The sequence below is a fragment of the Streptoverticillium reticulum genome, from assembly GCF_047456005.1.
In the GTDB taxonomy this organism is placed as follows: Bacteria; Actinomycetota; Actinomycetes; order Streptomycetales; family Streptomycetaceae; genus Streptomyces; species Streptomyces reticulum.
Genome location: NZ_CP179755.1, coordinates 3,886,420 through 4,336,136, shown reverse-complemented (window position 1 = coordinate 4,336,136; position 449,717 = coordinate 3,886,420). Strand labels below are relative to the sequence as shown.

Here is a 449,717-nt window from a genome sequence, read left to right as displayed (position 1 = left end):
GGCCGCCGTGACGACGTCCATGCCGTCCGGTACGGGCAGCAACTGACCGACCGGCACGCAGACTTTCTCCGCGTAGCCGCCGCCGGCCAGCAGCGCACACACCTCGTCGCCGACCGCCCAGCCGCTCACTCCGGGACCGAGCGCGGCGATCCGCCCGGAGCACTCGAGACCCGGGTACGGGGACGCACCGGGCGGTGGGTCGTAGAAGCCCTGCCGCTGCAGCAGATCGGCACGGTTGACGGCACTGGCGACGACCTCGACCAGCACCTCGCCCGCGCCGGGCACGGGGTCGGGGACCTCGGCCCAGACGAGGGCCTCGGGTCCGCCGGGAACGGGAATGGTGATCGCATGCATGAGCGCGAGGCTACGTGCTCCGGTGCGCGGTGTGGGCGGTGTGCGCGCCGATATCCGCGCCGGGCTGCGGCACCGACGCCGCTCCACGCCCCGTCCGGCAATAAGAGATCATGGGCTGCGTGCGAAATGCGACGAATGCAGCTTTGAGGCCGACAGACGATGGTTGACCGCAAGAGCAACAGGACGCTGATCCGGTCCCTGCTCCGCCGGAGCCGCCCCGACGCCGAGGACATCGAAGCCGGCCGGGCCATCGTCCTGCCCGCCCAGCGTGCCGCCTCGCCCCTGCTCCAGGTCGGCCGGCGGCTGCTCATGGCGCTGCTCGTCATGGTCGCCACCGTCTTCATCGTCTACGCCGACCGCAGCGGGTACCACGACAACGCGGGCGGCGAGGTGGGCTTTCTGGGCGCCGTCTACTACTCCACCGTCACCCTGTCGACCACCGGATACGGCGACATCGTCCCGTACAGCGACAGCGCCCGCCTGAGCAACGTGCTGCTGGTGACGCCCCTCCGCGTGCTGTTCCTGATCATCCTGGTCGGCACCACGCTCGAAGTGCTCACCGAGCGGACCCGGCAGCAAGTACGCGTTCACCGTTGGAGGTCACGGATGCGGGACCACACCGTCGTCGTGGGATACGGCACCAAGGGCCGCCACACCATCGACACCCTGATCGGGCAGGGCAAGCCCAAGGACAAGATCGTCGTCGTGGACCCGCAGAAGAAGGCCGTGGACGCCGCCGCGAGCGACGGTCTCGTGGGCGTCCTCGGCGACGGCACCAGGTCCGACACCCTGCTGCGCGCCGAGCTGCAGAGAGCGACGCACGTCGTGATCTCCACGGAGCGGGACGACACGGCCGCCCTGGTGACGCTCACCGCGCGTCAGCTCAACAAGCACGCCACGATCGTCGTCGCCGTGCGGGAGGACGAGAACGTCCCACTGCTCCGTCAGAGCGGCGCCAACACGGTCGTCACCAGCTCCAGTTCGGCCGGGCGGCTGCTCGGAATGTCCATGCTGAGCCCGAACGTCGGCAACGTCCTCGAAGACCTGCTGACGTACGGCCACGGCCTGGACGTCGTCGAGCGCCCGGTGACGAAGAGCGAGGCGGGGCGCAGCCCCCGGGACTGCGCCGACCTGGTGGTGGCGGTGATCCGGGGGCACCGTCTGATCCCCTACTCGGCCCCCGAGGCGGCGACCCTGCACCTGGCGGACCGCGTGGTCACGATCAAGCAGAACTAGCGCCCTGTATGGGGCGCGCCCTGTATGGGGCGCGGGGCTGTCGACATATGCGGCTCCGCCGCGTGGGCGCGACCAGCCACGACGAACCCACAGATGACCCGCGCCCCCTACAGGGCGCCCGGCAGGTCGAGCAGCTCCACGGCCGCACCGCGGGCCGCGCCGCCCGGCGGGACGACCGCCAGCGCGTCCGCGGCCGCCAGGCCGCGCAGCATCGCCGGCCCATGGAAGCGCAGCGGACGCGCGCGGCCCTCGCCGCGGTCGGTGACCGGGACGAGCCGGGTGTCCGCGGGCCGCCCGGTCACGCCCTCGGTGAGCACGGCCCGGCGCGGCCTGCGTGCCGCGCGCCCCGCGAGGGTGCGCAGCAGCGGCTCGGCGAGCGTCAGCAGGCCCGCGACGGCGGCCAGCGGATTGCCGGGGAGCCCGACCACGTGCCGCCCGGGCCCGTAGCGGGCCAGCAGCATGGGGTGGCCCGGGCGCACGGCGACGCCGTCGACCAGCCACTCGGCGCCGAGGTCGCCCAGGGTGGGGTGGACGTGGTCGACGGGTCCGGCGGCGGTGCCCCCGGTGGTGAGCACCAGGTCGGCGCCGGACGCGGTGAGGGCCGCGCGCAGCGCCGCCGCGTCGTCGCCGAGGAACCGCGTCGCCGTCACCTCGGCGCCCAGGGCCAGCAGCCAGGGCCCGAGCATCGGGCCGAGCGCGTCGCGGATGCGGTCCTCGTGGGGCAGGCCCTCGTGGAGCAGTTCGTCGCCGAGGACGAGGACCTCGACGCGCGGGCGCGGGGCGACGGTCAGCTCGTCGTAGCCGGCCGCCGCGGCGAGGCCGAGCACGGCGGGGGTGACGAGGGTGCCGGCGGGCACGAGGGCGTCGCCGGTGCGGCACTCCTGGCCGCGCGGGCGGATGTCGGTGCCCTGGGTGACGTGCCGGGTGGCGTGGAGCAGTTCGCCCGCGTCCCGCACGATGCCGTACTCGCTGCGCAGGACCGCCGTCGCTCCGGCCGGCACCCGGGCACCGGTGGCGATCCGGAGGGCGTGCCCGTCGCGGAGCACGCCGGCCTCGGCGTGCCCGGCGAGGATGCCCTCCCCGTCGGCGGGGAGCCGCCAGGGGCCGGGCCCGGCGACGGCCCAGCCGTCCATGGCGGAGGTGTCGAAGGAGGGCAGGTCGGTCAGGGCGGCGAGCGGTGCGGCCAGGGTGTGGCCGAGGGCGTCGCCGAGGGGGCGCGGGCAGGGCTGCAGGGGCGCGGCGGCCCGGGCGGCCGTCCGGCGGGCCTCCTGCCAGGGGGTGCCGTGGCCGGGGGAGGGCTCGGTGCCGTCGCCCTTCGGCTCCGCGGCACCGCCCGTCGCGTCGTAGTAGCGGACGCCCGCGAACGGCACGTCGAGGGACGGTTCTTCGCGTCCGGGTGGCGCGGGGGCCTGCTCGAACGGGTCCTCGTCGAAAGGGAAGTATCCGCCGGGCTCACGGCTCTCCTGCTGCCGCTCCGGGTCCAGGTCCGGGCCCGGCTCCGGCACGGTGCGGGTGTCCGCGAACAGCGCCAGGGCGTCGTCCGTCGCACGGTCGAGCGAGGCGTCCGCCTCCCGCCGGCCGGTCATGACGACCCGTCGGGCTTCTGCGGCCCCGCCGTGCCGCCCTCCTCGGCCCAGCGCGCGGCGAGCGCGGTGGCCTTGCGGGAGGCCTCGGCGAGCTCCTCCGGACCGCCGCCGCGGAGCGCCGCGGCATAGCCGACGAGAAAGGTCGTCAGGGGCGCGGCGGGACGGGCCACGCCGTGCGCGGCGTCGCGCGCGAGGTCGAGCAGGCCTGCCGTGTCGACATCGATCTCGATGCCGAGCTCGGCCTTGACCGCGGAGATCCATTCATCCAGCACGCTCCTATCGTCCCTGATCCGCGCGCGGGCCGTGCCGATGTCCTCCCAGGTGTCGCAGTCGAAGGACGCGGTGGGGTGGTGCAGCCGGGTCAGGGACAGCTCCGTGGTGAGCAGCCGCAGGGGCAGGCCGGAGAGCGTGCCGTGTTCCGCGGCGAGGAGCCCGAGCTCGCGCCGGAGCGCCTCGGTGCGGTAGGCGGCGACGAGGGGCTGTTCCCGGCCGCCGGGGTCGGTGAGGACGGCGCCCTCGGCCGTGCCGCCGTGCTCGCCGAGTGCGCCGAGCAGCGCCCGTACCGCCTGTTCGTCGAGGAAGGGCAGGTCGGCGGAGAGCAGGAGGACCGTCGCCGCGGAGACCTGGCGCAGCCCGGCGTCCAGGGCGGTGAGCGGGCCGCCTCCGGGCGGCTGTTCACGGGCCCAGAGCACCGGCCGCACCGTCGCCCTGCGCGGTCCCACGACGACCGTGCGGGCGGCCCCGCCGCAGGCGCCGAGCACCCGGTCGAGCAACGACCGCCCGCCCACCCGCACGGCGGGCTTGTCCGCTCCGCCGAGCCTGCGGGCCGCGCCGCCGGCCAGGACCACTGCGTCGTACGCGTCGTACACCGGATCGTTGGTCACCCGACGAGTGTGCCGCGTCCTCGGAGTGCCGGGCTCCGCAGGGTCAGAGCGAGCGCAGGAGCACCGCCGGCTGTTCGACGCAGTCGGCCACGTACCGCAGGAAGCCGCCCGCCGTGCCGCCGTCGCACACCCGGTGGTCGAAGGTGAACGACAGCTGCACCACGTGCCGCACGGCGAGTTCGCCCTCGTGCACCCAGGGCTTGGGCGCTATCCGGCCGACGCCGAGCATGGCCGCCTCGGGGTGGTTGATGATCGGCGTGGAGCCGTCCACCCCGAACACCCCGTAGTTGTTGAGGGTGAACGTGCCGCCCGTCAGCTCCGCGGGGCTGAGCTTGCCCGCCCGCGCGGCCTCGGTGAGGCGGGCCATCTCCACCGACAGCTCGACCGCGTTGCGCGCGTGGGCGTCCCTGACGACGGGGACGACCAGCCCGCGGTCGGTCTGCGCGGCGAACCCCAGGTGCACCCCGGGCAGCCGGACGATCTCGTGCGCCTCGGTGTCGACCGTCGCGTTGAGCTCCGGGTACTTGGCGAGGGCGGCCGTGCAGATGCGGGCCAGCAGGGCGAGCAGCGACACCTTGGCGCCGCCGGAGGCGTTCATGGCCCTCCGGGCGGCCAGGAGTTCCGTGGCGTCCGCGTCGACCCAGCAGGTGGCATCCGGGATCTCCCGGCGGCTGCGGCTGAGCTTCTCGGCGGCCGCACCGCGCACTCCGCGCAGCGGGACGCGCAGCCCTTCGGCCTTGCGCCGGCCGGCCGCGCGGGCCGTGCGGACGGCCGGGGCCGCCGCACCGCGCGGCACGGCTGCGCCTGCATGGGCGTCGGGCGCCGGTGCCGGAGCGGCATGCGAGGCGTGGGCCGCCTGTGCTGCCTGTGCTGCTTGCGCCGCCTGTTCGACGTCTGCCCGGATGATCAGCCCTTCCGGGCCCGTCCCCCGTATCCGGCGCAGGTCCAGCCCGCGTTCCCGGGCGAGCCGGCGGACGAGCGGCGATATGACGGCGACGGAGACCGGCGCGCCCGGCGCACCGGCCGGGCCGGCGGCACCGGCGGGCTGCGCGGCACCGCGGTCGCCCGGGCGCACCCTGCGGCGGCGGGCCGCGGGTGCCTGGGTGCCGTAGCCGACGAGCACATTGCCCGAGCCCTGGGAGCCGTTCCGGCCGTCCGGGGCGTCCGGACCCTTGCCGCCCGGATCCCGCTCCCCCACGGCGACCGTCAACAGCGGTGCGCCCACGGGCAGTTCCGTGCCCTCCTCGCCGAAGCGGGCCGTGACCACGCCTCCGTAGGGGCAGGGCACCTCGACCATCGCCTTGGCCGTCTCGACCTCGACCACCGGCTGGTCGACGGAGACCACGTCCCCCACCTCGACCAGCCAGCGCACCACTTGGGCCTCGGTGAGCCCCTCGCCCAGGTCCGGCAGGGTGAATTCCTTGACGACGGCCATCACTGCACTCCGCCCTCGTATCCGTTGCTCCCGCGCCCGCCGGACGTCCACTCGGACTCCCACTGCAGGCGCCCCACCGCATCCAGCACCCGGTCCACGCCGGGCAGATGGTGCTTCTCCAGCATGGGCGGCGGATACGGGATGTCGAACCCCGCGACGCGCAGCACGGGCGCCTCCAGGTGGTGGAAGCAGCGCTCGGTGATCCGGGCGGCGATCTCCCCTCCGGGACCGCCGAACCCGGTCGACTCGTGGACGACGACGGCCCGTCCTGTACGCCGCACGGACGCACAGACGGTCTCCTCGTCGAAGGGCACCAGCGACCTCAGGTCGACCACTTCCAGGTCCCACCCCTCGGCACCGGCGGCCTCGGCGGCCTCCATGCAGACGGGCAGGGACGGTCCGTAGGTGACGAGCGTCGCCGAAGTGCCCCGCCTGCGGACGACCGCCCGCCCTATCCCCGGCACCTGTTCGGGACGTTCGGGGTCCCAGTCGTCCTTGGACCAGTACAGGCGCTTGGGCTCCAGGAAGACCACGGGGTCGTCGGAGGCGATGGCGGCCCGCAGCAGGCCGTACGCGTCCGCCACGGTGGCCGGGGCGACCACCTGCAGACCGGGGGTGGCCAGGTAGTAGGCCTCGGAGGAGTCGCTGTGGTGCTCGACGCCTCCGATGCCTCCGCCGTAGGGCACCCGCACGGTGATCGGCATCGGCAGGGCGCCGCGGGTGCGGTTGCGCATCCGCGAGACGTGGCTGACGAGTTGCTCGAAGGCCGGGTAGGCGAAGGCGTCGAACTGCATCTCGACGACCGGCCGCAGCCCGTACATCGCCATGCCGACGGCCGCGCCGAGAATGCCCGCCTCGGCCAGCGGGGTGTCCGTGCAGCGGTCCTCGCCGAACTCCTTGGCCAGCCCGTCGGTGACCCGGAAGACGCCGCCCAGGGTGCCGACGTCCTCGCCGAGCACATGGACGGACGGATCCTCGGCCATGGCGTCGCGCAGCGCCCTGCCGAGCGCCTGCGCCAGCGCGGTGGCCTTGTGTGCTGTCCCGACAGCAGCGGTGGTCATCGCTGCCTTCCTTCCTGGGGGCCGTCGTCCTCCCGGCAGGCCGGGGGCAGTTCCCCGGCAGCGGCCAGCTCGGCCCGCAATTGTGCTGCCTGCTCGCGCAGTTGGGCAGTCTGTTCGGCGTAAACGTGCGTGAAGAGTTCCATCGGGTCGAGCACGGGGTCCCGGTGCATCCGCTCGCGCAGATCGGCGGCCATGCGCTCGGCCGCCTCCCGTGCCTCCCGTATGCCCGCTTCGCCGAGCAGCCCGCGACCGGTCAACTCCCGCTCCAGCAGGGCGATCGGGTCGTGGGCGCGCCAGGCCTCGACCTCGGCGTCGCTGCGGTAGCGGGTGGCGTCGTCGGCGTTGGTGTGGGCATCCATCCGGTAGGTGACGGCCTCGACCAGGGTGGGCCCGCCGCCGCTCCGGGCGCGGTGCACGGCGTCGGTCAGCACCTGGTGGACGGCGGCCACGTCGTTTCCGTCGACCAGCCGGCCGGGCATGCCGTAACCGACGGCCTTGTGGGCGAAGGACGGCGCGGCGGTCTGCTTGGCCAGCGGTACGGAGATGGCGAAGCCGTTGTTCTGGACGAGGAAGACGACCGGGGCGTGCCAGACGGCGGCGAAGTTGAGCGCCTCGTGGAAATCGCCCTCGCTGGTGCCGCCGTCGCCGACGAGGGCCAGGGCGACGACGTCGTCCCCCTTCAGCCGCGCGGCGTGCGCGAGGCCCACGGCGTGGGGGAGTTGGGTGGCGAGCGGTGTGCACAGCGGGGCGACGCGGTGTTCGTGCGGGTCGTAGCCGGTGTGCCAGTCGCCGCGGAGCAGGGTCAGGGCCTCGACCGGGTCCAGACCGCGGGCGACGGCGGCGAGGGTGTCGCGGTAGCTGGGAAAGAGCCAGTCCTGCGGCTCCAGGGCGAGGGCGGCGGCGACCTGGCACGCCTCCTGCCCCGTGGAGGAGGGGTAGACGGCGAGGCGGCCCTGCCGGGTCAGCGCGGTGGCCTGGGTGTTGTACCGCCGGCCGCGCACGAGCTCGCCGTACATCCGGCCGAGCAGCGCGGGGTCGACCCCGCCCGCCGCCGGGGTGCCCAGCACCCGGAGGGGCTCCGCATCGGGCAGCAGCGGCGCCGGATCGGTGCGGGGCTGCCAGCCGGGCGGCGGGGCGGGGCGGTACGAGCCGGGCTGCTCCAGAACCGTCATGACGAGCACCTCCTCTTGGGGACGAGCGTGACCGGAAAGCGCCCTGCGCTCTCCCTACCGATTGTTCGGTCGTCGGCGCATTTTGGCTACAGGCGGCCCGAGCCTGTGGACAAACGGTTCTCCACAGCCTGAGATATGCACAGGGCGTCCACGAAGGGGAGGCATGGCGGTATGCCGGACGAACAGATGGCCTTTTCGCAGGGGTTCCCGGGTGCTACCCAGGGAAACAGAGCTCCCGCACGGCCCCTGGACGACATCGACCGCTCGATCCTGAGGATGCTCCAGGCCGACGGGCGGGCCTCGATACGGTCCGTGGCCGAGCGCGTGCACGTCTCGCGGGCCAACGCCTACGCCCGGATCAACCGGCTCATCGACGACGGGGTCATCCGCGGCTTCAGCGCCCGGATCGACCAGGAGCGGGCCGGGCAGGGCGCGTCGGCGTACATCACCCTGAAGATCGTCCAGAACTCCTGGCGGAGGGTCCGCGAAAAGCTCCAGGACCTGCCGGGTGCGGCCCATATCGCCCTGGTGAGCGGCGACTTCGACGTCCTGCTGCTCGTGCACACCAAGGACAACCGCGCCCTGCGCGAGCTGGTGCTCACCCGGATCCAGGCCATGGACGAGGTGCTGAGCACCCGCACCCTGCTGGTCTTCGAAGAAACGGATCTCCTGGAGGACGGCGACACGTAGGCGCCCCGAAAGGGGCGCGGGGAACTGCGCGACCAGCCACGACGCGCCCGCACCCGAAAAACTAGGTCCGCAACCCCGCAAACGCCGTCAGGCAAACGGCGTCGGCCACCTCGTCCGCCGTCGCCGCGCCCCCGCGCTCCGGCCGGTACCACTCCACCACGGAATTGATCATTCCGAACAGCAGCCTGGTGGCCAGCCGGACGTCCACGTCGTGCCGGAGATCGCCGTCGGCCGCAGCCTCCTTGAGCAGCCCGGCGACCCGGTGGTCGAACTCCCGCCGCCGCTCCATGGCCCAGCGCTCGGTCTCCGTGTTGCCGCGCACGCGCAGCAGCAGGGTCACGTACGGCAGCTCGGCGATGAGCACCTCGACGGTGCGGCGGGTGACGTACTCGAGCCGGTCGACGGCCCGCCCGGCGGTGGCGCCCGGCTCCTCCAGCACGGCGAAGAGCCCGTCCAGCGCCCGGCTTATGGCCAGCCGCAGCAGCTCTTCCTTGCCCTTGACGTGGTGGTAGATGGAGGACTTGGAGATCCCTGCCGCCTTGGACAGGTGCTCCATGGACGTGCCGTCGTAGCCCCGCTCGTTGAACACCTTGACGGCGACCGCGAGCAGCGATTCGGGCGTGTAGGTGTCGCGCTTGGCCATCATTCTCCTTGCATGGGAATCCCCGTCATGAGGCCGGGAGGGAAACGCATCGTTCGCCTGCGGCCCCTCGATGCGGCGTAGTACGTTGTGGCCCTGCTCGCGGGCAGCGGTCAGGGCTTGGCCGTCATGAGGCTCCCCGGAGCCGAGTGAGAAGCCACCCCGTTCACGGGGCGGAGGAGTCACGGTCATGATTACAGCAGGCCTTTCATGACAGCCGCACGGCGGCATAGGGGCTGGGACGGGGCGTAGCGGCCTCCGGGGTACTCGTACTCCATGTTCCGGAGGAACCGGCACACCCACTCGGGTCCCAGCCCCCGGCCCCAGGCCAGCGGGCCGCGCGGGTAGTTCACGCCCAGCCGCATGGCGGTGTCGATGTCCTCCTCGCCCGCCACGCCGCGCCCCGCGGCGTCCTGGGCGAAGTCGACGAGCATGGCGACCGTCCGGGCGACGATCATCCCGGGCACGTCGCCGATGACGCTCACCTGCTTGCCCAGCGCCTGGAACAGGCCGGTGGCCGCCCGGACGCCCGCCGCCGGTGCGGTGCGGGAAGGCGCGAGGGCCACGCGGGCGCAGGTGCGGTAGTCGAGGGCGAGGTCGAAGTGGACGCGGGGCCCGGGCGCGTCCGAGCCGGCCGCGCGCCCGTCGGTCAGGGCGAGCCGGACGCCCCCGGGCAGGGCGAGGTATCCGGTGTCCTCGTCGTATCCGGTGTCCTCGTCGTCCTTGTCGCAGGGGGCCCGGTCGACGGTGATGCCCGCCTCCTCGATCAGCTGCGGCAGGGCCGCGGCGGCCGGCGGCAGCTCCCCGTGCAGCACGACGGCCTCGGGCGCCGCACAGGACGCGGCGGTGTGCGGCTGCGGCCGCTCCGCGCCCTCGGCGTGGTCGTACCAGCCCCGCCCCGTCTTGCGCCCGAGCAGCCCGGCCTCGACGAGCCGCTGCTGGGCGAGCGAGGGCGTGAACTTCGGGTCGTGGAAGAAGGACGCATGGACCGAACGGGTGACGGAGTTGTTCACATCCTGGCCGATGAGATCGGTCAGTTCGAAGGGGCCCATCGCGAAGCCGCCGGACCCGCGCAGCACGGCGTCGATCGTCGCCGGGTCGGCGGCGCGCTCCTCGTACACCCGGAAGGCCTCGGCGTAGAACGGACGGGCGATCCGGTTGACGAGGAAGCCCGGGGTGTCGGTGCAGGTCACCGGGGTCTTGCCCCAGGCGGCCACGGTCGCGCGCGCCCGCTCGGCGGCGGCCGCGTCGGTGGCGTGGCCGCGGACGACCTCCACCAGCGGCAGCAGCGGGGCGGGGTTGAAGAAGTGCAGCCCGAGGAAGCGGCCGGGCCGGCGCAGGGCGCCGCCGATCGCCGTCACCGACAGGGAGGAGGTGTTGGTGGCCAGCAGACAGTCGTCGGGAACGACCGATTCCAGCTCGCCGAACAGCTTCTGCTTGACGTCGAGTTGCTCCAGAATCGCCTCGATGACCAGGGCCGTGCGGTCCGCGGGACCGGCGAGGTCCGCCAGGCGCGCGGCGGGGCGCAGCCGGGCGGCGGCCGCGTCGCGCTCGGCCCCCGTGAGCCTCCCCTTGGCCACGAGACGGTCGAGCCGGGCCCTGACGGAACGTTCCGCTTCCTCCGCACGGCCGGGCACCGCGTCGTACAGCCGCACGGGATGGCCTGCGAGCAGTGCGACCTGGGCGATGCCCTGGCCCATGGTTCCGGTGCCGACGACGGCGACGGTACGGGCGGGCTCGATGGCGGTCATGGCTGTGATCCTCCCCGATGAGTTGTCCACAGGTTCGCCGGGCCCCCTTGTCCCGACCGATCGTTCGGTTACTGTATCCATCGGGGGTCCTCCCGGCTCCCCGGATACCTGTGCCCGCTCGCATTCGCCCCGCTCGCCTTCGTCCCAGCCGCTTTGTCTTTCCGCTTGTCTTCCGCCCACTCGACGAGGAGTTGGTCAGACGTGACCGCCGGACTCAGCACCGACCAGTTGACCGAGAAGCACCGCCCCACGCTCGACCGGGCCCTGGAGACCATCCGCTCCCGCGGCTACTGGTCCGCGTACCCCGAGCACCCGAAGGCCTACGGAGCGGACGGCGTGCCGGGCAGCCTGGGCGCGGCCGAGGGGCAGGCCGCCTTCGAGGCGCTGCGGGACGGCCGCTTCGAGCTGGACCAGCCGGGGACGGACGGCTGGGCGGGCTCCGAGGTCTCGCCGTACGGCTTCCCGCTGGGCATCGAGTATCCGCACGCCGACGCCGACGTCCTGCTGCCCGCCATGCGTGCGGCCATGCCGGCGTGGCGGGAGGCGGGGCCGCAGGCGCGGGCCGCGGTCTGTGCGGAGATCCTGGCCCGGATCAACGCCCGGACGCACGAGTTCGCCCACGCGGTCATGCACACCAGCGGCCAGGCGTTCATGATGGCGTTCCAGGCCGGCGGGCCGCACGCCCAGGACCGCGGCCTGGAGGCCGTGGTCTACGCCCTCGCCGAGCAGACGGGCGCGGCGCCGCGGTCCGCGGAGTGGGTCAAGCCGCAGGGCAAGCGCGATCCCCTGGAGCTGCGCAAGGAGTTCACCGCGGTACCGCGCGGGATCTCGCTGCTCATCGGCTGCAACACCTTCCCCACGTGGAACGGCTACCCCGGCCTGTTCGCCTCGCTCGCCACGGGCAACGCCGTTCTGGTCAAGCCCCATCCGCGGGCGGTGCTGCCCCTGGCGCTCACCGTGCGCGTGGCGCGCGAGGTGCTGCGGGAGGCCGGCTTCTCCCCCGACCTGGTCGCGCTGGCCGCCGAGCGGGACGGCGAGGGCATCGCCAAGTCCCTTGCGGTGCGCCCGGAGATCCGCATCGTCGACTACACCGGCTCCACCGCCTTCGGCGACTGGCTGGAGACCAACGCCCGCCAGGCGCAGGTCTTCACGGAGAAGGCCGGGGTCAACACCGTCGTCGTCCACTCCACCGACGACTACAAGGGCATGCTCTCCAACCTCGCCTTCTCGCTGTCCCTCTACAGCGGCCAGATGTGCACCACCCCGCAGAACCTGCTCGTCCCGCGCGAGGGCATCGGCACCGACGCCGGGCACAAGGCGTACGACGAGGTCGTGGCCGATCTGGCCGCGGCGGTGGACGGGCTGCTCGGCGACGACGCCCGGGCCAACGCCCTGCTGGGCGCCATCGTCAACGACCAGGTCAAGGAGCGGATCGACGCCGCGGGCCGGCTCGGCGAAGTCGCCCTCGCCTCGCGGACGCTGGCCAACCCGGACTTCCCCGGTGCCACGGTGCGCACGCCCGTGATCGTGAAGCTGGACGGCGCCAAGCCGGACGCCGAGGCGGCCTACTTCTCGGAGTGCTTCGGGCCGGTGTCCTTCGCGGTCGCGGTGGACTCCGCCGAGGACGCGGTGCAGTTGCTGCGCCGCACGGTGCGGGAGAAGGGCGCCATGACCGTCGGCGCGTACACCACGTCGCCGGAGGTCGAGCGGCTGGTGGAGGAGGCCTGCCTGGAGGAGTGCGCCCAGCTCTCCCTGAACCTCACGGGCGGGGTGTACGTCAACCAGACGGCCGCCTTCTCGGACTTCCACGGCTCCGGCGGCAACCCCGCGGCCAACGCGGTGCTCTGCGACAGCGCGTTCGTCGCCTCCCGCTTCCGGATGGTGGAGGTGCGGCGCCAGGCCTGACCGCTACGCGGGCGCCGGGCCGCCCCAGTGGAAGAGCGCCATGGCCACGCTGGTGGCGAGGTTGTAGCTGGACACCTGGGGCCGCATGGGCAGGGCGACCAGCCGGGTCGCCCTCGTCCGCAGCTCGGGCGAGATCCCGTGCCGCTCGGAGCCGAAGGCGACCAGCGCGTCGTCGGGGAGCGGCACGGACCGGATGTCCTCGCCCTCCGGGTCCAGCACGAACAGCGGCCCGGAGGGGAGCTGTTCGAGCGGGAGCCGCTCCACGGCCGTGGCGTAGTGCAGTCCCGCGCCGGAGCGCACCGCGTTCGGGTGCCAGGGGTCGAGGTCGCCGGTGGTGATCACACCCGTGGCCCCGATGCCGGCGGCCAGGCGGATCACGGCGCCGACATTGCCGAGGTTGCGGGGGTTGTCCAGGACGACCACGGGTGCCCGGCGGGGCTGCTGCGCCAAGGCCGCCAGATTGGCCTGCCGGTCGCGCCGGGCGGCCAGGGCGGCCACCCCGGTGGGGTGCACCCGGGGCACGAGCTCGCGCAGGGTCTGCACGGGCACCTCGACCAGGAGGGCGTCGAGCACGTCCGTCAGATCGCCGGCCAGATCACGGGCGAGCGCCAGCGTGGCCGCCTTGTCCGTGGTGAGGGCGGTCCCGACCTCGGCCCCGAAGCGCAGGGCGTGCTTGAGCGCGTGAAACCCGTCGAGCAGCACGGCGCCGGGTGCGTTCGCAGCCCATCGCCGCAGGGCAGCGTCCCTGGCGTCGTCCTCGGTGGTCATGGGCCTCAGCCTATGCGCCCCGTCAGGGGCGCGGGGAACTGCGCGATCAGCCCCCGACGGCCTGCAGCCGACGCACTGCCCCTGGGGTTCCCCGCGCCCCTGACGGGGCGCTGCAAGAACCGTCGGGCAGGCCCCGGCTAGCGGGTCCGGGCAGTATCCAGCCCGTCCGGCGATCGAGGGCCGGGATCCGGGTCGGAGCCCCGACGGGGGCCCGGGGGCACAGCCCCCGGTTTCGGGAAGGGGCGGGATCGGGGAAACAAACGCCCCGCAGCACCCCCCACCCACCGCAAAAAGCCCGTCGGCAGAAACACCGCATCGGCCACAACCATCGCCAACGAAAAGAACGGCAGCCCCAGCATCACCGCGATCCCCACGTGCTCGGCCATCATCAGGGCCAGCAGCACGTTCTTCACCCGCCGGTCGAGCAGCGTGAACGGGAACGCGACCTGCACCGCCACGGTCCCGTAGCTGAGCAGCAGCACCACCACCGAACTGGCGGCCAGCGCATGCGACAGCGAGGGCCAGGGCGAGAAGTAGTCGATGTGCATCGGGTAGAAGAGCGCGGTGCCGTCCTGCCAGCGCGAACCCTGGATCTTGTACCAGCCCGCCGTGGCGTAGATCAGGCAGACCTCCGCCATGATCACCAACAGGGCGCCGTTGTGCGCGAGATGGGCGATCATGTCGAGCACGGTGCGCGGCTCCCCCGGCGCCCGGCGGCAGACCAGCCACCACAGTCCCTGGACGACCCAGAGCCCCCAGAGGGCCGCCGCCCAGCCGATGCCGGGCAGGGGTCCCCGGTCCGTCCACATCATCCGCGTGTCGGTGAGGAGTTGCGCCGCGGCCAGGGCGAGGCCGCACAGCACCCACAGCACGATGCCGGTGACGTCCCGGGCACCGTCCCGCCCGCCGCCCCGCCCGGGGGCCTGCGCACGCCGGGCCGCCCGTCGCGCGTCGAGCGACCAGACCTGTCCGCAGCGGACGAGGATCAGGTAGAGGGACATCAGGTGAAAGACGTTGTCGCCGCCGTCCCCCACGAACACGCTGCGGTTCTGCAGCGACAGCACCCCGATCATGGAGAGCACGGCCATGGTCCGGGTGCGCCACCCGAGCATCAGCAGCACACCGCTGACGATCGCGAACGCGTAGACGCTCTCGAACCACACCGTGCTGTCCGACCACATGAGTGCGGTGAACGCATGGTTGTCGCCGGTGAGTTCATGGGCCATGCCCCAGCTCCACGGCGCGGCAGGCCCGTACAGCTCACGGCGGTTGGGCCACTCGCGCAGCAGGTAGCCGACCCAGGCGAAGGAGAGGCCGATCCGCAGCACGGCGGTCTGGTAGCGGCCCAGCGACGACCCGGTGACCCGGTCGAGGCCGCGCAGCAGCGCGGAGCCCGTGGAACCCGTCGGCCCCGTCGAACCCGTCGAATCCGTCGCAGCAGCCGTGGACGTCGTACTCATCTGCCCGCCTCCACGCGGTCGTCGGTGGTGACCGGCCACCAGGCCAGGACGCGGTACGCCGGCTTGGTGTCGGCCTTCTCGTCGCTCCAGGGCGGCGGGGCGATGGGGACGGTCACGGATCTCACCTGGATGCGGTCGACCGTGAGCCCGTCGCGCTCGGCGCCCAGGCGGGCGACGGCGATGCGGCGCACGTACCGCTCGGCGAGCCGTCCGCGCAGGCCGAGGGGCTGCTCGCGCGCGTCGTGCGTGCTGGCGTAGAAGTCCCAGGCGCGGCGGAGCTCGTTCTGGCGGGTGTGGCTGGGGAAGGGGTTGTGCAGGATGGCGGCGCCGTCCTGGGCGGAGAGGTCCGTCCAGGAGGTGACCGTGGTGCTCCCGTCCGGCCGGCGCAGCTCGGCGCGGACCTGGACGGCGGTGTTCTGCTGAAGCGGGTTCGGAGCGAAGAACTTCCAGTTCTGTTCGAATTCCGGATACACGTACCTGTCGATGGCCGCGGCGTGCTGTCTGCTCACCGAGTTCTGCGGTGCCACGTGCAGGAACACCATGATCAGGTGGACGGCGGCCGCCAGGGCCACCACCACCGCGGCGGCGCCGACGACGACGCGCGCGGGCAGGGAAAGCCCGGCCACTCCGCCCTTCCCGATGCTCTCCTCACCGTGTTCCTCGCCGTTTTCCTCGCCGCCCTCAGCAGCCCTGCCGTCCGTCGTGCCGTCCATCCCCGAAACCCCGTCTGCCCAGCGCCTGCCCCGGATCGCCGCCTGGCGGCGTGCACCCGAACGGTACCCACGCCGCCCCGTGAGGCCCAGCGCGCACGGGTTATCCACAGGCTTGACACCCTCCGAGCGCTCGGCACACCATTGAACCGAACGATCGGTCGGTAGGGAGCAGGACGAGAGAGCACAGGGGGCACGGGATGACGACGACGGTGCCGGACGCACAAGCGCCGGAGGCGGTGTTCGATGCCGCGCTGGCCGCCGACGAGCGGATCGAGCCGCGCGACTGGATGCCCGACGCCTACCGCGCGACGCTGGTGCGGCAGATCGCCCAGCACGCCCACTCCGAGATCATCGGCATGCAGCCCGAGGCCAACTGGATCACCCGCGCGCCCTCGCTGCGCCGCAAGGCGATCCTGATGGCCAAGGTGCAGGACGAGGCCGGCCACGGCCTGTATCTCTACAGCGCCGCCGAGACCCTGGGAACCGGCCGCGAGGAGCTGCTCGACAAACTCCACTCGGGCCGCCAGCGCTACTCCTCGATCTTCAACTACCCCACCCTGACCTGGGCGGACGTCGGCGCCATCGGCTGGCTCGTGGACGGCGCCGCGATCACCAACCAGGTCCCGCTCTGCCGCTGCTCCTACGGCCCCTACGCCCGCGCCATGATCCGGATCTGCAAGGAGGAGTCCTTCCACCAGCGCCAGGGCTACGAGCTCCTCCTCGCCCTCGGCCGCGGCACCGAGGCCCAGCGCGCCATGGCGCAGGACGCGGTGAACCGCTGGTGGTGGCCGTCCCTGATGATGTTCGGCCCGCCCGACGACGCCTCGGCGCACTCCGCCCAGTCCATGGCCTGGAAGATCAAGCGGCACTCGAACGACGAGCTGCGCCAGCGCTTCGTCGACATCTGCGTCCCCCAGGCCGAGTCCCTCGGCCTGACCCTGCCCGACCCCGACCTGCGCTGGAACGAGCAGCGCGGCCACCACGACTTCGGCGCCATCGACTGGGACGAGTTCCACGAGGTGCTCCGCGGCAACGGCCCGTGCAACGAGCAGCGCATCGAGCGCCGCAGGCGGGCCCACGAGGAAGGCGCCTGGGTGCGCGAAGCGGCCGCGGCACACGCGGCGAAGCACGGGAATCACGAGAAGCACGACGAGCACGAGGAGGCAGCGGCATGACCGGCACCGACTGGCCGCTCTGGGAGGTGTTCGTGCGCAGCAGGCGCGGCCTGTCGCACACCCACGCCGGCAGCCTGCACGCCCCGGACGCGGAGATGGCGCTGCGCAACGCCCGCGACCTCTACACCCGCCGCTCGGAGGGCGTCTCGATCTGGGTGGTGCCCTCCGCCGCGATCACCGCCTCCTCGCCGGACGAGAAGGACCCGTTCTTCGAGCCCGCCGCCGACAAGCCCTACCGCCACCCGACCTTCTACGAGATCCCGGAAGGAGTGCGGCACCTGTGAACCGCGTACCCGTGACGGCCGCACTCGCCCTGGGCGACGACGCCCTGATCCTCTCCCACCGGCTGGGGGAGTGGGCCGGGAACGCCCCGGTCCTGGAGGAGGAGGTCGCGCTCGCCAACATCGCCCTGGATCTGCTGGGCCAGGCCCGCGCCCTGCTCTCCCTCGCCGGCGACGAGGACGAGCTGGCCTTCCTCCGCGAGGAGCGCGCCTTCCGCAACGTCCAGCTCGTCGAACAGCCCAACGGGGACTTCGCCCACACGATCGCCCGCCAGCTGTACTTCTCCGCGTACCAGCAGCTGCTCTACGGCCAACTGGCCGACGGCGACGGGCCGTTCGCCCCGCTGGCCGCGAAGGCCGTCAAAGAGGTCGCCTACCACCTCGACCACGCCGAGCACTGGACGCTCCGCCTCGGCGACGGCACGGAGGAGAGCCACACCCGGATGCAGCGCGCCCTCGACGCCCTCTGGCGGTACACGGGCGAGCTGTTCGCACCGGTCGAGGGACTGCCCGTGGACCGGCAGGCCCTGCGCGACGGCTGGACCGTGCACGTCACGGAGGTCGTCCGCCGCGCCGGCCTGACCCTGCCCGACGGCCCCCAGGAAGGCGCCTGGACGGCGGGTGCCGGGCGCCAGGGCATCCACACCGAGCCGTTCGGACGGATGCTCGCCGAGATGCAGCACCTGCACCGCAGCCACCCGGGGGCGGCATGGTGACGGCACCCACTCCCCTCGAAGAGGAGCTCCGGGCCCTGGCCGGAGCGGTCCCCGACCCCGAGCTGCCCGTCGTCAGCCTTGCCGAACTGGGCGTCCTGCGCGGGCTGCACGTCCTCGGCCCCGGCCGCGTCGAGGTGGAGCTGACCCCCACCTACACCGGCTGCCCCGCCGTCGAGGCCATGGCGGCGGACATCGAGCGCGTGCTGCACGAGCATGGTCAGGCCGAGGTGTCCGTGCGCACCGTGCTCGCCCCCGCCTGGTCCACGGACGACATCACGGCAGAAGGGCGCCGCAAACTGGCCGAGTCCGGGATAGCGCCGCCCCGGCCGGGGGCCCGGGCCGCGGGTCCGGTCGCCGTGGGGCTGGGCCCGACCCGGCGCGCCGACGGGCCCGCCGGCCGGCCGGAGCCGGTGCGCTGCCCGCACTGCGGCTCCGCCGACACCACGGTGCTGAGCCGCTTCTCCTCCACCGCCTGCAAGGCCCTGCGCCGCTGCGAGGCATGCCGCGAACCGTTCGACCACTTCAAGGAGTTGTAGATGGCAGCGGCCCGCCACGGCGCCTTCCACCCCCTGCAGGTGGCAGCCGTCGACCCGCTCACCGACGACTCGGTCGCCGTGACCCTCGCCGTGCCGCCCGCACTGCGCGCGGAGTTCCGGCACGCCCCGGGCCAGCACCTCGCTCTGCGCCGCACCGTCGACGGCGCGGAGATACGCCGCACGTACTCCATCTGCGGCCGGGCACCCGAGCCCGGCACGGAGGGGCCGGAGGCGCTGCGGGTGGCGGTGCGGCTGGTGGACGGCGGCGTGTTCTCCACCTACGCCCTCAAGGAGCTGAGGGCCGGCGACGTCGTCGAGGTGATGCCTCCGGCAGGGCGGTTCGTGCTGGAGCCGCGCCCGGGCCGGTTCGCGGCGGTCGTCGGCGGCAGCGGGATCACGCCGGTGCTGTGCATCGTGTCGACCCTGCTCGCCCGGGAGCCCGCGGCCCGGTTCACCCTGGTGCGCAGCGACCGCACGACGGCGTCCACGATGTTCCTGGACGAGGTGGCGGACCTCAAGGACCGCTATCCGGAGCGGTTCCAGCTCGTGCAGGTCCTCTCCCGCGAGGACCAGCAGGCCGGGCCCGCGTCCGGGCGGCTGGACGAGGAGCGGCTCGCCGGCCTGCTGCCCGCCCTGCTGCCGGTGGAGGCCGTGGACGGCTGGTTCCTGTGCGGCCCCCACGGTCTGGTCCAGGGCGCCGAACGGGCCCTGCGCGGCCTGGGCGTCGCCCGGGACCGCATCCACGAGGAGATCTTCCACGTGGCGGACGCACCGGCGGCGGACGCCCGCCCCGCCGCAACGCCCGCCCCCGACCGCAGCACGGTCACCGCGACGCTGGACGGACGCAGCGGCAACTGGCCGGTGCGGGACGGGGAGTCGCTGCTGGAGACGGTGCTGCGCAACCGCTCCGACGCGCCCTACGCCTGCAAGGGCGGGGTGTGCGGGACGTGCCGGGCCCGCCTGGTGTCCGGCGAGGTGCGGATGGACCGGAACTTCGCCCTGGAACAGGAGGAGCTGGACGCCGGCTATGTGCTGGCCTGCCAGTCGCATCCGGTGACGGAAGAGGTGGAGCTGGACTTCGACAGCTGATTTCCGACAGGTGAGTCCAACCCAACCAGTCCAACCCAACTTCCGCCGCCCTGTTCCCCCTTGCGGACACCTGCCCTATCTTGACGGACCGTCAGACATCTCGGACCGGTCGGCGTGCGAAGGGCGGCAGGCCATGGACTTCACCTTCACCGAGGAGCAGCAGGCGGCCGTCGAAGCTGCCGGGGCCGTCCTCTCCGGCGTCGCCCCGGACGGCGTGCCCAGCCCGGCCCTCGTCCCCGGCGCCGTCGCCGACGACATCGACCGCGCGCTGTGGCGCCGGCTCGCCGCGGCCGGCCTGCTGAGCCTGCCCGTTCCCGTCGAGTACGGCGGCGCGGGACTCGGGCCCGTGGCCCTGTGCCTGGTGCTGCGCGAGGCGGGGAAGGTCCTGGCCCGGGTGCCGCTGCTGGAGACCGGCGCCGCGGCCCTGGCCCTGCAGAGGTTCGGCGGCGCCGGGACGGACCGGCTGCTGCCGGTGATCGCGGGCGGGGACCTCGTCGTGACCGTGGCCGCCCACGGCCGCACCGGGCACGACGGGGCCGAACTGGCCGTCACCGCCCGCCCGGTGACCGGCGGCCTGCGCCTGGACGGGCTGCAGACGGCCGTGCCCTGGGCCCGCAGCGCCGACCGGATCCTGCTCCCGGCCCGCACGGACGGCGGGCGCACCGTCCTCGCCCTCGTGCCCCCGGACCGCTCCGGCGTCACCCTCGCCGACCAGGTCTCCACCAGCGGCGAGCCGTACGCGCAGGCCGCCCTGGAGTCCGTCCACGTGGGCGAGGGGGATGTCGTCACCGCCGAGGGCGCCTGGGAGTGGCTGCGCCGCCTGCTGGCCACCGGCACCTGCGCGCTGGCGCTCGGCCTGGGGGAGGCGGTCCTGCGGATGACGGGCGAATACACCGCGAAACGCGAGCAGTTCGGCCATCCCCTGGCCACCTTCCAGGCCGTGGCCGTCCAGGCGGCCGACCGCTACATCGACCTGCGCGCCATGGAGGCCACCCTGTGGCAGGCCGCCTGGCGCATGGAGTCGGGCGCGGAAGGCGCCCTCCCGGCGGCCGCGGACGTCGCCGTGGCGAAGATCTGGGCCGCGGAGGGCGTGCGCCGCGTCGTCCAGACCGCGCAGCACCTGCACGGCGGCTTCGGCGCGGACACGGACTATGCGCTGCACCGCTACCACGCGTGGGCCAAACAACTGGAACTGTCCCTGGGCCCGGCAGCCGCCCACGAGGAGGCCTTGGGCAACCTCTTGGCCAACTGCGCCCCGTAAGGGGCGCGGGGAACTGCGCGACAAGCCACGACGCTCCCGCAGTCGACGTTCTCGGGGCTGCGCCCCGGACCCCTGGGGTGGTGCTTCGACTCCAGGCCGGTGGGGGCTGGCCGCGCAGTTCCCCGCGCCCCTTACGGGGCGCCACCCCCTAAATCACGGTGCCGGGCGTCCCGGAACCGTCCACAACCGGCCGGCCCACGGCAGCCCACGCCTGCATACCGCCGTCCACATTGACGGCGTCGAAGCCCTGCTGCACCAGATAGTTGGTGACCTGCGCAGACCGCCCGCCCGACCGGCAGATGACGTGGATCCTGCCGCCCTCGGGCGCCTTCTCCGTCAGCTCGCCGAACCGCGCCACGAACTCGGTCATCGGCAGGTGCAGCGCGCCCTCGGCATGCCCCGCCTCCCACTCGTCGGCCTCGCGGACATCGAGCAGGAAGTCACCGGCGGACAGGGCGTCGACACCGACCGTGGGCACAGCAGAACCAAAAACCATGCCTCCGACGCTACCCGACCAGCGACGCCAGCCGGGCCTCCCGCTCGGCGATCTGCGCCACCAGGCCGTCGGCGATCTCCGTGAGCAGCCCGTCGGGGTCGTCCGGCGCCATCTTGATCATGGCGCCGATCGCGGAGGCCTCCAGCTCGGCGGCCACCGCCGAGAGCATGTCCTTGCGCTCGGCCAGCCACTCCAGCCGGGCGTACAGCTCCTCGCTGCGGCTCGCCCGCCGCTGCCCCGGCACCGGGCCCGCCGCCCACTCCGCGGCCAGCGCGCCCAGCGACGCCTCGTCGCCTTGGGCGTACGCGGCGTTGACCCGGACGAGAAACTCCTCGCGCCGCTGCCGGTCCGCCTCGTCGGCCGCCAGGTCCGGGTGCGCCTTGCGGACCAGCTCGCGGTAGGCCCGGCGCACCTCGTCGCTGGGCCGCACCCGCTTCGGCGGCTGCACGGACTGCCCGGTGAGCATGGCCGTGGCCTCGGGGAAGAGGCCCTCGGAGTCCATCCAGCCGCCGAGCAGCTCCTCCACCCCGGGCAGCGGCTGCACCAGGGCCCGCGCGTCCCGGGCCCGCCGGACGTCCTCGGCGCTGCCGCTGCGCGCGGCCACGGCCTCCGCGATCAGTGCCTCCAGCTCGTCGAGGCGCGCATACATCGGGCCGAGCCGCTGGTGGTGCAGCCGGGAGAAGTTCTCGACCTCCACGCGGAAGGTCTCCACCGCTATCTCGAACTCGATCAGCGCCTGCTCGGCGGCCCGCACGGCCTGAGCCAGCCGCTCCGCCGCGGGGTCCTCGGAAATGTCCGCCTCCGGATTCATCACGCGCCCCAGGGTACGAGCACCCCGCCCGGGACGGGGAACGGTTCCGGCCGGTCACCCGACCTGCACCCGCACGGCCGCCCGTCCCGCCACACCCCCGTCTCCGCCGCGATCCGGCCGCCCCGCACCGCGGCGAGCAGCTCCGCGTGGTCCGCCTCCGTGCGGTCCGCGTACCGCACCGCGAAGTCGGCCAGCGCGTCGTCCAGTTGCTCCCCATTGCCGCAGTAGGCGCCTATGACGAGCGGATCCGCCGTGTGCGCATGGGCCCGCGCCAGCAGGGCGCCGGTCATCCGCCCGTAGTCGTCGAGCTCGCCGGGGGCCAGCGCCGCCGGGGCCGCGCATCGCCGCACAGCTGGGCGCCGGCCCCGGTGACGGGCGTGCCCGCCAGGTCGTGGCCCATGAGCCCGGCCGAGCCGCGCAGGAACGCGAAGGGGGAGGCCGCCATGCGGCCGACCCTGATCGGCGTCAGCTCCGGCAGCCGCCCGGCGTTCGACGCCTCGACCGCCTCCACGGCCCCGGGCCGCCCGGGCGCAGGTCTCCAGCGGGCGTGCACCGAGCGCGGCACGCGCTCCCGCAGCGCCCGTCCCTCGGCCTTGCCGCCCACCCCCTCGGCAGGCCTGGCGAACCCCGGTACGTACGGCAGTCGTGACATCGCAGCACTCCCCCCGGCCGGAAGACGTCAACTGCCCCCGACCGTACCGCCGTCCACTGACAACGCCCCTGACCGGCGCGGACGTCCACAGCCGACGTCCTCAGCCGACGTCCTCAGCCGACATCCTCGGCGGACACCCTCGGCGGACGTCCTCAGCGAAACCGCTCGGGGCAGCCGCTGCCGCCGCCCCCGAAGTGCTGCTCGGCCCACCGGCCCAGCTCCTTGAGCGCGGGCTCCAGCGCCTTGCCCGCCTCGGTCAGCCGGTAGGCGACCCGCAGCGGGGGGCCGGCGTCCACCTCGCGCAGCAGCAGGCCCGCGGCGGCGAGCTCGGTGAGCCGGTCCGAGAGCATGCGCTCGCTGATGCCCGGAATGGCGCGCCGCAGGTCGGCGAAGTAGGCGGGCCCCGCCAGCAGCGTGGCCACGATCAGGCCCGTCCAGCGCTTGCCGAAGAGCCCGAAGACACGCGTCATGCCCTCGCCGACGCTCTTGCACGCCTGCTCACCGTGATCCGCCATGTTCCCAGGGTACCTCCCTGGCGTTGGTAGCTGCAGAAAAGTAAGCTCCTGTGTTATCAATAGTTCCGTACGGAACTTCACCTCATCATTCCGGAGCTTCCCATGGCCACCCTGCTGATCCTCGACTCCTCCGCCCTCCCCCAGGGCTCCGCCTCGCGCGATGTCACGGCCACCTTCCGCAAGGCCTGGGAGGAGCAGCACCCCGAGGGCACGGTCGTCCACCGCGACCTCGCCGCGGACCCGCTGCCGCACATCACGGCGGCCGGCATCTCCGCCCAGTACACCGACCCCGCCGAGCGCACCGAGGAGCAGCGGGCCGCCTTCGCCCTGCGCGAGGAGCTGGCCGCCGAGCTGGAGGCCGCGGACGCGGTGCTCATCGGCGCCCCGATGTACAACTTCACGATCCCCTCCAGCCTCAAGGCCTGGGTGGACCACGTGCTCATCATGGGCCGCACGGCCGGCGAGAACTCCTCCGTCGCCGGAAAGCCGGTCACCGTCGTCGCCAGCCGCGGCGGCTCCTACGCGCCGGGCACCCCGCGCGACGGCTTCGACTTCGCGGCCACGTACATGGAGAAGGTGCTCAACGGCGCGCTCGGCCTGGAGGTCGACATCATCACCCCCGAGCTCACCCTGGCCCGTTCCGTCCCGGCGATGGCCGACCTGATCGACAAGTCGGACGCCTCCCGCGAGCAGGCCCACGAGCAGGCCGCCGCCAAGGCCAAGGCCCTGGCCGCCCGCCTCGCCGGCTGACCGGCGCTCTCACCTGCGCCAGGGGGCGCCCGGGAATTCCGGGCGCCCCCTGCGGCTGCGCGGATACCCTCGTCGGCAATCCGTACAAACCTCTCAGCCCACGCAGGAGTTCACCATGCCCGAGGTCCAGCGCATGTCCCGAATGATGATCAAGACACTGCGCGACGACCCGGCGGACGCCGAAACGCTCAGCCACCGGCTGCTCGTCCGCGCCGGCTACGTCCGCCGCACCTCCGCGGGCGTCTGGTCCTGGCTGCCGCTCGGCAAGCGGGTGCTGGACAACGTGGCGCGCGTGGTGCGCGAGGAGATGGACGCCATCGGCGCCCAGGAGGTCCTCCTCCCGGCCCTCCTGCCCAAGGAGCCCTACGAGATCACCGGGCGCTGGGAGGAGTACGGCGACGAGCTCTTCCGCCTCAAGGACCGCAAGGGCGCCGACCACCTCCTCGGCCCGACCCACGAGGAGATCTTCACCCTGCTGGTAAAGGACCAGTGCACGTCCTACAAGGACCTGCCGGTGATGCTCTACCAGATCCAGACCAAGTACCGGGACGAGGCGCGGCCCCGCGCCGGCGTGCTGCGCGGCCGCGAGTTCCAGATGAAGGACTCGTACTCCTTCGACATCACGGACGAAGGCCTGGCGGAGTCCTACCGGCTGCACCGCGCGGCCTATCAGCGCATCTTCGAGCGCCTCGGCCTGCAGCACCGCATCGTCTCCGCCGTCTCCGGCGCCATGGGCGGCTCGGCCTCCGAGGAGTTCCTCGCCCCGGCCGCCGCCGGCGAGGACACCTTCGTCCACTGCCCGCGGTGCGACTACGCCGCCAACACCGAGGCCGTGACCCACCCCCTGCGGCCCGCCGACGGCAGCGGACACCCCGCGCCCGAGGAGCTGGACACCCCGGACACCCCCACCATCGAGACCCTGGCCGCCCACCTCGGCGTCCCGGCCTCCGCGACCCTGAAGAACCTCCTGGTGAAGGTGGACGGCGAGATCACGGCCGTCGGCGTCCCCGGCGACCGCGAGGTCGACCTGGGCAAGCTGGCCGGCCACCTCGCCCCGGCCGCCGTCGAACTCGTCACCGCCGACGACTTCACCGGCCGCCCCGACCTCGTCCGCGGCTACGTGGGACCGCAGGGCCTGCAGGGCGTCCGCTACCTCGCCGACCCCCGCATCGCCCCCGGCACCTCCTGGATCACCGGCGCCAACAAGCCCGGCACGCACGCCCGGAACGTCGTCTGCGGCCGGGACTTCGAGGTCGACGAGTACCTCGACGTGGTCGTCGTCGAGCCCGGCGACCCGTGCCCGTCCTGCGGCACGGGCCTGGAGCTCGGCCGGGCCATCGAGATCGGCCACATCTTCCAGCTCGGCCGCAAGTACGCCGACGCCTTCCAGCTCGACGTCCTGGGCCCGCAGGGCAAGCCGGTGCGGGTGACCATGGGCTCGTACGGCATCGGCGTCTCGCGCGCGGTGGCCGCCCTGGCCGAGCAGACCGCGGACGGACGGGGCCTGTGCTGGCCCGCCGAGGTCGCCCCGGCGGACGTGCACGTCGTCGCCGCGGGCAAGGCGCTGCAGACCGAACTGGCCCTGGAGGTCGGCGCCAAGCTGGCCGCCGCGGGCGTGCGCGTCATCGTGGACGACCGGGCCGGGGTCTCGCCGGGCGTGAAGTTCACCGACGCCGAACTCATCGGCGTCCCCCGGATCCTGGTCGCCGGCCGCCGCTCCGCCGAGGGCGTCCTCGAGTTGAAGGACCGCCGCACCGGCGACCGCGAGGAGCTCACCGCCGACGAGGCGATCGCCCGCCTCACGGCCTGACGGCAACGCACCGCAGCAGGACGGTTCCGCACCGTCCTGCTGCGGGGGACCCGCCCCTGAGACGCTCCTCACACCTCCGGCACGGGAGAAGGGCATACGAAAACGGGCCGCATCTTGACGATGCGGCCCGTTCTCACTGTGCGCGAGGGGGGAGTTGAACCCCCACGCCCTTTCGGGCACTGGAACCTGAATCCAGCGCGTCTGCCTATTCCGCCACCCGCGCATGGGTGCGTCTTCCTGCTTCCCGCTCCGTTCCCGAACCTTTCGGCTCGTTTCCGTCGCGTTCGCCTTCCGACATCGAGAACATTAGCACGTCGTTCGGGGTCCCTTCACACCCCTGACCTCCGCCCCGGGCCCGGGGCCGGGGTGCGGTCCGGGGTGCGGGGGGCGGAGCGGGGACCGCTCCGGTTGCGGGACACTGGCTCGTAGGCGCCTCTACGATCCGTGTGAGGGCAAGCGGAAGGACGGGGCCGCCGCAGGAAGGCGACACTCGTCACTCCTGGCGCCGAAGGGGAACCGGCCGTTTCCCCGACGCGTGGATACGATCAGTAAGCAGTATCAGGAACGACACTGAGCCGACGACGGGCATCACAGACGTCACTGAGGGAAGGAGGTGCCCCGTGGGAGTACTGAAGCGCTTCGAGCAGCGACTCGAGGGTCTCGTGAACGGCACCTTCGCCAAGGTGTTCAAGTCCGAGGTACAGCCGGTCGAGATCGCGGGCGCACTCCAGCGGGAGTGCGACAACAACGCCACCATCTGGAACCGCGACCGCACGGTCGTGCCCAACGACTTCATCGTCGAGCTGAGCGCCCCGGACTTCGAGCGCCTCAGCCCGTACTCCGGCCAGCTCGGCGACGAACTGGCAGGCATGGTCCGCGACTATGCCAAGCAGCAGCGGTACACCTTCATGGGGACCATCAAGGTCCACCTGGAGAAGGCCGACGACCTCGACACCGGTCTGTACCGGGTGCGCAGCCGCACGCTCGCGTCCAGCGAGTCCCAGGACCCGCACGGCGCACAGCAGCGCGCTGCCGCCCCGTACGCATCCGGTGGCGCGGTCACCCACGGCGGCGGCGGATACCCGGCGGCGCGTCCGCCGGCCGGTGCGCCGCCCATGCCCGCGTCCCCGCCCCCCGGCGGCCGGCCCCTGCCCCGCGCGGGCGCAGCGGTCCCCGGCCCGGCACAGGGCACGCAGACGCGGCGCTGGATCGAGATCAACGGCACCCGCCACCAGATCTCGCGGTCCACCCTCGTGCTGGGCCGCAGTACCGAGGCGGACGTACGCATCGACGACCCCGGCGTCTCCCGTCGGCACTGCGAAATCCGGGTCGGCACCCCCGCCACCATCGAGGACCTGGGGTCGACCAACGGGATCGTGGTGGACGGGCAGCACACCACGCGCGCTACGCTCCGCGACGGCTCGCGCATCGTCGTGGGCAGCACCACCATCGTTTATCGGCAAGCCGAAGGGTGAAGCGGGGGCAATGTCAGAGCTGACCCTCACGGTCATGCGGTTGGGTTTCCTCGCCGTACTGTGGCTGTTCGTCATCGTGGCCGTACAGGTCATCCGCAGCGATCTCTTCGGCACCCGCGTGACCCAGCGCGGCTCGCGCCGCGGCGACACCGGCCGGCAGCAGCGCGCCGCGCAGCAGCAGGCCGCGCCGGCGCCGCAGCCCCGGCAGCAGTCCGGCGGCCGGCGTGCCGAGCGCGGCCGCCGCGGTGCCCCCACCAAGCTGGTCGTCTCCGAGGGCTCGCTCACCGGCACCACGGTGGCCCTCCAGGGCCAGACGATCTCCCTCGGCCGCGCCCACGACTCCACGATCGTGCTGGACGACGACTACGCGTCCAGCCGGCATGCCAGGATCTACCCCGACCGCGACGGCCAGTGGATCGTCGAGGACCTGGGATCGACCAACGGCACCTATCTCGACCGGACCAGGCTGACCACCCCGACCCCGATCCCGCTCGGTGCGCCGATCCGTATCGGCAAGACCGTCATCGAGCTGCGGAAGTAGTTAGGACCATGACGACCGGAGGGTGGGCAGCGTGGCTGGAAAGGGGCTGTACCCGGAGCCGACGGGCGAGGTGCGCATGAGTCTGTCACTGCGTTTCGCCGCCGGATCGCACAAGGGCATGATCCGCGAGGGCAACGAGGACTCCGGTTACGCCGGCCCCCGGCTGCTCGCCATCGCCGACGGCATGGGCGGCCAGGCCGCCGGTGAGGTCGCCTCCTCCGAGGTGATCTCCACGCTCGTCACGCTCGACGACGACATCCCCGGCTCCGACATCCTCACCTCCCTGGGCAGCGCCGTGCAGCGCGCCAACGACCAGCTGCGCCTGATGGTCGAGGAGGATCCCCAGCTGGAGGGCATGGGCACCACGCTCACCGCCCTGCTGTGGACGGGCCAGCGCCTCGGCCTGGTGCACGTCGGCGACTCGCGCGCGTACCTGCTGCGCGACGGCGTGCTCACGCAGATCACCCAGGACCACACCTGGGTGCAGCGCCTGGTCGACGAGGGCCGGATCACCGAGGAGGAGGCCACCACGCACCCGCAGCGCTCGCTGCTGATGCGTGCGCTCGGCAGCGGCGAGCACGTGGAGCCCGACCTCTCGATCCGCGAGGTGCGCGCCGGCGACCGCTATCTGATCTGCTCCGACGGCCTCTCCGGGGTCGTCAGCCACCAGACGATGGAAGAGACCCTGGCCAGCTACCAGGGTCCGCACGAGACCGTCGAGGAGCTGATCCGCCTCGCCCTGCGCGGCGGCGGCCCGGACAACATCACCGTCATCGTCGCCGACGTCCTCGACATGGACGGCGGGGACACCCTGGCGCAGCAGATCAGCGACACCCCGGTGATCGTCGGCGCGGTCGCCGAGAACCAGCTGCACTTCAACGACGCCGGTGCCATGCAGACCCCGGCCGGCCGCGCCTCCGAGCTCGGCCGCCCGGGCCGGCCCGTGCCCCCGCAGGAGGGCGGCTTCGGCCCGCCCGGCAGCGGCGACCCGGCCCTCGCGGCCGCTCCGGAAGGGGAGTTCGGCGCCTTTCTCGACGAGGACGAGGAGTACGTCAAGCCCGTCCGCCGCGGCAAGTGGCTCAAGCGGTCGCTGATCCTGACGGTCTGCCTCGGCGTCGTCGCCGGCGGCCTCTACGCCGGCTGGCAGTGGACGCAGTCGCAGTACTACGTGGGCGCCAAGGACAACGACCACGTCGCCGTCTACCAGGGCATCAACCAGGACCTGGCCTGGGTCAGCCTCAGCAAGCTGTACCAGGACCACCCGGAGATCGAACTCAAGTACCTCCCGGTGGACCAGCGCAGCCGCGTCGTGGACACCATCACGGTCGGCAGCCGCAGCCAGGCCGAGGCGAAGGCCAAGGAGCTCGGCACGCTCGCCGGCGCCTGCAAGAAGGAGGACGAGCGCCGCAAGGCGGAGGCCCAGCGCCGGGAGAACGAGAAGCAGAACCCGAACCAGGCCGACAAGCCCGGCGAGGCGAAGCCGAACACCGCCCAGTCGACCCCGCCCCCTGCGCCGGCCCCCACCCTGACCGAGGACGAGCAGAAGTTGGTCCCGCAGTGCAGCAACACCCAGTAGTGAAGCGGTAAGGGGCCAACCAGTCATGTCAGCCACGTCACCGCTGCCGACCACCACGGTCACGACGACGATCAGCACCGTGGGGCTGCCCAGCAGGCGCAACACCGAACTCGCCCTGCTGGTCTTCGCCGTGCTCATCCCGTGCTTCGCCTACGCCAACGTGGGCCTGGCCATGGACGGCGCGATGCCCTCCGGGATGCTCGGCTACAGCCTCGGCCTCGGTCTGATGGCGGGCGTCGCGCACCTGGCGGTGCGCAAGTTCGCCCGCTACGCGGACCCGTTGCTGCTGCCGCTGGCCACGCTCCTCAACGGGCTGGGCCTGGTGCTGATCTGGCGGCTCGACCAGTCGCCGCGGCTCATCCAGCGCGCCAAGAGCGCCTTCGGCTCCTTCCAGCCGGACGCGCCGAAGCAGCTGCTGTTCACCGCGGTGGGCATCGCGCTCTTCATCGGCGTGCTGATGCTGCTCAAGGACCACCGGATCCTGCAGCGCTACACCTACATCTCCATGGCGGTGGCGCTGTTCCTGCTGGTCGTCCCGATGTTCTTCCCGGCGGTGAACGGCGCCAAGATCTGGATCTCCATCCCGGGTCTGGGCACCATCCAGCCCGGCGAGTTCGCCAAGATCGTCATCGCGGTGTTCTTCTCGGGCTACCTGATGGTCAAGCGCGACGCCCTGGCCCTGGCCAGCCGCCGGTTCATGGGCATGTACCTGCCGCGCGGCCGCGACCTCGGCCCGATCCTCGCGGTCTGGGCGATGTCCATCCTGATCCTGGTCTTCGAGACGGACCTGGGCACCTCGCTGCTGTTCTTCGGCCTGTTCGTCGTCATGCTCTACGTGGCGACCGAGCGCACCAGCTGGATCGTCTTCGGTCTGCTGATGTCCGCGGTCGGCGCGGTCGGCGTGGCCACCTTCGAGTCCCACGTCCAGAAGCGCGTCAACGCCTGGCTCGACCCGTTCGCCTGCTACAAGACGGACCCGAGCGGCGCCTGCCAGCAGATCGGCGACGCCGTCATGTCGTTCGGCTCCGGCGGCACCCTGGGCTCCGGCCTCGGGCAGGGCAACTCCGACCTCATCGGGTTCGCCGCCAACGCCGACTTCATCCTCTCCACCGTCGGCGAGGAGCTCGGCCTGGCCGGGATGATGGCCCTGCTGCTGCTCTACGGCCTGATCGTGGAGCGCGGCGTGCGCACCGCGCTCGCCGCCCGCGACCCCTTCGGCAAGCTCCTCGCGGTCGGCCTGTCCGGTGCCTTCGCCCTGCAGGTGTTCGTCGTCGCCGGCGGTGTGATGGGCCTCATCCCGCTGACCGGCATGACCATGCCGTTCCTGGCGGCCGGCGGTTCGTCGATCATCGCCAACTGGGCCCTGATCGGCATCCTGATCCGGATCAGCGACACCGCGCGCCGCCCCGCCCCTTCCCCCGCCTCGTCCCCCGACGCCGAGATGACCCAGGTGGTCCGCCCGTGAACAAGCCCGTGCGCCGGATCGCAATCTTCTGCGGTCTCCTCGTCCTCGCACTGATGATCCGCGACAACTGGATCCAGTTCGTCCAGGCCGACGAGCTCAAGACCAACAAACACAACCACCGCGTCGACATCGCCCGTTACAGCCAGCCGCGCGGCAACATCATCGTCGACGGCGATGCCGTCACCGGCTCCACGGAGACCGGCGGCATCGACTACAAGTACAAGCGCACCTACAAGAACGGCGAGATGTGGGCCCCGGTCACGGGCTACTCCTCGCAGGTCTTCGACTCCAACCAGCTGGAGAAGCTGGAGGACAAGGTGCTCACCGGCGACGACGACCGGCTGTTCTTCAACCGCACGGTCGACATGATCACCGGCAAGGGCAAGAAGGGCGGCGACGTGATCACCACGCTCAACGCCCAGGCGCAGGAGGCCGCGTTCAAGGGCCTCGGCGACAAGAAGGGCGCCGTCGCCGCCCTCGACCCGCGCACCGGCAAGATCCTGGCGCTGGCCTCCACCCCGTCGTACGACCCCTCGACGATCGCCGGGGCCAACGACTCCAAGGCGTGGACGTCGCTGCAGAACGACAAGAACCAGCCCATGCTCAACCGGGCGCTCAAGCAGACCTACCCGCCGGGCTCCACGTTCAAGGTCGTCACCGCCGCCGCCGCGCTGCAGAACGGCCTCTACAGCGACCCGGACGCCAAGACCGACTCGCCGCTGCCGTGGGTCCTGCCGGACACCGCGGGCGTCCAGCTGAGCAACGAGGGCAACATCCCCTGCCAGAACGCCTCGCTGCGGGACGCCCTCAAGTACTCCTGCAACACGGTCTTCGGCAAGATAAGCGCGGACCTGGGCAACCAGAAGATGATGGACGAGGCCCAGAAGTTCGGCTTCAACAACACCATCGACACGCCCGTGCGCGCCGTGAAGAGCGTCTACCCCAAGGACAACCGTCCGCAGAACGCCATGGCGGGCATCGGCCAGGCCTCCAACCGCGCCACCCCGCTGCAGATGGCCATGGTCGCCTCCGCGGTCGCCAACAACGGCAAGCTCATGGAGCCGTACATGGTCGACAAGCTGCGCGCGCCCAACCTCAACGTCATCGAGCAGCACAAGCCCAAGGAGATGAGCCAGCCGCTCACCGCCGCCAACGCCCAGAAGCTGCAGAGCATGATGGAGACGGTGGTGCAGAACGGCACCGGAACCGCGGCCCAGATCGACGGCGTCAAGGTCGGTGGCAAGACCGGTACGGCTCAGCACGGCGTCGACAACAGCGGCAACCCCTACGCGTGGTTCATCTCCTACGCGAAGACCGACAACGGTTCGCCGGTCGCCGTCGCCGTGGTGATCGAGGGCTCGGACACCACGCGTGACGACATCGCCGGCGGCAAGCTCGCCGCACCCATCGCCAAGAGCGTCATGGAGGCGGTGCTCAAGACGGAGAAGTGAGCCCGCACGCCTGGACGGCGCCCGGGCCGCAGGTCGGTACCGGTCGTGTATCGGGTGACGGTGGCGGCCGGAAGGGGCTCGGTGCGCCGGGTACGGTATGCCCGGACAGCACACCGCCGGACCCACACCGGTGCGGTCAGGAAAACGGAAGGGCTGGAGCTATGGAAGAGCCGCGTCGCCTCGGCGGCCGGTACGAGCTGGGCTCGGTGCTCGGCCGTGGTGGCATGGCCGAGGTGTACCTCGCCCACGACACCCGGCTCGGCCGCACCGTCGCCGTGAAGACGCTGCGCGCCGACCTGGCCCGCGATCCGTCCTTCCAGGCCCGGTTCCGCCGTGAGGCGCAGTCGGCCGCCTCGCTCAACCACCCGTCGATCGTCGCCGTCTACGACACCGGCGAGGACTACGTGGACGGGGTCTCGATCCCGTACATCGTCATGGAGTACGTGGACGGGTCCACGCTCCGCGAGCTGCTGCACTCCGGGCGCAAGCTGCTGCCCGAGCGCTCGATGGAGATGACCATCGGCGTGCTGCAGGCGCTGGAGTACTCGCACCGCGCCGGCATCGTCCACCGGGACATCAAGCCCGCCAACGTCATGCTGACCCGCAACGGCCAGGTCAAGGTCATGGACTTCGGCATCGCCCGTGCGATGGGCGACGCCGGCATGACCATGACCCAGACCGCGGCCGTCATCGGCACCGCCCAGTACCTCTCGCCCGAGCAGGCCAAGGGCGAGCAGGTCGACGCGCGGTCCGACCTCTACTCGACGGGCTGCCTGCTCTACGAACTGCTCACGGTCCGGCCGCCGTTCGTCGGCGACTCCCCCGTGGCCGTCGCCTACCAGCACGTGCGGGAGGAGCCGAACCCGCCGAGCACCTACGACCCCGAGATCGCGCCCGAGGTCGACGCCATCGTCCTCAAGGCGCTGGTCAAGGACCCGGACTACCGCTACCAGTCCGCCGACGAGATGCGGGCCGACATCGAGGCGTGCCTGGAGGGCCAGCCCGTGGCGGCCACGGCCTCCCTCGGCGCGCTGGGCGTCGGCGCGGGCGGCTACGGCGACGAGCAGCCGACCACCATGCTGCGCCCGCAGGACCACGGCGCCGGTCAGACGTCCATGCTGCCGCCCGTGAGCGACCACGGCGGGGGCTACGGCGGCTACGACGACGGCTCCGGCCGCGGCGGGCGCCGGGGCGGCGGCAAGAAGAGCAACCTGTCGACGATCCTGCTGGTCGCCGCGGGCATCCTGGTGCTCGTCGGCGCCATCTTCATCGGCAAGTCGCTCTTCGGCGGCGGCGCGAACAACGGCCAGGTCAATGTGCCGACCCTGGTCGGCCAGACGCTGGACGACGCCAAGAAGATGGGCGACAACGGCGACTTCAAGGTCGTCCAGAGCGACACGAAGTTCTGCGACCAGCCCAAGGACAAGATCTGCGAGCAGAACCCGCAGGCCGGCACCAAGGTGGACAAGGGCAGCGAGGTCAAGGTCGTGGTGTCCAAGGGCGCGGAGAAGATCTCCGTCCCGGACGTGCTGAGCGCGAGCTTCGACGAGGCCAAGTCCACGCTGGAGGACAAGGGCTTCACGGTCAAGCAGAAGCAGCAGGAGTCCGACCGCACGCCGGGCACCGTCCTCGCCCAGGACCCGAAGGCCGGCACCAAGGTGGACAAGGGCGCGGAGATCACGCTGACGGTCGCCTCGCAGGCGACGTCCAAGACCGTGCCGTCCGTGGTGGGCTCGCAGTTCGACGCGGCCAAGAAGCAGCTCACCGACCTCGGTTTCACGGTGAACCGCGAGGACGAGGACTCGACCCAGCCCGCCGGCACGGTCGACCGTCAGAGCCCCGACGGCAACACCTCGGCGAAGCCGGGCTCCACGGTCACGCTCTTCGTCTCGAAGGGCGCGGCCCAGAAGACCGCGGTGCCCAACGTCGTCGGCCAGAAGCTCAAGGACGCCAAGAAGCAGCTGACGGACGCGGGCCTCGCGGTCGGCAGCATCTCCGGCCCGCAGGACGACAACGCCGTCGTCGTCCTCGCCCAGCCGGGCGTCGGCACCCCGGCCGACAAGAACACGCCCGTCAACCTCACCACGGCGGGCACCGGCAACCCCGGCGGTGACAACTCCACGGGCCAGCCCGGGAACCAGAACGGCGGCCAGGACGGCGGCTTCTTCGGCGGCCTGATCGGCGGCCGGAAGCACTGACGCAACACAGGAGCCCCGGTGCCCCGTTCAGAAACGGGGCACCGGGGCTCTGTGCTGCCCGCTGCGGCTAGCGCAGCTCCCCGGGCAGGGTGCGCTTGGCGTCGACCTTCTCCGTGCGCTCCAGCTGCGCCCAGACGACGTAGCGGTAGTCCGAGGTGTAGACCGGAGTGCAGGTCGTCAGGGTCAGGTAGCGGCCCGGCTTCGTCTTCCCGGACTGCTTGGGGACGAAGTCCAGGACGTTCGTGTTGAACCGCGAGGTCTGCGTCAGCTCCGCGAAGACCTTGTAGACGTACCAGGTGTCGCGCGTCTCGAAGACGACCGCGTCGCCGTTCCTGATCTTGTCGATGTTGTGGAACTTCGCGCCGTGCCCGTCCCGGTGCGCGGCGAGGGTGAAGTTGCCCTCCTTGTCCCACGGCATCCCGGACTTCACCGGGTCCTCGTAGTAGCCGGCGACGCCCTCGTTGAGGACGTCGGTGCCGGTGCCCTGCTTGACCAGCACCTCGCCGTTGCGCATGGCCGGGACGTGCAGGAAGCCGATGCCGTCCTTGGTGTCGAGCGCACCCGGTCCGGCGGGCTGGCGGGCCCAGTGGTCGCGCACCTGGCTGCCCTGGCGCTTGGCCTCGCGGTCGGCGAGCACGTTCGTCCACCAGAGGGAGTAGACGACGAAGAGCGCCATGATCACACCCGCGGTGATCAGCAGCTCCCCCATGACGCTGACGACGGCGGCGATGCGCCCTCGTATCCGGGTCCCTGCCACCGCGTTCGTACCCCGCTTCGCTGATCCTGCGTGTCCCGCTCGACTCACTCGACGAGCGCGTCCGGCTTGCCCTTGCTCCGGGGCCGCTCGTCGACCATCTTGCCCCACACGATCAGCCGGTACGTACTGGTGAACTCGGGGGTGCAGGTGGTCAGCGTGATGTAGCGGCCGGGCCGGGTGAAGCCGGATCCGGCCGGAACGGGGTCGATGACCCGCACGTTCGCCGGGGACGTCTGGTCCAGGCGGCTCGTCATCTCATACGTGTAGAACGTGCTCCGGGTCTCCACAACGATCTTGTCGCCGGGCTTCAGCCGGTTGACGTAACGGAACGGCTCGCCATGGGTGTTGCGGTGCCCTGCCAGCGCGAAGTTGCCCTGCCGGTCCCACGGCATGGCCGTCTTCAGCGAGCCCTCGGCGTAGTGCCCGACCATGCCCTTGTCGAGGATCTTGTGCTTGTCGATGCCCTGGGCGATGGGGGCCTTCACGTCCAGCGCGGGGATGTAGACGATCGCGAAGCCCTCGCCCGGCGAGAAGGCCCCGGCGTCCCGGTCCGCGCCGCCGCCCTTGTCCCAGGTGTGCTGGAGGGACGTGGCGGCACCGCCGGCCTGGTGGTGGGCGATGACGTTCGTCCACCACAGCTGGTAGGCGACGAACAGCAGCATCACCACGCCGAGGGTGATGAACACTTCGCCCAGCAGGCGGCTCAGGAACACGCCCGCGCTCTCCCGGCGCTTCCGCGCGGCGCCGCGTTTCGCGGCCTTGCGCCGCTCGGCGCGCCCGCCGGGCGGCTGCACCGGTTCGACCCGGCGCAGCCGCATCGTGGCGTTGTCCTCCGGCGGCAGCGGAGGGAAGGCGGCAGCACGCGCCTCGGGGTCGTAGGTGCCGTAGTGGGTCCGCGTCGGCGCCGGCCAGGCGTCCTGCTCAGGCCGGAGCGTGGTCACGCCCCGGCCTTGCCCACCACCGGAGCGAGCCCGGCGGACCGCTCCACCGCTCCCGTGTCGCCGCACTCGGCCAGCCAGTTGGCGAGCATCCGGTGGCCCCACTCGGTGAGCACCGACTCGGGGTGGAACTGCACGCCCTCGACCGGCAGATCGCGGTGGCGCAGGCCCATCACGATGCCCGTGTCCGTCCAGGCGGTGATCTCCAGCTCGTCCGGCCAGCCGTCCCGCTCGACCGCGAGGGAGTGGTAGCGGGTGGCCGTGAACGGCGAGGGCAGGCCCTGGAAGACGCCGACGCCTTCGTGGGTCACCAGGGAGGTCTTGCCGTGCAGCAGCTCGGGGGCGCGGTCGACGACTCCGCCGTAGGCGGCGGCCATCGACTGCATGCCCAGGCACACGCCGAAGACCGGGACGTTCGTCGCGGCGCAGTGGCGGACCATGTCGATGCAGACACCGGCCTGTTCGGGCCCGCCGGGCCCGGGCGAGAGCAGGACGCCGTCGAACCCGTCCTGCGCGTGCGCCGGCTCGACCTCGTCGTTGCGGCGCACCTCGCACTCGGCACCGAGCTGGTAGAGGTACTGGACGATGTTGAAGACGAAGCTGTCGTAGTTGTCCACGACGAGGATGCGCGCGCTCACAGTGCCACCGCCATTCCGCCGCCGGGCACTGCCGCACCGGCCGGCATACCGTTGTCGACCGTCACGTCGTTGAACGGCAGCAGCGGTTCCGCCCAGGGGAAGACGTACTGGAAGAGGACGTAGACGATCGCCAGCGCGAGCACGAGTGAGATCAGCGCCTTCACCCATGCGTTGCCCGGCAGATGACGCCAGATCCACGCGTACATGCTGTCCCTACTTGCCGATGACGGAGATGACGGGGTCGTTCGACTGCATTACTGCTTCGACTGGATTACTGCATTGCAGCACCACCCTAAAGGGCCGCACCCCGGCCGCGGGGGTCAGCCGGGCAAAGCCTTCGGCTTGCCCTCCTCCACCGGCCGGGTCTCCTCCAAGTGCCCCCACACGATCAGCCGGTGGCTGTGGCCCCACTCCGGTTCGCAGGTCGTGAGCGTCAGATAGCGGCCGGGCCCGCGGTAGCCGGAGTGGGCGGGGACGGGGTCGACGACGCCGGTGTCGTCGGGGAGCGTCGTGTACGGCCGGGTGTCGAGGCGGTAGGTGTACCAGGCGGCCCCGTCGGTGAGCACCACGGCGTCGCCGGGCCGCAGCCCGGGGAAGTCCTTGAACGGGTCGCCGTACGTGCGGCGGTGCCCGGCGACCGCGAAGTTGCCGGTGGCGCCCGGCGCGGCGGTGCGGTCGTAGTGGCCGAGGCCCTTCTTCAGCAGCTCGGTCCCGGTGCCCTCGAGGACGGGCTTGGCCCAGCCGGAACCGAAGCGGGGGATGTACATCACGGCGAAGGGGGCGCCGTCCCGGTGCGCCTGCGGCGCGGACTGCCCCTCCTGCGCCCCCGGTTGCCCCGCTGCACCCCGGCGCGGCTGTGCGGACGGCCCGTCGTCCTGCTGTGTTTCCGCTGTACCCGCCGTACCAGCCGTCTCCGCCGTCCCTGCCGTCCCCGCCGGGGGCGAGGGGGCCGCGGGCCGGGCGGCGGACCCCGCGGACCACTGCTCCCGCAGGCGGCCGATCTCGCCGTCCATGGCGCGGTCGGCCCGGACACCGGTCCAGTACAGGACGTAGACGACGAAGAGGACGATCAATGTGCCGATGGTCAGGCACAGTTCGCTGAGCGTACGGACGACGAGTCGCAACCTCACCGGCCGGCCCCCTCCCGGGTCACCCCACGGGCTTGGCGTAGTGGAGATCCACTGTGCCCGAGTACCCCGGAAGAGTCACGGCATCGCGCTGCTCGACCTTCCAGCCGAGGCCGTAGGCGACGACGTACTGGAGGTAGTTCTGGATCGCAGGAGAGGCGTCCAGGGACTTCTTGAGCGCTCCCCGGTCACCGACAGCGGTGATCTTGTACGGCGGGGAGTAGACGCGGCCCTGGAGGATGAGGGTGTTGCCGACGCAGCGGACGGCGCTCGTGGAGATCAGCCGCTGGTCCATGACCTCGATGCCCTTGGCCCCGCCCTGCCACAGGGCGTTGACGACGGCCTGGAGGTCCTGCTGATGGATGACCAGGTCGTTGGGCTGGGGCGCCGGGACGCCTGGGATCTTCGCGGTGGCGTTCGGCGGGGCGTCGGTGAGGGTGACGGTCAGGGCCTGGCCGGACAGCGGCCGGGTGCCCGCAGCCTGCTCCAGGGCGGTGAGCTTCTTATCCTGCTCGGCGCTGTTGCCGTTGTCGCGCCGCGCGAGGGCGTCCACTTCGGCGCGGGCGGCGGCCGCGCTCTCCTCGAGCGCGCCGTTGTTCCGGCTGCGCTCCTGGATGAGGTCCGACAGCCGCAGCATCGAGGAGTCGGTGCGCAGATTGGTGCCCTTGGCCGTGTTGAAACTCGTCCAGAAGATCAGTCCGGCGAGGGCGAAGACGGCGGCGGTCAGCAGGCGCACCGGGCGGAAACGGAACCGCCGGGCAGGCGTACCGGTGGAGTCGGCAGAATTGCTCAACGTACCCTTATCCTCTCCGACGCCGCGGAAGCACTACGCTAACGGACGCCCGGGGGCGGCAGTCGCTTCCCCGGCCCGCCGTCCCGGACGGACCCAGCCCGAAGCCCCAGCGCGGTCACGCAGCGCATCGACAGGAGAGTTCCTCGTGCCGAAGTCACGGATCCGCAAGAAAGACGACTTCACGCCGCCGCCCGTGAAGCAGCAGGCCATCAAGCTGAACGCAGGGCGCCGCTGGGTGGCACCGCTGATGCTGGCGATGTTCCTCATCGGCCTGGCCTGGATCGTCGTCTTCTATGTGACGGGCGGCGACATGCCCGTGCAGGCGCTGCACAACTGGAACATCGTGGTCGGCTTCGGTTTCATCGCCGCGGGGTTCGTCGTCTCCACCCAGTGGAAGTAACGCTCTCCGTCAAGCTTTCCCCCAAGCCTTCCCGTGAGTTATCCACACCCTCGTCCACAGTGGGGAAAACTCAGAAGATCTGTGGATAACTTCCCTGGCGTTGACGCCGGTGTGACCGGGTACGAGCTCTGTGTATCCATGGACGCACCGGCGCCTTCCAGCAGAAATGCAGCTCAGAAGGGCCGGGAAGACGGGGAACAGATGTTCCCCACAGGGTGCGCAAGATCCGGCACCCGTTGTGGACAACCTGTGCAGCCACCGGTGTGGGTGACGGGTCCCTGACGGCCCCCCGACGGCCCCCGGTCAGGTCAGCTGGAGCGTCCGCACGGCCACCACCACGGCGATGGCCGCCAGCGCCCCGGCGCAGGTGAGCTGCTGGACGAGCACTCGCTTCCCGCGGGGCGCGTGCACCATCCCGTACGCCACCGCCGTGCCCACCACGAGGCCGCCGACATGGGCCTGCCAGGCGATGTTGGCCCAGGTGAACGTGAAGATCAGGTTGAGCACGAGCAGCGCGATCACCGGGCGCATGTCGTAATTGAGCCGGCGCAGCAGCACCGCCGTGGCGCCCAGCAGGCCGAAGATGGCACCGGACGCGCCGAGCGACGGCTGGCGCGGGTCGGCCAGGAGATAGGTCAGCGCGCTGCCGCCGAGCCCGGACAGCAGGTAGAGCGCCGTGTAGCGCAGCCGGCCCAGCGCCGCCTCCAGCGGCGGGCCGAGCCACCAGAGCGAGAGCATGTTGAAGGCGATGTGCGGCACCGTCTGGTGCAGGAACATCGCCGTCAGCAGCCGGTACCACTCGCCCTCGGCGACGCCCTCCAGCGGTCCGTAGCCCGAGGTCGTGGCCCGGCCGAAGAGTTCCAGGGCGTCGACCAGCCGGTCGCCCGTGGCCATGACCGCGATCCACACGGCCACGTTGATCCCCAGCAGGACCTTGGTCACCAGGCGCGGGTCCGAACCGTGCACGGTGGCCCCCGCTATGGTGCGCGCCGCGGACGCCCGCGGGTCGTGGCCCGTGCCGGACCCGCTGCTCACGCACTCCGGGCACTGGAAGCCGACCGAGGCGCTGACCATGCACTCAGGGCAGATCGGCCGCTCGCACCGGGTGCAGCGGATGCCCGTCTCCCGGTCCGGGTGCCGGTAGCAGCAGACGGCCTGATCGTTCATGGTCTCCCCTTGGCAGGGCCCCTTGGCGGACAACACGGCCCCGCCCGTCATACGGACGGGCGGGGCTCCGGGTTCCCGTGGGTCAGCGGGTCTCGATCACCACGGACTCGATGCGAACGTCGTTCACCGGGCGGTCGGTGCGCGGGTTCGTCTGGGCCTCGGCAATGGCGTCCACGACCTTCTTCGACGCGTCGTTGCTGACCTCGCCGAAGATGGTGTGCTTGCCGGTCAGCCACGTGGTCGGGGCCACGGTGATGAAGAACTGCGAACCATTGGTGCCCGGACCGGCGTTGGCCATGGCCAGCAGGTACGGCTTGGTGAAGGCGAGGTCCGGGTGGCACTCGTCGCCGAACTTGTAACCGGGACCGCCGGTGCCGTTGCCCAGCGGGTCACCGCCCTGGATCATGAAGCCGCTGATGACACGGTGGAAGATCGTGCCGTCGTACAGCTTGTCCGTGGTCTTGGCACCCGTCTCCGGGTTGACCCACTCGCGCTCGCCCTTCGCGAGCTCGACGAAGTTCTTGACCGTCTTCGGGGCGTGGTCCGGGAGAAGCCGGATCTCGATGTCGCCCTGGTTGGTCTTCAGGGTGGCGTAGAGCTGCTCAGCCACGATCTACCTTCCATAGTGTTCACTGACGGCTACCGATCCTCGCACGGACGGGTCCGCGGCAGTAGCCACCAAAGCCCCGCGCGCGGCGGCGAACCATGGCATTGTCGACCGAAGCCCCCCTTTACCGCGCCCTCCCGGGGGGAGCCCGGGAACGCCCGGCACCCGGATGCCCGCTCGCACATGCCGGACCGCCCACAGCCAGGCATGATTTTCCACTGGGTGGAAAGGCGACAGACCAACGCCACCGAGGAGGAGGTACTCGTGACCCGCAAGGACAGCGTGCGCGCCGCGACCAGCACCGCCAAGGACAGCGTGCGCCACGCCGCGGAAGTGGTGGCGCCCTATGCAGGCACGGCGCGGGACGCGGCCGTGCACTACGCGCACGAGACCCGGACGCGGCTCGCGCCCAAGGTCACCGAGGCCGCGCACCAGGCACGTGCGCAGTACGACACGCACCTCCATCCCCGCATCGAGCACGCCCGCGGCGCCCTGCCCCCGAAGGTGGACGCCGCCGCCGTGCGCGCCGCGGAGCAGACCCGCAGGGCCGCCCGGCAGGCCGCCGACTACGCGGGCCCCAAGGTCGCGCAGGCCCGCGCCGCCGCCGAGCCCGTCCGGGAGGAGGCGGTCTCCCGCAGCGCCGCCGCCCTCGCCGCACTGCGCGGACAGGTGACGGCCGAGGAGATCGACAAGCTCGTGCAGCGGAAGAACCGCCGCTGCCGCACCGGCCGGGCGGTCAAGCGCCTCGCCCTGCTGGGTCTGCTCGCGGGCGGCGCCGTCGCCGCCTGGAAGTGGTGGGACAAGCAGGCCAACCCGGACTGGCTCGTCGAGCCCCCGGAGCCCACCGAGGTCGCCGACCGCGCCCCGCTCTCCTCCGTCGACGGCAGCGGCCCGGACCGCTCCGCCCTCGACCCGGAGGTCCAGGCCAAGCAGGACCGCGCCGACACGGAGGCCTCGCCCGACGGCGACAACGACCGGCCCTGACGCCGATTCCCGTACGCACAGGGGTGCCCCGGCCGGCTGGGGGGAGCCGACCGGGGCGGATCAGGGGGCGACCGGCTGCCGGCTTCCCGCCCGGGCGTCCCCGGTCATCGGCGCAGCGGGACGTTCTGCAACCACAGCTGGCCACGGGCGAGCAGGGCCGACGTGGCGGCCGACGAGATCGTCACCGCCCACAACTGCTGTTCCTCGTCCTGGAACACCGGCCGGGCCTCGACCTCGGCCCGGCCGGCGGCCTCGCGGACGAAGGAGTCCGTGGCGTTGCCGGTACCCACGGCGAACCGGCCGAGATGCGCGACCGCCCGGGAGGCACCGACGCTGGCCGCCCGCTCGACGATGGTGCAGTACACGCCGTTGTGCACGGCGTTCCACGCGTCGTGGTGCTGCGCCCCGAGTTCGAGGTGGCCGGTGACCCGGTCGGCGGCGACGGAGTCGAACACCAGCCCGAGCTCCGCGACGAACCGGCTGGCGGACTCCAGTTGCAGGTTGGGAAACGTTGCCATCGTGCTGCCTTCCAGGTGTCGGGGAACCGGGCTCAGTGGGAGAACCGGTCCCGCTCGAGGTTGCGGAGACGGACCTGGCCACGGGCGAGCAGGCGCTGTTCCTGGTCGGCCACGGTGACCATCCAGAGCTGCTGGCTGCGGCCCTGGTGGATCGGCTCGGCGACGACACTGGCCTGGCATTCCACGCTGGAGCGCAGGAAGTCGGTGGAGTTGTGCACGCCCACCGCGTACTGACCGCGTTCGGCCACCGCCGCGGAGGCGCCGACCGAGGCCGCGGTTTCCACCGCGGTCGCGTAGATGCCGCCGTGCACGATGCCCCACGGCGTGTGGTGGTCCGCTCCGAGATCCAGGTGCCCGAGCACCCGGGTCCCGCTGACCTCGTCGATGACCAGGCCGGCGGCGGCGACGAACCGGCCGGCCGCCTCGATGCTGAGATCGGGCATCTCGGCGGCCTGCGTGGTGACGTTGGCGGGCATGGATTCTCCTGTTCGGTCTGTGGAGGGTTGATGAGAACGGCCGCGTGGTGGGTCGGGGCCTGTGCCGGGCCCTAGGGCCTGTCCGGGGCCGGGGTGCCGGTGCGCGCCGGCCGCAGCGCGGCGAGGCCGGCCGACGCGAGGAGCAGTGAGCCTCCGCCGATGACGAAGGACAGCCGGGGCATCACGTGGTAAAGCGGCAGCAGGGCGATCGGGACCACTGCCGCGCCGCCGAAGCGGAAGGCGGAGACCGCGGAGAGCGCGCCGCCCCGGTTGCTGGGCACCTCGCGAACCGTGAGGTTCTGCAGGCACACGTTGAGCATCGAGTAGGCGACGCCCGCACCCGTCCAGCACAGCACCAGCGCCGGCAGGCTCTGCGTCGATCCGGTCAGCGCGACCAGCACCGCCCCCAGCGCGGCGGCGATCCCGCCGCAGCGGCGCGCGCCGAAGCGGTCACCGACCGAACCCCAGGCCGCGCCCAGCAGCAGCCCGGTCAGGCCGAAGCCCAGCAGCGCGACTCCGGTGACGTCGGGGCGGACGCCGAGGTGTTCCTCGGCGTGCAGGGAGACGAGGAACGGCAGCCCGGCCGCGCCGAAGTAGCTGACGAAGGCGGCCACCGACAGCAGCCCCATCCGCGCGTTCACCAAGGGCCGCAGGCGCGGAGCCTGCGCGCCCGGCCGGGCGCCGCCGGGCGGGGGTGCCAGCGCGAGCAGCCCGGCCGCGACGGCGACGCCGACGAACGCCCAGCGCCAGTTCGCCGCCGCTGCCACCCCGCCGAGCAGCGGCGAGATCGACTGGCCGGCGGCCTGGCAACTGGCCAACAGCCCCACGGAACGGCTCAACTTGTGCGGCGGGACCATGTCGGCCAGCCCGGACAGCAGCATCGGCGAGATGAACGCGTTGGCGGTGCCCATCACCGCCCGCACCACCAGCAGCATCGTGATGTCCGGTGCGACGGCGCCGGCCAGCGAGGCGATCAGATAGACCAGATAGGCACCCAGAACGGTACGCCGGCGGCCCCACCGCTCGCCCGCCGTCCCGGACACCAGCTGCACCAGGGCGAACGGCACGAAGTAGGCGGTCACCGACAGCGCGGTGGCGCTCGTCGAGGCGTGGAGCGAGCCCGCGATCTGCGGCAGCATCGGCGCCACCACGCCGCCGCCCAACGGGCCCAGTGCAGCGCCTGCATACACCGCGAAGACGCGTAACTTCCTTGCCAGCCCGCTGTTTCCGGCCTGTGCAGGCGCGAACGACTCGGTCGGCGCCGGTGGATCGACCGGTCGTCCCAGCGCATTCCCCCCGGCGCCGCGCGGCGTCTGGTCGTCAGTCATCACGGATCCCTCTCCCGGGTAGAGCGGCCGATCGATGGCCCGTGAATCGACCCTAGGTTCTCCGCGCGATGTTTTGTAATGCCCGTTGTAGAACACCGATATCCGACAGGCATAGTTCGAAGTGAGCAGACCGCGTCAGCGGTCCACTGCGGCGAGCGCCACATCGATGAACCGGCGCAGCAGGAGCTCCTGCATGTGCGGCAGGTAGACGAGTTCGACCGGGACGGGAGGCGCGTTGACCAGCCGGACGAAGGCCACCCCGGGGTGGCTCATCCGGCGCACGCCTATGGCCGGCGCCACCCCGATGCCGCGGTTGGCGGCCACCAGCTCCACCCACTCGTCGTAGTTGGTCGTCTCGATCACCTCTCGCGGGCCCTGGCCGGGAGCCCAGGACCAGGGCCCGGTCGCGCCGCTGACGACATTCACCACGAGCGGCCACCGGGGGACGTCCCTCCAGTCGATCTCGTCGCGTCCGCTCACCTCGGACGTGACGGCGCAGGCGATCGCCACCCGTGGCTCGTCGAACAGGCGCACCACCTTGACCGGGGTGGCCGGGCGCACACCGCCGCGCACCAACGCGACGTCGATCGCGTGACGTTGCAGGGCCTGGAGCGGATCGTCGGTGCGCACGAGGCTCACCTTGCTCCCCGAGGTCCGCTCGAACTCGCCGATGGTGCGCTGCGCCCACGGGTCCGGCATCAGCCAGCTGAATCCCAGCCGGATGCTGACCTGTTCACTCAGCGCGTTCATCGCCCGGTCCAGCTCGTTGAGCGCCCTTTCCACGTTCCCCAGAAAGGAGTTGCCCACGTTGGTGAGTTCCACGTGCCGGGGGCCGCGGTTGAACAACCGCACGCGCAGCGCGGTCTCCAACTGCTGAATGGCGCGCGTCAACGCGGGCTGAGTGATGGCGAGTTCCTCGGCCGCACGGGTGAATGACTGCTGTCGAGCCACCTCGACGAACGCACGGAGATGACGCAGCTGGACATCCATAACTGTGGAGCATAGCCCGGGCGCACAAAGCATTTCTCAACTGTCCACGCCCTGACTAGCGTTCACGTTGCTACGAGGGGGGCACGCCGATGTACGCAGCAACGCACACCCGGTCGACGCCGAACAGCACACTCCGCTTTGCGCGAGGCGCATGCGCACTGGCCGTGAGCCTGGGCATGGGGCGGTTCGTCTACACCCCGATCATGCCGCTGATGCAGGACCAGGCCGGACTTACCGCGCAGGCGGGTGCGTTGGTCGCCACGGCGAACTACCTCGGCTACTTCCTCGGCGCACTGCTCACCATGCTCGCTCCGCGGACCTTCCGGACCCGGACCATGCTGCGTGCCTGCCTCGTTGCCCTCGTGGTCACCTCGGCCTGCATGCCGCTCACCCGGGCACTCGGGGTGTGGTTCCTGCTGCGGGGGCTGTCCGGCGTGGCCAGCGCGGTGGTGTTCGTCATCGCGGTCAACTCCGTCCTGACGACGCCCGGCGCGATCGAGGAGGGAGGGACGTTCGCGGGTGCCGGCGCCGGCATCGCCCTGTCCGGTCTGCTGGTCGTCTGGGCGCCGTTCGGCCATGCCTGGACGGCGGCGTGGTGGAGTTCCGCGGCGCTGACCGCGGTGCTCACGGCCGGAGCGTGGTCGCTGGGCACCGGCGCGATGCCGGCAGCGAACGCCCGCCCGGGCACGCCGCAGCCCCGGTCGGGACGGTGGTTCGTCGCCCTGCTCGTCAGCTACTTCCTGGAGGGACTCGGCTACATCATCGCCGGGACGTTCCTGGTGGCGGCGTTGAAGCAGAGCGCTCCCGGACTCGCCGACACCGCCTGGGTGCTGGTCGGGCTCGCCGCGATACCCGCCTGCGTGCTGTGGGCCGGGCTGAGCCGCCGCCGGCCGCGGCAGGTCCTGCTGCCCGTCGTGCTCGCGCTCCAGGCGGTGGGCGTGGCACTGCCCGTGCTGTCCTCCAGCGGTGCGGCGGCCCTGGTGTCCGCGGCACTGTTCGGCGGCACGTTCCTGGCGGTGGGGATGATCGTCATGCCGATCGGCGCCCGGCTGGGGGTGCAGCGATCGGTTGCCGTCCTCACGGTCGCCTACGGCCTCGGCCAGATCCTCGGACCGTTGCTGGTGACCCCACTGCTCGACCAGGGGTACGGACCGGCCCTGCTCGTGGGCTCGGTGATCGTGGCGGGTGCCACCGCCGTCGCGGCCCTGCTCGGTGTCCGCTGTCCACGCTTCGCGACGGCACCGGCGGAGAGCACACCGGTGCACCCTGCCGTCCGCGAGACCGTCTAGCCGGCAGAACGGCATGCGCTTCGCCGGACGGCAGCCGGAAGGCAGCCCGCCGGCACCCCGTATCGCCGAATTCAGACTTCCCGGGTCTTCGGCCCGGAATGAACTCCGGTCGGCCCGACCTCGCACACCGGGCGAGGCCGACCGCTCTCGTGCGGATTTTCACTGCATATCGACAAGGGGGACCATCGTGACGTCACCGGAATGGGAAATCGGGGACAGGATTCGCCGTGAGGTGCTGGGCGACGACTACGTGGACGGGGCCTCCGCGGAATGGGCGGGCGGGCAGGCCCTGGAGGACCTGGTCGTCCGGTTTCCGTGGGGCAGCGTGTGGTCGGACCCGACCCTGGACCGCCGCACCCGCAGCCTGATCACGGTCGCGATCGTGGCCGCGACCAACCGGAGTCACGAACTCGCCCTGCACATCCGAGGCGCACTGCGCAACGGGTGCACCGTCGACGAACTGGTCGAGGTCGCAAAGCACTGCGCCGTCTACGCCGGTGTGCCATCCGCGATCGACACCGTGCGAATGATTCGCCGGATCGGCTCCGAATCATCCGTCTAATTGTTCAACAGGGGGAATAAATGAAGTCCGTCGGACTCATCGGAGTAGGGCCGCGCGGCCTGTCCGTGCTGGAACGAATCAGCGCGAATGCGGCAGCCCGCACGAGCATGGACATCGTTGTTCACGTGATCGACCCGACCAATTTCGGGTCGGGTGAGGTGTGGCGGACCGATCAGTCACCGCATCTCATCATGAATATCGTCGCCTCCCAGATCACCGCGTTCACGGACAGCACCGTGACGATCTCCGGGCCGCTCCGTGACGGTCCGAACCTCTACGCCTGGGCGCGCATGCTGGCAACCGGCAGGATTCCCGACGACTATCCCCGGGAAGTCCTCGACGAAGCGGCCGCCACCACTCCGGACAGCTACACCCGGCGCAGCTTCTACGGGCACTATCTGGAATGGGTCTACGAGCACATCGTCAGCACGCTGCCGCCCAACATGTCGGTTCGCGAACACCGCCGGAAGGCGATGTCCGTCAGCGACGTCGAGCACGGGCAGCAGGCGATCGTGCTGGACGACGGCACCACGGTCACCGTCGACCAGCTCGTGATGGCGGTCGGGCACGGCGAGGCCGAACTGTCGGCGGAGGAGCAGTCGTTCCACCGGCTGGCGGACACCTCGGGCGGCCACTACTACCCGCCGGCGAACCCGGCCGACGTCGACCTGGATCCGGTGGACCCCGGAGAGACGGTCCTGCTGCGCGGCATGGGCCTGTGCTTCTTCGACTACATGGCCCTGTTCACGCTCGGCCGTGGCGGGCAGTTCGTCCAGGACGATGCCGGCGGCCTGCGGTATCTGCCGTCCGGGGACGAACCGCGACTGGTGTGCGGCTCGCGGCGCGGTGTCCCGCTGCACGGCAGGGCGACCAACGAGAAGGGCGACGGCCGGGTGGAGCCGGCCTTCCTGACCGAGCAGAAGATCCAGGAACTCCGGTTCCAACGGGCGGGCGGGAACCTGGACTTCCAGCAGGACTGCTGGCCGCTGGTCGCCAAGGAGGTCGAGACCACCTACTACACCCGGCTGGTCGCGGCGCGGTCCTCCGAGGCCGAGGCGGCGGAGTTCTGCGATCTGTACAGCGCCGCACCGTGGTCGAGCGAGCTGGAGCGCATCGTCCTCGACAAGTTCGAGGTTCCCGACGACCTCGGCTGGAACTGGGAGCGGGTGGCCCGGCCCTGGACCGAGGCCGACACCACCGATCCGGCCGCCTGGCGGAAGTTCATCCGCGGATACCTGGCGGTCGACGTGCGGGAGGCCCGGCAGGGCAACGTGACCAGCCCGCTCAAGGCCGCGCTCGACATGCTGCGGGACATGCGCAACGAGCTCCGGTCCGCCATCAACAACGGCGGGATCGAGGCCGACTCCTACCGGCAGCACGTGCAGGGCTGGTTCAACTCACTGCACGCGTTCCTGTCCATCGGCCCGCCGTGGAGCCGCATCGAGGAACTCGACGCGCTGGTGGACGCGGGCATCGTGCAGATCGCCGGCCCCGGGTTCACGGTCGAGTGCGACTACGGGCGGGGCTCGTTCGTCGGCACGTCCGTCGTCCCCGGTGACACGCACCGTGCCAGGGTCCTGGTGGACGCGATGCTGCCCCGTGTGGACCTGTCCAGGACCAAGAACCGGCTGCTGTGCGACCTCCGGCAGCGCGGGGAGGCCACCCGTTTCTCGGTGTCCTCGTCGTCCGCCGCACCCGAATACGTCACCGGAGGCGCGGCCGTGACCGAGCGGCCGTACCGCCTGGTGCGCGCGAACGGCACGGTGCATTCCCGGCGTTACCTGTTCGGGGTGCCGACCGAAGGCGCGAACTGGGTGACGGAGACCGGCATCCGGCCCAAGGTCAACTCCATCACCCTCGGCGACAGCGACGCGATCGCGCGCTCGATCCTCGGCCTGCAGTGCCGGCCGGCCGGCCAGTCGCCCACGTTGATCGTCGGCGGACCGTCGGGCGGACCCGCCCGCGAGTTCGGCCTCTACGACTGACCACCTCCCCCGACCCGGAAAGGGAACGCCATGACGCTGCTGAGTGACGTCGCGCCGGACACCGCGGACCTGCTCGCCGTCGACGACGAGCTGACGGACACCGACCGCGACATTCGAGACACCGTGCGGTCCTTCGCGCACACCGAACTGGCCCCGTACATCACGGAGTGGTTCGACGCCGGAGGGATGCCACGTGAACTGGTGAAGCGCATGGGCGAGTTGGGCCTGCTCGGCATGCACCTGGAGGGCTACGGCTGCGCCGGCACCACCGCCACCGCGTACGGGGTGGCGTGCCGCGAGCTGGAGGCGATCGACTCGGGCCTCCGGTCCTTCGTGTCCACACAGGGCTCGCTCGCCATGTACGCCATCCACCGCTGGGGCTCGGACGAACAGAAGCAACGCTGGCTGCCGCTCATGGCGGCCGGCGACGCCGTCGGCTGCTTCGGCCTCACCGAGCCGGACGCCGGCTCCGATCCGAGTGCCATGCGCACCGCCGCGCGCCGGGACGGCACCGACTGGGTGCTCGACGGCTCCAAGATGTGGATCACCAACGGGCCGCTGGCGGACGTGGCGGTGATCTGGGCGCAGACCGATGCGGGCCAGGGCGCGCGCGGCATCCGCGGATTCGTGGTGCCCACCGACACCCCTGGGTTCCGTGCCCAGGAGGTCCGCGGCAAGCTGTCCCTGCGCGCCTCGGCGACCGCGGAGTTGGTGTTCGACTCGCTGCGGCTGCCCGCGGACGCGATGCTCCCCGGGGCCGTCGGGCTCGGCGGACCGCTGTCCTGCCTGAGCGAGGCCCGCTACGGCATCGTGTGGGGCGTGGTCGGAGCCGCCCGCTCCTGTTTCGGGACGGCGCTGTCCTACGCCCATCACCGGACCCAGTTCGGCCGCTCCATCGCGGGCTTCCAGCTGACGCAGCAGAAACTGGCCGGGATGGCGGTGGCGCTGACCCAGGCGTCCTTGCTGGCCGGGCGGTTGGGACGGCTGAAGGACGCCGGCGCACTGCGGCCCGCGCAGATCAGCGTCGGCAAGCTCGCCAACGTCCGCACGGCCCTGGACATCGCCCGCACGGCCCGCACCATCCTCGGCGGCAGCGGCATCACCCAGGACTACCCGGTGTTCCGGCACATGGTGAACCTGGAAACGGTGCTGACCTACGAAGGCACCGAGGAGATGCACGCGCTGGCCATCGGCAAGGAACTGACCGGGATGTCCGCATTCCGCTGACGATCGCCGCCCACCACGGGCAGGTGCGCACCGAGAAGGACGATATCGATGGCTGTATCCCGAGACGGTCTCTGGTTCGAACCGCTGACCCCGACCGCCTACCTGGACCGGGCCGCCGCTGCGCACGGCGAGCGGATCGCCGTGATCGACGGCGAGCGGCGGTGGACGTACGCGCAGCTGCACGAGCGGTGCCGGAAACTGGCGGGCGGCCTCGCCCCGCTCGCCGGCGGGCGGCCGGTCGCCGTGCTGGCGCCGAACACCCATGTGTCGCTGGAAGCCCACTTCGCGGTGCCCTGGGCCGGCGCGGCACTGGTCGCCGTGAACACCCGGCTCGCCGCCGAGGAAGTGGCGTACATCCTGGAGCACTCCGAGGCCGCCGTACTGATCCACGACCCGGTGTTCGACGAACTGGTCGCGGACGTGCTGCGCCGGCTGCGGCGTCCTCCACGGTGCATCCGGGCCGACGACGCGTACGAGGAACTGATCGCTTCGGCCGAACCCGCCGCGCACACCCCGGCCGACGAATGTGCGCTGCTGTCCATCAACTACACCTCGGGAACGACCGGCCGGCCGAAAGGGGTGATGTACCACCACCGCGGTGCGGCGCTCCAGGCGCTGGCAGTGGTCGGTCACACCGGGATGTCCCCCTCGTCGGTGCACCTCTGGACGCTGCCGATGTTCCACTGCAACGGCTGGTGCTTCCCGTGGGCGGTGACGGCCGCCGCGGCAACACACGTGTGCCTGCCCAGAGTGGAACCGGCGAACGTGTGGCGGCTGATCCGGGAGGAGCGGGTGACGCACCTCAGCGCGGCCCCCACCGTGCTGTCCATGCTGGCGTACGCCGACGAGGCCGGCGACGGCCTGACCGGCCACACGGTCCGGGTGACGACCGGCGGGGCGCCGCCGGCACCGGCGCTGCTGCGGCGCATGGGCGAGCTGGGCTTCCAGGTCACACACCTCTACGGGCTGACCGAGACCTACGGCCCGGCCATGCTGTGCGACTGGCGTCCGGAATGGGACGGCCTGGACGCACCGATGCGGGCCCGGCTGGCCGCCCGGCAGGGTGTCGGCACCCGCGCCGCGGTCACTCCCCGGGTGATCGGGCCCGGAGGCCGGGACGTCCCGGCCGACGGCGTCACCACCGGCGAGGTCGCGGTGCGCGGCAACACCGTGATGCTCGGCTACTTCAAGGATCCGCAGGCCACCGCCGAGGCAGCGCCGGACGGTTGGCTGCGCACCGGAGACGTCGGCGTCAGGCACCCCGACGGCTACATCGAACTCCGGGACCGCAGCAAGGACGTGATCATTTCAGGCGGCGAGAACATCGCCTCCATCGAGGTCGAACAGGTCATCATGGACCACCCGGCCGTGCGGGAGGCCGCCGTGATCGCGATCCCGGACGAGCGGTGGGGAGAGACGCCGGCGGCATACGTGCACCTGCACGCGGGGGCCAGCGCCACCGCGCAGGACATCATCGAGCACGTGCGCGGCCGGCTCGCCCACTTCAAGGCGCCGAAGACGGTGTTCTTCGAGGAACTGCCGAAGAACACCACCGGCAAGGTGCAGAAGCAGCTGCTGCGGGAGCGGGCCCGGGGACTGCCACCCCTTTCCTGACCGCGCAGGAGACGTACCGCAGCAGGAGATGTCGGGCCCGGGCGGAAGCTCCCGGGCGGCAGAGAGAGTGAGGAGTGATCAACATGGCCAAGGGATACCTGGTCGGCACGTACCGGTCGGTGCGCGACCCGGAGAAGCTCGCCGCGTACGGAAAGCTGGCCAAGCCCGCGCTGGAGGCGGCCGGCGGCCGCATACTGGCCCGGGGCGGCCGGGTGACCGCGTTCGAGTCGGGGCTGGCCGAGCGCACGGTCCTCGTCGAGTACCCCAGCTACGACGCCGCGGTCGCGGCCTACGAGAGCGAGGCCTACCAGCGGGCCGTCGCCGTGCTGGACGGCGGTGCGGAGCGGGACGTGCGGGTCGTGGAAGGGCTCGACTGAGCATCCGACCATGCAAAAGAACTCCCCTGACCTGCGTTTCCGCAGGTCAGGGGAGTTCTTGACAGTGGAGCCTAGGGGAGTCGAACCCCTGACATCTGCCATGCAAAGACAGCGCTCTACCAACTGAGCTAAGGCCCCGTCCGGGAACAGACTACCTGGTGCCCGGGGTGTTTCCCGACCGGGTATCGCCGGGACCCACCACTCTCCGTAGGATGCACCGCAAGATTCGCGGCAGCGAAGCGAAGGGGAGAGCGAGATGGACGCAGCACAGCAGGAAGCCACCGCCCGCGCACGAGAGCTGCAGCGGAGCTGGTACGGGGAGCCTCTGGGGGCACTGTTCCGCCGTCTCATCGACGACCTCGGCCTCAACCAGGCGCGTCTCGCCTCCGTCCTGGGCCTTTCGGCGCCCATGCTCTCGCAGTTGATGAGCGGTCAGCGGGCGAAGATCGGCAATCCCGCGGTGGTGCAGCGGGTGCAGGCGCTGCAGGAGCTCTCCAGCCAGGTCGCCGACGGCAGCGTGAGCGCCGCCGAGGCCGCCGAGCGGATGGAGGAGGTCAAGCGGAGCTCGGGGGGTTCGGTGCTCAACTCCACGCAGACGACGGCCAGCAGCGGTGCGCCGACCGTGCGCCGCGTGGTCCGCGAGATCCAGTCGCTGCTGCGCTCGGTGGCGGGCGCGGGGGACATCATCGCCGCCGCCGACACCCTCGCCCCCGCCCACCCCGAACTGGCCGAATTCCTGCGGGTGTACGGCGCCGGGCGGACCGCCGAGGCGGTCGCCCACTACGAGGCGCACCAGAGCTGACCGCGCCGCGACCGATGGGTGAGGTCTTCGCCGGGCGCTACGAGCTGGTGGACCCGATCGGGCGCGGCGGGGCGGGGGAGGTCTGGCGCGCCTGGGACCGGCGCCGGCGGCGCTACGTGGCCGCCAAGGTGCTGCAGCAGAGCGATGCCCACACGCTGCTGAGGTTCGTCCGCGAGCAGGCGCTGCGCATCGACCATCCCCACGTCCTGGCCCCGATGAGCTGGGCCGCGGACGACGACAAGGTGCTGTTCACCATGGACGTGGTGGGCGGGGGCTCGCTGGCCCATCTCATCGGCGACTACGGCCCCTTGCCGCCGCGGTTCGTGTGCGTCCTGCTCGACCAGCTGCTGTCCGGGCTGGCCGCGGTGCACGCGGAGGACGTGGTGCACCGGGACATCAAGCCCGCCAATCTCCTCCTGGAGGCCACCGGAACGGGCCGCCCGCATTTGCGGCTCTCCGATTTCGGCGTCGCCATGCGCAAGGGCGAGCCGCGGCTGACGGACGCCAACTTGGTGATGGGGACCCCCGGTTACTTCGCGCCCGAGCAAATGCTGGGCGAGGAACCGGACTTCCCCGCCGATCTCTTCGCCGTGGGACTGGTCGCGCTCTATCTGCTCACGGGCCGCAAACCCGATGCCGAGGCGCTCGTGGAGCGATTCGAGAAACATGGCGTGCCGAACGCGCCGGAAGAGGTCCCCGGGCCGCTGTGGGACGTCGTGGCGCATCTGCTGCAGCCCGACCCCGCCATCCGCTTCCGTACGGCCATGGGGGCGCGCAAGGCCCTGGCGGCCGCCGTCGAGCTGCTGGGTGAGCCGGAGGACGAGCCGTGCGCCGGGGAGCGGATCGAGGTCTTCGACCAGCTCGGCCCGCTGCCTCCGGGATTCGGCCCGGACGGTCCCGAGCCGCGGTCGGAACGACGGTCGGAACCACGCGCGGAACCGGAGGCGGAAGCGGAACCTCCGGCGGAACCGGCCGACTTCGTCCTCGCCCCGCCCCGGCCCGCCTACCCGCCCACCCGGCCCTACGAGGTGCCGGAAGCCCTTCCGGGGCGCCCGGGACCGCCGGCGAAGGTGGCCGTGCCGGTGCTGGTCGTGGCGCTGCTGTGCCTGGCCGTCGGCGTCTGGGCGCTCTGGGCGAGCTGACCGCGGGCCGTCCGGCCCCCTTCACAACCCTTCACGATCGCAATCATTTTATTTGCGGAAGCAAAAAAACAGGGCCCCGGCCGAGAACGGCCGGGGCCCTGCTTCAGTACGTGTTGCGGCTCACACACCCGAACCTGCGGGCACGGAGTCGGTCGCCTCCGTCCACAGATCCTGCTCGGCGCGATCCGCCTGGATCTGCCGGTACACGAGGAGCCCGCCGATGGCGGCCAGTGCGACCAGGAGCAGCTTCTTCACCGCGCGACCTCGTCTTTCCTTGACGTGAAGGGGACCTCTGGTCGCCGATGATACACACCGGCCGATACCGATCGGTGACCTGATCCGGTCGTCCGTCACCTCGCCCCCGGCGCCAACTCCCCAAAAGCGATCGGCCCGGACGGAGAATTCCGTCCGGGCCGATCGTGCCGGTGGGGCTAACAGGACTTGAACCTGTGGCCTCTTCCTTATCAGGGAAGCGCTCTAACCGTCTGAGCTATAGCCCCTCGCTGGCTGCAACGAAAGATTAGCGCACTTGGGGCCCGGTACCAAAATCGTGCCTGGCCGGGCCCCTGAAGCCGCTATTCGTCCTCTGCCAGGGTCAGCTCCACGCCGCCCGTGAAACCGGCGGAGAGGTTGTAGACGAAGGCCCCCAGCGTCGCCAGGGCGGTCGCCAGCACCACGTCGATGACCGCGATGACGGACGTGAAGAGCAGCACGTGCGGCAGCGACAGGAACGACTCCAGGTCGAATCCGCCGCCCTCGCCCGACGTGGCGTCGGTGATGGTCCCGCCGACCGCGGAGAACACGCCCATGGCGTCCAGGACCGTCCACAGCACGGCGGCGGCCACGATGGTGCAGACGCCCAGGGCGAGCGACAGCAGGAAGCTGACCTTCATCACCGACCACGGGTCGGCCTTGGCCACCCGCAGCCGTGCCTTGCGCGTACGCGGGGCCGTACGGGGCGCGGGAACCGCCGCGGTGGCCGGCTCCTGCCCGCTCTTCTTCGGGGCGGCCTGCGCCGCCTTGGTGGCCTTGGCCGTCTTCGGGGCCTGGGCGGCCCCCTTGCCGCCGCGGGCCCCCTTGTCCGCGGCAGCGGACTCCGGACCGGACTCCGATGCGGAATCCGGTCCGGAACGGTCCGCCGGAGGCTCGTACGCCTTCGGCGGGTGGTAGGGCTTGGGACCTCGGGTCTCCGTCACGGTTCTCCCCCTGCCTGCGGACCTGGTGCCGCTGCTCCCGTCCGACCCGGAGCGCTCGCCGGGGATTACTGCCCCGGCATCGCCGTCGGAATCCGAGCCACGGGCGCCTGCGGTATCGGTGACGGTGCGGGCGGACCCGCTCCGTTCGGCGCCGGCACCGCCGGTCGCGGTGGTGCCCGTGGCTCGACTCACGGCTTACTCCTCGGTGTCCTCGGCCGGGGGCTCCACGCCCTCGGCAGCCGCAGCCCCGTCGCCCTCGTCCGTGTCGGTCAACTCCTCGACCACGTCCGCCTCGCGACCGGCCTCGGCGTTACGGGCGATGCCGACGACGGCATCGCGCTTGCCCAGGTTGATCAGTTGGACGCCCATGGTGTCACGGCCCGTCTCACGGACTTCGTCGACCCGGGTCCGGATCACGCCGCCCCCGAGGGTGATCGCCAGGATCTCGTCGCGCTCCTCGACCACCAGGGCGCCGACCAGCGAACCGCGGTCCTCCACGATCTTGGCGGCCTTGATGCCCAGACCGCCGCGGCCCTGGACGCGGTACTCGTCGACGTTCGTCCGCTTCGCGTAACCGCCGTCGGTCGCCGTGAAGACGAAGGTGCCGGGGCGCACGACGTTCATCGAGAGCAGCTCGTCACCCTCGCGGAAGCTCATGCCCTTGACACCCGACGTGGCACGGCCCATCGGCCGGAGCGCTTCGTCCGTTGCGGTGAACCGGATGGACTGGGCCTTCTTGCTGATCAGCAGCAGGTCGTCCGTGGCCGACACCAGCTCGGCGCCGATGAGTTCGTCCTCGGCACCGCTCTCCGTCTCGCGGAGGTTGATGGCGATGACGCCGCCGGAGCGCGGCGAGTCGTAGTCCTTCAGCGCGGTCTTCTTCACCAGGCCGGACTTGGTGGCCAGCACCAGGTACGGCGCGGCCTCGTAGTCGCGGACGGCGAGGATCTGGGCGATCTTCTCGTCCGGCTGGAAGGCCAGCAGGTTGGCCACGTGCTGGCCGCGGGCGTCACGGCCGGCGTCCGGGAGCTCGTAGGCCTTGGCCCGGTAGACCCGGCCCTTGTTGGTGAAGAACAGCAGCCAGTGGTGCGTGGTGGAGACGAAGAAGTGGTCGACGATGTCGTCTTCCCGCAGCTTCGTGCCGCGCACGCCCTTGCCGCCGCGCTTCTGCGAGCGGTAGTCCTCGGTCTTGGTGCGCTTGACGTAGCCGCCACGGGTGATCGTGACGACGATGTCCTCCTCGGCGATCAGGTCCTCGATGGACATGTCGCCCTCGAAGGGCACCAGCTGGCTGCGCCGGTCCTCGCCGAACTTCTCGACGATCGCGGTGAGTTCCTCGCTGATGATCGCGCGCTGCCGCTCGGGCGAGGCGAGGATCGCGTTGTACTCGTTGATCTTCGCCTGGAGCTCGTCGTGCTCCGCGGTGATCTTCCGGTGCTCCAGGGCGGCCAGCCGGCGGAGCTGCATCTCCAGGATCGCGTTGGCCTGGATCTCGTCGATCTGCAGCAGGCCCATCAGGCCCTCGCGGGCGACGTCGACGGTGTCGCTGCGCCGGATGAGGGCGATGACCTCGTCGATCGCGTCGAGCGCCTTGAGCAGGCCGCGCAGGATGTGGGCGCGCTCCTCGGCCTTGCGCAGCCGGAAGCGGGTGCGCCGGACGATGACCTCGACCTGGTGCGTGACCCAGTTGCGGATGAAGGCGTCCAGCGACAGGGTGCGCGGCACGCCGTCGACCAGCGCCAGCATGTTCGCGCCGAAGTTGGTCTGCAGATCGGTGTGCTTGTACAGGTTGTTGAGGACGACCTTGGCGACCGCGTCCCGCTTGAGGACGATCACCAGGCGCTGGCCGGTGCGCGAGGAGGTCTCGTCGCGGACGTCGGCGATGCCGCCGATCCGGCCGTCCTTCACCAGGTCGGCGATCTTCTGCGCGAGGTTGTCCGGGTTGACCTGGTAGGGGAGTTCGGTGACCACCAGGCACTGGCGGTTCTGGATCTCCTCGACCTGGACCACGGCACGCATGGTGATCGAGCCGCGGCCGGTGCGGTAGGCCTCCTCGATGCCCTTGCGGCCCACCACGAGGGCGCCGGTCGGGAAGTCGGGGCCCTTGATGCGCTCGACGAGCGCGTCGAGCAATTCCTCGGGGCTGGCCTCCGGGTTGGCCAGGTACCACTGGGCGCCCTCGGCCACCTCGCGCAGGTTGTGCGGCGGGATGTTGGTGGCCATGCCGACGGCGATACCGGCGGAACCGTTCACCAACAGGTTGGGGATGCGCGACGGCAGGACCGTCGGCTCCTGGTTGCGGCCGTCGTAGTTGTCCTGGAAGTCGACGGTCTCCTCGTCGATGTCCCGGACCATCTCCATCGACAGCGGCGCCATCTTGCACTCGGTGTACCGCATGGCGGCGGCCGGGTCGTTGCCCGGGGAACCGAAGTTGCCGTTGGAGTCGACCAGCGGCATCCGCATCGCCCAGGGCTGGGCCAGGCGGACGAGCGCGTCGTAGATGGAGGCGTCACCGTGCGGGTGGTACGTACCCATGACGTCACCGACGACGCGGGCGCACTTGTAGAAGCCCTTCTCGGGCCGGTAGCCGCCGTCGTACATCGCGTAGAGCACGCGGCGGTGCACCGGCTTGAGGCCGTCCCGCACGTCGGGGAGCGCACGCGAGACGATGACGCTCATCGCGTAGTCGAGGTACGAGCGCTGCATCTCCGTCTCGAGCCCGACGGGCTCGACGCGCATGCCCACGCCCTCGATGGTGGCGGGCTGGCCCTCCGGCGTGGTGCCGTCGGGCGTGACAGGGGCCTCAGGGGTGGTCTCGTCGGCCATTGCTGTTCAAAGTCCTTTCGAGCGGCTGCTGTTGTCCGGCCGACTCAGATGTCGAGGAAACGGACGTCCTTGGCGTTGCGCTGGATGAACGAGCGCCGTGCCTCGACGTCCTCGCCCATGAGCACCGAGAACAGGTCGTCCGCCTGGGCGGCGTCGTCCAGCGTGACCTGGCCGAGGACGCGGTGGTCGACGTCCATGGTGGTGACGCGCAGCTCCTCGGCGTTCATCTCGCCGAGACCCTTGAAGCGCTGGACCGAGTCGTCCTTGATCCGCTTGCCGTTCTCCCGGCCGAGCTGGATCAGGGCGTCGCGCTCGCGGTCGGAGTAGGCGTACTCGAAGTCGTCCTTGCCCCACTTGATCTTGTAGAGCGGCGGACGGGAGAGGTAGACGTGCCCGGCCTCGACCAGCGGCCGCATGAAGCGGAACAGGAAGGTCAGCAGCAGGGTGTTGATGTGCTGGCCGTCGACGTCGGCGTCCGCCATCAGAATGATCTTGTGATAGCGGAGCTTCGAGATGTCGAAGTCCTCGTGCACGCCAGTGCCGAACGCGGAGATCAGCGCCTGGATCTCGGTGTTCTGCAGGATCTTGTCGATCCGCGCCTTCTCGACGTTGAGGATCTTGCCCCGGATCGGGAGGATCGCCTGGTACTCGGGGTTGCGGCCGGACTTGGCCGAGCCGCCGGCGGAGTCACCCTCGACGATGAAGATCTCGCACTTGGTCGGGTCGTTCGACTGGCAGTCCGACAGCTTGCCCGGCAGCGACGCCGTCTCCAGCAGGCCCTTGCGGCGGGTCAGATCGCGCGCCTTGCGGGCCGCCACCCGGGCGGTGGCCGCCTGGATGGACTTGCGGATGATGTCCGCGGCCTCGTTGGGGTTGCGGTCCAGCCAGTCGGTGAGCTGCTCGTGGACGACCTTCTGCACGAAGGTCTTGGCCTCCGTGTTGCCCAGCTTGGTCTTGGTCTGGCCCTCGAACTGCGGCTCGCCGAGCTTGACGGAGATGATCGCCGTCAGACCCTCGCGGATGTCGTCACCCGTGAGGTTGTCGTCCTTCTCGCGGAGCAGCTTCTTGTCTCGGGCGTAACGGTTGATCAGACCCGTCAGCGCCGCGCGGAAGCCCTCCTCGTGGGTGCCGCCCTCGTGGGTGTGGATGGTGTTGGCGAAGCTGTAGACACCCTCGCTGTACTGGGTGTTCCACTGCATCGCGACCTCGAGGGAGAGCAACCGCTCCTTGTCCTCGGCCTCGAACGAGATCACCGTGGGGTGGACCAGCTCGCCCTTGCGGGAGTTGAGGTACGTGACGAAGTCGGAGATGCCGCCCTCGTAGTGGTACCGGACGGTGAGGGCCTTGCCCTCCTCGTCCACGTGGTCCGGACGCTCGTCCGTCAGCGAGATGGTCAGGCCCTTGTTGAGGAAGGCCATCTCCTGGAAGCGCCGCGAGAGCGTCTCGAAGGAGTACTCGGTGGTCTCGAAGATGTCGCCGTCGGCCCAGAAGGTGACCGAGGTGCCGGTCTCCTCCGTCGCCTCGTTCTTCTGCAGCGGGGCCGTGGGGACGCCGAGCTTGTAGTCCTGGGTCCACCGGAAGCCGTCGGTCCTCACCTCGACCGCGACGCGCGTCGACAGCGCGTTGACGACGGAGACGCCGACGCCGTGCAGACCGCCGGAGACCGCGTAGCCGCCGCCGCCGAACTTGCCGCCCGCGTGCAGCACGGTCAGGACGACCTCGACGGCGGGCTTGCCCTCGGAGGGGACGATGCCCACCGGGATGCCACGGCCATTGTCGACGACGCGCACACCGCCGTCCGGAAGGATCGTCACATCGATGGTGTCCGCATGCCCGGCCAGGGCCTCGTCGACGGAGTTGTCGACGACCTCGTACACGAGGTGATGCAGACCACGCTCACCGGTGGAGCCGATGTACATGCCGGGCCGCTTGCGGACCGCGTCCAGACCCTCCAGAACGGTGATCGCGCTGGCGTCGTACGACGACTCTCCGCCGGGCGCGCCGGATGACGCGGCCTCGGAAGGAGAGGGGGTGATGTTCTCGTTGGGGTTGCCGGAATCGGCCACGAAGCGCCCTTTCTGGCACAGCACAGGCCTTCCCCCGCCTGCGGCGGGGGGACCCCGCCCGGGGCAGGCAGGAGCGGCTGCGTCGTTCTGCGTTGGTCGACGAGTCCCGCAAGCCGGCGGGATTGCTACCAGTCTACCGGTAGCGCCGACATGAATGGGGGTTTGGCGGTGCCTGAGTCCTCATGTGCCGCCCTGAACCGGCATCAGCCGACTCCCTATACGACGACCGGGGCTCCAAGACGCTCACAGCGGCACTCAGCGCTTCCGGATGTCAACCACCCGCTACGGTGCGCGCAGTCGCGTGCCGCACCATGCGCACCACGGGTCAACCCGCCGCGCCGGATCACCCGTAGGTGTCGCCGGGACCGCGGCTGCCGGGGGCCCGCAGCGAGCCGTACCGGCGTGCGGGGCCGCCCGGCCCCAGCACCTTGATCATTTTCACGGTGCCCTGGCCGAGGTCCGCATTGAGCCGGGCCACCAGCTGCGGGGCCAGCAGCCGCAGCTGCGTCGCCCACGCCGTCGAGTCGCACTGCACCGTCAGCACGCGCTCGTCCTCGTCGTACTTCTGCGGCTCGCAGTGCAGGGCCACCTCCGGACCCACGATCTGCGGCCAGCGGCCCATCACCCCGCCCACCGCCGCGGGCGTCTCCCAGCCGCGCTCGGTGATCAGCCGGTTGATGGCGGCACCCAGCGGCAGCGGGTCGCGGCCGTCGGCGCGTGCCCCGGAGCGCAGGCCGCCGCGGCGCGCCTGCTTCTTCTGCTGCGCGGCGTTGCCGCGCGCCCGCGCCTGCTCTTTCGCGGCGCGCAGCGCGACCCGCGCCAGGTCCACACCGGACGGCTCCGGCGGCTTGGGGGCGGACTTCTCGCTCATACGCGCTCGACCACACCTTCCGCGACCGCGTACCGGGCACCCACGAGCAGGTCCGGCACGTCGTCGTCCACAGCGGCCGTCACCAGCACCTGCTCGCCCGGCGCGACCAGTTCGGCCAGCCGCTCCCGCCGCCGGGCGTCCAGCTCCGCGAAGACGTCGTCCAGCACCAGCACCGGCTCGTTGCCCTCTGAGCGCAGCAGTTCGTACGAGGCCAGGCGCAAGGCCAGCGCGTACGACCAGGACTCGCCGTGGCTCGCATAGCCCTTGGCGGGCAGCCGGCCGAGCCTGAGCAGCAGTTCGTCGCGGTGCGGGCCGACCAGCGTCACGCCGCGCTCGATCTCCTGCTTGCGGGCCTCGGCGAGCGCGGCCAGCAGCGCCTCGTACAGCTCCTCGCGCGTCTGCGCGTCCTCGATGGCGGCCGGGCCGCGGTAGTCGAAGGCGACCGGGCCGCCGCCCGGGGCCAGCTGCTCGTACGCCTTGTCGGCCAGCGGACGCAGCGTGGTGATCAGGTCGAGCCGCTGCGCCAGCAGCTCGGCGCCCGCACGGGCCAGGTGCTGGTCCCAGATGTCGAGCGTGGACAGATCCATCTGCCGGCCGCCGTGGCGGCGGGCCATGGCGGCCGACTTCAGCAGGGTGTTGCGCTGCTTGAGCACGCGCTCGTAGTCGGAGCGCACGCCCGCCATGCGCGGAGCACGGGCCGTGATCAGCTCGTCGAGGAAGCGGCGGCGCTCGCCCGGGTCGCCCTTGATCAGCGCCAGGTCCTCGGGCGCGAACAGGACCGTCCGCACGATGCCGAGCACGTCGCGCGGCTTGACCTGGGAAGAGCGGTTGATACGGGCCCGGTTGGCCCTGCCGGGGTTGAGCTCCAGCTCGATCAGCTGCTGCCGCTCGCCCTGGACGACCGCGGCGCGGACGACCGCGCGGTCCGCCCCCATCCGCACCAGGGGCGCGTCGGAGGAGACCCGGTGGCTGCCGAGGGTCGCCAGGTAGCCGACGGCCTCGACGAGATTGGTCTTGCCCTGGCCGTTGGGGCCCACGAAGGCCGTGACGCCAGGGTCGAGCGGGACTTCCGCCCGGGCGTACGAGCGGAAGTCGGCCAGCGACAGATGCGAAACGTGCATGAGTGGCGAGCCGACCTCCCCCGGCTGTTGCTGCTTGCTTCTGGTTACTTCTTGGTCTCGACCGCGTGGCCGCCGAACTGGTTGCGCAGCGCGGCGATCATCTTCATCTGCGGCGAGTCCTCCTGGCGCGAGGCGAACCGCGCGAAGAGGGAGGCCGTGATCGCCGGAAGCGGCACGGCGTTGTCGATGGCGGCCTCGACCGTCCAGCGGCCCTCGCCGGAGTCGGCGGCGAAGCCGCGCAGGCCGTCCAGGTGCTCGTCCTCGTCGAGGGCGTTGACGGCCAGGTCGAGCAGCCAGGAGCGGATGACGGTGCCCTCCTGCCAGGAGCGGAAGACCTCGCGCACGTCGGTGACGGAGTCGACCTTCTCCAGCAGCTCCCAGCCCTCGGCGTAGGCCTGCATCATCGCGTACTCGATGCCGTTGTGGACCATCTTGGCGAAGTGGCCCGCGCCGACCTTGCCCGCGTGGACCGAGCCGAAGTCGCCCTCGGGCTTGAGCGCGTCGAAGACCGGCTGGACCTTCGCCACGTTCGCGGCGTCGCCGCCGTACATCAGGGCGTAACCGTTCTCCAGGCCCCAGACACCGCCCGAGACGCCGCAGTCGACGAAGCCGATGCCCTTGGCCGCGAGCTCCTCGGCGTGCTTCTCGTCGTCCGTCCAGCGGGAGTTTCCGCCGTCGACGACGACGTCGCCGGGGGAGAGCAGCTCGGCGAGCTCGTCGATGGTGGACTGGGTGGCGGCGCCGGCCGGGACCATGACCCACACGACGCGCGGACCCTGCAGGGAATCCACAAGCTCCTTGAGGCTGTGGACGTCCGCCAGGTCCGGGTTGCGGTCGTATCCGATGACGGTGTGGCCTGCGCGGCGGATGCGCTCGCGCATGTTGCCGCCCATCTTGCCGAGACCGACGAGACCGAGCTCCATGGGTGATCCTCTTGCCTTGATTGCGATGCGTACCTGCTCTACGAGCCTACGCCCGGGGCCGGGTGCACACCTGTGGGGTGCGGGCGCTCAATGGTGAACGGCCCCGCACCCCTCGGTCGTCGTCCTCAGCCGGACAGGCGCACCGGCATGATCAGGTACTTGTACGCCTCGTCCGCCTCCGCGTCGAGCGCCGGCTTGCCGCTGAGCAGCGCGGGCTTGGTGGAGGTGGTGAAGGACAGCTGGGCCACCGGGGAGTCGATGGCCGAGAGGCCCTCGAGCAGGAAGGCGGGGTTGAAGGCGATCGAGATGTCGTCGCCGTCGAGCTGGGCGTCGACCCTTTCCACAGCCTGTGCGTCGTCGCTGGAGCCGGCCTCCAGGATCAGCACGCCCTGCTCGAAGCTCAGGCGCACCGGGGTGTTCCGCTCGGCGACGAGCGCCACACGCTTGACGGCCTCGACGAACGGGGCGGTCTCGATCACGGCGACGGAGTTGAACTCGGTCGGGAACAGCGTGCGGTACTTCGGCAGGTCGCCCTCGAGCAGGCGCGTGGTCGTACGGCGGCCGGCGCCCTCGAAGCCGATGAGGCCCTCGCCCGCTCCGGAGCCGGCCAGCGCCAGCGCCACCGTGTCGCCGCTGCTGAGCGACTTGGCGGTGTCCAGCAGGGTCTTGGCGGGCACCAGGGCGACCGCGGAGATGTCCGGGGTCTCGGGCTTCCACATGAACTCGCGGACCGCGAAGCGGTAGCGGTCGGTGGAGGCCAGGGTGACGGTGTCGCCCTCGATCTCGATCCGGACGCCGGTGAGCACGGGGAGCGTGTCGTCACGGCCGGCGGCGATGGCGACCTGGGAGACGGCCGAGGCGAAGACCTCCGCCGGGACGGTGCCCGTGGCGGTCGGCATCTGCGGCAGCGCCGGGTATTCCTCCACAGGCAGGGTGTGGAGTGTGAATCGCGAGGAGCCGCAGACGACGGTGACGCGCACGCCGTCCGTGGAGATCTCCACAGGCCTGTTGGGGAGTGCCCGGCAGATGTCGGCGAGGAGCCGGCCGGAGACGAGGACGGTGCCGTCCTCCTCCACGTCCGCCTCGACCGAGACGCGGGCCGAGACCTCGTAGTCGAAGCCGGAGAGGCTCAGGGAGCCCTCCTCCGCCTTCAGCAGCAGGCCCGCGAGGACCGGCACCGGCGGACGGGCCGGGAGGCTGCGGGCCGCCCAGGCCACTGCCTCCGCGAGTACATCGCGCTCCACCCGGATCTTCACCGGTACCGCCTCCTGCTGTTGCTGGCTCGCCCTGCTGGCTTCGTCGTCGGCTGAGTGCCGGGGACCAGTCTGACGCACGTTGCTGACAGTCGGTGCGGCTGGCGGTCAAGTCGAGGTGGGAGGCGTGGCGCGGCCCGGGGCGAAGTTGTGCACAGGACCCACTTCGAAGCGAGTTTCCCGGCTTAACTCTGTGGTCGTAGTAGTAGGGCCTGTGGAAACCGTGGAAAACTTCCTTTGCCCAGGTCAGGGCCGATTTTTTGTCCACCGGGCCTGTGGGCGCACGCAGTGGAAAAACCGGGTCCGCTGTGGACTGCGGAAAGTTCTGCACACCCGGTGCACAGGCGGGGGCCACTTCTCCCCAGCCGTGTCCCCAGGTTTACCCACGTTCCCCACAGCCCAACCGGGCAACTTGGTGTGACGCCTTTCACTCGGTGCGGTGAGCTTCGGCGTTTCGTTGCCGAACAGTGGACAGGAGTGTGGAAAGGCTGTGTATAAGACCGGTTCTCCTGTGGGTTGCCGGTGGACAACGCGGAGCGAGCCTGTGGGCAGCCCCGCCGTCCACAGGCTGTGGAACCTCGTCGGCCACAAATCCACACCCCCGTGACCTCGCCTGATGGCATATCAACAGCCCGGTCTGTGGACACGTTCGGGATAACTTCGCAGGTCCCCAGGGTGTGGACGGCCGTTCGGGGCCTGATCTGTGGAGAACCGCCGGTCCGGGGCTTGTATTCGAACACCGCTGCCGGTCCGGGACCGCCGCCGGGGCGCCCAGGGGCCCGCCGGAAACGGCGAAGGGCGCTCCGGGCTGTGTCTTCCCGGGGGCAACCCCCGGACCCCCGGCCGGTCCTGGTTGCCCCGTCCGGAAACGGCGAAGGGCGCTCCGGGCTGCGTTTTCCCGGGGGCAACCCCCGGACCCCCGGCCGGTCCTGGTTGCCCTGTCCGGGAACGGCGAAGGGCGCTCCGGGAAGCCTCCCGGAGCGCCCTTCCGCGCTCTCAGAACGGGTCGTCGAACGGGTCGTCAGCCGTTCTTGATGCGGTTCGTCAGCTCCGTCACCTGGTTGTAGATGGAGCGCCGCTCGGCCATCAGCGCACGGATCTTGCGGTCCGCGTGCATCACGGTCGTGTGGTCGCGGCCGCCGAACTGTGCACCGATCTTCGGCAGCGACAGGTCCGTGAGCTCACGGCACAGGTACATCGCGATCTGCCGGGCCGTCACCAGCACGCGGCTGCGCGAGGCTCCGCACAGGTCCTCGACGGTGTGCCCGAAGTAGTCGGCCGTCGCCGCCATGATGGCCGGCGCGGTGATCTCGGGCGAGGCGTCCTCGCCGCCGGGGATCAGGTCCTTGAGGACGATCTCGGTCAGCCCGAGGTCCACCGGCTGCCGGTTGAGGCTGGCGAACGCGGTGACCCGGATCAGCGCGCCCTCCAGCTCGCGGATGTTGCGCGAGATGCGGGAGGCGATGAACTCCAGGACCTCCGGCGGGGCGTTGAGCTGCTCCTGCACGGCCTTCTTCCGCAGGATCGCGATCCGCGTCTCCAGCTCGGGCGGCTGCACGTCCGTGATCAGGCCCCACTCGAAGCGGTTGCGCAGCCGGTCCTCCAGGGTCACCAGCTGCTTGGGCGGCCGGTCCGAGGACAGCACGATCTGCTTGTTCGCGTTGTGCAGGGTGTTGAAGGTGTGGAAGAACTCCTCCTGAGTCGACTCCTTGCTCGCCAGGAACTGGATGTCGTCGACCAGCAGGATGTCCATGTCGCGGTAGCGCTTGCGGAACGCGTCCGCCTTGCCGTCGCGGATGGAGTTGATGAACTCGTTGGTGAACTCCTCGGAGCTCACGTAGCGCACCCGCGTGCCCGGGTAGAGGTTGCGCGCGTAGTGCCCGATGGCGTGCAGCAGATGGGTCTTGCCGAGGCCCGACTCCCCGTAGATGAACAGGGGGTTGTAGGCCTTGGCCGGCGCCTCGGCCACGGCCACCGCTGCCGCGTGGGCGAAGCGGTTGGACGCGCCGATGACGAAGGTGTCGAAGAGGTACTTGGGGTTCAGCCGGGCCGTCGGCTCACCGGAGCCCGAGGCGGGCGCGGGCTGCGTCCCGCCGGCCGACGGCCGCTCGCCGCGGTCCCCGCCGCCCGGTGCGGGCCGGGGAGGGCCGTCGGGCAGCTCGCGGCGCTGCGGCTCGTACGCCGGGCGCTCGGGCGCGGCGGAGCGGTAGTCCGGCTGCTGCTCGTACTGCTGCGGATACGGGGCGTCGCCGTGCTGCGAGGCGTACGGGTCGCGTTCGCCCTCGGCGAAGCCGCCCAGACGCGGCTGCTGCCAGCCGTAGTCGCCGCCCCGCTCGGGCACGGCCGGACCGGGGCCGCCGTGCCGCGGCCAGGCGCCCGGCTCGGGCCGGGGCTGCTGGTAGTCGGGGTACGCGGGCCGGACCGTCGGCAGGTCGTCGGGCGGGGCCTGGCGGCTGCCGTAGCCGCCGCCCTGGCCCTCGTAGGGCTCGTACGCCTCGCGGCCGTCGTACGGCTGCCGGCTCTCCTGGGGGCGGTGCTCCTGGGGACGGTGTTCCTGCGGCCGGGGCTCCGGGAGCGCGCCCGCGGAGTCGTCCACGGTGATCGCGATCCGGATCGGGCGGCCGCACTCGCGGCTGAGGGTCTCGCCGACGATCGGGGCCAGCCGGCCCTCGAGGACGCCCTTGGCGAACTCGTTGGGCACGGCGAGCAGCGCGGTGTCGGCGACCAGCGCCAGGGGCTGGCAGCGCCGGATCCAGTGCTCGTCCTTGGTCTCCACGCCTTGGCCACGGCCCTCGCCGCCCAGGAGCTGCTCGAGTACGCGCGGCCACACTGCGGCAAGATCGGCGGGCAGGTCAGCCACAGGGCACGCTCTCTCAGTCAGCGGGGGCGCCCTGGAGTCCCACGAATGTGTGGTTCTCGGGACGGGCGGGAAGGATTCGGAGTTCAGCCACGGTAGTCAGGCCACGGTGCACGGTTCAAGTCGTTGTCCACAGGGTGTGCACAAATGTGCCATGCCCCGCTCCGCACCGCTCCCCTGCGTGCCCGGCACGGACCGGGCCTGCGGGAGGCTACGGTGTACCCCTGGTGCGCTGCCGGTTTGACCGGATGGCGTAACCGCGCGTACCGTGACCAGGTCGAGTTGTCGATGGCTGCTGCCGCCTGCCTCCGATGGGCAACGACCACGCCCGAGGGTGCGGTCATGAAGCGGTGCACTTGGGCGTATTGCGAGTTCCTCGTGGGCGCACGGTGACAGCCAGGCGATGTCCCGCCATCACACATTTCTGGAGTCCCCGAGTGAGCAAGCGCACCTTCCAGCCGAACAACCGCCGTCGCGCGAAGACCCACGGCTTCCGCCTGCGCATGCGTACCCGTGCCGGCCGCGCGATTCTCGCGTCCCGCCGTGGCAAGGGTCGCGCCCGCCTGTCGGCCTGAGCAGCCTGACGCCAAGGTCCATGACGTGCTGCCTTCCGAGTCTCGGCTGAGGCGGCGCGAGGACTTCGCGACCGCGGTGCGCCGAGGACGCAGGGCCGGCCGCCCGCTCCTCGTCGTCCACCTTCGCAGCGGTAACACGGACCCGCACACACCCGGGAGCACAGTCTCCCCGGTGCGTGCGGGTTTCGTCGTGAGCAAGGCCGTGGGCGGAGCCGTCGTCCGCAACCTGGTCAAGCGCCGGCTGCGCCATCTCGTGCGCGACCGGCTGGATCAGCTGCCCGCCGGTAGCCTGGTGGTGGTGCGAGCCCTGCCCGGCGCGGGCGAGGCGGACCACGCCCAGCTGGCCCGCGATCTCGATACCGCGCTGCAGCGGCTGCTGGGAGGGGCGCCGCGAAGCAATCCCCCGGAGGGAGACCCCCGGAACCCCGGTATCGACCCGGGAGGGAGCGCACAGTGAAGTACCCGCTGCTCTGGTTGATCAAGATTTACCAGTGGACCATCAGCCCCCTGCTGGGGCCGGTCTGCAAGTACTACCCGTCGTGCTCGCACTACGGTTATACGGCCATTGACCGGCATGGTGCGGTCAAAGGCACGGTGCTGACGGCCTGGCGCATCCTGCGCTGCAACCCGTGGTCGCTCGGTGGCGTCGACCACGTCCCTCCCCGGAAGCGTCCGGTCTGGCACCAGCGGCTGAGGAGCCGACTGGGCGGGCACCCCGCCGCGGGGTCCGTCGCACAGCCCGAGACTCAGCCCAACGCCCAAGGAGCCTGATTCGTGGACACGATCCTCGGTCCCCTTTATTACGCTGTTTCCTGGATCATCGTCCAGTTCCACTCGTTCTACAGCCTCGTCTTCGACAGGAACAGTGGCGCGGCGTGGGGTCTGTCCATCGTCTCGCTGGTGGTGCTGATCCGCATCTGCCTGATCCCGCTCTTCGTGAAGCAGATCAAGGCCACGCGGAACATGCAGGCGCTCCAGCCGAAGATGAAGGCGATCCAGGAGCGTTACAAGAGCGACAAGCAGCGCCAGTCCGAAGAGATGATGAAGCTCTACAAGGAGACGGGCACCAACCCTCTCTCGAGCTGTCTCCCGATCCTGGCCCAGTCGCCCTTCTTCATCTCGCTGTACCAGGTCCTGAACCACATCGCCCAGGGCAAGACGGTCGGCGTCATCGACCAGTCGCTGCTGGACAGCGCGCGCAAGGCGCACATCTTCGGCGCCCCGCTGTCCGCGAAGTTCATGGACTCCGCGAGCAAGATCGAGAGCCTCGGCGCCACGCTGACGGACGTCCGTGTCGTCACGGTCATCATGATCGTGCTGATGTCGCTGTCGCAGTTCTACACGCAGCGCCAGCTGATGACGAAGAACGTCGACCTCACGGTGAAGACGCCGTTCATGCAGCAGCAGAAGATGCTGATGTACGTCTTCCCCATCATGTTCGCCGTCTTCGGCATCAACTTCCCCGTCGGTGTCCTGGTCTACTGGCTCACCACCAACGTGTGGACGCTCGGCCAGCAGATGTTCGTCATCCGCCGCAACCCCACTCCGGGCAGCCTCGCCTTCCAGCAGCGCCAGGAGCGCCTGCGGGCCCAGGGCAAGCTCAAGGAGGACCCGGCGCAGGTCGAGGCGAAGAAGGTCGCCGAGGCCGCCCGTGCCGCCCGTCAGCAGCCGAAGCGGCAGACCAAGGCCCAGCGGCAGACCGGCCAGTCCTCCGCCGCGGAGCAGGACGTCGAGCAGCAGAAGCAGGACGAGGGCGGCAAGCCGAAGCCGGCGGGCGGCTCGTCCCGTAACGCCAAGTCCGGGCAGCGCAAGGGCGGCCCGCAGCGGCCCAAGCACCCGTCCAAGAAGTGAAGAAGGAGTCCACCGTGACGGACACACAGCGTCAGACCAGTGCGGCCGCCGCTGAGGGCACCGACACCCTGTCCCGCCTGGAGCAGGAGGGCGAGATCGCGGCCGACTACCTCGAGGGGCTGCTGGACATCGCCGATCTCGACGGCGACATCGACATGGACGTCGAGGCCGACCGCGCCTCTGTGTCGATCATCAGCGACTCCACCAGCCGCGACCTGCAGAAGCTGGTGGGCCGGGACGGCGAGGTGCTGGAGGCGCTCCAGGAGCTGACCCGGCTCGCGGTGAACCGGGAGACCGGTGACCGCAGCCGTCTGATGCTCGACATCGCGGGCTTCCGGGCGCGCAAGCGCGAGGAGCTGGCCAAGATCGGTGCCCAGGCCGCGGACGAGGCCAAGAGCACCGGGCAGGCCGTCCGGCTCGACCCGATGACGCCGTTCGAGCGCAAGGTCGTCCACGATGCGGTGGCCGCCGCGGGCCTGCGCAGCGAGTCCGAGGGCGAGGAGCCCCAGCGCCGCGTGGTCGTTCTCCCGGCCTGACGTCACGTACCGCTTCCAGGTAGCCACGGCCCCGTCTGCTCGCAGGCGGGGCCGTGGTTTCCCCGATACTCAGAACTCCCCGGGTCTCTTGTCGCCCGGGTCCCAGAACAACGTTGTACGGAAGGACGGTTCTCGTGGAAGAGGCAGCGGAGCTCCCCCCGGCGCCCGCGGTGGCGCGGGAAGTGTTCGGTGACCGCTTTCCGGAGGCCGTCCGCTATGCGGAGCTGCTCGCGGATGCGGGTGTGCAGCGCGGACTGATCGGCCCCCGTGAGGTTCCCCGGCTGTGGGAGCGGCACCTGTTGAACTGCGCGGTGCTCTCCGAGGCCGTGCCGGAAGGCGTCTCGGTGTGCGACGTGGGCTCGGGCGCCGGGCTCCCGGGCATCCCGCTGGCCCTGGTCCGTCCCGACCTGCAGATCACCCTGCTGGAGCCGCTGCTGCGGCGCACGACGTTCCTCCAGGAGGTCGTCGAGCTGCTGGGGCTGGACCACGTCACGGTGGTGCGCGGCCGGGCCGAGGAGATGATGGGCAAGGTCCCGCCGGTGCACGTGGTGACGGCCCGGGCCGTGGCACCGCTGGACCGGCTGGCGGGCTGGGGCGTGCCGTTGCTGCGGCCGTACGGCGAGATGCTGGCCCTCAAGGGCGACACCGCGGAGGAGGAGCTCACGGCCGCGCGGGCGGCGCTGAGCAAGCTCGGTGTCGTGCGCACCTCGGTGTTCCAGGTCGGCGAGGGCGTCGTGGACCCATTGTCCACCGTGGTGCGGGTGGAGTGCGGGGAGAGCCCCGGCGGTGTGCGCTTCGCGGCGAAGCGGGCCAAGGCGGCCCGGGCCGGCCGCGCCCGGCGGCGCCGCTGAGCCGGGGCGGCACCGGGCCGTTCTGCCGCTGCCGAAGCTCCTGGCGCGATTGCTCCATACAAGCTGGCAAAACTACCCGTTACGGAGTGTCGCAATGAGGTAGCGATGCGTCGTATGCATCGTGTTTCACGTGAAACATCGCTCCTTGCTGCACGGAATCATCAATCGTGGTCGCGCGGCTGCCATGCCGCGCGACCGTCGCCCGGCCGAGGGCGTGAGTTCATCCACAGGCCGGGTGGATTCATCCACAGGAGAACGGGCCTCGCTGGTTCACGACCCCGAAAGCATGGCAGGCTCTGTTCATCGCGAGCCTGATGTCGAGGAGAGTGAATCCTTGCGGTCCGACGCCAATATCGCGGGGCCGATGACCGATCCGGTCCCCGGCCCCCGTCCCGCCGACTCCGAGCCCATGGCTCCCCCTGGTGCCCCGCCGTCCGACGAGGCCGTTTCACGTGAAACGCGGCCTCCGATGCCCCGGCCCGAGCAGACCCGGGTGATGGTGGTCGCCAACCAGAAAGGCGGGGTGGGCAAGACCACGACCACGGTGAACCTGGCGGCCTCGCTGGCGCTGCACGGCAACCGGGTCCTGGTCATCGACCTCGATCCGCAGGGCAACGCCTCCACCGCGCTGGGCATCGACCACCACGCCGAGGTGCCGTCGATCTACGACGTGCTGGTGGACAACAGGCAGCTCTCCGAGGTCGTCCAGCCCGTCGTGGACGTGGAGGGGCTGTTCTGCGCCCCCGCCACCATCGATCTGGCCGGTGCCGAGATCGAGCTGGTCTCGCTCGTCGCCCGCGAGAGCCGACTGGACCGCGCCATCAAGGCGTATGAACAGCCGCTGGACTACATCCTGATCGACTGCCCGCCCTCCCTGGGCCTGCTGACGGTCAATGCGCTGGTCGCCGGTGCGGAGGTGCTGATCCCCATTCAGTGCGAGTACTACGCGCTGGAGGGCCTGGGGCAGCTGCTGCGCAACGTGGAGCTGGTGCGGGGTCACCTCAACCCCAAGCTCCATGTGTCGACGATCCTGTTGACGATGTACGACGGGCGGACCCGGCTGGCCTCCCAGGTGGCCGAAGAGGTGCGCAGCCACTTCGGGCACGAGGTGCTGCGGACCAGCATCCCGCGCTCGGTCCGTATCTCGGAGGCGCCCAGCTACGGGCAGACGGTGCTGACGTACGACCCGGGCTCCAGCGGTGCGCTCTCCTACTTGGAGGCGGCCCGGGAGATGGCGCTCCGGGGGGTGGGCGTGCATTACGAGGGCGGTGGGGCCCATACCGTTGGGCATCAGGCCATGGGGCAGTCCGTGGGCCACCAGCAGCAGCAAGAGCAGCACAGTATGTCGGAGGGGCTTCAGTGAGTGAGCGACGTAGAGGACTGGGCCGTGGGCTCGGTGCGCTGATCCCGGCAGCGCCGAAGGGATCGGAGAACAGTGCACCGGCCGTGGGCTCCGGTGCGACGTCTCCCACGGCGGTGCCGGTGCTGACGGCGGAGCGGGGGCCGGCTGCGGCCAAGGTGACCGCGTTCCCGGTCGGCGAGGTGCCCGCTGTGCTCGATTCCGTTTCACGTGAAACAGGAGCCGAGCAGCCCGCGGAGGCCGCGGAGGCGGTTGCGGGCGCCCACTTCGCCGAGCTGCCCCTGGACTCCATCACCCCCAACCCGCGTCAGCCGCGGGAGGTGTTCGACGAGGACGCCCTCGCCGAACTCGTCACCTCGATCCGTGAGGTCGGGCTCCTCCAGCCCGTCGTGGTCCGGCAGTTGGCTCCGGAGCGCTATGAGCTCATCATGGGCGAGCGCCGCTGGCGGGCCTGCCGTGAGGCCGGGCTGGAGAAGATTCCCGCCATCATCCGGGCCACGGACGACGAGAAGCTTCTGCTGGACGCCCTGCTGGAGAACCTCCACCGCGCCCAGCTGAACCCGCTGGAGGAGGCTGCCGCCTACGACCAGTTGCTCAAGGACTTCAAGTGCACGCATGACGAGCTGGCGGACCGCATCGGGCGTTCGCGTCCCCAGGTCTCCAACACGCTGCGGCTGTTGAAGCTCTCCCCCGCCGTGCAGCGCCGGGTTGCTGCCGGTGTGCTCTCCGCCGGGCATGCCCGGGCCCTGCTCTCGGTCGACGACTCGGCGGAGCAGGACCGGCTCGCCCATCGCATCGTGGCCGAGGGGCTCTCGGTGCGTGCCGTGGAGGAGATCGTGACCCTGATGGGGTCGCGTCCCGCCTCGGCCAAGCCCAAGGGTCCCCGGGCCGGTGCGCGGGTCTCTCCGGCACTGACCGACCTGGCCTCGCGGCTCTCGGACCGGTTCGAGACCCGTGTGAAGGTCGACCTCGGGCAGAAGAAGGGAAAGATCGTCGTCGAGTTCGCCTCGATGGACGACCTGGACCGGATCCTCAGCGCACTGGCTCCGGGCGAGGGCCGGGTGCTGGCGCAGAAGCTCGCACACGACGACGATGAGGGCGCGGCGTAGCCCTGCTGCGACACCGCCGAGGGCGGGTTGTGTTTCACGTGGAACCTCCGCGGGAACACAACCCGCCCTTTGCCTTCTCCAGCTATCGGGTCAATCGACGTGCGGATACGATGCGTTGGGGTATCGCACATCCACGTTGGACACGGTTCACGGAGGGGCGAGGCCATGCGAACGGTGAGCCGGACCGGACTGGTGGCAACGGGCTTGGGCCTGGGAGCAGTCGGCGGATTCGTCGGCAGCCTCCTCAGGGAACGCAGTGCGCTGAACGCCGCCCGGAGCACGGGACGCGACGGAAGTGAGGGACTGACTGCATGGGGCGCCGGCTCGTACCGCTCACGTTGGACAATCTCCCGGACCTCCCCAAGCGCTGCCGCGCCTGTGTCTTCTGGGAGCTGGACCCCGTCAGCGGTGAAGCCGCACTGAGGGCCGGACGTCCGGAGCTGGAGAAGGAGGCCTGGCTGTCGGCCGTCCTGCTGGAGTGGGGCTCCTGCGGCCGGGTGGTGTACGTCGACGAGGCTCCGGTGGGGTTCGTGCTCTATGCGCCCCCGGCCTATGTCCCCCGTTCGACGGCCTTTCCCACCAGCCCTGTTGCGGCGGATGCCGTGCAGTTGATGACCGCCTGGCTGACGCCTGGCTATCAGGGGCAGGGGCTGGGCCGGGTGATGGTGCAGACCGTGGCGAAGGACGTGCTGCGGAGGGGCTTCAAGGCGATTGAGGCCTTCGGCGACGCGCGGTGGAAGGAACCCGCCTGTGTCCTGCCGGCCGAGCACCTGCTGGCGGTGGGATTCAAGACCGTACGGCCCCATCCGCGGTATCCCCGGCTGCGGCTGGAACTGCGCACGGCGATGTCCTGGAAAGAGGACGTCGAGCTGGCGCTGGACCGGCTGCTGGGAGCCGTACAGAAAGAGCCCGCGCTCCGGCCGCTGTAGCGCCTCGGGATGCGAAAAGGCCCGTCCCCTCGTCGGGGGGCGGGCCCTGTTTCACGTGAAACAGTGAATGTCGCTCTGTCCTACATACCGAGGAAGTCGGCCAGGTCGCGCTCGATGGCGGCCTTCGGCTTGGCACCGACGATGGTCTTGGCGACCTCGCCGCCCTGGTAGACGTTGAGGGTCGGGATCGACATCACGCCGTACTTGGCCGCGGTGGCGGGGTTCTCGTCGATGTTCAGCTTGACGATCTCGATCTTGTCGCCGTGCTCGGCCGCGATGGCCTCCAGGGAGGGAGCGATCTGGCGGCAGGGGCCGCACCAGGCCGCCCAGAAGTCCACCAGGACGGGCTTGTCGCTCTTGAGGACGTCCGCCTCGAAGGAGGCGTCGGTCACGTTCTTGAGAGTGCCGGCCACGGCTGTCTCCTTAAATCCTTGTGCGTGGGGTGAAGGTGTGGGGGTGGGTCAGGGGGTCTGCTCGGGCTCGCGGACGCCCTCGCCGTCGGCGAGCGCAGCCAGGAAGCGCTCGGCGTCCAGGGCGGCGGAGCAGCCGGTGCCGGCGGCGGTGATCGCCTGGCGGTAGGTGTGGTCGACGACGTCACCCGCGGCGAAGACACCGGTCAGGTTGGTGCGGGTCGAAGGAGCGGCGACCTTGAGGTAGCCCTCGTCGTCCAGGTCCAGCTGGCCCTTGAACAGCTCGGTGCGCGGGTCGTGGCCGATGGCGATGAAGAGACCGGTCACCGGGAGCTCGGAGGTCTCACCGGTCTTGAGGTTGCGCAGGGTCAGCCCGGAGAGCTTGCTCTCGCCGTGGATCTCGGCGACCTCGCTGTCCCACACGAAGGAGATCTTCGGGTCGGCGAAGGCGCGCTCCTGCATGGCCTTGCTGGCCCGCAGGGCGTCGCGGCGGTGGACCACGGTGACGGACTTGGCGAAGCGGGAGAGGAAGGTCGCCTCCTCCATGGCCGTGTCGCCACCGCCGATGACGGCGATGTCCTGGTCCTTGAAGAAGAACCCGTCGCAGGTGGCGCACCAGGAGACGCCGCGGCCGGACAGCTCGTCCTCCCGGGGCAGACCGAGCTTGCGGTGCTGGGAGCCGGTGGTCACGATGGCGGCCTTGGCACGGTGCACGGTGCCCGCGGAGTCGGTGACCGTCTTGATCTCGTCGCCGAGGTCGACCGCGATGACGTCGTCCGGGATCAGCTCGGCGCCGAAGCGCTCGGCCTGGGCCCGCATGTTGTCCATCAGGTCGGGGCCCATGATGCCCTCGCGGAAGCCGGGGAAGTTCTCCACGTCGGTGGTGTTCATCAGCGCACCGCCCGCGGTGACGGCGCCCTCGAAGACCAACGGCTTCAGGGACGCCCGGGCGGTGTAGAGCGCGGCCGTATAGCCCGCCGGCCCGGAACCAATGATGATCACGTTGCGGACGTCGCTCACGGGTGTCTTCCTCGTCTCTGCCGACTGCGGTCTGGGATCCTTGCTGGGTCTCACCCCACCCAACGGATCCTACGGGGCCCGCATTCCCTCCGGAGACGACAGCCCGAGCGGTGGCGCGTCAGGGACGCGGCACGGTCCGGTCGAGCAGCACCTGCCCGGGGGCCGGGGAGGCCGAGGACTCACAGGCGGCGGACACGACGTAGGCGTCAACGAGCGCGGCGTTGCCGGGATGCGGCAGGACGACGAGATAGGCGTCCTGTTCGCGGTACTTCTCCGGGCGGGTGGCCAGAGCGGACTCGGGGCGGCCGATGCCTTCCCGCACGCAGGACGGGGCCGTACTGCCGTTGTCCCGCAGTGTCTCGGGGGAGTTCTGGGCGCTCATGCCGCGGGGTTCCACGGAGGCCGAGGAGGAGCGCAGCAGGTCCTGCACGCGCACCGTGAGCTCCTGCTCGGAGAAGCCCGCCGGGGGCCGGCTCCCGCCGGATGCGCCGGCGCTCGTCCTGGAGGTGCCGTCCGAGCCGCCGTAGAGGAACAGGCTGCCGAGCCCGATGACGGCGGCGGCACATGCGGTGCCGAGCAGCACGGCGGGCCCGCGCCGGATCCTGCGACGCCGGGGGGCGGGGGTCTGTCGGCCCGGGCCCGTTGCGGCGCGAGGGCGGCCTGCGGGACGGTCGCCGGTTTCACGTGAAACCGGCGATCCCGTTTCAGACCCCGTTTCACGTGAAACGGGGAGGGGCTCCGGCCGGTGCTCGCCCGGTGCGGTTTCACGTGAAACGTCGTCACCCGGCCGGGGGGCGGTGGCGTCGAGCAGTGCTTCGGCGGCCAGTGCGGCATCGATCCGGCCTGCGATGTCCGCGGGCATCCGGGGCGGGCCGGGCAGCGTCCCCAGCAGGTCCCGGATCTCGCTCAGGGAGTTCCGCACGTCCTTGCAGAGCTCACAGTCCGCCAAGTGCTCCCGCACATCCGCAGAACGCGAGGGGGTGAGGACTCCCTCGGCAAGTGCGGAGATCTCCGCGACCTCCGGGTGCCCGTCCGTGCCGGTCGTCGAGGTCACGCTCGTCCACCTCCGCCCTTCACTGGATCTGTGTCGCTCTGCTCTGCCGGTGGTGGGACGGACGTCCCCTGCGACCGGTTCCTTTCCCTGCCGACGCGCGGGCTACCCCTGCCATCCGGGCGCAGATGGGTGAGCAGCGGCAGCAGTCGTGCCCGGCCCCGGGCACATCTGCTCTTCACCGTGCCGGTGGGGACGTCCAGCACCTTGGCCGCTTCGGCGACGGGATAGCCCTGCATGTCCACCAGGACCAGGGCGGCCCGCTGGTCCGGGGGCAGCGTGGCCAGCGCCCGGATCAGCTCCCGGTGCAGGTCGCTGCGCTCGGCGGGGGCGGCGGCCGACTCGTGCGGCTCCAGCAGCTGCTCCAGCCGCTCGGTCTCGGCGAGCGGCGCGGTGCGCCGGGAGGCGCTCTTGCGGGCCCGGTCCAGGCAGGCGTTCACGGTGATCCGGTGCAGCCAGGTGGTGACGGCGGACTGTCCCCGGAAGGTGTGGGCGGCCCGGTAGGCGGAGACGAGGGCGTCCTGGACGGCGTCCGCGGCCTCTTCCCGGTCGCCGAGGGTCCGCAGGGCCACGGCCCAGAGCCGGTCGCGGTGCCGGCGGACTATCTCGCCGAAGGCGTCGGGATCGCCGTCGATGTGCCGGGAGAGCAGCTCGGCATCGCTCGCGCCGGCACGTGTGGCGTCGTCCAACGTCGAGCCCCCTCCCCCTGGCGGTCGGCCTCGTGGCTCAGCCGGTGAACTTCACGTCGCTGATGGCCTGTTTGAAGCCGGCTTCGCTGAACGTCTCGGAATCGGCGGCAGAATACGGCATGGCCGTGATCCATAGGAGGACGTACCGCGTCTCGGCCGGCTCCTTGAGGGAGAACTTCGCCGTGGTGCTGGTCGTCGTCTCCGTCGCCAGCTTCTGCATCCCGCTCAACGACGTCGAGGGAGACAGTGAGTCGGCGGCGTAGAGCGACACCGTCGTGTGGTCCCCGCCGTAGCGCAGCTGCAGTGAGGCACTGCTGAGCTTCTGGTTCGACCCCAGGTCGTAGACGATCCCGACTCCCGCCTTGAACGGGCTGAGGGTCGGCCCGTCGTTGAAGGACCTCGTGCGCCAGGAGGTCTTGGGATCACCGTCGTAGGTGAACTGGACCTGGTCGGTGTGCTGTGGCTTGCCGTCCGGCGCGTACTCCCTGGCACCCGCAATGTGGATGGGCTCACCGGCATCGGGCTTCTTCGGCAGCCCGTCCCCCGAGGACTGCGAGTGTGACGGGTCGTCCTTCTCGCCGTGCTTCAGCAGCGTGTCCGCGAGCTGCCAGCTGCCCAGGCCCAGGGCGGCGATGAGCAGGGCCGAGACGCTCCACTTGATGGCCTTGCCGGTGCGGCTCTCCAGCGGGGGCGGCGGGGGCACGGGAACCGGCTGGGCGGCGGGGCCGGCGGTGCGGTGCGGGGCCGGGCCGCGGTACGCGCTGCGCTGGTAGGCGGCAGCGGCGCCGAACGCGGACTCCGGGGGCCGGATGCGCGGCATCGCGGCGACGGCCTTGGCCAGCTCCTCCGGCGTGGTGCAGGGCTTCTCCTGCTTGGAGGCGGCGGAGTCCTCGTCGACGAGCGCGCGCATGGCGAGCTCGGAGAGGCCCCGGTGGACTCCGGCCCGGACCTGGTCGGGGGCGATCAGGCCCATGCCCTTGGGCAGGCCGGGCAGGCCGTGGGCGTTGTTCTCGTGCGGCCAGCGCTGGGTGAGCGCGGCATAGAGGAGCGCACCGATGGCCTCGGTGTCGGTCCGCTGGGGGTGTTCGGAGGTGATGCCCCGGAGCGCCGCCATGACGGCCAGGCCGCGGATGCGGTACTGGCCGGTCCCGGTGCGGAGGACGGAGCCGGGGGTGAGGCGCAGGTGCGCCAGGCCCTCGCGGTGTGCGGCCGCCATGGCCTGGGACACCTGGCTCACGAGCTGGTAGGCGTCGTGCGGTTCGAGCGGGCCGGCGGCCAGGAGGGGGGTGAGCTCGGTGGCGTCGGGCAGCCATTCGTGGACCACGTAGACGAGCTCGTTCTCCTCGACCGCGTCCAGGACCTGGACGAAGCGGGGGTCGCCGAGCAGCGCGGCGGAGCGGGCGGCGGCGAGCACCGGACGGGCGCGGGGGTGGTCGGCGGGGAGGATGTGGACGCCGACGGCACGGCGCAGTTTCTCGTCGACCGCACGCCAGCTGCTGAATCCCTCCAGACGGGTGACGCACTCCTCCAGCCGGTACCTTCTGGCGAGCTTGTGGCCGCTGTGCAGCTCGAGCGGCTCCGCATCGCGCGCGGAGCTCTTGCTCTCCGCGCGCTCGGTGTCCTGGTGCGTACCGACCTTCTTGTCGGCCTTCGCCCCGTCGGTCGTGGCCTGGCCCGCCTCGGCGGTCAGCGGCTGCTTGCCGCCGTTGTCGGCCACGTCGACGGCAGCCGTGCTCCGTTCCGCCACCGTCGTCCCTGCCTCCCCATCCGTTGCACCCTGTCCACAGCCAAGACAATTGTGCCCACAGTCCGGCGCTATGCACGACACACGGCAGCGGGCGATGGTTGTGCTCCGGTCAGCGCCCCAGTCGTCCGCGGACCATACCGACCATGGCGTTCAGCTCGTCGATGCGCATCCGCTTGGCGGCAAGGTAGAACACGGCGACCAGGACCAGACCGCCGCCGATCAGAGCGGCGAGCGAACCTGCGAAGCCGTAGCCCAGAACCTGACCGATTCCGTAGGAGACCGCACCGCCGAACAGGGCGGCGGGCAGGCAGGCACCGGCCAGCCGGGCGTAGGTCCGTACGACGCGGGCCCCGTCCAGGTCGCCGCCCAGCCGGTTGCGGAGGCGGCGCCAGGCGACGCCCACGCCGATCGCGTAGCCCAGGCCGTAGGACGCGGCCATGCCGGCCACGGCCCAGCGCGCGGGCAGCACGAGGAAGCTCAGCCCCGAGGCGGCGGCGTTGACGGCGGCCACGATGACCGTGTTGTAGAACGGCGTGCGCGTGTCCTCGTAGGCGTAGAAGCCGCGGAGGATGACGTACTGCGCGGAGTACGGGATCAGGCCGAGGCCGAAGGCCATCAGGATGAAGCCGATGTTGGTGGCGCCGCCGACCCCGGAACCCGAGGCGAACATCAGGGTGGCTGTGGGGACGCCCAGGGCCAGGAAGGCGAAGGCGCAGGGCACGATGGCCACGGCCGAGGTGCGCAGGCCGTGGGAGAGGTCGTCCCGGACGGCCGAGGCGTCCCCGTCGTGGGCGGCGCGGGAGATCCGGGGCAGGACGGCGGTCATCACCGAGACCGTGATGATGGCCTGCGGCATCTGCCAGAGCTGGAGCGCGAAGTTGTAGGCCGTGATGCCGGTGCCGGGGTGGCCGGCCTTCTCGGCCGTGGCACCGGCCGCCGTGGCCAGCTGGGTGACCACGACCAGTCCGAGCTGGTTGGCGAGGACGAAGAAGAACGTCCACTTCGCCAGACCGAGGGCCTTGCCCAGGCCCTGGCCGCGCCAGTCGAAGCGGGGACGGATCCGGAAGCCTGCGTCACGCAGGTAGGGGAGCATCGCCAGGGACTGGACGACCAGGCCCAGCAGGGTGCCGATGCCCAGCAGCCGGACGCCCTCGGGCGTGATGGTGGACGCGCTGACGCCGCTGTCGGAGAAGCTGCCGAAGGCCCAGATGAAGGAGCCGAAGGTAGCGATGATGATGATGTTGTTGAGGACCGGGGTCCACATCATCGCGCCGAACCGCTCGCGGGCGTTGAGGATCTGACCCAGGACGACGTGGACGCCCATGAAGAACATGGTCGGAAGGCAGTAGCGGGCGAAGGCCACGGCCACGTCCATCCGGGCCGGATCGTCCGCGATGGTCGGCGACATCATCCTGATGAAGAGCGGTGCACCGAGCACACACACCGTCGTGACGCCCGCCAGCATGACGACGACCAGGGTGAGCAGCCGGTTGGCGTAGGCCTCGCCGCCGTCCTCGTCGTTCTTCATGGCGCGCACCAGCTGCGGGATGAAGACCGCGTTGAGCGCGCCGCCGCCGACGAGGATGTAGATCATCGTCGGCAGGGTGTTGGCGACCTGGTAGTCGTCGTTCAGCGTGCCGACGCCGATCGCCGCCGCCATCACGAGGTTCCGGGCGAAGCCCAGGACGCGGGACACCATGGTGCCCGCGGCCATGACCGCGCTCGACTTCAGCAGGTTGGCCGCCTTGCCGCTCTTCGCCGGGGCCGCGGCCTCCGGCTCCGCCGCGGGCTCCGCGGCCGGCGGCTGCGGGGGCTGGGCGGGCTGGGGCACGAACTGCCCCGGTGCCGGGACCGGCGGGCGGTCCGACGGGCGCTGCGGCTCGTACGGCTGCTGCTGGTCGCGGAAGAGGTGTGCGAAGGCGTCCCGCTGCGGGGGCTCGCCCGGGGCCGCGAAGCCGCCGACGGCCGGGATCTGCGCCGTCGGCTCCTCGACGGGGGTCCGCCGGGGCGTGTCGGCCTGCGGTGCCGGGGCGGGGGCGGGGGCCTGCGGCCACGGCCGGGCGCCGGAGGGGTGCTGGGGCACGGTCGGCATCGGGCGGGTGGCCTGGTCGTAGAGCGCGTCGGTCGTCGGGGCGGCCGGGTCCTGCGGTGCGTACGGGTCGGCCGTGTACGCGTCCTGGAAGTAGGGGTCCTGGGGGTACGGGGTCCCCTGGTGCGCCTGGGGCTGGGCAGGCGGCACCGGCGGGTACTGGCCCCGCTGCTCACCGCCCGTCCCCGGACCGTGGTCACCGTCGTACGGCGCGTTCATCGCTACCCCACCTCATCGTCGGCGGCCGGCCGGCCCCACAACACGTCAATGTTCCACTTTCTCACCCGGGCCGGACGGGCCACCGCTTTGCGTTCCGGTGTCCACGGCCGGGTCACCCGGCTGCCCGGGCATGTCGTCACCGGGGCCGCCGCTGCCCTCCGGCCCGTCCCCGCCCGTGTTCTCGGGCCCGCCACCAGCGGCTTTGTGCGCTGCGGCGCGCTTGCGCTGGAGGTAGATGCGGAGCCCCGCGAGGACCAGGAGGAGCACGCCTCCGGCGATGACCAGCAGCACCATAGGCGTGATGGAGGTGACATGCACAGTGAAGGTCATCGAGTCGCCGTACTGCTGGCCGTCGCTCGTGAAGAGGCGGGCGGTCACCTGGACGGGTCCGTTGGCGTTGGCCCGCGTCTCGAACTTCACGGACTGGCTGTGCCCGCCCTCCACCTTGACCGGCTGGGCGTTGTCGATCTTGAGGCGGTTCGGCTGGCTGGACTCCAGGACGAGCTTCAGCCCGTGGATCTCCTGCAGCAGGCCGTTCTCGACGGTCACCGGGATCGTCGCGCTGCGGCCCGACAGGGTTGCGTCGGACTTCTTGATCAGCTGCACCTGGCGGGTGAGCTTGTAGAGGTACGCCTGGACGCCGTTGCGGAACTGCCCCGCGCCCTGCGGGTTGCCCCGCCACGACGTGGACATCTCCCGCATGATCGCGCTGCCGAAGGGGGTGACCACCCGGTCCTGGGCGCTGAGGATCACCTTGAAGCTGTCCAGGGTGCTCTGGGTCTTCTGGATCTCCTGGAACGCCCCGGTGGTCAGCTCCTGGGAGCGCAGGGAGTCGGGGTACGAGCCGGGTCCGGGCACCTGCTGGGAGGCGCTGGGATCGGGAGTGGCCCTTGCCGCGTCCCCCAGGTCGAGGGGCTGGGTCCAGCGGCCGTCCGACAGGCCCTTCACCGCCGTGGCCATCGCCTGGGCCTGGCTGGTCGTGGGCATGCGCTGCGGGGCGACGACGATGCTGCGCTCGTTCTCCGGCGCCTGCTTGTTCACCACGAGGCTCTGGGACAGGAACTGCTGCACGGCCAGGGAGGAGTCCCAGGCCCGGATCATCTCGCCCTGGAAGGCGGTGGAGAGCCGGGCGTCCGCGACGATCGCCGTGTTGCCGCCGCCGATCTGCCGGGCGGCGGTGGGGGCGTAGGTGTTGCCGGACTCGCGGAAGCTGTCGCTGCGCGCGATGACGTTGTGGGCGCCCGCCGAGGTGGCGACGTCGACGATGGACGTGTCGACCGCCCCGTCCACGGGCCACGCGAAGTCCGTGCGCGGCTTGACGCCGAGGATGGTGTCCACGGTGGTCGAGGCGAGCTCGGTGGCGGACTGGAGGTGGCTGAGGGCGCCGGAGACGTCCTTCCCACGGTGCGCGAGCGAGGCCAGGTCCGGGTCGGCGAACGGCAGGGCCACCACCTGGTGGTTGGCGACGGCGTCCTGGAGCTGCCCCAGCCACTGCTTGGCGACGGCCTGTCCCCGGCCCGGGGTGCTGCTCTTCCCGTCGGGGGTGCCCACCCGGTAGGGCTTGGTCATGGCCTCGACCGTGGCCAGCAGGTCGGGGTCGATCACCCAGGTGACCGGCAGGGTCTTGCCCAGGGACACGAGCTGCTGCAGCCGGCCGCCCGGTGCCAGGTCGCCCGCGAGGTCGTCGTTGATGAAGACCGGCGTCTGCTGCTGGTCGGACTCGGTGCGCGCGCTCAGGTGCGTGGTCGAGATCAGCGGCCACAGGACGGTGAGCTTGGTCTTCTTGCCCTCGACCGCCGACGGCTGCCAGGGGAGCAGGGTCCGTTGGATGCCCAGCACGCGCTCGTAGGGCTGGTCGGCGGACTGCCCGGAGAGGGTGGCGGCGAGCTGGTAGACGCCGTCCTTGCCGAGGTTCAGGTCCTTCACCGGCAGCGTCAGGCTGAAGTTCTGGCTGACGCCCGGAGCGAGCTTGTCGATCTTCTGCGTGTGGTTGCCGCCCACCTCGGCGCCGTCGGAGCTCGGCGAGAAACCGCCCTTGTCCCCTATGTCGTCGATGTCGCTGCGGGTGCCGAGCTGCGATCCCACCCGCAGTCCCACATGGGCGCCGGTGATCGCCGACTTGCCGTTGTTGGTGACCGTGCCCGAGACGGTGAGCGTGTCGTTCTGCGTCGGGGCGACGGGAGTCAGCGCATCGATGGAGACACCGACCGAACGGGTGCCCCCGACGTCCGCCCGGGCGGCGGGCGCCGACGGCAGGTGCAGGAGGCCGACGAAGAGCAGGACCCCGAGCAGCACCGCGGTGCGCCGGGCCCACCGGCAGGCAGGAGCGGAAGTCGTCCCCTGGAACTCTGCCGCCTCGGCCACGCGTCGCCCGTCCCTCGTCGTTGTCAGTGGTCGTCGGATGGTGCGTCCCCGAATGGTAACGAGGCCCGCTGCGACGAAGTGCCGCGGACCGCCTTGCAAGATCGACATCCGGCCCCGGGGTCCGGACCGTGCTCGCTGTGCACAGGCCGTCACGGAGCGTCCCGTGACGAGGAGGCTGCTCCGCGCGCGGCCACGTACCCTGTTCTGTTGTGCCGAACGCCAACAATGACAGCCACACCCTGCCGTCGACCAACGAGCTCAGCCAGGCGCAGCGCCGTGCCGTGAGCGAGCTCCTGAGGGTGTCCCCCGTAGCCGACGACCTCGCCCGCCGATTCCAGGAAGCCGGGTTCACGCTCGCCCTGGTCGGCGGATCGGTACGGGACGCGCTGCTGGGCCGGCTCGGCAACGACCTCGACTTCACCACGGACGCCCGTCCCGAGGACGTGCTGAAGATCGTGCGCCCGTGGGCCGACGCGGTCTGGGAGGTCGGGATCGCCTTCGGCACCGTGGGGTGCCGCAAAGCGGACTTCGACATCGAGGTCACGACATATCGATCGGAAGCCTACGACCGGACCTCGCGGAAGCCGGAGGTCTCGTACGGCGATTCCATCGAGGAGGACCTCGTCCGCCGTGACTTCACCGTCAACGCGATGGCCGTCGTGCTGCCGGAGAAGACGTTCGTCGACCCGCACAACGGCCTCGAGGATCTGGCCCGGCGGGTCCTGCGCACGCCCGGCACCCCGGAGGAGTCCTTCTCCGACGACCCGCTGCGCATGATGCGGGCGGCCCGCTTCGCCGCCCAGCTGGACTTCGAGGTCGCTCCCGAGGTCGTCACGGCGATGAACGAGATGGCCGACCGTCTGGAGATCGTCTCGGCCGAGCGGGTCCGTGACGAGCTGAACAAGCTGATCCTCTCCGACCACCCCCGCAAGGGACTCCGTCTCCTTGTCGACACCCGGCTCGCCCGCCACGTCCTGCCGGAGCTGCCCGCGCTGAGCCTGGAGCGGGACGAGCACCACCGGCACAAGGACGTCTACGAGCACACGCTGACCGTCCTGGACCAGGCGATCGACCTGGAGGCCCCTATTGATCAGCCTGGGGGCGGCCCCGACCTGGTCCTGCGCCTGGCCGCGCTGCTGCACGACATCGGCAAGCCGAGGACGCGGCGCTTCGAGCTGGACGGCCGGGTCTCCTTCCACCACCACGAGGTGGTGGGCGCCAAGATGACCAAGGCGCGGATGACGAAGCTCAAGTACTCCAACGAGCTGGTGAAGGACGTCTCCCGGCTCGTCGAGCTCCACCTGCGCTTCCACGGCTACGGCGCCGGCGAGTGGACCGACTCGGCCGTCCGCCGCTACGTGCGCGACGCGGGGCCGCTGCTGGACCGGCTGCACAAGCTGACCCGCTCGGACTGCACCACGCGCAACAAGCGCAAGGCGCAGGCACTGTCCCGCGCCTATGACGGGCTGGAGGAGCGCATCGCCAGCCTCCAGGAGCAGGAGGAGCTGGACGCGATCCGGCCCGACCTGGACGGCAACGAGATCATGCAGATCCTGGGCATCGGCCCGGGGCCGCAGGTCGGCAAGGCGTACAAGCACATGCTGGAGATGCGCCTGGAGCACGGTCCGGTGGAGCAGGAGGCAGCGATCGCCATGCTCAAGGACTGGTGGGCGGCGCAGAGCTGAGGCGGGACGTTCCGTGCTGATGTTTCACGTGAAACATCAGCACGGGGCAGCGGTGAGGGGCGGTGTTTCACGTGAAACACCGCCCCTCACCGCTTACGCCTTGTTGTTGCTCAGGCAGAGGGTGAAGCGGTTCGAGCGCTCCTTCCAGGTGAGCGCAGAGGTTGCCCCCTCGACGTTGGAACAGGCCAGCGAGGCCAGGGTGAAGCCGTCGATCTTCTTGAGCACCTTGTAGGTCGCCTTGCTGTCCGTGCAGGGGAGCTTCTTGATCGACGGGCTGGAGCTCGAGCCGGTGTTCTGCAGGCAGTCGCCGACGGCCAGCTTGGTGGTGTCGTCGCTCTTGCCGAACAGCCAGCCGCCCACCACGACGACGAGGGCGATGACCGGCACCACGATGTTCCGGATGACCTTCTTCGGGGAGCGGCTCGGCGCCTGCGGCGGCATCGGTGCCTGTGGGAAGCCGCCGGGCTGACCGTAGGGACCGGGCGGCGGCTGCTGGCCGTACGGGCCGGGAGGCTGCTGCCCGTACGGACCTTGCGGGGGCTGTTGCCCGTACGGGCCCTGCGGAGGCTGCTGGGCGTACGGGCCCTGCGGGGGCGCGCCGTACGGTGCCTGCGGCGGCTGGGCGTAGGGATTGCCGCCGCCCTGCTGGGCGTACGGATTCTGATGGGGCGGCGGAGTGGTCACAGAGGTCCCCCGAACGGAAGTGAGCCATGTCGGCACGTGCAGCCCGTACGGTAACCGCCCCTTTTGGCATGTACGCAGCCCGCAGCTGTCCTGTGGCCCTGATGTGACACTCAGCGGCGGCGAAATCCCGCCATAGTGGCAGCAATTGCTGCGTAGATGACGGCCACCGTGATGACCAGGGCGGGTGACCTCCCGTCGGGCGGCAGCATCAGGGAGGCGACCGCCGCCGCCCCCACGAAGGCGACGTTGAACAGGACGTCGTACAGCGAGAAGACCCGGCCGCGGAACGCGTCGTCGACGGAGGCCTGGACGATCGTGTCCGTCGTGATCTTGGCTCCCTGGGTGACGAGCCCGAGGACGAAGGCGCCGACCAGCATGGGGGCGGGCTCGAAAGGAAGTCCCAGGGCGGGTTCCAGGACCGCGGCCGTCGTGGCGCAGGCCAGTATCCAGCCGAGCCTCCCCAGCCGGCCGACGGCCCACGGCGTGACCACGGCCGCGGCGAAGAAGCCCGCTCCCGAGGCGGCGACCGCAGAGCCGAGCACCGCCAGCCCGTCGGACCCGGTGTCCGCCCAGGCGTACCGGCAGAGCATCAGCAGAGTCACCGTCAGGGCCCCGTAGCAGAAGCGCATCAGCGTCATGGCCGCCAGCGCACCGGCCGCGATGCGGCGCTGCGCGAGGTGCCGCACCCCGGCGGCCAGGCCGCGCGTGGTGACCGACAGCGCCGTCCGCAGCCGGACGTGGGCAGCGGTGACGTCCGGGCCCAGCAGCCCGACGGGCATGAGCAGGGAGCAGAGGCCGGCGCACAGGTACAGCAGCGCCCCGGCGAGCACGACGAGGGCGTCGGAGGCCGTTCCGTGCGGCGCGGCGAGCCGGACGGCGAAGGCGAGGCCGCCGCCCGCGGTGGCCGCCAGGGTGCCGGCCGTGGGGGACAGGGAGTTGGCCATGACCAGGCGTTCCTGGCTGTCGACCACGCGGGGCAGGGACGCCGAGAGCCCGGCGAGGACGAAGCGGTTGACCGCGGTGACCGACAGCGCGGAGACGTAGAACAGCCAGTCCGGCACGCGGGCCGCGATGAGCAGGGCGGTGCAGACGGCCAGGACCGAGCGCAGCAGATTGCCGTGCAGCAGCACCTGTCGGCGGCGCCAGCGGTCGAGCAGCACGCCGGCGAAGGGAGCCAGCAGCGAATAGGGGAGCAGCAGGACGGCCATGGCGGAGGCGATGGCCGCGGGCGACGCCTGCTTCTCCGGGGAGAAGACGACATGGGTGGCGAGGGCGACCTGGTAGACCCCGTCGGCCGCCTGGGAGAGCAGCCGGACTGCCAGCAGGCGGCGGAAATCGCGCAGTTGGAGCAGGACGCGAAGATCACGCACTACGGGCATGTCGCCCAGCCTCACACACGGCACGGGCCTCCGGGTGGATTACCCGGAGGCCCGTGGAGGCGGAGGCGGTGAGCCGTTCCTAGCGCTCGACCTCGCCCTTGATGAACTTCTCGACGTTTTCGCGGGCCTCGTCGTCGAAGTACTGGACCGGCGGGGACTTCATGAAGTACGAGGAGGCGGAGAGGATCGGGCCGCCGATGCCGCGGTCCTTGGCGATCTTCGCGGCGCGCAGGGCGTCGATGATGACGCCGGCGGAGTTCGGGGAGTCCCAGACCTCGAGCTTGTACTCCAGGTTCAGCGGGACGTCGCCGAACGCGCGGCCCTCGAGGCGCACGTAGGCCCACTTGCGGTCGTCGAGCCAGGCCACGTAGTCCGAGGGACCGATGTGGACGTTCTTCTCGCCCAGGTCGCGGTCGGGGATCTGCGAGGTGACGGCCTGCGTCTTGGAGATCTTCTTGGACTCCAGGCGCTCGCGCTCGAGCATGTTCTTGAAGTCCATGTTGCCGCCGACGTTCAGCTGCATCGTGCGGTCCAGGACGACGCCCCGGTCCTCGAAGAGCTTGGCCATCACGCGGTGCGTGATGGTGGCGCCGACCTGCGACTTGATGTCGTCGCCCACGATCGGGACGCCCGCCTCGGTGAACTTGTCCGCCCACTCCTTGGTGCCGGCGATGAAGACCGGGAGGGCGTTGACGAAGGCGACCTTGGCGTCGATGGCGCACTGCGCGTAGTACTTGGCGGCGTCCTCGGAGCCGACCGGCAGGTAGCAGACCAGGACGTCGACCTGGCGGTCCTTCAGGACCTGGACGACGTCGACCGGGGCCTCGGAGGACTCCTCGATGGTCTGGCGGTAGTACAGGCCCAGACCGTCGAGGGTGTGGCCGCGCTGGACCGTGACGCCGCTGGCCGGCACGTCGCAGATCTTGATGGTGTTGTTCTCGCTGGCGCCGATGGCGTCGGCGAGGTCGAGGCCGACCTTCTTCGCGTCGACGTCGAAGGCGGCGACGAACTCGACGTCGCGCACGTGGTAGTCGCCGAACTGCACGTGCATCAGACCCGGCACGCGACCGTTCGGGTCGGCGTCCTTGTAGTACTCGACGCCCTGCACCAGCGAGGCGGCGCAGTTGCCCACGCCGACGATGGCTACGCGAACCGAACCCATTCCGGTTGCTCCCTGTTTGTACTCGACGAGGCCCTGCGGGGTGCAGGGCTCACTGGTCCGGACCGGGGCGTTTGTCACGCCCGGCCCGCTCGCTCTCGATCAGCTCGTTCAGCCAGCGGACCTCGCGCTCCACGGACTCCATGCCGTGCCGCTGAAGCTCGAGGGTGTAGTCGTCCAGCCGTTCTCGGGTACGGGCCAGGGAGGCGCGCATCTTCTCCAGACGCTCCTCCAGCCGGCTGCGGCGGCCTTCCAGCACCCGCATCCGGACGTCCCGGGAGGTCTGCCCGAAAAACGCGAAGCGGGCGGCGAAGTGCTCGTCCTCCCACGTGTCCGGGCCGGTGTGGGAGAGGAGCTCCTCGAAGTGCTCCTTGCCCTCCGCCGTCAGCCGGTAGACGATCTTCGCCCGCCGCCCGGCCATGGACGCCGCCCGGGCATCCTCCGGAGCGCTCCCCGCCTCCTCGACCAGCCAGCCGTTCGCCACGAGGGACTTCAGGCAGGGGTAGAGGGTGCCGTAGCTGAACGCACGGAACACCCCGAGCGAGGTGTTCAAGCGTTTCCGCAGCTCGTAGCCGTGCATCGGGGACTCGCGGAGCAGGCCGAGGACGGCGAACTCGAGGATGCCGGAGCGTCTGCTCATGTTTCGCCTCCTTGTCCCCCACAGCCTAATCCCCTAGTCCTTATTGGTCCCTTATGCCGAGCTGATGTATCGACTCGATACATCCAGACGATAGAACGGGGCCGTTGAGCCGACAAGAGGGGGCACGGTGAACGAGGTCACATCACTGATTCGTGGGACAGAACCGGCCTGATTTTTGAGTGAACATCCCCAGTGGGCGGGATTTGGCCGTGCGTAGTCTGTGGGCCATGCAGACCACTGGGAACCGGGTGACGCCCGCAGACGTCCTCGACCCGGAGTCAGTGTGCCCGGCGGCTCGGGGGAAGGGCGGCGGCGCACATCGGGGGGAATGCAAGCCATCTTGCCGCTGTCAGGCGATAGCGCCTGCCCGAGGAGTAGTCGTTCGATGAGCGAACACCGCCGCAAGCCTCCGCAGCCCCAGGGAGGCGGCCGCGCCGCGGCCCGCCGCGCGGCCCAGCAGCCGACGCCGGGCCGGCGAGCCGCGCCGTCCAGCAACTCCCCTTCGCCGGGCCTCGGCCGGGCCGACGCCCGCCGTGCGGGCCGGCGCGGCGGGGGAGGTGGAGGAGGGGGCGGAGGCGGACGCAGACGTGCCGCGGAAGCGGCGCCGGGCGGGGACGGCCGGGGCCGCAGGGGCGGCGGCCGTCCGGCGGCCAAGCGGTTCATCGACTATCCCCGCGCGGGCAAGTCCGGTGTGCGCCGCTGGATCCCGTCCTGGAAGCTGATGACGGGGCTGTGCCTCACCTTCGTGGGGCTCGTCTTCGGAGCCGTGGGCGTGGCCCTGGCCATGGTGCAGGTGCCGAGCGCGCAGAAGGCCTCAGTCGTGCAGAAGAACGTCTACTACTGGGCCGACGGCAAGCAGATGGTCGTCGCCGGCGGCGGCAGCCTGAACCGGCAGATCGTGCCGATCGCGCAGATCCCCAAGTCGATGCAGAATGCGGTGATTTCTGCGGAAAACGCCAATTTCTACCAGGACTGGGGCGTCGACCCCATGGGCGTCGCGCGCGCCGTCGTGAAGATGGCACAGGGCGGTGAGACGCAGAGCGGCTCGACCATCACGCAGCAGTTCGTGAAGAACACGTACCTGAGCCAGGAACAGACGATCAAGCGCAAGGCCACGGAGCTGCTCATCTCCATAAAGGTCGGCGCGACCCAGCAGAAGGACGACATCCTCGCCGGGTACCTCAACACCGCGTACTACGGGCGTGGCGCGTACGGCATCCAGGCCGCGGCGCGGGCGTACTTCGACAAGGACTGCAACGACCTGACGCCGAGCCAGAGCGCGTACCTGGCGGCCACACTGAACGGTCCGAACCTCTACGACCCCTACGGTGGCCAGGGGCCCGCCGCGACGCCGGAGAAGAACCTCAAGCGCGCCACGGACCGCTGGAAGTGGATCATGGACCGCGAGGTGCAGACGCACCACCTGGCCCAGGCCGAGCACGACCAGTGGGTCGCCAAGGGCTTCCCGCAGCCGCAGAAGCCCAAGCCCGCGACCAACAGGGCCGGTCAGATCGGCTATCTCACCGACCTGGCCGACAACTACGTCGTCGCCCACTCCAAGATCAGCAAGGCCGAGCTGGACAAGGGCGGTTACCAGATCTACACGACCTTCGACCGCGACAAGGTCGCTGCGCTGACCAAGTCGGTCGAGGACGTCCGCAAGGCCAACATCAAGCCGGACGCTCGGGACGTCGACAAGTACGTGCAGTTCGGCGGCGCCTCGGTGGAGCCCAAGACCGGCAAGATCGTCGCCATCTACGGCGGTGAGAACGCGCTGGAGCACTTCACCAACAACGCCGACTACACCGGTGTCCAGGTCGGCTCGACCTTCAAGCCGTTCGTCCTGGCGGCCGCGATGACGCACGGGAAGCGCAACCCGGGCCTCGGCCCGCAGCAGAGCGACAGCCAGCGCACGCTCGTCTCGCCCGAGAGCGTCTACAACGGCAACGACAAGCTGACCCTGCGGAACTACGACGGGACCGTCTGGCACGACAAGGACGGCAGCGAGTGGCAGCAGAAGAACGACGGTGACGAGGACCGCGGCCCCATCAGCCTCCGCACCGCCATGCAGTTCTCGGTGAACACCCCCTACATCCAGCTCGGCATGGACGTGGGAACCGACCTGGTCCAGGACGCGGCGCTCAAGGCGGGCCTGGACAAGGACCAGCTGGCCTCCCTCACCCCCACCTTCTCGCTCGGCACCTCGGCGCCCAGCGCGATCCGCCTGGCCGGTGCCTACGGGACCTTCGCGGACAGCGGCAAGCAGGTCGACCCGTACTCCGTCGAGAAGGTCGAGAAGGACGGCAAGGCGGCGTTCGAGCACCAGGAGAAGAGCGCGCAGGCCTTCGACGCGAACGTGGCCAACAACGTCACCGACGTGCTGAGGACCGTGGTCCAGGCGGGCACCGGCACGTCGGCGCAGCTCGGTGACCGCCCGGTGGCCGGCAAGACCGGTACGACCGACGGCAACCGCTCCGCCTGGTTCGCGGGCTACACCCCGCAGCTGTCCACCGCGATCGGCATGTACCGCGTCGACCCCAACGCCAAGCAGCAGGAGTTCCTGTCCATGCGCGGCGTGGGCGGCCAGGCCACCATCCACGGTGCGTCGTTCCCCGCGCAGATCTGGGCCGACTACATGGGTCAGGCGCTCAAGGGCGCGCCCGTCGAGCAGTTCGACGCGCCGCAGCCGATCGGCGTGAAGGTCTACGGGGACGGCGCCAGCCCCTCCCCCAGCGCGGTCGCGCCCGCGTCGCCCTCGGCGTCGGCGTCCGCGTCGCCGTCGCCGTCGAAGTCCCCGTCCAGCTCCCCGTCGGCATCCAAGTCCTGCCCCCCGTTCGGCCACAAGGGCAAGTGCGGCGCGAGCGGCGGTGCCGACCAGGGCGCCGCGGGCGGGCCGGGCGGTTCCGGGGACAACGGAGGCCCCGGCGGCGACATCGGAGGCGAGACACCGGGGCCGAGCCCGTCACGGCACTCGCCGGGCGGACTCTTCGGAGGCCCGAACGGCTGACCGGCGCCCGTCCGGCGCATCCGTCCGGCGGAGCCCGCTCCGCCGGCTGCTCATCGAGGGCCGTCCCGCCACTGTGCGGGGCGGCCCTCGGGGTTGTCCACAGGCCCGGGCAGGGTCGTGGCGGTTACGGCAGGATGGGTCCATGAGCAGCGATCGCGACGAGCGGCCGGTACGGCCCACGGTGGAGGACGAGGTGGCCGCCGCCGGCAGTGAGCTCATCGGCGGGCCGATGGGCCGCCGGGCGCTGGCCGGCGGCTGGTGGACGCCGGTCAGGGTGATCGCGCTCGTGGCGATCGGGATGTTCGCGCTCGGCATGGTGCAGAAGCTGCCGTGCTACGACCACGGCTGGTTCTTCGGCGCCACCACGCAGTACACGCACGCGTGCTACTCCGACATCCCGCACCTGTACACCGGGCGCGGCTTCGACGCGGGGCTCATTCCGTACTTCGACCGGATTCCCCAGTCCCTCTCCGGCGGCATGGACTACCTCGAATACCCGGTCCTGACCGGCCTGTTCATGGAGGTCGCCGCGCTGTTCACGCCGGGCGGCGGCACCGTACAGCACCGCGAGCAGATGTACTGGTTCGTCAACGCCGGGATGCTGCTGGCGTGCACCGCGGTCATCGCGGTGTGCGTGGCCCGCACGCACCGGCGTCGCCCCTGGGACGCCCTGCTGGTCGCCCTCGCGCCCGCCTTCGCGCTCACGGCCACCATCAACTGGGACCTCTTCGCGGTCGCGTTGACCGCTGCCGCGATGCTCCTGTGGTCGCGCGGCCGGGGGATCGCGGCGGGCGTCCTGATCGGGCTCGCCGCCGCGGCGAAACTGTATCCGCTGCTGCTGCTCGGGCCGTTGTTCGTCCTGTGCCTGAGGGCGGGGCGGCTGAGGGCCTTCGCGGGCGCGGCCGCCGGTGCGGCCGGCGCCTGGCTGGTGGTGAACCTGCCGGTGATGATCACCCACGATGCCGGCGGCTTCCACATCCGCGAAGGATGGGCGAAGTTCTACACCTTCAGCCAGGACCGGCCGGTCGACTTCGGATCCGTGTGGCTGTTCATCTCGCAGCGCACGGGCAATCCCCTGGACGACGCCAACACCTACGCATCGCTGCTGATGGTCCTCGGCTGCCTGGGCCTGGGCGCCCTCGCCCTGTGCGCCCCCAGGCGGCCGCGCTTCGCGCAGCTGGCCTTCCTGGTCGTGGCGCTCTTCATCCTGGTCAACAAGGTCTATTCGCCGCAGTACGTGCTCTGGCTGGTCCCGCTCGCGGCGCTGGCCCGGCCCAAGTGGCGCGACTTCCTCGTCTGGCAGGCCTGCGAGGTCCTGTACTTCCTGGGCATCTGGTTCTACCTGGCCTACACGGGAAGCGGCGACAAGCACCAGGGCCTGCCGCCCGAGGGCTACCAACTGGCCATCGTCGTGCACCTGCTGGGCACGCTCTACCTCTGCGCCCTGGTCGTCCGGGACATCCTGATGCCCGAGCGCGACGTCGTACGGCGGGACGGATCGGACGACCCCTCGGGGGGCGTCCTGGACGGCGCGCCGGACCTGGTCGTGGCCGGCGCCGCCCGCCGGGCCCGGCACGCGGCGTACCCGCAGGACAGGGCCGATGCCACGCGCGTCCAGTGGGGCACCGGGAGCCGCAACCCGTAGGCGGCGGTCCCGGTTCCCGTGCCAGGGGGTCGGATCAGTGGTCGACGATGCGGTCGAACTGCGTGGTGGTGTGCCGCAGATGGGCCACCAGCTCGTCCCCGACCTGGGGGGCGGGCGCGTCGGCCGGTACGAAGAGGATGGAGACCTGCATGTGCGGGGGCTCCGCGAACCAGCGCTGCTTGCCCGCCCAGACGTACGGCGCGAGGTTGCGGTTCATGGTGGCCAGGCCCGCGCGGGCCACGCCCTTGGCGCGCGGCATCATGCCGTGCAGCGCCTTCGGGGCCTCCAGGCCGACACCGTGCGAGGTGCCGCCGGCCACCACGACCAGGTAGCCGTCGCCGGCCGCCTTCTGCTGCCGGTAGCCGAAGCGGTCGCCCTTGGACACCCGGGTGACGTCCAGGACGGCGCCGCGGTACTGGGTGGCGTCGTGGTCGCCGAGCCACAGCCGGGTGCCGATCCGGGCGCGGAAGCGGGTCTGCGGGAACTGCTGCTGCAGCCGGGCCAGTTCGTCGGCCTTGAGGTGACTGACGAACATGGTGTGCAGCGGCAGGTGGGCGGCGCGCAGCCGCTCCATCCAGGCGGCCACCTCGTCGACGCCGGAGGTGCCGTCGGCGTGGTCCAGCGGGAGGTGTATCGCGAAGCCCTCCAGGCGCACGTCCTCGATGGCCGCGTGCAGCTTGGGCAGGTCCTCCTCGCTGATGCCGTGCCGCTTCATGCTGCTCATGACCTCGACGATCACGCGGGCGCCGACCAGGCCGCGCACCCCCTCGACCGAGGAGACGGAGCGGATGACGCGGTCCGGCAGCGGCACCGGCTCCTCGCCGAGCCGGAAGGGCGTGAGCACCAGCAGGTCACCGCTGAAGAGGTCCTTGATCGTGGCCGCTTCGTAGGTGGTGCCGACGGCGAGGAGGTCGGCACCCATCCGGGTCGCCTCGTCGGCCAGGCGTCCATGCCCGAATCCGTAGCCGTTGCCCTTGCAGACCGGGACGATCCCCGGAAACTGCTGGATCACGGACTGCTGGTGTGCCCGCCAGCGCGCGGTGTCGACATAGAGCGTGAGCGCCATCGCCGGTCCCGAAACCTTTCCCTCGGTGTGGATGAAGCAGTCGGAGCAGCCGGCTCAGCGGCGCGACATGTAGATGTCGAGGGCCTTGTGCAGCAGCTTGTTGAGCGGGAAGTCCCACTCGCCGAGGTACTCGGCAGCCTCGCCGCCCGTGCCGACCTTGAACTGGATGAGACCGAAGAGGTGGTCGCTCTCGTCCAGCGAGTCGCCGATGCCGCGCAGGTCGTAGACGGTGGCGCCCAGCGCGTAGGCGTCCCGCAGCATCCGCCACTGCATGGCGTTCGACGGGCGCACCTCGCGCTTGTGGTTGGCGGAGGCGCCGTAGGAGTACCAGACGTGCCCGCCGACGATCAGCATCGTCGCGGCGGCGACGGCCTCGCCCTCGTGCACGGCGAAGTACAGCCGCATGCGGTTGGGGTCCTCGGAGTTGAGGGCCGTCCACATGCGCTGGAAGTAACTCAGCGGGCGCGGGCGGAACTTGTCGCGCTCGGCGGTGATCTCGTACAGGTGCTGCCAGGTGGCCAGGTCCTCGTAGCCGCCCTGGACGACCTCGACGCCGGCCTTCTCGGCCTTCTTGATGTTGCGGCGCCACAGCTGGTTGAAGTTCTTGTGGACGTCCTCCAGCGAGCGGTTCGCCAGCGGCACCTGGAAGACGTAGCGCGGCTGGACGTCGCCGAAGCCGGCGCCGCCGTCCTCGCCCTGCTGCCAGCCCATCCGGCGCAGCTTGTCGGCGACCTCGAAGGCGCGCGGCTCGATGAAGGTCGGCTCGACGTCGCGCAGCCGCTTCACGTCCGCGTCGGCGATGCCGCCCTTGATCGCGTTGGCGTCCCAGCGCCGGATGACCACGGGCGGGCCCATCTTCACCGAGAAGGCGCCCTGCTGCTTGAGGTGGGCCAGCATGGGCTGGAGCCAGTCCTCGAGGTTCGGGGCGTACCAGTTGATGACCGGACCCTCGGGGAGGTAGGCCAGGTAGCGCTTGATCTTGGGCAGCTGGCGGTAGAGCACCAGACCGGCGCCGACCATCTGACCGGTCTTGTCGAACCAGCCCAGGCTCTCGGAGCGCCACTCGGCCTTCACATCGGCCCACGCCGGCACCTGCATGTGACTCGCCGCGGGCAGGCTCTGGATGTACGCCAGATGCTGCTCTCGGCTGATGGTCCTCAGGGTCAGGCTCATTGCGGGGCGCTCCTCGGCAGGTGTGTCCCCAGGGTCGGGGCTCCGGCTCTCGCGCCGAAGCCTACTGTGACGATGGAGCGACCCGTTTGGCCGTACGGCCCTGCGGCCCCGTCCGGCCCTGCCCTGGCGCCCCGCCGCGGGGCCGGGCGCCAGGGCGGAGGAGGGCTGCCGCTAGCCGATCAGGCCTCCGAAGGGCCCGCCGTGCGCGATGCCCAGGAAGAGTCCGATGGCCGAGGCGCCCAGTCCGATGATCAGCAGGAAGCGCTCGCCCGTCGTGGCCGAGATGAACTGGCCCCAGGCGCCGCTGAGCACGCCGGCCAGCCCGGTCCACGAGCTGAGCAGGTGGAGGTTGCTGAACGCGGAGGAGATGAAGGCGACGGCGCCGAGCACGACCGTCACCGCGACGAAGGTGTTCTCGACGGGATGGGACTTCCCGTCGCTGTTGAGAACGGCATTGACCAGCGCGCGGGGGCCGCGGGGCTGCCGTACCGCCTGTGTCATGGGCTACCTCCTGAAGGCAGGCGGCGCTGTGTAGCGCCGGTCACACCCGACGGGTCCAGACTCGGTGCCCGGCAGCCGGATTTCAACCGGACGCCGGAGTGCGGGTACTGTGTACGGTCTGCACCGGTGTCTGCCCAGACCCAGCTTCGGTCTCGAAGGCACCCCGAAGGGCGACCTGCGGGACTTCCGCTGAATGTCAGTGTCGGCCGATACCGTTGCTTACGCATCACGACCCTCCTGCCACGGATCGACCGTGGCCGCTGAGTCCAAAGGAGGTGGGTTCCACATGCGTCACTACGAGGTGATGGTCATCCTCGACCCCGATCTCGAGGAGCGCGCTGTCTCCCCGCTGATCGAGAACTTCCTCTCCGTCGTCCGTGAGGGCAACGGAAAGGTCGAGAAGGTCGACACCTGGGGCCGTCGTCGTCTCGCTTACGAGATCAAGAAGAAGCCCGAGGGCATCTACTCGGTCATCGACCTGCAGGCCACGCCTGCGGTCGTCAAGGAGCTCGACCGCCAGATGAACCTGAACGAGTCGGTCCTCCGGACCAAGGTCCTCCGTCCCGAGACCCACTGAACCCCAGCGGTTCAGAGGTAATCGGGCTGCATCACGAGTAGCAACAAGCAGCCAGCAGCACACCCGCCGAGAGGTTCATCCATGGCAGGCGAGACCGTCATCACGGTCGTCGGCAATCTCGTCGACGACCCCGAGCTGCGCTTCACCCCGTCCGGTGCGGCGGTCGCGAAGTTCCGTGTCGCGTCCACTCCCCGCACCTTCGACCGCCAGAGCAACGAGTGGAAGGACGGCGAAAGCCTCTTCCTCACGTGCTCGGTGTGGCGGCAGGCGGCGGAGAACGTCGCCGAGTCGCTTCAGCGCGGCATGCGCGTCGTCGTGCAGGGCCGCCTGAAGCAGCGGTCCTACGAGGACCGCGAGGGCGTCAAGCGCACGGTCTACGAACTCGACGTCGAAGAGGTCGGCCCCAGCCTGAAGAACGCCACGGCGAAGGTCACCAAGACCACCGGTCGCGGTGGCCAGGGTGGCCAGGGTGGCTATGGCGGCGGCAACGGCGGTGGCCAGGGCGGCGGCTGGGGCTCCGGCCCCGGCGGCCAGCAGGGCGGCGGGGCTCCCGCCGACGACCCCTGGGCCACCGGCGCTCCGTCCGGCAACCAGCAGGGCGGCGGCGGAGGCGGCTGGGGCGGCGGCTCCGGCAACTCCTCCGGCGGCGGCTACTCGGACGAGCCGCCCTTCTAGGCCCCTACGGGCCCGGGCCGGCCGCAGGGCCGCCCGAGGGCGTCAGCACAAAACTTCTTGATTCACAGGAGAGAGACAATGGCGAAGCCGCCTCCGCGCAAGCCGAAGAAGAAGGTCTGCGCGTTCTGCAAGGACAAGACCGCTTACGTGGACTACAAGGACACGAACATGCTGCGGAAGTTCATTTCCGACCGCGGCAAGATCCGTGCCCGTCGCGTGACCGGCAACTGCACCCAGCACCAGCGTGACGTCGCCACGGCCGTGAAGAACAGCCGTGAGATGGCGCTGCTGCCCTACACCTCGTCCGCGCGATAAGGGAAGGGTGACCAACTAATGAAGATCATCCTCACCCACGAGGTCTCCGGCCTCGGCACCGCCGGCGATGTCGTGGACGTCAAGGACGGCTACGCCCGCAACTACCTGGTCCCGCGCGGTTTCGCGATCCGCTGGACCAAGGGTGGCGAGCAGGACGTCGCTCAGATCCGCCGCGCTCGCAAGATCCGCGAGATCGCCACGATCGAGCAGGCCAACGAGATCAAGGGTCAGCTCGAGGCTGCCAAGGTCAAGCTGGCCGTCCGTGCCGGCGAGGCCGGCCGCCTGTTCGGTTCGGTGACCCAGGCCGACATCGCCTCGGCGATCAAGGCTGCGGGTGGCCCGGACGTGGACAAGCGCCGCGTCGAGGTCGCTTCGCCGATCAAGACCCTCGGTGCCCACCAGGTGTCCGTGCGTCTGCACGCCGACGTCGTCGCCAAGCTCGGCGTCGAGGTCATCGCGGCCTGACCGCTGCACTGGCCGTGAAGGGCCGTACCCCCTGCGGGGTGCGGCCCTTCCGCCGTTTCCGGCGCCCGGCACGTCACGAGCCGTGTCACGAGCCGGACGCGCGCACCGCTCCCGTGACGATCCAGCGGCCGGAGCGGGCCCGCTGCCACAGGGTGGCCAGGCGGACCGTCATCATCAGCGTCATCGCCCACCACAGCGCGGTGAGGCCGCCGCCCAGCGACGGCACCAGCAGCGCGACGGGGGCGAAGACGCCGAGGGTGGCCAGCATCGCCCAGGCCAGGTACGGGCCGTCGCCCGCGCCCATCAGCACGCCGTCCAGGACGAACACCACTCCCGCCACCGGCTGGCTCACGGCCACCACGAGCAGGGCGGGCAGCAGCGCGTCGCGGACGGCGGGGTCCGAGGTGAACAGCGGGACGAACAGCGGCCGCCCGGCCACCACCAGCAGCCCCAGCACCAGGCCCGAGGCGATGCCCCACTGCACCATGCGGCGGCACGCGGCCCGGGCGCCCGCGGGGTCGTCCGCGCCGAGGTACCGGCCGATGATCGCCTGCCCGGCTATGGCGATCGCGTCCAGCGCGTAGGCCAGCAGGCTCCACAGGGTCAGCACGACCTGGTGGGCGGCGATGTCCTCGTCGCCGAGCCGGGCGGCGACCGCGGTGGCGATCAGCAGCACGGCCCGCAGCGAGAGCGTCCGGACCAGCAGCGGCACGCCCGCCCGGGCACAGGCCCGGATGCCCGCGGCGTCGGGCCGCAGCGAGGCGCCGTGCCGCCGCGCGCCCCGGACGACGACGGTGAGGTAGACGGCGGCCATGGCGCACTGCGCGATCACGGTGCCCCAGGCGGAGCCGGCGATGCCGAGGCCCGCGCCGTAGACGAGGGCGACGTTGAGGGCGGCATTGGCGGCGAAGCCGCCGACGGCGACGTAGAGCGGCGTCCGGGTGTCCTGGAGCCCGCGCAGCACGCCCGTGGCGGCGAGGACGGCCAGCATGGCGGGGATGCCCAGGGCGCTGATGCGCAGGTACGTGACGGCGTAGGGGGCCGCGGTCGGGGACGAGCCGAAGAGCCCGGCCAGCGCGGGCGCCGCGAGCAGCACGGCGGCCGTGACCGCGGCCCCGAGGATCAGGGCCAGCCAGATGCCGTCCATGCCCTGCCGGATGGCGGAGGGGAGGTCCCCCGCGCCGACGCGGCGGGCGACGGCGGCGGTGGTGGCGTACGCGAGGAAGACGAAGACGCTGACGGCGCTGGTGAGCAGGGCTGCGGCGACGCCGAGACCGGCCAGCTGGGGGGTGCCGAGGTGGCCGACGATCGCGCTGTCGGCCATGACGAAGAGGGGTTCGGCGACGAGCGCCCCGAAGGCGGGCACGGCGAGGGCGAGGATCTCGCGGTCGTGCCGGCGGAGGCTGCGCCGGCGGGGCGCGGGGGCCCGGGTGATGGGGCCGTCTACGGAGCGGTCTATGGAGCCGTCTACGGAGCCGTCCAAACCGTCGCTGTCCAATCTTCCACAGGTAAGTAGTCCCCCTACTCTACGCCCCTTACTTACCGAGGCTGGGTGTGATCTTCTCTGCGCCGTTTGTCGCGATCTCCGGCGGACGGCGGAAGTTTTTCTCCTCAACAGCCGGTGGATGGCATCTGTGCAGGTCAGAAGGGTGAGCTGCGGGTGATTGTGTGTTTGTCCACAGCGGTTTCCCCCGCGCCGTGCACAGGTTCCGGGGGGTTCTCCACAGGATGGGGCCCGTCATCCACACCACCTGTGGATAACCAGATTGGCTGACGGTGCCGACGGGCCTACCGTGGACCGGCGCCCCGCGCCTGTTCCGGCCGCGCACCGGACCCCGCGACAGCCGGAGTCGGGCGTCTTGATTGTCGGAGCCGTGCCGTAGGAATGAGGGGGCACGGTGAGGTCCGCCCCGCGGACGGGAGGAGGTGGCAGGGTGAGCATTCACGAGCCCATGGACGACCCCTGGGCCGACAGCGGCCCCGGCGACCGGCTCCCGGTCTCCCGCCCCCGCCGTGGCGAGGGCAAGGGCGGCGGCCGCGGCGATCAGCACGAGCGCGGCGGCGAGGAGGGCGGCTGGTCCCAGGGCGCCGGCTTCGAGCGCGTCCCCCCGCAGGATCTCGACGCCGAGCAGTCCGTCCTCGGCGGCATGCTGCTGTCCAAGGACGCCATCGCCGACGTGGTCGAGGTCCTCAAGGGCCACGACTTCTACCGTCCGGCCCACGAGACGGTCTACCAGGCCATCCTCGACCTCTACGCCAAGGGCGAGCCCGCCGACCCGATCACCGTCGCGGCGGAGCTCACCAAGCGCGGCGAGATCAACCGCGTCGGCGGCGCGGCCTATCTGCACACCCTGGTGCAGTCCGTCCCCACCGCGGCCAACGCCGAGTACTACGCCGAGATCGTCCACGAGCGGGCCGTGCTGCGCCGCCTGGTCGAGGCCGGCACCCGCATCACCCAGATGGGATACGCGGCCGACGGCGACGTCGACGACATCGTCAACAACGCCCAGGCCGAGATCTACGCCGTCACCGAGCAGCGCACCAGCGAGGACTACCTCCCCCTCGGCGACATCATGGAGGGCGCGCTCGACGAGATCGAGGCCATCGGCTCGCGCAGCGGCCAGATGTCCGGCGTCCCCACCGGCTTCAGCGATCTGGACGCCCTCACCAACGGCCTCCACCCCGGCCAGATGATCGTCATCGCCGCCCGTCCCGCCATGGGTAAGTCCACCCTCGCGCTGGACTTCGCCCGGGCCTGCTCGATCAAGCACGGGCTGCCCAGCGTGATCTTCTCCCTCGAAATGGGGCGCAACGAGATCGCGATGCGTCTGCTGTCGGCCGAGGCCCGGGTCGCCCTGCACCACATGCGCTCGGGCTCCATGACGGACGACGACTGGACGCGCCTGGCCCGCCGGATGCCCGACGTCTCGGCCGCCCCGCTCTTCATCGACGACTCGCCGAACCTGTCGATGATGGAGATCCGCGCCAAGTGCCGCCGCCTCAAGCAGCGCAGCGACCTCAAGCTCGTCATCATCGACTACCTCCAGCTGATGCAGTCCGGAGGCGCCCGCCGCCCCGAGAGCCGTCAGCAGGAGGTCTCGGACATGTCCCGTAACCTCAAGCTCCTCGCCAAGGAGCTCGAGGTCCCCGTGATTGCGCTGTCGCAGCTGAACCGTGGTCCCGAGCAGCGCACGGACAAGAAGCCGATGGTCTCGGACCTCCGTGAATCGGGTTCGATCGAGCAGGACGCCGACATGGTCATCCTGCTCCACCGCGAGGACGCGTACGAGAAGGAGTCGCCCCGCGCGGGCGAGGCGGACATCATCGTCGGCAAGCACCGTAACGGCCCCACGGCCACCATCACGGTGGCCTTCCAGGGCCACTACTCGCGCTTCGTGGACATGGCGCAGACCTGATCCGGCCCGCGCGGCACGGGTGTGCGGCACAAATCGGGCCTCATTAGGGTGCGTTCATGAACGTCTCGTCCGCACCTGCCGTGCCCGAAGAGTCCGCCGAACTGCTCCCCGCCACCCGCCGTGCCCTGCTGCACCGGGTCGCCGTCGCCCAGGCGAAGGGCCGCGCTCCCTCCCTCGTGGGGGCGGTGGTGCGGGACGGGCGCACGGTGTGGTCGGCCGGGCGGGGCAGTGTGGCCGGGGCGGTGCCCGGGGCGGACACCCAGTACCGGATCGGCTCGATCACCAAGACCTTCGTGGCCGTTCTCGTGCTGCGGCTGCGCGACGAGGGGCTGCTGGGGCTCGACGACCGCCTCGGCAGCCACCTCGACACCCCCGAGGCCGGGGAGGCGACCATCGCCCAGCTCCTGGCGCACACCTCCGGGCTCGCGGCGGAGACGCGGGGCCCGTGGTGGGAGCGCACGGACGGCGGCCTGCGCCCCGGGCTCGGCGACGTCTTCGGCGAGCGCCCCCAGGCCCATGCGCCAGGCCGTGCCCACCACTACTCCAACCCCGGATACGCCCTCCTGGGCGCCCTGGTCGAGCAGCTGCGCGGTGAGAGCTGGTACACCGTGCTGCGCCGCGAGGTGCTGGAGCCGCTCGGCATGCACCGCACGACGCTCGCCCCCGAGGCACCGCACGCCGAGGGCTGGGCCGTTCACCCCTGGGCGGACGTCCTGCTCCCCGAACCGCTCACCGACACCGGGCGGATGGCGCCCGCCGGACAGCTCTGGTCGACGGCGGCGGACCTCGGCCGCTTCGCCGCGTTCCTGCTGGACGGCGACGAGCGGGTGCTGCGGAAGAGCTCCCTGGAGGAGATGCGGGTGCCGGAGACCGCGCCCCAGGGGCCGGACTGGGCGGGCGGCTACGGTCTCGGGTTGCAACTGGCGCGCCGGGACGGCCGGTTTCTCTCCGGGCACACCGGGTCGATGCCGGGCTTCATCGCGACGCTGTGGGTGAGTTCGGTGGACGGCGTCGGCGCGGTCCTGCTCGCCAACCTCACCTCCGGCTTCGAAGTGGCCGCCGCCTGCGCGGAGATGGTGGCCACGGTCGCCGAGCACGAGCCGCGGATCCCGGAGCCCTGGCGCCCCCTCGACGCCGTGGACCCGGCCCTGCTGGAGCTGACCGGACCCTGGTACTGGGGCGCCACCGGCTTCGCCCTGCGGCTGCGCGCGGAGCGCGGCCTGGACCTGTCGCCGCTGGGGAACGGGGGCCGCGCAGCGCGGTTCCGCGCCGAGGAGGACGGCACGTGGACGGGCCTCGACGGGTACTACGCGGGCGAGACGCTGCGGGTCGTACGGGGCGCCGACGGAGCGGTGAGCCATCTCGACATCGGTACGTTCGTCCTCACCCGTGAGCCCTACGGGCCGGGTGACGTCGTGCCGGGCGGCGTCGACGCCGGCGGCTGGCGGTAGGGGGCCGGCCGTCCGCGCGGGCCGCGGCGCGGACGTAGGGTCGGGGAGAGATCGTCGGGCGCCGGACGAGGCGCGAGACCCTGGAAGGCACTGGCAACCGTGACTGCGAACACCGCACCGGCCCTGCTCGACCTCGCGCCCCTGGGCGCAGGTCATTTCGCGCGCATCGAGGACAAGGTCGCGGCGCTGATGCGCACCCGCGAGACCGTCGTCACGATGCAGGGCGAGGCGCTGCTGCCGCTGGAGGCGTGCATCCGCTCGGCCGTACGCCCCGGCAGCACCGCGCTCAACGTCATCACCGGGCCGTACGGGGAGACCTTCGGCGGCTGGCTGCGATCCTGCGGCGCCGAGGTGGTCACCGTGTCGGCGCCCTTCAGCGGGGCCGTCACCGCGGACCGGATCGCGGAGGCGCTGCGCGCGCACCCTGCTATCGACTTCGTCAGCCTCGTCCACGCCGAGGCGGCCACGGGCAACACCAACCCCGTGGCGGAGATCGGAGCCGTCGTGCGTGAGCACGGTGCGCTGCTGATGCTGGACGCGGTCGCCTCCGTGGGCGCCGAGCCGCTGCTCACCGACGAGTGGGGCGTGGACCTCTGCGTCATCGGCGGTCAGAAGGCGATGGCGGGGCCGGCGGGTGTGTCGGTGGCGTCGGTCAGCGCCCGCGCGTGGGAGCGGATCGCGGCCAATGAGCATGCGCCCCGGCGCTCGTACCTCTCCCTGCTGGACTGGAAGGAGCGCTGGATCGACGGCGGGCGCACGGCACTGCCGCACGCCCCCGCCCAGTTGGAGATGCTCGCCCTGGAACAGGCCGTGGACCGGATCGAGGCGGAGGGCCTGGACGCGGTCATGGCCCGGCACCGGGCGGCGGCTGCGGCCGTGCGTGCGGGGGTACGGGCCCTGGGCGGCGGCCTGGAGCCCTACGTGGTCCGGGACGAGGACGCGGCCCCCGTCGCCACCACGCTGCGGGCCGTCGGCGGCACCGACGCCCGCGAGATCGTGGCGGCGGCCCTGGCGGCGGACGCCTCGGTCCCGGTGCAGGGGGCCGGGGGCGCGCTTGCCCAGGAGATGATCCGCGTCAACCACTACGGAACGGCCGCGGACCGCGGCGTCGTCCTGGCCTCGCTGGCTGCGCTCGGCGCGGGCCTGCGGGCCCTGGGAGCGACGGTCGCCGGGGCGGACGAGGCCATGGTGGCGGCGGGCAAGGCCTGGGACGCCGTGGCCGCGCGGTGATCACTGGCTGAGTACGTCCGAGAGGGCGTCCGAGAGGGCGTCCGGGAGTACGTCCGAGAGGCCGGTTTTCGGGCCGTCATCAGCGCTTTTGTGCTGATGACGGCCTTTTTGCCGTTCCTTCTTCTTTCTTCTTTTCTGCCCCGGTATGGCGGCTCGGCCCCTCGCTCACATGCCTGGATACAATCGGAACCCCCACCCCGTTTCGTCGTCCGGCTCCCGGAGGTCCGTGCGCATGGCACAGCGCAGGAAGACGTCACCGCTTCCGGCGGCCGCTCCGCTGCTCCGGGCCGATGCCCGGCGCAATCGCACTCTCGTCCTCCAGGCGGCCCGATCCGCCTTCGAGGAAGCCGGGTTGGCGGTGCCGCTGGGGGAGATCGCGCGGCGGGCCGGGGTCGGCGCGGGGACGGTGTACCGCCATTTCCCGTCCAAAGAAGCCCTGTTCAGGGCCACGGTGGCGGACCGGGTGCGGCTTTTCACGGACACTGCAAGGGAGTTGGCCGCAGCCGAGGACCCCGGAGTCGTCTTCTTCCGCTACCTGGCGGCCGTGGTGCGCCTGTCCGTGCGCAACAAGGGGCTGTGCGAGGCGTTGGAGGGCAGTTTCGAGCCCTCTCCCGGCGTCGAGGAGGACTTCCGCGCCGCCCTGTCCGTCCTGCTCGTACGGGCCCAACAGGCGGACGCCGTAAGGAAGGACGTCACCATCGACGACGTGACGGCCCTGCTCATGGGGTGTCTGTCGATGGAGCAGAGGCGCGGCCCCGGCGTGGCGCCGGGCAGGATGACGGCGCTGGCGTGCGACAGCCTCCGGCCGGGGCGGCGCGTGACGAAACTGCCGAAAAACCCTGCGGTCGGCCGTAACGAAACGGTGTGCGCCGCGTGTGGCGGCCCCGTGGCGGCCGCGCGTACGGGACGGCCCGCCCGGTACTGCGGCGCCGCCTGCCGCCAGAAGGCGCACCGGGAGCGGGCCCGAGCCGCGGCGGAGGCGGCGTCAGAGGTGGTACTTGAACCCGAGGTGTGAGGCCTCGAAGCCCAGGCGTTCGTAGAAGCGGTGGGCGTCGACGCGGGTGGCGTCCGAGGTCAGCTGCACCAGCAGGCACCCCTCCTGGCGGGACGCCTCGACCGCCCACTCGACGAGCCGCGTGCCCAGGCCGCTGCCGCGCTCGTCCGCGTGGACCCGGACGGCCTCGACGACGGAACGGGTCGCGCCGCGGCGGGAGAGCCCCGGTATGACGGTGAGCTGGAGGGTGCCGATCGTGCGGCCGTCGCGCTCGGCGACGACCAGGTGCTGGTTCGGGTCGCCGGCCAGGCGCTCGAAGGCCGTGCGGTAGGGGGCCAGGTCGCCGGGGGACTCGCGCTGCGCGCCGAGCGGGTCGTCGGCGAGGAGGGCCACGATGGCGGGGATGTCGTCGGCGGTCGCGCGCCGGATCACGATGTCGCTCATGATCCGGACCCTATGCGCGGGCGGCCGCCGGGACCATGGTCACTTCCGGGCCGGTGCGAGCGACTCCACGGCGGCGACCAGCGGTGCCAACTCCGCACGCGAGGAGGCCTCCTGGAGCGCCTCGCGCAGTGCGGCGTCGTTCGTGGGCCGGGCCTCCGAGAGGAGGGAGCGCCCCGAGTCCGTGACGTCCGTGTAGATGCCGCGACGGTCGGTCAGGCACAGGTAGCGCGTCAGCAGGCCGCGGTCCTCCAGGCGGTTGACCAGGCGGGTCGTGGCGCTCTGGCTGAGCACGACCGCGTCGGCCACCTCGTTCATCCGCAGGTGGCCGCCCTCGCCGTCGTGCTGGCGGCTGAGCACGTCCAGGACGGAGAACTCGCGCACGCTCAGCTCGTGATGGGCCTGGAGGGCCCGCTCTATGTGCGCCTCGATCCGGCTGTGCAGGGCCGAGAGGGCGCACCAGCCCTGCGCCAGGCCGCCCAGAGCGGGGTCCGGGGTGCGGGACATGGGGCCCTCCTTCGGTCGTGCGCGCGGTGCCGTGCCCGTCAGGGACCAGGGTAGCCCTCCCGAGCAATAGCCAGCGCTTGCATATAGCCCGCGTCTGCAATTATTGTGGACGCGGGAAAGGGGCGATGACAAGTATGTCGATGCCCTGTCCTTCCTGTCCTTCCTGGTCTTTTCCTGCCCTGTCCGCTGTCCCTCCGTTCCTCTGTTCCGCTGTCCTGTGTCCTGCCTGATCCGAAAGACCCCTCTCATGCCTCTCGCTCTGCTGGCGCTCGCCATAGGCGCCTTCGGCATCGGCACGACCGAGTTCGTGACCTCCGGCCTGCTGCCCGAGGTCGCGGCGGACTTCGGCGTCTCGATCCCCACCGCCGGCTTCCTGACCACCGGCTACGCCCTCGGCGTGGTCGTCGGGGCGCCCGTCCTCGCCATCGTCGGAAGCCGGGTGCCGCGCAAGCGGATGCTGATGGCCCTGATGGTGCTGTTCATCGCGGGCAACGCGCTCTCCGCCGCCGCGCCGGTCTTCGGGGTGATGCTCGCCGGCCGCATCGTCGCCTCGCTCGCGCACGGCGCGTTCTTCGGCATCGGCGCGATCGTCGCCGCCGGGCTCGTCCCGCCGCAGAAGAAGGCGGGCGCGATAGCGATGATGTTCACCGGCCTGACCGTCGCCAACGTGGTGGGCGTGCCGCTGGGCACGCTGGTCGGCCAGAACGCGGGCTGGCGGGTCACCTTCTTCGCCATCGCCGGGCTCGGCGTCCTCGCCGTCCTCGGCATAGCGGCCCTCGTGCCGGAGCAGGAGCGGCCCGAACGGACCAGGATCAGCGGCGAGTTGGCCGCCTTCCGCAACCCCCAGGTACTGCTCGCCATGGCGATGACCGTGCTCGGCTTCGGTGGCGTCTTCACGATGAGCACGTACATCACCCCGATGATGACCGAGGTCACGGGCTACGCCCCGGCGTCCGTCACCTGGCTGCTCGTGCTCTTCGGCCTCGGCCTGGTCGCGGGCAACCTCGTCGGCGGCCGGTACGCCGACCGTGCGCTGATGCCCATGCTCTGCACCGCTCTCGGAGGGCTCGCGCTCGCGCTCGCGCTGCTGCCCCTGGCCGCGCACGACAAGATCGCGGCGGCGGTCGCCGTGCCGCTCGTCGGTGCCTTCGGCTTCGCGACCGTGCCCCCGCTGCAGAAGCGGGTGCTGGACCAGACCGCCGACGCCCCCACCCTCGCCTCCGCGGTCAACATCGGCGCCTTCAACCTGGGCAATGCCATGGCGGCCTGGCTCGGCGGCCTGGTCATATCCGCCGGGTTCGGCTACACCGCGCCCAACGGGGTCGGTGCGCTGATGGCCGCGGCCGCGCTGGTCCTGGCGCTGGTGTCCGCGGCGCTGGAGCGGCGCGGCGGACGGGCGGCGGGGCTGCCGGAGGCGTCGGAGACCTCAGGGTCGAGGGTGGTGGCCGCGGGGGCGCCCGTTTCCGCGGCCGACGGCGGCACCTACGCTCGACGACCATGAGCAGACTGCACTTGTTCGATCTCGACGGCACGCTGATCCACGGCTCCGCGGCCGCGGTCGAGATCTCCCGGCAGCTCGGAGCGGAGCCCGGTATCGGCGAACTGGAGCGTGCGTTCGCGGCGGGCGAGCTGTCGCCGCCGCAGTTCGCCGCACTCGCCATGGAGTTGTGGAAGGAGCTCACCGAGGCACAGGTGGCCGCGGCGTTCGACGCGGCGCCGTGGATGGACGGCATCCAGGAGGTGTGGGGGGAGATACGGGCGCGGGGCGAGCGGTGCGCGGTGATCTCGCTGTCGCCGTCGTTCTTCGTGGAGAAGCTCCTGGACTGGGGCGCGGACGCGGCCCGCGGGTCGCACTGGCCGGCGGTGCCGTTCCGGGAGCCCCTGGACCCGTCGGGGATCCTCGACGCCGCCGCGAAGGTGAGGATCGCGGACGAGCTCTGCGCGGAGTACGGGCTGGGCCGCGCCGACTGCGTGGCGTACGGGGATTCGATGTCGGACGCGAGCCTGTTCGCCGTCGTTCCGGTGTCGGTGGCGGTCAACGCGGATCACCACGTGCGGGACATCGCGACGCACGCGTACGCGGGGAGGGACCTGCGCGAGGCCTACGCGCTGACCGGCGCCGCGCGCTGAGCGGGCACGGAGCGGGGGAGCCCGGGCCGGAGGCGCCGATGGGCCTGCCCGACCGATCAGCCTAGCCGCAACGTTCCTTCATGCGCCGGGAGTTACGGCATATTCACTGCGGCCGGGGCCCGGGGTGGCATGCTGCGCGGACTGGTACCGCCCGAGGGATGTTCGAGGCGAGGCATAGATGAACGCTCCGGCCACTCCGTCGGCCCACGACGGCACCACGCGCGCAGCGGGTGAATGGACTTGGTTCGCGCCGGGGGACGGCACGGAAGGCCGCCCCCGGGAGCGTGACGACGGGGACGGCCCGGGCGCCCCTCCCGGCGGACGGGAGACCGGAAGGGAGGCCGGCCGGGAGCACGAGCGCCCGGCCGAGGCCGATCCCGCCCCGTCGGACGCCGCCCGCCCCGAGCCCTTACCGGCACCGCCCGTGCCGTTACCCGGGGCGGCCGCCCCAGCCGCCGCCCCCGCCCCGTCCCCCTCCCCGGACGCCGTTCTCGTACGGCGCACCCTGGCCGAGATGGAGCCCGTGGCCGACAAGGCCACGTCGTATTTCTATGCACTGCTCTTCGTCCGGCACCCCGCACTGCGCGATCTCTTCCCGGCGGCGATGGACGTCCAGCGCGACCGCCTCTTCAAGGCGCTGCTGACCGCCGCCGAGCACGCCGACGACACCGCCACCCTCACCGCGTACCTCTCCCGGCTCGGCCGCGGACACCGCAAGTACGGGACGCTGCCCGCCCATTACCCCGCCGTCGGCGAGTGCCTGATCGGTGCGCTCACCCGCTATGCGCCCGACAGCTGGAGCGAGGCCGCCGAGGCCGCATGGGTGCGGGTCTACACGGCGATCTCCCAGATCATGATCGATGCAGCCGCCGAGGACGAGCAGCGGGCCCCGGCCTGGTGGCACGCCGAGATCGTCTCCCACGAGCGCCGCACCCGCAGCGTCGCCGTGCTCACCCTCCGCCCCGACCAGCCCTACCCCTTTCTCGCGGGGCAGTACGCGAGCGTGGAGACGCCCTGGTGGCCCCGGGTGTGGCGGCACTACTCCTTCTCCTCGGCGCCCCGCGAGGACGGCTTGCTCTCCTTCCACGTCAAGGCCGTTCCGGCCGGCTGGGTGTCCAATGCCCTGGTCCACCGGGCCCGCCCCGGCGACGTCGTCCGCCTCGGCCCGCCGGCCGGTTCCATGACCGTGGACCACGGCACCGACGACGGAATGCTCTGCCTCGGCGGCGGCACCGGCATCGCCCCCATCAAGGCTCTGGTGGAGGACGTCGTCCGGCACGGCCGCCGCCGCCCGGTCGACGTCTTCTACGGCGCCCGGTACGACGACGACCTCTACGACATCGACACCCTGCTGCGCCTGCAGAAGGCGCACCGCTGGCTCTGCGTCCGCCCGGTGGTCTCGGACGGTCCGACCCGCGGTCTGAGCGGACAACTCCCCGCCGTCGTAAGGAAATACGGGCCGTGGCACGCCTATGACGCGTATCTGTCCGGGCCGCCGGAAATGATTCGCAGCAGTGTGGACACCCTGGTGGGCATCGGCATACCGTCCCACCGCATACGGCACGACGAGCTGGACGAGCCGGCGATGCGCGGACGGTGAGGCGACGTGGGCGACGGTGAACGGCAGGTGCAGCAGCGGTTCGGCACGTCGGTCCGTGCGGAGCGCTTCCACGCCGAGCAGACGCTGGACCGGCTCAACGCGCGAATGCGGGAGTTCGTTGCCCGGCAGGAGATGTTCTTCCTCGCCACCGCGGATGCCGGGGGTGCGTGCGACAACACCTTCCGCGCCGGCCCGCCCGGCTTTCTGCACGTCCTGGACGAGCGCACGCTGGCCTACCCCGAGTACCGGGGCAACGGCGTCCTCGCGAGCCTGGGCAACATCGAGGAGAACCCCCGCGTCGGCATCCTGCTGATCGACTTCTTCCACGACCGGATCGGTCTGCACGTCAACGGCCGGGCCCGGATCGTCGACGACGCCGTCCTGCGCACCGCCCACCCGCAGCTGCCCGCCGACGGCGTGCCGGGCCGCAGGCCCGTGGTGTGGGTCGAGGTCACGGTCGAGGAGGCGTACGTCCACTGCGCCAAGCACATTCCGCAGCTGTACAAGGCATCCCGGGGCCCCGACGAGGACGGCCGTGCCTGGGGCACGGACGACGTGCGGCGCAAGGGCGGCGACTTCTTCGGCGCCGCGGCCGGCAAGAGCTAGCGACGGGGTCCAAGCGACGGGGCTCAGCCGAGGTCGGGCGCGAGCAGGGCCCGTACCCCTTCGATGTTCGTGCCGAGATAGGCGCGCAGCGAGGGCGGCACCAGGTCCACGGAGGCGACGCCGGCGCGGGTGAAGGGGATGCGCACCACCTCGTACGTCCCGACCGGCTCGTCCACCTCCGGGCCGTGCCGCAGGGAGAGGTCCATCGAGGCCAGCCGGCAGACGAAGAAGTGCTGCACCTTCACGCCGTGGGCTGCATGGTGCAGGGAGTGGGAGACGGTGTCGACGAAGGCCGGGACCACGTCCGTGACCTTGGCGCCGAGCTCTTCGGACACTTCGCGGTGGAGGGCGGCGACCACCGTGGCGTCCTCGGGCTCCACCCCGCCGCCGGGGGTGATCCAGTACGGAGCCTCGCCGGGCTTGGTCCGCTTGATCAGGAACATGTCGAGGCTCCCGGAGGGATCCCCGTCGAGCAGGATGGCGCGGGCGGTGCGTTTGACCACGAGCCGTTCGGTCATAGGGGACATCTGCCGCGCCGGACCCCCGGTGAAACCCCTTCCCGCGGGGAAACGGCAGCCTCACCAGGAGACGGCGGCGCGCAACAACCACTCGTGCGCCCTCGCCAGGTGCGGATGGGCCGGTGAGCCGGTCCGGACGACCAGGAAGTACGTGCGCAGCGGAGGCACCGGCGGGTCCAGCAGGGCCACGATCTCGCCGGTGTCGAGGGCGTCGCCGCACAGATAGCGGGGCAGCACGCCGATGCCGGCTCCGGCGACGACGCAGGACAGCACGGCGCGCAGGTCGGGGACGACGACCGTGGCGGTGGCGACGGGCTTGCCGTCGAAGACCGCGGCCCAGTAGCGGGAGACGAACGGCAGGCTCTCGTGGACCTCGACCACCGGCAGGTCCTCCAGGGCGCGGGCGCCCTGGTCGCGGACGACGGCCGCGCCGCCGAGCCGGGCCGCCCAGCGCGGGGCCGCGACCAGGACGTGCTCCTCGTCGCACAGCGGGGTGGCGGTCAGCAGCCGGCCGCGCGGGCGCGCGGTGGTGACGGCGAGGTCGTGGTGGCCCGCGGCGAGTCCGTCGAAGAGCTCCTCGGCCGTGCCGTGCGCCGTGCGCACGGTCAGCCCCTGCGCGACGAGCGGGGCGAGGGCGGGCAGCACCCGCAGGCCGGTGAACTCGGGGGGACCGGCCAGGTGCAGGCTGCGGCCGGTCCAGTGGCCGTCGGGGCCGGACTCGGTGATCTCCAGCAGCGCGTCCACGTGCGGGCCGATGCGGTGCGCGAGTTCGTCGCCGGTGGTGGTGGGGCGGACCCCGCGGGCCTGCCGGAGGAAGAGGGGGCGGCCGAGCTGCCGTTCCAGCGCCCGTATCTGGCTGGTGACGGCGGGCTGGGAGAGGCCGAGGAGGGCCGCGGCCCGGGTGAACGAGCCGGCCCGGTGCACGGTGACGAAGGTGCGGAGAAGGGCCAGATCCATGGGTTCTCCCCGGCTCGCCGCTACTGATCGTGGGGGAACTATAAATAAGTCGATAGGTCTGTGTCGCTAGCGTGATTGGACACTGACGCAGAGTCAACTAGCCTGGATCGCACGGTTCTTCGTGCACGAGAACCGGGCGGCTCGAGCCAAGAGGGGGGAGGCTCGAGCCGCCGTCAGGCATGCGCGGCGGCGCTCAGTCCTCGTCGTCGGGCAGGATCACGTGCATCGCCCACGCCACGATCGAGACGATGACGCCGCCCACGAGCGCCGTCCAGAAGCCGTCCACGTGGAAGGCCAGATGCAGCTTTCCCGCCACCCATGAGGTCAGCATCAGCATCAACGCGTTGATGACCAGCGTGATGAGGCCCAGGGTGAGGATGAAGAGCGGGAAGGACAGCAGCTTCACGACCGGCTTGACGATGAAGTTGACCACGCCGAAGACGAGCGCGACGAGGACCAGGGTGACCGCCTTGCGGGCGGTGTTCTCGCCGGACAGCGTGATGCCCTTGAGCAGCCAGATGGCCACTGCCAGGGCTGCCGCGTTGGCGATCGTCTTGACTACGAAGTTCTTCATGGTGAGATCGTTGCAGACCGGCGGGCAGGATGCGGAGGCCTGCGTCGGCACAGCGAGGGGTGGCGAGGATGAAGGCGTTCCGGCTCGACGAACTGGACGCGGAGCGGGCGGCGAACCAGGGTGCGTATCTGCAGTTCCTGCGCGAGCGGAACATGTCCGTCGGGCTGTACGCCCTGAACGCCGGCGACACCGACCCGCAGGGGCCGCACGCCGAGGACGAGGTGTACGTGGTGGTGAGCGGCCGGGCCGCGATCACCGTGGGCACGGAGACGACCGAGGTGGCGCGCGGCAGCGTGGTGTACGTGCCGGCGGGCGCGCAGCACCGGTTCCACCACATCAGCGAGGACCTGCGGGTGCTGGTCGTCTTCTCGCCCCCGGAGAGCTGAGCCCGGGCCGTTTCCCTGAGACGGACGGCCCCGGAACCCCGGTATCCCGTAGGGGGTCGCTCAGGGGCGGACGGGGGCTGTGGGACCTCCACCCGGCCGTGTGCCCGGCCTAGCATCGAAGTACCGAAGCGGGCCGGGATCTCCCGGCCGGCGACACGACAGCGACGCGTGAAGACGCGTGGAGCGGGAAGCAGAGGACGTCATGGCCGAGAAGGGGATATTCGCAGGACTGCCCTGGTGGGTGACGTGGGTCGCCGTGCCGGTCCTGGTGCTCGTGGTGTTCGGCAGCCTGATCATGAGCGTGCTCGGCTTTGTCGTCAGCCTGCTCTTCAAGGCGCTGCTGCTCGTCGCCCTCGTCGGCGGCCTCATCTTCGTCGTCAAGAAGTTCACGTCGTCCTCGTCGTCCAAGGGCGATTGGTAGAGGGCGGTAACCCGGGCGAGGGACATCGCCCGGGAATACCGGCCTGTCTGAAATACCCCATTCTGATTAGCGTTCGGTGCCTTGTGACCGTCTCCACGGCTCCAACCCGTGTGCGGACGACAGCAGTACGCCCCTGCCCCGGCCCCCGGCCACCTGCCCCGACGTTCTCGCCTTCCGCCCCCGTGACCGGCCTGTTCACCGCCCTGTGAGCGCCGGTCACTTTGGCCGGTTCTCTGCTGTTCCGTGCCGCCGAATCCCGCGGAACGACTCCGCCCCGTAGTCGAGTCGCTACGCTCCAGAGTCGGAGAGCTCGTAAGCTCCCTCTCGGTCTCTATCGGTAACTGAAAAATCACTCCTTGTGATCCACGGGACGTTGTTGTCAGACTATGGCGTCATTAGAGGGCCATGAGGATCCAATCCCGGCCAAACCGACGAAGACGGGGCATTGGGCGATGCGCGACACAGTTCAGGCAGAAGTGATCATGACTTTCCTCGTCTCCGAGGAGCTGTCCTTCCGGATCCCGGTGGAGCTGGACTACGACAGCAGTGATCCGTACGCGGTGAAGTTCACCTTCCACCTCCCCGGCGACGCCCCCGTGACCTGGGCCTTCGCCCGGGAGTTGCTGCTCGACGGGCTGAGCCAGCCCTCCGGCGAGGGCGACGTGCACATCGCCCCCGCCTCCGCCCAGCACCTGTCGGACGTCTTCATCCGGCTGCAAGTGGGCGGAGAGGGAGCCCTGTTCCGGGCGGGGGCGGCGCCGCTGGTGGCCTTCCTCGACCGCACCGACCGCATTGCACCGCTGGGCGAGGAGCGCTCCGTCGCGGACTTCGACCACGAGCTCGCCGCGGCGCTCGACAGCATCCTCGCCGGCAACCCGGAAGGGCAGAACGCCGGTTAGCGGCCCCCGGGCCGCCGCCGCACCGCAGCCGTGCCCGGCGCCCGCGACGGCCCCTCCGGCCGCCGTGGCGGCCCCTTCCCGACGGACTCCCCGGCCGTCCCCGGCCGACTCCGGCCGCTTATCCGGCCGTCCCCGCCACAGCCCCCTCCGCCGTCTCCGCGGAGGACTCCTCCCCGGCACCTTCTCCAGCAGCCCCGGCGGATCCGGCGGCGCCGGTCCCTTCCGGTGCACCGGACGTGTCCGGACCGTTCCCCACGGGCCCGTCGAGCGGCACCGGCTCGCTGCGCGGCCCCGCGCTCCGGCCGTCCCCGCCGACGCCCGCACCCGGGGTGTGCACACCGTCCGCGCCCGGCTCCCGGCCCGGGCCGTTGCCCACGGACGCCAGCAGCTGGCGGGCCAGCCCCAGGCCCGTACCGCCCATCGTCAGCGCCTTGGCGAACATCTCGGACATCCCGTCCGCCCCGTTGAGCAGGACCATGTGGTCCACGTTCCCGAAGGCCTGGGCGCCGGCCTGGACGATCTCCGGCCAGTTCTCGGCCAGTTGCTGGGCGACGACCGCCTCCTGGTTCTGCGCCAGCGCCTCGGCCCGGGCCTTGATCGCCTCGGCCTCGGCCAGACCGTGCGCCTTGGCCGCCTCGGCCGTCGCCAGCCCCTTGGCCTGCGTCGCGGCGGCCTCGGCCTCACCCGTCGCACGGGTGGCCGCGGCGGCGGCCTCGCCGCGCGTCCTGGTGGCCTCCGCCTCGGCCGCGGCGGCCGCCTTCACCCGGGTCGCCTCGGCCGCGGCCGCCAGCTCCGTCTCCCGGGCCCTGGCCTCCGCGGCGGAGATGCGGGCGTCGCGCTCCGCCTCCGCCAGCGTCCGCTTCTCGTACGCGGCGGCGTCCGCGGGCTTGCGCACGTCCGCCTGGAGCTGCTGCTCGCGCTGCTTGGCCGCGAGCTCCGCGACCCGGGTCTCCTGGACCACGACCTCCTGCCGCGCCGCGGCCTCGGACAGCGGGCCCGCCTGCCGGGCCTTGGCGGCCGCGCTGTCCCGCTCGGCCTGGTACCCCGCCTGCAGGATCTCGCTGTCGCGCGTGGCCTCCGACATCCGCGCGGCGGCCTGCTGTTCGGCCTCGGTGGCCAGCCGGTCCGCCTCGGCCTGGGCGATGCGCGCATCGCGCTGGACGGCGGCCGCGTGCGGCGCGGCCAGGTTCTTGATGTAGCCCGTGGGGTCCTGGATCTCGTGGATCTGCAGGGAGTCGATGATCAGGCCCAGCTTCTCCATCTCCGTGCCCGAGGCGGCCCGGGTCTCGCCCGTCAGCCGCTCGCGGTCGCGGATCATGTCCTCCACGGTCAACCCGCCGACGATGGACCGCAGATGGCCCGCGAACACGTTGTGCACGCGCTCGCTCATGTGCTTCTGCTGGTCGAGGAAGCGGCGGGCGGCGTTGGCTATGGACACGAAGTCGTCGCCGACCTTGAAGATCACCACGCCGTGCACCTTGAGCGGGATGCCCTGCCGCGTCACGCAATCCACGTGGAGATCGGCCTCGTTGAGATCGAGGGACAGCTTGCGCACCGCCTGTACCCCGGGCAGGACGAGTGTCCCCCGCCCGGTGACGATCCGGAAGCCCAGACCTTCCTCCAGGCCCTCCACGCGGTGCTTGGACCCGGAGATGATGAGTGCCTCGTTGGGCTCGGCAACGCGCCACATGAGCTTGAACAGCCCTACGAGGACGGCTATGGCGACGAGGACGACCCCCGCCACGACGCCGATGAGCATGCGTCATTCCCCCTTTTGCGGCCCCGGCGGGGCCCTGTGATCATGCAGTCTGCTCCCGGATGTGCCCCCTGGCGAAGACGCCGACACCTCACCCATCCGTTCCGGCCAGGGAGATGCGTGTCGACACGGCCGCCCGTCAGGAATACGCCCGTGCGACGTACACCGTGCGCGGCGGCTGGTACTCCACGATCAGCACCATCGTCCCCCGCTCGATGCGCTCGTCCGGCTCCGCCGGATACGCCAGGAAGGCCTCGGCACCGCCCCGCACGTGCACCATCACCTCGCCGACCAGGCCCGGGCCGACCGCCCCCGTCACTCTGCCCAACTCCCCGACCACCGACGCCCCCCCGCTTTCCGGCCCGCCCCCGCGGGCCCGTCACTTCGCGCGGCGCCGCCTGCCGCCGCTCTTCGCGGTCCTGGAGCCCCCCTTGGACCCCCTCTTGGAACCCTTGCTCGTATTGTGCCGGTCGGCACTGACAACGAGCGCGGCCAGGAAGGTCGTCACCGGCACCGAGGCCACCAGACCGATGCTGCCCACGAGCGTGCGGACGATCTCCTCCGCGACGATCTCGCTCGTCGCGACCCTCCCCACCCCGCTGTCCGCGATCGAGAACAGCAGCAGCAACGGCAGCGACGCCCCCGCGTACGCCATGACCAGCGTGTTGACCACCGACGCGATGTGGTCCCGGCCGATGCGCATGGCCGACGCGTACAGCTTCCGCCAATTCGCCTTGGGATCAGCCTCCTTCAGCTCCCACACGGCCGACGTCTGGGTCACCGTGACGTCGTCGAGCACGCCCAGCGAGCCGATGATGATCCCGGCGAGCAGCAGGCCCTGGATCTCGATGTGCGGATACAGGCCGTGCACCAGGCCCGTCGTGTCGTCCGTGTTGCCCGTCAGATGCGCCCAGCCGATGAAGCCGGCGCCCAGCAGACCGATGAGCAGCAGGGAGGTGAGCGTGCCCAGAACGGCCACGGACGTACGGGCGTTGAGGCCGTGGCACATGTAGAGCGCGATCAGCATGATCGCGCTGCCGCCTATCACCGCGACCAGCAGCGGATCCGAACCCTGGAGGATCGCGGGGAGGATGAACATCGTCAGCACGCCGAAGCTGATCACCAGCGCCACCAGGGCGAAGACGCCGCGCAGCCGGCCGATCGCCACGACCGCCACGGCGAACACCGCGGCCAGCAGCACCATCGGGACGTTGCGGTCCACGTCCGTCACCGAATACCGCAGGTTCTCGGGGGCCTTGGGCGCGTAGGCCAGCACCACGCCCTCGCCGACCGTGTAGCGGCGGGAGGCGCTGGGCTGCACGATCTCGGTGAACGTCACGCCCTTGTCGGGGCCCGAGCCGACCTCGATCGTCGCCTGTTCGCACGGCCCGGTGACGGGCGCGCCGCCCTGCGGTGACTGCTGTTGCTGCTGCGGCTGCGCGCCGACCTTGGCACAGTCCACCTCCTCGATCTTCACCACCCGTCCCGACTCGGTCTGCTGGTCGAGTCCCAGCCCGCTGTGCTGGTGCGGCGGCGCGCTGCCCGGCCAGAGGATCACCATTCCGGCCACCACGGCGGCGGCGAACGGGACGAGGACGGCCGCGATCACCTTGCGCAGGTGGGCGGAGACGGGCTTGGCCGGACCATGGCTGTGCGCATGGCCGTGGGCGTGGGGGGCATGGTGGTGCGTACGCTCGGTGGGGGTCACCGCCCGATCATCGCAAGCCCCCCTGGCCCTGCGGCCCGGGGAGGCGCTAGCGTGGTGGCACCTTTGCAATCGCGGGAGCTCGGAGCACCGGGCTGAGAGGGCGCTGATCGCCGTACGGGAATCGATGTCCGTACGGAAACCGCTGCGCCGACCGCCGAACCTGTTACCGGGTAATGCCGGCGTAGGGAGTTCTGGTCACATGACCTCGCAGGATGCTGCACGCACGTCCGAAAACGGCCGGGAGCTCGGCTGGCACAAGGACCACGTGACCGGCTCGCGACCGGACCTCAGGGTCCCGGTGCGGCGGGTGCATCTCACCAACGGGCAGGACGTCACCCTGTACGACACCTCCGGCCCGTACACCGATCCGTCGGTCACGACGGACGTCCGGCGCGGCCTGACGCCGCTGCGCGAGAACTGGATCATCGGCCGCGGTGACACCGAGGAGTACGCCGGGCGCCCGGTGCGCCCGGAGGACGACGGCATCAAGCACACCTCGCCCCGCGGCGGCCTGCGCAACCTCGACGCGGTCTTCCCGGGCCGTCCGCGCCAGCCCCGCCGGGGCCGGGGCGGCCAGGCGGTGACGCAGCTCGCGTACGCCCGACGCGGCGAGATCACCGAGGAGATGGAGTACGTAGCCCTCCGGGAGGGCGTCTCCCCGGAGACCGTCCGCGAGGAGATCGCGGCCGGCCGGGCCGTCCTCCCGGCGAACGTCAACCACCCCGAGATCGAGCCGATGATCATCGGCAAGAAGTTCCTGGTGAAGGTCAACGCCAACATCGGCAACTCGGCCGTCACCTCCTCCATCGAGGAGGAGGTGGAGAAGATGACCTGGGCGACCCGCTGGGGCGCCGACACCGTCATGGACCTCTCCACCGGCCGCAACATCCACACCACCCGCGAGTGGGTGCTGCGCAACTCCCCCGTGCCGATCGGCACCGTGCCGCTGTACCAGGCCCTGGAGAAGGTCGACGGCAAGGCCGAGGAACTCACCTGGGAGATTTACAAGGACACGGTCGTCGAGCAGGCCGAGCAGGGCGTCGACTACATGACCGTCCACGCGGGCGTGCTGCTGCGGTACGTCCCGCTGACGGCCCGCCGCAAGACCGGCATCGTCTCGCGCGGCGGCTCGATCATGGCCGCGTGGTGCCTCGCGCACCACAAGGAGTCGTTCCTCTACGAGAACTTCGAGGAACTCTGCGAGATCCTCGCGTCCTACGACGTGACCTACTCGCTGGGCGACGGCCTGCGTCCGGGTTCGATCGCCGACGCCAACGACGAGGCGCAGTTCGCCGAGCTCAGGACTCTCGGCGAGCTCAACACGATCGCCAAGCGGCACAACGTCCAGACGATGATCGAGGGCCCGGGCCACGTCCCGATGCACAAGATCAAGGAGAACATCGACCTCCAGCAGGAGATCTGCGAGGAGGCCCCCTTCTACACGCTCGGCCCCCTGACGACCGACGTCGCGCCCGGGTACGACCACATCACCTCGGGCATCGGCGCCGCGATGATCGCCTGGTGGGGCACGGCCATGCTCTGCTACGTCACGCCCAAGGAGCACCTGGGCCTGCCGGACCGGGACGACGTCAAGACCGGCGTCATCACGTACAAGATCGCCGCCCATGCGGCCGATCTCGCCAAGGGCCACCCGGGCGCGCAGGCGTGGGACGACGCACTGTCGGACGCGCGCTTCGAGTTCCGCTGGGAGGACCAGTTCAACCTGGCCCTCGACCCCGACACGGCACGCGCCTTCCACGACGAGACGCTGCCGGCGGAGCCCGCCAAGACGGCGCACTTCTGCTCGATGTGCGGGCCGAAGTTCTGCAGCATGAAGATTTCGCAGGACATCCGGCGGGCACACGGCGACGACCTCGCCGTCGACCCCGAGGCCGGAATGGCCCAGAAATCGCGGGAGTTCGCAGAGGCCGGCAACCGGGTGTACCTGCCGATCGCGGAATAGACCGGACCAGGGCCGGACCAGGGCCGGAACGGATCCGGTGCGGAGGAGAGCAAGCGGAACGTCCGGACGGGTGTGCGGGGTAGAGGCCTTGACGGCCGGGCCCCTTTCCCCGGGACACCTGTGCCGCGTCGCTTCGCGGCGATACGATTTTTCGCGGAGCTCTTCCGCTTGTTCACTCCGGCCGGTGATCCGGCCCCCCGAAATCGGGGCTGGTGAAATCCGGGCTGGTGAAGCGGGGGCGCGTGGGGGCGGTGTGATCCTCGTCGGGGCTGGTGAAGCCGGGGCGGGAGTAGCCGAGATGGGGGGTCCGGCCGTGGCCGTTGCGGGCCGAGGGGACGGACGGCGAACGGGTCGCCGGCGCCGAGGCGTTGGCCTGGGCCTCTCTCAGGAACGGCCTGATGCCCCGCTCCAACAGTGCCTCGCGCCATGCCTTCCGGGCCCGGTCGGCCGCTTCGTACAGCTCGCTCCGGCGGCCGTCGTCCTCCGGGGGCGCCCCGTTGCGCAGGGCAGTGAGCAGGATGCCCGCCGTCGCGACGAGCACGCCGACGGCGGTGAGGCCGCCGAACCACCAGCCGATCGTGATCATCGAGTCCGCGACCGGGACGTCCGAGCCGACCGTGCGCATCACGTAGCCGATCGCCAGGAACAGGATCGCGGCGGTCCCCGCGAGCACCGGAGCCAGCACGGCCAGCACCGCTATGGCTCCTGCGCCGGGGTCCTCCTCGGGAGGCCCGGCGGGCGGCGCATCCCCGCCCGCGGCGGCACCGGCGGCGACGGGCTGCGGCCGGCCGGACGGGGCCCGCTCGCGCAGCGCCCGGCGCGCTTCTATGAGGTCCTCGTATTCCGCCATGGCGCAGGCGGAGATGGCGGTCATGGCGCCGACGGCCATCGTGCGCAGCTGTTCGGCGGTGAGCCGCCGCCCTGTCGCGGCGGCCAGGGCATTGAGTTCCGGGTCATGGTCCGCGGTACGCAGTGCCTGGTCGAGGATCCGCTCGAATTCCGGGCGGTCCTCGGCAAGCAGGTGCGGAACGCTGTTCATGTGCATCCCCCGATGCTCCGTAGGGCCTGATAGCCGGCCTGTTGCCGGCAGTGGGCGGAAACGGAGGAGAGCCTGCTACGGATAAGCCGATGGTAGAGCCGCACCGGCGCGGGGTGACAGCGGGTTTCCCGAATTACCCCGCGGCGGTGGAACTCTCATGTGCCCGTGGACGCCGCCGCCGAACCCTCAGCCGGCCAGCGGAAGTTGCACCACCAGCAGCTTTCCGGCCATCGTGACCCCGCCGTCCATGGCGAGCGCCAGTCCGTCCGCGTACAGATGCGGACCCTCGATGAGCGGCGCGCCGTCCTGCTCGTCCGGGTCCTCCCCGCCGACCTCGCCCAGCAGATAGGGGATCGGGCTGTGGCCGTGCACGATGCGGCGGCCGCCGTAGGTCTGCAGCAGCTCCCGCACGGCCGACGGGCCCGCCTCGTCGTCGCGGAAGGCGAACCGCTTGGTGAACTTGCGGAACAGGTCCCAGCACTCGTCCGGGTCGTTGCGCTGCAGCGCCTCGGTGACGGCGTCGTTGACGGCCTCGATGGAGTCGCCGAAGTCGAGGTACGCGGTGGTGTCGGAGTGGACGAGCAGGTGCCCGTCCTCCTCGGCGATCGCGTCGAGGCGGGCCATCCACTGCAGGTGGTGGTCCTCCAGGCGCTCCATGTCGGTGCGCTGGCCGCCGTTGAGCAGCCAGGCCGCCTGGAAGGAGGCCGTTCCCGCACCCGAGTTGACGGGCGTGTCGGCGAACCGCTTGGCGCCGATGAGCAGCAGCTCGTGGTTGCCCATGAGGGCCTTGCAGTAGCCGCCGGCCGCCGCCGCCTCCGCGGAGAGCCGCATGACCAGGTCGATCACGCCGACGCCGTCCGGGCCGCGGTCGGTGAAGTCGCCCAGGAACCACAGCCGGGTGTTGCCCGCCGACCAGTGGCCCTGCTCGTCGATGAGCCCCTGTGCGTACAGCGCGTCGTGCAGCTCGTCCAGGTAGCCGTGGACGTCGCCGACGACGTACAGCGGGCCCGGGCCGGTGGGCACGGGCTGCTGGGGGAGCTGCTGCGGGGCGGTGAGGGGCGTCAGCTCGACGGTCGGCACGTCCTGCGGCGGCACGGTGCCGGGGGCCGGGCTGCGGACGATGACCGGGAGGTCGCGGGCGGTCGGGGTGTAGCCCTCGGGGTAGTCGGGGTACTCGGCCGCGTGCGGGGGGAAGCCCTCGTGCGCGGCGTAGTGGGGGTGGACCGGTACCTCGGCCGGCTCCCCGGCGTGGTCGTACCCGGGCATGGGCGGGGGAGCGGCGTACCCGGGGAAAGGCGGCATCGCCGCCGTGGTCCGTGCCGCAGGTCCCTGACCGGCCCCCTGAGTCATCGACCCCTCCACCATCGCGCCGCCTGCACCCTTGTGGACCTTGCCTGGTCGACGGCGGTCCGCGGTGTCGTGCGCCCATCATAGGAATGACCGTCGCGGCTTGTGACGCACCAGGGGCTGTGAATCGGGGAGCTCCACCGGGATCGCCGGGATTTTCTCCCCAAATGCTCCGTTAAATGAGCCGTTCGCGCCGGTCCGCAGGGGGTGGGGACGGCTGTGTCGTGCCGGATGGGGCGATGCCCCGTGGGCCGGACGCGGGATGCCCGCGGTTGACGCGGGCCGGGCGGGTCGGTGCAGGTCACACGGGTGACGCCGGGGTGTCGGCCGGTGTGCCGGGGCCGGTCAGGTCGTGGCCGGGCCGCGCGGGGCGCTGACGGTGGTGCGCGGCGGGCGCCGCTCGGAGGACGTACGCACGATCAGCTCGGTGGGTATGACCTGTTCCACCGGCCGTCCCGTGTCGAGCCCCTCGATGGCGTCGATCAGCAGCTGGACGACGGCGGTACCGATCCGCCGCGGCTTGAGCGACAGCGTCGTGATGGGCGGCTCGGTGGTGGCGTAGACGGTGGACTCGCTGCAGCAGACGAGCAGCAGGTCGTCCGGTACGCGCAGGCCGTAGCGGCGGGCCGCGGCCAGCAGGTCGGTGCCGTTGGGGTCGAAGAGCCCGTACACCGCGTCGGGCCGGTCCGGCCGGGCGAGCAGCCGGTCGGCGGCGACGGCTCCGGCGCAGGGGTCGTGCGCGGGGTACTCCTCGTAGACCGGGTCCTGGCCGATGCGTTCGCACCAGCGCAGGTACGCGGTGGTGGACAGCCGGGTGTAGGTGTCCGTCGTGGTGCCGGTGAGCAGGCCGATCCGGCGCGCCCCGGCGGCGGCGAGGTGGTCGAGGATGCCCAGGACCGCGGCCTCGTGGTCGTTGTCGACCCAGGCGGTGACGGGCAGGGTGCCGGCGGGCCGGCCGTCGGAGACCACCGGGATGCCCTGGCGGACCAGGTCGGAGACGACGGGGTCGTGGTCGGAGGGGTCCACGACGACGGTGCCGTCGAGGGCCACGTTGGACCACACGTCGTGCCGGGAGGTCGCCGGGAGGATGACGAGGGCGTAGCCGCGGGCCAGGGCGGCCGAGGTGGCGGCTCTGGCCATCTCCGCGAAATAGGCGAACTCGGTGAAGGTGAAAGGTTCATCCCCGTACGTGGTGACGGTCAGGCCGATGAGGCCCGACTTGCCCGTGCGGAGGGTGCGGGCCGCCGCCGACGGGCGATAGCCCAGTCGGTCGGCGACCTCGCGGACATGGCGGCGGGTCGCGTCCGGTAGCCGGCCCTTGCCGTTGAGCGCGTCCGAGACGGTCGTGATCGAAACCCCGGCGGCGGCGGCGACGTCGCGGATGCCCGCCCGTCCCTGCCGACTGCTCCTGCGGGAGGTTTCCGCCCGGCTCACCTGGTGCTTCCCTGCTGCTGTCATGGCGAGCCGATAGTAGGGCTCGTCCGGTCCTTCGGCAGGGGGGCGCATTTCACTGTTGACAGGCACGTTTCTGCAGTCGTTGCACGGCCCAATGATCATGGAATTGCAGGTGGTTGAGCGGGTCGTCGGGGGTCGGTCGACGTCTGGCATATCCCGGTCGCGGGGGTGGTCCAGGTCTCGGAGAGGTCTCAACTCACCTTCACGGGGGATGCGCGCCAGGGCGCCCGCCACGGCGCACTGCGGGAGGAAGAGCGCTCCGGAAACTCTGGACGCCGCCCGGGGCAATCCTCATAAGGTGTGCAGTATTCATGTCCCTTCATGTCCCTTGCCCGGGAGGACCGCGGTGACCGAGAAGACCCCGAAGCTGCGTGCTGCGCTGGACGGCGTCCCCACCTACCAGCCGGGCAAGCCGGCCGCCGGCGGTCCGGCCGGGTACAAGCTGTCCTCCAACGAGAACCCGTACCCGCCGCTGCCGGGCGTGCTGGAGAGCGCGGTCGAGGCGGCCGGTTCGCTCAACCGCTACCCGGACATGGCCTGTACGGGCCTGATGGCCGAGCTGGCGGAGCGCTTCGAGGTGCCGCTGTCGCACCTGGCGACCGGCACCGGCTCGGTCGGCGTCGCCCAGCAGCTGGTGCAGTCGACGGCGGGCCCGGGCGACGAGGTGATCTTCGCCTGGCGCTCGTTCGAGGCCTACCCGATCATCACCCGGGTCTCGGGCGCCACTCCGGTCCCGGTCCCGCTGACCGAGGGCGATGTGCACGACCTGGAGGCGATGCTCGCGGCGATCACCGACCGGACCCGGCTGATCTTCGTCTGCAACCCCAACAACCCCACGGGCACGGTGGTTCACCGGGCCGAGCTGGAGTCCTTCCTGGACCGGGTGCCCGCCGACGTGCTGGTGGTCCTGGACGAGGCGTACATCGAGTTCATCCGCGACGAGGACGTCCCCAACGGCATCGACCTCTACCGGGACCGGCCGAACGTCTGCGTGCTGCGCACCTTCTCCAAGGCGTACGGGCTCGCCGGGCTCCGCGTCGGCTTCGCGATCGCCCACGAGCCGGTCGCGGCGGCACTGCGGAAGACGGCCGTCCCCTTCGGTGTGAGCCAGGTCGCGCAGGAGGCGGCGATCGTCTCGCTGCGCAGCGAGAAGGCGCTGAAGGAGCGGGTGGACGCGCTGGTGGAGGAGCGCGCGCGGGTGGCCGCGGCGCTGGCCGCGCAGGGCTGGACGCTGCCGGAGTCGCAGGCCAACTTCGTCTGGCTGCGGCTGGGGGACCGGGCGGCCGAGTTCGCCGCCGCGTGCGACGCCGCCGGGGTGGCCGTGCGGCCGTTCCAGGGCGACGGCGTGCGGGTGACGATCGGGGAGACCGAGGCCAACGACATCGTCCTGCGGGTCGCCGAGGAGTTCCGCAAGCAGCTCTGAGGCCGCTGACGCCTGACAAGGGCGCCGTGCCCCTCCCTTCGCGGGAGGGGCACGGCGCCCTTGTCTTTGCCCCTCCCGCGCGCCCGCCCCGCACAAGGGCCGGAGGGGGTACCCCCCTGACTTGGCCGAAAACTCGGTGCGCCATAATGCTTGTGAATGTGAACGCGTTCACAAGCGCACCTTTATGTCCCCCTTCTTGTGGGGCATAAGGGGGCATACCGTCGGCGGCCCGGCCCGCCGGTGAAGCAAGAGGCAAGGAGAGACCGAGTGAATCTGGCTTTGGCTCCGGAGACGCTGGCGCGCTGGCAGTTCGGCATCACCACCGTCTACCACTTCCTCTTCGTCCCGCTCACGATCAGTCTTGCCGCGATCACGGCCGGTCTGGAGACCGCCTGGGTCCGCACGGGCAAGGACAAGTACTTCCACGCCACGAAGTTCTGGGGAAAGCTCTTCCTCATCAACATCGCCATGGGCGTGGTCACCGGCATCGTCCAGGAGTTCCAGTTCGGCATGAACTGGTCCGACTACTCGCGCTTCGTCGGCGACGTCTTCGGCGCACCGCTGGCGATGGAGGCGCTGCTGGCCTTCTTCTTCGAGTCGACCTTCATCGGTCTGTGGATCTTCGGCTGGGACAAGCTGCCCAAGAAGATCCACTGCGCCTGCATCTGGATCGTCGCCGTCGGCACCCTGCTCTCCTCGTACTTCATCCTGGCCGCCAACTCCTGGATGCAGCACCCCACCGGCTATTCCATCGACAAGAGCACCGGCAGGGCGCACCTCACCGACATCTGGGCCGTCCTGACCCAGAACACCACCCTCGTCGTCGTCTTCCACACCCTCACCGCGGCCTTCCTCACCGGCGCCGCCTTCGTGGTCGGCATCGCGTCCTTCCACCTGTGGCGGGCCAAGCGCAAGCAGATCAACGGCGAGGAGCTCGGCGAGAAGCAGCGTCACCAGATCGGTGCGATGCGGGCCTCGCTGCGCGTCGGACTCGTGATCGCCGTCATCGCCGGCCTCGGCACGGCCATCAGCGGCGACAGCCTCGGCAAGGTGATGTTCGAGCAGCAGCCCATGAAGATGGCCGCCGCCGAGGCCCTGTGGGACACCCAGGCGCCCGCGCCCTTCTCGGTGTTCGCGGTCGGCGACGTCACCAAGGGGCACAACAGCGTCGAGATCGAGATCCCCGGAATACTCTCCTTCCTCGCCCACAGCAACTTCTCCGAGGCCGTCCCCGGCATCAACGACGTCGCCGCGCAGGAGGCCGCACGCTACGGCGGCAAGCCGGACGACTACATCCCCAGCATCTTCATGACCTTCTGGGGCTTCCGCCTGATGATCGGCTTCGGCATGACGTCCTTCGTCGCCGGCCTGATCGGACTGTGGACGACGCGCAAGAAGCTGTGGCTGGCACCCGAGTTCCGCACCGGCGAGAACGAGGTCCCGCGGCTGATGCTCACGAAGACGCGGGAGATGACCCCCTTCCTGACCAAGTGGTCCTGGCGCGTCGGCGTCCTCACCATGGGGTTCCCGCTGATCGCCAACTCCTTCGGCTGGATCTTCACGGAGATGGGCCGCCAGCCCTGGGCCGTCTACGGGCTGATGAAGACCGCGAAGGCGGTCTCCCCCACGGTGAGCCAGGGCGAAGTCCTCACCTCCATGGCCGTGTTCACCCTGCTCTACGGCGTGCTCGCGGTCGTCGAGGTCAAGCTCCTCGTGAAGTACGCCAAGGCCGGGCCGGACACCGACGAGAAGCCGCCGGCCGAGGATCCCCGGCTGCGGCTGCCCTCCGGCGGCGGGACGGGCTCCGGCACGGAGCGCGAGGACGCCGACAAGCCGATGACCTTCGCGTACTGACCGCCGCTCGCGGACCGCGGAACGGAGACACCCCATGCACCTCCACGACTTCTGGTTCCTGCTGATCGCCGTCCTGTGGACCGGCTACTTCTTCCTCGAGGGCTTCGACTTCGGCATCGGCGTGCTGACGAAGACGCTCGCCCGGGACCGCACCGAGCGCCGGGTGCTGATCAACACGATCGGCCCGGTCTGGGACGGCAACGAGGTCTGGCTGATCACCGCGGCCGGTGCCACCTTCGCCGCCTTCCCCGACTGGTACGCCACCCTCTTCAGCGGCTTCTACCTGCCTCTCCTGCTGGTGCTCGTCTGCCTGATCGTGCGCGGCGTGGCCTTCGAGTACCGCCACAAGCGGCCCGAGGAGCGCTGGCAGCGCAACTGGGAACACGCCATCTTCTGGTGCTCGTTGCTGCCCGCCTTCCTGTGGGGCGCCGCCTTCGCGAACATCGTGCGCGGGGTTCCCATCGGGCCGGACAAGAACTTCACCGGCTCCGTGCTCGACCTGCTGAGCCCGTACGCACTGCTCGGCGGCCTGTTCACGCTGGTGCTCTTCACCTTCCACGGCGCGGTGTTCGCCGCGCTCAAGACGACCGGCGACATCCGCCACCGCGCCCGGGCCCACGCCGCCCGGTACGGCCTGGGCGCCGCCGCCCTCGCCGCGGCCTTCCTGGGCTGGACGCAGGCGGACTCCGGCAACGGACGCAGCCTGGTGGCGCTGATCGTCGCCGTGGCCGGGCTGGCCGGCGCGCTGGTGACGAACCGGCTGGGCCGGGAGGGCTGGGCGTTCACCCTGTCCGGGCTGGCCGTCGCCGCCGCCTTCGCACTGGTCTTCCTGGCGCTCTTCCCGGACGTCATGCCCTCCTCCACGAACCCGGAGTGGAGCCTGACCGTCACCGACGCCGCCTCCAGCCCGTACACGCTGCGGATCATGACGTGGATCGCGGGCTTCATGACCCCCGTGATCCTCGCCTACCAGGCCTGGACGTACTGGGTGTTCCGCAAGCGGATCGGCACCCAGCACATCCCCGCCGCCCACTAGGGCCTGTCCGATGGGTCAGTACGCCGGACCAGGACGTCAGGAGACGCCACGATGAAGCCCGTCGACCCCCGGCTGCTGCGGTACGCCACCGCGACCCGCGGTTTCCTGGCCGCCTCCGTGCTGCTCGGCCTCGCGGGCGCGGGCCTGGTCGTCGCGCAGGCGATGCTCATCGCCGACGTGGTGACCGGGGCGTTCCAGCACGGGCGCACGGCCGGGCAACTGGCCGTGCCCCTGGGCCTGCTGGCGGCCGCCGGGGCGGGCCGGGCCGTGGTGTCCTGGCTCACCGAACTGACCGCGCACCGCGCGAGCGCGGCCGTGAAGTCCGAACTGCGCAGGCGGCTGCTGGACCGGGCCACCCGGCTCGGCCCGGACGCGCCGGACACCGGCGAACTGACCAGCCTGGCCACGCGCGGAGTGGACGCGCTCGACGCCTACTTCGCCCGCTACCTGCCGCAGTTGGGGCTCGCGGTCGTGGTGCCGGTCGCCGTGCTGGCACGTATCGTCTCCGCCGACTGGATCTCGGCGCTCGTCATCGTCCTCACGCTGCCGCTCATCCCCCTCTTCATGGCGCTCATCGGCTGGGCCACCCAGTCGCGCATGGACCGGCAGTGGCGCCTGCTCTCCCGGCTCTCCGGGCACTTCCTCGACGTCGTCGCCGGGCTGCCGACGCTCAAGGTCTTCGGCCGTGCCAAGGCGCAGGCCGAGTCGATCCGGACGATCACCGCCGACTACCGGCGGGCCACGCTGCGGACGCTGCGCATCGCCTTCCTCTCCTCCTTCGCCATGGAGCTGCTCTCCACCCTGTCGGTCGCGCTCGTCGCCGTCGGGATCGGCATGCGGCTCGTCGACGGCGAACTCGACCTACGCACCGGCCTGATGGTCCTCGTGCTGGCGCCCGAGGCCTATCTGCCGCTGCGCCAGGTCGGCGCGCAGTACCACGCGGCCGCCGAGGGCCTGGCGGCCGCCGACCAGGTCTTCGCGGTGCTGGAGACCGAGCCGGCCGCGGCCGGCACGCTCCCGGCCCCGGACGCGCGCACGGCGGCGCTGGCCGTGGAGCGGCTCGTGGTCCGCTACCCGGGCCGGGCCGAACCCGCTCTGGACGGCGCCTCGTTCGATGTGCGGCCCGGGGAGACGGTGGCGCTCGTCGGGCCGAGCGGTGCCGGCAAGTCGACGCTGCTGAACGTGCTGCTGGGCCTCGCCCGGCCCACGAGCGGGCGGATCCTCGTCGGCGGTACGGATCTGTCATCGCTCTCCCCCGAAAGCTGGCGGAACCAGGTGGCCTGGGTCCCGCAACGGCCGCATCTCTTCGCCGGGACCGTCGCCGAGAACGTACGGCTGGCCAGGCCCGACGCCACGGACGCGCAGGTGCGGCACGCACTGCGCGAAGCCGGTGCGCTCGACTTCGTCTCCATGCTGCCCGACGGCACTGACACCCGGCTCGGCGAGGACGGCGCGGGCCTCTCCGCCGGACAGTGCCAACGCATCGCGCTGGCACGGGCGTTCCTGGCCGACCGGCCGGTCCTGCTGCTCGACGAGCCGACCGCGGCCCTCGACGGGGAGCACGAGGCGGCGGTGGTGGACGCGGTGCGCCGGCTGGCGGCGGGCCGCACCGTGATCCTGGTGGTGCACCGCCCGGCGCTGCTCGCGGTGGCGGACCGGGTGATCCGCATCGCGCCGGGGACCGCGCCCGTACGTTCCTCCGCCCGTGTGGAGGAGCACCGTGCTTCCGCCGAGCCCTCCGGCCCCGTCGACGGGCATGCGGACGGCCGCGCGGAGATGCAGAACGCTGGACGGAGCGCGAACCCCCTGGCCCGGGTCCGGGCCGCGGGCAGGCCGTACCGCAGCCGCCTGTCCCTCGCCCTCCTCCTCGGCACGCTGGCCCTGGGCAGCGCCATCGGCCTGATGGCGGTCAGCGGCTGGCTGATCTCCCGGGCCTCCCAACAGCCCCCGGTGCTGTACCTGATGGTGGCCGTCACCGCGACCCGCACGTTCGGCATCGGCCGCTCCGTCTTCCGCTACGCCGAGCGCCTGGTCTCGCACGACGCGGTGCTCCGCATCCTGTCGGGCCTGCGCGTCGCGGTCTACGCACGGCTGGAGTGCCTGGCCCCCGCGGGTCTGCGCGAGACGCGGCGCGGTGACCTGCTGTCGCGTCTGGTGGCCGATGTGGACGCCCTGCAGGACTACTTCCTGCGCTGGCTGCTGCCGCTCGGCTCCGCCGTCGTCGCCGGGGCGGCCTCGGTGGGCTTCACCGCGTGGCTGCTCCCGGAGGCGGGCGCGGTGCTCACTGCGGGGCTGCTGGTCGCGGGAGTCGCCGTGCCGGCGCTGTCGGGTGCTGTCGCCCGGCGTGCCGAGCGACAGCTGGCGCCTGCGCGCGGTGAGTTGTCCACCCAGGTGGTCGATGTGCTGTCCGGTACGGCCGAGTTGACGGTCGCGGGGGCGCTGCCCGCGCGGCTTGAACGGCTGGACCGTGTCGACAGCATGCTCACCCGTATCGCCCGCCGCGCCGCTGCGGCCACCGCGCTGGGCTCCGGCCTGTCGGCGCTGGCCTGTGGCGTGACGGTGGCCGCTGCCGCCTGGGCGGGTGTCCAGGCGGTGCACGACGGCCGCCTCGGCGGGGTGTGGCTGGCAGTGGCGGTGCTCACCCCGCTGGCCGCGTTCGAGGCCGTGGCGGGGCTGCCGCTCGCGGTGCAGTACCGGCAGCGGGTGCGGCGTTCCGCGGAGCGGGTGCACGAGGTGCTGGACGCGCCCGAGCCGGTGCAGGACGGCACGGAGCCGGCGCCGCAGTCGCCGTTCCCGGTGCGGCTGGCGGATCTGACGGTGCGGCACGCGGGACAGTCCGCGCCTGCGCTCGACGGCTTCGCGCTGGAGCTGACGGCCGGCCGCCGGGTGGCCGTGGTGGGCCGGTCCGGAGCGGGCAAGTCCACGCTGGCGCAGGTGCTGTTGCGCTTCCTGGACGCGGAGGCCGGTGCGTACACGCTGGCCGGTCGTGAGGCGGCACGCATGGACGGCGACGCGGTGCGGCGGCTGGTGGGGCTGTGCGCGCAGGACGCCCACATCTTCGACAGTTCCCTGCGGGAGAACCTGCGGCTCGCGCGCAGGGACGCAGGGGACGGCGAACTGCGCGAAGCACTGCGGGCGGCACGCCTGCTGGAGTGGGTGGACGGTCTGCCGCACGGGCTGGACACGCTCGTCGGCGAACAGGGTGCGCGGCTGTCCGGCGGCCAGCGGCAACGGCTCGCTCTGGCACGGGCGCTGCTCGCGGACTTCCCCGTCCTGGTCCTGGACGAGCCCGCGGAACACCTCGACCTGGCCACTGCCGACGCGCTGACCGCGGATCTGCTGGCGGCCACGGAGGGCCGGACGACCGTCCTGATCACGCACCGGCTGGCGGGACTGGAGGCGGTGGACGAGGTCGTCGTCCTGGAGCAGGGGCGGACGGTGCAGCGGGGCCCGTACGGCGAGCTGGCCGCCGCCGAGGGGCCGTTCCGCCGGATGCTGGAGCGGGAACGGGCGGCGGACGCGCTGGGGGCGGCGGTGACGTCCGGGGCGTCCGACGCGCCGGACACCACCCATCGGCCGCTTTCCATGGCAAAAGGTACTTATTAGGCTCATGGCATGGCAGCCACGGTGCACTCCTCCGACCCGCAGGACTCCTCGGCCCCTCAGGGCGCGATGGATCCGCTGGCCATTGCGACGGAGGCCACCCGCAGCCTGCAGGGAATGTCGACGGAACTCACCGCGCGCGTCCCACAGCTGCTGGAGGCCATGCGGTCCGTCGGCACCGGGCTGGAACTGCACAGCACGCTCGACCGCATTGCGGAGACGGCCGCCGAACTGGCCGATGCGCGCTACGCCGCCATCGGCGTCATCGACTCCACCGGCGAGGGCCTCGCGGACTTCATCACCTACGGGGTCACCCGGGAACAGCGCGAGCGCATCGGCGCCCTGCCGGACGGTCATCGCGGACTGCTGGGCGCGCTGATCCACCAGCCCGCCCCGGTCATGCTCTCCGACCTGTCCTCCGACCCGCGGTCCGCCGGCTTTCCGCCCCACCACCCGCCGATGCGTACCTTCCTGGGTGTACCGATCCGGGTCGAGGGCGAGATCTTCGGCAACCTGTACCTCACCGAGAAGCGCGGCGGCGGGGAGTTCAGCATCGCCGACCTGAACATGGTGAAGATCCTCGCCACCGAGGCGGGCATCGCGATCGGCAACGCGCGCGTGCACGACGAGAGTCGGCAGCGGATGCGCTGGATCGACGGTTCCGTCGCGGTGACCACGGCTCTGCTGTCGGGCAGCGACGCGGAGGACGCCCTGGCCGTCGTGGCCGAACAGGCGCGCAGGCTCGCCGATTCGGACGCGGGCATCGTGCTGCTGCCGGACGACGACGGCGGCCTGGAGATGGTGGCGGTCTCCGCGGAGGACCCTGCCGGACTGCTGGGGACGGTGATACCGCCGCACAGCCCGGTCGTGGGGCAACTGCTCGCCGGGGAACCCGTGTTCATCGACGACTCCGCCACCGACCCGCGCATGATCACGGCGGTTGCCCCGCGCTTCGGCCCGAGCATGCTGCTGCCGCTCAAGAGCGGCGACCGCGTGCTCGGCACGCTCGCCACGCCGCGGCGCCGAGGCGCCCGCAAGTACACCCCTGCGGAGCGCAGACTGGCCGCCCAGTTCGCCGCACAGGCCGCTCTCGCGCTCGTCCTCGCGGAGGCGCAGCGCGACCGCGAGCGGCTGGCCGTCTACGAGGACCGCGACCGCATCGCCCGGGATCTGCACGACCTCGTCATCCAGCGGCTGTTCGCCACCGGACTGCTGCTGGAGAGCGCACAGCGCAAGGCGGCCGAGCCGGACGTGCACGAGAAGGTCGGCCAGGCGGTGGACGAGCTGGACGTGACGATCCAGGAGATCCGTACGGCCATCTTCGCGCTCCAGCAGGAGCCGACCGAGGCACCCGCGGGGCTGCGCACACGCGTGCTGCGGGAGACCGGCACCGCCGCCGTGCCGCTCGGCTTCCACCCCTCCGTGAACTTCATCGGCCCGGTCGACTCCAAGGTCGGCGAGCGCACCGGCAAGAACCTCATCGCCGCCCTGCGCGAGGCGCTGTCCAACGCCTTCCGGCACGCGCAGGCCACCAGGATCGACATCGTCGTCGACGTCACCGTCAAGCTGCCGGACGGCCGGGAGGCGGTACGGCTGACCGTGGCCGACGACGGGATCGGCATCCCGGAGGGCGGCCGCCGCAGCGGACTGCACAACCTGGCCAAACGGGCCGAGTCGCTGGGCGGCTCCAGCGCGTACGGGCCCGGGATCGGGGAGGACGGCGGAGGAACCCGGGTGATGTGGGAGGCGCCGCTATAGCTCCTCTGCGGAGCGGTTGCCGGGGTTTGCGCGGCGCGTCCCCGGTCGGCTGCATGCTTGTCCTCCGAACGGTCCTCTGCGGGGGCGCGCGGGCGGGGTGCGGGACAAGATCGCGTCCATGCGACACCGTCATCGTGTGTATCGCGGGGGAGCCGCCCTGTGCTCCCTGTGCGTGGTGGCCGCCCCGCTGTTCGGCTCGGGGCCGTCCGCCGCCAAGGGGGCGGCTGCGGCGCGGGTGCCGCACCTCGGCTCCGAGGTGTTCCGGCTGACCCAGGAGGCGGGCCGGGCGCGGCTGCGGTACGAGCGCGGGCTGCGTGCGGCGCAGGAACAACGCCTGCAGGCCGACAACGCGGCCCAGTTGCTGCGCGGACAGCGGATCGTGGCAGGCGCGTTGCACGACGACGCCGGTGCCCTGGCCCGTGCGCAGTACCGCACCGGAGGCTTCGCCGTCCCGGCCGGTGCCGCTGCGGCCGAGGATCCCTTCGAACTGCTGGACATCCAGTCGGCCGAGACCGGACGGCGCACTCTGCTGGCCCGGATGCTGACCGAGGCGGACGACCGGAGCCGTTCCCTGGCGGCCCAGGAGGAGACGTCCGCCGCCTCCTGGCGTGCGCTCGAGGCCGACGCCGGGCGGCTGGGCGAGGAGAAGCGTGCGGCGGAGGACCGGCTGGCGAACGCGCGCAGCGAACTGGACGGCATGGCGGAGAGCGCCGTCCGCACCGGCAGCTGTGTGCCGATGGACCGTTCATCCGTCCAGGGCGGCGTGGAGGATCCGGACGCCGGCCGGCCGGGTGCGGAGATCTCGCCGAGCGGCTGGACGCGGCCGGTGGTCTCCTACGAGCTGTCGGCCGGGTTCGGCGGCACGGGCGCCAACTGGCAAGGCGGGCACACCGGTCAGGACTTCGCCGTCCCCATCGGCACACCGGTGCGTGCGGTCGGCGCCGGCACGGTGGTGGCGGCCGGGTGCGGCGGGGCGTTCGGCATGAGCCTGGTGGTCCGGCACGACAACGGCTGGTACTCCCAGTACGCCCACTTGTCCGCGGTGTTCGTCTCGCCCGGGCACCGGGTGCGCGCGGGCGAGTGGATCGGACTCTCCGGGACCACCGGAAACTCCACCGGCCCGCACTTGCACTTCGAGATCCGCACGACACCCGAATTCGGGTCTGCGGTCGAACCGTTGGAGTGGCTGCGCTCGCGCGGGGTGCACGTGTGATGCCGCTCGGGCGATGCGCGGCGTACGCGCGCGTGTCCCGTCAGCTCGCGTGTTCCGTCAGACCGTGCAGCAACTGCTCGATGACGAGGGCGACTCCGTCCTCGGTGTTGGGCGCCGTGCGGTTCGTGCAGGCGGCCAGCACCTCGGGGTGCGCGTTCGCCATGGCGTAGGACGTGCCCGCCCAGGTGAGCATTTCCAGGTCGTTCGGCATGTCCCCGAACGCCACGACCTCCTCCGGGGAGATGCCGCGCTCGGCACAGCAGCGGGCCAGCGTGCTGGCCTTGCTCACCCCTGCGCCGCTGATCTCCAGCAGGGCGGTCGGGCTGGAGCGGGTGACGCAGCCGTGGTCGCCGGCCGCCGTACGGGCCAGGGCGAGGAACTCGTCGGGTGTGAGCACCGGGTGGAAGGCGAGCAGCTTGATGATGGGGCCCGGCCGGCCGTCGCCACCGGTCAGCAGCGCCTCGGCGGAGGGGACGACTGTGGCGGAGTCGAGCTGGAACGGCGGGTAGTGCGGCTCGTAGTGGAGACCGGTGGTGCACTCGACGGCGAACGAGGCACCGGGGGCCGCGGCCCGCACGGCCTGTACGACCGCGAGCGCCGCGGTCGTCTCCAGCGGGCGGACCTCCAGGAGACGGCCGCCGTCGCGGAGATCGACGACCACGGCCCCGTTGGCGCATATCGCCAGACCGTGGCCGTGTACGTGCTCGCTGACGACATCCATCCAGCGGGCCGGGCGGCCCGTGACGAAGAAGACCTCGATGCCCGCCTCCTCGGCGGCGGCCAGGGCCGCGACGGTGCGGTCGGACACCGTCTTGTCGTCGTGCAGCAGCGTGCCGTCGAGGTCGGTGGCGATCAGCCTGGGAGTGACGGTGGCTGGTCTCCGGCGCGCGGCCGGCGTCTCGGGCTGCTCGATAGCTGAAGTCACGGTCCCATTCTCGGTCACGGGGCGGACGCGGGCGCACGGACGTTCGTCTGGCGCGTACGAGTGCGGACATGATGGCGCCGGGTGCCTTCCCCGGGCAGCAGGCCGCCACACGCACTCGCCATACGCATCCGTCATATCCGGCTGGCACCGGACGCACTCCGGGGGCCGGGTGTCGGATCCTGCCCTTAGGCTCGGTGCCATGCGACTGAGCACCGTGATCCTTCCCGACCGCCGCTGGTCCGAGGGCGGCCGTGCGTCCTGGCAGCGTGCCGAGGAGCTGGGCTTCCACACCGCTTACACCTACGACCACCTGTCCTGGCGCAGCTTCCGGGACGGCCCGTGGTTCGGCGCGATACCGACGCTGACGGCCGCGGCGGCCGTCACCTCCCGGCTGCGGCTCGGCACCCTGGTGACCTCCCCCAACTTCCGTCACCCGGTGACGCTCGCGAAGGAGCTCATCTCCTTGGACGACATCTCCGGGGGCCGGATCACGCTGGGCATCGGCGCCGGGGGCTCCGGCTTCGACGCCACGGCGCTGATCGAGGAGGGGCAGCAGCCGTGGACGCCGCGCGAGCGCGCCGACCGCTTCGCCGAGTTCGTCCCGCTGCTGGACCGCCTGCTCACCGAGGACGTCGTCTCGCACAAGGGCGAGCACTACTCCGCGACCGAGGTCCGCAACATCCCCGGCTGCGTGCAGCGTCCCCGGCTCCCCTTCGCCGTCGCGGCCACGGGACCGCGGGGCATGCGCCTCGCCGCGCGGTACGGGCAGGCCTGGGTGACCACGGGCGACCCGAAGATCGCCGAGACGGGCACCCCGGAGCAGTCCCGGGCCGCGGTCGCCGGACAGATCGAGCGGCTCGGCGAGGCCTGCGACCGGGCCGGCCGGGACGTCTCCGGGATGCACAAGGTGCTGCTGACGGGCTTCGCCCCGGAGCGGCCGCTGGAGTCCTTCGACGCGTTCACCGACTTCGCGGGCCGCTATGCGGAGCTGGGCATCGACGAGATCGTGCTGCACTGGCCGATCGCCGACTCGATCTTCGAGTCCGACGTCGCGGTCTTCGAGAAGATCGCGGCGGAGGGCCTCGCAGGACTCTGAGCCAACCCGCGCCCCGGAAGGGGCGCGGGGAGCTGCACAGCACTTGGCTTCGGCTTTACGCCGGAAACAGGCGCCGCGAGGGAGAATCGGGACAGAGGCACCTACTGGGGGCACGGTTCGCAGAGCCTTGGAGGTTCCCCATGCAAGGCACTCGCTTCGCTCCCGACCGGGGGCTGGCCACCCGCATGGTGAGCACGATGTTCTTCATCGGGCTGCTCTATGTCGTCTTCGTCGGTGTGCTGGTGGTGCTGCTGCGCGGGGCCTGGCCGATGGTCCTGATCCTCGCGGGCGGCCTGTTCGTGGCGCAGTTCTGGTTCAGCGACCGCATCGCGGCCTTCGGCATGGGGGCCCGCGAGGTCACCCCGGAGCAGGCGCCCGAACTGCACGGCGCCGTCGACCGGTTGTGCGCGCTCGCGGACATGCCCAAGCCGCGGGTGGCGATCGCCGACAGCGACGTGCCGAACGCCTTCGCCACCGGCCGCAGCCGGAAGAGCTCGGTGGTGTGCGCGACGACGGGGCTGCTGCGCAGGCTGGAGCCGGAGGAGCTGGAGGGCGTCTTGGCGCACGAGCTCTCCCACGTGGCCCACCGCGACGTGGCGGTGATGACCATCGCCTCGTTCCTGGGCGTGCTGGCCGGGCTCATCACCCGGATCGGGCTGTGGGGCGGCTTCCGCCGGGTCGGTGGCCGCGACAGCAACACCGCGATCGTCATGGTGCTGATCCCGCTCGTCAGCGCCGTCGTCTATGCGATCAGTTTCCTGCTCACCCGGATGCTCTCCCGCTACCGCGAGCTGTCGGCCGACCGCGCCGCAGCGCTGCTGACGGGCCGGCCCTCGGCGCTGGCCTCCGCGCTCACGAAGGTCACCGGGCAGATGGCCCGGATCCCCACGCGCGACCTGCGGCAGGCCGAGCCGTTCAACGCCTTCTACTTCGCGCCCGCATTCTCCAAGGACAGCCTGGGCAGGCTGCTGTCCTCCCACCCGACGCTGGAACAGCGGCTGGAGCAGCTCGGCCGGATCTCGGCGGAGCTCGGGCGCGGGTGACAAGGGTTCCGGCCGGCAAGAGTTCCGGTTGGCAAGGGTTCCGGCTGAAAAGGAGTTCTGATCCGTGGGTCTTCTGGACGTCATCCTCGGGCGCAGCAAGCCGGTCCGCCCGGACCTCGACCAGCTCTTCGGCCTGCCCTCCGCCGCCGTCACCCTCCAGGCGGGCGCCGGTTTCACGCCGACCGGGCTGGGCTCGGTCTGCTTCGCGAGCGTGGAGGGCGGGGCGTTCGCCCGGCTCCAGCAGGACGTACGGGCCCTGCTGGACGCCGACGCCGAGCTTGAACGGGGCGGGGTGCCGGTGGAGTTCAGCGCGGACGGCTACGGCTACACCTGGCTGCTCGCGCGCCGGCCGGCCGACGATCCCGCGGCGCTGGTCAACGACCTGCACGCGGTCAACACCCTGCTGCAGGAAGGCGGGTTCGGGCCACAGCTGCTCTGCTCGCTGATGGGATTCCGGGACGCCGGAGAGCGGTCCCTCGTGCTGGTCTACCTCTACAAGCGCGGCACCTTCTACCCCTTCGCGCCCGCGGCGGGCGGCGGGGACAAGCGGGACAACGCCCTGGAACTCCAGGTGCGGGCACTGCTGGAGAACGACCTCCGCATCGAGCAGGACCTGGCCCGGTGGTTCCCGGTGTGGGGCGCTCCCGGGCTCTGAACTCCGCCGGTTCCGCCCCGGGTTCAGCCGGTTCAGCGGGTTCAGCGGATGATGCCGCTGAGCCAGCGCGTCATGCCGCCGCCGTGCGCCATGGTGACGACTTCCTTGTAGGTGATGTCGCCGGGCAGGGACACGATGAGCCGGGCGAAGGGCGGATACCAGGTGGTCTTCACCCGGGCGCGGCGCGCGAGGACGGCGTCCAGGAACGCCGGGGCGTGCGCGGTGGGGACGTCGTGGAACGTGATGCCCTCCACGGTGATGTGGCTGTCGCCCTCGGAGAAGACCTGGATCTCGATCTCCGGGCTCCCGGGCAGCTCGATCAGGGCCTCGTGCGGCAGTGAGCCGTCCTCGTCGGTGACCGCGAACGCGCCCGCCGCGCTGCGGCGTGCGGACTGGTCGGCGCCGACGGCGTGTTCGACGAGGAACTCGCGGCCGTACCGGTCCGCGGTCTCGCGGAGGGCCGTGACGGCGGCTTCGGTGCTGGGGAACGGCGGGAGGCCGGCGCTGTGGTCCATAGCGGTGGATCTTGCCGCAGGAGTCCCGTCGAGGGCCAGTGACCTCAGCTTTTTCCGGCCTCGGACTCGGCCGCGCCCGCCCCGCCGAGCTGCTCGGCCGCCCATCGGGCCCACTCCTCCTGCATGGCGCGGAGGCGGAGGCCGTACTCCAGGGCCAGGCGGCCGTTGACGGACAGCGGGCCGTCGTCCCAGTCGACCTTCTCTCCCACCTGCTCGAGCTCGGCGCGCAGCTCGGCGGCGCGCTCGGCCTCGGTGGCGAGATAGGCGACGGCCTCCAACGGCGTGAGCAGGTCGAGGAAGAAGACCCGCAGCAACGCCTCGTTGCGGTGGGACCGCTCGGGCCGGGTCTCGGCCAGCCAGTGGCGCAGCTCGGCGCGGCCCTCCGCGGTGATCGCGTACTCCTTGCGGCCGCGGGGGCCCTCCGCCACGACCTCCAGGAGCCCGGTCTTCGCGAGCTTGCCCAGCTCGCCGTAGACCTGGCTCTGGGTGGCGGGCCAGACGTTGGTGAGCGAGGTCTCGAACCGCTTCATCAGGTCGTATCCGCTGGCGGGGCGTTCCGCGAGCAGGCCCAGCATCGCGTGTCTCAGGCTCATGACCCCAGCCTACATTCCAGTCTTGACACGTCAAGGCTGGACCTTCTACTTTTGACATGTCGGCATTGGAGTGTCGGGGTTGGAGTATCGACGGTGCGGCCCGAGCGCGGGCGCGGCGCCGCTCCATCGGCTTTTTTGGGGGGCCTCTCGTGAACTTCATGAACTATCTGCGCGGCTTCATTCCCTGGATCGCGTTCGCCGCCGTGTCCGTGGCGGGCTGGCAGTGGGCCGCCGCCGCGGCGCTCGTCGTCGGCGCGGTACTGCTGGTCGCGCAACGCCGCGGAGGCATGGCGGCGGACTCGCTGATCCTGGAGCACAGCACGATCGTGTACTTCGTCGCGCTGACCGCCCTGGCCTTCTCCCTCCCGCACAGCGGCCTGCGGCACTACGGCGGAGCCATGTCGTTCGGCTGGCTCGCTCTCACCGCCTGGGCCACGCTCGCCGTCGGCAGGCCCTTCACCACCGGCATAGCCAAGCGGCAGACCCCGCCCGAGGTCTGGGACCACCCGGTGTTCCACCGGATCAACGTGGTGATCACCGCCGTCTGGGCCGCCGCCTTCACGCTGACGGCCGTGGCGATGGCGGCCGTCACCGCCGCAGGGCTCGGCAGCGCTGTCTCTGTCCCGGTCCAGGTCGCAGGATTCGCCCTGCCCGCCCTGTTCACCGCTCGATACCCTGAGCGAGTCCGGGCGCGGTTCCTGGCCGCCAACGCGGCTCAGTAGCAGAGAAGTTCGACCGCACGACCGCCGTCGCAACGACCGTTCACCGACCATTCCCCGATCAGTGCTCGCGACTTCGCAGGACGCCCAGGAGGTCCGCACCATGACGACCGCACCCGCACACCTTGCCGGGAACTTCGCCCCGGTGAGCAGAGAACTGACCGCCCACGACCTCCCGGTCACCGGAGCGATCCCGCCCGGGCTCACCGGCTGGTACGTGCGCAACGGCCCCAATCCGCACGAGGCGGCCTCCGCCCACTGGTTCTTCGGCGACGGCATGGTCCATGGGGTCCGCCTGGAGGGCGGCCGCGCCACCTCCTACCGCAACCGCTGGGTCCGGACGTCGAGCTTCACCCACGGCGCCCCCATGTACGACGAGAACGGACGCCGCGATCTCGCCGCCGGGCGCGCCAACACCCATGTGGTGCGGCACGCAGGGCGCACGTTGGCCCTGGTCGAGTCCTCTCTCCCCTACGAACTGGACTTCAGGCCGGGGCAGGAGCTGGGGACCGTCGGCCCGCACGATTTCGGCGGGCGGCTGAACACCCAGATGACCGCCCACCCCAAGACCTGTCCCGACACCGGCGAGCTGCACTTCTTCGGGTACGGCGGGCTCGAGCCGCCTTACCTGACCTATCACCGTGCCGACGCTGAAGGCGAGTTGACCGTCACCCGGCCCGTCGACGTGCCTGCGTGCACGATGATGCACGACTTCCATCTCACCGCCCGCCATGTCGTCTTCATGGATCTGCCCGTGGTCCTCGACCGTGACCGTGCCGGGAAGCCGGGCAGCGGAATGCCCTACGTCTGGGATCCCGGCTACGGGGCGCGGCTGGGCGTGCTGCGCCGCGACGATCCGCACGGGGAGATCCGTTGGCTGCCGATCGATCCCTGCTATGTCTTTCATGCGCTCAACGCCCATGACGAGAGCGATGCCGACGGCGAGCGGATCGTGCTCCACGTGGTCCGCTACCCGCACCTCGGAGCCGCCGGGATCACGTCGGCCGCCCCGGCGCTGTGGCGCTGGACGGCCGATCTGACCCGGGGCACGGTGACCGAGGAGCAACTGGACGACCGGCCCGCGGAGTTCCCCCGCATCGACGACCGGCTGGCCGGGCTCGCCGTGCGGTACGGCCATGCCACCGTCGCCGCGGTGCCCGGAGTCGAGGCCGTGCCGGGCGAGCTGCTGCGCTACGACCTGCTCACGGGGGCGGTTGCGCGGCATGCGTTCGGTCCCGGCCGCACGCCCTCCGAGGCGGCGTTCGCGCCTGCGGACGACCGGCCCGGCGGGCCGGGATGGCTGCTGATGTACGTGCACGATGCCGCCGTCGGCACGAGTGACCTCGTCATACTCGACGCCGACGACGTCGGCGCACCGCCCGTGGCCACCGTGCACCTGCCGCAGCGCGTGCCTCACGGTTTCCACGGCAACTGGCTGCCGGACTGCTGATCCGGCACCGCCTCAACTGCGGTCGGCCAGTGCGTCCATGGTGCGGGCCTGCACCTCGCGCTCCGCGGCGGCGGCTATGAACGCCTCGGTGCGCTCCGGTTCCGGCCCGACCAGGGCCCGCACGGCATGGACGGTGCGGCAGGGGAGCCGCACCGGTTCCACGACGGGACCGGGGGCGGAGGGGGCGGGGGAGAGTGCAGCCGGGGCCGGGGCCGGGGCCGGGGCCGGGGCGGGGACCGGGGGCGTTTCCGTCGCCGTCTCGTCCAGGTGGTGGCGGAGGTACTGGGTGGCCAGGGTCCGCATGGCGCGGGCCAGTTCGGCGTCGACGGTCTGCTGGGCGAGCGGGCGCAGCCGCCGTACCAGGGTGGCGGCCTCGGCGGCCTCCTCGTCGGAGGGCGGGTGGCCGAGGTACTGCCCGAAGACGTGCTCGGTGGTGAAGTCGAGGAAGCGGCCGGCGATGTGCTCGACCTGGGTGCGCAGTTCGCGGAGGTGCCCGGAGATGGCGGGCAGCGGCACCCCCGCCGCATGCAGTTCGGCGGCGACGGCCAGCTCCTGGGGGCTGGGCACGAGGAAGACGTCCGGGGTGTCCGGCAGCCGCTCCAGGACGCCGAGGTCCACCGCCTCGGCCACGGCCTCGTCGTCGTGCGCCCCGCCGAACCTCTCGTTCAGCTCCGCGCGTGTGATCCGGCCGGCCTCCTCGTCGGACCACGGTCCGTCGACCTCCGCCACCAGACCGAGGATCCCGCCGAGCCCGCGGCCCGCGTCCCAGGCCTCCAGCAGCTCCTTGATGCTGGCCAGGGTGTAGCCGCGCTCCAGGAGGCCGGCGATCTGGCGGAGCCGGTTCAGGTGGCCTTCGCCGTAGACGTTGGCCCGGCCGCGCCGCTCCGGCTTCGGCAGCAGTCCGCGGTCCTGGTAGGCGCGGATCGTGCGGACCGTGGCGCCGCTATGGTGGGCCAGGTCCTCGATCCGGTACTCGGCGGCGGCCGGTCCGGACCGCACGGCCTGTCGGTTCCGTGCGGTCTCGTCAGGGTGCTCGGTCAAGGGTGTTGCTCCTCACGAAAGGGCTGCCCGGCCCAGGGCGCCCGCGGCGGTCCGGGCCGCGGGGGAGGTCGCCAGGTAGTCGACGGCCCTGCGCAGCGACCCCTCCTGCGAGGGATGGTACGACCGCCGGCAGTAGCGGGGCACGGCCCGGCCCAGCTCGCGCCAGGACGGCAGAAGGCCCTTGGCCACGGCCTTGTTGTGCTCGCGCAGCGAGTAGCGCAGCCGGCCCGCCAGCACGGGGTCGTGCCGGACGAGGTAGCGCGTGCCCCAGCCCCACAGGTAGAAGAGCACAGGAGCGGTGACGGCCATGCCCAGCAGTCTGCGGGCGTAGCGGGCGGTGCCGTCGCCGCCGCAGTGCTCGTACATGTCGAAGGCCACCGACCGGTGTTCGACCTCCTCGGCGCCGTGCCAGCGCAGCAGGTCGAGCATCACCGGGTCGGGCTCGGCCCTGTCGAGATCCTCCGCCCGCAGGACCCAGTCGCCCAGTACGGCCGTGAACTGTTCGATCGCCGCTATCAGCGAGAGCCGGAAGCGCAGCCACTCGCGTTCGGTGAGCGGCATGCCGAACGGGGGCTTCTCGCCGAGCAGCACGTCGAAGAGGAAGGCCACGTGCTGGATGAACGGACCGGTGTCCAGGTTCTGTTCGGCCAGGTGGTGCAGCACGTAGGCGTGCTGCACGCTGTGCGTGGCCTCCTGGCCCATGAAGCCCTTGACGTCCTTGAGGAGCTCCTCGTCACGGACGAGCGGGAGGGCCTCCTTGAAGACCTTGACGAACCAGCGCTCCCCCGCGGGCAGCAGCAGGTGCAGCACGTTGATCACGTGGGTGGCGGTGGGCTCGTCGGGTATCCAGTGCAGCGGCGTCTCCTGCCAGTCGAAGGAGACCCTTCTGGGGGCGATGCGATAGCTCATGGTTCTGCCTCGTTCTGGCTCGTTCTGCCTCTACAGCTTCGGCTCGATACGGGCGAGTGCACGGCGCACCCGCGGGGTGAAGCGGGACAGGAGGCGCAGCCCGTGCGCCTCGGGGGTCACGGGCACCACGGCCCGGTCGTGGAGCACGGCCTGCAGGACGGCGTCGGCCACCTTCTCCGGCGGGTAGTTGCGCAGGCCGTACAGCTTGGCCGTGCGGGCGCGGCGGCGCTGCTGCTCGTCCTCGGAGACTCCGGTGAACCGGGCGGTGCCGGTGATGCCGGTGTTGACGATGCCCGGGCAGATCGCGGAGACCCCGATGCCCTGCCCGGCCAGTTCGGCGCGCAGGCACTCGCTGAGCATCAGCACCGCGGCCTTGGAGGTGCTGTAGGCGGCGAGGGCCCGGGACGGCTGGAAGGCCGCGGCGGAGGCGGTGTTGACGATGTGGCCGCCCTGGCCGCGCTCGGCCATCTGGCGGCCGAAGGTCCGGCAGCCGTGGATGACACCCCACAGGTTGACGTCCAGGACGCGGCGCCAGTCCTCGGCCGAGGTGTCCATGAACGTCCCGGCGAGCCCTATGCCGGCGTTGTTGACGAGCACGTCCACCACGCCGTACTCCGCGGCGACCTTGGCGGCCAGCTTCTCCATCGCCTGTTCGTCCGCGACGTCGGCGCACTCGCCCCAGGCCGCGGGCGCCCCGACCAGCCGGGCCAACTCGGCCGTGCGGGCGGCCCCTTCGGCGTCCCGGTCGACCGCGACGACCCGGGCGCCCGCCTCCGCGAAGGCGAACGCCGTGGCCCGCCCGATGCCTCCTGCCGCTCCCGTCACCAGCACCAGGCGGCCGCCGAAGCGCTCCGTGTACGGCCCCTTCGCGACCGGTGTGCGCGCCGCCGGTGCGCCGCCCGCGTCCTTGCGGCCTTCCTGGGCCGTGACGAATTCGGCGATCCACGCGGCCAGTTGGTCGGGCCGGGTGCGCGGCACCCAGTGCTGGCCCTCCAAGGTGTGCCGCACGAGCTGCGGGGCCCACTGCTCCAGGTCGTCGTAGAGCCGCTGCGAGAGGTAGCGGTCGCCGGTCGGGACGATCAGCTGGACCGGGACGTGGGCGTAGGCGTCGGGGCGCGGACGGCGCAGTCTGGAGCGGACGTTGTCCCGGTACAGCCAGGCGCCGTGCGCGGCGTCGGAGGGCAGGGAGCCGGTGGGATAGCCGTCGGAGGGGAGCCGCTCCAGACGCTCCAGGATGCGCGGCCAGCGGGCGCCGAGCGGCCCGCGCCAGGCCGCCTCCGGCAGGCGGGGGGTGTGCAGCGCGTAGACGTACCAGGAGCGGGCGCCCTGGCCGAGCAGCTGGGCCGCCCGGCGCGGGGTGGGCCGGGCCATGCGCCGGTTCAGCCAGTGCCCGAAGTGGTCGAGGGACGGGCCCGAGACGGAGGTGAAGGAGGCGATGCGGCCCTCGGTGCGGGCGACGGTGGCGAACTCCCAGCCCTGCACCGAGCCCCAGTCGTGCCCGACCAGGTGCACCGGTGCGTCCGGGCTCACCGCGTCCGCCACGGCCAGGAAGTCGTCCGTCAGCTTCTCCAGGGTGAAGCCCCCGCGCAGAGGCTCCGGAGCCGTCGAGCTGCCGCAGCCGCGCACGTCGTAGAGCACCACGTGGAAGCGGTCCTGCAGGCGCAGCGCGACCTTCTCCCACACCTCCTTGCTGTCCGGATATCCGTGCACCAGCACCATGGTCGGCTGCGCGGCATCGCCCAGCTCCGCGACGCACAGCTCGATCCCGCCCGTGCGCACCCGGCGTTCGCGCGCTCCTGCCAGGCCTCCGCTCATACGGCTCTTCCCTCCTGTCCGCGCCGCACGTGCGGCAGGTCGTCGTCCAGCCAGAACGCGCTCTCCTGCGGATCCCGGGAGTCGGTGACCACCAGGAGCTCCTCGAACTTCGCGCCCGTGCCCCGGAATCCGAGGTGGGGCTCCACCGCCCACAGGCCCGGCTGCGGCGGATGGTCCGAGAAGCGGTACGGGCTCCACAGCGGCGACCAGCCCTCGCGGTGGCCGTGCAGCGCATCGGAGGCCAGGCCCTTGAGCGACTGGGTGCCGAATCCGAACACGTGCGGCGACCAGCGGCGCTCGCGCACCCGGTCCACCTTGTGCGCGATCACCCCGAACGGATAGGCGCGGTGCCGGTTGGCGTATCCCTGGCGGACCATGAGGCGGTCCACGTCCGCGTAGATCTCGCGCAGCGGCCTGCGCTCGCGCACCTCGCGCAGGATCAGCTCGCGGTGCGCGCCGAGGTCGGCCATGAGCCGGTCGTGCAGGGGGTTCGGGCCGAGGCAGCCCGAGTAGCCGATGTCGGCCGTGAAGCCCCGGTGGACCGGTGCCATGTCGAGGATGAACGGCATCCCCGGCTCCAGTCGCCGCCCGGTGGGGAAGAACTGCAGCGGCACCCGGAAGCCGGCGAAGGCCGTGCGGTCGCCGAACCAGGCGAACGGCAGGTGGAACCAGTCCCGCACGCCGTGCCGGCGCAGCCACTCGCGCTGCATCCGGGCCGCCTCCCGCTCGGTCACGCCCGGCCGGAGCTGCGCGGCGACCTCCTCCGCGCACGCGTACGCCAGGCGCTGCACCTCCCGGAAGCCGCCGAGCCCCTCCGTGTCCGGCCCGGTCCGCGCCCGGGGGCTTCCGGGCGCTCCCACCACAGCCGTCATGCCCACCCCTCCGTCCTCCCGGGCGAACCCCGAAGCCACGTCCGCAAGTTGACACTGATGAATGTGACAATGTCCGGCGGCTGCGTCAAGACCCCGGGCGCCCCTGTGGAAAACCCGCGGCGCACCGCCCCCGCGAAGTCCGTCCCCTCCTTTCAGCCCCCGTCGCCGGGGTCGTGTCAGACCCGAGGACTACACGCATCCCCCCATCAGGTCTGACGACGGCTGTGGCCCGCGCCACTACCGTCGAAGGGTGACTGTGATCGCCACCGAAAGCCTCAGCAAGCGGTTCCCCCGGGTGACCGCCCTTGACCGGCTCTCCGTCGACATCGGTCCGGGAGTGACCGGACTGGTGGGGGCGAACGGAGCCGGCAAGTCCACGCTGATCAAGATTCTGCTGGGCCTCTCCCCGGCCACCGAAGGCCGCGCCGAGGTGCTCGGCCTCGACGTCGCCACCCGGGGCGCGGAGATCCGCGAGCAGGTCGGCTACATGCCCGAGCACGACTGCCTGCCGCCCGACGTCTCGGCCACCGAGTTCGTCGTCCACATGGCCCGCATGTCCGGCCTGCCGCCCACCGCGGCCCGCGAGCGCACGGCCGACACCCTGCGCCACGTGGGCCTGTACGAGGAGCGGTACCGCCCCATGGGCGGCTACTCGACGGGCATGAAGCAGCGGGTCAAGCTGGCCCAGGCGCTCGTCCACGACCCGAAGCTGGTCCTGCTGGACGAGCCGACCAACGGCCTCGACCCGGTCGGCCGGGACGACATGCTGGGCCTCATCCGGCGCGTCCACACCGACTTCGGCATCTCGGTGCTGGTCACCTCCCACCTGCTCGGCGAGCTGGAGCGCACCTGCGACCACGTCGTCGTCATCGACGGCGGCACGCTGCTGCGCTCCTCCTCCACCAGCGACTTCACCCGCGACTCCGGATCCCTCGCGGTCGAGGTCACCGACTCCGACACCGTCCCCGACGGCACGGGCGCGCTGGCCGCCGCACTGGCCGCCGCAGGGCTGACCGTGCAGCCGGCCGGCCGCACCGGCGAGTACGCCGCCGCCGGCTCCGGCCACGTCCTGCTCGTCGACGTCGCGGGCGAGGAGACGTACGACGCCGTGCGCGACGCCGTCGCCGGCCTCGGCCTCGGCCTGGTCCGCATGGAACAGCGCAGGCACCGCATCGCCGAGGTCTTCCGGACCGACGAGCAGCCACAGCAGCAGCCGCACGCTTGGGGCGCCGCCCCGCAGGAGAGGGGCAGCACCGATGCCGCCTGAGACCGCAGCCGCACCCGTGCACCCCGCACCGGACGTCATCCACAACATCGGCTACCGCCGCTACGGCGGCGCCCGTCTCGGCCGCTCCTACGCCCGCCGCTCGCTCTACTCCCAGAGCCTGCGCGGCGCCTACGGGCTCGGGCGCTCGGCGAAGTCCAAGGTCCTGCCGATGCTGCTGTTCGCCGTGATGTGCGTACCGGCCTCGATCGTCGTGGCCGTCGCCGTCTTCACGAAGATGAACCACCTGCCCCTGGAGTACACGCGGTACGCGATCTACCTCCAGGCGGTCATCGGCCTGTTCCTCGCCGCCCAGGCACCGCAGTCGGTCTCCCGGGACCTGCGGTTCAAGACCGTGCCGCTGTACTTCTCCCGGCCGATCGAGCGCGTCGACTACGTGGTGGCCAAGTTCGCCGCCATGGCCACCGCCCTGTTCGTCCTCACGGCCGCGCCCCTGGTGATCCTCTACGCGGGCGCCCTGCTCGCCAAACTCGACTTCGTCGACCAGACGACTGGTTTTGCACAAGGACTGGTCTCCGTGGCACTGCTCTCCCTCCTCTTCGCCGGCCTCGGCCTGGTGGTCGCCGCGCTCACCCCGCGCCGCGGCTTCGGCGTCGCCGCCGTCATCGCCGTGCTGACCATCTCCTACGGCGCGGTCAGCACCATCCAGGGCATCGCGCTCAACACCGACAACACCCAGATCATCAGCTGGCTCGGCCTCTTCTCGCCGATCACCCTGATCGACGGCGTGCAGACGGCGTTCCTCTCCGCCAGCACCGCCTTCCCCGGCGGCCACGGCCCGGGCACCGGCGCCGGGGTGGTCTACCTCCTCGTCCTCCTCGGCGCCGTCGCCGGCTCGTACGGCCTGCTGATGGCGCGCTACCGGAAGGCGGGGCTGTGACAACCCTCCACATCGACAACGTCTCGCGCTGGTTCGGCAACGTCGTCGCCGTCAACGACGTCTCCATGACGATCGGCCCCGGCGTCACCGGACTGCTCGGCCCCAACGGCGCCGGAAAGTCCACCCTCATCAACATGATGGGCGGCTTCCTCGCCCCCTCCACCGGAACGGTCACCCTGGACGGCCAGACCGTCTGGCGCAACGAGCAGATCTACCGGCACATCGGCATCGTCCCCGAGCGCGAGGCGATGTACGACTTCCTGACCGGCCGGGAGTTCGTCCGGGCCAACGCCGAACTGCACGGCCTCGGCGCGGCCGAGGCCCAACGGGCGCTCGCCACGGTCGAGATGGAGTACGCACAGGACCGCAAGATCTCCACCTACAGCAAGGGCATGCGGCAGCGCGTGAAGATGGCCTCCGCACTGGTGCACCAGCCGTCCGTCCTGCTGCTCGACGAGCCGTTCAACGGGATGGACCCGCGGCAGCGCATGCAACTGATGGACCTGCTGCGCACGATGGGCGCCGAGGGCCGCACCGTGCTGTTCTCCTCCCACATCCTCGAAGAGGTCGAACAGCTCGCCGCCCACATCGAGGTGGTCGTCGCCGGCCGGCACGCCGCGTCGGGCGACTTCCGCAAGATCCGCCGGCTGATGACCGACCGCCCGCACCGCTACGTCGTACGCTCCAGCGACGACCGCGCCCTCGCCGCGGCGCTCATCGCCGACCCGTCGACCGCGGGCATCGAAGTGGACGTCAAGGAAGGCGCATTGCGCATCCAGGCCGTCGACTTCGGCCGCTTCACCGAGCTCCTGCCGCGCGTCGCCCGCGAGCACGGCATCCGGCTGCTGACGGTCTCACCGTCCGACGAGTCGCTCGAATCGGTCTTCTCCTACCTCGTCGCGGCCTGAAAGGAGCCACCCCCGTGTTCAACAGCACTGTCGCCCGGCTCACTTACCGGGCCCTCCTCGGCCGCCGCCGCGCCCTGATCCTCTTCGCGCTGCCCGCGCTGCTGATCCTCCTGTCGGCCGTCGTGCGGGCCCTGACGGGTGCGGACGACCAGACCGCCATCAGCGTCCTGGGCGGCTTCGGGCTCGCCACCATGGTGCCGCTGATCGGCGTCATCGCCGGTACGGGCGCGATCGGTCCGGAGATCGACGACGGATCGGTGGTCTACCTGCTGGCCAAGCCCGTGAAGCGGTCGACGATCACCATCACGAAGCTGATCGTGGCGATCGGGGTCACGGTGGCCTTCTCGGCGGTCCCCATGCTGATCGCGGGCTTTCTGCTCAACGGCAACAGCCAGCAGATCGCGGTCGCCTACGCGGTGGCCGCCGCGGTCGCGTCCGTGGCGTACAGCGCGATCTTCCTGCTGCTGGGCACGGTGACCCGGCACGCGGTCGTCGCGGGTCTCGTCTACGCGCTCGTCTGGGAGTCGCTCTTCGGCAACCTCGTGCCGGGTGCGCGCACGCTGAGCGTGCAGCAGTGGGCACTGGCGCTGGCGCAGAAGATCGGCGCGGAGGGGACCATCACGTCGGACGTGGGTCTGCCGACGGCGCTGGCGCTGCTCGCCGGAGTCACGGCGGCGGCCACATGGTTCGCCGTGAGCAAGCTGCGCTCGCTCACCCTCGCCGGGGAGGAGTGACGCATGAGGGGGGCCTGCTCGAGCAGGCCCCCCTCATTCCGTTCATCTGCCGTGTCAGATCTTCCGGTTGCGTCCCGCGCCCAGCCCCAGGAACACCAGCGCCGCACAGGCGACCAGCAGCAGCGCGATCGGCAGCGTCCAGTCGCCGGTCACCTGGTGGACGGCACCGATGGCGAACGGGCCGACGGAGGCGAGCAGATAGCCGCCGGTCTGCGCCATGCCGGACAGCCGGGCCGCCGTGTGGGCGTCACGGGTGCGCAGCACCATCAGCGTCAGCGCGAGCCCCAGCATGCCGCCCTGCGCGACACCCATCAGCGTTGCCCAGACCCAGGCGCCCGCGACCGGGGCGACCAACAGGCCCGTCACACCGGCCGACATGACGGCCACGACGACGACCGCCAGCAGCCGCTGGTCGCGCAACCGCCCGGCGAGCATCGGCACCACGAACGAACCGGCCATCTGCACCAGGGTGTAGAAGGCGTAGACCACGCCCGCCTCGCTCTTGCTCATGCCGTGGTCGGTGAAGACCGTCGGCATCCAGGCGATGCAGACGTACGCGATCAGCGACTGCGTGCCCATCAGCAGGGTGACCTGCCAGGCGAGCGGTGAGCGCGAGAGCTTCGGGCCGTCGCCCGCAGGGTGCTTGGCCACGGACGCCGCGGCGCCGTGCGGGGTGCCCCTGCGGGCCGTGACCGCCTGCGGGATCCAGACGGCCGTCGCGAGCACGGCGAGCAGGGACCAGGAGGCGAGGGATCCCTGCCAGCCGCCGAGGGCGTTCTCCAGCGGCACGGCGGAGGCGGCCGAGCCCGTGGCGCCGAGGATCAGCGTGGTCGAGTAGAGCGCGGTCATGCCGGCCGCCCGGTCCGGGAAGTCCCGCTTGACCAGGCCCGGCATCAGCACGTTGAGCAGCGCGATCGCGGTGCCGACGAGGGCGCAGCCGACGAACAGCGCGGCGACCGGCGGCGCGACACGCAGGAGGATGCCTCCGGCCAGCAGGACGAGCGCGCCGCACAGCGCGGCCTCCGTGCCCCAGCGGCGGGCGAGCCGGGGCGCGACGATCGAGCCGAGGCCCATGAAGACCAGCGGGATCGTGGTGACCAGGCTGCTCGCGGCGGCGCCCAGGCCGAAGTGGTCGCTGATCTCGCCCATCAGGGGCGAGACCCCGGCGAGCGCGGCCCGCATGTTGAGCGAGGCGAGGACGATGGCGAGCAGCAGGAAGGCGGGGTGGGCGAGCAGGCTGCGCCGCGCGGCGGCGACCGCGGGGGTGGGCGCCAGGTCCTCCTCCGCGTCGATCAGCGGTATGCCGGTCGGGTCGGTCCTCGTCTCCGACATGGGGGTGCCTCCGTGGGGGGTGCTGGGGTGCTGGGGGGTGTGTGCGGGGCCGGTGCGCGCCGGTCAGTCCTCGGCGTCGAGCAGCGATTCGACGGCCTGCTTGGGGCGTTCGAGGAGGGCGCGGGCGGCCCGGGCGGCCGTCTCGGGGTCGCCGGAGGCGATGGCCTCCATCAGGGCGTGGTGGTCGCCGTGGATGATGCGCGGCATGTCCCGGTCGCCGAGCGCGGTGACCAGCGCCTCCCGGACGGAGCTGCTGAACCAGGCGTAGGTCGCGGTCAGCGCGGAGTTGTGCGCGGCCTCCACGACGGCCCGGTGGAACTCGACGTCGTGGTCGGCGTACAGCTCGAGGGTGCCGGAGTCGGGCTGGCCCTCGGGGTCCTCGAAGGCGCGCTGCGCGTCCAGCGCGGCCCGCATCCGCTCCAGGTCGGCGGGCTCGTGCCGGAGGGCTGCCAGCCGGGCCGCCTCGGCCTCCAGGGCGATCCGCAGCTCCAGGACGTCGCGCACCCCGGCGCGCTGAACTCCGCGCATGATCTCGGCGGGGTCGGCGGTGGAGACGACGAAGGTGCCCTCGCCTTGGCGCGACCGCAGCATCCCGGCGTGCACGAGGACGCGCACGGCCTCGCGGACGGTGTTCCGGCCGACCTGCAGCTGCTCGGCGAGCGCGTGCTCGGTGGGGATGCGCTCGCCGACCTTCCACTCGCCCGCGGCGACCTGCGCACGCAGCTGTTCCACGACGGTGTCCACGAGGGACTGCCGTCCCGCGGCTCGCAGGGCCATGTGTTCTCCGGACGAGTAGCGGGCGGGCCGCCATGGGCCTGCCGGGTCAACCTATTGCCCAGTCATCCTACAACTTCCTCCCCAAGCGTCGCAGGGCCGTCCGGGCTACCGTCGAACGATGGACGCCGCGAGGCTGTGGTCGGCGCTCCGGACGGAGATCGGCGCCTGGGTGCGCTCCTCGCCCGGCACCCACATCTGGCTGCTGATCATCGGCGTCACCAGCCTGGTGATCGCCTCGGCCAGCGAGGGGCTGTCGGCCTTCCTCCTGCACCGCAACAGCAGCAACATCCACGAGCTCAACAAGCACCCACTGCAGTCGCTGCTCATCAGCGGCTTCTGGATAGAGCAGCCGTCCTCGTTCCTGCTCTACGCCGTGCTGTTCGAGATCTTCCACGCCAACGTCGAACGCTGGATCGGCACCCTGCGCTGGCTCGTCACGGTCGCCGTGGCTCACGTGGCGGCCACCCTCATCAGCCAGGAGGTGCTGCTGCTGACCATCGAGCACCACTCCGCCCCGCGCGCGATGAAGCACGTGGTCGACATAGGGGTCTCGTACGGGCTCGCCGCCGCCGCGGGCATCCTCGCCTACCGCGTGCCGCGGCCCTGGCGCTGGCCGTACCTCGCCGGGGTACTGCTCTTCTTCGCGCTGCCGCTGGTGACCGGAGGCACGTTCACGGACATCGGGCACGCCATCTCCGTGGCGCTGGGTCTGGCTTGCTGGCCGCTCACACGCGACCGTCCGACCTGGGACTTCGGCCGGTTGACCGAAGTCCCTGCGGTCGACAGGGCGCTCAGGCGAAAAGACGCTCCAGGACGGTCGCGATCCCGTCCTCGTCGTTCGACACGGTGATCTCGTCGGCCACGGCCTTGAGGTCGGGGTGCGCATTGGCCATGGCGACGCCGTAGGAGGCCCAGCCGAACATCGGGACGTCGTTCGGCATGTCGCCGAAGGCGATGGTGTCGGCGGCCTTCACGCCCAGCCGGCGTGCGGCCAGCGAGAGGCCTGTGGCCTTGCTCAGACCGAGCGGCAGGAGCTCGACTATCCCGGCGCCGGCCATCGTCACGTCCACCAGCCCGCCCGCCACCCGGCGCGCGACGTCCGCCAGGGCGTCGTCGCCGAGCTCCGGGTGCTGGAGGTAGAGCTTGTTGAGCGGGGCCGTCCACAGCTCGCCCGGCTCGGTGAGGGGAACGGCTGCGACCGGGCCCTCCTGGAGGCTGTAGCCGGGGCCGACCAGCACGTCGCCGTCCAGGCCGTCACGACTGGCGGCGAGGAACAGCGGACCCGCCTCCGCCTCGATCTTGGCGAGGGCGATCGCGGCGAGCTGCCGGTCCAGCGTCACGGACGTCAGCAGCCGGTGCTCACCGGCGTGGTAGACCTGCGCGCCCTGACCGCACACCGCGATCCCCCGGTAGTCCAGGGCGTCGAGGACGTGCCGGGTCCAGGCGACCGGCCGGCCGGTGACCACGATGTGCGCGGCACCGGCCTCGGTGACCCGCCGGAGGGCGGCACGGGTGCGCTCCGACACCGTCTCGTCGGAGCGCAGCAGCGTGCCGTCCAGATCGGTCGCCACCAGACGGAAGGGCAGGGCCCCCGGCGCGGGTGCACTCACTTGGCGACGGGCTCCAGCACCTCACGCCCGCCCAGGTACGGGCGCAGCACCTCGGGCACGTGGACCGAGCCGTCGGCCTGCTGGTGGTTCTCCAGCAGGGCCACGATCGTGCGCGGGATGGCGCACAGCGTGCCGTTGAGCGTGGCGAGCGGCTTGACGTTCTTGCCGTCGCGCATGCGCACCGACAGGCGGCGGGCCTGGAACTCGTCGCAGTTGGAGGTGGACGTCAGCTCGCGGTACTTGCCCTGGGTGGGGATCCACGCCTCGCAGTCGAACTTGCGGGAGGCGGAGGCTCCGAGGTCGCCGGTGGCCACGTCGATCACCTGGAAGGGCAGCTCAAGGCTCGTGAGCCACTGCTTCTCCCACTCCAGCAGGCGCGCGTGCTCCGCCTCGGCGTCCTCCGGCGCGACGTACGAGAACATCTCGACCTTGTCGAACTGGTGGACCCGGAAGATGCCCCGGGTGTCCTTGCCGTACGTGCCGGCCTCGCGGCGGAAGCAGGGCGAGAAGCCCGCGTAGCGCAGCGGCAGCCGGTCCGCCTCGACGATCTCGTCCATGTGGTACGCGGCGAGCGGGACCTCGGACGTGCCGACCAGGTAGAAGTCGTCCTTCTCCAGGTGGTAGACGTCCTGCGCGGCCTGGCCGAGGAAGCCGGTGCCCTCCATGGCGCGCGGCTTGACCAGGGCGGGGGTGAGCATCGGCGTGAAGCCGGCGGCGGTGGCCTGCGCGATGGCGGCGTTGACCAGGGCCAGCTCGAGCAGGGCGCCGACGCCCGTCAGGTAGTAGAAGCGCGAGCCGGACACCTTGGCGCCGCGCTCGACGTCGATCGCGCCGAGCGTCTGGCCGAGCTCCAGGTGGTCCTTGGGCTCGAAGCCCTCGGCGGCGAAGTCGCGCGGGGCGCCGACGGTCTCCAGGACGACGAAGTCGTCCTCGCCGCCGCGCGGCACGTCCGGGTGGACGAGGTTGCCGATCTGCAGCAGCAGGCGCTGCGTCTCGGCTGCGGCCTCGTCCTGCTCGGCGTCGGCCGCCTTGACGGCGGCGGCCAGCTCGCCGGCCTTCTTCAGCAGCTCGGCCTTCTCGTCGCCGGATGCCTTGGGGATGAGCTTGCCGAGCGACTTCTGCTCGGAGCGGAGTTCGTCGAAGCGGACGCCGGACGACCTGCGCCGCTCGTCGGCGGAGAGCAGTGCGTCGACGATGCCGACGTCCTCTCCACGGGCACGCTGGGACGCGCGCACTCGGTCGGGGTCCTCACGAAGCAGGCGAAGGTCAATCACCCCTCCAGGCTACCGTTGCGGGCTGCGTGTCCTCGACGCGATATTCCCTTTCGTGGCGATTTGCACCATTCTGGCGCGACAGGAAATGGCAGAGTCGTCGCCGGGAATCGCTCTCGCATCACTCGTGCGGGCGACGGGCGGGGAGTTGCCGGAAATTACCGGAAAAGGGGGCGGTAGTGGTTCCGTACCCCGAGAGGCCTTGTGTGTGGCGGGAGTTGAGCGCTTCTGTTGTCCACAGGAGCACCGCCCTCCGGTTCTTTGTCCACAGGCTGTGCGCTCAATCTGTGGATGTCGGAACTTCGGGTTCCGCTACTTCCGCCCTTCAGTGGGCATTTCCCGGATAAACCCCTTCCGGCTACCCATTCGAGTGGTATCTACCTGCCCCAAAGGGTTGTTCGAGGCTTTTCGGCTGACGCGCGACGCGGGGACGGTCGGCGGTCGGCTGTGGACGAGTCCGTGGATGGCTAGAGAGATTTGTCGACCTTGACCGTTTCGCGGGAGTGCCGGGCGCCCCGTTCTGTCGACTTATCCCCAGGTCGAGAACAGCCTGTGGATAAGTCTGTGGGTAACCCTGTGGGGAACTCTTCCCGCCCGGCTCGGGCGCGCCCGGCTCAGGCCCGGCCGTCCTGGGAGCGTGCCAGCCACTCCGCCGCCGCCACGAAGTCGCCGTCCGACGTCCCGTACCGCGGTTCCGGGGTGTCGCCCGGGGCCGCGCCCGCACGCGGATAGGACCCGAGGAACCGAACCTTCGGACAGATCCGCTTCAGCCCCATCAGGGCCTCGCCCACCCGGCGGTCGCTGATGTGCCCCTCGCAGTCGACCGAGAAGCAGTAGCGGCCCATGCCCTCGCCCGTGGGACGGGACTCGATGCGCATCAGGTTCACCCCGCGCACGGCGAACTCCTGCAGCAGCTCCATCAGCGCACCCGGGTGGTCGTCCCGCAGCCAGACGACGACGGACGTGCGGTCGAAGCCCGTACGCGCCGCCGGACGCGCCGGGCGGCCCGCCAGGACGAACCGGGTCTGTGCGTTCTGCGCGTCGTGGATGTCGGTGACGAGGGGCTCGAGTTCGTACGTCGCCGCGGCGAACTCGCCCGCGAACGCGGCGTCGTAGCGGCCTTCGCGGACCAGCCGGGCGCCGTCCGCGTTGGACGCCGCCGACTCCCACACGGCGTCCGGCAGGTGGGCGGCCAGCCAGTTGCGCACCTGGGGCTGGGCGACCGGGTGGCCGGTCACCGTCTTGACGTCGCCGAGGGTGGTGCCGGGGCGGACGAGGAGGGCGAAGGCGATCGGGAGGAGCACCTCCCGGTAGATCATCAGCGGTGCACCGGTGGCGAGTTCGTCGAGGGTCGCCGTGACGCCGCCCTCGACGGAGTTCTCGATCGGCACCAGGGCGCCCGCGGCCTCGCCGTTGCGGACGGCGTCCAGCGCCGCCGGCACGGAGAGCATGGGGATCAGCTCACGGGTGGCCGCCTCGGGGAGGGTGCGGAGGGCCGCCTCGGTAAAGGTGCCTTCCGGGCCGAGGTAGGTGTAGCTGCTGGCGGACATCACGCGAGCTCTCCTCCGTATCGATCACCGTGGGCCCCGCCACGATAGCGGGGGCGGGCGCCCCGCAGTGCCTCAGCCCTCCAGCAGCCGCTGCCCCACGTACTCCCCCTGCGCACAGCCGCCCGGCACCGCGAACAGTGCACTCGACTCGTGCCGCAGGAAGCGGGACAGGCCGTCGCCGCGGTCCAGCTTCCGCTGCACCGGCACGAAGCCCTTGAGCGGGTCCGCCTGCCACGCGACGAACAGCAGGCCCGCATCCGGTGCCCCGTCGTCGCGGAAGCCGTCGTGGTACGAGAAGGCGCGGCGCAGCATGGCCGCTCCCCGGTTGGAGGCCGGTGCGGCGACCCGGACGTGCGCGTCGCCCGCGATGGCCAGCGAGCCGTCGGCACCCAGCTTGTCCAGGTCCACCGGGGTGGTCTCCGTGCCGCCGGACAGCGGTGCGCCGTCCGACTTGCGGCGGCCGATCACCTTCTCCTGACGGTCCAGCGACAGCTGCTCCCAGCTGTCGAGGAGCATCCGGATGCGCCGCACGACCGCGTACGAGCCGCCCGCCATCCAGGCGTCCGCGCCCTTGCTGTCCTCCGGGACGAACACCTTGGCCGTGAAGTCGGTGTCCGACGTCTTGGGGTTGTTGGTGCCGTCGACCTGGCCCATCAGGTTGCGAGCGGTCATCGGCCGGCCGGTCGCGCCCGGCGTGCGGTTGAAGCCGTTCATCTGCCAGCGCAGCCGTGCCGTGCCGTCCGCCTGCTTCTGCAGCAGCCGCAGGGCGTGGAAGGCGACGAGGCCGTCGTCCGCGCCTATCTGCACCCACAGGTCGCCGTCGCTGCGCTTGGGGTCGAGCGCGTCGCCCGTGAAGGACGGCAGGGGTTCCAGGGCGGCGGGCCGCTTGTCGGCCAGGCCGGTGCGGTCGAAGAAGGTGCGTCCGAAGCCGAAGGTGACCGACAGGGACGACGGTCCGGCGTCCAGAGCGATGCCTGTGTCGTCGCCCTTGGGCGCCCGGCCCGCCATCAGCTCGGCCGCCGTGTCCGACCAGCGGCGCAGCAGTGCGGCCGCGGCCTTGCGGTCGGCGCCGGGCGCAAGGTCGAAGGCCATCAGGTGGCCGTGGGCCTGCGCCGGATCGGCGATGCCCGACTGGTGCGTGCCGTGGAAGGGCAAGGCGGCCGTGCCGACCCCGGACAGCGGTGCGACGTCGTCCCGCAGGGCCTCCGCCCCGAACGCCCCGCCCGCGCCGCCGACCACGAGACCGGCGGCGCCCACGGCACCCGCGGTGCCCAGCAGGCGCCGACGCGAGAGAGCGGGCTGTGCAACGTTCTTCTGACCGGTCTTGCTCTTCTGCTCGACCTTGTCTGTCGTGTCTGCCATCAGTTGATCTTCACGTTCCCGGTCTCGGTGACCTGGTCGATGTCGGAGGTCCGTACGGTCAGGGTCAGTTGCCACGTACCGGCCATCGGCAGCTGGAATCCGGTGGCCTGCCAGCGGCCCGCGGACTGCCGCTGCAGGGCGGTGCGCAGCGGGCCGATCGCCTTGTCCTTCTCGGTGAACGAGACGTTCAGCTCCGGGACATCGGCCGGGCGCCCGGAGGCGTCGGTCAGCCTGACGTCGACGGTGTTGGCGCCGGCGCGGGCCGGGCCGACGGTGATCACGGCGGTGCCGCGGCCGTTCGGGCCGCCCGTGTCGTAGGGGATCGTCACCTCGGCCGGGCCGGCCGAGGCCGGTGCGGAGCTCTCGGCGGACCCCGCCTGCCGCTGCTCGGTCTCCGCGCGGCCGGGCTGGGTGCCGGTCAGCACGGTGGTGACGGCGAGCAGGACGGCCGCGACCGCGGTCTCGGCGAGGACGGCGCGCCGCAGCCCGGTGCGGACGGTGTCCGCGTCGCGCTCCCGTTTCCCGGCCGCCTTGGCGAGTGCGGCCCGCTGCCGGGCGAGCTGTGCGGCGCGCTCGGGGGAGGCGGCGGACTGCACAGTGGACGCCTTCGGCTTCACGGCAGCCTTCTTCGGCTCCGGCCGTTCGTCCGTCAGCCGTCCCGTCCACCGCCGCGAGACGAATGCGACGGCCACCACGACGGCCACCAGGCCGACCTTGACCAGCAGCCAGCGCCCGTACTCCGTGTCCGTCAGCGCGTCCCACGAACCGACCTGCCGCCAGGACTGGTAGAGCCCGGTGGCCACCAGCACGCAGACCGAGACGAACGCCAGCCGGGAGAAACGCTGCGCTTCCGCACGCCGCACGGACTCGCCGGACCACAGAGTGGCCAGCAGTGCGGTCAGACCGCCCAGCCACACCGCGACGCCCAGCAGGTGCACGATGTCGACCGGCATGGCCAGCCACGCCTGAAGCCCCTGTGACGCGTGCTCGGCCAGGGCCCACGTCGCGGCCAGCCCGCCCGCGACGAGCGTGCCGCCGACGGCCAGCCCGTAGGCCACACCGCGCCGCTCGGCAGGCGTCTGTGCCGGACCGCCGTTCCGTGCACCGCTCTCGGCGTACGTGCCGAACAGCACGGCCAGGAACACCGCCGCCGCGCTCAGCAGCAGCAGCCGGGACAGCAGTGCCGCGCCCGGCTTGGTGGACAGGGCGTCGCCCAGCAGCGACAGGTCGAGGACGGCGCCCATCCCCTTGCCGCTCGTGTACGCACCGCGCAGCAGCAACAGCGCCGTGGTGGACAGGAACAGCGCGATCCAGCCGCCGACCGCGACCCGCTGCACCGGCCGCGAGGAGCGGCACACGCCGGCGAACACGCAGCCGCCGACCAGCAGCACGAAACCGCCGTACGCCGCGTAGCGGCCGATGCCGTAGAACGTGCCGACCAACGGATCTGTGCCACTGGTTGCCGACTGGGCGGTCACCGTCGTCTTCGACGGTGCTCCGACGGAGAAGGTGAACGCCCCGGCCACTGGATGGCTGTCCGCGGAGACCGCCTGCCAGGCCACCGTGTACGTGCCGTCGGCGATCCCGGCCCGTACCGCCACCGCCGCCGTGTCGGACTTGCCGTCCAGATGGGCGGGCCTGCCCTCGTCGACGCGCCGGCCCTGGGGGTCCAGGACGCGCACCGAGTCGGCGTTCAGCAGCACGCCTTCGGAGAAGGTGAGTTTGACCTGCTGCGGTGCGACGGGCACCACCGACCCGTCCTTCGGGTCGGTGGAGACGAGCGCCGCGTGCGCCGACGCGGTGCCCGCGCCCAGGCTCAGCGTGCACAGCAGTGCGGCGAACAGAGTGCCCAGGAGCGTCACTGTGCGCCGGGCGGCGGTGGCCTGAATCGTCATCGCGAGGTCAGCCCTGTGGGGCGGTGGGTCGATAAGAAGCAGCTTCGACGGGCACCTGGATCTTGATCGGTGCCGACGTGGCGAAGTGCAGCGTGAACTCGATCTTCTCGCCTTCCTTCGGCTTGTGCGCGAGCTTGCCGAGCATCAGGTGCGTACCGCCGCGCGACAGCGTGAGCTCGCCCTTCGATGGCACCTCCAGCTCCTCGGTGTGCTTCATCTGCGAGCCCTCGGTGGTGTGCAGGGTGACGTCCTGCGAGAGCGGGCTGGTGACCTTGGTGAGCGTGTCGGCCTTGCCGCCGTCGTTCTTCACGGTGAAGTACGCGGCCGCCATGTCGTCCATGGCGGGCTGCGGCATATAGGCGCCGCTCACGGACAGTTCGGCCTTCTGCGAGGCCTTCTTCTCCGCATCGCAGCCGGTGACCGCGAGGAGCCCTCCGGCGAGCAGCAGCGGAAGGGCGACGGCGGTGGCGACGGTGGTCCTGCGCATCACGGGTTCTCCCCCTTGACGATCTTCGGGAGATCCTGGGCGTACTGGTCGGAGGTGGTGGACGAGGTGTAGATCCAGTGGGCCGCGTCGTCCTTCGGCGAGAAGCCGACGACCTCGGCGCCGTGGCTGACGGTGATCGAGCCGTCCTTCTCTTTCTTCGGCTTCTCCACCAGGATGCCGAGCGGCTTGGCGGCGGCCTGGATGGTGTCGAAGTCACCGGTCAGGCCGACGATGTTCTGACCGCCCTGTGCGTCGAGCCACTCGCGCATGCGCTTGGGGGTGTCGCGCTCGGGGTCGGTGGTGACGAAGACGACCTGGAGCTTCTCCTGGTCCTCCTTGGACAGCTTCTTTGTCGCGGCCGCTATGTCGGAGACGACCGTCGAGCAGACGTCGGGGCAGTAGGTGTAGCCGAAGTAGAGCAGGACCGGACGGCCCTTGGTCTCCTTGAGCAGCTCGTACTTCTTGTCCGACGTGTCCGTCAGGACCAGGTCCGGCTTGTCCTTCGGGGTGTCGAGCGTGATGGCCGCCTTCTTGGGCGAGGCGGAGACGTCGGCGACGGGCTTGTCCCCGCTGCTGTCCGATCCGCCGCAGGCGGTCAGGGTGAGCGCGGCGGCCATGGCCAGGGCCGCGCCCAGGATCTTGGTGCGCATGAGTTCTTCCCGGGTTCGGCCGGGCGGGCCCGCGGCGGGCCCGCCCGGCGTGAGGCGGACGGCTGTGCGGGTCAGGAGGCGTCGGCGGACTTGCGGCGGCGGCCGGCGAACACGCCGTAGGCGACACCGGCGGCGCCGAGGGCTATGCCGGCGGCGCCGAGGGCGCGGGCGGTGGTGTCCGAGCCGGAGCCGGACTTCTCGGAGGCGGCGGCCGCGGGCTTGTCGTCCGCCTTGCTCTTGTCCGCAGAGCCCGCGGCGCCGGCCTTGTCGACCAGCTTGAGCACCGGGGCCGGGTGCTCCGGCTCCTGGCCGCCCGGCTTGGAGGCGTCGATCCAGCGCACCACGTCGTCGTCGGAGTAGGTCTGGAGCGCCTTGAAGGTCAGCTGGTCGGCGTCCTTGGGCAGCGGGCCGACCGACAGCGGGAACTGCTGGAACTGGCCCGGGTCGATCTTGCCGCCGGACCAAGTGATCTTGGTGACGGCCTCGTTGACGGTCCCGTCGTCCGTCTGCAGCGGCTTGTCGAGCTTCGACTTCTCGACCTTGACGTCCCAGCCCGGCACAGGCTGCGGCATCACCGAGGCGAGCGGGTGCTGCGGGTCGAGCGTGAGCTCCAGCTTGACCGTCGAGGCGTTGTCCTTCTCGTTCGGCACCTTGAGGGCGATGGTGCCGTAACCGCCCTTCTCGGCCGTGCCCGGCTGCACGCTCACGTGCGCGAAGGCGGGGGCCGCGAGCAGCAGCACGCTGCCCGCGGCGACACCGGCGGCGAGGGGGAGACGGCGGCGGAGCCGGGAGACGACAGAGGTTGCGTTCATGGGATGACACTCCACAGGCAGGAGGGACGAGAGAGGCGTTCGGCGCGCGTGCGGCAGCAGCGCGGACGCCCTCCCGCCGTAATGCCGGAGTGCGCCGCGTCGTCAGGCCGCGAGGGCGAAGCGCGGCGGTCCCCGCCTGATCACGACGTGCTGGAGCTCCGGCTCGCGGGCCGGACGCTCGTCGTCCCCGTGGGCGTGCCGGACGGACGGCACCTCGTGTGCACCGGCAGCCGGGTGCACCAGCGACGCCACGAGCACCAGCGCGGCCCGCAGCGCCCGTATGAGCGCCGCCTCCGCAACACCCTGCGCCCCCTGGGCCGACAGCTCCAGCGTCTTCCACAGCGCGGCCTCGCCGCGGCGCAGCACCCAGCCCAGGGCCAGGGCCGCGAGGACGTGGCCGAGCACCATCGGGAGGGAGGAGGGGATGACGTGCGCGAGGAGGTCGCAGGGGCCGGTATCGGCCGCGGTCCCCATGGACATCCCGTCCATCGGCGCCGCCCCCGGCACATGGGTCGCGGGGTCGAACCCGGCGTCGGTGATGACCTGGCGCGCCTGGGCGGCGGTCATCCGGTGCGGCTGGTTGCACACCAGCTGCGCCGCGAAGTCGATCAACCGTCCGTCGGATCCGGCCTGTTGCCGGACCGCCTCGGCGCCCTGCTGCCCGAGTCCGAACAGCGTGTGCAGCGCGAGCTGGCCCACGGCCAGCAGGGCCGCTATCCCCGGCAGCGAGCGCTCCCGGCCGGCCAGCGGCACGGCCACCGCGAAGACGGCCGCAAAGCCTGCGCCCAGCGTCCACAGCGGCACGCTCGCGCAGGAGGCCAGCGCGTGCCCGCCCGCGGACAGCAGAACACAGACCGCGGTGAACACCGCGGCCCGTATCAGTCGCAGATCCGCGCCGGCGCGCGCGACGGGGTGAGGCATGGCTGCGTCATCATCCCACCGCGACCGCCCCCCACCCACGGCGGGTGTCCGGATTTCCACCATGGCCGTCCGGATCCTCCTCATCGGCGCCATACACCGCGGGACCACCTCCGCACATCGGCCGAATGAGCGGACTCACACACCCGGCAGGCTTACGGGCGGCCGGTCGTGGCTATACGTATCGGTATGTCGAGCCGCAGCCAGGAGGCTGAGCATGAGCATTTGGTGGTCACTCCACTTGCGGCGCGAGGCTGCGAGCGTTCCGCTCGCCAGGCGCCTGCTGATCGGTGCCATGGAGACGGCCGGGGTCGATCCCGATACGTCCTACGACCTTGCCGTAGCGCTGAGCGAGGCCTGTGCCAACGCCGTCGAGCACGGCGGTGACTCCTCCGCCGGCTACCGCGTCACCGCTCTGATCGACGGGGACACCTGCCGCATCGAGGTCACCGACTCGGGCCCCGGCTTCGCCGGCGGCCCTCGTTCCGGGTCCCGCCCCCATCCGGCGTGTCACCCCCGCCCGCAGACCCCGGTCTCCGTCCAGGACGAAAACGGCCGGGGTCTCTTCCTGATCGCCTCCCTCACCGATCACGTCCGTGTCCGCAACCGCCCCGGGCGCCAGGGGGCGGTGGTCAGTTTCGACAAGATCCTCAAATGGAGAGACGGCGGCCCTCCGGCGGCCGCGCTGTTGCAGGCTTCCTGAGGGGTGCCAGAGCGCGGGTCGCACCGCCGGTCACCAAGGCCAGCGCCACCAGCCCGGCGCTGACCCACAGGGGCGAGCGGTAGCCGAGGCCGCCGTCGAGGGCGAGGGCGCCGAGGGACGGGCCGACCGCGGCGCCCACGTTGAGGGCGGCCGTGGCGAACCCGCCGGCCAGGGTGGGGGCTTCGCCGCCCGCGTGGAGCGCCTGCGTGATCAGCGTGGATCCGACGCCGAACGACAGGGCGCCCTGGACGAAGACGAGGACGAGGGCGGTCACCGGGTTCCCGGCCGTCAGCGCGAGGACGACCCAGCCGACGAGCAGGGCCGCACCCCCGGCCACCAGGACCTGCCGGGCCCGCGTGTCGGCCAGCCGGCCGCCGGCGGTGACACCGGCGAACGACCCCAGTCCGAAGAGGGCGAGCAGGGCCGGCACCCATGTGTCCGCGAAACCGGTGACGTTGGTGAACAGCGGTGCGAGGTAGGTGAAGCTGCAGAACGTCGCGCCGTTGACGAGAGCGCCCAGCAGCAGGGTCACCAGCAGCCGCGGGCGGCGCAGCGCCCGCAGCTCACGGCGCACGCCGGGAACCGCGGCGTCGGGGGCGTCGTCCGGCACCGAGCGCAGCACGGCGAAGACGGCCGGCACCGACAGGACGACCACGGCCCAGAACGCCGAGCGCCACCCCCAGAACCGACCGAGCAGGGCGCCGCCCGGAACGCCCACGACGCAGGCGAGGGTCACCCCGCCGAGCAGGATCGAGGTGGCCCGGCCCTTGGCGTCGGGCCCGGCCATGGCGGCCGCGGTCGCCACGGCGACGGCCAGGAAGCCGGCGTTGGCCAGGGCGCCCACGGCCCGGGTGACCAGCAGGATCCCGAAGTCGGTGGTCAGCGCACCGGCGACGTGCACGACGAGGAAGGAGATCAGGAAGGACAGCAGGGCGCGGCGCTTCGGCCAGCGCATGCTCAGCATGGCCATCAGCGGGGCGCCGATGATCATTCCCACGGCGAATGCCGAGGTCAGTGTGCCGGCCGTACCGATGGAGACACCCAGGTTCTCTGCGATGTCCGCCACGAGACCGGACAGCATGAACTCGGACATCCCCTGGGCGAAGACCGCAAGTCCGAGCACGTAAACAGCGAGTGGCATCAAGGCTCCGTAACCGTCCAGCCGGGCGCGCAGGGGCGCACCGCGCGAAGAAAAGGAGGACCCGTCTGCGGCACATCGATGTCAGATGTCATGTCGATGACGCACGGAACGGGTTCAACACAGCCCGCACTACGGTGATCCGGTGGCAGAAGCAGACGGCGCAGCCCCTCTGCGGCCACGGGGGCGGCAGAGCCTCACTGCGACACGTGCGGCACGTGCGATACGGCACGAGCAGCCACCGGACGACCGGTGGCTAGCGTCTGGACGCCTCGGGGCTGGACATGGGGGCAGCGTAAATACCTCGGACACGGCAAGTCCACTGCTTTACCGGCCCGTTCACGGGTCACACCCGCCAGACGCACGGGAGCCGCGGCCCGCTCGTGCGGACCGCGGCTCCCGGGAGGCGAGGGGGGATCAGCCCTTGAGCCCCGCCATCCACGCCTCGACGTCCGCGGAGGTACGCGGCAGTGCGGCGGAGAGGTTCCGGTTGCCGTCCTCGGTGACGAGGATGTCGTCCTCGATGCGGACGCCGATGCCCCGGTACTCCTCCGGCACGGTCAGGTCGTCGGCCTGGAAGTACAGGCCGGGCTCGACGGTGAGGACCATGCCGGGCTCCAGGACGCCGTCGACGTAGGTCTCGGTGCGGGCGACCGCGCAGTCGTGGACGTCCAGGCCGAGCATGTGGCCGGTGCCGTGCAGGGTCCAGCGGCGCTGCAGGCCGAGCTCCAGGGCGCGCTCGACCGGGCCCTCGAGCAGGCCCCACTCGATGAGCTTCGCGGCGAGGACGCGCTGGGCGGCGTCGTGGAAGTCGCGGTACTTGGCGCCGGGGCGGACGGCCGCGATGCCGGCCTCCTGGGCCTCGTACACGGCGTCGTAGATCTTGCGCTGCAGCTCGGAGTAGGTGCCGTTGATCGGCAGGGTGCGGGTGACGTCCGCGGTGTAGAGGGTGCGGGTCTCCACGCCGGCGTCCAGGAGCAGCAGGTCGCCGGAGCGGACCGGGCCGTCGTTGCGCACCCAGTGCAGGGTGGTGGCGTGCGGGCCGGCGGCGCAGATGGAGCCGTAGCCTATGTCGTTGCCCTCGACGCGGGCGCGCAGGAAGAACGTTCCTTCGATGTACCGCTCGCTGGTGGCCTCGGCCTTGTCGAGGACCTTCACGACGTCCTCGAAGCCGCGCACCGTGGAGTCGACGGCCTTCTGCAGCTCGGCTATCTCGAAGGCGTCCTTGACCAGGCGCTGCTCGCTGACGAAGACCCGCAGCTCCTCGTCGCGCTCGGCGGTGACGTTGCTGTCGGGGTTGTCCGTCAGTGCCGCCTCGATGCCGGCGTCGTGGCCGCGGACGACGCGGACGGGGCCGGTGGCCTCGCGCAGGGCGTCGGCGAGCCGGCGCACGTCGCGGGCGGGGATGCCGAGCAGCTGCTCGGCCTCGGTGAGGCTGTGCCGTCGGCCGACCCAGAGCTCGCCCTGGCCGTCCAGCCAGAACTCGCCGTTCTCGCGGTCGGAGCGGGGCAGCAGGTAGACCGTCGCCTCGTGGCCCTCGCCGGCCGTCGGCTCCAGGACCAGGACGCCGTCCTCGGTCTGGTCGCCGGTGAGGTACACGTACTCGGTCGAGGCGCGGAAGCTGTACTCGGTGTCGTTCGAGCGGGTCTTCAGGTTGCCCGCGGGGATCACCAGACGCTCGCCGGGGAACCGCGCGGACAGCTCGGCGCGGCGCTTCGCGGTCTCCGCCGCCTGGGCTATGGGCTCCAGGTCGCGCAGTTCGGTATCGGCCCAGCCGGACTTCATGTTGGCGGCAAGCTCGTCGGAGACGGCCGGGTAGAGGCCGTTCTTCCGCTGCTTGATCGGCTCGTCACCTTCGGGGTTCTCGGGCGCGGGCTGCTCGGTCACTGCATTTCCTCCTCGAACGGGGCCGCGTTCCATCGTATGTGTGGCGGAAAGCGGACGAGGAGGGCTGTGCTCCATCGGATGACGTCGAATTTCCGGACGGTGATCGGACGATGATCACTCGAAGTGGGCGACGAGCAGCACGACGTCCTCGGCGTGCTCGGCGTCCTTGCCTCCGGTACCCGCCGTGCCGCCCTCCGGCAGGACGGTCCGCAGGACGTGGTCCGCGATGGCCTCCGGGTCGTGGCGCGCGGCCCGGGGGACGCTCGCAGCCGCCCGCTGCAGGCGGGTGAAGGCGCGGTCCATGGCGTCGCCGGTGCGGTGCAGCAGGCCGTCGCTGTAGAAGAGGAGCGTTTCTCCGGGTGCCGGTTCGATTTCCACGCTGGGCGCCTCCCAGCAGGCGAGCATGCCCAGCGGTGCCGAGAGCGAGGTCTCCACGTACTCGGCCCGGCCGTCGCCGATGATCAGCGGCGAGCAGTGCCCGGCCCCGGCCACGACGACCTTGCGCGCGGCGGGCTCGCAGTAGGCGAAGAGCGCGGTGGCGGCCCAGGAGGGCTCGGTCAGCCGCAGCAGGAGCTCGAGGTCGGAGAGGACGGCGACCGGATCCTCGCCCTCCATCACGGCGTACGCCCGCAGCGAGGCGCGCAGCCGGCCCATCGCGGCGACGGCGCCCGGCCCGGAGCCGGAGATCCCGCCGACGGCGAGGCCCAGCGCCCCCTCGGGCAGCGGAAGCGCGTCGTACCAGTCGCCGCCGCCCCCGGGGCCGGTGCGGTGGCGGACGGCGAGGCGGATGCCGGGGACCCGGGGGAGCCGGCCGGGCAGCAGCTCCTCGTGCAGGGTGGCGACGGTCTCGCGGGCGTGGGTCAGCTCGACGAGCCGGGCCAGGTGCTCGGCGGCGCAGCCGCAGTAGAGGCCGGCCAGGTGGCGGCGGCGTTCGGCGGGCTCGGCGGGCTCGTCGTAGAGCCAGACGGCGGCGCCGAGCCGGGGCCCGGGCGCCCGGCCCCCGGCCGCGGGCTCCAGCGGCACCGCGTAGCTGGCGGCGTAGCCCAGGCGGGCCGCGACCTCGCGGTGGCGTGGGTCGAGGCCGTCCTCGCCGGCGATGTCGGGGTGGGCCGTGCCGGAACGATTCCCCGTCCCCGTGGGCGGCAGGTCGTCGAGGAGCCGTACGTACCCGCCGTCGTGCGGAATGGTCTCGATGTGCCCGAGGTCCGCGCGGCCCAGCCCCAGGCCGACGGTGACGGGCCGGCCGGTGCCCTCGGACGGCTGCAGGGTGACCAGGCCGCGGCCGGCGCCGAGCAGCAGGGCTCCGGCGCGCAGCAGTTCGTGCAGGGCGGCGTCGAGGGTGGTGGTGCGCAGCAGCCGCTCGATCAGTTCCTGGAGCGTGGTGAGGTCGGAGATCCAGCCGGCGAGGCGGTCCTGGACGACGGCGTTCGGCGCGGGAGGTGCGGGGGAGGGCTCCGGGCGGTCCGGGGACGCGGGGACGGAGGGCTCGTCGGGGGCGGAAGTGTGCGGGGAAGCAGGGGGCGGTGGATTGATTCCGGCCACTTTCGGCAGGTGGGGCGCGGTCATGGCCGGCTGCCCGGGGCGGGCCGTGCGGAGGAGTGCTCCCGGCCGGCCGGACGCGCCGTCCGCCGCGATTCGACGGACCGTTGTGACCAGGCTGTTGGTCTGCGCGTTCTGGTGAATAGCATCGCAAACCCCCTGTCGTGTTGCGCGCTATCAGTGCTCCACATGTACACGCCCGGGCAAGGGGATGTCCAGCATTGGACCAGTGGGATTGGTGGTGTCTGGGAGGTTCCGTGCGCCTTGAAGTTTGGCCGGAAAATACTGTCGTGGCCTTGGAATTGCGATCGACTGGCGTCGCTCGAACAGCGCGTCACACCCACCCTGGTGGGTACGTACTCGGAGAAGGGCAGGGGCAGTTGGGGCCGCCCCGGAACCCGGCGGCGGACCCGAGCGTCTCTACCGTCAACGGCCACGCCCGTCCCCGAGCGGCGTGGGGCAACCCATGCCGCGGGCGAGGGGCGCACCGGAGCAGCACGAAGCGCCATACGCGCGCCACCCCCCGCCACGTTTCACGCTCGGCCCGCGGCATGATGCGCTGCGTTGTACGCGCAGAGACCAGTTGATCCATGTGGTGAGCGGCCTCGCAGGGGCCACGGCGCGTTGAGTACCGCGCCATGCAGTGCCCGTAGTGCCATGTGTTCCAAGCAGTCCCGTGCAGTCCATGCGACGGCCATGGAAGTGCCATGTAGTGCGAGACGGTTCCCGCCGCCGGGCGGGAGTCGGTCCTTCGGCGTTCACGGAAAGGAACGAGCGCTCATGCGCGAGATCCTCGGAAGGCGACGCAAGCTCTCCCTCCGGCGTGCCGGCCGGTCCGCGGTGCTCACCGCGGCCCTGACGTACGCCACGGAGTGGCAGTGGCCCGTACTCCCCGGAGTGGGGCTGCGGCCGGGCGGTGGCCGGGTGCGGGAGTGCGGCTGCCCGGACCCCGACTGCGCGGTCCCCGGCGCCCACCCCTTCGACCCCGGTCTGCTGGCCGCGACCACCGACACCCGGATGGTCCGCTGGTGGTGGACCAACCGGCCCGAGGCACCCGTCGTGCTCGCCACGGGCGGGCGGGCGCCGTGCGCGGTGAGCCTGCCCGCGGTGGCGGGCGCCCGGGCGCTGGCGGCCCTCGACCGCGCGGGCGTGCGGGTGGGCCCCGTGGTGGCGACGCCCACCCGCTGGTCCCTGCTGGTGGCCCCGTACTCGCTGGAGGTGCTCGGCGAACTGCTGCACCGCCAGGACTGGGTGCCCGGCTCGCTGCGCTTCCACAACGAGGGCGGCTACGTGGTGCTGCCGCCGTCCCCCACGGGGGCCGGCCGGGTGCGCTGGGAGCGGGCGCCGCGGCCGGGCGGCAGCGTGGCGGGGTCCGGTGCCGGGAACGGGCGTGTGCCGGGGGCCGGTTCGGGGCGGCTGCTGCGGGCCGGCCGGATCGACTCCTCCGCGCGGCCCTGGCTGCCGGACGTGGCCACCGTCGTGGACGTCCTGGTGGAGAAGAGCGCCGACAGCGGGACGTCCGGCGGTGGCAGCCGGCTCACGTACTGAGACGCCGCCGGGGCGCCGCGCCGATCGTGCGGAGGGGCAAGGGCGTTGACGCGGCCCGGGCCCGGACCGGCCGGTTCCTAGGGCAATCCGGGGACATTCCGAGGACAGGTGAGAGCGCGTACGGACGGGAGACGCCCGCGCTCTCACTCGTTCGGGTGTAACCAACCCCGAGATGTCCCGGGAAACGGCCGTGTGGGGGCATCAAGACCCGTTCCCGCCCGCTATGTTCGGGTGACCGGGCCTGTGTCGGGTGCCGCGCGCAGCGCAGCAGGCGCCGTCGGTCCGGTTCATCCGCAGGGGCGTGCCGTCGAGCCGTCCTGCGATCAGGCTTCCGCGGCGAATTGCAGGTGATCCCTCATGGAGCGAGCGTCCAGTGCGGCCGATATGGCCGAAATGTCCAGGCCGCGCGGGGCGAATCTCCGGATGCTCGCCCTGGCCGGTGCGGTGGCGCTCGTCGTCGTGCTGCCGCTGGCCGCGGCAAGCGCCGGCCCCGCGGGTCCGGCCGGCCGGGAGCGGACGGGGCCGGGCAAGGGGCCGGTCCGGGCCCGGGGCGGCGTCCTCCCGGGCGGCGCGCCCGCCGCGGCGTCCGACCCCCGGCCCGCCGGCCGGGCCCTCCCGCTGCCGGGCGTGCAGGACGCCAACATCGCCCAGTGCGGGCCCGAACTCTCCTCCCCCGCGGGCCTGGAGGCCCAGACCTGCGTCCTGGAGCAGGGCCACGAGACATGGGGGCGCACGTACTACCGGAACGCCACGGGCGGCCCGCTCTCGGGCGTGCTGACCCTCATGGCGCCCGACGGCAGCACGGTCCAGGCGCCGTGCGACATGCCCGCCTCCGACGATCCGGGCGCCTGCGAGACGCCGCATGAGTCGACCGTGCGCGGACATGGCTCGTATGCAGCGGTTGCAGAGATCGCCTCGGCCAAGGGGAACCTGCTGCTCCGGTCCGGGAGCAACTCCCCTGCGGCGGAGGCCGACAGTCCGGATCTTCTCCCGTAGCCGGTCCGCCAGAGCGCTCGGGCCGGGCGCGGAGGCGCCGGGCCGGGGCAGGGGCGCACGGACGTCCGGGCGGACGTGCTGCGGGAGCTGCGGGGGAAGGGCTGCGGCCCGCTGTGGGCCGGCTGTGGGAGCGCGGGGGGCGCGGAGAATGCCGCGCGCCCTCTGGACGCGTCCGGACATGGAAGCGCCCGGTCGCTGGCGACGGGGGATGCACCAGCGACCGGGCTCCTCAAACGGTAACAAGAGATCGGCGGTTCGCAAATTCGATCGCGGATTTCCGGACGCGGATTTCCGGGCCGACAGCGGGAGTTGTGACAGGAGTCACGCCGCCGGACGCCCGGTGAGCCCCGGAACGGGGCCCTCCGCGCCCTCGCCCCCGCCGTCACCGGATCGCGGCCGGCCGATCCCCCGCACGGGTCAGTTCAGGGTGACCTGACGGCTGGTGAGGCCACTGCGGGCCCGCCGCTCCTCGGCCGACAGCGGCGCGGTGTCCGCCAGCGCACCGGCGAGCCGCTCCGCGAACTCCCGGGCCGGCTTCTCCACGTCCTCCGCCCGCATCCCGCTCGGCAGGTCCCACACCGGCACGGTCAGCCCGTGCGCACGGAACGAACCGACCAGGCGGGTGCCCTCGCCGAGCGAGGTCGCGCCCGCGGCGTGCAGCCGGGCGAGGGCGTCCAGGAGCTGCTCCTCCGGGTGCGTCATCACCCAGCGCAGGTGGTTCTTCTCCGGGGTCTCGCACCAGTACGCGGCGTCCGGGCCGGACAGCCGGACGGTGGGGATCGCGGCGGCGTTGGCCCGCTCCAGGGAGGCGGCGACCTCGCCGGTGGCGTTCTCGGCGTTCTCGATCCAGAACTCGAAGCCCGTGTGCACCGTCGGCTCGAACGCGCCCTCCGGGTCCAGCAGGTCCTGCAGCCGCGGCCCGTCGGCGGCGCCGCGGCCGGCGGCCACCGGGGTGCCGGGCTCGGCGGTCAGGGCGCGCTGCAGGGTGTCGGCGAGGTCGCGGCTGAGGTCGCCGGAGGCCGTGTCGTTCTGCAGGCCGAGCAGCACGGCGCCGTTGTCACGGCGCAGCGCGGGCCAGGCCATCGGCAGCACGGTGGCGAGCGTCACCGAGGGCACGCCCTCGGGCAGGCCGTCCTTGAGGGTGAGCTCGACCGTGGCGGCGGGGACCAGCTCGCGCAGGGCGACCCAGTCGGCCTCGCCGGGCAGCCCCTCGAACGGGCGCTGCACCAGCTCGGCCACGGCGTGCGCGGCCTCGCGGCCGTGGCAGGCCTTGTACCGCCGGCCCGAGCCGCACGGGCAGTCCTCGCGGGCGCCCACCACGGGGATCGGGGCGTCGCTGCCCGCCCGGGGTGCGGCGGCCTTGGTCTGGGGGCGGCGCTTCTTGGCCATGGTGTGCGGGTCTCCCGATCGGTGCGGTGCGCCCGACGGCGGGGCCGGGCGGCGGACTGCCTTGACGGGCGCGAGCCTAGCGCTCGGCGCCGCACCGCCTTCGGGATGCGCTGTGCCGGTCTACGCGCGTCGTCACATCAGCCCGTCGAGCTCCGGGAAGGCGAGCTCGGGGACGGGCTCAACGCGCGTAGCGAAACCGGCGCGCGAGGAGAGCGCGGCCCAGACCGTCACCTCGCCGGAGGCGTCGCGCACGCCCCAGTCCTGGGAGAGGGCACTGATGATGTTCAGCCCGCGGCCGCCGCGGGCGGTGACCGAAGGAGTGGCCGGAATGGGCCGGGTGGGCCCGCCGCCGTCGGTGACCTCGACCGTGAGCCTGCCGCGCTCGTCCACCCGCCAGGCCGCGCGGATGCCGCCGCCGCCCTCCGGACCGCTGCCGCCTGCCGCGCCGTTCTCCCGGGGCAGCGGGCGCCCGTGCCGGTACGCGTTGCTGAGCAGCTCCGAAAGGATCAGTACGGCGTCGTCGATGACCGGATCCGGTACCCCGCTGCTGCGCAGATCCTTGCGCATCCGGTGTCTCGCCTCTCCCACACCGGCAGGACCATGGGGTACGGCCATGATCGACGACGTGGGCACCTCCTGTGCCACCACCAACGCCACCCCCGAGACCTCCTTTGCCCCACGTCAGGGGATGAATGCCCCAATGGCCTGTACCGGAAACCGGCCATCGCGCACGGGCAGGGGCACTCGCGCGGGTCGACTGCGGAGCGAACGCGCCGGTGCACTCCCTGTAATGGCCGTACGGTGGCGCCGGGGCGCACCCCCGCGCGACGGGCGCCCCGCGTCTAGCGGCGGCCCAGCTGGGTAAGCACTGCCTTGGGCCGGTTGGTGATGACCGCGTCCACGCCGAGGCGGGCGCACAGTTCGACGTCCTCCGCCTCGTTCACGGTCCAGACGTGCACCTGGTTGCCGGCGCGCTGCAGCCGGGCCACGAACTCCGGGTGGTTGCGGACGATCCGGATGCTCGGCCCGGCGATGTGCACGCCTGCGGGCAGCCGCCCGTCGCGGTAGCGCGGGGAGATGAACTGCATGAGATAGACGGTCGGGATGGCGGGCGCGGCCGCGTGCACCCTTTGCAGGGAGCGGGCGGAGAAGCTCATCACGCGCACCCGGGAGGCCTCGCCCGCGGGCGGTGCGGCCAGGCCGAAGCGGTCGAGCAGGCCGAGCAGCTTCTCCTCCACCTGGCCCGCCCAGCGGGTCGGGTGCTTGGTCTCGACGGCCAGTTCGACCCGCCGCCCCGAGTCGGCGACGAGTTCGAGGAGGCGCTCCAGGGTGAGGACGGAGGTGCGCTCGTGATCGGGGGCGGCCGGGTCGATGTCCGGCGCCTCGGCGTCGGCGGCCTTGCCCTTCCACGAGCCGAAGTCGAGCGCCGCGAGGTCGGCCAGCTCCAGGGCGGAGACGGCACCGCGGCCGTTGGACGTGCGGTTCACCCGGCGGTCGTGCACGCAGACCAGGTGCCCGTCGGCGGTCAGCCGGACGTCGCACTCCAGCCCGTCGGCGCCGTCCTCCAGTGCTTTGCGGTACGCGGCCAGCGTGTGTTCCGGGGCGTCCTCGGAGGCTCCCCGGTGGGCTACGACGGCAAGCGGATGGCGCTCGGGACGGATGTCCCGGGCCGGGTGCGCATAGGTCACCGCGTTATGGTGCCATCGCCTGGCACAATCGCGCATGCGGGCCCTTTGTTCGGTAATCGCCCGGATCCGGGCGGCTCCGGCGGGGGCTGTGAGGCCAGTGGGGACACAGCCTCCGTTTACGGCGGTCTGACGTGCAATGGGAAAAGCTTGCGGCAGACATGTTGCGAGCGTGGCCTGGGTCGCGAAAAGACCGATGTGTACCGAAATGCATCGGACTGCACCATGCACCTGATGAGGAGACAACTGTGAGCACCGAGAACGAGGGCGCCGCCGTTCCGTCCGCGGCCGAGCCGGGGGCGGGGTCTCCGACCCCGGACACGGGTGCGGGTCTTGTTCCGCCGGCCCCGGCGGAGCCGCCCGCCGTCGGCGCTGCCGCGCCGACGGGCGACCGGCACCCGGCGGAGCCCGCCACGGCGCAGCTGCCGGCGGCTTCCCCGGAGGGGGCGGCCGGTGCTCACGACGCCACGGCGCAGATGCCGCCGGTCCCGGCGGGCGGGACGGCTGCCCCTGCGGGTGCGGCCGACGCCCACGGTGCGACGGCGCAGATGCCGTCCGTTCCCGCGGATGCGGCAGCGGGCCCGGCGGGAGCGCCGGGTGCCCACGGCGGTGCCGCCCAGGCGGCTGCTGCTTCCGGCGGTGCGCCCGAGGCCCACGGCGCCACGACGCAGATGCCGCCGGTTCCCGCGGATGCAGCGGCAGTTGCCGCGGGTGCGCCCGTAGGCCAGCAAGCCCAGGGCGCCGGTGTGCAGATGTCCAAGGCCGAGGCCCCGGCCGGGGCTCCGTACGGCGCGCCGCAGGCGGACCCGTACGCCGCGCAGTTCGCCGCTGCCGCACCCGGTGGCCCGGCGGGCGCCGCGCCGCAGCAGTCCGCCACCGGCGCCTGGTACGGCGGGCCCGACGGGCCGCAGGGTCCGTACGGTGCCACCGATCCGTGGGGTGCGCCCGCGCCGCAGCGCAAGCGGGGCGGCGGGCTCGTGGCGGCCGTGCTGGCCGCGGCCCTCATCGCGGGCGGTGTCGGCGGCGGCGTCGGCTACTGGGCCGCGAACCGCACCGACGGCAACGGTTCGACGACCGTCTCCGCCGCGGGCGACCCGAAGGTGGAGAGCCGTTCGCCCGGTTCGGTCGCGGACATCGCGACCAAGGCGCTGCCGAGCGTCGTCACCATCGAGGCGCAGAGCAACAACGGCGACGGCGGCACGGGCACCGGCTTCGTCTACGACAAGCAGGGCCACATCCTCACCAACAACCACGTTGTGGCCGCGGCCGCGGACGGCGGCAAGCTGCAGGCGACGTTCTCGGACGGCAAGAGCTACGACGCCGAGGTGGTCGGCCGGGCCCAGGGCTACGACGTCGCCGTCATCAAGCTGAAGAACCCTTCCGGCGCCAAGCTCAACCCGCTCCCGCTCGGTGACTCCGACAAGGCGGCGGTGGGCGACGCGACGGTCGCCATCGGTGCGCCCTTCGGGCTGTCCGGCACGGTCACCACGGGCATCGTGAGCGCCAAGAAGCGGCCGGTGGCCTCCAGCGACGGCGGCGGCAGCGGCCAGGCCTCGTACATGAGCGCGCTGCAGACGGACGCGTCGATCAACCCGGGCAACTCCGGCGGCCCGCTGCTCAACGCCCAGGGCGCCGTCATCGGCATCAACTCGGCGATCCAGTCCGCGGGCAACGGCGGCGGATTCGGCGGCGGCCAGGGCCAGTCCGGCAGCATCGGCCTCGGCTTCGCGATCCCGATCAACCAGGCGAAGAACGTCGCCGAGCAGCTGATCCGGGACCGCACGCCGATCTACCCGGTCATCTCGGCCACGGTGAACATGAAGGACTCCGGCGGCGGAGCCAAGATCGCCGCCAACGGCGCCAACGGCAGCCCGGCCGTTTCGCCCGGCGGTCCGGCGGACAAGGCCGGCCTCAAGCCGGGCGACGTGATCACCAAGCTCGACGACTCGAAGATCGACAGCGGTCCGACCCTGATCAGCGAGATCTGGACGCACCAGCCCGGCGACAAGGTCACCGTGACCTACACCCGCGACGGCAAGCAGGCCACGACCGAGATCACGCTGGGCGAACGCAAGGGCGACAGCTGACCTTCCGCCTGCCGTCACCCGGTAGGCTGTCCCCGCGCTGCCGCGAGGCGGTGCGGGGAGGCTTGCCCGAGCGGCCTAAGGGAACGGTCTTGAAAACCGTCGTGGCAGCGATGTCACCGTGGGTTCAAATCCCACAGCCTCCGCCCAAGTCAGCGTAGGCGCTGACCAGAAGGGGTGTCCCCGGTTCGGGGGCACCCCTTTCGCGTGGGGCTTGTCTCGGCTTGGATCACCGGCATCCCGGTGTTGATCAGCCCCGAAGGGCTATTGCTCACCCCGGTGCTGAGCCGAAACGCACGGCGAGCGCCTGAGCACCCGAGGGTGCGTCCCATGTGGCGCCGGTGCCGACGAGTTCACCCCACTGTCCGCTGCACGAAGCGCTTGCGTACAGGAACGCCGTGTCGGTGGTGTCGTTGGAGAACTTGACCGCACCGCCCGTAAGCGGGATGCACGTATCGCTGGACGGGTCCTGGCCCTGGACGGTCTGACCTGTCGGCGTCACGTACGTGTACGTCCCACTCGCCGCCAGCGCACTGCCGGGCAGTGCCCCCAGCAGCGCGAGCGCCGAGGTGGCTGTCACAGCGGCTTTGCCGAACCGGCGCAGCACCTTTGTTGAGTTCACGGCCACTTCCCCCTCACCGAGAATCTGCCTGTCCGGATAGCGCCAGCAGAACGCCGTTTCGCATAGAGCGGTAGGGCATGCGTCGGAAATTCATCCAAACGGGCGTAAGTTCGGTTGTTTTAACGGAACTCTGACTGTTTCTCACGTCGGGTCACCTGTTCAGGCCCTGCGGGCGTCGCGCCTGATTCTCATGTTGCGGCGCCGGCGAAGAAGCCGCCCGAAGGGGGTGCCTCTGACACAGGGGCATCCTCTTCGCGTTTTTAACGTCCCGGTACCTAAGGGCCGTTGACACGGGCCAAATCGTTTCGCCCTGCACCGAACTCAAAGGTTTTCTTTGGGTATCTATCGGCTCCGGCGGGGATTGACGAAGAACGGCCGCTGTTGGATCGTTCCGTTGCCACGCCGAGCGACCGTTTGATCATTCACGGTCGTCCACGGTGGGGGCGCATGTCGAGCGAGTCGGGGGGCGTCGTGAGTCTTGTCGTCGGCGGAGTCGAAGGCACTCCGACCCGTGGTGTGAGGCGGTTCTAGCCGGGCTCGCCGCCCTGCCGGACGTCGTCACCGGGTCTTCCGCACAGCGGCACCACGCCCTGTCCGAGGCGCCGTACGCCGCGGCGCTCCTCCGTTCTGCCATTCACGACCCATCGGGGGGATACATGCCTGTCCAGAACGCGCCCATCGCCTACGACTTCCACGGCGACCAGCCGTTCTCCGTCCCGTTCGCGGACATCAAGCCGGAGGACATCCACATCTACCTCGACCTCGACACCAAGGTCGGGAAGAACACCTGCGGCCAGAAGTGCACGCACTGCTGGTTCGTCAACTACGAGAAGGTGTACGACAGGTCGTTCGCGATGGAGGAAGGCCCGCTGATCAAGGCCGGCCTGGAGTCGCAGGGCTTCCACGTCTACCCGCGGTACGTCGACAGCTTCGCGTACGACGGCGAGTTCATGCGCATCTACGGTCCCGCCAACAACCGTGAGTTCCGGCAGGACGCGGACCACACGCCGACCGAGACCATGGCCAAGGGCGACGCCTGGACCAGTGGACGGCCGCTGCTCGCCGACAACTGGGCCGAGCTGCTCGACCTGGCCCGCGAGAGCGGCTACGGGACCATCTCGATCACCTACCACGGTGTGATCGACGAGAACCTCGCCGTCATCGACGACGGCAGCTACCCGATCAAGGGCGTGTTCACCGGTGCCCTCACCGAGGAGGTGCTGCGCCGCATCGGGACGTACAACGAGCAGTGGCGCGCCCGCTCGGGCGAGAGCGACGACGCCTTCCGCGTGAACATCGGCGTCACCGTCGGGCGGCACAACCACGGCCGCGAGTCGCTGGAGCGCTACGTCCACTACTTCAACAAGCTGGGCGTCGACACCGTCCGCTTCAACAACTACGCCGCGCACGGCGGCAAGCACGCGGAACTCCAGATGAGCCACGAGGAGATCGCGCAGGCCTACCTCGACCTCAAGGAGCTCCACGAGACCGTCGACATGAGCTTCCAGCTCGGTGTCAGCGAGGACTTCGGCACCTTCGGCATCAAGGTCATGGGCTTCCCCGGCCACGTCGGCTGGTGCCGGGCCGGCCGTCAGCTGTTCGCCGCCATCCCGACTCCGGAGGAGCTGCTCTCCGAGGCGGACGACGAGCGCCGCGAGAAGATCGGCGACATCGTCGGCTGCGTCAACACCTTCGAGCCGCACCTCGGCATCCTGGTCCGCACCACCGCGGGGGGCGAAGAGGCCGGTTACCGGGTCGAGTTCGACCACGAGGAGATCGAGGCCTTCACCGCCAAGCGGCTCTCCGGCCACTACAAGGACGGGTGCTTCGCCCGCGAGCTCGCCGAGGAGCAGCAGCTCGTGTCCCGGGTGCCCGAGCGCCGTCGTCTGCCGATCGTCGAGACCGCCGGCTGAGAAGCCGGGAAGCCGACAAGCCGAGAAAGGGCCGCCCGTGCGCCGCATTCTGGTCTTCGCCAAGACCCCCTACTCGAAGACGCCGTACGACCGCTGGCTGGAGGGCACCGGCATCGAGCCGGTCGTGCTCACCACCGACGGGTACGCCGAGGAGTACCGCCGCCACCTGCGGCACGTGTACGCCTTCGCGGACTACGACACCAACCAGCTGGTCGACAAGACGGCGCTGCGGCTGGCCCGCGAGCTCGGCGTGGAGGCCGTGTTCGCCCGGGCCGAGGCGGACGTGCTGCGGGCGGCCCGGCTGCGCGACCTGCTGGACCTGCCCGGCCAGCGGACGGCGAGCGCCCTCGCTTTCCGCGACAAGGTCGTGATGAAGGACCACCTGAAGGACCACCTGGCCGGCGGCCCCGTCGGCCTGCCGGACTACCGGCAGGTCGAATCCGCCTACACCGTCCTGGAGTTCGTCGAGGAGCACGGCTACCCGGTGGTGGTCAAGCCGGTCTCCGAGTCGGGCTCGCTGGGCGCCGCGGTGATCCGCGACGAGGCGGAACTGGACGCCTACCTGGCCAGCCCCTGGCGCGGCACCAGCATGGTCGAGACCTTCGTCGAGGGCCAGATGTTCCACATCGACGGCCTGGTGGCCGGCGGCGAGGTGGTCTTCGTCCAGCCCTTCCGGTACGTCAACGACTGCCTGTCGTTCCGCAGCAACGACTGGGTGGCCAGCCTCGCGCTGGAGCCCGGCAATCCGGTGTACGGCCGGCTGGTCGAGGCGACCCGCGCGGTGCTCGACCGGCTGCCGACGCCGGAGAACACCGCGTTCCACTGCGAGTTGTGGGTCACTCCGGACGACCGGCTGGTGTTCTGCGAGATCGCCAGCCGCACCGGCGGCGGCATGATCGCCACCACGCTGATCCACGCCCGGGGCATCGACGTCGACCGCGAGTGGCTGTACGCCGAGTGCGGACTGGCCGTGACGCCCGCGGATCCCGTGCTCCGGCCCTTCGCGGGCATGTGCATCCCGCCGCTCAACGGAGTCCTGGAGTACCTGCCGGCCGAGGGCGAGCCGGACTGCGTCCACGAGCGGGTGCTGCACGGCGCCAGTGGCCAGACCTTCCACGGCGGCGTCAAGTCCGGTTTGTTCCTGGCCGGTTATGCGGTCGCCGGGAGCTCGGAGGAGGATGTCGTGGCCAACATGGCACGCGTCCACACCTGGTTCGCCGAGACGGCCAAGTGGCGGCCGCTCGGAAGCGAGGAAGGTGCGCGATGAGTTCCCTGACCCCGACCCCGGTCCCTCCCCTGTCCCTGCCCGGTCCGCTGGTCACCGTCGACTGGCTGGCCGACCGCCTCGGCCACCCCGACCTGGTGGTGCTCGACGCGAGCGTCGGCGCCGCCCGCGGCACCGGGACGCCGATCGCCGGCGCCCGGGTGTTCGACATCGACGGGGCGATGTCCGACCACGACGACCCCCGCCCGCACACCATGCCCGGCACCGAGCAGTTCGTCCGCGGGATACGGGCCCTGGGCGTCAACGACCGTTCCACCGTGGTCGTGTACGACGCGGCCGGCATCTACTCCAGCGCCCGGGCCTGGTGGATGCTGCGCGCGATGGGCTTCGACCGGGCCGCCGTCCTCGACGGCGGACTGCCCGCCTGGACGGCCGCCGGGCACCCGTGCCGCCCGTTCGACCAGGAGCCGCCCGCCGTGGGCGACTTCACCGCACGGCCCCGCACCGGGCTGCTCGTCGACATCGGCACCGTGCAGCAGACCCTGGCGGACGGGAGCGCGGCCGTCCTCGACGCCCGCTCCCGCGGCCGGTACGCCGGCACCGAGGCCGAGCCCCGGCCCGGCCTGCGCGGCGGCCACATGCCCGGCGCCGCCAACCTGCCGTTCACCGAACTGCAGGACGGCGGCCGGATGCTGCCCGCCGGGGAACTCCGCTCCGCCTTCGCCCCGGTGGCCGGCGACCACGAGCGGCTGGTGTTCAGCTGCGGCTCCGGCGTCACCGCCTGCGTGCTCGCCCTCGGCGCCGAACTGGCCGGCTACCGCGACCTCGCGGTGTACGACGGCTCCTGGAGCGAGTGGGGCCTGCCCTCCGGCCCGCCGGTCGTGACGGGCGCCGAGCCGGGGAAGGAGTAGCCCCGGTGCCGAGCTCCGCAGCCGCCCGGTGGCGGACCTGCGCCGCGCTGCCGGCCGGCCTCAAGGCCCTGGTCGTCCTGTCCACCGTGGTCGGCCTCGGCAGCTACATGATCACCCCGTTCATCGGGGTGCTGCTGGTCAAGGGCGTCGGGCTGGACACCGGGACGGCCGGCCTGCTGGTCGCGGTCGCCACGTTCATCCAGTTCGGCGGCAGCATCGTCGGGGGCCCGGTCGCCGACCGGCTGGGCCTCAAACCGACGATGACCGGCGCCCTGCTGCTGCGGGCGCTCGGCCTCGTCCTGCTCGCGCTCGCCGTCCATGTGCACGCCCTCGTGCTGCCGGCGGTCGTCCTGGTGGCTGCCGGGCCCGCGCTGTACCTGCCGGCCAACAAGGCGTACATCGTGCGCTCCGTCGCCGATGACCTGCGGCCGCTCTTCCTGGCGATCAGCGCCGCCGCCCTCAACGTCGGCATGGGCCTCGGCCCGTTCCTCGCGGTGCTGCTGATCGGCCGGGACCCGGCCGTCCTGCTGTTCGTCCTGGCCGGTCTGTTCGCCCTGTTCGCCGTCGCCCACCAGGTCGCCATGCAGCCGGTCGCCGCGCGGCCCGACGCCCCGGCCGGACAGGCGGATTCGGGCGGCACCTTGCGCGGTGCCCTGCGCGAGGCCCGGCGGCCGGTGCTCTTCAACGTCGCCGCCTTCTACCTCTACTTCTCCTTCCAGAGCTTCATCGGCCTGTACGCGGCCGCCGAGTCGCACCTCGGTCTGGTCGGCTGGGTGATGCTGCTCAACTGCGCCATGATGGCCATCCTCCAGCCCCTGCTGGCCGGGCGGATCGCCCGGGCCGGCTACCGGGGGCTGCTGGCCGGATCATTCCTGCTGATGGCGGCCGGCACGGCGGTGATGTTCCTCGGCGGCACCCCCGCCCTGCTGCTCGGCACCGCGGTGTTCACCGTCGGCGAGGCGTTCGTCTTCCTCCGCGGCGACCTGGAGGTGGTCGGCCGGATCCCCGACCGGCCCGCCTTCGCCTTCGGCGTCCAGCGGCTCACCACGGGCGTCGGAGGGCTGTTCGCCGGTGCGGCCGGAGGCTTCCTGTTCGGCCACTTCCAGCACGGCGGGCACCCCGGCCGGTACTGGCTGGCCGTCGCCGCCCAGTGCGCTGTCGTCGCCGTCCTCGGCCTCGTCCTCGGCGGCCCGTCCGCCGGCCGCACGGACCGGACCGGCACCGAGAGCGCCGCCGGACTCGAGAAGGAGCCCGCGGCGTGACCACGCGCGACACCCGCTACGTCCAGGCCGGCTCCGAGCCGCACCGCCGCCACGGCTACGTCAACCCGCCGATCCACCGGACCTCCACCGTCCTCTACCGGGACACCGCCGAGATGGCGGCGTCCCAGGCCGACCCGCTCAAGCGCACCCCGCCGGTCTACGGGCGCTTCGGCACCCCGACCGGCAGGGCCTTCGAGACCGCCCTCGCCGAACTGGAGGGCGGCCACGCCGCCGTGGCCACCTGCTCCGGACTGGCCGCGGCCACCACCGCGGTCCTCTCCTTCGTCCGCGCCGGCGACCACCTGCTCGTCAGCGACTCCGTCTACATGCCGACCCGGCGGTTCTGCGACTCGCTCGCCGCGTTCGGCGTCCGTGTCGAGTACTACGACCCCGCCGTCGGCGCCGGCATCGAGGGACTGCTCCGCCCGGAGACCCGGGTCGTCTACCTCGAATCCCCGGGTTCCACCACCTTCGAGGTCCAGGACGTCCCGGCCGTCACCGCCGCCTGCCGCCCGCGCGGGATCACCACCGTCATCGACAACACCTGGGCCACCCCGGCCTTCCTGCGCCCCCTCGAACTCGGCGCCGACGTCGTCCTCCACTCCGCCACCAAGTACCTGACCGGCCACGCCGACAGCATCCTGGGCGCCATCGTCTGCTCCGAAGATGCCTTCCCGGCCGTCCGCGGGGCGGCCATGCGGCTCGGCCAGTGCGCCGGCGCCGACGACCTCTACCTGGGCCTGCGCGGCCTGCGCACCCTCGGCGTGCGGCTCGGCCGGCACCAGCAGCAGGCCCTGGACCTGGCCCACTGGCTGCAGCAGCGCGAGGAGGTCGCCGAGGTCGTCCACCCCGCCCTGCCCGAGCACCCGGGCCACCGGATCTGGCAGCGCGACTTCGACGGCGCGTCGGGCCTGTTCGGCTTCGTCCTGCGCCCGCACTTCGGCAGGGCCGCCGTCGACGCCATGATCGACCGGCTGCGGCTCTTCGGCCTCGGCCACAGCTGGGGCGGGTACGAGAGCCTGCTCGTCCCCGCCGATCCGCTCACCCACCGGCTTCCCGGCACCTGGCGGGACCGCGGCCCCCTCCTGCGCGTCCACGTCGGCTTCGAGCACCTCGACGACCTCAAGGCCGACCTCGTGGAGGGCTTCGCCGAGTTGGTGCGGCGGCAAGCGGGCTGCTGAGCGTCGGCTGCGGGTTCGTCGTGGCTGGTCGCGCAGTTCCCCGCGCCCCTACGGGGCTCGGGAACGGATGAGGGCGCCCCCGGACCGGGGCGCCCTCGTGATGTGGGGATCTCCCCCTACGTCACTTCCAGTTGACGCCCTTGCCCAGGGAGAACGGGTCCCCCCAGTACTCGGCCGACGCGACCTTCACCGAGGCGGACGGCGCGAGCGCCACCGCGCAGCCCTGGGTGGACTTGCCCGCGGTGAAGCCGCTCGGCAGGTCGCCGCCGTGGCACTTGGCGAAGTCGCCGATGACCATGAGGTCCTGGGCCTCGGAGCCGTCGGGCAGGTGGCCCTTCATGTGGTTCACGGCGGCGAAGGACAGGTCCGTGGTGCCGTCGTTGGTGACCGAGTAGCGGATGTAGTAGGGGACCTTCCCCTTCACCTGGTCGCCGAGGTTCAGCGAGGACAGGTCGTTCGGGTCGCCCTGCTCGATCGCCGTGACGCTCAGGGCGATCTTGCCGCTCGAGTGGCCGTAGGAGAACGGGATGTGGGCCACGTCGCCGATCTTGAAGGTCTGGCCGGGCTTCACCTCGCCCGTGCTCCCGCCGCCGGTGCCGCCCGTGCTGCCGGACGAGCTCGAACCGCCCGTCGAACCGCCGCCGGTGGCCGCGCTCGCGGCGGCGGCCGGGGACGAAGAGGAAGAAGAGGGCGCAGAGGACGCCGGCTTGTCCTCGGGGCCGCAGCCGGTCAGGGCGAGCGCCCCGAGAGCCACGAGACCGCTCAGCTTTTGGACGGTCTTGATGTCGATACCGTTCACCGTGTAATTCCCCCGTTGCTTGTGGACTGGTGAAGTGCGAGGGGACAGTACGGCAGTTGACGACGGAACGGATGGCGCAAAAACGACCTCTTAGCGGTCTTCGGCTCTCCTGTGGCGGAGATCACCCGGAGGTCGTCACGTGCCCGGAAGCGGGTCCCCCGTCCCGGGGCGGTGTCCCAGGGGAATGGCATTTTCGCAGGTCAGAGTGCGTAGGACCGTTCCGTTGTCCCGCACGTCCCGAGGTCCGTTGCGGCCGCGGCGGCGGGCGGCTGAGGCTGTGACGACGAGCGGGGACGGACCTCCGAGCGACCGTAATCCGCCGCCCTCGTCCCAGCCCATGCCCACGCCCACGCCCGTGCCCACGTCCGTGCCTTCGGGGGAGACACCCATGCCCAGGACCGCCCTGCTCGCCGCTTCCGCCGGCCTCGCCGTGACCGCCGCTCTCGCCGTGGCCGCCTGCGGGGAGCAGGGAAGCGGAACGAGGCTCGCCCCCGCGCCGGCCACCGAGGCGCAGATACGCGCGTCCCCGCCCGGCGCCGCCTCCGACGCAGTGGCCCGGACCGCCGGCCGGCTCCCCGCCTGCTCGGCCGCCCGCGGCAAGGTGATGGTCGCTGTGGTCCCCCGGTCCGTGAACCACCTGCTCCTCATCCTCATCAACACCGGCTCCGGCCGCTGCGCCGCCTACGGTTACCCCCGCCTGCGCTTCAACCAGGACCAGGCGGTCACCCGGGTCATGCCCGGCAGCCGGCCGCACGCCGTGGTCACCCTGGCCCCGGGGCAGTCCGCGTACGCAACCGTCCGCACCTCGGGTGCCGACGGCAGTGCGGCAGCGGGCATCCGTCCCGCCCGCGTCCTGACGGTGCACTTCGCGGACGCGTCCGCCGCCGGCACGACCGGCACCCCGGCCCGGCTCGCCCTGCCCGAGGGCACCTCCGTCGACGACTCGGCGGCCGTCTCCTTCTGGCAGGCCACGCCCGGCGACGCCCTCATGTGGTGATCCGCCGGGCCACCTCGATGGGGTGGTGCCGGCCCAGGACGTACGCGTTGCCGTCCTCGAACTCGACGCGCTTGCGGGCCGGCTGGACGCCCCGCACGTCCCGGACGACGTGCGGGATGCCGCCGACGGTGATGACGTCCCCTACGAGCACGCCGTCCCCGGTCACGGTGACGGTGGTGATCCTGCGACGGTCGGGCATCGGTGAACTCCCCTTGTGCAACGACAGAGTGTGATGTCTCCGTGGCGTTGCGGCGACGGTACTGCCGTTCGCGAAAGGCGGCAAGGTCAGGGGTGAGCTCTGGTCGCACTCCGCCAACGTGCCTACTGTGTAAGCCGATGAGGCCCGTAGCGGAGGATCGGACGGCTGTGCCCAAGGCGGAGGACAACGCGTGCGACCGGCGCTCGCTCCACGAGCGCATCGCGGCGGACCTGCGGGACGAGATCATGTCCGGCGACATCGCGCCGGGCGACAGAGTGCCGTCGACCCGGCAGCTCAAGAGCCGCTTCGTGGCCTCCAACGCGACGGTGCAGAAGGCACTCCAGGTGCTGAAGGCCGAAGGCCTCGTCGTGGGGCGCCCCGGCGCGTCCGTCACCGTCCGCCCGCACCGGCAGCGCACCCTGCGGCCTGCCTGGCGCCCGCGCCGCGACGGGAGCAGGCTGCTGGACGTCGCCGAGGTCCGGCCGCCGGCGGACGTCGCTGCGGCGATGAACCTGATGAGGAACGGGACGGCCCTGCTGCGCTCCCGGATCGTGCTCTTCGACGACGAACCCGTCGAACTGGTCAAGTCTTACTACCCGCTCGACATCGCGCGCGGCACCCCGATGATGGAGCACCGCACCATAGGGGAAGGCGCCCCGGCGCTCCTGGCGGAGCTGGGCCACCCGCCGCGCCGCTGCGTGGACCAGGTGTCCGCGCGCGTGCCCACGCAGGAGCAGTACAGGGCGCTGGAGATGCCGGGCGATCTGCCGGTGCTGCGGACGTTCCGCGTGATCTACGGAGACGGGGACCGGCCGATCGAGGTCAGTGTGATGGCCAAGGCCGGGCATCTTCAGGAGCTGGAGTACGGGTTTCCCTGACGCGTTGTTCTTCGGCTGCGGGCCGGTTGTGGCTGGTCGCGCCCACGCGGCGGAGCCGCTGGGGGTACCTCCCAGCGGTAGCTGGGGGAGTAACAGCCCCGCGCCCCTGACGGGGCGCGGGGACGGGGCGCCCCGGAATCATGACGCCAGCGTCAAATGCGTTCCCGGGCGCCAGTGTTCGCCGCGCCGCTTCGCCGCGTACATGGCCTCGTCCGCGCCGCGCAGCAGGTCCGGCAGGCCGGCGCCGGGGCGGAACGCCTTGCGGCACACGCCGATCGAGGCGCGCGGGGTGAGGGTGGCGCGGCCGGTGTCGAGCGGGGCCGACAGGCGGGCCGAGAGGCCGTGGGTCAGTTCCGCGTCCAGGTCCGCCTCGGGGGCGAGGCGGACGAGGGCGGCGAACTCGTCGCCGCCCAGCCGTGCGGCGAAGCCGCCGTGCTCCGCGCACCAGGCGTCGAGGCGCCGGCCGACGGCGGCGATCACCTGGTCGCCCACGGCGTGGCCGTGCGTGTCGTTGATCTGCTTGAAGCCGTTGAGGTCCAGCAGCAGTACGGCCGCGTGCGGGTGCCGGAGGGCGCGCAGGGCGCGGCCGGTGAACTCGGTGCGGCCCATCAGGCCCGTCAGCGGGTCCCGGCGGGCGGAACGGAGCCTGCGGGCCAGGAAACAGGCGTGGGTGACCCAGCCGACGGTCGGAGCGGCGACGGGCAGGGCCTGGAGTATGAGGTTCATCGGGCACCTTCCGGTTCCTCGGGCGACGGGCGTGCAGCGGGAGTCGCGGTCCGGGCGTGCCTGCAGGTGAACGTGCCTGTCCACGGGGGCACTCGGGGGTACTCGGGTGTGCTCACCGGGGCCGCGGACGGCCCGATCGCGCCGTGGTGGCGGTGGACCGGGCCGTCATGCCGCACATCCCCCGTTTCGGGCGGCGAGGAGCGCGCGGGTACCTGCCGGGCGGCCCGGAACATCCGAAATGCGGTCGGTGGCGGCCGATATGCGGCCCCGGGCGGTGCCGGGCGTCGGACAATCCGGATATCGCGGTGCGGTCGCCGGGGGCGGGGAGTGGACGCCGCGGCATGCGCTCTTCCGCGGACCGGGGCTCGGCCGTCCGGGGTCTTTCGAAGCGCGCGCGGGGGCCGTGCCGAAACGATTTCTTCCGTGGGACGTACGGATTCCGGGGGTGTCCGGCGGGGGCCGGCGCAGGCCGTGGGACAGCGGTGGAGGTTTATCCGCAGCCGGTCATGCTTGCGAGGGAATGGGGAGTGGAGGTGGGTTCGGTGGAGATTCGGTGGGCAATTCTGGTCTCGCGACGTCGAAACAGCGCCGGGGCGGTCGGCCAACCCACCTGGCAACGACCGGTAGTTCGAAGTTCCGTACTGGAGGAATTGAGATGGCAAGCACCCGCACTGCCGCCCGTGTTCTCGCCGCTGTCGCGGCCCTGCCCATGGCTGTTCTGCTCTTCTCGGGCATGGCCCAGGCTGCCGACGACGGCGGTCAGCTGGCCAACCGGGGATCGAATGCGGCCGCGGCCGGCCTCGTCGGGAGCGGCGTGGGTCACAACAACCACGGCAACTCGGACACCACGCAGCAGCAGTCCACCGGCACCGGAGCCAGTAACCAGGCCAATACGGCCAGCGTCAACAGGTCCGGCCATACGGCGATCCGCCAGGACAACGTCACCGTCCGCTTCACCAACCTGTGGTGAGCCCGGTGTGACCACCGGCCCCCGGGAGCCAAGCACCGGGTGATGTGGTGAGAGTGGACAGGGTCTGTACGAACCGCGCGGCGGCACCTCGGTGCCGCCGCGCGGCGTTGGTGCGGGGACCTTGACAGCCCCCGGAGATCTGACGGACAGTCAGAAATCGTGAGCGACCTCCACCGGCTCCTCAGGCTCTACGAAGGGCGCCCCGCCGCCGTCGCGGCCCGCGGCCCGGACCCCGTCAACCGCCCTATGATCAGGCACTGGTGCGAGGCCCTGGGCGACACCGGCGCCGCCTACCGGGGCGAGGGCGCCGTCGCCCCGGCCGCCATGCTCCAGGTCTGGACCATGCCTGGCCTGGGCGGTCCCTCCAGCAGATCCCCGGCTCTCGACGAGGTGTTCGCCCTCCTCGACGGCGCGGGCTTCACCGCCGTCGTCGCGACCGACTGCGAACAGGAGTACCTGCGGCCCCTGCGCCCGGGCGACGAGATCACCTTCGACTCCGTGATCGAGTCGGTCTCGCCGTGCAAGACGACCCGGCTCGGCGCCGGCCACTTCCTCACCCGGCGCACGGAGATCCGCGCCAACGGCGAGCTCGTCGGCATCCAGCGCTTCCGCATCCTCAAGTACGCGCCCGCGCCGCGCACGTCGGCCCCGGCCGAACGGCCGCGCCCGGTCGTCAACCGCGACAACGCCGGATTCTGGGAGGGCGTCGCCGCCCACGTCCTGCTGATCCAACAGTGCGACGACTGCACGGAATTACGCTTCCCCTGGGTGCCCGGGTGTGCGCACTGCGGGTCCCCGCGGTGGACGGCCATGGCGGCCTCCGGGGCCGGCACGGTGCATGCGTACGTGATCGTGCACCATCCGCCCGCCCCCGGATTCGACCCGCCCTACGCCGTCGCGTTGGTCGAACTCGCCGAAGGAGTACGGATGATCAGCAACATCACCGGGGTGGAGCCGGGCGGGGTGCACATCGGTATGCCTGTCGAGCTGGAGTTCCTGAGGGTGGATGCGGAAAGGGAGTTGCCGGTGTTCCGGCCCCGGGAGGAGAGCGCATGACGCCGGAGAAGGGGGACACCCTTCCCCCGCTCACCATCCCCGTCACCCGCACGCTCGTCATCGCGGGCGCCCTCGCCTCCCGCGACTACCAGGACGTGCACCACGACCCCGAGGCCGCACGGGCCAAGGGCGCCCCCGACATCTTCATGAACATCCTCACCACCCAGGGCCTCGTGGGCCGTTACCTCACCGACCACTTCGGCCCGGACGCCGTCCTGCGCAAGGCCGCCATCCGGCTCGGCGTCCCCAGCCACCCGGGGGACGAACTCGTCCTCACCGGCACGGTCGGATCCGTCGACGGGGAAACGGTCGTCGTCGACGTCGTCGGCACCAACCGCCTCGGCCGGCACGTCACCGGCACCGTGACCCTGACCCTGCCCGCGGCGCGCACCCGGGTCGCGCCGTGAAGGGCACCTTCGGCGGCAGGGCCGCCATCGCGGGCATCGGTGCCACCGCGTTCTCCAAGAACTCCGGCCGCAGCGAGCTCGCCCTGGCCGCCGAGGCCGTACGGGCCGCGCTGGACGACGCCGGGCTCGCACCCGGCGACGTCGACGGCATGGTCACCTTCACCATGGACACCAGCCCCGAGATCGGCGTGGCCCGGGCCGCCGGCATCGGGGAGCTGTCCTTCTTCTCCCGCGTCCACTACGGGGGCGGCGCCGCCTGTGCCACCGTCCTGCAGGCCGCCCTCGCCGTCGCGGCCGGCGTCGCCGGGGCCGTCGTCTGCTACCGCGCCTTCAACGAGCGCTCCGGCCGCCGCTTCGGCGCGGGCGTACGGCACCGGGAACCCTCCGCCGAGGGCGTGGCCCTGGGCTGGACCCTGCCGTTCGGGCTGCTCACCCCGGCCTCCTGGGTCGCCATGCAGGCGAGCCGCTACCTCCATCTCCACGGCCTGGAACCGGAGGTCTTCGGCCACGTCGCCGTCACCGACCGCCGGTACGCCGCCAGCAACCCGGCCGCGTACTTCCACGGCCGTCCCATCACCCTCGCCGATCACGCCGCCTCCCGATGGATCGCCGAACCGCTGCGGCTGCTCGACTGCTGCCAGGAGACCGACGGCGGACAGGCCTTCGTCGTCACGAGCACCGACCGGGCCCGGACGCTCCGGCACCCGCCCGCCGTGATCACCGCGGCGGCCCAGGGCGCGGCCGCGGGCCAGGAACAGATGACGGGCTTCTACCGCGGCGAGCCCGGCCGCCTCCCCGAGGCCGGTGTCGTCGCGCGGCGGCTGTGGCGCGACAGCGGGCTGCGGCCCTCCGACATCGACGTCGGCATCCTCTACGACCACTTCACCCCGCACGTCCTCATGCAGTTGGAGGAGTTCGGCTTCTGCGCGCCGGGCGAGGCAGGCGAGTTCGTCGCCGCCGGCCGGCTGCCGCTCAACACCCACGGCGGCCAGCTGGGCGAGGCGTACCTGCACGGCATGAACGGCATCGCCGAAGCCGTGCGGCAGTTGCGGGGCAGTGCGGCCAACCAAGTTGCGGACGTCGCGCATGTGCTCGTCACCGCCGGAACCGGTGTTCCCACGTCCGGGCTGCTTCTCGGCGCAGACGGATGAACCGAGGGCGTGTCACCGCCGGACGGCCCCGTCCGGCCCCCTTGACTCGCCCTTATGGACCGACGAAGGAAGATCATCGGATACATCGTCGCCCTGTTGGCGGCGCTGGCCCAGGTGGTCACCCAGGCAGCAGCGCCCGTCACCGCCGCCCCGGCACTCCTGGGCCTGGGCGGCGCCTCCGTTTTCCGGGGGCAGGCGTTCGACACCTGCCAGGCCCCGCCGCTGACCACCCTCAGCGCCTGGGCCGCGTCCGAGTACCGCGCCGTGGGCGTCTACTACAGCGGCCGCGCACGGGCCTGCCCGCGCCAGACCTACCTCAGCGCCCGCTGGCTCACCGGCGCCCGTGACCTCGGCTGGAAGGTCCTGCCGATCTTCGTCGGCTCGCAGTCGCCGTGCGTCCGCGCCGCCAGCAAGAAGGGCTACCCCATCGGGGACGACCCCTACGACCAGGGCTGGGACGAGGGCATGGACGCGGTGCACGACGCGAGCGCGCTCGGCATCGCGCAGCGCAGCGCGCTGTACCTCGACATGGAGGCGTACAACGACAAGAACGACGACTGCGCCGACGCCACCCTCACCTTCATCCGCTCCTGGAGCGCCGCCGTCAGGGACAAGGGCTACCTGCCCGGCTTCTACAGCAGTGCCGAGTCGGGCGTCCGCCACCTGGAGCGCGCCCGCCGGGCCGGGATGGACGACCTTCCCGAGGCCGTCTGGTTCGCCCGCTGGAAGACCTCGCCGAACACGGCCAAGGAGCCGTCGCTGTCCTCCACGTCCTGGTCGCCGCACCGCCGGATCCACCAGTACGCGGGCAATGTGACCGAGACCTACGGCGGCCGCAAGCTGACCATCGACCGCAACCTCGTCGACGCACCGGTCGCAGTGATCGACTGACGGAGATCCTCCGGGCTCCCCCTCCAGGAGGTGTGGCGGAGCCGATTCGTACGACCTGAGGGGGAGCGCGCTTCGGCACCTCCGGCCGATCCGCCGGGGACGGGTGCGCTCCTAGCGTTGAAGCATGACAGTGACCTCGACGTCCGTGTGTGCCGGCGCCTCCACCGCGGCCGTGTACCCGTCGTTCTCCTCGTACGTCCGGGCACGCGGCCCGGTGCTGCAGCGCACCGCCCGTTCGCTGACCTCGAACCCCTGCGATGCCGAGGATCTGCTGCAGACGGCCCTCACCAAGACGTACCTGGCGTGGGACCGGATCGAGGACCACCGGGCGCTGGACGGCTACGTGCGCCGGGCCCTCGTCAACACGCGCACCTCGCAGTGGCGCAAGCGCAGGGTCGACGAGTTCCCCTGCGAGGAGCTGCCGGAGGCGCCGCAGGGCGCCGGCGATCACGCAGAGCCGGTGGCTCTGCGTGATGCGATGTGGCGCGCCGTGCACCGGCTGCCGGACCGGCAGCGGGCCATGGTCGTCCTCAGGTATTACGAGGACCTCACCGAGGTGCAGACGGCGGAACTGATGGGGGTGTCCGTCGGCACCGTGAAGAGCGCGGTGTCGCGTGCGCTGGGCAAGCTGCGGGAGGACCCTGAGCTTTCTTGTGCGGCCTGAGCGCTCCGCTGGATGCGGCCGTTCTGCGGGTGCGGGTCGGCTGTGGTTGCTCGCGCAGTTCCCCGCGCCCCTTGCGGGGCGCCCCTGACAGGGCGCGTTACGAGGCGCCCAGCACCGTCACCTTCAGCTCCCCCTCCGCGTACTGGCGGCGCAGGACCTTCTTGTCGAACTTGCCCACCGACGTCTTCGGGACGGACGGGACCAGGGCCCAGCGCTCCGGCAGCTGCCAGCGCGCCACGCGTTCGCCCAGGAAGCCGTGCAGCTCCGGCCAGCCTGCCGTCGCGCCGTCGCGCAGGACGACCGTGGCCAGCGGGCGCTCGCCCCACTTCTCGTCGGGGACGGCGATGACGGCCGCCTCCGTGACGTCCGGGTGGGCCATCAGGTGGTTCTCCAGCTCGCACGAGGAGATCCACTCGCCGCCGGACTTGATGACGTCCTTGGCCCGGTCGGTGAGGGTCAGGTAGCCGTCGGGGGACATCGTGCCGATGTCGCCCGTGCGCAGCCAGCCGTCCTCGCTGAACTTGTCCGCGGGCCGGAAGGGCTCGCCGTCCTTGCCGCCGTAGTACGCGCCCGCGATCCACGGGCCGCGCACCTCCAGCTCGCCGGCCGACGTGCCGTCCCACGGCAGGAACCGCCCGTCCGGACCGGCCAGCCGGAACTCCACCGAGGCGGGCAGCAGGCCCTGGGTGACCCGGTAGGGCCAGGCCTCCTCCGGGCTCAGGCCGGGCGGCGGGTAGGCCACCGAGCCCAGCGGCGAGGTCTCGGTCATGCCCCAGGCCTGGACGATGCGCAGCCCGTGCCGCTCCTCGAAGTCCTTCATCAGCGAGGGCGGGCAGGCGGAGCCGCCGCTGACGACCGTGTGCAGCGAGGAGACGTCGCGCGGGCGGGCGTCCAGCTCGGCCAGCAGGCCCTGCCAGATGGTCGGCACGCCCGCGGTGACGGTCGGCCGCTCGGCCTCGATCATGTCCGCGAGGGGCGCGGGCTGCAGGAAGCGGTCCGGCATCAGCAGCGCGGAGCCCGCCATGAAGGCCGCGTGCGGCAGGCCCCAGGCGTTGACGTGGAACATCGGCACGACCGGCAGGCAGGTCTGCGCCGGGGTCAGCCCGAAGGAGGCCGCGGCGTTGACCTCCATCGCGTGCAGGTAGACCGAACGGTGGCTGTAGGCGACGCCCTTGGGCTCGCCGGTGGTGCCGGAGGTGTAGCAGAGGGCGGCGGCCTGGCGCTCGTCGAGCTCGGGCCACGGGTAGGGGTCCGCGGGCTGTGCCGCGAGCAGCTCCTCGTAGTCGTGCACCTGCGGGCGCACGTCCGCCAGCGCGGACAGGTCGCCCGGCCCGGAGACGATCACGTGCTCCACGTCGTCCAGATACGGCAGGAGCGGCGCGAGGAGCGGCAGCAGCGAGCCGTTGACGAGCACGACGCGGTCGCCGGCGTGCCGCATGATCCAGGCGAGCTGCTCGGGAGGCAGCCGGAGGTTGAGGGTGTGCAGGACCGCGCCCATGGAGGGGACGGCCAGGTACCCCTCCAGGTGCTCGGCGTTGTTCCACATCAGGGTCGCCACGGGCTCCCCCTCGTGGACGCCGAGCCCGTGCAGGGCGTGGGCGAGCCGTGCGGCCCGCGCCCCGACGTCCGCGAAGCTGCGGCGGTGCGGTTCGCCGGTGCCGGTCCAGGTGGTGACCAGGGCCCGGCCGTGCACTCCGGAGCCGTGGGCCAGGATGCGTGCGACGGTCAGCGGTACATCCTGCATAGTGCTCAGCACCGGAGCCTCCCCTTAGGCTTTGCGCGACTGCGTCAGGGGCGATTCTGCTGCCGTATCCGGCGGTAAGTCACTAGTTCCGGACCGAGCCGTTCCCCCGGCCGCCGAACCATCCCGCCGCGACGGCCGCCACCGCGATCGCGCACACCCCGTTCCAGCCCCACGTGGCGAAGGCCGGGCCCGCCAGGGCCGAGGCGCTCGCGCCGCCGACGAAGGCCGACACCACGTACGCCGTGTTCGCCGTCGACGGCATCGAGGTGGCCGCCAACGCCCGGGTCTGGTTGGCCACTTGACCCGCCATCAGGCCTGCGTGGATCAGCACCGCCGCCGCGCACAGCGCCCAGATCCGGTGCCCGCCCAGCCGGAACAGCGGGAGGGACAGTGCCGCCAGCACATAGCCGGCCGTCACCACCCGGCGCGGGCCGAAGCGGTCGATCAGGGTGCCCGAGACCGGGGCGACGGCGGTCGAGGTCAGGCCGAACAGGCCGAAGAGGCCCGCCGTGCCCGTCGACAGGTGGAACGGCTGCGGTGCCGTGAGCAGCAGCGACAGCGTCGTCCACAGGGAGCTCCACGCGCCGAACAGGCCGGCCTGACGCAGGCAGGCCGCCCGGAGGTCGGCCGAGGAGCGCAGCAGGCGGGGCAGGCCGGCGATGTTCTTCAGCGGATTGGACCTGCGCCGCGGGCGCGTTTCCCGCGGCAGCAGCAGGGCCGTCAGCAGGCCGACCGTCACCGTGAGTGCCGCGGCGCCGAAGAACACCGGGCGCCAGCCGAAGGCCTGGCCGGCCAGGCCGCCCAGCACCCGGGCCGCGACGATGCCGGTGAACAGGCCCGCCACCACCGCCGCCACGTGCCGGCCGCGCCGGTCCGCGGGCGCGCGCTCGGCCACGAGCGGGACGAGCAGCTGCGGGACGACCGTGCCGGCGCAGGCCACCAGCACCGCGGCCGCCAGCGCGGGCAGGCCCGGCGCGAGCCCGGCGGCGACGAGGGCCACGCCCGCGAGGCCGGACAGCGCGGCGACGAGGCGGCGGCGGTCGGCCGTGTCCCCGAGCGGGGCGAAGGCCAGCAGGCCGATGGCGTAGCCGAGTTGGGCGACGGAGGCGATCCAGCCGGCGGAGGAGGGCGAGGCGCCGAAGCTGCGGGCGATGAGCCCGAGCAGCGGGGCGGCCAGATAGATGTTGGCGGCCGTGACGGCGGTGCACAGCGCGATGACGGGGAGCAGGAAGGCGGGGGCCGGCGCCGGTGCCTCGGCGGCGGCCCCGGGTGCGGTGGATGTCGTGGCGGTGGTCATGGCGTGGTGGAAGCTCCCCCGGGTACTTGCAACCAACTGGTTGGTTGTGAATCTCGCAGAGCGGGGCGCGGCCTGTCAACCGGATAGTTGGTTACGCTGGGCGCATGGGAGCAATCAGGGACCCCGAGGCGACCAAGGCCCGCATCTTCGCCGCGGCCACCGCCGAGTTCGCCGCGCGCGGCATCGCCGGCGCGCGCGTGGACCGGATCGCGCGCGAGGCCAAGGCCAACAAGCAGCTGATCTACGCCTACTTCGGCAACAAGGCCGAGCTCTTCTCCCAGGTCCTGGAGAAGCGGCTGATGGAGCTCGCCGTCGCCAACCCCGTCGACGCCGAGGACCCCGACGGCTGGATCGACCGCCTCTTCGACTACCACGCCGCCCACCCCGAGCTGGTCCGGCTCGTCTTCTGGGAGGGCCTGGAGTACGGCACCGGCGGCATTCCGCACGAGGACGAGCGCCGGGGCCACTACGCACGCAAGGTCGCGGCCTTCGCCGAGGCCCAGGAGAAGGGCGTCATCAGCGACGCCGTCCCGGCGCAGGACCTGCTCTTCCTGATGATCGCGCTGGCCTCCTGGGCCACCGTGCAGCCGCAGATGCGGCGGATCGTCGTCGGGGACACCGAGGGGGACCTGGCGCGACTGCGATCGTCCTTGCGGACGGCTGCGCGGAGGCTCACGGAGCGCTGCCCCTGACGGGGCGCGGCTCCCTCTAGTTGGTGCCGATCTTCGCCAGCAGGTCCACGATCCGGCCCTGCACCTCCGCGCTCGTCGAGCGTTCCGCCAGGAACAGCACCGTCTCGCCCGACGCCAGGCGCGGCAGTTGCGAGGGGTCCATGTCCGCGGACGTGTAGACGACGAGCGGGGTGTGGCTGAGCAGGCCGTTGCCGCGCAGCCAGTCGACGATGCCGGCCCGGCGGCGGCGCACCTGCATCAGGTCCATCACCACCAGGTTCGGGTGCGTCTGCCGCGCGAGCTGCACGGCCTCGGCGTCCGTCGCCGCGCACACCACGTGCATGCCGCGGCGCTCCAGCGTGGCCCGGAGCGCGCCCGCGACCGGCTCCTGCTCCTCGATCAGCAGCACCCGCGGCGGGTGCATCTCGCTGTCGCGCGGGGCCAGCGCCTTGAGCAGGACGGCCGGGTCGGCGCCGTACGCGGCCTCCCGCGTGGCCTGCCCGAGACCGGCCGTCACCAGCACCGGGACCTCCGCCGCGACCGCCGCCTCGCGCAGCGACTGCAGCGCGGTGCGGGTGATCGGGCCGGTCAGCGGGTCGATGAACAGCGCCGCCGGGTAGGCCGCCTTCTGGGCGTCGACCTCCTCGCGCGAGTGCACGATCACCGGGCGGTAGCCGCGCTCGGTCAGCGCGGACTCCGTGGACGCGTCCGGGGCCGGCCAGACCAGCAGCCGCCGCGGGTTGTCCAGCGGCTCCGGCGGCAGCTCGTCGTCCATCGGCGGCCGCACCGGCTCGACGACCTCGACGGCACCGTCGGGCCCGTCCAGCGGTTCGGGGCCCTCGGAACCCTCGTCCGGGGCGCCGACCGCGAAGGCGCGGGCCTCCGGGAGCGGGTGCGGGCGGGCGGGCGCCGCCGGTGCCGGGGCGGCCTGCGCCTTGGCCTCGCGCGGGGTGTCGGCGGGGTTCGCGAGCTTGCGGCGCCGTCCCGAACCGACGGCGGTCCCGCCGGCCGGGGTCTCCCCGGCGCCGGGGCCCTGGCCGAGGGTGCGCACGCTGATGGGCCGCGGGGCGGGGGGCCCGTCCTGCGGGGCGCTGCCGCCCGGCTCCTCGGCGAGGGCGCGCCGGGCCCGGCGGCGCCCGGTGCCGGGGGTGGGGTGCGGGGAACTGCCGCTCTCCGCGGGGGAGTCGGCGGGCCGGGGCGCCGCGTCCGGCTCCGGCGCGGGGGGCGTCCGGTCCGGCGCGTCCGCGGGACGCGCGGGCCCGTCCGGCGTGGCGACGGCCTGCTCGGGCCGCGTGTGGGCCGAGGCCGCTGCCGCTGCCGCCTCCGGCGCGGCTGCCCGGGCGGGCTGCTCCTGCGGGAGCGCGCCGGGACCGCCCGGCGCCACGGGCGCGAACGGCGGTGCGCCGTCGCCTGCGGCGGGCTTCTGAGGGGCGGGGGCCGGGGCCGGGTCGTTCGGGAAGGCGGCCGCGCCGGGTGCGAATGCGGCGGTGCCGCCACCCTGGGCGTGGTTACCGGCGCTGCCCCGCTGCCCGGCGGTCGCCGTCGGCTCTTGGAGGAATGCGGCGGTGCCGCCGCCCTGTGGGTGGTTGCTGCTGTCGCCCGTCGCGGGCGGGAAGGCCGGAGCGCTGTTCCGCGGGTGGTTGCTGCTGTCGCCCGCCGCGGGCGGGAAGGCCGGAGCGCTGTTCCGCTGCCCGGCAGTCGTTGCCGGCTCCTGCAGGAATGCGGCGGTGCCGCCCTGCGGGTGGCTGCCGCTGTCGCCCACCGCGGGCGGGAAGGCCGGGTCGCCGTTCCGCGGCGTCGCCGACGGCTCCGCCAGGAACGCCGCCGTGCCGCCCCCCTGCACGCGCTCCCCGTTGTCGCCCGGTGCCGCAGGCGTGAACTCGGGCTTGCCGTCCCGCAGTTCGGCCGCTCGCTCCTGCGGGGCCTTCTCGGGCGCCGCGGGCGGGAACGGTACGGGTACGGCCGGGTGCTCGTGCAGGAACGCGGCCGTTCCGCCGCCCTGCAGGCCCGGCTGCGCCGCAGCGGGCTTCTCCGGCGCGGGCGCGGGGGGCGCCGGCGTCTCCTCGCCGGAGGCGAACCCGTCGTCGGCCGGCTTGCGCGGTGCCGGGGTGGCCGGCTTGGCCGGGCGGTCCGCCTCGGCCGGCGGGAGGGCGAACGCGGTGCGGGGCGCGGTCGGTTCCGGGGCCTGGCGGCCGGGGGCCGCGGCGCGTCGGGCGCGCCGGCCCGCCGGCTGCGCCGTGCGGTCCGCTTCCGCGGGGGGCAGGGCGAACGCGGTGCGCGGCGCCTCCGCCGGCACCGGTTCGCGGCGCGCCCGGCGGCCCGTCGGTGCGCCGGCCGGCTGCGGGGTCTCCTCCTCGGGGCGGGCGGGGCCGCGCCGCCGCCCGGTCGGCTGGACGGCGGGCTCGGCGTCGGCCTTCGCGGCGGGGGCCGTCTCCTCCGCCGTCCCGCGCGCCCGCTGCGCGGGCATCGGCATCACGGTCGTCCCGCTGCCGATGCTCGCGTTCGGGTCCGGCCGCAGCTCGGACCCGGTCACGGGGGTGCCGTCCGCCGAGACGGGCACCTCCAGTACGTACGCCCGGTCGTGCTTCTGCAGCACGCCGCCGTGCTGTTGCACGATGCCGCGCACGATCGGCTGGTGCACCGGGCTGCCGCCGGGGTGCGGGCCGCGCACCTCGATGCGGACGACCTCGCCGCGCTGGGCGGCCGCCACCACGATCGTCGAGTCGCCCGCGGCCGTCTTGCCGGTCGCGTCGACGCCGGCCACGTCCGCGACCAGGTGCGCGAGCGCCCGGGCGAACTGCTCCGCGTCGATCTCGGCCTCGATGGCGGGGGCGTGCACCGCGAACTGCGCACGCCCGGGGCCGATCAGCTCGACGGCGCCCTCGACGCCCGCCGCGACGACCTCGTCGAGCCCGGCCTTGGCGCGCTCCAGCTTCGCGGTGCCGGTGTCGAGCTGCTGGTAGGCCAGCACGTTGTCGACGAGGGCGGTCATCCGCCCGTACCCGGCGGCGAGGTGGTGCAGGATCTGGTTGGCCTCGGGCCACAGCTGGCCCGCGGGGTCGTCGGCCAGGGTGCCGAGCTCGGTGCGGAGTTGGCCGAGGGGGCCGCGCAGCGCGTCGTCCAGGACGGCGAGCAGCTGGGCGTGGCGTGCGGCGAGCGCGTCGTAGGGGCGCCGGTCGGTGAAGGTCATCACGGCGCCGACCAGCTGCTCCCCGTCGCGCACGGGCGCGGTGGTCAGGTCGACGGCCACCGCGCGCCCGTCCTTGGCCCACAGGACCTGTCCGCGCACCCGGTGCTTGCGCCCGGAGCGGAGGGTGTCGGCGATGGGGGACTCGTCGTAGGGGAAGGGGGAGCCGTCCGCGCGCGAGTGGTGGATCAACGGGTGCAGCTCGCGGCCGCCGAGGTCGCTCGCCCGGTAGCCGAGGATCTGCGCGGCGGAGGGATTGACGAGGACGACCTTGCCCGCGGTGTCGACGCCGACCACGCCCTCGGCCGCCGCGCGCAGGATCATCTCGGTCTGGCGCTGCTGGCGGGCGAGTTCGGCCTCGGTGTCGAGGGTGCCGGTGAGGTCGCGGACGACGATCATCAGCAGCTCGTCGCCCGTGTAGGGCTGGGGGTCGGCGTAGGGGGTGCGGCCGTCCTCCAGGTTGGTGCTGGTCACCTCGACCGGGAAGCGGGTGCCGTCGGTGCGCCGGGCGATCATGCGGGTGGGTCGGGTGCGCCCGCCCTCGTCCTGCGGGAGCCGCATGGAGCCGGGGATGCGCCGGGAGTCGAAGTCCGGCAGCAGGTCGAGCAGCCCGCGGCCGACGAGACCTGTGCCGGGCACCTCGAAGGTCTCCAGCGCGATGTGGTTGGCGTTGACGACGGTGCCGTTGCAGTTGACGAGCAGCAGGGCGTCGGGGAGGGCGTCGAGTATGGCTGCGAGGCGAGCAGCGCCTCGGGATGGCCTGCTGCTCACGAGACGCTTCCTCCCTGGTTACCGCATCTTGCCGACCTCGCCGGGCGGGGAACGGTCCGCTCCGGCGGCAGGTCACTCTGGGGAAGTCTACGGGCTGTGGAGGCGGGCGCGACGGCGGTCGACGGGTGTGGCGGACCGTCCGGACATGCCTCGCGTGTCAGGTCATGGCACGGGCTTTCGGCTCGCCGAACAGAATGGAGAACTTGTCCCAGCGGGCCGTTTCGCACCCGTTCGTCCTGTTGAAGTGCGCATCCACCGGCCGTCCCGCCCAGCGGCCGGTGACGTGGGCCTGCTGCGGGCCGCCGTAGATCATCGGACAGATCTGGTCCTTGGGCACGGGGGCAAAGGGGTCCTTGCCCCACGTGGTCCCGCCGTCGAGCTGCTTGCAGGCGTCCGCGGCGCGTGGGTGGGTGCTCCCCGTCAGCGGGTGACAGTAGAGATGGAAGGTGCCCTCGAGGTCCCCGCTGTGGGTGATCGTGACGACGAGGTGGTCGGCGGCCCGCTGCTCGGGCAGCGGGATCGGCGCGGCACCGGCGGCGGCGCCGGCGGCGAGCAGGGCCGGTGCCGCCAGGGCGGCGGCTGCGAGGGCCAGGCGGTGGAGCGGCATGCAGGACTCCAAGGACGGGTGCGTGCCGGAGGCCGGCACGGGGGAGGGGATCCGCCCCGGCCCGTCTAACGCGCCAGTGCGCCGCGCGTTGCGCACCCGGAACGCCTTTGCCCCCGGTGCCGGAAGCCCGGTACCGTAGGGTGCGATTGGTGATGAGGCACGAAGCTGTGTCATCATCTGCACCAACGCTCGCGCCCGCGCGGGTGTGCTGGAGGCGTCGCCTAGTCCGGTCTATGGCGCCGCACTGCTAATGCGGTTTGGGCCTTAAAGCCCATCGAGGGTTCAAATCCCTCCGCCTCCGCCCTCTGACCAGGGAGTTCAGCTGTTTTCGGCTGGGCTCCCTGAGTCGTTTCAGGAGCTCTTTCAGCCGCCTGATGGCACCGTGCTGGCGCCAACCGCCGAAAGGCGGCTCTGGCGCGGGATGAAGGCCGCGATGCGGCGCGTGGCGTCCTCGGCGTCGTCGGCTCCCGCCCCTCGCCTGTTGCGGCACTGGCGGCGGCTGCTGGCGTGGAGCGTGCTCAGCACGACGGTTATGCAGCTCGCTCGGCAGCTGGAACGGGTTCCGGTTGCCGGCTGGATTCTGAAGGAGCTGTTCAGTGCCGGTTGGGCCACCGCCACCTACCTGGCGTTGCCCGCCATGATGGTCGACGGCCTTGGAGTGCTTGAGGGCACCCGACGGTCGGCGCGGATGCTGCGCGAGACCTTCTCCCGACAGGTGTACGGCTCGCTGTGGATCGCGTTGCCCGTGATCCTGTCGGTGGTCGGACTCCGCTGCTACCAGCACGGTGGCTGACGACGGCATGTACCTCGGGCCCTGACGAAACGTCAGCACGTCGGTTACCAGGTAATGCCGGCGGGCTCCTCGATGGTGGTGTTGATGCGGTTGCACCGGCGACGCCGGCGAACACGCAGGCGCTGCAGCCGTTGATCTGGCTGGCCCGCAGGTGAACCAGTTCCAGGATCTGGGGGGAGACGCCGCCCTGGTACATGGCCTTGTAGATGTTCTGGATGACCTTCATGGCGTCCGGCAGGACCAGGGCGGGGTTCTTCATCCGGGCAGTGGTGGCGACCGCGGCGTTCATCTGACTCTCCTGTTGATCCGTTGGCGTCTGTCACTGGACCGACGGATCCGGACACGGGGGTGTGACAGGTGAGCGAGAACTTTTTTCTGGCCGACCGTTTTGAGGCGGAACGGCCCGGACTCAAGGCAGTGGCCTACCGGATGCTGGGGTCGCTCGCCGAGGCGGAGGACGCCGTCCAGGAAGCCTGGTTCAAGCTCGGCCGCACTGATGTGAGCGATGTGAAGAACCTCGGGGCCTGGCTCACCACGGTCGTGGGCCGGATATGCCTGGACATGCTGCGCTCGCGTACCTCGCGGCGCGAGGAACCGCTGCCCGAGCACGACGGGTCGGTCCGGCTTCCCGACCCGGTGGTCACCGCGCTGGCCCGCGTCGACCCCGAGCAGGAGATCCTGATCGCGGACTCCGTGGGCATCGCGCTCATGATCGTGCTGGAGACCCTCTCCCCGGCCGAGCGACTGGCCTTCGTCCTGCACGACATGTTCGACGTGCCCTTCGACGACATCGCCCCCATCCTCGGCCGGACCACGGTCTCCACCCGGCAGCTCGCCAGCCGCGCCCGCCGCCGGGTCCAGGGCGCCGCCCCGGCGGCCGACACGGACGTCGCCCGCAAACGCGATGTCGTGGACGCCTTCCTGACCGCCTCCCGCGGCGGCGACTTCGAGGCGCTCCTGGCCGTCCTCGACCCCGAGGTGGTCGCGCGCTCCGACGGCGGCACGCTCGTCCCGAGCATCCTGCGGCGCGGCGCAGCCGACGTGGCATCCCAGGCGATCACCTTCGCCCGCTTCGCGGCAGACGCGCGTCTGGCGCTGGTCAACGGCACGCCCGGCGTTGTCTCGTTCGCCGGGGACCGGCCTTTGTCCGTCATGTCGTTCACCATCCGGGACGGCCGTATCACCGGACTCGACATCCTCACCGATCCTGACCGCCTGACCACGCTCGGTCTGACCGTCTGACCGTCTGACCGCCTGACCGATGCCGGAGCCTCCGCCTCCGCAGGAGAGGCCCCGGTTGTCGATCACGACAGCCGGGGCCTCCTGCGTTGTCACGCGCGCCGCCATTTTGCTGTTTTCGCAGGTCAGGCGGGGTGGACAGAACGGATTTCGCCTCCCGGCGCAGTTCATGTAATGTTGTTCCCGCAACGCCGACCGGCAAGGAAACAAGCCGGGAAGCCGAGCGCTCGTAGCTTAACGGATAGAGCACTTGACTACGGATCAAGAGGTTGCAGGTTCGAATCCTGCCGAGCGCACAGTCGGGAAGCCGGTTTCCGGTTCTTCTCGTCCGTCGCGGGGTGGAGCAGCTCGGTAGCTCGCTGGGCTCATAACCCAGAGGTCGCAGGTTCAAATCCTGTCCCCGCTACTCAGACCACAGGCCCGGTACTTCGGTACCGGGCCTGTGGCGTTTCCGCTATCCCCGCAGCGCCAGCACGTCCGCCAGCGCGCGCCACTGCTCCCGGGGCAGGCGCGCGTTCAGCTGGTCCGGCACCACGGCCTGCACCGCGAGGTGGTCGGCCCCGGCCGCGAGGAACTCGTCCACGCGCTTCCGCACGGCGTCCCCGTCGCCCAGCGCGAAGAGCGCGTCGACCAGACGGTCGCTGCCGCCGCCGGCGAAGTCCGTCTCCTCGAAGCCGAGCCGCAGCAGGTTGTTGGTGTAGTTCGGCAGCGCCAGGTACAGGGCGAGGAAGTCGCGGGCCGTGGCGCGGGCCCGGGCGAGGTCGGTGTCCAGGACGACCTTCAGCTCCGGCGCGAGCACCGCCCCGGCGCCCAGCCGCTCCCGTGCCTGCGCCGTGTGCTCCGGCGTGACGAGGTACGGCACGGCGCCCGCCGCCCGGTCCCGCGAGAGCTCCAGCATCTTCGGGCCGAGCGCGGCCAGCAGCCGCTGCGAGGCGGGCAGCGGCACGGGCGCGCCGTCCAGTCCGTCCAGGTACGTCTTCATCGCGGAGTACGGGCGGGCGTAACGTTCCGCGAGCTTCCCGTGGCTCACGCCGAGCCCGAGGACGAACCGTTCCCGCTGTCCGGTGGGGAGTGCCGCGTACTGGGCGGCCACGTCGGCGGCCTCGTGGTTCCAGATGCTCAGGATGCTGGTGCCCACGGTCGCCCGTTCCGTGGCCTCCAGGATGTGTACCGCCTGGTGGATGCCGGGGCTGCCGCCGATCCAGAGCGTGCTGTAGCCGAGCTCCTCCAACTCCTGTGCCGCTTCGCGGACTTCGCCGAGCTGCTCGGGCGCGTCCACGCGGAGCCCGCCGCTAAAGATGCCGATGGTTCCCAGTGCTGTGTCCAGTGCCATGATCATGAAAACTGGAGGCGTCATCCGGTTATTCCCGGGGGTCCGGGCCCGCCGGATTCTCAGAGGTTTCACAGAATGCCGAAAGGGCGCTCTCACCCGCCCCCGGCACCATCGGATGCCATGACGCCGCCCCCCGGCCCGCCCAGCGGGCGCACCACCCAGCTGCTGCACGACGACGGAAGTCCCGTGCGCGTCCTGGTCGTCGACGACGAGGCCTCGCTGGCCGACCTCCTCCGGCTCGCCCTCCGCTACGAGGGGTGGGACGTGCACACCGCGCCCGACGGTGCCGAAGCGGTGCGCCGCGCGCGGGAGTTCCGCCCGGACGCGGTCGTCCTCGACGTGATGCTGCCCGACATGGACGGCCTGGCCGTGCTCGGCCGGCTGCGCCGCGAGCTGCCGGACGTGCCGGTGCTCTTCCTCACCGCCAAGGACTCCGTGGAGGACCGGATCGCCGGGCTCACGGCCGGCGGCGACGACTACGTCACCAAGCCCTTCAGCCTGGAGGAGGTCGTCGCCCGGCTGCGCGGCCTGCTGCGCCGGTCCCGTGCCGTCGCGCCGCGCAACGAGTCCGTGCTGCAGGTCGGCGACCTGGTCCTGGACGAGGACAGCCACGAGGTCTCGCGCGCCGGCACCGACATCCACCTGACCGCCACCGAGTTCGAGCTGCTGCGCTTCCTGATGCGCAACCCGCGCCGGGTGCTCAGCAAGCCGCAGATCCTGGACCGGGTGTGGTCCTACGACTTCGGCGGCCAGGCCAACGTCGTCGAGCTCTACATCTCGTACCTGCGCAGAAAGATCGACGCCGGGCGCGAGCCCATGATCCACACCCGGCGCGGCGCCGGCTACCTGATCAAGCCGGCCGTCGTCCCCGCGTGATCCGACGCCCCCGCCCCCTGCGCAACCGTCCCCTGCGCACCCGGCTCGTCGTCTCCACGGTCGCCCTGGTCGCCGTCGTCTGCGCGGTGATCGGCACGGTCACCACCATCGTGCTGCGCAGCTACCTCTACGGGCAGCTCGACGCCCAGCTGCACGAGGTGGCCGTGCGGGCCGCGGGCCGCCGCCCGCCGGAGCCGCACGAGAGCAGCCCGCTGCGCTTCGTCCGGGGCGGCGGCCAGCCGCTGGGCACCGTCGGCGCGCTCGTCGGCGCCGACGGACGGGTGCGGCAGTCGGCCGTGAGCACCCCGCCCGACTCCTCCTCCTGGCCCGGCGACGACGCGCTCGAACCCCTCACCGACGCCCAGAGCGACGCCCTCGGCCGGTTCGCCCGCGACGGCCGGCCGCACGATGTCGACCTGCCCGGGCGCGGGCAGTACCGGGCCCGGTCCGTCGCCGCCCCCGACGGCACCGTCTTCCTCGTCGGCATCCCCACCACGGCCGCCCAGGACACCCTGGGCACGCTGATCGTCGTCGAACTGTGCGTCTCCGGCGCCGCGCTCGCCGCGGCCGGGATCGCGGCCGCCGCCACCGTGCGCATCGCCCTGCGGCCGCTGCGCCGCGTCGCCGCGACCGCCACCCGCGTCGCCCAACTCCCGCTGCACAGCGGTGAGGTGGCCCTGCACGAGCGGGTGCCCGAGGCCGAGGCCGATCCGCGCACCGAGGCCGGGCAGGTGGGCGCGGCCCTCAACCGTATGCTGGGGCACGTCGGTTCGGCGCTGACGGCGCGGCAGGAGAGCGAGACACGGGTACGGCAGTTCGTCGCCGACGCCAGCCACGAGCTGCGCACGCCCCTCGCCTCCATCCGCGGCTACGCCGAACTCACGCGCAGGGGCGCCGAGGAGATCGGTCCCGACACCCGGCACGCCCTCGGGCGCATCGAGTCGGAGGCCCGCCGGATGACCGATCTGGTCGAGGACCTCCTGCTCCTCGCCCGCCTCGACGCCGTCCCCCAGCTATCTCCCCCAGCTACCGCTGGGGGTGCCCCCAGAGGTGCCCCCAGCCCGCTTTCGCTCACGGACATCGACCTCTCTCCGCTCGTGGTCGATGCCGTGAGCGATGCGCGGGCGGCCGGGCCCGACCACACCTGGCGGCTGGACCTGCCGGACACGCCCGTCTGCGTGCGCGGTGATCCGGCGCGGCTCCAGCAGGTGCTGGTCAATCTGCTGGCCAATGCCCGTACGCATACGCCGGCCGGGACGACGGTGATCGCGCGGGTGCGGGGTGCCTCCGGCGGTGCGTATGCGGTGCTGGAGGTCGAGGACGACGGGCCCGGCATACCGGCCGACCTGTTGCCGCACGTCTTCGAGCGGTTCGCCCGGGGGGACGCCAGTCGCTCCCGCGCGGGGGGTGGTACGGGGTTGGGGCTGGCCATTGTGCGGGCTGTTGTGGATGCGCACGGGGGCGCTGTCTCTGTCAGCAGTACGCCGGGGCGGGGCACTGTCTTTGCTGTGCGGTTGCCTGCGGGTTGAGTGTGGTTGCTCGCGCAGTTCCCCGCGCCCCTACGGGGCGCGGTACGGCACCCTCTCACAGCCCACCCACAGGCTGATCACACGGTCGTGACAGCGCCCGTCGACAGGGTCGGCGCATGACCGACTGCCCAGCTCTTCCGGCCCGTTCACCGCTTGCCGTCCGGCAGACGGCGACCGTGCTCGACGTCGTCGTCCCGGTGTACAACGAGGAGGACGACCTCGAAGCCTGCGTCCGCCGGCTCCACGCGCACCTCACGGCCACCTTCCCGTACGGCTTCCGCATCACCGTCGCCGACAACGCCAGCACCGACCGTACGCCCGAGGTCGCGGCCAGGCTCGACGACGCGATCGAGGAGGTCAGCGCCGTACGGCTGGAACAGAAGGGCCGCGGGCGGGCGTTGCGCACCGTCTGGTCGCTCTCCGACGCGCCCGTCCTGGCCTACATGGACGTCGACCTGTCGACCGACCTCAACGCCCTGCTGCCGCTGGTCGCCCCGCTGATCTCCGGCCACTCCGACCTCGCCATCGGGACCCGGCTCGCCGGGGGGTCGCGCGTGGTGCGCGGCCCCAAGCGGGAGTTCATCTCCCGCGCCTACAACCTCGTGCTGCGCACCGGCCTCGCGGCGCGCTTCTCCGACGCGCAGTGCGGCTTCAAGGCGATCCGCAAGGACGCGGCCGAGGCGCTGCTGCCGCTGGTCGAGGACACCGGCTGGTTCTTCGACACCGAACTGCTCGTGCTGGCCGAGCGGGCGGGGATGCGCATCCACGAGGTGCCGGTGGACTGGGTCGACGACCCGGACAGCTCGGTGCACATCGTGCGCACCGCCACCGACGACCTGCGCGGCGTCTGGCGGATCGGCCGTGCGCTGGCCACCGGGGCGCTGCCGCTGGAGCGGCTGCGCAGGCCGTTCGGCGACGACCCGCGCGACCGCGCCGTGCCGGGCGTGCCGCGCGGTCTGGCCCGGCAGTTGGTCGGCTTCTGCACCGTCGGCGCGCTGAGCACGCTCGCCTATCTGGGCCTGTACACGCTGTTCCGCATGGGCATGGGCCCGCAGCCCGCCAACGCGCTGGCGCTGCTGCTCTCGGCCGTGGCCAACACCGCCGCCAACCGCCGGCTGACCTTCGGCGTGCGGGGACGCGAGCGGGCGATGCGCCAACAGGCCCAGGGTCTGGTGGTGTTCGCCATCGGTCTGGCCCTCACCAGCGGCTCCCTGGCCGCCCTCGGGGCGGCGGGCGGCAGTGCCTCGCACGGCGCCGAGCTCTCCGTCCTGGTCGTGGCCAACCTCGCGGCGACGGCGCTGCGGTTCCTGCTGCTGCGGGCCTGGGTGTTTCCACAGGCTGTGCATACGGCTGCGGCGGACGGGGAGCACCAGCACCATGAGACTCCCGGGAGCACCCGTTGACCCTCCGCCGCCCCAACCCCGCCCTGCTCGTGCTCCTCGCGGCCACCGCCGCGCTCTACCTGTGGGACCTCAGCGCCTCCGGTTACGCCAACCAGTTCTACGCCGCCGCCGCACAGGCGGGCGGCGCGAGCTGGAAGGCCTTCTTCTTCGGATCCTCCGACGCCGCGAACTCCATCACCGTCGACAAGCCGCCCGCCGCGATGTGGCCCATGGGCCTGTCCGTCCGGCTCTTCGGGCTCAGCTCGTGGTCGATCCTGGTCCCCGAGGTGATCATCGGCGTCGCCGCGGTCGGCGTGCTGTACGCCGCCGTGCGGCGGCACTTCGGTACGGCCGCGGGGCTGCTGGCGGGCGGGGTGCTCGCGCTCACCCCGGTCGCCGCGCTGATGTTCCGCTTCGACAACCCCGACGCGCTGCTGTGCCTGCTCATGGTGTGCGCCGTCGCGTGCGTGCTGCGGGCACTGGAACACGCGAGCACCAAGTGGCTGATGCTGGCCGGGTTCTGCTTCGGGCTGGGCTTCCTGACCAAGACCCTGCAGGCCTGGCTGATCCTCCCCGCGCTCGCCCTGGTGTACCTGGTGTGCGCGCCGACGTGGCCGCTGCGCCGGGTGGTCCAGCTCCTTCTCGCCGGGCTGGTGCTGGTCGTGGCCGGAGGCTGGTGGGTCGCTGTCGTCGAGCTCATGCCGGCCGCGTCGCGCCCGTACGTCGGCGGTTCGCAGCACAACAGCTTCCTGGAGCTGACCTTCGGCTACAACGGGCTCGGCCGCATCAACGGCAACGAGACCGGCAGCGTCGGCGGCGGCCCCGGCGGGGGCGGGCACGGTGGCGGCGGCCACTGGGGACAGCCCGGCATCGGGCGGCTGTTCGCCCCGGACACGGGCGGCCAGATCGCCTGGCTGCTGCCGGCCGCCCTGGTGCTGCTGGTGACGGTGCTGTGGCTGCTGCGGCGCGCGGGGCGTACGGACATCCGCCGGGCGGCGTTCCTCGTCTGGGGCGGTGCGCTGCTGATGACCGCTGCGATCTTCAGCTTCATGTCGGGGATCTTCCACCAGTACTACACGGTGGCCCTGGCCCCGTACGTGGCGGCGCTCGTCGCCATGGGCGTCGCGGTGCTGTGGGAGCGTCGGGCGGTGTCGCTGCTCGCGCTGGTGACGACGGGGACCGCGGGGTGGGCGTACGTCCTGCTGGACCGCACCCCGCACTGGCTGCCCTGGCTGAAGTGGGCCGTCCTGGCGGCCGGTGTGGCGGCGGGCGTGGCCCTGTTGCTGGTCCGCCGCGGCGAGGGCCGCGCTGTGCGCTGGGTCGCCGTGCTCGCGGCGGGCAGTGCGCTGGCGGGTCCGTTCGCGTACACGCTGAACACGGTGGACTCCGCGCACGGCGGCTCGATCGTGACGGCGGGCCCGGCGGTGCGGGGCGGCTTCGGCGGGTTCGGCCGCCCCGGCGGCGGACACGGCGGGCCCGGCGGCCGGGGCGGTGCGGCGCACGGCTTCCCGGCGGGCCTCCCGATGGGGGACCCCGGGCGGCGCAACGGCGAACGGCCCGGCGGCGCGGGCGGGTTCGGCGGTATGGCCGGGCTGCTCGGCGGGCAGCGGGTGAGCCCGGCGGCCGCGGCCGCGGTGGCGAAGGACGCGGGGAAGTACACCTGGGCCGCGGCGACCGTCGGCTCGCAGAGCGCGGCGGGCTACCAACTCGCCACGCAGCGGCCCGTGATGCCCATCGGCGGCTTCAACGGCAGCGACCCCTCACCCACGCTCGCGCACTTCGAGGAGCTGGTGAAGGACGGACGGATCCACTGGTTCATCGCCGCCGGCGGCGGCGACCGGGCCGGACGGGGCGACCGGGGCGGTAAGGGGACGGCCGCGGAGATCACGGCGTGGGTGGAGGCGCACTTCGCCAAGGTCACGGTGGGGGGTGCGACCTTCTACGACCTGACGCGGAGCGCGTGACGGGGTGTGACGGGGACCGCGCAAAAACTCACTTGTACGGCGTAGAGCAGTCCTTGTACGGTGTACGGCACAAGCCAGTCGTACACCGTACAAGGGGGAACACGCATGACGGCGACGACCGCCGGCTCACCCGGCACCGAGGCCGCAGTGCGGCCACCGCGCAACCCGGCCCGCTGGATGATCCTCGGCGTCATCTGCCTCGCCCAGCTCACCGTGCTGCTGGACAACACCGTGCTCACGGTGGCGATCCCGTCCCTGACGAAGGAGATGGGCGCCGCCACCTCCGACATCCAGTGGATGATCAACGCCTACTCGCTGGTGCAGGCGGGACTGCTGCTCACCGCGGGCAACGCCGCCGACCGCTACGGGCGCAAGAAGATGCTCGCCACAGGCCTCGGCCTCTTCGGCATCGGCTCGCTGCTGGCGTCCCTCTCCACGACCACCGGGGAACTGATAGCCGCCCGCGCCGGCATGGGCATCGGCGGAGCGCTGCTGATGACCACCACCCTGGCCGTCGTCGTCCAGGTCTTCGACGACGAGGAGCGCCCGAAGGCCATCGGCCTGTGGGGCGCGGTGAGTTCGCTCGGCTTCGCCGCCGGTCCGCTCATCGGCGGCGCCCTGCTCGACCACTTCTGGTGGGGCTCGATCTTCCTGATCAACCTGCCGGTGGCCCTGATCGGCCTGGTCGCAGTGCTCAAGCTCGTCCCCGAGTCGAAGAACCCGACCGGCGACCGGCCCGACCTGCTCGGCGCGCTGCTCTCGACGATCGGCATGACCGGTGTCACCTTCGCGATCATCTCCGGCCCCGGGCACGGCTGGACGTCCGCGCGCGTCCTCGTGTCGGCCGCGGTCGGCGCCGTCGCGCTGGCGGGCTTCGCGCTCTGGGAGCGTCGCATCCCGTACCCGATGCTGGACATGCACTTCTTCCGCAACCGCCGGTTCGTCGGCGCGGTCGCGGGCGGCATCCTCGTCGCCTTCGGCATGGGCGGCTCGTTCTTCCTGCTCACCCAGCACCTGCAACTCGTCCTGGGCTACGGCCCGCTGGTCACGGGCCTGCGCATGACTCCGCTCGCCCTCGTCATCGTCGTCCTCAATCTGACGGGCGTGGGCGCCCGGCTGCTGCCGAAGGTGGGCACCCCGGTGGCCATCGCGGGCGGCATGGGCCTGCTGGCGGCGGGCCTCGCGGCCATCGCGACGCTCGGCGCGCACGGGTACGGGGGCATGCTGCTGGGCCTGATCCTGATGGGCACCGGCATCGCCCTGTCCATGCCGGCCATGGCCAACGCGATCATGTCGGCGATCCCGCCGGAGAAGGCCGGCGTCGGCGCCGGCGTCAACGGCACGCTGCAGGAATGCGGCAACGGCCTGGGCGTGGCGGTGCTGGGCGCGGTCCTCAACTCGCGCTTCGCCGGGCTGCTTCCCGCAGTTGCGGCGGGGGCGGGGTCGTTGCCGGCGGCGCTGGAGCGGGCGCATTCGCCTGCGCAGCGGGCGGAGATCGCGGATGCGTTTGCCACCGGCGTTCACACCAGCCAGCTCGTGGGTGCGGCCGCCGTGTTCGCCGGCGGCGTGCTTGCCGCGGTGCTGCTGCGCAGGGCGGAACGCGCCGGGGCGCAGTAGCGGGCCGGTTCTGCGGGTGCGGCCCGGCTGTGGTTGCTCGCGCAGTTCCCCGCGCCCCTGACGGGGCACGGTTCGCGCCCCGAAGGGGCGCGGGGAACTGCGCGACCAGCCACGACGAGCCCGCAGTCGACACACCCCACGCCCGGCGAACCGCCTAGCATTCGGCATAACGCACCACCGAGAGGAACCTCCGCATGAGCAAGGGCAGGGCCCCGCGCACCAGCGTCTGGCTGAGCGGAAAAGCCGGCGCCCCGAAACACCGGATCAGCACCGCGGGCGAAGGGCTCGACCGGGACCGGATCGTCGCCGCCTCCATCCGCCTGCTGGACGCCGAGGGCCTGGCCAAGTTCTCGATGCGGAAGCTCGCTTCCGAGCTCGGTGTGACCGCCATGTCGGTCTACTGGTACGTCGACAACAAGGACGACCTCCTCGAGTACGTCATGGACGAGGTCAGCGCCGAGATGCGCGTCCCCGACCCCACGGACGAGTCCGAGGACTGGCGCGACCAACTGCGCCTGCTCGCCTTCGAGTACCGCGCGATGCTGCTCGACCACCCCTGGATGCCCCAGCTCGTGGGCCAGTTCCAGAACATCGGGCCGCACGCGATGAAGTTCGCCGATGTCTCGCTGGCCGTGATGCGCCGCTGCGGTGTGCCGCCGGAGTCCATGTCGGGGGCGATCTCCGCGCTGTTCCAGTTCGTCTTCGGCTACAGCACGGCCTGGGGCCTCTACCGGGAGCGCTGCAAGGCGGCGGGCCTCGGCGAGGAGGAGTACTACCAGGACGTCCTGGAAGCGGTCACGAACCGCACCGACCTCATGGAGACCTACAAGGAGTCGGCCGAGATGCTCCGGTCCCGCGACACCGACACGGTCGAGCAGATGTTCACGCGGGACTTCGAGTTCGGGCTGGAGACGGTGATCGCCGGCATCGAGGTGATGCGCGACCGCGTCCTCGCCGAGCAGGGGCCGCAGGAGCGGCAGAACGCATAAGGGCCCCGGGGGCGGTGCGCCGACAGGCCGTCCCCTGCCTGTCGAAAGTGCACACCGCCACTCCGGGGCCGTGTGCCGGGAACCAGTGCTTGCCGTTCTGTTCCCGGCTCCGCCGCGGGGCGCGCTCTCCGCTCGATGGCGCGCCCCGCAGCGGGGTCCGTCAGCCGGCCTGCCGGGCCGGCTCCTCCGCCGTCGCCGCCGCGCCGGCCGTCTCGCCCGTGGTGACCCGGCTCTTCAGCGCGACCTCCTTGATGAAGAGCGTCACGATGAAGGCGATCAGTGCGCACGGGGCCGCGTAGAGGAACACGTCGCCGACGCCGTGCCCGTAGGCGCTCTCGATCACCGTGCGGATCGGGGCGGGCAGTGCGGACGGCTTGGGGATGCCCCCGCCGGAACCCTGCTGCGCCAGGGCAGCGCCCTTGGGGCCGAGGGCCGTGAGGCCGTCCTTGACGTAGTCGGTGACCCGCGTGGCGAGCACCGCGCCGAGCGCGGAGACGCCGACCGCACCGCCGAGGGAGCGGAAGAAGGTCACCACGGAGCTGGCGGCGCCGAGGTCCTGCGGTGCGACCTGGTTCTGCGTGGCGAGCACCAGGTTCTGCATCATCATGCCGATGCCCAGGCCCAGCAGCGCCATGTAGATGGCCAGGTGCCAGTACGGGGTGTCGTAGCGCATGGTGCCCAGCAGGCCGAGGCCGGCCGTGACGAGCAGACCGCCGGAGACCAGCCAGACCTTCCAGCGGCCGGTCTTGGTGATGATCTGGCCCGAGACGGTGGAGGAGATGAACAGGCCGCCGATCATCGGGATCGTCAGCACACCGGACATGGTCGGCGTCTTGCCGCGCGCCAGCTGGAAGTACTGCGAGAAGAAGACCGTGCCGACGAACATCGACACACCGACGAAGAGGCTCGCGAGGGAGGCGAGGGCGATCGTCTTGTTGCGGAACAGCCGCAGCGGAATGATCGGTTCGGTCGCCTTGGACTCGACGAACAGGAAGATCGCGGCGAGCACGACCGCGCCGCCGACCATCGCGAAGGTCGTCCCGGAGATCCAGTCGTAGTCGGATCCGGCCCGGGTCACCCAGACCAGCAGCAGGGTCACCGCGGCGGTGATGAAGAAGGCACCGGCCCAGTCGACCTTCACGTCCCGCTTCACGACGGGGAGCTTGAGCGTCTTCTGCAGCACGATCAGCGCGAGGATCGCGAAGGGCACGCCGACGTAGAAGCACCAGCGCCAGCCGAGCCAGGAGGTGTCGGTGATGACGCCGCCCAGCAGCGGGCCGCCGACGGTGGCGACGGCGAAGGTCGCACCGAGGTAGCCGCTGTACCGGCCGCGCTCACGCGGGGAGATCATCGCCGCCATGACGATCTGGGCGAGCGCCGACAGGCCGCCGACGCCGATGCCCTGGATCGCCCGGCAGGCGATCAGCATGCCGGTGTTCTGCGAGAGACCGGCCGCCGCCGAACCGGCGACGTAGATCACCAGGGAGATCTGGACCAGCAGCTTCTTGCTGAAGAGGTCCGAGAGCTTGCCCCACAGCGGGGTGGAGGCGGTCATCGCGAGCAGCGAGGCCGTCACGACCCAGGTGTAGGAGGACTGGCTGCCGTGCAGGTCGTGGATGATCTCCGGCAGGGCGTTGGAGACGATCGTCGACGACAGAATGGCCACGAACATGCCGAGCAGCAGTCCGGACAGCGCTTCCATTATCTGACGGTGCGTCATGGGGGCGCCGGAGCCGGGTGCGGCTCCCTTGTCGGCCTGGCCGCCCCGCACACCGGATGGTGTGGTCGTGGTCATGGACTTCCTGTTCTCTGTCGGGGATCTACGAAGCGACGGGGCGCTTCTAGACGGTGATGTGTGCGGGTGCAGGGACTGCCCGGCCCGGTGCCGGCTCGCGCGCGGGCGGCGGGCACTGGCCGAAGTTTTCGCGGAGCCGCGCCAGCAGGCCCGCGAGGAGGGCGACGTCGGCGTCGGACCAGTCGCTCAGGCAGGTGGCCAGCGCGGCGGCGTGCCGCCGGGAGACCTCGTCCAGCAGGGCCTCTCCACTGGGGGTGAGGCGGACCAGCCGGGAGCGCCTGTCGAGCGCGTCCGGCGTGCGGTCGAGCCAGCCGTGCGCGGCGGCGTAGGAGACGTGCCGGCTGGTCACCGACATGTCGATCTCGAGCAGCTCGGCCAGCTTGCTCATCCGCATCTCGCCGAACCGCGCCAGCAGGGTCAGCATGATCGCCGTGGCGGGGGAGCAGCCCTCGGGGAGGACCCGGGCGATGCCGCGCCGGATCGAGCCGAGGGCGCCGAGCTGGCGGGCCAGCTCTTCGTAGTGCTCCTGTGCGGCCATCGGTTCGTCGGCTCCCCTGAGGTCCTGAATATCGGTTGCTTGGGGCAACCGTATGGCCGATTGGTTGCTGAAGGCAAATGAAAAAGGAGGATTGTCGGGTAAAAGAAGTCTCAAGGATCGCTGGAGCCGTAGTAAAGCCGCAGGCCCGCGCGCACGGCGCGGTCCGGTTTCGCTAGGGTCCTGGCCTATGGCCAACCCCCATCAGCAGAGCCCCCATGGTGAGTACGACCCGGCGGGCAGCACCCAGATGTTCCGTGCCTTTGTGGACGAGAGCGCCGGTACGCCGGCCGCGCCGGCGGTCGGCGGCAGGGCCGCCGCTCGTGCGGCGAAGGACTCGGGACCCCGTGTCGGCGTGATCCTCGGTGTGATCGTGGCGATCGTCGTCGTCGCCGGAGCGGCTTGGCTCGCCTTCAGCTGAGCCGGGTCGTTCTACGGCCGCGGGCCGGTTGCGGTTGCTCGCGCAGTTTCCTGTGCTCCTGACGGGGCGCGGTACGGCGTGTTCGTCACCGTGATGTCCCGGGTCTCGATGTGCATGCCCGCCAGGACCCGCCAGGCGTCCACGCACACCGTCCACGTCTGCTCCGCCGTCCGCCGTGGCGCGATCGGCACCGGGAGCGGGCGCGTGGCGGTGACCGTCGCCCAGTCGTTGCCGAGTGCGTCGATGACGTGCGTGCCGAGCGTGACCGTGCCCTCGGTGACCGGGGTGCTGCCGGTGTTGGTGAAGCCCAACGTGACGTCCTCGCACCAGGGTTGTCTGCCCGGTGTGCGCTGCGGTTCCCCGATGGCGACCGTCGGCGTCGGCGGCGGTGAGGCCGACGGCGGGGGCGCGGGGGTGGCGGTCCTGCGGGGTGTGGGTGCGGGACCTGCGGTGCGCCGTGGTGACGGCGAGGGTGAGGGCGAGTGTGAACGCGAGGGTGTGGGCGTAGGCGTGGGTGAAGGGTCCAGTGGGACGAACTCCACGCCGCCCGTGGGCGGTACGGCCTGGGACACGTCGGGCCCGGCGGCCCCCGTGGCGACATAGCCCTCTCGGTCGCTGCCGCCGCAACCCGTGATCAGTGCACCCAGGCATAAGGCTGTGGCCGAGGCCGTTGCGAGCGTCTTCCGTCGCATCGGCCCAGTTTTGCTGACGGTGGGTCAGCTTGGCCAGGGGGCTGCTCGTGCCCTTTGTCGGCTGCGGGCCGGCTGTGGCTGCTCGCGCAGTTCCCCGCGCCCCTTACGGGGCGCTGTACTCAGTCCGCGATGAGGCCTTCCCTGAGTTGTGCCAGCGTGCGCGTCAGCAGGCGTGAGACATGCATCTGCGAGATGCCGACCTCCTCGCCGATCTGCGACTGCGTCATGTTGGCGAAGAAGCGCAGCATGATGATCTGGCGCTCCCGCGGGGGCAGTTTGGCCAGCAGGGGCTTGAGGGACTCGCGGTACTCCACGCCCTCCAGGGCCGTGTCCTCGTATCCCAGACGGTCCGCGAGGGAGCCCTCGCCGCCGTCGTCCTCGGGGGAGGGGGAGTCCAGCGAGCTCGCCGTGTAGGCGTTGCCCACGGCCAGGCCGTCGACCACGTCCTCCTCGGAGACGCCCAGGCAGACCGCCAACTCCGGGACCGTGGGCGAGCGGTCGAGCTTCTGCGCGAGCTCGTCGCTGGCCTTGGTGAGGGCGAGGCGCAGCTCCTGGAGGCGCCGCGGCACGCGCACGGACCAGCTGGTGTCCCGGAAGAAGCGTTTGATCTCGCCGACCACGGTGGGCATCGCGAACGTCGGGAACTCGACCCCGCGTTCGCAGTCGAAACGGTCGATGGCCTTGATCAGGCCGATCGTGCCGACCTGGACGATGTCCTCCATCGGCTCGTTGCGGCTGCGGAAGCGGGCGGCCGCGTAGCGCACGAGGGGGAGGTTGAGTTCGATGAGGGTGTCGCGGACGTACGTCCGCTCGGCGCTGTCCCGCTCGAGCGTGGCGAGCCGCAGGAAGAGGGAGCGGGAGAGGGTGCGGGTGTCGATGGCTTCGCAGTCGTCGAGCACTGCGGGCGGTGCGTCGTTGGCGAGCACCTTTGCGCTGCCCAGGTCTACGGACATGCCACCCCCTTGAGGTCGCGGACGGGTCACAGCAGCTCCCTCGTGCGAGGGGTTCAGCCTCCACCTGAATACCGGAGGCTGCGCTGCGGCAAACGCAGTTCCTGCAGAATGTCACATGTCGGCAACGCGCTGTAGCGTCAAGTCGACTTATCTTCCCCATGACACCGGGGATGCTGTCACCCGCGGGGGTTAGGCGTCGATTCGATTTGCGGAGCGGAGCCGGGCGAAGCTCCGTGACAGCAGACGGGACACATGCATCTGGGAGACCCCCAGCTCCGCGCTGATCTGCGACTGCGTCAAGTTGCTGTAGTAGCGCAGTAGGAGGATGCGCTGTTCGCGCTCCGGCAGCTGTACGAGCAGATGCCGTACGAGATCGCGATGTTCCACCCCGGCCAGCGCCGGGTCCTCGTAGCCGAGCCGGTCCAGCAGGCCCGGCAGGCCGTCGCCCTCCTGGGCGGCCTCCAGCGAGGTCGCGTGGTACGAGCGGCCCGCCTCGATGCAGGCCAGCACCTCGTCCTCGCCGATCTTCAGCCGTTCGGCGATCTCGGCCGTGGTCGGGGAGCGCCCGTGCAGCACCGTCAGGTCCTCGGTGGCGCCGTTCACCTGCACCCACAGCTCGTGGAGGCGGCGCGGGACGTGCACGGTGCGGACGTTGTCGCGGAAGTAGCGCTTGATCTCCCCGACGACGGTCGGCATGGCGAAGGTCGGGAACTGCACCCCGCGGTCGGGGTCGAAGCGGTCGATGGCGTTGATGAGGCCGATGGTGCCGACCTGGATCACGTCCTCCATCGGCTCGTTGCGGCTGCGAAAGCGCGCCGCGGCGTACCGCACGAGGGGGAGGTTGGCTTCGATCAGGGCGGCTCGCACGCGGGCGTGCTCCGGCGTGCCCGGCTCCAGGCCGGCGAACTCCTTGAAGAGCACCTGGGTCAGCGCCCGGGCGTCGGCGCCCCGGCTTTCCCGGGTGCGGGGGGCGGCTTCCCGGTCGCCTTGGCCGTCCTGGCCGGAGGGGGTGGTTCCGGGGTCCGTGTCCGGCGTCGCGTCGTCGTCCGGTGCGGAGACAGGGGGTTCTGTGTCGGAGGCGGTACGGGCCGGCACGGTCACACCCCTTCAGGAACCTTGACAATGCGGTCAACTCTCCGGCAAAAGCGGTCATAGCATCACAAGACATGTCCAGAGTGTGCAAGCACCGCAAAGCGTTGTGTTGCCATGGAAAAGCCCCTCACCATGACGGTGAGGGGCTTGGTGGGAAAGGGGCCGGCGGAGGCCTCAGAACGGGTAGTCCGCGATCACCCACGTGGCGAATTCCCGCCACTGGGCGACGCCCGCTTGGTGGGCCGGGTGCTCCAGGTACCGCTGCAGCGCCTCGGCGTCCTCGACGGAGCTGTTGATGGCGTAGTCGTAGGCGATCGGGCGGTCCGAGATGTTCCAGGCGCATTCCCAGGAGCGCAGCTCCGGAATGGCCCGCTCCAGCTCCTCGAAGGCCTGGACGCCGGCGATCACGCGCGGGTCGTCGCGGCGGACGCCCTCGTTGAGCTTGAACAGGACGAGATGACGGATCACAGCGGGGCCGTGCCTTCCGTGCCGGTGCGGGTCACTTGATCAGCTGGGTCATGAACTCGCCGATGCTCGTGGCGGCGTCCGAGATCCCCTGGAACCCTATCTGGACCAGTTCGGCGGCCCTGGCCGGGGAGTGGATCACCGTGTACGCCACGAAGATGGCGAGGGCCCAGAGGGCCACCTTCTTTGTCTGCACCATGACGCACTTGCCTCCCCTGCCGTACCGCTTGCGCGGGCGGTCGGGTGATTCTATCCGCACGTGTGCACGAAACAGGTGGGAGTGAAGGGGCGTAATGGTCCTCACGCCGCTTTTAGGGACCTATGGCCCTGGGGGGTGGGGTCCTTTGCCTGCCGTTTGCGCGGGGGGCGGGAGGGAGGATGGGGGCGTGCCTGTGCGAATCTGGCAGGAATTCGCCGGCACGCCGGATACGGGCCTCACTGCGGGGTCCGGGACGCGTCCCCCCGACTGCGGCCCGGACTTGGAGACCGTGTCCTCGTCGGGGGAAGCGGTTTGTCCCCCCGATACCGCTTCCCCCGCCCAAGGTGTAGCTCCTGGGGGCTGCTGCCCCCAGGCCCCGCTGGTTCGTCGGGTGCGGGCCGGTTGTGGTTGCTCGCGCAGTTCCCCGCGCCCCTTACGGGGCGCCGTGGTCGCGCCCACGCGGCGGAGCCGCATATCGACACAGCCCCGCGCCCCTTACGGGGCGTGCCCCTGGTTCGTCGGCTGCAGGCTGTCGGTGGCTGGTCGCGCCCACGCGGCGGAGCCGCTGGGGGTACCTCCCAGCGGTAGCTGGGGGAGTAGCAGCCCCGCGCCCCTATCGGGGCGGGAACTCCTCGTCGAGCAAGGCCCGCAGGGCCCCCGCCTCCGCCGCCCCCCGTCGGGCAAAGAGTTCCTGCGCCTCGCGCAGGTGGCCCTGGGCCGGGCGCGGCTCGCCCAGGGCCAGCAGGGCCCGGCCCCTTGCCCAGAGGGCCACGGCGCGGCAGTACGGCGCGCCCACCCCCGCTTCCAGCGTGAGCGCGCGCTCCGCGTCCGCGATCGCGTCCCGGTGCAGGTGCTGGTCCAGGCGGCAGTGGGCCAGGCGGGCCCACAGGAGGGCCTCCTCGCGCGGGGTCGGCGCCAGCGCCAGCGCCTCGCGCAGGCGGTCCGTCGCCGTGGCGGTGCGGCCGGCGCGCAGGAGGGTGCGGCCGGATTCGGTGAGGACGTGCACCAGTGTCGGCACGTGGCCCAGCGCGCGGGCCTCCTCCGTAGCCCGGCCGATCGCCTCCACCGCCTCGTCGGTCCGGCCCAGTACCGACAGGGCGCCCGCCCGGTCGGCCAGCGCCTCGGCCGCGTGCGTCGGCGAGCCCTCCGCGCGGAACGCGTCCTCGGCCCGGGCCAGCAGTGGCAGGGCCTCCTCGGGGCGGCCCATGGCCAGGAGCAGGGCGCCGTGTTCGTGCGAGGCCAGGGTGAGGATCAGCGGGTCCGCCCCGGCCGTCCGCAGGCTTTCGCGGAGTTCGGCCTCGGCGCGCTCGTACGTGTCCGGCCCGAAGTGCGGTGTGCCCAGGAGTCGCAGGGCGCGGGCGGTGCTGATGTCGTCGCCGTCCTTGCGGGCGCGTTCGAGGGCCTGCCGGGCGGAGGGTTCGAGGTCCGCGTGGAGTCCGGTGCCGACGAGGAGTTGGCCCCACGTCGTCAGCAGGTCCGTCGCCGCGCGGACGCCTCCGGGGACGTCCAGGCGCAGCACCTGGTCGACGGTGGCGAGCAGGTGGGGGTGGGCGTCGCGCAGCCAGGCGACCGCGGCGGCCCGGTCGTGGAGGGGCTGCCCCGCCACGGAGGGGCGGCGCACGTGCCGGGGGACGGGGCTGTCCGGGCGGTTGTGCAGCAGCGCGTTCGCGGCGGTGGCCAGGTGGTGGTCCAGCAGGCGCAGCAACGCGGCGTCGCGGACGGGCGGGCTGTCGGTGTGCTCGCTCTGCCGGCGGGCGAAGAGCTTCAGCAGGTCGTGGTGACGGTGCCGGTCCGGGGCCAGGGGCTGCAACAGCCCTGCCGCGGCAAGGTGGTTCGCGAGTGCGGCCGCCGTCCCGGCGTCGGTGTCCAGGACGGCGGCCGCTGTCGCCGTGTCGAAGGAGGGGGTGTCCGCCAGCGCCAGCAGCCGGAAGGCGCGGGCCTGTTCGGGGTCCAGCGCGTCGTACGCGGCCTGCAGGACGTCCCCGGACCCGGACCCGGACCCGGACCCGGACCCGGACCCGGCCTCGGACCCGGACCCGGACCCGGCCGCGATGCGCACGGTCAGCGGGAGTCCCGCGCAGGCCTCCAGGGCCGCCGGGGCGTCGGGGCACGGGCGGTCCGCGATCGTCTCCAGCAGGTGGAGGGCCTCCGCGCCGGTCAGCGGGGGCACGGGGATGCCCTCGTCGAGAGGGGCGCTGCTGGTGATCAAGGTGGCGCAGCCGGGGGAGTTGGGGAGGAGGGGACGCAACTGGTCCTCGTCGCGGGCGTCGTCCAGGAGGACGAGGATGCGGCGGCCGTGCAGCAGGGAGCGGTAGAGGGCCGTGCGGTGTGCCTCGTCTTCCGGGACGGCCTGTTCGTCGACGCCGAGCGCGTGCAGCAGTTGGGCCAGGGCGGTGGCCGTGTCGAGGGGTGCGGGCCCGGTGCCGCGCAGGTCCAGGTGGAGGCGGCCGTCGGGGTGGGCGTGCCGGAGGGCGTGGGCCGCGTGGACGGCCAGGGTGGTCTTGCCGACGCCTGCGGGGCCGGTGAGGGCGACGGGCGCGAGCACCGAGGCGTCCTTGATGCGGGCGAGGAGTTCCTCGCGGCCGGTGAAGTCCGGTATGCCGGGCGGGAGTCCGTCGGGGGCGGCGCCCGGGGGCGTCCCGGGTGACGGGGCCGAGAGGGCGCCGTCGCCCGCGAGGATCCGGTCGTGCAGGCCGGTGAGTCCGGGGCCCGGTTCCGGTGCCGCGTCGAAGACGGCCAGGGCCTCGGCCTGCCGTCCGCTGCGGTACAGCGCGAGCATGAGCAGGGCGCGTGAACGTTCGCGCAGGGGGTGTTCGGCGACCAGCGCGCGCAGGTCGGCGACGGCCTCGGCGTGCCCGCCCGCGGCGATGGCGCAGTCGAGCAGGTCCTCGCGGGCGGTGGCGTGGAGGTCGTCCAGGCGGGCGCGTTCCCGCTCGGCGTACGGGCCGGTGAGGCCGGCCAGGGCGGTGGTGCCCTCCCACAGGGCGAGGGCGGCGCCGAGCCGTTCCCGGGCGGCGGCGAGGTCGCCCGCCGCGCGGGCGGCGGAGGCCGCGGCGAGGTGGGCGGCGAAGACGGTGGCGTCGAGGGCCTCCGGCCCCACCCGTATGGACCAGGCGCCGCCCTCGGAGCGGAGGGCCTCCTGGCCGAGGGTGGCGCGGAGGCGGGATATGCAGGTGCGCAGGGTGCGGCCGGCGCCCTCGGGGGGTGCGTCGCCCCAGAGGGCGGCGGCGAGTTCGCGGGGGGTCGCGGGCCGGCCGCCGAGGAGGAGCACGGCGAGGACGGCGCGCTGGGAGGGGGAGCCGACGGGGAGGGGGTGGCCGTTGTGCTCGGCGCGTACGGGGCCGAGCACGTGGAAGCGGAGGCCGTCGTGCGGGTCCATGGGTGCCTCGCCTTTGGTGTCCGGGATGCCCCGGAATGCACCTTACCGTGGGGGTGGCCGCCCCGCTTCCCGTACTTCGGGTGCGGGTCGGCTGTGGTTGCTCGCGCCCACGCGGCGGAGCCGCATATGTGAACAGCCCCGCGCCCTTTCGGGGCGCGGGACCCCCTCAGCCCACGCCCTGCGCGAAGCGGAAGAAGCCGTGCGGGTCGTACGCCCGCTTCACCGCCTGGAGGCGCGGGTAGTTCCGGCCGTAGTACGCCTCGCGCCAGTCGCGCAGCGCCGGGTCCATGTAGTTCTGGTACGAGCCGCCGTTCGAGTACGGCGCGATCGCCCCGTAGCCGCGGTCCACCCAGGCCTGCGCAGCGTCGCGGGCGCCGTCCGGTGCCGTCAGGCCCAGCTGGTAGTCCGTCTCGAAGAGCACGTCCCGGTGGACGAACGCGGTCGCCTCCGGAGCCACCGCACCGGTCTCCCCGCCGTACGCGAAGAAGCCCAGGAAGCGGAACTGGCCCGGCCGGACGTCCGCCGCGAAGGCGGCCAGCGCCTCCGTGGTGGCCCGCCGGGCCCACGGGTGCGTGAAGAAGAGGTTCCGGCCGGTGACGAAGTGGTCGCGCGGCAGCTGCGCCTGGGGCGACCAGCCGACCCGGTGGCACTGGTCCACCGTGCGGTCGGCGCAGCCGAAGACCCTCATCATCCCGGCACGGTACGGGAGTTCGGCCGTCTCCCGGCTCACCGGCTGCACGCCGATCGCGGAGACCAGCCGGTTCAGCCGGTCGTCGGCCGCCGCCTGCGGGCCCGCGTACGTGCCGCTCACCTGGACCGACGGCTCCGTGCCGGAGTCCGTGTCCAGCTGGACCGTGAGCTCCGACGCCAGCTCCACCGGCGCCGGCGCGATCCACTGCTGCCACGCCTCGATCGCCTCCGGCGCGGCCCGCCACGGCAGGACGAGGGTGAAGACCACCATCGAGGGCAGCTGCGTCGGGCGCACCTCGTACTCCGTGACGATGCCGAAGTTCCCGCCGCCCCCGCCGCGCAGCGCCCAGAACAGGTCCGCGTTCTCGCGCTCCGAGGCGCACACCGTACGGCCGTCCGCCAGGACGACCTGCGCCGAGACCAGACGGTCGCAGCCCATGCCGAACTTCCGTGCGTGCGGCCCGAGTCCACCGCCCAGCAGCCAGCCCCCGGCGGCCACGGTCGGGCAGGTGCCGCCCGCGACCTGGATGCCGTGCCGGTCCAGCGCGGTCACCACGTCCACGCCCTGGCAGCCCGGGCCCAGCCGGACCGTGGAGCGGTCCACGCGCACCGAGTTCAGCCGGGACACGTCGACGACCAGGCCCGGGGTCGTCGAGTAGCCCGCGAAGCTGTGGCCGCCGCTGCGGGCGGCGGTGGCCAGGCCGTGCTCCTGCGCGAAGCGGATGCACGCCTCGACCTCGGCGTTCGTCGTGCAGTACGCCACGGCCTGCGGGTTCACCGTGTCGTACTGGGCCAGTTGCAGCTGCTTGGCCACCGCGTACCCGGGGTCGGCCGGCAGCACCACGCGGCCGCCCAGCCGCTCGCGGAGCCGGGCCCACGGCACGGCGGGGGTGCCCGCGAAGGCGGTGGCGCCGAGCGCCGCGGCACCCGCCGCCAGGCTGCCGGCGGCGCCGGCCTTGACGATCGAACGTCTGCTGATCACTGGCAACTTTCCCGTCGTCCATGCCATTTCCGGCCACGATGCGGCCGTGTTCCGGCCGTTTCCGGGAGGAAGCTATGCAGTGGTTCCGCGGAACTCCAGATGCAATGCCGGTGCAGGTCGTAGTCAGTCAAGTCGGCCACGGAACAAGGGAATCCGGTTCATTGGCGTACTCCGCGATACCGGTGGTGGGACATCCACCACCGGGGCGGTGGGACAGGTGGCCGGGACACCTGGGCAACAGACGGCCACCGCTGACAGTGTTTCCGGTGTCACCTTCGAGCCGCTTGCCGATCAGCCGAGACAGGAATTGCAATGAGCAGTGTTGCCCTGTATCCCGACGATGTCAGAGCACCGAAGTACGCCGGAGCCTACGACGCCGTACTCGTCGAATTGTGTTCCGAACTGTTCGCCTCCCTGCCGAGAAGCGATCAGCGCCGGAAGGGACTCGAATATCTGCGGGGACTGCTCGGCGGGAACGGGCGGAAATCCATCCGCAATATCGCCGCCATCATCGGTGGCCAGGCCACCGAACAAGGAATGCACCACTTCATCTCCAGCTCCATATGGGACTGGAATCCGGTGCGCCGGGCGCTCGTCCGGCATCTGCTGCGCAGCGCGCCGCCCCAGGCGTGGGTGGTGCGTCCGATGGTGATCCCCAAGGGCGGACAGCATTCCGTCGGAGTGGACCGGAAGTTCTTCCCCGCACTGGGACAGGTGCTCAACGCCCAGCAGGCGATGGGCGTGTGGGCCGTCTCCGAGGAGATGGCCGCGCCCGTCAACTGGCGGCTGCACCTCTCGGAGGACTGGCTGCAGGACGACGCACGCCGCGCCCGGGCCGCCATCCCCGACTGCGCCCGCCCCGAGTCGCTGGGCGACTGCGCCGCCTCGGCCTTCCTGGAGACGGCGGGCTGGGGAGTGCCGGTGCGGCCCGTGGTGGTGGACGCGCCCGAGGCCGACACCTGGGCCGTGGTGCGGCGGCTGCGGGCGGCCGGGGTGCCGTGGCTGGTCAGGATCGGCAGCACGTTCCGGCTCACCGCCGCCGATCCGGCGCTGCCGGGGTGCCGGACGGAGGGCGTGACCGCGCACCAGATCATGACGGCGGCCGCCGGGATGCGGCGGCCGGTCCTGTGGTCGGACCACGACCCCGCGGAGACGCTGCGGACCAGCCTCGCGGCCGGTGTCCGGGTGCGGATGCCGGCGCGTGGCGTGCGGACGGTGCCGCCCGTCCGGCGGCCCGGGATCGGGGATCTGCGGCTGCTCGGCGCATGGGAGCAGGGGCAGTCCTCGCCCGGTGAGCTGTGGCTCACGGACATGACCGCGCTGCATCCCGTCGCCCTGATGCAGCTGAGCAAGACGACGCGGCGGGTCGACCGGGACTTCGCGGAGATCGCCGACCAGGTCGGGATGCGGGACTACACCGGGCGCTCCTTCAAGGGGTGGCATCGGCATGTGACGTTGGCTTCGGCTGCGCATGCCGTTGCCGCGCTGGGGCGCGGGGGGCATCTGCGGGGGCTCGCGGTGGGCTGAGGCCGGTTTGCGGGTGCGGGTTGTGCTGGGCTGATCGCGCAGTTCCCCGCGCCCCTGACGGGGCCCGGCTGCTCTTCGGGTGCGGGCTCAGTCCGAGCCCAGCGACGGGCGGCGGGTCTTCAGGACGTGCTGGATTCTCGACAGGCGCAGCGCCAGCTGGATCTCGAAAGCGCGTTCCGGCTGTTGCCAGTTCGTTCCCAGGAGGTCGCCGATGCGTTCCAGGCGGCGGCCCACCGTGTTCGGGTGGACGTGCAGGCGCTCTGCGGTGCGGTTGATGCTGCCGCCCGCGTCGAAGTACGCGTCCAGGGTGCGCGTGAACTCCGTGTAGCGCTGGGTGTCGTAGGCGACCAGCGGGCCGATCATCGAGCGGATGAATCCCTCGACGTCGTGGGTGTCGGACAACAGCACGCCCAGGAAGCCGTGTTCGCCGGACGACGTGAAGCCGCCCGTGGCGCCCAGCGCGATCATCGCCTCCAGGCAGCGCAACGCTTCCTGGAAGGCGGCCGAAACGCCGGCCGGCGAGGTGACGGGGCCGGAGGCGCAGACGGTCACCGGCCGGTCCAGCAGCGGGGTCAGGCCGCGCGAGACCTGTTCCGCGGCGGCCGTCGCGTCGGTGCCGGGCAGCAGGAGGACGGCGCAGCCGGCGTGCATGCTCTTCAGGCCGTTCATGCGGCGTGCGTACGAGGACGCCCAGATGGCCGTCCGGTTGTCCTGGACCTCGTCCTCGGGGCGGGCGACGACGACCACGTGCGGCCGGGTCAGGTCGATGCCCAGCCGGGCGGCGCGTTCCTCGAACCGGCCCGCCGGGCGCTGCGCACTGGTCAGCAGGTCGTCCAGCAGCCAGTCCCGGTCGTGGCCGGAGGCCGACGGTGCGGTGGTGTGCTGCAGGAGCAGCAGGGCGGCGACGGTCTGGGCGGTCAGGGAGAGCAGCCGGTCGTCCCCGTCGGCGAGCGGCCGGGCGGGGTGCAGCAGGAGCGTGCCGAGGTCCCTGTCGCCCGCGAGGAGGGGGGCCGCCCACAGGCCGCAGTCGAGCAGGATCGGTTCGCGCAGGGCGTGGGCGTCGACCATGGCGCGCAGCGTGTCGGTCTCGGACTCGGCGGGCATCCCGTCCGTGCCGGCCAGGATCCCGCCGTCGGGCGCGTGGACGCGCAGGGCGCCGCGCAGGTGCCGGCCCGCCTCGTCGAGCAGGGCGTCCAGGCCGCCCCCGTCCAGCACGACCGACATCAGCCTGCCGTGCACGGCGGCGGTCTCCGCCGCGGTACGCGCCTCGTCCCGGCGCCCTTCCGCGCCGGAGAGGCAGTCGGCGGCGCGCTCCAGCATGCGGGTCTTCTCGATGGTGAGGTCGGCGAGTTCGGCGAGGGAGGTCATGAGCGACACTTCGGCGGACGTGAACCAGCGCGCGCTGCGGCCCGCCACGTACAGCGTGCCGAACGGGCGGGCGCCGTCGGTGAGGGGGATCGCGGCGACGGCGTGTATTCCCTCGGATTCCATCAGGGAATCGAGCGCGTAGCTGTGGGCGAGTCTTTCGTCGGTGGTGAAATCAGGGGTCCAGAAAGGGGCGTTGGCACTGCTCATCGCGGGGTCGTCGGGAATGCGGAGCCCGGTGCGGAGCGCCGTCGTGTGGCCGTCGCAGGCGCTGACGGTGACGGTGCCCGCATCGCGGCCGAAAACGGTGATCCAGGCGATGTCGAGATCGAAGAGCTGGCGGGCCTTGAGGGCCAGCACGGACAGCAGGGAAGGCACGTCGAAGACGGTGGCGATGCCCTTTCCCGCCTCGATGAAAGCGGCGAGCCGGGCCTCCTTGCGCTGTCTTCGCTCCGCCTGTGCGTAGACGGCGAGGCCGAGCCGTTTCGCCGTTTCGAGTAACGCGAGGTCGGCTTCGCCCATGCCCTGCCGGCGGGCGTCGTCGACCAGTGACTCGAAGTGGCTTATCGGTGCCTCTGCTGCCAGCAATTCCAGGACGGTGAGCGCACTGGCACCGGCCTTCCTCCCCTGCGACACAATGCTTCCCATGTGCCCCCCTATGGTGCAGCGCAAAGAACGTTCGGCGTACGTGTCGGAAGCTACGCATCGAGTAATGTCCGAGTCAACGGGCACTCAAGTCTCTTGGTGCAAAGCACATATGGCGGGAGCATGCAACGGAGACCGCGCCCGGAGCGGAGTAATTCCGTCCGGACACGGTCGTCACTGCTGCAGCCGTCCGGATCAGGACGGGCGCACGGAGAGCGGGTGCCGGAACACCTCCGTGGGGTCGTACGCCGTCTTCACGGCCTGCAGGCGGCGGTAGTTGTCCTTGAAGTACAGCGCGTGCCACGGCGCGCCCGAGGTGTTCTGCGCGGGGTCGGCGGTGTCGACGTCGGCGAAGTTGATGAAACAGCCATCGGCGTTGCCGCCCGGGACGGGGGCGGGGACGCCGCCGGTCTTGGCGAAGACCGCGCCGTAGCAGCGCCGCATCCAGGCGAGGGCGGGCTCGTCGAGCGCCGGGTCCTGCCACGTGCTCATGAAGAGCACCTTCAGGACCGTGTCGCGCTGGGCCGCGGCGGTGGCGTCCGGCGCCACGGCGGCGGTGCGGCCGCCGAAGGAGTCCAGGGCCACGAGGCTGCTGTCGTGGACGGCGTCCGCGTCGTCGAGGAAGTCGTACAGCGCGTCGGCCTGGTCGTCCGTGAACGCCCCCAGCAGATTGGCCGACTTGACCTTCTGGCGGCCGGTCTCGGCGTCCTGCGCGTCGGAGAGCGCCTTCTTGGAGACGAGCCACGGCACGGTCTCGGCGGGCAGGACGACGGGGGAGAGCGCGCCGTCCCCGGTCACCTCGTCCAGGAAGTCCTGCAGCAGCTGCGCGGCGTCCGGGCGGTCCGCCTCGACGTGGGTGACGAGGACGGCGCCCATGTCCTGCCCCTCCTCGGGGCGCGGCCGCTGCCGGCCGAGCAGCACCAGGCTGGCGAAGAGGTGGACGTAGGGCGAGTCGGGCGCGCTGTTGCGCTCGTGCCAGCGGCCGTAGGCGCCGACGAGCGTGCGGAACGCGGGCTTGTCGAGGGTGGCGCGCGGGAACAGCACGGTGCTGGTGAGCATCTCGGCGGACGGGCGCGGGAGGAGCTGCTCGGGGTCGGTACCGGTGGCGTCCGGGCTGCGGAACCAGTACCGGGTGACGATGCCGAAGCTGCCGCCGCCCCCGCCGGTGTGGGCCCACCACAGGTCGTGGTGGGGGTCGTCCGCGTCGCGGGTGGCGACGACGGCGCGGGCCTCGCCGGTGGCCGCGTCCGCCACGACGACCTCGACGGCGTGCAGGTGGTCGACGATCAGCCCGTGCCGGCGGTTGAGGGACCCGTAGCCGCCGCCCTGGACGTGCCCGCCGAGGCCGACGGTGGCGCTGTTGCCGGCCGGGACGGCGACGCCCCAGCGCTCGTACATCGTGCGGTAGACGTCGTCGAGGCGGGCGCCCGCCTCGACCATGAAGGCGTTGCGCTCGGCGTCGAAGGCGACGGCGGTCATCTCGCCCAGGTCGACGACGAGTTGGGTGCCGGGGGCGCCGCTGAAGTTCTCGTACCCGTGGCCGCCGCTGCGGACCGCTGTGCGCCTGTTGCTGCGCAGGGCTTCGGTGACGGCCTCGGTGACGTCGGCCGTCGACGTGCAGACGTGGAACGCCTCGGGGTTCGCGGTGAACCGCTTGTTGTTGCCGCGGGTGGTGAGGGCGGCGTAGCGGGGGTCGCCGGGGGTGATGGCGGTCACGGGCAGCCTTTCGGTGGAATTCGATGAAAGGGGCCGCCCCCCGCGCCCCGGGGGAGTGGGCGCGGGGGACGGGGTTCAGGTGGTCTTGCGGGGGCCCGCCACCGCCAGCGTGAGCACGGCGAGCACCGCGCCGATCCAGAGCACGCTCGTCATGGCGACGTTGTCGAAGGCGAGGCCGCCGGCCAACGCGCCCAGGGCGATGGAGAAGTTGAACATCGACACGTAGAGCGAGGAGGCGGCCTCCGTGGCCTCGGGCGCGGCCTGGAGGATCCACGTCTGGAGGCTCACGGGGACGGCTCCGTAGCCGAGGCCCCACAGGATCAGCAGGACGATGCCCACGGCCATGCCGCCGCCGCCCACCAGGGCGAACAGCACCATCGCGGCCGTCAGCACGACGGAGATGACGAGCACGATCCGCCGTGCGTGCTGCGAAACGCGCGCTCCGGCAAGGAAGTTGCCCGTGATGCCGGCGACTCCGAAGATCAGCAGCATCATGCTGACCTTGCTGCCGTCCACGCCCGCGTCCTGCAGGATCGGGCGGACGAACGTGTAGGCCACGAAGTGGCCCGTCACCAGCAGGAAGGTGATCGCGATCCCGATCCGCACGCCGCGGTTCCGCCGGAAGACGCGCGGCAGTTCGGCGAAGGTGAGGGTCTCGTCGGCGGGCAGCGGCGGCAGCAGCAGGACCATGCAGCAGAGCGCGGTCAGGCCGAGGGCGCCGACGGCCGCGAAGGCCGTGCGCCAGTCGCTGAGGTCGCCGATCAGGGTGCCGGTCGGCACGCCCAGGACGGAGGCGGTCTCGACGCCGCCGAAGATGATGGCCATGGCCCGGCCGACATGCTCCTCGGGCACCAGGCGCAGGGCGATGCCGCCCGCAACGGCCCAGAAGCCGCCGACGGCCATGCCGATGAGGAAACGGGCGACGAGGACGATCGCGAAGTCGTCGGCGAAGGCGGAGGCGAGGTTGGCGACGCCGACCAGGCCGACGAGGACGCCGAGGACGATGCGGCGGTCGATGCGGCCGGTCGCGACGGTCACGACCGGCGCGGAGAGCGCGGCGACCAGGCCGGGGACCGTGACCATGAGGCCGGCGGTGCCGTCCGAGACGTGCAGGGCCTCGCCGACCGGGGTGAGCAGGCCGACGGGGAGGAGCTCGGAGGTCATCAGGCTGAAGATGCCGAGCGTCACGGCTGCTACGGCCAGCCAGCCCTTGAGGGGTGATCTGTGGGCCTCCCCAACCGCGGTTGGGGTGTCCGTGGTGGTCATGGTGCGGACTCCCTTGGGTTGCTCCTTTCCCCGCCCACGGGGGAGGGCGGGGAAAGGAGGACCGGGGGCCGGGCCCCCGGGCTCGTCACTCGGTTCCGGGGATCTTCCGGGTCGACACCGCGATGCGGTTCCACGCGTTGATCGTGAAGATCAACGCGATCAGCTGCGCCAGCTCCGGCTCCTCGAAGTGCCGCGCCGCCTCCTCGTACACCGCGTCCGGGACGAAGCCGTCCGTCAGGACGGTGATCGCTTCGGTGAGGGCGAGGGCGGCCTGTTCCTTCTCGGTGTAGAGGCCGGCCTCGCGCCACGCGTTCAGCTGGTAGATGCGCTCCTCGCTCTCGCCCGCCTTGCGGGCGTCCTTGGTGTGCATGTCGAGGCAGTACGCACAGTGGTTGACCTGGGAGGCGCGGATCTGGACGAGCTCGACGAGGGTGGGGTCGAGGTCGGCGCGGGCGGCCGCGTCCAGGGCGATCATGGCCTTGAAGACCTTGGGGGCGGCCTTGGTGAAGTTCATTCGCTGAGCAGCAGTCATGTTGTAGACCCTAGGAGGACAATCGCCCGTGTCTGTGGTGCAATTCCGGGGTGAAATCGATGGTCAATCCGCAAGGTGACCCCGGTGACGCGCCGGGCAGTGACCTGCATCTGGAACTGCCCGCAGGGCCCGGCAGCCGGCGCGGTGCGCTGATGGCGGCGCTGCGCGAGGCGATACGCACCGGCCGGCTCGCCCCGGGCACCCGGCTGCCGCCGTACCGTTCGCTCGCCGCCGACCTCGGCCTCGCCCGCAACACGGTGGCCGAGGCCTACGCCGAGCTCGTCGCAGAAGGGTGGCTGACGGCGCGTCAGGGCTCGGGCACACAGGTCGCCCGGCGCGCGCAGCCGCCGAACGGCGACACCCCGCGGCGCCCCACCACCCCCAACCGCCCGTCCCGGCCCGCCTACAACCTGGTGCAGGGCACCCCGGACGCCTCCGCCTTCCCGCGCACCGCCTGGCTCGCCTCCGCGCGCCGCGCACTCACCGCGGCCCCCAACGACGCCTTCGGGCCCGGCGATCCGCGCGGACGCATCGAACTGCGGCGCGCCGTCGCCGAGTACCTCGCCCGCGCCCGCGGCGTGCGCGCGGACCCCGCACGGATCGTCATCTGCTCGGGCTTCGCCGGGGCACTGCGCCTGCTCGGCGAAGTGCGCAGCGGGACCGTCGCCGTGGAGGCGTACGGCCTGGGCTACTACCGCTCCCTGCTCGCCGACGCCGGGCTGCGCACCGTCTCGCTGCCGGTGGACGCGCACGGCGCCTGCGTGGAGAAGCTCGGCGGGATGCGGGCCCGGACCGTGCTGCTGACCCCGGCCCACCAGTTCCCCACGGGCGGCCCGCTGCACCCGGAGCGGCGGGCGGCGGTCGTGGACTGGGCGCGGGCGGGCGGCGGCCTGGTGCTGGAGGACGACTACGACGGGGAGTTCCGCTACGACCGCCAGCCGGTGGGCGCCGTGCAGGGCCTCGACCCGGAACGCGTGGTCTACATCGGCTCCGTCAGCAAGAGCCTCTCGCCCGCGCTGCGGCTGGGCTGGATGGTGCTGCCGGGGCACCTCGTCGACGACGTGGTCGCGGCGAAGGGCGACCGGGAGATGTTCGCGAGCGCCTTGGAACAGCTGACCCTCGCGGACTTCGTCGAGTCGGGCTCGTACGACCGTCACGTGCGCCGGATGCGCCGGCACTACCGGCGCCGCCGCGACCAGTTGATCGCCGTCCTCGCCGAGCGCGCCCCGCACGTGCGGGTCACGGGCATCGCGGCCGGGCTGCACGCGGTGCTCGAACTGCCGCCAGGTACCGAGCAGTCCGTGGTGCAGGCGGCCGCCTGGCAGGGGCTGGCCCTGGAGGGGCTCGGTCTGTACCGGCACGACGTGGCCGGGGCGGGGCCCTCCGACGGGCTGGTCGTCGGCTACGGCACGCCGCCGGAACACGCCTTCGCGGGCGCCTTGGAGGCGCTTTGCGGGGCGTTGCCCCCGCCGCCGTAAGGATGTTGCGCGCCCCGTCAGGGGCGCGGGGAACTGCGCGACCAGCCACCGCCGGCCTGCAGCCGACGCACCACCCAGGGGTCCGGGGCGCAGCCCCGAGCAGCTCGACTGCGGGCGCGTCGTGGTTGCTCGCGCAGTTCCCCGCGGCCCTACGGGGCGCGCACCTGACGGGGCGCGACCACAATGAACGCAATTCGCGATCATTGGGCGAGGAACCATTCGCGCGTGCGCTCCGGTATGCCGGGCGAGCTGCGGGTCACGGTGTGCTGGAGGTCGGTGAGCGTCCTGGCCGCGAGCTGCCGCCGCCAGGCCAGCTCGGCCTCCCGCATGTACCGGGAGACGTGGCAGGGGTGGTCGCCGGCCTGCGAGATCTGGCTCTGGGGGCCGCGGTGGCGGATCTCGGAACAGCGGAACGCCTTCTCCGGGCCCTCGATGGCGGTCACGATGTCCATCAGCGTGATCGTCCCGGGCTCGCGCGCCAGCCGGAAGCCGCCCCGCGGGCCGGGACTGGAGCTGACCACCCCGGCATGGGCCAGCGCCTGCAGCTGTTTGCCGAGGTAGGCCGGGGGAAGGTCGTAGAACGCGGCGAGCCGCGCCGCGGTCACCGCCCGTTCCGGGCCGACCCAGGCCAGGTTGAGGCAGGTGTGCAAGGCCCATTCCACGCCCTCGCTCATTCGCATGAACTGGATGCTATAGACGGGTAATTGGTCATGCAAAATACTTGTACATGCTTCTACCTCAGAGGCAACCCCCACATGGGAGGAAGGCCCCTGAGGTAGTGGGAAATATCGGGCCGGTGCCGCTCGGCCGCTCAGCGCGCGAGGACGGTGCCGAGCTCGGTTTCCAGCCGATTCAGGTCGTTCTTGTGGCCGTGTGCTGCGATATGTCCGTCCGGGCGGACGAGGTAATAGCCTTCTTTGCCGCAACCCGTTGCCGCGTCCGAGGACCCGGGCAGGTGGACGACGGCTATTTGTGGCCAACGAGCCGCAATATGGCCGATTTCCGTCAGCCAGGCGTTCGGCCAGGCGCTTCCGGCCGCCGGTGCCCGGAGGGCGAGCGTCCAGCGCGGCGGCCCGTCCTGCGGACCGGCGAAGCCGGACGCGACCGCGGTCCGCCGCGGGAACGTGCCGCCGACGCGGGCCCCGCCCGACAGCCGCCCGCGCAGCCGGCACACCGCGCGGCCGCCGGGCAACTGCGTGTCCCGCTCCGGCGCGTAGGCCAGCCGCCGCCCGGCCATCACCGGGGTGTAGAAACGGGAGACGGCCCCCGTGCGGTCCAGCAGGCGGAAGGCCGCGTCCCGGGCCAGCACCCGGCCCCGGCTGTCCGCCATCCAGGCCCGGGTCTGCACGTCCGTGTCCCGGACGATCTTCCGGGTGGCCTCGGAGCGCTCCGGACCGTAGCCGTCGAGCAGCGACGCGGGGGACTCGCCGCGGATCACGGCGGCCAGCTTCCAGCCCAGGTTGTGGGCGTCCTGCAGGCCGTTGTTCATCCCCTGCCCGCCCGCCGGGCTGTGCACGTGCGCCGCGTCGCCCATGAGGAACACCCGGCCCCGCCGGAACTCCGTGGCCCGCCGCGCGTGCACCCGGAACTCCGTCTGCCACACCGGCTCGGTGAGCCGCACCCCGCGCGGCCCGCGCTCGTCGACCAGCGCCTGCATCATCGGCACGCCCACCTCGCCGCCGCCCTCGGGCATGACGGACAGGAAGCGGTGGACGCCGTCCGGCTGCGGCACGATCACCAACGTGCCCGTCGGCGCCTGGTAGTAGAGGATCTCGTCCCGCGGCAGCCGGCCCTCGATGCGGGAGTCGACGAGCGCGAAGGACATCTCGTACGTCGTCCCCTGGAAGCCGATGCCCAGCTGCCCGCGCACCGAGCTGCCCGCCCCGTCCGCGCCGATCACGAACGGCACCCGCACCCGCTCCAGCACGCCGCCCACGTGCTCCAGCACCGCGGTGACGCCGTCCGTCGCCTCGATGCGGCCGGAGAAGTCCACGTCGTCCAGGGCCAGCAGCCGCACACCCCGCTCGATCTTGCCGCCCAGCGAACGCAGCCGGCCGGTGAGGATCCGCTCGGTCTCCGGCTGCGGCAGCTGGCGCGCCCGCAGGTCCTCGGCGAAGGAGAACGAGGCCAGCGGGCGCCGGTCGGAGAAGTAGCTGAACGCCCGGATCGGCACGGAGGCCCGGCGGATCTCGTCGGCGACGCCCAGGTCCTCCAGGATGTCGAGCACCCGCGGCCACAGCGACAGCGCCTTGGGCACCCGCATCGGCTCCGCCGCCCGGTCGACCACGCGGACGCGCACGCCGCGCCGCAGCAGCTCGCAGGCGGCGAGCAGGCCGGTCGGCCCGGCGCCGACGACGAGCACGTCGACGTCGGTCACGAGCGCTCCTCCTCAGCCAGCTGCTCGTGCAGGCGCCGGGTCAGCTCGATGCGCTGCACCTTCATGGTGGCCGTGCGCGGCAGCTCGTCCAGCGTGAGGTGGACGGGGTCGGCCATGGGCGGGAAGCCGGCCACGGCCTCGCGCCAGCGCGCCGGGTCCAGCGGCAGGTCCTTGCGGGTGCACACGACCGGGAGCGGCTCGTCCTGCGGACCGCGCAGCACCACCAGCTCGGTCAGTTCGTCCAGCCGGTCCAGGACGGTGTCCTCGACCTCCAGGGTGCTGTGGATCGTCGGGACGACGTCCACCTCGCGGTCGAGCAGGTGCAGACAGCCCTCCTCGGTCCGGTAGCCGACGTCCATGCCGCGCCACCAGCCGCCCTCCTCGACCTGGCCCGCGTAGCGCTCGCCCTCGCCGTAGTAGGTGAGCACCCGGCCCGCGGCCTGCACTTCGATGTAGCCGGGGTGCTCGCGCGACGGCTCCTTGCCGCCCCGGGCGACCAGCCGGAACTTGGTGTCGCCGGGGAACGCGTACCCCTGGCAGCGGCCGTCGCCGCCCAGCGCGGTCTCGCGGGTGAAGGCGCGGCCGACCAGCGGGCCCGTCTCGCTCTGCCCGTAGATCTGGTAGAAGACCGGGTGGTGCCGCTCCGAGGCGTGCAGCAGGCGGTGCATCGTGCTCGGGTGGATGGCGTCGAACGTGCTGCTGTAGTACTTCACGTTCGCGAACGGCTTGCGCGGGTCGTCCGCCAAGTCCTCCCACTCCATGAAGGAGTTGGGCGCCGACTCGACGAACGCGGGACGGTGCTCGGCGAAGAACGCGGCCACGTGGTCCGGCTCGGCATCGTCCATGACGAGGAACGGAACACCGCGCGGCAGCAGCACCGCCAGTGCGAGGGGCATCCGCGAGTGCACGTAGGACACGTGCAGGGCGACCGTCTCGTGCCGCCGGACCAGGTCGAAGAGCTTCGCCTGCGGCCGGTAACGGCCGTGCAGCGTGCGGGGCGTGTGCACCAGCAGCTTGGGCAGGCCCGTGGTGCCCGAGGTGTGCGTGATGAGGGCGGGCTCGTCCAGCTCCTGGACGACGGCCTCCACGCGGGGCGCGCCGGCCGGCTCGGCGAGCGAGACGGTGCCGGGACGGGACCCGGCGACGACGATCACGCCCTTGGCGACATTGGCCAGTTGCGGGTCGCTGAGCGGCCCGTCGAGCTTGGCCAGGTCCGTCACCAGGTACGGCTGCTCCAGCCGGTCCAGCAGGGCCAGCACGCTCGCCCCGTCCAGACCGGGCGAGAGCTGCACGGGGACGGCGCCGATGCGGGCGGCGGCGCAGGACAGGATGTTGATGTCGAAGCCGGGGGATTTGTGGATCGCGACCCGCTCGGCCGGGCGCACGCCCGCTGCCCACAGTCGGGCCGCGATGTCGTCGATGTGGTCGGCGAACGCGGCGAACGTGAACTGGCGCCCGGCGCCGGGGAGTAGTGGCATGTCGTGGTCGAGGGTGATGAGGGTGTCGCCGTATGCGGCCGCGGCACGCTCGGCCACGAGGCCCATCCGGATTCCGGTGTCGCTTGCCGTGATCGGCAGCATGGGTTTGCTCCTTTTCGGGTGCGGGTTGTGTATGGCTGGTCGCGCAGTTCCCCGCGCCCCTTCGGGGCGCGATACCGCGCCGGACTTCACATCGCGCCCCGTCAGGGGCGCGGGGAACTGCGCGACCAGCCACAGCCGGTCCGCAGTCGTCAAGCGACGGGCACGCCCTCGGCGAGCCCCGCGAGAAGGGCACCCGTGATCCGCGGCCCCTCCTGCGTGAGCACGGACTCCGCGTGGAACTGCATCGACGCGAAGTGCGGCCCGCGCAACGCGTGCACCTCCCCGGTCTCGGGGTCCCGGCTCACCTCGACCGCACCCACCCCCGCACACTCGGCCACAGCCTCCCCGCACTGCGCGGCAAAGGTGTTGTAGAAGCCGACGCGCTCGCTGCGCCCGAACAGGTCGATGCTGCGCTGCACCCCCTGGTTGGGCACGGTCCGCCGGTGCAGCCTGAACCCCAGTTCCAGGGACAGCACTTGGTGGCTCAGACAAACGGCCAGGAACGGGCGCCGCTCCGCGAGGAGCCTCCGCACCGCCCCGCGCAGGTGCGCGATCTTCGGGTGGGACGTCTCGCGCGGGTCGCCGGGCCCGGGGCCCATGACGACCAGGTCGTACCCCTCGAAGGCGTACGGTTCGTCGAAGCGGCGCACGGTCACGTCGAGCCCCATGGCCCGCAGCTGGTGGTCGATCATCGAGGTGAAGGTGTCCTCGGCGTCCACGACCAGCACCCGCCGCCCCTCCAGCGCCGGGTGCGGGCGCCGCCGCCCGGAACCCGAGGCCAGCCAGAAACCGGCGATGGTGTCGTTGCGGCGGGCCAGCGCCTCCCGGACGCTGGGGTGCGCACCGAAGCGGGCGGACGGGCCGGCCTCCAGGGCCGCGAGCAGCCCCGCCGCCTTGGCCCGGGTCTCGGCGACCTCGGACGCCGGGTCCGAGTGCCGGACGAGCGTGGCCCCGACGCCGATGCGCAGCCGCCCGGCGCGGTCGATGTCGGCGGTGCGGATGAGGATCGCGGAGTCCAGGGTGCGCGCGCCGTGCTCGTCGCGGCCGATGAGGGCGGCCACGCCGCTGTAGTAGCCGCGGCCCCGCGGCTCGTGCCGGCCGATGACGCGGCAGGCGCTCTCCAGCGGGCTGCCGGTGACCGTGGGCGCGAACATCGTCTCGCGCAGGATCTCGCGGACGTCCCGGTCGGTGGTGCCCTCGATGAAGTACTCGGTGTGCGCCAGCCGCGCCATCTCCTTGAGGTACGGGCCGGTCACGCGCCCGCCCGTGTCGCAGATGCGGGCCATCATCTTGAGCTCTTCGTCGACGACCATGTAGAGCTCGTCGGCCTCTTTGCGGTCGGCGAGGAAGTCCATGACCTCGGGCAGGCTGGGCCCGGCGGCCGGGTAGCGGTAGGTGCCGCTGATCGGGTTCATCACGGCCCGCCCGCCGTGCACGCTGATGTGCCGCTCGGGCGTGGCCCCGACGAACGTGCGCTCGCCGGTGTGCACGAGGAACGTCCAGTACGCGCCGGACTCGCGCTCCATGAGCCGCCGGAAGAAGGTCAGCGCGTGCGCGGTGCCGTAGTCCGTGATGTCGGCGGTGAAGGACCGCTTGATGACGAAGTTGGCGCCCTCGCCCTCGCCGATCTCCTCCGCGATCACCCGCCGGACGGTCTCCGCGTACGCGTCGTCGTCGACGTCGAAGTGCTTGCCGGTGAGGGCGATCGGGACGTCGGGTATCCGGGCGAGCACCTCGGCCACGGGCAGCACGGACTTCTCGGTGACCGACATGGCGAGCAGCGGGGAGCCGTCGTCGGCGCCGGTGAACCCGCGCTCGGCGATCTGGCGGTAGGGGACGAGGACGAGCACGTCGTCGCTGTCGTCCACCGGAAGGTCCGCGAGGGTCTCGGGGGCCGTGACGCGCCCGGCGAGCACGTCGAGCGTGCCCGGCCCGGCGGTCTCGGGCCGGTGGAGCAGCGCGAAGGCGGCGGGCGGCCGGGGGCCGAGAACGCGGTCGAGCAGCCCGTCGTTCATGCGGCTGCCACCAGGGACTCTGTGGTGGCCACGACGGCACACCGCTCGGCGGCGTACGTGAGGGCCATGCGGTGGTACTCCTCGGAGAAGTCGGCGACGGCGTCGGCGGCGACGAAGGCCTGGATGTCGTTGGTGTAGGCCTCGACGGCGGTCATCAGGACGCCGACGTGCGCATAGACACCGGCGATGATCAACTGGTCGCGGCCGGCGGCGCGCATGCGGTCGAGCAGCTCGGACTTGAAGAAGGCGCTGTAGCGCCACTTGGTGAACACCCAGTCGCCCGGGGCGGGCGCCAGCGGCTCGACGACCTGCCGGTCCGCGGGGTCGACGCGCATGCCGGGCCCCCAGAAGTCCTTGAGCAGCCCGCGCTGTTCGTCCGTCATGCCGCCGGGCTGCGCGGTGTAGGCGACGGGCATCCCGAGCGCCTGCGCAGCGCTGCGGAGCCGGGTGGCATTACGGACCAGCTCGCCGCCGATTCCCTCCGGGAGGGGGCGGAGGAAGTACCGCTGCATGTCGTGCAGGAGCAGCACGGCACGGTCCGGGTCGGGGGCCCACTGGGCCGTGTTGCGGGGCAACTGGTCGGCAGCGGGCATGGGGTAGGAGGAGATCGGGGGGATGCCGGGCATGAGGGTTCCTTGACGTCGACGATGAGGTTCGGGGTGCGCCCCGAAGGGGCGCGGAGAACTGCGCGATCAACCACAGCCGACCCGCAGTCGAATGCTCAACGCCCCAACGTCGCCCCGCCGTCCACGGTCAACTCGTGCAGCGTGATGTGCCCCGCCTGCTCGGAGAGCAGAAAGACCACGGCATGGGCAATATCTTCCGGCTGTGCCAACTTGCCCAGCGGTATGCCGAGTTTGAACGTCTCCAGGTTGCCCTCGACCGTGCTCCGCGCCGTCACCCGATCCGTCCACATCGAGCTCAGCATCGGCGTATCGGTCGACCCCGGTGCCACCACGTTGCACCGGATCCCGTACTGCGCCACCTCCAGCCCGAGCGACTTGGTGAACATCGCGGCCGCCGCCTTCGAGGCCGCGTAGGCGGCCATCCCCTGGCGCGGCGTGCCGGCCGCGTTCGACGCCACCGTCACGATCGCCCCGCGCCGCCGCGCGGTCATGTGCCGCACCACGGCCCGGGACATGTGGAACACGCCCTTGACGTTGACCGCGAACAGGGCGTCCCAGTCCTCCCCGCCGAAGTCCGCGACCGCGCCCGTCCGCAGCACGCCGGCCGCGTTGACCAGGCTCTCCACCGGACCCAGCCGGTGCTCGACCTCGTCGACGACCGCCGCGACGCGCGCCGCGTCGGTGACGTCGCACACGAACCCCTCGGCCCGCACCCCGGCGGCGTCCAGCGCGGCCACGGTGCCCCGCAGGGCCTCCGCGTCGCGGTCGACGGCCGCGATCGCCACGCCGTCCCCGGCCCGGCCCAGCGCCAGCGCCACGGCGGCCCCGATGCCGCTCGCGGCACCGGTCACGAGGGCGGCTCTCATCTTCCTCTCCACGGTCACTCCTCCCGTCAGCCCTGCCACGCGGAGACCACCGTGACGGCCTGCCGCGGGTTGAGCCGCGGATCGCAGAAGCTGGTGTACTTGTCGCCCACGCGCCCGACCGCCGAGGCGTCCGTCGCGCACTCGGTCACGTCGTCCGGCGTGGTCTCCAGATGCAGGCCGCCCGCGACGCCGCCCGCCGTGCGCACCGCGTGCTGGAAGTCGCGGACCTCGCGGACGACCGTGTCCACGAGCCGGGTCTTGAGCCCGTCCGGCCCGGCCACGGTGTTGCCGTGCATCGGGTCGGTGAGCCAGACGACCGGGTGCCCGGCGTCCCGCACCGCAGCCGCCAGCGGCGGCAGCCGGTCGGCCACGACGCCGGCCCCCATGCGGGCGATGAGGGTCAGCCGGCCCGGCTCCCGGTCCGGGTCGAGCAGCGCGCACAGCTCCAGCAGTTCGTCCGTGCCCATGCCCGGACCGACCTTGCAGGCCACGGGGTTGGCGACCTCGGCCAGCAGGGCCACGTGCGCGCCGTCGGTGCGCCGGGTCCGCTCACCGATCCACGGCCAGTGCGTGGACGTCAGCCAGGCCCGCCCCTCCTCGTCCCGCCGCACGAGCGGCAGTTCGTAGTCCAGCAGCAGCGCCTCGTGACTGGTCCACACCGGCGGGCAGATGCCCGAGCGGCGGGCGGGTACGTACCAGCCCAGGTGGGTCATGGCCTCCTGCGCGGCCAGGTACCCGGTCAGCAGCCGCTGCGGATCGGGGCGGCGGCGCTCGGGATGAGGCTCAGGATCATTGACCAAATGCCCGCGGTAGACGGGGAGCTGAGTCCCATGGACGTTCTCGAAGGGACTGGACCGCGGCTTGGCGAACTGGCCGGCGATGCGCCCCACGCGGACCACCGGCCGGTGCGTGGTCATCTGCAGGACGCCGGCCAGGACGTCCAGCAGCCCGGCCTTGCGGGCGACGTACCCGGCCGTGCACTCCGCCGGGTCCTCCGCACAGTCGCCGGCCTGCACGACCTGTGCCTCACCGCCGGCCACCCGGGCCAGATGGGCGCGCAGGGTGCGGATGTCGGAGGGCCGCACCAGCGCGGGAAGGGCGGCCAGTTCCTCGCGCACCTGCCGGACCTGCGGTGCCGCGTCGCCCCAGTCGGGCTGCTGCAGGGCGGGTCTCAGGCGGGCGTCGAGCAGTGCATTGTTCACGGGAAGTCTCCAGGGCCGATGAAGCCGGTGAGGGAGTCCGGAATGGTGCGGCCGTCAGACGGCAGCGGCGTCCAGGCCCCGGCGGAGCGCGGTCGTGATCTCGACGACCCGGCGCGACTGGTAGGCGATGGCGGCGAGATTGTCCTCGCCGACATTGCCCGGCTCGTTGCGCGAAACGCTGCTGACGCCATAGGGGTTGCCATTCGTGGGCGCCAGCTGGATCGCGTCGGCCACGCCCGGCGGCACGACAATGGCGCCCCAGTGGTAGAACGCATTGTTCAGCGCGAGAATCGTGCTTTCCTGGCCGCCGTGCAGGGTGGCGGTGGAGGTGAACGACGACATCACCTTGTTCACCAGACCGCGGCGGCTGTGCAGCGGCAGCGTGGTGTCGATGAACTGCTTCAGCGGGCCCGAGGGAAGCCCGTAGCGGCCCGGCGTTCCCCACAACACCGCGTCGGCCCAGTCGAGGTCGTCGAGCGTGGCCTCCGGAATGTCACGGGTGGCCGCCACGTGCGCGGTCCATGCAGCATTCCAGGCGTCGTTGCCTGGCACGATCGTCTCCGCGAGGTCGGAGACCTTGCGGAGCCGGACCTCGGCTCCGGCCTTTTCCGCGGATTCCGCCGCGGCCTCGGCGAGCCGGTGCACATTTCCGGTCGAGGAGGAGTAGATGACGGCAAGCTTGATCATGAAGGTGATGCCCCTCGGCGGGTGACGGACGGGATACGGGTCGAAGTGATCTGATCCCGATGCTGCAAGGACGCCGCGGAAACTGCCAGGTCGGCCGGGGGAGTTCGGCGGACTCCGTCAAAAGGCGGGAGATCCATCAAGTCCGCGTCCGGATGGTGATGGACCGTGTACGACCGTCCGGGAACCTCTGGTTCGCATCCTGGACGTTCTTTATCCTGATTCCCGCCCCCCACCCGCTCTTCAGCCACCGGACACCAGCCCACAACCCAACAGCTCACAGGAGCCGGACCAATCCATGACAGAACGGGAGTCGACCGCCGCCGGCGGAGATCTGCACCGACTGGTGGCAGAAGGGGTGTCGCCGTGGCTCGACGGCGCCGGCAGACGGCTCCTCGCGTCGGGCGGGCTGACGGACATGGTCCGGCACCGGGGGGTGCGCGGAGCGCGGCTGGACGTGACGGCGCTGGACGATGACGATGCGGATGACGGCAATGAAGGCAATGAAGGCTATGCGGAGCAACTCCGCTTCCTCGCCCACCGCGACGTGCCCCGCGAGGCGGCGTTACGGGCCCTGATCGCGTGCGACGCGCGCCGGGCCTGCGACGACCTCATGCCGGTGTACGAGGCCACGCGGGGCCGGGAGGGCCACGTCTCGGTGGACGCGGGCCCGGACCCCCGCCCGACGGACGCGGAAACCTTGATCCACGCCGTCAACAGGCCCAACGTCCTGGTGAAGATCCCGGCCACCTCGCCCGCAGCCCTGGAGACCGTCCGCGCATGCCTCGCGCGCAGGATCGGCGTCCACGTCACGGAGATCTTCTCCCTGCGCCGCTACGGGGAGGTGGCCGACGCCTACGCCTCCGGCCTGGAGCGCGCCCGCGCCGCGGGACACGCCCTCTCCGGCATCGCCTCCGTGGCGGAACTGCCCGTGGGCCGTTTCGACACCGAAGTGAACCGCCGGCTGGCCCGGTTGGGCACCCCGCAGGCGCGCGCCCTGCGCGGCGAGGCGGGCCGTGCGGCGGCGCGGATGGTGTACGACGCGTACGAGGAACGCCTGGGCGGGGACCGCTGGGCATCCCTGGCCGCTTCCGGTGCCCGCCCCCAGACGGTGATGTGGTCCGGGCTGCACTGCGTGGAGCGCTTTGTGGCCTGGGGCACGGCGGTGGCACTGCCCGCGGGGGCCTGGGTGTGCCCGTTCGGCCTGGAGGGCGACACGTTGAGCGGCCGCGAGGCGGCGGGCCGGGCGGTGTGGGGGGCGTTGGGCAGGCTCGGGGTCGGGTACGGGGCGGTGTGCCGGCTGCTGGAGCAGGAGAGCGCGGAGACGGTGCGGGGGAACTGGCGCCGGGTGCGGGGAGCGGTGGGGGAGCGGCTGACGGGCCCGCAACTGCTGCGGTCGTGAGGGCGCGGGGCCGGCGACCCTACCGTCAGCAGAGACCCCGATTTTCCGCGGCCAAAATTAAGGGTTTCTGCTGTCGGTAACGATCCGAGAGACGGGCGGTTGGCGCCGCTCGCGGAGCAGGACCGTTCCCGGTGGGACCGGGAACGGATCGGGGAGGGGGTGGGGCTGGTCACCCGTGCCCTGCCGAACGGGCCTGCCGGGCCGTACCTTCGACCTGGCCGGCGAGCGCGACCGGGCCCGCGAACACTACCGGCAGGCGGCCAGGCTCACGTTGAGCGTGCCGGAACGGGAGTATCTGGCGGGGCTGATCGCGCCCGTCAGGGGCGCGGGGAACTGCGCGATCAGCCACGACGAGCCCGCGGCAAAATGAAGTCGTGCCAACTGAGTCGGAGAGAATCGAGCTGAGCGAACACGAGCTTCGGCAGATCACGGGCTACGCGGCCGATTGCGCGCGCAGGGTGCTGGTGGTCTACGAGCAGCAGCATGCTGACGACCCGCGCCCTCGTGCCGCCATCGATGCTGCGTACGCCTTCGCCGGAGGCGGCCCGCGTACGAACGCGCTGCGGCAGAGCGCGTGGGCGGCGTTCAAGGCGGCGGGGCAAGCCGCTTCGCCTGCGGCGGGCGACGCGGCGCGAGCGGCGAGCCATGCGGCCGGTGCCGCGTTCCTTCACCCGCTGGCGAACGCTCACCAGGTGAAGCACATTCTTGGCGCGGCAGCGCATGCGGCACGGGTGGATCCGGGGACCCTCGAATGGGCGCGTCACCACGCGCCGGAGGCGGTTGTCGCGGTGCTCGGCCGGTTGCCGGTGGCGCCTCCCGGCGGTGGGCGTGTGGGGGAGCTCATGCGCGAGCTCGACACCGCGCTGCGGGGCTGAACGCATCACCCGCGAGCGGTGAGTTCGGCCGTTCGGGCTGAAAGTGGGCTGGCTGCCGAGCATCACGTGAGGCCATCGTGTCCCGGATCGACAGCTCTCACACGATCGTTCTCGACGCTGCGGAAGACATCGCTGGGGTATTCCGGCGCGGGTGACGACCTGGGCCCGTGCGGCGGCCGGGCGCAAACACGACCGACAGCGGAAACCCTCACTTCGCACCCCGAAAGTGAGGGTTTCCGCTGACGCTCCGCACCTACGACCCCAGCGCCCGGTCCGTCAGCGCCCCCGCCACCCCCAAGTACCCCGCCGGGTCGCACAGTTCCGACAGTTCGTCCGCCGTGAAGTGCTGCGCGAGCACGTCCTGCAGAGACCGTCCCCCGCTCCTGCACTCCTCCGCCGCCCGCGTCAGGACCCGTTTCGCCTCCGCCTTGCCCAGCCTCGGTGCCAGTACCGCCGCGATCCGTTCCGTCACCACCTGCGCGCCCGTCAGCGCGAGGTTCGCCCGCATGCGGTCCGGGTGGACGACCAGTCCTTCGGCCAGCTCCACGGCAGTGGCCGCCGCACCGCCCGTCAGGCGGAGGCACTCCCGTAGCAGCTGCCACTCCGCGTGCCAGACGCCCGCCGAGCGTTCGTCCTCCGTGACCAGGCTCTGCGCCAACCCCGTCGCCATCACTGGCACTTGGAGCGCCGCGCTCCTCACCAACGTCGCCAGCACCGGGTTCTGTTTCTGCGGCATGGCCGACGAGCTTCCCCGCCCCGCGACCGGTGCCTCCGTGACCTCGCCCGTCTCCGTGCGGGTCAGGGCCAGTACGTCCACGGCCATCTTTCCCAGTGACCCCGCCGTGAAGGCCAGGGCCGAGCCCAAATCGGCCAGCGGGGTGCGCAACGCGTGCCAGGGCAGGGCCGGCGCCGCCAGTCCCGTCTCCTCCGCGAACGCCTCACGCAGCCGGTCCGTGTAGGCGGCTGCGTCCAGGACGCCCTCCAGGCGTGCGTACTCCACGTACCCCGCCAGCGTGCCCGCCGCTCCGCCGAGCGAGACCGGGAGCCGTTCCTCCACCTCCCGCAGCCTTGCCTCCGCGTCCAGGACCAACTGCCGCCAGCCGGCCGCCTTCAGGCCGAACGTCGTCGGTACCGCGTGCAGGGCCAGCGTGCGGGCGGGCATCACCGTGTCCCGGTGTGCCTCGGCAAGTGCGGCCAGCGCCCTCGCCGTTCGCGCCAGATCACCCCGCATCGGCGCCAGCGTCCGCCTCGCCACCAGCATCGCGCCCGTGTCCAGGATGTCCTGGCTCGTCGAACCGCGGTGCACGTACTCCGCAGCCGTCGGGCTCGTCTCCGCGACGACCCGGGTCAGGGCCTGGACCAGGCCCACGACCGGGTTCGCCGTCTCCCGCGCCGCCAGCGCCAGCCCCCGCAGGTCCATGGCCTCGGCGCGGGCCGCGGCCGTGATGGTGGCCGCGGCCTTCGCGGGCAGGGTGCCGAGGCGGGCCTGGGCGCGGGCCAGGGCCGCTTCCGCGTCGAGCATGGCCTGCAGCCAGGCCCGGTCGCAGACGGCCGCTTCGGCGGGGGTGCCCGCCCGGACGGGGGAGAGGAGGCCGGCGTCCTCCAGGGCGTCGGTCACACGATCACCGCCGTCAGCTCCGGCTCCGGGCGTACCGGGCGCAGTGCCGCCGGTACATGGGCGACCGGCGGGAGGGCCAGTACCGCGCGGGCGATGGCGTCCGAGTCGCCGAGCGTGACCGAGTCGACGCCGGGGCGGATGCCGGCCGCGGTCACCCAGTGCACGGCCTCGGTCGGGACGCCGTAGGCGAAGCGGCGCGGGTGGGCGTGGCCGCGGCCGTCGATGACGTGGTAAGGGCGTTCGGTGACCGCGAGGCCGCCGGTCTCGTAGCTGCTGCCGGTGGCGGCGTCGATGCGGAAGGTCGTGATCTGGTCGGTGTTGAGCAGGTGCCGCAGCAGCGGGTCGGCGGTGCGGCGCAGGTCGGGTTCGGGGAGCCGGGCCTCGATCAGGACCTTGGAGCGGATCGGTTCGCCCGGTACGACGTCCGAGCTCGCCGTGTACGCCGCCGCCTCCGTCGTGTCGATGCGGACGACCGTGCCCGGTCCCGTCACCTCCAGCACGCCCGCTTCGATGAGCGCGATCATCTCCTCGATGCGCCGGGCCGGCGGGCCGATGGAGAGGAAGGCGTTGAGCGGGGTGTACCAGCCGTCGAGGTCGTCGCGGTGCGAGGTGCCTTCGAGGCCGCCGTGGTCGACGGCGAGGCGGATCTCGTTGCGCAGGTCGCGCATGACGTCGAGGGCGGCCTTGAGCGGGCCGCTGACGTTGCCTGCGCGGGCGGCGCGCACGTCCTCGGCGAGGTAGGACAGCAGCCATGCGCGGAAGTCCTCGCGGGACGCGAACTCCCGGTCGCCGTAAGGCTTCGAGAGGCGCTCCCAGCTCCAGCGGTCGGCCGGCGGGATGCGGTGCTCGTCCAGCAGGGCATCCCGCTCGGCCTCTTTCTCCAGGGCCAGGAAGCGCACCGTGAACGGCTCGCGTTCGTCCGCCCGGCCCCACGACTCCAGCAGCGTGCCGTAGTAGACGCTCTCCACCTCGCGGGCGATGAGCGGCCACAGGTCGGTGCCGAAGCGGACGGGGATGCCGACGGCCGCGCGGTCGCGCAGGGTCGCGATGTGCTCGGCGGTGAGGAGGCGCGGGAAGTAACGCCCGTACGCGCCCTTCTCGTTCTCGCCGCGTGCGTGGTACGGGATGCCGCGCCGGGAGAAGGCGTACAGCTTCGGTTCCCGGCCCGACGGCCGGTACGTCAGACGTCCCTCGGTGTCGCGGTCGAAGGTTCCGCCGCGGCCTGCCGTGAACAGGGCCATGTGGTCGAAGAAGTTGAGGCCGAGCCCGCGCAGCAGGACGGGTTCGCCGGGGCTGATCCCCGTCAGGTCGACGTCGGCCGGGTTGGCGGGGGTGATGTAGCCGAGGTGGTGGATGCGGGCGAGGCTGGCGGTGCGGGCCTCGCGGGGCGAGAGGTGGGCGGGGACATGGCCGAGGGCCATGACGATGGCGTCCAGGCGGTTCAGCCGGGTGCCGTCCTCCAGGCGGAGGCCCTGCGGGCCGCCGGTGACGCCCTCGGTGTCTGCCATGGCCACGGCGTGCGAGCGGTGCACGACGACTTCGACGTGCTGCGGTGCCCGGTCGACGACGTGCCGGAAGCAGTCGTGCAGATAGCGGCCGTAGAACGCACGCGTCGGGTAGGTGTCGGGGCCCAGCCGGCGGGCCTCGGCCACGGTGTCGGGGTCCTGCCCTTCCACCGCCTCGCTCTGGGCCCACTCGTAGAGGCTCGGACCGGGCTCGACGGGGCCCTCGATCTGCGCGCTGTCGTCCGTGAAGACCGTGATCTGCGAGGCCACGGTGTTCATGAGGAGCTCGCGGGACTGCTCGGGCCGCCAGACCGTGCCGGCGCCGGGGGCCGCGGGGTCGACCACGTGGACGGTCACGGAGCGGTGCGAGGGCGCGGCGCGCTCGTTGGCGCACAGCCGCTCCAGGACGGACAGTCCGCGCGGCCCGGCGCCGACGATGCAGACCTCGATGGGGCTCTTGTCGCTCACTGGGCTGCGCCCTTCCCGGCCTGGAGGAGCCTGGCGAGCTCCACGCGCTTGATCTTGGTGGTGGCGGTGTGCGGCAGGTCCTCCAGTCGCCACTGGACGGGGTCCGCCATGGGGGCGAGACCGCGGACGGCGGCCTGCCAGGCGACCTGGTCGAGGGGCTTGTCGTCCTTGGTGCAGACGACGGGGACGGCCGTGCCGTGCTCGCCCGGCACGATGATGGCCTCGACGAGCTCGGGGAGCCGCGCGAAGAGCGTGTCCTCGACGGCGAGGGTGCTCTCGATGCCGGGGATCACGTCGATCTCGCGGTCGAGCAGGTGCAGGCAGCCGCGCTTCGTGCGGTAGCCGACGTCGCCCATGCGCCACCAGTCGCCGTCGGCGGTCTGCTGCTCCCAGCGCTCGTGCTCGCCGAGGTAGGTGATGATGCGGCCGTCGCTGCGGACCTCGATGGTGCCGGGGTTGGTCCGGGACGGCGGGTTGCCGTCGCGGCTGACGACGCGCACGCCCGTCATCCCGGGGAACGGCACGCCGACGCAGCGCCCGTCGGCCTCCGCGCCGCGGCCCTTGGTGTACGTGCGGGCGGCGATCGGGCCGACCTCGCTCTGCCCGTACGCCTGGGCGAACAGCGGGTGTTCGCGGCGCGAGGCGCCGAGCAGGCGGTGCACGGTGCGGGGGTGGATGGCATCGAAGGTGCTGCTGAAGTACTTCACGTTCGCGAGCGGCCGCCGCGGGTCGTCCACGAGCTCTTCCCAGCGCATGAACGAGTTGGGGTGCGCCTCGATGAACCCGGGCGGCGCCTGGGCGAAGATCTCGCTGACGGTGGCCGGGTCGTCGTCGCGGAGCACGATCAGCGGGTGTCCCTGGAGGACGGCGATGGGCATGGCCGTGAACATACGCGAGTGCACGAACGACACGTGCACGGCGAGCGGTTCGCACTTTCTGACGAAGGCCACGACGGAGGCCTGCGGCCGGTAACGGGCCTGGAACGTACGGCCCGTGTGCACGGCGAGCTTGGGCGTGCCCGTGGTGCCGGAGGTGTGCGTGACGAGGGTGGGGTGGTCCGGCGACATGGCGACGGGCGCGACACGGGGGGAGCCGGCGAGCGAGGCCAGCGTGGTGGCGCCGGCGTGGCTGCCGGAGGTGAGGAGCACCTGCTCGGCGAGGCCGAACACGGTGTCCGGGAGGTCGTGTTCGAGCTTCGCCCCGTCGGTGACCAGGTGCGGCCGGTCGACGCGGCGGACGAGTTCGGCGACGGTCGCGCCGTCGAGCTTCGACGAGAGCAGCACCGGGATGGCGCCGATGCGGGCCACGGCGCAGGCGAGGAGGGAGATGTCGAAGCCGTCGGTCTTGTGGACGACCACGTGCTCCCCGGGCCGCACCTTGGCGGCCCACAGCCGGGAGGCGAAGTCGTCGACCAGCGTGGCGACTTCGGTGAGCGTGAGCCGGGTGCCGAGCTGCGGGGCGATGTCGAGCGTGTGGTCCAGGACCACCGGGCTCGCCGGGTGCCGGGCCGCGGCGCGGTCGAAGAGCGTGCCGAGCCGGATTCCCTTGTTGCCGATGCGCTGGAGAATCACCGGCCGCTCTTCTCGGACTTCTCGATGACGGCCTTGATTCGGGCGAGCGTGACGTCCAGGTCGTCGACGAGTTTCGCGGACCAGTCGTGCACGAAACGGCGGCGGCCGTCCTCGTCCAGGCCGGTGACTATCTTGTGGATTCCCTCGGTGGCGTGGCCCATCCGGAAATGGTGGGTGAGGACGGAGGTGCCGTCGCCGGCGGGCTCGATGTCGAATCCCCAGAGGCTTTCCTGGTTCTCCCGGGCGTGCGTGAGCATCACCCACCGGAACGTCCGGCCCGGCTCGGCCGCCACCACGCGGGCCTCGGTGTACCAGGTGCCCCGCACGAGCGGGGCCCAGGCGACGACGTCCTCGCTGCGCAGGTTCTCGCCCCGGAACACGGAGCCCACGGCGGCCGGCTCACCGATCCATTCGCCGCCCCGGCATTCGGGGCTCCATTCGGAACTGCGGCGCAGGTCGCTCACGACGGAATAGATTTCGAGGGGGGAGGCCGATATGCGCGTTTCCGCGCGGCACTCGAAAAGGGGGGTGGAATCGATGATGGATTCGGTCGTCATGGCATTTACGATGCCGGGGGTTTGTGGGGCGGGTCAAAGGTGCGGGTGGATTGTTGTCAAGTCTGGGCCCCGGTCCCTCCCCCAGCGGTAGCTGGGGGAGGGACCGGGGCACCCCTACGCTCCCACCCGCAGCACCAACTTCCCCCGCACCTCCCCCGCCTCGATCCGCCGATGCGCCTCAGCCGCCGCGCTCAGCGGCAGCACCTCCACGGCCCGTGGCCGCAAAAGCCCAGCTGTCATCAACCTGTTGATGGCAGCTGCGGCCTCCGCCAGCTCACTCGTCGTCGCCTGCGAGATCGCAAAGCCGATCACGGAGCAGTCCTTCAGGTACAGCGGCCCCACCGGCAGCACCGGCCGGGTCCGCAGCCCGGCCATCACCACCACCCGCCCCCGCTTCGCCAGCAACTCCACGGCCGACGGCAGGTCGTTCCGCGCCGACGTGTCCACGTACACGTCGACCCCGCCGGGGTACGACGCCTCCGGGTCCCGGTAGTCGATCACCTCGGCCGCGCCCAACGAGCGGCAGTACTCGGCATCTTCGGCCCGGGCCGTGGCAACGACCCGGGCCCCGGCCTGGGCCGCCATCACCACCAGCGCGCTGCCCACGTTGCCGGCCGCCCCGGCGACCAGGACCGTCTCGCCGGCCCGCAGCCGGCCGTGGGTGAACAGGGCGAGGTAGGCGGTGGCGGCGGGGTGGGCGAGGGCCGCGGCCTCGACGGGGTCGACGCCGTCCGGCAGGGGGTAGAGGCGGTCGGCCGGTACGACCACGCGCTCGGTCGCGGCGCCCTGCCGCCCGTCGTGGCCCATGCTGTTGCACCAGACGCGGTCCCCGGGGCGGAACCCGGGGGCCCCGGGGCCGGCCTCGGCGACCGTGCCGACGAGGTCGCGTCCCACGACGAACGGGAACGCGACCGGGGTGCGCCAGGCACCCGAACGCACGAAGGTGTCCACGTGGTTGACGGCGGTCGCCGTCACCTCGACCAGCACATCGGTGGGTCCCGGCTGCGGAACGGGCAGTTCGCCGTAGCGGATGACCTCCGGCGGCCCGAGCTCTTCTGTATAAGCGGCGCGCATGATCACCGCCCCATCGTGGCACCGGGTGCGGCAGCCGGCAGGGTTTTGCCCGCCGGTCTGTCAAGTCGGCCGGCCCCGATTGACCCAGGGTTCTGCTCCTCAAGTGGCCCGCATTCCTGGTCCAGTGGCCGGTTAGGTTCGGTGCATGACGAGAACCGCCACCACCGCCACCCCCACCACTGTCGACTTCTACTTCGACGCCGCCTGCCCCTTCGCCTGGATAGCCTCCCGCTGGGTCCTGGAGGTCGAGGCGCAGCGCGACATCGAGGTGCGCTTCCACGCGATGAGCCTGTTCCTGCACAACGTCGGCAACGAACTGCCGGAGTGGTACCGCGAGCTCGTCGACAAGTCCATCGGCCCCGCCCGGGTGGCCGCGGCCGTCGCCGAGCAGCACGGCGAGGAGCGGTTGCGCGACCTCTACACCGCCTTCGGCACCCGCATTCACCAGCAGAAGAACGACGACTTCGACGCAGTCGTCCGCGAGTCCCTGGCCGAACTCGGGCTGCCCGCCGAGCTGGCCGCCGCCGCGCACGGCACCGAGTACGACGCGGCCCTGGGCGCGAGCCATGACGCGGGCAAGGACCCGGTGGCCGAGGCCTACGTCGGCACCCCGACGATCCACATCGACGGCGTCGCCTTCTTCGGCCCCGTCCTCAGCTCGATCCCGCGCGGCGAGGAGGCGCTGAGGGTCTTCGACGGCGTCCGCCTGCTGGCCGGCTACCAGGACTTCTTCGAGCTGAAGCGGACCCGTACGGGCTCGCTGAACGTCCACTGATGACCGTGCAGTTGACCATGACGGAGGTCGTGCCCGGCGACCCCCGCATGGCCGCCGACGTGCAGCCGCTGCTGCACGCCCTGCGCCCGGCGCTGACCCCGGAGGTGTGCGCCGCGTTCGTGGCGGAGGCGCACACCCAGGGGCTCGTCTTCCTCGCCGCGTACGACGTGGACGGGCGCTGCGCGGGGCTGGCCACGTACCGGGTGCTGGCGACGAGCCGGGGCCGGGTGCTGTTCGTGGACGATCTCGTCACCGATCCCGGACGCCGCTCCGAGGGCGTCGGGGCGCGGCTGTGGGAGGAGCTCGAATCGCGGGCGGCGCGGGCCGGCTGCGAGCGTGTGGAACTGGACTCGGGGGTGACGAACGGCGGCGCGCACCGCTTCTACCACGCGCGCGGCATGTCCGTCTCGGCCTTCCACTTCGCGAGCGCGCTGCGCTGACGGGGGCGGCGCCCGCAGGCACCGCCCCCGTCTCCCCGCCTCAGCCCTGTTCCTGCAGCCGCATCAGCGAGTCCACCAACTGGTCGACCTCCTCCGCGGTGTTGTACAGCGCCAGCGAGGCCCGCGCCGCGCTCTCCAGGCCGAAGAACCGCAGCGCCGGCTGTGCGCAGTGGTGCCCGGCCCGGACCGCGATGCCGTCCTGGTCGAGCCAGGACGCGATGGCCGACGGGTCCTGCCCGGCCATCGTGAACGTCAGCACCGCAACCCGCTCGGGCGCCGAGCCCAGCACCTCAAGGCCCGGTACCGAGGCGAGCGCCTGTTGCGCGTACTGCGTCAGGGCCGTCTCGTACGCGGCGACGGCGCGATGGTCGAAGGACGTCAGCCACTCCATGGCGGCCCGCAGCCCGACCGGGCCGGACAGGTCGCCCGTGCCCGCTTCGAGACGGTGCGGGACGGGCGCGAACGTGCTGCCCGAGAAGTCGACGTGATCGATCATGTTGCCGCCGCCCTGCCAGGGCCGCATGCCCTCCAGCACGTCGGGCTTGGCGTACAGCGCCCCGATCCCCGTGGGGCCGTAGAGCTTGTGGCCCGAGAAGACGTAGAAGTCCGCGTCCAGGTCCTGGACGTCCACGGGGAAGTGGGCCACCGCCTGGGCCCCGTCGACGAGCACCCGGGCCCCGTAACGGTGCGCGAGCGCGGTCATCTCCTTGACGGGCGGCACCGTGCCCAGCACGTTCGACGCGTGGCTGACGGCCACCAGCTGGGTGCGGAAGGACAGCAGGTCCGCGAAGGCGGTCTGGTCGATCTGCCCGTCCGGCAGCAGCGGGATCGGCACGACCCGGGCCTTGCGCTCCTTGGCGATCAACTGCCAGGGGACGATGTCCGAGTGGTGCTCCAGCGTGGAGACCAGGATCTCGTCCCCGGGACCGAGGTTGTCCCGCCCCCAGCTCTGCGCGACCAGGTTGACGGCCTCGGTCGTGCCGCGCGTGAAGACGATGCTGTCGGGGGAGGCTGCCCCCAGGAAGCCCGCCACCGCGGCCCGGCCGCCCTCGTACGCCTCCGTGGCCTCGCGGGCCAGGGTGTGCGCACCGCGGTGGATGTTGGAGTTGGTGGTGCTGTAGTAGCCCGCGAGGGCCTCGATCACCTGGCGGGGCTTCTGGGTGGTCGCGCCGTTGTCGAGCCACACCAGCGGACGGCCGTTGACCGTGCGGTGCAGGATCGGGACGTCGCGCCGGGCGAGTTCGGGGTCGAAGCCGCCGGCGCGGGTGCTCCCGGTGCGGACGTCCGGCCGGTCGGCGACGGTCGTGGCCGTCGGCGCGTCCGTGGGCGCGCCTGTCGGCACCCCTGTCGGTGCGCCCGCCGGCACGGCCGTCGGTACGGCCGTCGCGCTCGCAACGTCAGGAGTAGTCATGGTAGTTCGACACCTCGACGTTCTCGAGGACGGCGAGCGCGTCCTCGACCAGCACCGCGGCGTTGAAGTACGCGGTCAGCAGGTACGAGGTGATCGCCTTGCGGTCCGTGCCCATGTTGCGCATGGACAGGCCGGGCTCGACCTCGTCGGGCACGCCGGAGGGGCGCAGGCCGACGACGCCCTGCTCGGCCTCGCCGGTGCGCATCAGCAGGATCTGGGACGTCCCGCAGTTCATCGGCACCTTGTCGGAGGGCAGCAGCGGCACTCCGCGCCAGGTCAGCAGGGGGCTGCCGAACCTGGAGTCGGTCACCGGGGGCACACCCCGCCGCGTACACTCCCGGCCGAACGCGGCGATGGCGCGCGGGTGAGCGAGGAAGTAGCCGGGCTGCTTCCACACCCGGGACAGCAGCTCGTCGAGGTCGTCGGGGGTCGGCGAACCGGTGCGGGTCTGCACGCGCTGGCCCGGGGCGACGTTGTTGAAGAGGCCGAACTCGGGGTGGTTGAGGATCATCGACTCCTGGCGCTCGCGCAGCGCCTGGACGGTGAGGCCGGCCTGCACCCGGGTCTGGTCGTGGGGCTCGTTGTACAGGTCGGAGACGCGGGTGTGCACGCGCAGCACCGTCTGGGCGAGGGTCATGTGGTACTCGCGCGGCGCGTCCTCGTACTCGACGTACGTGCCCGGCAGTTCGACCTCGCCGACGTGCCCCCCGGCGAGGTCGACCGGCACCTCGGAGCCCGGGGCGGGCGCGGTGCCGGCGAGGTGGGCGTCGATGGCGGCGCGCAGGGCCGCGTCCCGGCCGGCCAGCGAGTCCAGCACGCTGCGCTCGACGGTGAGCGCCACGCCGGAGGTGAGCGCCTTGACCCGGTACGGCAGCGGCGCGCAGCGCGTCCAGGAGTCGAGGTCGAAGAACTGGCCGTCACCGACGACCTCCAGCAGGGCGTCCTCGCCGTACCGGCCGGTGACGCGCTTCTCGGCCCGGCCGAGGACGATCACCCACAGGCGGTCGGAGGCGCTGCCCTCGTCGCCCAGCATCTGCCCGGCGTCGAAGGAGACCTGGGTGAACGCGCCGGCCAGCTCCGCGAGTAAACCCTCCTCGGCCTCGCGCAGGTAGGGCAGTTCGCGCAGGTCCTCCGGGACGACGCGGTGGGCGTCGCCCTCCTGGTAGGTGCTGATCCTGTCGTCGCCGAGGATGAACGTGCGCCGCCGGTTGACCCGGTAGACGCCGGAGTCGACGTCGACCCAGGGGAGGGCGCGCAGCAGATAGCGGGGCGTGATGCCGCGCATCTGCGGGGTGGTCTTGGTGGTCGTCGCCAACTGCCGTGCGGCATCGGGCGCGAGACTGAGCCGATCGTTCATGGTGCCTCCTCGGGACGGTGGTGCGTCCGGACGAGGACCGATCGTGCGGCTGGCATGTGACGATCACAAGACGGTCGGTGACGGAATCAGCCGCTGGCGCGCCGTCCGCATGCTGGACAAAGTAACCAGTGAATGGGCGGACGCCCCTGACCATGCATCGGAGATGATCAAGCGTGACCAGGGGAACGGGTGTGCTGGCCTGCGAGTTGTCCGGATCTGATGGTCGGACGAACGCGTTCCGGGTGCGCCCCGTCAGGGGCGCGGGGCGGCTGCTCCCCCAGCTACCGCTGGGAGGTACCCCCAGCGGCTCCGCCGCGTGGGCGCGAGCAACCACGAACGACCCGCAGCGGCAGGACGGCCTCAGGCGGCCGGGCCGGGTTCCGCGCGCAGCGCCGCCGGCACCCGTGCCGGACTGACCTCCGTGCGGGCCACCACCGCCGGGACGGCGATGCCCGGCAGCAGCAGCCGCCACATCCGCACCGCCCGCTCCGGGAGGTCCGTCCGCCCGCTCACCACGGACGAATAGATCTGCATGCCCGTGCACGCCTCGACGGCGAACTCGGCCATCTCGTGCGGATCCACCCCGGCCTGCAGCTCCCCCTTCTCGCGGGCGACGTTCAGGCAGTCCCTCATGATCTGCGCCCACTCCACATAGGACGTGGCGTCCTGGAGCCCGGTCTGTTCCGTGGCCAGCCGCACACCCGCGCGCAGCAGCGGGTCCCGCTGGAGCTGGAAGGACCAGATCATGGTGATGTCCACCATCCGCTGCAGCCCCTCGGACTCCAGCAGCGGGACGATGGTCTCCGGCTGTGCGTTCATCACCGCACGGGCCAGGTCTTCCTTGGACTTGAAGTGGAAGTACATGGCGCCGGCCGTGGCACCCGCGCGCTCGAGGATCCGGTTGATGCTCGCGCCGGCGTAGCCGTACTCGTCGAACACTTCGGCCGCCGCACGGAGGATCGCCTCGCGGGTCTGCACGGCGCGTTCCTGCTTGGGCCGTCCCATCCTGCCTCCTGAAAAAAAATGAGAACGACCTCTACGTTACCAGGGGATGGCGGATCTGCTCAGCCTGCCCGGGACCGGTTCCAAGTCAGGGGTATCAGACGCCCTTTGGTGGAGGCATGGGGATTCTTTGGGATGTTCATGAAGCTAAAAAAGCGAGCACTCTTTATGTTTGTGGCTGCGGCTTCCGGCCAGGCATCCCGCCAGGCCTGTACACCGCTAGGGGGAAATCATCATGTCGTCGAGCGCTACCAGCACGGTGCCACGCGCCTTCGTCCACAAGACGTCCGAGTCCGAGGTGCTGCTCACCGGCTGGCGGCCCACGGGGCCCGACACCTTCTCCGTCACGGCGCGGTGGCCGGCCGCCCACGACTTCTACGGCCCGCGGCGCGGTCTCCACGACCCGCTGCTCGTGGCCGAGTCCGTGCGCCAGACCGTTCCGCTGCTCAGCCACGCGGTCTTCGACGTGCCCTTCGGGCACCGCCAGTCGTGGAGCGACTTCCGGTACGCCGTCGACCCCGCGGCCCTGGTGGCCGGTGCGGCGGACGCCGAGGTCGAGCTGCGCATCACGTGCACCGACGTCGTCCGGCGCGCCGGACGTCTGGTCTCGGTCGACATGACCGTGGAGATCTACCGCGGCGACGTGCGGCTGGGCACGGCGCGGACCTCCTTCCACAACCACCCGCCCGCCATCTACCGCCGTCTGCGCGGCCGTTACGGGGACCTCGCGGAGGCCGTGGCCGGGACGGTTCCGCTCGCGCCGCCGATGGCTCCGCGGCGGGTGGGCCGCGAGCGGTTCGCCGACGTCGTCCTGTCCCCCACCGGCTCCCGGCAGCTCACCCAGCTGCGCGTGGACCTCACCCACCCCGCGCTCTTCGACCACCTCGTCGACCACGCCCCGGGCATGCTGCTGCTGGAGGCCGCGCGCCAGGCGGCGCAGGCGGCCGCGTACCCGGAGGAGAGCATCCCGGTCGCCATGGACGTCGCCTTCACCGCCTACGCCGAACTCGACGTGCCCTGCTGGATCCACGCCGACCCGCTCCCCGCGGACCGGTTCGGGCGCAGGCGGGTCCTGATATCCGCCCTGCAGAACGACGCGTGCGTCTTCTCCTCCGTCGTGACCCTGGGACGGGTGTGAGCGCGATGACGAACGATGCACGGGGGATGCTGGACGGCAGGGTCGCCCTGATCACCGGCGCGTCCAGCGGGATCGGCGCGGCCGCGGCCCGGCTGTTCGCCGCCGAGGGGGCGGCCGTGGTCGTGACCGCCCGTCGCGCGGACCGGCTGCAGGAGCTCGTGGACGGCATCCGTGCCGCGGGCGGCCGGGCGCTGGCGGTGGCCGGCGACGTGACCGTGCCGCAGGACGCGGAGCGTGCGGTGGCCGCGGCGGTCGAGACCTTCGGCCGGCTGGACGCCGCCTTCAACAACGCCGGTTACGCCACGGCGGGTGCGCTGCTGCACGAGGTCGACGACGCGGACTACGCGCGGACCATGGACGTCAACGTGCGCGGCGTGTGGAACTGCATGCGCCACCAGCTCCCCGCGATGCTCGCCTCGGGCGTGCCGGGGGCCGTGGTGAACACCTCCAGCGTCGCCGGGACGGTGGCGACCGGGGCCTCGGCCGCGTACGTGGCCGCCAAGCACGCGGTCATCGGCCTGACGAAGGCGGCCGCCGCGGAGTACGGGGCGCGGGGGATCCGGGTGAACGCCCTGGTCGTGGGCAACACGATGACCGAGATGATGGAGCAGGTGCTCGACCGCGACCCGGAGTTGGAGGGGGCGTTTCTCGCCCGGCCGGTGCAGAAGCGGATGGCTGATGCGGAGGAAGTGGCGCAGGCCGCCGCCTGGTTGTGCAGTGAGCGGTCCTCGTTCGTGACCGGTGCGGCCGTGCCCGTTGACGGTGGGTGGACGGCCACGTAGTCCTTCGGCTGCCGGTCGGCCGTGGTTGCTCGCGCAGTTCCCCGCGCCCCTTTTGGGGCGCGGGGAACTTTTGCTTTGGCGGAGGCCCCGACTCCAAAAATACAGAACGATCGCTTTGATTTTGGCCTGGCCTGTGGATATCGTGCTGACCGGAGCCGGCAAGGGGCCGCGGGGGAGCTCGCCACGGGATGGGGAGAGCGCAATGGTGATGCAGGAGAGGGCCGTCCGTACGCGCGAGGCCCTCGTCAGGGCGGCGGCCGTGGAGATCGACGGCAAGGGCTACGCAGGCGCCACCCTGTCCGGCATCTGCAAGTCCGCCCAGGTCTCCATGGGGGCTCTGACCTTTCATTTCGCCAACAAGAGCGAGCTGGCGGACGCGGTCGTGGAGCGCGGCTGCGAGGTCACGCGGGAGCTGGTCGAGAAGGTGGCGGCGAACCGGGAGTGCGCGCTGGGCTCCGTGGGGGCGCTGACGCTGGGGCTCGCGCGATTACTGGAGGAGGACGTGGCCGTGCGCTCGGCCGCCCTCCTCGCCCGCGAGCGTCCCAAGGTCGGTGCCGACTGGAACGCGGCCTGGCTCCCCGCCGTCCGTGGACTGCTCGAAAGCGCCGGTGAGCAGGGAGAACTCCGCTTCGGGGCGCCGCCGGTGACGGTGGCCGCCCTGATCGCCCACCTGCTGGCGGGTGCCGAGGTGCAGCGTCGCCGCGGAGGCACCGTCAACCGGCTTGAGCCGATATGGGAGTTGGTGCTCAACGGCGTCGCGGCAAGAGGTGTCTAAGGACTGGAAAACAAAGCGAGCGTTCTGTATTCTCTCTGGTGTTACGGAGAGGAAGGCAGGATCGCTGTGACGTACATCGACGCCGCCCCCGATGCGGCCGTGTGCAGCAGGCTCGCGCGAGAGGTCCACGACCGGATCGGCAGCGGGCTCGCCCTGGCACTGCGGCGACTGGAACTCCTGGAGCTCACCGCGACCGGGCTGACCCCGGCCGAGAAGGGCCGGCTGGCCGACGCCCGCGCCGCCCTGCTGGACACCCTGGGCGTGGCCCGGGAGGTCACCTCCGCCCTGCGCCGCTGCCCGGCGGCCGGTGCGATCACCTCGGCGCCTCCGCTGGAGGGCGCGCTGCGCAGCTTCCTGCAGTCCATGGAGCCGCTCGGGGTGCGGGTGCGGCTGCATGTCGACGGCGACGACGCCTGGGTGCCGCCGCTGGTCGTCAACGAGGTCTTCATCGTCGTGCGCGAGGCGCTGCGCAACGCCCTCGCCCACGCCGGGGCACAGGAGGTGACGGTCCGCGCCGTCATCGCCCCGCACGAGGTGTACGCCGAAGTCGCCGACGACGGCGTGGGGTTCGACGCCCGTGCGCCCCGCACCGCGGGCCGCACCAACGGGCTGCTCGGCATGGAGGAGAGGGCCCGCGCCCTCGACGGCACCACCACGGTCACGTCCGCCCCGGGCCGCGGCACCACCGTCGCCGTCTGGATACCGATCAAGGGGAGCAGCATCGATGACTGAGGACCGGATCCGCATCCTGGTCGCCGACGACCACACCCTGCTGCGCGAGGCGCTGTGCGATCTGCTCGGCGTCGAGCCCGACTTCGAGGTCGTCGCCCAGGCCGGCGACGCCGAGGCCGCCGTCCGGCTGGCCGAGCGGCTGCGCCCGGACGTCGCCCTGCTCGACGTGCAGATGCCGCACAACGAGGACCCGGTGGCCACCGTCCGCCGGATGCTGCAGAACAAGCCCGACCTGCGGATCATCATCGTGAGCATGGACGACCACCCCGTGCTCGTCCGGCAGTTGCTGGAGCTCGGCGTCCGCGGGTACCTGCACAAGAGCGCGAGCCGCGAGACGCTGGCGGCCGCCATCCGTGAACGGGTCGACACCGGGCGGCGCGTGGTGACGGTCTCGGTGCTGCCGGGCGGCCTCCCCGCGCCGAGCCCGGGCGGTGCGGGCTCCCATCGGCTGTCCGAGCGGGAGGTGGAGGTCCTCGCCCTGGTGGCGGGCGCGCTCAGCAACCGCCAGGTGGGCGCCCGGCTGGGCATCACCGAGGGCACCGTCAAACGCCACCTGCGGAAGATCTTCGACAAGCTGGACGCCGTGTCCCGGCTGGATGCCGTGAACAAGGCGGTGGCGCTGGCGCTGATTCGGCCGCAGTCGGATCGACGTGTGCCGATGGCGAGTTGAGCACGCAGAAGCGCCCCGTAAGGGGCGCGGGGAACTGCGCGAGCAACCACGACGCACCCGCGGACGACGGGGCGCCGTGGCGCTCTTCAGACGGTGAGATACCCCCCGTCCACCGGCACACTCGCACCGGTCACGTACGAGCTCGCATCTGCGGCGAGGAAGAGCAACGCCCCGTCCAACTCGTGCAGTTCACCCGCCCTCCGCATCGGGGTGCGACGCTCCACCCAGGTGCGTCCCTTGTCGTTGCCCAGCATGTCGGCGGTCATCTCCGACCAGAACCAGCCCGGGCAGAGCGCATTGACCCGCACCCCGCGCGCGGCCCACTGGGCGGCGAGCTCGCGGGTGAGGTTGACGACCCCGCCCTTGCTCGCGGCGTACGCGGCCTGCGGCAGGCTGCCGCTGGCCACCAGCCCGTACACCGACGCGATGTTGACGATGCTGCCGCTGCCGCGCTCCAGCATCCCGGTGCCGACCGCCTGGCTGAGGGCGAAGACCGCGGTGAGGTTGACGCCCACGATGCTGTCGAAGCTCTCCACGGACTGCTTCTCGGCCGGCACGGTTTCCGACAGGCCCGCGTTGTTGATCAGGATGTCGACCGGGCCGAGCTGCTCGGTGACCGTGCGCACCAGCCGCTCGCGGTCCTCGGCGAGGGTCACGTCGCAGGGCACGGCGATGCTGCCGGGCAGTTCGGCGGAGAGTTCCTTCAGCGGCCCCTCGCGCCGGGCGGCCAGCGCCACCCGGGCCCCGGCCGCGGTGAGCAGCCGGGCGAAGTGGGCGCCGATCCCGCTGGACGCCCCGGTCACGACGGCGACCTTGCCGTCGATGCGGAAGATGCGGGTGGGGTCCGTCGTGGTGGCCGTCGCCTCGTTCATCGCGCCGCCACCTCCGTCCCGACGGTGCTGCCCAGCCGGACCCGCATGCGGGCGACGGCCTCGCCGTCCTGCTCGAAGGCCACCTCGGTCCAGCGGCCCCCGTCCAGGCTCTCGGGCAGCGGGCGCGTGACGACCGTGATGTCGCTGTCCAGTTCGGCGAAGCGCAGGTACTCGGCGCTCACGTACTGCAGGAAGAGCCCCGCGGGGGAGAGGCCCTGCTGCTCCCCGGCCAGCAGCAGCGAGGACTGCCGCGCGGCCTCCATCATGACCGGCCCCGGGACGTGGTCCTGCGCGTGATCGAACATGCTCGGGTGGTCGACCGGGACCCGCAGCCGCGCCAGCGACCCGTCCCCGTCGGCGCGCACGTCCTCCAGCACCACGTTCTCGGACCGCTCCCGGCCCACCTGCCACGGGGCCACCGGTACGCCGCCGGTGTGCGCGGGCAGGGTGTCGGAGTACGGCGGTGGGGTGTCACGGTGCGACATGCGCAGGCTCTCGTAGACGTCGTTCGGGCGCTGCGCGGTGTCGACGATGATGGTGCCGGCCCGTCGCCCGTCCACCATGACCTGCACCTTGTGGACGACCCGGGAGATCGCGCCGTGGTACTCCTTGGCCAGTTCGACGGTGCCGCGCAGGTCGAGGTCGAGCGGTCCGCGGACCCGCAGCGGCTCGGGGTCGGAGATCTCCATCGAGGCCGTCGCGGTGATGGACTTGGTGTCCTGGCCGGCGTCGTGCTGCAGGTGCATCGCGCACAGCAGCATCTGGCGGACGCTCTCGAAGACGACCAGCGGGTCGTGCATGGCCGGGCGGCCCGTGTGATCGCCGTAGTAGAAGTGCGCGGGCGGCAGTTGGGCCGAGGCCCGGAAGATCTTGTCGTCGACGGACTGGAAGTCGGTCAGGAACACCTCGGCGAGCGCGGCGCGGTGCACCAGGCGCCGGGACAGCGTGCGCTGCGTGCTCAGGGGTGCGGTCATGGTGTCCGTGGGCAGGGTGATGACGGTCATCTGGGGCTCCTGGGAAGGGAAGTCGGAAGGCCGGTCGGGGGGAGGGCGGGTTCAGATGCCGGCGGCCGCGAGCGGCGCGGCGACGGGGGCGGCGGCGTCCATGAGGTTGGCGATCTGGCGTGCGGCCTGCTCGGCGCTGCGGAAGTGCACGGCCTGCCAGCCGGCGGCGACGGCGCCCGCGCAGTTCTTCTCCAGGTCGTCGACGAGCACGCACTCGTGCGGGGCGCGCCCGGCGCGCAGCGCGGCGATGCGGAAGATCTCCGGCTCGGGCTTGCGGCTGCCCACGGCGTAGGAGCAGACGATGTCGTCGAAATGGCTGTCGCCGACCATGTAGCGGCGGTGCCGCTCCCACGAGGGCGGCAGGTTGGACAGCAGGCCCACGAAGGCGCCCCGGTCGCGGAAGGCCGCCAGGTGCCGGATCCAGTCGGCGTTGGCGGGGCGGCCGTCGAACCAGCGGTCGCCGAAGTTCTCCAGGTCGGCCACCAGGCCGAAGGTGCGGCCGAGTTCGGTCTCCAGCTCCTCGGACCAGGAGGCCTCGTCGAGCAGCGGGATGTCGATCACGCCCATGGAGTCGGTGCCGTGGGCCTCGCCCACGAGGCGCATGGCCTCCTTGAGCGCGTACAGCGGCACGCCGACCCGGTCGCAGAAGTCGTTGAAGGTGACGTCGACGGGCGGGGTGAGCACGCCGCCGAAGTCGGTCCAGATGGCCAGGGGAGCAGACATGACGGTTCCTTCGGGTGGGAGGGGCGGACGGAGGGAGCGGAAGGGGCGTCGTGCTTACAGGCGGTAGAGCAGCCCGCCGTAGTACCAGCCGGAACCGACCGCCGTGGACAGCACCAGGTCGCCGGACTTCAGGACCCCGCTCTGCGTGAACTCGGAGAGCGCGATGGGGATGGACGCGCAGCCGGTGTTGCCGCGGTCGGCGAAGTTGGTGAGGAACTTCTCGACGGGCAGGTCCAGTCCGTCGCGCACTCCGGCGTGGATGGCGTTGTTGCCCGGGTGGGGCACCAGCCAGTCGATGTCGGAGGTCTTGAGCCCGTTCCGGTCCAGGACGTTGTCCGCGACCCGCAGGCTGGAGCGGACGGCCAGGTCGATCAGCTCGGGCTTGGGCCGCAGGAAGCCCTCGGGGGCGCGGGCGGCCACGGTGTCGGCCTCGGAGGCGTCGCAGTCGAGAACGGAGTCGAGCAGGCCGCTCGGGTCGTCCGGGTCGCCCTTCTCCAGGACCACGGCGCCGGCCGCGTCGCCGAAGACCAGCTGCCCGCGGGTGCCGGGCCGGGCGCGGCGGGTGAACCGGTCGGCCGCCACGACCACGGCGCGCTTCCAGCCGGGGTGCGCGGTGAGGAAGGAGGCGGCGGTCTGCAGGCCGTGCACGAATCCGGTGCAGGCGCCGCACACGTCGAAGGCGAGGGCGCCATGGGCGCCGAGCTCGGCCGCCACGCCGGGGGCGATCTCCGGGATCCACTGCCGGTCGGTCCAGTTGGCGAGGACGACGAGGTCCACGTCGGCGGCGCTGCGGCCCGCGTTCTCCAGCGCGTTCCGGGCGGCCTGGACGGCCATGAACTCCAGCGTCTCGTCCTCGTCGGCGACGTGCAGGCTGCGCACGCCCAGTTCGGCGGCGGCCTCGGGCGGGTAGGTGCGTCCGCCGACGGTCACCTCGCCGTCGTGGCGGCGCAGGTGGCGCGGGTAGTAGTGGCCGAGCCCGGCGAACTTCAGCCCGGATCCGGTCCAGGTACGGCCTTCGGTACGTGCGTGCATGGGGGTGCTCCTCGAAAGATTTGGGGTGGGTGTGGCGCGCCCCGAAGGGGCGCGGGGCGGTTACATATGCGGCTCCGCCGCGTGGGCGCGACCAGCCACAACGGACCCGCAGGCGACGCGCTAGCGATACCGTCCGTCAGGGTCGAGGGAGCGCAACAGCTCCAACTCCTCCTCGGTGACCGGCTTCTCGGGCACGACCCCGGTGACGTCCGCGTCCCACGAGGTCCGCTCGGCCACAGCGGCCGCGGCCTGCACCTCGACGGCACCGGGACCGTCGGGCCCCAACCACGTGGCGAGGCGGAAGCCGTCCCCCGTGCGCCGGAACCGGCCGAAGTCGCTGACCACTTCGCGGACCCGGTCGCCGGGGCTCGTGCGGTAGCCGACTTCGCCGACGTAGCGGCGGCGGGAGGACGGGGCGATCACCACGCAGTCGGTGGACGAGGCGATGTCGTTGGCCCCGCCGGATCCGGTCAGCCAGCGGCCGTCCGCACCCCGGCTGGTGTTGATCGTGCCGGTGCCGTCGATCTCCGCGGCGGCCAGCACGCCCAGGGCGCGGGGGTTGGCGGCCACCATGCCGCCGAGGATCTCGGGGATCCCGGCGAGCATCTCGCTGCGCCCGGCGTGCAGCAGGCTGAACAGGTAGACGTCACCGGGCTCGGGCGTGAACCCGTACATCCCCAGCTCCGCCACGACCTTGACCTCGTGCCCGCCGCCGCGCAGCAGCTCGGCGGCCAGCCATGCCGCCATGTGCGAGGTGCCGATGCCGGCGAGCAGGGTGTCGTAGCCGTGCTCGCGCACCTGGTCGGCCACGGCGCGGGCGCCGAGGACGATCAACTGTTCCTGTCTGCTGGGCGGTTCCGTCCCGATCGCCGCGGGGGCGGCCGGTGCGGGCGCGGTGCCGCGTTCCGCCGCGGCGAGCCGGGCGCGGGCCGCCGCCTCGCTGCGGGCGATCTCCTGCCACAGCTCGGTCTCCTCGGCGTACGGCTCCTCGGGGACCGTGCCCGGTTCGGCGAGGGCCGCCCGGCGCTCGGCACCGAGCCGCTGGACGTAGCCCGCGTGCGAGCCGGGTCCGGTGACCCAGGTGCGGTACCAGTCGGTGCCGCGCTGCGGGCCGTGGCAGGAGGCGACGATCTCCTCCAGGAAGGCGTAGTCGTCCAAGTAGCCGGTCACACCGGCCAGTCCGCCCGTGCGGAGCGACTGGGGGTGGGCGCCCAGCGGCGCCTCGCACAGGCCCAGCACCCGCTGGCCGGGGATGACGACCCGGTCGTTGATCTTCCGCAGTTCCTCGCGGTCGACGATCCGTTCGACCGAGGCGATCACCCCGCGCTTCGCGGCGTACGCGGCCCAGGCGCCTTCGCCGAGCGGCGGCACGAGGGCGATGTTGCCGTCCTCGTCGGCTACCGCGCCGTGGACGAGGGTGACGTCCGGGCGCAACGGGGCCATGAGCGTGACGTGTTCGCCGGGCCGGGCCGGGTCGGGCACCCGGTGCAGCACGCCCGGCTTGCCCTCGGCCAGGTCGGTGCCGGCCAGCGAGCCGGTGACGGCGTAGGGGGCGCCCTGCGCGCCGGCGATCAGCCGTTGCACGTAGCTCAGCAGCGACCAGGCCTCGAAGGCGAAGGGCTCGCCCTGTTCCAGCCGGGCGTAGAGCGGGTTGGGCCGCGGGGACGGGTAGGTGTCGCCCACGAACCCGGCGATCACCTTCTCGGCGACGCCGGAGAGGGCGAGCGCGTGAGCCGAGGAGTGCACGGCCGTGGTGCTCACGGTCAGCCGCCCCTCCGCGCCGAACACCCGGCACAGCGCGTACGTCAGGGCGTTGGGGCGGGACGGGGTGCCGGCGAGGTGGACGTGGTCGCCGGGCCGGACCAGCCGGCGGACCAGCTCGTCGACGTCGGACGCGATCAGCGGCGGCCGGCTCATGACGGCGCCCCCACCGCGACCACCGAGGTCTGGCTGCCGAAGGCGAAGGACATCGACACGGCGAGCTCCAGCTCGGCCGGGCGGGCGCCCTCGAAGACGTGGTCGTGGTCGCACTCGGGGTCGGGCGTGGTGAAGTTGATCGTCGGGGCGATCGTCTGGTGATGGATCATCAGGCTGGTCGCGGCGACGTTGATGATGCCCGCGAGGCCGAACGTGTGCCCGTAGATGGGCTTGTTGGAGCTGATGGGCGGCAGCTTGCCGAGGGTCCGCTCGGGGTAGAGGGCGCGCAGGGCCCGGGACTCGGCGATGTCGTTGTAGCGGGTGGCGGTGCCGTGGGCGCAGAAGTAGTCGACGTCCTCGGCGCTGCGGCCGGCGTCGGCCAGCAGGTCCTCGATCAGGGAGGCGGTGACCTTGCCGGTGAGGTCCATGGTGGTCGGGTGGGCGGCCTCGTTGAGGGAGGCGGCGGAGAGGATCTCGGAGTAGATCCGGGCGCCGCGGGCGCGGGCCGTCGACTCGCGCTCCAGGCAGAGCACGACCGAGCCCTCGCCGAGCGCGAAGCCCTCGCGGTCGTTGCTGTAGGGGCGGACGGCGCGCTTGGGGTCGTCGCGCTCGGTGGACATCACGCCGCTGCCCATCGCCCGGTAGCAGGAGGCGACTTCGGGCAGGATCGGGAACTCGTGCCCGCCGACCAGCATCACGTCCGCGGCGCCGGACTGCAGTTCGCGCAGGGCCACGCCGATGGCCTGGTGGCCGCCGACGCAGGCGTTGCTGAGGGTGGTGACGAGGCCCTGGGCGCCGGTGTAGATCGCGGAGAGGGTGGCCGGGCAGCCGGGCAGGCCGCGGAACATGGCGCCCTTGTCGCCGAAGGCCGTCGGGTCGGCGCCGGTCAGCACGTCGCGCCACCAGGCGGACGGTCCGCGCGAGGAGGACATCACGACGCCCATCCGGCGCGGCTCGACGTCACCGGGGACCAGGCCCGCGTCGCGCCGGGCCTCGGCCACGGCCGACATGCCGATGAGGATCTCGCGGGAGTACTTGGCCGCGTGGGCGTCGTTCAGCTCGGGGAGGAAGGGGTGGTGGTCGAAGCCGGAGATCTCGGCGGCCACGTGCACCGGCAGCCCGGCCTCCGCGCCGTCGAACCGGGTGAGCCGGCCGACCTGCGAGAGACCGCCGGATATGTTCGCCCAGAACCGGTCCACGGACAGGGTGTTGGGAAGGACGACACCGATCCCGGTGACGACTATGGGTTCCTTTGTGTTTTCCGTCTTCGTCATGTGAACGACTTTATGGGCGGCGGGAATTCGTTCCATGGACCGCGGGGTACCGAATTCTTGGGAATTCCGGTACCGGGAGTACTGGTGAGTGCGCGGCAAAAAGAAAGCGCCCCGTAAGGGGCGCGGGGAACTGCGCGACCAGCCACCGACGGCCTGCAGCCGACGCACCACCCTCGGGGTCCGGGGCGAAGCCCCGGCAAGCGGGCGGCACGTCATCTGCGGGCGCGTCGTGGCTGGTCGCGCAGTTCCCCGCGCCCCTTACGGGGCGCCGTGGTGCAGGCCCTAGCCTGCGAACCGGTACCGCTTCAACTCCCGCCGCGCCAGCGAGGCACGGTGCACCTCGTCCGGACCGTCGGCCAGGCGCAGCGTCCGCGCATGGGCCCACAACTGGGCCAGCGGGAAGTCCTGGGAGACCCCGCCCCCACCGTGGGCCTGGATGGCCCGGTCCAGTACCCATTCGGCCATCTCCGGTACCGCGATCTTGATGGCCTGGATCTCGGTGTGCGCGCCCTTGTTGCCGACGGTGTCCATCAGCCAGGCGGTCTTGAGCACCAGCAGCCGCGCCTGCTCGATCCGTACACGCGACTCGGCGATCCACTCCTGCACGACGCCCTGGTCGGAGAGCGGCTTCCCGAAGGCGGTGCGCCGGGTGACCCGCTCGCACATGAGGTCGAAGGCGCGTTCCGCCATGCCGACGAGCCGCATGCAGTGGTGGATGCGCCCCGGCCCGAGCCGCGCCTGGGCGATGGCGAAGCCCTCGCCCTCCCCGGCGATGATGTTGGCCGCCGGCACCCGGACGTCGTCGAAGACGACCTCCGCGTGACCGCCGTGCGGCCCGTCGGTGTACCCGAAGACCGTCACCCCGCGCTTCACGTGCACGCCCGGGGTGTCGCGGGGGACGAGGATCATCGACTGCTGCCGGTGCCGCGGCCCGTCCGGATCGGTCTTGCCCATCACGATGAGCAGTTCGCACTTCGGGGCCATCGCCCCGGACGACCACCACTTGCGGCCGTTGATCACGTACTCGTCGCCGTCCCGCTCGATGCGGGTGGCGATGTTGGCGGCGTCCGAGGAGGCCACCTCCGGCTCGGTCATGCAGAACGCCGACCGGATCGTGCCGTCCAGCAGCGGCTTGAGCCAGCGGTCCTGCTGCTCCGGGGTGCCGAAGAGCGCGAGGACCTCCATGTTCCCGGTGTCCGGGGCCGCGCAGTTGACGGCCTCGGGTGCGATGTGCGGGCTGCGGCCGGTGATCTCGGCGAGCGCGGCGTACTGCAGGTTCGTCAGCCCCGCACCGAACTCCTCACCAGGAAGGAAGAGGTTCCACAGCCCCTGCCGGCGGGCCTCGGCCTTCAGCTCCTCCAGCACCGGGGGGCGCCCCCACGGGTGCCCGGCGGCGTGCTGGGCCGCGAACACCGGCTCGGCGGGCAGCACATGCTCGTCGAGGAAGGCCCGCATCCGGGCGCGCAGTTCCTCGGTCCGGGCGTCGTACGCGAATTCCATGGTGTCTCCGGTGTCTCCGTAGGTCAGGGTCGGCGGGCGGCCGCGTCGAGTGCCGCGTGCCCGCGCTCGACGAGCAGCGGCACGGCCTCGGCGAGTGCCGCCGGCTCGTCGCCGACGGTGTGGCCCTGGACGGTGCGGCAGTGGATGCCCTCGAGGATGGCGGCGAGCTTGTAGAAGGAGAAGGCGACGTACCAGCCGAGCCGGTCGAGCGGCACGGCGCTGCGCGTGGCGTAGCGCTCCACGAGCTGCGCGGCCGACGGCCAGCCGGGGAGCGCGCCGGGAGTGGCGACGGGGGAGTCGGGGAACCCGGCGAAGCCGTCCCAGTACATGCAGAGCATGCCGAGGTCGGCGAGGGGGTCGCCGAGGGTGGACATCTCCCAGTCCAGGACGGCGGCGATCCGGCCCGGGTCGGCCGGGTCCAGCAGGACGTTGTCGAGCTTGTAGTCGCCGTGCACGAGGGAGGCCGTGCCGTCGACCGGACAGCTCGCGGCGAGGCGGTCGTTGAGGGCGTCGGCGCCGGGGACGTCCCGGGTGCGGGAGTCCTCCCACTGCCGGCGCCAGCGCCGCACCTGGCGGGCCATGAAGCCCTCGGGGCGCCCGAAGTCCGCCAGCCCGGCCCGTGCGGGGTCCACGGCGTGCAGGGCGGCGAGGGCGTCGACGAGGGCGAAGGCGCTGCGCCGGGCCTCGGTGGGCCCGAGCGGGGCGAGTTCGGCATCGTTGCGGAAGGTGACGCCTTCGACCAGCTCCATCACATAGAACGGGGCGCCCAGCACCGCGGGGTCCTCGCAGAGTCCGAACGTGCGCGGCACGGGCACGGCGGTGGGCCCGAGCGCGGTGAGCACGCGGTACTCGCGGGCCATGTCGTGGGCGGTGGCCAGGACATGGCCCAGCGGGGGCCTGCGGAGCACGAGGCTGCGGTCCCCGCAGTCGATCCGGTACGTCAGGTTGGAGCGTCCGCCGGCCAGCAGCCGGGCGCCGGCGGGCGGGGGACAGCCGGGCAGGTGCGTGGCCAGCCAGGCCGCCAGCGCTGCGGTGTTCATCTCTCCTCCGGGGGCGTACGCCACGGTCCCGGCCGCCGTCGGGGGTTCGGGGGCCGGGACCGTCGGTGTGGGGGTGCGGACTACTTGTCGGCGGTGAGCTTGCCGGCGGTGCCCCAGCTGTCGGTGGGAACCTCGGTGACCCAGACCTGAACGGTCTCGGCCGGGATCTGGTAGGCGTCCACGAAAGCGTCGGTGATCTTGGCGACCAGGTCGCGCTTGAGTTCGACGTCGCGGGGGCCCTGGAGAACGGTGACGACCGGCATGATTCCTCCTGAATGAATTCTTGAATTCGCCGCGGTCTGCGGTGCACCACAGACGTTATGGGCCGCCGGAAAGGCCGTTCAAGGGAAATGCCTCCCAGGTGGACCGTGCATGTCCCGGAAGAAACACCGGCCGGTGTCGTTGGCGTCAACGGGCCTCTGTTCCGGCCCGATGCCGCCTACGTTTCGCTCATGACCACTGCAAACACTTCTTCTTCACGCGTCGCCATCGTGACCGGAGCGGCCCGCGGCATCGGCGCGGCCACCGCCGAACGGCTGGCCGCCGACGGCCACGCCGTCGCCGTCCTCGACCTCGACGCCGCCGCGGGGGCGGAGACCGTCGCACGCATAGAGAAGGCCGGCGGCCGCGCGATCGCCGTCGGCGCCGACGTCTCCGACGAGACGCAGGTCGCGGCCGCCGTCGCCGAGGTCGCCGAACGGCTCGGGGCCCCGACGGTCCTCGTCAACAACGCGGGCGTGCTGCGCGACAACCTCCTGTTCAAGATGACCGTCCCGGAGTGGGACACCGTGCTCGGCGTGCACCTGCGCGGCGCCTTCCTGATGTCCCGCGCGGTCCAGAAGCACATGGTGGACGAGGGCTTCGGCCGCATCGTCAACCTCTCCAGCTCCTCGGCCCTCGGCAACCGCGGCCAGGCCAACTACGCTGCCGCGAAGGCCGGTCTGCAGGGCTTCACCAAGACGCTGGCCATCGAGCTCGGCAAGTTCGGCGTGACGGCGAACGCGGTCGCGCCCGGCTTTATCGCCACCGACATGACCGCGGCGACGGCGGAGCGCATGGGCATCACCTTCGAGGAGTTCCAGGCGGCCTGCGCGGCGGACATCCCGGTGCGGCGCGTCGGCACCCCGGCGGACGTCGCCGAAGCCGTCGCCTTCTTCGCGAGCGAGGCCGCCGGCTTCGTGTCGGGCCAGGTCGTGTACGTGGCCGGAGGTCCGCTGTGCTGAGCTTCTCTTCTGCGGACGAACTCCGGGCGGCCGTGGGCCACGAGATGGGCCCGAGCGACTGGCTGGAGGTGGACCAGTCCCGCATCGACCTCTTCGCGGAGGCCACGGGCGACCACCAGTGGATCCACACGGACCCGCAGCGCGCGGCGTCCGGCCCCTTCGGCACGACGATCGCGCACGGCTACCTGACGCTGTCATTGCTGCCGGTGCTCGTTCCGCGGCTGATGGACGTCGTCGGCGCGACGATGGGCGTCAACTACGGTGTGAACAAGGTGCGTTTCCCGTCCCCCCTCCCCGCGGGTTCGCGGGTGCGGGCCAGGGCCCGCATCGTCGAGGTCACGGAGGTCGCGGGCGGGGTGCAGGTCACGACGGCGGTGACGGTGGAACGCGAGGGCGGCGAGAAGCCGGTGTGTGTGGCGGAGGCGGTGTCGCGGTTCGCGTGGTGAGGGGGTGAGCGTGCAAACGCCGGACGGGCTGACTGACGTCAGCCCGTCCGGCGTTTGAGGACCGTTTTCAGATGCCGCCACCCGCGGACACCAAGCCGCCGTCCACCACAAGGGTCTGCCCAGTCACCCAACCGGCGTCGTCCGATGCCAAATACGCCACCGCCGCCGCAATATCCTCCGGCACCCCGAGCCGCCCGAGCGCGTACCCGGCCGCCACCTCCGCCTCCCGCTCCTCGTAGAGCTTCTCGGCGAACCGTGTCCGCACCACCGCCGGCGCCACCGCGTTCACCCGGATCCGCGGGCCGAGTTCGCGGCCCAGCTGCTCGGTCAGGTGGATCAGGGCCGCCTTGCTGGCCCCGTACGCACCGATGCCCTCCGCGGGGCGCAGCCCCGCGACGGCCGTCATGTTCACCACGGACCCGCCGTGCCCGCCCATCCACACCCGCCGCGCCTGCCGCAGCCAGCCGAGCGCCGCGAGCACGTTGACCTCGAAGACCTTGCGGATCGCGGACTCCTCGACGTCCAGGACCGGGCCGAACACCGGGTTGATCCCGGTGTTGTTCACGAGGACGTCGAGCCGCCCGAACGTCTCCACCGCCCGCTCCACCGCCTCCGCCTGGTGCGCGGCATCGTCGGCCTTTCCGGCCACGGCCAGCGCGTGCTCGGGCCCGCCGAGCGCCTTCACGGCCTCGGCCAGCGGTTCCGCCGAGCGCGCGGTGATGCACACCCGCGCGCCCTCGGCGACCAGCCGCTCGGCGACGGCGAATCCGATGCCGCGGCTGGCACCGGTGACGAGGGCGACGCGGCCCTGGAATCGATTCACGGGACGGAACTCCTCAGAAGGGAAGGGAGAAGGGAGGGCGAAGGGAAGGGAGAAGGAAAAGTCAGGACGCCGCGCGTGTCTGCGCAAGCAGTTCCCGCCGGTTGGCCACGCCGAGCTTGTGCAGCACATTGCTCACGTGGTTCTTGACGGTCTGCCGCGCCAGATGCAGCTCGGCGGCGATTTCGTCGTTGGAATAGCGGCCGAGCAGCAGCCCGAGGACCTGTTGTTCGCGGGCGGTCATGCCCGAAATGGCCGACGGCGCACGGGTACTGCCCGCGCCGTGCTCCCGCAGGTGCCAGACCGGACGCCCGGCAGCCAGCGACTCCACGGCCTGCACCAGCTGTTCGGGCATGGCCGACCGGTGCACGAACCCGTCGGCACCGGCCGCCAGGCAGGCCGCGACCACGGCCGGATCGTCGGCACCGGCGAACACCAGCACGGTCGGCGGCCGCGCAAGCCGCTTGGCCTGCCGGGCCAACTGCACGCCGTCGCCCGGACCGACGAGGTCGACATCGGTGACGAGCATGTCCGCGCCCAGGCGCCGGACCGTCTCCAGCGCGCCCTCCCGCGAATCCGCTTCGCCCGTCGCATCGGCCACCCCGGAATGCCGCAGCAGCGAGGCCACCGCGGCCCGGGGAACCGGAAAGGGGTCGGCCACGACGATCACGCGGTGCTGCGACAGTGAGCAGTTCGTATTCATGGCTACCTCCAGGAGGCCGAACCTAGCCTGCGGAATGGCGAGTTCAGGCCCTTGTGCGCCGAGAGCGGCAGGCCCCGTATCACCAAAGGGCGCAGGAGGTCTCCTTGCGGGCCGAAACCTTGAGGTGCCGTTCTCCGGCGCCTAGCGTCGTTTCTGCGTGCGGATCCGAAATCACAACCGATTGCGCGGTGTTCCCCCCACCCCGATTCCCCCACCCCGAGACGAACGGAATGAATTCGTGCTACCTGTCGACGAGTTGGAGGCACGGAAGAACCGGCTTCCCTCCCTCACCGGAATGCGTTTCCTCGCCGCGTTCTTCGTGTTCCTCTGCCACACGTCGTTCCAGGGCTTCCTGGCCGACACCCGGCTCCAGGGCACCCTGCAGGACTGGCTCCTCAAGGCCGGCTGGGCAGGCGTTCAGTTCTTCTTCGTCCTGAGCGGATTCGTGCTGACCTGGGCGGCCCGCCCCGGTGACACCGCGCGGGCGTTCTGGCGGCGGCGCGCCGCCAAGCTGTACCCGGCCAACCTCGTCACGTGCGCCCTGGCGATCGTGCTGCTGCTGGCCACGGGCGGGGCCCTCACCGCCGAGCGCGCCCTCCCGAACCTGCTGCTCGTGCAGAGCTGGGTGCCCGACTACCCCGCGTTCGACGGGCTGAACCCGCCGAGCTGGTCGCTGTGCTGCGAGGTCCTCTTCTACGCCCTCTTCCCCGTGCTGCTGCGGCTGGTGAACCGGATCCCGGCCCGGCGGCTGTGGTGGACCGCGGGCGGGGTGTTCGGGTTCATGCTGCTCATGCCGTCGGTCGCGACCGCGCTTCCGACGCATCCGATGCTCGCCGACATCACGCCCTTCCCCCGGTTCTGGTTCGTGTACGCCTTCCCGCTGACCCGGGTGGCCGACTTCGCCCTCGGCATCCTGCTGGCCAGGATCGTCCTCAGCGGCCGGTGGATCCGCGTCGGCCTGCTGCCCGCGACCGCCGTCGCCGCGGTCAGCTTCGTGATCACGGTTGCGGCCCCGGTCCTCTACTCGATGACCGCCACCATGGCCGTCGGCCTGTTCCTGGTGATCGGCGCCGGTGCGGCCGGCGACCTGGGACACCGGCCGTCGCTGCTCAACGGGCGCCGCATGCGCTGGCTGGGCGAGGTGTCCTTCGCGTTCTACATGGTGCACGTCCTGGTCCTGACCTACGGGCACCGCGCCCTGGGCAACGGGGCCTGGTCCCTGCCGGTCGCCCTCGCCGTCTGCGCCGCGCTGTTCCTGGTGACGCTCGGGGCGGCCGCCCTCCTGCTGAGGTTCGTGGAGCGGCCGGCCATGAAGTACCTGAGCCGCAAGCGGGCGCCCGAGGCGCAGGAGCGGATCCCGGTCTTCGAACCGCCGGTCCTGCCGCGCGTGCGCGAGCTCGTCCGTTCCTGAACTCCCCACGTCTCCACGGTCCGAGACCGGTGCCGCCCCTCCGTCCCCCCTGTACGGAGGGGCGGCACCGGCATTCCTCCACTCATTCCTCGATGGGAAAAGCCATGACCACCCTCGTCGACGCCCCACCCGCCGCGGTGGCGCCGCGGATGACCCCGCGCCAGCGCCTGGTGCTCACCCTCCTGCTCGGCTCGCAGTTCATGCTTGCCGTCGACTTCTCCATCCTGAACATCGCCCTGCCGGACATCGGCCGCAGCCTGGGGTTCTCCCTCGGGAACCTGCAGTGGATCTCCACGGCGATGATGCTGCCGTCGGCCGGCTTCACCCTGCTGTTCGGCAGGCTGGCCGACATCGCCGGGCGGCGGCGCATGCTGCTGGCCGGCATGGCGCTGCTCGTCGTGGGCTCGTTCGTCGGCGGCATCGCCGACAGCCCGGCCCTGCTGCTGGCGGCACGGGTCGCCCAGGGCCTCGCCTCGGCCCTCGCCACCCCGGCCGCGCTGTCGCTGCTGACCACCTCGCTGCCGGAGGGCCCGCTGCGCGAGAAGGCGCTGGGCCTCAACGGCACGCTGATCTCAGCGGGGTTCACCGTCGGAGCGGTGCTCGGCGGTCTCCTGACCGATCTGCTGAGCTGGCGCTGGGGGTTCTTCGTCAACATCCCGGTGGGCATCGCCGTCCTCCTCGCGGCCCCGGCGGTCGTCCCCGAGAGCCGCGGCGAGCGCACGAAGCTGGACGTTCCCGGGGCGGTCACGGTCACCGGAGGGCTCCTGGCGCTGGTCTACGGCGTGACGGCGGCCGGGCAGCACGGCTGGACGGACCCGGTCGCGCTCTCCTGCCTGGCGGCGGCCGCCCTCCTGCTCGTCGCCTTCTGGCGCGTCGAACTGCGGGCGAAGGCACCGCTCGCCCCGGTGCGGGTGCTGACGCGGCGCACGGTCAGCTGGGGCAACTTCGGCGGACTGATCACGTTCACGATGGAGAGCTCGGTCGTCTTCCTGCTGACCCTCTACCTGCAGCAGGTCTTCGGCTGCAGCCCGTTCCAGACCGGCCTGGCGTTCTGCGGCATCGGCGTCGCCTCCTTCCTCGGCGGGCTGGCCGCGCCGCGGCTGATCGGCCGGTACGGCAACCGCACCGTCCTCTCCGCCGGCCTGCTGCTGCAGGCCGTGGCCACCGCGGCGCTGTTCCTCATCGGCCCCGGGGGCGGCGGCGCCCTGGCCGTGATGCTGGCGGCCTCCTCCGCGGGCGCCTTCGGCCACCTCTGCGCCATCGTCGGCTACATGGTCACCGCCACCTCGGGCCTGCCGGACGGTGAGCAGGGCCTGGCCACCGGCCTCGCCTCGATGACCCAGCAGGCGGGCATCACCCTCGGCATCCCGGTGCTCAGCGCCATCGCCACCGCCCGCACCGCGGCCACCGGCTCCGTCCTGTCCGGCCTCCACGCTGCGCTGCTTGCTGACGCCGCGATCGTTTTGGCGGGTGCCGCTCTGGTCCGCGCGGGTCTGCGGGGCCGCTGATCGCGGGGATTGCACGGAGCCCCGTACCGCCGAGCGCGCGGTACGGGGCGAGGTGCGCCCCGTGAGGGGCGCGGGGAACTGCGCGAGCAACCACGACGGGCCCGCAGTCGACGTCCCCGGGGTTTCGCCCCGGACCCCTGGACGTCGGCTGCAGGCCGGCTGTGGCTGGTCGCGCAGTTCCCCGCGCCCCTCACGGGGCGAGGCACTACACCTGTTGGGGGCGCGGGTCCCGGCGGGCCTCCCGCAGGAGCTGGGCGAGTTCCCCGGCGCGGAGCGCCGCCCGCGTCGCGTACAGGTGCCCGTCCGGCCGGACGACGGCGGCGACCGGGCGGGGCCCGAAGGCCTCGGTGAGCGGGCCGTGGGACTGGCTGGGCGCCTCGACCACCTCCGCCAGGCCCGCGGCCTCCGAGCGCACGGCGGCGGCCATCCGGTGCCAGTGGTGTGGCCGGTTGCGGCCCACGTGCAGCAGGACGGTCCAGCTGTCGCGCGACACGGCCGTCCAGGTGCCGGTGGTGCCGCCCTCGCCGAGCAGCACCGGCACCCGGTCGCCGGGCACGAGGCGGCCGTTGCGGGGGGCCTTGACCGTCTCGGGGCGGTAGGTGGCGTCGATCTGCCCGATCTTGGGGGCCAGTTGCCGCTGCAGCATTCCGGTGCGGTCGGCGGCGCGGACGATCCCGTCGCGCAGGGCGATCTGCGCGGGGTGCCGCAGGAAGCCCCAGCGGGTCTGCAGCGACGTGGAACGCGTCACCGCATGCGCGGCGGCCCGGCGTTCGACGCCGTAGCTGTCGAGCGCGGACTCCTCCATCCGGCCGCGGGCCACGGCGGCCAGCTTCCAGCCGAGGTTGAAGGCGTCCTGCAGCCCGGTGTTCATGCCCTGCGCCCCGGCCGGGCTCATGATGTGCGCGGCGTCGCCGGCCAGGAAGCAGCGGCCGGAGCGGAAGTACTCGGCCGTGCGGATGTTGACGTGGAAGGTGGTGCTGAACCGCAGCTCGCCCAACTCGACGCCACCGGGGCCGCGTTCGCTGACGATGCGCTGGAAGAACTCGCGGCCGGGCTCTTCCCCCGCGGTCTCCGGCGGCACGCTGACCGCGACCCGCTGTACGCCGTTGCCCACGGGGCCGAGCGCGAGGCTGCCCTGCGGGGTGTAGCAGTAGCTGACGAGGTCGGGGGCGATGTTCCCCGACAACTCGGCGTCCGTGATCGCGAAGCACACCGAGAGCCGCTCGCCGTCGAAGGGGATGCCGAGCAGCTTGCGGACGGTGCTGTGCGCCCCGTCGGCGCCCACGAGCCAGGAGGCCGTGATGTCCTCGGTGATGCCGCCGGGCTGGGTGAAACGGGCCACCGGCAGCGGTCCCGAGGTGTCGAGGGCGGTCAGGGTGCAGCCGCGCTCGACCTTTCCGCCGAGTTCGTGGAGCCGCTGTTCGAGGATGTCCTCGGTGCGGGACTGCGGAATGCCGACGGCGAACGGATAGGGCGTCTCCTGCAGCCGGTTCAGCCAGGCGGTGCCCAGGGGCGCGTGGTCCGAGAAGTACTGGACGCCCTGGATCCGCTGCCCTTCCGCCGCGAGCCGGTCCGTCACGTCGATGCGCCGCAGCAGTTCCAGCAGCCGGGGCCAGACGACCGTGGCGCGCGAATGCTGCGAATGGCCGCGTTCCGCGTCGAGGATCCTCACGGGCACGTCCTGCTGGAGCAGTTCGCATGCGAGGACGAGCCCGACGGGGCCCGCGCCGACGACGACTACGGGTTCAGACACGGATTCAGACATGGAAATGGCCTCCTTTTCCGGAGCACGTTAAGCCGGTGTCCGGGCGTCCGGGGCGCATGCGCATCGCAAGACAACGAGGGGTTCACTTAAGTAACACCGGTGCGTGTCACCGAGGTTGAATTTCGCGCGACGCGCGCTTCGCATAGCGTCCTGAGCGAACATTCGCGAACGATCGAGAAGGACGGACATGCCGACATGAACCAGAAGCCAGCAAAGGCAAGGAATCCCGTTGTAGGCCTCATCACCGTGGTCGTTGCGTCGTTCCTGCTGCCGGTGACGCTGACCGGTTCCTCGATCGCCATGCCGGGAGTGGCCGCCGACTTCCACAACTCCCTCCCGGCCGGTCAGTGGATCGTCAATGCCTACGACTTGACGTTCGCGAGCTTCATGCTGGCCAGCGGATCGTTCGCGGACCGCTTCGGGCGGCGCAAGATCTTCCTGGCGGGCAGCATCGGCTTCGCGGCCTCCTCGTACCTCTCCGCGCTGTCCTCCGGCATCGTCATGCTCGACGTGATGCGGGCGATCGCGGGTCTCGCGGCGGCCATGGTCCTGACCTCGGGCAGCGCCCTGCTCGCCCAGCTCTTCGAGGGCCCGGCGCGCACGAAGGCGTTCGGCGTCTTCGGCACGGCGGTCGGAGTCGGCCTGGCCTTCGGCCCGTTCGTGGCCGGTTCGCTGTCGACCGAGTTCGGCTGGCGGGCGATCTTCCTGGTGCCGGCCATCGTCTCCACCGCCGTGGTGTTCCTGACCGGCATGCTGCCGGAGTCGTCCGACCCGGAGGCCACCAAGGTCGACTGGGGCGGCGTGCTCACCTTCAGCACCTCTCTGGCCGCGCTCATCTTCGCGCTCCTCGAAGGCCCGGACCTCGGCTGGACGTCGCCCCTGATCCTCGTGTCCTACGTCGCCTGCGCGGCGCTGCTCGCCGCCTTCGTGGTCGTCGAACAGCGGCAGGAGCGCCCGATGTTCGACCTCAGCCTGTTCCGCCAGGCGCAGTTCGTCTCGCTCTGCGTCGCGGTCGTGGCGATCGTGCTCGGCACGACCCCGCTCCTGGTGTACCTGCCGAGCTACCTGACGGCGGTCAACGGCCAGACCACGATGCACGCCGGCATGGACATGATGATGATGACCGTGCCCACGGTGATCTTCCCGTTGGTCACCGGCTACCTGCTGCGCTGGATCCCCGTCCGGCACATGGTGACCGCGTCGATCGGCTTCATCGCGGCCGGCGTCGCATGGCTGACCGTGCTGCACCCCGGCATCGGCAACTGGGCGGCGCTCGGCCCGTACGCCCTGGTCGGCATCGGCATCGGCGTGTCCTTCGGCGTCATGGACGGCGCGGCCGTCTCCAGCGTGGAGCCGGAGCGGGCGGGCATGGCGGCCGGCATGTTCAACACCATGCGCCTGGCCGGTGAGGCGATCTCCATCGCCGTGGTCGGCAGCCTGCTTGTCACCTTCACGCGGGCCCAACTCGACGGCAAGCTCGACGCGTTCGACGGCCCGTACGGCCACAACCCGGACAAGCTCGCCAACGCGCTCAACCAGGGCCAGCTCGACGGCCCGGCCGGCACGGTCCCCGAGGCCTCGCGCGCGGCCTTCCACGAGGTGGCCGCGAACGGCTACACCAACGGCCTGCACACCGCGCTGTGGGTCATGGCGGCCTTCGTCGCCGCCGCCACGGTCCTGGTCGCCGTCGTCGGCGCCCGCCACAACGCCCAGCAGAAGGCGGCCGCCGCTGCGGAGACCCCCGGCACCGTGCCGCAGGAGACCCCGGCCGTGACCGAGGACGTGCCCGTCGGCGCAGCGCACTAGCCCCGGACGCACAGAAGCCGCCCTGTCCTGTTCGCACAGGACGGGGCGGCTCCGTCAGCGGTAGCGGAGGGATTTGAACCCTCGGTGACTTGCGCCACACTCGCTTTCGAGGCGAGCTCCTTCGGCCGCTCGGACACGCTACCGAGAGAGAGCTTAGCGGATGGTCGGCCCTGCTCCGAAATCGGTGTCCGATCCGGCCCCCGACGGAGCCCGGAAGAACCGCGTCAGCAGGTCCGCGCACTCGCCGGCCAGCACGCCCTCGATCACCTCGGGGCGGTGGTTGAGCCGGCGGTCGCGGATCACGTCCCAGAGGGAGCCCGCCGCGCCGGCCTTCTCGTCGGCCGCGCCGTAGACGACCCGCTCCAGGCGGGAAAGGACGATGGCGCCCGCGCACATCGTGCACGGCTCCAGGGTGACGACCAGCGTGCACCCGGAGAGGCGCCACTCACCGACGGCCCGCGCGGCCTCGCGGATGGCGAGGACCTCCGCGTGGCCGGTCGGGTCGCCGGTGGCTTCGCGCTCGTTGCGGCCGCGGCCGATGACGGAGCCGTCCGGTCCCAGCACGACGGCGCCCACCGGCACGTCGCCGGTGCCGGGCGCCCGCGCGGCCTCCGCGAGGGCGGCCCGCATCGGGGCCCGCCACGGGTCGCGCACGGGGTCGTGATCCCCCACAGCCTGGACGGCGTGGGAGGGACCCCCATGGTCGGGGACGGCTTCGTTCATGGCACCAGTGTGAGCGAACCCGCCCGGGGGCGGGTCAGCGCACTGCTTCCAGCACCTCGGTGCAGCCCAGCGCCTCGGCGATCGTGCCGAGCGCGTCCCCGTCGAGGCTCTGCAGCTCCTTGCCGCTCACCCCCAGGTCGCCCAGCAGCCCGTCGTCCCCCAGCGGGCCGAACGGCGCCGCCTCGGCGGCCGCGGTGTCGTCCCCGTCCTCCTCCGTCTCGGGTTCGCCGTCCTCGGTGCCGTCGAGGTCCGGGAGCCCGAGCTCCTCGTCCCGTTCCTCGTCGCGGCCGGTCAGTTCATCGACGAGCATCGCCCCGTACGAGCTCCGGGCGGCGAGGGCGGCGTTCGACACGTAGACGCGGGGGTCGTCCTCGCCGTCCACCCGCACGATGCCGAACCAGGTGTCCTCCTGCTCGATGAGCACCAGGACCGTGTCGTCGTCCACCGCGTTGTCACGGGCCAGGTCGGCGATGTCGGACAGGGTCTCCACGTTGTCGAGTTCTGTGTCGCTCGCTTCCCACCCGTCTTCGGTGCGCGCGAGCATTGCGGCGAAGTACACCGTGACTCTCCCACTGGTCATAGGCGGTGCCGGGGCCGGACGGGGAGCACCCCGCCCACTCGGAATCGTGGCAGAAACCTCGCCGTTGCGAGAGGTCTTCCGCGTTGCGTCGTGCAGCAGTCCGAAGAGATGTCGCTCACGTGGGGTCCCAGGGGCCCGTCGTGCCGCATCACCAGCGGAACGTGCGCATACGCATCTGCTGGCGCATCCGGGCGGCCCGGGCGCGGCGCGGCTGGACGCGCTCCCGCAACTCCCTGGCCTCGTTCAGCTCGCGGAGGAACTGGGCGCGCCGCCGTCTGCGCTCGTCGGCGCTCTCCGGCTCCGTCCCGGGCTCCACGGGATCCGCCGGGTCCGCGTTCCGCCTGGGCTTGTCATGACCGGCCATGGGCAGCACCACCTCGTGCCGAGGTCCTCGCCCGGAGCGACAGACCGGGCGTATGTGCCCACTTTCCCCCTCGCCGGTGGTTTGATGCCAGGGCCCCGACAGGCCTCCGTGCACGGGCATGGCCGGTACGGGCGGGCGCCGGGGCGTCAAAGCTCGGTTAATGTCGATGTCATGCGGATCCACGTCGTCGACCACCCCCTGGTTGCCCACAAGCTCACCACGCTGCGCGACAAGCGCACCGACACCCCCACCTTCCGGCGCCTCGCCGACGAGCTGGTCACCCTGCTCGCCTACGAGGCCACGCGCGACGTGCGCACCGAGCAGGTCGACATCGAGTCCCCGGTCACCGCGACCACGGGCGTCAAGCTGTCCCACCCCCGCCCGCTCGTCGTGCCGATCCTGCGGGCCGGCCTGGGCATGCTCGACGGCATGGTCCGCCTGCTGCCCACGGCCGAGGTCGGCTTCCTGGGCATGATCCGCAACGAGGAGACCCTCAAGGCGGAGACCTACGCCACGCGGATGCCCGAGGACCTCTCGGGCCGCCAGGTCTACGTCCTGGACCCGATGCTGGCCACCGGCGGCACCCTGGTCGCGGCGATCAACGAGCTGATCGCGCGCGGCGCCGACGACGTCACCGCCATCTGCCTGCTGGCCGCGCCCGAGGGCGTCGAGGTCATGAAGCGCGAACTCGAGGGCACGCCCGTCACGGTCGTCACCGCCTCGATCGACGAGCGCCTCAACGAGCACGGCTACATCGTCCCCGGCCTGGGCGACGCGGGCGACCGCATGTACGGCACGGCGGGCTGACCGAGAGCCCTGCGGGCGGGCCGCGCCTCTTTTTCGGGTCGGGTGCGGGCGCGTCGTAGTTGCTCGCGCAGTTCCCCGCGCCCCTGACGGGGCGCGGGGCGTACCGCGCCCCGTCAGGGGCGCGGGGAACTGCGCGACCAGCCCCCACCGGCCCGCAGCCTGAGAACCGCCCTCAGCACTTCGCCGGCGCGGACGCCGAAGCCGAAGCGGTGGAGGCCACCGCAGAAGGCGTCGGCGGCGCCGACGAAGACGGCGCCGTCAACCCCGCAAGCAACCGATCGGCATCCTCCTTCGCCGTCAGGGACTTGTACGCATCGCCGAGCACCAGGTCGACGTCCTGCCCCTCGCGCGCGTCGCTCCTGGTCTCCGCCCCGGCCAGCTGGGTGCCGAGCACCCGCAGTGCCCCGTCCACGGCGCCCTGGCCGCCCATCAGCAGCCCCGGTCCGGGGACCTTCTTGTCGTACTCGGCCTGGGCGTTGCCCACCTTGCCGATTCTGAAGCCGCGGCGTTCGAGCTCGTCCGCGGTGATCTTGGCGAGCCCGCCGCGCGGGGTCGCGTTGTAGACGTTGACGGTGATGTCGGAGGGCCTGGGCAGCTCCAGGGGGACCCGGTGCCCGGCCGTACGGCCTGCGTTCTTGCAGTCGCCGCTGCTCTTGTGCGCTGCCGCTTCCGTCCTGCTCCCGCCGCCGGAGAAGACATCGACGAGCTGGAGTGTTCCCCACCCGGCCAGCCCGAGCACGGCGGCGGTGGAGAGGGCGGCGAGCACGATCCTGCGGCGATTTCTCGGGCGGCGCATGTGCGGGAACCGATTGCCCGTGATGCGATACTTTCCGCCCATGCCGGGAGGGGTGAGCATGCTCATGGGCGCAGCGTAGTGCCGGGGAATGCCGCTGCCTACTAGATGATCAATGGGTTGACCCCACGCCAACCCAAAAGGGCCAATAAGTGGCCGAATGGCGATACGTGATGCGTAGCCGCACTAAGGGCGGCGCAGACGCTCAGTCGAGCTCGAGCACCCGGGCGTGCAGCACCTGACGCTGCTGGAGCGCGGCGCGCACCGCGCGGTGCAACCCGTCCTCCAGGTAGAGATCGCCGTGCCACTTCACGACGTGGGCGAAGAGATCCCCGTAGAACGTCGAGTCCTCGGCGAGCAGCGTCTCCAGGTCGAGCTGCTGCTTCGTGGTCACCAGCTGGTCAAGACGTACCGGGCGCGGGGCGACGTCCGCCCACTGGCGGGTGCTTTCCCGGCCGTGGTCGGGGTACGGCCGACCGTTTCCGATGCGCTTGAAGATCACACGGAAAGCCTACCGGGCGAGCGGCTCCCGGCGCAGCCATGGCACGGCAGAGCGAAGGGGGCAATCGGCCGCATACCGCGTCTTTGCCGCGCGGGATCCGCCGCTATTCCGCGATTTCCGTCCGTTCGAACCACTCGTAGACCGGGAGCCGGCCCTCGGCGGTGTCCGTGTGCCGCGGCGTGGTCTTGAAGTGCTCGTACCCGCCGCGGTGCGGGATCTTCAGCTCGACCCCGGGAGGGGTGATCGGGACGATGCGCGTGTGGAGATCGTCCGGGCCGCCTTCGAGGAACGCTTTGGCAGACATGCGCACAGTCTTGCCGCGATCGGCCGCGGCGGCTCCCCGACGCGCCGACGGGGACGGGGCCGGGCTTGACCCCGACGTCGCGTCAGGGTCCAGCGTGGGCCGCGAACGAAAGGTGATGGGATGAGCTACTCGGTCGGGCAGGTCGCCGGTTTCGCGGGAGTGACCGTACGGACCCTGCACCACTACGACAGGGCCGGGCTGTTGTCCCCGGGCGAACGCACCCCGGCCGGCTACCGGCAGTACGGCGATGCGGACCTGGCCCGGCTGCAGCAGATCCTCTTCTACCGCGAACTCGGCTTCTCCCTCGACGAGATAGCCGCCATCCTCGCCGACCCGCAGGCCAGCGCGGTGGAGCACCTGAGGGAGCGGCACCGGCGGCTGAACGAGCAGATCGTGCGGCTGCAGCGGCTCGTCGAGGTCGCCGAGCGGGCCATGGACGTGCAGCGCACGGGCGTGCACCTGTCGCCCGAGGAGCGGTTCGAGGTCTTCGGGGACGTCGCCTTCGACCTCAGCTATGCGACGGACGCGCACCTGAAGTGGGGGCGGAGCGAGGGGCATCGGCAGGCGATGGCCCGGGCCGCGGCCCACACCAAGGAGGACTGGCGACAGCTCATGGCCGAGGCCGCGGACTGGCGGGGGCGGCTGCTCGCCGCCTTCGACGAGGGCGCCGACGCCGACGGCGACCGGGCCCGGGGGCTCGCCGAGGAGCACCGGCAGCACGTCGCCCGCTGGTTCACGCCCTGCCCGCACGAGATGCACTGCCGGATCGCCGACGACTACGTCGAGGACGCGCGGGCCTTCGCGCTCGTCGTGCCGCCCGCCGAACAGCGGGCCGGCCTGGCCGCGTACGTCCGGCAGGCCGTGCACGCCAATGCCGCTGCCGCTGCCGCGGGCGACGGGGGGACGCAGTGAAGATCCTTGTCATGGCGGCCGGTTCACGCGGCGACGTCGCGCCCTACACCGGCCTCGGCGCCGCGCTGCGGGCGGCCGGGCACGAGGTCGTGCTGGCCGCGCCCGCCGGCTTCGCGGGGGCGGTGCGGGACGGCGGGCTGGGGTTCCGCCCGCTGCCCGACGCCGCCACCGGCGCCGGGGGCTCGCTGCTCGGCAGGGCGGCGGCGTACGTCGACGCGCTGGGGGACGGCGTCGCGGACGCCGTGGCCGACGGGGACGCGGAGCTGCTGGTGCTCTCCGCGACCACCGCCCCGCTGGGCTGGCACGCGGCGGAGGCGCTCGGGGTGCCCTCGCTGGGCGCCTACCTGCAGCCCGTGGCGCCCACCGGCGACTTCCCGCCGACCGTCGGCGGAGCCGGGCGCCCGCTGGGCCGCTGGGGCAACCGGGCCGCCGGCCGGCTCTCGCTGCGGGTCGTCGACCGCCTCCACGCCCAGGCGGTCCGGCGGCTGCGCGCCCGCCTGGGCCTGCCGCCCGGCCACGGCCCGCGGGCGGAGCGGGCCCGCCGGGAGCGGGCCGGGTGGCCGGTGCTGCACGGTTACAGCCCGGCCCTGCTGCCGCGCCCCGCGGACTGGCGGGACGGGCTGGACGTCGTCGGCAACTGGTGGCCGCACGTGCCCTCCGGCCTGCCGGCCGGTCTGGAGGACTTCCTGCAGGCCGGGCCGCCGCCGGTGTTCGTCGGCTTCGGCAGCATGGGCGCCGCCGCCGAGGGGCTGGGCGGGCTGGTCGCGGGGGCGCTGCGGCGGGCCGGGGTACGGGGAGTCGTGCAGCTGCCGGACGTGCCCTCCGGCGACGACCTCTTCGCCGTGGGGGACGTGCCGCACGCGCTGCTCTTTCCGCGCACGGCCGCGGTGGTGCACCACGCGGGGGCCGGCACGACGGCGGCGGCGCTGCGCGCCGGGGTGCCGGCGGTGCCGGTGCCGGTGACGGCGGACCAGCCGTTCTGGGCGCGGCGCGTGGCCGGAGTCGGGGCCGCAGTGGCCCCGGTCTCGCGTGCGGGGCTCTCCGTGGAACGTCTCGCCGACGCGGTGCGCTCCGCGGTGGGCGGGCCCGGGTACCGCGCGGCGGCGGTGGCGCTGTCGCGCCGGATGGCGGAGGAGGACGGGGCCGGGAGGGTGCGGGATGCGGTGGAACGGCTCGCACCGTAAGCGGGGCGCCCCGTCAGGGGCGCGGGGAACTGCGCGAGCAACCACGACGCACCCGCAGCCGACGTACTCCCCCAGCTACCCCTGGGGGTACCCCCAGGGGCTGCGCCCCGGGCCTCTGGGTGGTGCTTCGGCTGCGGGCCGGTGGGGGCTTGTCGCGCAGTTCCCCGCGCCCCTGACGGGGCGCCTCTGGTCCCGCCCACGCGGCGGAGCCGCATATGTGAACAGCCCCGCGCCCCCTACGGGGCGCCCCGCTTTGCCGCCTGCTTGAACGCCCGCACCTTCTCCAGCGACTCCGGGCCCGTGATGTCCGCCGCCGAGCGGTACGAGCCCTCCTCGCCGTACGAACCCGCCGCCTCGCGCCAGCCCTGTGGGCGGACGCCGAGGCGTTTGCCCAGCAGGGCCAGGAAGATCTGGGCCTTCTGCTTGCCGAAGCCCGGCAGGTCGTTGAGCCTGCGCAGCAGCTCCGTGCCGGTGTCCGCGTCGCGCCAGACGGCGCTCGCGTCGCCGTCGTAGTGCTCGACCAGGTACTGGCACAGCTGCTGCACTCTTTTGGCCATCGATCCGGGGTACCGGTGCACGGCCGGCTTCTGCGCGCACAGGGCGGCGAACGCCTCGGGGTCGTACGCCGCGATCTCGTGCGCGTCCAGGTCGTCGCGGCCGAGGCGCTGCGCGATCGTGTACGGCCCGGTGAAGGCCCACTCCATGGGGACCTGCTGGTCGAGCAGCATGCCCGTCAGCGCGGCCAGCGGGCTGCGCGAGAGCAGTTCGTCGGCGTCGGGCTGCTGGGCGAGGCGGAGGGAACGGTCCATTCCCCGATGATCCCCCGATGCGCCGCCTCCTTCGACCGGACGCGCACGAATGGCAGCCGGGGCGGTGCTCTGGTGGTCTGGAAGGGTTTCCCGGCCGGTCAGGAAGAAGGGCATCCATGGACATCGGCGATCTCACGGACGCGGTACTGAAGGACTTGCGCAGACCGCGGACGTACCCGGCCGTCTCCCTCCTCGTGCCGACGCACCGGCGCGAGCCCGGCAACCCCGAGGACCGGGTCCGGCTGCGGAACGTCCTGGCCGAGGCGAAGCGGCGGCTCGGGGAGGATCCGAAGGTCGCGCGGGACGTCCGGATCGACGTCGAGAAGCGGCTGGACGCGGCCGCCGCCGAGGTCGACTTCCTGCACCCCGCGGAGGGGCTGCTGATCCTCGCCGCGCCCGGCGAGCACGAACTCTGGTACCTGCCGCGGCCCGTGCCGCAGCGGGTGGTGATCGACGGGACCTACCTCACCCGCAACCTGGTCGCCGCGCGGATCGGCGAGGAGCCGTACTGGGCGCTGGTGCTGTCCGACGGCGAGACGCGGCTGTGGAGCGGCGGCGGCCCGCACGGCGGGCACCTGGAGGAGGTGACGGGCGACGGCTTCCCGGTCACGCCGGCCATCCCCGACCAGGTGGACGCGCTGCCGGGCGCGAACTTCGCCAACTACGGCAGCCGGACCAGCCCTTACCGCACGGAGCGGGAGCGCCAGTACCTGCGGTCGGTGGACGGCGCTCTCGGCCGGGTGCTGGAGCGCGACCCGCGCCCGGTGTACCTGGTGGGGCTGGCGGTGTCGCTGGCCCGGTTCGAGGAGGTCTCCACGCACGGCGCGGCCGTCACGGCCCGCGTCGAGCGCGGGGGCGCCGCCTCCGCGACGGCCCCCGAACTGCGCGACCTGCTGGGCCCGGCCTTCGACGAGTGCCACGAGCGGCGCCGCGTCGACATCCAGCGTCGTCTGGTGGACGCCCGGGGCCAACGCCGGTACGCCGCAGGCCTGGACGAGGTGTGGCAGACGGTGCAGCAGGGCCGGGTGGCGCTGCTGGCGGTCGAGGAGGGGTACGAGACCTCGGCGCGGGTGGAGGACGGCCACCTGGTCATGGCGGCCGACCTCGGTGCTCCCGGCTCCCCGGACGGGGTGCACGAGGACATCGTCGACGAACTCGTCGAAGCCGCCCTGGACAAGGGCTCGGAGGTGCGGTTCGTCCCGGACGGCGACCTGGCGGAGGAGGGGCACATCGCGAGCGTGCTGCGGTTCTGACGGGTGAGGCGGCGCCCCGTAAGGGGCGCGGGGCTGTTCACATATGCGGCTCCGCCGCGTGGGCACGACCAGCCACGACGCGCCCGCAGTCGAAACTCGCCCCTTCGGGGCGCCCCTTACGGGGCGCTCAGGTACGTCAGTACCGCCAGCACCCGCCGGTTGTCCTCGCCGGAGGCGGCGAGGCCGAGTTTGTCGAAGATGCTCGCGATGTGTTTCGTGACGGCGCTCGCCGACAGGAACAGCCGTTCCGCGATGGCCGCGTTGGAGCGGCCTTCCGCCATCAGCGTCAGCACCTCGCGCTCGCGGGGCGTCAGGCGGTCGAGGGGCTGCGGCCGGCCGCCGGCGGAGCCGCCGGACACCAGACGGGCGATCACCTCCGGGTCCATCGCCGTGCCGCCCCGGGCGATGCGGTGCAGGGCGTCGACGAACTCGTCGTCGCTGAACACCCGGTCCTTGAGCAGGTATCCGATGCCCCCGGCCGCGTCGGCGAGCAACTCGCGGGCGTAGAGCGTCTCCACGTACTGGGAGAGCACCAGGACCGGCAGGCCCGGGACGCGGGCGCGGGCGGCGAGGGCCGCGCGCAGGCCCTCGTCGGTGAACGTGGGGGGCAGGCGTACGTCCACGAGGGAGACGTCCGGGCGCAGTTCGGTCATGGCCTGCAGCAGTTCCGGCCCGGTGGACACGGCCGCGGCCACCTCGAAGCCGTACGCGGTGAGCAGCCGGGTCAGGCCGGTCCGCAGGAGGTACTGGTCCTCGGCGAGGACAACGCGCACGGGATCTCCAGGGCGATCGTGGTGGGTCCGCCGGGCGGGCTGTCGACCCGGCAGGTGCCGTCGAATGTAGCCAACCGGCGTTCCACGCCGCGCAGCCCGCTGCCCCGGTCCGGGTCGGCGCCGCCCGTGCCGTCGTCGGAGACGGTGATGTGCAGGGAACCGTCCCGGTGCCGTACGGACAGTTCGGCGCGGCCGGCGGCGGCGTGCTTGGCGGCGTTGGTGAGCAGCTCGCGGACCGCGAAGTACACGGCCGCCTCGACCGGGGCGGGCGGCCTGCCGGGCAGGTCGACGTGCGCGGTGACCGGGAGCGCGGTGTCCAGCGCGGCCGCGCGCAGGGCGTCGGCCAGGCCGCGCTCGGCGAGCACGGGCGGGTGGATGCCGCGGACGAGTTCGCGCAGTTCGGCCAGCGCGGCGGCGGAGGTGCGGCGGGCCTCGGCGACGAGCTCGCGGGCCGCCGCGGGGTCGGTGTCGAGCAGGTGCTCCACGGTGCGCAGGGTCATGCCCACGGCGACCATGCGACCCTGGGCGCCGTCGTGCAGGTCCCGTTCGATGCGGCGCAGTTCGGCGGCCTGCGCGTCGGTGGCATCGGAGCGGCTGGCGGCGAGGTGGTGCACGCGCCGGGCGAGGCGGGCGGCCTTGGTGGGCCGGAGCAGCACGCGGGCGAAGGCGGCCTGCGCGCGCAGCGCGGCGGGGCCGAGCAACAGCACCCCGGTGAACAGGGCGAGTCCGGCAGGGACGGCCAGCCAGGCCCAACTGCCGAGCGCGGCGGCCGGATTCGTCAGCACCGCCCGGCCCGCGGCGGGGGCGGGACCCGGCCGGACCGTGTTGCGCAGGCCGCCGATGATGCCGGCGACGAGCCCGTAGACGCCGATCACCATCGGCAGCGCGGACAGCAGCAGGGCGGCCGGCAGGCCGAGCAGCATCCACAGGTGGTCCCGCGCGGTGGCCGGGTCCCTGAGCAGGGCGCGGGAACGGGCCATGTCCGGCTCGGGGAGGGGCAGGTAGGGCACGTCGACCGGGGTGCCGGTCACCGCACCGACCGCGGTGCGGACGCGGTTGAGCAGCTGCCGGTTGGCCTCGACGACCGCGGGGAACGCGGCGGTGAAGCCGAGGAAGAGGCTGCCGAGGGCGGCCAGGGAGAGCAGCAGCCCCGCCAGCAGGACGAGCGACAGCCCGAGCCACTCGAAGCCGGTGCGCCGGGCGCGGGACCCCGCGCGGAGGACCGCGATCCACCGGGCCGGGGGGTGCGCGTTTCGGATCACGCCGCTCATTCTCGCCCGCCGGGTGCGGCCGGGGCAGTGTACAAAAGTCCACCTCAGGGCGGTGCATCTGTGGATTCCGGACGGGCCGGCGGCTTCCTAACGTCGTGGCCATGGCTGAGAAGAAGACGACGCCGGTACCGGCTCTGCTGATGGACGTGTGCATTCCGCTTGCCGGTTACTACGGGCTCCGCGCGGCCGGCGCGGGGCAGTGGTGGGCCCTGGTGCTCTCCGGCACGGCCCCGCTGCTGCACACCGGCTGGACCCTCGTGCGCACGCGCAGGATCGACTCGTTGGGCCTGTTCGTCCTGGTGACGATGGCGCTCTCCGCGGTGATGCCGCTGCTGACGGGCAGCCCGCGGCTGCTGCTGGCCAGGGAGAGCTGGAGCACCGCCGCGTTCGGCCTGTGGATCGTCGGATCGCTGCTGGGCCGCCGCCCGTTCCTGCTCGACGTGACGCTGAAGTTCCTGCGGGGGGATGCTGCGCGGCGCTGGGAGGAGTCCTGGGCGAGCGACCCGCGCTTCCGCCGCGCACTGCGGGTGGTGACGGTGCTGTGGGGCGCGGCGTTCCTGCTGGACGCGGCGGCCAGGGTGGTCATGGCGTACACGCTGCCGGTGGACACCGTGCCCGTGGCCGGTGCGGTACTGCTGGTCGTCCTGCTGGTCGTGGTGCGGCAGGGGTCGGTGCGGGTGTTGCGTCACCGCGGGGTGCGGTGACGCAACAGCCCATCACTCACGATCACTTACGGCCCGGGGTCACTTCCAGGCCTTGTGGGCCTTGTCCCAGTGCTGCCAGTGGCCGTTGTGCTGGCGCTTCCAGCTGCGGGTGTGCATGTCCCACTGGGCGTTGCTGCGGGATTCGGCGTCCCAGCGCACCCAGACCTTGTGCTGGGCGTCGAAGCGGTCCTTCTTCTTGTCGACGCCCTGGTCCCAGCCGAGGTGCGCGCCGTGGTCGTGGTGGTCGCCCTGGACGGAGACGTTCGCCTCCTCCTTCTGCCCGGCCGAGACGCCGGCCCCGTGGTGGTGGCCCGGGGCGTCGGCGTACGCCGCGCTCCCGGCTGCTGCGGCGGCGCCGGACAGCAGGGCCGCCGAGGCGGCGACGGCGGCGATGCGCCGCATGGTGACGTGGGACATGAACGTGCTCCTTGCTCCGGGAACCGGGGGAGACGGACGAGGGCGCGGGGGTCGCGCCCTCGGTACGCACGGATCTTTGCGGTCCCCGGACCGGAAAACGGCGGGAAGCCGCCGGTTTAGCCCGTTCGTATGAGCCGGTGGTGCGGTTTAACGGGCCGTGGGCACCCGGGAGTTCAGCCGCGCAGGTGGTAGCTGTAGGCGAAGCCCGAGGTGCTGCACGTGGTGAGGCGGCTCACGGCCTGGTCGTAGACGAAGCCCGGAGGGACGGTGCACGCCCACAGGCCGTTGACCGGTACGCGCAGGTGGTAGCTGGCCGAGAAGCCGGACGTGGAGCAGGAGTTGAGCCTGCTGACCACCTGGTCCCAGGTGAAGGACGCGTCGGGGACGGAACAGGCCCAGAGGCCGTCCTGCGGAGTGCGCAGGTGGTACTGGGCCGCGAAGCCGGAGCCGCAGGCGTTGAGGCGGCTGACGACCTGGTCGAAGGTGTAGCCCTGCGGGACGGAGCAGGCCCAGACGCCGTCCAGGCTCTCGGCCCCGGCCGGGGCGGCCTGCGCGGCGGGGGCGAGGCCGAGGGTGACGGCGGCCGCCAGCGTGGCCAGGGCCGCGGAGGCCGCTGCGGCGGCCTTGTGTCTCGCACGTACGGGGCGTGGTGACTGCATCGTCATCGTGTCCTTTCCCGAGGGTATTCCGGAGGCAGTTGACGAGCGCAACGTACAGAGGGCCCTCCCCGTGGGGAGAGCCCTCTTTTCGGTCGTTCGGTCACGCCATCGCGTCGCGGACCTTCGCGGTGTCCGTGAACTGCTCGAAGCGCACGATCAGTCCGCCGCGCACCGTGAAGTGGTGGGCGACGCGGACGTCGATCGCCTTGCCGGTCGCCTTGTTGACGGCGGTGTAGCGGGCGAGGACGACGACGTTCTCGCCGTCGGCGACGTACGTGTCGTCGTGGGCGGTCCAGTCGTCCCACTCCGCGCCGAGCTTCTCCATCACGTTGGAGGTGACCCCGGCGGGGGTGCGGTAGGTGCCCGCGAGCGGGAAGCCGGCCATCTCCGTCCACTCGACGTCGGGGGCGAGGGTGGCGCGGAGGGCCTCCAGGTCGCCCGCGGCGGAGGCGAGGTACTGGCGGCGGACGACGTCGGCGGGGGAGGGGGCGGGGAAGCCGGTGTGCGTCATGCGGATCAGCCCCAGGTCGTTTCGCCCTTGGCGACCTTCGCGCCGATGCGGGCGGCGATCAGCATGCCGTGCTCGGGGAAGCGGGCGAGCAGTGCATCGGTGAGTGCCTCGCCGTCGACGGCCCTGGCGAGCTCCTCCTCGAACGCCACCAGGTACGCACGGGTGTTGGCGATCGCGCTGGGGTCGGCGGCGGTGTCCGGCAGCCGGTGGCCGGGGACGACGAGCTGCGGGTCGAGCGCGGCCATCTCGTCGAGCAGGGCGACCCAGGCGCCGCGCTGCTCGGGGCGGGCCGTGTCGGCGGTCCAGACGTGCTCGTTCTGGAACAGCAGCACGCCGCCGAGGAGGGCGCGGTGTTCGGCCTGCCACAGGTAGTGGCGGTCGGGCAGGTCCGCGGGTCCGCCCTTGAGCTCGAAGCGGTGGCCTTCGAGGGTGATGTCGCCGGTGAGCGGGGCGATGTCGACGAGCCGGGTGGGGAGGTTGGCGCCGGCCGCGGCCCAGGCCTTGAGCTTGCCCTCGTAGGAGTGGCGGATGTGCTCGACGACGAGCGGGGTGGCGACGAACCGGGCCTCGGGGAAGGCGTCGGCGATCACCTCGGCGCCGAAGTAGAAGTCCGGGTCGCCGTGGCTGAGGAAGACGGTGGTGAGGGTTTTGCCGGAGTCCAGCACCTCGGCGACGAGGCGGTGGCCGTCGGCGCGGGTGAAGCCGGCGTCGACGAGCAGGGCGTCGTGCTCGCCGGTGACGAGGGTGGCGGTCTTGTTCTTGCTGCCGACGGGGAAGTCGAGGTCGAGGATCGTGAAGGTGAGGGGGGTGTTCACGGCGTTCATGGCGTTCATGCGGGGCACTCCTTGCCGGGTGGGTACCTGCATGAACAGTCACTGACGTGTCAGGTATTTCGGGGTGGGGGTGTGGCGTGGGTCACCACACCCCGTCCCTCGTCACCCCGCCCGCAGCACCTCCGCCAGCCGGCGCGGGGTCGGGTTGCGGAAGAGGTCCGCCAGGCGCAGGCCCTCGCCCAGGGCCTGGACGGCACGCATGGCCTTCCAGGACGTGCCGCCGAGGGCGAAGAAGTCGTCGTCCCGGGCGAAGGCGTCGGCGCCGAGGAGCTCGGCGAAGACGTCCGCGACGCGCTGTTCGACGGAGTCCGCCGGGGCCTCGCCGGCACCGTCCGGCTCGGCGGGCGGCGTCGGGGCCGGCAGGGCCGCGCGGTCGAGCTTGCCGTTGGGGCTCAGCGGCAGGCGGTCGAGCACGACCAGGGCCGACGGCACGTGGTGGCCCGGCAGAACCTCGGCCAGCGCCTCGCGGACGGCCGTCGTGTCGACGGCGCCGGTGCCGTCGGCCGCTTCGAGGTAGCCGACCAGGGCACGGTCCCCGGCCGCGTCCTCGCGGGCGACGACGACGGCCTCGCGGACGCCGGGCTGCCGCCGCAGCGCCGCCTCGATCTCGCCGGGCTCGATGCGCACGCCGTTGACCTTGACCTGGAAGTCCGAGCGGCCCAGGAACTCGATGGTGCCGTCCGCCCGGTAGCGGGCGAGGTCGCCGGTCCGGTAGACGCGCTCGTCGCGGACCGGGCCGTACGACCACTGCAGGAACCGCTCGCGGGTGAGCTCCTCGCGGCCGAGGTAGCCCTCGGCCAGCCCGGTGCCCGCGACGTACAGCTCGCCCGTCACGCCCGGCCGCACCGGCTGCATCGCCTCGTCGAGGATGTAGATCCGCTGGTTGGCCAGGGGGCGCCCGATGGGCACGTCGCCCGACGGGTCGTGCTGCGGGTCGACGAGCTGGACGGTGCTGTGCACCGACGCCTCGGTGAACCCGCCGAGGTTGGCCAGGCGCATCGCGGGCAGCACCCGGGCGGCGCGGCGGGGCAGCGTCGGCGGCACCCGGTCGCCGCCGAGCATGGCCAGCCGCAGCGGCGGCAGGGTGGCGCCGGGGGTCGCGTTCTCCAGGTGGCCCAGGTAGGCGCCGAGCAGGCCGGGGGTGGTGTTCCAGACGGTGACGCCGTGCTCGACGGCGAGGGCGTGCCAGTGCGCGGGGTCGCGCAGACCGTCGGGGTTCGGGGTGACCACGGTGGCGCCGGCGAGGACGGTGCCGAGGAGTTCGACGACCGACATGTCGAAGCTGGTGGAGGAGAGGTGCAGGACCTTGTCACCGGGGGCGATGCGGAAGCGCTCCGCGAGGTCCAGGAGGTTGTTGACGGCGCCGCGGTGGCGGACTGCTATGCCCTTCGGGCGGCCTGTGGAGCCGGAGGTGTAGATGACGTAGGCCAGGTCGTCCGGACCTGCGGGTTCGGTGTGGTTGCTCGCGCAGTTCCCCGCGCCCCTGCGGGGCGCGGAGGCACCCTTGTCGGAGATCACCGCCTCGCAGTTCGCGTCCTCCAGGATGAAGTTGATGCGGTCCGCCGGGTAGTCGACGTCGACAGGCACGTAGGCCGCACCCGCGCGCAGGACCGCCAGGACCGCGGTCAGGAACTCCGGGCCGCGGGGCAGGGCCAGGGCTACGCGGGAGCCGCGGCGCACGCCCAGGGCGCGCAGGCGCTCGGCCAAGTCGGCCGAGTTGCCGTCCAGTTCGCCGTAGGTCAGCCGGTGCTCGCCCTGCACCATCGCGACGGCGTCGGGCGCGGCCGCGGCGCGGGCGGCGAAGTGCTCGTGCAGCGGCGTGCCGTGGGGCAGGCCGGACGCGGTGCGGTTCCAGTCCACGAGGATGCGCTGCTGCTCCTCGGGGGAGAGCGGCTCGGCGGCGGTCATGAGGTCTCCATCGGCGTGAGGGCGGTGAGGTGCCGGTCGAGGGCGGCGGCGAGTTCCGGGGCACGGGGGAGCCAGCCGCCGTGGGCGGGGACGTACAGGGCGGCGGTCAGGTCCTCGGGGCCCTCGTCGTAGAACTCCACCAGCAGTTCGCCCTGCGGCCCGCAGGGGCTGGACGGCCGGGCGCGCAGCGTGGCGGGGCCCGCCTGCAGGGGGTCGCGCGGCCAGCTCTGGTAGGCGGCGATGACCTGGTAGGGCTGCATGCGGCCGGTGTCGTCGGGGGTGCCGCAGGCCAGGATGTCGAAGACCGGCAGGTCCGCGTGGTACATCGCGTCGAGCAGCGCGTCCATGGCGCGGTCCGGGCCGTCGGCGGCCGTGGGCGCCTGCAACCGGACCGGCAGCATGGTGAGTTCGCAGCCGACCTCGTCCTGCTGGTCCGGGGTGCGCGTGGAGAACGGCACGCCGACGAGGAAGTCGGCGGCGCCGGTCAGTTCTGCGACGGCCCGGCCGACGGCGGTCAGCAGCAGGGCGAACGGCGGCACCGCGGACCGGCGGGCCACCTGCCGCAGCCGGGTCCCGCTGCCGGGCGGGAGCGTGAGGGGGTGGACGGCGAGGCGGTCCTCCAGGATCTCGCGGTGCGTCTGGGCGGGCTGCTGCTCCGGCAGGGCGGGCACCCCGGCGAGCGCGCGCTCCCAGTAGGCGCACAGCTCCTGCCGCCGTGTCCCGTCGAGCGGTTGCACGGCGCTGCGGGCGGCGGGCGTCAGGTGCGGCTGCTGCCCGGCCAGGGCCTGGCGGTACGCCTCCGCGAGGTCGGCGCCGAGCGCGACCTCCGACAGGCCGTCGTACGCGGTGTGGTGCACGGCCGCGTACAACTCGCCTCCGTCGTACGGGGCGTCGGCCGCGTCCGGCACCAGGCCGAGGCGCAGCACGTCCGCCGCCTCCAGGTCGTACGGCTCGGCGCACAGCAGCCGCACGGCGTCCTCGCGGCCGGTGCCGGCCGGCAGCACCTGTACCGGGACGGGCCGGGGCTGCGCCGCGGGCCGGCGCCACAGTTCGCCCCCGTCGGAGACGAACGCGGTGCGCAGCGCCTCGTGCCGGATCCGGACGGCCTGCCAGGCGGCCGCGAGCGCGGCCGGGTCGGCGGGGCCGTCGATGCGGAGGTGCAGGAGGGCGACGGTGCTGAGCGAGCCGGGGAGGAGCTGCTCGGTGAACCAGAAGGTCTGTTCGGCGGGCGACGCGTGGGCGGGGGTCATCGGGCTGCTCCGTGCGGCAGTTGTTCGGCTGCGGGTCGGTGGTGGTTGCTCGCGCAGTTCCCCGCGCCCCTTACGGGGCGCGCCAGTTCGTCCAGGAGGGCCTTCGCCAGGGCCTGCGCCCTTGTCTCGTCCAGCACGTCCGTGCGGTAGCGCAGGGTGAGGTGGTCCGCGGAGGCGTCCGGGGCCTCCAGGGTGAGTTCGTAGGCCGAGGTCTCCGGGCCCGCGGGGCGCTCGGGGGCGAAGGTGCGGCCGTCCAGGACGAGCCGTGGCGGCTCGGTGTTCTGCACGACGAAGCCCGCCTGGCAGTACGGGTTGCGGTGCGGGTCGCGCGGGGCGTCCTCGCGGAGCAGTGCCTCGACGGGCTGGAACTGGAAGCGCAGCGCCTGCGCCAACTGCCGTGCCGCGTCCGCCAGAACGTCGTGTGCCGGGCCGCGGAAGCGGACGGCCACGCCCGAGGCGAAGCAGCCGACCGCCTGCTCGGCGGCGGCCGAGGCGCGGCCGGCCACGGGGATGCCGACGGCGAAGTCCACGGCGCCCGTCACGGTGCGCAGGGCGCGGACCCAGGCCGCGAGGAGGGCCGCGGCGACGGTGGTGCCGGCCGCGGCGGCCGCCTCCTGCACGGCGGTGCGCAGGGGGGCGGGGAGGTCGACGCGGATGCGGGAGACGGGGCCGGCCGGGGCCGGGGTGCCGGTGCCGAGCGGCAGGTCGGGGACGCCGCGCAGCTCGCGCGTCCACTCCCACAGGGCCGCCCGGTCCGCCTCGGTCTCCTCGGCGAACTGCTCGGTCCAGGCCGGGGAATAGCCCGGTGCGGGGCGGTCGTCGGCGGAACCGGCGTAGGCGTCGGACAGTTCGCGCAGCAGCAGGCCCGCGGACCAGCCGTCGAAGGCCGAGTGGTGCACGACCAGGCCGAACCAGTGGTTGCCGTTGCCCGACGGGGCCAGCACGGTGCGCAGCGGCACCTCGGCGGCCAGGTCGAACGGCCGCGCCAGGTGCGCCTCGGCGGCCTGCCGGGCCTCCCGCTCGGGGGCCGGGGTGAGGACGGTGAGCAGCTGCGGAAGTCCCGTTGCCGGGAGGGTGGTTGACGCGACCGTGCGGTCCGCGTTGCGGGTGAGCGTCGTGCGCAGCACCTCGTGGCGGGATGCCACGGCGTGGACGGCCGCGGCGAGCCGGTCCGCGTCGACCGGACCGTCGGTGCGGAACAGGAAGGACGACAGGGCGTCGGCCGACCCCGGCGTGCGCTGCTCGGTGAACCAGAAGCGCCACTGCGGGGCGGGCAGTCCGCTGATCCACCGCGGGGAGGACTCCGGCGTGGCGGCCTGCGGCGCCTGCTCCTCGGGGTCCGGGGCGAGGAGTTCGGCGATGGCGGCGGGAGTGCGGGCGAGCATGACCTGGGGTGCGGTGAGGCGGGTGCCGGTGGTGGTGGAGAGTCGGCCTGCCAGGCGCATCGCGGTGATGGATGTGGCGCCGGCCTGGAAGAGGTTGGTGTCGGGTGCGACGGGGCGGCCGAGGAGTTCCGTGGCTGCGGCGAGGACGGCGGCCACGTGGGGTGGTACGTCCTCGTCGGGGCCGAGGAGTTCGGCGATGGCGGTCGGGGTGCGGGCGAGCATGACCTGGGGTGCGGTGAGGCGGGTGCCGGTGGTGGTGGAGAGGCGGCCTGCCAGGCGCATCGCGGTGATGGACGTCGCGCCCGCCTGGAAGAGGTTGGTGTCCGGTCCCACCGGGCGGCCGAGCAGCTCCGTGGCCGCGTCCAGGACGGCGGTCACGCGGTGCGGCACCGGTCCGGCGGGGGTGGGCTCCGCGGCCGAGCGGCGGTCGAGTTCGGCGCGCACGGTACGGGCCAGGGCCTCGCGGTCGAGCTTGCCGTTGCCGGTGAGCGGCAGGCTGCCGGTCATCACGACCGGGTCCGGCACGAAGGCGGACGGGAGCCGCGCGGCGACGGCCTCGCGCACCGCCTCGGCGCCGGCCGGTGCCTCCGCGGTCGGTACGCACACCATGGCCAGACCGGTCGTGTTGGCGGACGGGCCGCCGTCCAGCGGGAGGGGCAGTACGACGGCCCGGGCGATGCCGGGGACGTCCTCGGCGGCCCGCTCCACCTCGCCGGGCTCCACGCGGACCCCGCGGATCTTCACCTGGCGGTCGGCACGGCCCAGGAACGCGTACGCGCCGTCGGAGCCGAGGCGGGCCCGGTCGCCGGTGAGGTAGACGCGCAGCGGCGTTCCGCCGGGGCCGAGCGGCAGTTCGCGGAAGGCGCGCGCCGTGGCCCCGGCGTCGCCGAGGTAGCCGAGCGCGAGGCCGTCGCCGGAGATCGCCAACTGGCCGGGCTCGCCGGGGGCGACGGGGCGGAGCTCCGCGTCCAGCACGTGGATGCCGGTCTCGGCGACCGGGCGGCCGATCGGGATGTCGGTGTCCTCGTCCGCGACGTCGGTGACCGGGTGCACGGTGGCGAACACCGTGCTCTCGACCGGCCCGTAGCCGTTGACGAGCCGCGTGCCGGGCACGGCCTGCAGGGCGCGGGCCATGTGGCGGGGGGAGAGCCGCTCGCCGCCGACCATCACGGTGCGGAGCCCGCGCAGGGCGGCGGGGTCCTCGTCGACGATCGCGTTGAAGAGGGAGGTGGTCGCGAACATCGTGTTCACGCCGTCGGCCACGGCGTCGCGGCAGCCGTCCACGGTGAGGTAGTGGCCGTCGAGGAGCACCGTCGTACCGCCGTGCACCAGCGGCGCCCACAGCTCCATGGCGAACGCGTCCCACGGCACGGCCGCGGACTGGAGCATGCACGTCGTGCCGTCGAAGGCCAGCGTCGGGTCCTCGGCGATGCGCAGCAGGCCGCGGTGGGTGGCGAGAACGGACTTGGGGGTGCCGGTGCTGCCGGAGGTGAAGAAGACGCAGAGGGCGTCGCCTCCGGGGACCGCCGGGCGGTCGCCGGGGTGCAGGGTCTCGGTGCCGGTGTCCGTCAGGAGCAGTCGGGCGCCGGTCAGTTCGGTGACCTGGCGACAGCGGGCCTCCGGCCAGCGGGTGTCCACGGCCGTGTAGGCGGCACCGCACTTGAGCACCGCGAGGAGGGCCTCGGCCATCCGCGGGCCGCGCTCCATGCGGACCGCGACGACGTCGCCGGGGCCGATGCCGTGGGCGGCCATGTCGGCCGCCAAGTCCGCGGCGCGGGAGTCGAGTTCGGCGTACGTGACAGAGGTGCCGCGCCACCGCAGGGCGGGTGCGCCGGGGAGGGTACGGGCCCAGTGGGCGACGCGTTCGTCGACGCGGGCGGGGCTGGTGTTCACGGTGGGTTCCCTTGCGGAGTGCCGGGACGGGGGGCCCGGCGGCGACGGGGGAGACACCGCCGGGCGGCATGGATCGTTGCCGGGGGCGCCTGCGGCTGGCTGGAGCGGTGGTCGAGTGGCCCGTCGGGGGCCGGCTGCGGGCCGGTGGGGGCTGGTCGCGCAGTTCCCCGCGCCCCTGCGGGGCGCGGCTCCACCACCGCACAACCCCCACTCAAGTCAGCCACCAGAGACTCTCGTTCCCGGCTCCAACGGAGCGCTACGGGACCTCGAAGAGCGGCGAGCAGAGTGCACCTGCAGCAATGGAAAGCGAAAGGGAGAGGAAGGGAAGCACGGTGCGCGTTCTCTTCGTGACGTGGGCGTGGCCGTCGCACTTCCTGCCCCTCGTGCAGCTCGCCTGGGCCTGCCGGGCCGCCGGGCACGAGGTGCTGGTCGCCTCGCAGCCCTCGCTGGAGGGCGAGGCCGTGGGGGCCGGACTGCCGTTCGCCGCCGTCGGGCGCGATCTGGACATCCGGCCGCTGGTACGGCCGTTCTTCTCCCGGCTGGTCGACGAGAACCGCACGGTGGAGTGGGCGGAGATGCGCCGCTGGGGCACCGCCAACGTGCACACCTATGTGCTGCTCGCCGAGGCCATGGCCGAGGACACCACGGCGCTGGCGCGCCACTGGCGGCCCGACCTCGTCGTGTGCGAACCCACCACCTACGCGGGCCCGTTGGCCGCCGCGGCCGTGGGCGTGCCCGCGGTGCGGCAGCTGTGGGGCGCCGACTACACGTACCGCACCCGGGAGTTCGAGCCCGACGCCCTGCGCGAGCTGGCCGCCCGGCTCGGCCTGACGGAGGACGTCGAGACGCTCGGCGTCGCGTCCGTGGACCCCTGCCCGCCCTCGCTCCAGACCGACGCGCCCGTGCGCCGCATCCCGCTGCGCTACGCCCCCTTCCACGGCACGGGCAGCCTGCCCGGGCCCCCGGCGGGGAGCGGGCGCCCGCGGATCCTCGTCACGGGCAGCAGCGCCGTCGCGGAGCTGAGCGGCCGGGACGTACCGGACCTGCCGGTTCTGCTGCGCGCGCTCGGCACGCTCGACGCGGACGTGGTCGCCGTCGTGCCGGAGCGCGAGCGCGCCCGGCTGCGCACGCTCCCCGGAGGGCTCCCGGACACCGTCCGCCTCGTCGGCCGCACCCCGCTGCACCTCCTGCTGCACGGCAGTGACCTGCTGGTGCACCAGGGCGGCGGCGGCAGCGTGCTGGCGGGCTCCGCCGCCGGGGTGCCGCAGCTGGTCGCCCCCCGCTTTCCCGACCACCTGTTCAACGCCCGGCAGCTGGCCGCGACCGGGGCCGGGCTGCTGCTCGCCCCCGGCGCACTGCGGCCCGACGCCGTGCGCGAGGCCGCAGCGGCCCTGCTGTCCGGCCCGGACCACCGGGCCGCCGCGCAGGGGCTGCGCCACGAGATCGAGGCCATGCCGCCCGCCGCCGCCGCGGTGGCCGGGCTGGAGCGGGTCGCCCACGACCCAGGAAGGGGTCCGTCCATGACGTCCACGACAGGGGAACTCCCATGAGCGCGACCGGCGGCCGGACCGACCACCCGCTGCGCATGCTCTTCACCACGCAGCCGGCCAGCGGCCACCTGCGCCCGCTGGTGCCGGTGGCCCAGGCCGCCCGGGAGCGCGGGCACGACGTGGCCGTCCTCGCCCCCGACTGCATGCGCGCCGAACTCGACTCCTACGGGCTGCGCCACGTGACCGGCGGCTACGACTGGCGCATGGAGGCCTGGCGCCTGCTGCCCCGCAACTACGGCGAACTCACCTTCGACGAGGCCGCCGAGGCGTGCATGGCCACCGGCGCACCGCTGACGCAGTCCTTCGCCGGGCACATCGCGCGCGCCACGGCCCGTGACATCCTCGACCTGGCCGCGACCTGGCGGCCCGACCTCATCGTGCGCGAGCTCGACGAGATGGGCGGCTACCTGGCCGCCGAGGCCCTGGAGATCCCGCACGTGTCCATCGCCTCCTTCGGCGGCCTGGACCAGGTCACCGGCGCGGCACTGGGCCCGATCCTGGACGAGGGACGCCGCGAACTCGGCCTCGCCCCCGACCCCCTGGGCACCCGCCTCTACCACTACCTGCACGCCAGCTTCCTGCCGGAGGCCTACGGCGAGGCCGAGCTGATCCTGCCCAACACCCGTACCTACCGGCACCCCAACGCCGAACAGCGCTACGGCCGGCTGCCCGAGTGGCTCGCCGACCTCGACCACGACCGGCCGTTCGTCTTCGCCGGCTTCGGCACCGTCGTGTACGCGCTGCCCGGCTCCGAGGAGTTCGTCGCCGAGGTCATCGACGCCCTCGGCGAGCTGGACGCCAACGCCGTGCTGGCCGTCGGCTCGCGCGGCGACGAACTCGCCTACGGGCCCGTGCCCGAGAACGTGCGCCTGGTCCGCTTCATCGAACAGTCGCTGATGCTGGAGGGCGCCGACCTCTTCATCACCCACGGCGGGCTGAACTCCATCAAGGAGGCACTGCGCCCCGGCATCCCGATGGTGGCCCTGCCCGTCCTGGAGGACCACCGGCACAACGCCGAACAGCTGGCCCGCATCGGCCTGTCGAAGACCGTCGGACTGCGCGAGGCCTCGGCCGCTTCCATCGCCGACGCCTGCGCCGAGGTGCTGACCACGCCGTCCTACCGGGCCAAGGCGCGCCGCCTGCAGCGGCACATCCACGCCCAGCCGTCCCTGGCGCAGCTCATCGACGACATGGAGCTGGTCGTCCGCGAGGCCACGGCACCCGCGCTCGTCTGACCGGCCCGAACTCACATACGTCCCCGAATTTCCGCTGAGGAGTAAGCCATGCTCGCCCGTCACAACCTGCCCGAGAACTTCCGCGACTGGAACACCGCCTGGGGCGTGCCGTTCGGCTTCCGGGTGCCCGGCCGCCGCGCGGTGGAGTACCGCCTGGAGGAGGAGGACCCGCTGCGCTACGGTCCCTTCGGCTTCCAGCAGACCAGCCCCACCCGCGAGTTCGAGTACCCGTGGGCGTTCTTCACGGCCGGCGTCGAGTCGGGCATGAAGGTCCTGGACGTCGGCGGCGGCCTCAGCGGCTTCCAGTTCGTGCTGGAGAAGGAGGGCTGCGAGGTCGTCAACGTCGACCCGTCCGCGAAGGAGGACCGCCGCTGGTCCACCGTCGACGGCCGCAACCGCTGGCTCACCGAGGACAACCACGCCGAGCTGAACAAGCTGTTCGGCACCGACGTGCGCCTGGTGATGGACACCGTGCAGGCCGGCCTGGCGGACGGCCAGCTGGAGAAGGGCACCTTCGACCGCATCTTCTGCCTGTCCGTCATCGAGCACGTCTCGCTGGAGGAGGGCCGGGCGATGCTGGAGAGCATCACCGAGCTGCTCAAGCCCGGCGGCAAGCTGCTGCTGACCGTCGACCTGTTCCTCGACGTGCTGCCGTTCGGCGTCCGCGAGTCCAACTTCTGGGGCTCCAACATCGACGTCCACGAGCTGCTCAAGGGCCACGGCCTGGAGCTGGAGCAGGGCGACCCGCGCGAGCTGCTGGGCTTCCCCGAGTTCGACTACGACCACGTCGTGAAGACGATCCCGGAGCTGTTCATCGGTACCTTCAACCCGTGCCTGAGCCAGGCGATGGTGCTGCGCAAGCCGGAGTGACTGCGGTAGGCCCCGTCAGGGGCGCGGGGAACTGCGCGACCGGCCACGACGCGCCCGCGGTCGAGGTACTCGGGTGGTGCTTCGGCTGCAGGCCGGCGGTGGCTGGTCGCGCAGTTCCCCGCGCCCCTGGCGGGGCACGGCACACGCCTTAAGGGGGCGGCCCGTTCGGGCCGCCCCCTTTTCGTATGTCCGGGATCAGCGGACGATCAGAGAACGTCGCATCGACGCGATGACGGAGGCGCGGACGCCGAGGCCGTCGGTGACGAACTGGTGGAAGTCGTCGTAGGCGTTGTCGACCTCCTCGAACGCGGCGTCGAGGTAGTCGGTGAAGGCGATCTGGGCGCCGATGGTGTCGTTGGAGATCAGGAAGTCCGCGTTGACCTGGTCGCGGTCCACGCCGAGCGCCGTCAGCACGACGGCCGTGAGCCAACCGGTGCGGTAGGCGCCCGCGTTGCAGTGGACCAGGATCGGCGCGCCGCGGTTCTCGGCGATCTGGTTGATGGCCCGGCCGTACGAGGCGCGCTGCTTCGGGTCCGTGACGTGGGAGCGGAACTCGGCGAGCGTGTCGGGGCTGACCGAGCCGACGGTGGGGAAGCCGCCGCGGGCGTTCTCGTCGCCGACCGGGGCCAGCAGCTCCTGGGCGCCCGCCGGGATGTGGTCGGTGCCGACCGTGCTGCGCTCCCGGTCGGTGCGCAGGTCGACGAGCCACGTCAGCTTCAGCGGCTGCAGCTGCTGAAGCCCCTGGTCGGTGACCTTGTTGAGGGCGCCGGAGCGGTAGACCGCGCCCCAGGCGACGGTGCCGCCGCACTGCGTCGTGTAGCCGCCGGCGTCGCGCAGGTTGTGGACGCCGTCGACGGTCAGGATGCGCTGGTGCGGGGTGGTGTCGGCGACGACCGGACGGCGCCGGTGGCGCGCCGGGGCCGCGGTGGCGGCCGAGGCCAGCAGCGGCACGGCGGCGATGCCGGCCGCGCCGGCGCCGAGGCCGCGCAGCACGTTGCGGCGGCTCAGCTCGGCGGTGAGCGGCGCCGGGCGGGTGAGCAGGGACGTGGCTCTGGTGAGCAGGGACATGGGACTCCTCGTCGGTGAGGGAGGTGAGGGAGGTGAGGGAGGGGACGGCAGGGCCCTCGCGGGCCGTTGCGTAAGAGGGGCCGGGTCACCAGGTGACCGGCAGGGCGTAGGCGCCGTGCAGCACGGCGTCGTAGGCGAACGGAACCTCGTCCAGGGGCACGGCCAGGCGCAGGTCCGGGAAGCGGCGGAACAGGGCGCCGAAGACGACCTCCAGTTCCATCCGGGCCAGGGTCTGGGCCAGGCACTGGTGCGCCCCGTGGCCGAAGGCGAAGTGACGGTTGGGGGTGCGGCGCAGGTCCAGCCGGTCCGCGTCGGCGAAGGCGGCCGGGTCGCGGTTGGCGGCGGCGGCCAGCGGGATGACGCCCTCGCCGGCCCGGATCAGCACACCGCCGACCTCCATGTCCTCCAGTGCCGTGCGGGCGGTGGCCAGTTCGGCGATGGAGAGGTGGCGCAGCAGCTCCTCGACCGCGGACGGGAGGATGGCCCCGTCGTCGTGGGCGAGGGAGTCCTTGAGCAGCGCCAGCTGGTCCGGGTGGGACAGCAGCGCCGCGGTGCCGAGGGCGATCATGTTCGCGGTGGTCTCGTAGCCGGCGAACAGCAGCAGCATGGCGGTGATCACCAGCTCCCACTCGTCCAGCGCGCCGGAGGCCACGTGCTCGGCGGCGACCCGGCCCAGCAGGTCCTCGGTGGGCTCGGCCCGCTTGGCCTTCACGAGTTCGCGCATGAAGCGCAGCAGTTCGCGGAACGCCTCCTGGCCGCGCTCCTGCGCGGCCGCCTCGGCCTCGTCCGCGGACTGCCCCTCGGCGGGCACCGCCCGCCCGGTGAGCAGGAGTTCGGTCAGCTCCAGGAACCGGGGCCGGTCGGCCTCGGGCACGCCCAGCAGGCGGGCGATCACCAGCGACGGGACCGGCAGTGCGAGGGCGGTGACCAGGTCGACCGGCCCCCCGGCCCGCTCCATGGTGTCGAGCCGCTCGGCCACGATGCGCTCCACCTCGGGGCGCAGCTCGCGGATCCGGCGGGCGGTGAACTCCTTGATGAACATGCGCCGGTAGTGCTGGTGGTCCGGCGAGTCCATGCCGGGGAAGACGCGGACCTCTGCGAGGTAGGCGGCGTCGTCGGTGAGGAAGGGGTAGCCGGGGCGGGTGCGGTCCGAGCTGAGGCGCGGGTCCATGAGCACGGCCTTGACGTCCTCGTACCGAGTGATCAGCCAGGCGGTGCCGCCTCCGGCGAGGGTGACGCGGGTGGGGGCGCCCGTTTCCCTCATCTCCGCGTACTGCGGAGGGGGGTTGAAGGGGCAGGTGCGGCGCATGGGGAACGCGGGGGGCTCCGTTGTGACTGTCATGGTGTCCTCGGCGGTAGCGGGGTACGGGGTTGCGCCCCGAAGGGGCGCGGGGAACTGCGCGACCAGCCACGGACGGCCCGCAGTCGACGACGGCGCGGTCAAGCCGCCACGGCCGGCAGGCCGTTGGCGAACGACCGCATCAGGTCGGGGAGGGCGTATACGTCCTCCCCGCCCGCGTCGTAGCCGTGCAGCCGCAGGAAGTGGCGTTCGGCCAGCTGCTCCAGGAGCAGTTCGGCCGCAACCGGGTCGAAGCCCGTCCACCGGGCGGCGGAGCGGGCGGTGAAGGTCTGCGGGGCACGGGCCGCGATGCCGGCCAGCAGGCTGCGGCCGCCGGGGTCCAGGCGCCGGTAGGCGGGCGCGAGCCGCGCGGCGACGTCGAGTTCGCCGTGCCGCAGCTCGCGCAGCCGCAGCCGCTCGTCGGCGAGCCGCGTGGCCACCGCCCGCAGTGGGAACTGCGGGCGGGCCCGCATGCGCGCCGCCACCGCCCGCACGGCCAGCGGCAGCCGGCCGCACATGGCGACGATGGTGCGCACCGCGTCCGGGTCGGAGTCCACCCGGCCCTCGCCGACGGCCCTGCGCAGGAGCTGCACGCACTCCTCGGCGGGCATCTCGCCCAGCTCCAGCCGCTGCAGCCCGGACAGCCCGGACAACGGCGCCCGGCTGGTGGTCAGCACGGCGCAGCGGGCCCCGCCGGGCAGCAGCGGGCGCAGCTGCTCCTCGTCGGCCGCGTCGTCCAGCACGACGAGGACCGCGCGCCCGGCCGTCCAGCTGCGGAACAGCTGGGAGCGTTCGGCGAGGTCGTCCGGCAGGTCCGCCTCCCGCAGGCCGGTGGCGCGCAGGAAGCCGCCGAGGATCCGGCCCGGGTCGGCCGGGTGCTCCTCGGCGCCGCGCAGGTCGGCGTGGAACTGCCCGTCCGGGTAGCGCGCGGCGGCCTGGTGGGCGGCGCGCAGCGCCAGCGCGGTCTTGCCGGCGCCGGGCATGCCGGTGACGGCCACCAGCCGGGTGGCCTGCGGGGCCGTGCCGGGGACCAGCAGTTCGGCGGCCCGGCGCAGTTCGGCGGCGCGGCCGACGAAGTCGTCGCTGTCCGGCGGCAGTTGCGCGGGCCGCGCGTACGGGGCCGGGGCGGCGGCCGGGATGTCGGCGACGACGGGGGCGGCTGCCGCGTTGTCGAGGTCGTCGTCCAGCAGCGACTCGTGCAGTGCCTGCAGCGCCGCCGACGGCTCGATGCCCAGCTCCTCGACCAGCGTGCGGCGCACCTTCCGGTACACCTCCATGGCCTCCGAGCGGCGTCCGGCCCGGCGCAGGGCCAGCATCAGCTTGCGGTGGAAGTCCTCGTGGAAGGGGTGCTCGACGACCAGGGACTGCAGCCGGGTGATGACGTCGTGGTGCCGGCCCAGCCGCAGGTCCGCCTCCGCCCACAGCTCGTGGGCCTGCAGCCGGCTCTCGGCCAGCTGGCCGAGGTGGGACTCCAGGACCGGGCCCGTGTCCAGGTCGGACAGCGGCGGGGTGGAGCTGAGCGCGAGCGCTTCGGTGAGCGCCTCGGCGGCCTGCTCCGGCCGCCCGGCGGCCAGGTCGGCGCGGGCGCGGGAGAGCAGGCCGGAGAAGCGGTCGGCGTCCAGCCGGCCGGGCTCCAGGTGCAGCACGTAGCCCAGCGGCTTGGTGACGAGCAGCTCGCGGCCGCGCAGCGCCTTGCGCAGCTGGTAGACGTAGGTCTGCAGGGTGGCCAGGGCGCTCAGCGGCGGGTGGTCGCCCCACAGCTCCGTCATCAGCGTGCCCGTGGTGACCAGCCGGTCGTGCCGGAGGGCCAGCAGGGCGAGCAGGTTGCGCACCTTGGGGGCCGTGGGCGTGACGTCCCGGCCCTCGTGAACCGCGTGCAGCGGTCCGAGTACGGACACTTCCATGGTCACGTGCGGTGCGGGCGGGCCGGGGGCCCGCCGGGCGCACCGCCCTCCTCTCGGGAACTCGTCGGATGGCTCACGCGGCGGCCGGGACCGCGCCCAGTGCGCCGGCGACGGCCGCCGCGTGCGCGGCGACCCGGTGCACCGCGAAGGCGATCCGCTCGGCGTCGTGGGCGGAGGTGGCGGTGCCGGTCGGCAGGACCAGGCAGCGGTCGGCCAGGGACTCGGTGTGCGGCAGGCGCGGGCCTCCGCGGTAGGGGGCGGCCTGGTGGAGACCGGGGTGGAAGTAGCGCCGGGTGACGACGTTGTCCGCGCGCAGCGCCAGGTCCAGTTCGTCGCGGGTCAGGCCCAGTCCGTCGGCGTCGACGTGCAGCACCGCGTACTGGTAGTTGTTCCGCTCCTGCTCGTTGAAGGGCAGCACGGTGACGCCCGGCAGGCCGGCGAGGCCCGCGGAGTAGCGCTCGTGCAGGGTGCGGTTGTGGGCGCGGAACTCCTCCAGGTGATCGAGGGAGGTCAGGCCCATCGCGGCGGAGGCCTCGCTCATCTTGGCGTTGATGCCCAGGTGTTCGGGGCGGCCGTCCTCGTCGTAGCCGAAGTTGGCCATCGCGGCGGCTCGGCGGGCGAGTTGCGGGTCGTCGGTCACGAGGGCGCCGCCCTCGAAGGAGTGCACGAACTTGGTGGCGTGGAAGCTGAACACCTCCGCGTCCCCGAACCCGCCGACGGCGCGGCCGCCCCAGGTGCAGCCGAGCGCGTGCGCGGCGTCGAACAGCAGCCGCAGGCCGTAGCCGTCGGCGAGCTGCTGCAGGGCGTCCAGGCCGTGCGGCCGGCCGAAGGTGTGCACGCCGAGGATCGCGCTGGTGCGCGGCCCGATCAGGGATTCGGCGTGGCCGAGGTCGAGGGTGCCGGTGTGCGGGTCGACGTCGCAGAAGACCGGGGTGAGCCCGGTCCAGGCCACGGCGTGCGCGGTCGCGGGGAAGGTGAACGCGGGCACGATCACCTCGCCCGTCAGGCCCGTCGCCCGGACGGCCAGCTGCAGCGCGGCGGTCGCGTTGCAGGTGGCAACGGCGTACCGGACCCCGGCCAGTTCGGCGACCCGCTGCTCGAACTCGCGGACCAGCGGCCCGCCGTTGGACAGCACGCCCCGGTCCAGGGCGCCGTTGAGCCGCTCCAGGAACCGGGCGCGGCCGACCGTGTTGGGACGGCCCACGCGGGCCGGTTCCGCGAGGGCCGGGGTGCCGCCGAGCAGGGCCGGCATCTGCGTCGGGCCTGCTACGACTGACGTGCGCTCCACGCGCCACCACCTTCCGTGGGGCGCCGCCCGGGGCGGCGGCGCCGGATGCGAAGATCGTCACGGGGGTGGCTCGAACGGGGCTCGGCCACCGGCGGAGACGGCCTGGATCCGGCGCGGGGTGCACTGCGTGCCGCTCCACCGGCGCTCATGCGGGACTCAGGGGGGCTCCGTCACCGTGCCGGGGGTGTTCGTGCCCCGTCAGGGGCGCGGGGAACTGCGCGAGCAACCACGACGCACCCGCAGCCGACGTCCCGGGGCTTCGCCCCGGATCCCTCGGGTGGTGCGTCGGCTGCAGGCCGTGGGTGGCTGGTCGCGCAGTTCCCCGCGCCCCTGACGGGGCACGAAGACCCGGCCCGGCCGCGCACATTCCCCCGAAGGAGTTCGCTTCATGTCCCTGCACGTCATCGTCGCCGGTGGCGGCATCGGCGGCCTCGCCCTGGCCCAGGGGCTGCGCCGGCACGGCGTCCGCACCACGGTGCTGGAGCGCGACGCCTCGTCCCATGTCCGCGGCCAGGGCTACCGGCTGCGGATGGACGAGCACGGCGGCGCCGCGCTGCGCACGCTGCTGCCCGACGACCTGTACGCGCTGTACCTGGCCACCTCCAACCGCCCCTACATGCCCCGCGGCGCGGCCTTCGACCACCAGCTCAACGAGCTGATGCGGCACGGCCGCCCGGACCGCCCCTTCGACCCCGACCTGAGCCACACCGCCGTCAACCGCATGACGCTCCGGCAGATCCTGCTGGCCGGCCTCGGTGACGCGGTGCGCTTCGGCAGCGAGGTCACCGGATACACCGAGGACCCCGAGGGCGTACGGGTCCGCCTCGCCGACGGCGGCGAGATCACCGGCGACCTGCTGGTCGGCGCCGACGGCATCAACTCGGCCGTCCGCGCCCTGAAGCTGCCCGGCGACGACCACATCGTCGACACCGGCATGCGCTGCATCTACGGCCGCCTGCCGTTCGACGAGAAGAACCTCTCCTGGATCCCCGAGGAGCTCTTCGGCGGCTCCAGCCCCGTCATGGGCCCGGACCGCACCACCCTCGCCTGCGGCGTCTTCCAGCCGCGCCGCCCCACCGAGGAGGCCGCGGCCGACCTGGCCCCCTACGCCGACCTCGACCCGGTCGCCCCGTACGTGAAGTGGACCCTGGTCGCACCGGCCGAGAGCTACCCCGTGCCCGAGGCCGAGTTCTGGACCGCCTCCCCCGAGCAGCTGCACGCCTGGGCCGTCGAACGCACCCGCGACTGGCACCCGTTGCTGCACCGCCTCGTCACCGAGGCCGAGCCGTGGGCCACGTTCCCGCTGTCCATCCGCGTCGTACGGCCCTCCCCCGCGTGGGCGCCCGGCCGGGTCACCCTGCTCGGCGACTCCGTGCACGCCACCACGCCCGTCGGCGGCGTCGGCGCCAACACCGCACTGCGGGACGCGGCCCTGCTGTCCGGCCTGCTCGCGCAGGCCGACCGCGGCGAGCGCAGCGCGACCGGCGCGGTGGCCGAGTACGAGACACAGCTCCGCGACTACGGGTACGCCGCCGTCCGCGGATCCCTCGTCGGCGCACACCGGATCTTCCGTACCCCCGCACTGGAAACGCTCATCAAGGGAGCCGTTGCATGAACACCCCCGCCACCCACGCCGCCAAGCCCGACCCGGGACAGAAGTTCCGGGCCCTGGCCCCGATGATCCTGGACCTGGTCATCCCCATCGCGGGCTTCTACGTCCTGCACCAGCTGGCCGGCCTCAGCCAGGTCTGGGCCCTGACCCTCGCCGGTGCGGCGGGCGGTGTGTGGACCCTGATCCACACCATCCAGCGGCGCAAGCTCGACGTCATCGGCCTGCTCGTCGTCCTCGAAATGGCGCTCACCGTCGCCCTGTTGTTCATATCGAACGACCCGCGCCTGGTCGCCGCCAAGCCGTCCTTCTACACCCTGCTCGCCGCCCTGTACCTGCTGTCCACGTGCGTCTTCGGCCGCCCCCTCGTCTACGTGGCCGCCACCCCCATGGCCACCGACGGCGACCCCGACCGCACCGTGGCCTACGAGCAGGCCTGGGAGCGCTCCAAGCCGTTCCGCGCCCGTGAGCGCGCGGTGACCGCCGCGTTCGGCCTCGCCGCCCTGATCGACTCCGTGCTGCGCGTGATCGTCGTCTACAGCTACGACGTCGACAAGTTCAACGAGTCCTTCCTGCTGTCCCAGCTGCCCGGCCTCGTGCTGATCGTCGCCGTGCTGGCCTTCACCAAGTTCCAGATCAAGGTCCTGCACGGGCTCGTCGACGACGTCCACGACCAGCTGCACCGTGAGGGCGTCGTCGGCCGGCGCCCCGACGCCGACACGGTGCCGTCCGGCCCCCGGCACGGGGCCACGCGATGAGCGTGCGCTCCGCACTGAGCGGGCTGCCGCTGAAGGCGGCCGCGCCGATGCTGCTGGACATGGCCGCCCCCGTGGTCTCCTTCTACGTCCTGCACATGGCCCTCGGCGTGGCCCCCGTCCCCGCGCTCGCCGCGGGCGCGGTCGTCGCCGGGGCCCGCACCGCCTGGCGCGGGGTGCGGGAGCGGCGCCTCAACGCGTTCACCGCCATGACCATCCTGATGCTGCTGGCCACGCTCGCGCTGGTCGGCATCACCGGGGACCCGCGGCTGATCATCGCCAAGTCGGCGGTGATGCCGGCCGTCGGCGGTGCGTACGGGCTGCTCACGCACTTCTTCGGACGAACGCTGGTCGGCGAGGTCGCCGCGCCGTTCGTCACGAAGGGCGACCCCGCGCTGCGGGCCGCCTGGGACGACTGCTTCGACCGCGAGCCGGCGTTCGCCCGCCGGCTCCGGCTGATCAACCTGCTGTGGGGCGTGGGGTTCTTGGCCAGTGCCGTGGCCCGGGTTGTGGTGATCTACTCGGTGCCGCTGGATCTGGCGGTGCCGCTGGGGCAGCTGCCGACGCTGTTGACGCTGGTGGTGTTGATCGTGGCGACGGTTCGGCTGTCGCCGCCGATGGGGGCTGCCCTGCGGGCCCGTGCGGCTGCTGCCGTTGAGCCCGAACCGCGCGTGCTGGTAGCGGCTTAGCGCTTTCGAGGCCCCGGTCCCACCCTTTCGCCGTTTCTCGGGGGGGGGGGCTTCGCCCCCCCGAACCCCCCCTGTCGCGGCTCCGCCGCTCGTCCTCAAACGCCGGACGGGCTGAAACGGCGCCCCGTCAGGGGCGCGGGGAACTGCGCGACCAGCCACAGCCGGCCCGCAGCCGCAAAGCCAAGGGGGCTTGGGGGCTTGCCCCCAGGAAACGGCGAAAGGGTGGGACCGGGGCCTCCTCCACACACACGACAACGAAGGGCAACCCGGACATGGGCCAACCCACCGGCTCCCGGCGCGAGTTGCGCCGCCTGGCCCCCCACGCGCGCGGTCAGCGCAAACACCTCCTCCTCGCCCTGGGCGCAGCCCTGCTCGGCGGGACCTGCTCCTCCCTGATCCCCATGGCCCAGCGCGAAGCGCTGGACCACCTCACCGCGCACGGCGCGCAATGGCTGGCAGCCCTCCTCGCCCTCGGCGCCCTCGTCTTCTGGACCCAGCGCTCCTGCCTCTACCGCGAGGCCAAGGCGCAGTCCGGCGTGCAGTACGGACTGCGCACCGCCATGCACGAGAGCCTGCAGCGCCTGGACGCGGCGGGCCGCGGCGCGCTGCCGCCCGGCCAGCTCGTGTCCCGGCTCAACTCCGACGCGGGCCTGTTCGCCCGCGCCGTCGGCGCGCTGCCGCACAGCATCGGCATCCTGCTGCAGATGGCCGTCTCGGCCGCGTTCATGGTCGCCATGTCGCCGGTCCTGGCGCTGGCCGCGGCCGTCACCGTGCCCGGCGCGGTGCTGCTGTCCCGCGCGATGGGCGGCAGGCTCGCCCTGGCCTCGCGCGACGCCCAGCAGGCCGAGGGCGAGCTGACCCAGCGCGTGGACCAGGCCATCTCCGGCGTGCGCGTCGTCAAGGCCTTCGGCCGCGAACACCACGAAACGCAGGCCGTGTCGGCGACGGCCCGCCGCCTGTACGAGGCGCGCATGCGCGTCGTGCGGCTGCGCGCCTGCTACGAACCGCTGCTCGGCGCACTGCCCGTGCTCGGCCAGGTCGCCGTGGTCGCCTTCGGCGGCTGGCTCGCCCTGCACCACCGCATCTCCGTGGGCACTCTGCTCGCGTTCTCCGCCTACCTGGTCCAACTGGCCACCCCCGCCCGCACCCTGGCCGACGCGCTCTCCGCGGTGCAGCGCGCCCGCGCCGGGGCGGGCCGGGTCCTGGAACTGCTGGACGCCGTCCCCGAGGTCACCGACCGCCCCGGCGCCGCCGAGCTGGCGGCGGGGGAGGGCGAACTCGTCCTCGACGACGTCGCGTTCGGCTACCTCCCCGGCCGCCCCGTCCTGGACGGCTTCTCCCTGCGTGTCGCCCCCGGCGAGACCGTGGCCCTGGTCGGCGCGTCCGGCTCCGGCAAGTCCACGGCCGCCCTGCTCACGGCCCGCCTGCACGACGTGCGCGGCGGTGCGGTCCGGGTGGACGGCACGGACGTCCGCGACGTCACCCTGGAATCGCTGCGCCGCCGGGTCGGCGTGGTGTTCCAGGACGCGTTCCTGTTCTCCGGCACCGTCCGGGAGAACGTCGCCTTCGGCCGCCCCGACGCCACCGACGCCCAGATCGCGGAGGCCGCGCGGGCCGCGGGCGCCCTCGACTTCGTCACCGCACTGCCCGACGGCTGGGACACCCCCGTCGGCGAGCGCGGCACGGCCCTGTCCGGCGGACAGCGCCAGCGCATCGCCCTCGCCCGGGCCTTGCTCACCGACCCCCGCGTCCTCGTCCTCGACGACGTCACCAGCGCCGTGGACGCCGCGACCGAGCAGGAGATGACGGCCACCCTGCGCATCGCGCTGCGCGGCCGCACCGTCCTGCTGGTCACCCACCGCCGGGCCGCCCTGGCCCTGGCCGACCGGATCGCCGTGGCCGACGGCGGCCGCATCGTCGACACCGGCAGCCACGAGGAGCTCGCCGCCCGCTGCGCCCCGTACCGGGAACTCGTCGCCGCGTGGGAGCGCGGCGAGTCGGCGGCGGAGCCGGCGCCGGCCGCGGAGCCGCAGCCGCAGAACGAAGCCCTTGCGGAGGAGCCCGAAGTACCGGCCGAAGCAGGCCCGTTCGGACTGCGCCGGTTCCTCGCCCCCTACCGCCGGGCCCTGGCCGTCGCCCTGCTGCTGGTCGGACTGGAGGCCGCGGCCTCCGTCCTCGGCCCCTGGCTGAGCCGCTCCGGCGTCGACCACGGCGTGCTCGCCGGTTCCCGCGAGGGCCTCGTCACCGCGGTGACGGCGCTCGCCGTGGTGGCCGTCGGCGGCATCCTGCTGTCGGCCGCGTCCGCCGCGGTCACCGGCCGCACCGGGCAGCGCCTGGTGCTGGCCCTGCGGGTGCGCGTGTGGTCGCACCTGCAGCGGCTGTCCGTGGACCACTACGAGCGGCACCGCTCCGGGCACCTGCTCACCCGGGTGATGACGGACGTCGACGCCTTCTCCGCCCTGTTCTCCGACGGCCTCGCCAACGCCGTGGTCAGCGGCGCCACGTTCCTCGGCATCCTCGGCGCGATGCTCGTGATGAGCCCGACGCTGACCGCCGCCGTCGCCGTGGTCCTGGTGCCGTTCGTCGCCGCCACCTGGCTGTTCCAGCGCCTGGCCACCGCCCCCTACCGGCGCGCCCGGGAGGTCGCCGCGGACGCCAACTCCGCGGTGCAGGAGAACCTCGCGGGGGCCCGGGAGTCGCAGATGCTGGGCCAGCAGCGGCGCCAGCACTCCGCGTTCCGCCGCCTCACCGCCGACTACCTCGACGCCCGGCTCGACGCACAGAAGCTCGTCGCGCTGTACTTCCCGTTCGTCGAACTCCTCGGCATCGCCGCCGCGGTGATCGTGCTCGGCGTCGGCTCGATGCTGGTCCGCGACGGCTCGGCGACCCTGGGCGAACTCGTCGCGTTCCTGCTCTACCTGGACCTGTTCTTCGCCCCTGTGCAGCGGCTCGCGTCCGTCTTCGACGACTGGCAGCAGGTGCGGATCTCCCTGGGCCGGCTCCGCGAACTCCTCGCCGAACAGCCCTCGGTGGCGCCCCCCGCCCGCCCGGTCCGGCCCGCGCCGGGCCCGGGCCGGGTGGAACTGGCAGGGGTCCGCTTCGGCTACGGGGACACGGAGGTGCTGCACGGGGTGGACCTGGTGGCCCGCCCCGGCGAGACCCTCGCCCTGGTCGGCCCGTCGGGCGCCGGCAAGTCCACCGTGGTGCGGCTGCTGACCCGCTTCCACGACCCGGGCACGGGCGCGGTCCGGCTCGACGGCACGGACCTCAGGGACCTCGCCCCCGACCTGCTGCACGCGCGCATCGGCTACGTCCCGCAGGAGCCCTTCCTGTTCGCGGGGACGGTGCGCGACAACATCGCCTACGGCCGGCCCGGGGCGACGGAGGCCGAGGTGTCGGCGGCAGTACGGGCAGCCGGGGCCGGGCGCGTCGTCGACGCGCTGCCGGGCGGCTTGGAGCACCGCCTCGGAGAGGACGGCGGTGCGTCCCTGTCGGCGGGCGAACGCCAATTGCTGTGCCTGGCCCGGGCCTTGCTGACGGACCCGAAGGTCCTGGTACTGGACGAGGCCACGGCCGGCCTCGACCCGGCGGCGGAGGCACGGGTACTCGGCGCCATGCGGAGCGCCGGGCGCGGCCGTACGACTGTTGTGGTTGCGCACCGTCTGGCGGTGGCGCGGTCCGCGGACCGCATCGCGGTGCTGGACGGGGGCGTGGTGGTGGAGTGCGGCACGCACGAGGAACTCCTCGCGGAGGGCGGCCACTACGCTGCGCTGTGCTCGGCGGCAACCGTCGCGGTCTGAGCGATGCCGGTGCGCCCCGTCAGGGGCGCGGGGCAGCTTCGATGTGCGGCTCCGCCGCGTGGGCGCGACAAGCCCCCACCGGCCTGCAGGTGATGCACCAGCTCGAGGGTCCGGGGCGCAGCCCCGGGGACGTCGGCTGCGGGTGCGTCGTGGTTGCTCGCGCAGTTCCCCGCGCCCCTTCGGGCGCACCGGCACCGGACCGGTACTCCAGTGACCCTCGAAGGGCGCAAGCCACCCTGGACGGCATGGCCTCCGACCGATTCACCGAGTCCGCCGCAGCCGACGGCACCCGCCTGACCGATGCCGAGTTCCGCACATGGTTTGCCGAGCGCCGCGAGGCCCACGCCTTCCAGGTCGAGGAGATCCCCTTCGCGCGGCTCGACGGCTGGGCCTTCGCCCCGCACCGCGGGCTGCGCCACGACAGCGGCCGGTTCTTCACGGTCGAGGGCCTGCAGGTCCGTACCGACGTGCCGGGGACCGGCAGCTGGATGCAACCGGTCATCAACCAGCCGGAGATCGGCGTCCTCGGCATCCTGGTCAAGGAGTTCGACGGGGTCCTGCACTGCCTGATGCAGGCCAAGATGGAGCCCGGCAACGTCAACCAGGTCCAGCTGTCGCCCACGGTGCAGGCCACCCGCAGCAACTACCTGGGCGTGCACCGCGGCCGGCCCGTCCCGTACCTGAACTACTTCAACGAGCCCGGCCGCGGCCGGGTCCTCGTGGACTCGCTCCAGTCCGAGCAGGGCTCGTGGTTCTTCCGCAAGCGCAACCGCAACATGGTCGTCGAGGCCCTCGACGACGTGCCCGAACACCCCGACTTCCGGTGGCTGTCGCTGGGCCAGGTACGGCGGCTGCTGCTCGCCGACAACGTGGTCAACATGAACGCGCGGACCGTCCTGTCCTGCATCCCGTTCGGCCCGCCGCCCGCCTCGGCCGGAGACGACCCCTGGCGGGACGGCCTGCGCCGGTCCCTCGGGCCGGAGGGCGAGACGGGAGCCCTGCTGTCGCGTGCCGAGGTGCTCAGCCGCATCACCGCGGTGAAGGCCCTGCGGGACGTCGAGCAGCGGCTCGTCCCGCTGGAGGCGGTCGAGGGCTGGCACATCACCGACCGCGAGATCGCCCACGACGAGGGCCGGTTCTTCCGCATCATCGCCGCTGCCGTGAACGCCGGCAGCCGTGAGGTGGCGAGCTGGACCCAGCCACTGCTCGCCCCGGTCGGCCGGGGCGAGGCGATGCTGCCGGTGCGCCGGATCGGCGGGGTGCTGCACATGCTGCTGCAGGCCCGTACCGAGGCGGGCACGGCCGACGTCGTCGAACTGGCCCCGCCCGTGCAGTACAACCCCGGCAACTACCGGGAACTCCCGCCGAACATCCGGCAGTTGCAGGCCGTCGACCCGTCCCGCACCCGCTACGACGCGCTCCTCTCCGAGGAGGGCGGCCGCTTCCACCGCGCCGTCAGCCGCTACCGGATCGTGGAACTGCCCGAGGAGCAGCCGCCGGCCGTTCCCGCCGACCACCTGTGGCTCACGCCCGGGCAGGTCCGGGACCTGCTGCCCTACGGACGGCTGGTCAACATCCAGGCCCGCACCCTGCTGGCCTGCCTGCACGCCACCTGGTGACGGGAGGAGAGACGGCATGAAGACGCTCGTACCGGGCGGCACCGGCTGGGTCGGCCGCGCGGTGTGCGCGGCCCTCGCCGGGGCCGGCCACGAGGTGGTCGCGGTGGCCCGGAACCGTCCGGCGGCACCACTGCCGGACGGGGTGCGGCTGCGCACGGCGGACGCGTCGTCCGGCGACCTGGCCGAACTGCTCGCGCAGGAACGCCCCGACGCCGTGGTGAACGCCGCCGGAGGCTACTGGACCGGCGATCCGGCCGCGATGCGGAGCTCCTTCGGAGAGGTGACCGCGCGGCTGCTGGAGACGCTCGGAGACGTGCGGCTCGTCCAGCTCGGCACGCTCCTGGAGTACGCGCCGCCGGAGCCGGGCGAGCTGCTGACCGAGTCCTCCCCGACGCGGCCGGACACCGAGTACGGCCGCATCAAACTCGCCGACAGCGAGGCCGTGCTGGGCTCGGCCGCCGATGCCGTGGTGCTGCGGCTGCCGAACGTCTGCGGGCCGGGCGCCCCGGAGGCCAGCCTGCCGGGGCGGGTGGCGGCGCACCTGCGCGCCGGTGCGGACGTGCTGGAGCTGGGTGCGCTGCGCACGGAGCGGGACTATGTGGACGCGCGGGACGTGGCGGCCGCCGTGGTCGCCGCGGTGCGCGGCGACGCGACGGGCGTCGTGAACCTGGGAACCGGCACGCCGGTGCCGGTGCGGTCCCTGGTCGAGGGGCTGATCCGGGCCGCGGGGCGGCCGGTGGAACTGCGTGAACGCGCTGCGTCGGACGGCCCGGTGCCGGGAGGCCTCGTCTCGGCGGCGGACCCGACCAGGGCACGGGCGGTGCTGGGCTGGGCGGCCACCATTCCGCTGGAGCGGTCCTTGAGGGATCACTGGGCTGCGGTCCAGGGGGGTTGATGCCCCGGCCCCTCCCCCAGCTACCGCTGGGAGGTGCCCCCAGGGGGCAAGCCCCCAAGGCCCCTGGTTTTGCAACTGCGGGTTGGCTGTGGCTGGTCGCGCAGTTCCCCGCGCCCCTGACGGGGCGCGACGCCGGACGGGCTGATGTCAGCCCGTCCGGCGTTTGAGGACGAGCGGCGGTAGCCCCCAGGACGCCTCGAACAGGCCTGGAGGACGGCCTGTGAACCTTGGCCGTACCCCGATCAACCGACCCCTCCGGAGGAGACACGGTGCAGGAACTGCTCACCATCCTGCTGCTCGTGGGCAGCGGAACGACCGCGGGCGTACTCTTCGCCGTCGCCCTCAGCGTCGTCCCGGCATTCGCCGCCCTGCCGCCCGAGCGCTACGTGGAGACCCACAAGCTCGTCGGACGCCGCTTCGACCACGTGATGCCCGCCGTCGTCCTGGCCTCGACGCTCATCGGCGCCTGGCAGGCCACCGAGGCCGCGGACACCACCGCCCGCACGCTGTTCGGCACGGCGGCCGCGTTCGGCCTCGCCGTCTCCCTGGTCTCCCAGCTGGGCAACGTGCCCATCAACCGGACGGTCAAGCGGCTGCCCGCAGGGCCCGTCCCCGACGGATGGGACGACCCGCGCCGCCGCTGGCGCGCCTGGCACCTGCTCCGCACCTCGTGCGCCGTCGCCGCGCTCGTCCTCAACGCCTCCGCGGTCGTCCTGGCGACGGCCTGACACCACCGAACTTCCCACGAACTTCCTGAGAAAGAAGCCGCAATGACCTCCGCCTCCGCCACCGTTCTCCCCGACTCCGCCGGCCCGGTCGACGTCAAGCGCCTCGCCAACGCCTTCTGCCACGCCAAGCTCCTGCTGACCGCCGGAAAGCTCGGCGTGTTCGCCGCCCTGGAGGACCTCGGTTCCGCCACCGAGCAGGAGCTCTCCGAGCGCCTGGGCCTGCACCCGCGCGCGTCCCGCGACTTCCTGTACGGGCTCGTGCTGCTCGGCCTGCTGGAGAAGGACGGCGACCGCTACGCCAACTCGGCCGCGGCCCGCCGCAGTCTGGTGCCCGGTGCGCCCGAGTACGTCGGCGGCTTCCTGGCCCGCGCCGACCGCATGCTGTACCCGGCGTGGGAGCAGCTGGACGAGGCCGTCACCACCGGCCGCCCGCAGGCCGCGTCCGCGCAGGGGTCCTTCCTGGACATGCTGGGCGACCCGGTGCAGCGCGGCCCGTACCTCGCCATGATGGACTCGGCCAACAGCGCCGTGGCCCCGCACCTGGCCGAGGCGTTCCCGTGGGCCGCCCACGGCACCCTGGTCGACGTCGGCGGCTGCCGCGGCAACCTGGCCTCCCGCCTGGTGCAGGCGCACCCCCACCTGACCGCCACCGTCTTCGACCTGCCCCCGATGGGCGACGCCCTGCGCGAGCACACCGCCGCCCTCGGCACCGACGACAAGGTGTCCTTCGTGCCCGGCGACTTCTTCGCCGACACCGAACTGCCCCAGGGCGACGTGGTGATGATGGGCCACGTGCTGCACAACTGGTCGCCGGAGCAGCGCGCCGCCCTCGTCGCCAAGGCCTGGGACGCGGTGCGCCCGGGCGGTGCGCTGCTGGTGTACGACGCCATGCTCGACGACGAGCCGACCGACCTCGCCCGCATCCTGGTCAGCATCAACATGCTGCTGGTGACCGAGGGCGGCTCGGAGTACCCGGCGAGCGAGTGCCGCGGCTGGATGGAGGCGGCGGGCTGCACCGACGTGGAGGTGCTGCCGCTGGGCACCCACGACACGCTCGTGGTCGGACGCAAGCCGGCAGCATGACGACGACCGACAACCCGCCCGCCCTGCAGGTCTGGTGGGCCTCGCCGGACCTGGCCGGCCCCCGGCACGAACGGCTGCTGAACGAGGTGGAGCGCGGCCGGCTGGGCCGGTACCGGCGGCCCGCCGACCGGGCGCGCTTCCTGGCCGGCGTCGCGCTGAGCCGGCTCGCCCTGGGCGAGCTGCTGGGCATGGCGCCGGAACGGGTCCCGCTGGTGCGCGAGTGCACCGACTGCGCGGGCCCGCACGGCAAGCCGCGGCTGCCGGGCGGCGAGACGGAGCTGTCCGTCAGCCACTCCGGCGACCGGGTGGCCGTGGCCGTCGGCGGGCGGGCCCCGCTCGGCGTCGACGTGGAGGGCATCCACGACCTCGGCGGCGACCACGAGGAGCTCGTGCGCCGGGTCCTGGGCCCCGAGGAGCGCGCGGAGCTGCTGCAGCTGCCGCCGGAACGGCGGGCGCGCGCCTTCTTCACCTGGTGGTCCCGCAAGGAGGCCCTGCTCAAGGCCGCCGGTACGGGCCTGCACACCCCCATGACCGAGCTGCGGGTCTCCCCGCCGCTGCCGGGCCGGGCCCCCGTGCTCCTCGCCTCCGCAGCGGCCGAAGTGCCCGTCGCCGACGCCTCGTTGTGCGCACTGTATCCCGGTGACGGCTACGTGGCGGCGCTCGCCGTACTGGGCGGCGGACCGGTGGGCGGGGTCGAGGAACGCGACGCCCGGGAACTGCTGGACGCGGCGCCCGCGGGAGCCCGCACGGCCTGAGGAACTCATGGTTCCGGCCGAGCGGGGCTCCATCCCGTGTCCACCCCCACCCCCGAGGCTGCGAGGTGCCGGGGGCGGTCCCCGGTCCCCGGCCGCCGTACCCGGCCCGGGAGGGAAGCCCGCAACCGCTGCACAGGCAAGGGGACTTGGTGGACAGCCTTACGACGGTCTTCACGACCGTGACCGACATGATCCGGAAGCACGCTGCACAGCACCCGGACCGACCGGCCCTCACCCACCTGCGGGCCCCCGGCCGCCGGCCCGAGGTGCTCACCTACGGGGACCTGGACCGACGAGCCCGCGGCATCGCCGCCCGGCTGGCCCGCGAGACCGTGGCCGGCCCCGGGGAACGGATCCTGCTGGCCCACCCGCCGGGCCCCGGCTTCGCCGCCGCGTTCGCCGGCTGCCTCTACGCCGGGATGGTCCCCGTCCCCGCCCCGCTGCCGGGCGAGGTCCGGCGCGACACCGTCCGCCTCGCCGCCCTGATCGAGGACGCGGACATCCGCCTCGCCCTCACCGACCGCAGCGCCCAGCCCGAACTCGCCATGTGGCTGAGCACCAGCGGCTTCGGCCACATCGGCTGCCTCGCCGCCGACACCCCCGGCTTCGACGAGGCCCACGCCTGGACGCCGCCGCCCGCGGCCGCCCCCGAGGACCCCGCCTTCCTCCTCTACACCTCCGGCGCCACCGGCCGCCCCCGCGGCGTCCTCGTCTCGCACGGCAACGCCGCCGCCGGACAGCGGTCCCTGCAGCAGCTTCTCGGCACCGACTCCCGCTCCGTCCTGGGCGGCTGGCTGCCCCCGTACCACGACCTCGGCCTCGCCGGCTTCCTGCTGCACACGCTGTGGCTCGGCGCCTCCGCCGTCTCCCTGGACCACACGGAGTTCGTCCGCGACCCGCTGCGCTGGCTGCAGATGATCGACACCTACGGCGTCACCGTCAGCGCCGCCCCCGGCTTCGCCTACGACCTGTGCGTCCGCGCCGTCGGCGAGGAGGAGCTCGCCGGCCTGGACCTGAGCCGCTGGACCAGCGCCCTCGTCGGCGGCGAACCCCTGTCCGCCGCGACGCTGGCCGCCTTCACCCGGCACTTCGCCCCCGCCGGCCTGCGCCCCGAGGCGCTGCTGCCCTGCTACGGCCTGGCCGAGGCCACCTGGCTCGTCGCCGGCGCCCGCCCCGGCACGGGCCCGGTGCTGCGCGCCGTGGACGCGGTCGCCCTGGAGCAGGGCACGCTCCGCCCGGCGCCGGAGGACGCGGGCGCCTACGAGTCCGGGGTGCGCACGCTCGTCGGCAGCGGCATCGCCGCCGGCGCGGAGGTCCGCGTGGTGGACCCGCAGAGCCGCACGGTGCTGCCGGAGGGCTCCGTCGGCGAGATCTGGGTCCGCGGCGCGGGCGTCGCCGACGGCTACTGGGGCAGGCCCGCCGAGAGCCACGCCGTGTTCGGCGCCACGACGGCGGACGGCGAGACGGGCTTCGTCCGCACCGGCGACATGGGCGCCGTGACGGCGGACGGCGAACTGTTCGTCCTGGGCCGCATGAAGGACGTGATGACCCTGTCCGGGCGCCGCGTCCACCCCGAGGACGTGGAGCGGACGGCCGCCGAGGTCAGCCCGCTGGCCGGCCCGGGTGTCGCGTTCGCCGTCGAGGAGCGACTGGTCCTGGTCCAGGAAGTGCTGCACGCGCCGGCCGACGCGGCCGCCCTGATCCAGGAACTGCAGGCCCACATGGCACGCGCCCTCGGCGTCGAGGCCGCCAACGTCCTTCTGGTGCAGCCCGGTACGGTGCAGCGCACCACGAGCGGCAAGGCGCGGCGCACCCTGATGCGGCAGCTGTTCCTGGACGGCCGCATCGGCGCCCGCTCGATCCGCCACCACGTGCTGGAGCCGAAGATCGCGGCCCTCATGCCGGAGCGGCGGCGCCGCACGCTGGAGCGGAGCCGGATGCCGGTGTTCTAGGAGATCAGCCACGACGCGCCTGCACCAGGCGCCCCGTCAGGGGCGCGGGGCTGTGTCGATATGCGGCTCCGCCGCGTGGGCGCGACCAGGTGCCCCGTCAGGGGCGCGGGGAACTGCGCGACAAGCCCCCACCGGCCTGCAGCCGACGCACCACCCTGGGGCAGCACGTCATCCGCGGGCGCGTCGTGGCCGGTCGCGCAGTTCCCCGCGCCCCTGACGGGGCACCCCGCGTCACACCCCCGCCAGCTCCAGCGCCCGCGCCGCCGCGCGAACCGTCGCCAGCTGCTCCTCCACGGTCGGGGCGAGCAGCGTGAGGCCGAGCACCGTGACACCCGCCGCCGCGTACTCGGCCATGCGGCGAGCAATCCGCTCCGGCGTGCCCAGCAGCGCCGTCTGGTCGATGAACTCCAGCGGTACGGCCCGAGCGGCAGCGGCCCGGTCGCCCTCGCTGCGCAGGCGGTGGACCTCGGCCGCCTGCTCCTCGAAGCCCATGCGCACGGCCAGCGCGTAATAGATGCTCTTCTCCTTCGAGCCCAGCCCGAGGAAGTTGGCGTAGTAGTGCCGCAGCGGTTCGGCGGCCGTCTCCAGGTCGTCGCCCAGGCCGATCGAGATGGACGGCATCACCTCGAAGCCCTCCAGGCCGAGGCCCGCGCGCTCGCGGCCCGTCTGCACGTGCTTCAGCGACTCCGCGATGCGCCACGGCGGGGCGAACACGCCGATCCAGCCGTCGGCGATCTCGCCGGCCAGCTCCAGGCTGCGCTTGCCGACCCCGGCCAGCAGCACGGGGAGGTCCTTGCGCACGGCCGCCGCGATCAGGTGGGCGGCCTCGTCCGTGCCCTCCGGCGGCAGCTGGAAGTGCTTGCCCGCGTACCGGACCGGGTCGCCGGTGAGGGCGAGGCGCACCACGTCCACGTACTCCCGGGTCCGCTCCAGCGGGCGCTCGAAGGGGACGCCGTACCAGCCGAGCGAGACATCGGGGTTGGAGACGCCGAGGCCCAGCCGGAAGCGGCCGCCGGACAGCTGGTCCAGGGTGGCGGCGGTCAGCGCGGCCATCACCGGGGGGCGCCCGGGGATCTGCATCACGCCGGACGCGAGCCCGATCCGCTCGGTGCGCGCGGCCACCGCCCCCAGGACGCTGACCGCGTCGGAGCGGAAGCCCTCGGGGACCAGCGCCATGGCGTAGCCCAGTCGTTCCGCCTCCACGGCGACCTCCACCGCGCCCTGGCGGTTGAGGAAGACCCCGAGCTGCATGCGCCACCTCCTGTTGTGTTGGCGTGAGTTGTCCGTGGTGAGTGTGCGGCCCCGCGATCGAGGATCGGCCGGGAGGCGCCCCACCACCGCTGGAGCGTTGCCCCAGCGGCCGCGGCGACGCTGGGCGGCGGGTCCGCCGGATCGGTCGGCCGGACCGGAAGGGAGGACCTCACCCGTGAAAGTCCTGTTCGCCACCTGGTCCATGCAGGGCCACTACAACCCGCTGGTGCCGCTGGGCTGGGCGCTGCGCGCCGCCGGGCACGAGGTGGTGGTGGCGTGCCACCCCTCCTTCGCGCCCACCGTGACGCAGGCCGGGCTGCCGGCCCTCCCGGCGGGGCCGGACGTCGACGTCCTGGACGTGCTGAAGGGGCGGTTGAGCAAGCGGAACTGGGCGGCCGGACCTCCTCCTCCGGACGGGGTTCCCGACGCCAAGCGGCGGCTGCTCGGGCTGCGGATCGGCGTGGACAGCGCCGACGCCATGGCCGACGACGTCCTCGCCTTCGCCCGCTCCTGGCGGCCCGACCTGGTGGTCTTCGAACCCAACGCGTTCGTCGGCCCGTTGGCCGCCACCCTGCTCGGCATCCCCTCCGTGCGCCTGCTGTGGACCGTCGACTTCACCGCCCGGCTGGGCGAGCTGGAGGCCGAGCTCATGGAGCCCATGGCCTCCCGCTTCGGGCTGACCACGATCGGCGCGCTGGGCACCGTCACGCTCGACCCCTGCCCGCCGCGCCTCCAGGTCGCGGACGACCTGCCCCGGCACCCCTTCCGGTACGTCCCCTACAACGGCCCGGCCGTGCTGCCCGACTGGCTCCGGGAGCCGCCGTCCCGGCCGCGCGTCTGCGTCACCTGGGGCACCTCCCTCGACGGGCTCGGTCTGGACCACATGGTGCTGGCCCCGCGCGTCGTCGAGGCCCTGGCCGACCTGGACGTGGAGACCGTCGTCGCGGTGACCGACCGGCAGCGCGACCTCTTCCCCGACCCCCCGGCCAACGTCCGGCACATCGGTCCCGTCCCGCTGCAGCCGCTGCTCGCGACCTGCGACGCGGTCGTCCAGCAGGGCGGCGGCGGCACCACCATGACCGCACTGGCCGCGGGCGTGCCGCAACTCGTCGTGCCGCACATGCCCGACCAGATCTTCAACGCCCGCCACCTGGAGGCCACCGGCGCCTCCCGCACCCTCACCGCCGACGAGGCCACCGTCGACGGCCTGCGGGACGCCGTGCACGCCCTGCTGACCGACCCCGGGCACCGGGACGCGGCCGCCGGGCTGCGCGCCGAGTCCGACGCGCGACCCACGCCCGCGCAGACCGTGGCCCTGCTCGAACGCCTCGCCCGCGACGGCAGCCTCCCCGAACCGTCCTCCAACCCCTCCCGGTGACCGCCATGTTGACTACCCCTGACGTATCCCTCGACATCGACGGATACCTCAAGCGCCTCGGCCTCGGCCCCGTCGGCGCCCCGTCCGTCGAGAACCTCGCCCTCCTGCACGCCGCCCACGTCGAGAACGTGCCCTTCCAGACCCTGGAACGGGCCGACGACGTCGACCCGTACGCCGCCGCCGGCCGTATCGCCCGCGCCGGCCTCGGCGGCGTCTGCTACCAGCTCAACGGCGCGTTCAGCCTGCTGCTCGGCGCCCTCGGCTACCGCGTCACGCTGCACTCCGCCGCCATCGAGAGCGGCTGGGCCGGCGGCCCGGTCAGCCCCGACGACTCCCACAACGTGCTGCTCGTCCACGACCTGCCGACCGCCGCCAACCCGGCCGGGACCTGGATCCTGGACGTCGGCTCGGGCGAGGGCTTCCACCGCCCGCTGCCGCTCGTCGCCGGCACCCACCGCATCGGCAACGCCGTCTACACGCTGCGCCCCTCGGACACCGCGGGCGGCGACTGGCGCATCGACTACGACCCGAACGAGTCCTGCCGGGGCGTCGACTTCACCGTCCGCACCTCCCGCTGGGAGGACTTCGGCACCCCGTACCGCACGCTGGCCGACGGGCCGATGGCCGTGTTCTTCCTCTACGGCTGGGTCAAGCGGCACCACGCCGACGGGTTCGACGAGGTGATCGGCTGCCAGTTCACGCGGTACCGCTCCGCTGTGGGGCGGGAGGTGCGGACGCTCACGTCCGCAGATGAGTGGCTTGCCGTGCTGGACGAGGTGTTCGGGTTGCCGCTCGACGGCCTTTCCCGCGCCGAGCGCGTTGCCCGCTGGGAGCGGGTGCATACGAACTGGACGCAGCAGAATCTGCGTTCGCTGATCTACCCCGAAAGCTGACCGCGCGCTTTCGGCTGCGGGCCGGTCCGTGGCTGGTCGCGCAGTTCCCCGCGCCCCTTACGGGGGCGCCCCTGCCCCGTATTGGAAGGCCCCACCCATGACCCTCGCCGACTGCGTCATCCTCGACAACCCCGCGGCCGCCTACGTGGTCCCTGCCCCGGGCCACACCCCCGACGAGGCCCGGCGGGCCGTCGCACCCCTGCCCGCCGTCGCCGTCCGCCGTATCCCGCGCCGCGCCGACGGCAGCCCGGACCTCGACGCCCTGGCCGCCCTCCCGGTCCTCGCCGAGGACCCGGACCGCATCGGGTACGCCCCGGCCACCGCGGCCCCGGCCCGGTTCGCGCCGCTCGACCTCGACGCGCCCGTACTGCCCGCCATGGCAACGGACTTGACACCCACCGACCCGGCCCCGCCCGCCCTGCGCACCGGCCCCGCGTTGCTTCGCGGGGACGTGGACGTGGCCACCGTCACCGAGGCGGTGCTCGCCGCCGCCGAGCGGCACGCCGCGCACGGCGTGCGCGTCATCGCACCCGGCACCGACGCCTACCGCAGCTACCCCGAACTGCTCGACGAGGCCCGCCGGGTGCTCGGCGGGCTGCACGAGCGGGGCCTGCGTGCGGGCGACAGCGCCGTGCTGCTCGTCCCCTCCCTCGACGACTACGTGCTCGCCGTCTGGGCCTGCCTCCTCGGCGGCATCCGGCTGCTCACCGCCGGCATCCCCGACGGCTGGACCACGCGCGGGCCCGTGCTCGACCGTCTGGTGCACGCCTGGGAGCAGCTCGGCCACCCGCTCGTGATCACCGACGACGCCGCGGCCGAGGGCCTCGCCGGCCTGCACACGCTCTACGGCACCGCCCCGCTGCGCACCGCCGCCGTCTCCGAACTCCGGCGCGGCGCACCGGTGTCCGAGGTCCATGCGGCCGCGCCGGGCGACACCGCCGTGCTCGTCATGTCCTCCGGCAGCACCGGCGCCCCCAAGCTCGTCCAGGTCACGCACCGGGCCATCGTGGACAACGCCTGCGCCGCACGCGACGCGGGCCTGATCCGGCCCGGCGAGATCTCCTTCAACTGGCTGCCGTTCGACCACGCGCCGCCGCTGGTGATGTACCTGCTGCGGGACGCCGTGCTCGGCTGCACCGGCATCCACTCGCCCACCGGCTGGATCGCCGAACAGCCGTTGCGCTGGCTGGACATCCTCCAGCAGTACCGCGTCGAGCACACGTGGGCGGCCAACTTCGGCTACCGCCTCGTCGCCGACGCGCTGCGCGCCGCCCCGGAGCGCAGCTGGGACCTGTCCGCGGTGCGCACCGTCCTCAACGCGGGCGAGCAGTGCACCGCGCCCGTCGTGGACGCGTTCCTGGAGCGCACCGCCCCGTTCGGGCTGCGCCGCACGGCCATGATCCACGCGTGGGGCATGGCGGAGACCGCCACCGGCATCTGCTACAAGTTCTACGCCGAGCAGGGCAGTGTGCTGCGGGTCCTGAAGGCCACGCTGGACGGCGAGTTGAGGCTCGCGCCCGAGGGCACCGCGGAGGCGGACGCCTCCGAGTTCCTCAGCATGGGCCCGGCCGCGGCCGGGGCGCAGGTCCGGGTCGTCGACGACGCCGGGCGCGTGGTGCCCGAGGGCGTGATCGGCGCCTTCCAGGTGCAGGCGGCCCGGGTCACCCCCGGCTACCTGGACAACCCGGAGGCCAACGCCGAGGCGTTCCCCGGCGACGGCTGGTTCGACACCGGCGACCAGGCGTTCCTGTGGGACGGCGAGGTCGTCATCACCGGCCGCGCCAAGGAGCTCATCAACGTCAACGGAAACAAATACTTCTGCCACGAGATCGAGGAGCTGTGCGGCCGCGTCGAGGGCGTGGCGAGCGGCTGGGCCGCGGCGTGCGGCGTGCCCGACCCGGTCAGCGGCAGCGAGGTCCTCGCGGTCTTCTTCGTGCCGGAGGGGGAGGGGGACGAACCCGCTGCCGTCGCGGAGCGGATCCGCGAGGCCGTGGCGTCCGCGGTCCGGCTGCCGGTCACGCACGCGGTCCCGCTGACCGCGGCCGACTTCCCGCGCACGACCAGCGGCAAGGTCCAACGGCGCAGGCTCGTCGCCCGGTTCACGGCAGGCGACTTCGAGGAGGCGCTGCGCAGCACGGGCGGCGGCACCGGGACCGAGGTGCCGGACTGCGTGTACGCGCAGGAGTGGGAGCCGGTGGAGGCGCCCGAGGGGGCGGCGGTCGCCGGAGACGGCACGGTGCTGGTCCTCGCCGACGAACTCGGCCTCGCCGACCGGCTGTACGCGGCCGCGCCCGACCGCACGGTCCTGGTCCGGCCGGGGTCCGGCTTCGCGGAGACGCCGGACGGCTACCGCCTGGACCCGATGTCGGCGGACGACTGGGCGACGCTGAGCCGTTCGCTGCGCGAATCCGGCGTCGCACCCCACACCCTGCTCCAGCTGTGGAGCTACCTGGAGACGCCGGACGCGTCCGGCGCGGCGTCGGCGAACGACCGCTGCGGCACGTACTTCGCGACGGCGTGCGCCCAACTCCCCCTCCCCGAGCGGGTGATCACCGTCACCCGTGGCCTGTACCGCATCACGGGCGACGAGGAGGTCTGCTACCCGGCGGCCCTCACCGCCGCCGTCGCGGGCGTCCTCGCCCAGGAGCGCCCGTCCGTGCAGGTGCAGCAGGTGGACCTGCAGGGCCGCTCGGCCGCCGAGGACGCGGACGCGCTGGGCGCCGCCCTCGCCGTCGGTGCCCCGAGCACGGCCTGGCGCGACGGCCGCCCGTACGTGCCGGTGCTGGCCCCCGTGGCCGAGGACCCGCGCCCCGCGGACGCGCTGCGCCGTGGCGGCCGTTACCTGGTCACCGGTGGTGCCGGCGGCGTCGGCGGCACCCTGCTGGGCGAACTCGCCGACCGCTACGGTCTGTCGCTGGCCGTCGTGGGCCGCAGGTCCGCAGCCGAGGTCGGCGACGCGTGGCCGGGCCGGGACGTGTTCTACCGCAGCGCCGACGTCACCGACGCCGCCGCCCTGCAGTCGGCGGTCACCGACGCCGAGGCCCACTGGGGCGCCCCGCTCGACGGCGTCCTGCACCTCGCCGACGCGTACGGCTTCCGGCTGCTCGCCGAGGAGACCCCGGAGCACTGGGCGCAGGCCGTGGCCGCGAAGACGGCGGGCACGCTGCACCTGGCCGAGCTGTGCCGCCGGCGGCCCGGCGCCCACCTGGTCGTCTTCACCTCCCTGGTGGGCCAGCTCGGTTCGGCGGGCTGTGCCGCGTACAGCGCCGGCAACGCGTTCGCCGACGCGCTCGGCGAGCACCTGCGCCGGTCGGGCGTCCCCGTCCACACCCTGGCGTGGGGCCTGTGGCAGGCAACGGGCCTCAACCGCGACAACCCGTACGAGGCCGCCGTGCGCCGCCGCGGCGTCCTGTCCCTCGCCCCGGCCGAGGCGGCCGTCCTGGCCCGCGTCGCGCTGCGGCTGCCGCCGGGCGCGTACGGCGTGGGCCTCGACGGCACGTCGGAGGAGCTGCGGGGCCGGGTCCGGACGACGGAGGGGCTGGCCCTGGAGGAGCCGTACCTCGTGCACGGCGATGCGGCGGCCGAGGTGACCGACGTGTTCGGCCGCCCGGTGTCGGTGCAGCCGCGGACGCGCCCGGCGGAGGACGGTGCGCAGGAGGCGGCGGACATCCCCGCGGACCTGCTGCGCACCGTGCGCGAGGTCTTCGAGTCGATCGCCGGGGTGCCGGTGCCGGGGGACACCCCGCTGTTCCGGGTCGGCCTGAGCTCCATCCAGATGCTCCAGGCCCACGCCCGGCTGGAGGCCGCACTCGGCCTGGGCTTCGAGCGCAGCGCCCTGTTCCAGAACCCGTCGGTGCCGGCGCTGGCCCGGCACCTGGCGGGGGTGCGGTAACACCCCGGGTGCTTGCGGTGGCGCAGATCTTCAGGACACCGGCGTGTCGGTGAAGGTCTGCGCCACCGGACGGGGCTGTGCCGACATGCGGGATCGACGGGGCCGGGGGAGGCTGAGCCTGTTCCTACGCAGGAGGTGTTCCATGCTGAGGCGCAGACACTCCGCCTCGACCGCCGTCGCCACCGTCGTCGTGCTGGCGCTGCCGTTGTTCACCGGGGCCGGGACGGCGCACGCCGCCGATTCGCGAACCGGGAAGCATCATCATCCGACCAAGGGCCAGATCAAGGCCTTGTTCGACCGCTGGAACGCGGCTCTGGCCAGCGGCAATGCGAACCGCGTCGCGAACCTGTACGCCCCCGACGCCGTGCTGCTGCCGACCGTCTCCTCCGAGATCCGCTACACGCGGGCGGCGCGGGTCGACTACTTCAAGCACTTCCTGGAGAACAAGCCGGTCGGCCGCATCCAGGAGCGCCGCATCAAGATCCTGAGCCGTGACGATGCGGTCGACACCGGCCTTTACGAGTTCACGCTGACCAACAAGGACGGCAGCAAGTCCAAGGTCGACGCCCGTTACACGTTCGTCTACGAGTGGTGCCGGGGCAAGTGGCTGATCGTCAACCATCATTCCTCGGCGGTGCCGACGGGATGACATGGCGAAAGGCCCCGGGGACGGTCGGTGTCCCCGGGGCCTTTCGTGAGTGGGTGGTTGGTGGCGGGCTCACGCCATCCAGGTTCCGTCCCGCATGACCAGGCGGTCCCGCATCTCCGACAGGCTGCGCCAGGCCAGGATCCGCTGCGGCCGGAGGCGTACGCCGATCACGCCCGGGACCCGGCGCGGGTCCATCGGGAGCGAGGCGAAGAGCGCGGAGGTGCGCTCGTCGGCCTCCTCCGGCTCGATGAACTCCGGCTCGGCGTCGACGAGTACGACGTCCCGGGCCGTGCCCAGGGCCACCCGGGCCAGGCCGCCGCCCTGCAGGTTGCGTACCGTGCGGCTCGTGCGGCGGGTCAGGATCGTCAGGCATGCGCCGTCCCACGCGTAGGCGAACGGCACGAGGTGCGGGCGGTCCGCGTCGGCGGAGGCGAGCCACAGGTGGCGCTCGTTCTGCAGGAGCGCCAGGACGTCCTCCCGGCGCTGGGCCACGGAGCGAGGGGGTTCGGAAGGGGGCGGCATCATGACGTACTCCGGATACGGGTGAGGCGTTCGAGGGCGGGGACGGCGGAGAGCGGGGCGGGCTGGGCCTGCATCTCGTCGTGCAGGCGGGCGGCGGCGTCGCGGTGGACGTCGCCCTCGACGAGGGCGGACAGGGCCCGGGCGATCGCGGGGACCAGGTCGTCGGTGCCGGCCGGGCGCAGCATCAGGCCGGCGCCCGTCGCCGCGACGCGCTCCGCCGTGAAGATCTGGTCCGGCAGCTGCGGCAGCACGAGCTGCGGCACTCCGGCGGCCACGGCGGCCAGCGTGGTGCCTATGCCGCCCTGGTGCACGACGGCTGCGCAGGTCGGGAGGAGGAGGTGCAGGGCGAGGGACTCCACCACGCGGACGCCGTCGGGGACGTCGCCGAGTGCCTCCCGGTCCTTCGGGTCCAGAGCCACCACGATCTCCGCGTCCAGGGCGCGGGCGGCCTCCACGACCACCGGCGGCAGGAACCGCTGGTCGCCCTTGAGCGCCGTCGTCGTGCGGCCGAAGGTGACGCAGATGCGGCGCCGGCTGCCCGGCGGGCGCGGGGGCCGCAGCCAGTCGGGGAGGACGGCCGGGCCGTTGTAGGGGACGTGGCGGATGCGGGCCCGGTCCACATCCGCGGGGACCTGCATGCTCGGCGGGCACGGGTCCACCGTGAGGTCGCCCAGGACGTTCACCCCGGGCAGGCCGAGGCGCCGCGCCGTCGGGGCCAGCAACTCCGGCATGAGGCCGTGCACTTGGTAGGTCAGGTCGACGCCGTGCAGGTGTCGTACGGCCGGGATGCCCAGGACCGCTGCGGCCAACGGGCCCGCGTAGCTGGTGGGTTCGTACAGGATCACGTCCGGGCGCCAGGAGCGGCCCAGGGCGATGACGTCGTCCACCATGGCGTCGGCCCGGTCGGCGAAGATGCCGAAGACGCGGGAGACCTTCTCCCGTTCCGCGGGGCTGAAGCGTTCCGCGCCCGCGCCGGGCGGCGGCGCCTCGGGCACACCGGTGTGGTCGAGGCCGCGCAGCCGGCGGCGGTGCAGTTCCGCGTGGTCCAGGTCCTCGCCCGCGGCGGCGAAGACCATCCCGGAGTCGGTGACGGTACGGGCCAGCGCGGGCTGGCTGGCCACGCACACCTCGTGGCCTTCGGCGCGCAGTGCCCACAGCGTGGGCACCAGTGGCATGTAGTGCGAGGGCCACGCCCAGGTGACGACGAGGACGCGCATCAGTGGATCAACCTCTCAGAACGATGGAAAGACCGGAACGGCGGTCACCAGGTGACCGGGACCTCCAGGAAGCCCTCCAGCAGGGCGCCCTCCTGGCGGCGCAGGTCGCGTGCCGGGACGGCGAGTTGCAGGTCCGGGAAGCGGCGCAGCAGGGCCTCGACGGCGATGGCCAGCTGCACGCGGGCCAGGGTGGCGCCGATGCAGAAGTGCGGGCCGAGGCTCAGCGTGAGGTTGGGGTCCGTCCTGGTGATGTCGAAGGTGCCGGGGTCGGCGAAGACCGACGGGTCCTGGTTGGCGGAGTCGACGGCGGGGATGACGCTGCTGCCGGCGGGGACCACGGCGCCGCTGGGCAGTTCGACGTCCTCGGTGGCGTAGCGCAGCATGGACACGGACGAGCCGACCAGCTTCCAGCGCAGTGCCTCCTCGACGGCCTGCGGCACGAGCGACCAGTCGGCGCGCACCTTCTCCAGCTGCTCGGGGTGGCTGAGCAGCATGGCGACGGTGCCGGCGAGCTGGGTGGCGGTGGTCTCGTAGCCGACGAGCAGCAGCAGGCGGGCCCACCAGTGCAGTTCGTACTCGGTGAGGGTGCCGTCCTGCTCGTCGCTGACCCTGATCATGTCGCTGATGAGGTCGTCGCCGGGCCGTTCCCGCTTGGCGGCGATCAGTTCGGCGATGTAGCCGCTCATCTCCTGCATGGCGGCGCGGATCTCGGGGCCGGTGAAGCGGCTCACGGAGAGGAAGGCGTCGGTCCAGCCGCGGAAGCGGTCCATGTCCTGCTCGGGCACGCCGAGGAGGGTGGTGATGACGCGGATGGGCAGCGGGAAGGCGAGCGTCTCGCACAGGTCGACGGGGCCGCCGCCGCCCTTGGCCTCCATGGTGTCCAGCAGTTCGTCCACAGTGCTGTGGATGAACGGGCGCAGCTTCTCGACCCGGGCGGGGGAGAAGGCCCGCAGGACCAGGCGCCGCACCCGGGTGTGCTCCGGCGGGTCCGGGTCCATCCGGCTGTCCTGGAACATGCTGTTGCCCTTGGAGATGCGGGCGGCGCCGGGCCGGTTGAGGTTACGGCTGATGCGCTGGTCGACCAGCAGGGCCCGGACGTCCTGGTACCGGGTGACGAGCAGTGCGTCGTCGCCGCTGGGCAAGGTGACCGGGACGACGGGCTCCTCGCGGATGCCGGCCAGTTCGACGGGCTGCTCCAGCGCCGCCGGGCGGTGGAAGGGGTACGGGCAGCGCGCGGGGGCGGTGGTCATGGCGTGACTTTCCTTGTAGTGGCCGGTCACCAGGTGACCGGCACCTCCTCGAAGCTCTGGAAGAAGGCGTCGTCCTTGCGCCGCAGGTGCTGCGGGCAGGCGGCCAGGCGCAGGTCCGGGAAGCGGCGCAGCAGCCGTTCGATGCCGACCTGGAGCTCGACGCGGGCCAGCGGGGCGCCCAGACAGAAGTGGCGTCCGGTGCTGAAGGTGAGCTGGCGCGGCCCGGAGCGGGAGATGTCGAGGTCGGCGGGGCAGGCGAAGGCCTCGCCGTCGGTGTTGCCCGCCTCCAGGGCCGGGATGATGCTCGAACCCTGCGCGATGTGCGTGCCGTTGAGGTCGATGTCCTCGGTCACGTAGCGCAGCATCGACAGCGACGAGCCGACGACCTGCAGGCGCAGGAGTTCCTCCACGGCGCGCGGCATGAGGGACCAGTCGGCGCGCAGCTTCTCCAGCTGCCCGTCGTGGGTGAGCAGCAGCACGGTGCCGCCGGAGAGCTGGCTGGCGGTGGTCTCGTAGCCGGCGAGCAGCAGCAGCGTGCACCACCAGTGCAGTTCGTCGTCGGTGAGCCGGCCGTCGTCCTCGTCCCGGACCGCGATGAGGTCGCTGATGAGATCGTCGCCGGGCTGCTCGCGCTTGGCGGCGATCAGTTCGCGCATGTAGTCCCACGGCGGGGCGCTGGTGTCGCCGAACTGCTCGCGGTCCGCGGCGGGCACGCCGAGGAGTTCGCAGATGACCTGCACGGTGAGGGGGAAGGCGTAGGCCTCGTTGAGGTCGACGGGACCGCCCTGCGCGGCCATGGCGTCGAGCAGGCCGTCGGCGATCTCGGCGATGCGCGGGCGCAGCTTCTCGACCCGCGCGGCCGTGAACTCCTTGTTGATCAGCTTGCGGACCCGGGCGTGGCCGCCGGGCCGGGCCGGGACCTTCTTCTGGAAGACCTTGTCCTTCTTGGCGGTCATCCGGGCCATGCCCGGCCGGTTGCGGTCCTTGCTGACCCGGGGGTCGGCCAGCAGGGCGCGGATGTCCTCGTAGCGGGTCAGCAGCAGTGCCTCGTCCCCGCTCGGCAGCGTCACCGGCTGCACGGGGCACCGGTGCACGGTGGCCAGTTCCTCGGGCTGCCCGGTGGCCGAGGGCCAGGCGAAGGGGTAGTCGAGCGGCGGACGGGTCGTCATGGGTGCTCCCAACTCGTGGTGGACGTACGTCAGAAGACCGGGCGGGCCTCGACGATGGCGTGCGGGGGAGCGGTCTCGGTGACGGCGACGAGCTCGAAGCCGGCCTCGGCCAGCAGCTCGCGCCACTGCTGCTCGCTGCGCTCCTTGCCGCCCAGGCTGACGCCCATGGCGATGTCCATGGCCTTGCTGAAGTGCCAGCCGTCACCGGCCGGGACGACGGCCTCGACGATGAGGACGCGCGCGGCTGCCTTGTTGTCGTTTTCCGCCATCGCGGCGCGGATGTTGCGCAGGATGCGGATGCTGTCCTCGTCGTTCCAGTCGTGCAGGATCGCCTTGAGGACGTACGCGTCGCAGCCGCCCGGAATCGACTGGAAGAAGTCGCCGACGACACACTCGGCACGGTCGGCCACACCGGCGGCCTCCAGCACGGGCGCGGCGCCCTGGACGGCCGACGCCTGGTCGAAGAGCAGGCCCTGGACCTCGGGGTGGGCGCCCAGGATGGCGGAGAGCAGACGGCCCTGGCCGCCGCCGATGTCGGCGACCTTGCCGAAGCGGCCGAAGTCGAAGACCTCGGCGGCGCGGATGGCCTTCTCGCTGACGCCGGTCATGGCGCGGTGGAAGGTCTGCGCCCACTCCGGGTGCTGCTCCATGTACGGGAACCAGCCCTGGCCGCCACGGTACTTGGGGCCGGTGGGCTCGCCGGTGCGCAGGGTGTCGATCGCGTCGCCGAAGCAGTTCCAGATGCTGGTCTCGCCGTACATGGCGGCCAGGTCGCGCAGCGAGCCGGGGACGTCGGTGCGCAGCAGCTCGCCCATCGGGGTCAGGCCGTAGACGCCGTCCGCGGTCTCGGTGAAGACGCCCGCGGAGCCGGCGGCGCGCAGGAAGCGGTAGAGCATGTCGGCGTCCATGCCGGTCGCCGACGCGAGCTCGGCCACCGGGCGGGGGCCGTCCGCGAGGAGGTCCGCGACGTCGATGCGGGCCAGCGTGCACACGGCGGCGGCCACCATCTTGCCGCCGAGCAGCTGCAGCATCTGCTGGTGCGGGTTGGCGGTCGCGGGGGCGGAGAGCTGTGCGCTGTCCAGGGTGTCGGTCATGTCCTGTGCTCCTCGTGGGTTCTTCCTCGGTGGCGCCTCGATGCTGGGACCGGGTCCTCGAACGCCGCTCGGCCGGCGCTCGGCCCGCGCCGTGCGGACCGCTTGCCCACCCGAGCCGCGGTCCACCGGGGCTCGATCCCGCAGGGTGACGATCACCGGGCAACGGCGAAGGGAGAAAACCGTCATGGCGCACCGCACGCTGATCGTCGCGCGGCTCGACCCGGCTCACGAGGAGCGGGTGGCAGAGCAGTTCGCCAGGTCCGACAGCAGCGACCTGCCCCACCTGGTGGGCGTGTCCCGGCGGACCCTGTTCAGCTACCAGGGCCTGTACTTCCACCTGATCGAGGCCGAGCAGGACATCCGTCCCGGCCTGGCGCAGGTCCGCGAACACCCGCTGTTCCAGGAGGTCAACCGGGGCCTGGAGCCGTTCGTGAAGCCCTACGACCCGTCCTGGCGGGAGCCCGCCGACGCCATGGCCCGGACCTTCTACAGCTGGTCCGCGTGAGCAAGCAACCGCCGTCTGTTCAAGGAGCATCGATGACCGCCAAGGTGGCCCTCGCCGACATCGCCCCCAACCGCCGCCGCGGCGGCGACGTCCGGGTCGTCCTCGGGCCGCAGACCGCCGGAGCCACTTCGGGCTTCCTGGGCGTGCTGGCGCTGGAGCCGGGCGAGTCCGTCTCCGAGCACTACCACCCGTACTCGGAGGAGTTCCTGTACGTGACCCGGGGCGCGCTGACCGTGCTGCTCGACGGGGAGCCGGTGGAACTGGGCACGGACGAGGGCCTGTTGGTGCCCATCGGCGTCCGGCACCGGGTGGAGAACCGCAGCGGCGCCGCGGCCACCGCCGTCTTCCAGCTCGGCCCGCTGGCCCCGCACCCGTCCCTGGGCCACGTCGACACCGAGCCGCTGCCCGGCGCCGACGAGCCGCACCCCGGCATCGGCGGTCCGGCGGGCTGCCCGGCAGGTGAGCACTGATGACCGCCCCCACCGGCCGCCGCACCGCCGCGATCACCGGGATCGGCGCCGTCGCCCCCGGCGGCACCGGCACCGCCGCGTACTGGGACCTGCTCACCGCGGGCCGCACCGCGACCCGCCCCATCACCCTCTTCGACACCACGGGCTTCCGCTCCCGCATCGCGGCCGAGTGCGACTTCGACCCGCTCGCCGCGGGGCTGGACGCCCGCGAGGTGGACCGGCTCGACCGCTCCGCGCAGTTCGCGCTCGTCGCGGCCCGCGAGGCCATGGCCGACAGCGGGCTGTCCTTCGCCGCCCTCGACCCCGGGCGCACCGCCACCTCCATCGGCACCGCCGTGGGCTGCACCGCGGCCCTGGAGGAGAACTACGTCAAGCTCAGCGCGGGCGGCAGCGGTTGGCGCGTGGACCCGACGCCCCCCAACCCGTACCTCTACGACCACCTGGTGCCCAGCAGCATCGCCGCCGAGGTCGCCCGCGCCGCGGGCGCCGAGGGCCCGGCCGCGGTGGTCTCCACCGGCTGCACCTCCGGCATCGACGCCGTCGCCCACGGCATGCGGCTGATCGAGGAGGGCGTCGCCGACGTCGTGATCGCCGGTGCCACCGAGGCGCCCGTCTCGCCGATCAGCGTCGCCTGCTTCGACACCATCAAGGCCACCTCGGCCAACAACGACGACCCGGCGCACGCCTCCCGGCCGTTCGACGCCCGCCGCGACGGCTTCGTCATCGGCGAGGGCTCGGCCGTGTTCGTCCTGGAGGAGGCCGGCGCCGCACGCCGCCGCGGCGCCCGCGTCTACGCCGAACTCGCCGGCTACGCGGGGCGCGGCAACGCCTTCCACATGACCGGACTGCGCCCGGACGGGCGGGAGATGGCCGAGGCCATCGACGTGGCGATGCGCCGCGCCGGGGTGAACCCGGACGACATCGACTACATCAACGCGCACGGCTCCGGCACCAAGCAGAACGACCGCCACGAGACGGCCGCGTTCAAGCGCAGCCTCGGCGAGCACGCCTACCGGGTGCCGGTCAGCTCCGTGAAGTCGATGATCGGCCACTCGCTGGGCGCCATCGGCGCCCTGGAGATCGCCGCCTGCGCGCTGGCGATCGAGCACGGCGTGGTGCCGCCCACCGCCAACCTGGAGGTCCCCGACCCGGAGTGCGACCTCGACTACGTCCCCCGCACCGCGCGCGAGCAGCGCCTCGACGTGGTGCTGACCGTCGGCAGCGGTTTCGGCGGCTTCCAGAGCGCCATGCTGCTCGCCCGTCCCGGCGAGGTGACCCGATGACCGCCAGCGCATCCACGACACGTGCACTGATCACCGGAATCGGCGCGATCGCCGCCAACGGCCCCGGCACCGAGGAATGGTGGCGGGCCACCCTGGAGGGCCGCAGCGGCCTGTCCCGGATCACCGGCTTCGACACCACCGGCTACCCGGCCGTCGTGGCCGGCACCGTCGACGGCTTCGACGCCGCCGCCGGCAACATCCCCGGCCGGCTCGCCGTGCAGACCGACCGCTGGACCCACTTCGGGCTCGCCGCCGCCGAACTCGCCTTCGCCGACGCGGGGCTGGACCCGAAGGAGCTGCCGGACTACCACCTGGGCGTGGTCACCGGAAGCTCCTCCGGCGGCAACGCGTTCGGGCAGCGCGAGATCGAGAAGCTGTGGTCCCGCGGGCCGCAGGCGGTCGGCGCCTACCAGTCCATCGCCTGGTTCTACGCCGCGACCACCGGTCAGCTGTCCATCCGCAACGGCGGCCGGGGCCCCTGCGGTGTCCTGGTCTCCGAGCAGGCCGCGGGTCTCGACGCGCTCGGCCAGGCCCGCCGGACGCTCGCCGCCGGCGACGCCCGCGCGGTCCTCACCGGCGGCACCGAGGCCCCGCTGTCCCCGTACGCCCTGGTCTGCCAGGGCGCGAGCGGAAACCTGTCGGCCGAGCCCGAACCGGCGCGCGCCTACCGCCCGTTCGCCGCGGACGCCACCGGCTGGGTGCCCGGCGAGGGCGGCGCGATCCTCCTCGTCGAGGACGAGCGGGCCGCCGCCGAGCGCGGCGCGGAGAAGAGCTACGGGTACCTCGCCGGGTACGCGGCCACGTTCGACCCGGCGCCCGGCACCGCCCGCCCGCCGGCCCTGGCCCGCGCGATCCGGCAGGCCCTGGCCGACGCCGGGCTGCAACCGGCCGACGTGGACGCGGTGTTCGCCGACGCGGCCGGGGTGCCCGAGCAGGACCGGGCCGAGTCCGCCGCGCTGGCCGAGGTCTTCGGCCCGCACGGGGTGCCGGTCACCGCGCCCAAGTCCATGACCGGCCGGCTCTACGCGGGCGGCGGCTCCCTGGACGCCGCGGCCGCCCTGCTGGCCCTGCGCGACCAGGTGCTCCCGCCGACCGCCGGAACCGGTGAGCCGGACCCGGCGCACCGCATCGACCTGGTGACGGACGGGCCCCGCGAGGCCCGGCTGCGCACCGTCCTGGTGCTCGCCCGCGGCACCGGCGGCTTCAACTCCGCCGTGGTGCTGCGCAGCACCCGGGACTGACCCAACGTCAGAACTCTTGTGACGGAAGGAATCACGATGAACGACTTCACCCTCGACGACCTCCGCGGCGTCCTGAACCAGGCCGCCGGCGAGGACGGCTCCTTCACCTTCGGTGACGCCGACGCCGGCCTCACCTACGGCGAGCTCGGCTACGACTCCCTGGTGCTGCTGGAGGCCGCCGCCGTCATCTCCGCCGGCTGGGGCGTCCAGGTCCCGGACGAGGCCGTCGACATCGCCGCCACCCCGCGCGGCACCGTCGAGCTGGTCAGCGGCATGCGCGTGGCGGTGCCGGCATGAGCGGCCACACCGACAACCGGATCGTCATCGACGCGCCCATCGACGTCGTCTGGCGCCTGACGAACGACGTGGCCTCCTGGCCGCAGCTGTTCACCGAGTACGCCGCCGCGGAGATCCTGGAGCAGACCGAGGACATGGTCCGCTTCCGGCTCACCAAGCACCCCGACGAGAACGGCACCGTCTGGAGCTGGGTCTCCGAGCGGCACCTGGACGCCGAGGCCCGCGAGGTCCTCGCGCACCGCGTGGAGACCGGCCCGTTCGAGTTCATGCGCATCCGCTGGTCCTACCGCGAGGTCGAGGGCGGCACCGAGATGCGCTGGGTGCAGCACTTCCGCATGAAGCCCACCGCCCCCGTGGACGACGCGGAGATGACGCGCCGCATCGACGCCGGCACCGCCGGGCAGATGCCGCACATCAAGCAGCTCGTCGAGGCCGAGGCGCGGCGCCTGGCCGGAGCGGCGGCATGACCGGGGCCGCCGCCGTCCTGGCCCCGCTCGCGGTGGTCGGCAACGGCGTGGCGGCCGGGATCATGCTCTCGACGGTCATCGGCGTCGCGCCGTTCTTCCTGGCCCTGCCGTACGAGAACTACGTGCGGGCCGTGCAGTTCATGCAGCCGCGCTTCGACCCGATCATGCCGCTCACCAACGGCGGCGTGCTGGTCCTGGACGCGGTGCTGGCCTTCACCTCCGGATCCGGAACGGCGCGGGCGACGTTCGCCGCCGCGGCCGTGCTGCTCGCCGCCGTGATCGCGATCTCGGTGACGCGCAACGTGCCGGTCAACAAGTACGTGCTGGCGCTCGACCCGCGGCACACCCCCGAGGACTGGGAGCGCACCGACCCGCGCCGCCGCTGGCGCCTGTGGAACGCGATCCGCACCTCGCTCTGCCTGGCCGCTTTCGCGGTGAACGTGGCGACGGCCGTTTCCCTCGCCTGATCTTCGTGCCCCGAAGGGGCGCGGGGCTGTCGACATATGCGGCTCCGCCGCGTGGGCGCGAGCAACCACGACGCGCCCGCAGTCGAAGGGGCGCTCAACTCACCTTCCTTCTAACGAAAGGCACTACCGTGGGGATCTCCCTGACGGGCAAGAAGGTCCTGGTCACCGGCGGAAGCCGGGGCATCGGCCGCGGCGTCGTGCTGGCGCTGGCCGAGGCCGGAGCCGACGTGATCACCTGCTACCGCGAGCACGGCGAGCACGTGGACGAGCTGGTCCGCATCCTGGCGGACACCCCCGGCGAGCACCACGTCGTGCGCGCCGACGTCGGCACCGCGGAGGGTGTCACCGCCCTGCTGGAGGAGGCCCGCACCCGCTTCGGCCGCCTCGACGTGGTCGTCAACAACGCCGGTGTGATCAGCCACATCCCGTTCGCCGAGCTCCCGCTGGCGGAGTGGCACCGGGTCCTGGACACCAACCTCACCGCCTCCTTCCTCGTGGTGCAGGGCGCGCTGCCGCTGCTCGGCGACGGCGCCTCCATCGTCAACATCGGCTCCCGGGTCGCCACCGTCGGCATCCCGCTGCGCTCCCACTACACCGCCGCCAAGGCCGGCACCGTCGGCCTGACCCGCTCGCTCGCCAAGGAGCTCGGCGGCCGCGGCATCCGCGTCAACACGGTCGCCCCGGGCGTCATCGCCACCGAGAAGGAGCTGTCCCCGGAGATCATCGCCCGCTACGAGGGCATGACCGCGCTGCGCCGCCTGGGCCGCCCCGAGGACATCGCCGGCGCCGTGCTCTACCTGTCCAGCGACCTCGCCCGCTACGTCACCGGCGAGACCATCAACGTCGACGGAGGAATCTGATCATGACTTTCCGCGTGATGCTGCGCATGGAGATCCACCCGGGCCGCGAGGCCGAGTTCGAGCAGGCCTGGCTGGACGGCGCCGACGTCATCAACCGCCAGCCCGCCAACCTGGGCCAGTGGCTCTCCCGCAGCGCCGAGGAGACCGGCGTCTACTGGATCGTCAGCGACTGGACCGACGAGCCGGGCTTCCGCACCTACGAGCTCAGCGACGAGCACCTGGTCCACCGCAGCCGCCTGCACCCCTACCGCGCCGCGGGCACCATGACCACGATGACGCTGCTCCACTCGCTGGACGGCGCCGCCGCCCGGGTCGCCGCGTGACCGGCACCGTCCGGGTCCTGGTGCACTGCCAGGCCCCCGAGGACGGCGGCGAGGACGCCGTGATGTCCGCGTACCACGCCATCAGCGAGCGCCTGGCCGGCACGCCCGGCCTCCTCGGCAACCAGCTGATGCGCTCCGTGCTCGCCCCCGGCGAGTTCACGGTGATCAGCGAGTGGGCGGGCATGGCGGAGTTCCTGGCGTGGGAGCAGGGCCCGGACCACCGGGACGCCACCGCGCCGCTCCGCCCTTACCAGGACCACAGCCGTGGCCGCTCCTTCGGCGTCTACGAGGTCGTCGGAGCGCACTGACCGAACGGAAGGAAGGGACCCCGTGTCCACCACCTATCCCCGGGACGTGAGTTCCGCAGTCGCCGTCCCCGTCCGGCGCCCCGAGAAGGCGGAGGCAGGGCCCGGCATGGGCCGCCGGGCCCTGCGCGCCGTGGGGCGCGCCCTGTTCGGCGTCGGCATCTGCTCGCCGTACTTCCTGGCTGTGCCGGTCGAGTCGGACGAGAGCTGGATGCACTCCGCCGACTGGTGGTCCGTGGGACTGCCGGTCACCCGCCCCTTCGGCCCCGACCGCCGCTTGTTCACCGAGGACGCCTGACCGCGCCCTGAGGCGTCGCACTCCCCAGCCCCCTCGTGGGCAACTCCCTTTCACAGGAAGGCCGCCGTGACGTACATCCAGCCGCTCGACCGGGTGCGGCTCGCCGACACCCCGCAGGTGGGCCGCAAGGCCGCGGTGCTGGGCGAGCTGGCCTCGGCCGGCTTCCCGGTGCCGGACGGCTTCGCCGTCCGCGCCGATGCGCTCGAACACATCCTCACCGCCGCACCGGACGACGGCACGCCCGTCGTCGAGGTGATCGCCGGGGCCGCGCTGCCGCCCGGCCTCGACACCGAACTCGCCGCCGCGTACGAGCTGTTGGGCGCCGGTCCGGTCGCGGTCCGCTCGTCCGGAGCCGACGAGGACGGCGGCGAGGCCTCGTTCGCCGGACAGTTCGACTCGGTGCTCGGCGTGCAGGGCGCCGAGGAACTCGTGGCGGCCGTGCGCCGCTGCTGGGCCTCCGCCTTCTCCGAGCGCATCACCGCCTACCGCGGCGGCGCGGCCGCGGGCCGCGTCGGCGTGCTCGTCCAGCGCATGGTGCCCGCCGAGGCGGCGGGCGTCGCGTTCACCGTCAACCCGGTCACCGGCGCCGCCGACGAGATCGTGGTCAGCGCGGTGCGCGGCCTGGGCGACCGGCTCATGGAGGGCACCGCCACCCCCGACGAGTGGACCGTGCGCGACGGCGCCGCCGAGCACCGCTCGGGCGCCGAGGAGGCCCTCCCGGCCGAACGCGTCCTGGCCGTCGCCGCGTTGGCCGAGCAGGTCGCCGCGCACTTCGGCGCCCCGCAGGACGTCGAGTGGGCGGTCGCCGACGGCGCCGTCGCCCTGCTCCAGGCCCGCCCCGTGACCGTCGCCGGCGACGGCGTCGAGCAGATACCGGTCGAGGCCGAGGTGCCCAAGGAGGGCTTCTGGGTCCGCTACGCCCAGGCCGAGCGCCCGTGGACCGCGCTGCAGCGCTCGGTCTACCGGCCGGTGCTGGACGCCTCCGCGGGCGGGGTGTTCGCCTTCGGCAACGGGATGCGCCCGCACTTCCGGGAGATCGGCGGCTGGCCCTACCAGTGCCTCGTCGCCCCGCCCGGCGAAGGCGCCGCGGAGCGCGCCGAGCGGATCGGCCGCGAGGTGCGCGACGGGCTGCCCCTGGAGCTGGTGCGGCGCTGGGACGAGGAGTGGAAGAAGGGCCTCGCGGCCCGCATCGAGGAGCTGCGCGCCGCCGACACCGCGCTGCTCGACGACGCCGGGCTCGCCGCCCACCTGCGCACCCTGCAAGGCTTCTTCGCCGAGGTCCACGAACTGTACTTCCGGCTCACCGGCGCCAGCATCGTGCTGCTCGGCGAACTGGGCCTGGCCTGCCAGGAGTTGCTGGAGTGGGCGCCGGACCAGGTGCTGCGGCTGCGCGGCGGCCTGACCGGCGACCACGTTCCGGCCACCGCCACCCTCGGCGAGCTGGCCGCCGCGGCCGCCGCCGACCCCGCGGTGCGCGCCGAGCTGGAGCGGCCCGAGGGGGCCCGCCCCGAGGAACTGCGCACCGCGTCCCCCGCGTTCGCCGATGCCTTCGAGGCCTACCTGCGGGCGCACGGCCACCGCACCCCCGGTTTCGAGCTCGGCGATGCGACGCTCGCCGAGCAGCCCGAGACCGTCCTCAACCTGGTCCGCGCCCAGCTGGAGCGGCCCTTCGACCTGGCGGCGGAGCGTGCGGCGCTGGAGGCCCGTACCGCCGAAGCCGTGACCGAGGCCGGGCAACTGCTGGCCGGGCGGCCGGAGTCCGACCGGGAGCGGTTCCGCCGCGCCCTGGACGCCAGCATGGCGAGCACCGCGGTGCGCGACGAGAAGGTCTACTACGCCGTCTCCGTCTGGGCGTTGCTGCGCTACGCGGCCCTGGAGGCCGGCACCCGCCTTGCCTCCCGCAGGCTGCTCGCCCGCGCCGAGGACGCCCTGCACCTGGAGTTCGCCGAGTTGCAGGCGGAGCTCACCGCCCCGACCGGCCAGGACCTCACCGAGCGGGTCCGGGTGCGCCGCGGGCAGCACGCCTGGGCCACGGCCCACCCGGGACCGCGCTTCCACGGCGACCCGGCGGCGGCCCGGATGGGCGTCGACACCGAGGGTCTGTCCGAGGACGCCAAGTACGCGCAGCGCGTGGGCGGCTGGTCCATGGGCCTGTGGGGCGGCCCCGGCCGGCAGGGCGACGACGGCGAGGGCACGCTGCGCGGCACCGCCGCCTCCCGCGGCCGCTACACCGGCCCGGCCCGCGTCGTCGTCTCCGTCGCCGACTTCGGCAAGCTGCGCCGCGGGGACGTGCTGGTGTGCCCGGAGACGACGGCCCAGTGGTCGGTGCTCTTCCCGGCCATCGGCGCGCTCGTCGCGGACCGCGGCAGCCTGCTCTCCCACCCGGCCATCCTGGCCCGCGAGTACGGCATCCCCGCCGTGGTCGCCGCGGGCGAGGCCACGACCGCGCTGGCCGACGGGCAGCTGATCGAGGTCGACGGCACGGCCGGCACCGTCCGGGTGCTGGGCACGGAGGCGGCCCGGTGACCGCGCCCGGCCGCATCGACCTGCACCACCACGCGATCGTCCCGAAGATCGCCCGGCTGATGCGGGACGCCGGGGTCCCGTTCACGCTGCCGTGGTCCCTGGAGCAGTCCTTCGACGTGATGGGCCGCTCCGGGGTGCAGACCGCGGTCGTCTCCAACGCCATCCCCGACTTCTTCGACGGCCCGGAGGCGGCGGGAGCCTTCCACCGGGCCGCCAACGAGGCGGTGGCCGAGCTGGTGCGCGACCACCCGGACCGGTTCGGCCTGTTCGCCGCGGTGCCCATGCCGCACCGGGACGCGGCGCTGGCCGAGTGCGCGCACGCCTTCGACGTGCTCGGCGCCGACGGGGTCGTGCTGGCCCCGCAGGCCGCAGGCAAGTACCTCGGCGACCCGCTCTTCGACCCGCTGTTCGCGGAGCTGGACCGGCGGCGCGCCGTGGTGCTGGTGCACCCGCAGCAGCTGCCGGGCGGCCCCGCCGACGGCATCCCGTACCACCTGGCGGACTTCCTGCTGGACACCGTCCGCGGCGCGCTCGGCCTGATCCTCTCCGGCGCCCTCGACCGGTACCCGCACATCGAGTTCGTGCTGTCCCACGCCGGAGGCTTCCTGCCGTACGCCGCGTTCCGCGCGGAGCGGCTGGCCCACGCCTCCGGCGCCGCCGACCGCGAGAAGGTCGCGGCCGGCATCAAGCGGTTCCACTACGACCTGGCGCTCTCCGCGCCGTCCGCCCTGCCCAGCCTGCTCGCCGCGGTCGGCCCCGAACGGGTCGTCTACGGCAGCGACTGGTGCGCCGTGCCGGAGGAGGCCGCGGTCGACAACGCCCGTGCCCTGGACGCCGGCTGGCCCGGCGCGACCGAGGAACAGCGGCGGCTGGTCGACCGGGACAACGCCCTGCGGCTGCTGCCCGGACTGGCCGCCCGGATCGCCCACGACCCGATGACCCATGACCCGATGAAGGAGAGATCATGAAGGCTCTCGTGCTGGCCGGGGGCAGCGGTACTCGCCTGCGCCCGTTGAGCCACTCGATGCCCAAGCAGCTCGTCCCGGTCGGTGACCGCCCGGTGCTGTTCCACTGCCTGGACGCCCTCAGGGAGGCCGGGATCACCGAGGTCGGCGTCATCGTCAGCGTCGGCCCCCGCGGGGACGAGATCCGCCGCGCCGTCGGCGACGGCGCGGAGTTCGGGCTGCAGATCACGTGCATCCCGCAGGACGCCCCGCGCGGCCTCGCGGACTGCGTGCGCATCGCCCGCCCGTTCCTCGGCGACGACGACTTCGTGATGTACCTCGGCGACAACATCCTCGCGGGCGGCATCGCCGCGCACGCCGAGGAGTTCCGGCGCACCCGGCCCGCCGCCTCCGTGCTGCTGACCCGCGTCGCCGACCCGCGCTCGTACGGCATCGCCCAGCTCGCCGAGGACGGCAGGGTGACCCGGCTGTGGGAGAAGCCCGCCGAGCCCGTCGGCGACCTCGCCCTGACCGGCGTGTACTTCTTCACCCCGGCCGTGCACGAGGCCGTCGCCTCGATCGGGCCCAGCGCCCGCGGCGAACTGGAGATCACCGACGCCCTGTCGTGGCTGGTCGACGCCGGACAGGACGTACGCGGCGAGGTGTTCCCGGGCTACTGGAAGGACACCGGCCGCATCGAGGACGTCCTGGAGTGCAACCGGGTGCTGCTGGACCGCCTGGAGGCGGACTGCCGGGGCCTGATCGACCCGGACAGCATCATCGTCGGCAACGTCGTCGTGGAGCCCGGGGCCACCGTGATCCGTTCCACGCTGGTCGGGCCCCTCGTGGTCCGGGCCGGCACGGAGATCCGCGACAGCCACGTCGGCCCGTACGTGACCCTCGGCCGCGACGGCGTGCTCGACCGCGCGGGGATCACGGACTCCATCGTCATGGACGAGGTGAGCGTGGTGGACGTGCGCGGCATCCACGGCTCCCTCATCGGCAGGCAGGCACGCGTGCGCCAGGCCGCGGCACCCGCGAGCGGGCACCGTCTGGTCCTCGGCGACCACACCAGGATCGAGGTCGTGGCATGAAGGTTCTCGTCACCGGCGGCGCCGGTTTCATCGGCTCCCACTACGTGCGCAGCCTCCTGGAGGGCCGGTACCCGGCGTTCGCGGACGCGCACGTGACCGTGGTGGACAAGCTCACCTACGCGGGCACCACCACCAGCCTGCCGCTCGGCCACGACCGGCTGGACTTCGTCCGGGCCGACATCTGCGACCCGCAGTTGCAGGACGTCGCCGCCGGGCACGACGCGGTGGTGCACTTCGCCGCCGAGTCCCACGTCGACCGCTCGCTGACCGGCGCGGCCGAGTTCGTCCGCACCAACGTGCTGGGCACCCAGAACGTCCTGGAGGCCGCCCGCGCCGCCGGGGTGCCGCGGGTCGTGCACGTCTCCACCGACGAGGTGTACGGCAGCATCGCGGAGGGCACCTGGACCGAGGACAGCCCGCTGGAGCCCAACTCGCCCTACGCCGCCTCGAAGGCGGGCTCGGACCTGGTCGCCCGCTCCTACTGGCGCACCCACGGCCTGGACGTGTCCGTCACCCGCTGCTCCAACAACTATGGGCCGTACCAGTTCCCGGAGAAGGCGATCCCCCGGTTCGTCACCAACCTGCTGGACGGGCTGGACGTGCCGCTCTACGGCGACGGCCGCAACGTCCGGGAGTGGCTGCACGTCGACGACCACTGCCGGGCGATCCAGCTCGTCCTCGAAGGCGGCCGCGCCGGGCGCGTGTACAACATCGGCGGCGGCACGGACCTGACCAACCGCGAGCTGGTCGACCGGATCCTGGACCTCACCGGGGCCGGCCCGGAGCGGATCCGGCACGTCGCGGACCGCAAGGGCCACGACCTGCGCTACGCCCTCGACGACACCCGCATCCGCGAGGAACTGGGCTTCACCAACGAGATCCCGTTCGAGGAGGGCCTCGCCGCGACGGTGGCCTGGTACGAACAGAACCGCGGATGGTGGGAGCCGCTGAGGGAGCGCGCGGAGGTGCCGGCCTGACGGGGCGCCCCGTAAGGGGCGCGGGGCTGTGTCGATATGCGGCTCCGCCGCGTGGGCGCGACCGGCCCCCACCGGCCCGCAGCCGAAACACCCGCCCCTACGGGATCCAACCCGCTTCCTGCGCAATCCGAATCGCATCGACCCGATTCCGGGCCCCCGTCTTGGTGACCACCGCCGTGAGGTAATTCCGCACCGTCCCCGCGGAGAGATACAGCTTGGCCGCGATCTCCGACGCCTCGGCGCCCTGCGCGGCCAGCCGCAGCACCTCGGTCTCCCGCTGGGACAGCGGGTTCTCCCGGCAGTCCCAGGCGGACAGCGCCAGCTGCGGGTCGATCACGCGGCGCCCGGAGGCGACCTGGCGGATCGCCTCCGCCAGCCGGTCCGGCGGGGCGTCCTTGAGCAGGTAGCCGCTGACGTGCGAGGCCAGGGCGCGCCGCAGCGTGCCGGGGCGCCCGAGGCTGGTGAGCATCAGCGTCCGGCAGCTCGGCAGCTGCTCGTACAGCTGCGCCGCCGCGGTGAGCCCGTCGGTGCCGGGCAGGTCGACGTCGAGGACGGCGACGTCCGGGCGGTGCTGCAGCGCGGTCGGGACGATGAGGTCCCCGTGGTCGACGTCGGCGACGACCTCCATGTCCGGCTCCAGGCCGAGCAGGGCCACCAGGGCCCCGCGGATCATATGGACGTCCTCGGCGAGCAGGATCTTCAGTGCGGGCATGAGCCCTCCCCCGTGTCGTGTCGGCCGGTCCGGTGCCCGTCCGGATCAGGCCGCCGTGGCGGTGGCCGCGGTCGTGTGGTGCTCGGTCGCCCCGTCCATGACGCCCAGTTGGCCCGTCGGCTTCACCGGGGCCTCGGCGACGAGGTGGAAGCGCCCGCCGTCGCGGACCCCCGCGGTCAGCGAGCCGCCGACGGCACCGACCCGCAGGGCCAGGTTGCCCAGGCCGCTGCCGCTGTTGGGCGCCGGGTCCTTGTAGCCCGGCCGGACGCCGTCGTTGACGATGGCCAGCCGCACCACGCCGTCCTTCTCGACGGCCTCGACGGTGCAGCGGCGGACGGTGCTGTGCCGCAGCACGTTGGTGACGCCCTCGCGCAGCACGGTGGCGAGGACCGTCTCCACCCGCGGGTCCACCTCGTCGACGGACACGGTGACCTCGGCCTCGACCTCGGCGGCCCGCAGCACCGAGCGCGCGGAGGCGCACTCCTGCTCCAGGTTCATGTCCCGGTACCCGCTGGCCACCAGACGCACGTCGGCGAGCGCCTGACGGGAGATGTCGAGGACGGCCGTGACCTCCTCCTCGGCCCGGTCCGGGTGGCTGCGCAGGGTGCGGCGGATCAGCTCGCTCTTGAGCGTGACGGCGGAGAGGCTGTAGCCGAGCAGGTCGTGCAGGTCGCGGGCGAAGCGGAGGCGTTCGTTGGCGACGGCCATGCGGGCGAGTTCACCGCGGGTGGCGTGGACCAGGGACACCAGTTCGGCGAGCCGTGAGAGGCCGAACACCATCAGCCCGGTGAGCAGCGAGGACTCGCACATGTAGAACGTGTCGCCGAGGCCGATGTGGTGCGTGAGCGGGTAGACCAGCATGGTCACGCCGACCAGGGCGAAGAGCGGCCAGGCGACGCGGCCGGACAGCAGGAGCAGCAGGGAGCCGGCGAGGAATCCCGCCATGGCTCCCCATGCCCAGTGGTAGACGATCAGCGGCAGATAGGTGAGGGCGGCCTGGAGGCTCAGCGTCAGGACCCGCTGCCGCCGCGGGGCCTGGCTGGCGCCGGGGGCGGAGTGCCGCAGCTGCAGGGCGAAGATCGCCGTGAGCCCGATGACGGCGAGGATGAACGGCCCGCGCTCGATGTGCTCCTTGCCCAGGTTGAGCATGGTCATCACCAGGAAGGAGCCCAGCACCACCAGGAGAATGGCGCGGGCGAGTCTCGGCGCGGGGACGGCCGCCATGCCTGCGGCGCCGTCCCCCGAGTGCGTGCTGGTGGCTGATTTCATGCTCCCCGTTCCCCCGTGCGGCACAATTGTGCGGGCCGTCTCCGGATCATAGGACAACAGGGTGTGAGCGGATCAAGAGGGGTTTTGCGGGTCCTGTCCCGTCTTTGGCATTGCTTTTCCGTATAACTCCGCTATCAGTGCGTTGGGGGAAGCTGGCCTCGGTATGGACCGAGGCCTCAATTCCTCCTGGTAACGGAGAAGTTCGGCCATGTCATGTGGCTGCGTACTACACGAACAGCGGGACCGGGTTGAGGTCCTCGTACCGGGTCGGCTCCGGGAGCCTGCCCAGGGCCACCGGCACGTCGAAGAGGCGGCCCGGGGCGAAGCGGGACCAGAAGGGGCGCAGCCCGGGCACGACCACCTTGACCACGGGCAGCCCGATGTCGGGGCGGGTCTGGTCGAGCACCAGCAGCTCCATGCCGTGCGCGGCCACGAGTTCGGTGATCGCCTCGACGTCCTCGCGCAGGTCGGCGCGGGGCGTGTAGGACCAGTCCGCCGGGGTCCGCGCGGCCTGTCCCGGGTCGGCGGCCAGATAGGGCCGGCCGGCGACGGTCGCCTCGGTCCACCAGGTGTACGCCTCACCGTCGGTGACGGTGTAGCCCGTGCCGTCCGGGCGCGCTCCGGCGACGCCGGGGAGCAGCTGGCCCATCTCGGTCAGCGCGCGCCGCAGCGCCACTGCCGGGTCGAAGTGGGCGCCGAAGCCGAAGACGATGTCCTCGGCGGGCTTGTCGGTGCGCCGGGACAGTGCGGCCATGACGGGGATGCCCAGGTCCGAGGTGAGGTCGAGGACCCACACCTCCCGGTTCAGTCCGCGGTAGCCGTCGAGCAGGCCGGACAGCCAGGGCGCGTCGAAGGAGGCGAGGTCGACGGCGGGCTGCCGGGTGCGGTTGTACCACCACAGCGCGACCGCGTCGCGCTCGACGAGCTCGAAGAAGCCCTGGACGATCGCGTCCTCCAGGCTGCTGCCCGCCGCGTTGCCGTTGGACTCGGCGCGCAGCCCGTCGGCGCCGTCGCCGCCGAAGTAGAGGAGGGAGGTGGGCAACAGGCGCTGCTCGCCGCCGGTCAGCGACCAGACCGGTGTCCAGTCGGTCTCCGTGTCCTCGTCGAACGGGGTGCAGACGTACTGGAAGTGGGAGTTGACGGCGTTCGTGCGGTCGCGGTCCCGGTACTGCCGCTCGTCGTACAGCTGGCAGGTGCCGGGGTGGACCGCCGCCGGGCCCAGCCCGCGCAGCGTGCCGCGGACGGTCGGCTCGTCGCCGTGCCGGGTGCCGCAGTACCGCTCGACGGCCTCGCACAGGGCGCTCACCCGCGCCTCGGTGGGGGTCAGGCCCTTGCCGCCGCTGAACGAGCGCAGCCCCGCCCGGAGTCCGGCGAGGGTGCCGGAACCCAGGGCCAGGTTCTGGCCGGAGACGTAGGCGTGTGCGAACTCCGGTGCGTTCGGATCGCGTTTGACCTCCTTGACGATGCCGGTCACCGGTCCCGAGAGGTGCCCGTACGTCTCCCACATGACCTCGGGGGAGAGCGCACGGTTGCCGCCCTCGCCCGAGGACTTGGCCTTGGGGCGGGAGACGGGGACGACCGGGGCGCTCGCCCGGGCCGCGACCACGCCCGGGTCGCCGCACCCGGGGCACTGCGGGCGGCGGACCACCTTGTGGCGGCTCGTCTCCAGGCCCAGGGTGTCGACCGTGGTGATCAGGTTCTGGCCGTCGTGCCGCACGCCGGCCAGCCACTTGGCGGCCTCCAGCACGGCCGCGTTGAGACCGACTTGGCGGCCTGCGGCCAGCGAGGCCTCCGGGCGGCGCAGCGGGCCGTCGAGGCCGAGGGCGCGCTGCACGGGCTGCTCGGAGCGACGGTGCCCCCGCAGCCGCTCGGCCAGGCAGTGCCAGCAGGCCCCCTCGTCCGGCCGGAACACCGGACCGATCCACGGCGTCGCGCCGCCCGGCTTGGCCAGCAGGTACGGGCGGCCCGACGCGCGGTGCTCGGCGTCCAGCGCGGCGAGCCGCGGGTCGAGGTAGTCGTCGCAGAGCACCAGGGTCAGTGCGGCGTCCCCCGTCTGCCGCACCGCGAGGCCGGAGGCGCGGCAGGCGGCCTCGGCCTCGGCCGCGTCCGTGCCGCCGAGCGCGACGACGCGCACGGTGGCGGTGAGGAGCTCGCGGGCCGCCCGGTCGCCGTCCAGACCGGCCAGGTCCCAGTACGCCGCCCCCGCGGCGTCCGCCCCCTCGGCGGCCCGTATCCCCACCAGTCCGGCCGCGGCGAGCTGTTCGATCGCGGCGCGGGCCTGCCGTGCGGGGATCGCCCGTGCGGCGAGGCCCACCACCTCGTCCGGCGTCCGGCTGCCGTCCAGCAGCGGGGCCAGCACCTCGGCGTGTGGGCCGCGCAGGGCCGTCACGCCCCGCTCCGACATCAGATAGACGGCTTCCCCCGGCACGACCGCCGCGTGGAGATGGCGCCGGAACCCGATCCGGGGCCCCGCGTGTCTTGCGGCGTTCGTCGTTCCCATCGTGTTCCCCCCGTTGACTGCCACGACCTTCGTCCCCCTGTCGTCCCCCCGTGGCTCGTCAGGCCGCGAACCAGCCGGTGGCCTGCTCGGTGTCCGGCAGTGCGAAGAGCGTGAAACCGATGCCCGCACTCAGGGCCGCCGTCTCCAGGTCCTCGATGACCAGGCCCGCAACCGCCTCGCGGCCGGTGGCAGCAGCGGTGTTGACGTTCGCGTTGATCCCCATGACGTTTCCCCCGTCGTGTGTGTTTCCCCAGTTATGGAATCGGCTCGTCCGCTTCGCTCAAGTCGTTCTCGAGCCGACGAGATGATTCTTGGAGATCACGGCGACGTGCGACAGTGCTGCCGTCATGACCCCGGCATGAGATTTTCACGAACTGGATCATGAGGGGATCACTGGGCACACCACCCCCGCTCCTGCGAGCCTCTAGTGGCGTCCGGGCAACCGCTCCGGAACATCTCGAACGGGGGAACAGCACATGGAGATCGCAGTCCTGGGACCGCTGACGGCCAGTCAGAGCCACACCTCGATCGTGCCCACGGCGGGCAAGCCGCGGCAGATCCTCGCCCTGCTCGCCCTGCACGCGGGGCGCATGGTGACGGTGCCCACCCTCATGGAGGAGATCTGGGGCGAGGACATGCCCCGCAGCGCCTCCACCACGCTCCAGACGTACATCCTGCAGCTGCGCCGCAAGATAGCCACGGCCCTGTCCGCCGACGCCGCCCGGCAGGCCGGCGTCGAGCCGCGGGAGGCCAAGGACGTGCTCACCACCTGGTACGGGGGCTACCGCCTCGACGTGCCGGCCGGTTCCGTGGACGTCCAGGACTTCGAACGCCTGGCCACGCAGGGCCGTACCGCCCACGAGCTGGGCGACCACCGCGCCGCCTCCGACCTGCTCGGCCGGGCGCTGGAGATGTGGCGCGGCCCCGCCCTCGTCGACGTGCGCGTCGGTCCCGTCCTGGAGCTGGAGGTGCTGCGTCTGGAGGAGCTGCGCACGAGCACCCTGGAACGGCGCATCGACGCCGACCTCCGCCTCGGCCGGCACGCCGAACTCCTCGGCGAACTCCACGTGCTGACGAAGCGTCACCCCATGCACGAGGGCTTCTGCGGACAGCTGATGCTCGCCTACTACCGCTCCGGCAGCGCCTGGCGCGCGCTCGACGCCTACCAGCGGCTGCGCGGCACGCTCGTCGAGGAGCTCGGCATCGAACCGTCGCCGCGCACCCAGCAGTTGCAGCACGCGATCCTCGCGGGCGAGGCCTGGCTGGACCTGTCGGACGTGTCGGCCGCGCCCGGCACGGGACTCCGCTCGGCGGTCGGCGCGTGACGCCGGTGCGGCCCCTGTCCGTCGGCGTTCTCGGTTGTGCGGACATCGCCTGGCGCAGGGTGCTGCCCGCCCTGGCCGGTGCCGGGGAGACCCGGGTCGCGGCCGTGGCCGGCCGGAACCCGGAGAAGACCCGGCGCTTCGCCGAGCGCTTCGGCTGCGCGCCCGTCGACGGCTATGCGGCCCTCCTGGAGAGGGACGACGTCGAGGCGGTCTACGTCCCGCTCCCCGCGGCCCTGCACGCCGAGTGGGTGGAACGGGCGCTGCTGGCCGGCAAGCACGTGCTGGCCGAGAAGCCGCTCACCACCGACAGCGCTCGCACCGGGCGGCTGCTCGCCCTGGCCCGCGAGCGGGGGCTGGTGCTGATGGAGAACGTCATGTTCGTCCATCACCGGCAGCACGCCGAGGTGCAGCGGCTGATCGACGGCGGTGCGATCGGTGAACTCCGCTCCTTCCGGGCCGTGTTCGCGGTCCCCGAACGCCCGGCCGGCGACATCCGCCACGTGGCCGCCCTCGGCGGCGGCTCCCTGCTGGACATGGGCGTGTACCCGGTGCGCGCCGCCCTGCATTTCCTGGGACACGGTCTGGAGGTCGCCGGCGCGACCCTGCACCGCCCCGCGGACCGCGAGGTCGACACCGCGGGCTCGGCCCTGCTGAGCACCCCCGAGGGCGTCACCGCCCACCTGCTCTTCGGCATGCAGCACGCCTACGGCGCCGCGTACGAACTGTGGGGCTCCCGGGGCCGCATCCGCGTCGACCGCGCCTTCACCCCGCCCGCCGACCACGAGCCCGTCCTCCTCGTCGACGGCCCCGACGGCACCGGACGGCTCGTGACCCCCGCCGACGACCAGGTCGCGGGCACCGTCCGCGCCTTCGCCCGCGCCGCCCGCAACGGTGCGGCCCCGCCGCAGGACATCGCGGACTGCCTGCGCCAGGCGGCTCTGCTCGACCGCATCAGGGAGTGCGCGGGGGCGTGAGGCCGCCGCCCGACACCATCCGCAGACCCACGGCGAGGGCCGCGATGTCGTCGTTGAGCCCGCCGCCGCTGTAGTGCAGAAGATCGCGGTGCAGCTTGTCGAGCAGATCGCGGGGCTGCGGTGCGGTCTGCTGCCGCATCCAGTCGTTCAGCGGGAAGAACTCGCCGTTGCGGTTGCGGGTCTCCGTGACGCCGTCGGTGTAGAGCAGCAGCTGGTCACCGGGGGTGATGTCGAACATGTCGACGCTGTACTGCTCGCCGATCAGGTCCGCGAGGTTGAGCAGTGGGGAGGGTGCCGTGGGCGTCAGGACGCGCAGCGTCCCGCGGTTCAGGAGCAGCGGCGGGGGATGCCCGCAGTTGAGGATCCCGATCCGGTCGCCCTCGTGCGGGATCTCGACGAGGAGGGCGGTGATGAAGCGCTCCATCAGGTCGTCGGGGGCGAACGCGGCGCTGTACCGGGTGCTGCTGGCCTCCAGGCGGCGCGCGATGCCGCTCAGCCCGGGCTCGTCGTAGGCCGCCTCCCGGAACGCGTTGACCACGGCCGCGGCGGCCCCCACCGCCGGCAGTCCCTTGCCCCGCACGTCGCCGATGAGCAGCCGGACCCCGTAGGGGGTGTCGGCCGCCTCGTAGAAGTCGCCACCGATCCGGGCCTCCGCCGCGGCCGCCAGGTAGAGCGCCTCGACCTGGATCTCCCGGAAGGAGCGCGGCATCGGGCTGAGCACCACCTTCTGCGCCGCGTCGGCGACGAGCCGGACCTGGAGGAGCGACTGCTCCCGCTGGAGCCGGACGTGACTCCCGTACGCGGCGGCCACGGTGACCGCGACGATCCCCGCTCCCGTGTACCAGACCCCCAGGTCGGGGAAGACGATCCCGAGGCCGATCATGAGCAGCAGGCAGACCGTCCCCAGCAGCACGGTGGGCAGCACCGGCCACATGGCGGCGGCGAGCGCGGGCGCCGCGGGCAGCAGGCGGCTGAAGGCCATGCTCCTGGGCGTGGTGTAGGCGACGCTGGCGATGACCACGGTCAGCAGCACCGGCGACAGCAGCACGGGGGGCCACCGGCCGTGGGGCCGACGGGGCCGCGGCCGTCCAGGCTTGATCACGATGCATATCATATCGACACAATCCGGACACAGGCCTGCGGTCGGCCGCCGGGGAACGCCGAAGGGCCCCGCTGTAAGCAGCGGGGCCCTTCGTGCCGCGTGTGATCACAGCAGTGCATGGTCTAGCCCGGACGGTTGCACTCCAGTCAAAAGACGGCAATGATTTTCATCTAGAGTTGATATGAAAATCATTTCTATCTACGTTCGAGGTGAGCCACGCACGCCGGAGTGGGCCACCGCGCCACCGGTACCGCACGAAGGAGCCCCCCATGCCCCCCACGCCCACCGCCGCCACGTCCCGATTCCCGCGACCATCCGTACGGACCGCCCTCGTCGCTGCCGTTGCGGCCCTGACGGCCGTGACCGCCACCGCCTGTTCGACCTCGTCCTCCTCCGACTCGAAGGCGGGCGGCAACGCATCGGCCGCGAGCGGCTCGGCTGCGGGCAAGAAGATCGAAGTGGTGGCGGCGGAGAACTTCTGGGGCAGCATCGCCACGCAGCTCGGCGGCGACCGTGTGCACGTCACCAGCATCATCAGCAACCCCGACACCGACCCGCACGACTACGAGCCGAAGGCCGCCGACGCCCGTACCGTGGCGGGCGCCCGGTACGCGATCGTCAACGGCATCGGCTACGACGCCTGGGCCGACAAGCTCCTCGCCGCCAACCCGGCCGGCGGGCGTGCCGAGTTGAAGGTCGGTGACCTCGTCGGGGTCAAGGAGGGCGGCAACCCGCACCGCTGGTACTCGCCGGACGACGTCCACAAGGTCATCGAGAAGATCACCGAGGACTACAAGAAGGCCGACCCCGCCGACGCCGCCTACTTCGACCAGCAGAAGACCGCCTACGAGACCAAGGACCTCGCCCCGTACACCAAGCTCATATCGGAGATAAAGAGCAAGTACGCGGACACGCCGATCGGCGCATCGGAGTCCATCGTCACCCCGCTGTCCGAGGGGCTCGGGCTGAAGATGCTCACCCCCGAGACGTTCCTCGACGCGATGAGCGAGGGCACCGACCCCACGGCCAAGGACAAGGCCGCCATCGACGACCAGATCAAGCACCAGCAGATCAAGGTCTACGTCTACAACTCCCAGAACTCCACGCCCGATGTGCAGGCGCAGGTCAAGGAGGCCAAGGACGCGGGCATCCCCGTGGCCACGGTCACCGAGACCCTGGCCCCGGCCAGCACCACCTTCCAGCAGTGGCAGACCGCCCAGCTCCAGGGCATCGAAGAGGCCCTGGCCAAGGCGACCGGGCGATGATCGAGGCCATGGAACCGGCAGTCCGGGCCGCCGAGGCCCGTGCAGTCCGGGTCCCTGCCTCCCGGCAGGCGGCCGAACCCGTGCTCGAGTTGTGCGACGCCGCCGTGCGGGTGGGCGGGCGCACCCTGTGGTCGGGGGTGGATCTCGCTGTTGGAGCCGGGGAGTTCACCGCCGTCCTCGGGCCGAACGGCGTCGGCAAGTCCACCCTGGTCAAGACGGTGCTGGGTGCCATGCCGCTCGCCGCGGGCGAAGTGCGCGTCCTGGGGGAGCGTCCTGGTCAGGCCGGTCACCGCATCGGTTATCTGCCGCAGCGCCGCAGCTTCGACGCCTCGATGCGGATCCGCGGCATCGACGTGGTCCGTATGGGCCTGGACGGCGACCGCTGGGGCGTACCGTTGCCGATCCCCGGCCCGCGTCGGCGGGCCGCCCGCGAACGCGTCGCCGAGGTCGTCGAGTTGGTAGGGGCGAGCGCCTACGCCCACCGGCCGGTCGGCGAGTGCTCCGGCGGCGAACAGCAGCGGCTCCTCATCGCGCAGGCTCTTGTCCGCCGACCGCAACTGTTGCTCCTGGACGAGCCGTTGGACAGTCTGGACCTGTCCCATCAAGGCGGCATCGCCGCGTTGATCGGGCGGATCTGTCACCAGGAGGGTGTGGCCGTGGTGATGGTGGCGCACGATGTGAACCCGATACTGCATCACCTCGACCGGGTCGTGTACCTGGCCAGGGGTGGCTCCGCCTCGGGTGCCCCACAGGATGTGATCACGTCCGAGACCCTGACGGGGTTGTACGGCACGCCGGTCGAGGTGCTGCGGGCGTCCGACGGGCGGCTGGTCGTGGTCGGGCGGCCCGATGCGGCCGGGGATGGCCACGGGGACGGCCACGGGGACGGTCATGTCGGCTGATCCGCTCTGGTCGTGGAACCTCGTGGGAGACGTCCGGCAGATGTGGTCGTACCCGTTCATGGTCAACGCCTTCCGCGCGGGCGCGATCGTGGCCGTGGTCTCCGCCGCCGTCGGGTGGTTCGTGGTGCTGCGGCGGCAGACCTTCGCCGCGCACACCGTTTCCGCCGTCGCCTTCCCCGGCGCCGCCGGTGCCGTGCTCCTCGGAGTCGGCGCGGTCTCCGGCTACTTCACGCTCTGCGTCGCCGCCGCCCTGGTCATCGCGGCCCTGCGCGGCACCGGCGACCGCGAGGAATCCGCACTGACCGGAACCGTCCAGGCCTTCCTCCTCGCCTGCGGGTACCTCTTCACCGCCCTCTACAAGGGGCTGCTGGAGGGGCCGCAGACGATCCTCTTCGGCACGTTCCTCGGCATCACCACCACCCAGGTGACCGTCCTGCTGGGCGTGGGCATCGCCGTACTCGCGGTGCTGGCGCTCATCGGCCGTCCGCTGCTGTTCGCCTCCGTCGACCCGCGGGTTGCCGCCGCGCGCGGCGTACCGGTGCGGGCGCTGTCCGTCGTGTTCCTGGTGCTGCTGGGGGCGGCGACCGCCGAGGCGAGCCAGATCACGGGCACCTTGCTGGTGTTCGCCCTGATGGTGATCCCCGCCGCCACCGCGCAGACCCTCACCGCCCGCCCGGCGGCGAGCCTGCTGCTGGCCGTGGCGCTTGCCCTCGTGGCCACCTGGGCGGGACTGATCGCCGCCTACTACTCGCCCTATCCGCTGGGGTTCTTCGTGACCTCGTTCGCCTTCGCCGGATACGTCCTCGCCCTGGGAACGCGTGCGGTGCGCACGGCCTTGCCGGGCCGGCCGGTCGGGGAGGTCGCCTCATGACCGCGCTGTCCCAGCCGTTCTTCCAACACGCTCTTCTCGCCGGGACGTTGATCGCGGCCGCGTGCGGCATGGTCGGCTACTTCCTCGTGCTGCGCGCCCAGGTCTTCACCGCCGACGCGCTGAGTCACGTCGCGTTCACCGGCGCCATGGCCGCGCTCGCCATCGGCTACGACCTGCGGCTGGGACTGTTCGCCGCGACGATCGCCATCGCGCTGCTCTTCGGCGCACTCGGCCGCAAGGCCCGCCCGGACGACGTCGTCACAGGGAGCGTCTTCTCCTGGGTCCTCGGCCTGGGCGCGTTCTTCGTCACCCTCTACACCACCTCCCGCAGCACGGCCGACGGAACCGCGGGCGTCAGCGTCCTGTTCGGCTCGGTCTTCGGCATGTCCGCGGGCCACACGGCAACTGCCGCACTGCTGGCGGGAGGTGTCTGCGTGCTGATGCTGACCGCTGCCCGGCCGCTGCTGTTCGCGACGGTGGACGAGGCCGTGGCCGCGGCCCGGGGCGTCCCGGTCCGGCTGCTCGGTTACGGCTTCCTCGCCGTGGCCGGGGCGAGTGCCGCCGAGGCCACCCAGGCGGTCGGCTCCCTGCTGCTGCTCGGCCTGCTCGCCGCCCCTGCCGGAGCCGCGATCCGGCTGACCGACCGCCCGTACCGGGCGCTCGCCCTCTCCGTAGGGCTTGCCGTGGCGGAAATGTGGACGGGCCTGTTCGCCTCGTACGCGGTGCCGAAGATGCCGCCGAGCTTCGCCATCATGGCCACCGCCACCGCCGTGTACGCCGCCGCCTTCCTCATACGGCGCCCTGTCCCGCGCACCAGTTGAGGCACGAGCGGAGGAGTACCGCGATGGCAGACGACCGACCGCAGTCGACTCTCCCCACTCTCCACGACATCGCGCTGATCGGCCGGGCCACCCAGCAGCGCGCCGTGGTGCTGGGTGCCCTGGTCGTGGCGGAAGGTTTCATCAGCGCCCAGGCCCTGCACAAGCGGCTGGTGGCCGACGGCTCGCCCGTCGGCCTCTCCACCGTCTACCGCACCCTCACCGCGCTGGCCGAGGCCGGCCGTGCGGACGTCTTCCGCGACACCAACGGCGAACGGCTCTTCCGCCACCGCCCCGGCCCCGACCACCGCCACTACCTCGTCTGCACCGAGTGCGGCCTCAGCCTGCCCGTCGAATCCGGCCCGGTGGAGAAATGGGCGGACCGGATCGCCCGGACCTCGGGGTTCGCGAACGTCCGGCACGCCGTCGAGCTCTCCGGCATCTGCCCGGACTGCGGCCGCCGGAGCGCGGTTCGGGAACGGACACGCTGAAGATCAGTGGTCGTCCCAGTGCCCGTCGTGCGGGGCGTGACGGTGCCCGTCGTGGATGTAGTCCATGTGGTCGCCGTGCGGCACGGCGACGTGACCGCAGCCCGCACCGTGCTGGTGCGCGTGCTCCTGGTGGACGGTGTGCCCGGTGGGCTCGCACTCGTCGGTGTGGTCCTCGTGTATCCGGTGCAGGTGCCCGTCGTGGGCGTAGTCGACGTGGTCGCTGTGCGGTACGGCAACGTGACCGCACCCCGCGCCGTGCTGGTGGGTGTGGTTCGCGTGAGAAGTGTGCGTGCTGGTCAGCATGGCAAAGCCTTCTTCCTCCCCCGTGATCGGATGTGTCCGGTGGGAGAGCTTGCCCTTCCAGTGTTAACCGCGCCGGTGATTCACGAAAGGTGGCAGAAGTCGGCTGGAAACATGCCCCCGCAGCGGACGGTGACGTGAGCATCTGGCCGCCACTGCCTCGTTGCAGTTGTCGCCCCTCTTGCGGCCGTGAACCGGCCGGGTGTTCGCTCGACGGGAACGCCGTACGAGCGAAGGAGGAGCGCTGACCATGACCGTTCACGCGCCGACCCCGACATGCAGCTCAGGCTGCACCTGTGGTCCCGGCTGCACCTGCGGATGCCAGTCCGGCGGCCCTTGCCAGTGCGGCGGTTAGCCGAACACCGCTCGCCGGGTGCCGTCCCGCCGGGGCAACCCTGGCGGGACGGCTGACGCCCGGTGCCTGCGCCTCAGGCGCGGGCTGTCTCAAGCCCGTGATCGTGCTCACAGACGGCGTCGTCCAGCCCGTGGGCGTCCCAGACGGGGAAGGGATCGGGCCAGGACGTCCCTGCCTCGTCCGGCTGTACGAGGCAGGAGGAGAGCGCCTGTTGCAGTGCCTCCGGGCGCAACGCCGTGCCGATGAAGACGAGTTCCTGACCCTGTCCGCCCGGCTCGCGGGCGCCGGCGGGCTCGAAGCGGGCCACGGAGCCGGCCTGTGACCACAGTCCGGTCACCCGGTCACGTCCGGCCAGCCAGAAGAACCCCTTCGAGCGCAGCACGTGGCCGTAGGCCCCGGAGTCGAGTTTCTCGGTGACGAACGTCCACAGCCGTTCGGGGTGGAAGGCCCGCTCGGCGCGGAAGACCGTTGAGGAGATGCCGTACTCCTCGGTCTCGGGGGTGTGGTCGCCGTTGAGCTCCCTGACCCACCCGGGCGCCTGCTGGGCGCGCTCCAGGTCGAAGAGGCCGGTGCCGAGGAGCGCCGAGGGGGCCACCCGGCCGTGCTCGGCCGGCACGATGCGGGCGGCCGGATTGAAACGGGCGAGCGCCGCCCGGAGCCGGTCGGCTTCGGCCGCGTCCACCAGGTCGGTCTTGTTGACCACGATGACGTCGGCGAACTCGATCTGGTCCATGAGGAGATCGCTCACGGTCCGTTCGTCGTCCTCGTACTGGTCCAGGCCGCGCTCCGCGAGGCCGTCACCGCCTTCGAGTTCGGGGAGGAAGTTCGCTGCGTCCACGACCGTGACCATGGTGTCGAGCCGGGCCAGGTCGCCGAGGGTGGCGCCGTCGTCCCGGGGGAAGGCGAAGGTGGCGGCGACGGGCATCGGTTCGGAGATCCCGCTCGACTCGATGAGGAGGTAGTCGAAGCGGCCTTCGCGGGCCAGCCGGTCCACTTCTTCGAGGAGGTCGTCCCGCAGGGTGCAGCAGATGCAGCCGTTGGTCATCTCGACCAGACGTTCCTCGGTCCGCGACAGCGCGCCTTCGCCGCCCCGCACCAGCGCGGCGTCGATGTTGATCTCGCTCATGTCGTTGACGATCACGGCGACGCGCAGCCCGTCGCGATTGGCGAGGACGTGGTTGAGCAGGGTCGTCTTGCCCGCGCCGAGGAAGCCGGAGAGGACGGTCACCGGCAGCCGGTGATCAGTGGCCATGGCCCGTCAGCCCTCCGGGTGCAGCAGCCCGCGCTCGTACGCCTTCACCAGGCGCTGCGGCACCAGATACACGGCGCCGTCGACGGTGACCGGCACCAGCTGGGGCGTGCTCGCCTTCCACTGGGCGCGGCGGTGGCGGGTGTTGGAGCGGGACATCTTCCGCTTGGGCACGGCCATGGGAACGAAGACCTCCGTCGTCGGTGCGTGCCGGCCACGCTACATGAAAACGGAAACCGTTACCAGGTTGGTGGTGGAGGGAGGAGCAGCCGCTCCCGATGCGTCCAGGCCGACTGGGGCCAAAACTGGGACCACATATGTCGAAGGGCCCCGCTGCAAGCAGCGGGACCCTTCGACATCGTGCCCGGTGAGGCACTGGCGGAGGATACGAGATTCGAACTCGTGAGGGGTTGCCCCCAACAGGCTTTCCAAATGTTCGTCTGCCCGTCCGACAGGGGCCATCACTGTCCTGGCCTGCGGAGTAGCGGTCTGGCTGCCTCCCTCTGGGCGGCCCCGGATGGAGGCGAATGCAACCAGAACTGCAACCACCGCCGAATTACTTGCCGGGTTCCGGGCCGTACCACTGGAGGGGCTGCCCGGTCGTTGCGGCGATGCACTCGAAGTCGTGGTCGCGATGGAGCAGGGTGAGTCCCTGCAGCTCAGCCGTCGCGGCGACGACGAGGTCGACCGCTCCCGCACTTCGGTGCTTCCCCTGCTTGGTGAGGGCTTCCTGGACCTGCCAGGCCCGGTCGTAGGCGCGGTCGTCGACGGGAACCCAGCCGAAGATCAGCCGCATGTCCTCGATGCCGCGCGCCCGGTCCGCGGCCGAGCGGGCGCTGTGGAAGAACTCCAACTCCGTGATGGGGCATGTGGCGATGAGTCCGGCGGCTGCTGCCTGGTCCCAGCCGTACTGCTCCGCGTCCCCACGCAGGAAGCGTGCGAGCGCGCTGGTGTCGATCAGGAACTGCGCCGCGTTCACCGCCGGTAGTTCCCCTTGTTCTCGAACAGCTCCAGGTCGAAAGCGCCCTCGTCGGCCGCGGCGCGGAGCCGGGTGAGCGCCAGGGCACGGCGCCGGTTCTCCAGCACCTCGCGCAGGGCGGTGTTGACCGTCTCCTTCTTGGTGCTCGTCCCAAGGGCTTTCGCCACGTCCGCGACCAGCTCGTCGTCCAGATCGATGACGGTCCGACTCATGCGCGCCTCCTGATATCGGATATGGGATCAAGTATATCTTGCGAGGTGCATCGGGTTCCGGTCGGATCGCCGGGTTCTATGCGGGCAGCACGCCGTGGATCCGGGAGAGGGTGAAGACGCGCTCGGCTTCGCGCAGGTGGCACCAGGCTTCCAGGTAGGGCGGGTCGAGTTCCAGGCTGCTGAGGGTGCGGACGGTGCGACTGCCCGAGGTGGCGACGTACTCGACCGTGATGGCGGTGCCGGCGTCGATGGCGTGGGCGAGCTGACGGACATCGCTGTACGACAGGTGCTTCGCGTATCCGGCGACGATCTCCTCGGTGTCCGTCCCGAAGGGGACCCCACTGCCGAACGGGTCGGGTTCCGGCGCGGTCGGTGGTGCGGCCAGCAGTCGGGCGGCCAGGACATCCATGTCGGCGGCGGCCCGGCCCTCCGACGTGCGGATGGCCGTGCTTCGGGTGCCGCGCTTGTCGCCGGTCTTCCGAGGGGCCGGAACGGGAGCGGCCGCCCGCTGGGGCCGGACCTTCTCGACGCGTACAGTTCCCCCGGCCGTCTCGGCGACAGGGGCGTAGCCCTCGGCGCGGAGCGCTGTGAGGGTCGTGTCGAGCGAGCTGCGGCTTACGAGAACAGTCGGCGCGAGCTGCCGCAGGCCGAGCTTGGCGAGCTTGTGGTGGGCGGCGAGCTCGGCGAGGAGCGCCGGCTCCTCGCCATGGAGGACGCAGGCGGCCGGAGCGATGCGCACGCGGCCGTGGCCGCGTGCGGTGTCGGCGATGAGATAGGACAGCGGCTGGGGCAGGGGGCCGGCGGCGATGGCGGCCAGATCGGCTGTGATGTCCCCCGGGGCGCGGCCTGCGTCCAGGGCCCGTCGGATGCTGCCGGAGCTGAACCGCCACACCGACGCAGTGCCACTGGTTTCCCGGTCCGCGGTGGCATCCAGGAGCACGGCGAGCCGCGCGGCCGGTGTGCCGGCGACGACGGCGGTGAGGTCGGCGCCGATTCGGGCCGTTCCAGTGGCCGGGGGCAGCAGCCGTCGGCAGGCGGCAGTCAGTCCTTGTGCGTCGTCGGCGAGCAGATGGGCGCCGAGAGCCGACAGGGCGCCTCGGGCGATCACTCCGAACAATTCGGCCTCGCGGATCACCGCGGCGAACGGGGTGGCGTCCATGGGCAAGGTGTCGGCGAGCGGGCGGTGCCAGGCCACCGTCGGTCCGAGATCGGAGGCGGCCTTCACACCCTGGCCGGCCGGGAGCTGCGCCGCTGCGGCAAACAGCCCGTGCCGGGCCTGGCGGCAGCCGCTACAGGGCGGTGCCCCCGCGAGGGCGGGGAGCACCTTGTTGTCCTCGTCGCGCGCCTGGGTGGGGGTGAGCGGCAGGTTGCGCCATGCCTGGAGCAGCATGGCAAGCCGCTCCGCGGGCTCCTGTTCCGCCCAGACGTCGTATGCCTTGGTCGGCGCCACGCGATCGCCGTCCCGGGCCAGCAGCCCGGCCGTGTACGCGGTCTCCAGGGTGATGCGGACCACGGCATCGTCGGCCTGGGCGGCCTTGCTGATCCGGGCCAGCTCGCGTGCGCCGATCCCACCGGACTTGAGTCTGGCCGGCGGAGTCGAGGAGCAGGCCGAGAGGACCGAGGCGGCATGGGCGGCGAACGCCGTGGCCGCTGCAGCGGCCTCCCGCTCCACCTCGGCGGAGGTGACGGACACCAGCTGAGCAGAGGGCGGAAGCGGGTCGAAGGGGGCCTGCCAGCCGGGCCCGCGCAACGCCAGCGCGACTTCGACGGGCATGCGCACAGGACCGTACCCGTGGCGGTCCTGGATCAGGAGCCCCCGGTCGAGTGCCCACCGTGCCCCCGGTTCGAGGACGGGGTCAGGGGTACCGAACGTGATGACCTGCGGCTGCCTCGGCGCAGACCCCGCTCGGCAGGCCAGCAGCTTCTGCGTGATCGCGGGTGCTCGTGCCACCACTCTGGCGATGGCTTCCGGGTCGCTGTGGTGTTCCACCAAGGCGGCCAGTCGCTGCTGCTTGGTGCCGGGCGGCTTGATGCCCAGCGTCACCAGCATGCCGCGCAGCTCGTCCGAGGAAGCGCCCGCCAGCAGCTTCTCCAGGGGAGTGTCCAGCCCCAGAGGGGCGTCCCACGCCTGCCGCAAGGATGCGGCCATGCGGAGTGTCCCGTTACCGTCCGGCCAGACCAGCGCGTGATCGGCCAGTGTCTCCAGCACGGCGTCCAGTCCGCGGGCGGCTTCGCCGTCTGTCGCTCCCAGCAGCTTCGCCAGGGCGTCCGGCGTCGCTGGTCCTCCCAGTGCCGCCAGCGCCTCGGCTGCCTGCAGGCACGGCAACGTGAGCCGTGGCAGGGCGAGAGCCACCGACCCCGGGCGCTGGAGGCGGTCCGCCAGTTCCCCCACCGTGCGCGGCTCCGGAGGTGACACCGCGTCGTTCCGCGTCGCGAGTACGCGCGCCAGGCGCGGGCCGTCGAGACGGCCCAGCCAGGCTCCCAGCGTCGATCGGGACTTCATAGGGGTGCACCTCGTCACGCCGGGCCGCAACAGCACCGGAGCCGCTCCGGCACAGGGGCCCAGCATGGCGCATTCGACTTCGTCGCCGGTGTCGAAGTAGGCGGATTCCCCATGGGCGTCGGCATCTCATGAGCGGCGTCGCTCACAGAAGGGTTGAAATGTCCCGAAGAGAGGCATACAAGTGCAACCGGAAATGCAACCAGCGCACGCCGAAGAGCCGAGCCGCAATCGCGGCTCGGCTCTTCGTTTCGCCTGGTCAGGCGACTGCGGAGGATACGAGATTCGAACTCGTGAGGGGTTGCCCCCAACACGCTTTCCAAATGTTCGTCCGGGGGTTCGGGAGGGTGCGGGGCGGTGCCGGCCTGGGGCGGAGCTGTTGACGGGTGGGCTGGCGGACCCCGCTGGACGGGGGCGAATGAGACCAGAACTGAGACCGCGGAACCGCCGGTCGTTGCTGGTCAGCGCCCCTTGGACGCCCCGCGAGACTTCGCCAGGAGCGGCTGGCGGACCAGCTATGTCGTGCTCTCTGGGTCGGTGAAGGGCCGGAGGAGCTCGTTGAGGGCCAGGGCTCGTTCCTTGAGAGAAGCCGGCAGGTTATCGAACGCTTGCTCGTCGTCTGGATAGTTGCCGTAGAGCGCGGCGAGTGCGGCTTCGAGCGCGTCCTCGCGGTCTGGACACGACCACCCGGTGCCGTCGGCGATGGACGCGCCGACGTCGTGCCAGACACTGGGCCGGTCCTCTGTGGAGGTTCTGCCTGTCAGCCCGGCGAGGTGGGCCACAGCACTGGGCGTGATGAACGCCTGGACCGCCTTGTCGTTCCCTACCTGCAGGTGGGACCGGATCTGCCCTGGGGCGACACGCTGTTCCTGCAGGTAGGCCGTAACCGTGCCGATGAGGAGATTCAGGTGTTCCAGGGCGTCGGTCAGGTGGTACAGCGTCATGCGCTGCCACTCGTAGAACGGCAGGCCCGTGTAGCGGGCGCGATGGATTGCGTCGTTGAGGTAGCGGCAGATGACGTAGGCGTGGAAGCGGACGAGCCCTGACAGCTCGCTCGGCACCGGTCCGTCACTGGCTGGTGCCCAGGGAGGCTGGTTGATTACACCTTCGCGGTGGGCGAGTCGCTCGTCGCGGAGGTCCTTCAGGGCGGCCTGGTAGGGCTGCCCTGTCGCCTCTTGGCGTGCACGTGTGGCGTTTTTCTCGGCTTGACGGCGAGTCACGCGATTCCCATCCGGCGGCGGCCCCGTGATCTGTCGCCTGCTGGGGTGTGGTCAGACGAGTCGACTGGAGTGATGCCGCGAGGCGTCTTCGGGTCGTGAGCGCTGGACGTGATCACGGGCCACGTCAGCTGGACCGAGGCCGTCACTAGGCGACCGCTTTGGTCAACGAGCCACCCCTTCGCCCGGTCACGCTGGCCAACCGATCTATGCAGAAGCGGCGTCAAGGCGGCGGAGCTGCCAGCGGCTGCTTCTACTGCGATCCGAGTCGAGGCCGGAGACTGGTGGGGCGTCGGACGGGCTCGCCCAGCTGGCTCCACAGCCGGTCTCCTGACCGGAGCAGGGTCCAGCCGAAGGTGCGGTGCAACATCAGCTCCCCGACACCGAACCCACCCATCATCCGGACCAGGAATCCGGCCTGGTCCAGAAGGCGATGCTGTTCACGGTGGGTAGCGCTGCTGAACCCTTCAGCGCGAGCACCAGCTTCGATCGCTTCCAGGCGCTTCCTCGCCTTCCACCGCGCCGTCCGTGCCTCGGCGTCTAACTCGGCGTCAGTGAATACATGCCCGCTCGCACGCCAAAATGACGCCACCCACTTGCGGTGGTATTCGATTGTGCCTTCCTCAGCAACGCGGTTCGTGTGGCGGGTCATGACATCTTGAGCGCTCTGCAGTTTCCCTAGGACTGGGGAGGGGCACAGGAATATCCCGAGGCGGCCGTAGCCATCGAACTCGCAGTAGGTGTAGTCGGCAGCCTGACGGATCTGTGCGGCGTCGTCGCGGTATCCGTTGGCGCGAGACGGGAGCTTGAACTCGACGCCGAACACCGGCTCGTCGTCGAACCAGGGCCCAGGGTCGCGGGGCCGGAGAACGGCGTCCAGACGCAGGGCCTTGCCGGTCGGGTACAACCCGGAGACTTCGCGCTGGATGTGGAAGTGCGGCCTCAGCTCGCCGAGGACGGTATCGGCGAGCTGCTTCTCGTTGATGTACTGGCCGGGCTCAGGCAGAAGCAGGTCGGCGTAGTTCATGCACTCAGGGTGGCACCGGCCTCTGATACCAGGTAGGGGGAAGGCAGAGGGGCCCAGCTCGGCTTGAGGCTCGATGGCGCCCCTGGAGTCTGCCCACTTGAACGACATCGTCGTCATACATCGCGAAACAGCGGTACGCCCCTGAACGCAGTGGCCAATGTGAACGGGGCAGGGACAGGGTGACCGTAACCACCAGAGGCGCTGGAAGCAGACCTACGGCGCATAGCGTTGGCACACACGGGTTGTCGGCACAACGGGTGGGGTGTCACGTGCCTTGGTTGCCTCGATGTGCAGTTCGGAGGCTAGACGGTTGGGGCCGACCTCCATGAGGGTCTGCACTGCGCTGGTGATGTGGGCGCCTTTCCACACGCCCGTGTCCGGTGTGCTAAACGGTATGACCGCGATGCCGTAGCCCACGAAGGGTGCCGGGTGCAGGTAGCGCATTCCTCCTGTGCCACACAGGTACGTACGGGCTCCGATCGCTGCGGTCAGGTCGGCGAGGCGCTGCGAGCGTCCTGGCCGGGCCGAAAGACCGCTGCTGCGGAGGACGCGGCCTCGCCAGTCGAGGAGGTCCAGCAGGACTCGGGTGGACGCCTCGGCGACGGCCGCTGTCCGGTCGCCGGTGAAGGAATCGAGAACTGGGGCTAGCGCCTGCTCGAAGGCGGGCCAGTGAGGGCTGGCCCCGTAGTGCTGCCGCAGCACGCGGATGGTCCGCTGCCGGGATCGGGCGGGCTCGGTCATGACCGCGTCCTTGATGAGCGTTTGGCGGCCAAGAGGGAGATGGGTGGGGATGGACAGCCATCGGCGGTCAGCTGAGTCGTCCAGGGCGGCGAGGCGGGTGCGGTGCTGGTAGTCGCGGCGGGTGAACTGGACGTCGTCCAGGACGATCCAGCAGTCCGCCGCGAATAGCTTGGCCAGTGTCGAGAGCCGGGGGAAGAAGTTGGGCTGGTGGATGGCACACAGTCCGCCCGGTGGCGGTTCAGGGGTTGAGCAGACGGCTGTCGAAGCCGTCGTCGAGGAGAGATTGATAGGCGGCATGCACGTCCTCCGGGACGTCTTGCTCGATAGCGAAGCCGAGCTTCGGATACTCGATCACCCGCTGCAGATCACCCACGAGCTGATCGACGACGAGCTTCTCGTCACCGATCGTCTTCAAGTAGTCGTCGAACTCCAGGGGCGCCGAGGCACAGATCACCTCCACCTCGGGCCAGACCTTGCGGGCAGTGGCGAACGCCCGTCGTTCCATGTAGGGCATGGCGACCAGCAGCACGGTCTTCACGGCGATCCCGGCCGCGGCCAGGACATCGCGGGAGAAGGTGATGTTCTGGCCGGTGTTCCGGGCCTTGGGCTCCAGCAGAACCGCGCCGTCCGGGACGCCGAGGGCGAGCGCGTGCTCGCGGAAGTGCACGGCTTCCCCGCGGGGGAATCGGCCTGGGTGGGTGGGGTTGGGCCCGCCGGAGAAGACGAGGGTAGGGAAGAGCCCGGCTTGATACAGCTCGGCACAGAACGCGGGGACGCCCAGGTCGTGGCTGCCCAGACCGATCGCGGCGTCCGCTGGCCGCAGTTGGTGGCCCATCTGGTGGTAGTCCCAGATCAGCCTGGCCCGCTGGCGCTGGTCGTCGGTGATGGCCCGCTGGGTGTCCGTCGTCACTGGCGTCTCTCCCTGGTCACCGCCGCCGCGGGCTGTTCGCCCCGGCGGTCTGCCGGATGCTCTCGATGCTGGCCAGCTGGTGGCTCATGCCGTATTGAGCGGCCAGCTTGGCGGCCTGATCAAGGGCCGAGAGGCCATCATCCCGGGTAGCAGGGTCGGACAGCAGGATGTGTCCGTGGGCAGTGTCCAGACGCACGCGCTGCATGGGCGAGTCGGTCGCTCCCGTCCTGCGGGCGACGCCGATGAAGTGCAGGGCTCTGCTCAGGTCGCCGGCGCCTCGGTGGGCGAGGGCGAGTTTCTGATGGGCAACGGACCAGTCGTCCGGTTCGCCGAGATCTTCGAAGTCGCGGGTCGCGGCGAGCATGACGCGGGCCGCATAGTCGTGCTCGCCTTCCTTGCTCAGCGCGGTCCCCACCCACAGGCGAGCTCGTGCGCGGTCGCGGCGTGCGAGCCGGTCGTCGACGGCCAGGTGCTCGTAGTGGCGGGCGGCGGCCTCCAGGCGGCCGGACATCTCCGCCACGACGGCCAGGGAGAGGTCGAGCTGGGCGACGCGACGGGGGATGTCGAGCTGGGTGAAGATTGAGCGGGCTCCGGCATACGCGTGCTGGGCCGACAGCGGCCCCACCACCGCCCCCTGATCGCGTTTGAGGTCCCCCATCAAAGCGGTGGAGCGGGCGAGGAGATACAGCCCCTTGTCGTCCAGCTCGGGGGGCCGGAAGCGGTTCAGCCACCGGCCCAGCAGGTTGTCGGCGAAGATGAAGTTCTGGCGGCTTAAGGCGACAACGACCCGGTCCAGGTCGTCGGTCCACGATTCGTATTCCCAGACCCTGGGGCCTGCCGAAGTGACACGGCGAGTGGCCGCGGGCGGCCCGCCGGCCTCGGAGAGGAACGTCTCGAACCGCAGATGCACCGACGCGTCCGCGCGGGCGAGAGCGGTGTCCAAGATTGCCTGAGTGTCCGGGCGGGGCTCCGTCGCGGCCAGGTATTTCTCCCACTTGGAGACGGTCCTCACGGCGACGCCGAGGTGCTGGGCGAACACGCGGACGCTCATCCGCAGGGCGAGCCGCAGGGCCCGGGCTTCCAGGCCGGTCCAGTGGTGCACGGTCGCCACGCGTCGCTCCCTTCCGAGAGCTCATGCAAGCACGGAACGCGCATGCGGGGAGACGGAAGTGCAACGCAAGTGCCACACCGCGTCATTTCGTCGCCGCCCGTCAGGGAGGACGCTTCAACACACAGGTCACAGCCCCTTCTGAACGGGGTGGCCTTTCTTTTCGTCCCTCCTTTGATCTTTTGGACGGTCCCCTTCATGGAACCCCTTACCGAGCACCGTCGTGTCAGTGGCCCGGCTGTCTATGGCTTCCTGCGGCTGGTCAACGTCTCCCCGGCTCGCGAGGCAGCCCTGAAAGGGTCGCTGGCCGAGTACTGCCGCCGGCACGAGCTGACCCTGTCCGGGCTGTTCACCGAGCGCGTTACCACCGCCGACTCCGCAGCTTTCACCGGGCTGATGGACGTGCTGGAAGTGCCCGGCACCTACGGCGTCGTGCTGCCTTCCGCCTCCCACTTGGGCCCCAGGGCCATAGCCGCGGGCAGGGGCAAACGCATCGCGGCGACCGGGGCCCGGCTGCTGCTGGTTCGCAAGGAGACTCCCGGCCCGGCCCCCCGCCGCAGGCGCCCCAGCCCTGGCGGCTACCAGGCCCGGCAGCGCGGGCACGGCCCTGCGCCGGCACTGGAGGCGGAGACATGAACCCCTCCATGCCCGCCTCCGACCAGCGGTTCTTCGCCTCGGCGCCCGCCTCCGTCGGCCTGGCCCGTGACTTCGCCGACAAGTCCCTCCTGGCCTGGGGCCTGGACGCCCTCGCCGAGGATGTCCGGCTGTGTGTCTCGGAACTGGCGACCAACGCGGTCGTCCACGCCAACTACGACGGCTTCCTGGTCCGGCTGGTCATCGACGATAGCTACCTCCATCTGGAAGTCCACGACCGTCACCCCCGTTGGCCCGAGGTCCGACGTCCCACCCACGACGTCACCACCGGCCGCGGCCTGCACTTGGTCGCCGCCCTCTCAGTCGGCTGGGGCGTCGAGCCCCGCCACCCTTCCGGAAAGATCGTCTGGTCGCGGTTCCCGATCACGGCCGCACCGCAGGAGATGCCATGCTGACGCGCACCCTGACCCCCGCACCGTCCACCGGACCCGGCCCGGGGCTGCTGGTCTCGCTCAGCACTTGGACGTGGTCCGGCCCCGGCCCGGATGGGCAGGGCGTCGCGCACATCCTGTTGACCCACCCGCCCGGACGCGACGGCCACGACACCCCGGCCGCAATCGAGGCCCGCATGCGGCACATCGCCGCCAGTCTCGGCCCCCTCGTCGGCGCCCACGACGTCATCGCACGGCTCGACGGGTGCCTGCGCGTCATCGGTGGCCGGGTTCTGCTGAAGTTTGGCGGCTCCCGCTACGGCCTTCGCCTGCCGACCCATCGCGGCTGGACCGACCTGATCAGCCGCCAGGGCCAGGCCGTTCTCATCCTCGGCTTGGACCCGCTGCCGCAGTCCACGGCTGCTGGCCGCCTCGACAGCTACCTCGATGCCGCCCGCGCGGCCGACCGGCTTCTCTTCGGACTGGCCTGCACCCCGTGACCCGCCAGCCGCCCATGCACGACCCCACACTCAACCGAGAGGGAACTGCCATGGAACCCTTCGAGCGCGCCCGGCTGGACGCCTACTTCTCCAAGATCGCCACCCGGTTCGCCCCCGCCGAGCAGGCCACGGCCTTCCTGATCACCCACCTGCTGGCCGAGCGGCCCGGCTTCGTCCGCGCGGTCGCCGCGATGACCCGGCTGCGGGCGGTGCTGCCCAAGCCCAAGTCCATTCATCCCGCCGCCCAGCGCGAGGTCGAACAGAACACCCCCTGCGATGTCCTCTCCCGCGAGCTGTTCACCGACCCCGACACCGCGCTGGGCTACCTCGAATCCCGCGCGGCCGGTGAGCCGGTCGTGCTGCTGGACGTCGGCGGCTACTTCGCCCCCGCCCTCGCCGACCTGCACAGCCGCTTCACCGGACAGATCCTCGGCGTCATCGAGGACACCGAGAACGGCCACCGCCGCTACACCGAGCTCGACAAAATGCCCTGCCCGGTCGTCTCCGTCGCCCGCTCGCCGCTGAAGGCCCCCGAGGACTTCCTCGTCGGCCAGTCCGTCGTCTTCTCCACCGAAGCCGTCATGCGCGACCGCGGCGACATCCTCCACAGCCGCCCGGCCCTGGTCATCGGCTTCGGTAAACTCGGCTCCTCTATCGCCCGGCTCCTGCACGCCAAAGGGGTCCAGGTCACCGTCTGCGACATCGACCCTGTCCGCCGCACCCAGGCCCTCTCCCAGGGCTTCACTGTCGCCCGCGACCGCGAAGCCACCCTGGCCTCAGCCGGCCTAGTGCTCTGCGCGACCGGCGCCCGCTCTCTCAAGGGCGAGGACTTCCCCCACCTGCGCAACGGCGCCTACGTCGCCACCGTCACCTCGCGGGAGGACGAGCTGGAGCTGGACGCCCTGCCGGACGTCTACACCCGCACCATGGTCGGCGAGCACGTCACCCGCTACCAGACCACCGGCCACTACTTCTACCTCGCCAACGGCGGAAACGCCGTCAACTTCCTGCACGGCGCGAGCGTCGGCCCCTTCATCTTCCTGGTCCAGGCCGAGATCCTGGCCGCGATCAGGATGCTCACCCGCGCCGACCTGGCCCCCGGCCTCCACGAAGTCAGCGCGGACGACCGAGCGGCGATCGCGGCGACCTGGCTCTCCTACTTCAACAGGTGATCGACTTGGCCATCACGGCAGACCACATCCGCACCACCCTCCACGGCTACCTCGACGAGCACCCCGAGGAGAAGCTCGCCTTCGCCCCCATCCTCGATCTCCTGGATGACGGGGCCGATCTAGCCAGCCGCAAGGAATTCCGCGGCCACGCCACCGCCGGTGCCATCCTCGCCCGCCCGGACGGCCGCATCCTGCACATCCACCACCTCGCCCTCGACAACTGGCTGCTGCCCGGCGGTCACCTCGAAGCCCAAGACGACACCCTCCTCGAGGCGGCCCTGCGCGAGCTGACCGAGGAGACCGGTATCCCCGTCGAAGCCGTCTCCGCCGCAGAGGACCGGCCCGTACACATCGACGTGCACTCCATCCCAGCAAACGACGCCAAGGGTGAGCCCGCCCACCAGCACATCGACTTCCGGTTCTTCTTCCGGACCACGGCCACGGTCCACCAGCTCCAGGCGGAGGAGGTCGACGACGCGGCCTGGCGCGACGCGGAAGCCCTCGCTGACGAACGGCTGCGGCGACGGGTGGCGGCAGCCATCCGCTGACCCAGCTTGGGCCGGCGCCCCTTGCGCCGGCCCGCCTCCGCCACCCCCGGGGCGGAGGCAGCTTTGGATACTCCCCCGGCGGGGGAGTATCCAAAGCTCCAACTTGCTCGGCCTTGGCCGGGCTGCGGGAGCAATGCTCTTGCAATAACTTGCTCGGCCACGTCCGTGCTTGGCGGAAGCTCCGCTTCCGCCCCAACTTGCTCGCCCTCAGGCCACCCGGCGAAGAGTGTCTTCGCCGATAACTTGCTGCTCTTCGGGCTGAGGCGGTGGCACACCTGATGCGGTCGGCGGTCCCCGACCCAGCGGTCATCCGGGTGCTGGCGGGGATCGGGGTCGCGTCGACGTCCGTTTCGGGGACGGTCCCCTTTTGCCCGCGCGGGGCCCCGGTCCCCTGGATGGCGCGGACCTTAGGGGAGTCGCCCCCCGAGTCGCCCCCTGAAATTGTCCGGAGGTGGGGACCGGTCCCCGCCTCTGGCGGACCGAATGCGGCCCGGTAGGGCGTTGACCTGCGAAGACTTCCGGTCAGGCGCTGGGGACCGTTCCGGTCGGTTCTGCTGATGACCGGCGCAGGGCGTTCATGATCTGGGTGAGCCGGTCCTGGCTGATGCGGTGACCGGCTGCCCGGATGGTCCGGCGGACGGTGTCACGGGTGGGGGTTTCGTCCGTCGCGAAGAGCGGCCGTGCCAGTTCGACCAGCTCGTCGAGGTCGGCCGTGGGCGGTCGGCCGATGCGGCGGCCGGGCGCCCCGTCGTCGCTCCCTGGTTCGTCCTGGTCCCCGTCCCCGGCGGCCGGGCAGTGAAGCGCCCGAACCGGTTCGGGACCGTCGTCGGTCTTCGCTTCGGGGGCGGGTGAGGTGTGGCGCGCGACGAGGATGTGCAGGTGCACGGCGCCCGCCAGGGCGAGTGGGGCGAGGGTGGAGAGGACGCCCACCGTGGTGTCGCCGAGGTGCAGGCCCTCTGCCGGGGCCTGCTGGTTGAGGCGTATGGCGTGCAGGGCGTTGGCCCAGATGCTGGCGGCGGTCGCGGTGCCGAAGAGCGTCCACACGTAGAGGCGGGCGCCGAAGGATGCGGTCCGGAGGACGAGCAGGGCGCGGACGCCGTAGGCGATGAACCCGTCGATCACGAGTGGGAAGAGGTAGGTCAGGAGGCCGCGGACGTGGATGGCGGTGGCCATCTGCTGGAGGGCGTCGTACGAGAGGGCGCATCCGGCGCCGCCGAGGGCCGTGATGGCGGCGCGGTCCCAGCCGGTCACCTGGTGGCTGGGGGAGGCGGTAGTGCTGAGGGCGAGCGTGGTCACGTGGTGGTGCTCCGGTCCCGGTTCGGGGCGTTCGTGGGGTGTCGGTGGGGGCGTTCACGGAGGGGGCGTACACGCGAGCCCCCTTCTAAAGGGGGGGCTCGCGCGTGAACGCTCGGCGCGTGTACGCCGTGTACGGTCGCGTGATCGTCTGACCTGCGGTTTTGTCGCGAGCGTGATTGGTGTGAACGGTTTTCGGGCCGTGGCTCCGTGAGGGGCGTGTGTACGGTCCCGTGAACGGTCAGCCCGCTCGCGCGGTGAGGTCAGCAGACGGCGGCGATGTGGCGTGCGGACGCGTAATAGCGGGCTTGCTGTCCGCCGCCGCTGCCGCCCGCGAGTCCGTCCGCCTTGGTGGCCAGTCCCGCCTTGGCCAGGCTGTCCAGGGCTCGGCGTGCTTTCTCGACGGCGGCTCGGCCCGGGTTGCTCTCGCCGGTCTGGGCGGTGGCGAGATCACGGACGCTGAGGCCGCCGGGGGCGGCGCGCAGGATGGTGATCGGATCCAGAGCGGGGTCGAGAGTGGTGGTGCCGTGTGCGTGGTCGTGGATGAGCTGCAGCGGGCCGATCTCGCCGGTGGGCGTCTTGAGGTGGTGGAGGGTGACGGCGGGGTCGCCCGCCTCGCCGGAGATGAACAGGACGCTGCCCGCGCCGGAGGTGATCCACGTGGAGCCGTAGACGCGGTCGAGGGAAGGCCGTGTGTCCCTCGCGGTCCCTTCCTGGGACTTGCGCTGGTGGTGCAGCTCCATGACCTCGACGCCATTGCGGATGGCGCGCTGGCGGGCGTTGTTGAAGGCGACGGCGAGGGCGTCGTCGACGAGGGTGCTCACCGCGTCCTTCAGGCTGTCGATCACGATCGTGTCGGCCTGGTGGGCGGCGGCCAGGTCGGCGAGGAGGTCGGGCTCCCTGTCGAGGCTTGCGGGCAGGGGGCCCTGCCACACGGCGAGCCGGTCACGCAGGATCGCCTCGTCGTGCTGGCCGATGCGGCGAGCCATGGCTTTGGCGATCTGCTGCGGACGGTCCATGGCCAGATAGAGCACCCGCTTGCTGGGTGCGACCGGCATGTCGAGCACGGTGCCTTGGAGGCCGATGCGGGCGAGGACGACCTGGTGGGCCAGGGTGGTCTTGCCGACGCCCGGGGCTCCGACGATCATCAGGCTCTCGCCGGACGCCCACGCGGTCTTCTCCCGCGTGCCCCACAGCGGCTCTTTGTCCGCGCCGGTCTCGGTCACGAACCGCCAGCCGTCGACGAGGTAGCGGGAGAGGCGCCCGCTGCCGGAGGCGAGCGCCCGCTCCCGCTCGGCGCCGAGATCTGTCTCGATCTCCGAGCGAATCTCGTCGGGGTCGGCTCCCGGTTCCTGGGCGCGCTGGACGGTGCGGATGCCGTGTTCGCGCAGGCGGCGGAGGGCGGCTGTCCGGCGCACGATGTCTGCGTAGTAGGCGGCGTGGCTGGCCGAGGGCGGGGTGCCGTAGAGCTGGTGGACGTAGACCACTCCGCCAACCCGGGTGATGTCGCCCTGGCGCGTGAGGAAATCGCTCACGGTGATCGGGTCGGTCGGCTTGTCCTCGCCCCGAAGAGCCAGCAGCGCTCGCCAGATCGTCTCGTGCTGCGGCCGGTAGAAGTCGGCCGCGTCCAGCATGGGGCGGATTTCGTCGATCACGTCGGGGCCGTGCATGCAGGCGCCGAGGACGGCCTGTTCAGCGGCCGCGTCATGCGGTGGTTGAACGGTCATGTCGGTCGGCGACACGGGCCCTGCTGCCTGCCGGGATGGCATCTCCGGCGGCTGGGCCGTACCCTTTGGCAAGGAAACTCCTCACCCGGCAGGCCATATGGGGCGGCAACCCCGGCCAGGCCGGTCTGGATCGTTCAGGGATGGGCGGTCAGAGGTTTTCTTCTTCGGCCCCCGGTGTTCGTAGCGCCGGGGGTTTCTTCATGTCCGACGCCGTTCAGCCCCGGACGGGAAACCACATTACCCCATCCGATGCGCTCCCGAATGGGTTGCATTCGTTTCCGAAATGGAGTTAGCTGTTCACCCCGGGCCGCGCTGGTCCGGTGGAGGCATGTCGCAAGGAGGCGCGAGCAATGAGCAGCGAAGAAGGTGCCGCCCGCGCCGGCCCCGATCGGCCCCTGCCGGAGAGCAATGTGGCCGAGCGCATCAAGCTCGAGCGCGAGATCCGCGGCTGGAGCACGCAGAAGCTGGCCGAGCGCATGGCCGAGGTCGGCCACCCGGTGAACCAGGCCGCGATCTGGCGCATCGAGAGCGGTAAGCCCCGCCGGAGGGTCAACCTCGACGAAGCCCTCGGGTTCTCCAAGGTCTTCGACATCCCGCTCGACGACCTGACCGGCCCTCCGGGCCACGTCTCCAACGCCCAGGTGCGCAGGCTCGTCGGCGAATATGTCGAGAAGTGGAAGGACTGGCGGGCCGCGCGTAAGCCCATGGACCGCGCCAGGGACGACATCGAGGAGTACATCAAGGCCCACCCTGACCAGGAAGAGATGGTCAGGGCCTTGGTCGCTTACGAAGTCACCGGCGCTTCCGGTGGCGACTTCGTGCGCCACCGCGACGTGCCCCACTCGCACAGGCGCCTCATCGGCGACGACGCTTCTGCCAAGCCCGCCGCCGAGTAACCGTTTCACCTGCTGCCCTGGTGCTACGAACACCGAACGGCAGGCATCACATCAACGCCCATCCCTGAACGATCAATACGGCATGGCCTGGGGTTGCCGCCCCTTCACGGCCTGCCGGGACGAGGATGCCCCTTGCCTCAGAACCACCTGCCCGTTGCCCAGATCGCCCATCTCCTCGGCGTCCCGGAGGAGAACCTCCGCACGCTGATGGCCGAACGGGCCGACTCCCACGGCGATCCCACCCTCGTCGGGCTCACCGTCGCCGAAGCCGCCCGTCGCGTCGGCATCGGCCGCACCAAGATGTACGAGTACGTCTCCTCCGGCGAAATCGCCTCCGTGAAGATCGGCAGCTTGCGCCGAATACCCGCCGAGGCGGTGAACGAGTTCCTCGCCCGGCGCCTCGGCGCGGCCGACCTCGCCGCTGCGGCTTGAGGGCGGCGGACATGACCAAGTCCCGCCAGCCCAACGGCGCCTCTTCCATCTACCTTGGCAAGGACGGCCGTTGGCACGGCCGCGTCACCGTCGGCACCAAGGATGATGGCACCCCCGACCGTCGTCACATCGGCCGCAAGACCCGCGCCGAAGTCACCAAGGCTGTACGCGAGCTGGAGCGGCAGCGCGACGCCGGAAGCGTCCGCAAGGCCGGCCAGACCTGGACGGTGACGACCTGGCTCACCCACTGGGTCGAGAACATCGCTGCCCTGCACGTCTCCGAGAACACCATCGACGGCTACCGCGTCGCGGTCTACCACCACCTCATACCCGGTGTCGGGGCTCACCGCCTGGCCAAGCTGGAGCCTGAGCATCTGGAGCGCTTCTACAAGAAGATGCAGGACAACGGCAGTTCGGCAGGCACCGCCCACCAGGCACACCGGACCGTACGAACCGCGCTCAACGAGGCCGTTCGCCGCCGTCACATCACCATCAACCCCGCCACCATCGCCAAGGCGCCCCGCCTCGAAGAGGAAGAGGTCGAGCCCTACTCGGTCGAGGAGGTGCAGCGGATCCTGCTGGAGGCCGAACGGCATCGCAACACCGCCCGCTGGGTCATCGCGCTCGCTCTCGGCCTCCGCCAGGGCGAGGCCCTCGGCCTGCAGTGGACGGACGTCGACTGGGAGGCCGGAGTGATCCGGGTCAGCCGTGGCCGACTGCGGCCGAGGTATAAGCACGGCTGCGGCGACCGCTGCGGGCGTAAGCCCGGTTACTGCCCGCAGAAGATCAACACCCGGCGCGAGACCAAGGAGACCAAGTCGCGGGCCGGTAAGCGGCCCATCGGCGTCCCGGAGGAGTTGATGAAGCTGCTGCGGCGGCACAAGGAGGAGCAGGACCGCGAGCGACGGCTCGCGCGGGACCTGTGGGTGGAGAAGGGGTACGTCTTCACCTCGCCGACTGGCGAGCCCCTGAACCCCAACACGGACCACCACAAGTGGAAGGACCTGTTGAAGGCGGCCGGGATCCGTGAGGGCCGCCTCCACGACGCCCGTCACACGGCGGGAACCGTCTTGCTGATCCTCGGCGTTCCGGACGTCGTCGTCGACGCGATCATGGGCTGGGAGCCCGGTAAGTCGGCGCGGATGCGGCGCCGGTACCAGCACCTGACGAGCCGGGTCCTCCAGGACACTGCCGACAGGATCGGCAGTTTGCTGTGGGGATCCGCCGACACGGTCAACGGCGGTCTCTCGCAGGGCAGCTGAAGGCAGAGGCAGGAAGCCCGGATCCTCGGAGAGGCCCGGGCTTCCGTCGTGCCGGTCTTCAGCTGCCCGTGGGCAGCAACTCGGCGAGCAGGCCGCGGATTCGCCGTTCGATCTCGTCGCGGATCGGCCGGACTGCACCAACTCCCTGGCCGGCGGGGTCATCGAGCTTCCAGTCCAGGTACTTCTTGCCGGGGAAGACGGGGCAGGCGTCTCCGCAGCCCATGGTGATGACGACGTCGGATGCCTGGACGGCCTCGGTGGTCAGCACCTTCGGGGTCTGGGCGGAGATGTCGATGTCCACCTCGGCCATCGCTTCGACCACGGCCAGGTTGACGGTGTCGGCGGGGGCGGAGCCGGCTGAGCGGACCTCGACCTTGCCCTGGCCGAGGTGGGTGAGGAAGGCGGCGGCCATCTGGGAGCGTCCGGCGTTGTGGACGCACACGAACAGCACCGACGGCTTGGGCTGGGTGTCAGACATGGGCGGGACCTTCTGCTGTGGCGGCTGGGGCAGCGGGGGAGTTGGGGAGTGGGGGCCACGGTTCGGGCAATGAGTTTGGATGCCAGCTGGGCTGACGGTCTGTGACACGCCGCTGATGGCGTTAATGGGGGGCTTGGGTCGTTTGGCCGGTCACGCTGCGTGCTGTTGATCGCGGTCCATTACGGCGATCCAGACCAGGGCCGAGCACAGGAGTGCCGCTGTGGCGAAGGCCAGCGGGCGCGTGGCGGAGTCTTCCCGTGCGCTGGCGGCGAGCGCGCCGGCCGCTGACAGGGCGAGGATGAGGGCCGGCAGTGCACGAGGGCGTCGTATGACGCCCGGTGCGGCGGTGGGTGGCAGCAACCGGGCCGCGAGGGTGTAGCTGGCGCAGGCCAGGAGAGTGGCCCCCAGTGCGTCGCTGGGCCGGTGCCAGTAGAGAGCCTGGACGGCGCCGGCGGTGAAGGCGAGCCACAGCATTCCGGCAGCGGCGACGCAGGGGCGCACGCGCGGGGAAGCGACGAGAATCGCGCCGAGGGCCAGGCCGGCGACGATGGCCACGTGACCGCTGGGGAAGCTCACCTCGGTGGGCCTTTCCATAGCACCGGCCAGATCGGGACGGGGGAGGACCGCCCTGAGCGCCTCCGTGCCCGTGACCGTGGCCACCACGACCCCGGTTGCCGCGCAGCCCTCCCACCAGCACCTCCGCACCAGGGCGACGGCAGCGATGATGGACGTGCCCGCGATCAGGGTGGGCATGGCCGAGTTGTGCATCAACGGCGGCGGGCCCCAGTCAGCCGTTGGATCGGTCCACGGGGAGACCCACGCCTGAGTGACGTATCCCTTGATCAGCGAGTTCTCCGCTATTTGCCCGAACGGGGTGCAGACAGCGATCAGGTAGACCGCGACGAACCCAAGGAGGAACAGTAGAGCTGGGGCCCGGCTGATCGAAGACGGCCGTACCGTCCGGGAAGGGCTCCGGCCGGCCATGGCTCCGGGGGCCTGCCCGGGGGTGTCCGGCCGGATTGCGGTCAGGTTCGAGTGATCTTGCCGAGCCAATGCTTTCTCTTTCCGTGGGGCAGTGGTCCGGCCGTGCGCCTCCCTGGACTGCGTGGGGCCGTCCGGTTGCGGAACCGCTGTTATCCGAGGGGTGTGCCGCTGTGCCGGCGCTGCGCGGCGATCGCCAGGGCCGGGAGGGGCATGATCAGGGCGATGAGGACGGCCAGACTCGGCAGGGACTCCATGAGCCAGTCCGGCTGGACGACGATCGCCTGCGTGCGGACGATCGTGAACGCGGCGACGGGGATCAGCCACCGGTAGTCGCCCGTGGCGGTGGTCGCCATCCACGCGGCGATCAGCGCAGCGACTTCGAGGACGAGCTGGCCGCGCTGGAACCACGGATCGCCCGAGGTGATGTGCAGGCCTCCGGCGACGGCCATGGCGAGCACCACCGGTACGAGCCAGCTGTACGAGCGGCGGCGCAGCCGGCCGGGACGGCAGGCCGTCAGTGCCGCGCTCACGATGAACAGGGCCACCGACAGCGCCAGGTCGGTTGCCCGGATCGGGGCGGCCATCCCGTAATAGCCCGGGCCCACCACGCCCTCGTCACCGAACAGCGTCGAGCTGCCGACCGTCGCACCGGCGTAGATCATCGCCGCCGCGGCCGGCAGCGCGATCCACGGCTTGCCGCGCAGCAGCGCGACCAGGCAGACCAGCGGCAACAGCCCGTAGGGCAGGGTCCGCGTGAAGGTGCCGGAGCCTTGGGCCCACGGGAACCAGCCGGCGTGATGGAAGTTGATGGCACGGCCGCCGGGGTCGATACGCAGTGCCCAGTCCCACACGTCCTGCAGGTACGGCACCAGTGCCAGAGCGGCGAGGACGAGGGCGGCCAGATGGAGGCCGTCCAGCCACCACGGCCGGGACCGGTCCTCGACCGTGGCACGGGCACGGGCCTGCACCCCTCCGCGCATCAGCGCGACAGCCTCCCGCAGCGGGGGCCAGGAGCGGCCGGGGTACGCCTCGGCCAGAGTGGCCAGCAGCTCCTCCCCCTGCCGGGCACGGTATGCCCTGGGGTAGGCGGCCAGCAGCAGACGGTTCATGCCCCGGCCACCCCTGCTGCCCGCGAGCGCCCGATGACGACGGCCGCCGCCTGCTGCATGCGCAGCGCCTCCCGGCCGAGCGCGTCGGCACCCTCCTGGGTGAGCCGGTAGTAGCGCCGGGCCCGGCCGTCCACGATCTCCTCGCGGTCGGTGGCCACCAGCCCGGACCGCTCCATCCGCTCCAGCGCACCGTAGAGCGTGCCGACAGCGAGCCTGAGCCGGCCGCCGGTGGCCTGCTCGGCGGCCTTGATGATGCCGTAGCCGTGCAAGGGCCCGTCCATGAGCGCGGCAAGGATGAAGTACTGCGGTTCCGTCAAAAACGGCTTCTGTCTCGTCACGCCTGTGAGCATATATCGGGAGCCGAAATATTGCGTTCGTCAGCACTCCCGGAGGACGTGCCAGGGGCAGGGTCTCCCGCGCCGCCAAGCCCACCGTCACTGATCCGGCCTGCCGGAGACCTGCTGCAGTGTCGCCGCCTGCTGCACGGACTCCGAAGAAGCCGCCGACCCGGCGGTCACGGCCCACGAGGCGAAGTCGGCTGCTGGCTGCGACTGCCGGTGACGAGGGCCATAGGGCCAACGGGGGAGACGCGGCGCCGCAGACCGTCCACCCGCGACCGGTGAGCGGCGGCTCCCGGCCAACTGAGACCAAAACTGAGACCACGGAATGCAGAAGACCCCGGCCGGTTTCCCGGTCGGGGTCTTCTCGTGCCCGGTGAGGCACTGGCGGAGGATACGAGATTCGAACTCGTGAGGGGTTGCCCCCAACACGCTTTCCAAGCGTGCGCCCTAGGCCTCTAGGCGAATCCTCCGCGGCAAACAATACAAGACTCTGAGCAGTGCTCGCGAACCCGTTCCCCGAGGGGGCGATCTTCGGGCACGAGGGGTGGTTCCGCACCCCCTGGGATCCGCTAGGGTGGAGGCAAGCCCCTCACGTGGCGCTATCTCACCGAACTCCCCCAGGGCCGGAAGGCAGCAAGGGTAAGTGGGCTCTGGCGGGTGCGTGGGGGGCCCTTGTGTTTCCGGGGTGCGGCGAGGGGGCCGGGGGCCGGGAATCTGTGAGGGAGACCACTTGTCAGTGGGGCCCGATATCGTCGTAGGTGTGTCGTCCCTCGCGCTCTACCGCCGCTACCGTCCCGAGTCCTTCGCCGAGGTCATCGGGCAGGAGCATGTCACCACGCCGTTGCAGCAGGCCCTGCGGAACAACAGGGTCAACCACGCGTACCTGTTCAGCGGCCCGCGCGGCTGCGGCAAGACGACGAGTGCGCGCATCCTCGCGCGCTGCCTGAACTGCGAGCAGGGGCCGACGCCCACGCCCTGCGGCGAGTGCCAGTCCTGCATCGACCTCGCGCGCAACGGGCGCGGATCGATCGACGTCATCGAGATCGACGCCGCCTCGCACGGTGGTGTGGACGACGCCCGTGAGCTGCGCGAGAAGGCCTTCTTCGGGCCCGCCTCCAGCCGGTACAAGATCTACATCATCGACGAGGCGCACATGGTCACCTCGGCGGGCTTCAACGCCCTGCTGAAGGTGGTCGAGGAGCCGCCGGAGCACCTGAAGTTCATCTTCGCGACGACCGAGCCCGAGAAGGTCATCGGCACCATCCGGTCGCGTACGCACCACTATCCGTTCCGGCTCGTCCCGCCCGGCACGCTGCGCGAGTACCTGGCCGAGGTGTGCGGGCGCGAGGCCATCCCCGTCGAGGACGGCGTGCTGCCACTGGTCGTGCGGGCCGGCGCGGGATCCGTGCGTGACTCGATGTCCGTCATGGACCAGCTGCTGGCCGGCGCCGCCGAGGACGGTGTGACGTACGCCATGGCGACGTCCCTCCTGGGGTACACGGACGGCTCGCTGCTCGACGCCGTCGTGGACGCGTTCGCCGCGGGCGACGGCGCCGCGGCCTTCGAGGTCGTCGACCGCGTCGTCGAGGGCGGCAACGACCCGCGGCGTTTCGTCGCCGACCTGCTGGAGCGGCTGCGCGACCTCGTGATCCTCGCCGCGGTGCCGGACGCGGCGGAGAAGGGGCTCATCGACGCCCCCGCGGACGTCGTGGAGCGGATGCAGGCCCAGGCCTCGGTCTTCGGCGCGGGCGAGCTCAGCCGCGCCGCCGACCTGGTCAACCAGGGGCTGACCGAGATGCGCGGCGCCACCTCCCCCCGGCTGCAGCTGGAGCTGATCTGCGCGCGGGTGCTGCTGCCCGCGGCCTTCGACGACGAGCAGTCGGTGCGGGCCCGGCTCGACCGGCTGGAGCGGGGCGCGGGTGCCCTCGCGGGCGGCGGGCCGGCCATGGGGTACGTGCCCGGGCCGCAGGGCCACGAGCCGCAGGCCGCCGCCTCCGCCGGGCTCTCGGGCCCGGCCGCGGCACGGGCCGCCGTCGCCCCGGCCGCGCCTGCCCCTGCCCCCGCCCCGGCTCCTGCTCCGGTGACTCCTCCCGCCCCGGCCCCGGCGGCCCCTCCGGCTCCCGCGCCCCAGACTGCGCCTGCACCCGCGCAGGGTGCCGGCGCCTGGCCCTCGGCGGCCGCTCCCGCGCAGGCCCCCGCAGCCCCGGCTCCCGCTCCGGCCCCGGCGGCACCGGCCGGTGCCTGGCCCACCGCAGCAGCCCCCGGCTCCGCCCCCGCCGCGCCCGCCGCCCCCGCGCCGGGCGCCGGCGCCTGGCCGTCCGCGGCCGCGCCCCCGCAGACCCCGGCGGCCCCGCCCGCCTCTGCCGCTCCTGCCGCCCCCGCGTCCCCGGGCGCCGGCGGCGACGCGGGCCAGGTGCGGCAGATGTGGCCGCAGATCCTCGACGCGGTCAAGAACCGCCGCCGCTTCACCTGGATCCTGCTCAGCCAGAACGCCCAGGTCACCGGCTTCGACGGCAGCACGCTCCAGGTCGGCTTCTCGAACGCCGGAGCCCGCGACAGCTTCGCCAACAGCGGCAGTGAGGACGTGCTGCGCCAGGCGCTCGGCGATGCGCTGGGCGTGCAGTGGAAGGTCGAGCTGGTCGTCGATCCGTCCGGCGGAGGCGGTGCCGGAGGCGCGGGCGTCGCGTCCGGCGGCGGCTTCGGCGGCTACGGAAACACCGGCGGCGGCTTCGGCGGCGGCGCCCCCGCCGCGTCGCGCCCCCAGCCCCCGGCCCCCGCCCCGGCGGCCTCCCGGCCCGCGGCCGCACCCGCTCCCGGCCCGGCCGCGGCCCCCGCCGCCCCCGCGCCGGAGGTCCGTCAGGCGCCGTCCGCCCCGTCCGCGGCGCCCGAGCCCCCGCCGGTCCCGATCGAGGAGGACGTCCCCGCCGAGGACGACCCCGACCTCGTCGACACCGCCCTGAGCGGCCACGACCTGATCGTCCGCGAGCTGGGGGCGACGGTCATCGAGGAGATCGCCAACGAGTAGTGCGGCCGGGCCCGCGCACTACTTCCGGCGGCATGGGGCGCGCCGCCCGGCGAGCACGTAGGCTCGGCTCCGAACCAGTCGTCGTCGACAAGCCAGGAGCCGAACCATGTTCCCCGGTGGTGGCCAGCCCAATATGCAGCAGCTGCTCCAGCAGGCCCAGAAGATGCAGCAGGACCTCGCCGCGGCCCAGGAGGAGCTGGCGCGGACCCCTGTCGAGGGCACGGCGGGCGGTGGCCTGGTGAAGGCCACGGTCACCGGGGCCGGCGAGCTCCAGGCCCTGGTCATCGACCCGCGGGCGGTGGACCCGGAGGCCGGCAGCGCGGAGGAGAACGCGGAGACCCTCGCGGACCTGGTCGTCGCCGCCGTGCGCGATGCGAACGAGTCCGCGCAGAAGCTCCAGCAGCAGAAGCTCGGCCCGCTCGCCCAGGGCCTGGGCGGCGGCAGTGGGATCCCCGGTCTCCCGTTCTGACGGGAAGCTTCCGGCATACCGGACGTAACGTACTTATAGCGGCATAAAGCGCAGAAGGAGAGCCCGATCCGTGTATGAAGGCGTGGTCCAGGACCTCATCGACGAGCTGGGCAGGCTGCCCGGCGTCGGTCCCAAGAGCGCCCAGCGGATCGCTTTCCACATCCTCCAGGCCGAGCCGGCCGACGTCCGCCGGCTCGCGCACGCCCTGACCGAGGTCAAGGCGAAGGTCCGGTTCTGCGCGGTCTGCGGCAACGTGGCGCAGGAGGAGCGGTGCCGGGTCTGCCAGGACCCGCGCCGCGACCCCGCCGTCATCTGCGTCGTGGAGGAGTCCAAGGACGTCGTCGCGATCGAGCGGACCCGGGAGTTCCGGGGCCGCTACCACGTGCTCGGCGGCGCGATCAGCCCCATCGAGGGCGTGGGCCCGGACGACCTGCGCATCCGCGAGCTGCTGGCGCGGCTCGCGGACGGGTCGGTCACCGAGCTGATCCTGGCCACCGATCCCAATCTCGAGGGCGAGGCCACAGCCACCTATCTCGCGCGCATGGTGAAGCCCATGGGGCTGAAGGTCACCAGACTGGCGAGCGGGCTGCCGGTGGGCGGAGATCTCGAATACGCCGACGAGGTCACGCTGGGGCGTGCCTTCGAAGGGAGAAGACTTCTCGATGTCTGACGCAACGCTGCACGATGCCAAGCGCGCTCCGGACGACTTCGCGGTCTCCGTGGCGGACTCGATCGAGAGCTTTATCGTGGCCGTCGCCGAGGTCTCCCGCGGTGACGAGCCGGACAGCGCCGTCCCCTTCCTGCTCCTGGAGATCTCCCAGCTCCTGCTCACCGGCGGCCGGCTCGGTGCGCACGAGGACTTCCTCCCGGACGAGCGCTACGAGCCGGACGTCGGCCCGGAGGCGGACGTCGACGAGCTGCGCGAGCGGTTCGCGGCCATGCTGGACCCGGTGGACGTGTACTCCGAGGTCTTCGACCCGTACGTGCCGCGCAGCGCCCCGGTCGCCAGCCGGATCTCGGACGACCTCGCCGACATCATCACCGACCTGCGGCACGGCATGGCCCACTACCGTGACGGCCGGGTGAACGAGGCCCTGTGGTGGTGGCAGTTCTCCTACCTCTCCAACTGGGGCCCCACGGCGTCGGCTTGTCTGCGCGCGCTGCAGTCGCTGGTGGCGCACGTCCGGCTGGACCAGCCGCTGGACGAGCTGGACGGCCTGGACACGGACGCGGTGGCCGAGGAGCAACTGGCCGAGGAGGCGGGCCGCGTCATGGCGGCGGAGATCGCGGGGCCGCTGGGGATGCGGCCGGCGAAGTCCTGACGGAGCTCTGTCGACAGGTCTTTTCGAAGCCCTGTCGCGCAGGCGCGCGCCGGCCGCAAATCGTCCGGGCGCGCGCGGGCCGCGCGTCTCATCATGCGGCGTCACCATGGCCGATTCCTGCTGCTCGTTAGACTGCAGGCGACCGCAAAACACAGAGCTGCGAGGAGCGCACGTGAGCCTTGTCGTGCAGAAGTACGGCGGCTCCTCCGTTGCCGATGCCGAGGGCATCAAGCGGGTTGCCAAGCGAATCGTCGAAGCCAAGAAGAACGGCCACCAGGTGGTCGTCGTGGTTTCCGCGATGGGCGACACGACGGACGAGTTGATCGATCTCGCTGCGCAGGTTTCGCCGATTCCTGCCGGGCGCGAGTTCGACATGCTGCTGACCGCCGGAGAGCGGATCTCCATGGCGCTGCTGGCGATGGCGATCAAAAACCTCGGTCACGAGGCGCAGTCGTTCACCGGGAGCCAGGCCGGAGTCATCACCGACTCGGTCCACAACAAAGCGCGGATCATCGATGTCACGCCGGGGCGGATCCAGCAGTCCGTGGACGCGGGCAACATCGCGATCGTGGCGGGTTTCCAGGGCGTGTCCCAGCACAGCAAGGACATCACCACGCTGGGCCGGGGCGGCTCCGACACCACGGCGGTGGCCCTCGCGGCCGCGCTGAACGCTGAGGTCTGCGAGATCTACACGGACGTCGACGGGGTCTTCACCGCCGACCCGCGGGTCGTGAAGAAGGCCCGCAAGATCGACTGGATCTCCTTCGAGGACATGCTGGAGCTGGCCAGTTCCGGCTCCAAGGTGCTGCTGCACCGCTGCGTCGAATACGCACGCCGTTACAACATCCCGATCCACGTGCGCTCGTCCTTCTCGGGCCTCAAGGGCACCTGGGTCAGCAACGAACCGCAAGGGGACCAGCCGATGGAGCAGGCGATCATCTCGGGCGTCGCGCACGACACCTCCGAGGCGAAGGTCACGGTCGTCGGCGTTCCGGACAAGCCGGGCGAGGCCGCGACGATCTTCCGGGCCATCGCGGACGCCGAGATCAACATCGACATGGTGGTGCAGAACGTCTCCGCCGCGGCCACGGGCCTGACGGACATCTCCTTCACCCTGCCCAAGACCGAGGGCCGCAAGGCCATCGAGGCGCTGGAGCGGACGAAGGCGAAGGTCGGCTTCGACTCGCTGCGCTACGACGACCAGATCGCGAAGATCTCGCTGGTCGGCGCGGGCATGAAGACGAACCCGGGGGTCACCGCGACCTTCTTCGAGGCGCTGTCGAACGCCGGGGTGAACATCGAGCTGATCTCGACCTCCGAGATCCGGATCTCGGTCGTCACCCGTGCCGACGACGTGAACGACGCCGTGTGCGCCGTCCACACCGCGTTCGGCCTGGACAGCGAGAACGACGAGGCCGTCGTCTACGGAGGCACCGGCCGATGACGGCCGCCCGCCCGGATGCCGGTGCCGTCGGCGGCACCGGCTCCGGGAGGGGGCACAGGCCGGCGCTCGCGGTCGTCGGCGCGACCGGCGCCGTCGGCGCGGTCCTGCTCGAACTGCTCTCGCGCGGCGCGGACATCTGGGGCGAGATCCGGCTGATCGCCTCGGCCCGCTCGGCCGGCCGGGCGCTGTCCGTGCGGGGCACGGAGACCGGGGTCCGCGCGCTGGGCGAGGACGCCTTCGAGGGCGTCGACGTCGCCGTGTTCGTCGTGCCGGAAGAGATCGCGGCGCAGTGGGTGCCGGTCGCCGTCGCCAAGGGTTCGGTCGTGGTGGACACGTCGGGCGCGTTCCGGATGGACGCGGACGTGCCGCTGGTGGTGCCCGAGATCAACGCGCATGCCGCCCGGGTCCGCCCCCGCGGCATCGTCGCCGGGCCCGGCTGCACCACGCTGCCGCTGATCGCCGCGATGGGCGCGCTCCATGCGGAGCTGGGGCTGAGCGAACTGGTCGTCTCCTCGTACCAGGCGGTGTCGGGGGCCGGGCAGGCCGGCGTGGCGGCCCTCCGCGCGCAGCTCGCGGCCGTGGCCGGTACGGAGCTGGGCACGCACCCCGGTGACGTGCGGCGCGCGGTCGGGGACGCGACGGGGCCCTTCCCGGCGCCGGTGGCCCTGAACGTGGTGCCGTGGGCCGGCTCGCCGGAGGAGGGCGGCTGGTCCTCCGCGGAGACCGGGGTGCGCGAGGAGTCCCGCAAGATCCTCGGCCGCCCGGACCTGCGGATCTCCGTGACCTGCGTCCGCGTGCCGGTGATCACCGGGCATTCGCTGAGCGTGCACGCGCGGTTCGAGCGCGAGGTGACGGTCGAGCGGGCGCACGAGATCCTGGCGAACGCCCCCGGCGTGGTGGTCTGCGACAGCCCGGCCGAGGGGGAGTTCCCGACGCCCGCGGACGTGGTGGGCACCGACCCCGTCTGGGCGGGCCGGGTGCGGCGCTCCCCGGACGACCCCCGGGTCCTCGACCTCTTCCTCTGCGGGGACAATCTGCGCAAGGGCGCGGCGCTCAATGCCGTGCAGATCGCGGAACTCGTGGCGGCCGAGCTGACCGCTCCGTAATATCGACGGGAAGTGTAAAGGTCGTGTGATCAACTCGTTGGTCCAGACCTCTTGAACTGGGCGGACGATCTGTTCGACGATGCGCTCCCCGACCGGCTGCAACCGCCGCAGGGCCGGGGAGCGTCTTTGCTGCCGTCCTCTTTGGCGGTGCAAAACCGGGGCATTGAGGAAGAGCTGGTACGCATGAGGGCATATGACGCCTCGTCACACGGTGCGTCGTCGACCGCGGGCCCCTGCGCGTACAACCCTGACGGGGGGAAGCGTGTCCAACAGGCGTGGCAGAGGTCATCAGCATCGCAACCGCCCCGAGGCGCGGCAGCACCTCCGTGCGCCGGCGTGCCGGCTCGCCGGGCGGTATACCGGTGATCGCCCCCTGGTCGGCCCCCCGTCCCGCCCAGCTCCCGCCCCAGGTGCCACCGCAGCGCGGGGACGCTGACGAGGCGATGGCAGCGGGCACCACAGTCGATCACCTCACCGAGACCTACCGGGCGCACTACCGCTCGCTGCTCGGCCTCGCGGCCCTGCTCCTCGACGACACCGCCTCCTGCGAGGACGTGGTGCAGGAGGCCTTCATCCGGGTGCACTCCGCGCGCAACCGCGTCCGGGACCCGGAGAAGACCCTGGCGTATTTGCGGCAGACTGTCGTGAACCTGTCCCGTTCGGCCCTGCGTCGCCGCATCCTCGGACTGAAGCTGCTGTCCAAGCCGATGCCCGACATGGCCAGTGCCGAGGAGGGGGCGTACGAACAGCTGGAGCGCGACCAATTGATCAAAGCCATGCGTGGACTGCAGCGCCGCCAGCGCGAGGTGCTCGTCCTGCGCTACTTCGCCGACATGACCGAGGCCCAGGTGGCGGAGACCCTCGGTCTCTCGCTCGGCTCGGTCAAGGCGTACGGCTCGCGCGGTATCGCGGCCCTCCGTGTCGCCATGGAGGCCCCTGTATGAACCGGCATTTCCCCGACGAGCACCAGGACCCCGGCAGCGGCGGTCACCGGGAGATCGACGAACAGGACCTCCGGCGGCTCCTGCAGGGCGCCGTCGAGGACATCGAACCCGCCGACGGCGCACTCGAGCACCTGCAGCGTGCCGTGCCCGCCCGGCGGACGCGCCGCAGGCAGGCCGTCGCGGGCGCGGTGGCCGCAGTGGTCCTCGGGGCCACCGCCCTGCCGGTCCTCATCCACGCCGCCACCACGGCCGACACCACCGACGACCACCAGGCCAACGCCGCCAGCAGCCACCAGCGCCCGCACGGCGGGACCGAGGGCGGCGAGCACGGCAGAGGCGTGCCGGCCCCGGGCCCGCCGAACACCGGCGCGAGCCCCGACACCGGCCGGCGCGACGGGCACCGGAAGGAGGAGGACGAGGCGCAGCGGAAGGACGGCAGCACCGCGGGCCCCACCGGCTCCGCGAGCGTCCCCGGCCCCGACCTCCGGCCCACCCTCGCCGCCACCTCGCCCACCTGCGACCGCAACCAGCTCGGCAAGGGCTCCGGCGTCGTCGGCACCCCCGACAGGAACGGCCGCGTCTACGGCACCTTCCGCGTCGTCAACGTCTCCCGCAGCGTCTGCTCGGTGGCCGGCGAGGGCGTGGTCGCGGCCCACTCCGCGGCCGGCAGCGACAACTCCCGGATCACGGTCGTGAACCACACGGCCGGTGATGCCGCGACCGGGCTGCCCGACCCGGCCACCGAGCCCAGCCAGGTCATCCTCCAGCCCGGGCAGGCGTACGAGATCAAGTTCGCCTTCGTGCCGGCCGCCGACGGCGGGCCGAGCGGCTGCACCAAGCCCGGCATCACCCCTCCGTCGCCCGCGAGCGACTCCGGCTCCGCCAGCGCCGCGCCCCCCGCGGTGGCCGCGGAGAAGCCACAGGTCCAGGACGTCTCCTCGCCGACGCAGGGGCCGTCCGGAGTGGTGCTGAGCCACACCCCGGACGTCGGGGAACCCAAGGCCGCCGACGCCACGCTCCCCGACGCCTGCGCCGGGACGGTCTACCGCACCGGAGCCCTGACGGCCGCACCGACGGCCTGAAGTCGCCGCCGGTGCAGGGGCCGGTGCCGCCCCGCCGGGCACGGCCCGTACCGTGGTGGTGTGTATCGGTTCCTGCTGACTCCCCGCTGGTGGGGGATCAACGTCTTCACCGTTCTGGCCATCCCCGTGTGCCTCTTCATGGGCACCTGGCAGCTCGGGCGCTTCGAGACGCGCGTCGACTCGCACCGTGAGCAGCAGACCCAGGCCGAGGACGCCCGCACGGCCGCCGCCGAACCGCTGGCCGAGCTGCTGCCCGTGAGCACCGTGACCTCGGGCCGCCAGGCCCGGGCCACCGGGCACTACGACACCGGGCACCAGCTGCTCGTCCCGGACCGGCAGCTCGACGACCGCCAGGGCTTCTACGTGCTGACCCTGCTGCGGACGGACGGCGGCAAGGCGCTGCCCGTCGTGCGCGGCTGGCTGCCCGGCGACGCGAACTCCCCGGCCGACGCCGCCAAGGTGCCCGCCCCGCCGTCCGGCGACGTCACCGTCACCGGTGCGCTCCAGGCGTCGGAGAGCCCGACCTCCAAGGGCGTGAACGCCTCCGGCGGGCTGCCGTCCGGGCAGCTCGGCGTGATCAGCGCGGCCTCGCTGGTGAACCTCGTGCCGTACCAGGTGTACGACGCGTGGATCACCACGCCCACCGCGACGGGGGCCATGGTCCCGGTGCCCCCGGCCGCCGCCCCCAACAGCGGCCTGGACCTCAAGGCGTTCCAGAACCTCGGCTACACCGGCGAGTGGTTCGTCTTCGCGGGCTTCGTCGTCTTCATGTGGTTCCGGCTGTTCCGCCGCGAGGTCGAGGCCCTGCGGGACGCGGAGCTCGGCATCACACCCGAGGGGCCGGACGGCCGTCCGGACGGCCCAGATGACGCTCGGCAAACGCGATCTCCAGCCGGAGCTGCTTGATCCGCTCCTCCACCACCAGCGAGCCGTGGCCCGCGTCGTAGCGGTACACCTCGTGCGGGTGGCCGCGCTCCGCGAGCCGCTCCACGTAGTTCTCGATCTGGCGTATAGGGCACCGGGGGTCGTTGGCGCCCGCGGAGATGTAGACCGGCGCCTGCACCCGGTCGACGTAGGTGAGCGGCGACGAGGCGGCGAAGCGCTCGGGCACCTCCTCCGGGGTGCCGCCCAGCAGGGTGCGGTCCAGGGCCTTCAGCGCCTCCATCTCGTCGTGGTAGGCGGTCACGTAGTCGGCGACGGGGACCGCCGCCAGGCCCAGCGCCCAGGCGTCCGGCTGGGTGCCCAGCCCGAGCAGCGTCAGATAGCCGCCCCAGGAGCCGCCGGCCAGCACCAGCCGCGCCGGGTCCGCGAGCCCCGACGCCACGGCCCACTCCCGCACCGCCGCGATGTCCTCCAGCTCGATGAGGCCCACCCGGTGCTTGAGCGCGTCCGTCCAGGCCCGCCCGTAGCCCGTGGAGCCGCGGTAGTTGACGCGCACGACCGCGAAGCCGTGGTCGACCCAGGCGGCCGGCTGGGCGGCGAAGGCGTCGCTGTCGTGCCAGGTCGGGCCGCCGTGGATGTCGAAGACGACCGGGAACGGGCCCTCGCCCGCGGGCCGCTGCACCAGGGCGTGCACCGGGCCGCCCGGGCCCTCCACCCACACGTCCTCGACCGGCACCGAACCGGGGGCCTCGGCGATCCCGTGCAGTCCCGGGGGCGGGCTCAGTACGACGTGGCCCGCCGTGGAGCGCACGACCGGCGGCTCGGCGGCCGACGACCAGAGGAACTCCACCGTCCCGTCCGGGCGCGGCAGCGCTCCGGACACCGTGCCCTGAGGGGTGTCGAGCCGGGCCAGCTCGCCGCTCGCCAGCTCGTAGCGCCACAGCTCGCTGCGCGCCCGGTAGCTGTGGTCGATCAGCAGGGCGGAGCCGTCCGGGAACCAGTCGGCGTCCAGATCGCCCGGCAGATCGATGGCCAGGGCCGTCTCCTCGCCCGTCAGCGCGTCCCACAGCATCGGCTCCCAGCGGCCGCGCCGCTGGTGCCCGACGAGCAGCCGGGAGTCGCCGTCGGCCGGGGCGAACCCCAGCGCGGACAGGCCGAGCTCCACCGTGCCGCCCCGGGTGTCGTCCAGCTCGGCCACGGTCGTGCCGTCCGCCCGGACCACGCGGATCGCCGCGTGCATGGCGTCGCCGTGCTCGGTGTGCTCGATGGCGATCAACGAGGCGTCGTGGGACAGCGCGCCCACCCCGGCCGACTGCCGGTGCCGGTAGACCTCCACGGGCTCCTCGCCCGGGCGCACCACGTGGATGCTGGAACCGCCCTGCTCCGTGGACCGGCCGACGACCGCCGACCCGTCCCGCCCCAGGGCCAGGCCGTCCGGATAGGCGGGCTCGAGGCCGGGCGTCGCGGGCTCGTCCTCCCCGCCGTGGAAGGGCTGGCGCACCCAGGTGCCGAACTCGTCCCCGTCGGTGTCCGAGAACCACCAGATCCAGGCGCCGTCCGGCGACAGCCTGCCGCTCGTGGTGCCCTGCGGCCGGTCCGTGACCTGCCGCTGCCCGCCCGTGGCACGGTCCCAGGCGTACAGCTCGAAGGTGCCCGTCGCATTCGAGGCGAACAGCGAGCGCTCCGGGGCGTCCTGCGCCCACCCGGGCAGCCCCGTCCGCGGCGCCCGGAAGCGCTTCTCCCAGTCCGGCATGGATACGTTGCTCTCGGTCATGCCCCTATTCTGCGCCGAGGGGCCGACATCCCGCGGAGCCTGTGGATAACTTCCGGAATCCGGGGGTCCGTTGGGCGGCTGGGGAGGGGCGGGACCGCGACGGCACTTCTCCCGCGCAACGCCTTCGGCATGACGAAACCTCGCGCCGGCGGCAGAACTTCACCGCGGGAGGCCCCGGGTGTTTCCCGTACGGGCCCCTACGGCCCCAAAACGAGTCAGGGCCTTGATCGACTGAGTCGATCAAGGCCCTGACATGGCTGTCGGGGTGGCGGGATTTGAACCCACGACCTCTTCGTCCCGAACGAAGCGCGCTGCCAAGCTGCGCTACACCCCGATGTTCCGCCGTTTCCCGTTTTTCCCGGGCCCCGGTGCAACGAGGACTACTTTAGCGGACCCGGGCCCAGAGGCGAAATCCGGTTTCCGGGGCCCCGCAGGCGGGGCCCCGGAGCGGGGTCAGTCGCGGGCGACGAGGGTGAGGAGGGTGGCCTCGGGCGGGCAGGCGAAGCGGACGGGGGTGTAGCGGTTCGTCCCGCAGCCTGCCGAGACGTGCAGGTAGGAGCGGTGGCCGCCGGCCTTGTGGGTGGAGAGGCCCTTCACACGGCCGGCGTCGATGTCGCAGTTGGTGACCAGCGCACCGTAGAAGGGGATGCAGAGCTGGCCGCCGTGCGTGTGCCCGGCGAGGATCAGCGGGTAGCGGTCGGCCGCGAAGGCGTCGAGCACCCGGAGATAGGGGGCGTGGACGACGGCCATGGAGAAGTCCGCGTCCTCCTGCGGTCCGCCGGCCACCCGGGCATAGCGGTCGCGCTTGATGTGCGGGTCGTCGAGACCGGTGAGGGCGATCTCCATGCTGTCGATCTTGAGCGAGCCGCGGGTGTTGGTGAGGTTGACCCAGCCCGCGCGGTCGAAGCCGTCGCGCAGGCCCTCCCACGGGTTGTGGATCGCGCCGACGACCGGCTTGTTGCCGTTCAGGCCGTGCCGCCCGGTGGCCCGCTCCAGCAGGTAGCGCGCGGGGTTGCGCAGCCTGGGCCCGTAGTAGTCGTTGGAGCCGAAGACGTACGCGCCGGGGAAGCGCATCAGCGGGCCCAGGGCGTCGAGGGTCTCGGGCACGGCCTCGGGGTCGGAGAGGTTGTCACCGGTGTTGATCACGAAGTCGGGGCGCAGCCCGGCGAGGGACTGCAGCCAGCGCTGCTTCTTGCGCTGGCCCCCGACCATGTGGATGTCGGAGACCTGGAGGACCCGCAGCGGCCGCATCCCGGGCGGCAGCACGGGCACGGTGACCCGCCGCAGCCGGAAGGAACGGACTTCGAAACCGGCGGCATAGGCGAGGCCGGCCGCGCCGACCGCCGTGATGCCCAGGGGTACTCCGTATCGCGCACGCATGAACCCATCGTCGCAGATCGCGACAGGTGCCGGCTCACCTGCCGGTACGCGCAAGGGAGTTCGCCGTTTCCGGCCCGCCCGGGTGCCGCCCGGAGGTTAATGCGGAGCGCACCGGGGTGCGGGATGCGAAGATTGCGGGCATGACCACGCTCAAGTCCAAGCTTCAGGACGACCTCACTGCCGCCATCAAGGCGCGCGACGAGCTGCGCTCCTCCACGCTCCGCCTCACCCTCTCCGCGATCGGCTACGAGGAGACCGCGGGCAAGGTGGCCCGTGAGCTCTCGGACGACGAGGTGCTGAAGGTGATCACGCGCGAGGCGAAGAAGCGCCGCGAGGCCGCCGACGCCTTCGAGAAGGGCGGCCGCGCCGAGCAGGCCGAGCGCGAGCGCGCGGAGGGCGAGCTGCTCGCCGAATACCTGCCGAAGCAGCTGTCGGACGAGGAGCTCAACGCGGCCGTGGCGGAGGCCGTGGCCGAGGCGAAGGCCGGCGGCGCCGAGGGCCCGAAGGCCATGGGCGCCGTGATGAAGCTCGCGAACGCGAAGGTGGCGGGCCGCGCCGAGGGTGGCCGGGTGGCCGCCGCGGTCAAGCGGCTGCTCGCGGGCTGAGGCCCGGCTGCAGCGCGGAACACGTACGCGGCGCGGAACAACAGGAAGGGGCGCCCGACCACTGGTCGGGCGCCCCTTCCGTGTATCCGGTCGAACCTACTGCTGCTGCCCCTGCTGCTGGCCCTGCTGCCCCGGCTGACCGGGCTGCCCCGGCTGCTGCTCGTTGCCGGTCCCGCCGGTCACGGCCGGCGGGAGGGAGAGACCGGGCAGCGGGTCGGGCTTCGGGCTGCCTGGCTTGTTGTGCCCCGGCTTGTGGGATCCGCCGCCGGGCTTCTCGGTCCCGGGCTTGCCCGTCCCCGGCTTGTGCGTGCCCTGGCCCGCGCCGGTCCGGTCGTCACCTGTGCCCGTGCCGGTACCGGTGCCCGTGCTGCTGTCGTCGGCGGAGGAGGGGGCGAAGGCCGGTGCGTCGCGGCCGTCCAGCGCGCCGTTCATGGCGTCCCGCCAGATCGGGCCCGGGGTGTCCGCGCCGTAGACCTTGTCGTGGTAGACGCCGCCGATGGTGATGTTCTCCATGTCGACGCCCTTGGAGCCGGCCCCGCCGACCCACACGGCGCCGGCCATGTTCGGGGTGTAGCCCACGAACCAGGCGGCGCGGCGCTCGTCCGTCGTGCCCGTCTTGCCCGCGCTGTCCCGGCCGTCCAGCCCGGCCTCCTTGCCGGTGCCGTCCTCGACCACGCCCTTCAGCAGGGAGTTGACCGTGTCGGCCGTCTGCTCGGACATCGCCCGCGAGCACTGCGACTTGGGCACCCGGAGGGCCTTGCCGTCGGGGCCGGTGGCGGACTCGATGACGACGGGAGAGCAGTACGTGCCGTGGTTGGCGAAGGTCGCGTAGGCGGAGGCCATGGTGAGCGGGGACATGCCCTCGGTGCCGAGCGCGATCGACGGCACCTGCTCCATCTTGCTGCCATCGGCGGGCTTCACGCCCATCTTGGCCGCCATCTTGGTCACCGGGCAGATGCCCACGTCACCGATCAGCTGGATGAAGTAGGTGTTGACCGACTTGGCGGTCGCCTCCCGCATCCCGTACGGGCCGGACTCGCTGCGGTTCTCGTTGCTGACCATCGCACCCTCGGAATTCTCCCAGGTGCCCTTGCACTTCTCCACCGAGTCCGGGTACGCCATGCGGTACGGCGAGGGGTACGTCTGGTACGGCGAGATGCCCTGCTCCAGGGCGGCCGCCGCGACGATCGGCTTGAAGGTCGAACCGGTCTGGAAGCCGTAACTGGAGCCGCCCATGGCGTGGTCGGCGGAGAAGTTGATCTGCGTCTGGTTCTCGCCGAAGCCGTACGGCCGCGACTGGCCCATGCCGAGCACCTTGCCGGTGCCGGGCTGGACGATCGAGACGGCGGTGGCCACCGGGTCGGTCTGGTAGACGTGATCGGTGATCGACTTCTGGACGGACTTCTGGGTCTGCGGATCGAGGGTGGTGCGGATCGTCATGCCGCCCTCGTTCCAGCGCTTGGCCCGGGCCTCCTTCGTCTTGCCGAAGACGGGGTCCTGGAGGAAGACGCTGCGGACGTAGTCGCAGAAGAACCCCGCGCCGTCGACCGCCGTGATGCAGCCGCTCTTGGGCCTGCTGACGGTCAGATGGATCGGCTTGGCCTGCTCCGCCGCCGCCTGGGCGGGGGTGATGTCCTTGAGCTCGGCCATGCGCTGGAGCACGGTGTTCCGGCGCTTGGTGGCCTCCTTGGGAGCGAGGACGGGGTTGTAGCGGCTCGGCGACTGGACGAGGCCGGCCAACAGCGCGGACTCGCCGAGGTCGAGGTCCTTGGCGTGCTTGCTGAAGTAGCGCTGGGAGGCGGCCTCGACGCCGTAGGCCTGCTGCCCGAAGAAGGTGATGTTCAGGTAGTTGTTGAGGATCCGGTCCTTGCCGAGCTCCTTCTCCACCTGGACCGCGTACTTGAGCTCCTTGATCTTGCGGCCGATGGTCTGCTGGGTGGCCACGGCGACCTTGTCGGGGTCGTCGCCGGCCTCCTCGACGAAGACGTTCTTGACGTACTGCTGGGTGAGGGTGGACGCACCCTCCGAGACGCCGCCCGACTGGGCGTTCCTGTTTATCGCGCGGAGCACGCCCTTGGGGTCGATCGCTCCGTGCTCGTAGTAGCGCGAGTCCTCGATCGCCACGATCGCCTTGCGCATGTACGGGGAGATCTGGTCCAGCGGGACCACCGTGCGGTCGCGGGAGTAGACCTTCGCGATCTCGCCGCCCTGGGCGTCGAGGATGGTGGTGCGCTGGCTGAGGGGCGGTGTCTTGAGGTCGGCCGGGATCTCGTCGAAGCCCTCCATCGAGCCCTTGGCCACCAGGCCGAACGCGCCGATGCCCGGAAGGGCCAGACCTGCCAGCACGACTCCTGAAAGGACGCTGACACCGAGGAACTTCGCGGCCTGCCGGGTCACTGGACGACCCCCGCCGGAGCGCTTCATAGCCATGGAGGGAAGCCTACGTTCTCATTCGGCGGACAGACGCCCATGTGTTCGCCTACGCTGTTTCACGCCAGTCACTGCGATGCGCCCCAGCATCACCCTCGCCCTCACTCTTGTGGGTGATGAGGTGTGTCCGTATTGCCGCCTGTGTCGGTGGTTGCCCGCTCCGAGGCGGGCGAAACGCCCTCGTATGCAGGGGAAAGTCGCTGATGTCGTCAGCTCACTCCGTTGGGTGATCTGCCGCGTACGCATAGTCCGTTCGGGCCATTCAAGATTGGGCCCGAAGGGGGTGTTGCCCCCTGTCCGCCTTCCGTAACGTCCTCAACTGGCAACGGTGAATATGCCGCTGCCGCCGTGGGGGAGCCTCGATTCGGGAGAGGACGGCGCCAGCATGAGCTGGGTAACCGACTGGAGTGCGCAGGCCGCCTGCCGCACGACCGATCCGGATGAACTATTCGTTCAGGGCGCAGCGCAGAACAGGGCCAAGGCGGTCTGCACCGGCTGCCCGGTGCGCACGGAGTGCCTGGCCGACGCGTTGGACAACCGCGTCGAGTTCGGCGTGTGGGGCGGGATGACCGAGCGCGAGCGCCGGGCCCTGCTGCGACGCCGGCCGACCGTCACCTCCTGGCGCAGGCTCCTGGAGACGGCCCGCACGGAGTACGAGCGCGGCGCCGGCATCCTGCCCCTCGGGGACGAGGAGTACGACGAGTACGCCGCCGTGGGCTAGCCGCCCCGCTGTCTTGCAGCAGCACGGCGCCCGCCCGGCGCGCGTACCTGCTACGGCGTGCCGGCCTCTTCGCCGCCGTCGGCCGTGCCGACCGTGGCGTTCACGGTCCCGGTGGCGTCGCTGGCCCGTCTGCCGTCCTCGGCGTCCCCGGTGTCCTCGGCCTCCTCGGTTTCCTGCGCGACGGCTCCCTCCGTCACGCTTTCCGTCATGCCGTGGTCCACGGGCTGTGCGGCCAGCCGTTCGCCGATCGAGCGCAGCCCCACGAGGTCGTGCACATCGCCGGGCAGTGCGGCCACTTCCGCCACCGGCACCTCCGGGTGGAGGGCGGTGAAACGGTCCCGCGTGCGGCGCTCGCGGGCGAGCACCTGCATGCGCTCGGCGTGCAGCCGCAGCAGCCCGGCGGCGATCCGTGCAGCGGAGCCGTCCATGGCGCCCGCCGGGGCGTCCGGCGCCGGTGAGGGCAGTGATGCGGAAGGCGCTCCTGGTGACACGGGCCGGGGGAAGCCGCTCTCGGGAGAGGATGTGTCGGTGGGAGCGAGGGTGCCAGGGTCGTCAGCGGTACGTGAGCCAGCTTGCCCGCTGCCACGATCCACAATGCCGGAGCCGTCAAGATTTTCTGGGTATTCCGATGGTCGCGTGATCCCAACGGGGGCCGCGCTCCGCCCGGTTCGCCCGTTTCCCCCGGGACTGCAGTCCTCGCCGGAGGCGTCCGCCAGCACCTCGGCCGCGGCCAGGGCGCGCTCCGCCGAGAGCTCCGCCGCCCCGCTGCCGTGCACCCTGTTCAGCACGAGTCCGGCCAGCGGCATGCGCTCCGCGGCCAGCCGCTCGACGAAGTAGGCGGCCTCCCGCAGCGCGTCCCGCTCGGGCGCGGCGACGACGAGGAAGGCGGTGCCGGGCGCCTGGAGCAGTCGGTAGGTGGCATCAGCGCGGGTACGGAAGCCGCCGAACATGGTGTCCATCGCGGCGACGAAGGTCTGTACGTCACGCAGGAGTTGGGCACCCATCAGTTTGTTCAGGGGGCCGCTCATCATCGACATGCCGACGCCCAGGAACTTCATCCCGGCCCGGCCGCCGATCTTCGCCGGCGCCATCAGTACCTTGATCAGCTTGCCGTCCAGGAACGACCCCAGCCGCCCGGGGGCGTCCAGGAAGTCCAGCGCCGAGCGGCTGGGCGGGGTGTCCACGACGATCAGGTCCCACTCGTCCCGCGAGCGGAGCTGGCCGAGCTTCTCCATGGCCATGTACTCCTGCGTGCCGGCGAAACCGGCCGACAGGGACTGGTAGAAGGGGTTCTCCAGGATCGCCCGGGCGCGCTCCGGATCGGCGTGCGCCTCGACGATCTCGTCGAAGGTCCGCTTCATGTCCAGCATCATGGCGTGCAGTTCGCCGCCCGCCGACGTGTCGATGCCGGGCACCCGGCGCGGCACGTTGTCGAGTTCCTCGATGCCCATCGACTGGGCGAGCCTGCGGGCCGGGTCGATGGTGAGGACGACGGCCTTCCGGCCGCGCTCGGCGGCCCGCAGCCCCAGCGCCGCAGCCGTGGTGGTCTTGCCGACGCCGCCGGATCCGCAGCACACGACGATGCGGGTCCGGGGGTTGTCCAGGACGGGGTCGATGTCGAGCACCGTCGTGTCGTCCAGGCTCACCGGACCTCCTTGGTTTCGTTCTCCCCCAGAGCTGACGCCTGGGAGGTGCCCCCATCTCCGCCTGCACGGCGCAGAGGTGCGGCTATCGTCTGCACCTGCGGCCCGGCGGCCGTGCACGCGTCGCTCACAGGAATCCTTGCTTCCGCAGTTCGCGTGCCATGCGGTACAGGCCCGCCAGGTCCACGCCGTCGCCGAGCAGTTCGAGTTCGTAGGCGGGCAGGTCCAGCTTGGCGATCTCCGCGCGGCCCTGCTGCTCCAGCGCGAGCCGCTCGGTGTGCTCGCGGGCCTGTTCCAGCAGCGGACCGACCGGGGGCTCCACCGCACTGCCGGAGCCCGTGCGCTCCAGCGCGTGCGCCAGGGCGCCCGCCACGGCCGTCCGGCGGCCGTTGGCGGCGGCCTCGACGGCCGCCTCGTCCAGGATGCCCGGCCGGACCATGTTGACGACGACCCCGCCCACCGGAAGGTTCGCCGCACGCAGCTCGGCTATGCCGTCCACCGTCTCCTGGACCGGCATCTCCTCCAGCAGCGTCACCAAGTGCACAGCCGTCTCCGGTGACTTGAGGACGCGCATGACGGCCTGCGCCTGATTGTGGATCGGCCCGATCCGGGCCAGGCCCGCCACTTCGTCGTTCACGTTGAGGAAGCGGGTGACCCGCCCGGTGGGCGGTGCGTCCATCACGACGTGGTCGTAGACGAAGCTGCCGGAACGGTCCTTCCTGCGGACCGCCTCGCACGCCTTGCCGGTCAGCAGGACGTCCCGCAGGCCGGGTGCGATCGTCGTGGCGAAGTCGATCGCGCCGAGTTTCTTCAGCGCCCGCCCGGCGCTGCCGAGTTTGTAGAACATCTGGAGGTAGTCGAGCAGGGCCCGTTCGGCGTCGATGGCGAGCGCGTACACCTCGCCGCCGCCCGGTGCCACGGCGATCTTCCGCTCCTCATAGGGCAGTGCCTCCGTCTCGAAGAGCTGCGCGATCCCCTGCCGGCCTTCGACTTCGACCAGCAGTGTGCGTTTTCCCTCGGCGGCGAGGGCAAGCGCGAGGGCTGCGGCGACCGTGGTCTTGCCGGTACCGCCCTTGCCGCTGACGACATGGAGCCTGGTCATGGATCGGAGCCTAACCAAGTGCCGCGCGGGCTACGCACGAGGCTGTCGGTGGCAGGCATTACAGTCGGGCGCATGACCAAGTGGGAATACGCGACTGTGCCGCTGCTGGTGCACGCGACCAAGCAGATTCTGGACACCTGGGGCGAGGACGGCTGGGAGCTCGTCCAGGTCGTGCCCGGGCCGAACAACCCCGAGCAGCTGGTGGCCTACCTGAAGCGGCCGAGGACATGAGCGCCGTCGAGGACAGGCTCGCCGAGCTCGGTCTGACGCTTCCGGACGTCGTGCCGCCGCTCGCGGCCTACCAGCCGGCCGTGCGGTCGGGTGCGTATGTCTACACCGCCGGCCAGCTGCCCATGGTCAAGGGCTCGATCCCGGTGACCGGCAAGGTCGGCGCCGAGGTGAGCCCCGAGCAGGCCAAGGAGCTCGCGGGCGTCTGCGCGCTGAACGCCCTGGCAGCCGTGAAGTCCGTCATCGGCGACCTGGACAAGCTCGTCCGGGTGGTCAAGGTCGTCGGCTTCGTCGCCTCCGCGCCGGACTTCACCGGCCAGCCGGGCGTGCTGAACGGCGCGAGCGAGCTGCTGGGCGAGGTCCTGGGCGAGAAGGGCGTGCACGCGCGCTCGGCCGTGGGCGTGGCCGTCCTCCCGCTGGATGCGCCGGTCGAGGTCGAGATCGTGGTGGAGGTGCAGGACTGACGGTCCTGCCGTTCACCGCGAGGCCCTGTCCTCTCGAACATCCGAGCGTGAGCGCATAGCATCCGGCCATGTCGACTTCGAACGGCCAGTGGTACCCGCCGGAGTGGCCGGACCGGATCAGAGCGCTCGCGCGCGGTGCGCTCCGTCCCGCGGCGCCGCGCCGCGCTGCGACCGTCCTGCTGCTGCGCGCCGGAGCGGACGGCCGCCCGGTCGTCCACATGCTGCGCAGACGCGCCTCCATGGCTTTCGCCGGAGGCGCGTACGCGTATCCGGGCGGCTCCGTGGACCCGCGCGACGAGCGGGACGTCCCCTGGGCGGGCCCGTCGCCGGCCGACTGGGCGCGGCGGCTGGGCACCGGACCTGCCGAGGCCCAGGCCATCGTCTGCGCCGCGGTCCGCGAGACGTTCGAGGAGGCGGGCGTCCTGCTGGCCGGCCCCGCACCGGAGTCGGTCGTCGCGGACACCACGGGCGAGGACTGGGAGGCCGACCGGGCCGCGCTCGTCAGCCGGGAGCTGTCGTTCGCCGACTTCCTCGAGCGGCGCGGTCTGCTGCTCCGCAGCGACCTCCTCGGCGCCTGGGCGCGCTGGATCACGCCGGAGTTCGAGCCCCGCCGCTACGACACCTGGTTCTTCGTGGCCGCGCTCCCCGAGGGCCAGCGCACCCGTAACGCCTCCACGGAGGCCGACCGCACGGTGTGGACCACCCCCGCCGACGCCGCCGCCGGCTACGACCGCGGCGAACTGCTGATGATGCCGCCGACCATTTCCACCCTGCGCGCCCTGCAGCCCTACGCGAGCGTCCCGGAGGTCCTGGCGGCGGCACCCGGGCGGGATCTCGCCCCCGTGCTCGCCCGAGTGCGCCTCACGGCCGAGCACGGAGGCGAGATCGTGCTGAGCTGGCCGGGGCACGACGAGTTCACCCGGCACATCGAGCAGACCCCCGACCGCGCCGCCGGGGGACCCCCTCCCGGACCCTCAGGAGCCGACGCATGACGTACGCAACCGACCTTCCCGGACGGCCGCGCCCGGGGGCCGTCGGCGGCCCCGCGACCGAGCGCGCGGTCTGCGTGCTCGCGCCCAACCCGTCCGTCATGACGCTCGACGGCACCAACACCTGGATCGTCTCCGAACCCGGCTCCGACCTCGCCGTCGTCATCGACCCGGGCCCGCTGGACGAGACGCACCTCCAAACGGTCGTCTCCACCGCCGAGTCGGCGGGCAAGCGCATCGCCCTGACCCTGCTCACCCATGGCCACGCCGACCACTCGGGCGGCGCCGCACGGTTCGCCGAACTGACGGGGACGGCCGTCCGGGCGCTGGACCCCGCGCTGCGGCTGGGCGGTGAGGGGCTCGGCATCGGCGACGTCGTCACGACCGGTGGCCTGGAGCTGCACGTGCTGTCCACACCGGGGCACACGGCGGACTCGCTGTGCTTCCATCTGCCCGCCGACGGGGCGGTCTTCACGGGCGACACGGTGCTCGGCCGCGGCACCACGATCGTCGCGCACCCCGACGGGCGGCTGGGCGACTACCTCGACTCGCTGCGCAGGCTGCGCTCGCTCGCGGTCGACGAGCACGTGACCACCGTGCTGCCCGGCCACGGCCCGGTGCTGGACGACGCCCAGGGTGTCGTCGAGTACTACCTGGTCCACCGGGCCAAGCGCCTGGCCCAGGTCGAGACGGCCGTCGAGAACGGCCACTGCACGGCCGCCGAGGTCGTGGCGCACGTGTACGCGGACGTCGACCGCGCGCTGTGGCCCGCGGCCGAGCTGTCGGTGCGGGCGCAGCTGGACTACCTGGACGAGCACGGCCTGATCGGCGAATGACGGCATGACCGGGCCCCGCCTCGCACGCCGCGGCGTGCGGGGCGGGGCCCGGTGCGTCTGTGTCCGGCCGGCGCCGGGTCAGCGCGAGCGCTTGGCGAGCCGCTCCACGTCCAGCAGGATCACGGCACGGGCCTCCAGACGGAGCCAGCCGCGGCCCGCGAAGTCCGCGAGGGCCTTGTTGACGGTCTCCCGGGAGGCGCCGACGAGCTGCGCGAGCTCCTCCTGGGTGAGGTCGTGCACCACGTGGATGCCCTCCTCGGACTGCACGCCGAAGCGGCGCGACAGGTCGAGCAGGGCCTTGGCGACGCGGCCGGGGACGTCGGAGAAGACGAGGTCCGACATCGAGTCGTTGGTGCGGCGCAGGCGGCGGGCGACGGCGCGCAGCAGGGCGGTGGCCACCTCGGGGCGGGCGTTGAGCCAGGGCTGCAGGTCGCCGTGGCCCAGGCCGAGCAGCTTGACCTCGGTCAGCGCGGTGGCGGTGGCGGTGCGCGGACCCGGGTCGAAGAGGGACAGCTCGCCGATGAGCTCGCCGGGGCCCAGGACCGCCAGCATGTTCTCGCGGCCGTCGGGGGAGGTGCGGTGGAGCTTCACCTTGCCCTCGGTCACCACATAGAGCCGGTCGCCGGGGTCGCCTTCGTGGAACAGGGCGTCGCCCCTCGCGAGGGTGACCTCGCCCATGGAGGCGCGCAGCTCAGCGGCCTGCTCGTCATCGAGCGCCGCGAACAGCGGGGCGCGCCGCAGAACGTCGTCCACGAGTTCTCTCCTTGTCGACATGCACAGGGGACCGTGGTCCCCATGATGCCCGTCGGTAAAACTGTGTGATCAAACACAAGTGTGGCGCATCGTCGCACGAAGCCCTACGGCAGGGGTCCGATTGGGCTGTGGTTTTCCTGCGGCCGGGGCGGATGTCGGTGCTGGGCTTTAGTCTGGCCGGGTGTCCAATACGCCGGTGAGAGCACAGGGCAAGGGGGCCGGGAGGGTGACCACGGCCGGTAATTCTGCTGTGGGCGAACGCGCCCCGGCGAAGGCGGCGAAAGGCGTGACAGGGGGCAAACGGAAGCCCGCTGCCGGGCCCGAGTCGCGGACGGCGCTGGTCCGCCGCGCCCGCCGGATCAACCGCGAGCTCGCCGAGGTCTATCCGTACGCCCATCCCGAGCTGGACTTCGAGAACCCCTTCCAGCTCCTGGTCGCCACGGTCCTCTCCGCCCAGACCACCGACCTCCGCGTCAACCAGACCACCCCCGCGCTCTTCGCCGCCTACCCCACGCCGGAGGACATGGCGGCCGCCGACCCCGAGACGCTGGAACAGCTGATCCGGCCGACGGGCTTCTTCCGCGCCAAGACCAAGTCCCTCATAGGGCTCTCCACCGCCCTGCGCGACCGCTTCGGCGGCGAGGTGCCGGGCCGCCTGGAGGATCTGGTGACCCTCCCCGGCGTCGGCCGCAAGACCGCCAACGTGGTGCTGGGTAACGCCTTCGGCGTCCCGGGCATCACCGTGGACACGCACTTCGGACGGCTCGTCCGGCGCTGGAAGTGGACGGAGCAGGAGGACCCCGACAAGGTCGAGGCGGAGGTCGGCGCCCTCTTCCCGAAGAGCGAGTGGACGATGCTCTCGCACCGGGTCATCTTCCACGGCCGGCGCGTGTGCCACGCCCGGAAGCCCGCCTGCGGCGCCTGTCCGATCGCCCCGCTCTGCCCGGCGTACGGAGAGGGCGAGACGGACCCGGAGAAGGCCAGAAAGCTGCTCAAGTACGAGATGGGCGGCGGCCCGGGCCAGCGGCTCAAGCCCCCGCCGGGCTTCCCCGGCCCGCCCGCACCCCCGCTGGGAGCCGAGTGACATGGCGAAACGCATGACGAGCGCCTGCGGCGGAGGGGTCGGCCGGACCGGAGGAGCCGAGGTGAGCACCGAGGGGCTCCCGGAATGGCTGGATCCCCTCGTGCAGGTCTCCGAAACGATCCGGCCGCAGCAGCTCAGCCGCTTCCTGCCGCCGCAGGAGGGCGGTCGGCAGTCCGCCGTGCTGGTGCTCTTCGGCGAGGGCGAACGGGGCCCGGAGCTGCTGCTCCTGGAGCGCGCCGGGACCCTGCGCTCGCACGCCGGCCAGCCCTCCTTCCCCGGCGGCGCCCTCGACCCGGAGGACGGCGACCCGGCCGACGGCGGGCCGGTGCGGGCCGCGCTGCGCGAGGCGGAGGAGGAGACCGGCCTCGACCCCTCCGGGGTCCAGGTCTTCGGCGTGCTGCCCCGGCTCTACATCCCCGTCAGCGACTTCGTCGTCACGCCGGTCCTCGGCTGGTGGCGCGAGCCCAGCGCGATCGGGCCGGTCGATCCGCGGGAGACGGCCCGGGTCTTCACCGTCCCGGTCGCCGAGCTGACCGACCCGCGCAACCGGGCGACGGCCGTCCACCCCAGCGGCCACCAGGGCCCGGTCTTCAGCGTCGGCAACGCCGTCGTCTGGGGCTTCACCGCAGGCGTGATCGACCGGCTGCTGCACTACGCGGGCTGGGAGCGCCCCTGGGACCGCGAGCGGCAGGTACCGGTGGACTGGCGTGGCTGACGGGCATGAGACGGTGGCCTCCGCGCCACCCCACCCCCCACAGCCGGCGACCCGGCCGACCATCTCCGAGCGAGGCATTCTTCGGTGAACGTGCTGGACATCGTGCTGCTGATCGCCGCCGTGTGGTTCGCGGTCGTCGGCTACCGCCAGGGGTTCGTCGTCGGCGTGCTCTCGGTGATCGGTTTCCTCGGCGGCGGGCTGGCCGCGGTCTACGCCCTGCCCGTGATCTGGGACAGCGCCACCGGCGGTTCCCCTCCGGGCGGCGTCGCGGCCATCGCGGCCGTGGCCATCGTCATCGTCTGCGCCTCCGTGGGCCAGGCCGCCACCACCCACCTCGGCAACAAGCTGCGCCGCCACATCACCTGGTCCCCGGCCCGGGCCCTGGACGCCACGGGCGGTGCGCTCGTCAACGTCGTCGCCATGCTGCTGGTCGCCTGGCTGATCGGCTCCGCCCTCGCCGGGACGTCCCTGCCCACGCTGGGCAAGGAGGTCCGCAGCTCCAAGGTGCTGCTCGGCGTCGCGCGCGTCGTCCCGCAGCAGGCCAACACCTGGTTCGCGGACTTCAGCACCGTCCTCGCGCAGAACGGCTTCCCGCAGGTCTTCGCGCCGTTCTCCACCGAGCCCATCACCTCGGTGCCCGCCCCCGACCCGGCGCTCGCGGGCAGCCCCGTCGCCGCCGAGGCCCAGCGCAGCATCGTCAAGGTCGTCGGCAACGCCCCCGGCTGCGGCAAGGTCCTGGAGGGCAGCGGCTTCGTCTTCGCACCGGGCCGGGTGATGACCAACGCCCATGTCGTCGGCGGCGTGGACGAGCCCACCGTGCAGATCGGCGGCCAGGGCAAGCTGCACGAGGCGCGCGTCGTGCTCTACGACTGGAAGCGCGACATCGCGGTCCTCGACGTACCGTCACTCGACGCGCCCGTCCTGCACTTCGCCGGCTCCGACGCGGAGAGCGGCAAGAGCGCCATCGTGGCCGGCTTCCCCGAGAACGGCGCCTACGACGTGCGCTCGGCCCGCATCCGCAGCCGAGTCCAGGCCAACGGTCCGGACATCTACCACCGCGGCAACGTCCGCCGCGACGTCTACTCGCTCTACGCCACCGTCCGACAGGGCAACTCCGGCGGCCCGCTGCTCACTCCGGAGGGCAAGGTCTACGGAGTGGTCTTCGCCAAGTCCCTCGACGACGCCGACACCGGCTACGCCCTCACCGCGGACGAGGTGCGCGAGGACGCGGTGAACGGCCGTACGGCGACGGGCAGGGCGGACACGCAGGGCTGCGCCCTCTGACGCGGCTCGGACTGCGTCCGGGGCCCTGCGATCGCCCCGGCGGTGCGGGCTCCGCCCGGAACCGTGGCCCGTACGACGGCTGCGCGCTCAGCGGCTGCGCGGATGGCGCAGCCGCGCCGAGACCCAGCGGGCGCGGCGGTGGATGATGCGGGGGATGCCGATGCGGGGATCGTGCCCGGCCTCCGGCCGATGACCGCCCCTCTCGGGTGCTTCCGTCACAGCCAGCGCGGCATCGCCCTTGGTGCTGCGCTCCTGCGTCACGTCACGGTAGTCGTGCGTCCAGCCCATACCGAATGCTCTGCCCGGGCCCGGAGGTCCGTAATCGCCTGCGGGTCCGGCAATTGGCCTATGCGCCGGGCAAGTGGCCGCCGGACCCGGGCCGGGCCCTCGGTCCTCCAACGGCCGGGCCCGGGGTACTTGAGCCAGCTCACTAACGGTCGGGTTCCGGGTCTTTCAGTCAGCTGACGAGCTCCGACGAGGACGCCGCCGGATCCTCCTCGTGCGGGCTGTCATTCCCGGGGGACAGCCCCCGGACCCCCGGGCCGGGCCGGGCGCCGTCTAACGGTCGGGTTCCGGGTCTTTCAGCCAGCTGACGAGCTCCGACGAGGACGCCGCCGGATCCTCCTCGTGCGGGCTGTCATTCCCGGGGGACAACCCCCGGACCCCGGGCCGGGCCGGGCGCCGTCTAACGGTCGGGTTCCGGGTCTTTCAGCCAGCTCACCAGCTCCGACGAGAACGCCGCCGGATCCTCCTCGTGCGGGAAGTGGCCCAGCCCGTCGAAGAGCCGCCAGCGGTACGGTGCCTCCACGTACTCCCCGGAGCCCGCCGCGCTGCGGGTGCGCATCACCGGATCGAGGGATCCGTGCAGGTGCAGGGTGGGCACCCGCACCGGCCGCTTCATCCGGCGGTTGAACTGGACGCCGTCCGGGCGGGCCATCGACCGCACCATCCAGCGGTACGGCTCGATCGAGCAGTGCGCCGTCGAGGGGATCGACATGGCCCGCCGGTAGACCTCGACCGTCGCGTCGTCCGGCAGCCGCGGCCCTGACCAGTCCCGTACCAGCCGGCCGACCAGGGCGGCGTCGTCCGCGATCAGCTGACGCTCCGGCAGCCACGGCCGCTGGAACCCCCACACGTAGGAGCCCGCCGCGCTCTGCCGGACATCGGTGAGCATCGCGGAGCGCCAGCGGCGCGGGTGCGGCATCGAGGACACCGCGAGCCGGCGCACCAGCTTGGGCCGCATCACGGCCGCGGTCCACGCCAGGTAGCCGCCCAGGTCGTGGCCGACGAGCGCGGCGTCGGGCTCGCCGAGGGAGCGGATCACACCGGTGATGTCGAGGGCCAGGTTCGCCGGATCGTAGCCCCGGGGCGTACGGTCGCTGCCGCCCACGCCGCGCAGGTCCATGGCGACCGCGCGGAACCCCGCCTCCGCGAGGGCGGGCATCTGGTGGCGCCAGGTCCACCAGAACTGCGGGAAGCCGTGCAACAGCAGTACCAGCGGCCCCTCGCCCATCTCGGCGATGTGGAACCGCGCCCCGTTCGCCGCGACCTCCCGATGGGTCCACGGGCCGTCGGGACGGACGACCGAGGCGGGGGAGGCCGCAGCGGCCGACGGGGGACCCGGCACGGCGGGCCTGTCGGGGCCGGGGGACGCGGGCGCTGCAGGAGAGTCGGGCACCGTCATACGGACGAGCGTGTCACAGATGCGTCCGTCTGGCCGGTGTCGGCCGGAGAACGCGGGTGCGGCTTGACCGTGCCCAGCACCGCCGCCGTCTCGCGCGCCGAGGCGATGCTCTTCTCCGGCTTGGAGATCTTCTTGAACTTGGCCACGGCCAGCAGCACGAGCACGGCGGCGATCAGCAGGAACGCTCCGCCAGTGATCAGGAAGGACCAGGCGAGCCCCAGGCCGAGGTTGTGGATCCCGTACGCCGCCGCGAAGCTGAGCACCGGCAGGGAGAACAGCGCCAGCGCTCCCGCGGCGGCGACCGCACCGCCGCCGATGCCCAGCCGCCGTGCGTCCTCCCGCAGCTCGGCCTTGGCCAGTGCGATCTCGTCGTGCACCAGCGCGGACAGCTCGGTGGTGGCCGTCGCCACCAGCTGGCCGAGGCTGCGGTTCGCGCCGTCGTCGGCTGCGCTCATCGGCTGCTCCCTCATCGTCATCAGCTTCGTCCTCCGCGGAGATCCTGGAGATCCTGGAGATCCGGCGAGTACCTACCCACCGTGCGCACGGCGGGCCGGTTTTCGCAGGTTCCGCAGAGGTAAAGACTCTCAGATCATGCCGGACCATCCTCCCCGGCGGGGCGCCCGGCGGCGACTTGCGCCAGCCTGCGGTGCTCGGCGGCCTTCGCCTCGAGGAGCGCGGCCATGCGCAGGTGGTAGTCGGGGTTGCCCTGCTCGTAGATGTCCGGGATGCCGTCGAGGTCCTCGTCCCGGTCCTCGTCGGCGCAGAGCTTCTTGTACTTGTTGTCGCGCAGCTTGAGCAGGGTGGCGGCGAGCACCGCCGCTATCAGGGACCCGACCAGCACGGCAGCCTTGACCTCGGAGGTCAGCACCGCGTCCCCGGCGAAGGCGAGCTCGCCGATCAGCAGGGACACCGTGAAGCCGATGCCGGCCAGCGTGGCGACGGCGAACACGTCCGGCCACTTGAGGTCCGGATTGAGCTCCGCCCTGGTGAACCGTGCTGCCGTCCAGGTGCCGCCGAAGACGCCGATCGCCTTGCCGAGCACCAGGCCGAGGACGACGCCGAGCGTCTCGGGCCGCCGGAAGACGTCCGACAGTGCGCCGCCGGACAGCGTCACGCCTGCCGAGAAGAGTGCGAACAGCGGCACGGCCAGGCCTGCCGACAGGGGGCGCACGAGGTGCTCGATGTGCTCGCCGGGGGAGTGCCGCTCGTCGTCGTGCCGGGTGCAGCGCAGCATCAGGCCCATGGCGACGCCCGCGATGGTCGCGTGCACGCCGCTGTTGTACATGAGCGCCCAGTTGGTCACTGCCAGCGGGACGTAGACGTACCAGCCGCGCACCCCCTTGCGCAGCAGCAGCCAGAAGACGGCCAGTCCCAGAAAGGCGAAGCCCAGAGCCGCAAAGTTGATCTTCTGGGTGAAGAAGATCGCGATGATCAGGATGGCGAACAGGTCGTCGACGACCGCGAGCGTCAGCAGGAACGCGCGCAGCGCCGACGGCAGGGACGTGCCGATGACCGCCAGCACGGCGAGGGCGAAGGCGATGTCGGTGGCGGTGGGCACGGCCCAGCCGCCCAGGGAACCACCGCCGCTCTTCGCGACCGTGAAGTAGACGACCGCCGGCATCGCCATGCCGCAGATCGCGGCGACCACGGGCAGCAGGGCGGCCTTGGGGTCGCGCAGCTCACCGGCGACCAGCTCGCGCTTGAGCTCGATGCCGGCGACGAAGAAGAAGACTGCCAGCAGGCCGTCGGCCGCCCAGTGCTGGACGGAGAGGTTCAGCCCGAGGGAGCCGGGGCCCAGATGGAAGGAGCGGACCGCCTCGTAGCTCTCCCGCAGCGGGGTGTTCGCCCAGATCAGCGCGGCGACGGCTGCCGCCAGCAGCAGCACGCCGCCGACGGTCTCGGTACGCAGGGCTTCCGCCAGGTAGTTCCGTTCGGGCAGGGGCAGCCTGCCGAGGAAGACGGAACGGCGGTTCTTGGGCGCGGCCACGGCGGTGGACCTCCTGGGGGTCGACTGAAACACGTGGGTACACGTGTGCTGTGTGCCGACCAGACTTCCCGGCGCGCCCCTGATTCTTGTCGCGATTTTTACGCGACCAGTACTTACCCTAACCCGAAAGAGTGAGAGGCACCCGGCAGGATGCCGGGTGCCTCTCATGACCGGTGGGCCGGTGCTGGGCCGGTGCAGCGCCTCTGAGCAGTCAGTCCTTGCTGCGGTCCGCTCGTCAGTCCTCGCTGCCGGAGGCCGACGGGAGCTTGGCCTGGATGAGGTCCATGACCGAGGAGTCGGTCAGCGTGGTGACATCGCCGAGAGTGCGGTTTTCGGCCACGTCGCGCAGCAGCCGGCGCATGATCTTGCCGGAGCGGGTCTTGGGCAGCTCGGCCACCGGCAGGATCCGCTTGGGCTTGGCGATCGGGCCCAGCTGCTTGGCGACGTGCGCCCGCAGCTCCTCGGCCAGACTCTGCTCGTCGCCGCCGGCGGCGCCACTGCGCAGGATGACGAAGGCGCAGATCGCCTGGGTGGTCTGCGGATCGGTGGCGCCGACGACCGCCGCCTCGGCGACCTTGGGGTGCGAGACGAGCGCCGACTCGACCTCGGTGGTGGAGATGTTGTGGCCGGAGACCAGCATCACGTCGTCGACACGGCCGAGCAGCCAGATGTCGCCGTCATCGTCCTTCTTGGCGCCGTCGCCCGCGAAGTAACGCCCTTCGAAGCGCGACCAGTAGGTGTCGCGGTACCGCTGGTCGTCGCCCCAGATGGTGCGGAGCATCGACGGCCACGGCTCGGTGAGCACGAGATAGCCGCCGTGGCCGTCGGGCACCTCGCGGGCCTCGTCGTCCACGACGGTGGCCGCGATGCCGGGCAGCGGCACCTGCGCGGAACCGGGCTTGGTCTCGGTGACCCCCGGCAGCGGGCTGATCATGATGCCGCCGGTCTCGGTCTGCCACCAGGTGTCCACGACGGGCGTCCGGTCGGCACCGATGTGCTTGCGGTACCAGACCCAGGCCTCGGGGTTGATGGGCTCGCCCACCGAGCCCAGGATGCGCAGGCTGGACAGGTCGAACTTCGCCGGGATGTCGTCGCCCCACTTCATGGCGGCGCGGATGGCGGTCGGCGCGGTATAGAGGACGGTGACGCCGTACTTCTGGACGATCTCCCACCAGCGGCCCTGGTGCGGGGTGTCCGGGGTGCCCTCGTAGAGCACCTCCGTCGCGCCGTTGCTCAGCGGCCCGTAGACGATGTACGAGTGGCCCGTCACCCAGCCGACGTCGGCCGTGCACCAGAAGACGTCGGACTCCGGCTTGAGGTCGAAGACGGCGTGGTGCGTGTACGAAATCTGGGTGAGGTAGCCGCCGGAGGTGTGCAGGATCCCCTTCGGCTTACCCGTGGTCCCCGAGGTGTAGAGGATGAACAGGGGGTGCTCGGCGTCGAAGGCCTCGGGCGTGTGCTGGTCGGACTGGCGCTCGACCAGGTCGTGCCACCAGACGTCGCGGCCCTCGGTCCAGGCGAGGTCCTCCTGGCCGGTGCGGCGGACGACGAGCACGCTGCGGACGTTCTCCGTGCCCGGCCGGGTCAGGGCCTCGTCGACGGCGGGCTTCAGCAGGGAGGCCTTGCCGCGCCGGTATCCGCCGTCGGCGGTGATGACGACGCGGGCATCGGCATCGACGATGCGGGTCGCCAGCGCGTCGGCGGAGAAGCCGCCGAAGACCAGGGAGTGCGGGGCGCCGATGCGGGCACAGGCCAGCATCGAGACGACCGCCTCCGGGATCATCGGCAGGTAGATCGCGACCCGGTCGCCCGCCCGGACGCCCAGCTCGGTCAGGGCGTTGGCGGCCTTGGAGACCTCGCGCTGCAGCTCGGCATAGGTGATCGCACGGGTGTCGCCCGGCTCGCCCTCGAAGTACAGGGCCACCCGCTCGCCCAGACCGTTCTCCACGTGCCGGTCGACGCAGTTGTACGCGACGTTGAGCCTGCCGTCGGCGAACCACTTCGCGAACGGCGGGTTCGACCAGTCCAGCGTCTCCGTCGGCTCGGTCTCCCAGCTCAGACGCCGGGCCTGCTCGGCCCAGAAGCCCAGCCGGTCCGCCTTCGCCTGCTCGTACGCCTGCGCGGTGACATTGGCCTCTGCGGCCAGAACGGCAGGCGGTGCAAAGCGGCGCTCCTCCTTCAGAAGGTTGGCCAGGCTTTCGTTGCTCACGACATCTCCCTTTCCCAGGGTGCCCGTTGTGTCCCGGCCCATAGCTCATCAGCCCGGGGCACGCCCTGACAAGGGGTGTTGGCAAAAACTGGTTTAGACCTCTATTCGGGCGTCCGGCCGTGGGGAAGCCGAGGTCAGAGGGGTCATACGACATCGAGGACCTCCGGCCGGACGGCGCTGAACGTGTGGGACCGCTGGTCCAGCACATACGCCTGGGCGCGGGCGACGTCGAAGTACATGCCCTGCAGATGGAGCGAACCCTCGGCTGCGCGCCGGGCGACGCAGGCATGCTCCATCAGGTGGTCGAGCTGCTGCATCACGTTGACGAGGGCGAGCCGCTCGGCGTCGTCGGCGACGGGCCGGTCGTCCAACGCGACCTCCCCGCGTCCGAGCCGTCCGATCCGCTGCATACGGGCCAGGCTCGGCCGCCCGTGCTGCAGCCACCGGCCGAGCGAGGTCTCGGTCGCGGACCCCGGCTGCGGACCGGGAGGGGCGGCGGAGTTGAGCAGTGCCTGCATCGCACCGCAACCGGAGTGCCCGCACACGGTGATGGTGCCGACCCGGAGCACGTCGACGGCGTACTCCACGGCCGCTCCGACCGAGTCGCAGGTGCCGTCGTTGCCCGGCGGCGGCATCAGGTTTCCCACGTTGCGCACCGTGAACAGATCGCCGGGACCGCTCGAAGTGATCATGCTGGTCACCAGCCGGGAGTCCGCGCAGGTGAGAAAGAGGTGCCCGGGGCACTGCCCCTCGCGGGCGAGGCGCGCCAGCTCGTCGCGGACCCGCGGCGCGGTGTGCCGCTGGAAAGCGCTGACCCCTCCCAGGAGTTGCCGTCCGCTGACCGGCTCAGGCGGTCCGGCCGTCGTGCGGGGGCGAGTGCAGTGGTGGTTGCGCCATGGCGTCCAGGGGTGGCAGACGTGGGAGTCGACGGGCGCGCCGGAAGCGGCGGCACCGGTGGCCGCGGCACCGGATGTGCGCCCGGAACCGGCACGGACGGCTTCGTACGCCTTGACGCGGACGAGCCGCGAGATCCGGCCCAGCGAGAAGAGCACCGTGACCCCCAGCCCCACCGCGAGCCCCTGGAGCACACCGAGCATCGTGACGGAACCGAACGTGGCCCCGTACACGGCGAACTCCCGCCGCCCGTGCGGCATCAGCCCGCGGTGAGCCGACGCGACCATCCGCACACCGGCCACCAGTACCAGGGCGGAGAGGGCAACCAGCGGAACCAGGTGCAGCACAACCGCCATGACCAGCGCGCCTGCGCACACCGGGACCCAAGCGCCGTGCGGCCCCCGGGAATTGCTGCCGTTGGCCGACCCGGCCGTGCCCTCGCCCGGCGCCGGCCGTGTGCCGTGGGCAACGGGCAGCCCGCCCAGCAATCCGGAGACCAAGGTGGCGAGGCCCTGCCCTGCCATTTCGCGGTCCGGCCCGTCGGCGGTTCCGTCAGCCCGCTCCTGCCCTTGCCCGGCGGGCTGTTCGGCCCGGATCCGGCGCATGTCCATCACGGCGGGCAGGGACTCCATGCCGGCGACGAGTGCGACCGTCAGAACGGCTGCGAAGACTCCCAGGACCGGACCGCCGGGAAGGGCTGTCGGTGCCTGCAACTCCCAGGGGGAGAAGGAGACTCGGGGCATGGTGGTGGCGGCGCCGGCCGCAGCCGCCGCGGCCAGGGCCGCGAAGGGGGCGGGGACCCTGTGCAGCCACCGTCCGGTCCGCCCCGGGATCCGGCCCCAGCAGACCGCGACGGCCGCGGTGAGGGCACCGATCAGCAGCGCCTCCGGCCGGGGGTGCGCCAACTGCGGGGGAAGCGCGCCGAGACTCTCCGGGAACGGGCCGCCGGGGCCGCCGCCCAGGAGGGCGGGCACTTGCCCGAACGCGATGGCCGCACCGACCCCGGCGAGCAGACCGTGCACCACCGCCGGGCCGGCCGCCAGCACCAGACGGCCCACCCTCGCTGCACCGAGGGCGAGTTGGACCAGGCCGGCCAGCGCCGTGATCGCGCAGGTGACCCGCCAGCCGTAGCGCTGGACCAGCTCGGCCGTCACCACCACGAGCCCGGTGGCGGCACCGCCCGCCAGGGGCGACGTCCCACCGAGCACGGCGGAGACCGCGGCCCCCGCGGCCACCGCCACGAGGCCTGCCTGCAGCGGCGCGCCCGAGGCGAGCGCGATGCCCAGGGAGAGGGGGAGCGCCACCAGGGAGACGGTCACCGAGGTGCGCAGGTCCCGGCGCCAGGAGGGTGCGGGGCGCCTGGCCCGGCCGGCGGGCTCGGGCCGGCGGCCCCGGGAGGATTCGTGTGGGGGTGGGGGTGCCGGAATCGGCTGAGCGTGCATGGTCGTTCCCGTCTTCGTCGGGGCGGCGCGGCCGTGCTGGGGCGCGGCCGTGGTCACGGCGGGCAGCGGCGGGAGCGGCTGCTTCGGCAGGGCTTCCTCAACTCTCAGTAAACGAATCGTAATGGAGAGTAAAGGCCTGGCGGAAGAGGGAGTGGAGAAAGGTGGACAGCCTTCCCTCTAACGCGTGAATCCGTATGTTCTTCGGCTTGTCATACTTTTATCTCCCTTCAGTTCGTGCGACGTTGGCGTCGCGTGACGGTCCGAGCGCCGGATCGGCCGGTCCAGCCGAAGGTGAGGTGCACCGATGGCGGCTGCATGGAGATTCGCGCTGGGCGGCCTCGCCGCTCTGGCGCTGACGACCGGCGCGTCCGGCTGCTCCGGCACGACACGCGGCGACGCGGGGCCGGACGAGGGGGCGGCCGTGCCGAACGCGGTCGAACGCCCGTCCCGGCTCATCGGCGACGGCTCCACTGCCGAGACCGGCCCCCAGCCCCGGCAGCCGAAGCCCCGCCGCCTCGGACCCGGGGAAAAGCCGCCGCAGTTCGTCGTCTTCTCGTGGGACGGATCCGGCGAGGACGGCCAGAAGCTGTTCTCCCACTTCCGCGCCGTCGGCAGGAAGTACCACGCGACCATGACGTACTTCCTCAGCGGCGTCTACCTCCTCCCCTCCGGCAAAAGGGAGTTGTACGACCCGCCCCGGCACGCCGCCGGCGCGTCCGACATCGGCTTCAACGACGTCAAGGGCGTCAGGGCCACCGTCGCGCAGCTCCGCGGTGCCTGGCTGGAGGGCAACGAGATCGGCACGCACTTCAACGGTCACTTCTGCGGCTCCGACGGCGGGGTCGGCACCTGGACCACCGAGGAGTGGATGAGCGAGATCCGGCAGGCCGAGTCCTTCGTCAAGAGGTGGAAGACGAACAGCGGCCTGCGGGGCGAACCGCCCCTGCCGTTCGACTACAGCAAGGAACTCGTCGGCGGCCGCGCGCCCTGCCTGGAGGGCCAGCGCCACCTCATCCCCGCGGCCAGGGCCATGGGTTTCCGCTACGACGCCAGCTCCATCGGCGGCCGGCAGGTCTGGCCCCGCAGGACCGGCGGTATCTGGGACTTCCCGCTCCAGGACATCCCGGTGCCCGGCCAGGACTTCGAGACGCTGTCGATGGACTACAACTTCCTTGCCAACCAGTCCGGAATCACCAAGGGCGACCCCTCCCTGCGCGACGAATGGGGCGACCAGATGCGCGACGGTCTCCTCGCCGGATTCCACCGTGCCTACCGCGGCAACCGTGCCCCGTTCTTCGTGGGCGACCACTTCGAATCCTGGAACGGCGGAACGTACATGCACGCCGTCGAGAGCGTCATCAAGACGGTCTGCGGGAAGAAGGGCGTGCGGTGCGTGTCGTTCAAGCAACTCGCCGACTGGCTCGACGTGCAGGACCCCGGAGTGCTGGCGAAGCTGCGCACCCTGGACGTCGGCGAGGCGCCGAAGAAGGGGTGGGGACGGTTCCTCGGCGGCCGGCCCGCCGCTTCGCACGCCCCCGCCCGCAAGGCGTCCGGGAAGGACGCCGACAAGGAGGACGACTCCGACGGGAAGGCGAGGAAGGAGAGGGAGGTGAGGAGAACGTGGAGGGCGGGCGTCAGGCGGGCTGCGGAGTAGCCAGGAGCCGCTCGTCCAGCACGAAGGACGGATCGACCTGGGCCGCCAGGTCGGTGCCCGTCTTCGCATTGCCCCAACTCTGCGCGTTCTTCAGGTGGAAGTGCACCATCTGGCACGTGTAGCGCTGCCAGTCGCGCTGCTCGTACGTGGCGTCGGCCGCCGCGCGCAGCGTGTCCAGGGCCTGCCGGTTGGCCTCTTCGAGCAGGCCGAAGCGCGGCGGGCGCCCCTTCTCCATGGCCCGGACCCAGTCGGAGTGGCCGACCGTGGCGAGGAGGTCGTCCCCGACCTCCTCGCGCAGGAAGTCCAGGTCGTCGCTGCCCTGCACCTTGTTGCCCACGACCTTCAGGCAGACGCCGAAGTCCCGTGCGTACTCCTTGTACTGGCGGTAGACGGAGACGCCCTTGCGCGTGGGCTCGGCGATCAGGAAGGTGATGTCGAAGCGGGTGAACATTCCCGAGGCGAAGGAGTCGCTGCCCGCTGTCATGTCGACGACGACGTACTCACCGGCGCCGTCGACGAGGTGGTTCAGATAGAGCTCGACCGCACCGACCTTGGAGTGGTAGCAGGCGACACCGAGGTCGGACTCCGTGAACGGTCCGGTCGCCATCAGCCGGACCGGGGCGCCCTCGTCCAGCAGCACGGGGCGGGCGCACGCCTCGTACACCGGGTTGACCTCGTCGATGCGCACCAGCCGGGAGCCCTCGCCGGGAGGGGTTGTCTTGATCATGGTGTCGACGGCGATCCGCGGATTCGTGCCCCGCAGATAGGCCTTGATCAAGGGCAGCTGTGCGCCCATCGCGGGCAGCGCGGCGGCATCCGCCTCGTCGAGTCCGAGCGCCGCGCCCAGGTGCTGGTTGATGTCCGCGTCCACGGCGACGACGGGGGCGTGGGCGGCGGCGAGGTGGCGGATGAAGAGCGAGGACAGCGTGGTCTTCCCGCTGCCGCCCTTCCCTACGAAAGCGATCTTCATGTTCACCAAGCGTAGGTGCGGGAATGCACGGCGTGAGAGTCGTGAGTGAAGAAGACCACTCGTTCGAGGGGTGTGAGCCCGAAGTGCGTAGGGTTTTGCCCATGAGTACGACAGCCGATCCGCTCGCCGCCCTGGCCTCGCTGCCCGGCGTTGCCGACTCCGTGGACTCCGTGCGCAGGGCGGTGGACCGGGTGTACGGGCATCGCGTGATGCGCCGCCGAAGCAATGAGATCACCTCCGAGGCGGCGCTGCGCGCTGCGCGCGGCTCCGCGGCCCTGTCCGGTGCGGACTGGGCACTCGAAGAGGTACGCCGCCGCTCCGACTTCGGCGGTGAGGGCGAACCGCGCACGGTGGGTGCCGCATTGCGCCTGACCGCCGAGGCGGGCCAACTGCTCAGCGTGTGGCGGCAGTCGCCGCTGCGCGTGCTGGCCCGGCTGCATCTCGTGGCCGCGGGCGGCGACGCCCCGGACACGCGGGTGGGACGGCCTCGGCTCGCCGGGGAGCCCGTCGACGAGCCGTTGGTCGGCCTGCCGTTGCCGGAGGCGGACGAGGTGTCGGGCCGGCTCGAGGGGCTGGCCGGCCTGCTGGTCGCGGGCAGCGAGGCGCCGGCGCTGGTCACGGCGGCCGTGGTGCACGGCGAGTTGCTGGCCCTGCGGCCCTTCGGGTCGTACAACGGCCTGGTCGCCAGGACGGCGGAGCGCATCGTGCTGATCGGCAGCGGGCTGGACCCCAAGGCGATCTGCCCGGCCGAGGTGGGCCATGCGGAGCTGGGGCGCGAGGCCTATATGACGGCGCTCGACGGCTATGCGTCCGGAACGCCCGAGGGTATGGCTGCCTGGATCGCCCACTGCGGACGGGCGGTGGAGCTGGGAGTGCGGGAGAGCACGGCCGTCTGCGAAGCACTGCAACGAGGCGCCGCCTGACGGGCTTCCGAGGGGGCGCGCCATAGTGCGCCTCTGCACAGGGTTGCGGCGGTACCGGTCCTGCATTGGTACCGCCGCTGGCATGTCCACCGGGTTACCATGCGTGCACGAAATTTGCCCATCAGGTCGGGGACTTCGCCCGTCACCTGGTGCGGCTGGCCCGTAATCGACGGGTCGGCGTCGCGTGGGTGCCCGACGTTCATGCGCGGTCCGTGGGGCCTTGGTGCGTGAAGGGCGTCCTCCCGGATGTCCCTGGTCTCGCGGGCCGTCAAGTCCTTTCTACTCCTGTCGTCGGAGAAGCGGAAGCCCAAGCCACAGTTCTTTGCTTTTGCCATCAAAGGCGGGCAATGCGGGCGGGTAGTTGCGGCGGCGGCCCGCCAGCCAGACCAGGCCTGCGGTGGCGGCGGCCGCGCCGACCGCCGCGGCCATGACCAGCGCCGGGCGCGAGGGCATGGCCAGGGAGGCCACGCGCTGTCTGAGCCGCACGGGGCGGTTGAAGGTGAGGACGGGCCAGTCACGGGCGACGGCCTCGCGGCGCAGGGCCCGGTCGGGATTGACGGCGTGCGGATGGCCCACCGACTCCAGCATGGGAATGTCCGTCACCGAGTCGCTGTAGGCGTAGCAGCGCGCCAAGTCGTAGCCCTCCGACTCCGCGAGCTCCCTGACGGCCTCGGCCTTGGTGGGCCCATAGGCGTAGTACTCGACCTCCCCGGTGAAGGTGCCGTCCTCCACGACCATGCGGGTGGCGACGACCCGGTCGGCGCCCAGCAGCTCGCCGATCGGCTCGACGACCTCCGCGCCCGAGGTGCTGACGATCACGACGTCGCGCCCGGCCGCGTGATGCTCCTCGATGAGCGAGGCGGCCTCGTCGTAAATGATCGGGTCGATGAGCTCGTGCAGGGTTTCCGCGATGATCTCGCGGACCTGCTGGACATTCCAGCCGCGGCAGAGTCCGGAGAGATACTGGCGCATGCGTTCCATCTGATCGTGGTCGGCGCCGCCGGCCAGGAAGACGAACTGTGCATACGCGGTGCGCAGCACGGCGCGCCTGTTGATCAGGCCGCCTTGGTAGAAGGACTTGCCGAAGGTGAGCGTGCTCGACTTCGCAATGACCGTCTTGTCCAGATCAAAGAAGGCGGCCGTCCGGGGCAAGGACTGGTTTTCCACTCCGCCGAGCATAGGGGCCCTCCATTCGGCGTAAGCTGAGGCGTGTGGGTTTGCCTGAGAAGGCTCTCGGGTACACCATGGAAGTCACGGATCGTTCGCGACCGTGTCTAACCCGGTCCGGCTCCTCCCCCCCCGAGTCGGCCGTGGGGACGACCCCCGCTCTCCCCCCCGGCGGGGGTCGTCGCATGTCCGGATGTGTTTCGTCCATCCCCATCGGGCCTTCCTCCTCTCGTGCGGCCGCGTCCGGCGGCGCTCCTGCCCCCTTCATGCTCGTGACGCAGCGTAATCAACCCACCGCTCTCCGGAAGTCACCGGTATAGGTGAGCGGGATATTCACATCCGCTGAGTTGTCCACAGTTTTTGACCAAGATCCACACGATTTCCCGGTTCGCTGCACGGTGATTCCCCGCGACTTCCGCGATGCCCGCGGATGCGAGAGCGCGTAGTGAGAGGGGAGGGCACCGTGACCGGATCCCGTACATCCGATTGGCACGCTTCCATGCCCGGCAGACAGAACGGGCCGCTGATCGTCACGGAGGACGAAGGACTGCTCGACGACCTGCTGCGGCTGTGTGCCGCCGCCGGGGCCGTTCCCGAGGTCGCCCATGGAACGCCCGCGCGCAGGGCGAGTTGGGATTCCGCGCCGCTCGTCCTGGTCGGCGACGACTGCGCCGGCCGGCTCGGCGCCGTCGGCCGGAGGGACGCGGTGGTGCTCGTCGGCAAGGACATGGACGATCCGGGCGTCTGGCAGCGGGCCGTCGGGATCGGCGCCTGCGAGGTGGTGCTGCTGCCCGACGGCGAGAGGTGGCTCGTCGACAGGATCGCCGACGCCGTGGAAGGCGTGGGACGCGCCGCGTTCACGGTGGGCGTCATCGGCGGCAGAGGGGGCGCCGGGGCCAGCACCCTGTCCTGCGCCCTGGCCCTCGCCGCGGCCCGCGCGGGGCTGCGCACCATGCTGATCGACGGCGATCCGCTGGGCGGCGGGCTCGACGTGCTGCTCGGAGGGGAGGGGGCGGAAGGTCTCCGCTGGCCCGCCTTCGCCGACTCGCGGGGCAGGGTGGCGGGCCAGGCGCTGGAGGAGGCGCTGCCCGAGATGCACACCCTGCGGGTGCTGAGCTGGGACAGGGGCGACTGCACGGCGGTCCCGCCCGACGCGATGCGGGCCGTGCTCGCCGCGGCCCGGCGACGCGGTGGGGCGGTGGTCGTCGATCTGCCGCGCCGATTGGACGACACCGCCCTCGCAGCCCTCGAACAGCTCGACGTGGGGCTGCTCGTGGTGCCCGCGGAGCTGCGGGCCGTCGCGGCGGCCCGGAGTGTGGCGGCGACGGTGGGCATGGTGCTGGACGACCTCCGGGCCGTGGCCCGCGGTCCGTTCGGCTCCGGACTCGACGGGGACGAGATCGCCCGCCTGCTCGGCCTGCGCCTGGCCGGTGAACTGGCGCCCGAGCCCGGCCTGTCGCAGGCCCTGGTCTCCGGCAGGCCTCCTGGCGGCGGCACGCGCGGCCCGCTGGCCCGCTTCTGCGCGCGGTTCTGGGACGCGGTGCAGATCGGCGACGGAGGTGTGCCGGTATGAAGGGCGCCCTGTTGGACGCCGTACGGCTGCGGCTGGCGGAGAGCGGGCTGGAGCCCACCCCCGCCCGGGTCGCGGAAGCCCTGCGGCGCGAGGGGCGGCTGCTCGGCGACGCCGAAGTGCTCGGTGCCGCCGACCGGTTGCGCTCCGAGCTGACCGGTGCCGGACCGCTGGAACCCCTCCTCGCCGCACCCGACGTGACCGATGTGCTGGTCACCGCCCCCGACCGGGTGTGGGTGGACCGCGGAGCAGGCCTGGAACTGACCGGGGTGGCCTTCCCCGATGCGGCAGCGGTGCGCAGACTCGCGCAGCGGCTCGCCGCCATCGCCGGGCGCCGCCTGGACGACGCCCGGCCCTGGGTGGACGCCCGCCTGCCCGACGGCACCCGGCTGCACGCCGTGCTGCCGCCGGTGGCCGTCGGATCGACCTGCCTGTCGCTGCGCGTCGTACGGCCCCGCGCGTTCTCCCTGGACGAGCTGGTGGCCGCGGGGACGGTTCCGCCCGGCGGACAGCGGCTGCTGCGGGCCGTGTTGGCCGCCCGGCTGTCGTTCGTGATCAGCGGGGGCACGGGCAGCGGGAAGACCACACTGCTGTCCACCCTGCTCGGGCTGGTCGCACCGGACGAACGCATCGTGCTCACCGAGGACTCGGCCGAACTGCGCCCGGACCACCCTCACGTGGTCCGTCTGGAGAGCCGCCCGGCGAACCAGGAGGGAACCGGACTGGTCACCTTGCGGGACCTGGTGCGCCAGGCGCTGCGGATGCGTCCGGACCGCCTGGTCGTCGGAGAGGTGCGCGGCGCCGAAGTGCTGGACCTCCTTGCCGCACTCAACACCGGCCACGAAGGCGGCTGTGGAACGGTGCATGCGAATGCCGCCGCCGACGTGCCCGCCCGGCTGGAGGCGCTGGGCTCGACGGCGGGACTCGACCGGGCGGCGCTGCACAGTCAGTTGGCGGCTGCGCTGTCGGTGGTGATCCACCTGGCGCGTGACCGCCGCGGGCGCAGGCGGATCGCGGAGGTGCACGTTCTCGACCGGGACCGGAACGGCTTCGTGACGACCGTCCCCGCAGCCGTATGGGGCGCTGCAGAGTTCGAACGGGCACCGGGATGGGCCAGGTTGGCGGAGCTGTGCGAGCGCGGCGGGGGTGCGCCATGACCGCCGCCGGGGTGTCGCCGCAGGCCGTGTCCTGGTGCGCGGCGCTGATCTGCGCGGCAGCTGCCGCCGCAGCACTGTCGCGGCCGGGCCGGGAAGTACGCCGTGCCAGGCTCCTCTTCGCGGGTGGCGGAACGGCCGGAGTGCAAGGGCCCGCCCCGTGGCTGTGGCCTCGTGTGTGGCTTCGCGAAGGGGAAAAGCGCCTGCGCCGGGCGTGGCAGGAACGGCGCGAGTGGGTGTGCCTGCCGCTCGGCTGCCTGGTGGCCCTGCTGGGGCATTCCGTACTGCCTCTGCTGGCCGGGGTGTTGGCGGTGCCCCTGGTGCGGCGGTGGCTCGCCGCTCGCGCCGGGCAGCGTGAACGGGAGGCGCGGGAAGCCGCCGTGATCGATCTGTGCGGGACCGTCGCGGGCGATCTGCGGGCCGGAAAGCAGCCCGGCGAGGCCGTGGCGGAAGCCGGTCGTGAGGATCTCGGGCCGGGTTGGGCGGGGGTGCCCGCGGCCGCGAGGTTCGGCGGGGACGTCCCGGCGGCCCTGCGAAAGGCCGGGAGCGGCCCGGGGACGCAAGGGCTGAACGGAGTGGCCGCCTGCTGGCGGGTCGCGGTCGACGGGGGAGCGGGGCTCGCCTCCGGGCTGGAGCGGGTGGCTGCGGCCCTCGCCGCCGAACGGGACCAGAGGGAGGATCTCCAGGCCCAGTTGGCGGGGACGAGATCGACCGCGGTGATGCTCGCCGTCCTCCCGGTGCTCGCCCTTCTCATGGGGACGGCGCTCGGGGCGGCCCCGCTGCGGGTGTTGTTGCACACCCCGGCCGGGTTCGGCTGCCTGGCGCTCGGAGGGCTGCTGGAGTGGGCGGGGCTCGTGTGGACGGGGCGCATCGTCCGGTGTGCCGCCGGGGAGTCCGGGGGAGGCGGTCGCGCATGAGCAGCAAAGGGCTGATCAGCCAAGTCCTGATCAGCAAAGGCGCGATCAGTGAAGATGCGATCGGCGAAGTCGTCCGCAGGCTGGGGCCGGTGGCCCCGCTTGCAGCCCTGCTCCTGTGCGCGGCAGCTGCGATTCTGTTGGCCATGGCCGCAGTCGCGGTCGGCGCGCTGGTGAACGGGATCCGCGGCAGACGCGCAGTGCGCCGCCGGGTGGCGTCGTTGTGGGGGTCCGGCTGCAGGGCAAGTGCCGTCGCCCGCATGCGGATCCGTGCGCGGCAGGTATCGACGGGTGACGGGCTCCTTGCGGTGGGTGCGGGAGTTGTCGTGCTCGTCCTCGTCGGGGGTGCAGCCGGATGCGTGACGGGCGTCGCTGTGTCATACGGCGTGTGGCGGTGGCGGAGGCGTGCCCGGTGGTCGACGGGGCATGAGGCGTCGGCGGAGGAGGTCGCGCGACACCTTCCCCTGGCAGCCGACCTCTTGGCCGCCTGCCTCGCCGCCGGTGCAGGGCCTCGCGAGGCGGCGGAGGCCGTCGGGGCGTCCCTGGGTGGTCCGGTGGGTGAACGGCTCGCCCAGGCGGCCGCGGAGGTACGGCTGGGTGGGGACCCGGAGGTGGCCTGGGGGCGCCTGGGGAGCCTCCCCGGTGCCGGAGGGCTGGCGCGTTGCATGGAGCGCGCCCAAGCGACGGGCGTGCCTGCCGTGGAGCCCATGTCACGACTGGCGGCCCAGTTGCGTGCAGCCCGGACCCGCGAGGCCGGCATACGCGCCCGCCGGGCGGGCGTCCTGGCCACGGCACCGCTGGGGCTGTGCTTTCTGCCCGCCTTCCTCACGGTCGGTGTGGTGCCCGTGGTGTACGGGCTGGCCGGCGGGCTCATGAAGGGGAGTTGACGCGGGCGCCAGGAGAGCAACCGGAAACGAATCGACCAACTACGGGAAGACGCCCGGCAGTAGGGCGGCATGGTCGATATGAGTGACATGAACGACAAACAAGGAGGAAGAAGTCATGGTGATGTCGTGGTGGTCACGGCGTTGGGCACGGATGAAGGCGGCGGCCGAGGCAGGCATGACCACGGCCGAGTACGCCGTGGGAACGCTGGCAGCGTGTGCGCTGGCGGCCGTGCTCTACAAGGTGGTGACGAGCGGGGCGGTCAGCTCCGCCCTGCAGTCGCTGATCGGCAAGGCGCTCCATGCGCCGTTCTGACGGCGGCTATGTGACGGCGGAGGCCGCCGTGGTGCTGCCGTCCCTGGTGCTGTTCGGCATGGCGCTGCTCTGGGGGCTGATGGCTGCCGCCGCACAGATCCAGTGTGTGGATGCGGCCAGGGCGGGGGCCAGGTCCGCGGCCCGGTCCGATCCGTCGTCCGCGGCCGTCGCGGCGGCCAGGTCGGCCGCGCCGGCGGGGGCCCGCATCGATGTGGAGCACCGGGGCGATCTGGTGCGGGTCCGGGTCGAGGCCCGGGCGGCCGGGCCCGGTCCGCTGGCGGTCCGGGTGAGCGGGGAGGCGGTGGCCCTTGCGGAGGAGACGGTTCGGTGACCGGGGCATGGCCTCGGTCTGGGTGGCGGTCGCCGCGACGGCGTTCTGCGTGGTCTTCGCCGCGGTGCTGGCGATGGGCCAGGCCGTGGTGGCCCGCCACCGGGCAGGCGGTGCAGCCGACTTGGCGGCGCTGGCGGCGGCTGATCACGCCCTGCTCGGCCAGGACGTGGCCTGCGGTCTCGCCCGCAAGGTCGCGGCTGCGCAGCAGGCGGCGGTGGCGCGGTGCGCCGTCGTCGGTGAGATCGCCGAGGTGGCGGCCGAGGCCCGGGCGGGGCCGTACAGGGTGCGCGTCCGCTCCCGTGCGGGGCCGCCGGAAGCGGAGGGCCTCGCCTACACCGGGTGATCCGGCGGCGGGGGCGGCGCGGTGTCCTCCGTGTCCTCCTCCGCCGGTGCGTCCGCGAGGAGGCGGGTGAGCAGCCGGATGGCGGCTCGCTTGTCCAACGGGTCGTTGCCGTTGCCGCACTTGGGTGACTGGATGCAGGACGGGCAGCCGGTGTCGCACTCGCAGGAGGCGATCGCCTCGCGGGTGGCGGTGAGCCAGCGCGCGGCGGTGCGGAAGGCGCGTTCGGCGAATCCGGCGCCGCCCGGGTGGCCGTCGTAGACGAAGACGGTCGGCAGGAGCGTGTCGGGGTGAAGGGGGACGGAGACGCCGCCGATGTCCCAGCGGTCGCAGGTGGCGAAGAGGGGGAGCATGCCGATGGAGGCGTGTTCCGCGGCGTGCAGGGCCCCGCCGAGGGCCTCGGGGTGGATGCGGGCCTCGTCGAGCTGGTCCTCGGTCACGGTCCACCACACGGCGCGGGTGCGCAGGGTGCGGGGCGGCAGGTCCAGCTTGGACTCGCCGAGGACCTCGCCGGTGATGAGTTTGCGACGGAGGAAGGAGACGACCTGGTTGGTGACTTCGACGGAGCCGAAGCACAGTCGTGCGTCCCCCCAGGGGATCTCGGTGGTGGTCTCCAGGATGGAGACGGCCGTGGTGTCGCGGGCGGTCGTCGAGTAGGGCGGATCGGCCTGCTCGACCAGGGCGACGGACTCCTCCAGGTCGAGGTGGCGGACGAGATAGCTGCGGCCCTGGTGGAGGTGGACGGCGCCCTCGTGGACGGTGGTGTGGGCGGCCGACGCGTCCACCGTGCCCAGCAGCCGTCCCGTGCCCTCCTCCACGACCTGGACGGGGCGGCCGCCCTCGCCCCGGATGTCGGTGAGGTCGGCGGCGCGTTCGCGGCGCGTCCAGTGCCAGGCGGCGGCGCGGCGGCGGAGCAGCTTGCGGGCTTCCAGCTGGGAGAGGAGGTTGTGGGTCTCGGGACCGAAGAGCGACAGGTCGGCCTCGGTGAGCGGCAGTTCGGCGGCCGCGGCGCACAGGTGCGGGGCCAGGACGTAGGGGTTGTCCGGGTCCAGCACGGTGGATTCCACGGGCTGCCGGAAGAGCGCCTCGGGGTGGTGGACGAGGTAGGTGTCCAGGGGGTCGTCCCGGGCGACCAGGACGGCGAGGGCGCCTCGGCCCGTCCGGCCCGCGCGGCCGGCCTGCTGCCACAGGGAGGCGCGGGTGCCGGGGTAGCCGCAGAGGAGCACGGCGTCGAGGCCGGCGACGTCGACGCCCAGTTCCAGGGCTGAGGTGGCGGAGAGCCCCAGCAGCTCGCCGGTGTGCAGGGAGCGCTCGATGGCACGGCGCTCCTCGGGAAGGTAGCCGCCGCGGTAGGCGGCGACGCGGGAGGGGAGGGAGCGGTCCACGGCGGCCAGGCGTTCCTGGGCGATCAGGGAGACGAGCTCGGCGCCGCGCCGGGAGCGGACGAAGGCGACCGTGCGGACGCCCTGGACGGCGAGGTCGGTCAGCAGATCGGCGGTCTCGGCGGTGGCGGTGCGGCGGACGGGGGCGCCCCGTTCGCCGTGGAGCTCGGTGAGCGGGGGCTCCCACAGGGCGAAGACGAGTTCGCCGCGCGGTGAGGCGTCCTCGGTGATTCCGGTGACCGGCACGCCGGTGAGCCGGGTCGCCGCCGTGGCGGGGTCGGAGGCGGTGGCGGAGGCGAGCAGGAAGACGGGGTCGGAGCCGTAGCGGGCGCAGACGCGCCGCAGTCGGCGGAGCACCTGGGCCACGTGCGAGCCGAAGACGCCGCGGTACGTGTGGCACTCGTCGACGACGACGTAGCGCAGGGCGCGCAGGAAGGAGGCCCACCTGGGGTGGGAGGGCAGGATCGAGCGGTGGAGCATGTCCGGATTGGTGAGCGCGTAGTTGGCGTACTGGCGCACCCATTCGCGCTCCTCGACGGGGGTGTCCCCGTCGTAGACGGCGGCCCGGACGCCCTTGCCCAGGGGCGCGGCGAGCTCGCGCACGGCACGGCGCTGGTCGGCGGCGAGGGCCTTGGTGGGGGCCAGGTAGAGCGCGGTGGTGCCCCGGCCGTTGGGGGCCTCCGAGCCGTCCAGCAGGGTGCTGAGGACGGGCGCGAGGTAGGCGAGGGACTTGCCGGAGGCGGTGCCGGTGGCCACGACGACCGACTCGCCGTGCAGGGCGTGCTCGGCCGTGCGTGCCTGGTGGGCCCAGGGACGCTCGATTCCGGCGGCCCGGATGGCGTCGATCACCTCCGGCCGGATCTTCTCGGGCCAGGGGGCATGACGTCCGGGACGAGGGGGCAAGTGCTCCGTATGAGTGATGCGTGCAGCCCGGCCTGGCCCGGCGGTGAGTCGGTCGAGGACCGTCCGGGGAGCGGGATGTACGCCCGCCTCCGGCGGGAGTTGATCGTTGGCCATCGACACCGAGTGTGTCACCGGCGTGACGGACAATGGTGCCAAGGCGTCGTGCACGCCTGCCGGTAAGTGATTGAATGCCATCGCGGCTGCCGATCCATGGGGGGCGACCGCTCGATAGCAAGGTGCTGGAGGATCCGTGGACCTGTCCCTGTCGACCGAGACCGTAGGCGACCGTACGGTTGTCCGGGTCGGTGGCGAGATTGATGTGTACACCGCGCCCAAGCTGCGTGAGCAGCTGGTCGAGCTGGTCAACGACGGCAGTTACCACCTCGTCGTGGACATGGAGGGTGTCGACTTCCTCGACTCCACCGGGCTCGGCGTCCTGGTCGGCGGCCTGAAGCGGGTGCGTGCCCACGAGGGCTCGCTGCGGCTGGTCTGCAACCAGGAGCGCATTCTCAAGATTTTCCGTATCACCGGCCTGACCAAGGTGTTCCCGATCCACACCTCGGTCGAGGACGCGGTGCAGGCGACCGACTGACGACCCCGCGGTCTGCCGGCGGCCCGGTGACCGCCGGCGGCCGGGGCGGCCGTCCGCGGCCGCCCGACGACCCAGTTCCGTCGGGGGTTCCGGGCCGGCAGGTCCGGGTCCCTCTGCGAGTGAGCCCTGTTCCCGGAGCAGGAAAGAGGGCACGTACCACCGAGGGGGATGGCATGGCCACCGTCGAACTGCTCTTCAGTGCCCTTCCCGAGCATGTCCGGACCGCCAGGCTCGTGGCGGCCGCGGTGGCACGCCGGGCCGGGGTCGACGAGGCCGTGCTGGACGAGGTGCGGCTCGCCGTCGGCGAGGCGTGCTCGCGCGCGGTCGGGCTCCACATCAGCCATGGGATCGCGAGCCCGGTCCGGGTGGTGCTGGTCGAGGACGAGAAGAAGTTCTCGATCGAGGTCGCGGACGACGCGCCGCACGCGGTGGCCGTCGAGGCCACGGCTGCCGCGCGGGCCGGTTCCGCGGGTGCCGGCTCCGGGGCGGCGGTCCACGCCGCGGAGGAGAGCGGTGCCGAGGGCGAGGACGACATGGGCCTCGCCGTGATCAGCGGCCTGGTGGACGACGTCGAGGTGGCGGCCGACGAGACGGGAGGCCATATCCGGATGAGCTGGCCGACGACTCCCGCGCCCGCGCTGTCGTAGCTTGTCGTAGTCCCGCCTCGTTTTTTCGCCGGAGTTCCGCGTCCTGCCTCCGTCGTATCCGGGTCGTATCCGGGCCTCCCGGGTGTTGACCGGGGAGAACAGGTGTGGAGGGGAGCGGATTTTCGCCCTTCTCCCGATTCCCCGCCGCCCTTCGGCCCGTTCTGCGGTGCAGCCCCGGGGTGCGGTCCTGTACAGGCTCATTCCGTTTGCCGCGCTCTGTTTTGATCTCGCCATGCTCCCTACAATCCGTGCATCTTGAGCTCAGGACGCCTGAGCGTGGTGGCTGTTCCGTGGCGGCTGTTCCGCGGTCGCGGTCCGGCTGCGCGCCCATGTGCCAAACGTCAAGGAGGACGAATGGCGGGGCACTTCACCCCTGAACAGGTGGACTTTCATCGGAATCTGGCTCAGAACCTCGCGGTCGAACTGACCCGCGGCAACCGCACCCTGGTGATGGTGATCGCCGCAGTGGCGCTCGCGGCACTGCTGGTGGCGGTGGTGCTGGTGCGGCAGGTGCTTGCCGCAGGCGAGGGCACCGACAGCATGAAGAGAATCGCCGCGGCGGTACAGGAGGGCGCCAACGCCTACCTCGCCCGGCAGTTGCGCACCCTCGGCGTCTTCGCCGTGGCAGTGTTCTTCCTGCTCATGCTGCTTCCTGCGGACAACTGGACGCAGCGCTGGGGCCGTTCGGCCTTCTTCCTGGTCGGCGCGCTGTTCTCCGCGGCCACCGGCTACATCGGCATGTGGCTGGCGGTGCGCAGCAATGTCAGGGTGGCCGCTGCCGCGCGTGAGGCGACGCCTGCCGAGGGCGAGCCCGCGCAGGACCTCACGGTGGTGTCCCACCGCGCCATGAAGATCGCGTTCCGTACGGGCGGGGTCGTCGGCATGTGCACCGTCGGCCTGGGCCTGCTGGGCGCCTCCTGCGTGGTGCTGGTGTACGCGGCCGACGCCCCCAAGGTGCTGGAGGGCTTCGGCTTCGGCGCGGCGCTGCTGGCCATGTTCATGCGCGTCGGCGGCGGCATCTTCACCAAGGCCGCGGATGTCGGGGCCGACCTCGTCGGCAAGGTCGAGCAGGGCATCCCCGAGGACGACCCGCGCAACGCCGCCACCATCGCGGACAACGTGGGCGACAACGTGGGCGACTGCGCGGGCATGGCGGCCGACCTCTTCGAGTCGTACGCCGTGACCCTGGTCGCCGCGCTCATCCTCGGCAAGGCCGCCTTCGGCAACAGCGGTCTCGCCTTCCCCCTCCTCGTCCCCGCCATCGGCGTCCTCACGGCCATGGCCGGCATCTTCGCGGTGGCCCCGCGGCGTGCCGACCGCAGCGGGATGACCGCGATCAACCGCGGCTTCTTCATTTCGGCCGTCATCTCGCTGGCCCTCGTCGCCGTGGCCGTCTACTCCTATCTCCCGTCCAGCTACGCGGACTTGGAGGGGCTGGGCGACGAGTCCATCCGCAGCCACAGCGGCGACCCGCGGGTGCTCGCGCTCGTCGCCGTGGCGATCGGCATCGTGCTCGCGGCGCTCATCCAGCAGCTCACCGGCTACTTCACCGAGACCAGCCGGCGCCCGGTCAGGGACATCGGCAGGACCTCGCTGACCGGTCCCGCCACGGTCGTCCTCGCCGGCGTCTCCGTCGGTCTGGAGTCGGCGGTCTACTCGGCCGTGCTGATCGCGCTGAGCGTGTACGGCGCGTTCCTGCTGGGCGGCACGTCGGTCATGCTGGCGCTGTTCGCCGTCGCGCTCGCCGGCACGGGACTGCTGACGACCGTCGGCGTCATCGTCGCCATGGACACCTTCGGGCCGGTCTCCGACAACGCGCAGGGCATCGCCGAGATGTCCGGCGACGTCGAGGGCGCGGGCGCGCAGGTGCTCACCGACCTCGACGCCGTCGGCAACACCACCAAGGCGATCACCAAGGGCATCGCCATCGCCACGGCGGTGCTGGCCGCTTCGGCGCTGTTCGGCTCGTACCGCGACGCGATCGCGACGGCCGTCGACGACGTGGGGGCCGACACCAGTGCGCTGGGGCTGAACCTGGACATCTCGCAGCCCAACAACCTCGTCGGGCTGGTGCTCGGCGCGGCCGTCGTCTTCCTCTTCTCCGGGCTCGCCATCAACGCCGTGTCCCGGTCGGCCGGTTCGGTGGTCTACGAGGTGCGGCGGCAGTTCCGCGAACACCCCGGGATCATGAACTTCAGCGAGAAGCCGGAGTACGGGCGGGTGGTGGACATCTGCACCAAGGACGCCCTGCGCGAACTGGCCACTCCAGGGCTGCTCGCCGTCATGGCCCCCATCGCCGTCGGCTTCTCGCTCGGGGTCGGCGCGCTCGGCGCGTACCTGGCGGGGGCGATCGGCACGGGCACCCTGATGGCGGTCTTCCTGGCCAACTCCGGCGGCGCGTGGGACAACGCCAAGAAGCTGGTCGAGGACGGCCACCACGGAGGCAAGGGCAGCGAGGCCCACGCCGCGACGGTCATCGGCGACACGGTCGGCGACCCGTTCAAGGACACCGCGGGCCCCGCGATCAACCCGCTGCTGAAGGTGATGAACCTGGTGGCGCTGCTCATCGCCCCGGCGGTGGTGAAGTTCACCTACGGGGCCGACGCCAGCAAGGGGCTGCGGGCCGGTGTCGCGGTGCTGGCCATCGTCGTCATCGTCGGTGCGGTGTACGTCTCGAAGCGGCGCGGTGTGGTCGTGGGCGACGACGGGAACGCCGAGCCGGCCAAGGCGCCCGTGGACCCGGCGGTGGTGTCCTAAGGGCGGATCAGGAACGACAGGAGTCAGCGGATACGGGCGGGCGGAGCGTCCCTGTGGCGCCCCGGCCGCCCGTCTGCACGCTCTGGGGTTGCGGTGCGGCGAACACCACGAACATCGTGGTGCAAATAGCAGCAAAACGGCGCCAACCGCATCCTCGGCTCGGAGCCCCTCCAGGCAGGACGTGTAAGTTCCGGGGCCGAGAGCCATCGAAGGGACCAATCCGGTGAACAAGAAGCTTGCGGCTGCACTGTCCGGCGGGGCGGCACTCGTGCTGGCGCTGACCGGCTGCAGCAGCGACAACGGCGGCAACGACAAGAAGCTCGACGACTGGGCGAAGGGCGCCTGCGGCCAGATGGGGCCCCAGGTGAAGAAGATCCAGGACGCCAACACCGCCATCGGCTCGGTCGCCAACGAGGACGACCCGAAGAAGATGCAGCAGACCGACTCGACGGCTTTCCAGACGAACATGGACGCGTACAAGTCGCTTGCCAACGCCGTGCAGAGCGCCGGTGCTCCGCCCGTCAAGGACGGCGAGACCAACCAGAAGAACGCGGTCAAGGCCCTCAACGACCTCTCGGGTGCCTACGCCGGGCTGAAGAAGCGCATAGACGGTCTGGACACCGGCGACAAGAGCAAGTTCTCGGAGGGCCTGAAGGACATCGCCGGCGACATCAGCAAGCTCGGCAGCAAGAGCGACGACGCGCTCAAGACCCTGCTGTCCGGCGACGTCGGCAAGGCGATGGCCAAGCAGCCGGGCTGCCAGAAGACCTCGGTCTCGCCGTCGGCGAGCAAGAAGTGAACGAGACGTAGCCGGGAAGTGGCGCTCCCCGGGCCGGGGTTGGGGCGTCCCGCCGCCACCCCGGCCCGGGTTTCGCCTTTTGTCGGTGGTGCCCGCGACAATGGGTCCGTGAGTACGCACCTGCCCACCGCCGACCGCACGCGCGCCGCCCGGCTGCGCGACGCCCTGCTGGCCGCCGACTTCACCGCCGACGGCCTCCTCGACCTGCTGGGCGCCCCCGCCTACGCCGCGCTCGCCCGCAGCGAGACCGTCCCCGCCCTGCGCGCCACCCGCGGGGACGGCCCGCTGGAGACGCTGGTCCGGCTCTTCCTCCTGCAGCGCACGGTCGCCCACGGGCGGGCCGCCGAGGCCCTCCCCGTGGACGACTGCCTCGCCGACGGCTGGCTGGTCCGCGAGGACGGCGACCTCGTGCGCGCGACGGTGGACGTGCGCCCGTACGGCGGCCCCGAGGGGCAGGATTGGTGGATCGTCTCCGACCTCGGCTGCGCGGTCGGCGGTGCGGGCGGCATCGCCGGAGGCACCGGGGGCCCGGAGGGCGTGGAGCGCTCCGAGCTCGTCCTCGGGGTCGGCGGCGCGTCCACCACGCTCGCCGGCATCACGGTGCGCACGCCCGTCGCGAGCGCCCTCGACCTCGGCACGGGCTCCGGCATCCAGGCGCTGCACGCCTCCCAGCACGCCACCCGGGTCACCGCCACCGACCTCAACCCCCGTGCCCTGCACATCGCGCGGCTCACGCTGGCGCTGTCCGGCGCGCCCGAGGCGGACCTGCGCCAGGGGTCCCTCTTCGAGCCGGTCGCCGGCGAGACGTTCGACCTGATCGTCTCCAACCCGCCGTTCGTCATCTCCCCCGGCGCCCGCCTCACCTACCGCGACGGCGGCATGGGCGGGGACGACCTGTGCCGCACCCTCGTCCAGCACGCCGCCGACCGGCTCAACGACGGCGGTCACTGCCAGCTGCTCGCCAACTGGCAGCACGTGGAGGGCGAGGACTGGCGCGAGCGGCTGGCGTCCTGGGTGCCGCGCGGCTGCGACGCCTGGATCGTCCAGCGCGAGGTGCAGGACGTCGCGCAGTACGCCGAGCTGTGGCTGCGGGACGCCGGTGACCACCGCACCGCGCCGCAGGAGTACGCGGCCCGCTACGACGCCTGGCTGGAGGAGTTCGAGGCCCGGAAGACCAAGGGCGTCGGATTTGGCTGGATCACGTTGCGCAAAACGGGTGCCGAGCAGCCGTCCGTGATCGCCGAGGAGTGGCCGCACCCCGTCGAGCAGCCTCTGGGCGACACCGTGCGGGCGCATTTCGAGCGCCAGGACTTCCTGCGCTCGCACGACGACGCGGCCCTGCTCGCCACCCGCTTCCGGCTGGCCCCGGAGGTCGTGCAGGAGCAGGTCGGGCTGCCGGGCGCGGAGGACCCCGAGCACGTGGTGCTCCGCCAGAACCGCGGTATGCGGCGGGCCACCAAGGTGGACACGGTCGGCGCGGGCTTCGCCGGCGTGTGCGACGGATCGCTCGGCGCCGGCCGCATCCTCGACGCCATCGCCCAGCTGCTCGGGGAGGACCCGGTGCAGCTGCGGGACCGTACGCCGGATTCGATCCGGCTGCTCGTCGAGCAGGGATTCCTGACGCCGCTGGAGGGCTGAGGCGAGGAGCGGCGGGAGGGGCGCCGACTCACGGGGCAAGGGGATGGAGGGGTCGCGTTCACGTCATGTTTGCGTGTCCGGCGTGTGACGGGTCCGGGAGGCTGTCGGTGCGGCCGGGGGCGCGCGGCCGCCTGCGGGCACCTGCCGGGGCCGGCGCGAGCCCCCGGGCGGGGACACCGGCCTCTGCCGCGAAACGCCACACGCACCCCACCTGGCACTGTCGCGGCACCCCTTCCCACCAGCCACGACGTGGCCGCGACGGGACCGTCACACCGGTCGTGTGACGGTCCGGGCGGCAGACAGGACGCTTGTCGGGTTACCGTTCGAGTGGCGTTGCGGGCTTTTTCCGTTTGACACGGGGGCGGGATGTACCGTCACACTCCGCAGCGTCACCGCAACGCCCATACCGAGTGTCGACCGGAAGAAGAGCGAAGTTGTCCCCGACCAGCGAGACCGCACAGGGCGGCCGCCGACTCGTCATCGTCGAGTCGCCTGCCAAGGCGAAGACGATCAAGGGCTACCTCGGCCCCGGATACGTCGTCGAGGCGAGCGTCGGGCACATCCGTGACCTGCCGAACGGGGCCGCCGAGGTTCCGGCGAAGTACAAGGGTGAGCCCTGGGCCCGCCTGGGCGTGAACGTCGACGCCGACTTCCAGCCCATCTACGTCGTCAACACGGACAAGAAGGACCAGGTCAAGAAGCTCAAGGACCTGCTGTCCGAGTCCGACGAGCTCTTCCTCGCCACCGATGAGGACCGCGAGGGCGAGGCCATCGCCTGGCACCTCCAGGAGGTGCTCAAGCCCAAGGTCCCGGTCCGCCGGATGGTCTTCCACGAGATCACCAAGGACGCGATCCAGGCCGCCGTCGCCAACCCGCGCGAGCTCAACAAGAAGCTGGTCGACGCCCAGGAGACCCGCCGCATCCTCGACCGCCTCTACGGCTACGAGGTCTCGCCGGTCCTGTGGAAGAAGGTCATGCCGCGGCTGTCGGCCGGCCGTGTGCAGTCCGTCGCCACCCGCCTCGTCGTCGAGCGCGAGCGCGAGCGCATCGCCTTCCGCTCCGCCGAGTACTGGGACCTCACCGGCACCTTTGCCACCGGCCGCGGCGGCGACGTCAGCGACCCGGGCACCTTCGCCGCCCGGCTGAGCGCGGTCGACGGCCGGCGCGTGGCCCAGGGCCGCGACTTCGGGTCGAACGGGCAGCTCAAGGATTCCGCGCAGGTCCTGCACCTGGACGAGGCCAACGCCCGCGCGCTGGCCGCCGCCCTCGCGGACACGTCCTTCGCGGTGCGCTCGGTCGAGTCCAAGCCGTACCGCCGCTCCCCGTACGCCCCGTTCCGCACCACCACGCTGCAGCAGGAGGCCTCGCGCAAGCTGGGCTTCGGTGCCAAGGCGACGATGCAGGTGGCCCAGAAGCTGTACGAGAACGGCTTCATCACCTATATGCGTACGGACTCCACGACGCTCTCCGACACGGCGGTCACCGCCGCCCGGACGCAGGTCACCCAGCTCTACGGCGCCGACTACCTGCCGGAGAAGCCGCGGACCTACGCGGGCAAGGTCAAGAACGCCCAGGAGGCGCACGAGGCCATCCGTCCTTCGGGTGATCGTTTCCGCACTCCCGCGGAGACCGGGCTGACCGGCGACCAGTTCCGGCTCTACGAGCTGATCTGGAAGCGGACCGTTGCCTCCCAGATGAAGGACGCGACCGGCAACTCCGTCACCGTCAAGATCGCCGGCCGCTCGGCCGACGGCCGGGACGCCGAGTTCAGCGCGTCCGGCAAGACCATCACCTTCCACGGCTTCATGAAGGCCTACGTGGAGGGCGCCGACGACCCGAACGCCGAGCTGGACGACCGCGAGCGCCGCCTGCCGCAGGTCACCGAGGGCGACGCGCTGACGGCCGAGGAGATCGCCGCCGACGGCCACGCCACCAAGCCCCCGGCCCGTTACACCGAGGCCTCGCTGGTCAAGGAGCTGGAGGAGCGGGAGATCGGCCGCCCGTCGACGTACGCGTCGATCATCGGCACCATTCTCGACCGCGGCTACGTCTTCAAGAAGGGCACCGCGCTCGTCCCGTCCTTCCTCTCCTTCGCCGTCGTCAACCTGCTGGAGAAGCACTTCGGCCGGCTCGTCGACTACGACTTCACCGCCTCCATGGAGGAGGACCTCGACCGCATCGCCCGCGGCGAGGCCCAGGCCGTGCCGTGGCTGCGCCGCTTCTACTTCGGCGAGGGCCCCGAGGGCGGCGCCGCCGACGCCGGCAACGGCGACGGCGACCACCTCGGCGGGCTGAAGGAGCTGGTCACCGACCTGGGCGCGATCGACGCCCGCGAGGTGTCCTCGTTCCCCGTCGGCAGCGGCATCGTGCTGCGCGTCGGCCGCTACGGCCCGTACGTGGAGCGTGGTGAGAAGGACTCCGAGGGCCACCAGCGGGCGGACGTGCCCGGCGACCTGGCGCCCGACGAGCTCACCGTCGAGTACGCGGAGGAGCTGCTCGCCAAGCCGAGCGGCGACTTCGAGCTGGGCAAGGACCCGGAGTCGGGCCACCAGATCGTCGCCAAGGACGGCCGCTACGGCCCGTACGTCACCGAGATCCTCCCCGAGGGCACCCCGAAGACCGGCAAGAACGCGGTCAAGCCGCGTACCGCGTCGCTCTTCAAGTCGATGTCCCTCGACACGGTGACGCTTGAGGACGCGCTGCGCCTGATGTCCCTCCCGCGGGTGGTCGGCGCCGACGCCGAGGGCGTGGAGATCACCGCGCAGAACGGCCGCTACGGCCCGTACCTGAAGAAGGGCACGGACTCGCGGTCGCTGGAGACCGAGGACCAGCTCTTCAGCATCACGCTGGAGGAGGCCCTGGCGATCTACGCGCAGCCCAAGCAGCGCGGGCGGGCCGCGGCCAAGCCGCCGCTGAAGGAGCTGGGCACCGACCCGGTCAGCGAGCGTCCCGTGGTGGTCAAGGACGGCCGCTTCGGCCCGTACGTGACCGACGGCGAGACGAACGCGACCCTGCGGCGCGACGACGACGTGGAGACGATCACGCCGGAGCGCGGTTACGAGCTGCTGGCCGAGAAGCGCGCCAAGGGCCCGGCCAAGAAGACCGCCAAGAAGGCGGCCGCGAAGAAGACCACCACGGCCAAGAAGGCCCCGGCGAAGAAGACCGCGGCCAAGAAGACGGCCGCGAAGAAGACGACGGCCAAGACGGCTGCCGCCAAGAAGACGGCGGCGAAGAAGACCACGGCCGCCGCGAAGAAGGCGGCGGCGGAGCCGGCGCCTGCGTCGGCTTCCGCGGAGTAGTCCGGGGTCCGGGCGAGGTGAGGGCGGTGACCGGTGGACCGGTCGCCGCCCTCACGCGTAGGACAGTTCGTAAGACGTCCCGTGTGACGTCCTGTGTGATGTTCGCTCAGACGTTCGTTCGTGGACGGCGGCGATTCGGGCACTCCGGATAGGCTGGCAGGATGACGCGAGCCGAGCAGCCAACAGAGGTCAACCCCGCATCACGGGCGCTGGCCGAGGACTCCCGCGAGCGTGCCCTGCGATCCCTGCTGCGCATTCCCGCACTCAGGAAGCTGTGGTCCGCCCAGTCCGCAGGCAGCACCGGAGACGCCCTTGCCGTCCTGGTGCTCATGCTGCTGTCGCTGCAGGCGGCCGTCGAGACGGACGCGCTGGGCGGCGGCTACCGCGGTGCCGCACTCGCCCTCGCCGCCGTCGTCGGCGCGCGACTGCTCGCGACGCTGCTCTCCGGCGCCGTCCTGCTCGGACCGCTGTCCTCGCTCCTGGCACCGGACGGTCCGCTCGACCGCCGCTGGACCATGATCGGCGCGGACGGGCTGCGGTTCGCGCTGCTCGCCGTCGCGCCCACCTGGATCGACTGGGCCGGCGACCGGGCGCTCGCCTGGCTGCTGGCCACCGCCTTCGTGATCGGCATCGCCGAGCGGGTGTGGACCGTCGCCAAGGACGGCGCGGCCCCCGTGCTGCTGCCCATGCCGCCGCCGGAGGGCGCGGCCGTCCGCCCGCTGCCGGACCACCTCGACGCGCTGCGCCGCCTGTCGCTCCGCACGACCTTCCTCGCGCTGCCCGCCGCCGCGACCGCGCTCGTCGTCGTCACCCTCTTCGAGAACCTGCTCGGCTCCGGCATCGACTGGTTCCACGTGCACCAGCCGGCCCTCGCCTGCTACCTCGCGGCCGGGCTCTTCGGGGCCTCCGCGGGCGTCCTCTACTTCCTCGAACTGCCCACCGCGCAGGGCGTCCGCGCGCACTCCCCGCTGGAGGGGCTGCGCCGGCCCCGGAGGGGCCCCGGCCAGAACGCCGACACGGGCCGCACCGGAGCGGTGCCCGTGCTCGTGCTGGCCTGCGCGGCCATCGCGGGCGCGGTGGCCGCGGCCGTCGGCGTCGCCGCACTCCAGGCGGCCGACCTCGGCGGCGGCCCGGTGGGCTTCGGGCTGCTCGTCCTCGCGCTGAGCGGCGGGCCCGTCCTCGGGATCCGCTCCGCACGGCGCATCCTGCCCGGCTTCTCCCGGCGCAGGCTGCTGGTGCTCGCGCTGGCCCTGATGGGCGTGGCGCTGCTGGCGGCCGGCCTGGTGCCGGACCCGACGACCGTGCTGCTGCTCCTGCTGTTCGCGGGGTTCTGCGCGGGCATCGTCGCGAACACCGGGCACGCCCAGCTCGACCAGGAGACCGAGGAGGACCGCAGGGCCCGGACGACCGAGCACCTGCACGCGGTCGTCCGCGTCGCCGTCGCCGTGGGCGCCGTCGCGGCGCCGCTGCTGGCCGCCGTCATCGGGCCGCACCGCATCGAGCGCGGCAGCTTCGTCTTCGCACACGGCGGCGCGGCGTTCACGCTGATGCTCGTGGGCGCCCTGCTGCTGCCGGTCGCCGCCGTCGTCCTCGGCAAGACCGACGACCGGCACGGCGTACCGTTCCGGCGCGACCTGATGGAGGTGCTGCGGGGCGGCGACCCCGAGCAGGCTCCGGCGAGCACCGGCTTCTTCATCGCCTTCGAGGGCGGTGACGGCGCCGGCAAGTCCACCCAGGTCCAGGCCATCGCCGACTGGATCCGCGCCAAGGGCCACGAGGTCGTCGTCACGCGCGAGCCGGGTGCGACGGCCGTCGGCAAGCGGCTGCGGGCGATCCTGCTCGACGTCGCGTCGGCCGGTCTGTCCGACCGGGCCGAGGCCCTGCTGTACGCGGCCGACCGCGCCGAGCACGTCGCCTCCGTCGTCCGTCCGGCGCTGGAGCGCGGCGCGGTCGTCATCTCCGACCGCTACATCGACTCGTCGGTGGCGTACCAGGGCGCCGGGCGCGACCTCGCGCCCACCGAGATCGCCCGGATCTCGCGCTGGGCCACGGACGGCCTCGTCCCGCACCTGACGGTGCTGCTCGACGTCTCGCCCGAGACCGCGCGCGAACGTTTCACCGAGGCGCCCGACCGGCTGGAGTCCGAGCCGGCGGAGTTCCACCGGCGCGTCCGGACCGGGTTCCTGACCCTGGCCGCCGCCGACCCCGCGCGCTACCTCGTCGTGGACGCCGGCCAGGAGCCGGAGTCCGTCACCACGGTCGTGCGGCACCGGCTCGACCGGCTGCTCCCGCTCTCCGAGGCCGAGGTCAAGGCCCAGGAGGAGGCGCGGAAGGCGGCCGAGGAAGAGGCGCGGCGCAAGGCCGAGGAGGAGGCCCGGCGCAAGGCGGAGGAAGCCGCCCGCAAGGCCGAGGAGGAGCGCCTGGAGCGCGAGCGCCAGGAGCAGCTCGCGAAGCAGCGCGCCGAGGCGGAGGAGCGGCTGCGCCGCGAGCGCGAGGAGGCGGAGCGGCGCGAGGCCGAGCGCCTGGCCGCGGAGGCCGCCCGCAAGGCGGAGGAGGAGCGCAAGCGCCGAGAGGCGGAGGAGCGCGCCCACGCCGCGGAGCAGGAGCGCCTGCGCAGGCAGGCGGCGGAGGAGGCCAGGCTGCGCGCCGAGGCCGAGGAGCGCCGTCTGGAGAAGCAGCGCAGGGCCGAGGAGGCGCTGCTGCGCGCGGAGCGCGCGCGGCTGGCGGAGGAGGCCGGGGCGGTCGCGGACACGGACGCGCCCGTGGGCGATGCACCGACCGTCGAGACGCCTGCGCCTGCGCCTACGTCGGCGCCTGGTGCGAGTGAGACGCAGGATTCGGACGAGACGCGGCAGCTGCGCGTGCCGTCCGGGGACGCGGTGACGGTGGAGACACCGGCGCCGGGCGATGCCGTCGACGCGCCCACCGTGGAGACCCGGACCGCTGCTCCCGACGCGGAGGAGACGCGGGTGCTCCCCACGACGCTCCCCACGACGGGCGACGCGCCGACCGTCGAGACGCCCGCCCCTTCGTCCGGGCCGCGAGACGCCGAGCCCGTCCAGGCGCCCGTCGTGCACAAGCACGACCCGCACACCGCGCTCTCCGCCGCCGAGGACGAGACCGCCGTCCTGCCGCCGGTGCCCCCCGTGGTGGCCCCGCCGGTGCAGCAGCAGCGCGTCACCTGGGGAACGCAGCAGACGCCCGGGACTCCTGCCGAGGCGCCCGCGCCCCGGAAGATGCCCGAGCGGCCGGAGGACCCGGCCGACCGCGTGCCCTCCTGGCTGTTCCGGCCGGAGGACGAGGAGCGGCGCGAGCCCGCCGCCCCGGCCGCGGACCCGGACAGCGAGCGCACGCGCGAGCTGCCGCCGGTCGACGCCGACGGGCAGCAGTCCGGCCGCCCGTCGCGCCGCAGGCCGGAGTGGGCGGACGGCCGTTCCCTCGCGGACGACCTGCTCGGCCCGCGGGACGAGAAGAGGGACGGGAAGCGGGACGAGAAGGACGACGGCGGGCGCCGCCACGGCCGTCGCTGACGCTCCGTGACGGCCGGCGACCCCGCGTTGTCAGTGCCGTGTCCCACAATGGGAAGCCGCAGGACGACAGCGCGGAGGAAGCCATGGCGGTGTGGGACGACCTGGTCGGCCAGGACCGGGTGACGGAGCAGCTCGCCGCTGCCGCGCGCGATGCGGACGCGCTGGTCACGGCGGTGGAGGGGGCGCCCTCTCCGGCCGCCTCGAAGATGACGCACGCGTGGCTGTTCACGGGCCCGCCCGGTTCCGGGCGGGCCACCGCCGCCCGCGCGTTCGCGGCCGCGCTGCAGTGCGTCAGCCCGGACCGTGCGCTGGGCGGCGCGCCGGGCTGCGGCTTCTGCGAGGGCTGCCACACCACCCTCGTGGGGACGCACGCCGATGTCGAGATCGTCCGTACGGACCTGCTGTCCATCGGTGTGAAGGAGACGCGTGACCTCGTGCGCCGCGCCCAGCTGTCGCCCGCCGGCGGCCGCTGGCAGGTGATCGTGCTGGAGGACGCCGACCGGCTCACCGAGGGCGCGGGCAACGTCCTGCTGAAGGCCGTGGAGGAGCCCGCCCCGCGGACGGTCTGGCTGCTCTGCGCGCCGTCCCTGGAGGACGTGCTGCCGACGATCCGCTCCCGCTGCCGTTCCCTCACGCTGCGCACGCCGCCCGTGGCGGCGGTCGCCGACCTCCTGGCCCGCCGTGACGGCATCGACCCCGCGCTCGCCGCCCAGGCGGCCCGCGCCACGCAGGGGCACATCGGCCGGGCCCGCCGCCTGGCCACCGACGAGCGCGCCCGCGCCCGCCGCGAGGCCGTGCTCCGGCTGCCGCTCCGCGTCGACGACATGGGCGGCTGCCTCAAGGCGGCGCAGGAGCTGATCGACGCGGCGGCCGAGGACGCCAAGCAGGTGGCCGAGGAGGTCGACACGAAGGAGACCGAGGAGCTGCGTGCCGCGCTCGGTGCCGCGGCCGGCACCGGCGGCCGTCTCCCGCGCGGCACCGCGGGCGCGATGAAGGAGCTGCAGGACCGTCAGAAGCGCCGCGCGACGCGCACCCAGCGCGACAGCCTGGACCTCGCCCTCACCGACCTGACCGGGTTCTACCGCGACGTCCTTGCGATACAGCTGGGTTCGCGGACGGAGCTCGCCAACGCCGAGGCGCGCGATTCCCTGGAGCGGATCGCCCGCGCCTCGGGCCCGGAGGGGACGTTGCGCCGCATCGAGGCGATCCTGGACTGCCGCCGCGCGCTCGACCGGAACGTGGCCCCGCTGCTGGCGGTCGAGGCGATGACGGTGGCGCTGCGGGCCGGCTGACCCCGGTGCCCGAGGGGCGGGTGAGTAGTACGAGGAGGAGTGGGCACACCGCAGGTTGGGTGATTCCTCACTCGTACGAGGCCGTGTGAGCTTCAAGGCTGGCCAAGTCCGGTATCCGTCCGGATACGCTCCGTATGCGCGCGTAGTCCTACGCATGTCCGCATGTCCTACATATGCCTTATGCCCACCTGTCTCCACACAGAGGGACCAGCCGATGGACACCAGCCGTCTCCTCCGCACCTCCGGCACCCTGATCGCGGCCGCGGCCCTGCTGCTCTCCGGCGTCGCGGCCCAGGCCACGGTGAGACCGCAGGGCGAGGGAGACGGCCGCTCCGCGGGTCTGCCGCCGGACCCCGCGGCGGGGGCGCAGCGCCCCGTCCTCTCGGGCATCCCCGCGGCCGCGCCCCTGCTGGCCCCGCTGCCCGCCCGGGTGCCCGCGGCCCTGCGGCGCTACTACGGGCAGAAGCCCTCCTGGCACGCCTGCACCGGCGCCAAGGGCGCGGGCTTCGAGTGCGCCACCCTCAAGGCCCCGCTGGACTACGGCAGGGCGCGCTCCGGCGGCGACGTCCGTCTCGCGGTCGCCCGCAAGCGGGCCACCGGGCCCGGCGAGCGCCTCGGCTCGCTGATGGTCAACCCCGGGGGTCCCGGCGGCTCGGCCGTCGGCTTCCTCCAGCAGTACGCGGGCAGCGGCTACCCCGCCGCCGTCCGCGCCCGGTACGACATCGTCGCCATGGACCCGCGCGGCGTGGCCGGCAGCGAGCCCGTCTCCTGCCTCACCGACGCGGAGATGGACGCCTACGCCCAGGTCGACCAGACCCCGGACAACGACACCGAGGTCAAGCAACTGGTCGCGTCCTACAAGAAGTTCTCCCACGGCTGCGCGGCCCGCTCGGCCCGGATCCTCCCGCACGTCTCGACCATCGACGCCGCCCGCGACATGGACATCTTCCGCGCCGCCCTCGGCGACGAGAAGGTGCACTACATCGGCGCCTCCTACGGCACCTTCCTCGGCGCCACCTACGCCGGGCTCTACCCGTCCCGCGTCGGCCGGCTCGTGCTCGACGGGGCGCTCGACCCCTCCCTCGACGCCGAGCAGGTCAACCGCGACCAGACGACCGGCTTCCAGACCGCCTTCGCCTCCTTCGCGAAGGACTGCTCGGCCCACGAGGAGTGCCCGCTCGGCTCCGACAACGTCACCGACGCGGGGAACACCCTCAAACGCTTCTTCCGTGACCTCGATCACCACCCCCTCGCCACCGGCACCTCCCGGCAGCTCACCGAGAGCCTCGCCACCACCGGCGTGATCGCCGCCATGTACGACGAGGCCGCCTGGCCGGTGCTGCGCAAGGCCCTGAGGGACGCCCAGACCGGCGACGGGGCCCTGCTGCTCAAGCTCTCGGACATCTACTACGAGCGCGACCAGCACGGCCACTACGCCAACCTCATGGCGGCCAACTCGGCCGTGAACTGCCTCGACCTGCCCCCGGCCTACCGCAGCCCCTCGGCCGTCCGCCGCGCCCTCCCGGAGTTCGAGAAGGCCTCCCCGGCCTTCGGCGAGAGCTTCGCCTGGGGCTCCCTGAGCTGCGCCTACTGGCCCGTCCACTCGACCGGCACCCCCCACCGCATCCCGGCCCGGGGCGCCGCCCCCATCCTCGTCATCGGCACCACCCGCGACCCGGCCACCCCCTACCCCTGGGCCCGCTCCCTGGCGTCCCAGCTGTCCTCGGGCCGCCTGCTGACCTACGACGGCGACGGCCACACCGCGTACACCCGCGGCAGCACCTGCATCGACACCGCGGTGAACGACTACCTCCTCACCACCACCCCGCCCCCCGCCTCCCGGCGCTGCTCCTGACCGGCCGGAACCCCCTCCGCAGCACCGTGTACGGAGCACCCCCGGAGACTGTGTAGACTTGGGCGCGTTGCTGATGACGACCTCTGGTTGCGTCAGCTTGCCGCCTTAGCTCAGTTGGCCAGAGCAACGCACTCGTAATGCGTAGGTCTCGGGTTCGAATCCCGAAGGCGGCTCAGTGAAAGCCCAGGTCAGTTAGCCCCTGACCTGGGCTTTTTCCTTGCTTGGAGCCGACGGCCCCGGGAGCGCGACGATCTCCGCGTGAGCGTGTGAGCCCGAGGTGAGCCCGGCGGTGCGAGCAGCCTTCGAAGTCGTGGCCCGGGGGACCATGCGGGCAGTGGCCTCCGCTGCCTCGGCGCCGACCTTCGGCAGGACCGACTGGTAGATGTCCCGCGTGATCCGGGAGTCGCCATGCCCCAGCGTCTCGGACACGATCTTGACGTCGACGCCTGCGGCGAGCATGAGAGTTGCAGCGAGATGGCGCAGATCGTGCAGTCGGATCGGCGGCAGGCCGCTCGCCTCAACGAGCCGCTCGAAGTAGTCGGTCAGCCAGCCCGGATGGAGCCATTCGCCGTTTTCCTGGGTGAAGATGCGGCCGGTATCCTGCCATGCCTCCCCCCAACTGAGCCGGTCTGCGGCCTGCTTCGCGAGGTGTGCGCGTAGCGTGTCGACCGTCTCTTCATCGAGATGGACCACCCGCGCGCCGCTGTCGGTCTTCGGGTCGCTTTCCACAACCTCCCAACCGTCTTGCACCAGCTGTGTGGCGACGGTGAGTGTCAGCGCCTGAACGTTCAGATCCTGCTTGCGGACTCCGCACGCCTCACCCCGGCGTAGGCCGCGGAAGGTGATCAGGCGGAACAGGGCGAACAGCCGGTCCTCGGCGATGAAGTCGAGGAATTGCCCTGCCTGTTCCGGGGTCCACACCATGACCGGGGAGGGCTTCTCACCTGTCCTGATCCACTCTTCGACGCGTTCCTCGGTCCAGACGAGGGCCTTGGGCCTCTTTGCCGCCACCAACTCGACGTGCTGGGCAGGGTTGAAGGTGATGTAGCCCTGGGCGATGGCGTCGTTCAGGGCGGCGCGCAGTGTTGCCCGGATGTGGCTCTGCGTCGAGGGCCCGGTGATCCGCCGGAACGGGGGCATCGCCGCGATGGTCTCCTTCAGCGCCTTGCGCCGGGCGCGGTACTCCGTGCCCTTCCACGGGACCGTGGCCAACTCGTCAATCGCCGCACGGCGCATGATGTTCGCGTCGTTGATCTCGATGTTCGTCTCGGCTATGCCCGCGAACATCTCGTCGAGGTGTTGCACCCGCAGCCGGTCGAGGCGGATGCGCCCGATGCGTGGTTCGAGGTGCACGCGGATGTCGGTCTCGTACCGGTCCTTGCCGCTCTTGCGCAGCCGCTTCTTGCCGGCCAGCCAGAGTTCGAGCCACTCGCCGACCGTGGTGTGCACGGTAAGGGACTGTCCGGTACCGAACTTCCGCTTCGTCTCCTCGTAGTCCGGTATTGGCTCCTTGCCGGAGGCAACGGCTTCGAGGAGGTCCCCGATGCGCACGCGGCCCTCTGCGTCGTCGTTGCCGGGGATCTTGAGCAGCGTGCGGATCCGGTCCAGGTCGTTCTGGGCGTCGTTCTTGGATGTGTAGCCGGAACGGCGGAAGGTTCGCCGCGTCCCGTCCTCGCGGAGCGGCAGCTCCTGCCGGACGTTCCACAGGCCGTGCCGCTTCTGTGTGAGCTTGGGGCACGACTGGCCGTACTGCTTGCCCGTTTCCGGGTTGCGGCAGGCGCACCGTTTGAAGGTTGAGCCGGTCAATCCCTGTCCTCCTTCTTGTCCTTCGTGTTGAAGACCTGCACAGCCTGCGGGCGCTTGAGCATGCCGAACTGCCGCATGTCATCGACCCACCTGGCGTCGCAGGCCGGGATGTTCAGCCCGAGATCGGCCATCTCGTTGAGCACGGCAGCGAACTCCTGGAGCCGGTCGAGGTAGGCCCCGCGCGCCTTGCGGGTCGCATCGGCATCCTCGCCGTGACGCGCCTGGGCGAAGTGGAGCTGACCGCTCGCATGCCTCAGCGCCGCCTGGGCTGCCTGGAGACTGCGGTACACCTCGGTAGGCACAGCCACCTGCCGCCAGACCCCCGTGCGGTTCGGCCCTTCCTCACCGCCGATACCCGAGTTGTCGACGACCGTCCGCCCTTGTTCGTCGCGGAAGGCCGGAGGCTCCTCGCCGGTAACCCACTGCCATGCGTAGTGCGGGTGCAGGCCGCCCCACTTGGCCGGCGACGGGACTCTGTCCAAGCTGCCGAGCGGCAGCATCAGGAGCAGTGGGGGAACGCCGAGCGCGTACGCGAAGGTCATCAGCTCGTCGACGGTGACCTCGCGGCGGCGCTTGCCGTCCTTGTCCCGGCGGCCGGTCTCGATGTTCGTGATGGCCGCATACGTCAGCTCGGGAGCGCCGATCCGCTCGCACTCCTTCGCGAGCTGCTCGCGGTTGAGCCCGAGGCGCGTCCGGTGTGCCCGGATCTGCTCGGCGACCAGGTCGCTCAAGATCTCGTGACTGTGCATATCGACAACCTAGCATGCCGTGTTGCGCCATCCGGTCTCGTGTCGTAGGTTTGCGATCAAGGTCGATTCGAACCGTCGGCTGTGCAAATCGACAAAGATGGAGCTTGGATGCACCCCCGTCAGATGACCCACGCTGAACTGATGACCCTCCCCGTGAGCTTCCCCCTGGAGACCGCGAACCGCGCTCTGGGCGTCGGCCGCACACAGGGCTACTTCATGGCCAAGGCCGGGACGTACCCCGTGCGCGTCCGACAGCTGGGCCGCGCCTACCGGGTCACCCGCTACGACCTGTGGGGCTATCTGGGCCTGCCTGTCGTCGCCCCCGATGGTGCCGCCAACGGCGAAGCCATGGCCGCATGACGGCCTGCGCCACAACGCGAACGGGCCCCGGCCTGACGATCGCAACGTCGGCCGGAGCCCTCGAAGCCCGCGATGCCATCCACTCATGAACAGCGCGGCGGTGCGGGGTCTTGCTCACCCCGCACCGCCGGTCAAAGGACTCTTTCGTGAAGCCTACCGACTTCCCTGTCTCCGCCGAGGGGCAGGAGGCCCCAGCGTGATACGCCCCATGCCTTCACCCCACTCCTGCGCCACTGTCCTCGGCTCGCACGGACCCGGAGGAGTGACCCGTTGAGCCTCGACGCCATGGACTGGGTCTGGACCCGGTCCGCCGCGAAGGGCGCTGCCCGCATGGTGCTGCTGGCCATCGCCGACAAGTGCTCGGGCCCGGACTGTACTGCCTATGCCGGCACCGCAATGCTCGCGCAGCGTACGAACGCGTCCCGGCGATGCGTCATCGGCGCAGTCGACAAGTTGCTCGTATCCGGCGAGCTGGCTGTCGTGGAGGGTCGCAAGGGGCCGCGCGGCGAGACTGTGTACCGGCTTGCAGGTGCGGTTGGTCATGCCCGCGCCATGTCCGGTACGCCCGGGTTTGGTGGTGCAGATTCTGCACCGGTGCAAAATCTGCACGGGTGCAAGAACTGCACCCCAGGGGGTGCAGATTCTGCACCGGAGGGGTGCAGTTCTTGCACCCCCAGGGGTGCAAATTCTGCACCCCAGAACGCAAGAGAACGCAAACACCAAGAGGAACAGCAGCAGCCGCGCGCGAGCGTCCCAGCCGCCTCTGTGGTCACTGAGGCATTGCGCCCTCTGACTGCCGCCCTCGACGCCGCTGGTGTCAGCGTGCGCTGGAGTCTTGGCCTCGGCGAACAGCATGACGTCTGGCGTCTCGTCCAGCGCCACGGCGTCTCTGCCCTCGTCGAGCTCGCCGCCCACCGCACCGTGCCCGGTGAGGCGCCCAGGCCAGCTCGGTACTGGCTCAAGGTCTGGTCCGACCTCGACCACCAGAGCCCGGCCAGGCCCGGCACCAACATCGTGCCCTTCCGGGGCCGTTCGACCGCTGCCCCCGCCACCTCAGCACGGCAGAACCTGCTCGCCGCCCTGGACAACTTGGAGAACCGGGAGAACGCCCGATGAGGCTCCGTGAAACCGTCGCACTGCTCGACCGCGTCGGCACCGTCGACGGCCGGTTCTACCGGCAGCTCACTGACGCAAGCAGCACCGAGGAACTCGTCACCCGATGGGCCACTGCCCTCGAGGAGATCCCCGCCACGCTCCCCGACGGCTCGTGGGACGTGAGCCGCGTGGTCCGCGACTACTACGAATGCCGCAGGGGTGACAACAGCGCGCAGTACCGCTCCATCGAGCCACACGACATCCTCCGTGCCTGGGCCCGGCACTGCGATGCCCGGATGCAGCGCCACACCGACCCCATCCCGGCCGCCGACCCCGACGACCTCCCCGCCTTCCTTGCCGAGCTGCGCACTACCCGTACCGCTGTTGCAACCGGGCGGGCCGCGCCTGTCGAGCACCGCGCGCTCACCGGCGGATCGAACCCGGACATCGAGGCGCGGCTGCGCGCGATTGGAACGTGTATCCCTCCGCATACCCGGACCGAGCTGGCCCGCTTCAGGCCCGTACGCGCCGTTCGCGAGGCCGCTGTTGTGGCTGGGCAGCCCGATCCGCTCAGCGTCCGCTGTGACTGGTGCCAGGCACCCGAGGGCCGCCCGTGCCGCAGCCGCCGAGTCCGCCCTGACGGCAGCGTTCGCAGCAACGCCCCTCGTGCTACCCCGCACCCCTCCCGCGTCGACCTCGCCACCGCGCAGCACGGCCGAGAGGCCGCCGCGTGAAGCCGTCAGGTTGTGGCTTGGCGGCCGGAAACGGCCAGGGAAGGAAACGTGCAACTCGGCCATGACTCCGGAT

Annotated in this window: 405 protein-coding genes, 11 tRNA genes, 1 other RNA gene, 4 pseudogenes and 1 riboswitch (1 of these 422 running past the window's edge); of the genes and pseudogenes, 212 read left to right on the top strand and 209 right to left on the bottom strand. The window is 72.1% G+C overall.

The features are described 5' to 3' along the window. Nucleotides 1–354: the beginning of an NAD(P)H-quinone oxidoreductase gene (locus tag ACMATS_RS19695; RefSeq protein WP_390777331.1), read on the bottom strand. The gene continues 624 nt to the left of window position 1, outside the view; the window shows 354 of its 978 coding nt (coding positions 1–354); its start codon is at nucleotides 352–354; its stop codon lies beyond the left edge, outside the window. Between the two features lie 159 nt (nucleotides 355–513). Here ACMATS_RS19695 and ACMATS_RS19690 point away from each other — a divergent pair, with 159 nt between their 5' ends. Continuing rightward, entirely contained in the window at nucleotides 514–1,590 is a 1,077-nt protein-coding gene (locus ACMATS_RS19690; protein ID WP_390777330.1) for a potassium channel family protein, read from the top strand. Nucleotides 1,591–1,697: 107 nt separating this feature from the next. Here the strand turns inward: ACMATS_RS19690 and ACMATS_RS19685 are convergent, their stop codons facing one another. Genes ACMATS_RS19685 through pdhA form a run of 5 tightly spaced genes read right to left on the bottom strand, consistent with a single transcriptional unit; the run spans nucleotide 1,698 to nucleotide 7,728 of the window. Continuing rightward, complete coding sequence (locus ACMATS_RS19685; protein WP_414168606.1) at nucleotides 1,698–3,176, bottom strand: molybdopterin molybdotransferase MoeA; 1,479 nt, start codon at nucleotides 3,174–3,176, stop codon at nucleotides 1,698–1,700. Then, a complete protein-coding gene (locus ACMATS_RS19680; protein WP_390777328.1) occupies nucleotides 3,173–4,060 on the bottom strand; it encodes an NTP transferase domain-containing protein in 888 nt (295 codons plus the stop codon). The genes ACMATS_RS19685 and ACMATS_RS19680 overlap by 4 nt, the downstream gene beginning before the upstream one ends. Before the next feature lie 43 nt (nucleotides 4,061–4,103). Continuing rightward, nucleotides 4,104–5,495: a dihydrolipoamide acetyltransferase family protein gene (locus ACMATS_RS19675; RefSeq protein ID WP_391150409.1), complete on the bottom strand. Its 1,392-nt coding sequence runs from the start codon at nucleotides 5,493–5,495 to the stop codon at nucleotides 4,104–4,106. Beyond that, nucleotides 5,495–6,556: an alpha-ketoacid dehydrogenase subunit beta gene (locus ACMATS_RS19670; RefSeq protein ID WP_390777326.1), complete on the bottom strand. Its 1,062-nt coding sequence runs from the start codon at nucleotides 6,554–6,556 to the stop codon at nucleotides 5,495–5,497. The genes ACMATS_RS19675 and ACMATS_RS19670 overlap by 1 nt, the downstream gene beginning before the upstream one ends. Beyond that, the gene (pdhA, locus tag ACMATS_RS19665) at nucleotides 6,553–7,728 is read right to left on the bottom strand and encodes a pyruvate dehydrogenase (acetyl-transferring) E1 component subunit alpha (RefSeq protein WP_414168605.1); all 1,176 of its coding nucleotides are present in this window, start codon (nucleotides 7,726–7,728) and stop codon (nucleotides 6,553–6,555) included. The genes ACMATS_RS19670 and pdhA overlap by 4 nt, the downstream gene beginning before the upstream one ends. Before the next feature lie 171 nt (nucleotides 7,729–7,899). On the opposite strand from pdhA, the gene ACMATS_RS19660 reads away from it, so the two are divergent. Further along, the gene (locus tag ACMATS_RS19660; protein ID WP_390777324.1) at nucleotides 7,900–8,418 is read left to right on the top strand and encodes an Lrp/AsnC family transcriptional regulator; all 519 of its coding nucleotides are present in this window, start codon (nucleotides 7,900–7,902) and stop codon (nucleotides 8,416–8,418) included. Nucleotides 8,419–8,479: 61 nt separating this feature from the next. Here ACMATS_RS19660 and ACMATS_RS19655 read toward each other — a convergent pair whose 3' ends face one another. Further along, entirely contained in the window at nucleotides 8,480–9,061 is a 582-nt protein-coding gene (locus tag ACMATS_RS19655; RefSeq protein WP_414168604.1) for a TetR/AcrR family transcriptional regulator, read from the bottom strand. Nucleotides 9,062–9,252: 191 nt separating this feature from the next. After that, the gene (locus ACMATS_RS19650; protein ID WP_414168603.1) at nucleotides 9,253–10,809 is read right to left on the bottom strand and encodes a 3-hydroxyacyl-CoA dehydrogenase; all 1,557 of its coding nucleotides are present in this window, start codon (nucleotides 10,807–10,809) and stop codon (nucleotides 9,253–9,255) included. Nucleotides 10,810–11,010: 201 nt separating this feature from the next. Between ACMATS_RS19650 and paaN the strand changes: the two genes are divergently transcribed. Beyond that, complete coding sequence (gene paaN, locus ACMATS_RS19645) at nucleotides 11,011–12,714, top strand: phenylacetic acid degradation protein PaaN (protein ID WP_414168602.1); 1,704 nt, start codon at nucleotides 11,011–11,013, stop codon at nucleotides 12,712–12,714. Between the two features lie 3 nt (nucleotides 12,715–12,717). Here the strand turns inward: paaN and ACMATS_RS19640 are convergent, their stop codons facing one another. The 3 genes from ACMATS_RS19640 to ACMATS_RS19630 form a co-directional block, all read right to left on the bottom strand. Continuing rightward, nucleotides 12,718–13,482 (bottom strand): TrmH family RNA methyltransferase, encoded by a 765-nt coding sequence (locus ACMATS_RS19640; protein ID WP_414168601.1) that lies wholly within the window; start codon nucleotides 13,480–13,482, stop codon nucleotides 12,718–12,720. Nucleotides 13,483–13,619: 137 nt separating this feature from the next. After that, entirely contained in the window at nucleotides 13,620–14,942 is a 1,323-nt protein-coding gene (locus ACMATS_RS19635; protein WP_414168600.1) for an HTTM domain-containing protein, read from the bottom strand. Continuing rightward, nucleotides 14,939–15,655 carry a DUF5819 family protein gene (locus ACMATS_RS19630; RefSeq protein WP_414168599.1) on the bottom strand — a complete coding sequence of 239 codons (717 nt, stop codon included), beginning with the start codon at nucleotides 15,653–15,655 and terminating at the stop codon, nucleotides 14,939–14,941. The genes ACMATS_RS19635 and ACMATS_RS19630 overlap by 4 nt, the downstream gene beginning before the upstream one ends. A gap of 197 nt (nucleotides 15,656–15,852) precedes the next feature. On the opposite strand from ACMATS_RS19630, the gene paaA reads away from it, so the two are divergent. The 6 genes from paaA (at nucleotide 15,853) to ACMATS_RS19600 (ending at nucleotide 20,713) form a co-directional block, all read left to right on the top strand. Beyond that, nucleotides 15,853–16,830, top strand: coding sequence for a 1,2-phenylacetyl-CoA epoxidase subunit PaaA (gene paaA / locus ACMATS_RS19625; protein WP_414168598.1), 978 nt, complete (start codon nucleotides 15,853–15,855; stop codon nucleotides 16,828–16,830). Then, complete coding sequence (paaB, locus tag ACMATS_RS19620; RefSeq protein WP_336410259.1) at nucleotides 16,827–17,114, top strand: 1,2-phenylacetyl-CoA epoxidase subunit PaaB; 288 nt, start codon at nucleotides 16,827–16,829, stop codon at nucleotides 17,112–17,114. Before paaA ends, paaB begins: the two co-directional genes overlap by 4 nt. Before the next feature lie 11 nt (nucleotides 17,115–17,125). After that, nucleotides 17,126–17,827 carry a 1,2-phenylacetyl-CoA epoxidase subunit PaaC gene (paaC, locus tag ACMATS_RS19615; protein ID WP_414170751.1) on the top strand — a complete coding sequence of 234 codons (702 nt, stop codon included), beginning with the start codon at nucleotides 17,126–17,128 and terminating at the stop codon, nucleotides 17,825–17,827. After that, nucleotides 17,821–18,363, top strand: a complete 543-nt coding sequence (gene paaD, locus ACMATS_RS19610; protein WP_391150394.1) for a 1,2-phenylacetyl-CoA epoxidase subunit PaaD — start codon at nucleotides 17,821–17,823, stop codon at nucleotides 18,361–18,363. The genes paaC and paaD overlap by 7 nt, the downstream gene beginning before the upstream one ends. Then, nucleotides 18,364–19,452 carry a 1,2-phenylacetyl-CoA epoxidase subunit PaaE gene (gene paaE, locus ACMATS_RS19605; protein ID WP_414168597.1) on the top strand — a complete coding sequence of 363 codons (1,089 nt, stop codon included), beginning with the start codon at nucleotides 18,364–18,366 and terminating at the stop codon, nucleotides 19,450–19,452. A 133-nt stretch (nucleotides 19,453–19,585) separates the two neighbouring features. Then, nucleotides 19,586–20,713 carry an acyl-CoA dehydrogenase family protein gene (locus ACMATS_RS19600; RefSeq protein WP_414168596.1) on the top strand — a complete coding sequence of 376 codons (1,128 nt, stop codon included), beginning with the start codon at nucleotides 19,586–19,588 and terminating at the stop codon, nucleotides 20,711–20,713. Nucleotides 20,714–20,861: 148 nt separating this feature from the next. Here ACMATS_RS19600 and ACMATS_RS19595 read toward each other — a convergent pair whose 3' ends face one another. The 5 genes and pseudogenes from ACMATS_RS19595 to ACMATS_RS19575 all read right to left on the bottom strand — a co-directional run bounded on the left by ACMATS_RS19595 (nucleotide 20,862) and on the right by ACMATS_RS19575 (nucleotide 23,187). Further along, nucleotides 20,862–21,209 (bottom strand): rhodanese-like domain-containing protein, encoded by a 348-nt coding sequence (locus ACMATS_RS19595; RefSeq protein WP_414168595.1) that lies wholly within the window; start codon nucleotides 21,207–21,209, stop codon nucleotides 20,862–20,864. 10 nt (nucleotides 21,210–21,219) lie between these two features. Next, on the bottom strand, nucleotides 21,220–22,020 hold the full coding sequence (locus ACMATS_RS19590) for a hypothetical protein (RefSeq protein ID WP_414170750.1): 801 nt from the start codon (nucleotides 22,018–22,020) through the stop codon (nucleotides 21,220–21,222). Then, a complete protein-coding gene (locus ACMATS_RS19585) occupies nucleotides 22,020–22,310 on the bottom strand; it encodes a DUF2252 family protein (RefSeq protein WP_414168594.1) in 291 nt (96 codons plus the stop codon). Before ACMATS_RS19585 ends, ACMATS_RS19590 begins: the two co-directional genes overlap by 1 nt. A 47-nt stretch (nucleotides 22,311–22,357) precedes the next feature. Next, nucleotides 22,358–22,672 (bottom strand): annotated as a pseudogene (locus ACMATS_RS19580) (DUF2252 family protein); the annotation flags it as partial. A gap of 152 nt (nucleotides 22,673–22,824) precedes the next feature. Beyond that, nucleotides 22,825–23,187: a winged helix-turn-helix transcriptional regulator gene (locus ACMATS_RS19575; protein WP_390777311.1), complete on the bottom strand. Its 363-nt coding sequence runs from the start codon at nucleotides 23,185–23,187 to the stop codon at nucleotides 22,825–22,827. A 102-nt stretch (nucleotides 23,188–23,289) separates the two neighbouring features. Between ACMATS_RS19575 and ACMATS_RS19570 the strand changes: the two genes are divergently transcribed. Next, nucleotides 23,290–23,937, top strand: coding sequence for an FMN-dependent NADH-azoreductase (locus ACMATS_RS19570; RefSeq protein ID WP_390777310.1), 648 nt, complete (start codon nucleotides 23,290–23,292; stop codon nucleotides 23,935–23,937). Between the two features lie 115 nt (nucleotides 23,938–24,052). Then, the gene (locus tag ACMATS_RS19565) at nucleotides 24,053–25,747 is read left to right on the top strand and encodes a proline--tRNA ligase (RefSeq protein ID WP_414168593.1); all 1,695 of its coding nucleotides are present in this window, start codon (nucleotides 24,053–24,055) and stop codon (nucleotides 25,745–25,747) included. 139 nt (nucleotides 25,748–25,886) lie between these two features. On the opposite strand, the gene ACMATS_RS19560 is transcribed toward ACMATS_RS19565, so the two are convergent. Beyond that, nucleotides 25,887–25,970: transfer RNA gene (locus ACMATS_RS19560), tRNA-Leu, on the bottom strand. A gap of 397 nt (nucleotides 25,971–26,367) precedes the next feature. Between ACMATS_RS19560 and ACMATS_RS19555 the strand changes: the two genes are divergently transcribed. From ACMATS_RS19555 to pknB, 6 genes are all read left to right on the top strand, one after another. Next, nucleotides 26,368–27,222 carry an FhaA domain-containing protein gene (locus ACMATS_RS19555; RefSeq protein WP_414168592.1) on the top strand — a complete coding sequence of 285 codons (855 nt, stop codon included), beginning with the start codon at nucleotides 26,368–26,370 and terminating at the stop codon, nucleotides 27,220–27,222. 10 nt (nucleotides 27,223–27,232) lie between these two features. Beyond that, on the top strand, nucleotides 27,233–27,763 hold the full coding sequence (locus ACMATS_RS19550; protein ID WP_390777302.1) for an FHA domain-containing protein: 531 nt from the start codon (nucleotides 27,233–27,235) through the stop codon (nucleotides 27,761–27,763). Between the two features lie 76 nt (nucleotides 27,764–27,839). Beyond that, nucleotides 27,840–29,339: a Stp1/IreP family PP2C-type Ser/Thr phosphatase gene (locus tag ACMATS_RS19545; protein ID WP_390777397.1), complete on the top strand. Its 1,500-nt coding sequence runs from the start codon at nucleotides 27,840–27,842 to the stop codon at nucleotides 29,337–29,339. 25 nt (nucleotides 29,340–29,364) lie between these two features. Further along, complete coding sequence (locus ACMATS_RS19540; RefSeq protein WP_414168591.1) at nucleotides 29,365–30,804, top strand: FtsW/RodA/SpoVE family cell cycle protein; 1,440 nt, start codon at nucleotides 29,365–29,367, stop codon at nucleotides 30,802–30,804. After that, nucleotides 30,801–32,255: a peptidoglycan D,D-transpeptidase FtsI family protein gene (locus ACMATS_RS19535; protein ID WP_390777300.1), complete on the top strand. Its 1,455-nt coding sequence runs from the start codon at nucleotides 30,801–30,803 to the stop codon at nucleotides 32,253–32,255. The genes ACMATS_RS19540 and ACMATS_RS19535 overlap by 4 nt, the downstream gene beginning before the upstream one ends. A 161-nt stretch (nucleotides 32,256–32,416) precedes the next feature. Continuing rightward, nucleotides 32,417–34,453 (top strand): Stk1 family PASTA domain-containing Ser/Thr kinase, encoded by a 2,037-nt coding sequence (pknB, locus tag ACMATS_RS19530; protein WP_414168590.1) that lies wholly within the window; start codon nucleotides 32,417–32,419, stop codon nucleotides 34,451–34,453. A 67-nt stretch (nucleotides 34,454–34,520) separates the two neighbouring features. Here pknB and ACMATS_RS19525 read toward each other — a convergent pair whose 3' ends face one another. The 6 genes from ACMATS_RS19525 to ACMATS_RS19500 all read right to left on the bottom strand — a co-directional run bounded on the left by ACMATS_RS19525 (nucleotide 34,521) and on the right by ACMATS_RS19500 (nucleotide 38,706). Further along, entirely contained in the window at nucleotides 34,521–35,162 is a 642-nt protein-coding gene (locus tag ACMATS_RS19525; RefSeq protein WP_414170749.1) for a class E sortase, read from the bottom strand. A 92-nt stretch (nucleotides 35,163–35,254) separates the two neighbouring features. Beyond that, nucleotides 35,255–36,217 (bottom strand): class E sortase, encoded by a 963-nt coding sequence (locus ACMATS_RS19520; RefSeq protein ID WP_414168589.1) that lies wholly within the window; start codon nucleotides 36,215–36,217, stop codon nucleotides 35,255–35,257. Next, nucleotides 36,148–36,786, bottom strand: coding sequence for an aminodeoxychorismate/anthranilate synthase component II (locus ACMATS_RS19515; protein WP_390777297.1), 639 nt, complete (start codon nucleotides 36,784–36,786; stop codon nucleotides 36,148–36,150). Before ACMATS_RS19515 ends, ACMATS_RS19520 begins: the two co-directional genes overlap by 70 nt. Next, the gene (locus tag ACMATS_RS19510; RefSeq protein ID WP_390777296.1) at nucleotides 36,783–36,992 is read right to left on the bottom strand and encodes a hypothetical protein; all 210 of its coding nucleotides are present in this window, start codon (nucleotides 36,990–36,992) and stop codon (nucleotides 36,783–36,785) included. The genes ACMATS_RS19515 and ACMATS_RS19510 overlap by 4 nt, the downstream gene beginning before the upstream one ends. A gap of 114 nt (nucleotides 36,993–37,106) precedes the next feature. Then, entirely contained in the window at nucleotides 37,107–37,916 is an 810-nt protein-coding gene (locus ACMATS_RS19505; RefSeq protein ID WP_414168588.1) for a class E sortase, read from the bottom strand. A 19-nt stretch (nucleotides 37,917–37,935) separates the two neighbouring features. Beyond that, nucleotides 37,936–38,706 (bottom strand): DUF881 domain-containing protein, encoded by a 771-nt coding sequence (locus ACMATS_RS19500; RefSeq protein WP_414168587.1) that lies wholly within the window; start codon nucleotides 38,704–38,706, stop codon nucleotides 37,936–37,938. A gap of 145 nt (nucleotides 38,707–38,851) precedes the next feature. Here ACMATS_RS19500 and crgA point away from each other — a divergent pair, with 145 nt between their 5' ends. Then, nucleotides 38,852–39,106, top strand: coding sequence for a cell division protein CrgA (crgA, locus tag ACMATS_RS19495; RefSeq protein ID WP_336410278.1), 255 nt, complete (start codon nucleotides 38,852–38,854; stop codon nucleotides 39,104–39,106). Between the two features lie 303 nt (nucleotides 39,107–39,409). On the opposite strand, the gene ACMATS_RS19490 is transcribed toward crgA, so the two are convergent. Both ACMATS_RS19490 and ACMATS_RS19485 read right to left on the bottom strand, forming a co-directional pair. After that, nucleotides 39,410–40,273, bottom strand: a complete 864-nt coding sequence (locus tag ACMATS_RS19490; protein ID WP_390777293.1) for a rhomboid family intramembrane serine protease — start codon at nucleotides 40,271–40,273, stop codon at nucleotides 39,410–39,412. Nucleotides 40,274–40,355: 82 nt separating this feature from the next. Next, nucleotides 40,356–40,883 (bottom strand): peptidylprolyl isomerase, encoded by a 528-nt coding sequence (locus tag ACMATS_RS19485; RefSeq protein WP_390777292.1) that lies wholly within the window; start codon nucleotides 40,881–40,883, stop codon nucleotides 40,356–40,358. A gap of 261 nt (nucleotides 40,884–41,144) precedes the next feature. Between ACMATS_RS19485 and ACMATS_RS19480 the strand changes: the two genes are divergently transcribed. Continuing rightward, nucleotides 41,145–41,864, top strand: a complete 720-nt coding sequence (locus ACMATS_RS19480; RefSeq protein ID WP_391150376.1) for a DUF5324 family protein — start codon at nucleotides 41,145–41,147, stop codon at nucleotides 41,862–41,864. Nucleotides 41,865–41,968: 104 nt separating this feature from the next. On the opposite strand, the gene ACMATS_RS19475 is transcribed toward ACMATS_RS19480, so the two are convergent. The 4 genes from ACMATS_RS19475 to ACMATS_RS19460 form a co-directional block, all read right to left on the bottom strand. Beyond that, nucleotides 41,969–42,382, bottom strand: coding sequence for a PaaI family thioesterase (locus ACMATS_RS19475; protein WP_390777290.1), 414 nt, complete (start codon nucleotides 42,380–42,382; stop codon nucleotides 41,969–41,971). Nucleotides 42,383–42,414: 32 nt separating this feature from the next. Beyond that, entirely contained in the window at nucleotides 42,415–42,858 is a 444-nt protein-coding gene (locus ACMATS_RS19470) for a PaaI family thioesterase (protein ID WP_390777289.1), read from the bottom strand. Between the two features lie 71 nt (nucleotides 42,859–42,929). Further along, nucleotides 42,930–44,186, bottom strand: coding sequence for an MFS transporter (locus ACMATS_RS19465; protein WP_414168586.1), 1,257 nt, complete (start codon nucleotides 44,184–44,186; stop codon nucleotides 42,930–42,932). 135 nt (nucleotides 44,187–44,321) lie between these two features. Then, nucleotides 44,322–45,176 carry a LysR family transcriptional regulator gene (locus ACMATS_RS19460; RefSeq protein WP_391150374.1) on the bottom strand — a complete coding sequence of 285 codons (855 nt, stop codon included), beginning with the start codon at nucleotides 45,174–45,176 and terminating at the stop codon, nucleotides 44,322–44,324. A gap of 164 nt (nucleotides 45,177–45,340) precedes the next feature. Between ACMATS_RS19460 and ACMATS_RS19455 the strand changes: the two genes are divergently transcribed. From ACMATS_RS19455 to ACMATS_RS19430, 6 genes are all read left to right on the top strand, one after another. Beyond that, nucleotides 45,341–46,465, top strand: a complete 1,125-nt coding sequence (locus tag ACMATS_RS19455) for a YbfB/YjiJ family MFS transporter (RefSeq protein WP_414168585.1) — start codon at nucleotides 45,341–45,343, stop codon at nucleotides 46,463–46,465. Between the two features lie 187 nt (nucleotides 46,466–46,652). Beyond that, on the top strand, nucleotides 46,653–47,027 hold the full coding sequence (locus ACMATS_RS19450) for a carboxymuconolactone decarboxylase family protein (protein WP_390777285.1): 375 nt from the start codon (nucleotides 46,653–46,655) through the stop codon (nucleotides 47,025–47,027). A 20-nt stretch (nucleotides 47,028–47,047) separates the two neighbouring features. After that, on the top strand, nucleotides 47,048–49,012 hold the full coding sequence (locus ACMATS_RS19445) for an FAD/NAD(P)-binding protein (protein ID WP_414168584.1): 1,965 nt from the start codon (nucleotides 47,048–47,050) through the stop codon (nucleotides 49,010–49,012). A gap of 30 nt (nucleotides 49,013–49,042) precedes the next feature. Beyond that, the gene (locus tag ACMATS_RS19440; RefSeq protein WP_414168583.1) at nucleotides 49,043–50,239 is read left to right on the top strand and encodes an acyl-CoA dehydrogenase family protein; all 1,197 of its coding nucleotides are present in this window, start codon (nucleotides 49,043–49,045) and stop codon (nucleotides 50,237–50,239) included. Between the two features lie 48 nt (nucleotides 50,240–50,287). Continuing rightward, nucleotides 50,288–51,853, top strand: coding sequence for an AMP-binding protein (locus ACMATS_RS19435; protein ID WP_390777282.1), 1,566 nt, complete (start codon nucleotides 50,288–50,290; stop codon nucleotides 51,851–51,853). 83 nt (nucleotides 51,854–51,936) lie between these two features. Beyond that, nucleotides 51,937–52,230, top strand: coding sequence for a DUF1330 domain-containing protein (locus ACMATS_RS19430; RefSeq protein WP_390777281.1), 294 nt, complete (start codon nucleotides 51,937–51,939; stop codon nucleotides 52,228–52,230). Nucleotides 52,231–52,295: 65 nt separating this feature from the next. Here the strand turns inward: ACMATS_RS19430 and ACMATS_RS19425 are convergent. Continuing rightward, nucleotides 52,296–52,368 (bottom strand) — tRNA-Ala (locus ACMATS_RS19425). Nucleotides 52,369–52,486: 118 nt separating this feature from the next. Between ACMATS_RS19425 and ACMATS_RS19420 the strand changes: the two genes are divergently transcribed. Together ACMATS_RS19420 and ACMATS_RS19415 are read left to right on the top strand one after the other, a co-directional pair. Continuing rightward, complete coding sequence (locus ACMATS_RS19420; protein WP_171078587.1) at nucleotides 52,487–53,032, top strand: helix-turn-helix domain-containing protein; 546 nt, start codon at nucleotides 52,487–52,489, stop codon at nucleotides 53,030–53,032. Between the two features lie 14 nt (nucleotides 53,033–53,046). Further along, a complete protein-coding gene (locus tag ACMATS_RS19415; RefSeq protein ID WP_414168582.1) occupies nucleotides 53,047–54,174 on the top strand; it encodes a serine/threonine-protein kinase in 1,128 nt (375 codons plus the stop codon). A 120-nt stretch (nucleotides 54,175–54,294) separates the two neighbouring features. On the opposite strand, the gene ACMATS_RS19410 is transcribed toward ACMATS_RS19415, so the two are convergent. The 10 genes from ACMATS_RS19410 to dnaA form a co-directional block, all read right to left on the bottom strand. Beyond that, nucleotides 54,295–54,429, bottom strand: a complete 135-nt coding sequence (locus ACMATS_RS19410) for a DLW-39 family protein (RefSeq protein ID WP_003958712.1) — start codon at nucleotides 54,427–54,429, stop codon at nucleotides 54,295–54,297. A 171-nt stretch (nucleotides 54,430–54,600) separates the two neighbouring features. Beyond that, nucleotides 54,601–54,674, bottom strand: a tRNA-Ile gene (locus ACMATS_RS19405). Nucleotides 54,675–54,749: 75 nt separating this feature from the next. Then, nucleotides 54,750–55,436 (bottom strand): DUF3566 domain-containing protein, encoded by a 687-nt coding sequence (locus ACMATS_RS19400; protein WP_414170748.1) that lies wholly within the window; start codon nucleotides 55,434–55,436, stop codon nucleotides 54,750–54,752. Nucleotides 55,437–55,565: 129 nt separating this feature from the next. Next, nucleotides 55,566–58,196 (bottom strand): DNA gyrase subunit A, encoded by a 2,631-nt coding sequence (gene gyrA / locus ACMATS_RS19395; RefSeq protein ID WP_414168581.1) that lies wholly within the window; start codon nucleotides 58,194–58,196, stop codon nucleotides 55,566–55,568. A gap of 44 nt (nucleotides 58,197–58,240) precedes the next feature. After that, a complete protein-coding gene (gyrB, locus tag ACMATS_RS19390) occupies nucleotides 58,241–60,286 on the bottom strand; it encodes a DNA topoisomerase (ATP-hydrolyzing) subunit B (protein WP_390777276.1) in 2,046 nt (681 codons plus the stop codon). A gap of 319 nt (nucleotides 60,287–60,605) precedes the next feature. Further along, on the bottom strand, nucleotides 60,606–61,133 hold the full coding sequence (locus ACMATS_RS19385; RefSeq protein WP_390777275.1) for a DUF721 domain-containing protein: 528 nt from the start codon (nucleotides 61,131–61,133) through the stop codon (nucleotides 60,606–60,608). Then, nucleotides 61,130–62,254 (bottom strand): DNA replication/repair protein RecF, encoded by a 1,125-nt coding sequence (recF, locus tag ACMATS_RS19380; RefSeq protein ID WP_414168580.1) that lies wholly within the window; start codon nucleotides 62,252–62,254, stop codon nucleotides 61,130–61,132. The genes ACMATS_RS19385 and recF overlap by 4 nt, the downstream gene beginning before the upstream one ends. A 44-nt stretch (nucleotides 62,255–62,298) precedes the next feature. Beyond that, nucleotides 62,299–63,177 carry a phosphogluconate dehydrogenase (NAD(+)-dependent, decarboxylating) gene (gnd, locus tag ACMATS_RS19375; protein ID WP_390777273.1) on the bottom strand — a complete coding sequence of 293 codons (879 nt, stop codon included), beginning with the start codon at nucleotides 63,175–63,177 and terminating at the stop codon, nucleotides 62,299–62,301. Nucleotides 63,178–63,302: 125 nt separating this feature from the next. Continuing rightward, nucleotides 63,303–64,433: a DNA polymerase III subunit beta gene (gene dnaN, locus ACMATS_RS19370; RefSeq protein WP_336410780.1), complete on the bottom strand. Its 1,131-nt coding sequence runs from the start codon at nucleotides 64,431–64,433 to the stop codon at nucleotides 63,303–63,305. Between the two features lie 1,018 nt (nucleotides 64,434–65,451). After that, on the bottom strand, nucleotides 65,452–67,290 hold the full coding sequence (dnaA, locus tag ACMATS_RS19365) for a chromosomal replication initiator protein DnaA (protein ID WP_390777272.1): 1,839 nt from the start codon (nucleotides 67,288–67,290) through the stop codon (nucleotides 65,452–65,454). A gap of 434 nt (nucleotides 67,291–67,724) precedes the next feature. Here dnaA and rpmH point away from each other — a divergent pair, with 434 nt between their 5' ends. The 9 genes and pseudogenes from rpmH to ACMATS_RS19320 all read left to right on the top strand — a co-directional run bounded on the left by rpmH (nucleotide 67,725) and on the right by ACMATS_RS19320 (nucleotide 74,498). After that, complete coding sequence (rpmH, locus tag ACMATS_RS19360) at nucleotides 67,725–67,862, top strand: 50S ribosomal protein L34 (protein ID WP_003949374.1); 138 nt, start codon at nucleotides 67,725–67,727, stop codon at nucleotides 67,860–67,862. A gap of 25 nt (nucleotides 67,863–67,887) precedes the next feature. Continuing rightward, nucleotides 67,888–68,256 (top strand): annotated as a pseudogene (gene rnpA / locus ACMATS_RS19355) (ribonuclease P protein component); the annotation flags it as partial. Between the two features lie 59 nt (nucleotides 68,257–68,315). Beyond that, entirely contained in the window at nucleotides 68,316–68,633 is a 318-nt protein-coding gene (gene yidD, locus ACMATS_RS19350) for a membrane protein insertion efficiency factor YidD (protein WP_390777271.1), read from the top strand. A gap of 3 nt (nucleotides 68,634–68,636) precedes the next feature. Beyond that, entirely contained in the window at nucleotides 68,637–69,713 is a 1,077-nt protein-coding gene (yidC, locus tag ACMATS_RS19345; RefSeq protein ID WP_390777270.1) for a membrane protein insertase YidC, read from the top strand. A 14-nt stretch (nucleotides 69,714–69,727) separates the two neighbouring features. Beyond that, nucleotides 69,728–70,249 (top strand): protein jag, encoded by a 522-nt coding sequence (locus tag ACMATS_RS19340; RefSeq protein ID WP_390777269.1) that lies wholly within the window; start codon nucleotides 69,728–69,730, stop codon nucleotides 70,247–70,249. A 134-nt stretch (nucleotides 70,250–70,383) separates the two neighbouring features. Next, nucleotides 70,384–71,100, top strand: coding sequence for a 16S rRNA (guanine(527)-N(7))-methyltransferase RsmG (gene rsmG, locus ACMATS_RS19335; protein WP_390777268.1), 717 nt, complete (start codon nucleotides 70,384–70,386; stop codon nucleotides 71,098–71,100). A 286-nt stretch (nucleotides 71,101–71,386) separates the two neighbouring features. Continuing rightward, the gene (locus tag ACMATS_RS19330; protein ID WP_390777267.1) at nucleotides 71,387–72,463 is read left to right on the top strand and encodes a ParA family protein; all 1,077 of its coding nucleotides are present in this window, start codon (nucleotides 71,387–71,389) and stop codon (nucleotides 72,461–72,463) included. Then, nucleotides 72,460–73,569: a ParB/RepB/Spo0J family partition protein gene (locus ACMATS_RS19325; protein WP_390777266.1), complete on the top strand. Its 1,110-nt coding sequence runs from the start codon at nucleotides 72,460–72,462 to the stop codon at nucleotides 73,567–73,569. Before ACMATS_RS19330 ends, ACMATS_RS19325 begins: the two co-directional genes overlap by 4 nt. A gap of 311 nt (nucleotides 73,570–73,880) precedes the next feature. Then, nucleotides 73,881–74,498: a GNAT family N-acetyltransferase gene (locus tag ACMATS_RS19320; protein WP_336410304.1), complete on the top strand. Its 618-nt coding sequence runs from the start codon at nucleotides 73,881–73,883 to the stop codon at nucleotides 74,496–74,498. Between the two features lie 80 nt (nucleotides 74,499–74,578). On the opposite strand, the gene trxA is transcribed toward ACMATS_RS19320, so the two are convergent. From trxA to ACMATS_RS19285, 7 genes are all read right to left on the bottom strand, one after another. Continuing rightward, complete coding sequence (trxA, locus tag ACMATS_RS19315; RefSeq protein WP_336410305.1) at nucleotides 74,579–74,911, bottom strand: thioredoxin; 333 nt, start codon at nucleotides 74,909–74,911, stop codon at nucleotides 74,579–74,581. A 48-nt stretch (nucleotides 74,912–74,959) separates the two neighbouring features. Beyond that, nucleotides 74,960–75,928 (bottom strand): thioredoxin-disulfide reductase, encoded by a 969-nt coding sequence (trxB, locus tag ACMATS_RS19310; protein ID WP_414168579.1) that lies wholly within the window; start codon nucleotides 75,926–75,928, stop codon nucleotides 74,960–74,962. 118 nt (nucleotides 75,929–76,046) lie between these two features. Next, on the bottom strand, nucleotides 76,047–76,982 hold the full coding sequence (locus tag ACMATS_RS19305) for an anti-sigma factor family protein (RefSeq protein ID WP_414168578.1): 936 nt from the start codon (nucleotides 76,980–76,982) through the stop codon (nucleotides 76,047–76,049). Continuing rightward, nucleotides 76,979–77,668 (bottom strand): RNA polymerase sigma factor SigM, encoded by a 690-nt coding sequence (gene sigM, locus ACMATS_RS19300; RefSeq protein ID WP_390777263.1) that lies wholly within the window; start codon nucleotides 77,666–77,668, stop codon nucleotides 76,979–76,981. Before sigM ends, ACMATS_RS19305 begins: the two co-directional genes overlap by 4 nt. A gap of 37 nt (nucleotides 77,669–77,705) precedes the next feature. Beyond that, on the bottom strand, nucleotides 77,706–79,415 hold the full coding sequence (locus ACMATS_RS19295; RefSeq protein WP_390777262.1) for a protein kinase family protein: 1,710 nt from the start codon (nucleotides 79,413–79,415) through the stop codon (nucleotides 77,706–77,708). 109 nt (nucleotides 79,416–79,524) lie between these two features. Continuing rightward, nucleotides 79,525–81,723 carry a murein biosynthesis integral membrane protein MurJ gene (murJ, locus tag ACMATS_RS19290; protein WP_414168577.1) on the bottom strand — a complete coding sequence of 733 codons (2,199 nt, stop codon included), beginning with the start codon at nucleotides 81,721–81,723 and terminating at the stop codon, nucleotides 79,525–79,527. Between the two features lie 45 nt (nucleotides 81,724–81,768). Continuing rightward, nucleotides 81,769–84,087: a DUF6049 family protein gene (locus tag ACMATS_RS19285; RefSeq protein ID WP_414168576.1), complete on the bottom strand. Its 2,319-nt coding sequence runs from the start codon at nucleotides 84,085–84,087 to the stop codon at nucleotides 81,769–81,771. A 209-nt stretch (nucleotides 84,088–84,296) separates the two neighbouring features. Here ACMATS_RS19285 and ACMATS_RS19280 point away from each other — a divergent pair, with 209 nt between their 5' ends. Continuing rightward, nucleotides 84,297–85,772: a CCA tRNA nucleotidyltransferase gene (locus ACMATS_RS19280; RefSeq protein WP_414168575.1), complete on the top strand. Its 1,476-nt coding sequence runs from the start codon at nucleotides 84,297–84,299 to the stop codon at nucleotides 85,770–85,772. A gap of 93 nt (nucleotides 85,773–85,865) precedes the next feature. On the opposite strand, the gene ACMATS_RS19275 is transcribed toward ACMATS_RS19280, so the two are convergent. The 4 genes from ACMATS_RS19275 to ACMATS_RS19260 form a co-directional block, all read right to left on the bottom strand. After that, nucleotides 85,866–86,456, bottom strand: a complete 591-nt coding sequence (locus ACMATS_RS19275; RefSeq protein ID WP_390777258.1) for a hypothetical protein — start codon at nucleotides 86,454–86,456, stop codon at nucleotides 85,866–85,868. A 110-nt stretch (nucleotides 86,457–86,566) separates the two neighbouring features. Then, complete coding sequence (locus tag ACMATS_RS19270) at nucleotides 86,567–87,835, bottom strand: MFS transporter (protein ID WP_414168574.1); 1,269 nt, start codon at nucleotides 87,833–87,835, stop codon at nucleotides 86,567–86,569. 79 nt (nucleotides 87,836–87,914) lie between these two features. Next, nucleotides 87,915–88,997, bottom strand: a complete 1,083-nt coding sequence (locus ACMATS_RS19265) for an inositol-3-phosphate synthase (protein ID WP_390777256.1) — start codon at nucleotides 88,995–88,997, stop codon at nucleotides 87,915–87,917. A 49-nt stretch (nucleotides 88,998–89,046) separates the two neighbouring features. Then, entirely contained in the window at nucleotides 89,047–89,634 is a 588-nt protein-coding gene (locus tag ACMATS_RS19260) for a PadR family transcriptional regulator (protein WP_336410316.1), read from the bottom strand. Nucleotides 89,635–90,019: 385 nt separating this feature from the next. Here ACMATS_RS19260 and ACMATS_RS19255 point away from each other — a divergent pair, with 385 nt between their 5' ends. Then, nucleotides 90,020–92,641, top strand: coding sequence for a transglycosylase domain-containing protein (locus ACMATS_RS19255; RefSeq protein WP_414168573.1), 2,622 nt, complete (start codon nucleotides 90,020–90,022; stop codon nucleotides 92,639–92,641). Nucleotides 92,642–92,783: 142 nt separating this feature from the next. Continuing rightward, a complete protein-coding gene (locus tag ACMATS_RS19250) occupies nucleotides 92,784–94,286 on the top strand; it encodes a glycosyltransferase family 87 protein (protein WP_390777254.1) in 1,503 nt (500 codons plus the stop codon). Nucleotides 94,287–94,320: 34 nt separating this feature from the next. Here ACMATS_RS19250 and ACMATS_RS19245 read toward each other — a convergent pair whose 3' ends face one another. The 3 genes from ACMATS_RS19245 to ACMATS_RS19235 form a co-directional block, all read right to left on the bottom strand. Next, the gene (locus ACMATS_RS19245; RefSeq protein WP_390777253.1) at nucleotides 94,321–95,352 is read right to left on the bottom strand and encodes an alanine racemase; all 1,032 of its coding nucleotides are present in this window, start codon (nucleotides 95,350–95,352) and stop codon (nucleotides 94,321–94,323) included. Between the two features lie 54 nt (nucleotides 95,353–95,406). Next, on the bottom strand, nucleotides 95,407–96,525 hold the full coding sequence (locus ACMATS_RS19240; RefSeq protein ID WP_336410320.1) for a lipid II:glycine glycyltransferase FemX: 1,119 nt from the start codon (nucleotides 96,523–96,525) through the stop codon (nucleotides 95,407–95,409). Between the two features lie 171 nt (nucleotides 96,526–96,696). Next, a complete protein-coding gene (locus tag ACMATS_RS19235) occupies nucleotides 96,697–97,026 on the bottom strand; it encodes a hypothetical protein (protein WP_171078553.1) in 330 nt (109 codons plus the stop codon). 286 nt (nucleotides 97,027–97,312) lie between these two features. Between ACMATS_RS19235 and rpsF the strand changes: the two genes are divergently transcribed. From rpsF to rplI, 4 genes are all read left to right on the top strand, one after another. Further along, nucleotides 97,313–97,603 carry a 30S ribosomal protein S6 gene (rpsF, locus tag ACMATS_RS19230; protein ID WP_030366820.1) on the top strand — a complete coding sequence of 97 codons (291 nt, stop codon included), beginning with the start codon at nucleotides 97,313–97,315 and terminating at the stop codon, nucleotides 97,601–97,603. A gap of 81 nt (nucleotides 97,604–97,684) precedes the next feature. Beyond that, nucleotides 97,685–98,278: a single-stranded DNA-binding protein gene (locus tag ACMATS_RS19225; protein WP_390777252.1), complete on the top strand. Its 594-nt coding sequence runs from the start codon at nucleotides 97,685–97,687 to the stop codon at nucleotides 98,276–98,278. A 78-nt stretch (nucleotides 98,279–98,356) separates the two neighbouring features. After that, the gene (gene rpsR / locus ACMATS_RS19220) at nucleotides 98,357–98,593 is read left to right on the top strand and encodes a 30S ribosomal protein S18 (protein ID WP_004950692.1); all 237 of its coding nucleotides are present in this window, start codon (nucleotides 98,357–98,359) and stop codon (nucleotides 98,591–98,593) included. 18 nt (nucleotides 98,594–98,611) lie between these two features. Beyond that, the gene (gene rplI / locus ACMATS_RS19215) at nucleotides 98,612–99,058 is read left to right on the top strand and encodes a 50S ribosomal protein L9 (RefSeq protein WP_390777251.1); all 447 of its coding nucleotides are present in this window, start codon (nucleotides 98,612–98,614) and stop codon (nucleotides 99,056–99,058) included. An 85-nt stretch (nucleotides 99,059–99,143) separates the two neighbouring features. Here rplI and ACMATS_RS19210 read toward each other — a convergent pair whose 3' ends face one another. Further along, nucleotides 99,144–100,493, bottom strand: a complete 1,350-nt coding sequence (locus tag ACMATS_RS19210; RefSeq protein ID WP_390777395.1) for an MATE family efflux transporter — start codon at nucleotides 100,491–100,493, stop codon at nucleotides 99,144–99,146. 499 nt (nucleotides 100,494–100,992) lie between these two features. Here ACMATS_RS19210 and dnaB point away from each other — a divergent pair, with 499 nt between their 5' ends. The 4 genes from dnaB to ACMATS_RS19190 all read left to right on the top strand — a co-directional run bounded on the left by dnaB (nucleotide 100,993) and on the right by ACMATS_RS19190 (nucleotide 106,170). Continuing rightward, the gene (dnaB, locus tag ACMATS_RS19205) at nucleotides 100,993–102,474 is read left to right on the top strand and encodes a replicative DNA helicase (RefSeq protein WP_390777250.1); all 1,482 of its coding nucleotides are present in this window, start codon (nucleotides 100,993–100,995) and stop codon (nucleotides 102,472–102,474) included. A gap of 56 nt (nucleotides 102,475–102,530) precedes the next feature. Next, nucleotides 102,531–103,925, top strand: a complete 1,395-nt coding sequence (locus ACMATS_RS19200; RefSeq protein WP_414168572.1) for a serine hydrolase domain-containing protein — start codon at nucleotides 102,531–102,533, stop codon at nucleotides 103,923–103,925. A 99-nt stretch (nucleotides 103,926–104,024) separates the two neighbouring features. Continuing rightward, nucleotides 104,025–105,155 (top strand): pyridoxal-phosphate-dependent aminotransferase family protein, encoded by a 1,131-nt coding sequence (locus tag ACMATS_RS19195; protein ID WP_414168571.1) that lies wholly within the window; start codon nucleotides 104,025–104,027, stop codon nucleotides 105,153–105,155. A 232-nt stretch (nucleotides 105,156–105,387) separates the two neighbouring features. Continuing rightward, nucleotides 105,388–106,170, top strand: coding sequence for a TetR/AcrR family transcriptional regulator (locus ACMATS_RS19190; RefSeq protein WP_414168570.1), 783 nt, complete (start codon nucleotides 105,388–105,390; stop codon nucleotides 106,168–106,170). Here ACMATS_RS19190 and ACMATS_RS19185 read toward each other — a convergent pair. Together ACMATS_RS19185 and ACMATS_RS19180 are read right to left on the bottom strand one after the other, a co-directional pair. Continuing rightward, a complete protein-coding gene (locus tag ACMATS_RS19185; protein ID WP_336410328.1) occupies nucleotides 106,141–106,593 on the bottom strand; it encodes a GNAT family N-acetyltransferase in 453 nt (150 codons plus the stop codon). The two genes, ACMATS_RS19190 and ACMATS_RS19185, sit on opposite strands and share 30 nt — an antisense overlap. A gap of 39 nt (nucleotides 106,594–106,632) precedes the next feature. After that, entirely contained in the window at nucleotides 106,633–107,097 is a 465-nt protein-coding gene (locus ACMATS_RS19180) for a MarR family winged helix-turn-helix transcriptional regulator (protein ID WP_390777246.1), read from the bottom strand. A 247-nt stretch (nucleotides 107,098–107,344) separates the two neighbouring features. Here ACMATS_RS19180 and ACMATS_RS19175 point away from each other — a divergent pair, with 247 nt between their 5' ends. From ACMATS_RS19175 to ACMATS_RS19160, 4 genes are all read left to right on the top strand, one after another. Further along, on the top strand, nucleotides 107,345–108,598 hold the full coding sequence (locus tag ACMATS_RS19175; protein WP_414168569.1) for an MFS transporter: 1,254 nt from the start codon (nucleotides 107,345–107,347) through the stop codon (nucleotides 108,596–108,598). Then, the gene (locus ACMATS_RS19170) at nucleotides 108,595–109,227 is read left to right on the top strand and encodes an HAD family hydrolase (protein WP_414168568.1); all 633 of its coding nucleotides are present in this window, start codon (nucleotides 108,595–108,597) and stop codon (nucleotides 109,225–109,227) included. Before ACMATS_RS19175 ends, ACMATS_RS19170 begins: the two co-directional genes overlap by 4 nt. 178 nt (nucleotides 109,228–109,405) lie before the next feature. After that, on the top strand, nucleotides 109,406–110,827 hold the full coding sequence (locus tag ACMATS_RS19165; protein WP_414168567.1) for a globin domain-containing protein: 1,422 nt from the start codon (nucleotides 109,406–109,408) through the stop codon (nucleotides 110,825–110,827). 6 nt (nucleotides 110,828–110,833) lie between these two features. Further along, complete coding sequence (locus ACMATS_RS19160) at nucleotides 110,834–111,433, top strand: pyridoxamine 5'-phosphate oxidase family protein (RefSeq protein ID WP_414168566.1); 600 nt, start codon at nucleotides 110,834–110,836, stop codon at nucleotides 111,431–111,433. Between the two features lie 23 nt (nucleotides 111,434–111,456). On the opposite strand, the gene ACMATS_RS19155 is transcribed toward ACMATS_RS19160, so the two are convergent. From ACMATS_RS19155 to ACMATS_RS19145, 3 genes are all read right to left on the bottom strand, one after another. Further along, nucleotides 111,457–111,951, bottom strand: coding sequence for an NUDIX hydrolase (locus ACMATS_RS19155; RefSeq protein WP_414168565.1), 495 nt, complete (start codon nucleotides 111,949–111,951; stop codon nucleotides 111,457–111,459). A gap of 60 nt (nucleotides 111,952–112,011) precedes the next feature. Then, the gene (locus ACMATS_RS19150) at nucleotides 112,012–112,908 is read right to left on the bottom strand and encodes a LysR family transcriptional regulator (RefSeq protein WP_390777240.1); all 897 of its coding nucleotides are present in this window, start codon (nucleotides 112,906–112,908) and stop codon (nucleotides 112,012–112,014) included. Nucleotides 112,909–113,101: 193 nt separating this feature from the next. After that, nucleotides 113,102–113,482 (bottom strand): phage holin family protein, encoded by a 381-nt coding sequence (locus tag ACMATS_RS19145; protein ID WP_390777239.1) that lies wholly within the window; start codon nucleotides 113,480–113,482, stop codon nucleotides 113,102–113,104. 68 nt (nucleotides 113,483–113,550) lie between these two features. On the opposite strand from ACMATS_RS19145, the gene ACMATS_RS19140 reads away from it, so the two are divergent. The 3 genes from ACMATS_RS19140 to ACMATS_RS19130 all read left to right on the top strand — a co-directional run bounded on the left by ACMATS_RS19140 (nucleotide 113,551) and on the right by ACMATS_RS19130 (nucleotide 115,188). Continuing rightward, entirely contained in the window at nucleotides 113,551–113,868 is a 318-nt protein-coding gene (locus ACMATS_RS19140; protein ID WP_390777238.1) for a cupin domain-containing protein, read from the top strand. Nucleotides 113,869–114,070: 202 nt separating this feature from the next. After that, nucleotides 114,071–114,289, top strand: coding sequence for a DUF5326 family protein (locus ACMATS_RS19135; protein WP_390777394.1), 219 nt, complete (start codon nucleotides 114,071–114,073; stop codon nucleotides 114,287–114,289). 452 nt (nucleotides 114,290–114,741) lie between these two features. Further along, complete coding sequence (locus tag ACMATS_RS19130; RefSeq protein ID WP_171078536.1) at nucleotides 114,742–115,188, top strand: SsgA family sporulation/cell division regulator; 447 nt, start codon at nucleotides 114,742–114,744, stop codon at nucleotides 115,186–115,188. 118 nt (nucleotides 115,189–115,306) lie between these two features. On the opposite strand, the gene ACMATS_RS19125 is transcribed toward ACMATS_RS19130, so the two are convergent. The 3 genes from ACMATS_RS19125 to ACMATS_RS19115 all read right to left on the bottom strand — a co-directional run bounded on the left by ACMATS_RS19125 (nucleotide 115,307) and on the right by ACMATS_RS19115 (nucleotide 118,652). Further along, a complete protein-coding gene (locus ACMATS_RS19125) occupies nucleotides 115,307–116,947 on the bottom strand; it encodes a flotillin family protein (protein ID WP_414168564.1) in 1,641 nt (546 codons plus the stop codon). 136 nt (nucleotides 116,948–117,083) lie between these two features. Continuing rightward, a complete protein-coding gene (locus tag ACMATS_RS19120) occupies nucleotides 117,084–117,284 on the bottom strand; it encodes a hypothetical protein (protein WP_390777236.1) in 201 nt (66 codons plus the stop codon). Between the two features lie 39 nt (nucleotides 117,285–117,323). Beyond that, complete coding sequence (locus tag ACMATS_RS19115; protein WP_390777235.1) at nucleotides 117,324–118,652, bottom strand: YibE/F family protein; 1,329 nt, start codon at nucleotides 118,650–118,652, stop codon at nucleotides 117,324–117,326. Between the two features lie 61 nt (nucleotides 118,653–118,713). Then, a riboswitch (TPP riboswitch) is annotated at nucleotides 118,714–118,857 on the top strand. Here ACMATS_RS19115 and thiC point away from each other — a divergent pair. Then, nucleotides 118,852–120,615, top strand: coding sequence for a phosphomethylpyrimidine synthase ThiC (gene thiC, locus ACMATS_RS19110; protein WP_390777234.1), 1,764 nt, complete (start codon nucleotides 118,852–118,854; stop codon nucleotides 120,613–120,615). It overlaps the preceding riboswitch by 6 nt. A 172-nt stretch (nucleotides 120,616–120,787) precedes the next feature. On the opposite strand, the gene ACMATS_RS19105 is transcribed toward thiC, so the two are convergent. From ACMATS_RS19105 to ACMATS_RS19095, 3 genes are all read right to left on the bottom strand, one after another. Further along, nucleotides 120,788–121,660 (bottom strand): hypothetical protein, encoded by an 873-nt coding sequence (locus tag ACMATS_RS19105; RefSeq protein WP_414168563.1) that lies wholly within the window; start codon nucleotides 121,658–121,660, stop codon nucleotides 120,788–120,790. Nucleotides 121,661–121,840: 180 nt separating this feature from the next. After that, complete coding sequence (locus ACMATS_RS19100) at nucleotides 121,841–123,019, bottom strand: metallophosphoesterase (protein ID WP_414168562.1); 1,179 nt, start codon at nucleotides 123,017–123,019, stop codon at nucleotides 121,841–121,843. A gap of 327 nt (nucleotides 123,020–123,346) precedes the next feature. Continuing rightward, nucleotides 123,347–124,459 (bottom strand): LacI family DNA-binding transcriptional regulator, encoded by a 1,113-nt coding sequence (locus tag ACMATS_RS19095; RefSeq protein ID WP_390777231.1) that lies wholly within the window; start codon nucleotides 124,457–124,459, stop codon nucleotides 123,347–123,349. Nucleotides 124,460–124,802: 343 nt separating this feature from the next. Here ACMATS_RS19095 and hisC point away from each other — a divergent pair, with 343 nt between their 5' ends. The 6 genes from hisC (at nucleotide 124,803) to ACMATS_RS19065 (ending at nucleotide 135,343) form a co-directional block, all read left to right on the top strand. Next, nucleotides 124,803–125,879, top strand: coding sequence for a histidinol-phosphate transaminase (hisC, locus tag ACMATS_RS19090; RefSeq protein WP_390777230.1), 1,077 nt, complete (start codon nucleotides 124,803–124,805; stop codon nucleotides 125,877–125,879). Nucleotides 125,880–126,146: 267 nt separating this feature from the next. Beyond that, nucleotides 126,147–127,733, top strand: a complete 1,587-nt coding sequence (locus ACMATS_RS19085) for a cytochrome ubiquinol oxidase subunit I (RefSeq protein WP_390777229.1) — start codon at nucleotides 126,147–126,149, stop codon at nucleotides 127,731–127,733. Nucleotides 127,734–127,767: 34 nt separating this feature from the next. Beyond that, on the top strand, nucleotides 127,768–128,769 hold the full coding sequence (gene cydB, locus ACMATS_RS19080) for a cytochrome d ubiquinol oxidase subunit II (RefSeq protein ID WP_390777228.1): 1,002 nt from the start codon (nucleotides 127,768–127,770) through the stop codon (nucleotides 128,767–128,769). A 51-nt stretch (nucleotides 128,770–128,820) separates the two neighbouring features. Then, nucleotides 128,821–132,375 carry a thiol reductant ABC exporter subunit CydD gene (cydD, locus tag ACMATS_RS19075; RefSeq protein WP_414168561.1) on the top strand — a complete coding sequence of 1,185 codons (3,555 nt, stop codon included), beginning with the start codon at nucleotides 128,821–128,823 and terminating at the stop codon, nucleotides 132,373–132,375. 66 nt (nucleotides 132,376–132,441) lie between these two features. Continuing rightward, entirely contained in the window at nucleotides 132,442–134,130 is a 1,689-nt protein-coding gene (locus ACMATS_RS19070) for a GAF domain-containing protein (protein WP_390777393.1), read from the top strand. A 136-nt stretch (nucleotides 134,131–134,266) separates the two neighbouring features. Further along, nucleotides 134,267–135,343 (top strand): M23 family metallopeptidase, encoded by a 1,077-nt coding sequence (locus tag ACMATS_RS19065; RefSeq protein ID WP_390777226.1) that lies wholly within the window; start codon nucleotides 134,267–134,269, stop codon nucleotides 135,341–135,343. A gap of 40 nt (nucleotides 135,344–135,383) precedes the next feature. Here ACMATS_RS19065 and ACMATS_RS19060 read toward each other — a convergent pair whose 3' ends face one another. Continuing rightward, a complete protein-coding gene (locus ACMATS_RS19060) occupies nucleotides 135,384–136,268 on the bottom strand; it encodes an HAD family hydrolase (protein WP_414168560.1) in 885 nt (294 codons plus the stop codon). Nucleotides 136,269–136,467: 199 nt separating this feature from the next. On the opposite strand from ACMATS_RS19060, the gene ACMATS_RS19055 reads away from it, so the two are divergent. The 3 genes from ACMATS_RS19055 (at nucleotide 136,468) to pspAB (ending at nucleotide 139,062) form a co-directional block, all read left to right on the top strand. Then, nucleotides 136,468–137,364 carry an LLM class flavin-dependent oxidoreductase gene (locus ACMATS_RS19055; RefSeq protein ID WP_390777224.1) on the top strand — a complete coding sequence of 299 codons (897 nt, stop codon included), beginning with the start codon at nucleotides 136,468–136,470 and terminating at the stop codon, nucleotides 137,362–137,364. Between the two features lie 140 nt (nucleotides 137,365–137,504). Then, nucleotides 137,505–138,407, top strand: coding sequence for a zinc metalloprotease HtpX (htpX, locus tag ACMATS_RS19050; protein WP_336410351.1), 903 nt, complete (start codon nucleotides 137,505–137,507; stop codon nucleotides 138,405–138,407). A 64-nt stretch (nucleotides 138,408–138,471) separates the two neighbouring features. Beyond that, nucleotides 138,472–139,062, top strand: coding sequence for a PspA-associated protein PspAB (gene pspAB / locus ACMATS_RS19045; RefSeq protein WP_390777223.1), 591 nt, complete (start codon nucleotides 138,472–138,474; stop codon nucleotides 139,060–139,062). 41 nt (nucleotides 139,063–139,103) lie between these two features. Here pspAB and ACMATS_RS19040 read toward each other — a convergent pair whose 3' ends face one another. Then, nucleotides 139,104–139,577, bottom strand: coding sequence for a hypothetical protein (locus ACMATS_RS19040; RefSeq protein WP_390777222.1), 474 nt, complete (start codon nucleotides 139,575–139,577; stop codon nucleotides 139,104–139,106). Nucleotides 139,578–139,621: 44 nt separating this feature from the next. Next, nucleotides 139,622–140,170: a PadR family transcriptional regulator gene (locus ACMATS_RS19035; RefSeq protein WP_414168559.1), complete on the bottom strand. Its 549-nt coding sequence runs from the start codon at nucleotides 140,168–140,170 to the stop codon at nucleotides 139,622–139,624. A 158-nt stretch (nucleotides 140,171–140,328) separates the two neighbouring features. Here ACMATS_RS19035 and ACMATS_RS19030 point away from each other — a divergent pair, with 158 nt between their 5' ends. Both ACMATS_RS19030 and ACMATS_RS19025 read left to right on the top strand, forming a co-directional pair. Then, nucleotides 140,329–140,892, top strand: coding sequence for a hypothetical protein (locus ACMATS_RS19030; RefSeq protein ID WP_390777392.1), 564 nt, complete (start codon nucleotides 140,329–140,331; stop codon nucleotides 140,890–140,892). Between the two features lie 100 nt (nucleotides 140,893–140,992). Then, nucleotides 140,993–142,339: a carotenoid oxygenase family protein gene (locus ACMATS_RS19025; RefSeq protein ID WP_414168558.1), complete on the top strand. Its 1,347-nt coding sequence runs from the start codon at nucleotides 140,993–140,995 to the stop codon at nucleotides 142,337–142,339. A 12-nt stretch (nucleotides 142,340–142,351) separates the two neighbouring features. Here ACMATS_RS19025 and ACMATS_RS19020 read toward each other — a convergent pair whose 3' ends face one another. Genes ACMATS_RS19020 through ACMATS_RS19005 form a run of 4 tightly spaced genes read right to left on the bottom strand, consistent with a single transcriptional unit; the run spans nucleotide 142,352 to nucleotide 146,976 of the window. Continuing rightward, complete coding sequence (locus ACMATS_RS19020; RefSeq protein ID WP_414168557.1) at nucleotides 142,352–143,380, bottom strand: MerR family transcriptional regulator; 1,029 nt, start codon at nucleotides 143,378–143,380, stop codon at nucleotides 142,352–142,354. 12 nt (nucleotides 143,381–143,392) lie between these two features. Continuing rightward, a complete protein-coding gene (locus ACMATS_RS19015; RefSeq protein WP_414168556.1) occupies nucleotides 143,393–144,289 on the bottom strand; it encodes a metal-dependent hydrolase in 897 nt (298 codons plus the stop codon). 30 nt (nucleotides 144,290–144,319) lie between these two features. Then, nucleotides 144,320–146,104 (bottom strand): SDR family oxidoreductase, encoded by a 1,785-nt coding sequence (locus ACMATS_RS19010; protein ID WP_414168555.1) that lies wholly within the window; start codon nucleotides 146,102–146,104, stop codon nucleotides 144,320–144,322. After that, entirely contained in the window at nucleotides 146,101–146,976 is an 876-nt protein-coding gene (locus tag ACMATS_RS19005) for a M24 family metallopeptidase (RefSeq protein ID WP_414168554.1), read from the bottom strand. The genes ACMATS_RS19010 and ACMATS_RS19005 overlap by 4 nt, the downstream gene beginning before the upstream one ends. A gap of 256 nt (nucleotides 146,977–147,232) precedes the next feature. Here ACMATS_RS19005 and ACMATS_RS19000 point away from each other — a divergent pair, with 256 nt between their 5' ends. Genes ACMATS_RS19000 through ACMATS_RS18985 form a run of 4 tightly spaced genes read left to right on the top strand, consistent with a single transcriptional unit; the run spans nucleotide 147,233 to nucleotide 150,783 of the window. Further along, entirely contained in the window at nucleotides 147,233–148,243 is a 1,011-nt protein-coding gene (locus ACMATS_RS19000) for an ABC transporter ATP-binding protein (RefSeq protein WP_390777391.1), read from the top strand. Next, on the top strand, nucleotides 148,233–149,141 hold the full coding sequence (locus tag ACMATS_RS18995) for an ABC transporter permease subunit (RefSeq protein WP_390777215.1): 909 nt from the start codon (nucleotides 148,233–148,235) through the stop codon (nucleotides 149,139–149,141). Before ACMATS_RS19000 ends, ACMATS_RS18995 begins: the two co-directional genes overlap by 11 nt. Further along, nucleotides 149,138–150,049: an ABC transporter ATP-binding protein gene (locus ACMATS_RS18990; protein ID WP_390777214.1), complete on the top strand. Its 912-nt coding sequence runs from the start codon at nucleotides 149,138–149,140 to the stop codon at nucleotides 150,047–150,049. The genes ACMATS_RS18995 and ACMATS_RS18990 overlap by 4 nt, the downstream gene beginning before the upstream one ends. Before the next feature lie 14 nt (nucleotides 150,050–150,063). After that, nucleotides 150,064–150,783 carry an ABC transporter permease subunit gene (locus tag ACMATS_RS18985; RefSeq protein WP_414168553.1) on the top strand — a complete coding sequence of 240 codons (720 nt, stop codon included), beginning with the start codon at nucleotides 150,064–150,066 and terminating at the stop codon, nucleotides 150,781–150,783. A gap of 54 nt (nucleotides 150,784–150,837) precedes the next feature. Here the strand turns inward: ACMATS_RS18985 and ACMATS_RS18980 are convergent, their stop codons facing one another. Together ACMATS_RS18980 and ACMATS_RS18975 are read right to left on the bottom strand one after the other, a co-directional pair. Further along, entirely contained in the window at nucleotides 150,838–152,115 is a 1,278-nt protein-coding gene (locus ACMATS_RS18980) for a CynX/NimT family MFS transporter (protein WP_390777212.1), read from the bottom strand. A 63-nt stretch (nucleotides 152,116–152,178) separates the two neighbouring features. After that, nucleotides 152,179–152,892, bottom strand: coding sequence for a FadR/GntR family transcriptional regulator (locus tag ACMATS_RS18975; protein WP_390777211.1), 714 nt, complete (start codon nucleotides 152,890–152,892; stop codon nucleotides 152,179–152,181). A gap of 118 nt (nucleotides 152,893–153,010) precedes the next feature. Between ACMATS_RS18975 and ACMATS_RS18970 the strand changes: the two genes are divergently transcribed. Beyond that, entirely contained in the window at nucleotides 153,011–153,742 is a 732-nt protein-coding gene (locus ACMATS_RS18970; RefSeq protein WP_391150306.1) for a rhomboid-like protein, read from the top strand. On the opposite strand, the gene ACMATS_RS18965 is transcribed toward ACMATS_RS18970, so the two are convergent. From ACMATS_RS18965 to ACMATS_RS18925, 9 genes are all read right to left on the bottom strand, one after another. Further along, nucleotides 153,684–154,502 carry an HAD family hydrolase gene (locus tag ACMATS_RS18965; protein ID WP_390777209.1) on the bottom strand — a complete coding sequence of 273 codons (819 nt, stop codon included), beginning with the start codon at nucleotides 154,500–154,502 and terminating at the stop codon, nucleotides 153,684–153,686. The two genes, ACMATS_RS18970 and ACMATS_RS18965, sit on opposite strands and share 59 nt — an antisense overlap. Further along, nucleotides 154,499–155,776 carry a serine--tRNA ligase gene (serS, locus tag ACMATS_RS18960; protein ID WP_390777208.1) on the bottom strand — a complete coding sequence of 426 codons (1,278 nt, stop codon included), beginning with the start codon at nucleotides 155,774–155,776 and terminating at the stop codon, nucleotides 154,499–154,501. Before serS ends, ACMATS_RS18965 begins: the two co-directional genes overlap by 4 nt. A 611-nt stretch (nucleotides 155,777–156,387) precedes the next feature. Then, nucleotides 156,388–157,323: a prephenate dehydratase gene (pheA, locus tag ACMATS_RS18955; RefSeq protein ID WP_390777207.1), complete on the bottom strand. Its 936-nt coding sequence runs from the start codon at nucleotides 157,321–157,323 to the stop codon at nucleotides 156,388–156,390. A 72-nt stretch (nucleotides 157,324–157,395) separates the two neighbouring features. After that, nucleotides 157,396–158,685 carry an iron uptake transporter deferrochelatase/peroxidase subunit gene (efeB, locus tag ACMATS_RS18950; protein ID WP_414168552.1) on the bottom strand — a complete coding sequence of 430 codons (1,290 nt, stop codon included), beginning with the start codon at nucleotides 158,683–158,685 and terminating at the stop codon, nucleotides 157,396–157,398. Then, nucleotides 158,685–160,580, bottom strand: coding sequence for a FixH family protein (locus ACMATS_RS18945; RefSeq protein ID WP_414168551.1), 1,896 nt, complete (start codon nucleotides 160,578–160,580; stop codon nucleotides 158,685–158,687). The genes efeB and ACMATS_RS18945 overlap by 1 nt, the downstream gene beginning before the upstream one ends. A 7-nt stretch (nucleotides 160,581–160,587) precedes the next feature. Beyond that, nucleotides 160,588–161,067, bottom strand: a complete 480-nt coding sequence (locus ACMATS_RS18940) for a copper chaperone PCu(A)C (protein WP_414168550.1) — start codon at nucleotides 161,065–161,067, stop codon at nucleotides 160,588–160,590. After that, nucleotides 161,067–161,717 carry an SCO family protein gene (locus tag ACMATS_RS18935; RefSeq protein WP_390777203.1) on the bottom strand — a complete coding sequence of 217 codons (651 nt, stop codon included), beginning with the start codon at nucleotides 161,715–161,717 and terminating at the stop codon, nucleotides 161,067–161,069. The genes ACMATS_RS18940 and ACMATS_RS18935 overlap by 1 nt, the downstream gene beginning before the upstream one ends. A 71-nt stretch (nucleotides 161,718–161,788) precedes the next feature. After that, nucleotides 161,789–162,529 carry a YcnI family protein gene (locus tag ACMATS_RS18930; protein ID WP_390777202.1) on the bottom strand — a complete coding sequence of 247 codons (741 nt, stop codon included), beginning with the start codon at nucleotides 162,527–162,529 and terminating at the stop codon, nucleotides 161,789–161,791. A gap of 102 nt (nucleotides 162,530–162,631) precedes the next feature. Continuing rightward, the gene (locus ACMATS_RS18925; protein WP_414168549.1) at nucleotides 162,632–163,450 is read right to left on the bottom strand and encodes a hypothetical protein; all 819 of its coding nucleotides are present in this window, start codon (nucleotides 163,448–163,450) and stop codon (nucleotides 162,632–162,634) included. A gap of 214 nt (nucleotides 163,451–163,664) precedes the next feature. Between ACMATS_RS18925 and ACMATS_RS18920 the strand changes: the two genes are divergently transcribed. Then, the gene (locus ACMATS_RS18920) at nucleotides 163,665–164,150 is read left to right on the top strand and encodes an ATP-binding protein (protein WP_390777200.1); all 486 of its coding nucleotides are present in this window, start codon (nucleotides 163,665–163,667) and stop codon (nucleotides 164,148–164,150) included. On the opposite strand, the gene ACMATS_RS18915 is transcribed toward ACMATS_RS18920, so the two are convergent. From ACMATS_RS18915 to ACMATS_RS18905, 3 genes are all read right to left on the bottom strand, one after another. Next, nucleotides 164,098–165,291: a Cmx/CmrA family chloramphenicol efflux MFS transporter gene (locus ACMATS_RS18915; RefSeq protein ID WP_414168548.1), complete on the bottom strand. Its 1,194-nt coding sequence runs from the start codon at nucleotides 165,289–165,291 to the stop codon at nucleotides 164,098–164,100. The two genes, ACMATS_RS18920 and ACMATS_RS18915, sit on opposite strands and share 53 nt — an antisense overlap. A gap of 414 nt (nucleotides 165,292–165,705) precedes the next feature. Beyond that, nucleotides 165,706–167,208: an aminopeptidase P family protein gene (locus ACMATS_RS18910; RefSeq protein WP_390777198.1), complete on the bottom strand. Its 1,503-nt coding sequence runs from the start codon at nucleotides 167,206–167,208 to the stop codon at nucleotides 165,706–165,708. A gap of 81 nt (nucleotides 167,209–167,289) precedes the next feature. Further along, entirely contained in the window at nucleotides 167,290–168,741 is a 1,452-nt protein-coding gene (locus tag ACMATS_RS18905) for a PP2C family protein-serine/threonine phosphatase (RefSeq protein ID WP_414168547.1), read from the bottom strand. Between the two features lie 753 nt (nucleotides 168,742–169,494). Between ACMATS_RS18905 and ACMATS_RS18900 the strand changes: the two genes are divergently transcribed. Further along, complete coding sequence (locus ACMATS_RS18900) at nucleotides 169,495–170,262, top strand: bifunctional DNA primase/polymerase (RefSeq protein ID WP_390777196.1); 768 nt, start codon at nucleotides 169,495–169,497, stop codon at nucleotides 170,260–170,262. Between the two features lie 393 nt (nucleotides 170,263–170,655). After that, nucleotides 170,656–171,258 (top strand): hypothetical protein, encoded by a 603-nt coding sequence (locus ACMATS_RS18895; protein WP_414168546.1) that lies wholly within the window; start codon nucleotides 170,656–170,658, stop codon nucleotides 171,256–171,258. 417 nt (nucleotides 171,259–171,675) lie between these two features. Here ACMATS_RS18895 and ACMATS_RS18890 read toward each other — a convergent pair whose 3' ends face one another. The 3 genes and pseudogenes from ACMATS_RS18890 to ACMATS_RS18880 form a co-directional block, all read right to left on the bottom strand. Next, nucleotides 171,676–172,647 carry a DUF5926 family protein gene (locus tag ACMATS_RS18890; RefSeq protein WP_414168545.1) on the bottom strand — a complete coding sequence of 324 codons (972 nt, stop codon included), beginning with the start codon at nucleotides 172,645–172,647 and terminating at the stop codon, nucleotides 171,676–171,678. 132 nt (nucleotides 172,648–172,779) lie between these two features. Next, a pseudogene (locus ACMATS_RS18885) lies at nucleotides 172,780–173,391 on the bottom strand (ATP-binding protein). A 98-nt stretch (nucleotides 173,392–173,489) separates the two neighbouring features. Continuing rightward, nucleotides 173,490–174,335, bottom strand: coding sequence for a glycerophosphodiester phosphodiesterase (locus tag ACMATS_RS18880; protein WP_390777193.1), 846 nt, complete (start codon nucleotides 174,333–174,335; stop codon nucleotides 173,490–173,492). Nucleotides 174,336–174,808: 473 nt separating this feature from the next. On the opposite strand from ACMATS_RS18880, the gene ACMATS_RS18875 reads away from it, so the two are divergent. Beyond that, nucleotides 174,809–176,419, top strand: coding sequence for a S1C family serine protease (locus ACMATS_RS18875; RefSeq protein ID WP_414170746.1), 1,611 nt, complete (start codon nucleotides 174,809–174,811; stop codon nucleotides 176,417–176,419). A gap of 56 nt (nucleotides 176,420–176,475) precedes the next feature. Beyond that, a tRNA-Ser gene (locus tag ACMATS_RS18870) sits at nucleotides 176,476–176,562 on the top strand. 125 nt (nucleotides 176,563–176,687) lie between these two features. On the opposite strand, the gene ACMATS_RS18865 is transcribed toward ACMATS_RS18870, so the two are convergent. After that, complete coding sequence (locus ACMATS_RS18865) at nucleotides 176,688–177,038, bottom strand: hypothetical protein (protein ID WP_390777191.1); 351 nt, start codon at nucleotides 177,036–177,038, stop codon at nucleotides 176,688–176,690. A gap of 656 nt (nucleotides 177,039–177,694) precedes the next feature. Between ACMATS_RS18865 and ACMATS_RS18860 the strand changes: the two genes are divergently transcribed. The 5 genes from ACMATS_RS18860 to metC are packed head-to-tail and all read left to right on the top strand — an operon-like array spanning nucleotide 177,695 to nucleotide 183,530. After that, nucleotides 177,695–178,951: a radical SAM protein gene (locus tag ACMATS_RS18860; protein ID WP_414168543.1), complete on the top strand. Its 1,257-nt coding sequence runs from the start codon at nucleotides 177,695–177,697 to the stop codon at nucleotides 178,949–178,951. Nucleotides 178,952–178,988: 37 nt separating this feature from the next. Then, nucleotides 178,989–180,218, top strand: a complete 1,230-nt coding sequence (locus tag ACMATS_RS18855) for an ATP-grasp domain-containing protein (protein WP_414168541.1) — start codon at nucleotides 178,989–178,991, stop codon at nucleotides 180,216–180,218. Next, a complete protein-coding gene (locus ACMATS_RS18850; RefSeq protein WP_414168540.1) occupies nucleotides 180,215–181,087 on the top strand; it encodes a sulfurtransferase in 873 nt (290 codons plus the stop codon). The genes ACMATS_RS18855 and ACMATS_RS18850 overlap by 4 nt, the downstream gene beginning before the upstream one ends. Nucleotides 181,088–181,092: 5 nt before the next feature. Continuing rightward, on the top strand, nucleotides 181,093–182,349 hold the full coding sequence (locus tag ACMATS_RS18845) for an MFS transporter (RefSeq protein ID WP_414168539.1): 1,257 nt from the start codon (nucleotides 181,093–181,095) through the stop codon (nucleotides 182,347–182,349). Next, nucleotides 182,346–183,530, top strand: a complete 1,185-nt coding sequence (gene metC, locus ACMATS_RS18840; RefSeq protein WP_414168538.1) for a cystathionine beta-lyase — start codon at nucleotides 182,346–182,348, stop codon at nucleotides 183,528–183,530. The genes ACMATS_RS18845 and metC overlap by 4 nt, the downstream gene beginning before the upstream one ends. A 121-nt stretch (nucleotides 183,531–183,651) precedes the next feature. Here the strand turns inward: metC and ACMATS_RS18835 are convergent, their stop codons facing one another. Then, complete coding sequence (locus tag ACMATS_RS18835) at nucleotides 183,652–184,329, bottom strand: hypothetical protein (protein WP_390777185.1); 678 nt, start codon at nucleotides 184,327–184,329, stop codon at nucleotides 183,652–183,654. A gap of 388 nt (nucleotides 184,330–184,717) precedes the next feature. Here ACMATS_RS18835 and ACMATS_RS18830 point away from each other — a divergent pair, with 388 nt between their 5' ends. After that, a complete protein-coding gene (locus ACMATS_RS18830; RefSeq protein ID WP_414168537.1) occupies nucleotides 184,718–185,326 on the top strand; it encodes a DUF4232 domain-containing protein in 609 nt (202 codons plus the stop codon). On the opposite strand, the gene ACMATS_RS18825 is transcribed toward ACMATS_RS18830, so the two are convergent. Next, nucleotides 185,316–185,525: a hypothetical protein gene (locus ACMATS_RS18825; protein ID WP_414168536.1), complete on the bottom strand. Its 210-nt coding sequence runs from the start codon at nucleotides 185,523–185,525 to the stop codon at nucleotides 185,316–185,318. The two genes, ACMATS_RS18830 and ACMATS_RS18825, sit on opposite strands and share 11 nt — an antisense overlap. Before the next feature lie 137 nt (nucleotides 185,526–185,662). Between ACMATS_RS18825 and ACMATS_RS18820 the strand changes: the two genes are divergently transcribed. Then, nucleotides 185,663–186,403: a GntR family transcriptional regulator gene (locus ACMATS_RS18820; RefSeq protein ID WP_414168535.1), complete on the top strand. Its 741-nt coding sequence runs from the start codon at nucleotides 185,663–185,665 to the stop codon at nucleotides 186,401–186,403. A gap of 138 nt (nucleotides 186,404–186,541) precedes the next feature. Here the strand turns inward: ACMATS_RS18820 and ACMATS_RS18815 are convergent, their stop codons facing one another. Further along, entirely contained in the window at nucleotides 186,542–187,129 is a 588-nt protein-coding gene (locus ACMATS_RS18815) for a GGDEF domain-containing protein (RefSeq protein WP_414168534.1), read from the bottom strand. Between the two features lie 655 nt (nucleotides 187,130–187,784). Here ACMATS_RS18815 and ACMATS_RS18810 point away from each other — a divergent pair. The 6 genes from ACMATS_RS18810 to ACMATS_RS18785 all read left to right on the top strand — a co-directional run bounded on the left by ACMATS_RS18810 (nucleotide 187,785) and on the right by ACMATS_RS18785 (nucleotide 192,268). Further along, entirely contained in the window at nucleotides 187,785–188,099 is a 315-nt protein-coding gene (locus ACMATS_RS18810) for a hypothetical protein (protein WP_336410397.1), read from the top strand. A 159-nt stretch (nucleotides 188,100–188,258) separates the two neighbouring features. Beyond that, nucleotides 188,259–189,155: a bifunctional MaoC family dehydratase N-terminal/OB-fold nucleic acid binding domain-containing protein gene (locus ACMATS_RS18805; RefSeq protein ID WP_414168533.1), complete on the top strand. Its 897-nt coding sequence runs from the start codon at nucleotides 188,259–188,261 to the stop codon at nucleotides 189,153–189,155. Continuing rightward, nucleotides 189,152–189,562: a MaoC/PaaZ C-terminal domain-containing protein gene (locus tag ACMATS_RS18800; protein ID WP_390777179.1), complete on the top strand. Its 411-nt coding sequence runs from the start codon at nucleotides 189,152–189,154 to the stop codon at nucleotides 189,560–189,562. Before ACMATS_RS18805 ends, ACMATS_RS18800 begins: the two co-directional genes overlap by 4 nt. Continuing rightward, nucleotides 189,559–190,713: a lipid-transfer protein gene (locus ACMATS_RS18795; protein WP_414168532.1), complete on the top strand. Its 1,155-nt coding sequence runs from the start codon at nucleotides 189,559–189,561 to the stop codon at nucleotides 190,711–190,713. Before ACMATS_RS18800 ends, ACMATS_RS18795 begins: the two co-directional genes overlap by 4 nt. Before the next feature lie 54 nt (nucleotides 190,714–190,767). Next, a complete protein-coding gene (locus tag ACMATS_RS18790) occupies nucleotides 190,768–191,604 on the top strand; it encodes a DUF1906 domain-containing protein (protein ID WP_390777177.1) in 837 nt (278 codons plus the stop codon). A gap of 124 nt (nucleotides 191,605–191,728) precedes the next feature. After that, the gene (locus ACMATS_RS18785) at nucleotides 191,729–192,268 is read left to right on the top strand and encodes a SigE family RNA polymerase sigma factor (RefSeq protein WP_336410402.1); all 540 of its coding nucleotides are present in this window, start codon (nucleotides 191,729–191,731) and stop codon (nucleotides 192,266–192,268) included. A 97-nt stretch (nucleotides 192,269–192,365) separates the two neighbouring features. On the opposite strand, the gene ACMATS_RS18780 is transcribed toward ACMATS_RS18785, so the two are convergent. After that, entirely contained in the window at nucleotides 192,366–194,024 is a 1,659-nt protein-coding gene (locus ACMATS_RS18780; RefSeq protein ID WP_414168531.1) for a long-chain fatty acid--CoA ligase, read from the bottom strand. A 70-nt stretch (nucleotides 194,025–194,094) separates the two neighbouring features. Further along, nucleotides 194,095–195,309, bottom strand: coding sequence for an MFS transporter (locus tag ACMATS_RS18775; protein ID WP_414168530.1), 1,215 nt, complete (start codon nucleotides 195,307–195,309; stop codon nucleotides 194,095–194,097). Nucleotides 195,310–195,413: 104 nt separating this feature from the next. On the opposite strand from ACMATS_RS18775, the gene ACMATS_RS18770 reads away from it, so the two are divergent. Continuing rightward, nucleotides 195,414–196,001: a TetR family transcriptional regulator gene (locus tag ACMATS_RS18770; RefSeq protein WP_414168529.1), complete on the top strand. Its 588-nt coding sequence runs from the start codon at nucleotides 195,414–195,416 to the stop codon at nucleotides 195,999–196,001. Between the two features lie 16 nt (nucleotides 196,002–196,017). On the opposite strand, the gene ACMATS_RS18765 is transcribed toward ACMATS_RS18770, so the two are convergent. Further along, nucleotides 196,018–199,938, bottom strand: a complete 3,921-nt coding sequence (locus tag ACMATS_RS18765) for a PAS domain-containing protein (protein ID WP_414168528.1) — start codon at nucleotides 199,936–199,938, stop codon at nucleotides 196,018–196,020. 157 nt (nucleotides 199,939–200,095) lie between these two features. Further along, nucleotides 200,096–200,545, bottom strand: a complete 450-nt coding sequence (locus ACMATS_RS18760; RefSeq protein ID WP_414168527.1) for an SSI family serine proteinase inhibitor — start codon at nucleotides 200,543–200,545, stop codon at nucleotides 200,096–200,098. A gap of 210 nt (nucleotides 200,546–200,755) precedes the next feature. Between ACMATS_RS18760 and ACMATS_RS18755 the strand changes: the two genes are divergently transcribed. Both ACMATS_RS18755 and ACMATS_RS18750 read left to right on the top strand, forming a co-directional pair. After that, nucleotides 200,756–200,846, top strand: a tRNA-Ser gene (locus ACMATS_RS18755). Between the two features lie 81 nt (nucleotides 200,847–200,927). Next, nucleotides 200,928–201,338 carry a DUF6159 family protein gene (locus ACMATS_RS18750; protein ID WP_414168526.1) on the top strand — a complete coding sequence of 137 codons (411 nt, stop codon included), beginning with the start codon at nucleotides 200,928–200,930 and terminating at the stop codon, nucleotides 201,336–201,338. 91 nt (nucleotides 201,339–201,429) lie between these two features. Here the strand turns inward: ACMATS_RS18750 and ACMATS_RS18745 are convergent. Then, nucleotides 201,430–201,627, bottom strand: a pseudogene (locus ACMATS_RS18745) (carboxymuconolactone decarboxylase family protein); the annotation flags it as partial. 68 nt (nucleotides 201,628–201,695) lie between these two features. Between ACMATS_RS18745 and ACMATS_RS18740 the strand changes: the two are divergent. The 3 genes from ACMATS_RS18740 to ACMATS_RS18730 all read left to right on the top strand — a co-directional run bounded on the left by ACMATS_RS18740 (nucleotide 201,696) and on the right by ACMATS_RS18730 (nucleotide 202,983). Beyond that, nucleotides 201,696–202,580 (top strand): sigma-70 family RNA polymerase sigma factor, encoded by an 885-nt coding sequence (locus tag ACMATS_RS18740; protein ID WP_414168525.1) that lies wholly within the window; start codon nucleotides 201,696–201,698, stop codon nucleotides 202,578–202,580. A gap of 220 nt (nucleotides 202,581–202,800) precedes the next feature. Further along, nucleotides 202,801–202,873, top strand: a tRNA-Arg gene (locus tag ACMATS_RS18735). Between the two features lie 36 nt (nucleotides 202,874–202,909). After that, nucleotides 202,910–202,983, top strand: a tRNA-Met gene (locus tag ACMATS_RS18730). A gap of 48 nt (nucleotides 202,984–203,031) precedes the next feature. On the opposite strand, the gene ACMATS_RS18725 is transcribed toward ACMATS_RS18730, so the two are convergent. Next, entirely contained in the window at nucleotides 203,032–203,910 is an 879-nt protein-coding gene (locus ACMATS_RS18725; protein WP_414168524.1) for an LLM class F420-dependent oxidoreductase, read from the bottom strand. A gap of 120 nt (nucleotides 203,911–204,030) precedes the next feature. Between ACMATS_RS18725 and ACMATS_RS18720 the strand changes: the two genes are divergently transcribed. From ACMATS_RS18720 to ACMATS_RS18695, 6 genes are all read left to right on the top strand, one after another. Beyond that, nucleotides 204,031–204,786: a response regulator transcription factor gene (locus ACMATS_RS18720; protein WP_390777167.1), complete on the top strand. Its 756-nt coding sequence runs from the start codon at nucleotides 204,031–204,033 to the stop codon at nucleotides 204,784–204,786. Next, on the top strand, nucleotides 204,786–206,315 hold the full coding sequence (locus ACMATS_RS18715) for an ATP-binding protein (protein ID WP_414170745.1): 1,530 nt from the start codon (nucleotides 204,786–204,788) through the stop codon (nucleotides 206,313–206,315). Before ACMATS_RS18720 ends, ACMATS_RS18715 begins: the two co-directional genes overlap by 1 nt. Nucleotides 206,316–206,431: 116 nt before the next feature. After that, nucleotides 206,432–207,718, top strand: a complete 1,287-nt coding sequence (locus tag ACMATS_RS18710; RefSeq protein WP_414168523.1) for a glycosyltransferase — start codon at nucleotides 206,432–206,434, stop codon at nucleotides 207,716–207,718. Continuing rightward, entirely contained in the window at nucleotides 207,715–209,661 is a 1,947-nt protein-coding gene (locus ACMATS_RS18705; protein ID WP_414168522.1) for an ArnT family glycosyltransferase, read from the top strand. The genes ACMATS_RS18710 and ACMATS_RS18705 overlap by 4 nt, the downstream gene beginning before the upstream one ends. 105 nt (nucleotides 209,662–209,766) lie before the next feature. Next, nucleotides 209,767–211,278, top strand: coding sequence for an MFS transporter (locus ACMATS_RS18700; RefSeq protein WP_414168521.1), 1,512 nt, complete (start codon nucleotides 209,767–209,769; stop codon nucleotides 211,276–211,278). 194 nt (nucleotides 211,279–211,472) lie between these two features. Continuing rightward, a complete protein-coding gene (locus ACMATS_RS18695; protein WP_414168520.1) occupies nucleotides 211,473–212,267 on the top strand; it encodes a TetR/AcrR family transcriptional regulator in 795 nt (264 codons plus the stop codon). 160 nt (nucleotides 212,268–212,427) lie between these two features. Here the strand turns inward: ACMATS_RS18695 and ACMATS_RS18690 are convergent, their stop codons facing one another. Further along, nucleotides 212,428–214,062: an MDR family MFS transporter gene (locus ACMATS_RS18690; protein WP_390777162.1), complete on the bottom strand. Its 1,635-nt coding sequence runs from the start codon at nucleotides 214,060–214,062 to the stop codon at nucleotides 212,428–212,430. A 46-nt stretch (nucleotides 214,063–214,108) separates the two neighbouring features. Further along, the gene (locus ACMATS_RS18685; protein ID WP_414168519.1) at nucleotides 214,109–214,600 is read right to left on the bottom strand and encodes a MarR family winged helix-turn-helix transcriptional regulator; all 492 of its coding nucleotides are present in this window, start codon (nucleotides 214,598–214,600) and stop codon (nucleotides 214,109–214,111) included. Between the two features lie 187 nt (nucleotides 214,601–214,787). Between ACMATS_RS18685 and ACMATS_RS18680 the strand changes: the two genes are divergently transcribed. Next, complete coding sequence (locus tag ACMATS_RS18680; RefSeq protein ID WP_336410417.1) at nucleotides 214,788–215,018, top strand: hypothetical protein; 231 nt, start codon at nucleotides 214,788–214,790, stop codon at nucleotides 215,016–215,018. A gap of 11 nt (nucleotides 215,019–215,029) precedes the next feature. Here the strand turns inward: ACMATS_RS18680 and ACMATS_RS18675 are convergent, their stop codons facing one another. The 7 genes from ACMATS_RS18675 to ACMATS_RS18645 form a co-directional block, all read right to left on the bottom strand. Beyond that, entirely contained in the window at nucleotides 215,030–215,329 is a 300-nt protein-coding gene (locus tag ACMATS_RS18675) for a hypothetical protein (protein ID WP_414168518.1), read from the bottom strand. A gap of 500 nt (nucleotides 215,330–215,829) precedes the next feature. Next, a complete protein-coding gene (locus tag ACMATS_RS18670; RefSeq protein WP_336410419.1) occupies nucleotides 215,830–216,663 on the bottom strand; it encodes an RNA polymerase sigma factor SigF in 834 nt (277 codons plus the stop codon). A 189-nt stretch (nucleotides 216,664–216,852) separates the two neighbouring features. Next, nucleotides 216,853–217,758, bottom strand: a complete 906-nt coding sequence (locus ACMATS_RS18665; protein WP_390777158.1) for an RNA polymerase sigma factor SigF — start codon at nucleotides 217,756–217,758, stop codon at nucleotides 216,853–216,855. Between the two features lie 171 nt (nucleotides 217,759–217,929). Then, nucleotides 217,930–218,223 carry a Dabb family protein gene (locus ACMATS_RS18660; RefSeq protein WP_336410421.1) on the bottom strand — a complete coding sequence of 98 codons (294 nt, stop codon included), beginning with the start codon at nucleotides 218,221–218,223 and terminating at the stop codon, nucleotides 217,930–217,932. 31 nt (nucleotides 218,224–218,254) lie between these two features. Further along, a complete protein-coding gene (locus ACMATS_RS18655) occupies nucleotides 218,255–218,419 on the bottom strand; it encodes a hypothetical protein (RefSeq protein ID WP_390777157.1) in 165 nt (54 codons plus the stop codon). A gap of 613 nt (nucleotides 218,420–219,032) precedes the next feature. After that, on the bottom strand, nucleotides 219,033–221,798 hold the full coding sequence (locus ACMATS_RS18650) for a BTAD domain-containing putative transcriptional regulator (RefSeq protein WP_414168517.1): 2,766 nt from the start codon (nucleotides 221,796–221,798) through the stop codon (nucleotides 219,033–219,035). 166 nt (nucleotides 221,799–221,964) lie between these two features. Beyond that, entirely contained in the window at nucleotides 221,965–223,470 is a 1,506-nt protein-coding gene (locus ACMATS_RS18645; RefSeq protein ID WP_390777155.1) for an FAD-binding oxidoreductase, read from the bottom strand. Nucleotides 223,471–223,782: 312 nt separating this feature from the next. Between ACMATS_RS18645 and ACMATS_RS18640 the strand changes: the two genes are divergently transcribed. Further along, entirely contained in the window at nucleotides 223,783–224,997 is a 1,215-nt protein-coding gene (locus ACMATS_RS18640) for a transposase (protein WP_391150212.1), read from the top strand. A gap of 87 nt (nucleotides 224,998–225,084) precedes the next feature. On the opposite strand, the gene ACMATS_RS18635 is transcribed toward ACMATS_RS18640, so the two are convergent. From ACMATS_RS18635 to ACMATS_RS18620, 4 genes are all read right to left on the bottom strand, one after another. Then, on the bottom strand, nucleotides 225,085–227,010 hold the full coding sequence (locus tag ACMATS_RS18635; RefSeq protein ID WP_414168516.1) for a helix-turn-helix domain-containing protein: 1,926 nt from the start codon (nucleotides 227,008–227,010) through the stop codon (nucleotides 225,085–225,087). A 192-nt stretch (nucleotides 227,011–227,202) separates the two neighbouring features. Continuing rightward, entirely contained in the window at nucleotides 227,203–228,723 is a 1,521-nt protein-coding gene (locus ACMATS_RS18630; RefSeq protein ID WP_414168515.1) for an FAD-binding oxidoreductase, read from the bottom strand. Nucleotides 228,724–228,798: 75 nt separating this feature from the next. Beyond that, a complete protein-coding gene (locus ACMATS_RS18625; RefSeq protein WP_414168514.1) occupies nucleotides 228,799–229,989 on the bottom strand; it encodes an MFS transporter in 1,191 nt (396 codons plus the stop codon). 85 nt (nucleotides 229,990–230,074) lie between these two features. Beyond that, nucleotides 230,075–230,521, bottom strand: coding sequence for a carboxymuconolactone decarboxylase family protein (locus ACMATS_RS18620; RefSeq protein WP_390777150.1), 447 nt, complete (start codon nucleotides 230,519–230,521; stop codon nucleotides 230,075–230,077). Between the two features lie 59 nt (nucleotides 230,522–230,580). On the opposite strand from ACMATS_RS18620, the gene ACMATS_RS18615 reads away from it, so the two are divergent. Then, the gene (locus tag ACMATS_RS18615) at nucleotides 230,581–231,999 is read left to right on the top strand and encodes a PLP-dependent aminotransferase family protein (RefSeq protein WP_390777149.1); all 1,419 of its coding nucleotides are present in this window, start codon (nucleotides 230,581–230,583) and stop codon (nucleotides 231,997–231,999) included. A 200-nt stretch (nucleotides 232,000–232,199) separates the two neighbouring features. Here the strand turns inward: ACMATS_RS18615 and ACMATS_RS18610 are convergent, their stop codons facing one another. The 8 genes from ACMATS_RS18610 to ACMATS_RS18575 all read right to left on the bottom strand — a co-directional run bounded on the left by ACMATS_RS18610 (nucleotide 232,200) and on the right by ACMATS_RS18575 (nucleotide 241,352). Further along, entirely contained in the window at nucleotides 232,200–232,679 is a 480-nt protein-coding gene (locus ACMATS_RS18610) for an RrF2 family transcriptional regulator (protein WP_390777148.1), read from the bottom strand. 131 nt (nucleotides 232,680–232,810) lie between these two features. Beyond that, on the bottom strand, nucleotides 232,811–234,376 hold the full coding sequence (locus tag ACMATS_RS18605; RefSeq protein ID WP_414168513.1) for an FAD-dependent monooxygenase: 1,566 nt from the start codon (nucleotides 234,374–234,376) through the stop codon (nucleotides 232,811–232,813). Continuing rightward, complete coding sequence (locus tag ACMATS_RS18600; RefSeq protein WP_414168512.1) at nucleotides 234,373–235,956, bottom strand: class I adenylate-forming enzyme family protein; 1,584 nt, start codon at nucleotides 235,954–235,956, stop codon at nucleotides 234,373–234,375. Before ACMATS_RS18600 ends, ACMATS_RS18605 begins: the two co-directional genes overlap by 4 nt. A gap of 149 nt (nucleotides 235,957–236,105) precedes the next feature. Then, entirely contained in the window at nucleotides 236,106–237,971 is a 1,866-nt protein-coding gene (locus ACMATS_RS18595; protein ID WP_414168511.1) for an anthranilate synthase family protein, read from the bottom strand. Next, entirely contained in the window at nucleotides 237,968–238,597 is a 630-nt protein-coding gene (locus tag ACMATS_RS18590) for an isochorismatase family protein (protein ID WP_390777144.1), read from the bottom strand. The genes ACMATS_RS18595 and ACMATS_RS18590 overlap by 4 nt, the downstream gene beginning before the upstream one ends. 95 nt (nucleotides 238,598–238,692) lie before the next feature. After that, a complete protein-coding gene (locus ACMATS_RS18585) occupies nucleotides 238,693–239,463 on the bottom strand; it encodes a 2,3-dihydro-2,3-dihydroxybenzoate dehydrogenase (protein ID WP_390777389.1) in 771 nt (256 codons plus the stop codon). Nucleotides 239,464–239,489: 26 nt separating this feature from the next. After that, nucleotides 239,490–240,665, bottom strand: coding sequence for a 3-deoxy-7-phosphoheptulonate synthase (locus ACMATS_RS18580; RefSeq protein ID WP_390777143.1), 1,176 nt, complete (start codon nucleotides 240,663–240,665; stop codon nucleotides 239,490–239,492). A gap of 54 nt (nucleotides 240,666–240,719) precedes the next feature. Then, nucleotides 240,720–241,352 carry an NAD(P)H-dependent oxidoreductase gene (locus ACMATS_RS18575; protein ID WP_414168510.1) on the bottom strand — a complete coding sequence of 211 codons (633 nt, stop codon included), beginning with the start codon at nucleotides 241,350–241,352 and terminating at the stop codon, nucleotides 240,720–240,722. A gap of 295 nt (nucleotides 241,353–241,647) precedes the next feature. Here ACMATS_RS18575 and ACMATS_RS18570 point away from each other — a divergent pair, with 295 nt between their 5' ends. The 3 genes from ACMATS_RS18570 (at nucleotide 241,648) to ACMATS_RS18560 (ending at nucleotide 243,626) form a co-directional block, all read left to right on the top strand. Continuing rightward, complete coding sequence (locus ACMATS_RS18570) at nucleotides 241,648–242,751, top strand: transaldolase family protein (protein ID WP_414168509.1); 1,104 nt, start codon at nucleotides 241,648–241,650, stop codon at nucleotides 242,749–242,751. A gap of 175 nt (nucleotides 242,752–242,926) precedes the next feature. Continuing rightward, entirely contained in the window at nucleotides 242,927–243,121 is a 195-nt protein-coding gene (locus ACMATS_RS18565) for a hypothetical protein (protein ID WP_414168508.1), read from the top strand. 4 nt (nucleotides 243,122–243,125) lie between these two features. Beyond that, on the top strand, nucleotides 243,126–243,626 hold the full coding sequence (locus ACMATS_RS18560) for a putative immunity protein (protein WP_390777139.1): 501 nt from the start codon (nucleotides 243,126–243,128) through the stop codon (nucleotides 243,624–243,626). Nucleotides 243,627–243,879: 253 nt separating this feature from the next. Here ACMATS_RS18560 and pcaB read toward each other — a convergent pair whose 3' ends face one another. From pcaB to ACMATS_RS18535, 5 genes are all read right to left on the bottom strand, one after another. After that, a complete protein-coding gene (gene pcaB, locus ACMATS_RS18555) occupies nucleotides 243,880–245,244 on the bottom strand; it encodes a 3-carboxy-cis,cis-muconate cycloisomerase (RefSeq protein WP_414168507.1) in 1,365 nt (454 codons plus the stop codon). Further along, a complete protein-coding gene (locus ACMATS_RS18550; protein WP_414168506.1) occupies nucleotides 245,241–247,217 on the bottom strand; it encodes an FAD/NAD(P)-binding protein in 1,977 nt (658 codons plus the stop codon). Before ACMATS_RS18550 ends, pcaB begins: the two co-directional genes overlap by 4 nt. After that, complete coding sequence (locus tag ACMATS_RS18545; RefSeq protein ID WP_414168505.1) at nucleotides 247,214–248,788, bottom strand: class I adenylate-forming enzyme family protein; 1,575 nt, start codon at nucleotides 248,786–248,788, stop codon at nucleotides 247,214–247,216. The genes ACMATS_RS18550 and ACMATS_RS18545 overlap by 4 nt, the downstream gene beginning before the upstream one ends. After that, nucleotides 248,785–249,345: an SRPBCC family protein gene (locus tag ACMATS_RS18540; protein ID WP_414168504.1), complete on the bottom strand. Its 561-nt coding sequence runs from the start codon at nucleotides 249,343–249,345 to the stop codon at nucleotides 248,785–248,787. Before ACMATS_RS18540 ends, ACMATS_RS18545 begins: the two co-directional genes overlap by 4 nt. 114 nt (nucleotides 249,346–249,459) lie before the next feature. Next, entirely contained in the window at nucleotides 249,460–250,419 is a 960-nt protein-coding gene (locus ACMATS_RS18535; RefSeq protein ID WP_414170744.1) for an NADPH:quinone reductase, read from the bottom strand. 145 nt (nucleotides 250,420–250,564) lie between these two features. On the opposite strand from ACMATS_RS18535, the gene ACMATS_RS18530 reads away from it, so the two are divergent. Then, the gene (locus ACMATS_RS18530; protein WP_414168503.1) at nucleotides 250,565–251,194 is read left to right on the top strand and encodes a DsbA family protein; all 630 of its coding nucleotides are present in this window, start codon (nucleotides 250,565–250,567) and stop codon (nucleotides 251,192–251,194) included. After that, nucleotides 251,194–251,634 (top strand): GNAT family N-acetyltransferase, encoded by a 441-nt coding sequence (locus tag ACMATS_RS18525; RefSeq protein WP_414168502.1) that lies wholly within the window; start codon nucleotides 251,194–251,196, stop codon nucleotides 251,632–251,634. The genes ACMATS_RS18530 and ACMATS_RS18525 overlap by 1 nt, the downstream gene beginning before the upstream one ends. 40 nt (nucleotides 251,635–251,674) lie before the next feature. Here the strand turns inward: ACMATS_RS18525 and ACMATS_RS18520 are convergent, their stop codons facing one another. From ACMATS_RS18520 to ACMATS_RS18510, 3 genes are all read right to left on the bottom strand, one after another. Continuing rightward, nucleotides 251,675–253,045: a SufS family cysteine desulfurase gene (locus ACMATS_RS18520; protein WP_391150197.1), complete on the bottom strand. Its 1,371-nt coding sequence runs from the start codon at nucleotides 253,043–253,045 to the stop codon at nucleotides 251,675–251,677. After that, nucleotides 253,032–254,402 carry a family 2B encapsulin nanocompartment shell protein gene (locus tag ACMATS_RS18515; RefSeq protein ID WP_390777131.1) on the bottom strand — a complete coding sequence of 457 codons (1,371 nt, stop codon included), beginning with the start codon at nucleotides 254,400–254,402 and terminating at the stop codon, nucleotides 253,032–253,034. Before ACMATS_RS18515 ends, ACMATS_RS18520 begins: the two co-directional genes overlap by 14 nt. Before the next feature lie 360 nt (nucleotides 254,403–254,762). After that, nucleotides 254,763–255,407 (bottom strand): ScbR family autoregulator-binding transcription factor, encoded by a 645-nt coding sequence (locus ACMATS_RS18510; protein WP_390777130.1) that lies wholly within the window; start codon nucleotides 255,405–255,407, stop codon nucleotides 254,763–254,765. Between the two features lie 232 nt (nucleotides 255,408–255,639). Here ACMATS_RS18510 and ACMATS_RS18505 point away from each other — a divergent pair, with 232 nt between their 5' ends. The 5 genes from ACMATS_RS18505 to ACMATS_RS18485 all read left to right on the top strand — a co-directional run bounded on the left by ACMATS_RS18505 (nucleotide 255,640) and on the right by ACMATS_RS18485 (nucleotide 259,501). Then, nucleotides 255,640–256,542 carry a ScbA/BarX family gamma-butyrolactone biosynthesis protein gene (locus ACMATS_RS18505; protein ID WP_390777129.1) on the top strand — a complete coding sequence of 301 codons (903 nt, stop codon included), beginning with the start codon at nucleotides 255,640–255,642 and terminating at the stop codon, nucleotides 256,540–256,542. 5 nt (nucleotides 256,543–256,547) lie between these two features. Beyond that, nucleotides 256,548–257,324, top strand: coding sequence for an SDR family NAD(P)-dependent oxidoreductase (locus ACMATS_RS18500; protein WP_390777128.1), 777 nt, complete (start codon nucleotides 256,548–256,550; stop codon nucleotides 257,322–257,324). A 202-nt stretch (nucleotides 257,325–257,526) separates the two neighbouring features. Then, nucleotides 257,527–258,099: a TetR family transcriptional regulator gene (locus tag ACMATS_RS18495; protein WP_390777127.1), complete on the top strand. Its 573-nt coding sequence runs from the start codon at nucleotides 257,527–257,529 to the stop codon at nucleotides 258,097–258,099. Between the two features lie 66 nt (nucleotides 258,100–258,165). Beyond that, complete coding sequence (locus ACMATS_RS18490; RefSeq protein WP_390777126.1) at nucleotides 258,166–258,831, top strand: sensor histidine kinase; 666 nt, start codon at nucleotides 258,166–258,168, stop codon at nucleotides 258,829–258,831. After that, nucleotides 258,824–259,501, top strand: a complete 678-nt coding sequence (locus tag ACMATS_RS18485; RefSeq protein WP_391150190.1) for a response regulator — start codon at nucleotides 258,824–258,826, stop codon at nucleotides 259,499–259,501. Before ACMATS_RS18490 ends, ACMATS_RS18485 begins: the two co-directional genes overlap by 8 nt. 86 nt (nucleotides 259,502–259,587) lie before the next feature. Here the strand turns inward: ACMATS_RS18485 and ACMATS_RS18480 are convergent, their stop codons facing one another. The 9 genes from ACMATS_RS18480 to dmpI all read right to left on the bottom strand — a co-directional run bounded on the left by ACMATS_RS18480 (nucleotide 259,588) and on the right by dmpI (nucleotide 269,126). Then, nucleotides 259,588–260,373 (bottom strand): SDR family NAD(P)-dependent oxidoreductase, encoded by a 786-nt coding sequence (locus ACMATS_RS18480; protein WP_390777124.1) that lies wholly within the window; start codon nucleotides 260,371–260,373, stop codon nucleotides 259,588–259,590. After that, a complete protein-coding gene (locus tag ACMATS_RS18475) occupies nucleotides 260,370–261,377 on the bottom strand; it encodes an AfsA-related hotdog domain-containing protein (protein WP_390777123.1) in 1,008 nt (335 codons plus the stop codon). The genes ACMATS_RS18480 and ACMATS_RS18475 overlap by 4 nt, the downstream gene beginning before the upstream one ends. Before the next feature lie 51 nt (nucleotides 261,378–261,428). Continuing rightward, nucleotides 261,429–262,100, bottom strand: a complete 672-nt coding sequence (locus ACMATS_RS18470; RefSeq protein ID WP_414168501.1) for an HAD-IA family hydrolase — start codon at nucleotides 262,098–262,100, stop codon at nucleotides 261,429–261,431. Nucleotides 262,101–262,154: 54 nt separating this feature from the next. Further along, a complete protein-coding gene (locus tag ACMATS_RS18465; RefSeq protein ID WP_390777121.1) occupies nucleotides 262,155–263,132 on the bottom strand; it encodes a ketoacyl-ACP synthase III in 978 nt (325 codons plus the stop codon). A 120-nt stretch (nucleotides 263,133–263,252) separates the two neighbouring features. After that, on the bottom strand, nucleotides 263,253–265,049 hold the full coding sequence (locus tag ACMATS_RS18460; protein WP_390777120.1) for a CoA-transferase: 1,797 nt from the start codon (nucleotides 265,047–265,049) through the stop codon (nucleotides 263,253–263,255). Further along, a complete protein-coding gene (locus ACMATS_RS18455; RefSeq protein ID WP_414168500.1) occupies nucleotides 265,046–266,323 on the bottom strand; it encodes a beta-ketoacyl-[acyl-carrier-protein] synthase family protein in 1,278 nt (425 codons plus the stop codon). Before ACMATS_RS18455 ends, ACMATS_RS18460 begins: the two co-directional genes overlap by 4 nt. Before the next feature lie 282 nt (nucleotides 266,324–266,605). Beyond that, nucleotides 266,606–267,823 carry an acyl-CoA dehydrogenase family protein gene (locus ACMATS_RS18450; RefSeq protein ID WP_414168499.1) on the bottom strand — a complete coding sequence of 406 codons (1,218 nt, stop codon included), beginning with the start codon at nucleotides 267,821–267,823 and terminating at the stop codon, nucleotides 266,606–266,608. Nucleotides 267,824–267,846: 23 nt separating this feature from the next. Next, nucleotides 267,847–268,863, bottom strand: coding sequence for a phosphotransferase family protein (locus ACMATS_RS18445; protein ID WP_414168498.1), 1,017 nt, complete (start codon nucleotides 268,861–268,863; stop codon nucleotides 267,847–267,849). Nucleotides 268,864–268,943: 80 nt separating this feature from the next. Further along, nucleotides 268,944–269,126 carry a 4-oxalocrotonate tautomerase DmpI gene (gene dmpI / locus ACMATS_RS18440; protein WP_336410464.1) on the bottom strand — a complete coding sequence of 61 codons (183 nt, stop codon included), beginning with the start codon at nucleotides 269,124–269,126 and terminating at the stop codon, nucleotides 268,944–268,946. Nucleotides 269,127–269,315: 189 nt separating this feature from the next. On the opposite strand from dmpI, the gene fabG reads away from it, so the two are divergent. After that, a complete protein-coding gene (gene fabG / locus ACMATS_RS18435; RefSeq protein WP_390777116.1) occupies nucleotides 269,316–270,086 on the top strand; it encodes a 3-oxoacyl-ACP reductase FabG in 771 nt (256 codons plus the stop codon). Then, the gene (locus tag ACMATS_RS18430; RefSeq protein WP_390777115.1) at nucleotides 270,080–270,532 is read left to right on the top strand and encodes a MaoC family dehydratase; all 453 of its coding nucleotides are present in this window, start codon (nucleotides 270,080–270,082) and stop codon (nucleotides 270,530–270,532) included. The genes fabG and ACMATS_RS18430 overlap by 7 nt, the downstream gene beginning before the upstream one ends. Nucleotides 270,533–270,599: 67 nt before the next feature. Here ACMATS_RS18430 and ACMATS_RS18425 read toward each other — a convergent pair whose 3' ends face one another. Continuing rightward, a complete protein-coding gene (locus ACMATS_RS18425; RefSeq protein ID WP_414168497.1) occupies nucleotides 270,600–271,355 on the bottom strand; it encodes an SDR family oxidoreductase in 756 nt (251 codons plus the stop codon). Nucleotides 271,356–271,416: 61 nt separating this feature from the next. Further along, the gene (locus tag ACMATS_RS18420) at nucleotides 271,417–272,022 is read right to left on the bottom strand and encodes a LuxR C-terminal-related transcriptional regulator (protein ID WP_414168496.1); all 606 of its coding nucleotides are present in this window, start codon (nucleotides 272,020–272,022) and stop codon (nucleotides 271,417–271,419) included. A gap of 271 nt (nucleotides 272,023–272,293) precedes the next feature. Between ACMATS_RS18420 and ACMATS_RS18415 the strand changes: the two genes are divergently transcribed. Further along, on the top strand, nucleotides 272,294–273,466 hold the full coding sequence (locus ACMATS_RS18415; protein WP_390777112.1) for an acyltransferase family protein: 1,173 nt from the start codon (nucleotides 272,294–272,296) through the stop codon (nucleotides 273,464–273,466). A 104-nt stretch (nucleotides 273,467–273,570) separates the two neighbouring features. Then, entirely contained in the window at nucleotides 273,571–274,974 is a 1,404-nt protein-coding gene (locus tag ACMATS_RS18410) for an MFS transporter (RefSeq protein ID WP_390777111.1), read from the top strand. A gap of 205 nt (nucleotides 274,975–275,179) precedes the next feature. Here ACMATS_RS18410 and ACMATS_RS18405 read toward each other — a convergent pair whose 3' ends face one another. Continuing rightward, on the bottom strand, nucleotides 275,180–276,739 hold the full coding sequence (locus ACMATS_RS18405; protein WP_414168495.1) for an FAD-dependent monooxygenase: 1,560 nt from the start codon (nucleotides 276,737–276,739) through the stop codon (nucleotides 275,180–275,182). 195 nt (nucleotides 276,740–276,934) lie between these two features. Between ACMATS_RS18405 and ACMATS_RS18400 the strand changes: the two genes are divergently transcribed. Then, complete coding sequence (locus ACMATS_RS18400) at nucleotides 276,935–278,545, top strand: MFS transporter (protein WP_414168494.1); 1,611 nt, start codon at nucleotides 276,935–276,937, stop codon at nucleotides 278,543–278,545. A gap of 58 nt (nucleotides 278,546–278,603) precedes the next feature. Here the strand turns inward: ACMATS_RS18400 and ACMATS_RS18395 are convergent. From ACMATS_RS18395 to ACMATS_RS18380, 4 genes are all read right to left on the bottom strand, one after another. Then, a tRNA-Ser gene (locus tag ACMATS_RS18395) sits at nucleotides 278,604–278,688 on the bottom strand. A gap of 10 nt (nucleotides 278,689–278,698) precedes the next feature. After that, nucleotides 278,699–279,268, bottom strand: a complete 570-nt coding sequence (gene tadA, locus ACMATS_RS18390) for a tRNA adenosine(34) deaminase TadA (protein ID WP_390777108.1) — start codon at nucleotides 279,266–279,268, stop codon at nucleotides 278,699–278,701. A 34-nt stretch (nucleotides 279,269–279,302) separates the two neighbouring features. Next, nucleotides 279,303–279,827, bottom strand: coding sequence for a hypothetical protein (locus ACMATS_RS18385; RefSeq protein ID WP_390777107.1), 525 nt, complete (start codon nucleotides 279,825–279,827; stop codon nucleotides 279,303–279,305). 169 nt (nucleotides 279,828–279,996) lie between these two features. Continuing rightward, complete coding sequence (locus tag ACMATS_RS18380; protein WP_414168493.1) at nucleotides 279,997–280,212, bottom strand: hypothetical protein; 216 nt, start codon at nucleotides 280,210–280,212, stop codon at nucleotides 279,997–279,999. 171 nt (nucleotides 280,213–280,383) lie between these two features. Here ACMATS_RS18380 and upp point away from each other — a divergent pair, with 171 nt between their 5' ends. Then, entirely contained in the window at nucleotides 280,384–281,019 is a 636-nt protein-coding gene (upp, locus tag ACMATS_RS18375) for a uracil phosphoribosyltransferase (protein WP_336410476.1), read from the top strand. Nucleotides 281,020–281,191: 172 nt separating this feature from the next. Here upp and ACMATS_RS18370 read toward each other — a convergent pair whose 3' ends face one another. From ACMATS_RS18370 to ACMATS_RS18360, 3 genes are all read right to left on the bottom strand, one after another. Beyond that, the gene (locus ACMATS_RS18370; protein ID WP_414168492.1) at nucleotides 281,192–281,881 is read right to left on the bottom strand and encodes a LytR C-terminal domain-containing protein; all 690 of its coding nucleotides are present in this window, start codon (nucleotides 281,879–281,881) and stop codon (nucleotides 281,192–281,194) included. A gap of 136 nt (nucleotides 281,882–282,017) precedes the next feature. Further along, entirely contained in the window at nucleotides 282,018–282,314 is a 297-nt protein-coding gene (locus ACMATS_RS18365; RefSeq protein ID WP_252541816.1) for a type II toxin-antitoxin system VapB family antitoxin, read from the bottom strand. 103 nt (nucleotides 282,315–282,417) lie between these two features. Further along, nucleotides 282,418–282,618 (bottom strand): DUF5988 family protein, encoded by a 201-nt coding sequence (locus tag ACMATS_RS18360; RefSeq protein ID WP_171082005.1) that lies wholly within the window; start codon nucleotides 282,616–282,618, stop codon nucleotides 282,418–282,420. Nucleotides 282,619–282,738: 120 nt separating this feature from the next. Between ACMATS_RS18360 and ACMATS_RS18355 the strand changes: the two genes are divergently transcribed. Together ACMATS_RS18355 and ACMATS_RS18350 are read left to right on the top strand one after the other, a co-directional pair. After that, complete coding sequence (locus ACMATS_RS18355) at nucleotides 282,739–283,530, top strand: MerR family transcriptional regulator (RefSeq protein ID WP_414168491.1); 792 nt, start codon at nucleotides 282,739–282,741, stop codon at nucleotides 283,528–283,530. Further along, nucleotides 283,527–284,714 carry a glycosyltransferase gene (locus ACMATS_RS18350; protein ID WP_414168490.1) on the top strand — a complete coding sequence of 396 codons (1,188 nt, stop codon included), beginning with the start codon at nucleotides 283,527–283,529 and terminating at the stop codon, nucleotides 284,712–284,714. Before ACMATS_RS18355 ends, ACMATS_RS18350 begins: the two co-directional genes overlap by 4 nt. 236 nt (nucleotides 284,715–284,950) lie before the next feature. On the opposite strand, the gene ACMATS_RS18345 is transcribed toward ACMATS_RS18350, so the two are convergent. Further along, nucleotides 284,951–285,523, bottom strand: coding sequence for an HhH-GPD-type base excision DNA repair protein (locus ACMATS_RS18345; RefSeq protein WP_390777102.1), 573 nt, complete (start codon nucleotides 285,521–285,523; stop codon nucleotides 284,951–284,953). A 116-nt stretch (nucleotides 285,524–285,639) separates the two neighbouring features. Between ACMATS_RS18345 and ACMATS_RS18340 the strand changes: the two genes are divergently transcribed. Continuing rightward, nucleotides 285,640–286,776, top strand: a complete 1,137-nt coding sequence (locus ACMATS_RS18340) for a chemotaxis protein (protein WP_414168489.1) — start codon at nucleotides 285,640–285,642, stop codon at nucleotides 286,774–286,776. Between the two features lie 116 nt (nucleotides 286,777–286,892). Here the strand turns inward: ACMATS_RS18340 and ACMATS_RS18335 are convergent, their stop codons facing one another. Both ACMATS_RS18335 and ACMATS_RS18330 read right to left on the bottom strand, forming a co-directional pair. Beyond that, entirely contained in the window at nucleotides 286,893–287,549 is a 657-nt protein-coding gene (locus tag ACMATS_RS18335) for a LuxR C-terminal-related transcriptional regulator (protein WP_390777100.1), read from the bottom strand. Then, nucleotides 287,501–288,811, bottom strand: a complete 1,311-nt coding sequence (locus tag ACMATS_RS18330; protein ID WP_414168488.1) for a sensor histidine kinase — start codon at nucleotides 288,809–288,811, stop codon at nucleotides 287,501–287,503. The genes ACMATS_RS18335 and ACMATS_RS18330 overlap by 49 nt, the downstream gene beginning before the upstream one ends. 110 nt (nucleotides 288,812–288,921) lie before the next feature. Here ACMATS_RS18330 and ACMATS_RS18325 point away from each other — a divergent pair, with 110 nt between their 5' ends. Beyond that, complete coding sequence (locus ACMATS_RS18325; protein WP_414168487.1) at nucleotides 288,922–289,524, top strand: VC0807 family protein; 603 nt, start codon at nucleotides 288,922–288,924, stop codon at nucleotides 289,522–289,524. A 39-nt stretch (nucleotides 289,525–289,563) separates the two neighbouring features. On the opposite strand, the gene ACMATS_RS18320 is transcribed toward ACMATS_RS18325, so the two are convergent. From ACMATS_RS18320 to ACMATS_RS18290, 7 genes are all read right to left on the bottom strand, one after another. Next, a complete protein-coding gene (locus tag ACMATS_RS18320) occupies nucleotides 289,564–289,941 on the bottom strand; it encodes a hypothetical protein (RefSeq protein WP_390777097.1) in 378 nt (125 codons plus the stop codon). A 173-nt stretch (nucleotides 289,942–290,114) separates the two neighbouring features. Beyond that, nucleotides 290,115–290,600, bottom strand: a complete 486-nt coding sequence (locus tag ACMATS_RS18315; protein ID WP_414168486.1) for a hypothetical protein — start codon at nucleotides 290,598–290,600, stop codon at nucleotides 290,115–290,117. Nucleotides 290,601–290,700: 100 nt separating this feature from the next. Then, nucleotides 290,701–291,111, bottom strand: coding sequence for a nuclear transport factor 2 family protein (locus tag ACMATS_RS18310; RefSeq protein ID WP_390777096.1), 411 nt, complete (start codon nucleotides 291,109–291,111; stop codon nucleotides 290,701–290,703). Between the two features lie 5 nt (nucleotides 291,112–291,116). Further along, entirely contained in the window at nucleotides 291,117–291,944 is an 828-nt protein-coding gene (locus ACMATS_RS18305; protein WP_414168485.1) for an MBL fold metallo-hydrolase, read from the bottom strand. Between the two features lie 102 nt (nucleotides 291,945–292,046). Beyond that, entirely contained in the window at nucleotides 292,047–293,852 is a 1,806-nt protein-coding gene (locus tag ACMATS_RS18300) for a non-ribosomal peptide synthetase (RefSeq protein ID WP_414168484.1), read from the bottom strand. Then, nucleotides 293,849–295,102: a condensation domain-containing protein gene (locus tag ACMATS_RS18295; RefSeq protein ID WP_414168483.1), complete on the bottom strand. Its 1,254-nt coding sequence runs from the start codon at nucleotides 295,100–295,102 to the stop codon at nucleotides 293,849–293,851. The genes ACMATS_RS18300 and ACMATS_RS18295 overlap by 4 nt, the downstream gene beginning before the upstream one ends. After that, a complete protein-coding gene (locus ACMATS_RS18290; protein WP_414168482.1) occupies nucleotides 295,099–298,380 on the bottom strand; it encodes an amino acid adenylation domain-containing protein in 3,282 nt (1,093 codons plus the stop codon). The genes ACMATS_RS18295 and ACMATS_RS18290 overlap by 4 nt, the downstream gene beginning before the upstream one ends. Nucleotides 298,381–298,712: 332 nt before the next feature. On the opposite strand from ACMATS_RS18290, the gene ACMATS_RS18285 reads away from it, so the two are divergent. Genes ACMATS_RS18285 through ACMATS_RS18275 form a run of 3 tightly spaced genes read left to right on the top strand, consistent with a single transcriptional unit; the run spans nucleotide 298,713 to nucleotide 302,035 of the window. Beyond that, nucleotides 298,713–299,930 (top strand): nucleotide disphospho-sugar-binding domain-containing protein, encoded by a 1,218-nt coding sequence (locus ACMATS_RS18285; protein ID WP_414168481.1) that lies wholly within the window; start codon nucleotides 298,713–298,715, stop codon nucleotides 299,928–299,930. Next, nucleotides 299,927–301,165 carry a glycosyltransferase gene (locus ACMATS_RS18280; protein WP_390777090.1) on the top strand — a complete coding sequence of 413 codons (1,239 nt, stop codon included), beginning with the start codon at nucleotides 299,927–299,929 and terminating at the stop codon, nucleotides 301,163–301,165. The genes ACMATS_RS18285 and ACMATS_RS18280 overlap by 4 nt, the downstream gene beginning before the upstream one ends. A gap of 48 nt (nucleotides 301,166–301,213) precedes the next feature. Further along, complete coding sequence (locus tag ACMATS_RS18275) at nucleotides 301,214–302,035, top strand: class I SAM-dependent methyltransferase (RefSeq protein ID WP_390777089.1); 822 nt, start codon at nucleotides 301,214–301,216, stop codon at nucleotides 302,033–302,035. A gap of 195 nt (nucleotides 302,036–302,230) precedes the next feature. Here ACMATS_RS18275 and ACMATS_RS18270 read toward each other — a convergent pair whose 3' ends face one another. From ACMATS_RS18270 to ACMATS_RS18255, 4 genes are all read right to left on the bottom strand, one after another. Continuing rightward, nucleotides 302,231–303,103 carry a tyrosine-protein phosphatase gene (locus ACMATS_RS18270; protein WP_414168480.1) on the bottom strand — a complete coding sequence of 291 codons (873 nt, stop codon included), beginning with the start codon at nucleotides 303,101–303,103 and terminating at the stop codon, nucleotides 302,231–302,233. Between the two features lie 85 nt (nucleotides 303,104–303,188). Continuing rightward, nucleotides 303,189–304,445 carry a cytochrome P450 gene (locus ACMATS_RS18265; RefSeq protein ID WP_390777087.1) on the bottom strand — a complete coding sequence of 419 codons (1,257 nt, stop codon included), beginning with the start codon at nucleotides 304,443–304,445 and terminating at the stop codon, nucleotides 303,189–303,191. 98 nt (nucleotides 304,446–304,543) lie between these two features. Next, complete coding sequence (locus ACMATS_RS18260; protein WP_390777387.1) at nucleotides 304,544–306,346, bottom strand: BTAD domain-containing putative transcriptional regulator; 1,803 nt, start codon at nucleotides 306,344–306,346, stop codon at nucleotides 304,544–304,546. A 73-nt stretch (nucleotides 306,347–306,419) separates the two neighbouring features. Then, nucleotides 306,420–307,634, bottom strand: a complete 1,215-nt coding sequence (locus tag ACMATS_RS18255; RefSeq protein ID WP_414168479.1) for an aminotransferase class I/II-fold pyridoxal phosphate-dependent enzyme — start codon at nucleotides 307,632–307,634, stop codon at nucleotides 306,420–306,422. Nucleotides 307,635–308,022: 388 nt separating this feature from the next. Here ACMATS_RS18255 and ACMATS_RS18250 point away from each other — a divergent pair, with 388 nt between their 5' ends. From ACMATS_RS18250 to ACMATS_RS18205, 10 genes are all read left to right on the top strand, one after another. Further along, on the top strand, nucleotides 308,023–309,249 hold the full coding sequence (locus tag ACMATS_RS18250) for an FAD-dependent oxidoreductase (RefSeq protein ID WP_414168478.1): 1,227 nt from the start codon (nucleotides 308,023–308,025) through the stop codon (nucleotides 309,247–309,249). Continuing rightward, entirely contained in the window at nucleotides 309,246–310,001 is a 756-nt protein-coding gene (locus tag ACMATS_RS18245; RefSeq protein ID WP_390777084.1) for a VC0807 family protein, read from the top strand. Before ACMATS_RS18250 ends, ACMATS_RS18245 begins: the two co-directional genes overlap by 4 nt. Further along, nucleotides 309,998–310,687: a VC0807 family protein gene (locus ACMATS_RS18240; RefSeq protein WP_390777083.1), complete on the top strand. Its 690-nt coding sequence runs from the start codon at nucleotides 309,998–310,000 to the stop codon at nucleotides 310,685–310,687. Before ACMATS_RS18245 ends, ACMATS_RS18240 begins: the two co-directional genes overlap by 4 nt. A gap of 272 nt (nucleotides 310,688–310,959) precedes the next feature. Further along, on the top strand, nucleotides 310,960–314,487 hold the full coding sequence (locus ACMATS_RS18235) for an ABC transporter ATP-binding protein (protein ID WP_414168477.1): 3,528 nt from the start codon (nucleotides 310,960–310,962) through the stop codon (nucleotides 314,485–314,487). 245 nt (nucleotides 314,488–314,732) lie between these two features. After that, on the top strand, nucleotides 314,733–316,106 hold the full coding sequence (locus ACMATS_RS18230) for an NDP-hexose 2,3-dehydratase family protein (RefSeq protein ID WP_414168476.1): 1,374 nt from the start codon (nucleotides 314,733–314,735) through the stop codon (nucleotides 316,104–316,106). Nucleotides 316,107–316,122: 16 nt separating this feature from the next. Beyond that, nucleotides 316,123–317,001, top strand: a complete 879-nt coding sequence (locus ACMATS_RS18225; RefSeq protein WP_414168475.1) for an NAD-dependent epimerase/dehydratase family protein — start codon at nucleotides 316,123–316,125, stop codon at nucleotides 316,999–317,001. Between the two features lie 269 nt (nucleotides 317,002–317,270). Then, entirely contained in the window at nucleotides 317,271–317,729 is a 459-nt protein-coding gene (locus ACMATS_RS18220) for an anthrone oxygenase family protein (RefSeq protein ID WP_414168474.1), read from the top strand. A 42-nt stretch (nucleotides 317,730–317,771) separates the two neighbouring features. Then, nucleotides 317,772–318,812, top strand: a complete 1,041-nt coding sequence (locus ACMATS_RS18215) for a methyltransferase (RefSeq protein WP_391150146.1) — start codon at nucleotides 317,772–317,774, stop codon at nucleotides 318,810–318,812. After that, a complete protein-coding gene (locus ACMATS_RS18210) occupies nucleotides 318,809–319,567 on the top strand; it encodes a 4'-phosphopantetheinyl transferase family protein (protein ID WP_390777077.1) in 759 nt (252 codons plus the stop codon). The genes ACMATS_RS18215 and ACMATS_RS18210 overlap by 4 nt, the downstream gene beginning before the upstream one ends. Nucleotides 319,568–319,755: 188 nt before the next feature. Then, nucleotides 319,756–321,519, top strand: a complete 1,764-nt coding sequence (locus tag ACMATS_RS18205) for a fatty acyl-AMP ligase (protein ID WP_391150144.1) — start codon at nucleotides 319,756–319,758, stop codon at nucleotides 321,517–321,519. A gap of 231 nt (nucleotides 321,520–321,750) precedes the next feature. On the opposite strand, the gene ACMATS_RS18200 is transcribed toward ACMATS_RS18205, so the two are convergent. Next, on the bottom strand, nucleotides 321,751–322,770 hold the full coding sequence (locus ACMATS_RS18200; protein WP_414168473.1) for an LLM class flavin-dependent oxidoreductase: 1,020 nt from the start codon (nucleotides 322,768–322,770) through the stop codon (nucleotides 321,751–321,753). 175 nt (nucleotides 322,771–322,945) lie between these two features. Here ACMATS_RS18200 and ACMATS_RS18195 point away from each other — a divergent pair, with 175 nt between their 5' ends. From ACMATS_RS18195 to ACMATS_RS18180, 4 genes are all read left to right on the top strand, one after another. Beyond that, complete coding sequence (locus ACMATS_RS18195) at nucleotides 322,946–324,148, top strand: nucleotide disphospho-sugar-binding domain-containing protein (RefSeq protein ID WP_390777074.1); 1,203 nt, start codon at nucleotides 322,946–322,948, stop codon at nucleotides 324,146–324,148. A gap of 5 nt (nucleotides 324,149–324,153) precedes the next feature. After that, the gene (locus tag ACMATS_RS18190) at nucleotides 324,154–325,041 is read left to right on the top strand and encodes an arylamine N-acetyltransferase family protein (RefSeq protein ID WP_390777073.1); all 888 of its coding nucleotides are present in this window, start codon (nucleotides 324,154–324,156) and stop codon (nucleotides 325,039–325,041) included. 97 nt (nucleotides 325,042–325,138) lie between these two features. Continuing rightward, nucleotides 325,139–328,933, top strand: coding sequence for an SDR family NAD(P)-dependent oxidoreductase (locus tag ACMATS_RS18185; protein ID WP_414168472.1), 3,795 nt, complete (start codon nucleotides 325,139–325,141; stop codon nucleotides 328,931–328,933). A gap of 142 nt (nucleotides 328,934–329,075) precedes the next feature. Beyond that, on the top strand, nucleotides 329,076–329,582 hold the full coding sequence (locus ACMATS_RS18180; RefSeq protein WP_391150136.1) for an SgcJ/EcaC family oxidoreductase: 507 nt from the start codon (nucleotides 329,076–329,078) through the stop codon (nucleotides 329,580–329,582). Nucleotides 329,583–329,651: 69 nt separating this feature from the next. Here ACMATS_RS18180 and ACMATS_RS18175 read toward each other — a convergent pair whose 3' ends face one another. Genes ACMATS_RS18175 through ACMATS_RS18155 form a run of 5 tightly spaced genes read right to left on the bottom strand, consistent with a single transcriptional unit; the run spans nucleotide 329,652 to nucleotide 334,834 of the window. After that, nucleotides 329,652–330,074 carry a pyridoxamine 5'-phosphate oxidase family protein gene (locus tag ACMATS_RS18175; RefSeq protein ID WP_390777070.1) on the bottom strand — a complete coding sequence of 141 codons (423 nt, stop codon included), beginning with the start codon at nucleotides 330,072–330,074 and terminating at the stop codon, nucleotides 329,652–329,654. A gap of 29 nt (nucleotides 330,075–330,103) precedes the next feature. Further along, nucleotides 330,104–331,321 carry a nucleotide disphospho-sugar-binding domain-containing protein gene (locus ACMATS_RS18170; RefSeq protein WP_414168470.1) on the bottom strand — a complete coding sequence of 406 codons (1,218 nt, stop codon included), beginning with the start codon at nucleotides 331,319–331,321 and terminating at the stop codon, nucleotides 330,104–330,106. 44 nt (nucleotides 331,322–331,365) lie between these two features. Further along, the gene (locus tag ACMATS_RS18165) at nucleotides 331,366–332,571 is read right to left on the bottom strand and encodes a cytochrome P450 (protein ID WP_414168469.1); all 1,206 of its coding nucleotides are present in this window, start codon (nucleotides 332,569–332,571) and stop codon (nucleotides 331,366–331,368) included. Nucleotides 332,572–332,597: 26 nt separating this feature from the next. Beyond that, nucleotides 332,598–333,740, bottom strand: coding sequence for a cytochrome P450 (locus ACMATS_RS18160; RefSeq protein WP_390777067.1), 1,143 nt, complete (start codon nucleotides 333,738–333,740; stop codon nucleotides 332,598–332,600). Between the two features lie 29 nt (nucleotides 333,741–333,769). Next, nucleotides 333,770–334,834, bottom strand: coding sequence for a methyltransferase (locus ACMATS_RS18155; RefSeq protein ID WP_390777066.1), 1,065 nt, complete (start codon nucleotides 334,832–334,834; stop codon nucleotides 333,770–333,772). A gap of 184 nt (nucleotides 334,835–335,018) precedes the next feature. On the opposite strand from ACMATS_RS18155, the gene ACMATS_RS18150 reads away from it, so the two are divergent. From ACMATS_RS18150 to rfbB, 15 genes are all read left to right on the top strand, one after another. Further along, nucleotides 335,019–335,339: a TcmI family type II polyketide cyclase gene (locus ACMATS_RS18150; protein WP_336410518.1), complete on the top strand. Its 321-nt coding sequence runs from the start codon at nucleotides 335,019–335,021 to the stop codon at nucleotides 335,337–335,339. Nucleotides 335,340–335,371: 32 nt separating this feature from the next. After that, nucleotides 335,372–335,809, top strand: coding sequence for a cupin domain-containing protein (locus tag ACMATS_RS18145; protein ID WP_390777065.1), 438 nt, complete (start codon nucleotides 335,372–335,374; stop codon nucleotides 335,807–335,809). Beyond that, nucleotides 335,809–337,092 carry a beta-ketoacyl-[acyl-carrier-protein] synthase family protein gene (locus ACMATS_RS18140; protein WP_390777064.1) on the top strand — a complete coding sequence of 428 codons (1,284 nt, stop codon included), beginning with the start codon at nucleotides 335,809–335,811 and terminating at the stop codon, nucleotides 337,090–337,092. Before ACMATS_RS18145 ends, ACMATS_RS18140 begins: the two co-directional genes overlap by 1 nt. Beyond that, on the top strand, nucleotides 337,089–338,333 hold the full coding sequence (locus ACMATS_RS18135; protein ID WP_414168468.1) for a ketosynthase chain-length factor: 1,245 nt from the start codon (nucleotides 337,089–337,091) through the stop codon (nucleotides 338,331–338,333). Before ACMATS_RS18140 ends, ACMATS_RS18135 begins: the two co-directional genes overlap by 4 nt. Before the next feature lie 36 nt (nucleotides 338,334–338,369). Beyond that, nucleotides 338,370–338,630: an actinorhodin polyketide synthase gene (locus ACMATS_RS18130; RefSeq protein WP_390777062.1), complete on the top strand. Its 261-nt coding sequence runs from the start codon at nucleotides 338,370–338,372 to the stop codon at nucleotides 338,628–338,630. Then, complete coding sequence (locus ACMATS_RS18125; RefSeq protein WP_414168467.1) at nucleotides 338,627–339,097, top strand: SRPBCC family protein; 471 nt, start codon at nucleotides 338,627–338,629, stop codon at nucleotides 339,095–339,097. The genes ACMATS_RS18130 and ACMATS_RS18125 overlap by 4 nt, the downstream gene beginning before the upstream one ends. Continuing rightward, nucleotides 339,094–339,564, top strand: a complete 471-nt coding sequence (locus tag ACMATS_RS18120) for an anthrone oxygenase family protein (RefSeq protein ID WP_414168466.1) — start codon at nucleotides 339,094–339,096, stop codon at nucleotides 339,562–339,564. Before ACMATS_RS18125 ends, ACMATS_RS18120 begins: the two co-directional genes overlap by 4 nt. Before the next feature lie 128 nt (nucleotides 339,565–339,692). Then, nucleotides 339,693–340,424 carry an SDR family NAD(P)-dependent oxidoreductase gene (locus ACMATS_RS18115; RefSeq protein WP_390777059.1) on the top strand — a complete coding sequence of 244 codons (732 nt, stop codon included), beginning with the start codon at nucleotides 339,693–339,695 and terminating at the stop codon, nucleotides 340,422–340,424. A gap of 2 nt (nucleotides 340,425–340,426) precedes the next feature. Beyond that, nucleotides 340,427–340,747, top strand: a complete 321-nt coding sequence (locus ACMATS_RS18110) for an antibiotic biosynthesis monooxygenase family protein (protein WP_391150122.1) — start codon at nucleotides 340,427–340,429, stop codon at nucleotides 340,745–340,747. Next, nucleotides 340,744–341,055 carry an antibiotic biosynthesis monooxygenase family protein gene (locus tag ACMATS_RS18105; protein ID WP_336410527.1) on the top strand — a complete coding sequence of 104 codons (312 nt, stop codon included), beginning with the start codon at nucleotides 340,744–340,746 and terminating at the stop codon, nucleotides 341,053–341,055. The genes ACMATS_RS18110 and ACMATS_RS18105 overlap by 4 nt, the downstream gene beginning before the upstream one ends. Nucleotides 341,056–341,077: 22 nt before the next feature. Further along, on the top strand, nucleotides 341,078–341,350 hold the full coding sequence (locus ACMATS_RS18100) for a hypothetical protein (RefSeq protein WP_390777057.1): 273 nt from the start codon (nucleotides 341,078–341,080) through the stop codon (nucleotides 341,348–341,350). A 66-nt stretch (nucleotides 341,351–341,416) separates the two neighbouring features. Beyond that, nucleotides 341,417–343,876, top strand: a complete 2,460-nt coding sequence (locus tag ACMATS_RS18095; protein ID WP_414168465.1) for a PEP/pyruvate-binding domain-containing protein — start codon at nucleotides 341,417–341,419, stop codon at nucleotides 343,874–343,876. Next, entirely contained in the window at nucleotides 343,873–344,844 is a 972-nt protein-coding gene (locus ACMATS_RS18090) for an amidohydrolase family protein (RefSeq protein ID WP_391150116.1), read from the top strand. Before ACMATS_RS18095 ends, ACMATS_RS18090 begins: the two co-directional genes overlap by 4 nt. After that, the gene (locus tag ACMATS_RS18085; protein WP_390777054.1) at nucleotides 344,841–345,914 is read left to right on the top strand and encodes a glucose-1-phosphate thymidylyltransferase; all 1,074 of its coding nucleotides are present in this window, start codon (nucleotides 344,841–344,843) and stop codon (nucleotides 345,912–345,914) included. Before ACMATS_RS18090 ends, ACMATS_RS18085 begins: the two co-directional genes overlap by 4 nt. Beyond that, nucleotides 345,911–346,891: a dTDP-glucose 4,6-dehydratase gene (rfbB, locus tag ACMATS_RS18080; RefSeq protein WP_414168464.1), complete on the top strand. Its 981-nt coding sequence runs from the start codon at nucleotides 345,911–345,913 to the stop codon at nucleotides 346,889–346,891. Before ACMATS_RS18085 ends, rfbB begins: the two co-directional genes overlap by 4 nt. Nucleotides 346,892–346,988: 97 nt before the next feature. Here the strand turns inward: rfbB and ACMATS_RS18075 are convergent, their stop codons facing one another. The 4 genes from ACMATS_RS18075 to ACMATS_RS18060 form a co-directional block, all read right to left on the bottom strand. Continuing rightward, complete coding sequence (locus ACMATS_RS18075; protein WP_390777052.1) at nucleotides 346,989–347,603, bottom strand: DNA-binding response regulator; 615 nt, start codon at nucleotides 347,601–347,603, stop codon at nucleotides 346,989–346,991. A gap of 45 nt (nucleotides 347,604–347,648) precedes the next feature. Next, nucleotides 347,649–348,872, bottom strand: coding sequence for a sensor histidine kinase (locus tag ACMATS_RS18070; protein ID WP_390777051.1), 1,224 nt, complete (start codon nucleotides 348,870–348,872; stop codon nucleotides 347,649–347,651). Between the two features lie 226 nt (nucleotides 348,873–349,098). Continuing rightward, complete coding sequence (locus ACMATS_RS18065) at nucleotides 349,099–351,372, bottom strand: TOMM precursor leader peptide-binding protein (protein ID WP_414168463.1); 2,274 nt, start codon at nucleotides 351,370–351,372, stop codon at nucleotides 349,099–349,101. Between the two features lie 58 nt (nucleotides 351,373–351,430). Further along, nucleotides 351,431–351,595, bottom strand: a complete 165-nt coding sequence (locus ACMATS_RS18060) for a hypothetical protein (protein ID WP_414168462.1) — start codon at nucleotides 351,593–351,595, stop codon at nucleotides 351,431–351,433. Nucleotides 351,596–351,848: 253 nt separating this feature from the next. Between ACMATS_RS18060 and ACMATS_RS18055 the strand changes: the two genes are divergently transcribed. Together ACMATS_RS18055 and ACMATS_RS18050 are read left to right on the top strand one after the other, a co-directional pair. Next, the gene (locus ACMATS_RS18055; RefSeq protein ID WP_390777048.1) at nucleotides 351,849–352,697 is read left to right on the top strand and encodes an AfsR/SARP family transcriptional regulator; all 849 of its coding nucleotides are present in this window, start codon (nucleotides 351,849–351,851) and stop codon (nucleotides 352,695–352,697) included. Further along, nucleotides 352,694–353,671 (top strand): Gfo/Idh/MocA family protein, encoded by a 978-nt coding sequence (locus ACMATS_RS18050; protein WP_414168461.1) that lies wholly within the window; start codon nucleotides 352,694–352,696, stop codon nucleotides 353,669–353,671. The genes ACMATS_RS18055 and ACMATS_RS18050 overlap by 4 nt, the downstream gene beginning before the upstream one ends. Here ACMATS_RS18050 and ACMATS_RS18045 read toward each other — a convergent pair. Then, nucleotides 353,649–354,773, bottom strand: a complete 1,125-nt coding sequence (locus tag ACMATS_RS18045; RefSeq protein ID WP_414168460.1) for a PP2C family protein-serine/threonine phosphatase — start codon at nucleotides 354,771–354,773, stop codon at nucleotides 353,649–353,651. The two genes, ACMATS_RS18050 and ACMATS_RS18045, sit on opposite strands and share 23 nt — an antisense overlap. A 269-nt stretch (nucleotides 354,774–355,042) precedes the next feature. Between ACMATS_RS18045 and ACMATS_RS18040 the strand changes: the two genes are divergently transcribed. The 5 genes from ACMATS_RS18040 to ACMATS_RS18020 are packed head-to-tail and all read left to right on the top strand — an operon-like array spanning nucleotide 355,043 to nucleotide 359,120. After that, nucleotides 355,043–356,038, top strand: coding sequence for a metal ABC transporter solute-binding protein, Zn/Mn family (locus tag ACMATS_RS18040; protein ID WP_414168459.1), 996 nt, complete (start codon nucleotides 355,043–355,045; stop codon nucleotides 356,036–356,038). Nucleotides 356,039–356,046: 8 nt separating this feature from the next. Further along, a complete protein-coding gene (locus tag ACMATS_RS18035; protein WP_414168458.1) occupies nucleotides 356,047–356,940 on the top strand; it encodes a metal ABC transporter ATP-binding protein in 894 nt (297 codons plus the stop codon). Further along, the gene (locus tag ACMATS_RS18030) at nucleotides 356,930–357,811 is read left to right on the top strand and encodes a metal ABC transporter permease (protein ID WP_390777043.1); all 882 of its coding nucleotides are present in this window, start codon (nucleotides 356,930–356,932) and stop codon (nucleotides 357,809–357,811) included. Before ACMATS_RS18035 ends, ACMATS_RS18030 begins: the two co-directional genes overlap by 11 nt. Beyond that, nucleotides 357,808–358,632, top strand: coding sequence for a metal ABC transporter permease (locus tag ACMATS_RS18025; RefSeq protein WP_414168457.1), 825 nt, complete (start codon nucleotides 357,808–357,810; stop codon nucleotides 358,630–358,632). Before ACMATS_RS18030 ends, ACMATS_RS18025 begins: the two co-directional genes overlap by 4 nt. A 23-nt stretch (nucleotides 358,633–358,655) precedes the next feature. Next, nucleotides 358,656–359,120, top strand: coding sequence for a Fur family transcriptional regulator (locus ACMATS_RS18020; protein WP_414168456.1), 465 nt, complete (start codon nucleotides 358,656–358,658; stop codon nucleotides 359,118–359,120). Nucleotides 359,121–359,123: 3 nt separating this feature from the next. Here ACMATS_RS18020 and ACMATS_RS18015 read toward each other — a convergent pair whose 3' ends face one another. From ACMATS_RS18015 to ACMATS_RS17965, 11 genes are all read right to left on the bottom strand, one after another. Continuing rightward, complete coding sequence (locus ACMATS_RS18015; RefSeq protein ID WP_414168455.1) at nucleotides 359,124–359,423, bottom strand: hypothetical protein; 300 nt, start codon at nucleotides 359,421–359,423, stop codon at nucleotides 359,124–359,126. 425 nt (nucleotides 359,424–359,848) lie between these two features. Continuing rightward, nucleotides 359,849–361,027, bottom strand: coding sequence for a GTP-binding protein (locus ACMATS_RS18010; protein ID WP_414168454.1), 1,179 nt, complete (start codon nucleotides 361,025–361,027; stop codon nucleotides 359,849–359,851). A gap of 6 nt (nucleotides 361,028–361,033) precedes the next feature. Continuing rightward, entirely contained in the window at nucleotides 361,034–361,204 is a 171-nt protein-coding gene (rpmF, locus tag ACMATS_RS18005; RefSeq protein WP_390777038.1) for a 50S ribosomal protein L32, read from the bottom strand. A gap of 376 nt (nucleotides 361,205–361,580) precedes the next feature. Further along, nucleotides 361,581–362,003: a PIN domain nuclease gene (locus tag ACMATS_RS18000; protein ID WP_414168453.1), complete on the bottom strand. Its 423-nt coding sequence runs from the start codon at nucleotides 362,001–362,003 to the stop codon at nucleotides 361,581–361,583. Beyond that, entirely contained in the window at nucleotides 362,000–362,215 is a 216-nt protein-coding gene (locus ACMATS_RS17995) for a type II toxin-antitoxin system VapB family antitoxin (RefSeq protein WP_361525789.1), read from the bottom strand. Before ACMATS_RS17995 ends, ACMATS_RS18000 begins: the two co-directional genes overlap by 4 nt. 76 nt (nucleotides 362,216–362,291) lie before the next feature. Then, complete coding sequence (locus ACMATS_RS17990; RefSeq protein WP_414168452.1) at nucleotides 362,292–364,718, bottom strand: helicase-associated domain-containing protein; 2,427 nt, start codon at nucleotides 364,716–364,718, stop codon at nucleotides 362,292–362,294. Between the two features lie 512 nt (nucleotides 364,719–365,230). Next, entirely contained in the window at nucleotides 365,231–365,935 is a 705-nt protein-coding gene (locus ACMATS_RS17985) for a hypothetical protein (protein ID WP_390777035.1), read from the bottom strand. A gap of 250 nt (nucleotides 365,936–366,185) precedes the next feature. After that, nucleotides 366,186–366,959 (bottom strand): hypothetical protein, encoded by a 774-nt coding sequence (locus ACMATS_RS17980; RefSeq protein ID WP_390777034.1) that lies wholly within the window; start codon nucleotides 366,957–366,959, stop codon nucleotides 366,186–366,188. Nucleotides 366,960–367,172: 213 nt separating this feature from the next. Beyond that, on the bottom strand, nucleotides 367,173–367,997 hold the full coding sequence (locus ACMATS_RS17975; RefSeq protein WP_390777033.1) for a WbqC family protein: 825 nt from the start codon (nucleotides 367,995–367,997) through the stop codon (nucleotides 367,173–367,175). Next, complete coding sequence (locus tag ACMATS_RS17970; protein ID WP_390777032.1) at nucleotides 367,939–368,610, bottom strand: YdcF family protein; 672 nt, start codon at nucleotides 368,608–368,610, stop codon at nucleotides 367,939–367,941. Before ACMATS_RS17970 ends, ACMATS_RS17975 begins: the two co-directional genes overlap by 59 nt. A gap of 16 nt (nucleotides 368,611–368,626) precedes the next feature. After that, a complete protein-coding gene (locus ACMATS_RS17965) occupies nucleotides 368,627–369,721 on the bottom strand; it encodes a helix-turn-helix domain-containing protein (RefSeq protein WP_390777031.1) in 1,095 nt (364 codons plus the stop codon). Nucleotides 369,722–369,916: 195 nt separating this feature from the next. Here ACMATS_RS17965 and ACMATS_RS17960 point away from each other — a divergent pair, with 195 nt between their 5' ends. From ACMATS_RS17960 to ACMATS_RS17940, 5 genes are read left to right on the top strand one after another with little or no spacing between them, the layout of a single operon-like run. Beyond that, entirely contained in the window at nucleotides 369,917–370,354 is a 438-nt protein-coding gene (locus ACMATS_RS17960) for a hypothetical protein (RefSeq protein WP_390777030.1), read from the top strand. Continuing rightward, on the top strand, nucleotides 370,351–370,767 hold the full coding sequence (locus tag ACMATS_RS17955) for an ATP-binding protein (RefSeq protein WP_390777029.1): 417 nt from the start codon (nucleotides 370,351–370,353) through the stop codon (nucleotides 370,765–370,767). Before ACMATS_RS17960 ends, ACMATS_RS17955 begins: the two co-directional genes overlap by 4 nt. Next, nucleotides 370,761–371,243 (top strand): hypothetical protein, encoded by a 483-nt coding sequence (locus ACMATS_RS17950; RefSeq protein ID WP_390777028.1) that lies wholly within the window; start codon nucleotides 370,761–370,763, stop codon nucleotides 371,241–371,243. Before ACMATS_RS17955 ends, ACMATS_RS17950 begins: the two co-directional genes overlap by 7 nt. Before the next feature lie 50 nt (nucleotides 371,244–371,293). Then, nucleotides 371,294–372,415 carry an NAD-binding protein gene (locus ACMATS_RS17945; protein WP_390777027.1) on the top strand — a complete coding sequence of 374 codons (1,122 nt, stop codon included), beginning with the start codon at nucleotides 371,294–371,296 and terminating at the stop codon, nucleotides 372,413–372,415. Beyond that, entirely contained in the window at nucleotides 372,412–372,963 is a 552-nt protein-coding gene (locus ACMATS_RS17940) for an NUDIX hydrolase (RefSeq protein WP_414168449.1), read from the top strand. The genes ACMATS_RS17945 and ACMATS_RS17940 overlap by 4 nt, the downstream gene beginning before the upstream one ends. A 522-nt stretch (nucleotides 372,964–373,485) precedes the next feature. Here the strand turns inward: ACMATS_RS17940 and ACMATS_RS17935 are convergent. Together ACMATS_RS17935 and ACMATS_RS17930 are read right to left on the bottom strand one after the other, a co-directional pair. Continuing rightward, entirely contained in the window at nucleotides 373,486–374,259 is a 774-nt protein-coding gene (locus tag ACMATS_RS17935; RefSeq protein ID WP_414168447.1) for a DUF2637 domain-containing protein, read from the bottom strand. A 260-nt stretch (nucleotides 374,260–374,519) separates the two neighbouring features. Beyond that, nucleotides 374,520–376,055, bottom strand: a complete 1,536-nt coding sequence (locus ACMATS_RS17930) for a DnaB-like helicase N-terminal domain-containing protein (RefSeq protein WP_414168445.1) — start codon at nucleotides 376,053–376,055, stop codon at nucleotides 374,520–374,522. Between the two features lie 278 nt (nucleotides 376,056–376,333). Between ACMATS_RS17930 and ACMATS_RS17925 the strand changes: the two genes are divergently transcribed. From ACMATS_RS17925 to ACMATS_RS17915, 3 genes are all read left to right on the top strand, one after another. Continuing rightward, a complete protein-coding gene (locus ACMATS_RS17925) occupies nucleotides 376,334–376,879 on the top strand; it encodes a helix-turn-helix transcriptional regulator (protein ID WP_414168443.1) in 546 nt (181 codons plus the stop codon). 132 nt (nucleotides 376,880–377,011) lie between these two features. After that, nucleotides 377,012–377,311: a helix-turn-helix domain-containing protein gene (locus ACMATS_RS17920; RefSeq protein ID WP_414168441.1), complete on the top strand. Its 300-nt coding sequence runs from the start codon at nucleotides 377,012–377,014 to the stop codon at nucleotides 377,309–377,311. A gap of 11 nt (nucleotides 377,312–377,322) precedes the next feature. After that, a complete protein-coding gene (locus ACMATS_RS17915; RefSeq protein ID WP_414168439.1) occupies nucleotides 377,323–378,573 on the top strand; it encodes a tyrosine-type recombinase/integrase in 1,251 nt (416 codons plus the stop codon). A 58-nt stretch (nucleotides 378,574–378,631) separates the two neighbouring features. Here ACMATS_RS17915 and ACMATS_RS17910 read toward each other — a convergent pair whose 3' ends face one another. The 5 genes from ACMATS_RS17910 to ACMATS_RS17890 all read right to left on the bottom strand — a co-directional run bounded on the left by ACMATS_RS17910 (nucleotide 378,632) and on the right by ACMATS_RS17890 (nucleotide 381,955). After that, the gene (locus tag ACMATS_RS17910) at nucleotides 378,632–379,051 is read right to left on the bottom strand and encodes an arsenate reductase ArsC (protein ID WP_414168437.1); all 420 of its coding nucleotides are present in this window, start codon (nucleotides 379,049–379,051) and stop codon (nucleotides 378,632–378,634) included. Between the two features lie 150 nt (nucleotides 379,052–379,201). Next, complete coding sequence (locus ACMATS_RS17905; RefSeq protein WP_414168436.1) at nucleotides 379,202–379,804, bottom strand: phosphatase PAP2 family protein; 603 nt, start codon at nucleotides 379,802–379,804, stop codon at nucleotides 379,202–379,204. Nucleotides 379,805–380,184: 380 nt separating this feature from the next. Beyond that, nucleotides 380,185–381,144 carry a hypothetical protein gene (locus ACMATS_RS17900; protein WP_414168435.1) on the bottom strand — a complete coding sequence of 320 codons (960 nt, stop codon included), beginning with the start codon at nucleotides 381,142–381,144 and terminating at the stop codon, nucleotides 380,185–380,187. Next, a complete protein-coding gene (locus ACMATS_RS17895; RefSeq protein ID WP_414168434.1) occupies nucleotides 381,141–381,482 on the bottom strand; it encodes a PadR family transcriptional regulator in 342 nt (113 codons plus the stop codon). Before ACMATS_RS17895 ends, ACMATS_RS17900 begins: the two co-directional genes overlap by 4 nt. 385 nt (nucleotides 381,483–381,867) lie before the next feature. Continuing rightward, nucleotides 381,868–381,955 (bottom strand) — tRNA-Ser (locus ACMATS_RS17890). A 111-nt stretch (nucleotides 381,956–382,066) separates the two neighbouring features. Between ACMATS_RS17890 and ffs the strand changes: the two genes are divergently transcribed. From ffs to ACMATS_RS17840, 10 genes are all read left to right on the top strand, one after another. Then, nucleotides 382,067–382,161: signal recognition particle sRNA small type (gene ffs / locus ACMATS_RS17885), an RNA gene on the top strand. Between the two features lie 84 nt (nucleotides 382,162–382,245). Then, complete coding sequence (locus ACMATS_RS17880; RefSeq protein ID WP_414168433.1) at nucleotides 382,246–384,510, top strand: DNA polymerase III subunit gamma and tau; 2,265 nt, start codon at nucleotides 382,246–382,248, stop codon at nucleotides 384,508–384,510. Between the two features lie 106 nt (nucleotides 384,511–384,616). Continuing rightward, the gene (locus tag ACMATS_RS17875) at nucleotides 384,617–384,979 is read left to right on the top strand and encodes a YbaB/EbfC family nucleoid-associated protein (protein WP_390777015.1); all 363 of its coding nucleotides are present in this window, start codon (nucleotides 384,617–384,619) and stop codon (nucleotides 384,977–384,979) included. Between the two features lie 70 nt (nucleotides 384,980–385,049). Continuing rightward, nucleotides 385,050–385,649 (top strand): recombination mediator RecR, encoded by a 600-nt coding sequence (gene recR, locus ACMATS_RS17870; RefSeq protein ID WP_336410574.1) that lies wholly within the window; start codon nucleotides 385,050–385,052, stop codon nucleotides 385,647–385,649. After that, the gene (locus tag ACMATS_RS17865) at nucleotides 385,642–386,301 is read left to right on the top strand and encodes a DUF5063 domain-containing protein (protein WP_390777014.1); all 660 of its coding nucleotides are present in this window, start codon (nucleotides 385,642–385,644) and stop codon (nucleotides 386,299–386,301) included. Before recR ends, ACMATS_RS17865 begins: the two co-directional genes overlap by 8 nt. A 172-nt stretch (nucleotides 386,302–386,473) precedes the next feature. Then, nucleotides 386,474–387,745, top strand: a complete 1,272-nt coding sequence (locus ACMATS_RS17860) for an aspartate kinase (RefSeq protein WP_390777013.1) — start codon at nucleotides 386,474–386,476, stop codon at nucleotides 387,743–387,745. Beyond that, nucleotides 387,742–388,851, top strand: coding sequence for an aspartate-semialdehyde dehydrogenase (locus ACMATS_RS17855; protein WP_414168432.1), 1,110 nt, complete (start codon nucleotides 387,742–387,744; stop codon nucleotides 388,849–388,851). The genes ACMATS_RS17860 and ACMATS_RS17855 overlap by 4 nt, the downstream gene beginning before the upstream one ends. Nucleotides 388,852–389,126: 275 nt before the next feature. Further along, nucleotides 389,127–389,795, top strand: a complete 669-nt coding sequence (locus ACMATS_RS17850; protein WP_390777011.1) for a SigE family RNA polymerase sigma factor — start codon at nucleotides 389,127–389,129, stop codon at nucleotides 389,793–389,795. Next, nucleotides 389,792–390,877, top strand: a complete 1,086-nt coding sequence (locus ACMATS_RS17845) for a hypothetical protein (protein ID WP_390777010.1) — start codon at nucleotides 389,792–389,794, stop codon at nucleotides 390,875–390,877. Before ACMATS_RS17850 ends, ACMATS_RS17845 begins: the two co-directional genes overlap by 4 nt. Nucleotides 390,878–390,937: 60 nt before the next feature. Beyond that, complete coding sequence (locus ACMATS_RS17840) at nucleotides 390,938–391,783, top strand: SURF1 family protein (protein WP_390777009.1); 846 nt, start codon at nucleotides 390,938–390,940, stop codon at nucleotides 391,781–391,783. On the opposite strand, the gene ACMATS_RS17835 is transcribed toward ACMATS_RS17840, so the two are convergent. From ACMATS_RS17835 to ACMATS_RS17825, 3 genes are all read right to left on the bottom strand, one after another. Beyond that, the gene (locus tag ACMATS_RS17835) at nucleotides 391,704–393,533 is read right to left on the bottom strand and encodes a prolyl oligopeptidase family serine peptidase (RefSeq protein ID WP_414168431.1); all 1,830 of its coding nucleotides are present in this window, start codon (nucleotides 393,531–393,533) and stop codon (nucleotides 391,704–391,706) included. The genes ACMATS_RS17840 and ACMATS_RS17835 overlap by 80 nt on opposite strands. A gap of 260 nt (nucleotides 393,534–393,793) precedes the next feature. Next, nucleotides 393,794–393,867 (bottom strand) — tRNA-Pro (locus tag ACMATS_RS17830). A 119-nt stretch (nucleotides 393,868–393,986) separates the two neighbouring features. Continuing rightward, nucleotides 393,987–394,913 (bottom strand): metallophosphoesterase, encoded by a 927-nt coding sequence (locus ACMATS_RS17825; protein WP_390776987.1) that lies wholly within the window; start codon nucleotides 394,911–394,913, stop codon nucleotides 393,987–393,989. A gap of 140 nt (nucleotides 394,914–395,053) precedes the next feature. Between ACMATS_RS17825 and ACMATS_RS17820 the strand changes: the two genes are divergently transcribed. After that, nucleotides 395,054–395,518, top strand: coding sequence for a GatB/YqeY domain-containing protein (locus ACMATS_RS17820; protein ID WP_390776986.1), 465 nt, complete (start codon nucleotides 395,054–395,056; stop codon nucleotides 395,516–395,518). Nucleotides 395,519–395,614: 96 nt separating this feature from the next. Here ACMATS_RS17820 and ACMATS_RS17815 read toward each other — a convergent pair whose 3' ends face one another. Next, nucleotides 395,615–397,948: a transglycosylase domain-containing protein gene (locus tag ACMATS_RS17815; RefSeq protein ID WP_414168430.1), complete on the bottom strand. Its 2,334-nt coding sequence runs from the start codon at nucleotides 397,946–397,948 to the stop codon at nucleotides 395,615–395,617. Nucleotides 397,949–398,333: 385 nt separating this feature from the next. Here ACMATS_RS17815 and ACMATS_RS17810 point away from each other — a divergent pair, with 385 nt between their 5' ends. Further along, nucleotides 398,334–398,669, top strand: coding sequence for a WhiB family transcriptional regulator (locus ACMATS_RS17810; protein WP_336410594.1), 336 nt, complete (start codon nucleotides 398,334–398,336; stop codon nucleotides 398,667–398,669). Between the two features lie 50 nt (nucleotides 398,670–398,719). Here the strand turns inward: ACMATS_RS17810 and ACMATS_RS17805 are convergent, their stop codons facing one another. Continuing rightward, nucleotides 398,720–400,315 (bottom strand): ArsA-related P-loop ATPase, encoded by a 1,596-nt coding sequence (locus ACMATS_RS17805; RefSeq protein ID WP_414168428.1) that lies wholly within the window; start codon nucleotides 400,313–400,315, stop codon nucleotides 398,720–398,722. 124 nt (nucleotides 400,316–400,439) lie between these two features. Then, nucleotides 400,440–401,414: an ArsA family ATPase gene (locus ACMATS_RS17800; RefSeq protein WP_390776983.1), complete on the bottom strand. Its 975-nt coding sequence runs from the start codon at nucleotides 401,412–401,414 to the stop codon at nucleotides 400,440–400,442. A 72-nt stretch (nucleotides 401,415–401,486) separates the two neighbouring features. Here ACMATS_RS17800 and ACMATS_RS17795 point away from each other — a divergent pair, with 72 nt between their 5' ends. The 4 genes from ACMATS_RS17795 to ACMATS_RS17780 all read left to right on the top strand — a co-directional run bounded on the left by ACMATS_RS17795 (nucleotide 401,487) and on the right by ACMATS_RS17780 (nucleotide 403,931). Beyond that, complete coding sequence (locus ACMATS_RS17795) at nucleotides 401,487–401,645, top strand: DUF4177 domain-containing protein (RefSeq protein WP_336410597.1); 159 nt, start codon at nucleotides 401,487–401,489, stop codon at nucleotides 401,643–401,645. Then, nucleotides 401,642–402,106 carry a RidA family protein gene (locus tag ACMATS_RS17790; RefSeq protein ID WP_336410598.1) on the top strand — a complete coding sequence of 155 codons (465 nt, stop codon included), beginning with the start codon at nucleotides 401,642–401,644 and terminating at the stop codon, nucleotides 402,104–402,106. Before ACMATS_RS17795 ends, ACMATS_RS17790 begins: the two co-directional genes overlap by 4 nt. Nucleotides 402,107–402,174: 68 nt before the next feature. After that, the gene (locus ACMATS_RS17785; RefSeq protein ID WP_390776982.1) at nucleotides 402,175–403,098 is read left to right on the top strand and encodes an NUDIX hydrolase; all 924 of its coding nucleotides are present in this window, start codon (nucleotides 402,175–402,177) and stop codon (nucleotides 403,096–403,098) included. Beyond that, a complete protein-coding gene (locus ACMATS_RS17780; protein WP_390776981.1) occupies nucleotides 403,095–403,931 on the top strand; it encodes an MBL fold metallo-hydrolase in 837 nt (278 codons plus the stop codon). The genes ACMATS_RS17785 and ACMATS_RS17780 overlap by 4 nt, the downstream gene beginning before the upstream one ends. A 78-nt stretch (nucleotides 403,932–404,009) precedes the next feature. On the opposite strand, the gene ACMATS_RS17775 is transcribed toward ACMATS_RS17780, so the two are convergent. Continuing rightward, nucleotides 404,010–404,684 carry a Crp/Fnr family transcriptional regulator gene (locus ACMATS_RS17775; RefSeq protein WP_004939715.1) on the bottom strand — a complete coding sequence of 225 codons (675 nt, stop codon included), beginning with the start codon at nucleotides 404,682–404,684 and terminating at the stop codon, nucleotides 404,010–404,012. Nucleotides 404,685–404,970: 286 nt separating this feature from the next. Between ACMATS_RS17775 and nth the strand changes: the two genes are divergently transcribed. The 3 genes from nth (at nucleotide 404,971) to ACMATS_RS17760 (ending at nucleotide 407,767) form a co-directional block, all read left to right on the top strand. Next, nucleotides 404,971–405,768, top strand: a complete 798-nt coding sequence (gene nth / locus ACMATS_RS17770; RefSeq protein ID WP_390776980.1) for an endonuclease III — start codon at nucleotides 404,971–404,973, stop codon at nucleotides 405,766–405,768. A 13-nt stretch (nucleotides 405,769–405,781) separates the two neighbouring features. Next, on the top strand, nucleotides 405,782–406,483 hold the full coding sequence (locus tag ACMATS_RS17765) for an NUDIX hydrolase (RefSeq protein WP_390777385.1): 702 nt from the start codon (nucleotides 405,782–405,784) through the stop codon (nucleotides 406,481–406,483). Between the two features lie 84 nt (nucleotides 406,484–406,567). Continuing rightward, a complete protein-coding gene (locus tag ACMATS_RS17760) occupies nucleotides 406,568–407,767 on the top strand; it encodes a MarP family serine protease (RefSeq protein WP_390776979.1) in 1,200 nt (399 codons plus the stop codon). A gap of 87 nt (nucleotides 407,768–407,854) precedes the next feature. On the opposite strand, the gene ACMATS_RS17755 is transcribed toward ACMATS_RS17760, so the two are convergent. From ACMATS_RS17755 to ACMATS_RS17730, 6 genes are all read right to left on the bottom strand, one after another. Then, a complete protein-coding gene (locus tag ACMATS_RS17755) occupies nucleotides 407,855–408,055 on the bottom strand; it encodes a hypothetical protein (RefSeq protein ID WP_336410603.1) in 201 nt (66 codons plus the stop codon). Between the two features lie 397 nt (nucleotides 408,056–408,452). After that, nucleotides 408,453–409,451 (bottom strand): alpha/beta fold hydrolase, encoded by a 999-nt coding sequence (locus ACMATS_RS17750; protein ID WP_390776977.1) that lies wholly within the window; start codon nucleotides 409,449–409,451, stop codon nucleotides 408,453–408,455. Continuing rightward, nucleotides 409,448–409,906 (bottom strand): phage holin family protein, encoded by a 459-nt coding sequence (locus ACMATS_RS17745; protein WP_336410605.1) that lies wholly within the window; start codon nucleotides 409,904–409,906, stop codon nucleotides 409,448–409,450. Before ACMATS_RS17745 ends, ACMATS_RS17750 begins: the two co-directional genes overlap by 4 nt. Nucleotides 409,907–410,040: 134 nt before the next feature. Next, on the bottom strand, nucleotides 410,041–411,438 hold the full coding sequence (nhaA, locus tag ACMATS_RS17740) for a Na+/H+ antiporter NhaA (protein ID WP_390776976.1): 1,398 nt from the start codon (nucleotides 411,436–411,438) through the stop codon (nucleotides 410,041–410,043). 235 nt (nucleotides 411,439–411,673) lie between these two features. After that, nucleotides 411,674–413,647, bottom strand: coding sequence for an acetate--CoA ligase (acs, locus tag ACMATS_RS17735; protein ID WP_414168427.1), 1,974 nt, complete (start codon nucleotides 413,645–413,647; stop codon nucleotides 411,674–411,676). A 143-nt stretch (nucleotides 413,648–413,790) separates the two neighbouring features. Beyond that, entirely contained in the window at nucleotides 413,791–416,040 is a 2,250-nt protein-coding gene (locus tag ACMATS_RS17730) for a carbonic anhydrase (RefSeq protein WP_414168426.1), read from the bottom strand. 247 nt (nucleotides 416,041–416,287) lie between these two features. Here ACMATS_RS17730 and ACMATS_RS17725 point away from each other — a divergent pair, with 247 nt between their 5' ends. Then, nucleotides 416,288–417,637, top strand: a complete 1,350-nt coding sequence (locus ACMATS_RS17725; protein WP_414168425.1) for a hypothetical protein — start codon at nucleotides 416,288–416,290, stop codon at nucleotides 417,635–417,637. Here ACMATS_RS17725 and ACMATS_RS17720 read toward each other — a convergent pair. Continuing rightward, on the bottom strand, nucleotides 417,618–418,607 hold the full coding sequence (locus ACMATS_RS17720; protein WP_414168424.1) for an ATP-binding protein: 990 nt from the start codon (nucleotides 418,605–418,607) through the stop codon (nucleotides 417,618–417,620). The two genes, ACMATS_RS17725 and ACMATS_RS17720, sit on opposite strands and share 20 nt — an antisense overlap. A 101-nt stretch (nucleotides 418,608–418,708) precedes the next feature. Between ACMATS_RS17720 and ACMATS_RS17715 the strand changes: the two genes are divergently transcribed. Continuing rightward, complete coding sequence (locus ACMATS_RS17715; RefSeq protein ID WP_414168423.1) at nucleotides 418,709–419,530, top strand: oxidoreductase; 822 nt, start codon at nucleotides 418,709–418,711, stop codon at nucleotides 419,528–419,530. Nucleotides 419,531–419,809: 279 nt separating this feature from the next. Here the strand turns inward: ACMATS_RS17715 and ACMATS_RS17710 are convergent, their stop codons facing one another. After that, the gene (locus ACMATS_RS17710; RefSeq protein ID WP_390776970.1) at nucleotides 419,810–420,709 is read right to left on the bottom strand and encodes an HAD family hydrolase; all 900 of its coding nucleotides are present in this window, start codon (nucleotides 420,707–420,709) and stop codon (nucleotides 419,810–419,812) included. A gap of 487 nt (nucleotides 420,710–421,196) precedes the next feature. Between ACMATS_RS17710 and ssd the strand changes: the two genes are divergently transcribed. The 7 genes from ssd (at nucleotide 421,197) to ACMATS_RS17675 (ending at nucleotide 426,209) form a co-directional block, all read left to right on the top strand. After that, nucleotides 421,197–422,270: a septum site-determining protein Ssd gene (gene ssd / locus ACMATS_RS17705; RefSeq protein ID WP_414168422.1), complete on the top strand. Its 1,074-nt coding sequence runs from the start codon at nucleotides 421,197–421,199 to the stop codon at nucleotides 422,268–422,270. Then, a complete protein-coding gene (locus tag ACMATS_RS17700) occupies nucleotides 422,267–423,424 on the top strand; it encodes a TadA family conjugal transfer-associated ATPase (RefSeq protein ID WP_390776968.1) in 1,158 nt (385 codons plus the stop codon). Before ssd ends, ACMATS_RS17700 begins: the two co-directional genes overlap by 4 nt. After that, on the top strand, nucleotides 423,421–424,338 hold the full coding sequence (locus ACMATS_RS17695) for a type II secretion system F family protein (RefSeq protein WP_414168421.1): 918 nt from the start codon (nucleotides 423,421–423,423) through the stop codon (nucleotides 424,336–424,338). Before ACMATS_RS17700 ends, ACMATS_RS17695 begins: the two co-directional genes overlap by 4 nt. Beyond that, nucleotides 424,335–425,222, top strand: coding sequence for a type II secretion system F family protein (locus ACMATS_RS17690; RefSeq protein WP_414168420.1), 888 nt, complete (start codon nucleotides 424,335–424,337; stop codon nucleotides 425,220–425,222). The genes ACMATS_RS17695 and ACMATS_RS17690 overlap by 4 nt, the downstream gene beginning before the upstream one ends. A gap of 115 nt (nucleotides 425,223–425,337) precedes the next feature. Beyond that, the gene (locus ACMATS_RS17685; RefSeq protein ID WP_171085184.1) at nucleotides 425,338–425,535 is read left to right on the top strand and encodes a DUF4244 domain-containing protein; all 198 of its coding nucleotides are present in this window, start codon (nucleotides 425,338–425,340) and stop codon (nucleotides 425,533–425,535) included. Further along, a complete protein-coding gene (locus ACMATS_RS17680; RefSeq protein ID WP_414168419.1) occupies nucleotides 425,522–425,866 on the top strand; it encodes a TadE family type IV pilus minor pilin in 345 nt (114 codons plus the stop codon). The genes ACMATS_RS17685 and ACMATS_RS17680 overlap by 14 nt, the downstream gene beginning before the upstream one ends. A gap of 7 nt (nucleotides 425,867–425,873) precedes the next feature. Next, a complete protein-coding gene (locus tag ACMATS_RS17675; RefSeq protein ID WP_390776964.1) occupies nucleotides 425,874–426,209 on the top strand; it encodes an Rv3654c family TadE-like protein in 336 nt (111 codons plus the stop codon). Here ACMATS_RS17675 and ACMATS_RS17670 read toward each other — a convergent pair. Beyond that, nucleotides 426,197–428,686, bottom strand: coding sequence for a DEAD/DEAH box helicase (locus ACMATS_RS17670; protein ID WP_414168418.1), 2,490 nt, complete (start codon nucleotides 428,684–428,686; stop codon nucleotides 426,197–426,199). The two genes, ACMATS_RS17675 and ACMATS_RS17670, sit on opposite strands and share 13 nt — an antisense overlap. A gap of 55 nt (nucleotides 428,687–428,741) precedes the next feature. Here ACMATS_RS17670 and bldG point away from each other — a divergent pair, with 55 nt between their 5' ends. From bldG to ACMATS_RS17620, 10 genes are all read left to right on the top strand, one after another. Continuing rightward, complete coding sequence (gene bldG / locus ACMATS_RS17665) at nucleotides 428,742–429,083, top strand: anti-sigma factor antagonist BldG (protein WP_030367299.1); 342 nt, start codon at nucleotides 428,742–428,744, stop codon at nucleotides 429,081–429,083. Between the two features lie 173 nt (nucleotides 429,084–429,256). After that, nucleotides 429,257–429,730, top strand: coding sequence for an ATP-binding protein (locus ACMATS_RS17660; protein ID WP_390776962.1), 474 nt, complete (start codon nucleotides 429,257–429,259; stop codon nucleotides 429,728–429,730). A 354-nt stretch (nucleotides 429,731–430,084) separates the two neighbouring features. Further along, entirely contained in the window at nucleotides 430,085–432,487 is a 2,403-nt protein-coding gene (locus tag ACMATS_RS17655) for a sodium-translocating pyrophosphatase (RefSeq protein WP_390776961.1), read from the top strand. Between the two features lie 223 nt (nucleotides 432,488–432,710). Next, nucleotides 432,711–433,286: a small secreted protein gene (locus tag ACMATS_RS17650; RefSeq protein ID WP_390776960.1), complete on the top strand. Its 576-nt coding sequence runs from the start codon at nucleotides 432,711–432,713 to the stop codon at nucleotides 433,284–433,286. A 108-nt stretch (nucleotides 433,287–433,394) separates the two neighbouring features. Beyond that, nucleotides 433,395–434,924 carry a methyltransferase gene (locus tag ACMATS_RS17645; RefSeq protein WP_414168417.1) on the top strand — a complete coding sequence of 510 codons (1,530 nt, stop codon included), beginning with the start codon at nucleotides 433,395–433,397 and terminating at the stop codon, nucleotides 434,922–434,924. Nucleotides 434,925–435,358: 434 nt separating this feature from the next. Continuing rightward, complete coding sequence (gene topA / locus ACMATS_RS17640; RefSeq protein ID WP_390776958.1) at nucleotides 435,359–438,223, top strand: type I DNA topoisomerase; 2,865 nt, start codon at nucleotides 435,359–435,361, stop codon at nucleotides 438,221–438,223. Nucleotides 438,224–438,384: 161 nt separating this feature from the next. Beyond that, nucleotides 438,385–441,753 (top strand): dTMP kinase, encoded by a 3,369-nt coding sequence (tmk, locus tag ACMATS_RS17635; RefSeq protein WP_414168416.1) that lies wholly within the window; start codon nucleotides 438,385–438,387, stop codon nucleotides 441,751–441,753. 83 nt (nucleotides 441,754–441,836) lie between these two features. Beyond that, the gene (locus tag ACMATS_RS17630) at nucleotides 441,837–443,045 is read left to right on the top strand and encodes a DNA polymerase III subunit delta' (protein WP_414170743.1); all 1,209 of its coding nucleotides are present in this window, start codon (nucleotides 441,837–441,839) and stop codon (nucleotides 443,043–443,045) included. Nucleotides 443,046–443,259: 214 nt separating this feature from the next. After that, the gene (locus ACMATS_RS17625; RefSeq protein WP_414168415.1) at nucleotides 443,260–444,900 is read left to right on the top strand and encodes an alpha/beta hydrolase; all 1,641 of its coding nucleotides are present in this window, start codon (nucleotides 443,260–443,262) and stop codon (nucleotides 444,898–444,900) included. Nucleotides 444,901–444,999: 99 nt separating this feature from the next. After that, nucleotides 445,000–445,073 (top strand) — tRNA-Thr (locus ACMATS_RS17620). Between the two features lie 19 nt (nucleotides 445,074–445,092). Here ACMATS_RS17620 and ACMATS_RS17615 read toward each other — a convergent pair. Further along, the gene (locus ACMATS_RS17615) at nucleotides 445,093–446,706 is read right to left on the bottom strand and encodes a tyrosine-type recombinase/integrase (RefSeq protein ID WP_414168414.1); all 1,614 of its coding nucleotides are present in this window, start codon (nucleotides 446,704–446,706) and stop codon (nucleotides 445,093–445,095) included. Then, nucleotides 446,703–447,455, bottom strand: coding sequence for a hypothetical protein (locus ACMATS_RS17610; protein WP_414168413.1), 753 nt, complete (start codon nucleotides 447,453–447,455; stop codon nucleotides 446,703–446,705). The genes ACMATS_RS17615 and ACMATS_RS17610 overlap by 4 nt, the downstream gene beginning before the upstream one ends. 141 nt (nucleotides 447,456–447,596) lie before the next feature. Here ACMATS_RS17610 and ACMATS_RS17605 point away from each other — a divergent pair, with 141 nt between their 5' ends. The 3 genes from ACMATS_RS17605 (at nucleotide 447,597) to ACMATS_RS17595 (ending at nucleotide 449,644) form a co-directional block, all read left to right on the top strand. Next, a complete protein-coding gene (locus ACMATS_RS17605) occupies nucleotides 447,597–447,815 on the top strand; it encodes a hypothetical protein (RefSeq protein WP_414168412.1) in 219 nt (72 codons plus the stop codon). A gap of 780 nt (nucleotides 447,816–448,595) precedes the next feature. Next, nucleotides 448,596–448,931, top strand: a complete 336-nt coding sequence (locus tag ACMATS_RS17600) for a hypothetical protein (RefSeq protein ID WP_414168411.1) — start codon at nucleotides 448,596–448,598, stop codon at nucleotides 448,929–448,931. Next, complete coding sequence (locus ACMATS_RS17595) at nucleotides 448,928–449,644, top strand: hypothetical protein (protein ID WP_414168410.1); 717 nt, start codon at nucleotides 448,928–448,930, stop codon at nucleotides 449,642–449,644. The genes ACMATS_RS17600 and ACMATS_RS17595 overlap by 4 nt, the downstream gene beginning before the upstream one ends. Nucleotides 449,645–449,717: the final 73 nt, after the last annotated feature.

Bases quoted from the DNA above. Each gene is read 5' to 3' on its own strand.
- ACMATS_RS19690 (WP_390777330.1), top strand. From the start codon at position 514: ATGGTTGACCGCAAGAGCAACAGGACGCTGATCCGGTCCCTGCTCCGC.
- ACMATS_RS19685 (WP_414168606.1), bottom strand. From the start codon at position 3,176: ATGACCGGCCGGCGGGAGGCGGACGCCTCGCTCGACCGTGCGACGGAC.
- ACMATS_RS19675 (WP_391150409.1), bottom strand. From the start codon at position 5,495: ATGGCCGTCGTCAAGGAATTCACCCTGCCGGACCTGGGCGAGGGGCTC.
- ACMATS_RS19670 (WP_390777326.1), bottom strand. From the start codon at position 6,556: ATGACCACCGCTGCTGTCGGGACAGCACACAAGGCCACCGCGCTGGCG.
- pdhA (WP_414168605.1), bottom strand. From the start codon at position 7,728: ATGACGGTTCTGGAGCAGCCCGGCTCGTACCGCCCCGCCCCGCCGCCC.
- ACMATS_RS19660 (WP_390777324.1), top strand. From the start codon at position 7,900: ATGCCGGACGAACAGATGGCCTTTTCGCAGGGGTTCCCGGGTGCTACC.
- ACMATS_RS19655 (WP_414168604.1), bottom strand. From the start codon at position 9,061: ATGGCCAAGCGCGACACCTACACGCCCGAATCGCTGCTCGCGGTCGCC.
- ACMATS_RS19650 (WP_414168603.1), bottom strand. From the start codon at position 10,809: ATGACCGCCATCGAGCCCGCCCGTACCGTCGCCGTCGTCGGCACCGGA.
- ACMATS_RS19640 (WP_414168601.1), bottom strand. From the start codon at position 13,482: ATGACCACCGAGGACGACGCCAGGGACGCTGCCCTGCGGCGATGGGCT.
- ACMATS_RS19635 (WP_414168600.1), bottom strand. From the start codon at position 14,942: ATGAGTACGACGTCCACGGCTGCTGCGACGGATTCGACGGGTTCGACG.
- ACMATS_RS19630 (WP_414168599.1), bottom strand. From the start codon at position 15,655: ATGGACGGCACGACGGACGGCAGGGCTGCTGAGGGCGGCGAGGAAAAC.
- paaA (WP_414168598.1), top strand. From the start codon at position 15,853: ATGACGACGACGGTGCCGGACGCACAAGCGCCGGAGGCGGTGTTCGAT.
- paaB (WP_336410259.1), top strand. From the start codon at position 16,827: ATGACCGGCACCGACTGGCCGCTCTGGGAGGTGTTCGTGCGCAGCAGG.
- paaD (WP_391150394.1), top strand. From the start codon at position 17,821: ATGGTGACGGCACCCACTCCCCTCGAAGAGGAGCTCCGGGCCCTGGCC.
- paaE (WP_414168597.1), top strand. From the start codon at position 18,364: ATGGCAGCGGCCCGCCACGGCGCCTTCCACCCCCTGCAGGTGGCAGCC.
- ACMATS_RS19600 (WP_414168596.1), top strand. From the start codon at position 19,586: ATGGACTTCACCTTCACCGAGGAGCAGCAGGCGGCCGTCGAAGCTGCC.
- ACMATS_RS19595 (WP_414168595.1), bottom strand. From the start codon at position 21,209: ATGGTTTTTGGTTCTGCTGTGCCCACGGTCGGTGTCGACGCCCTGTCC.
- ACMATS_RS19590 (WP_414170750.1), bottom strand. From the start codon at position 22,020: ATGAATCCGGAGGCGGACATTTCCGAGGACCCCGCGGCGGAGCGGCTG.
- ACMATS_RS19585 (WP_414168594.1), bottom strand. From the start codon at position 22,310: ATGACCGGCGCCCTGCTGGCGCGGGCCCATGCGCACACGGCGGATCCG.
- ACMATS_RS19575 (WP_390777311.1), bottom strand. From the start codon at position 23,187: ATGGCGGATCACGGTGAGCAGGCGTGCAAGAGCGTCGGCGAGGGCATG.
- ACMATS_RS19570 (WP_390777310.1), top strand. From the start codon at position 23,290: ATGGCCACCCTGCTGATCCTCGACTCCTCCGCCCTCCCCCAGGGCTCC.
- ACMATS_RS19565 (WP_414168593.1), top strand. From the start codon at position 24,053: ATGCCCGAGGTCCAGCGCATGTCCCGAATGATGATCAAGACACTGCGC.
- ACMATS_RS19550 (WP_390777302.1), top strand. From the start codon at position 27,233: ATGTCAGAGCTGACCCTCACGGTCATGCGGTTGGGTTTCCTCGCCGTA.
- ACMATS_RS19545 (WP_390777397.1), top strand. From the start codon at position 27,840: ATGAGTCTGTCACTGCGTTTCGCCGCCGGATCGCACAAGGGCATGATC.
- ACMATS_RS19540 (WP_414168591.1), top strand. From the start codon at position 29,365: ATGTCAGCCACGTCACCGCTGCCGACCACCACGGTCACGACGACGATC.
- pknB (WP_414168590.1), top strand. From the start codon at position 32,417: ATGGAAGAGCCGCGTCGCCTCGGCGGCCGGTACGAGCTGGGCTCGGTG.
- ACMATS_RS19525 (WP_414170749.1), bottom strand. From the start codon at position 35,162: ATGGGGGAGCTGCTGATCACCGCGGGTGTGATCATGGCGCTCTTCGTC.
- ACMATS_RS19510 (WP_390777296.1), bottom strand. From the start codon at position 36,992: ATGTACGCGTGGATCTGGCGTCATCTGCCGGGCAACGCATGGGTGAAG.
- ACMATS_RS19490 (WP_390777293.1), bottom strand. From the start codon at position 40,273: ATGAACGATCAGGCCGTCTGCTGCTACCGGCACCCGGACCGGGAGACG.
- ACMATS_RS19475 (WP_390777290.1), bottom strand. From the start codon at position 42,382: ATGGCAACGTTTCCCAACCTGCAACTGGAGTCCGCCAGCCGGTTCGTC.
- ACMATS_RS19470 (WP_390777289.1), bottom strand. From the start codon at position 42,858: ATGCCCGCCAACGTCACCACGCAGGCCGCCGAGATGCCCGATCTCAGC.
- ACMATS_RS19465 (WP_414168586.1), bottom strand. From the start codon at position 44,186: ATGACTGACGACCAGACGCCGCGCGGCGCCGGGGGGAATGCGCTGGGA.
- ACMATS_RS19460 (WP_391150374.1), bottom strand. From the start codon at position 45,176: ATGGATGTCCAGCTGCGTCATCTCCGTGCGTTCGTCGAGGTGGCTCGA.
- ACMATS_RS19445 (WP_414168584.1), top strand. From the start codon at position 47,048: ATGAAGTCCGTCGGACTCATCGGAGTAGGGCCGCGCGGCCTGTCCGTG.
- ACMATS_RS19440 (WP_414168583.1), top strand. From the start codon at position 49,043: ATGACGCTGCTGAGTGACGTCGCGCCGGACACCGCGGACCTGCTCGCC.
- ACMATS_RS19435 (WP_390777282.1), top strand. From the start codon at position 50,288: ATGGCTGTATCCCGAGACGGTCTCTGGTTCGAACCGCTGACCCCGACC.
- ACMATS_RS19430 (WP_390777281.1), top strand. From the start codon at position 51,937: ATGGCCAAGGGATACCTGGTCGGCACGTACCGGTCGGTGCGCGACCCG.
- ACMATS_RS19420 (WP_171078587.1), top strand. From the start codon at position 52,487: ATGGACGCAGCACAGCAGGAAGCCACCGCCCGCGCACGAGAGCTGCAG.
- ACMATS_RS19415 (WP_414168582.1), top strand. From the start codon at position 53,047: ATGGGTGAGGTCTTCGCCGGGCGCTACGAGCTGGTGGACCCGATCGGG.
- gyrA (WP_414168581.1), bottom strand. From the start codon at position 58,196: ATGGCCGACGAGACCACCCCTGAGGCCCCTGTCACGCCCGACGGCACC.
- ACMATS_RS19385 (WP_390777275.1), bottom strand. From the start codon at position 61,133: ATGAGCGAGAAGTCCGCCCCCAAGCCGCCGGAGCCGTCCGGTGTGGAC.
- recF (WP_414168580.1), bottom strand. From the start codon at position 62,254: ATGCACGTTTCGCATCTGTCGCTGGCCGACTTCCGCTCGTACGCCCGG.
- gnd (WP_390777273.1), bottom strand. From the start codon at position 63,177: ATGGAGCTCGGTCTCGTCGGTCTCGGCAAGATGGGCGGCAACATGCGC.
- ACMATS_RS19330 (WP_390777267.1), top strand. From the start codon at position 71,387: ATGGCAGGCTCTGTTCATCGCGAGCCTGATGTCGAGGAGAGTGAATCC.
- ACMATS_RS19320 (WP_336410304.1), top strand. From the start codon at position 73,881: ATGGGGCGCCGGCTCGTACCGCTCACGTTGGACAATCTCCCGGACCTC.
- murJ (WP_414168577.1), bottom strand. From the start codon at position 81,723: ATGAACGCGCCGTACGACGGTGACCACGGTCCGGGGACGGGCGGTGAG.
- ACMATS_RS19270 (WP_414168574.1), bottom strand. From the start codon at position 87,835: ATGCCCGTAGTGCGTGATCTTCGCGTCCTGCTCCAACTGCGCGATTTC.
- ACMATS_RS19265 (WP_390777256.1), bottom strand. From the start codon at position 88,997: ATGGGTTCGGTTCGCGTAGCCATCGTCGGCGTGGGCAACTGCGCCGCC.
- ACMATS_RS19260 (WP_336410316.1), bottom strand. From the start codon at position 89,634: ATGAGCAGACGCTCCGGCATCCTCGAGTTCGCCGTCCTCGGCCTGCTC.
- ACMATS_RS19255 (WP_414168573.1), top strand. From the start codon at position 90,020: ATGAGCGAACACCGCCGCAAGCCTCCGCAGCCCCAGGGAGGCGGCCGC.
- ACMATS_RS19250 (WP_390777254.1), top strand. From the start codon at position 92,784: ATGAGCAGCGATCGCGACGAGCGGCCGGTACGGCCCACGGTGGAGGAC.
- ACMATS_RS19245 (WP_390777253.1), bottom strand. From the start codon at position 95,352: ATGGCGCTCACGCTCTATGTCGACACCGCGCGCTGGCGGGCACACCAG.
- ACMATS_RS19240 (WP_336410320.1), bottom strand. From the start codon at position 96,525: ATGAGCCTGACCCTGAGGACCATCAGCCGAGAGCAGCATCTGGCGTAC.
- ACMATS_RS19235 (WP_171078553.1), bottom strand. From the start codon at position 97,026: ATGACACAGGCGGTACGGCAGCCCCGCGGCCCCCGCGCGCTGGTCAAT.
- rpsF (WP_030366820.1), top strand. From the start codon at position 97,313: ATGCGTCACTACGAGGTGATGGTCATCCTCGACCCCGATCTCGAGGAG.
- ACMATS_RS19225 (WP_390777252.1), top strand. From the start codon at position 97,685: ATGGCAGGCGAGACCGTCATCACGGTCGTCGGCAATCTCGTCGACGAC.
- rpsR (WP_004950692.1), top strand. From the start codon at position 98,357: ATGGCGAAGCCGCCTCCGCGCAAGCCGAAGAAGAAGGTCTGCGCGTTC.
- rplI (WP_390777251.1), top strand. From the start codon at position 98,612: ATGAAGATCATCCTCACCCACGAGGTCTCCGGCCTCGGCACCGCCGGC.
- ACMATS_RS19200 (WP_414168572.1), top strand. From the start codon at position 102,531: ATGAACGTCTCGTCCGCACCTGCCGTGCCCGAAGAGTCCGCCGAACTG.
- ACMATS_RS19190 (WP_414168570.1), top strand. From the start codon at position 105,388: ATGGCACAGCGCAGGAAGACGTCACCGCTTCCGGCGGCCGCTCCGCTG.
- ACMATS_RS19185 (WP_336410328.1), bottom strand. From the start codon at position 106,593: ATGAGCGACATCGTGATCCGGCGCGCGACCGCCGACGACATCCCCGCC.
- ACMATS_RS19180 (WP_390777246.1), bottom strand. From the start codon at position 107,097: ATGTCCCGCACCCCGGACCCCGCTCTGGGCGGCCTGGCGCAGGGCTGG.
- ACMATS_RS19175 (WP_414168569.1), top strand. From the start codon at position 107,345: ATGCCTCTCGCTCTGCTGGCGCTCGCCATAGGCGCCTTCGGCATCGGC.
- ACMATS_RS19170 (WP_414168568.1), top strand. From the start codon at position 108,595: ATGAGCAGACTGCACTTGTTCGATCTCGACGGCACGCTGATCCACGGC.
- ACMATS_RS19165 (WP_414168567.1), top strand. From the start codon at position 109,406: ATGAACGCTCCGGCCACTCCGTCGGCCCACGACGGCACCACGCGCGCA.
- ACMATS_RS19155 (WP_414168565.1), bottom strand. From the start codon at position 111,951: ATGACCGAACGGCTCGTGGTCAAACGCACCGCCCGCGCCATCCTGCTC.
- ACMATS_RS19150 (WP_390777240.1), bottom strand. From the start codon at position 112,908: ATGGATCTGGCCCTTCTCCGCACCTTCGTCACCGTGCACCGGGCCGGC.
- ACMATS_RS19145 (WP_390777239.1), bottom strand. From the start codon at position 113,482: ATGAAGAACTTCGTAGTCAAGACGATCGCCAACGCGGCAGCCCTGGCA.
- ACMATS_RS19140 (WP_390777238.1), top strand. From the start codon at position 113,551: ATGAAGGCGTTCCGGCTCGACGAACTGGACGCGGAGCGGGCGGCGAAC.
- ACMATS_RS19135 (WP_390777394.1), top strand. From the start codon at position 114,071: ATGGCCGAGAAGGGGATATTCGCAGGACTGCCCTGGTGGGTGACGTGG.
- ACMATS_RS19130 (WP_171078536.1), top strand. From the start codon at position 114,742: ATGCGCGACACAGTTCAGGCAGAAGTGATCATGACTTTCCTCGTCTCC.
- ACMATS_RS19125 (WP_414168564.1), bottom strand. From the start codon at position 116,947: ATGCTCATCGGCGTCGTGGCGGGGGTCGTCCTCGTCGCCATAGCCGTC.
- thiC (WP_390777234.1), top strand. From the start codon at position 118,852: ATGACCTCGCAGGATGCTGCACGCACGTCCGAAAACGGCCGGGAGCTC.
- ACMATS_RS19105 (WP_414168563.1), bottom strand. From the start codon at position 121,660: ATGCACATGAACAGCGTTCCGCACCTGCTTGCCGAGGACCGCCCGGAA.
- ACMATS_RS19100 (WP_414168562.1), bottom strand. From the start codon at position 123,019: ATGGTGGAGGGGTCGATGACTCAGGGGGCCGGTCAGGGACCTGCGGCA.
- ACMATS_RS19095 (WP_390777231.1), bottom strand. From the start codon at position 124,459: ATGACAGCAGCAGGGAAGCACCAGGTGAGCCGGGCGGAAACCTCCCGC.
- cydB (WP_390777228.1), top strand. From the start codon at position 127,768: ATGCACCTCCACGACTTCTGGTTCCTGCTGATCGCCGTCCTGTGGACC.
- cydD (WP_414168561.1), top strand. From the start codon at position 128,821: ATGAAGCCCGTCGACCCCCGGCTGCTGCGGTACGCCACCGCGACCCGC.
- ACMATS_RS19070 (WP_390777393.1), top strand. From the start codon at position 132,442: ATGGATCCGCTGGCCATTGCGACGGAGGCCACCCGCAGCCTGCAGGGA.
- ACMATS_RS19055 (WP_390777224.1), top strand. From the start codon at position 136,468: ATGCGACTGAGCACCGTGATCCTTCCCGACCGCCGCTGGTCCGAGGGC.
- htpX (WP_336410351.1), top strand. From the start codon at position 137,505: ATGCAAGGCACTCGCTTCGCTCCCGACCGGGGGCTGGCCACCCGCATG.
- ACMATS_RS19040 (WP_390777222.1), bottom strand. From the start codon at position 139,577: ATGGACCACAGCGCCGGCCTCCCGCCGTTCCCCAGCACCGAAGCCGCC.
- ACMATS_RS19035 (WP_414168559.1), bottom strand. From the start codon at position 140,170: ATGAGCCTGAGACACGCGATGCTGGGCCTGCTCGCGGAACGCCCCGCC.
- ACMATS_RS19030 (WP_390777392.1), top strand. From the start codon at position 140,329: ATGAACTATCTGCGCGGCTTCATTCCCTGGATCGCGTTCGCCGCCGTG.
- ACMATS_RS19025 (WP_414168558.1), top strand. From the start codon at position 140,993: ATGACGACCGCACCCGCACACCTTGCCGGGAACTTCGCCCCGGTGAGC.
- ACMATS_RS19015 (WP_414168556.1), bottom strand. From the start codon at position 144,289: ATGAGCTATCGCATCGCCCCCAGAAGGGTCTCCTTCGACTGGCAGGAG.
- ACMATS_RS19010 (WP_414168555.1), bottom strand. From the start codon at position 146,104: ATGAGCGGAGGCCTGGCAGGAGCGCGCGAACGCCGGGTGCGCACGGGC.
- ACMATS_RS19005 (WP_414168554.1), bottom strand. From the start codon at position 146,976: ATGACGGCTGTGGTGGGAGCGCCCGGAAGCCCCCGGGCGCGGACCGGG.
- ACMATS_RS18995 (WP_390777215.1), top strand. From the start codon at position 148,233: ATGCCGCCTGAGACCGCAGCCGCACCCGTGCACCCCGCACCGGACGTC.
- ACMATS_RS18980 (WP_390777212.1), bottom strand. From the start codon at position 152,115: ATGTCGGAGACGAGGACCGACCCGACCGGCATACCGCTGATCGACGCG.
- ACMATS_RS18975 (WP_390777211.1), bottom strand. From the start codon at position 152,892: ATGGCCCTGCGAGCCGCGGGACGGCAGTCCCTCGTGGACACCGTCGTG.
- ACMATS_RS18970 (WP_391150306.1), top strand. From the start codon at position 153,011: ATGGACGCCGCGAGGCTGTGGTCGGCGCTCCGGACGGAGATCGGCGCC.
- pheA (WP_390777207.1), bottom strand. From the start codon at position 157,323: ATGTCCGCCAGCAGCTACACCTACCTCGGCCCGGAAGGCACCTTTACC.
- efeB (WP_414168552.1), bottom strand. From the start codon at position 158,685: ATGGCAGACACGACAGACAAGGTCGAGCAGAAGAGCAAGACCGGTCAG.
- ACMATS_RS18945 (WP_414168551.1), bottom strand. From the start codon at position 160,580: ATGACGATTCAGGCCACCGCCGCCCGGCGCACAGTGACGCTCCTGGGC.
- ACMATS_RS18940 (WP_414168550.1), bottom strand. From the start codon at position 161,067: ATGCGCAGGACCACCGTCGCCACCGCCGTCGCCCTTCCGCTGCTGCTC.
- ACMATS_RS18935 (WP_390777203.1), bottom strand. From the start codon at position 161,717: ATGCGCACCAAGATCCTGGGCGCGGCCCTGGCCATGGCCGCCGCGCTC.
- ACMATS_RS18930 (WP_390777202.1), bottom strand. From the start codon at position 162,529: ATGAACGCAACCTCTGTCGTCTCCCGGCTCCGCCGCCGTCTCCCCCTC.
- ACMATS_RS18925 (WP_414168549.1), bottom strand. From the start codon at position 163,450: ATGCCTCACCCCGTCGCGCGCGCCGGCGCGGATCTGCGACTGATACGG.
- ACMATS_RS18920 (WP_390777200.1), top strand. From the start codon at position 163,665: ATGAGCATTTGGTGGTCACTCCACTTGCGGCGCGAGGCTGCGAGCGTT.
- ACMATS_RS18915 (WP_414168548.1), bottom strand. From the start codon at position 165,291: ATGCCACTCGCTGTTTACGTGCTCGGACTTGCGGTCTTCGCCCAGGGG.
- ACMATS_RS18910 (WP_390777198.1), bottom strand. From the start codon at position 167,208: ATGGAACGCGGCCCCGTTCGAGGAGGAAATGCAGTGACCGAGCAGCCC.
- ACMATS_RS18905 (WP_414168547.1), bottom strand. From the start codon at position 168,741: ATGACCGCGCCCCACCTGCCGAAAGTGGCCGGAATCAATCCACCGCCC.
- ACMATS_RS18900 (WP_390777196.1), top strand. From the start codon at position 169,495: ATGCGCGAGATCCTCGGAAGGCGACGCAAGCTCTCCCTCCGGCGTGCC.
- ACMATS_RS18895 (WP_414168546.1), top strand. From the start codon at position 170,656: ATGTCCAGGCCGCGCGGGGCGAATCTCCGGATGCTCGCCCTGGCCGGT.
- ACMATS_RS18890 (WP_414168545.1), bottom strand. From the start codon at position 172,647: ATGGCCAAGAAGCGCCGCCCCCAGACCAAGGCCGCCGCACCCCGGGCG.
- ACMATS_RS18875 (WP_414170746.1), top strand. From the start codon at position 174,809: ATGCCGCCGGTCCCGGCGGGCGGGACGGCTGCCCCTGCGGGTGCGGCC.
- ACMATS_RS18860 (WP_414168543.1), top strand. From the start codon at position 177,695: ATGCCTGTCCAGAACGCGCCCATCGCCTACGACTTCCACGGCGACCAG.
- ACMATS_RS18850 (WP_414168540.1), top strand. From the start codon at position 180,215: ATGAGTTCCCTGACCCCGACCCCGGTCCCTCCCCTGTCCCTGCCCGGT.
- ACMATS_RS18830 (WP_414168537.1), top strand. From the start codon at position 184,718: ATGCCCAGGACCGCCCTGCTCGCCGCTTCCGCCGGCCTCGCCGTGACC.
- ACMATS_RS18825 (WP_414168536.1), bottom strand. From the start codon at position 185,525: ATGCCCGACCGTCGCAGGATCACCACCGTCACCGTGACCGGGGACGGC.
- ACMATS_RS18820 (WP_414168535.1), top strand. From the start codon at position 185,663: ATGAGGCCCGTAGCGGAGGATCGGACGGCTGTGCCCAAGGCGGAGGAC.
- ACMATS_RS18815 (WP_414168534.1), bottom strand. From the start codon at position 187,129: ATGAACCTCATACTCCAGGCCCTGCCCGTCGCCGCTCCGACCGTCGGC.
- ACMATS_RS18810 (WP_336410397.1), top strand. From the start codon at position 187,785: ATGGCAAGCACCCGCACTGCCGCCCGTGTTCTCGCCGCTGTCGCGGCC.
- ACMATS_RS18800 (WP_390777179.1), top strand. From the start codon at position 189,152: ATGACGCCGGAGAAGGGGGACACCCTTCCCCCGCTCACCATCCCCGTC.
- ACMATS_RS18790 (WP_390777177.1), top strand. From the start codon at position 190,768: ATGGACCGACGAAGGAAGATCATCGGATACATCGTCGCCCTGTTGGCG.
- ACMATS_RS18785 (WP_336410402.1), top strand. From the start codon at position 191,729: ATGACAGTGACCTCGACGTCCGTGTGTGCCGGCGCCTCCACCGCGGCC.
- ACMATS_RS18775 (WP_414168530.1), bottom strand. From the start codon at position 195,309: ATGACCACCGCCACGACATCCACCGCACCCGGGGCCGCCGCCGAGGCA.
- ACMATS_RS18770 (WP_414168529.1), top strand. From the start codon at position 195,414: ATGGGAGCAATCAGGGACCCCGAGGCGACCAAGGCCCGCATCTTCGCC.
- ACMATS_RS18760 (WP_414168527.1), bottom strand. From the start codon at position 200,545: ATGCCGCTCCACCGCCTGGCCCTCGCAGCCGCCGCCCTGGCGGCACCG.
- ACMATS_RS18725 (WP_414168524.1), bottom strand. From the start codon at position 203,910: ATGGCACTGGACACAGCACTGGGAACCATCGGCATCTTTAGCGGCGGG.
- ACMATS_RS18720 (WP_390777167.1), top strand. From the start codon at position 204,031: ATGACGCCGCCCCCCGGCCCGCCCAGCGGGCGCACCACCCAGCTGCTG.
- ACMATS_RS18710 (WP_414168523.1), top strand. From the start codon at position 206,432: ATGACCGACTGCCCAGCTCTTCCGGCCCGTTCACCGCTTGCCGTCCGG.
- ACMATS_RS18700 (WP_414168521.1), top strand. From the start codon at position 209,767: ATGACGGCGACGACCGCCGGCTCACCCGGCACCGAGGCCGCAGTGCGG.
- ACMATS_RS18695 (WP_414168520.1), top strand. From the start codon at position 211,473: ATGAGCAAGGGCAGGGCCCCGCGCACCAGCGTCTGGCTGAGCGGAAAA.
- ACMATS_RS18690 (WP_390777162.1), bottom strand. From the start codon at position 214,062: ATGACCACGACCACACCATCCGGTGTGCGGGGCGGCCAGGCCGACAAG.
- ACMATS_RS18685 (WP_414168519.1), bottom strand. From the start codon at position 214,600: ATGGCCGCACAGGAGCACTACGAAGAGCTGGCCCGCCAGCTCGGCGCC.
- ACMATS_RS18680 (WP_336410417.1), top strand. From the start codon at position 214,788: ATGGCCAACCCCCATCAGCAGAGCCCCCATGGTGAGTACGACCCGGCG.
- ACMATS_RS18670 (WP_336410419.1), bottom strand. From the start codon at position 216,663: ATGTCCGTAGACCTGGGCAGCGCAAAGGTGCTCGCCAACGACGCACCG.
- ACMATS_RS18655 (WP_390777157.1), bottom strand. From the start codon at position 218,419: ATGGTGCAGACAAAGAAGGTGGCCCTCTGGGCCCTCGCCATCTTCGTG.
- ACMATS_RS18650 (WP_414168517.1), bottom strand. From the start codon at position 221,798: ATGGACCCGCACGACGGCCTCCGCTTCCACGTGCTCGGCCCCGTACGC.
- ACMATS_RS18640 (WP_391150212.1), top strand. From the start codon at position 223,783: ATGAGCAGTGTTGCCCTGTATCCCGACGATGTCAGAGCACCGAAGTAC.
- ACMATS_RS18635 (WP_414168516.1), bottom strand. From the start codon at position 227,010: ATGGGAAGCATTGTGTCGCAGGGGAGGAAGGCCGGTGCCAGTGCGCTC.
- ACMATS_RS18625 (WP_414168514.1), bottom strand. From the start codon at position 229,989: ATGACCACCACGGACACCCCAACCGCGGTTGGGGAGGCCCACAGATCA.
- ACMATS_RS18620 (WP_390777150.1), bottom strand. From the start codon at position 230,521: ATGACTGCTGCTCAGCGAATGAACTTCACCAAGGCCGCCCCCAAGGTC.
- ACMATS_RS18615 (WP_390777149.1), top strand. From the start codon at position 230,581: ATGGTCAATCCGCAAGGTGACCCCGGTGACGCGCCGGGCAGTGACCTG.
- ACMATS_RS18610 (WP_390777148.1), bottom strand. From the start codon at position 232,679: ATGCGAATGAGCGAGGGCGTGGAATGGGCCTTGCACACCTGCCTCAAC.
- ACMATS_RS18600 (WP_414168512.1), bottom strand. From the start codon at position 235,956: ATGCTGCCGATCACGGCAAGCGACACCGGAATCCGGATGGGCCTCGTG.
- ACMATS_RS18595 (WP_414168511.1), bottom strand. From the start codon at position 237,971: ATGAACGACGGGCTGCTCGACCGCGTTCTCGGCCCCCGGCCGCCCGCC.
- ACMATS_RS18590 (WP_390777144.1), bottom strand. From the start codon at position 238,597: ATGCCCGGCATCCCCCCGATCTCCTCCTACCCCATGCCCGCTGCCGAC.
- ACMATS_RS18585 (WP_390777389.1), bottom strand. From the start codon at position 239,463: ATGAGAGCCGCCCTCGTGACCGGTGCCGCGAGCGGCATCGGGGCCGCC.
- ACMATS_RS18575 (WP_414168510.1), bottom strand. From the start codon at position 241,352: ATGATCAAGCTTGCCGTCATCTACTCCTCCTCGACCGGAAATGTGCAC.
- ACMATS_RS18570 (WP_414168509.1), top strand. From the start codon at position 241,648: ATGACAGAACGGGAGTCGACCGCCGCCGGCGGAGATCTGCACCGACTG.
- ACMATS_RS18540 (WP_414168504.1), bottom strand. From the start codon at position 249,345: ATGACGACCGAATCCATCATCGATTCCACCCCCCTTTTCGAGTGCCGC.
- ACMATS_RS18535 (WP_414170744.1), bottom strand. From the start codon at position 250,419: ATGCGCGCCGCTTATACAGAAGAGCTCGGGCCGCCGGAGGTCATCCGC.
- ACMATS_RS18530 (WP_414168503.1), top strand. From the start codon at position 250,565: ATGACGAGAACCGCCACCACCGCCACCCCCACCACTGTCGACTTCTAC.
- ACMATS_RS18525 (WP_414168502.1), top strand. From the start codon at position 251,194: ATGACCGTGCAGTTGACCATGACGGAGGTCGTGCCCGGCGACCCCCGC.
- ACMATS_RS18520 (WP_391150197.1), bottom strand. From the start codon at position 253,045: ATGACTACTCCTGACGTTGCGAGCGCGACGGCCGTACCGACGGCCGTG.
- ACMATS_RS18515 (WP_390777131.1), bottom strand. From the start codon at position 254,402: ATGAACGATCGGCTCAGTCTCGCGCCCGATGCCGCACGGCAGTTGGCG.
- ACMATS_RS18510 (WP_390777130.1), bottom strand. From the start codon at position 255,407: ATGGGACGGCCCAAGCAGGAACGCGCCGTGCAGACCCGCGAGGCGATC.
- ACMATS_RS18505 (WP_390777129.1), top strand. From the start codon at position 255,640: ATGTCGTCGAGCGCTACCAGCACGGTGCCACGCGCCTTCGTCCACAAG.
- ACMATS_RS18500 (WP_390777128.1), top strand. From the start codon at position 256,548: ATGACGAACGATGCACGGGGGATGCTGGACGGCAGGGTCGCCCTGATC.
- ACMATS_RS18495 (WP_390777127.1), top strand. From the start codon at position 257,527: ATGGTGATGCAGGAGAGGGCCGTCCGTACGCGCGAGGCCCTCGTCAGG.
- ACMATS_RS18485 (WP_391150190.1), top strand. From the start codon at position 258,824: ATGACTGAGGACCGGATCCGCATCCTGGTCGCCGACGACCACACCCTG.
- ACMATS_RS18480 (WP_390777124.1), bottom strand. From the start codon at position 260,373: ATGAACGAGGCGACGGCCACCACGACGGACCCCACCCGCATCTTCCGC.
- ACMATS_RS18475 (WP_390777123.1), bottom strand. From the start codon at position 261,377: ATGACCGTCATCACCCTGCCCACGGACACCATGACCGCACCCCTGAGC.
- ACMATS_RS18470 (WP_414168501.1), bottom strand. From the start codon at position 262,100: ATGTCTGCTCCCCTGGCCATCTGGACCGACTTCGGCGGCGTGCTCACC.
- ACMATS_RS18465 (WP_390777121.1), bottom strand. From the start codon at position 263,132: ATGCACGCACGTACCGAAGGCCGTACCTGGACCGGATCCGGGCTGAAG.
- ACMATS_RS18460 (WP_390777120.1), bottom strand. From the start codon at position 265,049: ATGAGCCGGCCGCCGCTGATCGCGTCCGACGTCGACGAGCTGGTCCGC.
- ACMATS_RS18455 (WP_414168500.1), bottom strand. From the start codon at position 266,323: ATGACGAAGACGGAAAACACAAAGGAACCCATAGTCGTCACCGGGATC.
- ACMATS_RS18450 (WP_414168499.1), bottom strand. From the start codon at position 267,823: ATGGAATTCGCGTACGACGCCCGGACCGAGGAACTGCGCGCCCGGATG.
- ACMATS_RS18445 (WP_414168498.1), bottom strand. From the start codon at position 268,863: ATGAACACCGCAGCGCTGGCGGCCTGGCTGGCCACGCACCTGCCCGGC.
- dmpI (WP_336410464.1), bottom strand. From the start codon at position 269,126: ATGCCGGTCGTCACCGTTCTCCAGGGCCCCCGCGACGTCGAACTCAAG.
- fabG (WP_390777116.1), top strand. From the start codon at position 269,316: ATGACCACTGCAAACACTTCTTCTTCACGCGTCGCCATCGTGACCGGA.
- ACMATS_RS18410 (WP_390777111.1), top strand. From the start codon at position 273,571: ATGACCACCCTCGTCGACGCCCCACCCGCCGCGGTGGCGCCGCGGATG.
- ACMATS_RS18405 (WP_414168495.1), bottom strand. From the start codon at position 276,739: ATGTCTGAATCCGTGTCTGAACCCGTAGTCGTCGTCGGCGCGGGCCCC.
- ACMATS_RS18400 (WP_414168494.1), top strand. From the start codon at position 276,935: ATGAACCAGAAGCCAGCAAAGGCAAGGAATCCCGTTGTAGGCCTCATC.
- tadA (WP_390777108.1), bottom strand. From the start codon at position 279,268: ATGAACGAAGCCGTCCCCGACCATGGGGGTCCCTCCCACGCCGTCCAG.
- ACMATS_RS18380 (WP_414168493.1), bottom strand. From the start codon at position 280,212: ATGGCCGGTCATGACAAGCCCAGGCGGAACGCGGACCCGGCGGATCCC.
- upp (WP_336410476.1), top strand. From the start codon at position 280,384: ATGCGGATCCACGTCGTCGACCACCCCCTGGTTGCCCACAAGCTCACC.
- ACMATS_RS18370 (WP_414168492.1), bottom strand. From the start codon at position 281,881: ATGAGCATGCTCACCCCTCCCGGCATGGGCGGAAAGTATCGCATCACG.
- ACMATS_RS18360 (WP_171082005.1), bottom strand. From the start codon at position 282,618: ATGTCTGCCAAAGCGTTCCTCGAAGGCGGCCCGGACGATCTCCACACG.
- ACMATS_RS18355 (WP_414168491.1), top strand. From the start codon at position 282,739: ATGAGCTACTCGGTCGGGCAGGTCGCCGGTTTCGCGGGAGTGACCGTA.
- ACMATS_RS18345 (WP_390777102.1), bottom strand. From the start codon at position 285,523: ATGGACCGTTCCCTCCGCCTCGCCCAGCAGCCCGACGCCGACGAACTG.
- ACMATS_RS18340 (WP_414168489.1), top strand. From the start codon at position 285,640: ATGGACATCGGCGATCTCACGGACGCGGTACTGAAGGACTTGCGCAGA.
- ACMATS_RS18325 (WP_414168487.1), top strand. From the start codon at position 288,922: ATGGCTGAGAAGAAGACGACGCCGGTACCGGCTCTGCTGATGGACGTG.
- ACMATS_RS18320 (WP_390777097.1), bottom strand. From the start codon at position 289,941: ATGTCCCACGTCACCATGCGGCGCATCGCCGCCGTCGCCGCCTCGGCG.
- ACMATS_RS18315 (WP_414168486.1), bottom strand. From the start codon at position 290,600: ATGCAGTCACCACGCCCCGTACGTGCGAGACACAAGGCCGCCGCAGCG.
- ACMATS_RS18310 (WP_390777096.1), bottom strand. From the start codon at position 291,111: ATGACGCACACCGGCTTCCCCGCCCCCTCCCCCGCCGACGTCGTCCGC.
- ACMATS_RS18305 (WP_414168485.1), bottom strand. From the start codon at position 291,944: ATGAACGCCATGAACGCCGTGAACACCCCCCTCACCTTCACGATCCTC.
- ACMATS_RS18300 (WP_414168484.1), bottom strand. From the start codon at position 293,852: ATGACCGCCGCCGAGCCGCTCTCCCCCGAGGAGCAGCAGCGCATCCTC.
- ACMATS_RS18295 (WP_414168483.1), bottom strand. From the start codon at position 295,102: ATGACCCCCGCCCACGCGTCGCCCGCCGAACAGACCTTCTGGTTCACC.
- ACMATS_RS18280 (WP_390777090.1), top strand. From the start codon at position 299,927: ATGAGCGCGACCGGCGGCCGGACCGACCACCCGCTGCGCATGCTCTTC.
- ACMATS_RS18275 (WP_390777089.1), top strand. From the start codon at position 301,214: ATGCTCGCCCGTCACAACCTGCCCGAGAACTTCCGCGACTGGAACACC.
- ACMATS_RS18270 (WP_414168480.1), bottom strand. From the start codon at position 303,103: ATGTCCCTGCTCACCAGAGCCACGTCCCTGCTCACCCGCCCGGCGCCG.
- ACMATS_RS18265 (WP_390777087.1), bottom strand. From the start codon at position 304,445: ATGACAGTCACAACGGAGCCCCCCGCGTTCCCCATGCGCCGCACCTGC.
- ACMATS_RS18260 (WP_390777387.1), bottom strand. From the start codon at position 306,346: ATGGAAGTGTCCGTACTCGGACCGCTGCACGCGGTTCACGAGGGCCGG.
- ACMATS_RS18250 (WP_414168478.1), top strand. From the start codon at position 308,023: ATGTCCCTGCACGTCATCGTCGCCGGTGGCGGCATCGGCGGCCTCGCC.
- ACMATS_RS18245 (WP_390777084.1), top strand. From the start codon at position 309,246: ATGAACACCCCCGCCACCCACGCCGCCAAGCCCGACCCGGGACAGAAG.
- ACMATS_RS18240 (WP_390777083.1), top strand. From the start codon at position 309,998: ATGAGCGTGCGCTCCGCACTGAGCGGGCTGCCGCTGAAGGCGGCCGCG.
- ACMATS_RS18235 (WP_414168477.1), top strand. From the start codon at position 310,960: ATGGGCCAACCCACCGGCTCCCGGCGCGAGTTGCGCCGCCTGGCCCCC.
- ACMATS_RS18230 (WP_414168476.1), top strand. From the start codon at position 314,733: ATGGCCTCCGACCGATTCACCGAGTCCGCCGCAGCCGACGGCACCCGC.
- ACMATS_RS18225 (WP_414168475.1), top strand. From the start codon at position 316,123: ATGAAGACGCTCGTACCGGGCGGCACCGGCTGGGTCGGCCGCGCGGTG.
- ACMATS_RS18215 (WP_391150146.1), top strand. From the start codon at position 317,772: ATGACCTCCGCCTCCGCCACCGTTCTCCCCGACTCCGCCGGCCCGGTC.
- ACMATS_RS18210 (WP_390777077.1), top strand. From the start codon at position 318,809: ATGACGACGACCGACAACCCGCCCGCCCTGCAGGTCTGGTGGGCCTCG.
- ACMATS_RS18205 (WP_391150144.1), top strand. From the start codon at position 319,756: ATGATCCGGAAGCACGCTGCACAGCACCCGGACCGACCGGCCCTCACC.
- ACMATS_RS18200 (WP_414168473.1), bottom strand. From the start codon at position 322,770: ATGCAGCTCGGGGTCTTCCTCAACCGCCAGGGCGCGGTGGAGGTCGCC.
- ACMATS_RS18190 (WP_390777073.1), top strand. From the start codon at position 324,154: ATGTTGACTACCCCTGACGTATCCCTCGACATCGACGGATACCTCAAG.
- ACMATS_RS18185 (WP_414168472.1), top strand. From the start codon at position 325,139: ATGACCCTCGCCGACTGCGTCATCCTCGACAACCCCGCGGCCGCCTAC.
- ACMATS_RS18180 (WP_391150136.1), top strand. From the start codon at position 329,076: ATGCTGAGGCGCAGACACTCCGCCTCGACCGCCGTCGCCACCGTCGTC.
- ACMATS_RS18170 (WP_414168470.1), bottom strand. From the start codon at position 331,321: ATGCGCGTCCTCGTCGTCACCTGGGCGTGGCCCTCGCACTACATGCCA.
- ACMATS_RS18165 (WP_414168469.1), bottom strand. From the start codon at position 332,571: ATGACCACCGCCCCCGCGCGCTGCCCGTACCCCTTCCACCGCCCGGCG.
- ACMATS_RS18160 (WP_390777067.1), bottom strand. From the start codon at position 333,740: ATGACGACCCGTCCGCCGCTCGACTACCCCTTCGCCTGGCCCTCGGCC.
- ACMATS_RS18155 (WP_390777066.1), bottom strand. From the start codon at position 334,834: ATGACCGACACCCTGGACAGCGCACAGCTCTCCGCCCCCGCGACCGCC.
- ACMATS_RS18150 (WP_336410518.1), top strand. From the start codon at position 335,019: ATGGCGCACCGCACGCTGATCGTCGCGCGGCTCGACCCGGCTCACGAG.
- ACMATS_RS18145 (WP_390777065.1), top strand. From the start codon at position 335,372: ATGACCGCCAAGGTGGCCCTCGCCGACATCGCCCCCAACCGCCGCCGC.
- ACMATS_RS18140 (WP_390777064.1), top strand. From the start codon at position 335,809: ATGACCGCCCCCACCGGCCGCCGCACCGCCGCGATCACCGGGATCGGC.
- ACMATS_RS18135 (WP_414168468.1), top strand. From the start codon at position 337,089: ATGACCGCCAGCGCATCCACGACACGTGCACTGATCACCGGAATCGGC.
- ACMATS_RS18130 (WP_390777062.1), top strand. From the start codon at position 338,370: ATGAACGACTTCACCCTCGACGACCTCCGCGGCGTCCTGAACCAGGCC.
- ACMATS_RS18125 (WP_414168467.1), top strand. From the start codon at position 338,627: ATGAGCGGCCACACCGACAACCGGATCGTCATCGACGCGCCCATCGAC.
- ACMATS_RS18120 (WP_414168466.1), top strand. From the start codon at position 339,094: ATGACCGGGGCCGCCGCCGTCCTGGCCCCGCTCGCGGTGGTCGGCAAC.
- ACMATS_RS18110 (WP_391150122.1), top strand. From the start codon at position 340,427: ATGACTTTCCGCGTGATGCTGCGCATGGAGATCCACCCGGGCCGCGAG.
- ACMATS_RS18085 (WP_390777054.1), top strand. From the start codon at position 344,841: ATGAAGGCTCTCGTGCTGGCCGGGGGCAGCGGTACTCGCCTGCGCCCG.
- rfbB (WP_414168464.1), top strand. From the start codon at position 345,911: ATGAAGGTTCTCGTCACCGGCGGCGCCGGTTTCATCGGCTCCCACTAC.
- ACMATS_RS18075 (WP_390777052.1), bottom strand. From the start codon at position 347,603: ATGCCCGCACTGAAGATCCTGCTCGCCGAGGACGTCCATATGATCCGC.
- ACMATS_RS18070 (WP_390777051.1), bottom strand. From the start codon at position 348,872: ATGAAATCAGCCACCAGCACGCACTCGGGGGACGGCGCCGCAGGCATG.
- ACMATS_RS18065 (WP_414168463.1), bottom strand. From the start codon at position 351,372: ATGGGAACGACGAACGCCGCAAGACACGCGGGGCCCCGGATCGGGTTC.
- ACMATS_RS18060 (WP_414168462.1), bottom strand. From the start codon at position 351,595: ATGGGGATCAACGCGAACGTCAACACCGCTGCTGCCACCGGCCGCGAG.
- ACMATS_RS18055 (WP_390777048.1), top strand. From the start codon at position 351,849: ATGGAGATCGCAGTCCTGGGACCGCTGACGGCCAGTCAGAGCCACACC.
- ACMATS_RS18040 (WP_414168459.1), top strand. From the start codon at position 355,043: ATGCCCCCCACGCCCACCGCCGCCACGTCCCGATTCCCGCGACCATCC.
- ACMATS_RS18035 (WP_414168458.1), top strand. From the start codon at position 356,047: ATGGAACCGGCAGTCCGGGCCGCCGAGGCCCGTGCAGTCCGGGTCCCT.
- ACMATS_RS18030 (WP_390777043.1), top strand. From the start codon at position 356,930: ATGTCGGCTGATCCGCTCTGGTCGTGGAACCTCGTGGGAGACGTCCGG.
- ACMATS_RS18025 (WP_414168457.1), top strand. From the start codon at position 357,808: ATGACCGCGCTGTCCCAGCCGTTCTTCCAACACGCTCTTCTCGCCGGG.
- ACMATS_RS18020 (WP_414168456.1), top strand. From the start codon at position 358,656: ATGGCAGACGACCGACCGCAGTCGACTCTCCCCACTCTCCACGACATC.
- ACMATS_RS18015 (WP_414168455.1), bottom strand. From the start codon at position 359,423: ATGCTGACCAGCACGCACACTTCTCACGCGAACCACACCCACCAGCAC.
- ACMATS_RS18010 (WP_414168454.1), bottom strand. From the start codon at position 361,027: ATGGCCACTGATCACCGGCTGCCGGTGACCGTCCTCTCCGGCTTCCTC.
- rpmF (WP_390777038.1), bottom strand. From the start codon at position 361,204: ATGGCCGTGCCCAAGCGGAAGATGTCCCGCTCCAACACCCGCCACCGC.
- ACMATS_RS17995 (WP_361525789.1), bottom strand. From the start codon at position 362,215: ATGAGTCGGACCGTCATCGATCTGGACGACGAGCTGGTCGCGGACGTG.
- ACMATS_RS17990 (WP_414168452.1), bottom strand. From the start codon at position 364,718: ATGAAGTCCCGATCGACGCTGGGAGCCTGGCTGGGCCGTCTCGACGGC.
- ACMATS_RS17980 (WP_390777034.1), bottom strand. From the start codon at position 366,959: ATGAACTACGCCGACCTGCTTCTGCCTGAGCCCGGCCAGTACATCAAC.
- ACMATS_RS17975 (WP_390777033.1), bottom strand. From the start codon at position 367,997: ATGCCGCCTATCAATCTCTCCTCGACGACGGCTTCGACAGCCGTCTGC.
- ACMATS_RS17960 (WP_390777030.1), top strand. From the start codon at position 369,917: ATGGAACCCCTTACCGAGCACCGTCGTGTCAGTGGCCCGGCTGTCTAT.
- ACMATS_RS17955 (WP_390777029.1), top strand. From the start codon at position 370,351: ATGAACCCCTCCATGCCCGCCTCCGACCAGCGGTTCTTCGCCTCGGCG.
- ACMATS_RS17950 (WP_390777028.1), top strand. From the start codon at position 370,761: ATGCTGACGCGCACCCTGACCCCCGCACCGTCCACCGGACCCGGCCCG.
- ACMATS_RS17945 (WP_390777027.1), top strand. From the start codon at position 371,294: ATGGAACCCTTCGAGCGCGCCCGGCTGGACGCCTACTTCTCCAAGATC.
- ACMATS_RS17925 (WP_414168443.1), top strand. From the start codon at position 376,334: ATGAGCAGCGAAGAAGGTGCCGCCCGCGCCGGCCCCGATCGGCCCCTG.
- ACMATS_RS17915 (WP_414168439.1), top strand. From the start codon at position 377,323: ATGACCAAGTCCCGCCAGCCCAACGGCGCCTCTTCCATCTACCTTGGC.
- ACMATS_RS17910 (WP_414168437.1), bottom strand. From the start codon at position 379,051: ATGTCTGACACCCAGCCCAAGCCGTCGGTGCTGTTCGTGTGCGTCCAC.
- ACMATS_RS17905 (WP_414168436.1), bottom strand. From the start codon at position 379,804: ATGCCCACCCTGATCGCGGGCACGTCCATCATCGCTGCCGTCGCCCTG.
- ACMATS_RS17900 (WP_414168435.1), bottom strand. From the start codon at position 381,144: ATGAACCGTCTGCTGCTGGCCGCCTACCCCAGGGCATACCGTGCCCGG.
- ACMATS_RS17875 (WP_390777015.1), top strand. From the start codon at position 384,617: ATGTTCCCCGGTGGTGGCCAGCCCAATATGCAGCAGCTGCTCCAGCAG.
- ACMATS_RS17865 (WP_390777014.1), top strand. From the start codon at position 385,642: ATGTCTGACGCAACGCTGCACGATGCCAAGCGCGCTCCGGACGACTTC.
- ACMATS_RS17855 (WP_414168432.1), top strand. From the start codon at position 387,742: ATGACGGCCGCCCGCCCGGATGCCGGTGCCGTCGGCGGCACCGGCTCC.
- ACMATS_RS17845 (WP_390777010.1), top strand. From the start codon at position 389,792: ATGAACCGGCATTTCCCCGACGAGCACCAGGACCCCGGCAGCGGCGGT.
- ACMATS_RS17835 (WP_414168431.1), bottom strand. From the start codon at position 393,533: ATGACCGAGAGCAACGTATCCATGCCGGACTGGGAGAAGCGCTTCCGG.
- ACMATS_RS17825 (WP_390776987.1), bottom strand. From the start codon at position 394,913: ATGCGTGCGCGATACGGAGTACCCCTGGGCATCACGGCGGTCGGCGCG.
- ACMATS_RS17820 (WP_390776986.1), top strand. From the start codon at position 395,054: ATGACCACGCTCAAGTCCAAGCTTCAGGACGACCTCACTGCCGCCATC.
- ACMATS_RS17815 (WP_414168430.1), bottom strand. From the start codon at position 397,948: ATGGCTATGAAGCGCTCCGGCGGGGGTCGTCCAGTGACCCGGCAGGCC.
- ACMATS_RS17810 (WP_336410594.1), top strand. From the start codon at position 398,334: ATGAGCTGGGTAACCGACTGGAGTGCGCAGGCCGCCTGCCGCACGACC.
- ACMATS_RS17800 (WP_390776983.1), bottom strand. From the start codon at position 401,414: ATGACCAGGCTCCATGTCGTCAGCGGCAAGGGCGGTACCGGCAAGACC.
- ACMATS_RS17795 (WP_336410597.1), top strand. From the start codon at position 401,487: ATGACCAAGTGGGAATACGCGACTGTGCCGCTGCTGGTGCACGCGACC.
- ACMATS_RS17790 (WP_336410598.1), top strand. From the start codon at position 401,642: ATGAGCGCCGTCGAGGACAGGCTCGCCGAGCTCGGTCTGACGCTTCCG.
- ACMATS_RS17785 (WP_390776982.1), top strand. From the start codon at position 402,175: ATGTCGACTTCGAACGGCCAGTGGTACCCGCCGGAGTGGCCGGACCGG.
- ACMATS_RS17780 (WP_390776981.1), top strand. From the start codon at position 403,095: ATGACGTACGCAACCGACCTTCCCGGACGGCCGCGCCCGGGGGCCGTC.
- ACMATS_RS17765 (WP_390777385.1), top strand. From the start codon at position 405,782: ATGACGAGCGCCTGCGGCGGAGGGGTCGGCCGGACCGGAGGAGCCGAG.
- ACMATS_RS17755 (WP_336410603.1), bottom strand. From the start codon at position 408,055: ATGGGCTGGACGCACGACTACCGTGACGTGACGCAGGAGCGCAGCACC.
- ACMATS_RS17750 (WP_390776977.1), bottom strand. From the start codon at position 409,451: ATGACGGTGCCCGACTCTCCTGCAGCGCCCGCGTCCCCCGGCCCCGAC.
- ACMATS_RS17745 (WP_336410605.1), bottom strand. From the start codon at position 409,906: ATGAGCGCAGCCGACGACGGCGCGAACCGCAGCCTCGGCCAGCTGGTG.
- ACMATS_RS17725 (WP_414168425.1), top strand. From the start codon at position 416,288: ATGGCGGCTGCATGGAGATTCGCGCTGGGCGGCCTCGCCGCTCTGGCG.
- ACMATS_RS17720 (WP_414168424.1), bottom strand. From the start codon at position 418,607: ATGAAGATCGCTTTCGTAGGGAAGGGCGGCAGCGGGAAGACCACGCTG.
- ACMATS_RS17715 (WP_414168423.1), top strand. From the start codon at position 418,709: ATGAGTACGACAGCCGATCCGCTCGCCGCCCTGGCCTCGCTGCCCGGC.
- ACMATS_RS17710 (WP_390776970.1), bottom strand. From the start codon at position 420,709: ATGCTCGGCGGAGTGGAAAACCAGTCCTTGCCCCGGACGGCCGCCTTC.
- ssd (WP_414168422.1), top strand. From the start codon at position 421,197: ATGCCCGGCAGACAGAACGGGCCGCTGATCGTCACGGAGGACGAAGGA.
- ACMATS_RS17700 (WP_390776968.1), top strand. From the start codon at position 422,267: ATGAAGGGCGCCCTGTTGGACGCCGTACGGCTGCGGCTGGCGGAGAGC.
- ACMATS_RS17695 (WP_414168421.1), top strand. From the start codon at position 423,421: ATGACCGCCGCCGGGGTGTCGCCGCAGGCCGTGTCCTGGTGCGCGGCG.
- ACMATS_RS17690 (WP_414168420.1), top strand. From the start codon at position 424,335: ATGAGCAGCAAAGGGCTGATCAGCCAAGTCCTGATCAGCAAAGGCGCG.
- ACMATS_RS17685 (WP_171085184.1), top strand. From the start codon at position 425,338: ATGGTGATGTCGTGGTGGTCACGGCGTTGGGCACGGATGAAGGCGGCG.
- ACMATS_RS17680 (WP_414168419.1), top strand. From the start codon at position 425,522: ATGCGCCGTTCTGACGGCGGCTATGTGACGGCGGAGGCCGCCGTGGTG.
- ACMATS_RS17675 (WP_390776964.1), top strand. From the start codon at position 425,874: ATGGCCTCGGTCTGGGTGGCGGTCGCCGCGACGGCGTTCTGCGTGGTC.
- ACMATS_RS17670 (WP_414168418.1), bottom strand. From the start codon at position 428,686: ATGGCATTCAATCACTTACCGGCAGGCGTGCACGACGCCTTGGCACCA.
- ACMATS_RS17660 (WP_390776962.1), top strand. From the start codon at position 429,257: ATGGCCACCGTCGAACTGCTCTTCAGTGCCCTTCCCGAGCATGTCCGG.
- ACMATS_RS17655 (WP_390776961.1), top strand. From the start codon at position 430,085: ATGGCGGGGCACTTCACCCCTGAACAGGTGGACTTTCATCGGAATCTG.
- tmk (WP_414168416.1), top strand. From the start codon at position 438,385: ATGACGCGAGCCGAGCAGCCAACAGAGGTCAACCCCGCATCACGGGCG.
- ACMATS_RS17630 (WP_414170743.1), top strand. From the start codon at position 441,837: ATGGCGGTGTGGGACGACCTGGTCGGCCAGGACCGGGTGACGGAGCAG.
- ACMATS_RS17625 (WP_414168415.1), top strand. From the start codon at position 443,260: ATGGACACCAGCCGTCTCCTCCGCACCTCCGGCACCCTGATCGCGGCC.
- ACMATS_RS17610 (WP_414168413.1), bottom strand. From the start codon at position 447,455: ATGCACAGTCACGAGATCTTGAGCGACCTGGTCGCCGAGCAGATCCGG.
- ACMATS_RS17605 (WP_414168412.1), top strand. From the start codon at position 447,597: ATGACCCTCCCCGTGAGCTTCCCCCTGGAGACCGCGAACCGCGCTCTG.
- ACMATS_RS17595 (WP_414168410.1), top strand. From the start codon at position 448,928: ATGAGGCTCCGTGAAACCGTCGCACTGCTCGACCGCGTCGGCACCGTC.